This window comes from Paenibacillus sediminis (genome assembly GCF_017873765.1).
Classification (GTDB): Bacteria; Bacillota; Bacilli; order Paenibacillales; family Paenibacillaceae; genus Paenibacillus_AG; species Paenibacillus_AG sediminis.
Genome location: NZ_JAGGKP010000002.1, coordinates 1 through 330,244 on the forward strand (window position 1 = coordinate 1; position 330,244 = coordinate 330,244).

A 330,244-nucleotide genomic window follows, 5' to 3' on the forward strand; every position below is an offset into this window, starting at 1 on the left:
GGTCTTGTCTATCTGGTATTAGCTCACGTTTCCGTGGGTTATCCCAGTCTTACAGGCAGGTTGCCTACGTGTTACTCACCCGTCCGCCGCTAAGCCTCAGAGGTGCAAGCACCTCATCAGCTCCGCTCGACTTGCATGTATTAGGCACGCCGCCAGCGTTCGTCCTGAGCCAGGATCAAACTCTCCAATAAAGTGAAGAGCGATTAGCTCATTTAATGCTGACGATTCAAATTGAATCGATAATAATTATTGACGCGATCCATTTGTTCAGTTTTCAAGGAACTTACTTCTATGATGTCCGACTCACTTTATATCATATTTTGTCGAACATTTATAGATTCTATCAGGTTCTTATTGTGTTGTCAACATCTTTTTTATCGACATTCACTGATGTTATTCAGTTCATTTGTATGTCGTAGAAGCGACATGTAATAATGTATCACGATCATTAACTTTTGACAATAGAACAAATTTTTACAGTTGGTCATTGTAAGTTATAATCATTAATAGATTATTGATAATAACAAGATGTCATCCTGATCGGAGTGATATCCATGAGCTCGTGGATGAACCAAATTAGAAAAGGCTACGGCAAAAAACTCGCCCAAATTCATGCATGGAACGGCTGGATGGTGCTCTTTCTAGCTCTCTCTGGCTTGATCCTGCTATCTGGGTTTTGGAGACAAATTCTTGGTGAGGTTAGGGTATGGTTGAAATGGCTCCATATCGGCGTAGGAATCGCCCTCATTGTTCCCGTCTTATACTACCTTCTCCTAGCCAGCAAACATTGGAGACAGCTTAAAGGTAAACCGTGGCAACAAACGAATGTAATCATTGTTCTCGCTCTCCTGCTCGGATGGTTCGTATCGGGTGTACTCCTGTGGCAATTTAAAGCTGTCGGCCCCGCCTGGTCTAATTCAGCATTAGTCATTCATGATTTGCTCACGTGGATTGGACTTCCTTATATTATCTATCATTCGATAACGAGAACAAGATGGCTCAAAGAACCAAGTCGCCGTACAATTATCATTGAAAATAAAGCTAGGACTGTTGCAGCGCAAAAAAATAATCAGCCGCTCTATACTAGACGCGAATTTGTGAGATTAGCGATCGGAGCAGGACTCACTATTACACTCGGACCTTCTTTTGTAAAATGGATGGGGAGTTTACTGAATCCCTACCAGGTTAATGAACTGTCACAGTATAACGCAAATCAGCTCATTCCAGACCCTGTTCCATTACCCGCTTCGTCCCCTCCCATTGGCGGAGGAGCGAAAGGGAATTATCGAGTTTATACGGTGACGGACATTCCTTTCTTTGATAACAGCAACTGGTCTTTTACCGTAGATGGACTCGTTAAGCAAAAGCTGAACTGGAACTGGGAACAGTTCGTCCAGCTCAAGCGTACGGTGCAAGTGAGTGATTTTCATTGTGTAACAGGATGGTCGGTATACAATAATACATGGGAAGGAATACCCCTTAAGCAATTGCTTGATCAAGCGGGGGTCGACGAACAGGCTAAAACAGTTAAGTTCTATTCAGGAGATGGCACCTATACAGATTCTCTCACATTAAAGCAAGCTAGATTAGATGATGTTATGGTTGCTGTAATGCTTGACGGTAAACCGATCTCCAGCGAGCTTGGCGGACCTGTGCGCTTAATCGTACCTAAAATGTATGGCTACAAATCTGTTAAATGGCTCACCCGTATTGAACTGATCAAAGAAGATCATATTGGCTACTGGGAACAGCGAGGCTACGATACGGATGCATGGCTTCCTAAGAATAAAATGGACATTTAAAAAAGCAGCCGATTTCGGCTGCTTTTAGTATGCTGTATAGCTAATTTTGCTTATTCACTCTTACGACTCAAGCAATCTAATAAACTCGTCCTCATCATCAATAACTTGAATACCTAGAGCTTGGGCTTTAGCCAGCTTGCTACCGGCTTTCTCACCAGCAATAACTAAGTCCGTTTTCTTCGATACGCTGCCAGTTACTTTTGCCCCGAGTGCTTCAAGCTTCTCTGCCGCCTCTTCCCTGCTCATTTGGTGCAGTGTACCTGTAAGTACAACCGTTTTACCAGAGAAGAAAGAGTCCTCACGGACCACTTGCGGCTTATCAGGCGCTTTGGGTTCGACTCCAAGCGAGAGCATCTTCTGAATGCCCGCTTGCATGACAGGGTCATTGAAGAAGCTAACGATACTGTCAGCAACAATACCACCGATATCTGGCAGCTCCATCAACTCTTCAGCGGAGGCGGACATGATCTTATCAAGACTGCGGAAATGATCCGCGAGTACTTTCGTCGTCGATTTCCCAGTATTCGGGATACCGAGCGCAAATAGGAATGATGCTAGATCGCGGTGCTTGCTTTTCTCAATCGCTTCAAGCAGGTTGGTTGCTTTCTTCTCCCCAAAACGCTCCAGCTTAATTAAATCTTCAAATTGCAATGTGTATAGATCCGCTGGTTCACGCACATTTAGTTCATCGTACAGCTGCTCTGCAGTCATGACACTAAATGTCTCAATGTCCATTGCGTCCCGAGATGCAAAATGTGTGATACGGCCAATAATCTGCGGCTTGCATCCCAGTCTGTTGTTACAGAATAGATGTGCCCCGCGCTGCTCAAGTTCAGAACCGCAAGCTGGGCAATGCTTCGGATAAATGATCTCCTCACCGTCATTCTCATCGGTCACTTTGCCTAATATTTCAGGAATCACTTCGTTAGACCGGCGAATGAATACACTTGTGCCTAGAGCGTATTTTAAGTTTTTGCGTTCAATGTCGCCAATATTGTTCAGCGTACAATTTTGTACCGTAACACCAGCGAGCTCAACAGGGGTTACACGCGCAACTGGCGTTATTTTCCCAGTACGCCCTACTTCCCAAGTTACCGATTCAAGTATTGTCGTTGTCTCTTCCGCTTCAAATTTAAAAGCAACCGCCCAGCGCGGGAACTTATCGGTATATCCGAGCACATCGCGCGTACGCATGTCTACTATTTTGACAACCGCTCCATCAATAAGATAGTCCAGTTCAGAACGTCGTTCCTCGATCTTCTTCAGCTCATCGATTACACCCTCAAACTGATCGAAATAAGAAATAAATGGATTCACTTTAAAATGGTTCTCTCGAAGAAACTCCATCATTTCACGGTGATTATTAAACTTTATTCCATCGGAATAGCCCACATTGTAAAAATACGCGCTCAGTTTGCGTTCCGCCGTTATTTTCGGATTCAAGTTGCGAAGTGCTCCGGCCGCAGCATTGCGGGCATTCTTCAACGGCTCAGCCGCCTTCTCGTTGTATGCCGCCAGCACAGAAAGATTCATAATGCCCTCGCCTTGAACTTCAATCGTTCCATCTTTATAAGGGATCGTAAGAGGTACGGACTTTATCGTCTTCACTTGAGCTAGAATCCCTTCGCCTACTACACCGTTACCGCGAGTTGCCGCCTGCACAAGCTTGCCGTCTGTATAAGTAAGGTTAAGCGTTAGACCATCAAATTTAAGTTCTACCGCATAGGACGGATGAGGCAGAGGATGGTCAGGGTTTTTACTGTTGTAGTCAGACACCAGCTTTAGAACCCGATTGTTCCAGCTTTGTAGCTGCTCTACATTTTGCGCTTTATCGAGACTCCACAGCGGAGCAAGGTGGCGGTGAGGCTCGAAGCCTTTCAGTAGTTCGCCGCCAACCCGCTGTGTAGGCGAATCAGGCAAAATAACCCCTGTCTCTTTCTCCAGTTTCACGAGCTGGTCGTAGAGACTGTCATACTCTTTGTCGCTAATGAGCGGTTTATCGAGTGTATAGTAATGGTAATTGTACTTATTCAGCTCGGCCACGAGCTGCTCCATTGTAGCTAATGGATCCATGCAGGGACATACCTCCGTTTAATACTTATTATCATTCTACTTTCGTAATTGGCGCGAAGCCCGCAAGCAGACGTTTCAAGCCAACTGGTGCAGGGAAAGCAATTTGCAGTTCTGTATCATTGCCTGAACCTTTAATCGAGACAATGACGCCTGTGCCCCATTTGCTATGTGCGACTTTATCGCCAGCTTGGAAACTGTCTGGCTTACTGCCCGCTTCCGCAGTGGATTGTCCAGGGGCCCCGGTAGTTACGGTCACTTTGGCGGAAGAAGACGAACCTGTGCTCCGTCCCCCAAAGTTACTGCCGCCGCTGCTGCCTATACCTCTGCCGCTGTATGCACCGCCTACATTGCCTCCGCGGCGGAAACGATCGCGAGCCATCGCCGTATCTTCCTTCAATTCATCCGGAATTTCATCCAAGAAACGGGACGGCGGATTTTGTGTCGTGCGGCCAAAGAGCGTACGCGTACGCGCACAAGACAAGAAGAGCTGCTCCTCCGCACGCGTAATCCCTACATAAGCAAGGCGGCGTTCCTCTTCTAACTCTTCATCGTCCATGAAAGCACGGCTATGCGGGAACACCCCTTCTTCCATCCCGATAATAAATACGACCGGAAACTCTAGCCCCTTCGCACTGTGCATCGTCATCAGAATAACTGCATCTGTCTGTTCTTCCGGGTCATCGTTCATAGAATCAATATCAGCGATGAGCGCTAGATCCGTGAGAAAAGCGACCAGCGACTTATCTTCATTATTTTTCTCAAATTCCATAGTTACAGACAAGAACTCTTCAATATTCTCGAGGCGTGAACGTGACTCGATCGTATTCTCATTTTGCAGCTCAATTCGGTACCCTGTCATCTCGAGCAGTTTCTCCGTAAGCTCTGTGACAGACAGGTATTCAACCATGTTATGAAGGTTAGTGATCATATCATAGAAATCTACTAGAGCATTGCGAGTCTTTCCTGCAAGTCCTAAATCATCCACATACTCAAGCACTCGATAGATGGAAGTGCCTCGCTGCGCGGCCGCATCTGCTAATTTCCCAACCGTCGTATCCCCAATGCCCCGCTTCGGCACGTTAATAATACGCGTTAAGCTAATATCATCATCTGGATTAGACAGCAGACGCAAGTAAGCGAGCAGGTCTTTAATTTCTTTACGGTCGTAGAACTTGATGCCCCCGACAATTTGATAAGGGATATCGGATTTAATTAAAATTTCTTCGATAACCCGGGACTGCGCGTTCGTACGGTACAAAATGGCGTGATCCGAATAATTTCGGCCTTTGCCTACATTTTTCTGAATTTCCGAGCTTACAAAATAACCTTCATCATGCTCCGAGTCACCGCGGAACACTTTGATTTTGGCGCCTTCGCCTTTATCCGTCCACAGCTTCTTCGGCTTGCGTCCCTTATTGAGTGCAATCACTTCATTGGCTGCATTCAAAATGTTAGATGTAGAGCGGTAATTCTGTTCAAGCAAAATGGTCTTCGCTTCCGGATAATCTTCTTCAAAGTTCAAGATGTTGCTAATATCCGCGCCGCGCCAGCGATAAATCGACTGATCGCTATCGCCCACCACACAAATGCGGTGATGCTTATCTGCAAGCATACGCGTTAGCATATACTGTGCACGGTTCGTATCCTGATATTCGTCGACATGAATGTACTGGAATTTCTTCTGATAGAATTCGAGCACTTCAGGTACTTCTTTAAACAATTGAATAGTCGCCATGATGAGGTCGTCGAAGTCGAGCGAGTTATTGCTTTTCAGTCTCTTTTGGTACATGGTGTACACTTTCGCTACAATTCCCTCGAAATAATCGCCGATCTTCTGTTCATACAACTCCGGTGTAATTAATTCATTTTTAGCCGCGCTAATGACCGATTGGATCGCTTTAGGCTCGAATTTTTTCGTATCGATATTAAGGTCTTTCATACAGTTCCGAATCACGGACAATTGATCAGTAGAATCCAATATGGAAAAGTTCGAGGAAAAACCGATTCGTTCGATATCTTTGCGCAAAATGCGTACGCACATCGAGTGGAAGGTCGATACCCAAATGTCACGTCCTTCGGCTCCGACGAGTTTGGACACCCGCTCCTGCATTTCCCTCGCTGCTTTGTTCGTAAATGTGATCGCCAAAATCCCCCACGGCGCTGTCTTACGTTCCGCAATAATATAAGCAATGCGATGAGTCAGCACGCGGGTCTTACCAGAGCCTGCACCTGCCATAATGAGCAGCGGTCCCTCGGTAGATATGACGGCTTCGCGCTGCTGCGGATTAAGCTTGGCAATAGCCTCTTGAATATTGACGGTTTGCATCATGCATGCTCCTTTCTGATGATTGATTTATTTTACAGCTTGCACCGTTAATAACGCTTCTTCTAAATGATCATAAATGATGTTACCAACGACGATAGTGTCTGCTGCGGCTGCGGCTTCCCTTGCGGTTTGCAGGTTCGTAATGCCCCCTCCGTAAAAAAGCTGCGCTCCGCGCAACTCTTGGCGTACAGCCGACACCAAATTCATATCTCCAAACGTTCCACTATATTCTACATAAACAATAGGTAAAGACATGAGCCGATCTGCCGTTTGCGCATAAGCAGCAGCACTTGCTGCGGACAGATTGGTCTTCGCTTCCGTCAGCTTGCCTACTGTCGAATTCGGATTTAGCACGATATAACCTTCAGGAACAAGCAATTCCCAAGGAATGAGGAATCCATACTGCTCAATCGCTTGCTGATGCTTCCCAATCAACCAGTCGATACTGCCTGTGTTCAGCACCATTGGAATCATATATAAGTCAAAGCCAGGCACGGCCGCTTCCAGTTCGGAAATCTCCAGCACACATGGAATGTCATACTGCCGAATGCGAGCGAGCAGTTCCACTGTATTTTCAAAAGTAACCCCGCTCGACCCTCCGACCATCACGGCATCTGTACCGGACATGCACACTCTGGCAAGGGCTTCATCACTAATTTCCCGGTCCGGGTCCAGCTTAAATACGTGCCTCCAGGGCTTGATCATTTGCTTCAACGCCGAATTCCTCCACTTCTGCCGAAGTCTCCAAACCTAGTCTATGTCAGTATAGAAGGACTGTCAATTTATCGCTTCAAGTAAAGATACCCCATTTTGCACCAAGGCAAAACGGGGTACGTCTGGCAAGATTAGTATGCATTTTTATTCATGAAGCCGCTTAGAATCGTTTTGAAAATAATTTTGATGTCAAACAAAAGTGACCAATTTTCGATGTAAAAAATATCGTGCTTAATTCTGTCTTCAATCGACGTGTCACCGCGCAAACCATTGCTCTGTGCCCAGCCTGTAATGCCCGGACGAACATGATGCTTAACCATATACTTCGGAATTTCCTCGCGGAATTGCTCGACATAATATGGGCGCTCCGGACGTGGACCCACAACACTCATATGACCGAGGAGCACATTGAAAAATTGCGGAAGCTCATCTAAGCTCGTTTTGCGAATAAATGCTCCGAACTTCGTACGGCGCGGATCATTTTCCGTCGTCCAGCCGGTGTCTTCTGTACCAGGTTCCAACACTTTCATGGAGCGAAACTTATACATCATAAATGTACGGCGGTTGAGTCCGACGCGCTCCTGCTTGAAAATAATCGGTCCCGGCGAAGTAAGCTTCACCCCAATGCATAAAGCGATAAGAATCGGCGAAGTAATAATGATAGCGAATAAGGAAAAGACGATGTCGAACATTCGTTTGAAAATGCGGTTCCCTACAATATCGAGCGGAATGTCGCGCACGTTAATCATCGGCATCCCTGCAAAATTATCGAACATTGGACGTGCTGGCAAATAATCATAAAAGTCGGGAATGATCATGGTGCGCACGCCGGCTTTTTCACATGATGCGATGATCTGGGCATATTTATGATGCGCTTCAAGCGGAAGCGCGAGTACGACTTCGTCAACGAGGACACTATGAAGAATATCTTCCAAGTCTTCCAGCGTGCCTAAGATCGGTTTATACCGCTTCGCTTCAATGCCGTCCCACTGCTGATAATCATCGAGAAACCCAACCACTTGATACCCAAGCTCAGGATAATAGCGCAAGTTATCGTGAAATCTCTTGCCGAGTGTGCCTGCACCAAGAATGAGCACATATTGGCGGTTGTATCCTTTTTGCCTCATATATTGGAGCATGCGCTTAAGCATGAAACGGTACAGCATAATGAACATCACGTTGAAAGAAACATATAGAATTAGGTAAGAACGAGAGATGTCCATCTCTTTCACGACAAACAGAAAGCTTAATAACGAGAACAGGCTTATAAAATGAATTTGTAAGAGCTTAACGACATCGTCGGAAAATCTCTTTTTCCGTTTAGGAGAGTAGAGTGAGAATAAGACTCCAACAACAACGGCAATAATTCCGTAGTATAAGCTCCACTTTGCATAATTCTCAATTGGCAGAGGGCTGCTGTAGTCTAGCAATCCCGATCTAAATTTAATCCACCACGCTAATACAAAGGACAGTTGAATCACTAAAAAATCAACGAGCATATACAGATTTGACAAAAAACGCTGGTTTTTGCGAATCATTATTTCACCTCAGGCTTAGCTTGATTATATGTTGAGTTTGCAGGACGCGTAATCGCCCTTGGAGACGGCAACAATTTATTTTTAAGAAGAGATAACGTAAATTTCAGAGCTATTCCGGTATATACGGCAGTGTTCGTTAACCATGAGTATTGCTGTCTATAATGTTTGCGGTGGAAGACAGCCATCGCCCGGTGGAACTCGTATATGATTTTATAAGGCTTGCGTCTGCTGCTCGCACCTTTGTAATGAACGATGTATGTAGCTGGGTAGTAATGAATCTCCCACCCCGCTTGCTTAATCCGATAACACCAATCAATATCTTCCCCATACATGAAAAATGTCTCATCCAGCTTACCAACCTGCTGAATCACCTCTTGCCGCACGAGCATAAAAGCGCCTACTAGACAATCAACTGGATAAGCTTCGTTCGGATCGAGATATCCTAGCTGATATTGATTGAATCTTGGATTGTGCGGAAATAGCTTAGAGAAACCAAAGGCGTAGTAAAAAGAAGCTGACGGTGTCGGAAAACCACGTTTGCATGCTTTATCGAGCGAACCGTCTGGTAGAATCACTTTACATCCAGATGCTCCTACCCCCGGATGTTCGTCCATGAAGGAGACCATCGTCTGCAGTGTATCCGGCTGGACAATGGTGTCGGAATTCAGGAGCAAAGTATATCGCCCGCTTGCGATATCCATGCCTTGATTGTTCGCTTTGGCAAAACCTACATTATCGTTGTTAGGTATAAGCTTTACTTCGGGGAATCTCTCTTCGATGGCAGCTGTAGATCCATCTGTAGAAGCATTGTCTACTACAATGACTTCATATGTATAGTCTGTCTTCGAGGCATATACCGAATCGAGACAGTTCATCGTTAGCTCGCGTGTATTGTAATTGACAATTAGTATGCTGACATCCATCAATGGCTCCCCTTTCGGGGATATTATACCATAAAAAGGCTGGTAACAGAGGGATTTTATAGATTTTGAGTGGGGGAAAATGCAAGGGTGAAGGGTACTTAGGTATATGACAACATATATAAATAAGGGATCGGTTTAGGCCCGATCCCTGCACAAACAGTCCGCTTAAAGAGCGGCCGGATGTAAAGTACTCAAGAAATAGACCGAGCCTTTGACGTGGGGCGGTCTATTTGTGTTTGTTCATTTTTTTATCTAGGATCTCTCTTCGTTTCACTCGCAAATCCGAAAGCTCTTTCCAAAACGATCCCCAGGCTCCGAGTACCTTTGGTTCTCTTAATAGAAAGTATGAATTGCTGGCAATATCATAGGGAAGAATGTGTAATAGGTTCTTAAGTATACTTATCCGGCTATCATTCTTGTAAATCATCTTATACCGATTAATATAAGACATCTGGCGAATAAAGAGAGACTGCCGTTTACGTCCTCCCTCTTTCCATCCGCGTTCATGATATGCTAACGCATCGGCACAATAATATGATTTCCACCCAAGCAAATTCGCTCGCCACGCCACATCCACATCTTCTTTATAAGCGAAAAAGGACTCATCAAAGAACTGACCTTGTATACTAATTGCATCAATCATTCTGCGAGAATACAAGGCAGCTGCTCCCGATACCCCGAACACAAAGCCTGACTCATTCCAATTAGAAGCCACATCTCCTGCCCCTCGATCAAAAGCTCTTCGTGCTTTATTCATCGTTAGACCCGTACTATCTACCAATTCAGGATTGGATTTTCGGAGTAACTTGCCCGTTAAACTGCCAACATTCCTCTGCAACTCAGCCTGCTCTACTAGTAGCTGCACATAATGTTCACCAATCGTAACATCAGGATTAAGAACTAGTACATAATCGCTGTTCCTCATCCGAATCGCTTGATTATGAGCTGGAGCAAAACCAATATTCTGCTTATTACTCACAATAGTGATAGGCTGCTCAGGCATGTTAGAAATGACTTGCTCGACCACACTAACGGTATCGTCCTGAGATGCATTGTCAATCACTATAATCTCATAAATAGGGTAGGATTGATCCCGAACCGCAGCCAAGCAATCAGCTATATCAGCAGCACTATTATATGTAACGATGTGGACACTAACAGTTTTGACCATTATTGATATTCCTTTAACGTTAGTAGAAACGCCCTCAATCCTTCTCGCCAAGGACGTAAATCCGTCAGACCATTCGCTCGAATAGATAGATGTTCCATAACTGAATTACGAGGTCTAGGTGCAGGACGAGGAAACTCTTCTGTAGTGCACGGCTCGACTCGAGCCGTGATCTTCATTTGAAGGAGATCCTCAGCATCCTCAAGAATGGCTTTAGTAAATTCATACCACGTACACTCACCCGTATTTGACGCATGGTAAATGCCATACTTTTCAGTCGTCACAAGCTCTAGCAAGAAGTTGGCAAGATCAACAGTATACGTAGGAGAACCTTTTTGGTCATGGACTACCTTGAGTTCAGGCTTCTCTTGACCTAGCTTAAGCATCGTTTTCACAAAGTTATGTCCATGTATTCCATACACCCATGATGTCCGTACAATAAAATAGCGAGAAGATAGGCTTTGCACCAAAATTTCACCCGCACGCTTGGATTTACCATAAATGCTCTGCGGATTCGTATTGTCGTACTCATGATAAGGAAGCTCTGAAGTGCCATCGAACACATAATCCGTACTGATGTAACACACTTTTGCTCCAATAGCTTCAGCCGCGACTGCAATATTACGAGTCCCCATAGCATTCACTGCATACGCCTGATCGATATCCGTTTCCGCCGCATCTACTGCAGTATAAGCCGCACAGTGAATGATGACATCAGGATGAAATTCGTTTACGAGTGTAAAGCACTGCTCTTGATTCGTTATATCTAGCATCTGCCGATCACACCCTAGTAAGGTGTGACCAGCTTCTGCAAAAAGAGACACAACATCTTGTCCTAGCTGTCCGCTCGCTCCCGTTACTAATACTTTCATTTGAAATCTCCAAAGCGAATTCCATATTGTTTCTCATAATACTGTTCGTACTCACCGGACTGAATACGCATCCACCATTCTTGGTTATTTAGATACCAATCAATGGTCTCTTTAATTCCAGTTTCAAAAGAGTGCTTTGGTTTCCAGCCGAGTTCAGTCGTAATTTTCGTTGGATCAATGCCATATCGTCTGTCATGCCCAGGGCGGTCTTGTACATAAGTGATAAGAGATTCTGGTTTGCCTAACTGCTCTAAAATAGTTTTAACAATGTGAACATTTGTCCGCTCGTTATTACCGCCAATGTTATACACTTCGCCGTCCTGTCCCTCATGTATAACTAAATCAATGGCACTGCAATGATCCTCAACATACAACCAGTCACGAATATTGAGTCCATCTCCGTACACAGGAAGCGGCTGATCGTTTAATGCTCTTGAGATCATGAGCGGAATAAGCTTCTCTGGGAACTGATATGGTCCATAGTTGTTCGAACATCTTGTAATATTGACTGTAATCCCAAAAGTCTCATGATATGCACGCACTAACAAATCTCCGCCCGCTTTACTAGCTGAGTAAGGGCTGTTCGGTGCAAGGGGTGTCGTCTCAGAAAATAATCCAGTTTCTCCTAACGAACCGTATACTTCATCAGTAGATACTTGTACGAACTTCGTCACTCCATATTTCTTTGCAGCGTCTAGCAGTACTTGAGTACCAAATACATTGGTCTTCACAAACACATCTGGTTCCAAAATGCTTCGATCCACATGTGATTCAGCTGCGAAATTGACAACCACATCAATACCTTGTTGGAATACTTCATCTATCGCTTTAGCGTCACGAATGTCAGCTTTGATGAATGAATAGTTTGGATTCTGTTCAACAGATTTTAAATTTTCTAAATTTCCCGCATATGTAAGAGCATCAATATTTACAATCTCGTAATTCGGATGTTCACGTAGCATATACATTACAAAGTTACTTCCAATAAATCCGGCGCCACCAGTTACTAGCAAGTTCATGAAGTGCCTCCTATTTAAAAGTTAAGTTCCGCATCTTTCAAAAACGGATGACGTGTATCCTTATCTGATAGGATCGGATTTGATGTAGGCCAGTCGATTCCAAGAGCAGGATCGTTCCATAAGATGCCGCGGTCATGCTCTGGAGAATAATATTCATCTACTTTGTATAATACTTGAGTGTTAGGTACGATCGTGCAGAATCCGTGCGCAAACCCTTTGGGTACAAGTAATTGCCGATGGTTATGCTCACTTAATATGACACCGAGCCATTGACCGAACGTTCGTGAACTGTGGCGAATATCTACAACGACATCATAAATCGCACCTGATAGAACACGGATCAACTTTGTTTGTGCTTTAGGCGTTAATTGATAATGTAACCCTCTAATGACTCCTGCTTCCTTGGATAAAGTATGATTGTCTTGGATAAAAGAATAATCAAGACCATTAAGATCAAAACGAAAGGCATTGTAGCTCTCCATGAAATATCCACGACTATCTTCATGAACCACTGGTTCAACTAGACAAACACCTTCTAATTTTAAAGGAGTTACTTTCATTACAATTGCTCTCCTTCTACAATTTCAATTTCCCCATCTCTTCTCCGAAGGTCAGATCTTTAGCTAGCTCGTTCGCACGAACCAAAGATGGGTGTGTTCCAGCATCTGTCCACCAGCCGTTTAGAATATCAAAGGTTAATTCGTTGCGTTTAATATATGCATTATTTACATCCGTAATTTCTAATTCTCCACGATTAGATGGCTTAAGACCTTTAACAATATTAAATACAGTATGATCAAACATATAGATACCAGTAACAGCATAATCGCTTTTAGGTTTTTGCGGCTTCTCTTCAATAGAAATAATCTTATCTCCCTGAAGTTCTGCGACACCATACCGCTGAGGATCGTGAACTTGTTTGAGGAGAAGTTTGGCGCCACGTTGTTGTTGTCTAAAGTTCCGCACATATTCAGAAATTTTATCTTCGAATACATTGTCTCCAAGAATAACAACCATCTGGTCTTCACCTACAAATTGTTCAGCTAAGCCTAGCGCTTGTGCAATACCCCCTGCCTCATCCTGAACTTTATAAGTAAAGCATACTCCCATCTCTCGACCACTTCCGAGCAGATTAACAACATCCCCCATGTGTTCCTTACCAGTGACAATTAGAATATCTGTAATGCTGGCCTCTCTTAATTTTTGGATAGCATGAAATATCATAGGGTATTTCCCTACAGGTAACAGATGCTTATTAGTCACTTTCGTCAATGGATACAATCTAGACCCAGTACCTCCAGCGAGTACGATACCCTTCATTATTTACCTCCTCTTGTCCATCTGATAATCCTAAAGTGTAAAACAGACAATTATTAATAATCGGTCTGAAATATCGCCAATCAATGTAAACTAATAGCCTCTTATTTTAAATAGAGGCTATTAGTTTAATTTTTATTATTCTAAATTATAAAAAAATTCACTTTTCTTTAACTTAAAGAATCCGAATATAAATAATAAAAAACAAAGAAAGTTAGCAGAAATAATAACTGGATTGTTTTGAATCGCTGAGGACAAAGTGCCAATAAACTTTTTGGAATAACGCCCATCCAATATAATCTCATCCGAAGAGAATGCTATTTTAGGATTCGTCGAAAACCAATAAACATTTTTTTCATCAATCAAATCAAATTTAACCTTAGCATAATTATTTTGTATTGGTTGGGAAACAGATGATAGATCGATATTGATTTCTACATTACCATTACCATGCTCGTCAATAGAAAATGGAAATCGTTGCCCCTCCCATAATAGTTCTTTTCCATTAAAATCGTAGACATGATAGGATAAATAAACCTTTTTATTATATAGGTTTTTGTCTTTAAATTTAACAGTTACGCTAGCATCAAACTGCTTAGAGTACTGTTGCTCATTAGAATTAACTATAACACCTACATCTTTTAATGCGTCAGCGTTAACAGACAAATTATTAGTTGTCATGATACACAGAAAAAACAATGTCATAATGAAGATTTTTTTCATAATCTCACCTTAGCGCGCAGCTTTATTGAATACTTCATTATACTCACTCACAACCTTTTTCCAATCTCTTTGACTAAATTTTTGATATAACTTGTCTTGTGCGTCGAATAACGTCTGTGCATTATCAATTGCCCATACTATTTTTTCTGCAATTGAATAAGGATTATATGGATCAAATAACATAAGATCCTTTAAATTTGGGTCATCAATCTCAGAGCTAACAACAGGAATATTACTCATCACAGAAGGGGTTCCTACCGAATAAGACTCGGAAAATGTAAATGGAAATCCACCTTCAAATAGAGTTGGATTCACTGAGCATTTAGCCAATTTATTCAAGGCGGCTAATAATTCAGAAGATATATTGTGCATGACAAAGATATCGTTTTCTAAGTTATTTGAATGAACATATTCTTTTATAGCTTCTTCCCTACGATAATCGCCTGTAAGAATTAATTTAATATTACCATGCATATCGTTATTTATAATCTTTATTGCTTTTATTAAATTAAATACATTCTTATGTGACCTGTATTGGGAAGAATAAATAACAAAATCCAAATCTTCAAAATCAACATTATATAAAACATGGCTTGAAGAAAAATTTGAATAAATATACTCATTTACTATTTGTTTTGCATTTTGTTTAATCGTAAAAAATTTTTGGATTGATTTTGATATTTTTAAATGTTCATTCATATCAATATTGGCATGTTTAATAACTGTTATTTTATTGGGATCTACTCCACATTTATCAATTAAGTGGTGCTTTTTTACATGCTCACTATAACAAATTAAATGATCCGCTACTGCAATACTCTCACGTATTCTTTCATGAACGCGACCTACACCAGGAAACTGTGTTGGAAAATCATAAAAAACGATATCTGGAGCAGCTAGAATTTTCCGACAATTTAATCTTCTTATTTGAGACCATATCATTGAAGGTATGAAACACACATCAATATCCGTGCGCTTATTAATCAGATCAACAACCCTATTGAGTTCATTATCAAGTACAACCTGATAAATCGCCCCTCTCCCATTGGTTAACAGCGGTTTTATTTTATTTAAAATCGAGTTATAAGGCAGTTGTTTAATCAGTATTCTTACTAACAGGTTGATAAATTTAACAAAAAAATAGCCTGCTCCTGCCATTAATAAAAAAGGTAATAGGCATACAAAGAGTGACATGTATCCTAGGATTTTAAATAATACTATTAGCAAAGAATTAGCACTAAAGAAATCTATTGCAAGCTTCCTTAGTGATTCTAAAGTTGTTTTCTTAAGCTTCTTAATCAATTGATTTTTTTGATCGAATCTCGCTTTTTTAATGCGCCTTTCTATTAAGTAATTCTTAACTTTAACTCCTAAAGGTATATTTGAGGTCGATACTATTTCAAATCTATCTTCTGGAATTTTGTTGTCTTTGAGAAGTATCTGCACTGAATTAGTTAACCACTTAGGACAAAACAAAATAATATTTGTCTTTTTTTCATCATTTTCTTTTAGAATAAAAGCTAGTAATCTCCCTATTCCTTCTGTCGAAAGATTAGATCCAGGCTGGAAACCTAAAAAAACACCTGTTTTCTTCATAGCAGTTTCCTCCATGCACTAGATACATCGTTTGTAAAATACCCAGTTTTATCATTGTTGTACTTAAATTCTGAAGGAGCTACTTCATCATGGATGGAAAGAACCTCGAGTAACACATTTTTATTCGTGTTAAATTTCTTATAATGAAAATTGTAATTCAAAATATCTTCGAATTCTTTATAAAACGGAAAATCATTTACTATTATCTGTTTCGAAAAATATGCCGCCTTAGCCAGTTTATAAAATATATTTTTCATGTTATGTGGGATTATTATTTTTTGAGCATGGGCATATAAAGCATCATATTCATTCTTTTCTAAATTTACATATAAGGAAATATTGTTTTTCAAGAGATCTGATTTTTGGACTAATTCATTCAATTCCTCAAATAAACGACCATTTTTATCTTTAACATAATTATTAAAATAAATTTTGATATTTAGTTCATTTCTATATAATTCAAAATACCCATTAACATCATCAAATAGTTTTTTTACTAATTCTGTTCTATTTAGGTCAGCCTCTATAAGGATATATCCTGTTCCTTGATAAATTTGGCTATTTAATTTTCTTTTTGAATAAGCAAATGGTATACGATATATTTTTTCTTTTTTGATACCTAAGTGTTTTATCAAGTCTATTTTTGTTTGTTGTGAATTTGTTAAAATAAAGGCTGCATTTTTTAAGTTGGAAATACGTGCAGAAGATATTGTTTCATAATGGCGATCCCCAATATTATCCACATAAATCCCGAAGGGTATTATTGGCGCTATAGGTTTCTCAATTTGGTGATCCAAAAACAGCCACAAATCAGCATCCACATAATTTTGTGCGTAGTCAACTGGTAACAAATAACTATCATGCCATAATGATTGATTTTTAAACATTAGAGCCAACGTATCTGAAACATGTTCAGCTGAAATACTTTCCATGGTATATTCTCTAAGTGTAACGTTTTTCTCCGTAAGTTCAGAGATATCGTTCTCAAAATCATGACTATCCTTATAAACATTTAAAATCAATCGATTTTGCGCGTTCAGTTCAATTATTCCCTGATACAACATAGATACCATTTCTATACTATCATCTAGATGACATTTTTCTTGTTCAATAGATGTAAACACCGCTATTTTTTTAGGTGAATTGATATCCATTGAATTTATAGTTTCAACTATAGGCAAAAAGTTATTTTCCCATTCTTCTTTATTAAATTCGTAAGAAAACTTGTATAAAATTTCCTTCTGATCTTGTCTAATATCTTCAATTAATTGAGCATCGCCATCTAATATTCTCTGAACCTTATTTCGAGCTTCATTTATATCCTTGCAACGGCCTGCTTGACGCTTTCCACCAAGGAAACTTAAAAGCCCCCCATCCATATAGACCACTGGCATTCCAGCAATCATGGCTTCTAATGGATGATAATGTAAATGTCTAGGGTTGGTTGAATGATAATACATAACTTTACATTTTCTATACAGTTCATTCAATTCTTCTCTTTCTAGAAAACCAGTTACCTTATCATCATCTACAGGAACCGGTTGATTCCCTGCAATCAAGTAATCAAAATCTCTAAAATCTCTTTTAAATTCGTTATATACCTTCTCAGCTTCAGCCACATATTTTATTCTAGAGCAAAAGAATAGGAGTTTATTCATATCTCCAACCCATTGATTTTCTATATCATAAAATTCTAAAGGAAGGCCGAGCGGCATATAAATAGCATTTTTTTTATATATATCTTCTTCAACTTCCGCCAGATTAGGATAGCATTGAGAAAACCAGAATCTATCACTTATTTGTTGCAACTTATACTTGTCATTTCTTTGAAAATAATAATCTATCAACTCAGTGTAATTATTAAACTTGGATAAACCCACCCCAAAGGCACGAAAAAAAATATTCCCTTCAAAATTATGAATTAATTTCCGAAGTATAGAGAATGAAGTATCAGTATATGTAATTGCAGTTGCAAAATAAGAATTAATAATCTTCTTTATATTAAGCGGCATATCAACTAAAGAACAAAAATCATATTGATTCAGCGTATTTAGATCTTCTTCTGGAATTGTTAAAGTATGATCATAATCATACGTAATAGAACCACTTGCTTGTAATATTTCTTTCAATGCAATTTTAGGAGTAAATATTTCAAATCCCAGATCTCTTATTAAAGGGAGCTCAAACTTGCTTAATGTATCGTGATTTAGTAGCCACAATATCCTTTTTGCTTTCATATAAACATCTCCAATTTATTTCAAATTGAACTTTTATAAAAATCTATTACTTCTTCTGGGGCGCCATCTTTAATAATTTGTCCTTGCTTTATTAAAATAACTCTGTTACATATTTCTTTTATGGTTGAAAGATCATGTGATACAAGCACAAGTATCTTTGCCTGCCCCATAAGACCTAGCATTCTTTCCTTTGCTTTTGCAGCGAATGAAGCATCCCCTGCTCCAATAACCTCATCAAGCAACAGAATTTCACCAGGAATAGATGTGGATATCGAGAAAGCAAGACGAATAAGCATCCCTGCAGAATACGAACGAATAGGATAATCTATGAATTCTCCTAGCCCGGCAAAATCAATAATTTCTTGCTCTTTTTCCTTTATCGTTCTAGGTGTCTCACCAAGTAGAAGACCACGATACATAATATTTTCTCTGCCAGTTGATTCAAGATCAAAACCTAGTGCTAAATCAAACAGTGAACGAATATTCCCCTTCACATCTAGCGTTCCAGATTTAATGGGATATATTCCAGCAATCGTCTTTAATAACGTACTTTTCCCCGCACCATTATGACCTATGATCCCTAACTTCTCCCCCTCATTAATTTTGAGGTTGAAATCTTTCAATGCATGTACATCTTCAAGTTTTTCTTTTTTCTTTTGTAATTTAAGTAGTGCAAACACTTCTTGTTTTAAAGTAGTTGCATTATATATATGAGAAGGATAGAAAAGGTTTACATTATTCATTTGAATGTAACAGTTGTCCATTACTCAACGTCCTTAATATTTTATAAATAAAATATAACTTTATGTTGATTCCTTTTATTTAATACGCCAGCAATAAAAGCAAATATAACAATTGTGATTATTGTAAAGAAGTAATCGCTAAAGGATGGCATAATGCCATTTAAAAATGGATTTCGAACAAGGTTCAATATATGTGTTATAGGATTCAAATAGAATGCAGTCGCTAGAGTAGGACTGGATATGAACATCTCCCTCTTGAAGAAGACAGGTGAAACATACCAAACTGCCTGAATAACCAATGCCATCACTTGGGGATAGTCTCTATACTTAGCATTTACAAAACCTGCAATTGTCGTAATCGCCCAAGACAGCAAAAAATATAATAATGTAGTTAATGGTAATGTCACAATTCCTAAAATTATATTCTGTGGTTCTATAAATACCACCCACAAGGCAAGTGAAGCCATAGCAATGATAAATGTTATAGTAAACACTAATGCGGTCTTCAGTGTATATATGAGAACCGGATGATTAAACTGGCGAATATATTGTTCACCAGACATTATGGAATGACCGCCTCCAATAAATGAAGAGCTTATAAGTTCCCATACAATTAATCCTGATAATACATATGGTGCATAATCCGAAAAAGACATTTTAAATACTACACCAAAAACAGTTGACATAAGCGCCGTAAGTAAAAGTGGATTCAAAAACGTCCAAAATATTCCTAACTTTGAACGTCTGAATTTATTCTTCAACTCAGCCCTTACTAAATATGACCAAAAATACCTCGTCTGATAGATCTTCTTTATATATTCACTCAAGACCTTACCTCCGTGTGCAAACAATTTAACATTTGCTTATATACTATTTTGGCAATGATGAATGAGTCTGTTACAAATGTAAGCTATATCTTCATCAGTCAAAGTAGCATTTGTCGGGATGTTAAAGCCCCTTGCAGAAATACGATCAGCTACAGGGTATGTTGATTCTTCGAAATATGGAGGCATATGATGCATTGGATAAAATAACGGCCGCATTTCTATACCGTCTTTCTCCATCAATTCCATAATTTCATCCCGCTTAGCCTTTACCTTGTCTGTTAATAGTATTGAGACCATCCAATAGGAATGTTTGGCCCATGGCATCTCTGGTTGCATTGTAAAAAGACTACTATACGGAGCAAGTTGTTCTATGTAAGCATTGGCAACTCTTCTTCTTTGGTCTAGATGCCAATCAATATTTTCAAGCTGACCTAATCCAACTGCAGCCTGCAAATTAGTCATACGATAGTTATACCCAATAACATTGAACCAGTAGCGTTTGTTAGGGTCCATTCCTTGTCCTCTAAGTAGGCGCATCTTAGTAGCCAGCTCGTCATTATTCGTGGTGATCATTCCACCCTCGCCAGTTGATATAATTTTATTCCCGAAAAAACTGAAAGTAGCAACATCGCCAATCGATCCAACAACGTTGTTTTTATATTCAGCGCCGTGTGCTTCAGCGGCATCTTCAATAACAAATAGATTATGTTTCTTAGCAATCTCCAAAATAGGGTCCATATCAACTGGATGCCCATATAGATGAACTACAATAATCCCTTTGGTTTTAGATGTTATTTTTTCTTCAATTTTTTGAGGATCAATATTCCATGCATTTTCTTCACAATCAACCAATACAGGATCTGCACCACAATATTTTACCGCATTAGCAGTAGCTATATAAGTGAATGTAGGAATGATTATTTCGTCTCCAGGACCTACACCGTATGCCAATAATGGCAAGTGCAGTGCTACAGTGCCGTTCGCAACAGAGATCGCATGCTTTACGTTACAAAATTCTGCAAACTTTTGTTCAAATTGATTTACATACTTACCATTAGCCGAGATCCAACCTGTATCTATACAATCAAGAACATATTCTCTTTCATTCCCATTAAGCACAGGCCCTGCAAGTGGTATTCTTTTCACTGTTTTCATCTTTCCTCATTCCTTACTATTATTTTTTTTGCTGGCACTCCAACAACCGTAACATAAGACGGAACATCTGAAATTACTGCAGCTCCTGCCCCGACAACAGACCATTCGCCAATACTTATCTCTGGAATGACGCTACTCTTCATTCCAACAAACGCACCTTCACCGACATTGACACAACCAGCTAACGAAGCTCCTGGTGCTATATGAGCATGAGGTTTTATTAGGCAATCATGATCTATACCTGAAAGAGTATTTATGATTACATTATCCTCAATTACAGCATACGCATTGATCACAGCACCCGGCATAACAACTATACCTCTACCGAGTTTAGCAAAAGGTGAAATCCGCGCAAATGGACTTATAGCATTAATAGGCGTAAACCCTAATTCAATCAATTGATAAAACAATTTTTTTCTCAATCGATTATTTCCTGTAGCGACAAAAAAATATTGTACCCCTTCTTCGAGCAGTGTCGGTAGGATGGAATCATCTCCTAGATAGGGAATACCGGATAAATTTGATTCTTGATCAGAATGTGAAGTAAACCCCACAAGTTCATACGTATCAGCACTTTGAATGACATCAATGACTACTTTTGCGTGGCCACCACCGCCTATAATTACAACCTTGTTTCGATGCACGATATGTTCCACCCTTCAGTTTCTTCCACTCGCTCTAGAACTACGCCAATATTCAAGTAATACTCTCATAGTTTCTTTGAGATCATGTTCTTGAAGCCACCCTGTATCCTGACACAACTTGGTATTATCACCCAATCGGATCAAAGCATCATTAGCTCTTACCTTATTAAGGTCTACTTCGATATTAGGCGATTCAATATTTGAAAATAAAAATAGCCAGTCTAACAGTTCGGAGATAGATACGGCTTTGTTTGAAGAGACATTGTATGCCTCTCCAGAGGTACCCTTTTTCATTAATAAATAATAAGCATTAACGACATCTCTAACATCTAGAAAATCTCGCTTTACATTAATGTTTCCAACGTAAATCGTCTTGTGGCCATCATATTCCATTTCTGCTATTTGCTTAGCAAAACTCGAACAGACAAAGTTATCTGATTGTTTAGGACCTGTATGATTAAACGGCCTTGCTCTAATGATCTTCATCTGAAAAGTTTTTGCATACTGTTCACTTATTAAATCTGCACAGGCTTTCGCCCCAGCATAAGGATTATTAGGCCGAAGTAAATCTTTCTCAGTAAAAGGTGATGTTTGCCCTTCCCCATAAACCTCAGCGGATCCTACAAATAGGACTTTCGAATCCATATCCAGTTTCCTTAATGATTCATATAATGACAGTGTGCCACTAACTATTGTGCTATACGCGTACATCGGTTCTTTATATGAATAGGGTATAAATGCAGATCCAGCAAGATGATATATTTCATCCGGCCTTATAGTTTTTAAGATTTTCTCAAGTCTAGCAGAATCAGTAATGTCACAAGAAATAAAATTCAGATCTTTATTATCAGGTTTAGAACGTGATATCCCTGCTACCTCGTACCCAATTCTTAATAACTTTTCAGTTAGAAAATTCCCAACAAAACCACTTACTCCTGTTATAAGAGCCTTCATTTAAACTCGCTTCCCACAGATACATTTAACCAATAATCCGTTTTGTCTTCTCCAGATCAGAATCAACCATCAGCTGAACAAGCTGCTTAAATGTAGTCTTTTGAGGGTTCCACCCCAACTTTTGGACAGCCTTTTCAGGACTGCCAAGTAATAAGTCAACTTCAGCAGCTCTAAAGAATTTCGGATCAGTAACAACGTAGTCCTCATAATTTAATCCCACATGGCCGAAAGCAATTTCACAAAATTCTCTAACAGAATGTGTTTCACCCGTAGCAATTACGTAATCATCAGGTTTTTCTTGTTGGAGCATGAGCCACATGCACTCGACATAATCTTTTGCATATCCCCAGTCTCTTAAAGCATCAAGATTCCCTAATCTCAACTCGTTTTGAAGACCTAATTTAATTCTAGATACCGCGTTAGTGATTTTCCGAGTAACAAACTCAATTCCACGACGAGGAGACTCGTGATTAAAGAGTATTCCAGAACTAGCAAACATATCAAAACTTTCACGATAATTGACTGTCATCCAGTGTCCATACACCTTAGCAACTCCGTATGGACTTCTTGGATAAAATGGAGTTGTCTCTTTCTGAGGGACCTCAACAACTTTACCAAACATCTCACTACTAGAAGCCTGATAGAAACGGGCATCTGGTTTTACAATGCGTACAGCTTCTAACATATTAGTCACACCCAAAGCCGTAACTTGTCCAGTCAAAATAGGCTGATCCCATGATGTTCCCACAAAAGATTGTGCAGCCAAGTTGTAAACTTCATCAGGGTTTGAAATTCGAACAGCTTGAATCAGAGAGCTTACATCTAACAAATCACCATCAATGAACTCGATTTGATCTTTAATATGATCAATATTCTCAAGAATAGGTACACTCGTTCTTCTACGCAATCCGTATACCTTATAACCTTTCTCTAACAATAAATCAGCTAAATAAGATCCATCCTGCCCTGTAATCCCAGTAATAAGTGCACGTTTTGTCATTGTAATAATCTCCTTGTCATCTAATCATTAAATCTATATAAATAAAAATTTTATAAATACTGTTCTAACTTCTGAACTTTAAGCTCTTTAATTAATGATTTTATATCTTGCGCTTTGTCCTTTTTGCATATGAGCGTTACATCATCAGTCTCCACAATAATGAGATCTTCAACGCCTAATGTTGCAATTAACTTACCGTTGCTTTCGATAATACACCCTTTCGTATCTAGGTTCAGTATATTACCTCTAATGACATTTCCGTTATCATCAACATCATTAATGCGCTCTAATGCAGTCCAGCTTCCAACATCATCCCAGCCAAATATACATGGGATCACAAAAATGTTTTCTGCTTTTTCCATAATTCCATAATCTATCGATTGATCCGGCATTTTAGGGAACTCGGATCTAATGACACTATTTCTATCGCTTGTTTGAAAAGCAACTTTCATTGTCTCCAGTAGATCATGCATATCTGGCAATAGCTCACGGATATACTCTCTGATTACAGACGTCCTCCAAACAAAAATTCCACTGTTCCAATAATAATTGCCATCCTCTATGTAAGCAGTTGCTTTCTCTAAGTTAGGTTTTTCAACAAATTTATTCACTTTATGTATTTTCATATTATTAAGATAAATGGTTTGATCCGTGCTCTCAATATACCCATAACCTGTCTCAGGGTAGGTTGGCGTAATACCTAAAGTTACAAGGTGTTTGCCTTGCCCACTAACCTCGACACCAGTTTTTAAGATATTAATGAACTCATTTTCATCTTTTATAATATGATCCGATGGGAGCACAATCATCGTACTATCTGGAAACTTCTCTTCAATGATTATCGAAGCCAACCCCACACATGGAGCAGTATTACGACCAACTGGTTCAATAATTATATTATCATCTGGCAGAGTAGGAATTTGAGCCTTTATTAACTCTGCATACAGTTCATTTGTAATGATGAAAATCTGTTCAATCGGAATAAATTTTTGCAGACGTTCTATGCATTGTTGAATCATTGATTTATTACCTGAAATATTCAAAAACTGCTTAGGTAAATGAGTACGACTCTTTGGCCAAAATCTTTCGCCTTTTCCTCCTGCCATGATTACACAAGTAGTTGTCATGTTATCCTCCAAACTTCCACATATGAATATAGTTGAGCCTTTTTTTAATTAGTTCTCCTATCACTCTTGGTGAGTAATTTGATTTTATAAACAATTCACCAGCAGAAGATATTCTATTGTAGTACTCTCTATCATTAACTAACTTAGTCATATACTCACTAGCATGTCGGACATTCGGTTCAGCCCAATACTGACCTGACTTATAGGGTCCATAATCTTGCCCTAGAGAAATTAATTCATATTCTACAGGACAAGAGTTACTTACATTCATAAAATCAGTATTTGATGACCAGTTAGTACCAATAACTGGTTTGCCTAAGTACATCGCCTCTGCCATTACTAGGCCAAAACCTTCGCTCCTATGAAGTGAGATAAAACAATTAGTAACAGAAATCAATGCATTAACATCATTCCGGCTTAAAGTTTCCTGTATTATGTAAATATTCTCGTAATTTGAAGTCAATTTAATAAGGGATTCCAACTCTTCAAGATTATTTTTGTGACCATTAACTTTTACTACTAACCCTACATCCATATTGTCAGGTTCAAAAGCAAGCTTGAACGCCTCAATTGAAGCCCTTGGATTTTTACGCTCCTGGTAACTGTTGAAGTCAAACATAGTAAGAAACAAAAAGGCTTCCTCAGGCAATTTAAAATAAGTACGATCCCTCGGTTCTGTTATTTTGACTTCAATGGCATGTGGTATTTTCACAACTGGTACCGGGCTTTTGATAGAAATAGATTCCGCTACAAAAGTAGAAGCAACCCAAATCTCGTCGACTAGACTAAAGCTGTCATTCCATTCATTTGGAAATTCAGGTAATTCCCAATGCCAATAACCTACATTATACCTGTTATTGAATAAAAAATCTCCATAAAATGCATTTATTTCTGCCATTTGTTCGGCATTCACATGAAAAACATTGACACTAAACGAGGGGCTAGACACTTCTTTATGAATCCATGTTAAATCAGACATTCTTGCGCTATTAGTTCCTTCGAAATTAAGGATGCCGAAAGGAAGGCCCACTGTATTCATACTGTTTGCAGCTAATCGGCATGATTCCCCAATTCCCATTTCGGCTCTAGCGTAACCTACTAAATTTATGCCCTCAATAAATTGGATTCCTTTTAAACCTGAGGCCTTTTTCCTTTTATTTGATGAAGCCATTTTTATTAAAGTCTGCTTCGCATGTTTTCTTATATTAGTAGGAATGATTACGACTAATAGTGGCTTTAATAACCCCATCACTTTATAGATAATACGAAAAATTTTAGTCTTTATCTTCAACACCACCACGAATTATGAACTTAATTTAATTCTTGAAACAGTCTACCTAGCCCCGTTCTATTTGATATGCTAAAATTGTCATATCTACACGAAAAGGAGAATGCATCTTGTCAAATCCAGTATACGGTAAACAAACCAATACGTCGAGGGATGTCGGAAACAGGTCTTCACTATTTTGGTTGGTAATTATTGGGGTTGTTCTTTTTTTAGTATGGGCGCCCTTCCAGATCGCATTATTTAATGGGCAAATGCTAGACTTTGAGAGACCTATTTATTGGGCGGTTTTCATTTCTAGCGTACTTCTATTAATGATGGTTGCTGCCTTCTATAAGAAATTTAAGCTTGAAGATCAGCGTGATGCGCTGTCCTTGTTCGTTCTGCTATTACCTCTTACATACATAGTTTCGCTTTTCTTTGCAGCATCACATAATTTAGCAGTCAACATGGTACTCATCCAGTGCATCTATGCAAGCATCTTCCTTATTACTTTGTACTTATTGCAAGACAAGCTGTCTAACAAAATCATGCAAATGACCCTGATGGGCGTTGCTTATATTATCGTTCTGTTCGGATTCCTGAACTGGTTCGGCCAAGGTACGTTCGCAGCCAAGTTGGTGGACTGGTTCTCGCCGGCAGTATTGAATGGAAAATATAACGATGCGGTTATGACCGACTCTAACGGTCTGCGCTTAACTTCTGTGTTCCAATATGCGAATACATACGCAGCTTTCCTAATGGCGATTCTGTTCGCGGCTGTATTTAACGTAACTCGGCTTAAAAAGTGGTACGATCAGCTTCTGCACGGGTTTATGCTCGTACCGATTATTGTTTCGTTGCTTCTGACGCTTTCACGCGGTGGTCTAGTCATGCTTCCGGTAGCGTTTGTCATTCTGCTGTTATTACTGAAACCAGCAAAACAAATTCTATGGTTTATCTACTGCGCCATTGCGGGCGCTGCTTCCCTTGCAATCATTAGTCATGTGACTGATCTTGGCCTTTCCCTTAATCAAAAATATAACGGCAGCGATGCGGCCAAAGGCTGGGCTTACCTGCTTATCGCGTCGGCTATAGTCGCAATTCTCGTATGGTTGATTGAACGATTCTTGGCTCCTCGTCTAGATAAAGGATTACAGGGCTTAGCTTCTCGTAAGCTATCAAACTTGTGGATTCCACTTGGTTCATTGGTTGCAGGAGCACTTCTTATTTTATTGTTTGTAGGTACAAGTTTGAAAAATATTTTGCCGCACAATATCCTTGTACGCGTTGAAAATATCAACTTCAACCAGCACAGTGTACTCGAACGGTTCACATTCTATAAAGATGCGACCAAGCTGCTAGCAGATTACCCGATCTTCGGTGCTGGCGGCGGGGCATGGGCTACGCTGTATGAGAAATACCAGAACAACCCGTATACAAGCCGCCAAGCTCACAACTTCTTCTTACAGTATCTCGTTGAAGTAGGGATCGTCGGATTTATCGTATTTATGGCGTTTATGATTTTTATTTTCTATAAATACATTCGCAGCTATTTGAAATCGGATGAGGAGCAGCGTGAATCGCACTTTATTTATTTCATCCTAACGATGTCCATTCTGCTGCACAGTATTCTCGACTTCAATATGAGTTATGTCTTTATGGGGATCCTTGTATTTATCGGATTTGGGGGTATGGCTTCCGTCATTGAGGCGAAACCTCTGAAAAAGTTCACTTTACAAGCACCCACCATGCGTTCGGTTTATACTATATTACTAACTCTAGCCTCGATCGTCCTGGTCTTCGTATCTCTTCGTTACGTAAGTGCGAGCAGTTCAGCACTTGAAGCAAGAGCGATCATAAGCACAAGCAACTCATATGAAGAGTTAAGAAAACCTCTGGATAAAGAACTGAAAATCCGGAGCACTCATCCAGACACGGTGTTATTAATGACTTCTTTACTTGAACAAATGTACAAGCAGACACAAAACGATGCTTACTACAAAGAAGCATATACTTTGCTGACAAAAGCACTGAAAGATGAGCCTTACAATAAAAACCTACTGAACCAGCTCATTACCATGGATGAACTCAAAAATCAACAAGCAGAAGCATTTAAAGTTCTTAAGGAACATGTTAATACATTTAAATGGGATATTAATTGGTATGAATCATTAATTGCGAAGGCTTATGAACTCGGAAGTACAGACGCTGCGAAGAAAGATGAATATTTCAATACAGGTCTCACCGCTTATAATGAAATTCTCAAAGGTGTTGCATACCTGAAAACACTTCCGAAAGGCCAGTTCCCAGGACGACCATTCGAAGTGACGCCAACCATTGCACTTCATGCCGGCAAAATGTACTACATGTCCAATAAGCCTGACCAAGCGGCAGCAGCGTTGAAACTAGGTCTTAATCAAAATTTAAACGATGCTACAAATCGTGAAATTGCTCGTTGGTACTTGGCCGCATTACAGAAACAAGGTACCAACGATCAAAATGTGTATGATCAGCTGATTAAGGTGGACCCTTCTGAAAAGAATCAAATTAAGCAGATTGTGTCGTTAAAATTGTAAATATAGGTAAGGTAAACTAAATCGATCTCTCTAATGAGTTGCCCCCTTAAGTATCGATATTGAACAAACTCAATGTCTATAATTCTAGGGGGCTTTTCGTTTTACTGAAATGAAAAAGAGTGCATAGAAGCACTCTTTTAAGTATGAGACACAATCAATTCACACTTCCCTTTAATCGAATAACTTCCTAATTTCGCAGGTAAGATAAAATGTGCCCCTTTATTCAATTCATATTCTATTCCATCATGGATAAGTAAACCTTCGCCCTCAATGACACTGCATAAAAGGTATGGTTGATCCTGTGTAAAAACTTGTTCACCGGTTACTTTCCATTTATATACGGAGAAGTATTTATTTTTAATAAAAGAAGTGATTACTGCATATTCTTTTTCAATTACAGTAGGTAATCTTGCATCATCAACATGTGGTACAGTCGTTACATCAATTGCTTTATTCAAATGAAGCTCTCGTTTATTCCCTTGATCATCTGTACGATCGTAGTCATAGAAACGATACGTTGTGTCAGAGCTTTGTTGTGTTTCAAGGACGAGGGTTCCCTCACATAATGCATGGATTGTTCCACTTGGTACATAAAAGAAGTCGCCTGGTTTAATTTTCACTCTTCGGAGCAGATTATTCCATTCCCCTCGTTCGATCATACGAATAAGCTCTTCCTTCGACTGCACATTATGACCGTAAATGATATCCGTATTTTCTTTACAATCAATGATATACCAGCATTCTGTTTTACCTAGTTCACCATTTTCATACTTATTGGCATATTCATCATTTGGGTGAACTTGAACAGATAAATCACTGTTTGCATCCAGAATTTTTGTTAGAAGAGGAAATGTGTGTCCTTCAGCTCCACCGAAAAGTTCTCGATGTTCTTTCCACAATTCTCCTAAGGTTTTGCCTTTATATATTCCTTCAGCAACAACACTTTGTCCGTGTGGGTGAGCAGAAATTGCCCAACATTCTCCCGTTGTTTCTGAAGGAATATTGTATCCAAATCTATCCCTTAGTAGCGTTCCACCCCATATCCGATCTTTGAAAACGGGAGTTAAAAAAATTGGAGAATGATCCATCGTATCCACATCCTTCGGATTATGTATTTTCACTAAACTAACGAAGTAAATAGGAATCTATTAAACTCGTTTATTAAAAACAATTAAACTCCTATCAAATCATGAGACGATTTAACGTAACAACAGGTTGATTTTATCTTAGTGAGAGGCCGATTTTTTGTTCGTTTCTTCCGCTAATCTTCGTTTCATATATTCCAGCAAGTTGTCTCTTAATTCATCATGCTGAAGCGCATAATGAATCGTCGTCTGAATAAATCCAAGCTTCTCCCCAACATCATGACGCACTCCGTCAAAATGATAGGCAAAGATGGATTCATGTTCAGCTAACCTCGAAAGAGCATCGGTCAGCTGTATTTCGCCATTTACGCCTTCACGCTGCTCTCCCAGTAAATCGAAAATACGCGGCGTTAATATGTATCGTCCCATAATAGCCATATTAGAAGGGGCTTCGTTTGGTTTCGGCTTCTCTACTAATTGCTTACTCAGGTGGAGCCGCTCATTCACAGCTGTGCCGTCCACAATCCCATAACGCGACACATCTTCCCATGGGACGGGCTGAACACCAATAATCGTAGCATGTTGCTCTTCGTACACATCCATCATCTGCCTAAGGCACGGCACGTCAGATTCAACAATGTCGTCACCGAGCAGCACAGCGAACGGCTCATCGCCGATAAATTTGCGGGCGCACCAGATCGCATGCCCAAGCCCTTTTGGTTCTTTTTGACGTATGTAATGAATATCAGCCATCTCTGATGACTTGCGAACCTCATGAAGAAGGTCCCATTTTTGCTTTTCCTGCAAATTATGTTCCAGCTCAAATGAATAGTCGAAATGGTCCTCGATTGCCCGCTTTCCTTTACCCGTCACGATAATGATATCTTCAATTCCTGAAGCTACCGCTTCTTCAATAATATATTGAATGGTGGGCTTATCGACGATAGGCAGCATTTCCTTCGGCATTGCCTTCGTTGCTGGGAGGAAGCGAGTACCGAGTCCTGCAGCGGGAATGATCGCTTTACGTATTTTCATGTAAGAAACGACTCCTTAATCAGTGCTGTAACTCTATGTATGTATTCTATTCAGGAAATATTATACACGACGCCAGAGAAGATAACATTACTCAACAAAGAAAATAATCCTTACGCTCTCATGCTTAAGGATTATTCCTTGTGACCACATATGCCTTTGCCGAATGCGCTTCGACTCTCACCCTCAGCTGCCTGCCTGTTACACCGCCCTGCTCGATAACGATCTGATCAGACGGATTGAATACATTATTCAGCATCATTCCCGCAGGAAGACTGCTTTCCGCACGAAGAGGTATTACTTCTGTCTGCTCGATGTCGGAATTACTGAACACCGCAATGACCTCTTGCCCTTCTAGCCATCCATTCTCTACACGCCGGGAAAAAGCATACAAGTGCTGAGAGGCCCACATCTCTCTTTGCTTGCCCGTCCGGAGCGCCTCATAAGTTCTGCGAATCTCGTTCAGCTCAGCAATATGTTGATACGTATCTGTATCCTGTCTAAAATAATCTTCGAGCACTCTGCCTTCGGCATCCCGCTTCACCATCGACCAACGGTTCCATGTATCTGCCGCACCCCCACTGACGAGCTGCCCATGGGCATTGCCCTTGTTCTGCTCCGTTCCTTGGAAGATGGCAGGTATGCCTCGCGCCATAAAAATAAAAGTAAGCGCATTTTGCAGCTTGCGCACGTCTCCTCCTGCTTCCGTCAGGAAACGATTGCGGTCATGATTATCAATAAACGTGACCATACGCTGTTCGTTCCCTTGATAGACATAATCTTGAGCAAAGAGCCACTTCAGCGTCCTCTCAAACGATTCTCCATAAGCAAAGCTGCTAACCACTTCCCTGAGCAGGGGGAAATCTAGTAATCCCCATCCTCCATCTGGACCAACCCACTGAGCGATGAACGGCGGATGGTAATCCAGCACTTCACTGAAAGTAGGTACCCCTAAATGCTGCTCCAAATCTCTCACAACGGAAGGACGCATCATTTTAGCCGCATCTACCCGCGCAGCATCTGCGCCTGTATAATCGATCCAACCTTTAATAGAGTCGAAAATTGCCTGCTTTGCCTCGGGATGATCATGATCAATATCGTCTAAACCGCTCAGGTCGTGACATTCGATATAATCCTGTGCCCACTGCGAGTAATTCCCCTCCACTAAGCTCCAATCCAAATCTCCATAGTGATGATACCAATCGGGATTATTAAATGGCGGCGCTGGCTGTAAATCTCCTTGATCATAATACGCGTTCGTACCGAGCAAATAGTCCCCGACATGATTCGGAACGACATCAATAATGATCTTCATCCCTCTGGTATGAGCTTGATCGACTAGTTCTTTCAGCTTCTCCTTCGTCCCGAAGTATGGATTAGCCCGGTTCGGATCCTTCATGTTGTACCCGTGATATGCTGTATTTCTGCCCGTTCCGCCATTGTCCCGGCTAAGCATTTGCGGCTCGGCAACCGGTGAAATCCAAATCGCCGTAAACCCCATACGCTCTATATAATCTAATTTATCAATAACCCCTTGCCAGTCTCCACCCTTCATATAGCGAAAATCTTCCTCGCACTCCTCAGCGTACCGAATTGCAGGACCAGTCGCATTATTCGATGGGTCACCATCATAGAACCGATCGACCATTACTTGATAAATCGTATCATGTTCATCAAATCCAATCCGTCCTGTCTCTTTCATCCTAAGCGCATACGGAATACCAAATATGACAAAACATAGAATCATCAGAATGACCATCACGTCATCATAAGAATGGGGCATCACACCACCCTCCTTTTTGATTCTACTCTTAAGACTACGAATATACGGAATCGCTTTCAGAGTATTATGTATCTTAATATATGCATAAGAAATCAGGAGTGCGAATAAAAAGAGGCCATTCCCTCCTAATCTGCACCATTGCGCAGAACAGAAAGGGAACAGCCCTAACATGTTTATTTCAACTATCTCATTATTTCACTAGCTGGCCGCGCGTAACACCCAGTTGGTTCGTCGCTTTCAGCGTCTTCCATACTTGTGTTCCGCTAATTTCACCGCGCAGCGCACGAGTATACAGATCAATAACCTGAAGCACTTGCTCTGGTGTCTCTTCCAAGAATTCTACACGGTAGCTAGGTACGCCCAGCTCCATAAATTGAGTCAAGTACTCAGCACCCGATTGTTCAATCGCGTTATATACCGTATTACGGCAACCTTCGTCTACACGAACAGGATGAGACATACCGATGCGGTCTTGCAAGGACGCACGATGCGACTCACAAGGACGGCCGCAGTTCGTGTAGTCTGTTCCTTCACTTAGGAACGTACAGTACACGCAGTGCTCCGTATGGAACATTGGCAAATGCTGATGGATCACAATCTCCATCTCGGATGTCCGGCTATGACGCAGCAGGTCAACCATTTGCTGAATATTGAGGTCATATGAAGGTGTTACTTTATCTAGACCGGACTCAAGGAACAAGTCTACCGTCTTATGGTTGGCAATATTCAGAGAGAAATCACCAATGAGCTCTGGGAACGGCTCGTTCGGATGTTCCATGCGGTAGCGCAAGTAGAAGTAGAGCGCTCCGGTATTCCGAACAAGTACCGCATCCGGCTTCAAACGCAGGATGTTGTTGTGGTACCCGTTCTCGCCCGGCATATGAATACGCGGTGTAACGAGCGCAATCTTCTTCCCTGCTTGATGAACCATCTCTACCGCTGCCGGGAACTGCTTAATAAATTCGAAGTCGGCGTAAATCAGCTCGACATTCGTCTGAATGACAGCCTCCACCTGCGGGAGGCTGCGGCAAAGCGCGGTCAGCTTCGCTTCACCGCGCCGAACCGGCTGCGTGCTACGCACCACATCGCCGTACACCTCTACCGCCCGTTTTACATATACGGGCGGCTTCGGCCGCTCGCCAGCGAGCATATCCACTGCACGGCGGCGGATATTGTTCAGCTCGCGGATCGGCAAAATAATGTCGCCATGCAGGTCCGCATCCAGCTGTTCCAGCTGGAAGATCGTGCCGCCCAGGCGACCGAACTGCTCTTCAAGCAGCGCCACATCCATCGGGCGCTTCTTCGCGAGTTCAAGCTCCAATTCGGAGTCGACGCGTACCGTCGTTCCTTTCTGCACGTCCGTCCACCATGTAATCAGCGGTTGTCCTGGATTACCCAACACTTTCACATGTACAGGGAACACGCGGTACGGCTTATCTGTCTCATAAGTCTGGCGCAGACGTTTATCGAGCGCCGGATCGTTCGTCTTCCAGATACGGTCGCCCACATGAACGCGGCGCAAATCAACATCGCTTCGTCCTGGCACGATGTCGACAATCCAGTTCTCTTCAGCCTCGCCTTCGATCTTAACTCCTTTACGGCGCAAATCATAAATGCGTCCGCCCTCTTCCTTCTTCGTCGGATCGCCTGCGTCGAACACGATGCCATCGCCGCGTTTCAGAGGCGCTTCAATCTTACATACGACGCCGTCGCGCAGCACTTGTTCTACACGGCCAACATACACACCGCGGCTCTTCGGAAATGTTCCTTCCACGAGCTTCTTGTTATTCGTTCCTTCCAAGAAACCATGCGTGAAGCCGCGTGAGAAGCTTTGCTGCAATTCACGCACTTCTTCTTTAGAAGGAGCGGAAGTATCGCCATCGAAATAACGATCAATCGCTTTGCGATATTTGCTTACGACATTCGCTACATATTCAGGACTTTTCAGTCGTCCTTCAATTTTAAAGGAGGTTACGCCCGCTTCGATGAGCTGAGGCATAATATCAATTGCGGCCAGATCTTTAGGTGAGAGAAGGTACGCAACATCTCCCATGACCTTCTGCTCACCATCCACAATCAAATCGTACGGTAAGCGGCATGCTTGCGCACATTCCCCGCGGTTCGCAGAGCGTCCGCCCCACATTTCGGATGTTAAGCACTGTCCAGAATACGATACGCACAGCGCACCATGCACGAATACTTCCATAGGAAGTTTCGCTTGATCACCAATCGTTTTGATCTGTTTTAGGTTATTTTCCCGGCCAAGTACAACCCGCTCCATGTTGAACGGCTTCGTAAATTCCACCGCTTCAGGCGACGTAATCGTCATTTGCGTAGAACCGTGAATCGGAAAATCCGGTGAAATTTCACGAATCAGCTTCACGAGGCCAAGATCCTGTACGATCACCGCATCAACGCCTGCATCGATACAAGCATCAATCAGTTCCTTCGCATCCGCAAGCTCATCTTCGAACACTAAAATATTAAACGTCAGAAACCCTTTCACACCATAGCTGTGCAGAAAGGCCATAATTTCTGGCAGTTCATCCATACGGAAGTTGTTCGCGCGCGCTCTGGCATTAAATTTTTCCACACCAAAAAAGATCGCATCAGCACCGTTCGCTACGGCTGCCCGCATACAATCCCAATCGCCGGCTGGAGCGAGCAGCTCGACATCTTCTCTGCGAAGCGTTTTGTTGTTCATATATCCTCCCAAATCGCTATCTATTAAGTCTCGTTTTCATGATCATCCATATCATTTGGTAACTAAACTATTTTAACAGACATTCTGTCCAGACTCTACCCTTTCCAACCATTCCATATCACCAGATGAGAAAAAACACGCTGCCAATAGACAACGTGGTTTACATCTCATTTATTTTTTATAGAATTCAAATGACTTAAGCGTTCTGTCGATCGCCTGCAGCTGCGCATCCGTACGGTTCGCGTCATTTATTGAAGTATAAATAGTGTAATTGACCCCGTTATTAGAGAAAACAATGATTTCCTCTGTGTAGGGAATACGCTTTTTCACTCCGCTTGCCGTAAATACGGTGGCGGGAACGCCAGCGAAAGTAGACTGCTCGACTTTTTCCAGTTTGGAGCTGCTTCCATACGTGCCCGTATAACTCTCTTTAACTCTAGCCACCGTCTGCTCATACGTGCTGTCTTCATCTGCGGTAAGTGAAAATCCGCCGCCGATAAATTGATAATCCAAATTACCGTCAAAGTTGCCATATCCAGCTGTCCAATAAGTAGGAATGTTCAGTTTATAACGATATGTTTTCGAGGCGACTATTGTTGATTTGGTCTTATCTACAATAAGCGAATCATCTACTAAATAACCAAAGTTGTTAGGAACGATGTTAAAGGCAATTTTTACAGATTTCATAATTTGTCTGAACTTATCCTTATCTGTTTCTTGACCTTCTGGAACGGAATATATGAATTTATAACGGTATCCTTTAGCCTGCAAATATACATCGTACTCCGTTGTCCAGCCATCACCAACATTATATTGAATTTCGTTAATAAGTGCCGGTTGACCCGCTACATCAAAAGAATACATATCCACAGTACGATATGCCGTTTGAACATACGTCTCCTGCAGCCACTGATCCATTTGTTTCTTCCAACCGCTTAAAGTCTCACCCTTCGGAGCAGATGAAACTGCCACTTTCAAAGAGGAGCCTTCCGGACTTTCATAATACATATTCTCGTTATCGATGTGCCACTCGGCGGGGATGGAGAACATCATTCCATAATCAGAAAGCAGGACAGCATGCATGCCATCTACAACCGTCGATAGATCTTTGATCGATCGATCTGCTTTGTTAAACGAAGTCGTAAATGAACCTAATAAACTGTTAAATTGATTCAAATCTTTATAATTGACCGCTTCAACGTCAACGAGAAAGACCGAATATAACTGTTCATGATCATAGTATTGTCTAAGTTCCCAGAACGCTCCGCTTCCATCTTTTACAACAACTCTAGCGTAAGGCACTTTCGCTTGTGGGAATGTTTCACGGTGTACAATAGTACCTCCCATATCGATTGCTTGTTCTACCGCTTGATACAGTAGATCATCCACACTAAGCGCTACTTCTTGAGGGGTGACTCCCACTTGAACGTAATAGGAGCCTTCCGCTTCACTCATGATGACTTTACTTTCGTCTGTTCCTTTTTCAATAACAAGCTCAGCCGGATAATTCATAGACCACTGATAGTAGCTGTTCCCTACCTTCTTCTTGCCCACGTCGCTATCAATTCCTGATGTCCCCTTTGCTGCTTCTTCTGAAGAAGCGCCAAGCCCAATCGTAATCCATCCATCGCTAGATACTTTAATAGATGCACCGATATTTTCTGCGATAAGCCGAAGTGGAACCATAAGAGTATCTGACACCATTCTAGGCGCAGCTTCTAACTTCACTTTATTCCCGTCAACCCAAGCCACGTTGCTGCCTATCGTCATGGAAATAGTATGTGAGCTGTAGAGAACTTTAACGACGTTACCGTTTTCCAGCTTCGTTTGGGTACCGAATGCTTTTTTGAAAAGAGCGAGCGGAACCATCGTCACTCCGTGATCGATATAGGGCTTCTCAATCGTTTCTTTGGTCCCGTTAATTTCGGCTGACCCGCTTCCTATTTTAATGATTGCAGTATTCTGAGCGCTAGAATCTGCTGATACCGGAAGTACGATATAGGACAGAACGAGCAATAGAGCCACAATGCTAATACCCATCTTGCGTGCCGTATTCATCTGAGCGGTTACCCCTTTACCTTGTTATTTGTCTTGTGATGAAGAATGATCTTGCACCAGTGTCAAGCTGCGTGTAACGATATCGCCGCCAGATTCAATGACGAGCTTCACCTTTTGTCCTGGCAGATAACCCTTAAGCAGTTCATTTACGTCGACTACGGATGTTACCGATTTTCCATCTATACTGTACAATACGTCACCCTCGGTAATGCCCGCCTTCTGCGCTTCAGAGGAGTTCACGTCCGAGATCGTCATTGGATCTGCATTCGGCAAGCCCACTAACGCTGACCAGCTTTCTTCCAATCCAAGTCCCAGACTCGCTCGTTTCACTTCTCCATATTTAAAATATTGATTAATCACGTACTGAACCGTGTTCGCTGGAATCGAGAATCCTAAGTTATCAATACCGACTGCCGAATATTTCATCGTGTTGATACCGACTACCTCACCCTTTAAATTAACAAGCGGCCCGCCGCTGTTCCCCGGATTTATTGCCGTATCCGTCTGAATCAGCTTGTATGATGCATCGAGCGCTCGGTTAAGTCCGCTTATAACTCCTACGGTTGCCGAATTGCGAAGCGAGAACGAGATGGGTGTTCCGATGGCAATCACCTTTTCTCCCACTTGCACTTGATCGATCGAAGATACGAATTTAGCCGGTTTTAAATTTTTAGCATTAATTTTGATAATCGCAAGGTCACTTACGGTGTCGCTGTATGCTTTCGTAATTTGATAGGTTTTGCCATCTGAAGTGACCACAATCGTATTCGATAGACCATCAATGACATGAGCATTGGTTACAATCCACCCATCAGATTTGATAATGACACCCGTACCGTGAGCTAAATCATATCGGTTAGACTGTTCATCAGAAGAGTCAACGGGTTTACCGATAATACCTACGACTGATGGTGATACATTTTTGACTACTTGCGGGACAGGATCCTGTGCAATTACTTTATATGTACCTGTAGAGCTGTCGTATGTACCTTGTCCGCCAAGAGCCTGAACGGCATCCGCCGCTTTAACATACACTTCTCCATTTATCACTTTGGCTTTAAGTGCTGTTCCTGCGCTTTCTGCTGCTGCACTAATACCTCCGCTTACGCTGAGTGCTATGGCAATCAGAGTCATTACTGCTTTTTTCGCAACTGTTCTCACACGCTCACCCGGTCCTCTCCATCTATAAGTCTATGAAATTATTACTAATCTATCATAATATATCTGCCAATCATATACATTTGTTTAGCTCCATCCACAACAAAAAAAAGACAACTCCTTCGCCCTATGCGAATAAGCTGTCTCTTTATACGTTATGTATTCTTTGGGATTAACTAAAAAACCAGCCCTTAATCATAATGAAATCGGAAAACAAGAAGACTAGCAAACTAACGATTCCAAATCCAATTGCAAAATAATTCTTTTTGCCGCTAGTACCCATCAGGCGATATACTCCGATAAAGATAATTACAGTAAAAAGCAGCATAATAATATCAAAAAAACTAAAGGTGGATGTGGATTGAGCCGCTTCTGCCAATAACATGGTGGGACCTCCTCTTTTAACTTCGGTCAAATTACATATCTCTTTCTACTTTATCTTTCCAGTCGTCTAGATGCAAGACCTAAACTGCAAAAATTTACAATTGTCTTAAAAAGTTCATCAATTATCGTTTTTTTTCATTTATTAATTTCATTTTGAATATTCATAAACAATTCTAATAACTATTTGCACACTCTTTCGTTTACGCTGATATAGAAATATGATACGATCATTAATAATATCATAGTTATTTTGTCGGAATTATTACAGTTATTTACTAAGGGGAGGTTTTAACATGGCATATGAACCGATTTGGATCGCAGACCCAGATAAATTAAATAAATTCGAATTTGTAAAATTAGAAAAAGACGGACTTGATGTCATCCGTACCATTATCGAAAAATATGCAAAAGAAGGCTACGATTCCATCCCTGCTGATGATATGGACCGTTTCAAATGGGCTGGTGTATACCAGCAAAAACCGAAAGACGGTCACTTCATGATGCGCGTCCGCATCAACACAGGCATTATGACGACGGCACAAGCGCGTGCTCTAGCAACGATAGCTCAACTGTATGGACGTAATCTCATCGATGTCACGACGCGTCAAGCGATCCAGTTTCACTGGTTACGAGTTGAGAATTTGCCTGATATTTTTCAGCGCCTTGAAGATGTAGGTCTGTACTCTTATGAAGCTTGCGGCGACTGCCCTCGGACGATTGTCGGTAACCCTCTGGCAGGGATTGATAAATATGAGCTCATCGATACGTCCGAAATTGTAGAGGAAGTAAATACGTTTTTCATGTTAAACCGTGATTTCTCGAACTTGCCTCGTAAATATAAAATGTCGATTTCCTCGAATATTTACAATAACGCACAAGCGGAAATCAATGACCTTTCGTTCACACCTGCGGTTAAAGTGATTGATGGTCAAGAAGTGATCGGGTTCCATGTCATGGTTGGCGGCGGACTTTCTGCCAAACCTCACTTAGCTAAATCACTAGATATTTTTGTTCGTCCGGAAGAAGTACTGAAAGTTGCTGTTGGCGTGACAACGATTTTCCGTGATTACGGATATCGCGAGAAACGTCACCACGCTCGTTTGAAATTCCTCGTTGCCGATTGGGGCCCTGAGAAATTCAAAGAGAAACTCGTAGAATTGATCGGCGAGCTTCCTACCCGCGGTGAAGACAAGACGGTAGGCTGGCAAGCTGCTTACTTCGACGGCGTTCATCCGCAAAAACAAGAAGGATTAAATTATATTGGACTTAATGTACCTGTAGGACGTCTGAATTCGGATGAACTGCTTCAGCTTGCTGATTTGGCAGATCAATACGGCGACGGGAAAATCCGCACAACCATGTCACAAAACATTATCCTAAGCGGCATTCCAGATGCTAAAGTGAATGAGGTTCTGCAAGCACCCGTACTTGAACGTCTAACGCCGAACCCTAAGCATTTCATGAGCCGGACCGTTTCTTGCACAGGCAATGAATTTTGTAATCTGGCTATCGTTGAAACGAAGAAGCGCGCCGAGCTAGTCGCTCAATATTTGGACGATCACGTACAGCTCGATGAGAAAGTACGCATCCACTTTATCGGTTGCCCGAATGCATGCGGCCAGAAGCATATTGCGGATATTGGTCTGCAAGGTGCACTAGTGAAGACGCCAGATGGCATGGTCGACGCTTTCGACATTGCTGTCGGAGGAGCACTTGGTCCAAATGCCAAATTCAATCAAGCTTTGAAAGGCCGTGTCAAAGGCGATCAAGTTGCTCAAGTGTTGGAACAATTGATTCTGTTCTACAAGGAACAACGTCATCCTGAGGAGAGCTTCTTCCATTTCGTTGAACGTGTGGGCGTACCAGCATTCCAAGAGAAACTAGACAATATCCTTGCAGCAGGTATTGCGTCTTAATCGAATATACCAACTTTATACAAAAAGAGTACATCGATCTTCATGTAAGATTCGATGTACTCTTTTTGTATTGGCGTGGCCATAGAAACTATTAATGCTTAAGTTCTAACTGCTTGGCACGCTGTTTATCGCGTTCAAGAATTGGTTTTAAGTAGCGGCCTGTGTAAGATTGATCTACCTTCACAATGTCCTCAGGCGTACCTGATGCGATGACTGTGCCGCCGCCGCTGCCGCCTTCCGGCCCCATATCGATAATGTAGTCGGCTGTCTTGATGACATCGAGATTATGCTCAATGACAAGCACCGATTCGCCTGAATCAACGAGTCGATGGAGTACCTGAAGCAGTCTGTCGGTATCTGCGACGTGTAGTCCGGTAGTCGGTTCGTCCAAAATATACATCGTTTTACCTGTACTGCGGCGATACAATTCAGAAGCAAGCTTCACACGCTGCGCTTCCCCGCCTGAAAGTGTTGTCGCTGGCTGGCCGAGCTTGACGTAGCCAAGTCCAACATCAAGCAATGTTTGCAGCTTGCGATGGATACGCGGAATGTTCTTGAAAAATTCAGTCGCATCCTCCACCGTCATTTCAAGCACTTCAGCGATATTTTTGTTTTTGTATTTCACTTCAAGCGTTTCGCGATTGTATCGTTTCCCTTTACATACTTCACATGGTACATATACATCAGGAAGGAAGTGCATCTCAATTTTAATGATACCATCCCCGCGGCATGCCTCGCAGCGTCCTCCCTTAACGTTAAAGCTGAAACGGCCCTTCTTATATCCACGAATTTTCGCTTCATTCGTTTGAGCGAATATGTCGCGAATATCATCGAACACACCTGTATAGGTAGCAGGGTTGGAGCGCGGTGTGCGCCCGATTGGAGATTGATCGATATCGACCACTTTCTCAATATGTTCAAGCCCCTTAATTTCCTTATACTGCCCTGGACGTACCTTCGCTTTATTCAAATCGCGGGCAAGCGTCTTATACAAAATTTCGTTTACTAATGTGGATTTACCAGAGCCTGATACCCCAGTAACTGCTGTAAATACACCAATAGGTATTTTCACGTTGATGTTCTTCAAGTTGTTCTCTTTCGCACCGCGAATTTCAAGCCAGCGGTCATCCGTAGCTCGGCGCTTCTCAGGGACAGGGATGAACTTACGTCCGCTTAAATATTGACCGGTAATCGAATTGGCATCTTTCATAATTTCCCCAGGCGTTCCTTGGGCAACGACAGTTCCCCCGTGAATACCTGCACCCGGCCCAATATCAATAATATAGTCCGCAGCCATCATCGTATCTTCATCGTGCTCAACGACAATCAGTGTGTTCCCTAAATCGCGCATATGTTCAAGCGTGGAGATGAGCCTGTCATTATCCCGCTGATGAAGACCGATACTTGGCTCGTCCAAAATGTACAGCACGCCCATTAAGCTCGATCCGATCTGCGTCGCTAATCTAATACGCTGAGCTTCACCGCCGGATAACGTGCCGGCAGCACGGCTAAGCGTCAAATAGTCGAGCCCTACATTAACAAGGAATCCAAGTCTGCTATTGATTTCTTTGAGAATTAAATTGGCAATCGCACGTTCCTTCTCAGTAAGCTCTAAATTGCTAAAGAAATCTTGAGCATCTCCGATGGACAGGCTTGTCACATAAGCCATGTTCTTATCATTAATCGTAACGGCTAGAACTTCCTTCTTCAGACGGTGACCTTTACATACATCACAAGGCTTAGCACTCATGAAGCCTTCAATAAATTCACGAATCCCTTCCGAAGCTGTCTCGCGATAGCGTCGTTCCAAATTCGGAATAATTCCTTCAAACGTTACAAGCGCTTCTTTTCTTTGTCCGAAATCATTTTCATAATGAAAACGAATCTTCTGATCACCTGTCCCATAAAGGAGCTTCTCCATTTGATCAGGTGTCAGCTGTGATACCGGTACGTCCTGCGGAATGTTGTAATGCTCGCACACCGATTTCAGAAATTGCGGATAGTAATTGGATGTGCTGCCAGCCCATGCTTCAAATGCACCTTCTTCAATGCTTTTCTCTTGATCAGGTACAAGTAAATCTGGATCGACAATCATTTTGACACCTAGTCCATCGCACTCTGGACAAGCGCCGAATGGGCTGTTGAAGGAGAACATCCGAGGCGACAATTCTTCCATACTGAAGCCACAAATTGGACAAGCAAAATTCGAGCTAAAACGCAGCTCTTCCTGGCCAATAATATCGACTAGAATTTGACCGCCTGACAACTTAAGCGCAGTCTCAATAGAATCTGCCAGACGCGGCTCTACATCTTCTTTAATGACGATACGGTCGACGACCACTTCGATCGTATGCTTTTTATTTTTCTCCAGTTCAATATTTTCGGACAAGTCACGAAGCTCACCGTCCACACGGACGCGGACGAACCCTTGCTTCGCGATATCCGTAAGCACATTTTTGTGCTCGCCCTTACGCCCAGAAATAACTGGCGCTAATATTTGCAGCCTTGTACGTTCAGGATACTGCATAATCCGGTCTACCATTTGCTCTACGGTCTGCGATGTAATCTCGATTCCATGTTCAGGGCAATGAGGATGACCGATGCGGGCAAACAAAAGCCGCAAATAATCATATATCTCGGTAACCGTACCGACGGTAGAACGCGGGTTGCGGCTCGTTGTTTTCTGGTCGATCGAAATTGCAGGGGACAGACCTTCGATGGAATCCACGTCAGGCTTCTCCATTTGTCCTAGAAACTGGCGAGCATATGCAGACAGCGACTCTACGTAACGCCGCTGTCCTTCTGCATAAATGGTATCAAATGCCAATGATGATTTACCTGAACCGCTAAGTCCGGTTAGCACGACGAAGCGGTCTCGAGGGATCGTAATATCGATATTTTTCAAATTGTGTGCTCTCGCACCTTTAATGACAATATTCTCAGTGGCCAATCCTCTCATCTCCTACTCTGCCTTGAGCTCCAATATAGCATCACGCAATTCAGCCGCACGTTCAAACTGCAAGTTCTTCGCGGCTTCTTTCATTTCGACTTCGAGACGCGCTATCATCGACTGACGATCTTTCTTCGACAGCTTCTCGACATCGGTACCTGTCAAATAGTCAGTCTTCGCTTCAGCCACTTTCGTTGCCTCAATGACATCCCGGACTTTCTTCTTAATCGTCTGCGGAGTAATCCCATGCTCTTCATTGTAAGCCATCTGAATCTTGCGGCGGCGAGCGGTCTCTTTGATCGCTTTATCCATCGATTCCGTAATATGATCTGCATACATGATAACGAATCCTTCCGCGTTCCGCGCTGCGCGTCCAATCGTCTGGATGAGCGAACGTTCGGAACGGAGGAACCCTTCCTTATCAGCATCCAAGATAGCTACAAGTGACACTTCCGGCAAGTCGAGCCCTTCGCGCAGCAAGTTGATGCCGACAAGAACATCGTATGTTCCAAGCCGTAAGTCACGAAGCAGTGCAATCCGTTCAAGCGTCTTAATATCAGAATGAAGATATTTAACCTTAATGCCGACCTCTTTCAAATAATCGGTTAAATCCTCCGCCATTTTCTTCGTCAGCGTCGTCACGAGTACACGTTCATCTTTCGCCGTACGTTCGCGGATTTCCCCAATAAGATCGTCGATTTGCCCTTTCGTTGGGCGAACTTCGATCACCGGATCGAGCAATCCCGTAGGACGGATAATTTGCTCAACCATCGTATCACAATGCTCCAGTTCATAAGGTCCAGGCGTTGCAGATACATAGATCGCTTGGCTTACCTTCTCCTCGAATTCCTCGAACTTCAGCGGGCGGTTATCGAGTGCAGAAGGAAGACGGAAACCGTGCTCTACAAGCACCGTCTTACGCGCTTGGTCCCCGTTATACATTGCGCGAATTTGCGGCAATGTTACATGTGATTCGTCGATGACTACGAGCATATCATCCGGGAAGTAATCCAGCAGCGTATAGGGTGTTGCTCCCCGTTCACGGAATGTCAGCGGTCCAGAATAGTTCTCGATTCCGGAGCAAAATCCGATTTCCTTCATCATTTCGATATCATAGCGTGTTCGCTGCTCTAAGCGCTGCGCTTCCAGCAGTTTCCCTTGTGAACGGAAATACTCGAGCCGCTCTTCGAGCTCTCGCTCAATGTTCTTCAGAGCTACGCGCATCGTTTCCTCTTGCGTAACAAAGTGAGATGCAGGGAAGATGGCAACATGCTCTCGCTCACCTATCAATTCACCTGTAAGGACATCAATTTCTGTGATGCGTTCGATTTCATCCCCGAAAAATTCAACTCGAATCGCGTGCTCACTATTGGAAGCCGGGAAAATTTCTACGACATCACCGCGCACACGAAAAGTACCCCGCACGAAATTAATGTCGTTGCGCTGATATTGAATATCGACAAGCCGGCTTAATATTTGATTGCGGGGCTTCTCCATCCCAACTCGCAAAGACAAGAGCAAACTGCCGTATTCTTGCGGTGACCCGAGACCATAGATGCAAGATACACTCGCTACAATAATAACATCGCGCCGCTCAAACAATGCGCTCGTCGCGGAGTGACGCAATTTATCAATCTCTTCGTTAATGCTGGAATCCTTCTCAATATAAGTATCAGAAGACGGGATATAAGCCTCTGGTTGATAGTAGTCATAATAGCTGACAAAATAATCGACGGAGTTGTTCGGGAAAAACTCCTTAAACTCACTAGCGAGCTGTGCCGCCAATGTCTTGTTATGCGCAATGACAAGCGTAGGCCGATTCAGCTTGGCAATCGTCTGCGCAATCGTAAAGGTCTTCCCTGTCCCCGTCGCTCCGAGCAATGTCTGATGTCTTTTCCCTTGACGGACACCTTCGACAAGCTGCTCAATCGCTTTGGGCTGGTCTCCTTGAGGGGCAAAATCAGAAACGAGCTCAAACTTTTTGGAACTGACAACAATATCGTTCATTGCCCAAAATCTCCCTCACCGTTAAAATATATTTAGTAAACAAAATGCCGAAATTTCCCGATAATAATAAAAGGGATTTACGGCTTCACCATCTATTTATCATCAATAATATAACTATCATAAACATTAGAATAAATTTACATTCTATAGGAATGTTTGTTCCCATACATTATACCTTTTTCAAATGATGGATGCAAACGAAATGTCAACAGATGGGAGTGGCTTAATCAAATGGATATCACTATTATTGCAGGTCTTATTTTTGGACTTGCGGCCCTTATTGGAGGATTTCTATGGGAAGGCGGTCAGTTCGGCGGATTAATGCAAGCAACGGCTGCCCTGATCGTATTCGGCGGTACAATTGCAGCGGTCATCATTAGTTTCCCCGCCTCGAAGCTTAGAACGATTCCTGCAGCGCTGCGGATGGCGTTTGGCCGTCAAGAAATCGATCATGAATCCCTCATTAATGATCTCGTTAATATGGCGACTACAGCTCGTCGTGCCGGTGTTCTTGAGTTAGAGAGAGTTGCTAACAATCACCCTAACGACTTCGTCAGAGAAGGGATTGGGTTAGTCGTAGACGGCACCGATCAAGCGCTCGTGAAGGAGCTTCTGGAGCTTGAGATTGATAAAGAAGAAGCTAAGCATGAGGGATATGCCAAAATTTTTGAATCCGCAGGCGGATACGCTCCTACAATGGGGATTATCGGTACCGTTATGGGTCTCATTCACGTACTTAGCAGCTTAACCGATCCGACTCAGCTCGGACCAGCCATCGCTGTGGCTTTCACAGCAACTCTGTATGGTGTGGCAAGCGCCAACCTGATCTTTCTGCCGATTGCCTCGAAGATTAAAGAACGAAGCCAAGAGGAATTGCAGCATTTAGAAATGATTCTCCAAGGTGTACTTTCCGTACAAAATGGTGAAAATCCAATTCTCATTCGTAAAAAGCTCATGACGTTCGCGGACAAATCGCCGGAAAAAGATTCTTTTTCACCACTGGTGAGGAGGGAATGGAATGAGACAGCGAAATAGCCGCAAGGGCAAAGTACATCACGGAGACTCTAAAGACCGCTGGCTCATCACTTATGCCGATTTAATTACGCTGCTGCTCATTTTCTTCATCTTAATGTTTGCCATGAGCAGGATCGATGCCGAGAAATATAAGGTGATTACACGGTCGCTCCAACATACCTTTAAAAACGGCGACTCCATTCTTGAAAAAGGGTCCGGAATTACGGGTTCTGCAGATGTACATACATTCAAAAATCCACCGACAACAGAGATATCTAAAGCAAAAGATGGAGCAGACGAGCTCTCTGAGCGCGAGTTGGCTTTTCGCAAACAGGAAGAGCAGCTAAAAGAACTGATGAAGATGATTGAACAGTATATTCAATTGAATAAACTAGAGAGCAAAGTATTTGTTTCGGACGAGCCCAAAGGTATTATGATTACACTAAGTGATCAATTTCTGTTCGATCAAGGTAAAGCGGATCTAAAACCTGTCTCGGAGCCAACTCTTAAAAAATTAGCATCGTTGTTCGCAAAATTAGATGCTACGATTAGCATCGAAGGTCATACCGATAATCTTCCGATCGTATATGCATCCAAATATAAAGACAATTGGGAATTGTCCGGAGCACGCGCGCTATCGGTACTCCGCTACTTCATTGACCACGAGAAGCTCGATCCAACTAAGTTTCAATACGCTGGTTATGCAGATACGCACCCTGCAAGTGACAACTCTACTGAGCAAGGAAGACAAAAGAATCGCCGTGTTGAGATTATCGTGTTAAGACAGTTGCAGAAATAAATAGAAGCCCGCCGTAAAATTGGCGGGCTTTTTGTTATGGTAATAGAATATTATATATTTAAAAAATTATTGAACAAGTTCAATATTGTAGATTGCACGCCCACCCCAAGCCAATAGATAATACTTGCCTGGTGCCAAATTATCTGTCGGAATTGAGACTGTTTGATTGGCTTGAGCGCTGAGAACATCTACTTTTTTACCCCAACCATCGGTTACTATGTCATCAAAAGTTTGTTGGGATCCTGATACATATTCTGGAACTAAATAGACGGTAGTGCCATCAGCTACTTTGAATTCAATAAGATCACCGATTTTAACTTTAGCTTGGTTGCTAACTGCCGGAGAAACTAATTCAATTTTTACTAACAAATTCATAGGGCCCGTTGTATATTCTACATTCTGTTCTTGATTATTAGTGACGGTTTGTATCGAATCCGCCTGTACTCGGAATTTAAAATTCTTACCTAGTTGAGACGGGTCCGTAGGTTTAATATAAACTTTAGTCCCATCAATTTCCACTGTACCTAGAGCGTTCGTAAACGGTTCTACACTTCCGTTTTCGAGTACTACTTGTACAATGTCCCCTGTAGATTTTCCCGGAACAAGTTTGATTTTTCGATTATATTTAAGAACAAAATATTCCGGCTCAGTTCCATATTCCATAATAATAGGATTTTGCGTTAAAGGGCTACTCTCGTCAGTAACAGAAATTACAGATGAATTATAATAATAATTACTATTACTATTAATCTCATACAACGAAATTCTGAATTCATTTTCTGGATATTGAATATTCAGTTCGCTAGTTAAAAAGAAGTTCCGTTCTCCTGCCTTAACTTCTTTCTTTAATACTTCTCCACTTTGAACAGCAAGATTTAACGTGTTTAAATCAGGTGGAATTTGTTGGCTTGCAAAATATGCAATCCCGTTACTTGGACTTGTAAAATAGACTGCTTCTCCGACGGTTACAACATCGGATTCAATAGAAACAGGGCCCAACAACCCTTCGTCCGTATTACCTTGGTTGCCGCTGTTATTCCCACTGTTCGTTGAACCACTATTCGAACCACTGTTTGAGCCACTGTTTGAGCCACTGTCACTAGACACACTCGTACTTCCTGTACTAGGCGCTGTAGCAGCTGCAGGAGGATTAATGTTGCCAGCTTCAACATCATTATTGCCAATATTTACCTTTACGTTACTTGGTACTTTATCACCTAAGGATACATATTTCGGTGCTTGTTCGAAAGAAACATCTTTAGAATTGATCGTTGCTTTATCAATGCTGCCTAACCCAATAACTTTAGCAGCTGCGTTCAATACCAATGATAAAATGGACGCTTCTTTACCAGTATCCACTGTTGTACCTGTAGCCGTATCGCTAATATTCAAATTATCAATTGAACCTTCAGGAATATGAAGGGCGATACTAAATGCCTCGACATTTACTGTGTTAAAATATCCATTCAAGCGTACTGTTGATTGTTGTGGCAGTTCATTAGTCAACGTTACTTTATTAACGGATACCCCTTTAGATACGTCTAAATTTGCACCCGTGTTCACTGTCACTTCTTGAATAGAAGAATTACCTTCGGCAACAAGTCGAACGGTACCATCTTTCTTATTTACAATTACTTTCACCATGGTTACATTGTCTAAATGTACGCTGTGTTCCCCGCCGCCATATACATAGGTATTGCCGTGTACGGTAACATTTTGGAGATAAACGTCTCCCTGACCTACGCCTTTACCAATAATTAAATCACCAGCAATGTCCGTGTTCTGGAGCGTTACACCTGTCTTATTAATAATGACACTGCCCTTTTCCTCTTGAATTCCATATTTTGGGCCGAATGTTCCAGCTTCACCATACCAAGCACCATAGACATCTGCTGCACGGTCAAGTACAGATACGGCTTCAGCACGTGTTAAAGACTTATTGGGTTGAAAAGTTTGATCAGAGTATCCCTTCATGATCCCTATTTGTACAACCTCTGCAACTTGATCTTGACTCCATCCAGCAATTTGAGATTGATCTTTAAAAGTAGGAGCTTGTCCCGCTCCTTGAGAAAGCTTCAAAATAGATGCCAATGTAACGGCAGCTTCTTCACGAGTGATCGGTGCCTCAGGTTTAAAGGTTCCATCCTCAAATCCTTTAATATATCCCGAAGCTGCTGCTGTCTTCACGTCCTGCGTATACCATTTATTACTACTTACATCCGTAAAGATTACTTCTGCATTTGTTTGGAACTGAAATGTCCGATTTAATAGTGACACCCATTCACTGCGAGTAATTTGCTTATTGGGTTCAAACTTATTCGCTGACGAACCATTGACGACACCTCTGCTGCTCCAACGATCTACAGCATCTTTAGCCCAGTGATTAGCAACATCCTTAAATTCAGGTGCTTTTGTTGGTGCATTTTGAACGTTATGTATCTCTGTTGTACTAGCTGGTTGTGGATCATTATCTGCGTAAGCTACCGTTCCTGCCGAAAGTGAACTGCTTAGTAACAAGACTGCCAGACCATTGCTTAGCCACTTTTTCATCAAATTCCCCCTCGGAAACCTATAAATTGACAAATTCAACTAATATATTACCATTATTTTACTTCACGTTCTAAACAATAATTTACATAATTACAATTATTGGATAAAAAAGACACTCTATATTTTAATATGAGTGTCTGGATTATTCGTAATTAAATTTCTGTATTCGTCAGCCTCTCAGATGATTTTTTTGATCTATTCTCAGACGGCAGTAACATATTAAAAATGCTCATCGGTCTCGTTCTAACCGCCGCTTCTGCATCGTCATCCGGAGCTAGAATGATGCCCAGTTGATGATGCTCTCCTGCATAAATACCACGCTGCAGAAATTTAAGCTCACCCTGTACGTTCTGCACTTCCAACTTGCAGAACGCGGAATTAGAACGAAGTGCAAGATGCAATTGTTCCTTATTGTTAACTGCCATTCCGTTCACTTTACGGATCGTCTCCCCTGCAGATATGCCTAATTCGGCAGCAGGGCTGCCCGGAAGGACCGCGAGAACGCGAAGTCCTTGAGCAGGATGAACAAATATCGGGCTCTTAGACTGCTCTTCGAGCCCAGCTAACCATACGAGCAATTCATGCAGTACGAAAGATGCAAGCGACGCTCCTATGATGAGCGGGCTCCACCAATGCGATAGCAGTGCTAAGACGAGCAGTACAATACTGTAGAGCAAAAGCCGCTTTGAAGTAAGCCTTGTCTTCTCTCTTGGCAGCATACTTTGCGTCATTTCCGTAAAACCAATAAGAACGGGGAGCGCCATGAGCGTAAACCCGTTATTCCACCCTGCTCCGCCAAAGAGCGGAGTCCACGGCAATAAACTGCCTGTAGTTTGCGCAGGTATAAGCAGGAAGAGCGGTACAGGCCAGAAGCTCTGCATCTGATAGCCACCCACCAATTTACCCCGCTTGCCTTCGTAAAATAAGGGTCCGGCAAACGAAGCACCTTGCCCGCGTACGAGAACTGCTTCTGCGATATGCAGCAGAGCAACAAGCACTAGCAGCGCTGGAATGTCGAGTCCTGCTATCGTATCGATGATGGATCCAATCACACCGCTTGCATTGGGTTCAGGCAACCATCCGAGCACCGCTTGAATGACACCAAGCAGTCCAATCGTATATGCAAAACATAAGTAGCGAACCCGGAATAACATCAATATAAGAGATATGACCCAAATAAGTATAATAGCTTCTGTTGTAAGCGAAATACCTAGAAACACCATAACGAGTGAAACGCAAATGCCGGAGGCGAGTCCGCTGACAAAAGTTCGCCAAGTTTGCTGCCCCCAGCCGTGAAGCCGAACATGAAACAATTTGCGCTCTAGAACGACTTGCCTGCGATACTGCAAAATAATAAACAATATAGCGATATAATAAAACGGCTGCGTCAGCAGCAGAATCAATCCTTCAGTGATGTTCCACAACCATTCTAAAGCTGTTTCCAAATTCAAATCACACTCCTTAAAGAAAAGAAAAAAGAAGGCCTTTAGCCTTCTTTATTTCTTCGACGCAGATGCTGCAATTTCCTGCGTCAATATTTTAATTGCTTGCTTCATTTGCGTATCATATTGTGGATCGCGAATGTGTTTGATTAACGCAGTCTCCAAAGCCTCTGCTGTTTTCTTATCTACTGTACCGTTCACAGGAAGGCCTTGTTTCTTCTGGAACTGCTTCACAGCATTCACGGTACCTTTATCGAAATATCCGTCTTTACGTCCCGGCTTAAATCCAAGACCGTCTAACATTATTTGTGCACTCTTCACATCATCGCTGGTCATATCATATTTCAGCGGAGTTTTGTCTTTATTAATCGGTGAAACGGAGAAGTAATCCGGTTGATGTACTTTAATATCCGGTTCGATCCCTTTTTTATGAATCCATTCGCCGTTAGGTGTCAGCCATTTCGCAATTGTAATTTTGAGCAAGCTGCCATCATTAAATTGCTTGTCATAGCTGGACTGGACTGTACCTTTACCGTACGTTTTCTCCCCAATGAGCTTAGCGCCAGCCGATTCTTTAAGTGCCCCGGCCAAAATCTCCGATGCGCTCGCGCTGCCTTGGTTCGTCAGCACTGTAATTGGGTACGGTTTGCCTGTGCCGCTGGACACGCTTTTCTCACGTTTGCTCGACTTGTCTTCCACTTGAACGATGTTCTTTCCTTTAGGAACAAACTGCTCAGCAATATCAATGACGACGGACAATACGCCGCCAGGATTGTTGCGGACGTCAATGACGAGCCCCTTCATATTTTGCTTCTCAAGCTTCGCAAGTTCCTCTTTGAAACGATCCGCTGTATTCACGGAGAACTGAGTAATTTCAATAACACCGATCCCGTTCTTCTCCATGTGCGCATTGACCGTTTCCATATCGATATCATCACGAACAATGCTAAATTCGAGCGGTTCTGGGTTGCCAGAGCGCTTGATCTTAACTTTCGCGGTTGTACCTTTCGGCCCGCGAATTTTCGCAACTGCTGCGTTTAAGTCCAGTCCTTGCAGCGACACGCCATTAACAGACAAAATGACGTCTTTGGCCTTAATGCCTGCCTTCTCAGCAGGTGAACCTTTAATCGGAGAGACGACGACAACATTTCCAGATTCCATGGAAACCTCGGCTCCGATACCCGTGAAGGAACCTTCGATGCTTTCAGAAAATTGCTGGGCCGTTTCCTTACCCATATAAGAGGAGAAAGGATCATCCAGAGATTCCATCATACCGTTGATGGCTCCATCTACTAATTTCTGACGATCAACATCTTTAAAATAATGACTTTGAATCAATTGAACTGCCGTATTGATTTTGTTCATTTCGTCCTGATTAAGGCCGCTGCTGTCACTGCTCGCCAAAATCCCTTGACCTTGCGCTCCGCTTGCAAAGCTAAACTGCCCGGTTAAGGTCATCGTCAGCAAAATACTTCCCAGCATCGTAATCATAAGCAGGAACAACACTGTACGTCCTTTAAACATCTCTCGATTCCACCGTCCTTCAATTCCAGCTGACATCTGCTGCATATAACCATCATATTATATGTTTAGCTTGTACGGAATATTTACCATAAAATAAGTGCTAACGCAAGTATGGCATTGGATCTACAGCTGTACCATTAACACGAACTTCGAAGTGCAAATGCGGTCCTGTGGATCCGCCTGTGTTACCAGACAAGGCAACGACATCGCCGCGCTTCACTTGATCTCCTTTTTCCACCTTATAACTGCTGAGGTGGCCATAAAGCGACCATACTCCGTTACCATGATCGATGATCACGCAATTTCCATAACCGCTCCACCAATCAGCGACAATAACAACACCGTCTTCTGCCGCATGGACTTCCGTACCGATTGGTACTGCAAAGTCAACACCTTTGTGTAATTTTCTCTCCCCCGTTATTGGATGTATACGGTATCCAAACGGAGATGAGATCCGAGTTCCGTTCGGTACAGGCATCCCGAATTCGCCGTTGCCGCCCGAAAAACTGCTTGACCCACTGGACCCGCTGGAGCTGCTCGTTCTTTTCTTTTTCTTCTTCGATTGATTATATCTGTACACTTCTTCTGCTTTTAGTTTATTCTTCTCTTGTTGAAGCTGAGATGACTTCTGTGCGATTTGAACGAGAAGTTGATCTTGTTCTTCACTAGCATCATCTGACTCAACAATTTTAGCATCATAGCTTGCGATAAGCTGCTGCTTCTCTTCTTCCTTCGCCTGCAGCTCACTTCTGCGTGATTCAGCCTCTGCATATAAATCTTTCGCCTTAGCATAATCTTTCTCAAGATCTTTCTTCTTCGCAACTACAAGTTCTTTGTCCCGTTTGTTCTCAGCGAGAATGACTTGATCTTGATGCACAATCGCTTTCAGAGAATCGACCCGTTCCAGGAAGTCAGCGAAACTCGTTGCTGACATCAGCACATCTAAGTATGAAACAAATCCATCGGTATACATCAGCCGTACACGAGAGTCCAACAGCCCTTTGCGATGAGCAATCCGATCGTTCGCCGCATCTAGAGCCTCAGCGGTTTTACGCAAATTTGATTCGGTATCATCAATTTCCATTGAGATCTTCGCCAATTGTTGACTCACGGTACTAATTTCCTGTGTAACGGATTGTAAGTATTGCTGTGTTTTATTTTTATAATGCTGAGCTTCTTGCTTTTGATTTGCAGCATGTTGCTGCTGCTGTTGCGCCTGTCTGGCCTGTTCATGAAGCTGCTTCAACTCTTGGTCAATTTGACTGATTGTTCTTTTCGCGGCAAAGGAATTGGATGGTTGGAATATCGCTGCTGCTAGTACACAACATGCTAGTGCAGTCGTCAATTTTTTCAACTTTCGTTCCCCCTATACTTTCAAAAACTTGCGAATGGATACGGTGCTGCCCCAAATACCAATGAGCAGTCCTAATCCGACAAGCAGACCGCTTAACAACAACCATATATCATTCAGAGATACTAACTTGAACATGACTCCAAGTCTGGAACCTGCCCATACCTCAATTTGATTGTAACCGAATAAAATAATGCCGACCGTCACGAGTGAACCGATCAGACCGATCAATGCACCTTCAATAAAAAATGGCCAGCGGATGAACTGGTTCGTCGCACCAACCAATTTCATAATGCTAATTTCACGACGGCGCGCTAGAATCGTAACGCGAATCGTATTCGAAATAAGGAACATCGACATAATGCCAAGTCCAGCTACGAAAATAAGTCCAACATTGCGAATCATTTTAGTGATTTTAAAGAGCGTCTCAACGGTGCCTTTTCCATAGTTCACTTTGAGGATAGGCTTGTCAGCATGTGAATTGTTAAGCTGTTCAATCTTCGCAGCGAGTGCCGGAACAGTGGTTGGTTCTTTGACTTCAATTTTGAGCTTGTCAGGCAATGGGTTGTCACCCTTCTGATAACCGTCTAACAGGTCTTTCCCATCCGGTCCAAGCTTTTTCCGAAATTCCTCTAGGCCTTGTTCCTTAGGTATGAAGGTTACTTTACTAACCTCCGGCATCATACCGATTTCATTCTGCAGTGTCTCTCTTGCCTTCTCATTGACATCCAATTTTAAATAAACGCTAATTTGCACCTGACTGTCTGCCTGATCGGCAAACTTGTTCACATTAAGCACGACCAATATAAATACACCTAGAATGAAGAGCGAAACAATGATGGAAGTTATCGATGCTACCGACATCCAACCATTGCGGAATACATTTTTCGTTCCTTCCCGAAAATGCCGTAAGAGGGTACTAAAATTCATAACCGTACTCCCCTCTCACCTGATCGCGAACGATGTTGCCTTGTTCAATAGCAATAACGCGTTTGCGCATCGTGTTCACGATATCTTTGTTGTGGGTAGCCATCACGATGGTTGTACCACGGAAATTAATTTCATCGAGGAGTTGCATAATGCCCCATGATGTTTCAGGGTCCAAGTTACCCGTAGGCTCGTCCGCAATAATAACAGAGGGATTATTCACAATCGCGCGCGCGATCGCAACCCGTTGCTGTTCACCGCCAGACAATTGCGACGGTTCGCTGTTGGCTTTATTTTTAAGGCCTACGAGATCAAGCACCTCCATCACGCGCTTCTTAATGAGACGTTTTGGAGCTTCAATCACTTCCATCGCAAAAGCTACATTTTCGTAAGCAGTCAGCTTCGGAAGCAGTCTGAAATCTTGGAAAATAACGCCGATATTACGCCGAACGTAAGGGATTTTACGATGCTTCAGCTTACCGATATTAAATCCATTTACCGAAATTTGTCCTTTCGTAGGAACCTCTTCCCGATAAATGAGCTTCATGAATGTCGATTTCCCTGCACCGGACGGTCCGACAACATATACGAACTCGTTACGGTCAATTTTCACAGTTACTCCTTGTAACGCGTGCGTTCCATTAGGATACGTCTTCCATACATCTTGCATTTCAATCACAAAATCACTTCCCAATTACATAATTAGCCTCTAAAGCACTTCGACATCATCCATCCAATTCCTTTAAAACGTGAGCAATTTCACCATTCTGTTTTCTATTGTAACAAATTTGTTACCTTTTCGAAAGTTCCTTGGACTTCTTACATATATATGGAAATTGAATAGTCGCATCTAAAAAACACATAAAGGGTGAGAACTAGTGAAGAGAATTAACGGAGCACTCATCGCAATTTCAGCATTCATTGCAGGCGTTGCAGCACTGCTTGGCTTGGGCTATCAATACAGCAATCAGGATACTGTGCCTAAAGGGGTCATGCTGGAAAATTGGACTCTAGGTGGAATGAAGATACAGGATGCGCTTCAGCAACTGGAGGGACGCATAAATATACTGGAGGAGCGGAAGGTTAAGTTCATTTCTGAGCAGCCGGAACAATTCAGCTTTACATACAGCCTCAAGGAAATTGGCGTCAGTTACTCTGCTGATGAACTGCAGACCGCACTCAAACAGCTGACCGCGGGGAATATGATCGACCGGATAAAAGCACGTTATTCCTTTCATGAACAGTGGAATTTACATACGAAATGGGATGATACGCGGTTAAAAAATAAATTAAATGGGCAGTGGGAGAAAGAAACGTTCGGTGTCCCCGTCAATGCAGTTCGCAATATTACGAAATCGGATACGATCGAGTACATTCCCGAGAAAAATGTTTATCGGATTGATTGGACTCTTCTGTCCCAGCAGATCGAAGCTATGCTGCCAAGTGATTTCACTGCGAACAAAGAGGAACAATCGCTGCAAATCACACTCCCGCTCATTATAAAAAGACCTGCGATTACGGTGAACAGCCTGAAAGCCGAAGGTATTGAGCGGAAAATGATTCAGTTCACGACCGACCTGTATACAAGCGGAGAGGGCAGAGTGTATAACGTTAGCTCGGCAGCAAAAATCGTCGATGGGATGATTCTAAAACCAGGCGAGATATTCAATTATGCGGAAGTGATTGCTGCGGCTGATAAAAAATATGGATTTCGAGAAGCTCCTGTCATTCTAAATGGAAAACTTGTGCCTGGCATTGGCGGCGGCATTTGTCAGGTGTCCAGCACGTTATATAACGCAGCTATTCGCACAGGACTTGAGATTGTAGAGCGCCGCAATCACTCGCTTCCTGTCAGCTATTTGCCTAAAGGCCAAGATGCTACGTTTGCCGAAGGGGTTATTAATTTTCGTTTCAAGAACAACACAGGCAAATCATTGCTCATTCAAAGTGCCGTTAACAATCGTAAGCTGACGGTCAAACTGTTCGGCACACTGCCGCGCAATGTAACTTACACGATTGAATCCCATGTTGTTGAAATTTTAACCGCTCCGGACAAATACGTGCAAAATCCGTCTTTAGCTGCGGGAACGCGGCAAGTACTTCAAGGCGGAAAACCTGGATATGTGGTAGACACGTATCAAATAAAAAGAGTCGATGGCAAAGTTACGGAGAAGAAACGCATTTCTCACGATACTTATAGAGCACAACCTTCCCTAATCGCCGTAGGTGTAACCGATTCAGAGAAATCCTCACCCGCTCCCTCCAAATCCGATCAGAAATCCATTTTAGAGGACGGGATCGAAGGGCCTGTGTTTTGATCGGGGCAAACAAAAGCAAAAGTTTGTTGGAATCTGCAGTTTTACGCCCTAGATCGTCAGCTCTTGAAGAAGATGCATATCCCGCAATATTTGAGAAAGCAGCCGCATTGTTCGAATCTCTGGGACAGAATCATCCCTTCCAAAACGCGAACAAGCGAACTGCTTTCACTGCGCTTCCTATTTTCCTCATTCAGAAGCACTCTTTCACACCTTCACAGATTCAATCACCTTAGAGCTACGAGACTGCTGGAACTTGTGGGTGTACTCGACGAGCCGGATATGGCAGCCGGGACCGATGTATACATTTTTGCCGCGCACAATATCGGCAGTTGTATTTTCGAGGACGACATGATCCCCCTCAATGACTTCGGCAGTTAACATATCGACAGATTCTCGGCCTAATAAACTCCGAATGATGGAACGAAAGCTTCGTTTAATTCGAACAATTCCTCCGCCGATTTCATTCACTTTACTAGGCCCGTAAAGCTTGATTTCCGTCTTGAATCCACTAAGAATGCCTCCTGCTTGGGCAGTTCCGCGAACAATGACCTTCTCAGCCTCACAGTTCCCGCCAACATGTAATTGCCCGACCCATTTTACCTGTTCACCAGAGAGCCGGCCCTTAATGCGCGCCTCACCATATACCGTCATGTTGTCAGCTGATACATCTCCGCCAAACTCTCCCTGACCAAGCACGCGTATTTTCTCGCATTTGACCCCTTCTTCTACCGTAACGGAGCCATAGCTGCGAAAATCTTGAGATTGCAATGCTCCATGAATTAAGGCTGAACCTGTGCTGCGAAACTGTTCACAGCCGACATCGCCATCCACTCTGCCTTCACCTGTTATTTTCAGTTTGCGGAATGAACCGCCCCGAGAGTTACCTGAGCCTGTTATGGACAAATTTTGCAAATTTGCCGCACTGCTATTTGGTGACATAGCCATCCTTCCTTCTCCTTTATGATTTGACCGTTTATACTTGCTGGGCTTTTTTCACTTGAGAACTTGGATCTTGCTTAAACTCTTCTTTATATTCCACAAGTTTAATCCGGCAACCAGGACCAATCGTCACTCGGTTTCCGCGAACCGTGTTCGCATGCGTGTATTCCAAATAAATTTCATCGCCTTCAATGACATTCGCTTCTAATCGCGAAGCAAGAACTGGGGTGATTTGCTCGAAGAAGCGTCTCCGTCCGCCTTTTTTTACCGTAATCTTCTCCACGCCGATATCTTTAGCCTGAGAAACATGTTGCAGCGTAATATCGAGTTCACCCGCATTTAGAAAACCGCCGATCGAGAAACCGCCTTGCACTCTAATCGTTTCGCTCTCTAAATCGCCTTTAATTTTAGCACTGCCGCCGATCTCCACCGTCTCCGCTGTCAGGTTGCCTTCAAGCACTCCTCTGCCATTTACCGCGATCGATTTGCAGCTAACATCCTTTTTAAAAGTGGAAAAGCCTTCAACAAGTATGCTGCCCGCTTTAGCCTCTCCGTCCACCGTTCCCGTTCCGCTAATGCGAATTGATTCTGCAATAACCGCACCATAGAAATGGGAGGTTCCGTTCACTTCACAGGCTAAGCAGTCGATATCTCCATTCACTTTGCCCATGCCGTCTATTTGCATATTCCCGTATTGTCCTCCTGCAGCCTTCCCCACGCCGGAAATGTGCATGTCATATCTTGCATTTTGCTGCTGCGCCATCTTCCTATCCCTCGCTTTCACCAATTTTTAATTTCAATTCCTGGATACACTGAGACAGTGAGATCCGAGAAACCCATTTCACATCTCGATCAAAATGCACCTCACAGCTTGCAGGTAACAACGCAAACATTGGAACTCCCATCTTACGGATCAACGCTAGTTCACAGTCCGTTCCGGCAAAAGCGCCATAATGATCTTCCATCGTCTGAATTAATATTTCCCCTTCAACCTGTGTAATGCTCCCGTTCTTCAGCATCGTCTCAAGCACATACATACATAAAATTTGGTCAAAAGAAAACCAATCGCTAGGCTCATGATGCTGCATGTATAACTCAAAGGTTAACTTCGAAACAATGTTACGTTCTAATATACTTTGACGCTGCAATGTTATTTCTCCAGGGTTTGGGGAAAAGACATCTGCCAACTCATCTAACGATAAGTCATCTTTCATGTTCAGTATTTTGTCGATACGCGTAAGCATTTTTTCTTTCGGAAAGAACGTCTCTTGACCGGTAAAAGACGATTTGCGGACAAACCACTCTTCAGGAATCAAGTTCTTTCTTTTCCATCTGTATAATTGACCATATGAAATGCCCGTCAGTTCTAGCAATTCTTTCTTCGAAATGAGTTCATCCGACACGACATAAGTCACTCCCCTCTTCTCTGAATCGAGTGTAACATAACATTGTTACGTTGTAAAGAAATAACATTAGGTGAATCGCCTAAAATATAAAAATACTCCGCTAACCCATATTGGGCGCGGAGTTTCGTGGGTATTTCTTTTATTTATACTAGTGCTCTCCATTCTTCCTCCATATTACTAACACCAATAGAGCTTTCTCCTCGCTTCCATAAAAGTAAACAAAGTTGATAGCTATCCTGCCCGTTAGCACAGAAAGGCTGCCATTCAAGCTGGCAGCCTTTCCGCGTTTATGTTAAATTATTTACTCTTCAGATCATATTCCTTATACCAAGCTTCGGTGGACTGCAGGTTTGCCTCTGCGCGAGAAATGGCTGCCTTAACCTGCTCTGTAGCCGTTCCGCCGTATACGCCCCGAGCATTCACAACCGTCTCTGGCTGAAGCACTTGGTAGATGCTCTCATCGAACAGCGGCGAGAACTGCTTGAACTCATCCAACGTTATGTCGAGCAAGTACTTACCGTTCTGTATGCAGTACAGCACCGTCTTACCGATGACCTCATGCGCTTGGCGGAAAGGCAGTCCTTTGCTTGCAAGGAAGTCGGCAATATCAGTTGCATTGGAGAAATCCTTATTGACTGCTTCTCTCATGCGTCCTTTGTTCACTTTCATCGTAGCGATCATCGGCGCGAACAATTGCAGAGCGCCTTGCAACGTAGCTACAGTATCGAACATGCCTTCCTTATCTTCCTGCATGTCTTTGTTGTATGCCAGCGGCAGTGATTTGAGCACTGTTAACAGTCCCATGAGATTTCCGTAGACACGGCCTGTTTTGCCGCGTACAAGCTCTGGAACATCTGGATTTTTCTTCTGCGGCATAATGCTGCTGCCTGTACAGAACGCATCGTCAAGCTCAATAAAATTGAACTCTGTGCTGCTCCATAGAACAAGTTCTTCACTAAGGCGTGAGAGATGCATCATAATGATCGCTGCGTCCGATAGAAATTCGACAATAAAGTCGCGGTCACTTACCGCATCCAAACTGTTCTCATATACCCTGTCAAAATGGAGCTGCTTCGCAACAAAATGACGATCAATCGGGAACGTCGTGCCTGCTAATGCCCCTGCACCGAGCGGCAGCACGTTGATCCGTTTGTAGCTGTCCATCAGACGTTCAATGTCTCTCTGGAACATCGATACATAGGCGAGCAAATGATGCGCGAACAGAATTGGCTGTGCACGCTGCAGATGGGTGTAGCCTGGAACAATCGTATCCAAGTTATCCTTCGCTTGTCCGATCAGCGCCTCCTGCACAGCGTGCAGCAGACCGACAAGTTCAACCACACGTTTGCGCAAATACAGGTGCATATCTGTCGCCACTTGGTCATTCCGGCTCCGTCCTGTGTGCAGCTTGCCCCCGACAGGCCCGATCTCTTCGATTAAATTTTTCTCAATATTCATATGAATATCTTCATCCGATACCGAAAACTCGATTTCTCCGCGCTTTACTCTACCCAGAACGAGCAGTAGCCCGTCTTTAATTCTATCTACATCCTCTTGGGGCAAAATCCCGCATTTGCCGAGCATCGTTACGTGCGCAATACTGCCTTGAATATCTTCCTCGGCAAGCTGCTTATCAAAACCGATCGATGCTGTATACTGCTCCACAAGGTGGTTCGTCTGCTTGGTAAAACGTCCTCCCCAAAGCTTACTCATATGAATCCACTCCTCTCACAGGGTTATGCTGCCTTTTATTTATGACTTTGTTCTACGCCTGAGCTTACTTTTAAACGGAGTGCATTCAGATGAATAAAGCCGGTTGCATCGCCTTGATCATAAGCTTGTGTAGGGTCAGCTTCCATCGTCGCAATATTCGGATTATATAAGCTGACAGGACTCTTCACACCCGCTCCAATGATATTGCCTTTGTACAGTTTCAGACGAACCGTACCCGTTACGTTCTTCTGACTCTCGGTTACAAGTGCTTGGAGCGCCAGTCGTTCTGGCGCGAACCAGAAGCCGTTGTACACTAAAGTGCTGTAGCGAGCAATGAGACTGTCACGGAGATTCATCACTTCACGGTCCATCGTCAGTGATTCCATTTTACGATGTGCGGTGAACAGAATCGTTCCACCCGGCGTCTCATACACACCGCGGCTCTTCATACCGACAAAACGGTTCTCCACCATGTCTACGCGTCCAATCCCGTGCTTGCCGCCAAGCTCATTCAGCTTCTCCATCACTTGCAGCGGACTTAAACGTTCTCCGTTCAGGGCGATGCAGTTGCCTTGCTCAAATTCAAGCTCAATATATTCCGCCTGATCCGGTGCATCCTCTGGGGATACGCTGAGCAGATACATATCTTTATTTTCTGGTGCACTTGGATCGAACCAAGGATCTTCAAGCACGCCGCTCTCATAGCTAATATGAAGGAGGTTACGGTCCGTAGAATATGGTTTAGCCGCGGATGCTTTAACAGGGATACCATGCTCTTCCGCATATGCGATCATTTCTGCCCGACCTGGGAATTGATTACGGAATTCCTCAATACGCCAAGGCGCGATTACTTTAATTTCAGGTGCGAGTGCCGCTGCTGCAAGCTCAAAACGCACTTGGTCGTTCCCTTTCCCCGTTGCGCCGTGAGCAATCGCTGTAGCACCCTCTGCGCGAGCTATCTCCACCATCCGCTTCGCAATCAATGGACGAGCGATACTCGTACCAAGCAGGTATTGTCCTTCATAAAGCGCCCCTGACTGGAACATTGGGAAAATAAAATCTTGTGCAAATTCCGCACGCAAATCATCGATATATACTTTCGAAGCTCCCGTTGCGAGTGCTTTTTCTTCCAGTCCGTCCAGCTCATCTTTCTGTCCGATATCAGCCGTAAACGCGATGATCTCTGCGTCATATGTTTCCTTGAGCCATTTCAAAATGACGGAGGTATCTAGTCCCCCGGAATAAGCGAGTACGATTTTTTCTTTAGCCATATGTGAATTCCTCCCCTAATGTAGAACGCTCTCTCTCATTGATTAAACTTATAAATCGTTCATTGTATGAATCATTTATCCCATCAATGCAACCATAATCGCTTTCTGTGCATGGAGGCGGTTCTCTGCTTCATCAAAAACAACGGAATTCGGACCATCAATAACCTCTTCACTTACTTCTTCACCACGATGAGCAGGAAGACAGTGCAGGAACATGTAGTCTGGCTTCGCGTATTTTACTAACGCTTCATTTACTTGATAGTCAGCGAACGCAATTTCCCGAGCCTTCTGCTCAGCTTCAAAACCCATGCTCGCCCAGACGTCTGTATAAATAACATCTGCGTTCATGGCCGCTTCTTTCGAGTCACGATATACTGTTATTTTCGCTCCAGATTGTTTAGCAATCTCCTGGCAATAAGCCACAATCTCTTGATCCGGCTCGTAGCCTTCAGGGCTAGCAACTGTAACATCCATCCCCATCTTCGCTCCGCCAATCATTAAGGAATGCGCCATGTTATTGCCGTCCCCGATATAAGCCAGCTTCAGTCCCTTCAGCTTGCCTTTATGTTCAATAATCGTCTGAAAATCAGCAAGCACTTGGCATGGATGCCCTAAATCGCTAAGTCCATTAATAACGGGAACAGTTGAATAACGAGCAAGCTCAATAACCCGTTCGTGACCGAACGTACGAATCATAATGCCGTCCAAATAACGGGAAAGAACTTGAGCTGTATCGCTAATGGTCTCGCCGCGGCCGAGCTGAATATCATTTTTACTTAAAAAGAGTGCATGCCCACCTAGCTGAAATACGCCAACTTCAAACGAAACGCGCGTTCTAGTCGATGATTTCTCAAAAATAAGTCCAACGGTTTTCCCTTTAAGCGGCTCATACACTTCACCGTTTTTTTGTTTGCGCTTCAATTCGATAGCGAGATCAAGCAAATACTGAATTTCTGCGCTGCTAAAGTCGGATAATTCTATAAAATCTCTGCCTTTGAGATCAAATTTAGGTTCTAAAGATGTCGGACTCATACGAGTGACTCCTCCTTTGCGGTATGTTGCTCGATGATCGAAACGAGTATGTCTACCGCTTGATCAATCTCTTCAGTTGTGACTAATAGATTTGGTAAAAGACGAATGACATTCGGTCCAGCTGTTACGAACAGCAGCCCCTTCTTCTGTCCTTCGAGTACGAGATCCGCTACCGGTCCGGCACATTCAATACCAACGATTAGTCCCTTGCCGCGAACATCTTTCACGAACGAAAGTCCAGTAAGCTTCTCTTTAAGCTGTCCCATTAGGTAATCGCCCATTTCAGCGGCACGCTGAGGCAACTTATCCTCGACAATCGTCTCAATCGTGGCGATCATGGCTGAAGTGGCCAGCGGTGTACCTCCAAAAGTCGATCCGTGGCTCCCTGCTGTGAACGCTTCACGAAGATACTCTTTGGCGAGCATCGCCCCTGCTGGAAAGCCGCTTGCAATGCCTTTTGCCGCTGTAAAAATATCAGGCTCTATGTTGTAATGCTCATGGGCGAACATTTTACCGGTCCGTCCCATGCCCGTTTGCACTTCATCAATGATAAGGAGTAAGCCGTACTTACGGCATAATGCAGCGACATCTTGCACAAACTGCTCATCTGCGATGTATACACCGCCTTCTGCCTGGATGATCTCGAGCATAATGGCAGCGGTATGATCACTAATTGCCGCCTCGAGAGCAGGCAAGTCATGCAGCGGTACGCTTGTAAATCCAGCTGGAAGAGGAAGGAAGCCCTCCTTCACCTTCTGTTGACCTGTCGCTGTTAGCGTAGCCAGTGTTCTGCCGTGGAAAGACTGCGTGAACGTAATGATTTCATAACGGTCAGTTCCTTTCACCTTCTGGTGGTAACGGCGAGCAAGCTTAATAGCCGCTTCATTCGCTTCCGCTCCACTGTTACAGAAGAAGACTGCGTCCGCACAGCTGTTGTCTGTGAGCAGACGTGCCGCCACTTCCTGGTTCGGAATGTGAAAAAGATTCGACACATGCCACAGTTCATCGATTTGCGCTTTCAGCTTCTCTTTGACCTTCTCCGGCGAATGGCCAAGATTCGTTACCGCAAGTCCGCACATGAAATCTAAATACCGGTTGCCTTGGTCATCCCACAGCCAGCTGCCCTGCCCTTTCACAAGACTGATTGGATATCTAGCGTATGTAGGAAATAATGAACTTGCCATCGTTACTCCACTCCTTTTATCAAATCTATTTATGATTACATCCGTACAATTTTGGTTCCGATGCGTTCACCATTTAACACACGACTCAGCACTTGCGGTTCGCTGCCATCGACGATCACAACCTCCTGCACGTTGCCTTGAATACAGTTAATCGCTGCTCGCACCTTCGGAATCATCCCGCCATAAATTTCGCCGGACTCAATCATATGTTCTATTTCTTGCACACTCACCGAAGGCAGAACCCGCTTCTCACCTTGAACCTTCTTCATAATTCCAGGGACATCCGTCACAACAATCATGCGCTGTACGCCGAGATGCGAAGCGACTGCCCCTGCCGCCGTATCGGCATTAATGTTATATCGCTGTCCTGAAGCATCGATTCCGATCGGTGCAATAACAGGCATATACCCAAGCCTAAGCACGCCCTCAACAATAGACGATTCTACATAGGTAACGTCGCCTACCCAGCCTACTTCATCGCTGTTCACCACAGGTTTCGCTTGAATAAGCAGACCGTCAACACCAGACAGACCGAGCGCTTTGCCGCCGCTGCTCTGAATTTTACGAATAATTTCTTTGTTGATGCTGCCAGCCAGCACCATCTCAACGACATCGAGTACCGGTTCGGTTGTTTTGCGAAGTCCATTCACAAATTCCGTTTCGATTCCGAGCTTCGCTAAGTTATCAGAGATCGCAGGACCCCCGCCATGTACAATAACGGGCTGCACTCCGCTCTCTTGAATCTGCTTTAAATCTTCGAAAAAAGAATCCGGCAACGCAGCAAGTGTACTGCCGCCGCACTTCATAACAAAGGTTTGATTAGCTGCTGCCATCGCCTGTGAACCTCCCTTATGTCCGGTAAGCGGCGTTTATTTTCACATAATCATAAGTTAAGTCACAGCCCCAAGCTGTTGCCTTACCTGGTCCGTTACGAAGATCGACTACAATTTGCACGGTATCCCCTTTTAAATAAGCAAGCGCTTCGTCCTCATTGAAAGGAACAGGCTTAGAATCCGTCAGCACAGCGATATCGCCGAGACGTATATTTACGGTTTCTGGATTTACAGGCTCTCCCGCACGTCCTACAGCGGCAATAATGCGGCCCCAGTTCGCATCGGAGCCGAATATCGCGGATTTCACGAGACTCGAGCCGACAATGGTCTTCGCAATCACTCTTGCCGACGTATCACTAATCGCTCCGCTTACACTCACCTCAATCAGCTTCGTCGCGCCTTCACCGTCACGAGCGATCGATTGCGCCAGCACCTCACACACATGGCGGAATGCAGCTGCAAAGCTCTCCCAATCTTTATGCTGCGGTGTCAATTGGTCATTATCAGCAAGTCCGCTAGCCATGACAAGGAGCATATCATTGGTGCTCGAATCTCCATCCACGGTAATCATATTAAAAGTAAGGTCCGTCGTTTCTCTTAATAACTGCTGAAGTGAATCCGCATCAATATGAGCATCCGTCGTTATAAAAGAAAGCATCGTCGCCATGTTCGGATGAATCATTCCCGAGCCTTTCGCTGCCCCCGCAATCGTCACCTGTTTACCGTTCACTTCAAGAGTGACGCATATTTCCTTCTTCACAAGATCTGTTGTAAGTATCGCTTGGCAAAAGTCCTCAGCAGCCGCAGATTCACTAGAAATACGAGAAGGCAGTGCTGCAATGCCTGAAGTAAGCAGATCCATCTTAAGCAGTTCGCCGATGACTCCAGTTGATGCAACAGCTACATCTTGCTCGCCTACTCCTAGATGCTTCGCTGCTGCCGCACGCATTGTAAATGCGTCCTCTTCACCTTGCTTACCTGTGCAAGCATTGGCATTGCCGCTGTTGACAATGACTGCTCGTAAGGTGTGATTTGCTAGACTTTCCTTCGTCACTTTAATAGGCGCTGCTTGAAATACGTTTGTTGTATACACCGCTGCCGCCGTAGCAGGTACGTCACACACTATCGCGCCAAGATCGTGGCGAGTTGTTTTTTTCAAACCGCAATGAAGTCCTCCAGCTCGGAAACCCCGAGGGGATGTAATAGAACCGTCAGTAACGACAGTAAACGTATGCTGTCCCATATGTGCTTTCCCCCACTTTTATGGATATACTGGTGTACGAGTTAAGCCTACGCTCTCATCCCAGCCCATCATCAAATTTAAATTTTGAATCGCTTGACCCGCTGCGCCTTTGACCAAATTATCTATGACCGAAATGATCGTTACACGGCCTGTTCGCTGATCTACTGCAAACCCAATATCGCAATAATTAGAGCCGTAAACTTCCTTCGTCGCTGGCCATCCGCCTGCATCCCGAATGCGGACAAAAGGCCGCCCTTCATAATACTGACGATACAGCTGTATCAAATCTTCCTCTGTATATGCTCCTGTTAACGTCGCGTACATCGTGGTCATAATCCCGCGCGTCATAGGCACAAGATGGGTAGTAAAGGTGACTGTGACGTCCTCTCCCAGAGCCTCGGATAAAGTCTGCTCTATTTCAGGGATATGTTGATGTCTATTGACTTTATACGCTTTGAAATTTTCATTCATTTCAGAGTAATGAATGAGAAGACTTGTGCCCCTTCCAGCACCGGAAACTCCTGATTTCGCATCAATAATGATGGTGCGGTGGTCAATCCACCCTGCACTAAGTAGCGGAATCAGCCCGAGCAGTGTTGCAGTTGGGTAACATCCGGGATTTGCAATGAACGTCTTCCTGGCAACTTCCTCACCATAAATCTCGCTTAAACCATACACGGCCTGTTCTAAATATTCAGGCTGAGGAGCTTCCTTCTTATACCACTGTTCATAAGAACTGCTGCTCTTCAGACGAAAATCACCGGATAAATCTATCACTTTCAGCCCTGCATCAAGCAGCTGCGGCACTAATTTACTGCTCACACCAGAAGGTGTTGCCGTAAATACAACATCCGCATTTCCTGCGATTTGAGCAATATCGATTCCATCTAAGTTTTGTGTCATGATTTCATTCAAATGAGGATATCCAGCAGCAACCCGTTCTCCACTGCTTGAAGATGATATGACGGATGTAATCTCTACATTTGGATGCTCTAGTAAAAAACGAATCAGCTCCACTCCTCCATACCCAGTGGAACCCACAATAGCCGCTCTTATTTTCGTAATTGTCATGACAATCCCCCATTTCAGGCCTCTCTCCATGAGCTAAAGCGTTTATGATGTCCGCTCAATGTATAAATACTAAAGAATATGTATTATTATACGACCGTATTTATATAAATACAACAGGGGGAGGTGAAATTTATGTAAAACAAAAAAAGAGACAAGCTATTTAAGCTTGTCTCTTGAATCCTTTACCGAGCACTTCGTGCGCATTGCTAATAATCACAAAAGCATCTGGATCAACTGACTTAACAATGGCCTTTAGACGACTTACTTCATTTTGTCCGACAACAACCATTAATACAGGGCGTTCATTGCCGGTATATCCGCCCTCTGCTGACAATTTCGTTAGGCCGCGATCTAAATCATACAGTATTACCTTGGACATTTGCTCCGTATCTTTCGTAATAATGTATGCCACTTTGGAGGTGCTAATGCCAAGCTCCAGCATATCGATCATTTTCCCTTGGATATAAAGTCCGATTAATGCATACATCGCCTGCTCCCATGATAAGACGAAGCCAGCGAGTGTAATGACGATTCCGTCAAACAATACGATGCAGAAGGCAAGACTGAATCCTGTATACTTCTGCATAATTTGAGCAGCAACGGACAACCCTCCGGTAGAGCCTCGGCCGCGAAACACAATGCCAAGTCCCAGTCCAACGCCAATTCCCCCATAAAGTGAGGCGAGGAGCGGATTTGTGGTAGGCACCAGGACATCCCGGGTGAGGTATACGAATAATGGAAGAACCATCGTCCCTAACAAAGAACGTACACCATACTGCTTGCCTAGCAGAATGACTCCTGCAATAAAGAGCGGAATATTTAGCAGCCACTGCGTATAAGCAGGTTCAACACCTAGCCAAGCTTTTACGAGGACAGAGATCCCGGATACACCGCCTGAAGCAATACGATTTGGTACTAGAAACATATTAAAGGTAAGAGCAGTAATGAATGAACCAATGATAATGAGAGCAACATCGAGTAAGTTCCGCTTAGGTCCATGCAGTGGAATAAAAGACTTCCGCTTCCTTTGAGATGAAAAAATCATTTATGTATTCTCCTTTGATCATCTTGAACTGTCTTCTGGCATTTATGTATTATGTACAGAAAAAATTCCTACACGTGAGGGCGTGTAGGAATACATTCCAAAAGCATTTATTTGGCATCCACTCGAATTTGACTGCGTAGATATCCATCAATAAACATATCAATGTCACCATCCATGACAGCACCGATATTTCCCGTCTCTACTTGTGTCCGGTGATCCTTCACCAAACTGTATGGATGGAATACATAGGACCGAATTTGACTGCCCCATGCGATATCGGACTGCTCCCCGCGAATTTCAGCAAGCTCTTTCTGCTGCTCTTCGATTTTCCGTTCATACAATTTAGAACGAAGCATCGTCATTGCACGTTCACGGTTTTTAATTTGTGACCGTTCATTCTGACAAGTAACAACGATACCTGTCGGAATATGAGTGATACGAACGGCAGAATCCGTTGTATTAATATGCTGACCGCCCGCGCCGCTGGCACGGTACGTATCGATTTTCAAATCTTCATTGCGAATTTCAATTTCCACATCATCATTAATCTCTGGAACGACATCGCAAGATACGAATGACGTATGCCGGCGTCCGGAAGCATCGAAAGGCGAAATCCGAACAAGCCTGTGCACACCTTTCTCAGCTTTCAAATATCCGTATGCGTTATATCCTTTGATGAGGAGCGTCACGCTCTTGATTCCTGCCTCATCACCAGGCAAGTAATCCATAACTTCAACTTTAAAGCCGCGTTTCTCAGCCCAGCGTGTATACATGCGAAGCAGCATCGAACCCCAGTCTTGAGATTCAGTACCACCGGCACCTGGGTGAAGTTCCAAAATCGCATTCATTTTATCATAAGGCTGATTGAGAAGCAGTTGCAGTTCGAAATCTTCGATTTTTTTAACTAAGCCTTTGACGCTTTCAGCTACTTCATTCGCCAAAGACTCATCATTCTCTTCTTCTGCAAGCTCCATCATCATTTGTGCGTCATCAAATTCCTGCTGCAATTTCTCGTATTGATCCACTGACGATTTTACTGCATTCATCTCAGAGATAATACTTTGCGCACGTTCGTTATCATCCCAAAAATCAGGGGCTGCCATTTTCACTTCGAAGTTAGAAATCATTTCACGCTTGAGATCTAAGTCAAAGAGACCCCCTAAGATTGGAAAGTTTCGCAGCCATTTCACGTAAATCATGTTTTACACTAGGATCGATCATGGTTGTTTCATCACCTCTTCATTAACTATGCACTTGTTTCCTTATGCATTTTGTCCATGGCAGTGCTTGTATTTCTTACCGCTGCCGCAAGGACATAAATCGTTGCGTCCGATTTGATCGCCGCGTTGAACTGGACGTTTGACAGCAGGCTCGCCGCTCGTTGAGATTTTGTTCTCGTCGACAACAGCTTCGCGCTTCTGATTACTTTCAACTCTGGCTTTCATAATATATGTCGCAACTTCTTCTTGGATACTCGCGATCATTTGATGGAACATTTCGTAGCCTTCAAATTGATATTCGCGAAGTGGATCCGTACCGCCATACGCACGAAGGTGAATCCCTTGACGAAGTTGGTCCATCGCATCAATATGATCCATCCATTTGCTGTCGACTGCGCGCAGCACAACGACTTTCTCAAATTCGCGAACCAATTCGTCACCGATGGTACCTTCACGCTCGGTATATTTCTCAAGGACACGTTCAAACAGGTAATCCACGATTTCGCTAGGTTCTTTACCCCACAGGTCTTCTTTCGAAATAGAGCCTTCTTCAAGCAGCTTGCTGTTCATATATTCAGCCACTTCTTCAAGTTCCCAGTTCTCGGGAATATCGTCGCTGCAGTGCGCTTCGACAACACGTTCGATAACTGGACGAATCATATCTAGAACAATTTGCTTAATATTGTCGGACTCAAGCACCTCGCGGCGTTGTTTATAAATAATTTCACGTTGTTGGTTCATCACGTCGTCATATTGGAGCACGACTTTACGCATATCGAAGTTGTTACCTTCTACCCGTTTTTGCGCTGATTCAATGGCACGTGTAATCATTTTACTCTCAATTGGTTGATCTTCTTCAAAGCCAAGGCGTTCCATCATGGCCAGCACATTGTCTGCACCGAACCGTTTCATCAGTTCATCACCTAATGACAGGTAGAACTGAGTCGAACCTGGGTCACCCTGACGTCCTGCACGACCGCGCAGCTGGTTATCAATCCGGCGGGATTCGTGACGTTCTGTACCGATAATGTGAAGACCGCCAAGTTCGCTAACGCCTTCACCAAGAATAATATCCGTACCACGGCCCGCCATGTTCGTTGCAATCGTAACCGCTCCCGGTTCACCTGCACGCGAAATAATTTCTGCTTCTTCAGCATGATATTTCGCATTGAGCACCTTATGCTTGATTCCTTTACGCTTCAACATTTCAGACAGCCGTTCGGAGTTCTCAATGGATATTGTACCCACAAGCACAGGCTGGTTATTTTGATGACGTTTCACAATTTCATCGACAACCGCTTTGAACTTGCCATCGACACTCTTGTACACAACGTCCGGCAAATCTATACGTTGGTTTGGACGATTCGTCGGCACTTGAATGACTTCCAGACCATAGATTTTCTTAAATTCTTCTTCTTCCGTCTTCGCCGTACCTGTCATACCGGCAAGCTTGCGGTACATACGGAAGTAGTTCTGGAACGTAATCGTTGCAAGCGTCATGCTCTCATTTTGTACTTCGATGCCTTCCTTCGCTTCAATCGCTTGATGGAGGCCATCGCTGTAACGGCGGCCAGCCATAAGACGGCCTGTAAATTCGTCAACAATAACGACTTCATCATCCGTTACCACATAATCAACGTCACGGCGCATAATGACATTTGCTTTAAGCGCCTGCACGATATGGTGGTTCAAAGTAACATTTGCATGATCATATAGATTATTAATGCCAAAAGCACGTTCAGCTTTCGCTACCCCTTTTTCAGTAAGGGCAACAGATTTCACTTTAATGTCTACTGTGTAATCCTCTTCCGGTTCTAGACGTTTTACAAAACGGTCAGCCGCATAGTACAATTCAGTAGATTTCTGTGCTTGCCCTGAGATGATCAGAGGTGTACGTGCTTCATCGATGAGAATGGAGTCCACTTCGTCAATGACGCAGTAATAGAGCGGGCGTTGTACCATTTGCTCTTTGTACAGAACCATGTTATCGCGCAAATAGTCAAAGCCGAACTCGTTGTTCGTACCATAGGTTATATCGCAAGCGTAAGCCGCTTGTTTATCATCAGCTTCCATACCGTTTAGGTTAAGACCAACGGTCATACCTAAGAATTCATAAATTTGTCCCATCTGCTGGCTATCACGTTGTGCGAGATAATCGTTGACGGTTACCACATGCACGCCTTGTCCCAGCAGCGCATTCAAATAAACCGGCAGAGTTCCAACCAGGGTTTTCCCTTCACCCGTTTTCATTTCAGCAATTTTTCCTTCGTGAAGCGCAATGCCCCCGATCAACTGTACATCAAAATGGCGCATGCCTAGCACCCTCTTGGAAGCTTCACGCACCGTAGCAAACGCTTCTGGAAGCAGTTCGTCGAGTGTCTCACCTTTTTCCAGTCGAGCCTTAAATTCAGCAGTCTTTCCTTTAAGCTGTTCATCAGTAAGTGCTGCAAATTCAGGTTCAAGACTATTGATGATATCGACCGTCTTCATCAGGCGTTTAACCTCACGTTCGTTGGTATCGCCGAAAATCTTTTTAACAAGTCCTAGCATGGTTAACCCCTTTCGTGCAAAACAGATGGTTTGCATAAATTGTAACAGTTTGTAGGAGATGCCGCAACACAAGGTCAACTGCCTATCCAGCAGTAAATCTCTGTATATACGTACAAAGAGCCTCGTCCTGAGAGGGACGAAGGCTCGCATTTCATTTAGATCATACTAATGAATAATGGCATGTATGAATTGTTTACCCTTGTTCAATGAGTCCATATTTGCCGTCGCTTCGTTTATAGACGACATTCACTTCTCTCGTGTCAATGTTGGAAAATACGAAGAAATTGTGGCCAACCATGTTCATTTGCAAGATGGCTTCTTCGACATCCATCGGTTTAAGTAGAAAACGCTTCGTCCGTACAACTTCTAGATCGTCATCCTCATCCACAGCTACGCTACTTGATCCACCTGCATGATCGACAAAAATCGTTTTCTGACTCGAGTCTTTGCGGAATTTACGGTTCAGTTTCGTTTTGTGTTTGCGAATTTGACGTTCCAGCTTGTCCACGACGGCGTCAATGGAAGCATACATGTCATCGCTCCGGTCTTCTGCACGTAGCATAATACCTGGGAGCGGTATCGTTACTTCCACAGTGTGCAAGCCTCGTACGACACTTAAAGTGACGTTGCCTTCTGAGATAGGGGGTGCAGTAAAGTACTTCTCAAGTCTGCTGAGCTTCTTGTCAACATAATCACGTAAAGCATCAGTCACATCAATTTGTTGACCTCGAATACTAAAATTCATATGGCACTCCTCCTTTGCTTTGCACCTTAATTATACCACATTTGTTAAGGGTATGTAAAAAGCCTTTGGGCTAATACAAAGGTAAATATTGCGTTTACACATATGAAGCAGAACAAGAAAAGACCCCGGAATTTCCGGGATCTTGGGCTAGCGAATCTTTAATTGTTAACCATCTAAACCAAATATGTAGGTCGGCCTTGCCGGGATGATTATAATTTGATTACGTTAGCTGCTTGCGGTCCGCGAGCGCCTTCAACAATTTCAAACTCAACGGATTGTCCTTCTTCCAAAGTTTTGAATCCGTCAGATTGAATTGCGGAGAAGTGTACGAATACGTCTCCACCTTCTGCAGTTTCGATGAAGCCGTAACCTTTTTCTGCGTTAAACCATTTTACTTTACCTTGCATGCACTAACATTCCCTTCATTTTCAAATAAGAGCGAGGCTTGTATTGGCCTACAAATCGAATATAGCATCCAACCTTATCCATTGTCAATTGGGAAAGAAAATGTTTTATTGGGAATTTATGTAATTTTAAATTTTCAGTTGTTACTTGTGATCGAATATATTAACGAAAAGTATTCTTTAACTGTTTGCATCCTAAATCTTAACATTATAAAAATTCTGAACCCAACAGTCCGCTTTTTTCTTGGTTTTTAACACGCCATTTGAATCCGTGAATAACACTGTTTGTGATTCAACGTCTCGTTGATAGACAGTAGTACCAATACCTATAGATACTCTATCTCCGATGGTACAGTTTCCTATAATGGAAGAGTTAGGAAGTAATGCTACCCCCTTGCCAAGCCGCGGATATTTCCCGTTTTGAGCTCCAACCGTACACCCTTGCGCTACAACTAAATAATCACTATATTCGGCTTTGCCAAGTACCGTGCCGACATTATGCAATAACAAAAAAATGTCCGGTAATTTTGTATCATACATACAGCTAAACCCATGAAGAGCTTTATTTAAATAAAATATTTTGTTAGCTAACGGTTCATCTGAAGTTTCATACCAAATACTATTCGACAGAAACCATAGAAACACGGTGTATTGATCGGAATGTAAATGATTTAAGAACGGGTGTCCATCTTTATAATAAGCTTTAAGGGTTACGTCCTTAAAACAGTATTCTGTACGTTCCAAAGCTAAATCAAAGACAACATCAGAACTCCGAAAATGGACTGAATACTTGTCAGGAAAAAAGTGCTCTATCTGCTTAGCGACATATTCCTTAAAATCACTATAAGGCAGTGACAACTCCATTATTTCTATACCCTCATTTCTCTTACGTAATGATTGACTAAGTCGTTACTTATCCAGACAAATTTGTGGTATAAAGAAATGCCCGAAATGGTTACATGCAAACTGATTACGCCACACCCCAGCGTTTTTGCACCAATAACCGTAACCGTAGTTCTATTCCCGCATACCGACCTTACGAGTAGGGCTTCCGACATTTATTGAGTAGGGTTCCAGTTCCTTATTGACCATCGAGTTGGCACCAACGACACAACCCTTACGTAAAATCGCACCATCTAAGATGACAGTGTTTGCACCGATCCACACGTCATCTTCGATGACTATACCGTTTTTGCTAGGCATAAAACGCTGTTCCCTTATTAAACTGTGCTTCGAACGATATTCATGATTTACAGGAGCAAGCGTACAGTTAGCCGCAATTAATACATTTTCACCAATGGTTACTCCATTTCCGGAGTAAATAACGCAGCCTGAGTTAATATTTGTATTTTTACCTACTATAACATTACCTGTTCCACCAACCGCTTTGATTTTTACAAAAGAATCGATCATTACTCCGTCTTCTATAATAATTGTGGTTCCTTTCACCGACGGTTCGATATCCGCTAATTTGGAAATATTAGCTTTGTTTGAAATCTTAAGCATAGGATCGCTCCTCATCATAATACATAATTCTGATCTCGTTCATTCATGAATCGTCGAATTCGAAGTTCCTTTGTCCCGATAACTTCTTTTATGTAGGAAGCATTCAATCAACTCTCGAGTCATTTCCAAACAATTACGAGGGTTAAAGTGAAACTCCTCTTTAATTTGCTGTACATCTAACACCGGGAATTTTATTGTAGGTGCATTGGGAACGACCTGAATGGAACATCCCGTTGCCCTTACAATTTCAGAGATCCACTCGCCGTTCGTTATATTAAATCCGCTCGCTACATTATAAATTTTGCTCTCACCACGCTGCGAAATATTGATTAATAACTGAACAACATCATGTATGCTAATATAATCTTTCGCTGAATCTAGAGAGCTTCTTAGAATGATCTCACCTTTGCTTAATGCATCCTTGATAATAGAGTAAATAAAATTATTTGATTCAAAATCATCGCCGCAAACATTTGAAACACGAGCAATTCTGACGTTCTTACGTGAGGTTTGCAAGCAAAGAGATTCTCCCATTAACTTCGATATTCCAAATAAATCTTCAGCATGATGAGGGTTCACATGAAGAGTCTGGCTAACTGAACCAATAGAAGTATCGGGCTCGTTTGCATACACTCTTGTCGAAGAAAGGTAGACAAAAGATTCAAATTGCGCTCGTTCCAACAAATCAGCCAGCAAACTGACATGCGCTCGGATCGTGTCGAATGGACGACTTCTAAAATCCGAAGTTACTCCTGCACAGTAAATCACATGACCTAGTGGCTGATCGAAAATGGCATTATCATTTTTTTCTGGTGTGTAAAGTTCATGCCCTAGCAACTCGAGACTGGATACTAAATGTCTGCCGATAAAACCTTTTGCACCTATAACAGTCGTTCTCATGCTTGTCTAGGACTCCTTCCAATCCGAATATTGCCGATCTCGGTCACTCATAATCGGATTTGATAGCGGCCACTGAATACCAAAAGCTGGGTCATTCCAACGAATTCCCCTACCGGATTCGGGCACGTAAAACGCACCCATCTGATAGAAGACCTCCGTTCGATCTTCCAAGGTTTGAAAGCCATGTGCGAAGCCCTCGGGCACATAGAGTGACCTATTATTATGCTCTGATAATTCGACACCAATCCACTGCATGTATGTAGGAGATTCTGGACGAATATCGATAATTACATCATAGATAGCGCCTCGAATACACCGAATCAATTTAGTTTCTTCATAAGGCGTCTGTTGGTAATGCATGCCCCTCAGAGTACCTCGGTTATGATTATATGAAACATTACATTGGACAAACGGTACCTTAAGACCGAGCTCGTTAAACTCTTTTTCGCAATAGGTTCTTGCAAAATATCCTCGAATATCAGTCACAGGTTCGATATCAATGATATAAGCTCCATGGAGCGATGTTTCTGAGAATTTCATTCCATCACCATCAATTCTGGTACAGCTAATATCCAACGTCCGCCCCACTCTCGAATGAATTGAGTTTGCTCTATAATCTCTTCCTTAATGTTCCACGGAAGAATAAAGAGAAAGTCCGGCTTCGTTTGTTTTAAATGTTCAGGATCATAAATAGGTATTCGAGAACCCGGTAAATAGTGACCTTGCTTGTACGTATTTCGATCTACCGTATAGTCAATATAATCTCGGTCGATACCGCAGTAGTTAATAAGCGTATTTCCTTTTGCAGGAGCTCCGTAGCCAACTATCTTCTTGCCTTTGTTCTTCTGTTCAATGAGGAAAGATAATAATTGCCGTTTCAGCTTCACGACCTGGTGATGAAATCGTTCATAAGTTGAGAGTTCCGTCAACCCGTACTGTGATTCTTGATCTAATAATTCTGATACACGATGTGATAACTGAACATCACGACGATCAGCATGAGTAACATAAATGCGTAGAGACCCGCCATGAGTAGCCAACTGTTCGACGTCGAAAATAACCATTTCATGCTTTTCGAACAGCTTACATACAGTCGTTAATGATAAGTAAGAGAAATGCTCATGATAAATTGTATCGAACTGATTGTTCTCCATGAGTTTCATCAGATGAGGAAATTCCATCGTGATGATGCCATCCGGTTTCAGAATCATCTTCATTCCAGCGACAAAATCATTCAATTGCGGTACATGTGCAAGAACATTGTTACCCAATAATAGATCCGCACGTTTCCCTTGCTGGACTAACGACTCGGCCAACCGGGTTCCAAAAAAGTCTACAACTGTCGGAACCCCTTTATCTATTGCAGTCTGCGCAACATTTGCCGCAGGTTCCACGCCTAAGACTGGCACATTTTTCTCAACAAAATATTGAAGCAAGTAACCGTCGTTACTCGCAATCTCAATGACTTGACTTTCGGTGGACAATCCAAAACGCTCCATCATAGCGTTGACATATGTACGACAATGTTGAAGCCAACTATCCGAGAAGCTGCTGAAATATGCATACTCAGTAAAAATATGATCTGGCGTCTCATAATCTTCGGTTTGTACTAGAAAGCAATGCTCGCAAACGAAGGTTCGAAGGGGATACATGTATTCCATCTGCCGCTCAGTTTTCACATAAGAATTTGCCATCGGCGAAATACCTAAATCTATAAATGTATGTTTAAGAGGTTCTCCGCACAATCGGCACAGTTGACTTGACATGATCGGACAGCTCCTTATCTCTAAAACGTATGATTTGTTGCACTGTAAAATCTCGCATATCGTCATGCATAAAATAGTGATTGTACCACTCCATCGTCCACTCAACAGCCTCTTGAACCTGCAACTTGATATTCCAATCCAACTGAGTACGCGCTTTGTCGCTATTCAGCATTAAGGACTTTGCTTCGTACAGCTGAGGACTCTTTTCGTAGACGACACGAACATCCTTCTGTAATCCCGCTCGCCCTTGTTCAACTAAATCCGATACAGATACAACAGCTTGTTCGCTCGGGCCAAAGTTCCAAGAACCTGCGAACTCAGAACCGTTGGTCCACAGCTTTTCCACTAGCAATAAATAACCGTGTAAGCAATCGAGCACATGCTGCCAAGGTCGTACGGCATTCGGATAGCGGATATACAAAGGCTCTTGTCGTTGTGCCGCTCTAATTAGATCAGGAATAATTCGATCCTTCGCCCAATCCCCGCCTCCAATAACATTCCCTGCTCTAGCCGATGCAAGTGATTTGCCGTTATCAGCGTAATACGATTTCAAATAGGACGAAGTTACGATTTCTGCACACCCTTTGCTTGCACTGTAAGGGTCGGCGCCACCCATCGGATCGGATTCCTTAAATCCCTTGATGACGTCTCCTGGGTTGTCATAACATTTGTCACTCGTGATATTCAGAACGACCTGAATAGATTCTGTTTGCCGAGCAGCTTCGAGGACATGAACTGTCCCCATCACATTCGTGGCAAAGGTCGCAATAGGCTGATCATACGAAAGACGTACCAGTGGTTGTGCTGCTAAATGGAATACAATGTCAGGGCTTGTCTCTTTCATTAGTCTCACTAAACGTCCATAGTCATTCAAATCTCCAAGTTCAGACTGCATGCCACTCTCCACGGAAGCCGCTTCAAATAAATTTGGCCGTGCTTCTGGGGCAAGCGCATATCCGACTACGTCTGCTCCCAAATGCTGTAACCAGATGGATAGCCAACTTCCTTTAAAACCGGTGTGTCCAGTAACTAGAACTTTTTTTCCCTTCCAGAATGAATCCATGCTCATCATTCCCACACTTTCCATGGTGCAGCGCCCATTTGCCAAAGCTCTTCTAGCTTCATCTTATCCCTGAGCGTATCCATCGGTTGCCAGAAACCAGAGTGCTGGAAGGCGGACATCTCATTATCTTTCGCCAAATTAACCATTGGTTCATGTTCCCATAAAGTATCGTCACCTGAAATATAATCAAACACACCAGGCTCAAGGACAAAGAATCCACCATTAATCCAGTTCCCGTCACCCTCTGGTTTCTCTTTAAAGCCTGCGACACGTCCCTCTTCCAAATCGACCGCTCCGAAACGTCCAGGAGGCCGAACAGTCGTTACAGTCGCAAGTCGCTTACTTTGTTTATGGAAATTTATTAGTTCAGCAATATTGACATCACTTAACCCGTCACCGTAAGTAAAACAAAATGTTTCATCTCCTACGTATGGCTGTACTCGCTTTAACCTTCCGCCTGTCATGGAATGGTCGCCTGTATCAACGAGAGTCACTCTCCACGACTCTGAATTGTTGCGGTGTACGTGCATTTCATTCGTTTTCATGTCGAATGTTACATCAGACGTATGTAAAAAATAATTCGAAAAATACTCTTTAATTAAATATCCTTTATATCCGAGACAAATAACAAAATCGTTAATACCGTAATGTGAATACAGCTTCATGATATGCCACAAAATCGGTTGCGGACCGATTTCCACCATCGGCTTCGGCTTTACTATTGTCTCCTCGCTAAGTCTTGTTCCTAATCCTCCTGCCAATATGACTGCCTTCATCCATCTACACACCCTTTCTTGCTGTAATTAGTAGGTCATAACCATTTGTTGCATTAGGAACAACTATTGAACTCATAACTTGAAAACCAGCCTGTGCAATAGCTTGTACATCTGCTTGCATAGAAGATTGTTCCACCTTGGAATACGATAGAGAGACAGCCATTTGACCTCCGAAATCTAGTTGTGATGACAGCTGAGAAAGTAACTCTGGCTGACCTTGGAACACGCCTGCTTCATGTTCAAACACAACATAGTCAAAAGTTTCAGTAGACGGTACATGTTTGGATATGTCTGTTAGGTCACCGACTATCACATGATCCGAGACAGTATTCAGATCTATAAGATATTTCTCATTCAAACAGTAGTTAGTGATGGAAATACTACTAACGCCTCTTTCTCGAAGCATATTCTTTAATTGGAGAGGGTTACCGCCACAACGAGTGTTTATCCCTAATATCTTGGCCTTATAGTCAGATAAACGAACAGACAAAGCGCCTAATAATTGGGGACTATATCCTGCTTCGGACCAAGAATCGATACCATGTTTCTCTTTGAATATTTCTCGACTGACCTGCAAGGAATTGTTCTCTACTTGATTAGTGCCGACCGTAACCGAACCAAAATGATAAGTAAACGTGTCTCTACAAAACACCAGTTTATATCCCGCTCTGCGAATACGGAAGCTGATATCGTCATCCGCGAATTCACCGAAATAAAATCGCGTATCGAAATATCCGATATCTCTAAGTAAGTCTGTAGGAGCCATTAATACACAGGGTAAAAGACGCACACGTTCCTCCCATTTTCGTGGATCAGAATGGTTGTATTGCTCGGCAAACTCAAGCATTTCATCAATGTTTGTGTACGTTCCGTCAATTTTTTGATGGTTACTTATATAGTTCGCACCTGGCGAGACGAATCCAATGGTAGGATCTGATTTAATGCAGGCAAGAAGGTTATCCATCCACCGAGGTGTAAAAATAAAGTCATTGCAGACAGCTGCTGTATATTTCCCTCTTGCTGCCTTCAATCCTTCGTTAAATCCTCCTACAGGGCCAAGATTCCGAGGCAAATGGATCACTCTTACATTACCTGGAAGAGATTCGAAATATTCTTGCGTGCCGTCTGTAGAAGCATTATTGACAGCAATAAGTTCGTAATCAATGTTACTTGTAAATCTATAAATGCTTTCTATACATAACTTGGTATACTCTAGTTTGTTATATGCCAAAATTACAATGCTAACGAGAGGCTTTGTAGTTGAAGTGATACTATTATTTTCAGTGATATATTCTTTTATTAGATCAATGAGCTCTATATTTTTTGTAGCAGCTAAAGCCTTTTCAAAATAGGTACTAGATTGACTATAGTCACCACGCAACTTGTAAACATAACCCAAATTAAATAGCAGATCGTCATAATTAGGGTCAAGGAGTATTCCTTTAAGCAGCTGGTCTTCAGCCTCTTGTAAATTATTTTCCGCTACCGCAATAGCTGCTTTGATTGTATAAATTTCAACATCTTCAACTGTAGGATTTGTCTGTTCAAACTCCGACATTAATCTCTTGGCCTCGTCTATACTGCCAATTTGAATAAGTTCTTGAATTGTCTGCTTCTCCATAATGTGATTTTTCTCCATTCTATACCCACTAAAGACCTATATACTTACATAATATATTTATCGACTAATTGTTAGTTGTATTTAACTGTTAAAAATTACCAATAAAAAATCAATCGTTACTTTCTTCGTGAGATAATCTGTTCTTCCGGCAAAAATTGAAGTTTAAACATTTTACCATCAACATTTTTTCAGAAAAATATTTTATATTGAGCAAGAAAATCCGATATATATAACATATACACCATGGAGGTTCGATAAATGGAAAAACTGATATCATTATGTATGATTGTAAAAAATGAAGAGAAAGTATTGGCACGCTGTCTGGAAAGTGTATCGACACTTGTCGATGAAATAGTCATTGTAGATACAGGGTCAACTGATCGAACGAAAGAAATAGCAATGTATCACACCGACAAAGTCTATGATTTTAAGTGGTCCAATGATTTTTCCGCCGCTCGGAATGAATCACTGAAACATGCGACAGGAAAATGGATATTAGTATTAGATGCTGATGAATATGTGCAGCCTACTGGACATCAAGAATTGCGTGACTTTCTATCATCAGTCTCGGATTCAAATCCAAGAGCATTTATATTAAGAATCATGAATTTCCTTGGCAACGGAAACCACCATTTATTGGAATCTTCCGGAACTCGAATTTTTCTTAACAATGGGATTTATTATAAAGAATCTATCCACGAACAACTTGTGTCCAGACAGGGTAATATATCATTTGAAACTTATTCATTCACTATATTTCATACGGGATATCAAAATAACGTTGTTGCTGAGAAAGAGAAAACAAAAAGAAATTTATCCATTCTCGAGAAAGCAAAAAGTAAAGAATCTCTGAACAATCCATATTACTGTTTCGTACTTGCTAATGAGTATAGAAACTCTGGACGTAATAAAGAGGCTCTGAAATATTACAAAAAATCACTATCAAAATCAAAACCCGAACATACATGGTATACTCACTTGGTTGATCGCTTGGTAGGCACCCTAGTGAGCGAAAATCTATTCGCCGATGCTTATCGGTTGATAAAAGATGCACAAAATAGGTGGAGTGGTTATTCGGACTATTATTGCTTAGAGGGTATATTGCTTAATCACTTCGGTATGTACACAGATGCAATGGCATGTTTTGAAAAAGCTATCGCAATTGCAGATGAGTGTGAAAAAATCGATCGTCCTTATTGGATAACTCAACCGAACTATGGACGACTCATACCCCATCAGATGATAGCCGATATCGCTAGAAAGCAAGATGATTTACATAAGCTTGTATTTCATTTAACGAAGGCTATCCAATGTGATCCTACTGATCACATTTGCCTGCGACTGCTTCTTCAAACGTTAACTAACCATGAAAACGAGCAAAAAGTTATTCAATTGTTGCAACAGCTTTATTCTACAGATCAGCCTGATATCTGTATATTTCTACTTCGAATATCTCTATCAATCGGACAGAAGCAGCTATCTCATCACTTTTGGTTGCAGTGCCATCATTTAAATGTCTCATTGACATTTGCTGACAATATAAACTATTCACTTGTTATGAATCAACCATTGCCTGAGCAAGCTTGGCAGCTCAAAAATGATCAATCATTACTTTCAACAGATTTAGCGCTTACCGCTTCAATTATTTATCAAGACAATCAATATCTTAATCTTTGTACGAACGATAAAGCTAACAACCTTCAGATGGTAGCAGATCAACTCATTCAAGTTGTAAATGACAACCATGTTGAAGTCGATATAGATGATAGCACTTATCCTCATCTTGCAGAAGTACTTATTCGTATGTTTACTATGAACTACACAGATTTGTTCAATAAAATAATTGAGCATTGTGCAGATAGCAAACTTCTTCATCTAGTTTCGGAAAGAATGCTGCTTATTACAAGAAGTGACATAGCCCTGGAATACCTCAGTGTTTTACTAGAAAACGGGGCATTGAATGGGGAAGGTGCTAAAGAATTGGCCTTCTTTTGCCTGAAACATCAAAATTGGGAGGATGGGGTTTCTCTGCTTGAGTACGCACTAGAATCAAATCCGTCACCTGAATTAATTGGAATACTTGCTTCAAGCAATCCTCCAGCTGAAGTTTATCAATCATTTTTTAAACAATTTCAAAAACAATATTCATATGCAGTAAAATTACCTTTCCTCTACAATAGGACTCTGTAATAGAAAGAGGGCCTCCTGACATTCAGGAGGCCTTTTCCTTTCTTCATAGTAGCTGAGGTACTAATAAGTATGATAAAAAATAATTTTATAAATGGTTATCAATAAAATATCCAATGTAGTTATGTGCCTCTGTCAGATATCCATTTTTAGGTATTTTACTTTTATCGGAAGGATTTAATATATTTTGGATACGATTTTTCTGAAGATTTAAAGAATGTGAAATTCGCTTCTCTATGGTTACACATTCTTGCAATATAATTCGTACCTCATTCGACATTAACTCTGGTTTCATTTCTAAGATGTCTGTAGCTTTATTTCGAAGCAGTTCTTGTTCATTCTGTAATTTGAATAGTAGATGATCATTGAGATCATCATTAAGGTTTAATCCTACAATTTGTTTACTTGTATGAAGCAGAGACTGAACGACTAGCAATAATTCACTTGAATCCTCTACAGTCATATCAAGTCTCCATCTTCACTTGCTTCAAAGCACTGGCCCAAGTATCTCTTAGTTCTGACATAAGGGTAATAGCTTCTTGCAACTTCTCAACATCAAGTTTTAAACTGGCTGTAGTTATTAGTCTCGTCACATAGTCATATAAGGCAAACAAATTCTGAGAAATGTCATATTTCATATCTAATGTCACTTGTAATTCTTCAATAATATTTAATGCCCTCGTTAAATTATAATGTTTCTCCTCTATTTTGCCTTGCTCAATACTAATAACACCCATCTTCATAAATCGTAGACACCCGTTATATAACATTAATGTCAAATCCCCTGGGGATGCCGTTTGCACTTGTGAGTTTAAGTATTGATTTTGAGCTGCTTGTTGCAACATGCAGCATGTCACCTCTTCTTGTCGATGATTGCACCTACTGTTAATTCCTGTAATTTATCCACAAGTTCAAGATATTTTTCTGATGGAATTTCATGAATAACTTCATTTGTATCCTTATCTAATACTTGTACAATCAATTCTCCCGTTGGTTCATGTACTTTGTAATTAAACACATGTGGAGTGCCTTGTACTGCCTTATTTGCCTTTTCAATCGCATGTACAAGGGCATTCTCCGAAATAGATAGAATTTCATGTTTTTGTTTATCTTTTAACACTTCATATTCACCAGCGGCACGGATGACTGGAAGATTAGTATCCACAGGTTTTATTTGATTTATCAAAACTGTGTTTTGGATCTCCACTTTCTACACCTCCTTAGCCACCCATTTGTGATGATAACCAACTAATTTGAGCATTACTTTTCTGAATTGCTTGTTCCATATCACTGAATCTCTTATAGTAATCATCTTCTTTTTTAGACAATTTACTATTCCAATCTGAAATGTTTAATTCAAGATTATATACTTGTTTTCCTAAATCGGTGGTCACATCATCATATATCATTGAAGTTGCTTTTCCTCCCTTTTTAATGAGAGATGAAAGCATGTCGTTTGCTCGATTAAACATCGTAACAGCAATTCCTTGTTGACTTTCGAGACCTGGATTATTTGTAAATAGGTTCGAGACAGCAGTAGGATTCTGGGCAATAGCGTCTCTTAACTTCGTTTCATCAATTTGCAATTTTCCTGCATCTTGTTGATTTCCTACCACATATGGAACCGTTGTAATTCCAATCTTATATAATGCGTTAAAATCCGATGAAACTCCATCCACAGATTTAGTTAACAATTCTCGTAACGAATTTTTAATGTTTTTTAAATCATCAGAATTCGAAAGCAATCCTTGCTTTACTTTTGCGTTCCAATTTGCTATGTCAGACTCACTCATCGAGCTCTTCTGATCATCGGTTAAAGGAGCGTAATCTCTTGAAGGCATCTCTGCTAAACGACGATTAACCAAATCCATTAAATCATTATAGGAATTAACAAAATTTTTTATTTTATTGACAATGCTATCCGCATCTCCTGCTACTGTAATCGTCACATCATTGGTCGTTACTTTATTTAATGAATAAGCAATTCCATTATAAGTGAATTTGTTGGAAGACTGGGTTATCGTTTGCGTAGCTCCTCCATCTTGAGTAATATCTATGGAAGCATCGCTCCCTTGTACAGAAGCACCATTTGCATTTATTGCTTGCAAAAAATTACCCGATGTGTCGTTTAATGAGATTTGAGAAGCAGCACCTGTCAATTTGCTTTTAAAAGTAAATGAATCACTTGCTGCGTCAAAGCTCATCGTCACGTTAGTTGATGAGCTATTCACTTTGTTCATTATAGATTGGATCGTATCAGTAGAGTCGTAATCTATAGTTGCAGTTGTTGTCCCGTTAGAAACCGTAAATTGCCCTGGAACCGATAACGTAGTTCCATTTCCAAATTTGGATGCCATGTCACTTAAAGGTGCATTAATGTTCAATCGAAACGACTGCCCAGGCGTAAAACCTAAATTTCCTAAGCCGCCATTTATATCATACACCGTAACTTGGGGCTGGTACCCGGTGCTAATTGCAACTGGATCGAGGCTAAGTTGATTAGAGCCATTCAGACCTACATTTATTCGTCCTGATCCAAACGCTTTATCAATTTCTATCTGTAGTTCACTTTGCAATTGAGCAGGGTCATAGACATTTGGAGCTAATGTAATTACCTTCGTTGTTCCATCTAATGCCACTGCAAGGCTATCATTAACACCCGCTTGAATATTTGTTGCAGCACTAACACTGTTCCCTATAAAACCTAATTTAGAAACCGCGGAAGTTGTATATTGTGCACTGCTTGCCAATTGATTAACTTTTACCGTAATCGTTGAAGCCGAAACGGACGAAACAGGAGAAGCCGTCACATCTGTAGATGAAGATGTTGCTTTCATACCGGTCATGTTACTGCTGTAACGAATTTGATCCAGAGAATCACGTAAGGATGCCACTTTTGTATTTACTTCACGATATAAATCCATTTGAAAGCTAAGCAAGTCTTTCTTTTGACGTAACTTAGTCTGTGGTATCTTTTCAACATTCATTAAATCGCTAACCATTTTGTCAATGTCCATTCCTGATGCCATTCCAGTTATTCTCATTACCATAATTCCAACCCCCTCTTAACTTTTCTTCTTAATATATATATCGAAAATTTTCCAAATTACTTTATACTATTTTTGAAAGAAACTCCAATCTTTCTATAGATGGAGGGTAATTATACTGCCAAGCCTTTTTGTAATATTCAATAGCTAACTCTGTGTTACCCAAAACCTCGTAGAACACACCTAGATTATGAGCAGCTCGATAACTCCCTACACCCTCTACAGAACTGTAATGATTGGTCTCACCAATGGATAACGCAAGTTTGAAATAGTATTCTATTGTATTTAAATAACCGCAATCCATTGATAGTACACCTAAAACAAAGGGTAGATCAGGAAAAGATGGATATTGGTCTAGGAAAGAAGAAGTAAATTCGTATGATTCTTTGCTCAATCCTAATTCCTTAAGTGTATAAGCAAACTGAACAAGCATCGGTGGGAAATATAGTTTGTCATATTCCTGCTGATTTATAACATATAAAAAGGCTTCGTAAGCCTTTGAGTATTCTTTATTTGAATAGTATAATTTCCCCAATTGATAGTGCATATAACTATCATCAGGCGTTGCCGCTAAATGAGATTGATAGAGATTAATATATCTATCAAGTTTATTCTTTTTTTTGTATGTTTCTTGCTCATAACCATAATGATGAATAGTAATTCCACTAGTCCTTAATGGGGCTGGGTCATTTCCTTTATATATTTGTTCATGGACCATCCCCCTGTAATGGAAATCAGAAGTCCTAGGAAAAAATCTCCCCATTCTATGTCTCGTGCTTTCATTATCGACATGATTAATAATGACTGCTGATGCCGCTTCATCAGGGTATTGTTGTATATATTCATATATCTGCTTTTCAATATCATCAGACAGCGTTTCATCAGCATCTAATATTAATACGTAATCTCCAGTAGCTTTCTTAATTGAGGAATTTCTTGACAAAGAGAAATCATTGTTCCAGCTCTCTTGGTAGACCGAGGCATCTTTGCTTCTCGCAATTTCTACAGTTCGATCTTGGGATCCAGTATCAAGTACAATGACTTCAAAGTGATCAGGCACACTGTCTAACGCTCTCTCGATATGATCTTCTTCATCTCTAGTAATCATGCAAACCGATATTTGCATACGATTCGTTTCCTCCTGAAAAAAAAAAAGCCCACGCAAAATCGTGGGCTTTTCGCTTAATATTAACGCAATAATTGCAATACGCCTTGAGGCGCTTGGTTAGCTTGTGCCAACATAGCAGTAGAAGCTTGTTGCAAGATATTGAATTTAGTGTAATTCATCATTTCAGAAGCCATATCTGTATCACGGATACGTGATTCAGCAGCTTGAAGGTTCTCTGAAGTAGCTCCCAAGTTGTTGTATACATGCTCCAATTGGTTTTGGAATGCACCCAAGGTAGAACGTGCTGTATTTACTGTACCAATTGCTGTATCAACTGCTGAAAGCTCAGCCGCAGCAAACGTAGCCGAACTTAAATTACCAAGAGTTAAACCTGCAGCTGTAACTTTGATATTACCGAGATTCATAAGGACAGATTCAGATGCAGTACCACCAATTTGAATCGTAACTGTCGGACCAGTGCCATCAAGCAATGAAATACCATTAAATTTAGTGTTATTAGCGATACCGTCAATTGCATTTTTCAAACTTGTGTACTCGGAATTCATAGCCGCAAGGTCCGATGCGTTGTATGTACCATTGTTTGCTTGAACTGCAAGCTCTTTCATACGACCAAGCATGTCAGAAACTTCACCCATTGCACCTTCAGCCGTTTGTACAAGAGATACACCGTCTTGTGCGTTACGTTGACCTTGGTTCAAAGATTTAATTTGTGCACGCATTTTCTCAGAGATTGAAAGACCTGCAGCATCGTCAGCAGCACGGTTGATGCGGTAACCAGAAGAAAGTTTCTCACTGGATTTACCTTGTTGTGTGTTGTTGAACACCAGATTACGATGAGCGTTCATCGCGTTAAGATTGTGGTTAATAATCATTGATTTGTTCCTCCTTGAGTTTTAAAATTTCACATCCTTGTGAAGTAGGCAATCTCGCCTTACAATATATATATCGGATGTTAAGAGAGGAAGTTTATACCTTTTATAAAAAAACTTAAAATTTCATTTTTTTCAATAAATTCGGATCTACATGCGCCGAGCTAGCTTCCTGATTATTGGCTTGCACTTCTTCCACCAATTCTTTTCTTAATATGACAATGTCCTCAGGGGCCCTTATCCCTACTTTGATATTATCTCCCTCAATAGAAGCAATATATATTTCGATGTCGTTATTTATTAAAATAGATTGGCCCCGTTTCCGTGAAAGGATAAGCATCATTCCCCCTCCCCTTCTTCTCTAATATGACTCATGATTAAGGGACAATCCGTTCTAAATTTTGTTTTCTCTTGGACCACATACTGACTCCCAATAAACTTATTAATATTGATAATCAATGGGGCTAAGAGATTAACCGTTGAGGATCGCAAATCACCTCTTATGGTGACTATATTCAAAACGAGAGTGTCTTCAGGTTTCATAATCTGCAGCTTGTTTTTTAGAGATTCACTGAGTTTAATTTCATAGTCTCCATACCATTGAAAAGGGGATGTTACCAAAAAGGAAATATTCTCATCTTCAAGGCTTTTCAAATAAGCAAATGGTGTGTCTTCGACGGTTTCTAGCAAAAACATATCTAAATTTTCAAATCCGAGTATACTTCCTTCGAATGAGAGTTTCATATTATTAAAATTGTCTAGCATTCGACTGCCTCCTTATGAAATGAAGCTACAGCTTTACAGCTATAGCTTCTTAACTAACCATATAAGTCATAATTGCTAACCCACATTTGTATGCTATTTTTATTTTTCAAATAAATGTCTACTCCGCCAGGTTCATACTTAGCTTGGGGACGATGCGGAGTATAATTAATCTGGGGATCATGCCTTGTCCAGTTGATATCGATATGTGAGGGCGTATATTGAAGATCTACATTATGAAAAGATGCTTCTCCGTTATACTGTATACTAGACTGTTCCTGCATACGTTGAGCCATCATATCCGCAATCGTGCTGTGCTTAAACTGAGCCAATTGGTTGCCTTCATCAACAATTCGCGAAACATTGAGCAAAAATTCTTGATGCATTTGGCTAGAAATCATATGGAGCCATTCCAAGTGATTTCCTTTGCCAAGGGCCATCCAAGCCCTTGAGCTATCTACTGATAGTTCAGCAGGTGTTGTATTCACTTCCATCGCAGCCGGCGGACTTTCAACTTCCAAATCTCCTGATGGTGATTCTATATTCAGCTGAGCTTGTCTGGTCTCCATTCCTATATTTGCGTAGGTTTGGCGAATAGAAAGACGTTGAAGATTCATAATAGGACACCTCTACCGTTCAACAATTAACGCAGGTAATCCAGAAGTGTTGTTTGAACTATTTTCGCGCTAGTTGCGAGTGAAGCCTGATATACACTTTCGTCTTGCTTCATTTTCATAATTGTTTCAGCATAATCAGCATCTTCTGTCTTAGTCTGCATGTCGGTTAAATTTTGTTTCATATCATCCAGACGAGTACTAATTAGATCTATTCTGTTTGTTTTTGCTCCGATTTCTGACCTTGCTTCATTTATTTTGATCAACCGGCTTTTTAGTAAATCAAGTTCACCTGAAGCTGCGCTCTGCTTACCAGCACTAAAATCCGCTTGAACTCTTTTTAGGATAGCAAACAAATTATCAGAATCCGTGGAAGCTCCAAATACGTCCTGTCCAGTAACATTAATTTGTATAGGCGCACCACCCTCAGTGAATTGATAATTAATACCAGCTGTGTCCGTATCTTGATTATTGGCAGTCGCAGGATCGTATGGCGGCTTGTCCGTTAATTGGCCATTAAATATATATTTATCTCCGATCTGACTGTTACCGACATTTACAAGTTGTTCGTAAATTTGTTTGAGTTCGACATTAATAGCATCTAATCCCTCTTGTGGATTTGTTCCATTAATCCCTTGCACTAGCAGCTCATTTGCACGTTGCACTATATCATTTACTTGGGATAACGCGGTATCTGTATTATTCAGCCAAGATGTAGCAGCATCTGCATTTTTTTGAAATTGATCGTTTAATGCTAAATCGCTGCGATATCTTAACGAGTAAGTAATCCCCACTGGGTCATCTGATGGCTTATTAAGCTTCATTCCCGTGGACAAGATATTTTGATTCTTGTCCATTCTAATCAGATTATTATTGATATTACGCAACATTTGCAAATTCATCATACCTGGAGTTACACGTAATGCCATATTAATCGCCTCCTAATTCTATCTACCTACCATACCCATACTATTGATTACTTTATCTAAGTTTTGGTCCACAGTTGTCATGAACCTGGACGCCGCAGCGTATGCATGCTGAAATTTAATTAAATTCGTCATTTCTTCGTCTGTAGATACACCGCTAACCGATTGTCTTCTTGAGTCGACTTGGTCAACAAGCAACTGGTTATTCGTTTGCTGACGAGTCGCTTCTTCGCTTTCAACGCCTAGTTGTCCAATAATAGAACGATAATAATCATCAACCGTTCCGGTTGCAATACCATTGTTACTCGAAGTCCCATTAAATTTAAAAGGGACACTCTTTAATCCTGATATTAAGAGAGCAATTGTGTTATTTCCCGTTACCGTTTCTTCACCTACTGCAGGGGGGGTAAGCGTTATCGTACGAAGAGATGATGCGATTTGACTAGGATCATTTTGAATTACAGGATTTAAGCCTATTGAAGCAGCAGTGATCGGTCCGCCATCTTGCGAAACGAAAAAAGCCGGTGCTGTTGCTGGTGGTGTTCCTGTTCCAAAAATATATCCAAGCTGATGAAGTTCATTAAGACCTTTAACGGTCACAGTAAGGTCGCTTGTCAATGTACGGTTTGCACCAGTATAAGTAACGCCGTCAAGAACTGTGTTATCCGGAAGAACTGAACCCGCCGGAATTGTAACGGTAATCTCTCCATTAGTAATTGTATTAGCCATGTCATTCAATTGATCTAAATAATTCTTAACAAGAACATCTCGAGATTTAATGGTCCCAAACACATCTCCACTGATTAACGTATTCGCACTGTAAGCCCCTTCCCAGTCTGCAGCAGTCGTCTGCACTGAGTTATTGCCGCTTACCAATTGCAGACCACCAGCAACAACCGTATATCCATCTGATTGTTCAGTGACACTCACATTTGTTAGCTTAGACAACTCATCGATAATCAAATCGCGTTGATCTCGTAGATCGTTAGCATTATCACGCTGTCCTTCTATCCTCATAATCTCATCGTTTAATTGGGCAATCTGACTTGTCAATGTGTTGATATGATCGGCAGTTACGGAGACCCTTTGAGTTAGATCATCTTGCATATCGGTTAATTTCTTACTCGTTTCATTGAACGCATCTACTAATGCCAGAGCGTTTTCCCTCACAATTTTCCTCGATGTCACATTTTCAGGATCTTTACTTAGACTGGACCATGAGTTCCAAAAATTATTTAATACAGTCGAGAGGCCTGAATCGGATGGTTCGTTGAACACTTTCTCAAGCTTTGAGAGAGTGTCCGCTTGAACTTCCCATTCCCCTAAAGATTTATTAGCATCCCAATATTGATCATCAAGGAATGATTCACGTACTCGTTTGATATAGTTATATTCCACACCTGTTCCTAGCTGTCCAGGAGCTGTGGACTTATTAAATAGCCCAGGTGCCTCAATCGGACGAGAAGCTACCAATCCTACGACCTGACGTGAATAGCCTGGTGTATTTGCATTGGCAATGTTGTGACCTGTAGTATTCATTGCTGCCGTATTTGCAAACAGGCTTCGTTTCGCCGTTTCTAAGCCCATAAATGTTGAAGTCATCGTATCCCTCCTCAGAATAGAGAAAAATTAAGCTCTTGTATCAAAAAAATTATTTTTTTTCAAATTTGACGATTGATGTGCTGGATTTTGATAAATAAGATCGTCCTCTGCCCCGACAAACACATTTAATGAAAAATCTATAAACTCTAATGCATGATGAATTAATTGCTGATTAACTTCGTTCTGTCTTTTCAAAGCATGAATTACATTTAACAAGCGATTTTGTGAATCTTGCAATTGAAACCTTTCCTCTACGTTAAATACGAGCCGTAAAAGTTCCGTCACAGTTAAATTGAGCTGTGAACGAATTCCTTTCTCATGAAGAAAAGCATAAGCAGCATCTACCCGTTCTTTTTCCACTTCTGCAACCTGCTTAAGGAGACGATTCTCTTGAGTCATGATTTGAGTTAGTTTTTCAATATCGTTCTTAATGATCGCCTGCTTCTTCTCTTCACCGGAATCAAACAATTGTTGATGCAATTCAGTTAACCGTTCCATGGTTGAAATTACATGCTGTATACTCACTTATTCTCACCCGAATTATCATTGATTTTAAAATAAGGCAACAGCTTCTCAGCAATTTTAGCAGCATCGACGTAGTACGTTCCCGTCGCTACTGATTGTTTCAAGTCATTTATACGTTCAGCACGCTGTGGATCTTGTACTTGGTTCTGAGCTTCCAGCATTTCTTTTGCTTCAGGCGAAATGGAAACCTGATCCTTTTGGCGATTTTTTTTACCCGTAAAATTTTCACGAGCTTCTACATTCCGCTGATATGAATTTATTGCTCCAATCCGTCCCGTCTCATTAATTTTCATAATGTGCTCACCTTCCTTCCAAAATAAAAAGACCGATAATCTTTACTAAGTTTATCGGCCATAAATGAAGTAATTTTAATAGCTGCATGCGATTTTAGTTTTTTCTTCGATCAAGAGCACTGTAAGCCCCATGACCAGTAACGTTCCCCTTATCAAAAGACTGAGAATCATTGAGCGCACTCGTCAAATCCTTAGTTAATCTCGTTCGACACGAGTCACACATAGTGCCTTCTCTAATTAACGTGCCGCAAACTTCGCAAGGATACATTAAATTAGGGGCTTGAACTACAGAAATTCGCCCTTCTCTAACGAAGCGAGTAATCTGTTTGGTCGTAACACCGGTGGCTTCGGATAGTTCCAATAACGTAGCAGTCCTATGCTCCCTTAAATAATCAGCGCATTTCTCATATTCTACTTCAATTTCTTTTATACAATTCCCGCATATATCTCTAAAATTCAACGCAAAAAGACGACCACATCGAGGACAGTTGCCAATATCCATTACACCTTAAGCCCCCTACATCTATTTCTCATATTTTCTTTAGATTACCTTATTTTGGGTATGACGTCTATGGGAAAATCGACAGTATTTTCATGGAATAATATAGTGTCAAGACCGCGCCCATGTCAAGCAATATACTTCTAATGGCATGTTCAATGATAGACCGGCTTCCTTCAAAATATGGGCACAAGCATTTACAGTGCTGCCTGTTGTATAAATATCATCAACGAGCAATATACGGAGGGGAAGAGGACTTGTAGATGATGAATAAGAATTGAGTACGTCCTTCATGCGCTGAACAGCTGACGAGTGAAGCTGAAAAATCCCTTGCATATCTTGAATGCGCTCGTGCCTGCTCTTGAAGCTTTGTTTAACGGTATGGCGTCTTCGCTCCAATAGAGGAATCAATGGTATGCGCTGTTTCCTCGATAATATGGACCCTAGCATTTCAGCTTGGTTAAAGCCCCGTTCTGATAGACGAACTTGACTGACAGGTACAAAGGTAATGAAGTCTATTTTCCACTTAAAATGGGTATTCGTAAACTCCCGCTTCATGCCGGTGTATGCCCGCTCTAACATCTTAGCTAGAAGTTCGGCATATCTCTCATTTCCGCGATATTTATACTGCGCAAGCCACTCTCTCATCTGGGCGTTATAAGCGACACTGCTGCGGTTGCATACAATAGCCCGCTGGGCAGCCGCAGGGCGTGTGCAATCAGGACAACCTATATGTCTGCCGCATACCCCGCAGCGCGGCTTCGCAATCCAAGGAATAGTCCTCGTACACTCCTCGCATATGGCTAAAGAAGTGTTCAACTGTTTTACACGTTTATTACATGTTAAGCAGGTATCTACAGGTGGAGAAATAAATTGGTGCACTGAATTCATAAATGTCTGCCACTTCAAATTAGCACCCTCCCTTTTTGATTCATTACTTAAGCCGAGGAGAATCTATTAGATATCCTTTGCTATAGGCAATTTTGTTCATTTCTTTAATTTGTTTTACAGCCAACTTTTGTGAACGAGTCCATTCTCGTGCCGCAAAAATAACGTTCCCCGCAGGATCATCTTTGGATCTTCCGGCGCGGCCAGCCATTTGGACAAGCGAAGCTTCATCAAACAAATTGCTGTCCGCATCTAAAATAAAAACATCACTGCGCGGCACCGTAACGCCTCGCTCCAAAATCGTAGTCGTAACAAGCAGTCTAATATCTGCTGAACGAAAGGCTAATACTTTGTCCCCGCGAGCTGAGTCCTGTGATGAGGTTCCAGCAATGGGGATATCTCCGAAACTCTGCTTAAGCAGCTCTACGATCGGATCAATATGCCGAATGCGGGATACGAACAGAAATATTTGTGCCCCGCGATGGATAGATCGCTCTAATGCTTCTATAAGTGCCGAAGGAAGTGATCGTTTCTGTATACAGCGAGCGACGGAGTTCATTGATATTCGCTTCGGTACAGGTAATGGATGCCGATGAAAACGGACCGGCACTTTGGCATGCGCAAGCTTCCCCCGTTCGATCTCTCGCTGCAGTGCCAAAGGCGGGGTAGCTGACAGAAATATAAATTTACCATCTGACTTACATGCTTCCCGAGCTGCAAAGGCAAGCATCGGATCATTATGGTATGGAAAAGCATCCAGTTCATCGATAATGACTAAGTCAAAAGCGTGATAAAATCGCATAAGCTGATGCGTTGTCGCTAGTGTTATCGATCCTTCCTGCCAACGTTCCTCGCTGCCCCCGTACAATGTGGACACTGTTTCACTAGGAAATGCTTTAGCGATTCTAGGAGAGAGTTCGAGCACAACGTCTCTGCGCGGCGTCGCGATCAGTACACGTCCCCTTGTATCCAAGATGCTCTGGATGAGCGGAAAGATCATTTCCGTCTTGCCCGCGCCGGTGACGGCCCATAACAGGAACTGCGCGGGCTTTGCGGCGCGCTTCGCCGGCGCCGCCAGGAAGCCCAGCGCCGCGCCCGCGGCTTCGCGCTGCGCTGGGCTGAGCCCCCACCGGCCGAGCGCAGCGGCGGTGGGGGCCATACCGGCCGTGCCGTGCACGGCCGGAAACGCTGCTGTGCGCAGCAGCAGCGCACAAGCCCGGCTGCGCCCGAGCGCGAGGCACGCCTCGCAGTAGGCGCACGCCGGGCTGCCGCACGAGGCGCATGCCGTGCGGCGAAGTAGTTCGCTGCCGCAGCGGCGGCAGCGCGGGTTCTTGCGGCGCAGCCCGCGCTCCTCGGGGGCGAGCGCCGCCGTGAGGTGCAGGCGCCCCTGCAAGTGCGCCAGCTGCACCGCGGTGCGCCAAGAAGCGCTCAAATCGGGCGCCGCTTCTGCTAGCAGCTGCTGCAGCTCCGCTTCAAGCAGCGAACGTCCTACCAGCAGTTCAGCGATAAGAATCGCTCTCCTAACAAGCTCCTGCTGCTCACGGACTAATGTCAAATCACTATCCATCAAGCCATCTACCCCAGATAAGCACTTCCACTGCTCCTCTGCTATAGCCGTCCATCCACTGGCTCTATCCCACAGCAACCCTGCCTGCCTATCCTCAACCAACCATTCTATAATTCCTTCTATTTCATCAGCATGTTCCCTCTTTAAGCCATGACGCATCCATAACGTCCAATCGTTAATGTTCCTCTCTTCGGCTTGAAATCTATCTCTTAATTTGACAGCCCATCCAAGAGGCATACCAGATGACAATAGCCATATTTTCCTCGCGTCACCTGCAGCCCCGCTTGTCCACCAAATGAGATCTACCCGAAGGTCAATCGAAATCCGAACCTCCCACCTGTTCTTACACTGAACCGCATATACCGCAGCCCGCATTTATTCTCACACCACCTTTTCACTTAAATTGATGCTCGGCTACGAAGCTTATACTTTCTTATATTGAAAACAAAAAACACACCCCATCCGGCTTACGCCTTCAAAGAGTGTGCTTCACTTCTTCCATATAAATATTGTCCTGCAACAATTAGCAATGCACATAAGGTATTTTCAGCGCCTCCCTCGGGATCCGCAGATCAATGAGAAGCACTCCTTCCCCCTTATGAGTGCTCACGAGCGAATAAAGATCGTCGTCTCCTAGTAAGTCACTTCTAGAAATGACCGATAATTGCAGTCCGTTTGCATGCTTACTCATCCGTTCAATAATGGGAATTGTATGATCCGTTGATCGTTCATCCACGACCGTAACAACCACCATTTGTCCCCGTATCCATGAATACCATTCAAGAGCACGAATATACCACTCTATTTGTTTTTCATGGTTAGAAGTGACTAGAACATAATGAACAGCCTCTTTATTCGCCGCTTTATTTCTTCGACTATGCCGAACATACAAGAGATGTACTCCCGCTGCCGTTAATCCGTAAACCAATAGTATCCATAATAGATATGGAACCATGGAACCACCTCCCTTATAGCGACAATATATGCCGTTAAAGGGTAACGGGTTACTGGACAGCGCGAGCGCTACATGTGTATTTTACAAGGTTACCCATCCATATTTAATTGCATTAATAACAGCTTGAGTCCGATCATCAACTTCCATCTTTTGCAAGATGCTGCTGACATGGTTCTTCACTGTCTTCTCGCTTATGTATAAAAACTCACCAATCATTTTATTGCTCTTGCCTTCTGCCATAAGACGTAGTACTTCGCCTTCACGACGCGTTAGCGGGTTGTTATCATTCGCTACAAATTTCACGCCTGCTTCTTTCACAATCGTATTCTCTGCCATCGCGCCGGTCTCATCTAAGAAAGACATTCTGCGCATTTGCTGAATGAGCTTGCCCGTCACTTTTGGATGAATAAAAGCATGACCATCTGCGACGGTGCGAATCGCATTGATTAAAGATTCAGCTTCCATATCCTTCAGCAGATACCCGGAAGCGCCCTTGCGAAGCGTTTCAAATACATAGCTCTCATCATCATGAATGGACAAAATAATAACTTTTATATCGGGGAACAATTCGCGAAGCTTTTGCGTAGCTTCCACACCGTTTTGATTAGGCATGTTAATATCCATCAGAACGATTTGAGGTTTGTTCTGATTACAAAATTCTAACACCTGTATGCCGTCGCCGCATTCTCCAATGACCTCAATATCATTCTCCATATTCAAAATACGTTTAAGGCCTTCACGAAACAATTGGTGATCATCAGCTAAGAGTACCTGAATTTTTGCCGTGCTGTTTTTCTCATGATTATTCCCCATTGTTTAACTCCTTTCTCTGTTCCGCGTTAGTTGGGATATGGATGATAATCTTTGTGCCTTGATTTACAGCTGATTCAATCTCCATTCTTCCTTCAAGAAGTTCGACTCGTTCCCGCATACCAATTAATCCAAAGTGAGTATGATCTTTTGCTTTTTGTTCCAATTGGTTCTTATTAAATCCAATTCCGTTATCTTTCACTTCGATTTTAACCATTTGGGCTTGATATGTAATTTCTACCGTTACGTATGTTGGACGGGCATGCTTCGATGCATTGGTAAGTGCTTCCTGTACCAATCTATAAATCGCTGCTTCCATCGCAGAAGAGAGACGCTGCTCTTTCCCCTTCGTTTCAAAAGTCGTACGAATTTTCGTCCTTTCTTCGAAATCATGCACATATTTACGAAGTGTAGGGATTAACCCCAGATCATCGAGTGCCATAGGACGTAAATTAAAAATAATTTTTCGCATCTCTTCGAGACTGGAACGAACTTGTCCTCTCAAGTCTATTACTTCGTCTTGGACAACCTGAAATTCCTGCTTTTGCAGCATCCTTTCCACAATTTCCGTCCTTAGTCCTAAATTGGCAAGGAGTTGCGCAGGGCCATCATGAATTTCCCTAGCGATCCGTTTCCGTTCTTCCTCTTGGGCTAAAATAATTTTAAGCCCAATCATCTGCCTGTTCTTAGCGGATTCGAGAATCCGAGTGACTTGTCCAAGCTCACCGGATAAATACTCCAGCACAACTGCAATCTGTGAGCCTATCGTTTCTGCCCGTTCCATGGATTTCTCCACGCCCTTAGCTCTTTTCTGCAATTCATCGCGTCTTGCCTTCAAATACATCTCTTTCTCACGATAAATCATCAGGTCGAGCTGAATTTGTGTGGCCCGTTCATAGGCATTCTTAATATCTTCTTCCGAATAACGCACAAAATCCCGGCTCACTTCTGTGAGCCGGATACGGGAGAGTCTAAAGTTCTGTTCAAGTTGGTCGACTTTTTCAATCGTGTCGCCAGCTTCTTTAATGACATACTCTAATTCTTTATTGAGTGAAATCAGTTCATTACGGGAAGATTCTAGTATCTCAAATATTTGATATTTGCTATCTTCCATTACATGAATGGCATTCTTAATGACACGATCTATATCGTCGCCCTGAAAATCCATGTCTTCAATCTCCATTTCTTTCATCAGTGCACTTCCTTATAAATCTTACCATATCATGAATGTATCGTAATGGTCTTCGTTTTCTGTTCCCAATTTACATCTAGTCCTAGTTGCTCAGACACGAGACGAAGAGGGACTAAAGTCCTTCCTTGAATAATCATTGGGGCGACTTCAGACTTCTGACGCTTGCCGTTCAGGATAAAGTCCGTTTGTCCCACAGTAATTTGGAGCAGCTTGCTACCGCGCATCACCGTGATTGTTTTGGTATTTGCATTCCATTGTGCACTACCGTTAAATGCGTCCATAATGTAGCGAATCGGTACGTAGGTAGAATTATTTTTCAAAGTTGGGGCGACATCCATGCTTTGTTTTTTCCCGCCTACAATGATTGATTTCTGTCCGAGAACCATTTGAACTGTATTCTTAGGTAGAGTCGCATCTATACCTTCTGAAGGAACCGTAAATTTAATATTGTCGAACGCTACAGCACCCGTTCTAGCCCGTTCATCTTGTCCTTCCTCAACGTTAACGAGGTAGAGTCGCTTCAACTTAGCCGGATAACCAATGTTGTAGCCTGTTAAATCAACCGTTAATCGTTTCCAGCCAGTCCAGTCGACTTGTTTGGCCAAATCGATGTACACCGTCTTATTGTCCTTATCCAACACTTCAGCACGAAGCCAGTTAAGACTGCTGTCTCCCATAACATCGATGCTCATCGAAGTTGCTGGAGACGAAATCGTTTTCCCGTTTGTTCCATTAAGCTGCGCATAAGCATACATTTTACCGCTGCCAGCCGTCATATCATATTGAAGCTGCAGTACTTTTGAGTTGCTGTGATCACCAGTGCCTGGTGTAATGGACACGTTACCTGTTACCTCAGGTACATTAGATGTGAAGTTAATTGGATAGTTTACATTCTCAAAATCTTCCCATACATTCTCACCTACAGCAGACAGAACGACAACCGTGCTAAAACCGTCATATCTTGCAATCGCATAACCTACTTTAGCGTTAGGACTAACGGAAGTCACTGTTAATTGGCCGTCCTTGCTACTTCCTTGGAAGCCAATCAATTCCCACTGAATAGACTCATTAGGAACACTAATCGTCTGACCATCTTGTAATGTTGCAGTAACAGGAACCGAAATGGTCGATCCGGCCTGCAGCGGCGCCGTTTGGTTACCTACAGTTAAGCTCTTAATGTCATTTGCGCCGATCACCTTCACATCCATTGCAGCAGACGCTTGTCCGCTTGTCGCTGTAATCGTCGCTGTACCTGCTTTTGCGGCTTTAAATCCCCCGCCTGTCCATACCATATTGGCATTGCTCGATTTGAAGTTAGCTTTAATATTCGAAGCATCAATAGGATTGTAGTACGTATCATAACCTTTTAATGAATAAGAAGCTTGCTGACCAATAAATAACTGTTTCGGACCGCTTACGATCAGCCCTTTAAGCGTGCCTTGAGGAGCCACCGAAAATACACCAAGCCCATTCGAGACAGCCCGCTGCGTTGTGCCGCCATTGGATGTCTCAAAGGTAAGAACGGTATCCGTCTCTGCAAGTGGACGATTAACCATCGTTGTTGAACCGCCGCCGTCCAAATTAATTCCTTTCCATACGCCAACTTGGGTCATAAAATCTTGCAGCTCTGTTAAGGTCATGCCATCGCTGTTTGTATTCTTCTCTACGGTGATAATATAGGCATACCGACTATCTTTGGAATAACCAACCGCTGTACGGGCAACATAGCTGCTCGGGCTAATGGAAGATACCGAACGAGAATATGCTGACGCTTTCCCTTGGTCTACGAGAATCGTATGTCCACCAATCATCATCTGGAAGCTGCTTGGATCTACAAGCTTCTGAGTCGTAGCGGACCGCAATTGATAGTTTGCCGTAATTTTCTGACCTACTGCGAGGTGAGTACGTACATAATCTGCTGCCTTGCCATGTGTACGCAGGATGTAACCGTCTTGCGGTACAGCCATTGGCAGGCTTGCATTGTTAGAGATCTGCGTAATGACACCGTTCTGTACTAACACCTCAGTAGGAGTAGTAGAACTGTTTATTGGTCGATCAATGGCTTTCCAAGCACTTGTGTAAATATACATCGCATCCACATGACTATAACCGCCATTCGGTTCCGGTGTATAAGCTGCCTTGTTTATTCCGGCAAGCGGAAACGTGGAGCCATCTTCCGCTGTGACAGATCCTTCAAACGTATACTCATCTATGACCGGTGTTCCATTATTCGTTACTGCAAAAGTATACATGCCTTGGAGCTGCGATGGACTGGACATCAGCACGCCTTGTGATACTTGTGGTCCTAATGGTGCTCCTTCGAGTCCTGTGTTGAAAAAGTCACCATTCACTCCAGCAACAGCACCAGTCTCCTGGGTCATGCCCAGAACACTTTGTCTCGTTGCGAATTGGCCGCCTTTGCCAGTCATGACATCCAGCTTCACATTTGGATTCTTCAAATCTACTTCAATAACGTCTGCTAGAATTTTCTTAGCAACACCTGCATGTGTCGTATTATATTCATATTTTAAGAGACGCGCGCCTGAAGTGATGATCTGCTCACCAACCTTGACTGCTTGTGCCGTTGTCGATGCAGCAAGCGCTGTATAGCTCTGTCCTCCTCCAATCATGAACCCCATAACAGGCTGAGCCCAAATGATCGTTCCCGCTAAAGTAATCACTAACAATTTTTTCCCCGTCACCGCTGCAATTCGCAGCGCCTTATCATGTCGTAAAAGCATAATGTCGTTACCTCTCCCATCTATCAGAACAATTCTAGTATATGTTAATAGACTGTTCTAAGGAGGAAAAGTTACGAAAAAAATGAAATGTTCACAAAAAAACTATCTTTTACCCACGGTTCATGGAAAAAGATAGTTTAATGTTGTGAATAATTAATAGAATTTAATGTTTATCCTAAATATCCTATTTTCTCAAGCGTACGTTTGATCATAACGGCGGCTTGTGCACGAGTAACATTGCCTTTAGGCTGGAATGTATTTTTGGATACACCCTGAATAATTCCTTCTTTAAACGCTTTTGCAATTACATCAGGATACTGAATTTTACTCCGGTCTTTGAAGGCGCGAAGCGTGTTGCCCGGGCTGTCGCTTAAATAAGTCGTGTAACCTGTATATTCCATCGCGCGCACCATCATCACTGCCATTTGTTCACGGGTTATATAGCTGTTCGGCTTGAAAGTGGCATCTGTATTTCCAGATACAATGCCCGCCTTCGCTGCGGCTCCGATATAAGACCCCACAGGGCTAGCATAAGGAATATCACGAAAACGGCGTGCAGTGTACTGATCGCCTGATAACCCTAAAGCTTTAGCCATATAGGTTGCGAATTCGGCGCGGGTTATATTTTTGTTAGGCTCGAACCCTTGTTCAGTGTGGCCTTCCACGATATATTTTGCGGCTAGTTCTGAAATGGCATCCTGAGCCCAATGTTTATCAATATCACCAAAATATTTGTTGTTAGAGACTGCAGCAACCGTCCAATTTCCGTTTGTCTTCCCATGAAGTATATTGTACGAGCCCGCATTTTCAATCGTCGTAGGAACATACGCTATTTGCCCAACGGAGCCATCGAACCGCACCAATGCAGATTTGCTGGATGGAACGCTCTTCTGCGTACGCACATAGTAATCTCCTAACAAATTCAAGTCCATCTTTTGATAGGACGGGTACGTGGCATCTGCTGCGACGTAGAATTCAATCGGATCCGTAATGAATTGACCGCCAGATTTCGTTAATTGATCTCTAAATGTAATGGATGAATTCGGTGAAAGACGTTCAATTCGAATCAATAAATTAACAGCAGAGGAATTAGTATTAAAGCCTTTCGCCACGTCACTGAACTTCACTTTCTTTAACGGTAAGTAGTAGACTGCATCCCCATGGCGTACAGCAAATGACGTACCGTTATCACGATAATAAGTATCTTCTAGAGACTTGAGAGGAACAGAAACGTCGGCAGCCGATTCCGAAGCAGGAACTTCGAACACAACGGCTTTCGCACCTGTATTATTCGTAAGAACATAATCATAAGCCGATTTCAGCTTACTCGGATCAATCGTGTACTTATGGACTGGCACACCGTAGCGTGATTGATCAGCGCTCACAGCCGCCGCGTCTGACTTCAAGATTGCCATTTGAGTGCCAAATTCACTTCTATCTAAAGTCCCCAAATAACCTGTAGTTTGCCCAGGCATATTCGTTGTATTTTGCACAGGTATGAGATTGCTTCCACTCAGATTCACGGGTTGCAAGTTAATATAACCAGCAGAGTTGTAGTTCAAGTCAACGAGTCTGGAGGTACCTGTCCCAGGAACATATGAGATTGTGACCGTGTTATTCGTTGTTGAAGTTAACGTAGTTGCTAATGTTAGAGAGACTTTATTATCTTGAATAAGGACCTCTGTAACATACACAGGCAAATTATTCACAAGAACAGAAAACTGACTCTTCATTGGTACATAGTCCGTTTTTAATGCCTCGTTATACGTCAAAATGACTTTCTTATCCGAGCCTTCAGCGCCTGTAAACTCGGGGGCCTTGGTATCATTAGCATTACGGACAAAATAATCTGTGAAAGCTGAAATATTCAGTCCCCTATTATCTTGGATCGGATTTGATCCTGGGTTATAGGACACTTTAACAATCTGTCCATTAGTCACACTGCTATCTAAATACAATATGATCGTTGAACCAGTCTGGGAGATACTCTTAATATTCCGGTTCACACCATCGGCAGACACTGTAAATTGCGTATATGCGTAAGGTGATGGGCTTGCCAGCGTATTATTAAAATATAAATAAAGCGTGTTTCCACTCACATAGCCATCTTTAGGCTTCGGCAACACAGAGTCAATTGAGTTCGTTACTTGCTTCTGCGCAAAAGACGCAGCCATATTTTTACCAAGATCTTGAACCGCTCGAATCCCCGCACTGTACGATATTTTAATATCTTGCCCCACGGCAACACCTGGATCTAGATATATATAGACACTGTCGCCTGATACCATCGCGCTACTCACATTTCGAGCTTCATTATTAACAGTCACTGAGAAACTAGACGCTAATAGAGCCACTGACGAATCCAGCAGTTCATTATAGGCAAGCCTAATTGTTGTATTGTTAATCATTTGTGCACTTTGCAAAACAGGCGGTTGCCTGTCCGAAGTTACCGTTCTAAAGCTCCAGCTCGTACTGCCGCTCAGACCTGCATATGTATTCCCAAGCTGATCCTTGAAAGTATCCTTGACGATATCAACGACATAGGTGCTGTCAGGATCTAATCCGCTCGGAAATTTCACACGAACTTCCTTCTGATTGGAAGCCGTAACAGAAATCGTTGAAGGCGTAATGACATTTGTGCCTGCCTTCTTCACTTGAACAGTACCCGTTCCACTTTGGACTTCACGGTTAAATGTAATAACCAATTCAGAATTTAACGGTACGTTCGTGCTTCCATCAGATGGAGACAAGCTTGAAATCGTTAACGGTGAAGCAGATCCAGCAATCGTAAAAGTCCAGCCCGATGTTGACGTTATACCAGCTACAGGATTAGCGCCGTCGTCAACAAATGCCGTATCTGACACCGTTACGTAATACTGTGTATTTTCTTCAAACGTCACTCCAGGGTCGATCGTAATCACCGGAGTACCTCCTCCAGTGACCTGTGTAGAGGTTACTGGAATGGATTTTACTAATTGTCCCCCATTTGATTTATAAATGACAATAGACCCATTCGCCGGGTATACATTTCGATTGAAATTAAGCTGTAACTTAGTCGTCTTAGCCACACCCAAAGTACCGCTCTGAGGTGATTTACTTTGAATGGAAGTTGCAGCTCCTCCAGCTGTCGTGAAAGTCCAAGTATCCGCTGCTGAAATGCCTGCAAAAGGATTACCTTCCACATCTGTGAAAACCCCTGGATCCATGAGCACATAATATCTAGTTCCAGCCTGTAATTGAAGATTTGAAATGGTGACCGATGCTGGATTTGAGTCGATCGTTACATTATTAGCTGCAACATCGATTGTTGTCTCATTATTGTCCGATACGCGCTTCAGCCTAATGCTGCCTGTTCCTTTAACTACTGGCTCACTAAACTGAATTTTAAGCGGATCGTTTAATGCAACTCCAGTCGCACTAGCCGCAGGTGTATATTGAATTACTGTGGGTACTGCATTATCACCCACTGTAGTGAACGTCCATTTATAAGCTGCAGAGTTATTTCCTGATACATTGCCAATAAAAGCACCATCAGGCAATTGAATTTCATAGATCGTGTTACTAGTAAGTGCTGCAGATAGAGTTATCGTCGCTTTCAATCCGCTAGGATCTAAGCTAACCTTACTAGCGTCTGTGACATCGATTTGCTCTATAGTTCTAATATTATCTCTATTAGTCTTATCCAGCACAAGGATTTGGCCGGCCCCAATATGCACAGCTTCCTTAAAAGTAATATCAATTGGGCTATTTAGAGCTACTCCTGTTGCACCATCTAGTGGAGTAGTGGCTTGTACTAACGACGAAGAGGCAGCATAGCTTATCGGTGCAACTCCAAGGACTATTTCTAAAATAAGGATTAGTGCTAACCAAAATGAGAGTTTCTTCTTCATTACGGACTATGTTCTCCCTTCTTGTGCAAAGGATTTCTTATCTATTCTACGAATTTGTTTATGTATACCAAAGACATCTATCACTACTTTTTGTCGAAATTATATAGATACTTTATTAATTTCGGTAAATTATGGTTGAAAGTTTAGCGTTTTCACAAAAAAATACAAAAAAAGAACTCCCGAAACATGTTCAGGAGTTCTTTTTCTGGAAATATGCAATTGCATGAAATGAATTAGATACCAGCTTGAGCTTTCAATGCATCAGCTTTGTCAACACGTTCCCACGGCAAATCCAAATCTGTACGGCCAAAATGACCATAAGCCGCCGTTTGTTTGTAAATTGGACGACGCAGATCAAGCATACGGATAATACCCGCAGGACGAAGATCAAAGTTATTGCGGATAAGTTCAACAAGCTTCTCTTCGCTTACTTTACCAGTACCATAAGTATCCACGTTGATGGAAACTGGGTTAGCTACGCCAATTGCATAAGCAAGTTGGATTTCTACTTTGTCAGCAAGGCCAGCTGCTACAAGGTTCTTCGCAACGTAGCGTGCTGCATAAGCTGCGGAACGGTCAACTTTGGTAGGATCCTTACCGGAGAACGCACCACCGCCATGACGAGCGTAGCCCCCGTAAGTATCAACAATAATTTTACGTCCTGTCAAACCAGCGTCACCTTGCGGTCCGCCAATGACAAAACGTCCTGTTGGGTTAATGAAGTATTTCGTTTCTGAATCAAGTAATTCAGCTGGAACAACCGGTTTAATAACGTGTTCCATAATGTCTTTTTGAATTTGTTCAAGTGTTGCGTCTTCAGAATGTTGAGTAGATACAACAATCGTATCCACGCGAACTGGTTTGCCGTCAACATACTCAATGGTAACTTGTGTTTTACCGTCTGGACGAAGGTAATCTAAAGTACCGTTTTTACGAACTTCGGAAAGACGGCGTGCAATACGATGAGACAACGCAATCGGAAGCGGCATAAGCTCTGGTGTTTCGTTCGTTGCAAAACCGAACATTAGACCTTGGTCACCAGCACCGATATTTTCAGTTTCTTTGTCCACTTTCTCAGGATCGCGGCTCTCAAGTGCTGCATTCACGCCTTGAGCGATATCCGCAGATTGTTCATTCAGGGAAGTCAGCACTGCACAAGTGTTATAGTCAAAACCATATTTCGCACGGGTGTAGCCGATTTCTTTAATCGTATTGCGAACGATGGATGGAATATCCACATATTCAGATGATGTACTAATCTCACCAATAACAAGAACAAGACCAGTCGCTACAGAAACTTCGCAAGCTACACGAGCATTTGGATCGTTTGCCAAAAAGGCATCAAGCACCGCATCGGAAATTTGGTCACAAATTTTATCTGGATGACCTTCGGTTACGGATTCTGAAGTAAATAAGTGTCGCCCTTTAACGGACATGAATGATCAACCTCCCATATGGATAGTATGGCAATTGCATATAGGATTTACACAAAAAATGAACCTTTTCCGAAGTGGAAAAGGTTTGCTTATCAATCCTCAAAAGTCATATTAACGTATTTGTCAACCTATGTCAATGAAAGAAAAATTGAATAAAATGATGTTGAATCCTATACTTTATTGGAATAATTGCTGTTCAGCCTGTCTGACTAGCCGTTTTGTAATTTCACCGCCAACGGAGCCATTTTGTCTTGACGTAAAATGTCCGGCATAAGAACTGCTGTAAGAGCCGTCGGTTGTACTGCCAAGTTCTGAACCAAATTCTGTGTCAGCGCCGCTACCGCTACCATAGCCTCCTACAAGGCCAAATTCAGCAGCGATTTCATTCTTCATTTGATCGAGCATCTGACGGCTCTCAGGTACAACCTTACGATTACTGCTTCTTGCCATAATCAATACACCTCCTGCTTCATGTCACTGCAAGAGTATTATGTGTGGTCATGAGCCCAAGCATCCTGATAAAAGTTTGTTACTTCTGGCAAAGTCAGTCTGTTTACTGCGCTTTTTGAATTTCATATCCGCCACGGACCATAACGATGAGACCATTATTCTGACCGGATTGAACTTGAATTCCCCGCCCATCTCTTGGATACGATAATAAATGGTTATTTACCGCAGATTGACCATTCTTCACATCAATTCCATCCGTCAAATCTGCCACCCCATTAGCATCTGGGCTATATATAACGGCTTTGCCGCTGCGAACAATAAATTCGGCTCCAGCTTTCGCAATCAATCTCTCTCCTGGATTCACATTTACAATCTCTACAGAGTTAACAGCTGGAGTCGCTGAGCTTCCTGTCCCTGAGCCTGAATTTGTATTCCCAGAGTTGCCACCAGTACTCACTCCACCGCCTAGCGCCTGGCTAATTTGTTGATCTACGTAACTCTTTGTTACGACCGGATCATCAGCAGTTCCAGGTTGATTGCTTACGCTCGCTCCATCTGCTGTCGTATTTAATATCGTTCCTAATCCAATTCCACCACCAACAAGTACAACAGCCATTGCTGTTTTCCAAACGTTTCTCATCATTTGCCTCCTCTGTTAGTCTACTATTCTATTAATGATAGAGGTTTATGATAGAAGGGACAAGTCTAAATAGGCAAAAAATCTCCTTAACCAGGAGATTTTTTGCTTATCAAATTTTATCAAAATTTAATTATTTTGAATTCGTATAATATGCCACTTGGTCACCCAGTCTAATACGATTTCCTTCGAATTCATCATATAATGTAAGCTGTACAACCCCGCTCTTATCTAAGTCGGAACCATTCATTGAAAAGCTGTAACTTTGGCTAAGTGCTACTTTGAGATCTGAACTTATAACAAGTTCTTTCTCGAATTTCTCACCACTTGAATCTCTTATCTCAAGAATTAGTTTATGTTCATACGTTCCCATATCATAATCAAGATTTTGCAGCAGATCATAATTAAATTTTACATTAACAGTAGAAGAATCATTAAGAGATAATTGTAACCCATAAATCGATAGCGTATAAGGGAACAATTCGATATTTTGCAGCAGACTATTCGATGAAGCATAAGCTGCACTTAGCTTCATTGCAGCAGCATTCACATATCCATCAGATGTCCCCTTAATCGGAGTCAATTTATTTTCTGTAATCCCTTCACCAACGATTAACTGCATATCAGTTACGGATACTTTCTTCGGAATTTTACTCCACAGGGTCACGATATTTTTCCCTTGAGGACTTGAAGCATGATCAATTTGGTTTACATCTGCTTTAAATATCTGGCCAGTGCTTGATTTAAAATACCCTACAATCTGCGACATATCTACTGGACGATCCTCCAAATTGTCAACTTCCAGCTGTGTGTAAATAATATTTGAAGTATCCCCTTCATAGACCCATGTCTTACGCTCTTTAATATCCGCTCCATGGCCTTCTGTATTCATACGATAGTTTGAACCTGATGGAACAGCCTGAAGATCTCTTAATGTCCCTAGATTTGTAAGCTGAATCCATTCGTTGCTTTCTTCCCCAACTTTTTTGTTGAGCGATATTTGAAGTTGACTGAAATCCAAATCAGTTGGAAGCTTAGTGACTACATACACTTGTGTTTCCATCTGAGGTCCGAGCAGAGTAGAAGCTTGACTCGTTACCAGTCTCGTTCCCGCGCTGACTTTTGCTGAATCAACTTTTAATACCCCTTCTAGTTCTGGGAGTTGGACGGTCTTAAATCCTTTATTTCGGATTGTAAACTTAGCTGAGACTAAATCTCCATCAACCCACGGTAATCGTTGTACAGAATCAAGTGTAACTCCATAAACTCCATTGTCATCTTGAATTTGATTCTCTACACCCAGTGCATTTTGCATAGGTGTTGGTTCTGGCACATCAAAAATACCAACTGAATAATTAAACTGTGCATTCTTATCTTCTGTCTCAACAGGTAAATTCATATAGAGCTTGTACTGACCTCCTGCTAAAGAAGAAGGTATGCTCGCTGTTAATCGAATTGACTTCTCTTCTAACGGATCTAAGGTTACATTGTCTAATACTTTCGTATCTATTGGATAGGAATAGCCACTTTCCGTTTGAATAACAAAATTATATTTTGGAACGATTACTTGCTTGGAACTTGTATTACGCAGCATCACTTGGATAGCTAGATCACTCACATCGAAGCTTTGGTTCAGTGCAGCTGTTACTATTCTAGCTTCAATCTTCTGACTGCCGACATTTATTGTTTTATCTTTATATGCTTCTACAACGAGATCCTGCTTATTCGCTTTAGGAAGCTGCATCGTAGCTACAGGTACACTTAATTTTAATGAATCATCATCTTGGATAACCTGCAGTTGCAAATTATTGAGACTCACGGTTTTTGGAATTCTAGCTACAAGATTAATCATCTTATTGTCCTGCGCCTGTATATTGTAACCTTTGCTTGTTGTATCCGCTGTTAGAGGAAAGTTGGTACCGCTTGCTGTACTGATTACGTATTTAAGATTCGGATCCTCAAACTGCTTGTATCCTACATTTTGCAAATTTAAGCTCACGCTTAAGTTATTGTAATCCCCATCGGTATATACAGAAAATTGATCAGCCTTCACTTTGACTGGATTGTTATTAATTCTAATTTTCTTCACTTCATTAACTGGAGTCGAGGTTACATATGAAGATGGAACATTAAAGAAACCAATACTATCCTCAAAATCAGGTCTGCTGAAATCCCATCTTATAAGCTGGAAGTAGATATCACTAATTTTAAGGTTTTTTCCAATTTTAGCCGCATATGTAATCGTTGTAGAGGCTCCTGGCGCCACCGTTTTCTTGTCTTTGTCAGCTGATATTAATTTTACACTATAGAAAGTGCCTGTTTTTGTCTTGACCTTTGTCCAATAATCATTCAGCAGAATGTTCTTGTTGTCATTATTTTGGAAAGTTACAGTGAACGATAGTATATTTCCATCATCTTGGGAAAAAATATTAACATCGGTAAGTTTGACAGTACTCTTTGAAGATATCTTTATCGGAGCTAGATCATTGATGGTTTTTACAACAGATTGAGTGGGTTTCGTTTGTTTTGCAGTTGTTTTGGGAGCAGTCTTCACTGCTGTTGATGGAGCTGCTGCACTAACAGTCGGTTGCACCAAAAGAGCCGTTACTAATAGAGCATTGGTCAATTTGGATTTATTCACTGGGCTTTCCTCCTATAGTTCTATTGGAACTTCTACTGAAATAGACGTATTCTTCCAGTTAAAGTTTCGCATATTCACCCAGAATTTGGATTACATTTTTGTCATTTCCTGAATTGATTTTGGCTAAATAAAAAGAAGCCCGCCAAAGGCGGACTTCTTCATTCATAATATATTAGTTCAATATATTAAGGAACTTTTACTGCTTCAACTTCGATAGCGTCGCTAGCGTTAACTACGTTACCAGCAGCATCTTTGATGAAGCGAGGGTTTTGGATGCTTACAGTAATTACGCCAGTTTGAGCAGTTCCGAAGTGTACTGTCAAATCAGCACCAGAAACTGTAACTGTGTAGTTAGTAAGAACATTACCATCTTTATCTTTGATTACAAGATCTGTAGGTTCATTACCATTCAATGTTGTATTCAATGCTTCATTGAATGTAATTGTAACTGTAGATCCGTCAACAGAGCCAACAACTTTAGCTACGCTAGCTGCAGTTTTGTCGATAACTCCTTGAGTGAATGCTGCAATTGGAACGCCAGCTGGAGTTGAAGTGGATGGGTTAGCATTTGTAGATACAGTAACTGCACTACCTTTGAACATACCATTGTCATCCAACTTAGAGTTATCAGCAAGTTTCAAGATCACGTTTGAACCATCTACTGTTGCAGAAATTACAGACAAATCTCCGTAAGTTGCAGAAGTAACTCTGTAATCTCCTGTAGATGCAGTTCCACTCAACAACGTTTTATCGAATGTTACTTTCAAAGTATCGTTATCTGTTGCATATACAGCTTGAGCAACTGATGCTGTTGATGTTCCGATATTAACATCTTGAGTCAAACCTTGAAGTTTATTACCAGCAACGTCAGTTACTAGAGCAACACGAACTTGGTTCACAGTATTAGCTGGTGTAGTGGATGGCAATGTAATTACAACAGATTTACCATCTGGAGTAATATTTACGAAGGAACCGTCTGGAAGAGTAGTCCACTTGTAACCACCTGCACCGTTTGGAACAGAAATCAAGTATTTGCTAGGATCTACTGCAGAACCAGCACCAGTTGTAGCTACCACTTCATCAAAAGTAAGAACAAGTTTGTTATTTCCGTTACCAACTACGAAATCACCAGTTGAATTAACATTTGGTCCAGTTGCGTCGCCAATTGTTAGTTGTTTGCTGTAAGGAAGCAATACATTTTTCAATGTAGTGTTATCACTTACACCAGATACTTCTAGTGTGTAGTTGCTGCCTTCACTCAAAGCTGTAGCAAGAACAACTTTCACTGTCTTGTTATCAGATTGAAGTGTAGGGTATTTCAAGTTGCTTACCACTTTACCATCTTTGTCTTTGATGACATAGTTGGATGCAGTTTCAGCAGTTGCTTTGTCCAAAGATTTGGAGAACTTGATAGTGATTGTTTTGTGAGCATCGTCAAGTGTTGCATTTACAACTTCTGGACGAGTTTGATCAACTACTGGAGATACTTGAACTTTAGTATCAGCTGCAATTGCGTTACCAGTGTAATCTTTCACACCAGATACATAAAGGTCAGTAGTGTAACGAATTTCTTTACCAGTGAAGTCAAATTCGAAAGTATCATCGGAAATTTGATTTACAGTAGTACCAGCATATTGTTTAGTAGTACCTTGCAACCAGTAAACGTTAGATCCAAGAACTGTAGAAGGATCAACAGGTTCGCTGAATTTCAAAGTTACTTTTTCAAATGTAGCGCTTTGTACAGAAACTGTAGGAGCTTGAGTATCTTCAACTACATTAAATTTGTTGCTTTGTGAAAGAGATTTGAATCCAGCAAAGTCAGTTGCACCACTAACAGTCAGTGTATGTTCACCGTTTGAAAGAGCAGAGTACAGCTTCAAGATTACAGTGCTGCCGCTAACAGTTGTGTAACCTACAACTGGGTTGCCATCTACTAACAAGTTAGCTGCGTTAGCAGTATTGATTGGCTCGCTGAAGGAAATTCTAACTGTTTTGTTTCCAAGAGCTTGAACGTCAGTAACTGATGGAAGAGCTGCGTCTACTGGATTAAATTTGTAATCAGTTGTGCTAAGCACTTTGTCTCCAGCTTTCACATTGCTAAAGGACAATTTGTATTCATCTTGGTTAGTGAACACTTTGCCGCTAACAAGAGTCAACTTAACGGACTTAGCATCGTCTGCTACTACTGCAGAAGCGATACCATAAGTAGCGCCGCCCACGGATGCTACGATACCGTAGTTGTCAGCATCACCAGCAGTTGCTTTATCAACAGTTCCGTCAAATTTAACAGTTACTTGTTTCAAGTTGTCAGCTGTTACACTTTCAACTTTAGTAGCTGAAGTTACAACTGGTGCAGGTGGTGTGTTAACAAGTTGATCAGCTTTGAATGCTGCTTCTACAAGCATTCCGCGAGTTGCGTTGCCTTTGAAGTTAGCATCAGCAGGGATCAAACCAGCGTCAACCGCTGCTTTAACATAACCTTTAGCCCAGTCAGAAGCGCTGTTGTCAGCAGTAGCTGGAACTTCAAGTTTCAAAGCGATAGCCAATACTTTAGCTACTTCTTGAATTGTTACGTTACCGTTAAAGTCAAAGATTTTCTTAACGGAATCTTTACCTTGCATCAAGCCAGCAGCTGTAACTGCTTCGATGTAAGGAGCTGCCCAGTTTTTAGGGCCATAGTTCTTATCTTTGTAGGAGTAAACTCCAGTTACTTCTTTAAGTCCAAGAAGTTTAGTAAGAACTTTAGCAAATTGTGCACGAGTCATGTTGTCTTCAAGGTGTGCAGATCCATCTGGCAAGCCATTGAATACACCTTTTTGAACAAGTGCGTCATATTGTTGTTGTGTAGATGGTGCGGAATTGTCACCGAATGCTACAGATGCAAACATGGAGAATGCCATTGCTGTAGACAAAGCGACGGATAAAATTTTCTTCATAACCTTTTTTTCTCCTCCTTGAATATCTTTCATGTCATAAGAGTTTTCTTTAGTGTAGCTCATGTTACTCATTAGCCGATACACCTCCTTTCTCGAGTTGAGCATGTAAGCTATAAATAATGTCTGTGATAATTCACAGAAACTTGTAACCTACAGAATAATACTTATGTAGTAGATTCCTAATTCTACCTTTGTATTATACAATGAGTCTGAGGTGTCGTAAAGCTATATTTTTCTAAAAAATAGACATGTTTCATGCTTTAGACAATGTTGGGTCAGTTCTCATTGTTTTCTGTTCTACATCTTAAACGTTGAAGGTTTTAAAAAGTTGCAGATTCAGAAAAATTTTTTTAATTTTTTTTCATATAAAAAACGATGCCTTAAAACACGGGCATCGTTCTATTTGTTATTATCGTATTTTCATTGCCAGTTGAATGATTCTGGCTCTCATCTCTGGGTTGTTTTCTAAGTTACTGTACATTTGATCAATCGGTTGTTGATTCGTTTTGTATGTTTTGTCGTTTTTAATGGCTGTATGAGACCATTCAATAAGTTCATTTTCGGCATTCGTCAATTCGCTGTACGCATCATGAAACCCTGTCTCAAGTACTAAGCCTTCCATAACCTCTTCTGTAATTTCTGTCGTTTTACGAGTTTCTGCAATCTGTTGCTCTAGCACTTTCGCTCTATCATCAAATTTCTTCTTAGCTTTCATGTAAACAACTTGTGCCTTAGATAAAATCGGTTTCATTAGATAGCATTCACCCTTCAAAAAATTGTGTTTACCGCTATTGTATCTTAAACTTTAATAAAATTCAAAATACTTACATAAATAATATCTTAAATATTCACATCATTAATAGTAGAAAAGACTTCTATTTTAATGTTCAACTACCAAACCATTCTTGAATCAAATCAAAGACCTGTCTACGAAATTCACTCGGTAGACAGGTCTTTCAAATGTTAGCTCAAGTTTTTAGGGAATATCTTCGTACTCTTCTTAAGCAGTTCTACCGCGATTTTACCCGCTTCTGCTCGAGTAAGTATGCCTTTTGGATTAAAGCTGTATACAGGCTTCTTCTGTCCAGGAAGAGTAGTCGGACTGCCTTCCATAATCTTAGCTTTTGATACAGCGTCGATCGCTGGAAGTGAGTAGTAGTCCATACTGCCTGAGTCCGTAAATGCCTTCGCTAGGTTAGATTGAAGTTTACTGTCATTGTTGGCCATCTTTAATTTGAGAGCTCGAGCAATCATGACAGCTGCCTGTTCACGAGTGACTGGTTGATCAGTTCCGAAGAAACCATCGCTCAGACCTGTTACAATACCTGCTCTCGCTGCAGTCTCAATATGCTCGAAATCCCATGTTCCTGAACGTGCTCCTGGAACGACATCCGTAAAGGTCGTGTCGTTACCGTTGTAATTAAGCGGGATATTCAAACCTTTAACAAGCAACGTTGCAAATTCACCGCGGGTTGTCACATCGTCAGCACCAAATGCATCGAACTTAAGGTTGTTCATAATGCCTTTGGAATATAGACCATTCAGATAGTTACGAGCCCAAGGGTGATTCGTAATGTCTGCAAAACCTCTGCGCAGTTTCATTACTGTATAATAACCGAACTCATCAAACGGAACTGAAATCGTATGATTCTTCGTATCAACTTCACCGCCGACATTTTCCCAAGAACCATTGTCTGTATAACGGAAAACAGTGACTGTAGAACCTACTTCATCGACAACGCTTGGATCAAATTTCAGTTTCAGCGTACCCCGTTTGGATGGTACCAACTTGCGATCAAGCGGCATTTCCGTGAAATTGCCTTCGATCGAGTAAGGAGCTAGACCGTTGGTAGATGGCTTGTACGAGACCGTACCTTTATTGCCTTGTTCGCCAACACCCCCATTGATCCAATAAATATCGGATACTCGGCTAAAGTTATTCGTTGACGCCGTCGAATTGAAACGTTGTACTAAATAATCAGGAATAATGATCGTGCTTGCTCCGCCCGTTGTACGAGCATCTGGATTTACGTTAATCACATTTCCATAATCGTTCTTTCTTTCCACTACTCCATCTAATGGGTCAGCGATTCCGAATAATATCTTATTATCAGGATAGAACTTCGTTGTATTTCCAGTGAGTACATTTGCGCTTTGCAGTACAGTTCCTTTCGGGAATGATAATTCAAGACCCTTGTTAAATACACTGTATTTCGTACTTGGTTTTTCTGCCATGAACTGAGAATCAATAGCGACCTCACTCGCATAATAAACGCTAACCGTGTCACTCAGCTTCGTATCTTGACGAACAATTTCAATTTTAATTGGCGTCCATTTATCAGGCTTCAAACCTACAAAATCATAAACGAAACGATTGTTCATATCTGGACGTTTCGTTGCCGGCTGTTTATTAACAGTAACTTGTGTAGCACCTTCTGCTTCAATGTCGAAGCGAACGAAGTTTTTGTTCACAATAATTTGATTTCCTACTGTTGGCTGTGGTGACAAAATACGATAAGGAGACACTTCACGTACGATTTCCAAACGTTGGTTCGTACGAGCACCGGTGCTATTTACTAGTTCGAGATTATACACATGGCTGCCTGGAGCAGCAAATGGGATATCTCTAATACGCAAGATGAAGTCCTTTTGATCACCAACAAAATCATAATAATAGGTTGTACCTTGGAAAGTGAAAGTACCGTTAAGAATAAACTGCCTTGTCCCTGCTGCCAAATTAATTGGCGAACCTGTAGATGTGAAGAACAGCTGCGTACCTAAATTCAAATTGATCGTTGATGCTCCGCCGCCGCGCAATACGAGATCGTACGATTTTTCACTCGTCACATATTTATCCGTTTTATATATGAATTCAGGCGTAACCGCAAAAATATTAGCAAGCTTCGCAGCAGGGTAGCTTACAGGATCTCCTGGATCTGCGTCAACAAATGGTTCACGCGTTGGACTAGCTAATACAGGCATGAAATTCGTTATATTGGACACATTCGTATCGATGATGTAAATACGAATTTCTTTGCGAACTTGTCTGACATTGCCGGCTCCGTCCATTGAATCTCCTGTAAATACAATGCGATTCTCACCAAACACAAGTGGTCCAGACGCACTAATATTCAAATCCAGGTCGAAATCCGGAGTAGCGGTTGTGATAGAACCTAGAATAGTATCCGGTCCATCAGTACCATTTACTAGCTTACTGCCATCAATGCCATTGATAAAATATTGTGCATTTGAGATGTTTTCAAACCCAATATATTTACCTGTAATTTTTAACGAGTTCGTATTTCGTGAGTCGAAAGTATAAGTCTGTCCATCGTAAAGATTAGCGACATAAATATAGTTTTTAGATACATACGATATGTCAGCATTATATGATGATGTTGAGCCCGAATAATGGAAACGAACCTTCTGTTGACCATTAGAGAAGCCCGTAACTTGATAAACCTGTTGATTACCGACCGTTGCAACTAATGTTAAAGTCAAGGCTTTAGTTCCTAGCGGCAAATAATCAGCCATCAATGCTGTTGTAGGAGCTTTATCTGCAGTAGCTAAAATGTAAAAATCTGCTTTATCAACTTCTGCACCATCAAGCGGTACTTGTGTCACTGTCGCAAGATTGTTATTTGAAACAGGGTCATAATCAGGCAAATACTTCATATCTGTAATTTGTGTTTCACCCGGCAAATATTTGAATGCTCCGTTATATGCAGAGCTAATGATGCTTCCGTAAGTAATCGTGACATCTGCCCTTTGACTTGATAATAAAGTCCCTGAAACTGGATCTGTCTGGAGATTATACGGTGCTGTTATTAAAGTTACTAGTCGGTAGGCCGGCGTAATCCCATCAGCACCCGGAATAATAACCTCATCCGCTGCTCCACCAATCGTAACACCATCTGCTTTCAAGATATTAAAGCCCACAGTCGTTCCGTTCACAGTGACCACGCCATCTGTTGCCACTGGATTTGCTCCATAAGGAACAAGCACTTGCATCTTAATTTGCGCAGTTGTATTACCTGAGTTATCTGTTACAGTTGCTGTTTTATCCAGTATTGGATAATTAGCAGAGTTATACACCAAATCCATACTCGTAAATGGTTTATTTTTATCAAAATAATACACAGCTCGTTGTATGGTGATCGAATCCGACGCATTCTGTGCCACAATCGTTAAATTGTTCAGGCCAGAGGACAAATTCAATGCAGGTGTAAAGAATGTGCCGTCTGTCAACAATGAAGACAAAATTGGAGTTCCACCGTTGATGGATACGGTCACCTTGGTTGAATTTAAAGCTTGTCCTTGTAAAGTAATGGATTGTTTATCAACGACAACTTGCGTTCCTTCATTCAAGTTTACCGCGCCTGATCCACTGCCAAAGACTTTTAGATTTTGAACATATGGAACTTTGTCATACAATACATAAAATACGTCCGAGCGTTCAACACCGCCCTGCATACCCGAAAATGTAATTTTGTTAAAACCAGAGAACAATTGCAAATTGCTAGCGATAAACTTATTCGCATTATTAGGGTCTGCTACGACAATTCCTGTTGTAAAATGAGTGCTGTCCGTTACCCAATTGACTCCAGTAGGAATCGCAGGTACAGAACTGAGCTGTTCAATTTTGACCTTCATCGTATCTTTGGCAACATATGAATACGCACCTGTAATCGTTAGCCCAGGGTTGTTCGTCGTATACACATTGCTTCTAGTTATTTGATTCGCTCCAGCTGCTGCATCAGTGGATAACAACGCAGTACTACGGATTGCTGTAATATCCGGAATAAAATAGGTTGCAGCTGATGCCGCGTTCGCTTGCCGAATAAGCCCCGCAGGGAACATCGAAATGACTAGTGTCAGTAATACAAACCATATAAATGGTCGTCTGAGACGCTGCATATTATGAATCTCTCCTTTTCGCCATGTAGTCTATTATCTCTTTTATCGGTCATGAACCTACAAAATTTTAGTAAATCCGCACAAAAAAACCTTATTCCTGACACGGAATAAGGTTTGGGTTACATATATAAAATTAATAATAGCTTAGAAAATGACTTAGGATTTCGATCTCGTCTCAGCGTCAGTCTTCATCCGAAAACGTGCTAGAAGATCGAGAACAGGACGTCTTGTTTTACCAATGAGTCCGATAATCTCTGCACCGATTTGCATGAAGAACATCATAATACAAATAACGACAAAGGTTACCCAGTTCGCTGCATACAGCGCAGCTGATGATTGAATAACAGCAAGCACTCCGAAGAATGCTGCGATTCCGTAGATAATGAGTACTGTCTGACGATGGCTGAATCCAATTTCACGCAAGCGGTGATGCAAATGCCCTTTGTCTGGAGAGAAGATTGGTTTCTTCTGCATCCAGCGGCGAACAATCGCAAAGAATGTATCTGAGAGCGGAACTCCAATAATAATGAGCGGAGTGATCAGAGATACAATCGCAATCTGTTTGAAGCCGAGCATGGACAGCATCGCTAGCGAGAAGCCCAGGAACAGCGATCCCGAGTCACCCATAAATATTTTGGCAGGATGGAAGTTAAAGAATAAGAATCCAATGATCCCGCCGAGCAATAGTAAGCAAAGTAAAGAGATAGTGGTATTCCCCATAATGAGGGACATGACGAAAATGGTACTAACGGCAATGCCAGACACTCCAGCAGCCAGTCCGTCTAATCCGTCAATTAAGTTAATTGCGTTCGTCACCCCAACGATCCAAAGAATCGTAAGCGGAATGGCGATCCAATTTTCAAGTGAAGAATAATTGTTCTGGAACGGAATATTTACAAAAACAACTTTAATATCATATCCAAAAACGACGATGCACGCCGCTGCAATTTGCATCACAAATTTCAATTTAGCAGAAAGCTGAAACCGGTCGTCCAGCGCACCGAGAAGCATAATCATAGAACCGCCAACGACAAATGCTTTAATGAAGTTAGTGTCCCGCGCCGAGAATACGTCCGGAATGAAGGGTAGAATCATAACGAGTGAAATCATAAACGCCAAATAAATCGCTAGTCCGCCCAGCCTTGGCATAATTCTCGTGTGTACTTTTCGGGCATTCGGCACATCGACAGCACCTATTTTCACAGCAAACATCTTCACTGCAGGTGTCAATGATAATGCCAACGCTAAAGCGATTATAAATCCAACGATATAGATTGGTAACATGTTATTGTTCAACCCCCATTTTTTCTACCGCATTGAATTATACTCCGTTCGAAAATAATTACAAACCCCGTATACAAGCAATTTCTTAATATTTTCATGCGAATTTCATCTTTTTCTTATCGTTTTGTCACTTTTTCTTTCTCACGAAGTACTTTCATAGCAAATTTCGGCAGCGCAAGCATTCTTTTGTATCTCGTAGGTTCGCGCAGCAGTCTGAACAACCATTCCATGCGCATTTGTTGCATCCATTTCGGAGCCCTTTTGCTCTTACCCGAGATGACATCAAAGCTTCCGCCAACACCCATGACAACCGGTACACCAAGCTGTTCTTTATAGCGAGCGATCCATGGCTCTTGAGTCGAGACCGAGCGAGCTACAAATAAGATGTCAGGCGCAGCCGCTCGAATGTCTTCAATGACAGCTTGATCTTCTTCTGGTCCAAAATAACCGTCGCGGTATCCTACAATATGCACCCCTGGATATTCCAATCCCAATCTGCGTACGGTTTCCTGAATAACTTCACTCGTCGATCCGAGAAGATACACTTTCCAATGATAGCTTTCTCCTACTTTCATCAGTTCATGTAACAGGTCATAACCAGCTACTCTTTCTGCTACGGGTTCGCCTACATAGCTGGCAGCCCATACGACACCTGCCCCATCAGGGACGACGAGATCTGCACTTTTCATGACGGACATATATTCAGGGTTCTCCAAGGCTGTCATCACCATAATCGGATTCCCCGTAATAATTTGATGCGGCTTCCCGGATTTCACCATTTCCGTTACATAAGCAACAGTATCGGTCATTCCGAGCTTACTAAAAGGAATACCATAAATAGACACGGTCGGCACTTGACCTAACTGATTCACAAGTTCTCATCCTTTACGTAAATAATCAATGATGTGCTCAGCTGGCAGCTGAGCTTCACGTTTCAAACGAGCAATACTGTCCTCGTGTGCTGTACGCCAATCATCACCATGTTCAAGCAGCTTCTCCAGTTCGGTAGCAATAGCGCCCCCTGACAATTGTTCAGTCGTACCAACAGGCTTGCTGTCAATCCGATGAAGGAAATGATCGATTTTCGGATCATATGAAATGCCGAGCAGCGGCACCTGCCTAGATGCTGCATAAATTAAACTGTGCAGTCTCATTCCGATGACGGCCTGACACTGGCTCACTTCGCGAAGCATTTCCTGCGGATGCAAAGCATCTTGACAGATGCTCACTTTGCTTCCGCTACTCTCCACTTCTTGTATCTTGTCCATAATGTATCGTGACGCCTCTTCATCCGCTGGCAAATGAAAAGGAAGAAAGCGCAAGTGAACATTTCTCCGCTCTGCCAGCTGTTTCAACCCCTGAGCAATACTGTCCAGTTCTCTGCGCTCCTTATTCCAGAAGCGAACCGAAATACCAATCCGAGGGAGATCATCGTCTGCAGCAGTATGACTGCGATCATTCTCTGGCAACGGAAGACCCATTACGGGGTCAGGCACAACCTGTACCTTCTTCGGATCAAGGCCCATCGAATGCAGCAGCTCAGCTGATTGTTCATCACGTACAGAAATATAGGCACACTTCTTAAATACCGATTTAATCAATGGATGAAAAAGTTTACGGTTCACCGGCCCAATGCCTTGAGCATATATAAAGGTCGGTTTACGCATCCACTGTGCTAATTTCAAAATCGCTAAATAATAAGGTATCGTCTTCGCACTCGTCACGTCCTGCAGCAAGCTGCCGCCGCCGCTAATGAGCCCGTCGCTCTCCTTAAGAGCTTGTCTCACTTCGCCGAGCTTCATGCGGTGAACGGCACGCACGCCATAGACTGAGCTTGTCCATTCTGGGTCAATGGAAAGCACTATTGGCTCCACTTTAACTCCGGCTTGTCTACCCTGTTCTTCGAGTGCAGTCAGAATCGATTTCAGGACAGCTTCATCTCCGCTGTTCTTAAATCCATAATAACCGGATATGACTATGGTTTGAGAAGTCGTGGAGACCATCTGTGCCAACACCTTTCAGCAATTTGGAGTACACCTACAAAAATAAGACCAATGATTAATCCGAGCCCCATACCTAGGAAGTCTCGAATGATGGATAGAATAACAGGTGTATGAATATGTGCAAATGTATCCACCATAGAGAGCTGACCGATAGCACCGATAATGAGCACAATAATCGCACGGCGATATTTCAAGGCGACGAACACGCCTGCCACAAAGAGCGGATGCCCCATCAAAAATTCCTTGGTCCGCGGTCTAACATGGAATGTATTTTCCAAGAAAGAACGGAACGACATTTCTAACGGGGATACGGTTCCGTTATTACCGGTACGAGACAGATAATATAATCCAATAACCCCGATCACTGCAACTGCGATCACCCAAAGTACGGTAATTGGCATACGCAATACTTTGCGAATTTCAGAAGTAACCGATTTTCCTCTGTATAAAAAGATATATAACGCGACAAGCCCAATCGGAGCCGCATGCAGCAAACTTACCCCGCGGAACTGATCGAGTCTTAATTGATAAGTAACATTGTTGAGTAAAGCAATGACATATGGTACGGCCATGAGTGATGTGAGTGAAGTGGTTATGAATAACACCACTGCGTGAGCAAGCCGTTTGCCTGCAGGCAAATTAGGGCTTCGTTCGCTTACTTTTCTCACTTTGCGTACCGCCAGCACCATCGCAATCGTCGGTCCGCTAATGGCTACGAACAGCGCCAGCGCTTGTTCAAATACATGTGAGCTGAGTAAGAACAATCCGCTACTACCGACAAGACCTAGCACAAAAGCAATAAGTGTAATTCCTGGAATGAAATACGAAATACATAATGCTACAAAAGCAACTCCTGCGCCAGCTACAATCAGTTTCAAGTATCGCTGCCATGAAGAATCGACAACCTTGAACGGCTCAGCTTGTCCAAGCTCAAATCCATTTTGCTTGATTCGATCGATTGACGCCCCTGGTTCATCTAAGCTTTTGATCAAATTATCGAGCGGATTAGAAATCTCAGCCTTCGTTAGATCACGAGTTGGCCCCGCATTGAGATACAGCATTCGAATGTTACGGTCTTTCGTAGCTAAGGCGAAACGATCTGCAATCGTGTCCACATCAAGACTCGCGTCTGCATCACTTAATGAATACAGGCGAACGACATTGTAATGAGTCAAATAAGCAAGCTTATTAAATCCAAGTTGCGGTTTTTTCAAATTTTCAATAGCAGCAATGCCAATACCGTGCTTATTCAGCACTTCAGCAAACGCAGCCAAGCTGTTCATCTTCGCATTATCATTGTAACCTTTAACGGAATCCCCATCAAACAAGATGCGCTTAACACCCATAGCCTCATATTTGTCAAACAACTTCTCCATCGCTGCTTGATTATACGGAATCGTATCTGCTAAACGAGGCAGAATGATAAATCCTTTGTCATGCAGCATTTGCATCGTTATTGGATCGGGCTGCATGGGCTTAAGCATTGCATCCTCTGGAGACGTCTTCAGAAGAAGGCCCGCTTGTCCATGGAAAGTCCACGGAGATACTTCAATGCCAAGCGATGTAAAAGTCTCAGTTATGATTGGCGATAGAGTTCTCTCATATTCTTTATTTGTAAAAAGAATGTAGGTGAAGTTCTCATTTACCGGAAGGACGCTTTGCGTTAAGTTCGCAACATCCTTAGAACTGTATATCATAATGCGCCGCGACTTTTGGAGTTCATCCAGCGTACTATCATAAAGCGCCATTGTTGAGACGCCGGCCTGTTTTAATTTATCAAGCTGCTCATTAATAAAATCTGCAGGTTTCGGCTGAAAATCTGCAATGTCGACCAAATCACGATAATCAAATACGATTTCTACCTTTTTCGATGACGATTCTGTCTTCATGCGATCATAAATTACAGGCAGAGCCGCAATGATCCCGATCACAACGATTACCCACAACCATTTGCGGGAAGCCTTATTCCAATGCTGCCACTTCTGAATCACTAAAGTACCTCCTCATAATAAATTCTGAAACCCCTTCGGAAATGTTCACCGCCCGAAGAGGTCACAGAACGAAAACTTATCTATGAACATTAATCTGCTAAGCATCCACGCGTCCCATGACTTCAGTTACTAGACGACTTAAAGTATTAGATGCTTCTTCCTCCGAATCAGCGCGAACCGCAAAATACACTTTTATTTTCGGTTCGGTACCTGATGGACGTAAGCAGAACCATGATCCATCGGCTAGTATAAATTTAAGCACATTTTCCTTAGGAAGCCCATCCATTCCAAGCGAGTAATCGAGCACCTGCTCTACTTCGATTTGTGCCACCTGCTTAGGTGGTTGCTCGCGCCAATCGGACATCATCGCTTGAATGCGCTCTACCCCGTCTTTCCCTTTGAAAGTACGAGATTCTAAATGTTCTTTGAAAAACCCAAACTCCGTATATAGCTCTTGCAGCACATCGTACAGCGTCTTGCCTTGCTGTTTGTAATATGCTGCCGCTTCACAAATGAGCATCGACGCGAGTACTGCATCTTTATCTCTTGCATAATTGCCTGCAAGATATCCATAGCTTTCCTCATAACCGAATAAATAAGTATACTCGCCCGAATTTTCAAATTGCGTCATTTTCTCACCGATATATTTGAAGCCCGTCAACGTATTCATGACCGCCGCTCCAAAATGTTCGGCGATGACAGCGCCCATCTCGCTGGTGACAATCGTTTTGACAACTGCGCCATTATTAGGAAACTGACCAGAAGCTTTAAGCTGACTAAGCAAGTAGTAGACCATAATCGCTCCGGATTGGTTACCGCTTAAGACAACATACTCGCCATCATTATTTTTCACGGCAGCGCCCATCCGATCGGCGTCAGGATCTGTACCAATAAGAATATCGGCATCTATCTGCTCGCCGAGCTTGATCGCCATTGTAAAAGCTTCGCGTTCTTCCGGATTTGGTGATTTTACAGTGGAGAAGTTCGCATCAGGCTGCTCCTGCTCAGGCACAACAGTCACCTTAGTGAATCCGATTTTCTCAAGAACTTGGCGAACTGGAATATTCCCAGTACCATGAAGAGGTGTATATACAATTTTCAATTCGCTGCCCGCTCCAGACTGAATAAGCTCACGGTTCACACTTACACTTGCCACCGTATTCACAAAGGCTTCATCTTCTTCTTGGCCAAGCCATACGAGCAGACCTTTCGCTTCAGCTTCCTCGCGTGACAATTTCCGTACAGCGGAGAAGGAGCGTACTTCCCCAATGTAGCGGATTACCTGCTCAGCTTCATCCGGGACGAGCTGTCCGCCTTCGGCATTATATACTTTATATCCATTATACTCAGGCGGGTTATGACTTGCAGTTATGACAATACCGCCATTCGCCTGCAAATGACGAACTGTAAAGGACAACTGCGGTGTGGGACGGAGCGATGGAAATAATTTGGCTGCAATACCGTTCCCAGCGAGCACCAGCGCGGCCTCTAATGCAAACTCTGGCGAGAAATGACGGGAATCATGCGCGATGACAACGGAAGGAACTCCTTCTCTTCCTTTACATTTCTCCAAAATGTACTCGGCAAATCCTTGCGTTGCACGACCAACCGTGTACAAATTCATTCGGTTGCTTCCTGCACCAATAACACCGCGGAGCCCGCCTGTTCCAAACTCCAAGTCTTTGTAAAACCGATCTTCCAGCTCTTTAGGATCTCCCTCCAGAGAACGAAGCTCCTGCTTCGTAGGTTCATCAATGAATGAATCTTGAAGCCAAAGCTCCAATGTTTGTGCAGCTTTTTCACTTAGTTGCGTCATCGCGCGCAGTCCTCCCCTGCCCATATAATCATTTAAGATTTAAGCATTCGTTAAAGCAAACATAATGTCACCTTCGGCGACGATTTTATCTGCAACTTTGGCTGTAGCATGACCTTTGCCAATCGTTCCTTTAAGTCTTGTAATTTCAACTTCAAGAATCAACGTATCACCTGGCACAACTTGTTCTCTAAATCTGAAGCCATCGACTCCGGCTAGGAGACCGATTTTGCCGCCGTTGCCATCCATTTTGAGCATCGCAACAGCCCCTACTTGTGCCAAAGCCTCCACGATAAGCACACCCGGCATCACCGGATAGTCAGGAAAATGTCCCATAAAAAATGGCTCGTTCATCGTCACATTTTTCAGTCCAACCGCTCGTTTACCTTCTTCCAGCTCTAAAATTCGGTCTACGAGTAAAAATGGGTAGCGGTGTGGAATAATTTCTTGAATTTGTTTGATATCTAGCACTAGGAAAACCCCTCTCACTATATATTGCTGCATATTTTAAAAAATGCCTGGTCATACTGTAACTATCCTTCACAGCTGCAGAAGTGAAGGTTCAGATAAGGGGCTTATCCATATTCGGTCATTTCCGAAAATGGACTTAGCCCTTTTGTATTTTTATTAAATATGTACTTGTCTAGCATAAGCGTATGTGCCTTTTTGCTTGCAAGTCCCCAATTATTATACATTTTTCCGGCATAAAAAGAAAACTCCTGCAAGCAGGAGTTTACATCGAATAACCTTATTCGGCAAAAATCAAATCGAACAGATGCCGCCAGGTGCTCATATGAAATACATCATGAATAGACTGTTTTCCGATAACAACGTATCCAATAATCAATCCGCCCAAGATTGCGATGATGAAAAGAAACGGAATCATGATTCGAACAGCAATGACCCATTTTCTAGATGTCTTCTTCCTTGCTGGCTTGTCTTGTTCACTCATGGATTGTCCACCTATCCACGCAAATTGTTCGCTATGCTCATCATGTTGTCACTGGATGTGAGCGCTCTTGCAGCAAGCTGATATGCACGTTGTGCTTGTGTTAAGTCAGTCATTTCCTTAGTCAAATCTACGTTGGACTGTTCAAGGAATCCTTGACGAACAGACGCTTGATCTGTGACAGGATTGAACACATTACTCGCGTTTGCCCCCGCTGCCAACTTATACAAATTGCCTCCAGCTTCAACAAGCGACTCAGGACGCGCTACTTCTACTAAATTAAGCTGGGCAACGACGTTCTCATTGCCGGCTAGGTCAATTTCGGTCACATTCCCTTGCGCATCGACTCGAATATGGGAACCGTTAGCCACTTGGATTGGTTGACCATTCGTATCCAGTACAAAGTAACCTTGGTTGGTTGTTAGGAACAAATCACCATTGCTATCAGGGGACAATTGAAAATCCCCTTCTCTTGTCCAAGCCTGGGTACCTCCGGCATCAACAGCAAAGAGGGCGTTGCCTTGAATGGCAAAATCCGTCTCTTTCCCTGTCTCTTGCAGCGAACCTTGAGACATATTGTATGTCGATGCAGCAAGATAAGAACCAAATCCTAAATTATAGCCTAATGGAGACTTGCGCCCTGGCAGATCATATTGTTTCGATTGATCCTGTACGCGTGTAAGCGTATCTTCAAATGTAGCATCTTTGCTCTTATAACCAACGGTATTCACGTTCGCTATATTGCCCGAAATGACGTCGATTTTCTGCTGAATACCTGCAAGTGATACACTTGAGCTAATCATTGAGTTATTCATTAGCAGCCTCCTGGAATAACATATCTAATGTATGATTTAGCATTATACTCGGCCGAGCTCATTTACTGCTTTATCCAAACTCTTGTCATAGTATTGTACAACCTTTGAGTTCGCTTCATATGCCCGCAATGCCGTCATTAAATCAGTCATCGATTGCGCAGGGTCAACATTGGAGCTTTCTAAAGAGCGCTGACGAACTTCTGCCTCTTGCCCTGGTTGCAGAGCTTGAACCCCCGCCTGACTCGGATTGTTAACACTATATACGCCATTGCCTTCACGAATCAAAAAGTTCGGGTTATTAACGACACTAATGAGCATCTGCTGACCCGTAGGATTACCTTGCCCGTCAAAAAACTGACCTTGACCATCCACAGTTAATTGATCGATCGGAGCATTAGGTACAATTGGCTTATTATTCGTATCAAGCACTAAGTATCCTGCAGATGTAACAAGCTGCCCCTGACTATCCAGATGAAAGCTGCCGTCACGAGTATATCGAATCTGGCCTTGATCATCTTGAACCGTAAAGAATGCCTGAGGCTGATAGGTGATATTTCCTTGCGCATCTACATATTTGCCTGATGCATCAAATGGGATGTTCTGTCCATTTTTGACCACGTTAATGTTCGATATAATGGCGAAATCAGATGCTTTATCCGTGTTCGTTATCGTTCCTTCAACGAAAGAAGGAAGACTCTCTTCAGCGAAAACACCCGTGTTCAATTTACCAATTTGAGCATTGGACTGCCCGTTATCTCCGTTCACGAGCCCGATCAATACTTCAGGAAATGACCTGGACACACTGTTAACTTCTTTATAGCCTGGCGTATTGATATTCGCAATGTTCTGAGTCACCGTATCATGTATGCGCTGCTGAGTCATCATTCCTGCTGCAGCTGTATATAATCCTCTAAGCATCTTATGTAAATCTCCTTCCCCGCATTATCCTCTATACAATAATATCGGCAGGTTAGAATTTTTTCTTAACGACATGATCTAAATTATCGAGCATGATGCCCGTTCCTTTTACGACGCAGTGCATTGGGTCTTCAGCTACCAATACAGGAACCCGAAGCTCATCTGCGAGCAGCTCGTCCAATCCGTTAAGCAGTGCTCCTCCGCCTGTTAGAATGACGCCCCGATCGATAATATCCGCTGACAGTTCTGGCGGTGTCCGTTCAAGCACTGATTTGGCAGCTGCCACAATCAAAGATACAGGTTCCGACAGCGCTTGCTGTATTTCGTTTGAGCGAATGGTTACCGTGAGCGGAAGACCTGTTACCATGTCTCGTCCGCGAATATCCATTTCGGCTTGGCGGCCGTTTGGAAAAACGGTCCCAATGGAAATTTTAATGTTCTCGGATGTCCGTTCACCAATTAACAACTTATATTTGTTCTTAATATATTTCATAATAGCTTCATCGAACTTGTCCCCTGCGACTTTAATAGAAGAGGCGGTAACGACATCACCCATAGATAAGACAGCTACATCTGTCGTTCCTCCGCCAATATCTACGACCATATTGCCGCTAGGCTGATAAATGTCCATCCCAGCGCCAATAGCCGCCGCCTTAGGTTCTTCTTCCAAAAACACTTCTTTGGCCCCACTTCGTTCTGCTGCTTCACGAATGGATTTCTGCTCTACCGAAGTAATGTTTGCAGGTGCGCAGATTAGAATGCGGGGACGGCTATGCCAACTGCGTCCTCCTACTTTCTGAATGAAATATTTCAGCATCATTTCGGTAATTTCAAAGTCAGCAATGACACCATCTCGGAGAGGTCTAATGGCTACGATGTTGCCCGGTGTTCTACCAACCATACGCCTTGCTTCTTCACCTACAGCAAGGACTCGTTTAGTATCGCTTTCAATGGCTACAACAGAAGGTTCGTCGAGCACAACCCCCTTCCCTTTGACATGAATAGACACATTCGCCGTGCCTAAATCAATTCCGATATCCTTGCTAAACATGATTAAAGAGCCCCCAAAGTGTTATTTTTTGGTAAAAGAAATCGTTATCCGCTATCCGCTTCAAAGTCTTGTTCGACAAAGGTAAACACTATTTTGCATATATCGGGAATAAAGGATAAAATTCTTTATCTTGTACCACTTTTTAACATATCATACTTTAGGGGGAGTATTCAATTAATTTCTGTGTCGGTTATTTAGTTCTGTTATTTTATTGTGGAAGCCACCTCACGTTTCTTGTTATTTGATTTTTTATACTTAATTTTGGTTGCTTCGCCGCCGCGAAGATGACGGATCGATTTGTGGTATTCGAGAATGTGCTTTACTTGCTCTGCAAGATCCGGGTTAATTTCCGGCAAACGTTCGGTTAAATCTTTATGCACGGTGCTTTTGGATACGCCGAACTCCTTGGCGATCGTACGAACCGTATGCCTCGTCTCTACGATGCAACGCCCAATCTTAATGGTCCGTTCTTTGATGTAATCGTGCACGCTCCCGCCTCCCTACTCGAGATAGTTTGGTACATTATATGAGGGGCGTGCCTATATATTCGCGCTTTCCAAGCATGACAAGCCTATAGAACTGCATTTATTTTAAAAAACAAACAAAAAAGACAAGGACTATAGTCCTTGTCTTGCAGAGAAATGTGCAAGTATCCTTTATTTTTGCGGCAGGAGCTTCTCAGGATTTACAGGCTCACCGTTTTCATACACTTCAAAATGAAGATGGTTGCCAAGATCTTTTTCCATTTCACTTTGTCCAGCCGTCGCTAACGTATCGCCTTGCTTCACTTCAGCATCCTTCTTCACTTTGACATCGCTTAAGCTTTGGTATACGGTCTTCAGGTTATTCGCATGTGTAATCTCAACAATGTAACCCATTAACGGAACCTCTTCCACACGTGTCACTTTACCACTCATAGCTGCTTTTACTTCAAAAGGCTTGCCATCTTCACGGCCTAAATCGATACCCACATTCGGTACGAATGTATCCTTGTATTGTACCATTGCCGCTTGATGGTCTTCCGCTGAACCCTCTGAATCATAGAATGGTTTGGTCACTTTGACTTCATCAGATTTCGCGACCGGCCATGTTAAGTTCTCAGCTTCTGCGATGACTTCCTTAGCGTCGTCTCCACTTGTAGTAGGTTGATCAGTTCCCTTAGTTTGATCTACCGTGTCTGTGACACTAGCGGGGTTCTGATCTAGCGCTTTGTTGCTTGTACCCTGGTAGACCCACACTAAGGTTAGTATAATTGCTGCTGCGGCCATGTAAGCTGCCGGGTATACCCACCGTTTCGACAACAGCCTCTTCCATCCAGAAACTTTCACTACCGGTTCTCCCAGACCTTTTTTAGGAGAGCCATCGTGATTTTGACTACTTTTATTTTGTTCATTCATATGGTTATCACCTCAGTAACCATTGTTACCACGGCGATTTCTTTTATACCTATCTTTCAATTCATTTTTTAAGATTTTAAGATATGGATTTATTTTTTAAGTTTTCTAGCAGTTTTGAAGCGTGTTCAAACTCAATTCCAGTATAGTAGTGTTGAAGAATTTGCGTTGCTGTATAGCCTTGCTGAGCCATCCCGTTTGCTCCCCATTGACTCATACCGACACCGTGCCCATTGCCATAGGTCGTAATTTCAATAGATCCGCTTGTGATTCTCCAAGTAAATTCAGTAGAGCGAAGACCTAATCTTTCTCTAACCTCCTTGCCTGTAAACAGCATGCCTCCTATATAGATCTCCTTGATACGATGACCTGCGGTCGTCGATACAATATGAATTGGCGACTCACCTTGGGTTCCCGTTATCGTCTGAACCGTCTGTCTCGGAAGATTTAATAGCCTGTCAAAATCAGATATGGTGATTGAAACGGTCTCTTTATAGTTTGCGGCAATCTCTTGATCCCATGGACTTGTTACACTGCGGAGATAAGGGATCTTCTGCTGCCAATAATCTTCAGAGTTTTCAGTGTATCCATTGCTGGACGAGAAAAAAGTGGCCATAATCGGCTCGCCTTTATAGGTCATCACTATTCCTTCTGTCTCCATCACTGCGCGCTGCAGCTTGGCGAGCTCTTTCCGCCCATCTGCGCTGCTCCAATCTCTACTTAACTTCTCTTGTGATATATAAGCCTGGTTCTCCACTGTATCCGTAACATCGGCCCCCTGTACTGGAACACCGCTTGTATCACCCGTTACTAGTCTTCGTACAATATAAGTTCGAGATGCAATCGCCTGCGCCTTCAGAGCTTCCATCTCAAACTTAGCCGGCATTTCGGCGGCGAGCACGCCGACAACGTATGATTCGAGCGGCAGCGTTTCAATCTCGCCTGTACCACTCAGGTACACGCGGATGTTCGGCTGTGCCTTTGCCGATTCAGGAGCAGGCAGCGTCTTCGCAGGCGAAGCCGTCTTGGCAGGGACCGGCGTGTCCTGCGGACTGCCGGACCGGTGTACCAGTGCTGCCGGCAGCAGCAGCGCTGTAATCATGAGCGCCGCCAGCCATATGGCGGCGCTCTGCTTGTCGCCCTTCGGCGGGCGTATCCATCCCAGTCGTGAATGTTGTTTCTCTCGATTCATGTTCTTATTCATCTTAAGCTCAGTCCCCCAAAACGGATACACTCTACTCTGCACGTATCCTATCTTCACAATCGCTATACTCATAGATATGAACTTTTTCAGACTGATAGAACTGATTTACGAGAGTTCGCAGAACGCAAAAAAAGAAGCCAGGCTTCACGCCTGACTTCTTTTTTAATACTTTTATCAGATTACAATTTGTTACTTATACCGTTGTTGTTTGAATCTTTAGTCCCTTCTTATTTTGCTCTTTAGAAGGTTCTGAGGAGGTCTCCAAGACCGGCTCCTCCACGGATACGCGCCATATATCAGCACCGAGACCTGACAATTTTTCCGCTAAATGAACGTAACCACGGTCAATATGATGTGTACCGCTCACTTCCGTTGTTCCCTCTGCTACCAAGCCTGCACATATAAGCGCTGCACCTGCGCGCAAATCTGTTGCGGTTACTTTGGCACCAGTAAGCGGAACTCCGCCAGTGATAATTGCGGAACGGCCATCTACTTTGATATCCGCATTCATTAAGTGAAATTGTTCGACATGCATAAAACGATTTTCAAATACAGTCTCTGTAACGACACTCGTTCCTTCTGACACAAGAAGCAATGCCATCATCTGCGACTGCATATCCGTCGGGAAGCCGGGATAAGGAAGTGTCTTGACATCCACTGCTTTCAGCGGCTTGTCAGCAATGACACGTACACCATTCTCATCCGGAATAATCGTAACGCCCATTTCTTCAAGCTTCGAGATGACAGGTGCTAAATGATCTGCAATTGCGCCTTCAACATACACATCTCCACCCGTAATCGCAGCTGCTACCATATATGTTCCAGCTTCGACTCGGTCAGGAATGACAGTATGCTTAACACCGTGCAGCTTCTCTACACCTTCAATGCGAACCGTTCCTGTGCCTGCACCGCGTACTTTGGCACCCATACTGTTCAAGTAATTGGCCAAATCGACAATCTCAGGCTCTTTCGCAGCATTCTCAATAACCGTAGTTCCTTCGGCTAGTGTAGCAGCCATCATTATATTTTCAGTAGCCCCAACGCTGGCAACATCTAAATAGATTTTAGCCCCGCGGAGTTTACCTTCCGTTCTAGCTTCGATATAACCTTGTCCTAAATTAATTTCTGCCCCCATCGCTTCGAAGCCTTTCAAATGTTGATCTATCGGTCTAGTACCGATAGCACAACCTCCTGGCAGCGATATGCGCGTATATCCCATACGCGTAAGTAATGGACCCATGACTAAGAATGACGCCCGCATTTTGCGTACCCATTCGTAAGGGGCCTCACAAGATGTTAGGTGCTGTGCATTTATATGAATAACTTCATTGTCATATTTAACACTGGCTCCTAATGATTCTAACACCTTAATAATCGTCATCACATCGTCAAGTGGAGGTGCGTCAAAAATGACACTTTCTCCTTCTTCGCCTAGAAGAGAGGCAGCGATGATCGGAAGTACTGAATTTTTAGCTCCGCTGACTTTGACGCTTCCGGTCAATCTTTTGCCACCGCGGACGATAAATTTGCTCATCATGTTTCCCTCCGCGTTTCATGTTCTCTTTTCTTTTCTAGAAAAAAGACTTTTCCTAATAAATAACTAACCTACATCTTATCACTGTTCAATTCCGGGATACAAGCGTTCTTGCATAAAATACAGTCGGAATTCCCGGAAATTCGCGATTTGTTGTCCATTTTCCACACATTACGATTTACAGTAATACTTATTAACCATTGTTGACACATTAAATTGATGTTATTCGACATTCGCTTACTGGGGCTGCTTTATCACCTAATAGCCGCTAACTAACTTCGATTAGCTAAAATAGATACTTAAGCCCTTGCGTCCATCCCCAGTAATCCATTACAAACCTAGCAACCAAAGAGCCAATAATGATGGCAAGCAACAAATGAAGCATTTTGCCTTGGGAACTTTGAGGATGTCGAATAATAACATCTAATTTTAAATTTTGAAGTGCCCACCATGCCAATGCAATACAGATCAGCGATATGATGATAGCCACTAGTCCTTGAACGCTTACACTGGCCGACACGGAATTTGCGGTATCCATATCCATAGAATGACCTCCAACAATCGGAAATAGTCCGCCTTACAGCATTGACTATTATATAATACTTGTCTAAGCGCAAAGAATCCAGTTTTAAATATTAACATTTCATTACAATATCGCCTTTTTTTCTGAACCTGCACATGTATTCACCATTTATTCATGTATCAGTTATTAGTATATTTCCTATCTTCATCTAGTCATAGGGACGAAAGTCCTAGTATCGACATCATTCTTCATTTTCCAGCACGTTCTTATTTCCAAGGAAATAAATATTGTCAACGGATGCCAGAAAATCAAAAAGCCGCACATCAGAGATGTACGGCTTTTCAAATTATCGTTTTTCAGATACCATAATCCGGTTCATTGCTCTTTGCAGAGCAAGTTCCGCACGACGGTAATCAATCTCATCTTGCTTGTTGCGATCCGCTAGGCGGCGTTCCGCACGTTCCTTCGCTGCTTTTGCACGTTCTACGTCGATTTCGCTAGACAATTCGGCACTTTCAGCAAGTACAACAACTTTATCTTTACGAACCTCAACAAAACCGCCATTCACAGCAAAGGTCAGGTGGTCTTTCCCCACTTTTACATCGATAGGTGCCACTTTCAGCGGAGTTACCATTGGAATATGCCCTGGCAAAATACCAAGTTCACCTTCCACGCCCCGAACTATGAGACTATCAACTTGCTGGGAAAACACAACACGCTCTGGTGTAACGATTTCCAACAAAAAGGTGATCAATACCATCCCTCCTCACTCTTGGCAGGACCAGCTTAGCTTACAGTGTTTTTGCTTTTTCCACTGCTTCTTCAATCGTTCCTACAAAGAGGAATGCTGCTTCTGGAAGATCATCGTGTTTACCTTCCAAAATTTCTTTGAAGCTGCGAACCGTTTCCTTAACAGGAACGTATTGTCCTGGGAAACCATTAAATTGTTCCGCGACATGGAACGCTTGAGACAAGAAGCGTTGAACTCTGCGGGCACGTGCCACAACAATCTTGTCTTCTTCACTCAACTCGTCCATACCAAGGATGGCGATAATATCTTGAAGCTCGTTATAACGCGCCAAAAGTTTTTTAACACCTTGAGCTACATTGTAATGCTCTTCGCCCACGATTTCTGGAGTCAGAATGCGGGAGGTTGATGCGAGTGGATCCACCGCAGGGTAGATACCCATCTCAGAAATTTTACGGTCAAGGTTAGTCGTTGCATCCAAGTGAGCAAATGTCGTTGCAGGAGCCGGGTCAGTGTAGTCATCGGCTGGAACGTAGATCGCTTGGATGGAAGTAACGGAACCTTTTTTCGTTGACGTAATACGTTCTTGCAATTGACCCATTTCAGTTGCCAAGTTTGGTTGGTAACCTACTGCAGATGGCATACGTCCGAGCAATGCAGATACTTCAGAACCTGCTTGAGTAAAACGGAAGATATTATCGATAAAGAGAAGTACGTCTTTACCTTCTTGATCACGGAAGTATTCAGCCATTGTCAGCCCCGTAAGAGCAACGCGCAGACGTGCTCCAGGCGGTTCGTTCATTTGTCCGAATACCATCGCTGTTTTCGAGATAACGCCAGAATCTTTCATTTCGTGGTACAAATCATTACCTTCACGAGTACGTTCACCAACACCCGCAAATACGGAGATACCGCCGTGTTCTTGGGCAATGTTATGAATGAGCTCTTGAATAGCTACCGTTTTACCTACACCGGCACCACCGAACAAACCGATTTTACCGCCTTTTTGGTATGGAGCTAGAAGGTCGATAACTTTAATACCTGTTTCAAGCATTTCAGCTTTTGTGGAAAGCTCGTCATATGCAGGAGCTTGACGATGAATCGGATGTTTAATTTCCGCTTTCACTTCTCCAGCTTCGTCAATTGGATTACCAAGTACATTAAAGATACGACCGAGTGTAGCTTCGCCTACTGGTACTGTAATTGGAGCACCTAAATCTACTGCTTCTAATCCGCGTACTAATCCATCTGTAGAGGCCAACGCGATACAACGAACAATGTTGTCTCCCAAATGGTTAGCAGCTTCAAGCGTTAGGTCGATTTTGCGTCCGCCAGCTACTTCGGCTTCAATTTTTATAGCGTTATAGATTTCAGGAAGTTGACCGCGCTCAAATTCGATGTCAACAACGGCACCCATAATGCTAACAACGCGTCCTTTGTTCATTTGTTTTCTTTCCCTCCTACAAGTTTGCCATATAGCAAATTGTCATCGTAAGACTACTGTTCTATTTCATACAAAATCCGTTCATCACAATGTTCAGGATGTCACGATTTTATGCCTGTGCGTTAGCACCCGCAACAATTTCCGTAATCTCTTGTGTAATCGCCGCCTGACGTGCACGGTTGTAAGTGAGCGTCAGTTCGCCAATCATCTTGTCTGCGTTCTTAGTCGCATTACCCATCGCAGTCATACGCGCTCCAAGTTCACTCGCTTTACCGTCCAAGAGTGCACTGTAGATAAGCGTCTCAGCATATTTAGGCAAAAGCACTTCAAGTACTCCTTCAGGAGAAGGTTCGTACTCATAACTAGCTGCAACAGTTGACTTCGCTTCAACGTTTTGCATTGGAAGCAGACTGTCAATCTCAGGAATTTGCGTCAACGCATTGACGAAACGGTTGTAGCAAATAAACAATTCGTCAATTTGACCATTCTCAAATTGCTGAACAGCTCCTTGAGCAATCGTTTTGATATCTGCAAACACGGGAGTATCCGAAAGCTCAGTAACCTCTTGAGCAATCGGAAGATCTCTGCGGCGGAAGTAATCGCGTCCTTTACGCCCAATAACGAATATTACATATTCATCTTTGGAATTGTGACGCTCTTTAATCGTTTGTGACACTTTTTTCAAAATGTTAGCATTGTATCCGCCCGCAAGACCACGATCTGAAGTAATAACCAAATACCCGGTTCTCTTAACAGGGCGCTGCTCCAGCATCGGATGCTTAATCCCTTTGGAACCGGCAGCGATATTGGATACAACTTCTTTAAGCTTATCGGAGTATGGACGAGCAGCTTGTGCTAATTCCTGTGCTCTTCTCAGCTTAGAAGCCGCGACCATTTCCATCGCTTTGGTAATTTGCTTCGTGCTCTGTTTGCTCTTGATCTGACGTTTAATCTCACGCAATCCTTTTGCCATGATTTCACCACCTCAAAACTTTAGCGAAGCTAAAGTTACTTCGTAAGCAAGTCTTACCTACTTTATAAAAGAGTGATACCGAGCCTTACGGCCCGGATCTACTTTATGATTTACGCTGATACAGAAAAGCTTTTTTTGAATTTAGCAATCGCATCTTTAAGCGCAGCTTCGTTATCTGCAGTTAAATCTTTCGTATCGCGAATCGATTGCAAAATTTCTGGATGATTGCTTTCAATGAAAGCAAGATATTCTTTCTCGAAACGACGCACGTCAGCTACTGGAATATCATCCAAGTGACCTCTAACCGCTGCATACAAGCTAACAACTTGTCGATCAAAAGAAAGCGGTTGGTTTACACCTTGTTTCAAGATTTCCATCAAGCGTGAACCACGGTTAAGACGGGCAAGCGTGGATTTATCCAAATCAGATCCAAATTGGGAGAACGCTTGAAGTTCGCGATATTGAGCAAGGTCAAGTTTCAAGGAACCTGCTACTTTCTTCATCGCTTTCGTCTGTGCAGAACCCCCTACCCGGGATACTGAAATACCTACGTTAACCGCTGGACGTTGACCTGCGTAGAACAGATCAGATTCCAAGAAAATTTGTCCGTCCGTAATCGAAATTACGTTCGTAGGAATGTATGCTGAAACGTCTGAAGCTTGTGTCTCAATGAATGGAAGAGCTGTTAAAGAACCTCCGCCAAGAGAATCATTCAGCTTCGCAGCACGTTCAAGCAGACGAGAGTGCAGATAGAATACGTCACCAGGATATGCTTCACGGCCCGGTGGGCGTTTTAGAAGCAAGGAAAGCTCGCGGTATGCTGCAGCTTGTTTGGACAAGTCATCATAAACAACGAGCGCATGCTCGCCTTTATACATGAAATACTCACCCATTGCGCATCCAGCATATGGAGCAATATACAGCAATGGAGCTGGCTCAGAAGCCGATGCAGTTACGACAATCGTGTATTCCAAAGCACCATGGCGGCGAAGTGTTTCTACAACTTGCGCTACAGTGGATTGTTTTTGTCCGATCGCAACGTAAATACATTTTACGCCGTTACCTTTTTGGTTAATGATCGTGTCGATCGCGATGGATGTTTTACCTGTTTGACGGTCACCGATAATAAGTTCGCGTTGTCCGCGTCCAATAGGTACCATAGCGTCAATGGCTTTAATACCTGTTTGCATTGGCTCATGAACGGATTTCCGATCGATAACCCCAGGTGCGTTAGATTCAACTGGTCGGTATTCGGTGGCAGCGATTGGTCCTTTACCGTCAACGGGTTGACCAAGTGCGTTAACAACACGGCCAAGCAATGCTTCCCCTACAGGAACTTGCATAATTTGACCTGTGCGTTTAACTTGGTCGCCTTCTTTAATATCTTTGTAAGGTCCAAGAATAACGATACCTACATTGCTTTCTTCCAAGTTGAGTGCCAAGCCGACAACACCACTAGCGAACTCTACAAGCTCACCAGACATTACATTCTCAAGTCCATGAACACGTGCAATACCGTCAGCAACTTGAATAACGGTACCTACTTCGGTCACTTCAATTTCCGATTTATATTGTTCGATCTGACTTTTAATCAGCGTACTGATTTCTTCAGGTCTGATACTCAATTGTTTCACCCCTATCTACAGTGCTCGTCTATTAAAAGACTGTTCAAGACGTGCCAGCTTGCCAGCCAAGCTGCCGTCGTATAACGTATTGCCAATAACGACTTTCATTCCGCCTAGCAATTTTTTATCTACAACATTTTCAATTCGCAATGTTTTGTTCACAATGCCTTTAAATTGATCCACAACAGCTTGCTTTTCTGCGTCGCTAAGCGCATAAGTTGTATACACTACAGCATCGGCAAGCCCCAAAGCTTCGCCGGCAATTTTAACATAGCTGTCCAACAATTCAGGTAAAATATCCGCTCTGCCGCGTTCAATAAGCAATTCGATCGTATTTATCACTGGCTGTGACAATTTACCTTCAAGCGTCTTATTGAGCACATCCAGTTTTACAGATTCGGAAATGTTCGGCGTCGAGATGAATTTTTGCACGTTCACATCTGAAGCAATGGCTCCGACAACGGCCTTCAATTCCTGTTCGACTTCGAGGATACGTTGTTGCTGCGTGGCAATTTCAAAAAGCGCCTTCGCATAACGTTTAGCTACTACCGCTTCACCACTCATTGTCTTCCTCCTACCTCTTTAAGGTATTGGTTGACCAGTTGTTCTTGTGCTTGATCCGTGCTTACTTCTTTTTCAAGCAGTTTGGATGCAATCTTCACAGACATGGAACCGAGTTCGCTGCGAAGTTCTTGTACCGCTTTGTTCTTCTCGCTTTCGATATCGCGAACAGCTTCGTCTTTCAAGCGAACCGCTTGTTCCTTGGCTTGCTCCAAGATTTCAGCAGCCTGTTTGTAGCTCGTTTGTTTCGATTGTTCGATAATCTCGTGCGCTTCTTTGCGAGCTTGTTGAAGAGCTTGTTTTTGCTCCTCTACAAATGCAATTGCCTGCTCACGTGTAGCGGATGCTTCACTCAGTTGATTCTGAATTAGCTCACGACGTTTTTCCATAACGGAGAACAGCGGGCCAAAAGCATACTTGTTGAGCAGAAAATACAAAATTCCAAATGCTATAAGTGTCATTACAAAGGATTCCCAATGTAAACTCAAACCTGTCACTCCTTTCCGGTGCAATAAGGTACCGCTTTCATTATTATTCCGTGCTCCGGGTTAAAAAGAAGGGCGCGGACGGCTGTGGCCTTCCCCGCCATACCTTTGTGCATTCAATTAAGCTGCCCCGTAGAAAATGAACGCCAAGACAACACCGATGATTGGAAGAGCTTCGACAAGCGCAACACCGATGTACATCAAAGTTTGCAAAGAGGACTTCGCTTCTGGTTGACGAGCAATACCCTCAACTGTTTTACTTACGATCAAACCGTTACCAATACCAGCGCCAAGCGCACCCAAACCTACCGCAATTGCGGCTGCAATTAATGCCATAACTCCCATTTCTAAATCCTCCTCAATAATTTTGTGAATTTTATTTTTCGTTTAAGAGTAAAATGTAGCTTTTGTTCTTAACAATTTACCACTAATCGTGGTCATGTCCCACTGCATAAGTCTGAGAAATGTACAATAGGGTAAGCATCGTAAATACGAATGCTTGGATGGTGCCAACAAAGATACTGAAGCCCTGCCATACAATCAAACCAAGTACGGAAAAGACACCGCCTGCAGGACCGAGCGAAGTCAGTTTCAGGATCACCGCAATCAATACTTCACCCGCAAAGATATTCCCGAATAGCCGCATTCCGTGGGTCAACGGTTTAGAGAATGTCTCGATCAAGTTGATCGGAAGGAAAAACGGATACGGATGAACGTAATGTTTGAAATAAGCCTTCGTATTCTTGAATATGCCAAGCGCATGAGACAGAAGGAAGACCATGATGGCTAGAGCCATACTAGCGTTTGCATCCGCTGTCGGCGATTTCCACCAAGCAACCTCTACTTCAGCTTCCTGATCTGGATGCTGTTGATGAAGTTTCTCAAGCGTCTCCGTTACAGAAACGATCGGTTTGCCAAAGATCTCTGCCTTGCTTGCGTCGTGATATCCTGTGACAACCCCGAAAGGCAAGCCCAGCATGTTGCTGACAAAAATAAACATAATTAGCGTCAGAGCCAAGGAGATGAAAGGTTTACCTTTCTTCCAGTCCATCGTACTGTTCGACAATCCACGTACGAATTCGACTAGCCATTCCAAGAAGTTTTGCATCTTTCCAGGATTTTCGACAGACAGATTACGAACAGCTAGACGCGCAATAATAAATACGACGATACAGCTGACAATCAACATTAAAACGATAGACAAATCGATATTTAGTCCGCCCAATTGAATAATTGGAGCTTCATGCATGTTTTCTCACCCCTTTCTCAGATGACACGTTCTAGTTTTCTTTGCGAGAAAATCCAAATCCGATAAATAAGATAAGAAACTGTGCCAAAACCAAACTTCCAGCAACCGCAATAACATTGAAATATTCCGGCTTCTTCATCGCTACAAAGACGACTAGAATACTCAGGGCAGCACGCACTCCAAATCCTAGTCCGCTGCGCTTTCCTGCTTTACCGGAAGCAACGGCTTCCGTTACCTTTCTAACCCTGTAGCCCAGATAAATGACATTAATTAAGCTTACGCTTGAACCTAATATCAGCCCGAGAGCTATACTTCGATAGGACGGAAGAAAAGCAGCGACCAGGAAGCAAAGGGCAAGAAAATAGAGTGTCAGCATGGTTAATACCCTGCGGTATTTGGACAGTTCATTCATCACTTTCCCCCATGACTGCTTTTATGATGGCGACGATACTTAAACCTCCGACAAGTAGTCCCAGTAAAACTCCGATCGCAATTCCCAATCCAGGAATATTCATAGTCTTGTCCAACCAAGACCCAAGGTAAAATCCGCCCAAAGCGCATGCCGCTAAATATGTACCGACCGAGGTCACAAGACCCATCGCTTTTAAGAGCGCACTCCTATTTTTGTCGAATTTTTCTGGCTTTTCGGGTTTATTCATATCATCCCAACCTTATAATCCCAGTACATTTTACTGAAAATTAAGAGACTTTGTCAATTGGCGAAAATTAGCCTTTAAAGCCTAACAACATGAAAATAATACCACAAATAATCCGCCAAACCCACGTAAACCGTACAGTTTAACTGTATGCTATATTCTCAGACCTTAGAATGTGGTCTTAGAACCCTTTGTGAACATTGTGTGAAATTGATCTGGACGCTCATTTACAATGCCAAAATGGTGCAAAATCGCATTGACTATTCTTTCAGACGCCTTGCCATCTCCATATGGGTTGGCAGCTTTGCTCATGGACTCATAAACCGCCTGATCGGTTAACAGAGTCTTGGTTCGTTCGTACACCTTCTCCTCATCTGTACCTACCAGCTCGAGAGTCCCTGCCTCAATCCCCTCCGGACGTTCTGTTGTATCCCGTAGAACAAGTACAGGAACGCCAAAAGAAGGAGCCTCCTCTTGCAGCCCGCCGGAATCAGTCAGTATGAGGTGAGTATGCGGATAAAAGTTATGCAGATCTACGACATCAAGCGGATCAATCAGCTTAATGCGAGGATGTCCGCCCAAAATCTCATAAGCCGGTTCCTTTACCGCAGGACTTGGGTGAACAGGATACACAATTGCAATATCTTCGAACTCATCTGCAATCCGTTTTACCGCGCGGAAAATATTGCGATGAGGCTCGCCTTGAGATTCTCTGCGGTGCGCTGTCATCAAGATCAGTCGTTTACCTGACGCCCAGTCCAAAACAGGGTGGTTATAATCAGATTTTACGGTGTATTGGAATACATCGGTAACAGTATTTCCTGTAACATAGATTCTAGACTCCGGCTTGTTTTCTTTCCTCAAATTGCCCGCAGACAAGTCTGTAGGAGCAAAATGAAGATCCGCTAATACACCGGTTAACTGACGGTTCATCTCCTCAGGATAAGGCGATAGCTTGTTCCAAGTACGCAGACCTGCTTCAACATGGCCCACTTGAATTTGCTGAAGAAATGCAGCATAACTCGCAAGGAAAGTCGTCAGCGTATCGCCGTGCACAAGCACAATGTCAGGCTTAGCCTCACGGAGAACCGGTTCTAAGCCTTCTAGTACGCGAATCGTAATTTCATTTAATGTCTGACGGTCTTTCATGACGTTTAAATCATAATCCGGTGTAATCTTGAATACATCGAGCACCTGATCAAGCATTTGACGATGTTGAGCCGTAACGGTAACGATAGACTCAATCTCATCAGGATGTTTCTGAAGCTCCAAAATTAGCGGAGCCATTTTAATCGCTTCCGGTCTTACGCCGAAGACGGTCATTACTTTAATTTTAGACATCGTTTACCCCTCACTTCGTGCCATACAAACGGTCGCCTGCATCTCCAAGACCTGGAATGATGTAGCCGTGTTCATCTAGACGTTCATCAAGTGCTGCAACGTAAATATCTACATCTGGGTGTGCATCTTGTACTGCTTTCACACCTTCAGGTGAAGCGATTAGATTCATCATTTTAATTTGCGTGCAGCCGCGTTTCTTCAGCACATCAATGGCTGCAATTGCAGAGCCGCCTGTTGCAAGCATTGGATCAATAACAATAAGTTCACGTTCGGTTACGTCCGTAGGAAGTTTTACATAATACTCTACGGGTTGCAGTGTAGCCGGGTCACGGAATAAGCCAACATGACCAACCTTCGCTGCTGGAAGAAGTTTGAGTACGCCGTCCAGCATACCAAGTCCCGCTCTAAGTATTGGAATTAAGCCAAGCATACGACCAGAAATCATTTTACCTTCTGTTTGTGCTACAGGCGTTTTAACTGGAATCGTTTCAAGCGGAATATCACGCGTAATTTCATAAGCCATTAATGTTGCCACTTCATCAACTAGTTCACGAAAATCTTTCGTGTTCGTTGCTTCATCACGAATAATTGTGAGCTTGTGTTGAATTAGCGGGTGATCACAAATCACCAATTTTCCCATATTTAGTCCCTCCGGATATTTCGTAAGTCTTATCTGTAGATGCCGATTTTGTTGTAGGTTCCACAAACCTTGTTTATTATACATTCTCTGAACACATTTTGCACCCCAAATAAGCAAACGTTAATATCCTGACAAAAAAACCGGGCACTCGGCCCGGTTCATTTACTATACATCATTTACCCGTATTTATCTGCCCAATCTAATTTTGCCAAAAGCAATTATGATTATTAATACTCCATGTTAGGATAGATCGGGAATCTAGAAGTCAACTCAGTGACCATGCGTTTTGCTTTATCAAGCACCGCTTGATCATTAGGCTGTTTGAGCGTCATCGCAATAATTTTACCGATTTCGACCATAGCTGCTTCATCCATGCCGCGGGAAGTTGCCGCTGGTGTACCAATTCGTATGCCGCTTGTTACGAACGGACTTGTTGGATCGAATGGAATCGCATTTTTGTTCACGGTAATGCCAATGGAGTCAAGAACATGCTCCGCATCTTTACCGGAAATATTCAAGTTGCGAGTATCGACGAGCATCATATGGTTATCAGTGCCGCCAGACACGAGGTTAAGGCCCTCTGACATGAGCGTGTCTGCAAGAACTTTTGCATTTTTAACAATATTTTGAGCATATGTTTTGAAAGATGGCTCGAGCGCTTCACCAAAGGCAACTGCTTTGGCAGCAATGACGTGCATTAATGGACCGCCTTGCGTTCCTGGGAAGATCGCTTTATCGATCGCTTGCGCCCATGCTTTCTTCGTTAGAATCATACCTCCGCGAGGGCCGCGCAACGTTTTGTGCGTTGTTGTTGTTACAAAATGGGCATGAGGCACTGGACTTGGATGTAAGCCTGCAGCGACTAGACCTGCAATATGCGCCATATCGACCATGAACAAGGCGCCTACATCATTTGCAATCGAAGCAATCGCTTCAAAATCAATGATGCGCGGATAAGCGCTGGCACCTGCTACGATGAGGCGAGGACGATGTTTGAATGCCGCTTTGCGAATTTCCTCGTAGTCCAAAGTAAACGTATCTTCTCTTACACCATAATCAACGAAATTGTACAAGAGACCTGAAGCGTTCACGGGACTTCCGTGTGTTAAGTGTCCGCCATGTGCCAAGTTCATGCCAAGCACAGTATCTCCCGGTTTAAGAGCGGCCATGTACACGGCAAGGTTCGCTTGTGCGCCGGAATGAGGCTGTACATTGACGTGTTCAGCGCCGAACAACTCTTTGGCACGATCGCGAGCAATGTTTTCAACGACATCAACATGCTCACAGCCGCCATAGTAACGTTTGCCAGGGTATCCTTCAGCATATTTGTTCGTCAATACTGAACCCATTGCCTCCATAACCGCTTCACTCACAATATTCTCCGAAGCAATCAATTCAATATTGTTGCGTTGACGCTTCAGTTCCAGTCCCATTGCTTCCAGCACTGCTGGGTCTTGTTTTCTCAATTGATCCATCTTCATCGTCCTCCTCGGCCTATAAAAAGATTAAATTATATTAATTGCAAAGATGAGAGTCGTTCTCTTGCGGAAGCTTGTAGACCGCTCTTTCCCCGCCAATTAATTTCGGACGGGTTATGGCCGCGTTGAGACGAGCCTTACCTATATATCTGATACTTGGGCGGAAAGGAACCGCTACACGGCGAAGATGCATACCAATTAAAGTCTCACCGATATCGATTCCAGCATGGGCTTCTACCGTCTCCGCCAAACAAGGTTCTTTCATTTGCCTAAAGACATAGGCTGCCATCGAACCGCCTGCCTTTGGTACCGGCACTGCTGCAACTTCGGTTAATTGAAGACGTTCCAGCACGGACCGTTCCATGACGAGCGCGCGGTTGAGATGCTCGCAGCATTGAAAGACAGTGTCGAATCCATACTGCTGACGAACACGTTCGATACCATTAAACAACGCCTCTGCGACTTCAAGCGCTCCGCTCGTACCGATTCGAAATCCAGCCACTTCACTCGTACTTGCTCCAATGACAAGCAGCTTGCCTGGCCCGAGATTTGCGGCTTGCGCTAATTCGGTAACAACACTAGCCATTTCGTCTGTAATAGACGCATTTGAACTTTCCATTCATCATCGCCTGCCTTTGAAAAACAGCTCAAATTTTGCGTTCTGTAACTTTATTATAATCAAATTCGCGCAAAAAGACGAAAAAGAGCACAGCGCACGATGTACGCTTGCTCTTTTGCCCAGGCGACCGGCCGTATGCTCCGATGCTCCATCGTGGTTTAACCCACTCTTGTCGCCAGTTACATCGGATCTGCTACTTTTCAAATTCATCATAAATCATACGTATGAGAAAATCAACACAGAAAAGAGCTTAACTGAGCTTATCAAGCAATTTATGAAGTGCAGCGCTGATTTCCGCGGCAGTCACCTCATAATCCTCACGAGAGCCTCCGTACGGATCGGATATATCAAAACTAGGCATCCGCTGAGCGATTTCGATCAATTTCTGACGCTCTTCATCGTCTAAACTTTGCCCGAGCGATCTTTTCATTTCTAAGACGGCATAGAGGCTATCCAATTCTTTCATATCTTTCAGCACTTCTTCATCATCTTCTACGTACTCTTTGAGCGTATACGTCTTGCCCATCGATTTAGGATATTGACGAACGAGGTGCTGCTTATGACTTTCCGTCATCGGTAAAATCAAATCGGCCCAATCGATTAACTCCGAGCTTACTTGTGTTGAAGTGAGCTTGTCTTCGATTTGATGATCTCTAAGTACAGCCGCTGCATGATAAGAAATCGATGATCCCGAATTGGCCGCCACACCCGCCGAACGAACCTCAATGTCCAGTCCGCGTTCAAGGGCCATTTTCCGTAGTAAAGCTTCCGCCATAGGACTGCGGCATGTGTTACCCGTACATACAAACAAAATGCGCTTCACACATTCCACCTCCGCCTCAGTCATTTGTTATATTTTATCAAAAGATAAACAAGAGTCCAAACGTAAATAAAATAACTCCGCCTGCCGCTTCACCGTAATCTCCGAGACCTTGACTCACTGTACGCCCCAGCAGCAAACCGAGCACCGACATAAGACCGCCAAAAAAGCCAAACGCAAGCACGGTAAAAAACAAATCGCTTCGAAACATGCCGAGCGAAATGCCGACTGAGAACGAATCGATGCTGACGCTGAGCGAAAATAATATAACCCCAGGTAATGAACGATAGTTCATAAACTGAACTTGATCTCCCTTGAAGGAATTATAAATCATATGTCCGCCAAGGAGAAGGAGCAGACCGCCCGCAACATAAGACGTCACATGACCGAGAATCGAGCTCATATAATGTCCGGCGAACATTCCAAGAAGCGGCAGCAGCACATGAAACAGGGCAATAACGAAGCTGATCTTCAGCACATCCCATAACCTGATCCCCTTCAATCCAACGCCGATGCCAAGTGAAAAAGCATCCAGTCCCAGAGCGATAGCCATAATCACAATGGTCACGAGCTGCCCAAGGTGTGCGGATACTTCCATCATTGCCCTATACCTCCATGTCCACATTGTTCTTGTACAACGATATGCGGACAGGTCTAATTTCATGACATTAGGATTGGATAGGGCTTATGAGAATTAACGATTCAGATGGACAACGTGATGTCCTGCAGCTTTCAATAGTCTGTTCATCACCGCAGCGCCCATCCCTTCTTGCGGGCAGGCCTCTGCCAATATAAAGGTAGCGCCTTCTTCGTCGCAGCGCCGAAGTCCCGCGTACAGCCGCTGCGCTGCTGTGGCGAGCTGGGACAAGCTGCCGAGTGATACGACGGTATGCGCCTTGTAACGGGCGATGTGCTCATCAAATGCGAGCACTGCCGTCACTTCCCCGCGGCGAGCGGCACGCTCAAGCTCGGCCGCGATGTAGTCCGACACCCCGCTGGGTGTCGGACCCTCGACCACGCACAAAGCGCCCTTCGGCGCGTAGTGCGTGTACTTCATGCCCGGCGAGCGAGGCGCCGGGCTGTCTTCCGCGGCGGCGCGGTCCAGCGCCGGGTCGCGGGTGACGCTCGCCGCGGCACGCGCGAGCTGCTCGGCGGTGACGCCGCCGGGGCGCAGCACCGTCACGGTGCCGTCCGCGCCGGCCTGTACCACCGTCGACTCCACCCCCACGCCAGTGGGGCCCCCGTCGACGATGCCATCGATGGCGCCGGCAAGGTCCTCGCGGACATGCCGAGCCAGCGTAGGGCTTGGGCGCCCGGAGCGGTTCGCGCTCGGCGCCGCGACAGGGCAGCCCGCTGCGGAGATGAGCCGCAGCGCAACCTCGCTTGCCGGCATGCGCACGGCAACGGTGTCAAGTCCTGCCGTCACCCGCGGGGATACGGCCTCAGGCCTTACGGGCAGCACCAGTGTCAGTGGGCCCGGCCAGAATTCGTCCATGAGCCGTCGCTCCGTCTCGTTCACTTCAAGGACTAGTTCATCAAGCTGTGATACATCGGCAATATGGACGATAAGCGGATTATCCGAAGGACGCCCCTTCGCTTTGAAAATACGCTCTACCGCTTCTGTATTGCGAGCATCCGCTCCTAAGCCGTACACCGTTTCAGTGGGAAAAGCGACTGTGCCGCCGTTTGCAAGCACAGAAGCAGCCTCCTCGATTAAGGATGCTGCTCTCGCTTTCGCCTCATCTGAGATGCCTCCTTCAGTCATGAAGGCAGTGACATCCCACCATGCGGTCTCTTTATTAGATTCATTTGATTGCACATGTTGTTCATTTAAATTGGTCGATTGATCCATCGTCGTTCATCCCAAGCTTTCTGTCATAATGAATCATTATATCATATTTAAAATTAAGCAAACCAACCCGTTACGCTGTCCCACACTTTCACAGCAAGGTCCCATAAGAAGAAGCGCACTTGCAGCTTGCCGGCATCTGCTGCCGTTACGATCTTATCTTTCCCGGCGTCCTTCACATCAGCAGCTTGCGCGGCCGCTTCTCCGCTTCCTGCGTCAATGAAGCAAAGCGGCGGGAACAATACACACCACCAATTCTGCCCTCTCCCCGCTCCAAGCGTGACGCGCAGTGCCTCGTAGTTGCCTGCAGGATAGACCGTACCTCCATACATCTTCGTCGGAAAAGGAACGATGCCAAGCTCAACATGGAACGAATACGGGATGCCGCGATTCGCAAGCTCCTGCGCTACGATCTTCTCAATGTCCGGCAGATGAGTCCGAATCGTCGCGCGCGCTTGCACAAGGCTCTGAGGATTCTCTAGCTGAGCTACCCATGTGTTCATTTCTTTAACGATCGCATCGCGGATTTCCCGCTTCGCAAGCTGATCGTCTGTACGATCCGAATTTGCTAGAATCCGAAGGCGGATAGACTGTTCCGGAATCGGCCCCCCCGCTACAGCTGCATCTGTCTTCTGTCCTTCCCAAATCATCATAACCATCGATAAACAACTCAATAGGATTGCAATATGTTTAAACCAGATACGGAATGAGTCCATAACAATACGTTCATTCATCATGCGGTACCGCTCCTTTATGAATACTCTATGATGTCTATCAGTATGTCCATTTAGGAGGGGCTTAAACCTATCAATCTATCAATCTTTTAAAATTCCATTTGCTTTGACTATTGTAAAAATATATTGTTTATCGCTAGTTTATTCCTGTATATTAGGAGGTGAATTGACAATATATTACTATTCGGAGGTTAACTGACTTGCTATTTAACTCCTACACATTTATCTTTCTATTCTTGCCTGTTTCAGTAGCCGTCTATTTTCTATTAGCTCGTTTAAGGTACACAACTGTCGCCAAACTGTGGCTTGCCGCCAGCTCACTGTTTTTCTACAGCTACTGGAATATTCGCTACTTGCCGCTCCTGCTTGCATCTATTGCATTTAACTACGCCATGGGCAGATACTTGGCAGCGACATACGCGAATGAGGCAGCCAAGCTTGAAACAGCTGCAACTTCGATTCCGTCTTCCATCTCTCCTTCAACCAGAATGCCTCTTCGTCTATCACGCAAAGCGATTCTTGCTGCGAGCATCACGATCAACCTGCTATTACTCGGTTATTACAAATACGCCGATTTTCTAATCACAAACGTAAACCGATTGCTTCCGCACGACATTCCGCTATTACACGTATTATTGCCGCTTGGCATCAGCTTTTTTACATTTACGCAAATCGCCTTTCTCGTGGATAGCTATAAAGGAAAGGCAGCCGAGTATAGTCCGATTAACTATACACTCTTCGTTACATTCTATCCGCATCTAATCGCAGGGCCTATTCTGCATCATGCTGAAATGATGCCGCAGTTTGGCCGGCTGCGTAACAAAGTGTTTCAACTGAACCATGTCATGATCGGCACTTATCTATTCTGTATAGGTCTATTTAAGAAAGTAGTCATCGCCGACACTCTCGCTGTGTATGCCAATGACGGATTTACTAATGCAGTACATTTTATAGAATCATGGATTACATCTTTGTCCTACACGCTGCAGCTGTATTTTGATTTCAGCGGATACTCTGACATGGCGATTGGTGCTGCATTGTTCTTCAACATTAAACTTCCCCAAAACTTTAATTCGCCGTACAAATCACTTAGCATACAACAGTTCTGGCGGCGGTGGCATATGACATTAAGCCGATTTCTGCTCAATTACATCTATATTCCGCTTGGCGGCAATCGCAAAGGGAACTTTCTTATGTATCGCAATTTAATGCTGACATTTCTCATCGGCGGATTATGGCACGGGGCAGGCTGGACTTTTTTAATATGGGGATTTATGCACGGCGCAGCTCTCATTGTTCATCGCATCTGGGGAAAAGCACAAATAACGATGCCAAAGCTTCTCGCTTGGTTCCTTACTTTTATGTTCGTTAATATCACGTGGGTGTTCTTCCGCGCGGGGTCATGGCCGCAAGCCGTACGTATTTTAAAAGGAATGTTCGGAGTATCCGGCTTTGATGTATATAGTGTACTCTCGCATCAGCAAGCGATCGTTATGATTATCATTTTCCTAGCTGTCGCTTTATTTGCCCGTAACTCGGTGGAAATCGTTAACCGATATCGCCCTGGATTCAAAACAGCTGTTATCATGTCGCTCCTGCTTGTCATTTCATTACTTTACTTTAACCGCATTAGCGCATTTCTTTATTTCAATTTCTGATGAAACGGAGCTGAACAACGATTGATTCCGAACATGACTGGCCGTATTAGAAAAAGACAAAACAAACGAACCGCTCTCCTGTTTCTCACTTGCTCTGCAGGGTTGTTTATTGCAATCTGTCTGTTAACTTATATGTTTGATCCACTTCAATATTATCGTAAGGCATCTTTTTATAAACCTGTATTTTCAACAGAAGAGCGTTATCAGAATCCCGGTTTAGCCAAAAACTATACCTACAATACAATCATTATTGGAACTTCCATGACCGAGAATTTCGTCCCTTCCTATGTAGATCAGCAGCTCGGCGGAGAGACGAAGACGATGAAGCTGTCCATGAAAGGCTCGACTTCAGGTGAACAGTCACTTATCGCCAAGCTGGCATTTGATACAGGCCAGGTACACAAAGTCATTTGGGGACTGGACTATTTTGCGTTTAAAGGCGCAGACGGAGAGACGTTATCCGATATGCCTATGTATATGTACGATGACTCTTTGTTTAATGACATTAAATATTTATTTAATATTACTAATTTCACGCAAATCGGTAAAAGCATATATCATTTGGCAACAGGAGGCAGCGCAAATCAACAAAGTGACTTGGATTATTTAAATAATTGGCATATTCGTTCGAAGTATGGGGCCGAGCTGATTCTAAATGATTGGCGCAAAGCCAAGTATAAGGAACAATATTTCGGTCTCAATGAAGAGCCGCTTCAAGCGATCGAGGCAAATTTTAACCGCAATGTATTAACCTATGTGAAACAACATCCTGAAACGGAGTTTATGTTCTTCTATCCGCCCTATTCCGTACTTAGGCACGAAGTGTGGAGTGAGACCAATAAACAGCGTTATGAGAACCAGTTCGCTTTCAAGGAATATGTGTTTCAGCAGTTAAGCCGGTATCCTAATGTCAAGCTGTATGATTTCCAAAGTGACGAACAGATTACATTTAATTTGGACTTATACAAAGATTTATCGCATCATTCCCAAGATATCAATGATCGCATCATCCAAGCGATGGCCGCTCACGATCCCCGTTATCTCGTTACAGCACAAAATGTCCATGCCTTCAATGACCAATTAAAGCATGAAGTAGACACTGTTATTATAAGCGATCGTAATGAAGCATTTTCATTTGATGTGGCAGTTGATGGGAAGCCCGCCCATTTCACAACAATCGATTTCAAAGGAGAGGAAGAGGCGCTTGTCCCTGCAAAAGAAGTAGCACAATTCCTTGGAATGGCGCTTAACTGGGATGCTGCTGCGAAGACAGCAGAGCTTAGTAATGGGGACAGCGACATTAAACTTACAATTCAATCGAGGGAGATCAATGTTAATGGAGCAAGCTTGAGTTTGCATTATGCTCCTGAGCTAAAGAATGGCAAGACACTTGTGCCGCTAGTCTCAATCACTAAAGCTGCAGGCGGTCTCTCCACTTTAGAGAGCAGCCCGTTTCATAAAATACTAAATCTAACAACTTCGAGGTAACATCGCTTAATAATAAAGCCGCCGCATTGCATCAAATGATGAATGCGGCGGCTTTATGTATTTTATATTTCTTTTTATTTCCCTAGCAAATAACTAGACGATAAAAGGAATAAATCATCATTCGTCTCATCCTGATGTATCCGGATGCTGTTAATGAGCCCGATGCTTGCCATATTAATGATGAGCGAGGTTCCCCCGTAACTAATGAACGGCAATGTAATTCCTGTTAGCGGCATAATGCCAATGAACATTCCGATATTCTCAAAAATTTGATACAGAAGCATCGAAATAACGCCAACGACAATATAAGGACCTGCTCGGTCATGACCCTCCAGCGAAATGAGAATCATGCGATGGATCAGAATGAAATATAGAAGAAGCAATATTGAAGAGCCGATAAAACCGAATTCTTCTGCAACAACGACGAAAATGGAGTCGGAATATACGACAGGAACCCGTTCCGATTGTACAGAAGTACCCTTCATATATCCTTCGCCGGTCATTCCGCCAGAAGCAATGGCGAGTTTAGCATTTTTCGTATGATAAATTGCTTTTTCCGTTGCTTCCTCAGGCACTAGCCACGGATCGATCCGCTCCATCCAGTGTGCACGGCCGATATCCGTAAGGTATGTTGAGATTTGAGAATGGTATTTAATATATCCAAATATTCCACCTGAAACGAGTAAGCTCACGATTGCAAAGCCAATAAGAGCGTGGGTGAATTTAATATTGCCAATCCACAATAATCCAATCAAAATAACGATATAGCTCATCGCGTTCCCTAAATCGTTCTGAACCATTACGATGGCAAATGGAACGAATGTCATCAGACCAAGCGGGACGACGTCACTCCAAAAGCTAAGCCTTACCTTATCCTTCTTCACAAGCACAAACGTTATGGAGAGGATGAGCATAAGCTTAAACAGCTCGGCAGGTTGTAAACTTAAACCTCCAGGAAGCTTAAGCCAACCTTCAGCATTGTTAATCGTACTTCCGACAAATAAAACGAGAATGAGCAGTGCGATGCCAAATAAATAAATATAAGTAGCGTATTTGACAAAAATTCGGTAATCAATCAATGTCATCCCGATAAAAGCAACAAAACCGACTGCATAGTATTCCATCATCCGGATGTCATATCCATCATATTTCTTTCCTGTTGTTGCGCTGTGGATTTCAAAATAGCTAATCAACATGAACATCAGCAAAATAACAACAATGACAAAATCCGTTTTCCTCATTTTTGAGAGCATACCCTGTCCCCCTGCTGTCAGTATAGCCGCTATGAATTATTGTGATTCCTATATTGTAATGGAAACAGGGCTAAAATGACAATTGTTGGTTTTCAGATAATTCCAATGACATGTCGTTCAATACCCGCAAGATCAGGAATGATTTGAATTTCGGAATAGTATCCTGTAGATCTTACCAATTCAGCTACTTGATGGGATTGTCCCATTCCAAGCTCGAAACCGATGATCTTTGGAGGAGCTGCGAGTAACCGAAGCTGCTCCATCATTGTCCGGTAAGGATTTAATCCATCCGAACCGCCGGCGAGTGCTGTGCGTGGTTCATAAATACGCACTTCGGGCTGAAGCCCTTCTATCTCCTCATCAGGGATATAGGGAGGGTTAGATATGAGTATATCAATGTTCTCTCCAGCAAATGGCTCTAACAAATTTCCCAGTTTAAAGGCTATGTTAACACCATTCCGTTTTGCATTCACCTTGGCTACCTCCAGCGCATCTTGCGAAATGTCACTGGCAGCAACATGCCAGCTTGGACATAAATGAGCGAGCGTCACTGCGATGGCACCGCTGCCCGTTCCGATATCCGCTACACGCGGGCTGCCCTCCGGCCATAGCCGCTTACCATGTTCCATAACCGCTTCGACAAGCAGTTCAGTCTCCGGCCTTGGAATGAGCACCGCGCTATTCACGGCAAAGGACAAGCCATAGAACTCCTGCTCTCCAATAATATATTGAGCGGGTTCGCCTGCCGCTTTACGATTAACAACTTCTTCCCATAGCGTTCGCTTCTCCATTGGAAAAGGCTCGAGAAGCGACATATAGTATGCAGCACCTTCCATCCCAAGCACATGCCTTAAGAGCACCTCTGCATTACGCTGCGGCTCCATAATGCCCTTCGCTTCTAAAAAAGAAGAAGCCTCTACAAAGGCTTCTCTTATACTTGTCTGTGGTGTCATAACAAATTCCGGTTTATTCAAAGCGTTATTCACCTTTTTCCATCAATTCAGCCTGCTCCGCAATGGTCAGAGCTGATATGATCTCTTCAATTTCACCATTCATTACTTGATCGAGCTTGTGCAGCGTCAGCCCGATGCGATGGTCAGTAACTCGGCTTTGCGGGAAATTATAAGTCCGAATCCGTTCACTGCGGTCGCCTGTACCGACTTTACTCTTCCGTTCACCGGCATATTTCGCTTCTTCTTCTTGGCGCATCATATCGTAAATGCGGGCACGAAGTACTTGAAGCGCTTTTTCCTTATTGGAGTTCTGCGATTTACCATCTTGGCAAGTCGCCACAATCCCTGTTGGAATGTGGGTAACACGCACCGCTGATTTCGTCGTGTTAACAGATTGTCCGCCCGCACCGCTGGAGCAGAACGTATCTACGCGGATATCTTTATCCAAAATTTCAATATCCACTTCTTCAGCTTCCGGCATGACAGCAACCGTTGAAGTCGATGTATGGATACGGCCGCCTGATTCCGTACTTGGAATACGCTGCACACGATGCGCTCCGCTCTCGAATTTCATTTTGCTGTAGGCACCGCGTCCGTTAATCATGAAGATAACCTCTTTGAAGCCGCCCAAATCATTGACGTTCGCATCTAGCAACTCTACACGCCAGCCTTGGCTATCTGCATAACGAGTATACATACGGTATAAATCAGCTGCAAACAGCGCTGCTTCATCGCCGCCAGCCGCTCCGCGAATTTCTACGATAACATTCTTATCATCGTTTGGATCTTTAGGCAGCAGCAGAATCTTGATTTTCTCTTCCAGCTCCTGCTGACGCTTCGTCAACTCGTCAATTTCCATTTTAACCATTTCGCGCATTTCATCATCGAGCTTCTCTGCTTGCATCGCTTTAGCTGCTTCGAGCTCTTCAATAACTGTTTTATATTCGGAATAAGCCTCATAGATAGGCTGTAAATCAGATTGTTCTTTAGAATAATCCCTCAGTTTCTTCGCATCGCTTGCAACATCGGGATCGCACAGCAACTCGCTTAACTTTTCGTAACGATCCGCAAGGGATTGCAATCGGTCTAACAAAGAAATTCACCTCTTCTAATATATATTTTATCCATTCATAACGGTCTATTCATTTATAGAAAGACTTGTTAAAGAAATTTATTAACAAAATTAATTTCAGTGAAAAGTCGTATTCCCTAGTAAATCTAATGATGATTGCTAGGTAAACGACTCTTTATTATATCACAGAACAATTTACTTGACTATATTCAGGACGACCATTCAGTATAGTAAATATATATTTTGGAAAATATTGCAGGGTTTGTGAGCTGAGCGTCGTCTAACGAAATGAAGCAGGAGGAGGGAGAGGACACTGGAAGAACAGAAGTGGATACAGGCCGTGCTTTCGGGACACCGGGATGAGTATTCGAAATTAGTAGCTCGATATCACAACATGGTGTACCGCGTATGCCTCAAAATGACAAGGGATGAAGAGTCCGCGAAGGATCTGGCCCAAGAAGTGTTTATGAAGGCGTACCGGGCACTGCCGACGTTTCGTGAACAGTCCTCTTTCTCAACTTGGCTTTATCAAATTTCGGTGCGCAGATGTCTAGACTTTAAACGCGTGAACGATCGGGAATGGCGTCACCGAAGTTCCGAAGCTGTGAGTGAATCGCACATCGTGTCATTGCAAACACCCGAAGATATTGTGCTCAGCAAGGACACCAGCCTAATGCTACATAAGATGCTGGATGAGCTGGCAGAGCCGTATAAATCAGTAGTCAAACTGCACTATTTCCATCAATATTCATATCAAGAAATTGCGAACGAGACGGGAGCTACAGTCAGAACGGTTGAGTCGCAGCTGTACCGCGCCAAACAAATGATGCGTAAGAGAGGGGCTGATTTAAGGTGAGATGTAATGATGTTCAAAACCAAATGTCAGCGTATGTCACTCATGAACTTGCTCCAGAAGCAGCCCGCTTGGTGCAGCAGCATATCCATACCTGTGCCAAGTGTCACGCTTGGTATGAAGAGGTGACGGAGATGCTGCACATTTGGAATGAAGCCGAGCATTCTTCAAGCTCTTATGATCTTGTGGCGGAAGTGATGACAAAATTAGCTGTTGCCTATCCAGATGCTCCTTCGATTACTGAGACGAAGAAACGCAGACTCGTAAACTCCCAGCTTTATCATTACGGTTTAGTCGCATGCTTGACGATCATCATGTTTCAATTTGGCGTATTTGAAAAACTAGGTTATGAAATTTCTAGTGTAAACAATCATTTTGCAAGCACATTAGAGCTTTTATTTCAATCTACTGCAAAATGATTCATACTGCTTCATATTATGATTAGGAGGCTCTTCAATGATTCAAAAAAAGAGATGGTTAGCGTTTTGGCTCGCTTTTTTTCTGCCGGGAGTCGGTCATCTGTATCTCGGTTTTAATAAGCTTGGACTGCAGTATATGATTGGCTTCTTTGCTTGCATTGTCCTGATCCCATCCATGCCATTAGTATTTCCGTTTGCTCTTGCGATCATCTGGTTTTATCAACTCTTCGATGTTCTGCAAAAGGCAACGCGTCTAAAGCTTATTATCGCTGACTATGAACGGATAGCGCTTGGACAGGATTCCTACCTTGATAGTCCTTGGAGTTATAACAACCCGGGCGCAATGAACCTATATGCGAAGGAAGATGCTATTCACCCGATTTGGCTCGGCGCAGGCTGTGTTGTGACGGGGGCTCTGTTCCTATTCGTCACGGTCTTCCCTTCCGTTTGGCAATGGTTAACCGATAATCATATTTTCAGCATTTTGCTCTCGATCGGTTTGATTGGCTACGGATTAGTACTCATCAAAAAGAACTATAGAACAAGAAAGGACGAAGAAATGCTATGAAACCCCGAAAAATAGGCATATGGACGACAGCAATCGGCCTCATCGCCGTTGGCGTCATCATCATTTTGCACATTAGCAGTATCGTCTCTATCGACGCACTCAAGTACTTATGGCCGCTTTTATTAATTTTATTTGGAATCGAGGTCGTTGCTGCGCAGTTTAGAAGTTCTGAGCAAAAAGTTAGATTTAGCGGTTGGGGGGCGGTTCTGCTTATCGTTCTATTGCTGTTTAGCATTGCTCAATCGGCAGTACCCGGACTCTCTGGATCTCTTTTCTCCCCAAAATATATGAGCGCGGTAAACGGTACGGTGGATATTGATAACAGCATTAAGCATGTTGAAGTACAGATACCTGAAGGGAAGATAACGGTAACCGGCACCGACTCCTCTACATTAAACTATGACGGGAAGATGAAGTCAGCGGCCAAATCACAATCAGAAGCGGATCAATTCGTTCAGTCCAAATGGAAGGTACAGAAGTCAGGAGATACACTTCAAATCATTTATGATCAGTCGGAATTGATAAATATCTTTTCACTCAGCTTCTTGGATCAATCGAAACAGCCGTACTTAAACATTCAGCTTCCGAACCGGCTTATGACCGATGTAAATACAAGCAATGGCTCTGTAACAGCTAGTCTGCTAAATGCAGATATTACAATGACAACTTCGAACGGCTCGGTTAAAGCAGATCACATTAAAGGCAATGTGACTGCCAAATCAAGCAATGGATCGATAACTGTAGGGCAGATCGAAGGAAGTGCAGATGTAAATACGAGCAACGGCTCCGTTACGCTGGATGACATCACTGGAACCGTAACAGCACGCAGCTCAAACGGAGCAATTAGAGGCGATTCCCCTGTGCTTAGTTCTTGGAGTTGCCGTACGTCCAATGGCAGCATCAACCTAACAATTCCGGCTGATACAAATGGAACATTCACGGCTGATACGTCCAATGGATCTATCAAGGGTGACGTACAGTGGAACAAGAATGATGACAATGACCATGGCACAGCCGTCCTAGGCAATGGAGCGAATAAAGTCACACTGAACACTTCTAACGGAAGCATTAATGTTAATTTTGCTCCATAAGGGGTTGAGTATTTTAGTAGCCTATAAGCACGAGACAAGAAAAACCACCGGGATTAGCTCAAAAGCCAATCCGGTGGTTTGTCATGAATGCAAAATAAAGCTAAAGCTCCTTAACTCCGCTTCGTCCCCGCAGCGCGAAATAGACTGCTGTAATGACAAGCGGGTATAGTACGGCCCATCCGACAAACGGGAAAATAATCGCGGTTAAAATGAATGATAACCAACTGATGCGAACCCCCCATTTCCCATCTTTCAGCAAACGAATGGCTGCGGCACAACCGCCTAGATACGTTAATATAAAGGTAGCATTGGGCAGTTGAATGAGTGTCGTTAAAGATACTAGTCCTGTCTTATACAAAACAAGCACAGAAATAAAACAAATCGTTAAAAATAATAGTCCGCCTACTGGCGTTCCATACTTGTGAGATACAGCCCCGAACCATTTAGGTGCATCGCCTTGACGCGCCAGCGCATAAGCTAATCTGGAAGCCGCACCTGCGTAGGCAATAACGGTAGCGGTACATATAAACATGGCGGTCACACCAGCTAAAATCGCACCGCTGGGACCAAGCAGCTTCTCGATGACAATAACCAATGATGCATCTGAACCAGAATTACCGTAACTGTGAGTGCCTACCGCGGCCAAAGCAGTTAAGAAATAAAGAACCCCTACGATAACCGCTGCAACCGACACCCCTTTAATCGCTTCACGCTGAGGGTCTACGAATTCCTCGGATAGGTGGGACACAGCCTCCCAGCCAATAAAGCACCAGAACAAAATGGCCGCCGCCTGTCCTACACTCGTCCATCCATGAGGCATAAACGGCGTGAAATGGACTGCCTCAACATGAGGTACCGCACCTATGATCGCAAGGATCAATACAGCGATAATTGCTCCAACAACAGCAATTTGCACAATACCCGCCAGCTTCATTCCTACAAAATTAATCATAAGCGCTAATAGAAGCATGATTGCCGCGAGCAATACGCGGACGTTGTCTCCCCATCCGAAAACGGATGTCATATACCCTGCACCAGTAAGTGCCGCTACAGGTCCTCCAATAGGAACGGACATTAAGAAAAACCAGCCTACTAGTGTGCCAGACTTCTCACCAAACGCTCGCTTAACGAAAGAAGATACTCCGCCCGCATCCGGATATTTAGCGGATAATAGACCCATCACGAGAGCCATCGGCAGTACCAGGATAGACATTAATCCCCACGCCAATAGTGAAGCCGGACCGGCAATTTCAGCAGCTAATCCCGGAACGATCAGAACACCCGAACCTAACACAGCGCCGATATATAGAGCTACAGCTTGGGGAAGACCAATCGTACGGTTTAATCTTGTCTTTTGCATTTTATGCGCCTGTCTATGTGCCTGTACATGACTCATTTATAAATCCAACCTTTACAATTTTGTATTTCTATTGCATACTCCCACATCTTAGCAGATAATCATTATATCAGTAAAACGAATCATTTCGATTTCATCAATCGGAAATTATGATGGAGAAAGACGGTGTAGCAAAATGGACCTAAAACATTTACACACCTTTAAAGTGGTTGCGGAAACCAAAGGTTTCACCAAAGCCGCTGAAACGCTGTCCTATGCTCAGTCCAGCGTAACTGCACAAATACAAGCGCTTGAAGAGGAGCTTCAAACGAAGCTGTTTGACCGGCTCGGCAAGAAGATTATACTCACTGCGTCAGGAGAGAAGCTGCTCCCTTACGCTGTGAAACTTCTTGAGATGCATGATGCAGCTCTAAACGACATCACCTCAGCAAACGAAACGCCGACAGGCACATTAACGATTGGGGCACCGGAATCACTTGCCGCTTTCCGATTGCCGGCAATCATCAAACAATATACAGAGAAGTATCCGCAAGTGAAATTAGCATTACGTCCAGGTGCTTGCTGGGAGCTGCGCAACCTTACTCGAAGCGGTGAGTTGGACCTCGCCTTTACACTCGAAACAGAACTTAGTGATCCCGATTTGCACATCGAGACACTAGTCATCGAAGAAATGGCGCTTGTCGCTCCGCCGACTCACCCGCTAGCCGCATTCGATCAATTACAAACAGAGGATTTAAGGGATGTTACTTTCCTCCATACCGAGCCGGGATGCAGTTACCGTTCGTTGTTTGAAAAGCATTTAAACAGCCGCGGCATATTTACAAATACCGACCTTGAATTTTGGAGCATCGAAGCGATTAAAAATTGTGTCATGTCAGGATTAGGCGTCTCCTTCTTGCCGCAAATTGCGGTGCAGAACGAAATTGAGTCCAGAAAGCTCGTCGCCCTGCCATGGAGCGATCCTTCATGCAGTGTCGCTACCCAAATGGTCTACCATCCGAAGAAGTGGATGTCGCCCGCGCTCAAAGAGTTCATTGAGATTACACGGGAACACGCTGCTCTGTGGAGAAACTAAAAAAAAGACTGCCGGTATATACCGACAGTCTTCATTATTTCTAATGTTATACGTTAAATCGAAAGTGCATAATGTCGCCGTCTTGTACGACATAATCTTTACCTTCCAGACGAAGTTGACCGCGTTCTTTGGCTGCGTTCATCGAGCCTGCTGCAATGAGATCATCGTAAGAAACGACTTCCGCACGAATAAAGCCGCGCTCAAAATCAGAGTGAATAACACCTGCGGCTTGAGGTGCTTTCGTTCCTTTACGAATCGTCCATGCACGAACCTCTTGTACACCCGCTGTGAAGTACGTGTACAAACCAAGCAAACGATATGCCGCTTTAATTAGACGATCCAGACCGGAGCTTTCAAGGCCTAGCTCTTCAAGGAACATCGCTTTATCTTCGCCTTCAAGCTCGGCAATTTCCGCTTCCACTTTAGCGCTGATCGGCACCACTTCAGCGTTCTCTGCTTTAGCGAACTCGATCACTTGTTTCACGTACGGATTATTCTCCGCATCTGCTACACCATCTTCACTCACATTAGCCGCATACAGTACTGGCTTCAGCGTGAGAAGATGAAGATCGCGAATAATGACCTTATCTTCTTCGCTCAGCTCAACACTGCGTGCCGGTTGATCATTGTAGAGCGCTTCTTTCACACGTTCAAGCACTTCTACTTCTTGAGCGTATTTCTTGTCACCGCTCTTCATATTTTTACGGGAACGTTCAATTCGTTTCTCCACGCTTTCAAGGTCAGCAAGAATAAGTTCCAAATTGATCGTTTGAATATCATCAATTGGGCTTACTTTACCATCTACGTGCGTAATGTTCTCGTCCTCAAAGCAACGAACAACATGTACAATCGCATCGACTTCACGGATGTGAGCCAAAAATTTATTGCCGAGGCCCTCCCCTTTGCTCGCACCGCGCACCAAACCAGCGATATCCACAAATTCAAATGCAGTCGGTACAGTACGGTTAGGTACAACCAATTCAGTCAGCTTGTCCAGACGTTCATCGGGTACTTCTACCACACCAACGTTTGGATCAATCGTACAAAACGGATAGTTGGCAGATTCCGCCCCCGCTTGTGTTATTGCATTAAACAATGTAGATTTACCAACATTTGGCAAACCTACAATTCCCGCTTTCAAACCCATATCTATAACAACTCCTTACTGTGTATTAACCTAATTCAATAATCATGCCCTGCAAAATATACCAATAAATCCCTTGCTGTCGCAATAGGGCCAAAACACCTCTACCATTATAACTAGAAAGTAAATAAAAACCTAGTATGCACACAAAAATTGGCTCAAAAGAACAGTTATTCCTGCATAAATCCGTCCATCCTGACGAACAATGGAACCGATAATCCATTAAGGAGGTGCCCGTTAATCTATGGAAAATAAAACACACAAAGGCAATTACAAAGGTACGAACCATATGAAAGCTAAAAATCAAGATATGGCGTTCGTAAATGATACTCTAGACGATGCCAAATCCGTTCACCCATTCTCGCAAAATAAGAAAAAGACAGATTAATGGAGGGTAATCTGCTTTCGTTTTAAAGTCGCAGAAGACGATTTGTCGTCCGCAGCGCATCTATATCAGCAGCACCAATCCCAAACATGGCGATGCGCAGCTCCAGCTTCACTCGCTCAAGCACAGCTTCAAGCTTCTCTACAGAGTCGACCGCTGCGCCGAGGACCGCTCGTCCGTACCCTGCTAGATTTGCACCAAGCACGAGTGCTTTCGCTGCATCAACACCTGTGCGAAGTCCGCCGCTGCCTATGACTGTACTGTGCGGAACCACCGCTCGTACTTCTTTGATGCATTCAGCGGTAGGAATGCCCCAATCAGCGAAAGCCTCTGCAGCTTGACGGCGAATTTCATCGTTATTACGAAACTTCTCGACTTGGCTCCAAGAAGTGCCTCCTGCGCCGGCTACATCAATGAACGAAGCCCCTGCTGACAGCAGCTTCTGGGCTGTCTCACCATCGATGCCCCAGCCTACTTCCTTAACTCCAACTGGAACTGTCAATTGGCTGCACAGTTGTTCCAGTCTGGATAACAATCCGCTAAAATCTGTATTCCCTTCTGGCTGAAATATTTCTTGGATTCCGTTCAAATGAAGGACGAGCGCATCCGCCCCAGCAATTTCTATCGCCGCCCTCGCATCTTCGATACCAAATCCGTAATTAAATTGTACGAGTCCTAAGTTAGCAATAACAGGGATCGTTGGCGCAAATTTCCGCACATCAAATGTATAAGCCAGTTCCTTACGCTCTACAGCCGCTCTTATTGAACCGACACCCATTGCCCATCCGCAGTGCTCAGCAGCTATAGCAAGCCGTTCATTAATACGACCCGTCTCTCTGCTGCCGCCAGTCATCGAGCTGATCAACAGCGGTGTGCGGACAGTTCTTCCGAGAAATGTCGTATCTAATCGTATTTCATTGAAATCAAGCTCTGGCAGCGCACTGTGCCGAAATCTGTACATCTCAAAACCCGTTGTAATGCCTTCTCCAGCCACCTGCTCCTCTAATGCAAGCCGAACATGCTCGCTCTTCCGATCGACTGTAGATGGTTCATCTATTGGCTTGTCCATGATTGCGTCTCCTTCTCTGCTACATCAAATGATTTAATTACAAAAAAAGATCTGGCAGCAAAAGCCGTCAGGTCTTTTTATTTATGAATTATTTTATTATTTCACGTTTCTACTTTATTATTTTACTTTATTATTTCACGCTCACACATTCTGCTTTGAGCAGACAACGATCATTGCAGAGCCGGCCTTTACCATGCGGTACACACATTGGCGTTCCGAAGATCGGATCTTGAGCAATGATGCAGTCCATACAAAATACTTCTTTGACCATCTGAGGAGTCAGTACATCTTCAGGAGCACCTTGGGAATGAACGCCCTTATCTTTCACCGCGATAATATGATGCGCATAACGGCAAGCCAAGTTCAAATCGTGAAGAACCATGACGATCGTTCTTCCTTGCTCTTGATTCAGTTCATAAAGAAGGTCTAAGACTTCAATTTGATGGCTTAGATCGAGATAAGTCGTTGGTTCGTCAAGCAAAATCAAATCTGTATTCTGTGCAAGCGTCATCGCAATCCACGCACGCTGCCGTTGTCCGCCAGATAACGAATCAACGGGACGATCCGCCAAATCTGTTAACCCGGTCATTCGCAGCGCATCGTTTACAAGACGCTCATCTTCTTCACTCCACTGTTTCAGCCAAGTCTGGTACGGATAACGTCCTTGCTTAACCAGTTGAAGCACGGTAAGCCCTTCTGGAGCACTCGGTCCCTGAGGCAGAATCGCCATGTTCCGTGCAACTTCTTTCGTAGAGGAACGATGAATTTCCTTGCCGTCAAGCAGCACAGAGCCGCTCTTAGGACGCATCAATCTGGCAAGGGAACGAAGCAGCGTAGATTTCCCGCAACCGTTGCTGCCAATAAGCACCGTGACTTGACCTTCTGGAATTTGTAAATCCAAATTCTCGATAATAGGAGTGTCCCCATAAGCCAACGTTAATGCATTGGTTTGTAACAGCGTCATTCCCGGTATCCTCCTAGTCATTAATATATTTACAGTCCGTTTATATTTACACACTCAATATCATTGATAATCATTATCACAAATATAAAGTGATCTTCATGAAATGTCAATGAAGAGATTGTGAACATGGGCCCGCTTATAACAGCGGTGATAACAAGCGGGCTCCCGATTCTAACAGCCGTTTTACTAACTTTTTATTTCTATATTCCTTCGGATTAATCAAACGTGTATTAAGCAGGTCGCGCTTGAAATCGGCGACCATTTTTTGAACACTTGCTGTTCCAATGAGCAGCGCATTAACCTCGAAATTTAAATGGAAGCTGCGCATGTCCATGTTAGCTGTTCCGACGGTCGCTACTTCTCCATCAATAATAAGAAGCTTCGAGTGTAGAAATCCTTTTTCATACTCATAAATCTTCACACCCACCTCCAGCAGCGATGGGAAGTAAGAATGCGATGCGAGATATGGCGTCCATTTATCCGGCTTCGCTGGAAACAGGATGCGAACGTCGATGCCAGATAGAGCAGCAACCCGCAGTGCGCTAAGGATATCGTCATCAGGGATAAAGTAAGGTGTTGCGAACCATACGGACTTCTTCGCTGAAGTAATCATGGAGAAAAAAATATTTTTGAGCGCAGGCCTCTCATTGTCTGGACCGCTGGCAATAATCTGCACAGCGCCATCATGAACATTCTCAATGGTCGGAGAGAAATAGATCGGCTCTAATATTTTTTCCCTAGTCATGTACAACCAGTCTTTCAAAAAAATCATTTGAAGGGTGCGAACCCCTTCCCCAGTCAATTTCATATGTGTATCACGCCAAAATCCATATGTCTTGCTGCGGCTTAAATATTCATCTCCGACGTTAAGCCCGCCCATAAAGGCTACTTTTCCATCAACAACGACAATTTTGCGGTGATTCCGATAATTCACTCGGCTGAGCAGCACAAGAAGCTTGGCCATGCCAAAAGCGACAACTTCAACGCCTGCATCCTTAAGCTGTTGTACAAATGATTTCGGCAAAGTAAGGCTGCCAACCGCATCATACATAAATCGAACCTTGACCCCTGCCTTCGCTTTCTCGATCAATACTTGCTGAATTCTAGTGCCAATGTCATCAGCTCGAAAAATGTAATATTCCATATGAATATGATGCTGCGCTTGTTCAAGTGCGTCTAAAAGGGCAGAAAACGTCTCTTCGCCGTTCGTCAAAATATGAGTTCTCGTCGTAAACGAAACCGGAGTGCGAGCAACCCGCTGAGACAGTTTAAGCAACTTTTGCTGATCAGCAGTAAATTTCGATAAATCATGATTATAAATCATCGCTTGCTTCTGAATCATTTCATACGAGCCTTGGTCGCGCATTGCTTTTTTATCATACTTGCGGCGTTTAATATAATCTTGTCCGAACAAAAAGTATAGAATAAGCCCGCCTACTGGCAAAAGAGCGAACAGCAAAAACCAAGCCAAGGTGCTTGAAGGATTTCGATTCTCCATGAAAATGCCGAACCCAATCGATATGATGATCAAGGTCGCAACAATGCTAACAATCGTTCCCGCTGTTTTTCCTATAATATCGAATCCGATGTAATACAGAAGAAAGATGATAATTAGAGTAAGAACGATTTGAAAGCCTCTTCTCATCGATGTACCTCATTTCTAAATGCTGCTTGCAGGATATATTTTACATGAACAATTTAAATGTTCCTACAATATTTTACAAAATCCGTTGAACTTGACAAGAGTTATTATTTTACGGGACGATGAAGTGATGAATTTAATATATCCATTTCTTGACTAAGTAGAAGCAAATTATAGGAGGAGATCATGATGAATCGAAATTGGAGTTATGTATTCATAGGCGGAATCATTGAGGTGATATGGGTTTCGGGATTAAAACATGCTTCCACATGGTTGGAGTGGCTTATAACTGCAGCTTCGATTGCCCTAAGCTTTTGGCTTATTATTGAAGCTTCCAAACGCCTGCCTGTAGGGACGGTCTATGCCGTGTTTACCGGACTTGGTACAGCGGGTACCGTTATTGCTGAAATGCTCTTTTTTCATGAGCCGTTTCATTTAACCAAAATCATTTTAATCGCCTTACTGCTAACCGGCGTTATTGGACTTAAATTTGTAACCGATCAAGATCGCAGCAAGGAGGGAACTGTATGAGCTGGTTATTTCTTGTCATTGCGGGCTGTTTTGAAGTACTCGGCGTGATCGGAATGAAATGGGCTGCACTTCGAAAAGGGTGGAAGGCATACATTTTGCTAGGCTTTTCTGGCTTAAGCAGCTTCTCGTTCTTATCTCTAGCTATGAGAGGACTACCGATGGGTACTGCATATGCAGTATGGACAGGAATCGGAACGGTAGGCGGGGCCTTATTAGGTATGTTTTTATACAATGAACCTAAGGAATGGAGAAGGGTTTTATTTATCGTGATGATCTTAGGATCGGCGGTTGGTTTAAAGCTCATCTCATAGGGCATTTGCATATGCCTTGCGGAATGATTTATAATCTTTCTGACCGTTCAGTCAATTTTTAGAACTCTATGGTTCTAGAAGGGAGCAGCGATGTACATTTGCCGGATAAAATAGCTGATAAAAAGAAGCAAATTATAAAAACTTCGATGCATCTATTTGCACAAAAAGGAGCTCACGCGACATCGATGCAGGAAATTGCGGAGCTGTGCGGCATATCGAAAGGGACGCTGTACCAGTACTTCAAATCAAAAGAAGAGCTTGAACAAAGTATTTTTCAATACACGTTCCAGAGCTTGTACGAAGAAATGGTGCAAGTGGAGAAGGATTCACATCTTTCGTTAAAAGAAATTTTTGTAAAACAAGTCGAAGTCCTTCTTAATCATGCTATGGAGCTTCATGAATTTTTCATGGTTCAGTTCCAGAAGCACATCGGAGCACCTGAAGAGCACCCTTGGCAACAACAATATATGATGCAGCTGAATTTAGAGTCGTTACGCTGGCTCCGGCGGAAGCTCGAAGCCATGTATGGTCCCGATATCGTTCCTTATTCAGCTGACATTCTGCTGCTTATTAAGGGCGTCCTCTCCTCTTACGTTCCTCTGCTGATCGGCAGACTGAAAGTCGCACTCGACTTTCCAAAGTGGAGCGAAAATTTGTGGGATATTATGGACATGTATGCAGCGAGCTTGCTCCGCAAACGTCCGGAACCGATCCTTCCTCTTGATGCGCTTCCAGAATGGAGTAATGGAGAAGTAGAGACGGGGCATGAGCATCGTCATCCCTTTGTCATTATTCGTGAATTGAGAGAGGCGCTAAAATTGTCAGCCATGAATGACCAAGACCGTGAAGATGCGCAAGAATCGCTCCGTATACTTGAAAGTGAACTGATGGAACTGAAACCGCGCAGAGCCATTGTGTCAGGTATGCTCAGCAATTTAAGAGAGATTGAAGAACATGCCGATATGGTCGATGAGCTGAACCAAAGCATTCATAAACAATAGAGATACATAGAGAGGAGCAGAATCAAACTGATGAAAAGCATAATAAACTTTTCGCTGAACAATAAGTTCGCGATTTGGATTCTGACGGTTATCATCACCGCTGCAGGTATATACAGTGGACTTACGATGAAACAAGAATCCATTCCTAACATTAACGTCCCATTTTTGAGCGTGACGACAGTGGACCCAGGAGCAGCTCCTGAAAGCGTAGTTCAAGATGTGACTATTCCGCTTGAACAGCGGCTGCGTAATATAGACGGGGTCAAAACCATTACCTCGACATCGATGGAGAATGCCTCTAATGTGAACATAGAGTTCAACTACGGCACAGATCTTGACCAAGCTACAGCTTCCGTACGTGAGGCGCTCAATGAGGTGAATCTGCCGGAAGGTGTACAGAAACCATCCATTTCGAAATTTAGCTTCAGCTCCTTCCCGGTCATTACGCTCAGCGCATCAAGCAATGATTCAGAAAATTTAGAGGCATTGACACGGATCATTGAAAATGATGTGAAACCTGCTATTGAAAAACTCGACGGGGTAGCCTCCGTACAAATCGCAGGACAATATGTCAAAGAAGTACGCCTGAAGTTCAATGAACAAAAAATGGCTCAGCTCGGGCTTAGCCAAAATACGGTACAGCAAGTCGTTCAAGCGTCTGCGATTCGAGTGCCGCTCGGCATGTACGCGCTGGAAGGACAGCAAAAAGCGGTTGTCGTTGATGGCAACATCATGAATCTTAATGACCTCAAGAACTTAGCTATTCCAGTTACGCCAAGCACCGGAACTGCCGCTGGCGGCGGGGCCGCTGCTACAAATTCCGAAAGCAACCCAGCTACAGCTAGTGTGAACGGAGCTTCTATGCCGCAAGGCGGTATGGAAAAACCTGTGGCTGCCGGCGGTATGACATCTGTACCAACGAGCATTCCAACGGTCAAACTGAGTGAGATCGCGAACATCGAGCTCGTCGGCCAAGCAGAATCGATCTCCCGTACAAATGGCAAACAATCGATCAGTATTCAAATCGTGAAGGATAACGACGCCAATACCGTTGATGTCGTAAACGAAGTAAAAGATAAAGTAAAAGAGCTCCAAGGTGAATTTTCCAATTTACAGATGACGATTATGCTTGACCAAGGTAAACCGATTGAAGATTCCGTTAGCACAATGCTCAGTAAAGCTGTGTTCGGCGCCTTGTTTGCGGTCCTTATTATCCTCATCTTCTTACGCAATATTCGTTCGACAATTATTTCGATTGTTTCGATCCCGCTCTCACTGCTCATTGCAGTTCTTATATTGGATCGATTAGATATTACACTGAACATGATGACACTCGGGGCAATGACCGTGGCCATTGGCCGGGTTGTGGACGACTCCATTGTCGTTATCGAAAATATATACCGGCGCATGTCGCTAACGAGCGAGAAGCTAAAAGGACGCGATTTAATTCGTGAAGCGACGAAGGAAATGTTCGTGCCGATTATGTCTTCTACGATCGTTACGATTGCTGTATTCTTGCCGCTTGCCTTTGTAACAGGTATGGTTGGCGAACTGTTCTTACCGTTCGCGCTGACTATGGTATTCTCTCTGCTCGCATCCCTGCTTGTAGCGATTACGATCGTGCCCATGCTTGCACATACGCTCTTTAGAAAAGGACTTAAGCAGACGCATAATCATGATGAGAAGCCAAGCAAGTTAGCTCTCGGCTATCGCAAAGTTCTCAATTGGAGTTTATCTCACAAACTGATTACCTTCGGTCTGGCGATTCTGCTGCTTGTAGGCAGCGTACTTCTAACTCCGCTGATCGGCACAAGCTTCCTTCCAGAACAAGAGGATAAATACGTGATGATTACGTATTCCCCGCGTCCTGGTGACTTACTTGAAAATGTTGAGCAAAAAATGACGAAAGCTGAAGCTTACATTTTGAAACAAAATGGTGTTAAAAAGATGCAGTATTCCATCGGCGGCAATAATCAGATGCCTGGAGCCGTTTCGTCCTCCAACTCTGCCCTGTTCTATGTGGAATACAACAAAGACACTAAAAATTTTGAAGATGTCAAAAAGAATTTAGTCGAGTCATTGAAATCTGTTGTTCCTACAGGTGACTTCAGCATCATGGATATGTCCGGCGGACTTGGCGGAAGCCAGCTTAGCGTTAGTGTATTCGGCAATTCGCTGGATGATATTAAGAAAGTATCCGATCAAATTTTGAAACTAGTTCAAGCGGATACGAAAAACTTCGATAAGGCCGATACAAGCTTGTCTAAATCTTATGATCAATACACCTTAGTTGTGGATCAAGAGAAACTTAGCTCCTACGGCCTAACTGCAGGACAAATTGCTATGAAACTCAGTCCTGTAAGGGAACGTCCTGTATTAACCGAAGTGAAGGAAGACAATAAGACATATAAGGTCTATATCGAGACAGATAAAGCAGCATACAGCAGCATTAACGATATAGCCAATGAGAAATTAACGTCACCGCTTGGCACGCAAGTTACCATTAAAGATGTCGCGAAGGTTGAAAGAGGAACTTCGCCGAATGCCATTACTCGTACAGACGGCAAAATGGTTGTAACGGTAAACGCGAAAATTGTGTCAGCTAACGTAGGTCAAGCATCGAAAGATCTTCAGAATAAGATTGATCAAATCGCGAAGCCTGACGGTGTTGAAATTAAATTCGGCGGTGCGACCGAGCAAATGAATAATACGTTCACACAGCTTGGCCTAGCGATGGCTGCAGCAATCGCCATTGTCTACTTCGTCCTCGTTGTGACGTTTGGTGGCGGACTTGCGCCATTTGCCATTCTATTCTCCTTGCCGTTCACCGTCATTGGCGCTTTTGTTGCCTTGCTGTTGGCTGGAGAAACGCTGAACGTATCGTCACTAATGGGTGCACTCATGCTCATCGGTATTGTTGTAACGAATGCGATTGTGCTTATCGACCGAGTGATTCATAAAGAACGTGAAGGTCTGTCAACGCGCGAAGCGTTGCTCGAAGCTGGAACAACGCGTCTGCGCCCAATTCTCATGACAGCTCTTGCCACAATCGGCGCGTTGCTGCCGCTTGTAAGCGGCCTCGAGAACAGCGCCGGCATTATTTCTCGCGGTCTCGGTGTTACGGTCATCGGCGGACTTATCAGTTCTACTCTCTTGACGCTCGTCATTGTGCCTGTTGTGTACGAATTTTTAATGAAATTCCGCAAGTCTAAAGTGCAAGATTAATCTTCTAAGTATGGCTCCCTATTTAAATATTAGCGACCGCCTTTCCTCACGGAGGGCGGTCGCTGTTCTATTTGCTCAGCATTCGTTACAATAAGTAACGACAGGAGCGCATCACGTAGATAGCATCCTCCTAAAAAATCCCTATTATGACTTATTTTTTTCTAAAATATGGTTTGTATCCCCTTTCAACAAGTGATACATTGGAATTGGGAAACGAATACAGTGCCTTTAGCCGCATCTATTTACTTCATATGAAAGGAATGGGTTGATTGCCACGTTTCGCAGGAAGAATTCTCTCTTCTAGCCTTATTCTTAAACTGTTCAGCTTTTTCTCATACGGATCGATGGCCGTATTCATCAGCTTCTTCCCTTTGTATTTACAAAATATCGGGATGGACAAGCTGCAGATCGGTTCGCTTATCGCAATCGGCTCCATTGTATCGCTGTTTGCGCATCCGTTCTGGAGCTACATGGGAGATCGCTCACAAAATACACGCAGCATCGTCGTCATTATGATGACAGGAATGCTCTTTCTCATTCAAATTGTTTTTCAACTGAACACGTACACGCTTATTTGTGTCTTTATGTTGTTATTTTATTTTTTCCAGACACCTTTATTGAGCCAGATGAACACACTTGTTTTAAATTACATGGACACTCCATCAAAATCTTTTATTTCTTATCGAACATGGGGTACATTAGGCTCAGCTATATTCGCACTCATAGCGGGGATTACAATAAAAAACTCGGCAGTATGGAACGTATCCACGTTATTAACCATTCTCATCTTAATCGCGATTGGAACGGTCCTCGTACTCCCTCCGCTGCGCAAGCCATCAGATACACCAATTCTGACTCCAAGCGGTTTTCGGAAAGTGCTTAATCCCTATTTCCTTGCTTTTATGATTTTAGCCGTCCTTATATCGATTCCGACTGCCATGAATACGGCGTTTGTTACGCTGTATATTACAGAGCTCGGCGGAACGAACACGATGGTGGGGCTTGCGGTTTTTTTATCCGTTATATTAGAAAGCGCAGTATTCGTATTATTCGATCGATTCATGAAACGTAAACTAACACTTATGATTGGTTTACTTGCGCTCATAAGCGTTCTGTACGCCATAAGATGGTATATAACCTCTGAAGCGACAAGTCCGCAAGAAGTAGTACTCACCCAGCTGATGAACTGCTTTACGTTTGGCGGTTACTGTTATTTAGGAACTCAGCTCACCATGCTGTTCATTCCTAGACCGCTCAGAGCGCATGGACACGCTCTATATACGCTCACTTCAAGCGGTATATCTTCGATGATCGCCGGATTACTTGGCGGCTGGTTGTTCCAGAACTTCGGGGGAAGTATGATGTATACGGTATGCGTAGCACTGGCGCTTTTCGGTGCCTTAGGTTTTGCGCTCATGGCTTATTCCATCTACAAAAACGGCTATCAGCCCCAATTGTACTCTGAAGAGTAATATGCAGGGCAAAGAGGCAGACCTGAATTCCGACATCGATGGAATTTAGGTCTGCCTTTTGATTCTTCATCATTGTCTATCCCCTAATAAAGCGTAAAGTAACAGTGGTGCCAATACCAAGGTCGCTGTCGATCTCGATGGATCCGCCATATCGTTCCATGATCGTCCTCGTAATGGCGAGCCCAAGTCCCGAACCTCCCTTGCTTCGAGTGCGCGAACCTTCTGTCCGGTAGAACCTGTCAAACACATGCGGCAGCTGCTCTTTAGCAATTCCGATCCCAGTATCCTCTACGGTCAATACAACTTCATCTGCCTGAATATCATGAAGGATACGCACTACGCCTCCGGCAGGAGTATATTTAAGCGCATTCTCAATAATATTGCGCAGCACTTGATAACTGCTGCCTGCCGGCATTCGAATCGGAATACTTTCTTCCAGAACCGGACCAGTTACGAAGGACAGCTTTACTTCCGGATTGACATGCACCGTCTGCGGCAGCAGCTGTTTAAGCGTAGCCGCGAGATCAGATATCTCACCCGCATCTTCTGGTATCCCGTCTTCAGCCTCTGCAAGCAGGAGAAGCTGCCCAACCAATTCCTTCATTCTCTTCGTTTCATTCATAATAAAACCCAATGATTCATCCATCACTTCAGCAGACGATTTCCCCCACCGGTGTACCATGCTCGCATGCCCCTCAATAATCGCAAGCGGCGTCTTTAGCTCATGCGAAGCGTCAGCCACGAAGCGGCGCTGCTTCTCAAAAGAGGTATCCAGCTTATGCAGAAAACTATTGAAGGTCTCTGCGAGTTGATAAAGCTCATCCTTTGCGGAAGGCAGCCGCAGGCGGCTCGATAAATTGTTCGCTCCGATGCTGCGCACCTCGCGTATCATGCCGCGAATAGGGGCTACAGTAGAGCGGGCTACAACGAGGCCTGCGAACGCAGCCAAGACAGCGGTCATTGAGGTGGCGAGCAGAAGAAGCCTGCCTACTTCACGGAGAGCGGCCGCACTTTGCGAAAGTCCACTCTCTGACAGCCGCAGCTTCACGCGGCCAAACGCAGGCAAATCAATAACACGCTCGGCCTTACGCAACATGTGATCAGACTCCTTCTTGGAGCCTAGATCATCTAAAACGACATCGTCGCCATCTAGCAACTCAAGGCGCTGCCCCGGATTCAGTTCGCTGGCCAGCGGCGATAAGTCCGGAGCAAACACGGCCGCTGCTCCGCTTCCTTTCCCTCTTCCCGGGTTTAGTAAATGAGGAAGAAACTCTACTTCGCCAATCTGAATTTCTAATTGTCTAAGCTTTAAATCCAGCATCGCAGTCTCCTGCTGAGCTGTCCAATGGCGAAACGTTACATACACAAAAATGTTAGCAATGATAGCTACAATTAATGAAGCTGCGGCAATAGATAAGCTGACTTTCCTTGAAAATGTCCATGTATTCATCTATTGTCACCTTCAATCCCTCAAGATGTAGCCGGCACCCCTGACGGTGTGAATAAGCTTATCTTCAAATCCGTCATCGACTTTCATTCGAATGTAGCGGATATATACATCCACCACATTCGTCTCGCCTTCATAGCTATAACCCCAAACTAAGTTCAATAGCGCTTCTCTATTCAGTAGGCGATTTTTATTAACAAGCAGGCACTGAAGCAGTTCAAACTCACGCTGCGATAGTTCTATTTCCTGTCCTGCCCTGTTCACGCGGTGAGCAGTAACATCCAAAGTCAAATCTTTAGCCGATAATACGCCGCCTTCATCCTTCGGCTGAAGCCTCCTCAGAAGCGACCTCATGCGAGCAAGCAATTCTTCAATCGCAAATGGTTTGGCCACATAATCATCTGCCCCCGTATCCAGGCCATGTACCCGGTCAATGACCGTATCACGTGCAGTCAGCATCATAATCGGTGTATCCTTCACTGCTCGTATTCGTTTGCACACTTCAATGCCGCTTAGACCCGGTAAATTTAAATCCAGCAAAATGAGATCAAAGCTCTCATTTAAACCTTTCTCCACACCCGCGATTCCATCGTATGCAATGACCACGTCATATCCGACGTGTCCTAGTTCTAATTCAAGCAGCCGGGTCATTGCAGCTTCGTCTTCGACAATCAAAACGCGCTCCCTCACGTTGATTCCCCTCTCCAGGCGATAATTCCGTGTAACATATCCATCATCTTAGCAGAACTAACCAATCGTTCCAATTATTATTTATCGGTCTTATAGAGGTTTGGAAGCCGGTGATTTCAAAATTAACAGGATATATTGCAAATAATCGAGCGTGCCCCCGCCCGTATCTCTATCCACAAATTTCACGGAGGAGGCAAATGGAGAATTCGCTGCATTTAATTTGTACAGTGTTGCATCTCCTTCATGTAATGGTCCAACAATCGTCATATCCTGAAGAGTTTGGTCTATGTCTTCAGCCTTGTTCGTTACCATATCAAAGCACTTTGAACCAGCATACATCATTCCGATAGACAGCACCTTCCCTTGAAAGGAGCCATATTCATTAATCAGCTCAGCAATGCGCGGCTTGGTAACTTTAAAGCCATCGGTGCTATGTTCCTTCTGGTATACATGCTCTAGTCCCCACTCTCCATAATACTTGGCGCCCCGATCCTTCTTGCTGATCTCTTTGTCTAACTCTTTAAAATTATTAAACATCATAGGTTCACGCTCGCTGTTAAAACGAGGGTAATCGGTAGTATAGAATGTGTGAAGATAGGCACCATTCAGCAAATTCTCCCCAGTCATGCGAAAGCGGAAAAACGTTTCTTCATCAAGTGTTTTTTCCCAAAGGGTAAGGTGCTGCTTCAGTTCTTTGTCTACCAATTGCAGCATATGCTCTCCTCCCTTACGGAGGCGGTCACTTTCCTGCTTGTTCTGTGGCTGAGCATATGCACGGATCGCTTTCATAAAGGGGCGGAGTCCATTCGGAATATTGTTTCCTTCCGATTGAAGCGGTTCAAGCAGAAGATTTAAATATACTAAACCATTCAAAGGATCATGCTCAACATCCATACCAACAAACGAAATCCGTTTCTCCACTGGCTGTTGCCCATTGAAATCATGAATCCACTTCCATAAACGCAATTCATCATCCGTAATCCTCGGCAAATATTTCTCGTCGCCTGTGTTCAAATACATATTAATCATTTGAGCCACCGAAAAGGGGTATTCAGACATGTAATATCTGACCCCTGCCTTCTCATTCAAATAACGCAGCATGGATATCTGAACATCTGTATTGAACGAAGAGCGATGCACCTCTCCAGTTAAGAACAACCGGTGGTTTTCTAAGTCGTTATCCATGAGCGACAAGCCTTTCGAAGTCTGATCGGAGTGTATATCAACCGCTGCTTTATTGTGCTTCAAATAATCCATATAGATTTGATTCTTGCCTTCTGCATTTACCGCATTTACAGATACGCTTAACTTAGTACCCTGTACGGTCTTACTTTCATGCACTTCCGGCTTGGCAGAACAGCCAGTCGCCAGAATTGCCGTTGTTAACATAAGGGCCGCCCCTGATTTGATGTTCCGTATTGTCTTCTTTGTTTTCATGTTTACTTCCTCCTCGTTATCTTTGGTGTCTTGATCATACGTGAAGGAAGATGAGAGCATCTTTAATGAAACATTAGAACTTGATGAGAAGCATATATAGAAAAAGAGCCGCGGAAACCGCGACTCTCAGCTCTATTCACTCCATATTTTATTCATTAAAGGCAGTCTGGTTGGCTAGCTCAAATCGATATAATCGAGTAACATCATGAGCCTCGCCTTGGCGTTCATCTTGTCCAAGCTCAATCATTTTCCAGTTCTTCGTAATCATAGAACGAATGAGCTGCGCTTCAGAGGCCGTTAATTTCACCTGATCGAAATAATCTGGGCCTTCCGTGTAATGCTCCTCCGCTTGCTGCAGAAACTTAAATAACAGCAACAGCTTAAGCCCATTTTTCGTCGTAAATCTATACTCATAACCTTCGGTGATCGCTCTGCGCAAATCATCTGGATAAGTCGAAGCAAACTCAATCAGCGATTCCCATCCAAACAGCTCTGTCTCCATCTTAGTGAGCTCAGTAAAATCACCTTGATCTATCATGTTAAGCAGCTGCTCTTGCTCTACTCCAAAGGACAATGCGCCCTCTAGTCGCACAGCTACAGGCTGCGGAAGCCGGACTCTCTCCATTGTTTGTTTCCCCCCTCAATTTCCATGACTTGTTCAAATAGGTGAGCCTATTCTGATTTTGGAAGTTGGAAGGAGCTCTTCATCGACACGATGAGGTTAAATACTGGTTCTCCTGGTTTTGAGTATCTAGAATCTACATTGAAGTATCCATGACGGAAAAATTGGAACTTATCTTGCGGCTTCGCATCCTTAAGCCCAGGCTCCACAAAACCGTGTACGATTTGCAATGAGTTAGGATTGATTTGATCAAGGAACGATTTCTCTTCGATTTCGTCTGCCTCGGTCTCTTCATCCATAATAAGCGGCTCGTATAGACGGAATTCCGCAGGAACAGCTGAACTTGCATCAACCCAGTGAATGGTTCCTTTCACTTTACGGCCTGTAAAGCCGCTGCCGCTCTTCGTCTCAGGATCATATGTGCAATGAATTTCTACGACATTTCCCTCTTCATCCTTAATAACGTCGTTGCATTTAATAAAGTATGCATGTTTAAGACGTACTTCGTTGCCAGGGAAGAGACGGAAATATTTGCTTGGCGGATTTTCCATAAAGTCATCACGCTCAATGTAAATTTCACGTGAGAACGGAATTTGGCGCGTGCCCATTTCAGGGTTTTCACTATTGTTTTCGGCGTCCAGCATCTCCACTTGTCCTTCCGGATAGTTGGTAATGACTACTTTGAGCGGATTGAGCACCGCCATCGTACGCGGAGCTTTCAGCTTCAAATCTTCACGGATGAAATGCTCGAGCATTTTCAAATCAACGAGACCTTGGCTCTTTGAAATACCTGTCTCATAGACAAAATTACGAATCGCTTCTGGCGTATATCCACGGCGGCGCAGCCCTGAAATCGTCGGCATCCGCGGGTCGTCCCATCCATCAACAATACCTTGTTCAACGAGCATTCTCAGCTTTCTCTTGCTTGTAACGGTTTGCGCTAAATTAAGACGGCCAAATTCATATTGATGCGGTTCGCTTGGCATTTCACACTCTCTAATGACCCAATCATAGAAAGGACGTTGATCCTCAAACTCTAGGGAGCAGAGCGAGTGCGTAATGTTCTCAATCGCATCCTCAATCGGATGAGCGAAGGCATACATCGGATAAATGCACCACTTATCACCTGTATTATGGTGAGTCGCATGCGATATACGGTAAATCACTGGATCGCGCAGATTAATGTTCGGCGATGCCATGTCGATTTTCGCGCGAAGCACCTTTTCGCCATCTTTAAATTCACCTTTTCGCATCCGTTCGAATAAATCCAAGTTCTCCTCTACAGAGCGATCACGGTACGGGCTGTTTTGACCTGGTTCCGTCAATGTGCCGCGTGTTTCACGAATTTGCTCTGCAGTTTGGTCATCGACATAAGCTTTGCCTTTCTTAATGAGCAGAACTGCACGATTGTACATTTCTTCGAAATAGTCGGAAGCGAAGTTCAAATTGTCCCATTTGTACCCTAGCCATTCCACATCTTCTTTAATCGAGTTTACATACTCGATATCTTCCTTCACTGGGTTCGTATCATCAAAACGGAGATTCGTTTTTCCGTTAAACTCATCAGCGAGCGTAAAGTTAATCCAAATGGCCTTGGCATGTCCAATATGCAGATAGCCGTTTGGTTCTGGTGGGAAGCGCGTGATCACTTCTTTAACTTTGCCGCTTTTCAGATCTTCTTCAATAATGCTTTTAATAAAATTGGAGGGTGTCTTCGCATTCTCCACAGTAATCAACCTCTCATCTATATAAAATAAACTGTCCATGTTCCTCAATTTCCTTCTTATTAATATACCGATATCTCCGCAATAGTTCAATAAGCAGAGAGCTGCCCGGGTATGATCCAGTTTGTCTTTTGACGCATCAATACGGTATAGGATAGCATATGAAGAAAAGAGAAAGAAGGATGAACGTGGCAATCAAACCGATGAAACTGCCTAAAGAACAGCGCGACCAAATGATACGATGGATTCAGCAATATTTTGAAGAAGAAAGAGGAGATGCGATGGGGGAGCTCGCTGCAGATGGCGTGCTTGATTTCTTCATGACTCACCTCTCGCCGTACGTGTACAATCAGGCCATCAATGACGCCAGGCATCTTGTCAATCAGCGAATGATGTCGATCGAGGAAGACATCTATGCTTTGGAGCAACCGGTAAAACGAACACGATAAATCTCCATTTGCATGAACAATAAAAGGAGAGATGTCATTATGTTTACCTATGCACTAGATGAAGAGACTTTACTAAAACTGTTAGCTCCTGAACATGTCGCACCGTTATTCAAACTAACGAATGAATCACGCAAAACTTTACGGAAGTGGCTGCCTTGGGTCGATGCAGTGACAGACATCAAGCATACCGAAAGTTTTGTAAAAGGAGCAATGAACCAAACTGCTCAAAATGGCGGTTTCACAGCCGGTATTTGGTACCGAGGCGATCTTGCAGGCATCATTGGACTGCACCAAATCGACTGGCGCAATCGTACCGTTAGCATTGGTTATTGGCTCGGCCATCGATTTGAGGGCAAGGGGCTGATGACAAGCGCTTGCCGCGCTCTAGTAGACCATGCCCTCGTAGACATGAATTTAAATCGTGTCGAAATTCGCTGCGCCACACACAATGAGAAGAGCCGTGCCATCCCAGAGCGGCTTCATTTCATTCTGGAAGGCGTCATTCGTGAAGCGGAGAAATTGCCGGACGGCTATGTCGATCATGTCGTATATGGAATGCTGCAGAGAGAATGGAATCTTATTAGGTAGATTGTGAAGGATCAAAGCAATAGGCGCTGTTCTACAGCGCCTGTATCAATCCGCCGTCTACAATAAGTGTAGTGCCTGTAGCGCCCAAGCGGAATTTCGGTCTCCTCTTCTTCCTGAATGTGATTCGCGCTAATACCGCGGTGTGCAGCCTTAACATCGGCAATCTGGGCGATGCGGTCTAAAATTACACGTTATATGAGCTCTTATGAAGAACACTATGAATGAAAAATGATACAAAAGACAGCATTGCCATAGCCACCGCGAGCCATGCAACCGGATATAGTCCGCCGTGATCATACAATACTCCCATCACGAAAGGTCCGATGACCCTTCCAACTGAGCCCAAACCGCCTACCAAACCCAAATAAAATGGAGCCGCTTGATCCGTTCGTTCAGAAATAAATTCAGGAATTGCCGGCGACACAAGCATTTCTCCTAACGTTGCAAGCACCATCGCAATGATCAGACCATAATAGCTGTGTACAGTAAGGATGAAGAGGTAACCCAGTAAATAAAATATAGCACTCCACGTCATCTGGGATGTAGCCCTCTCTGCAAATGTACGCTTGATCCACTGTGTAATCGGCTGAGCTGCAAAAATAAGAACTCCATTTAACGTCCACAGAATACTATATTTCCACTCCAACATACCAAGCGAAATGATATGCGGCGACACTCCGTTATTCCAGACGGAATTGCCTAGCCAACCGAGTAAAACGCCTGCACCCATAAACAAATACAGCCGTGTATCTTTCAGCAAGATGAGCGGACTTATACCCGCTGTAGCCGACTTTTTCTTCTCCAAATGAAGGCTTCCTTCACGATGCTCTAATCGATTTAAATAGATGAAGAAAAAGGCTGCAAAACATGCAGATGTCAGTCCATTCATAATAAAGCTTAGATCATACGAAATTCGTGCCAGCACCCCGCTTAGTGCCGTACCCAAAGCAACGCCTAAATTGTTAGCTACATAAATGACGTTAAATAAACTGCCCCTTTTATCGGCGAAGCGAAATCCAATAAAAGCTTGAATGGCCGGCATAGACATGGAATTAAAGAAACCGATCAGCGCCATGAAAATGATAAAAATAAACCAGTAATCCGTCATAAACGGCAACGTAATAAGTGTCAGTGCATTCAACCCTATAGACCCAACGATCAATTTCTTTACCCCAATACGGTAATAAAGCCCCCCGCCGATCAACTGTCCAAAAATACCGCCTAGAGATTGCACCAAAATAGCAATTCCCGCATCCGTCATGCTTCGCCCCAGGTGACCGAACACAAACATCGTAATGAGCGGCCACATTAACGAGCTTCCTGCTGAGTTAACAAGACTTGCAACTAAAAATATTTTTACTTCTTTCGGATAAGAGCTTAACAGCTTCATCAAATGGTCTCCTACAATGGTATTCATCAGAAAAACGTCTAACGATATGTCTTTTATCTATAAAAAAAAGCCCATAAAGGGCTTCACAACTTAAACCAAATTATCCCCAGAATTCAAGTATCTCGTAAAAAATGAATCCGGGCAAGCAATTTCAGTGACGCTTTACCTTAGTTCAGATTGCTCCTTCCTCTCTGGGTACATGTAGGATCCGTAGTACGCCGCTGCCACAAAGACAGCACCGCCAATGAAGTTGCCAATCCATACCGGAATAAAGTTCATGAGATAATCACCCCACGTGTAGTGCCCAGCAAAGATCGCTGCAGGGATGAGGAACATATTTGCAACAACGTGCTGAAAACCAATGGCGACAAAGGTCATGATAGGGAACCAAATCGCCATTATTTTGCCGCTCATATTATCCGCACCATAAGACAGCCATAACGCTAAAGCAACAAGCCAATTGCATCCAATACCTGATAGCAGTGCTTGCAAGAAGCTGTCATCCAGCTTATGCCCTGCCATCTGTACCGTCTTGGCGAGGTAGGGTCCTTGCTCTGTCAGTCCTACAACATGTCCGAAGAAATAAGCGACAAACAGCGCACCAATAAAATTGCAGATTGTAATGATGATGAGGTTAATGAGCCAATCTTTTATAGACACTTTCCCATTCATACTCGCAAGTGTTACGGTCATCATATTGCCTGTAAGCAGTTCACCGCCTGCTAACACGACTAAGATAAGACCTACAGGGAACACCGCAGCCCCTAGAAACGAAGCAAAGCTCCCCCATTCCTTAGGCGTCTGAGCAATAACCCGGATATCCACTAAAAATCCAATGGCAATAAAAGCACCGGCTAAAAATCCTAAAATAATCATCGTCAAGAGAGGGTTTTGTGCTTTTTTGATCCCTGTCTCCACCGTAATTTGTGCAATTTCCTGAGGTTTATAGAAGGCCATGGATTACATCCCCTTAGCGATAAAATGCATGCACATCCCTTTATATATGAGTTTATTGTGACTTGAATATGTCTGAGCTATACATAGAAACAAACCATTATAGACACAAAAAGACCGCCTCTCAAAAATCCGAGGCGGTTCTCATGTTTCCTTAATTATTAATCTTCATTCATCTAAAAAATGAGTCCAACAAATCGGCAGGTAAAGTTGTTCTTCCTTTTTTCACTCGGATTTCCGAAGGCAGCTCGAACGTCTCACCGTTAATTTCAACAAAACGTTCTCCAACCTTAAGAACCATCTTGTTAACGCCTTTCTCTACCGTAACAGTGTGCTCTTTATTGTTCCAAGTTACTTTTGCGCCGTTAGCTTTAGCTGCAACCTGTAAAGTGACATCTGGCTTGTTCGTATTTTTCCATTTCTTGATTTCCAACGAAGGCAGACCGCTAATGTATCCAACTAAACCAGACCGTTTATTATCAAAATTTTGATTAATATAGCCTTCCACTTCCGTTTTTAAAGGCTCAGGTATAATCATTTCATCCCCGGGGTGCTGCAAATTACTCATAATATAGCTAAATCCGTTGTAATGATCGACGGACTGTAATCCTGTTGCTTCTGCTCCAGCTGGCAAGGATAGAATTCGGGAAAGTTTCTTCGTATCCACGTTATACGCCCAGACAAAATTGTTAGCGTGCATTCCGCTGTCCTCACCGATAAATAGTGTTCTCATCGATTCAGAGTATGATAGATTATCGGGATTAGCGACTTTGTCGACTACAGCAGTATTCCCTTTCTCATCTGCTTTAGGAAGGTCTTCGCCCACAATGAGTCCTTTCATGAGAGATGGAACGAATTCGCTGTTAATTTTGTTGTTGTCCTTGTCTTGTTGATGTCCCTCAAGCGAAATCTCGTAAGTTACACCAGCTTTAATCTTTTTCACTTGAATATCGTCCGAGGCATCAGTGCCTTTAATGTCCTTTTCCATACTCTTCTCAACATAAGACATAGCTACATATAGCTTTTTATCTTTAGAGTTGACTGCTACGCCTTCCATTTTGTTAAACTCAGCTGTTGCACCCATAATCGCCCCATAACGGCGAGATTCAAGGAATGCAGCCGCTTTTTCCATCCCAGGCTTCACTTTTAACCATTCAAGCTTGCCGCTTGGATATGTTTTAATTTTCGTGAACCCAGGTGTATCATGATCAGCCGCTTCGAATATATCGCTAAATTTGATGCCTTTATCAATATAAGCTTTCACTTCGTTGTCTGTAGCATGACCAAGCTTGATCCACTTAAGGTTTGCTGTACCACCGTTTTCATCACTGGTTTGAATCCATTTAGCAGCATAGAGCGTGCCAGCGGAGAGATCTTCCGCCTTGTCGGCAACGTATAAGAACATCATGGTGTTAGAGCCGTCATCTCCAAAGAAAACAGTTCTGCGATCTGGGGCAACACGACCAAGCTCATGCGAGAATCTACCCATACTGTAATGTTTTACAACCGTTGCCCTATGATCAGCATGGACAGTTACTTCCGGAATATATCCGTACGCATAGGGATTTCCGACTTTTTTGTCATCTTGATAATAGTTCTTCGTAAAAGATGACACATAAGTCTGTGCAGGGTCTGCCTCATAAGCGCGCGCATCTGCATCATACTCTTCACTGCTCAAATGTGTATTCCAAGGAGTTAGTGAACCGTTACAAGGAATCCATAGTCCTCCAACAGAGGAGAAATCTACTTTCTTTACATCGGTTACCGAGAGTTCCCCAGTAGCTTTGTTTTGGTCAATCGTACTTAAGCTCATGGATGCCGGAATAATTCCATAAGCTGATTTTCCAGACTGATCACTTGTAATGTACTCGTAGTGAGTGATCAATGAAAGAGGATTGCCTCCAAGCCCAGTTGGCTTGGCTCCGTCTATTTTCATAAGTGAATTAGAGTCCGGGTCATCTGATACGAATGGAACAGGCTTATCTGGAACGCTGCGATCCATGATCGGTTTCCCATGAACATCAACAGCAACCCCAGCAGGCGTACCGTTAATGACATCGGTTGATTTAAATAATGTCTTATACGTAAGGGGAAACGATTTAATTGTTCCATCATCATATGTCACTTTTACTGAGGCGCCTGAGTATACTCTTGCCATATCTTGAGCTGTAGCCGGAGCAGGCATGCCGACAAATTCAACAGAAGTCACTTTTTTCGCAGGAGTCGCTGAAGCACTGGTTGGAAGTACAGTCGGTGCGAGTAGAGCTAGTCCTAATACAGGTACTAGCCACTTACTCTTGTTCTTTTTTTTCATTAGGAAACACCTCAACCTTTTACAATTTTTTCAACATTTCCTCTTAAGCTTAACTTGTTATTGTAAAAGGCGAGTCAAAAGAAATGCATATTTGTATTAACATCCTGTCAAATGTGTGCAACTGCTTCTTTCACTTCAATCATTGGCAAAGCCTGCAGCCCTGGTGTATTGAGGTAGTTCCATGGTTTGTTGTAGTGCGGCTGGAAGAAGAAATCAATGAACGCGAGCTGATCAATCGTCATTTTATTTTGGATACATACCGAGATGGTATTGATGGACTGCGTTAAATCGGCTTTAGACATAATCTGTGCCCCGATGATGCGGCGAGTCGCTTTCTCATATACCACCTTCAGCATCAATTCTTCGGATGTTGGCATAAATTCAGGGCGATAGTGATCTCGAATCGTTACCGCTTCTGCTTCAATGTTCGCATCTGCCGCAGCGAGTTCAGTGAGACCTGTAGCAGCCATATTGTTCTCGTATATTTTCAGACCAGACGTTCCTTGTGTGCCCATATACGGCGTCGTTTGTCGTACTAAATTACGAGCAACTAGCGTACCCATTCGTACTGCGTTCGTCGCAAGCGGTATATAAGCATGTTCACCTGTCGGATTGTAATGGATGGCGCAACTGTCACCTGCCGCATAGACATCAGGCTTGCTCGTTTGCATGTACTCATTAACCTTAATCGCGCCATTCGGCAGCATATCCACTTGGCCTTTAAGAAGCTCTGTATTCGGACGGAAACCGATACACAGAATAACTAGATCTGTGCCATATTCACCTTTTGAAGTAACGACTTTAGTGACTTTTCCGTTCTCACCTTCAAAGCGAGTTACCGTCTGACCTAGAGCTAGATGAATTCCATGATCCTGCAAAGAATGTTCAATGGCAGCCGTAAATTCTGGATCTAAATATTTGTTCAAAATTCGATCCTCACTGTCGATGAGCGTTACTTCTTTACCATTCATCTGAAAAGCTTCAACCAGCTCTACACCAATATAACCTGCACCAACAACAGTAATCCGCTTAGCATCCTTCGCTTTTTCAATAATCGTATTCGAATGGTTGTAGTTCTTAGACAACAAAATATTATCAAGATCGATGCCTTCAAGCTTAGGAATAATTGGCCAAGAGCCCGTTGTCATAATTAATTTATCGTACGTATCTTCAAATTCTTCATTCGTCTCTAGATTACGAACTCGGACGATTTTTCGATCTGTATCTATATGAATGACATCATGGCGCATCTTTGTGGCGACACCTAGTTCAGCAAGTTTCTCTGGTGAGGAGTAGAACAATCCTTCAGGGTCTTTCACAACACCGCTAACATAAAGCGCAATGCCGCACGATAGAAATGAAATATTATCACCCCGTTCATACACCGTAATTTCGGCCTCTGGGTATAATTTAGCGGTATTTACGATGGCCGCAGTCCCTGCGTGTGTACATCCGATTACAATAACTTTCATTGGTAGTTCCTCCTCTAACATGAATTTAATTAGTGAAAATATTCACTTAATCATCTGATTTGTGGTTGTGAAATATTTCACTTTATGATGTTATTATATTGTGATTTTTATCACAATTCAATAGGTCTTAGCGAAGTTCTTAAATTGTTCATACTTTTATCATCTCCGCGCACACTTATAAATATGTGATGGATCAAATACAAACGACTGGAAATGCGCAATATAAAAGCCCGCACAAATGTGCAGGCTATACGGTAATATTCCATATCGAAAGTAAAATAAACTTGTCTACATCATGCCTCCAAAGAAGCGATAATCTCCTGTTTCATTTTGTTTCTAGCTACATTGCTTAATCGCGGACAGCTATAGCAATAGCCTTCGCCGCTCCCGGTCCGGTAAGCTTGACAGCAAGCATCCTTCATTCGCATCGGCTGACTTGGATCATATGGATTATCAATAAAAATGTTTGTCCCGTTCAGCGGATTTTTCTTAAGACCAAATAATGAAGGATTGATTTGTCTAATCGTATATTGAAAATCGGATTCGAATCGTTCCCTAAGCGGTTCGTGGTCGCCCGCTATCGCTGCCATAACGCCATAGAAATAATGCAGACCTCCAGGAAGCTGTCCCCAAAGTTGACTAATGTGGGTGTCTGATACGCGGGAAAAAGTTGCCATCAAAGGATAGAGCTCCTCCCCGTAGAAGCGGTCTAGTTGCCTGCTTCGCCACTCTTCATGGTCCTCACCCGGCACGGGCTGCTCAGCTGTATGAATGAGCTTAAAAGCAACCCAAGGAACACGTCCCTTAGGATACAGCTGTATGATCAGATTACTTAACGATAAATCGAGCTGGCGGTCACAGAAGGAGACAAGATATTGCTGAGCGGCACTGATCCCTTTAAACCAAGCAACAAAATACGTCGCTGCTGCGCTTAAATCCTCTGCTTGGATAAAGGTTTTATACGCCGTAAGAAATTGCTCACACTTCTCAGGGTCGGTGAGCTGTATAGCTGGAACGCTCAGCATCATATTCTCTACATCTTCCGTAACAACCCAGCAATAATTTTGAAGCAATCCATAATCAATATCCAAGGTAAACGACCTTCCTGTAAAATAGATGTATTAACATGCAATAATTGATAACCATTATCAATTATAAAGATACTGATAATGCTTATCAACTGTCAAGAGTTATTGGCGTATCAACCTGCATCTATTTTTTGAAACAAAGAAGGACACCCTCAAATTAAGGGAGTCCTTCTTGTAATATACATAAATTACCGCGATCTGCGGCTATTATTGCGGTTACGACTCCATGCGTCTGACTTGCTACCTCGGCGATTGCCAGATTGATTAGCCTGCGTGCTGCGATCTGATCCTCGCCTAGAATCGTTAGATTTCTGACGACCGCTTCCAGATGGCTTGTGAGATTTAGACTGATTCTGCCCTCGCCCCCGTTCGCCGCCCTGATCTGTAACAGGGGCTCCCTTCTTAGGCTCCGATTTCTGCTCACCAGTCTTCCAGTCGCGGCGTTCCAACGTCTGACGGATGCCTCGTTCAATCATCTGGAGTTGGTTACGATCTTTAGGCGCCGCAAAGGTAATTGCCACCCCTTTGTTCCCAGCACGACCGGTACGTCCGATACGGTGAATGTAGCTTTCTACATCGGCTGGAATATCATAGTTGAATACATGGGTAACACCTTCCACATCGAGTCCTCTGGCAGCGACATCTGTCGCCACAAGAAACTGCAGCTTCGCGCTGCGGAAATCGCGCATTACCTTTTCACGCTTCGCTTGTGTCAAGTCTCCATGCAGTTCATCTGACATATACCCTAGCTTCTGAAGCGCCTCATTGAGATCATGCGCTCTTCGCTTCGTTCTGCAGAAAATGACCGCCAGGTAAGGTTGATGCTGCTCCATCATACTAACTAGCGCTTGCTGCTTCGTCCGATCCGTGACCTCAACTACGATTTGCCGAATCGACTTCAGCGTCTCTTGAGAATGTGACTGTATGATAATTTCCTCAGGGCTTCTCATGTAAGATTTAGCAAGGTTCCGTACCGCTGGCGGCATCGTTGCCGAGAACAACAGCGTCCCCCGAGAAGATGGAGTCGCTGCAATAATGGCTTCTACTTCATCAAGGAATCCCATGTGCAACATCTGATCAGCTTCATCGAGCACAAGCGAGCTGACTTTGTTCAGCTTAAGAGTGCCTCGTCTCAAATGATCAAGCAGTCTGCCTGGCGTACCGATCACGATGTGGCATCCGCCTTGGAGCTTTCTGAGCTGCTGCTCGACATCTTGACCGCCGTATGCCGCAAGAATCGCTACTCCTTTTTTACCCGCTGCCAGCTTACGAGCCTCAGCCGTAATTTGTATAGCGAGCTCTCGAGTAGGAGTAACAATAAGTGCCTGTACATCGCCATTCTGTACATCTAATTTTTCTAATATTGGCAGCATGAAAGCGAACGTTTTCCCTGTGCCTGTCTGTGCCTGAGCGATAACGTCCTTGGAGGCCAATATAAGCGGAATTGCAGCCTCCTGCACAGGCGTCGGCTCTACTATTCCTTGATGCCTTAATACAGCTTCCATCTCTGCTGATATTCCTAAACGATTAAAATCCGTCAACAACTTCACCTCATATTTTCTGGTAAACACCCTAGCATGGTAGCACAAACATGTCTACTTGCGCTATAGGCAATCAAGAAGAAGCACTGATCTGCGATTATATCTTATGGCCCACACCTTTGTTTTTAGGGCGAAGGATAAGAAATAACAGGAGCGGAAGAATCAGTTCGAAAAAGATCCCAATCACCGTAAGCTGTCGGTTAAAGCTGAATAAATGAATGGAATTTTCAAAAAACCAAAAGGAACAAACATAGGACAACAATCCGATCGGAGCGACTAGCATTCTGCCTGATATTTGCGGTATAACGATTTTAAGCCCATAACATACGACATACAGTGATACAGCAATTTTCGTAATGACGGTTGGAAACCATATGGCTACAAGCAAAATATCGAACCGGTCTAAGAAATCAGTAATCTCCAACTGACGAACCAATTCATACGTCGGATAAGTCATTCTTGTTGTCAGAGGGGCTCCAATTAACAGGAACGTTAGGACAATGAGAAGCATTAAGAGACCTACTCCACACAATAAACCTAATAAACCATCCTTAAACCGAAAGGTCTGGCTAGATAAAATGAGCGGAAACGCAATGATTTCCCCTAGATAAGAGAAAGCAAACCAGCTTCCCTTGCCAACACCCGCATAATCAATATGAAGCACAGGCATGAGCAGCGAGTAATCAAAATCCTTAACTAGGATAAAAGGCATGAACAGAGTCGTCAAAATTAACACCGGACCGAATATATTCGTCATTCCTGTAAGTACTTTCATGCCGCCGCGCGTCACAAAGACGATGGTCGCAATCATAATAAATTCGACGACGAATAACGGAGTTGATGGCAGCAGAACCACATTTGTAAAATCAGTAAGCATCCTAAGATCACGGGCGACGATAAAAAAATAAAACAGCAAATACAGCAGCGCAATGATTCTGCCAACCGATGGAAATCTGGATACGAGCGCTTGTAATATACTTTGGTTATTAAACCGTTTCAATGTTCTGACTAGTAACCATACTGCCAATAAGACAACAAGTCCGGCTGCCAAATACGAAAGGTAAGCATGTTGCTTCGCGTATTTCGTTACCTGAACCGGGATATGCATCAACGTAATATTAAAAGTACACATCGCACCCAGCAAGACAACTTGACGGTTAGTAATTTGATTATCCATCGGTTAGACCTCCAATATGGTGATACCCTGACTATTGCTTCTATTTCTCACGTGAACGGAACTAATGGATCCAACAATTTGCCAATGAAGTACGACAGATGAACGACATGTTTGTACTGGATAACATAAATCCAGATCACTAGCGTCAGTACACTGAGTGCAAATGTGAACCAACGATTTATTTTGCGGGCTTGTCTAAGCGCACTCCAGTCAACAGCAATCATCATCACAATCGCAAATATCATGTACATGATTAGACTAATCATACTTTAACTGCCCGTCCTTTCTAGCAAAAGGCTTCAGCACAGCACCTGTATTCTCAACGACGACACGCGTCTGTACAGCCACATCGATCGATGGGTAAATCGTATTCCAACGATTTTTCAGCTTATCCCATTCCTTTGGCTTAACATCATGTATTGTTTTCCCTACACCTAGCGCATCTGAGTGGTATTTTTGCAGCTTTCGAAATGCCTCTGTAATTTCCGAATTAATGTCATCCTCAATCATTCTTTCCAGCTTGGCAATGCTTTCTGGGGAGGTTAACGCATAGTTCGATTCATTCTCCAATATGGTGCTATCTGCAGCAACTTTAATTAACACCGAAACAGAATCGCCTTTAATCGAAGGGCGGAGACTGACGTCCGTCGTATGTAACCGAACGAACAAATAGCCGTTATCACCTGGCATCGGAACGACGATTTCGGGATCTTTGGCTTGATTCATCGCAATAACAACCGCCTGTGCCATTTTCCCTGTCAAAAAACCTGTACACTTGTCATGATTAAATACAGCGATTCCATCGAGTCGAATCGTATCTTCTGGCGGCCCATCATTACCTGGTGCAGATTTATCTGGAGTGACCACTGGCAGCACTGGATCGAGCCCTTCGGTAAGAAGCGCATTCGCCAGATGTTTAATGGTTCGCGGCTTTTTCATCGATTGTTTCATAATTTCACGAATCATCTCTGCAGGGAATTTCTCAGTAGCTACGTTTGTACTTATGACTTTTGAAGCTGGTCCTCTGGTAACGAGTACGAATGAAGATAGACGATTTTGCGGAATTCGGGCAAGCACGTCTAAATATTTGCCAATTCCGTCTTTCGCCAAATCCTCGCCAAAGAGAAGTATTCTACGGTGAGAATAATTTTCTTTTCGTGAAAGACTAAATTGTTCATTTTCATTCGAATCCCGAATCGATAAACCCGGTTTTGATTCCAAATACCACGGCTTACTCCCAGATGTTCCTCCTCCTCCGCCTTGGCTGCCTGCTCCGCCGAGCTGACCTGGAAGGGCGATCTGGACAGTTGTTCGAATTTCAGAGCCTTCCTTATCAACAGCTGTGCCAAGCACAAACGCGACATCATTCACTTCTATGCGATCCCAACAGCCTGTCAGCATAACGGCGCACATAATACAGATACTGAATAGATTTAATAGTCTTACAATGCCCACTGACATCACCAACCTTCGTCCGGTTGTTTCGTTGAGGAAGTCATTCCTTCTTTCATTCGCTTACGGTCGTCGTTATCTACCCAAGACGGACGATCAATCATGCTCCACCAAGGTACCCGCACGAGAATATCCTTGAAGCTTCTAGGCTGATAAGGAGTCAGACCTGAAAGATAAGGAACGCCAAACGATTTGAGCTGAACCATATGCACAGCAATCCAAATAACACCGATAATAATGCCAAACATACCGAATACAGCCGCCAGAATCATAACAGTAAAGCGCAGCATACGAACGGTGATTGCTAAATTGAATTTAGGAATCGTGAAGGAAGCAATGCCTGTCAGCGACACAACAATAACCATCGGAGCCGATACAATACCGGCTTGAACAGCAGCTTGACCAATGACTAAGGCACCTAGAATACTGACGGCTTGCCCAACCGTTTTGGGCAAACGAACGCCCGCTTCTCTTAAAGCTTCGAACGAAACTTCCATCATCAGCGCTTCAACAATGGCTGGAAACGGAATGGACTCACGCGCCGCTGCAATGCTAAGCATGAGCGTCGTTGGCACCATATCATGATGAAAAGTCGTAACTGCAATATAAAGACCTGGCAAGAACAAAGCGATGAGTATAAATGTATACCGAAGCCATCGAATTAAGGTCGCAATAAAGAAACGTTCATAGTAATCCTCACTTGCTTGCAGCAATTGTGCCAATGACACTGGAGCAATGAGAGCAAACGGTGTGCCATCGATTAAAATAGCAAACCTTCCCTCAAGCAGCTGTGCTGCAACGGTATCTGGACGCTCTGTGTACTGCATTTGCGGAAACGGGGAGTATGGATTGTCTTCAATCAGTTCCTCTATATATCCAGACTCCAGCACCCCATCGATATCGATGTTTTTCAGCCTTTTTCTAGCTTCCTGCACTATTTTCTCGTCGGCCAAACCTTCGATGTAGCAGAGCACAATATCGGTTTTCGTTTGTTTACCGATCACCATCCCTGCCATCTTTAGGCTGGGCGTCTTAATTTTGAACCGTAACAATGCTGTATTCACACGAAGCGTTTCGGTAAATCCTTCCCGCGGTCCCCGAATAACGGACTCCGTTTGAGGTTCTTCCACGCCCCTCCGAACGCCCAATTTCACATTGAAGGACAGCGCTTCTTTGCTTCCATCTACAAGGAGAACAGCGCTGGAGGATAATAATGCTTCGGATACCTCTTTCCAAGTACTTGCGCGAGATACTTGGGGCAAGGAGATCCGTTTAAGATCAATCGGCTCATAGTCTTCCTCCGTCTCCTCTCTTATAAGACCGATGATTATGGGCCGAAGCATATGATCTTTAATGCTATTGGCATCAGCAATACCCTCAATATACGCGAGGAACGCAGGTCTTCCTTCCTCTACATTGACGTCCCTGTAAACCATGTCGCTGCAATCAGCGAACAATTCCTTTAGTGCCGCTTTGTTCTGCTCAAGGTCTTCCTGCAGGTTCATTTCTAGAATAGGCGGAGAAGGCAGACCAAGAAGTGCTTTGGGGGGATCGGTCTGTTTTTTATTATTTTTACTACTGGATAAAATTTTCTTCACTTTATAACTCACCTGACTCCCAATAACTCGACTTGGTGGTAGGTTGTGTAAAATGAGGCTCTATTATGTATGTAAAGAAAAAAAGACTGCCTTACATCCAGCTGTTCAACTGGATAATAGGTCAGTCTTCTTGTAAATATACGATTGACTGTTAGAACATGCTCCAGCCCATCTGCCGCGACAGTGTCTCGAGCAGGTGTACGCCCGCTGTGCTGTTGCCTTTCCGGTTGAGAGACGGTCCAACGACACCAATGCCATACTTGCCAGGAATGACCGCCATAATTCCTCCAGAAACTCCGCTCTTCGCAGGGAAACCCGCCTTAATTGCAAATTCTCCAGAAGCATTGTACATACCGCACATGAGCATGAACGTTTTAGCGATTTGCACATATCGCCTTGGGATCAACTCCCTTCCTGACAACCGATCAATACCGTCATTGGCAAGAACGAGAGCCATCCGCGCTAAATGACTGCACTGTACATCGACAGAACAATGTTTAAAATAAACGTCGAGCACTTCTTCCACATCAGTAGCTTCATCAAGCACTTCATTATCTTTCAAAAAATAAGCGAGCGATCGGTTGCGATGAGCAGTGGCCTTCTCAGAACGATACACTGCTTCGTTGTAATTTAATGTCTGATCACCCGACAAGTCGCGAAAAAAGCGAAGGATACGCTCTGTCTTCTCCTCAGGACTAGAACCCAATATGAGTGATGTAATCGCAATCGCTCCGGCGTTTATAAGCGGGTTAAACGGCTTGCCCGGCTCAACCAATTCAAGCTTTAACATTGAATTAAAGTCGTCGCCAGTCGGTTCCATCCCTACTTTGGAAAATACCGTTTCCTCCCCCCTGTCCATCAGCGCCAAAATTAATGTGAACACTTTAGAAATACTTTGCATCGTAAAGGAACATCCCGAGTCCCCGCTCTGAACTAATGTCCCCGCGGGATCTAATATAGCGATACCGAGTGCATTTTTCGGAGCATGAGCCAGCTCTGGAATATACGAGGCTACTTCCCCATTCTTCGCATTCCCACGGCTGCGCTCAACCCACTCATCTAAATGACTCTTCAATCGTTCCAGCTCTGCTGCCATCTCAACCACTCCATTACATTACGATAGATACTCTGAAGGTAGATAACGAATTTCCGAAGCTGCATAGATTGTCAGGCACCGTTCGGATTCATTGTAGTTCACATTACCATCATTTACATAATACCAATGTTTAATGACAGGTCCATCAATCTATTATATTTGCATTGTAACAGACCCTAAAATGGAAATGCCATACAAAAAAGAAAGGACAGGAAGTTTCTGTCCTTTCTTTACTTTATATATAAAAGTCCTTTACTGGACTCTTATTGCCACTTATCGACATAGCTGCTAATGTCTACGCCGAGCCCTTCCGCAAGCCGTATACCGTATTCTTGGTCTGCACGGTAGAAATTACTGATGACACGAAGCTGAATATCAGGACGTACGCCTTTCAGATCGTCCACAAGGTTACGAATCAAATGATCTTGATCGGTTGTACTGAAAGAACGATAAAGCTCGCCTGCTTGCGTAAAATGTTCCTTCTTATCGATCGCTTTGCGTGTCACGTTACCTTGAAGCGGCGCTTCACAGTCACGATAATGCGGATCTTCTTTCGGTGTATGATCAAAGCTGTTAGGCTCATAGTTAATCGTAGAGATATCTTGTTTCACATTCATATAACCGTCGCGTTGATGGTTGCGTACAGGCGTATGCGGTGAATTAATCGGAATTTGAAGATAGTTCGGTCCAAGCCGGTGACGCTGCGTGTCAGGATATGAGAATAGACGGCCTTGCAGCAGCTTATCTTCAGATGGTTCGATGCCTGGAACGAGTACACTTGGTGCGAATGCAACTTGTTCTGTCTCGGCGAAGAAATTGTCTACATTGCGGTTCAGCGTCATCGTACCTACCACATGGAATGGGTACTGATCTTCTGGCCATGTCTTCGTTGCATCTAGCGGATCAAAGGAATGAATGTCCAAATCTTCAGGAGGCATCATTTGTACTTGCAGCTGCCACTGTGGGAAGTTGCCCGCTTTAATGTTGTCAAATAAATCACGAGTCGCATGGTTGAAATCTTGACCTTGAACTGCGGGAATTTCGTCAGCCGATAAATTTTTGACCCCTTGCAGCGATACCCATTTATATTTCACGTAGGTCACTTTACCCTCAGCATTAATCCACTTGAAGGCATGGACACTAAATCCGTCCATTTGACGATAGTTCACTGGTGTGCCGTTATCGGAAAATACCCAAGTCATCATATGCGTAGATTCAGGCGATAAGGACATGAAGTCCCAATAACGGTTCGGGTCTTGAATATTCGTGTCCGGCGCAGGCTTCAAGGAATGAACCATGTCCGGAAATTTAATCGCATCGCGAATAAAAAATACAGGTAAATGATTGCCGACGATATCGTAGTTGCCCTCTTTCGTATAGAACTTCACTGAGAAACCGCGTGGATCACGAGCAGTCTCAGGTGAGCCTGACGAATGAATAACGGTTGAGAAACGTACGAATACCGAAGTCTCTTCACCTGCTTCTTGCAAGAAGGCTGCCTTCGTATATGCCTTCATGCTGTTTTCTAGACGGAACACACCATGAGCCCCTGCCCCGCGTGCGTGTACAACTCGCTCTGGAATTCTTTCACGGTCAAAGTGAGCGATTTTCTCGATCAAGTGATAATCTTCAAGTAATGTCGGTCCGCGTTGTCCGGCCGTTCTAGAATTCTGGTTATCACCAACAGGAGCCCCTTGATTAGTAGTCAGACGATCTGTCATTAACGATTGCACCCCTTTACACTAGATATAATATTTAGACTTATTCTAAATCTTAATATTATATTAGCATAGGGCCTAATACTCCATCATGAGGAGTGCATGATTGTTGCATGAATACTAAATGAAAATGTAATGATATCTAAAATATGATTAATCAGCTAATCGGTACCCTACTCCGCGCACCGTTACGATATATTTAGGTGAAGTTGGGCTGTCGCCAAGCTTTTTGCGCAAGCTTTTTACATGAACATCAACAACATTGCTGCCGCCAAGAAAATGAGTGCCCCAAATATCATTCATCATCATCTCACGAGAAATGACTGATCCTTTGCCGTCTATTAGTTTGAGCAGCAGTTCATACTCCGTCTTGGTCAAGTCAACGGGGGCTTGATTTTGATGAACGGTCATTTTGCTGCGGTCAATCCACAGATCTTTATACACCGTCCGATGGATGGATTGATCTGCGCCGCTGAGCAACTTGTCCTTGGATCCGCTGCGGATTAACCGGTTCACATGATAAATCACTTCTTTCTCGCGCGCCGGCCAAATGAGCAGTTCCTCTTCCATCAGTTCGTCCTCATGCTCTGAGATCATTTGTTCATTAACAAGGAGCAGTGAAGGCACACCTTCGAACTGTTCTCCGAACAGCGTTTTATACTCGGTATAGACATGCTCATCTGAATCTGTAGTCATATCGAAAACAATTAAATCTGCAGCTAGACTAAATTGAATATCCGGTTCAAAACGGTGAAATACAAGGACATCAAAACAACGCTCTGACAGAGAACGAACTAATTCATGAATTTCGCTTGGACGCGAGCTGATTAATACGACCCTCTGCGTGATCGGACAGACTTCTGCAGATGGTTCAGATTGTCCCTTTTCCTTATGATGATAAGGTGCCGATATCGGCACCACATTACCGCTTAACGAAAGTTTCACTTGGTTCGTTTGGTTTGACATTCGGAACATACCCCCCCAAATACAACGTGCGCATGGTGTACATCGTATCCTGTCTCTTTGGCTACAGCTCCGCTCCATTCCTTCGGAATCTCGCTCATCACTTCGTCTACACGCCCACAAACTTCACAAATAATGTGCTGGTGATCGTCTAGCTTGGCATCGTAGCGACTCGCCGATTCGCCCAGTTTCAACTCACGAATTAACTCCTTCTCCGTCAAATAACGCAAAGAGTTATACACTGTGCCATATGCAAAATTGTAACCTTTCTCCACCAATCGGTTCATGACATCAGCCGCTGTTGGGTGATCATGCGAATTACGTACTATATCGTATACGGCTTGCCGCTGTGTCGTTAAATTTAAAGATTTCACAGTAATCAATCCTTCGATTTGAATTTAGAATAAGTATAAATCTTATTTCGATACCGGTCAATGGTTCTATATTGCAAAACAAGCCGGAAACGTTGAACAACGCCCCGGCTTGTTTATGTATTATTCTCAATTATTGCTTCTTTACGCTAAAATTTGTTCAATACGTGCAAGCACATCTTCAGACAATTTAATGCCAGATGCTTTCACGTTCTCTTCGACCTGCTCAGGACGGCTCGCACCCACCAGCGCACTGGCAACAATATCTTGACGCAAAATCCATGCAAGCGCCAGCTGCCCAACCGTGATTCCCAGCTCGTCTGCTACTTTAGAGAGCTGCTGCACTTTGTTAATCTTCTCTTCTGTGATGCCACGCTTCATAAAGTCGATTTTAGCTGCGCGGCTGTCTGCAGGAATATCGGTTGCCGATTTATATTTACCTGTGAGAAGCCCTTGTGCTAGCGGTGAGAACACTACTTGTCCGATCCCTTTTTCCACGCCAAGAGGAATGACTTCCTTCTCAATGTAACGTTCGAACATGTTATAGATCGGCTGGTTGACGACTATGCGGTCTAACAAATAACGATCAGCTACACCAAGAGCATCCTGCATTTGCACAGCAGTCCATTCACTAACACCGACGTAAAGCACTTTACCTTGGCGAACTAAGTCGTCCAGCGCACGAAGTGTCTCTTCGAGCGGCGTGTCTGGGTCATAACGGTGGCAATAGAAAATATCTACGTAGTCTGTGCCAAGTCTCTTCAAGCTGGCGTGCGCCTGTTCCATAATGTGCTTGCGAGACAAACCGCGATCATTGGGTCCATCACCCATCGGCCAGAATGCTTTCGTAGCAAGTACGAACGATTCACGAGGATATTCTTGAAGCGTCTTGCCAAGAAGCACTTCTGCGGCACCCCGCTCATACATATTCGCTGTATCAAAAAAGTTGATTCCTAGACTATATGCTGTATGAATAGACTTCACGACTTGCTCCGTATCTCCATAGCCGTGTGTAAGCCAGCTGCCAAGACTGATTTCACTTACTTTAATACCTGTGCGGCCTAATCTGCGATATTCCATAAATTGATAACCCTCCCAAGTTCAAATGAATTACCTTTTTATTCTAAAGAAATAGGGTAAAAAAGTCCATGAAGCGTTGACACTTGAGAGTCGATCATGAGACAATTTTAAGTGAATTTATTACACTTTTTCCAAATTGGGAGGAATCTGCCTGATGGGGCAAATACGTGTAGGAATGGTCGGCTATAAGTTTATGGGCAAAGCCCATAGCCACGCTTATCGTGATGTATCGATGTTCTTTCCCGATACCCCTAAACCAGTCATGAAATTCATATGCGGAAGAAATGAAAATGGGGTGAAGCAAGCGGCTGAACAGTTCGGATGGGAGAGTTACGTTACCGACTGGCGTGATCTGATAAACAGTAGCGATATTGACCTCGTGGATATTAATGCGCCGAGCGATGCGCACAAAGAAATTGCTCTGGCGGCGGCTGCCGCTGGTAAGCATTTATTTTGTGAAAAACCGCTTGCCCTCTCGTTATCCGATGCACGTGAAATGCTTAAAGCAGCCGAAGAGGCTGGAGTTAAGCATATGATCAGCTTCAACTATCGTTTTGTGCCCGCAGTACAACTCGCCAAAAAACTCATTTCAGAAGACCGCATCGGCCAAATCCATCATTTCCGCGCATGGTTTTTGCAAGACTGGATTGTTAATCCCGAATTCCCGCTCGTATGGCGTTTACAGAAAGAAGTGGCCGGCTCAGGAGCTCTAGGCGATCTCGGCGCTCATTTAATTGACCTCTCTCATTATCTGATCGGTGACATTCATGAGGTTGTTGGGATGAGCGAGACATTTGTTAAAGAACGGCCGCTTCCTAATAAGATGACAGGACTTAGTGCAGGTATCGACAAAGATGCGCCTAAAGGACAGGTGACTGTTGACGATGCGACTTTGTTCTTAGCTCGTTTTGAGAACGGCGCACTAGGCAGCTTTGAAGCAACTCGCTTTGCGGCGGGTCAACGCTGTACGAATGCATTTGAGATTAACGGAAGTAAAGGAAGCATTAGGTTTGACTTTGAGCGGATGAACGAGCTGGAACTATACTTCACAGAAGACGCGGATGATGTTCAGGGATTCCGCCGCGTGCTTGCGACGGATCCTGCACATGCATATATGCAAGCATGGTGGCCGCCAGGACATCCTATTGGATTCGAGCATACCTTTATTCATGAAACGGTAGAACTGTTTACTGCAATCGAGGAGGATCGTCAGCCATCCCCGAATTTCACAGACGGCGTGAAGTGTCAACAAGTGCTGGAGGCAGTGGAACTGTCGATTCGAGATCGGCGCTGGGTCAAGATCGATAAATTATAAAAAGATGAAATAAATCGTATGGAGGGCTGTTCTCGTGCCAAATCAATCTGCATTAATTGTATGGGGTGGCTGGCCTGGCCATCAACCCGAAGAAGTAGCCTCTATCTTCCGTCAATTACTAGAGAGGCATAGATATCAAGTAGAGGTGTCGAATTCGCTCGAGGTGTTCGCTGATGCAGACAAATTGAAGCAGATCGATCTTATCGTACCTATTTGGACCATGGGCGAAATCGAACCGAAGCTCGTGAACAATGTATCTGCAGCGGTACAAGGCGGCACTGGACTTGCCGGATGTCACGGAGGTATGGCCGATGCTTTCCGGCAAAACGTAGAATGGCACTTCATGACAGGCGGTCAATGGGTGGCGCACCCAGGCGATAATGGAGTAGAATACACCGTCAATATAAAGAACAGCTCAAGTCTACTCCTCGAAGGTATCGAAGATTTCACTGTCAAGTCGGAGCAATATTACTTGCATGTCGATCCAGCAGTTGAAGTACTCGCTACAACCCGCTTCCCGATTGCAGAGGGACCGCATTCTGCGAATAGAGCAGTCGATATGCCTGTCGCATGGACGAAACGCTGGGGTGCCGGACGCGTATTCTACTGCTCACTAGGCCACCAAGCGGACATGATCGAAATACCTCAGGTGAAGGAGATGATGACTCGCGGGCTTCTCTGGGCCGGGGCAGGTAAGTCGCCAGGCTCATTCCCAAGTGAAGAGAACGATACTTTTAACGGTGTAGGAGATTAATCATATCCTGAATCAAGAGGTCACGAGGACTCACTCTAAAAGAATTTAGGGTGAGTTTTTTTGTAATTTTTATACATAAATACATTTATTGACCATGTACAATGAACATGCTACAATAGTGCCGAAATTAGTGAAAGCGTTTGCATGACATGTGGTTTAACACACGTCAGCATTCAACAATGAACAACAAAATACGCCTGTTTGGGCAAACGATTGCACTAATCTTCGTCAATTATTTTGCGAAAGGGGAAAGGGAATTTAATGCAAAAACGGCTCAGGAAAACATGGTCACTGTTGCTCATTATTATACTGGCAATCAGCTTGTTTACAAGCGTCGCGCCAGTACACACGTATTCTAGTGAAGCTTCCTTGTCTGATGCATCAACAAACAGCAGTATCATTATCGACGGGCACAAGGACCCCGCTTGGGAAAACGTTCCTGTGCTCGGAGCATCAGCAAATGCAGGCTTCGAAGGTTTCCAGATTGGAAATTTGCGCATCACCAATGATGAGAGCTACTTATATTATTGGGTAGATGCTGTTAACGTTCCGAATTGGGGTGACAATGGTCAATACATAGACATTGCGCTTCAAGTCAATGATGCAGATTCAGGTGTAAGCGGCAATCCATGGGGTTCACAGTTTAATTATTCGAACATGGATAAGAAACCTCAGTTTCACATCGTGCAGCGTGTCAAAAATGACAACGAAGTAAACGGAGCTGCCCTCTATTCCAGCTCGGACTTTAACAATCCACTGCTGGCTACTTGGGGAAATGTACAGGACGCACAATTTGCAGTGGACCGTACACAAGGTTTTGAAGGGAAAATCCCATTGGAAATTCTCGGCTTGCATGGTGGCGACTCCATTAAAGCTCACGTCGCCCTAAGCGGTAACAACTCTGGAGAGCATGGAGCATTCGACGCCATTCCAGAAGACTCGGCTAACCAATTGTCTGCAAGCTGGAATGAGTCAGGTTCGAACGTAGATATGCAGGGAAGCTACTGCTCTCCATATGTCATTACGGATCCATCCACGCAGCTTCGAGCAACCAGTTTCTCTCCTGCTATTGGAAGCACTAATGTACCAGTCAGCACCTCTGACATTACTATTTCATTTAATGAACCAATCGCACTAACCGGTTTAGAAGCCCCTTCCGTGACAGACGCTGTATATGATATATCCGCAGATCATAGCAACCTCACATTCCACCTAAAAGAACCCTTAGCATCTAACCATACGTACCATGTAACGATCCCCGCAAACTCCATTACGGGTTCAACTTTTGGAAGCTTGCCGAATACAATAAATTTTGAATTTACTACTGAATTAGACGTTGCCAATCTATTCAGCTACACAATCCACTATTACCGCTATGACGGAAAGCAGAACGATTGGGATCTATGGGTGTATCCTGACGGCGGTGAAGGGAAAAAAATAGATTTTACATCGACAGATGCTGATGGATTTGCTGTCACTCAGATTAATGAGCCTTTCCAAGCAATCAATGTCATTGCAAGGCCTGGAAGCTGGGCTAGTCAAGAAGATACTCGCAAAGTAACGGTACCCGAAGGACAGAAAAAGGTTGAGGTGTGGATGGTTCAAGGAAATAATAATGTATTTTACAACCTAGCTGATGCGGACATATCCGCAAAGATCCAATCCGCAATGATGGATTCGTTAAATATGATTCTGCTAACGACAACGCAATCGGTTCAACCATCCGATCTCCCAGACTTTCATCTAAAGGATGAGACGACAGGGGAAGACGTGCCTGTTACAGCTGCTGCTAAAAGCGCAACTTCCGTGAAATTAACGATCTCGAATCCCTCACAAATCAATGTTCGTCACATATATACAGTAAATCATCCGAAATTCAAAGGTACAAATGTGACCGTTCGCGGAGCTCTGGATGATCCGCAATTTTACTATGGCGGCGATGATCTAGGACTGACTTACACTACGAGTGCCAGTACTTTTAAAGTATGGGCTCCGACAGCACAGAAGGTGTCTGTCGCCTTATACGATAACGTTGGAACCTATAACGAACAGGGGCTCGTAACCGACAATACTGGCGGTCAAGAAACGGAAATGAATCGCAGCGATAATGGTGTATGGTCGCTTACGCTTAATGGAGATTTGGCCGGAAAATACTATATGTACAAAGTTGAGTTTGCAGACAATGCTGTGAATTATGCGGTAGATCCATATGCGAAGGCTGTCTCTGCTAACGGTCAGCGAACCGCTATATTATCGCTTCATGATACAGACCCAGCAAACTGGTCTAATGATCGCAAGCCGCCGATGATTAATGATACGGATGCGATTGTATACGAGCTCCATGTACGGGATTTTTCAATCTCTCCATCATCCGGCGTTTCAAACAAAAATAAAGGCAAGTTCACAGCATTCGCGGAAACGGGATTAAAGGACAGCGACGGGAACAGCTTAGGGATTGACCACTTAGCTGAGCTTGGAGTTACGCATGTGCACCTCCTCCCTTCCTTCGATTTTAATACGATAAACGAGCTTAAAGTGAACGATCCAAATTCGGCGGATCCAAAATTCAACTGGGGTTATGACCCTAAAAATTACAATGTACCGGAAGGGTCATACTCTACCGATCCGACAAATCCCGCCAAACGAATTACTGAATTTAAAGAAATGGTGCAAGCTCTTCATGCTAAAGGAATACGAGTCATTATGGACGTCGTCTATAATCACACCTTTTCTATTGAAGGCGGCCCATTCAATCCTATTGTTCCAGGGTACTTCTATCGCTCGGACGATGCTGGAACATTCACAAACGGCTCAGGAGTAGGCAACGAAATCGCGTCTGAACGGCCTATGGTCCGCAAATATATTGAAGATTCGGTAAAATACTGGGCTAAGGAATACGACGTAGATGGATTTCGTTTTGACTTGATGGGTCTAATCGACACCACCACGATGAAGCAAATAACAGATGAATTGAAGCAGCAAGTCGATCCATCGCTGCTTATTTATGGCGAACCATGGACAGGCGGAAGCTCCCCGCTTCAAGAACAGACCTTGAAAGGTTCACAGAAAGGAAGCGGCTTTGCTGTCTTCAACGACAACTTGCGCGGCGCAATTAAAGGAGACAGCGACGGTGCGGGCAAGGGCTTTGCAACTGGGGAATCCGGCAAAGAAGCTGACATTATAAAAGGCGTAAAAGGTGCAATCGATGACTTTACGAGTTCGCCAGCAGAAACGATCAACTACGTTACAGCACATGACAACCTTAATTTGTGGGATAAAGTCGTAACGACTCAAGGATTAGCAGATAAGTATGGATTTCTGAAAATTAAGGACGGTCAGCTCATAGGCGGCGGCAGTGTGGAAGACGCTGTTCATGCTGCCGATCCTTACAAAGATGTTGATCCGAGTAGCGTATTCACCAATGAGACGGTTAGACGTTCCCTGCTTGCCAACGGCATTGTGTTGACCTCACAAGGCATCCCGTTCATTCAAGCGGGTGATGAACTGCTGCGAACGAAATACGGTGATTCCAACAGCTATAAGAGTCCGGACGCGGTTAACCAGATTAACTGGGACAATAAAAAATTGTTTAAAGATGTAACCGCTTATTATGAAGGCTTGATTAAGCTTCGCAAAGAACATCCTGCATTTAGACTTACAACAGCTGACGATATCAACAAAAATCTTCAGGTGATTCACAGCAGCGACAATATTGTAGCCTTCAAGCTCGGTGAGTTCGCAGGGGGAGACAGCTGGAAAAATATCGTTGTCATCTACAACGGCAATTCTACCGATAAGCAAGTTTCTTTGCCGACTTCATCCTCCACATGGCATGTTGTCGTGAGCGACCATGAAGCAGGTACGAATGTGCTTGATGATATCACCAGCAATCAAGTGACCGTGCCAAGATTGTCGATGATGGTGCTCTATGATAATGAAAACCAGTACGTGCCTGTCCTATCCAAGCTTGATATACAGTCGCCGTACAAAGCGATTGAGCCGGGAGTCTCATTCGCTCTCAAGGTGACTGCCAGTGACCAATTCGGTAGAGCAATGACTGGGGAAGATGTTGTATGGAGCTCCTCAAATGAAAATGTAGCTACAGTAGGTGCATCAGGTAGAGTAACGGGTATCGCCAAAGGCGAAACGAAAATTACGGCAAAGAGCGGAAGCGTCACGAACACACTGACTCTCTATGTAGATAACCTTAAACCTGGTGATATTCAAATTACAGGGGAAACGTTACTGTACACTACGATGAACACACAGCTCAAAGCGACGGTTAAGGATCAGTATGGCCAGATATTGAAAAATGCTGCGGTTACATGGTCTTCCAGCGATCGATCCATCGCTGAAGTCAGCTCATCTGGATGGGTAGAGGCGATCAGCCCAGGAACGGTTAAAATATCAGCAAGCTCCGGCAGTGCCAAAGCGGAAATTACTATCGAGGTTAAGAAATACGTCGAGCGGACTGTTCAAATCGAATACGATCGTCCTGATCAGAATTATACAGGCTGGAACCTTTGGGTATGGGGCACTGGGGTACAAGACGACCAGATTCTATTTGATAAATTCATAGACGGCAAAGCGATCGCTAATGTTAAGGTTGCTCCAGGTGTAACACGCATTGGCTTCATTGTCAGGTTGAACAACTGGGACGCCAAAGACGTCGATGCGGATCGGTATATTGAACTGGGTAAGAACGATGAGTTTGTAAAAGTCATTGTCACGAGCGGCAAAGCTGAGTTTTATAAACTTCCATCCATAGGCAAGCCTGTGCTTCAGAATGGTAATGCGACGTTTTACTATCGCGATGATGAACTGTTCCGCAATAATGACATGAGTAAAATGGATAAGGTGAGGCTGAAATTTGACGGTCATGTCTATGACATGATGCGAGACGACAAAAATCAGTATTTTGCCTATACTGTCACAGGGCTTACGGAAGGCACTCATTCTTATTCCTATCTCGTTACGATATCAGGCAGCGAACAAGAGGTTCTGGATCCATACAATACGGTTAACGGCAAGAGCGAGCTCATCTATACATTGCCGAATGTAAATGTCATTGCAAAATTTGAAAACAGCACTATTAAAATCGGGCAACATTCTGTGCTGGGCGTCCAAATCAGCGGTGATCCTGTTCATATCCAAGAGATCTATGCCGATTTGAGCGCGGTTGGAGGACCACAGAGATTTGTCATTGATCCAGAGCTTATGGCGCAGACTATCACCGTGAAGGACACCACGACCGCAGGCAGCAAGTCCATTCCTGTCATTGCTATTGATGAATTTGGGAATGCTCACCGCACGACCGCAGCGTTAACCGTGCAAACGAAGACATACACGAACAGTCTGGATTTCGACTGGGATGAAGCAAGAATTTATTTCATGCTAACGGATCGATTCTACGATGGAGATCCATCTAACGATGATCCAAGCGGAGAACATCAAGACAAATCTCTTCCTGAAACATACCACGGCGGAGATTTCCAAGGCATTATTGACAAACTCGATTATTTACAGGATCTTGGTATCAATACGATCTGGATTACGCCTATTGTCGATAATATTGACTATAACGTAGGCAAAGATCAGCCTTGGCAGAACCAGTACGCTTATCATGGCTATTGGGCTAAAAACTTTGAAGCCATTGATGAACATCTCGGTGATCTAAAAACGTTTCAAGATCTGATCAACAAGGCGCATGATCACAGTATCAAGATTATGGTCGACGTCGTACTTAATCATGCCGGGTATGGAATGAAGGAATCCGATGTCAATGCGGCGGGCGCCACAAATTATCCTACAGCTGAGGACAAGTCAGTATTCAGCGGCATGCTTAGGGAAACCCCGGGCCAAGGTGATCTTGAGGGTGAGGTTGCAGGTCTTCCCGACTTCAAGACAGAGGACCCAGCCGTTCGCAATCAATTAATTGCATGGCAAGCTGGTTGGCTCGAAAGAGCTAAAACAAGTCGCGGTGATACGATCGACTATTTCCGTGTGGATACAGCTAAGCATGTAGATGCAACGACGTGGAAAGCATTCAAAAATGCATTAACTCGTTTAAATCCTGATTTTAATTTAATTGGTGAATCGTTCGGCGATAATGCCGATAATGGGCTCGGCTTACTCCGAAGCGGTGAAATGGACTCATTGCTTGATTTTGATTTCAATGACAAGGCCCGCGACTTTGTGAACGGTCAGTTGGATCAAGTCGAAAGCTATCTAGAGATTAGAAATGACAAAATTGACAACACAGCTACAGTAGGACAATTCCTCAGCAGTCATGATGAGGACGGATTCTTGAGTGAGTTCGTGAATGGCGACGAAGGTAAGCTGAAGGTTGCCGCAGCTCTGCAAATATCTATTAAAGGGCAGCCGGTTATTTACTATGGAGAAGAGCTTGGTCGTTCAGGTAAAAACGCAGACTTCGCCAAAGGCGTTTTCTCAGATAACCGCAGCGATATGCCGTGGAACCAACTCAGTCCTGAAGCCGCTCTCCACGATCACTATGAGAAACTGCTTAATATTCGCGCGAAATACTCTAAAGTATTTTCTAAAGGTTCGCATGTGAAAATAGCTGGCGGAAACGACGAACAATATTTGTTCTATAAACGTGAGTACGATGGTCAAAGCGTCTATGTGGGCTTAAATATAAGCCGCACACAGCAATCGGTAAATCTGCAGCTGGGACTTAAGGCAGGAACCGTCGTAACGGATGAATACAGCGGGTTAAATTATACTGTAGATTCAGCTGGCAATGTTACGGTTAAGGTCCCAGGCATGGACGATGGCGGAACGATTATTCTGACTGTCGCTAAGCAGGGAGGAGATACAGGAGGCGGCAACGGTAACGGAAACAACACCGGCAGCCAAGGCGGCTCTATCCCTATCGTTAAACCAGCGGACGCAGATACGGTTATTATTAGTCAGCCAATGGTTGCGCAAGGGAAAGTGCAAGTAACGCTTCCTGCCGGTAAAACTCGCGTACTCCTTCCAGCCGCTGCATCGGCCTTTAATAGCGACAATTCGCTAGTCATTCAAAAAACGGATATGGAAGTCAACATCCCAGCATCAATTATTAAACAATTGAAGGAACTTGTGCCTGCCGCGAAGCTAACATCTGCTCAGCTCTCTGTCCAGCTTATACCGCTAAGCAGTGCTGACACAGAGCGTTCGATGAATAAATCCAGCGTACAGCAGCATGCAAGCGTACATGCGGCAAGCGGTATTTACCAAATCATTGTATCCATCGTTACAGACGATGGAAAAATGACAACACTTAAACAATTTAATAGTCCTGTAGCTCTAACGTTCCATATCAATTCTAGAGCAAATCAAGACATCACCTGGGTCTATTCTATAAGTGCTGGCGGCACACTTCGTTATGCAAAGTCGACGAAGACAGATGATTCTATCACTGCTTCCATAAATGAGCCAGGATCGTATGCCGTACTCGAATATGACAAGAAATTTTCAGACGTTCCAGACAGCTACTGGGCTAGCTCAGTCATTCGGACACTTGCGGCTCAGCAGATCATTCAAGGCAGCACTGATACCCAGTTCTCGCCACAGCGAAATGTGACACGCTCTGAATTCATTTCGATTCTTATTAGAGCTCTTCATTTACACAGCAGCGGTCATACCACAACATTTACAGACGTGCCTTCAGGAGCATGGTATGAGGATGCGGTGGCCGCTGCCACCGAGTCCGGACTCATAACAGGTCGAAGCAGACATTCGTTTGCACCGAATTCTACGATTACACGTGAAGAAATGGCCGTTATCCTTGTGCGCGCGTATGAACTGATTCAGCAGAAATCAGCAGACACTGCTAAGCAGGCTCCTATCTTTGACGATGTAAACAGCATCTCCATCTGGGCGAAGGACAAAGTCAATAAGGCAGCGTCGTTAGGCCTGCTCCATGGACGAGGCAACAACCTCTACTCGCCTCAAACGCCGTTAACCAGAGCCGAGAGCGCACAGGTTATTGCAAATCTTCTAAACGAACTGCTTGTTACCCAGAAACCTCAATAATTCAAAAAGCCTCACGAGACAAACATTTGTCCGTGAGGCTTTTGTTTCAACGATATTAATGAATTTGCTTCTTCTCAAAATTGCCTCCGAGCACGTCGGACACACTTTCAATCGCAATAAATGCATTAGGGTCAATCTCATGAACGATAGCCTTTAGCTTCGCAAGCTCAAGCCGTGTTACAACGCAATATATCATTTGTGTATCTTCGCCCGAATACCCGCCCCTTGCATAGATGAACGTCGTGGTCCGGCCAAGCCGATCTCGAATCGCCTCCGATATTTCCTCATAATCGCCCGAAATAATCGTGACCGACTTCGATTCATTGAGACCCTCTACAACAATGTCCATCACTTTAGAAGCGATATAGTAGGTAAAAATCGAATACATTGCTGAATCCCAGCCAAACACAAAGCCTGCCAGAATAAAAATAAATACATTGATGAACAAAATAATTTGACCCACAGGAACATGCAGTTTCTTCGACATCAAAATGGCTACAATCTCTGTACCGTCGAGTGACCCCCCGAATCGAATGACAAGACCTATGCCCAAACCTAGTATTAATCCGCCAAACAGTACAGCAAGAATCGTCTCCTGTGTAAACGCATCTACATGATGCAGAAGCTGTGTTGTAATAGACATCAGCGTAATCCCGTATAACGTAGATAAGGCAAAAGTCTTACCGATTAGTTTATAACCAATGATCAAAAATGGAACGTTAATGAAGAAGATGAACAAACCTAATGGAATAGGGGTCACTTCAGATAAAATAATCGATATACCGGTAATACCCCCATCAATTACTTCATTCGGAATAAGAAAGATTTCAAGGGCAACGGCCATAAGAATGGCACCTATCGTAATAAAAATGAATTTTTTCACAAACTCGGCTGTTGAAAGTTTCTTATGTTTGCGTACCATCAAACTCCCCCTTGTAGCGAATATTAGTCTGGTAAATCTGTTCATGTATTATTGTAACATACTTTCCTCATTGTATTATTCGCCCATTAACAGTAAAAAGGACGATCGCTTTCCTTCTCACGAAGGAGGAATCGTCCTTTAATTAAATCTACCATACACTATTTTAAAACATACTGCGAAAGCACACTCTGAACTTGATAAATATTTGAATGTTTATTAAAAGTGCGTTCGATCGGCGTCTGGCTGCCGGACAGCCAAATTTTCAATTCTGCATCGAGGTCGAAATGCCCTGAGGTTTCAATCGTGTAATGTGTAATGCTGCGATAAGGAATCGAATGGTACTCAACCTTCTTCCCTGTGATGCCTTGTTTGTCGACCAGAATAAGTCGTTTGTCCGTAAAAATAAACATATCCCGAATAATTTTATAAGCAGCTTCAATTCGCTCGCCTGGCGCCAAAATCATCCCAAATTCCTTCTGCACCTCATCCAGCTTCACTTCTGAAGCATGACCCATTAATCCGTCAAAAAAACCCATAACTAAGCCCTCCTTATACCTGTGTTCCATAAATATTTAATTGTATGGTATCACATCTAAGAGTGTTCATGGGCAATAATAAACAGGTTTCGAATGGTGAAACCTGTTTATCTTTCAGTAATGCGCGAGAGAAATGAACGCACCCGTTCATGAGCTGGGTTCTGAATAATCTCTTCTGGGGTTCCTTCTGCTATAATACACCCTTCATCCACCATAATGACTTTGTCGGCAACCTGGCTGGCAAACTTCATTTCATGGGTCACAATAACCATCGTCATGCCTTCAGCAGCAAGTTCCTGGATTACTTTCAATACTTCCCCGACAAGCTCGGGATCAAGTGCGGACGTAGGCTCGTCAAAGAGCAGCACCTTCGGATCAACTGCCATCGCCCTTGCAATGCCGACACGCTGCTGCTGACCGCCCGACAGCTGACTCGGATATGCATTTGCTTTATCTGCGAGGCCTACTTTTCGAAGCAGCTCAGTCGCTCTCTTGCGCGCCTCTTCTATACTCCTCTTCAGCACTATAACCTGCGCTTCCATCACATTGGCAAGCACCGTCATATGCGGGAATAAATTGTACGATTGAAATACCATTCCAGTCTGTCTGCGCAGCGTAAGCACCTGATCTCGCTTCGGTTTATTCCCATCGTGAAATTCCATCCGAATATCTCCCACAGTAAGACTGCCCTCTGTCGGCATTTCTAATAGATTCATACACCGCAGCAACGTTGATTTGCCTGAGCCCGATGGACCGATGATGACGAGCACCTTCCCTCTCTCAGCAGAGAGATTGATGTCTTTGAGCACATGATGCGGACCGAATAATTTCTGTACATTTTTCATTTCAATCATTGCAGTCATGATATTCTGCCTCCAGCTCTCACGTTGTGTCGTCCATAACGCCGCTCCAGCCAGCTCTGGAGTCCAGACAGCACTGTGCTGAACAGTAAATAAATAAGCGCCACTTCAATATAGAGCAGCAGCGGCTCATACACGGCAGCGGTTATTTGCTGCCCCTTCTGAAACAGCTCCGTCACCGTTATGGTGGCCGCTAGAGAAGTATCTTTAATCAGACTAATAAACGAGTTGAACAGCGGCGGAAGAGATACCGTCGTCGCTTGGGGCAGAATAATTCGGCGCAAAGCTTGTCCCCGGGTCATGCCGAGTGAATAGGCCGCTTCCCATTGCCCTGCAGGAATCGATCCAATGGCTGCCCGAATAATTTCTGATCCATAAGCCCCTACGCTGAGCGTAAAACCAATGACTGCAGCCGGAAAAGGAGTAAGCGTCACGCCTAGACTCGGCAGTCCATAGAAAATAATAAACAGCTGAACGAGCAGCGGAGTTCCCCGAATAATCCACACGTAGAACCACGCAATCCAAGATAACGGCTTTAAGGAGGATAGGCGAGCCAGAGCCGTTATAAAGGCAACAATAAGTCCAAGCGCAAACGAAATTAACGTTAATGGCACAGTAAATTTAACCCCTGCCTGCAGCAGGGGCATAAAAGAGTGAATAAAAATGTCTATAAGACGCTCTGTTCGATCGCTCATCATTCAAATCCTTTACGGTTTAGATACATCTTCATTAAAATACTTTTTCGAAATTTTGAGGTATGTGCCGTCCTTTTTCATGGCCCTAAGTGCATCATTTACCGCTTTTACAAGCTCCTTCTCGTCTTTTCTGAAGAGAGCTGCACTTTGTGAAACGTTCTTCGTCTCATCTACCACTTTAATAGGTAAATCTGGTCTTTTCTTTTTCAAATCCAAATAGGACAGATTGTCGTTAATCGTTGCATCAATCCGTTTGGACACGAGCAAATCAATCGCTTGATTGAAGCTGTCCACCTGTACAATTTGCGCTCCATTGGCTTCGGCAATATCTTTAAGGTTACTCGTTAATGATTGACCTGCCTTTTTGCCTTTCAAATCGGACAGCTTTTTAATGTCGTTATTATCTTTGGATACGATCAATACCGCCTTAGATACGATGTATGGATCTGAAAAATCATATTTGACTTTCCGATCTTCACGAATAGACACTTCATTAAAGACAGCGTCGAATCGCTTAGCATCAAGTCCTGCTAACATTCCGTCCCATTTCGTCTCCACGAAATCCGGTTTGACGCCAAGCCGTTTCGCAATTTCCTCAGCAATCTCTACGTCAAAGCCAGTCAGCTTGCCGCTCTCATCGTGATATGTAAACGGAGGATACGTACCTTCCGTTCCAATTCGAAATACACCGCTTGATTTAACGGCTGCAAGTGAATCTTTTTGCTGGTTTGCCGCTCCGCTGCTTGGCGCTTGCGTATTTGGGGGAGCTTTCTGTTTGGTCGTACAAGCTGGCAGCAGTAATATCAATACCAATGCGACTAAAACGATGGATAACGAATGCTTTCTCATTCTCTTCACCTCATTATTCATGAATTGAATATGCTAGTCTTACAAGAGGTTAATATCCCCAGAACTCAACAAAACTATGACTAAAGGCGCTAAACAATTATACTGTGTAGTAATGAATCAAAAGTTTAAGGAGCGATATCGTATGGAGAAAATGCTGTCCTTAACCCTTAACGATCCGAGGGTCGTGACTCTTTGTAAGCAAGATTCCAGACTTGGAGAACTTATTCATTGTATCGGTGACCTGACGACCCAGCTAAGAACGAATTATTTCGACTCATTGATCTCCTCCATTATTGGACAGCAGCTTTCTGTAAAAGCAGCCGCAACCATTAGGCGCCGGGTGATCGAAGCCGTTCCCGAATTTACGCCAGATACGATCTACAATACGGAAGATAAAGTGTTCAGAAGCGCAGGGGTGTCCTTAAGCAAAATTTCTTATATGAAAGATTTGTGCCTAAAAGTGATGCAAGGGGAAATCCATCTTGAGCAGCTGCATTTATTGGAGGATGAAGAAGTAATTAAAGCGTTAACGACTGTAAAAGGCATCGGGAAATGGACTGCTGAAATGTTCCTTATTTTCTCTCTCGGACGCATGAACGTATTATCTTTTGGTGACGCAGGACTGCAAAGAGCAGCCCAGTGGCTCTATGAGCTGGAGGAGCGTAAGGACCGTAAATATTTAGAACAGTGCGCTCATAAGTGGGAGCCTTATTGCACGGCAGCTTCGCTCTATTTGTGGGAAGCTATAAATCAGGGGTATGTGGATTGTGGTAAATCGATTACTGACATTAAACTAATGACATGACAAAAACGCCTAAGAAATTTTCTTAGGCGTTTTACTTTTATATACTAAGCGTTTAAGCTTAATGCGCAAAGAAAATGAGCTGAATGAGGAACAGCACCGCAAATATATAAACGAATGGGTGCACCTCGCGGAATTTGCCTTTGGCGATTTTCATAATTGGGTATGAAATAAATCCAAGTGCGATTCCGTTTGCAATGCTCGATGTCAGCGGCATGCTTATAATAACAAGAAACGCCGGAAATGCTTCTTCAAAGTCATTCCAGTGAATTTCTGATACGCTCTTCATCATTAAGCAGCCTACGATAATTAAGCTTGGTGCGGTAATCGCGGCCACACTGGACAACGAACTAATGAGCGGACTGAAGAACGCCGCTATAATGAACAATACGATAACAGTTAGACCTGTTAAGCCTGTTTTACCCCCTGCTCCAACACCGGCTGCTGATTCAACCGTAGCAGCAGTTGGACTTGTCCCTAACATAGAACCGACAATGGTACCGACAGAGTCAGCGGAGAATGCACTGCCGCCACGCTCGATTTTACCATTTTTCAGAAGATTCGCTTGTTTTAAGATCGCCAGCATCGCACCTGTCGTATCAAACAGCATTACGAGCAAGAACGAGAATACGACGCTGTACAGACCGTAATCAATAACATCCTTAATCGATGTAATCGGATTAAATACAATAATGCCTTCAGACAGACGAGGCGCAGAGACAATCCCTTGATTGAAATGAAGCTGTCCTGTGAAGAAAGCGATAACCCCCGTAATAATCATTCCGACAAAAAGTGAACCTCTTACGTTTAAAGCCGTCAGTAATATCGTAATGGCGATGCCAACGAGGGTCAGTGCAACACCTGGTGATCTGAAGTTGCCAAGTGCGACTAGATTCGTAGGATGATCAGTAATGATCCCCGATAAACGCATACCGATAAATGCAATAAACAGTCCAATACCGGCTGCAATTGCATGCTTTAGATTGTTAGGTATTGCTCCAATGAGCCTCGTCCGCAAGGAAGTTAGCGAGATGAGCAGGAAGATGATCCCCGAAATAAATACAGCTGAGAAACCAACGGCATAAGAGATCCCATGACCCCCAATGACCGAATATGTGAAATAAGCGTTTAGACCCATCGCAGGAGCAATAACGATTGGATAATTCGCGAACAGGGCCATAAACAAAGTACCTACCACCGTGGCAATGATCGTCGCTGTAAAGCTTTGATCAAAAGGGACCCCTGCGTCCTTCAATATCATCGGATTGACGATAATGATGTACGCCACGGTCAAAAAAATAGTGAGACCAGCAACAATCTCTTTCCTCACAGTGGTGTTGCGTTCCTTCAGTTGAAACATAGTAACATCCCTTCTAGGTGCAAATTGCTCAAATATCATTAATTTCTCTATTTTAAGACACAATGGGCAAAACGCAAAACATTTTTTTGAAATTTCAAAATTTTTTCAGTATTTTTTTCATTATTTGCCAATTCAATCATCTTAACCAATGGGTAATGACATAATACAAAAAAGGCGGGGCATGGAATATATCCATACATCCGCCTGTAGCTCACACAACTTCCTTCTCTTCGGAAAACTGACTGTTATAAAGCTCGGCATAGAACCCGCCCTTGGCAAGCAATTCTTCATGCGTACCCTTCTCGATAATACTGCCTTTATTCATGACGAGAATCAGATCGCTATCCCGAATCGTTGATAAACGGTGGGCGATCACGAAGCTGGTTCTGCCCTCCATAAGGGTGTTCATTGCTTTCTGAATGTACAGCTCGGTTCGCGTATCGACGCTGCTCGTCGCTTCGTCTAAGATGAGAATCGGCGGGTCAGCAAGAATGGCTCTCGCAATCGTGAGAAGCTGCTTCTGCCCTTGCGATATGTTCGACGCTTCCTCGTTAAGAATCGTGTTATAGCCATCTGGCAGCGTACGTATGAAATGATCTGCATGCGCCGCTTCTGCCGCCTTAACGACCTCTTCCTCCGTTGCATCTTCGCGTCCATACGCAATGTTATCGCGAATTGTGCCGTTAAAGAGCCACGTATCCTGCAGCACCATACCGAACATACTGCGAAGGTTCGCACGGGACAACTCGGTAATATCTACACCATCGATCGTAATTTTACCGCTGTTCAGCTCATAGAAACGCATAAGAAGATTGACGAGCGTCGTTTTCCCTGCGCCTGTAGGGCCGACAATGGCAACGGTCTGTCCTTGCCGCACATCAATGTTCATGTTATCGATGAGCGTTGCATCTTCTTTATAACCAAAGCTGACGTTCTGGAACTGCACATCGCCTTTAGGATTTTGAATGACTTTCATATGTTCAGCTTCCGGTACTTCCTCTTCTTCATCAAGCAGTTCAAATACACGCTCGGCGGAAGCAATCGTCGACTGAATCATATTCGCGATGTTCGCGAGCTGCGTAATCGGCATCGTAAATTGTCTAGCATATTGAATAAAGGCTTGAATATCACCGATTTCGATCGCTCTGCGCGTCACCAGCACACCGCCGACTACAGAGACAATGACATATCCGATGTTACCGATAAACGACATGAGCGGCATAATCATGCCAGAGATGAACTGTGCACGCCAGCCCGATTCATACAATCTCTCATTAATCCCATTGAATTTTTGAAGAGACTTATGCTCATGTCCGAATGCTTTAACGACCTTATGTCCTGTATACATTTCCTCTACATGACCGTTTAGCTCGCCCAATTCTTTTTGCTGTCCTTTAAAATATTTCTGTGAACGTTTGGCAATGAGCGATGTGACAAGCACACTAAGCGGTAAAGTTAAAATAACGACAAGCGTCATCAGCGGACTGATGGTCAGCATCATCACAATAACACCGATGATCGTGACTACTGACGTAATGAGCTGTGCCAAGCTTTGCTGGAGCGTGTTGCTAATGTTATCCATATCATTCGTTACTCGGCTTAAAATTTCCCCATGTGTGCGAGAGTCGAAATATTTAATCGGCAAACGATTCAGCTTGCTGTATACTTCCTTACGCATATTGTATACCGTTGTCTGAGATACGCCTGCCATCACATATTGCTGCAAGTAGCTGAATAAAGAGCTGAATACATATAGTCCAATCAATTCGAGCAATATGATTCCGACATAGTGAAAATCAATGGCTGCTTTCCCAATAATGCCTTCGAACAATTTCGTCGTTGCTTTACCCATAATTTTCGGGCTCACAATACTGAACACCGTGCTCAGTATTGCTGCAATAAGTACGATCGTCAATTTGACTTTGTGAGGTTTAAGGTATGGGATGAGCCGCTTTAATGTTCCTTTAAAATCCTTTGCCTTCTCGGCCGGCATTCCCATGCCGTGTCCACCGCCAAAAGGACGAGGTCCCGGGTGCCTACGTTCTGTCCGTCCACTCATGCAATCTCCTCCTCTGACAGCTGTGAGGATACAATCTCGCGATACACTTCACACGTATCCATCAGCTCGCGGTGGGTACCGATGCCAGCAATTTGCCCTTCATCAAGCACAATAATTTGATCGGCATCCATAACGGTGCTGACACGCTGAGCTACAATAATGTTGGTCGACTGAGCCGTCTCCTGCTTGAGTGCCGCTCTGAGCTTCGCGTCGGTCTTGAAGTCGAGCGCGGAGAAGCTGTCATCGAATAGATTAATTTCCGCCTTGCGAACTAAAGCGCGTGCAATCGCTAACCGCTGTTTCTGACCGCCGGATACATTCGTACCGCCTTGCGCAATGACGGAATCATACCCATCTTCCATCTGTGAAATAAAGTCTGCTGCCTGTGCAATTTCCGCCGCATGTCTTACTTCCTCATCCGCCGCGTCTTCCTTGCCAAATCGGATGTTGTCTGCAATCGAGCCTGTAAAGAGCAGTGCTTGCTGCGGAACAAAACCAATCTTCGAGCGCAAATCTTCCTGTGACAATTGACGTACATCAACACCGTCTACTAGAATACGTCCGCTGTCAACGTCATAGAATCGAGGAATCAAGTTAAGGAGCGTCGACTTACCCGCACCCGTACCGCCGATAATTGCTGTCGTTTTTCCGGGATGCGCAACAAACGAGATGTTCGAAATGGCCGGCTTTTCCGCGCCTGGATAGCTGAAGGTCACATTGTCAAATTCAATGAGCCCCTTTCGCATATTAGAACGCTGTAATTGCTCAGCATCTTTTAACGTAGGCACCATGGCGAACACTTCATTAATACGCACTGAAGAGGCTTGCGCACGCGGCACCATAATGAGAACCATCGATAACATAATGAGCGAAAACATAATCTGCAGTGCATACATTAAGAAAGCCATTAAATCGCCAACCTGCATATGACCGTGATCAATACGGATGCCGCCAAACCAAATAATCGCTACGGAAGAAAGGTTAAGCACAAGCATCATCAGCGGGAATAACCCTGCCATAATTTTGTTTACTTTAATCGACGTCTCCATCAAGTCCAAGCTCGCTCGGTCAAAACGTTTCGTCTCGTGCTCCACACGATTAAACGACCTTACGACTCGAATCCCGGTCAATCCTTCGCGTACGACCAAATTCAATTTATCAATTTTCTTCTGGATCATTCTAAAGAGCGGAATTCCTTTGCTTACTACTCCAAAAATGGCAAGTATAAGAACGGGAATGGCTACAACGAACACAAGCGTTAATTTCACATCTTTCGACAGTGCCATAATAATACCGCCGATGCACATCATCGGTGCCATGACCATCATGCGCAGCATCATCGTCAACACTTGCTGAACTTGCGTAATATCGTTGGTCGTTCTTGTAATAAGTGACGCTGTGCCTAGTTGATCGAACTCTTGCAGTGAAAAATTTTGCACATGGCTGAATATTTTACCGCGTACTATTTTCCCGAAGCCTACTGAAGATCTCGCTGCCAAATAGCTCGCTCCTACAGAGGCCAGCATAGATCCGCATGCAACAAGCAACATAAAGCCGCCGATTTTCCAAATGTAAGGGATATCTCCCTTCACAACCCCGATGTCTACGATATCAGACATGAGCGTAGGCAAATACAGCTCAGCCATCGTCTGCAAAAAGGTAAGAATCAGCACAAAAACAACCATCATGCGAAATGGTTTAAGAAACCGAAACAATTTGAGCATTCTATTGATCATCCCCGCTCTCTGGCCCATGATTCATGGAAACTTCGTTCTCATTCAAATAAGTAAATACTTTCGTAAGCAATTCAGCCAGCTTAACACTGTCCTCATCACCTAAATAATTAACGAGCCCTTGAAATCTGCGGAACATCGCAGCCTGCGCTTCTGTCGCAAGCTTTGTTCCTGCCTCTGTCAACTTCACGCGTACGGCCCTTCGGTCTTGTTCGTCTATGATGCGTTCCACCATGCCTTTTGCCTCTAGACCATTAATCCACTGAGTGACTGTCGGTGAAGTAACGCGCAGCGTATTGCTGATTTCTGAAACTTTAATGCCAGGACTGTCTGGGTTAACCATATGTTTCAATCGAAATATCAATCTGATTTCACTTGGTGTATAGCCAGGTAACGTCCTTTGGTGGAAATCTGCTTTGTTAAACCTCATAAAAGCCTTTATAAGGTTCTTCGTCACAGAGTGGTCCCCAAAGTCCATATAATCACCTCTCTCACGTGTCCTAATTAATTAGGTAGGCAACCTAAATAATATCTAAATATACGCTTCTCTATTTCTAATGTCAAATTTAGGAATAAAAAAGACACCTTAATTCAAGGTGCCTTTCGGTGCAGTTCGATTTGGTTCCATGTTATTTATTTTATTTCTATGCATCATAAGCTCGTTTATACTTTTAAATTCGTATCCTTTAGCTCTTACACCGTCAATAATTTTGCCGAGTGCTTCCGTATTATCCTTAGAGATCGAATGGAGCAAAATGACTGCGCCTGGATGAATTTGCGACATCACGTTATGGTAAGCGTATTGCCATCCGCGCTGGTCGTTAACGTCCCAGTCTTTATAAGCGATGGACCAGAATACATTGGTGTATCCTAACTGCTTGCTTACCGATAATGCTCTCTCGTTAAAAATACCCCGCGGTGTGCGAAGAAACTGCATTTGCTGCTGCCCAGTTACTTTAGCGACTTCTAGCTTCACCTTATCCAGCTCTTGTCTCAGCTGCTCATCGGAAATTGCCGTCACATCGGGATGACTCCACGAATGATTTCCAATAATATGCCCTTCACCCACCATCCGTTTGAGTAAATCAGGCTGCGTTTTAATGTAATGTCCTGTAACAAAAAAGATAGCCGGTACCTTCTTCTCTTTGAGCGTATCTAATATTTTCGCGGTATACCCATTTTCATAGCCGTTATCGAACGTCAAATATACCTCATTACGAGCAGGGTCGGCCATAAAGATAGCGTCATATTTGTTTAAAAGCTCTTTAAATCCTTCGTAATCAATCGACGGCAGCTTACCGTTCACACTCTTCTTAAATCCAAAATGATATGGACCATCCGCGTAAACTTGAGAATATCCCGGTAACCATGCAAGTAACAATATTCCAAGCACAACTATTCGAATCAAGTAACGTTTCATCATGAGGGAAAGTATCTCCTTTGGGTATATGAGTTGCCAATTAGAGATAACTTTCCACGAAATGAACAAAGTTATGTGCTTTATATGAGATATTATGAGACGGAAATAACTCGCCCCTCTTGATGACTTTGTAGCGCGTACTCGATCATCCGAATGGTGTCTCTGGCTTCTTCCGCCGTAACAGGCGCAGTCTTCCCTATCATGATTGCTTCAGCAACACCTTGATAGAATGTTTCATAACGGCCAGGTACAGTCTCCACTCGCGATTCTACTGTAAGACCGCCAATCTCCGTTGTCAGTTGTCCGTACAGCTCGCGTTTATCTTCACCCCAGCCTAAATCGCCAGGAGCTTTGCCTTGCCGAAGCTGATCTTCCTGCGGGTCCATACCGAATTTAATATAACTGCCTTTAGTACCGTGCAGTACAAATCGCGGCCCTTGCTGACGTACTAGAGATCCGGAATGTAAAATGACTCGCATATGATCATATCCGAATACGAGGTGGAAATAATCAATTGCCTCGGCTCCCTCGCGCTCTGCTCTTAGATCCGCCCATATGGTCTTCGGTTTACCGAATAGAGTCAGAGCTTGATCGATGAGATGAGCCCCTAAATCATACAGCATGCCGGAGCCTGGACCTTCCTTCTCCCGCCAGCGATTCCGCACTTCAGGACGATAGCGGTCGAAATGAGCCTCGTACACCGACAATCTTCCAAGAGTGCCTCCGCTAATCAGCTTTTGAATCGTTAGAAAGTCATTATCCCAGCGGCGGTTCTGATAGACGGTGAGTACTACCCCATGCTGTTTGGCCAGTGCAATAAGCTGTTCCGCTTCTTGCGAAGTGACGGTGAAAGGCTTCTCAACCACCACGTGCTTGCCCGCTTCAATCGCTTTTCTCGCATATTCATAGTGAGTTACATTGGGACTAGAAATGACTACGAGGTCAATTTCAGCGTCAGAGAACAGCTGATCCACATCAGAGACGACACTGACGTGAGGATATCGCTGATGTACTTTATTCGCATCCGAGGAGACGACCGTCTTGAGGCTGAATTCCTTGATTGTCTCGATAATCGGTGCATGAAAAACAGACCCCGATAGGCCAAATCCAATAATACCAACATGAATGGTCATTTCATTCATCTCTCCCATCGTTAACAGTTCTATATTAATGTTATGTACTAGAAAACAAACGCCCAAGCCACCTTTAATTACTAGGTGCTGCTTGAGCGTCTTTCAAAATATCCATGACGACTTGATCCATCGTTATTTTCTGGAGCTCATTCTCCATGGCGCTCTGAGCCTGAGAATATTTAGATTCTAATGCTCCTTGAATATTACGACCGACCAAGCACTTCGGATTTGGTTTTTCATGAATAGAAAATAGATGATCGCAACCCTCACCTTCAACAGCGCGATACACATCTAATAACGTAATTTGTGAAATAGGACGGGTTAGTGAAGCACCAGCAACCCCCGGATTTGTAGTCACAAGACCCGCTTTGTTAAGCATGCCCATAATCCGGCGAACAACGACAGCGTTCGTATTCACACTGCTTGCTATAAACTCCGAAGTCATTCGTGTCCCTTTGTTTACTTCTAATAAAGCCAAGATGTGAATCGCCACAGACAGCCTGCTGCTTATTGCCATGCCGCGCCCCCCTTTATTACATAATTCGCACCAATTATAGTGAGAATCTACCTTTTTGTCAACGAGAGCTGGTTAGACTTGACAAAACGAAACAACTGTAACTAAAATTATTATAGTAATGCCCTATTAGGTATACATTCCATCCATTGTTAGACTCAAAATGAAGACCCGATATATAAGGTCGGGCATATGAGCTATAGGATTTACGATAATATAGAAAAGGAGCAACAAAGATGAAGCCGCAATATAAGCCTTTATTTGAAGCTTTCACATTGCCTAACGGTGTCGAAATTAAGAACCGAATTGTGATGGCACCCATGACTACTTTCTCCGCAAATCCGGACGACACGGTCTCAGATAGCGAAATTAAATATTACACTCGCCGTGCATCAGGTGTAGGTATGGTGATCACAGCTTGCACTTACGTGGACAAGCACGGTAAAGCATTTCATGGACAATTCGCCGGGGATACTGATGAATTTATCCCAAGCTTCCGCAGACTGGCAAATGCGATCAAAAGCCAAGGCGCCAAAGCCATTATACAAATTCATCACGGAGGACGCCTCAGCTTGCCTGAGCTTACACCAGACGGTCAAATTGTTGGTCCGAGCAATGTGCCGGCAACAGATAATCCGAATACGCCGCGCAGCTTAAGCGACGCTGAAGTGGAGGATCTCGTCAAATCTTATGGCGAAACAACTCGCCGCGCAATTGAAGCTGGTTTTGACGGTGTTGAGATTCACGGTGCAAATGGATACATCATTCAGCAATTTTTCTCTCCTCATGCCAATACTCGTGGTGACCGTTGGGGAGGAGACATTCATGGTCGCCTTGCATTCCCTTTAGCAGTCGTTAAAGAAGTGAAACGAGTGGTCGCTGAGCATGCGAAAGAACCGTTCATTGTAGGCTACCGCTTCTCACCAGAAGAACCTGAAACTCCAGGTATTACAATGGAAGAAACTTTCGTGCTCGTGGATGCACTCGCGGATCAAAATCTCGATTATTTGCATGTAAGCTTGATGGATTTCTGGTCAAATGCCCGCCGCGGCGCAGACAGCACACGCACACGCATCGAGCTCCTTCAAGAACGTGTTGGCAACCGCGTTCCGCTCATCGGGGTTGGCAGCATCCATACAGCTGATGATGCACTGCGCGCTCTTGAAACGGGAGTTCCGTTCATCGCTTTAGCTCGTGAGCTTATTATGGACCCAGAATGGGTACAAAAAGTAGCCGAAGGCCGTGAATCCGAAATTGTGACGACATTAAACAGACAGGATCAAGACAAATTAGATGTTCCAGATCCGCTATGGCAAGCAATTATAGGCGCACCTGGGTGGTTCCCTGTTGTCTAATGTATCAGAACAAATATAGATAAAATAAAGCCGCTGCAACGGATATTTTACAATATCCGGAAGCGGCTTTTTATTGTATAATCATGGGTGTCTTTTGACAATAAGATTGCATCATCGCATAATGGAAATGTATTCCATATACTTTATAACATTTTAATTAGCTGTTGTTCTTAACAATCAGCTTAATTTTGCGTGCGGAAAGGATGGCGATAGTGTGGCACCAACCACTGTCTATCGGTTGTTAAGAAGGCCATTTATTATTTTTACTTTTATTTTGCTATTTAAAGGTTACTTAGCTTGGATGTCCATATTTGATACTGGCTTAACGTGGAAACCGCTCGTTACCGAAATTCCATTTATATGGCTGCTATTCAGCCTTATTGAATTGTTTGTTACGAAACGTAAACTTATGGCTTATATGATTGTAAATATATTAGTTACGGCGATTTTCTTCGCTGCCATTATGTATCACAAATATTATGGCGTCATCGTCACCTACCATGCACTTGAGCAAGTCAATCAAGTCACTGCGGTGAGCAATAGTGTATTATCACTGCTCGCACCTTATTACTTATTTATATTTACGGATATTGTCGTGTTCGTAATATGGTTTTTTAGCAGCAAAAGATCAGCGCAGCTGAAACAACTAATGGCAAGAAAAGAAAGAAGAAGCATCATTGCGGCAATACTGGCATTGTCTCTTAATCTATGCCTATTTAATATTATGCCAAACCGAGCGAGCATGAATGAAATTGTTAAGGCGCAGGAAATGGGCATTCTGAATTACGAGGCATACACGATTCTAGCAAACAAAGATGAAAATTACGTAGATGCATCTCAAATTACACAAGACACAATCGATCAAATTAAACAGCTCAAACCCGTGGAAATGCCCCACTCCTATAAAGCAGCAGCCGGTAAAAATCTAATTATTATACAGCTCGAATCTTTTCAAAATTTCCTTATCAATTTAAAAATTGACGGCAAGGAAATTACACCGAACATGAACCAGCTTGTGAAGGAAGGGATGTATTTCCCTAAATTTTATCAACAAGTAGGTCAAGGGAATACATCGGATGCGGAGTTCGTGGTGTACACTTCCTGCTATATTCCAAATAATGAGGCAGCCACCCAAAATTATGCGTACAAGGAGCTGCCGAGCTTGCCGAAACTGCTCAAACAGAGCGGTTACCAGACAGCGACGTTCCACACGAATGTCGTAGAATTCTGGAACCGCGGTGAACTGTATAAAGGCGTAGGATTCGATCGCTATTATGATAAGTCTTTCTTCGGTGAAGATGACAAAGTATTCTTCGGATCTTCTGATGAAGTGCTGTACGCAAAGACCGCCGAGCAATTGAAAAAAATGAATGAATCTGGGCAGCCGTTCTATTCACAGATCATTTCCATGTCAGCACACCATCCATTTACGATTCCGGACACTAAATATAAAATGACGCTGCCAGATAGGTATGATAATACATTCGTCGGCGACTATATTCGCGCTCAAAATTATGCCGACTACGCGCTTGGCGGGTTCATCAAACAGCTGAAAGACAGTGGAATATGGGATAACAGTCTTATCGTTTTATATGGCGATCACTTAGGATTGCCTATCTATTCTCTAGACAATGATGATAAAGAACTGATGAAAGAAATTTACGGCAGAGAGTATCGCCCTGCTGATATGATTAACATTCCGCTCATTATCATTAATGGGGGGCAGACAACACCGCAAGTGATGGATCAGGTTGGCGGACAGGTAGACATTTTGCCTACCGTTGCTAATTTATTAGGGGTGCCTGTCACGAATCAAATTCATTTCGGCCAAGATTTATTAAACCAACCAAGCAATTTGCTGCCCGAGCGTTATTATCTGCCATCCGGTTCGTTCGTGAATGATCATTCTGTATTCATTCCGGGCACGGAATATGCAGACGGAACACAGTACGCGCTCAAACCTGGCGAGGATGATGGTCAGAAAGCGACAGAGGACGAATATAAACGCGCACTGCGCCTTCTGCTTTTGTCTGACAGCTATGTGAATGGGCTTCCCGATCGCCGGGAACAAGGTACAGGAGAGTAAATATCCAAGCAATAAGTCATAAATCAATTAACTAGAACAGGAGACTCAAGCTGGCAACAGTGTTGAGTCTCCTTTTTTGCGCTGTGCTGATTGTTGAAACAGAACAAACGTTTGTTAATTTTGGCAAATTAACATATAATATAATGGGAAAATATAACTCCTAAATGGGGGATGATCGATTGGAAATGATACAAACAAGAGTGATGCGGCATCTGAAAGTATTATCGAGTGAGATCGGGGTAAGGCCGATTGGCGCTATCTCGAATCATGAAGCATCCAGTTATATTGAAAATATTTTTAAATCCTCAGGAATAAATATTGAAACCCAGCAGTTTGAAATTCCGTGTTGGGAAAATATCGAAGCATCATTAACGATATATGGTCATCTGAGAAAGGTAACAAGCAACATATTCTCGCCATCCGTTGATGTAACCGCAGAAGTCGTACCTTTATGTACCATCGATGAGCTGGCATCCTCACAATTAGATGGGAAAATAGCTGTATTATATGGAGAGCTTGCAAAAGAAAACTTTACTGCAAAAGGATTCACGATTTACAATCCAGAGCATCATAAGCAAATCATTCACCTGCTTGAACAGAAAAATCCAGCAGCTGTCATCACGGTAAACTTACATACTCATACGGATCTCCCCCTCATCAGCGACTGGGATTTTGGCATCCCATCCGTAACGATCTCGCCTGAAGATGCTCTATTACTTATTGGCACAAATGCTCCGCCTTCAGTACATCTCAAGATACATAGCAAAAGGACCTTAGGACATACGAAGAATGTAATCGGCAGGAAAGAGGGTTCACGGAACGAAAAAATTATTATGTCAGCACATTATGACAGTGTATTTGGATCCCCAGGGGCCTTCGACAACGCTTCAGGTGTCGCTGTCTTGCTTACATTAGTCGAAGAACTGAGTCAAAGGGGCTTCAAGACAGGTTTTGAATTTGTTGCTTTTGGTTCCGAAGAATATCTTGGAATCGGGGATCGAGTATATATCAATAAGCATAAAGATGAGCTTCGGGCAGCGATCGCTGCACTGAACTTTGATGGAGTAGGTCAAATCCTCGGGACAAATACAGTAACACTGATGGCCGGCTCAAGCCAGCTTGAAGATGAACTGAGAAGGATAAAATCATCATTTCCTTCCGTACATTGGACAAATCCTTGGTATGACAGCAATCATTTTACTTTTTTCTCGAACGGGGTACCAAGCATTCCGATTAGAAGCACAGGGGTGACTGACCTGATCCATACGAAAAATGACGAATGGCATTGGATCAGCCCAAGTAAACTTGCCGAGGTTGTCACACTAGCAATTCAAATGATAGAAATGCTTCAAGATAAAAGAGTGGATTGGTCAAGAGAAGCGAAATCATAATTCATCATACAAAGAAAAAAAGCTTGGCAGCCCAAGCTTTTTCTGCTATTCACCATTTATTGTAGGCTCACGGCATGTGCGGCCTCATGTAACTGGCGATCCAGTGTGTCACGATACTTCGTCTCTTGCTCCTCACTCCACTGAAATTCCGATTGCATATATTGATTAACTGTTTCCTTCCACTTGTGTACCCACGCAATATGAAAATAGAGGGCACCCGTTCTTCGGATAAAGAAGTCGCTTGGCGTTGCAACCATCTCATGCCGGATACCGTATACGAGCGGAAGCCACAGCTCTGGATTGTTATGTGTCCACTGCTCCGACTTATAAATATCGTACAACAAGTCAATGTTTGAGCCGTAGCGGCGTGTTAATTTTTCGGCAATTTGCGTTGTTAATCCAAGCCGCGTACCTTCCTCCACTTTCTTCTGAACAAAAAGTTTATACTCTGCCGATCCGCCAAAATGACCCCCTGACAATACAATTCGATCGGTTGTACACTTCGGGTAGGACGGACCTCCCGCTGCGGACAAATCTTTGGCCACAAGATCGACAACACGCTCTGCCATTTTGCGGTAGCCCGTTAGTTTGCCCCCAGCGATTGTAATAAGCCCAGAATCTGAGATGAAGATTTCGTCTTTCCGAGATAATTCAGAAGGCGACTTGCCTTCCTCATGAATAAGCGGACGAAGACCGCTCCAGCTGGATTCAATATCTTTGATTGTTAGTCCGAGCGAAGGGAACATGAAGTTAGCCGCTGTAACAAGGTAATTTTGATCGTCCAGCGTGACGGTTGGACCGGTGATATCCCCCTCATAGAATGTATCCGTTGTTCCTAAGTAGGTCTTGCCATCTCTAGGAATAGCAAATACCATACGTCCGTCCGGTGTATCGAAATAGATCGATTGTCTGAGCGGAAATTTAGATTGATCAAATACTAAATGAACACCTTTCGTGAGCCGCAGATGCTTTCCTTTCTTCGACCCATCGATCTCGCGCAGCGTATCTGCCCAAGGTCCAGCCGCGTTAACGATTTTCTTCGCACGGATCATCTTCTTGTCCCCCGTCAACAAATCAACCGCTAGGGACCCGAGAATATGATGATTGCGGTCATAGATGAAGTTTTCCGCTTTAACATAATTTATGGCCTTGGCTCCGCGTGCCACAGCTTCCTTCATCACTTCAATCGTTAATCTCGCGTCATCGGTACGGTATTCAACATAGTAGCCTCCGCCCTTTAGCTTATCCTCCCTCAGCAGCGGCTCCTTCTCCATTGTTTGTGCGCGGCTGAGCATCGTTCTTCGTTCGTCTCTTTTGACACCTGCTAAGTAGTCGTATACTTTAAGGCCTACTGAAGTCGTAAATCTTCCATACGTTCCGCCTTCAATGAGGGGCAACAGCATCCACTCCGGTGTTGTCACATGCGGGGCATTTTCATATACAATGGCGCGTTCTTTACCTACCTCAGCCACCAGCTTAATCTCTAGTTGCTTTAAATAACGCAGTCCGCCATGCACGAGCTTCGTTGAACGACTGGAGGTGCCTGCCGCAAAATCTTGCATCTCGACAATGGCTGCCTTTAAACCGCGAACCTGTGCATCAAGCAGAATGCCAGCTCCAGTTATTCCGCCTCCAATGATGAGCAAATCAAGCTCTTCCTTGGCCATATCAGCTAAATATTCAGAGCGATGCAGACTTGAGAATTTGTCCAAGCTTCTCACCCTTTCTCTATAAAATAACTAAAAAAGTCCACATCAAACCCTTCTTCAAGGTTTAACGTGGACTCCATGAACTCCGTCACAGCGTATTAACTTATTTCCATTTAATAATACTAATAAAATGATGTCAATATCATGCCTAATGATTACTCATAGTACTTCCAAATCTCTTTATTCGAGGTTGTTACGGCAATAGCTCCAGCTTGAAGCGCTGACTCCACTTCTTCGATCGTACGAATGAGCCCTCCGGCGAGAATCGGAACATCGATCTTTGCCGTTAACTCCGTTATGATTTGAGGCATAATACCTGGCAAAATTTCAATGTAATCTGGCTTCGTTTTCTCCGTAAGCTTCAGACTCGTCTCCAGTGCCATCGAATCCAATATGAAATGACGCTGTATGGAGAGCATTTTATTTTTCTTGGCCGTTATAATCGCATTATTGCGTGTAGAAATGATTCCAGCAGGACGAACGACCTGACAAATATACTCTGTTGCATACTCGTCATTTTTCAGTCCGTTAATGAGATCCAAATGAATGATTAATTTCTTCTGACGGCTTCGTACCATTTGGGCAACACTGCTAAGCTGTGAAATATGACTGTCGAGCAAAATAATATATTCATATTTACTCTCTGTTAAGTATTCTACATCTTTCAAGTGCCGAGCAGCTGGAAATATTCGTTGATTAAATGCTGCCATGAAATAGTCTCCCTCTATTCATTTCTCACCATACTGTACGGTATCGGACTCACTATAATCGTATGCTATCCAAAGTAGATATATGACGCCTGTCCTTACGTCTATTTGTGACCGTCACCCAGCTCTTCTTGAGCAAGTTCAATCCACTTCCGCGCAGCATAGGAAAGGTAGCGGTCTTTGCGCCATATCATGCCAAGTTGCCAAGGGATCGACGGTTCAATTAACGGTAAAATATGTACGCGCGACTCATCCACCTCGCGGCAAATCGTCTCGGGCAGAAGAGCAATGCCGAGTCCTGCTGCGACCATCTCGCTAATTAAATCCCACTGGGCACTTTCATAAATAACATGCGGCTGAAACCCTGTTCTGACACATTCGGTAATAATCCGATCATGCAATGTGAAATCCTCGCGGAACAATACGAAGGATTCATCGGCGAGCTCCGCCAGCTTCACCACCTCTCGATCGGTTAATCTGTGTGCTGGAGGAAGAAGCAGCTTTAACTTCTCATCTACGAATGAAAAACAATCAAACACATCGTCTTCAACAGGCAATACGACAACACCAATGTCCAGCGTTCCGTTTCTCACATCGGTCTCTACTTTCTTGGCGCCGTCCTCAAATATTTGAATCGTGACTTCGGGATATTGTTCGTGAAACTTGCCGATCACTTTCGGGAAGAAGCTGGAGCCTACCATGGGCGGCAATCCGAAGCGAATCTTCCCTTTTCTCACATTCATTAAGTCATCTAACTCAGATGTCAGTGTTTGAAAAGACTTTACAATATTTTGCGCTTGATTCGCAATAATGTGTCCGGCATCGGTAAGCTCCATTTTTTTGCCGACGCGATCCAGGAGAACGACACCGAGTTCCTCTTCCAAGTTTTTTATCGTTTTGCTAATGGTTGGCTGCGTAATAAACAGCGATTCTGCCGCCTTTGTAAAGCTCTTGAAGCGCGCCACTTCAAGGAAATATTGCAAATGTCTTATGTCCATATTCCGTTTAGCTCCTCTGCCTTATGTATAGACAAATGGAATAATAATCATTCTATATATTCATTTTACTCATGAAAAGATCTGATGTAAACTTTTCAAGTGATGAAAGGGGGGAACGTGCATGAGAAACCTAATTAAAGGCGCTTTGCAGGTTGGGGTATTAATGATATTTTCCTTGATAATGAACAACTTGGCACATGTATTACACATCCCTATTCCCGGCAGCATTCTCGGTATCGTTCTCATCTTCATTCTGCTGGAGACAGGCGTCATCCGGTTAGAATGGATTGAGCTGGGAGCAAGCTGGCTGCTTGCTGAATTATTGCTTTTCTTCATACCAGCTGCGGTAGGGATTATGAAATTTATTCCTTTGCTTGAAAGTGAAGGACTTCGTATATTGATTGTCGTTGCATTCAGTTCCGTCATTGTGATGGTCGGCTCAGGATTAATGGCTTCAAGAATTGCGAAACGAAAGGAGCGGAACGCATCATGATCGGCATGCTTTTTCTCATACTTACACTTGTGATCTATACAGGAAACAAGAAGCTGTATACAAAGATTCCTAAAGTATATCTGTCGCCTTTACTAGTTACACCTTTAGTCCTAGTGGGCATACTGTTATGGGCGAAGATCCCTTATGAAACGTATAACAGCGGCGCTAAGTTGCTGACTGATTTACTACAGCCAGCAACGGTTGCTTTCGCAGTACCGCTATACAAGCATTTCAAAGTGCTGAAGAAACATGCTGCTGAGATCGTAGTCAGCGTCATCTTCGGATCCGTGTTAGCTGTGCTCTCTTCTGCAGCGCTAGCGAAATGGATGCATTTGAGCGGTCAGCTTGTCCACAGTCTAGTTCCAAGGTCCATCACGACTCCAATTGCGATGAATGTATCGCAAATGATTGGTGGAGTGCCTAATATGACGGCTATCTTTGTTATTATGACCGGTCTGTTTGGTTCTATGATGGGTCCATCTATACTGCGGTTATTCCGTATCGAGGGTGAAATTGCACGCGGTGTTCTATTTGGAACGAGCTCACATGGTACAGGAACTTCCAAAGCGTTCGAATTCAGCTCGTTATCGGGTACCATTTCAAGCATCTCCATGATATTAGCTGCGTTATTTACACTATGTTTCGCACCATTGTTATCATCGGTACTCTTCTAAATGCAGCATACAACAATAAAAGCTGTTCCCAATGCAAAATGATTTTGCGGGAACAGCTTTCTTTTTTGTGATGGATTAATAAATCGCAACCTTCTCTTGCAGCGCTTCATACACATCGGTATACTCCATCCCGTGCGCCTCGGCAACCGCTTTGTAAGTAACTTTTCCGCCGAGTACATTAATGCCTCTCGCAATTGCCTTCGTCTCAAGCGCAGCTTGCTTAAAGCCTTTATTCGCAATTTGCAGTCCGTAAGGCGTCGTTACATTCGTAAGCGCAAGCGTCGAAGTTCGCGCAACCGCTCCTGGTATATTCGCAACAGCATAATGGATAACGCCGTGCTTCACATAAGTTGGATTGTCATGTGTCGTAATTCGGTCCACCGTTTCAATCGAACCGCCTTGATCAATAGCCACATCGACAATAACAGACCCTGGGCTCATCGCTTTAACCATCTCTTCAGTGACGAGTCGCGGAGCGCGCGCACCTGGAATGAGAACTGCACCAACGACTAGATCCGCTTCTCTGACCGCCTTAGCGATATTAAAGCTGTTTGACATGACGGTCTTCAAGCGGCCCTCAAATTGATCATCCAATTGACGTAGCCGGTCTGGATTAATATCAAGGAGTGTGACTTCTGCCCCGAGTCCGATCGCCATTCTGGCCGCATTCGTACCGACAATCCCGCCGCCGATAATCGTTACCTTACCTGGCTCAACACCGGGAACACCGCTTAACAGCACACCCTTGCCTCCATAAGCTTTCTCCAAGAAATGGGAGCCGATTTGAATGGACATCCGGCCAGCGACTTCACTCATAGGTGTCAGAAGCGGCAATGTTCCATTATCAGGTTGCACCGTTTCATAAGCAATCGCTGTCACTTTCTTTGATACTAAGGCCTGGGTCAGTTTGGCTTCTGGCGCTAAGTGAAGATACGTGTACAGAATCATCCCTTCCCGGAAGTATTCGTACTCTTCAGGAAGCGGCTCCTTCACTTTCACAACCATATCCGATGCCCAAGCTTCTTTTGCCGACTTAACAATGATTGCACCTGCATTTATATAATCCTGGTCTGTAAAACCAATCGCGAGTCCTGCGTTCGTTTCGATCACAATCTCATGTCCGGCCTTTTTGTAAGCTTCTACGGAGCTCGGCGTCATACCTACGCGGTATTCGTTATTTTTTATTTCCTTAGGGACTCCAATTTTCATCATAATCTACCCCCTTAATAATCTATGCCGCATGAACGGAAATGGTATGGATGTTCATATCTTTCTGTAAAAGATTTACGGTCCATCCATCCCAAATCATAGATTTTATTAGGGGTACTTTCATTAGACATTTTGTAAAGTATTATCACACATTTTTTTAACAAAATTTAGATGATTGTGAAATGAAGCGCTTACCATAAAAAGAATGTTATTATTTCTAACACGGCAACCCGCATCCTTTAGGCAAAAAAATCATTTTTCTTTGTCAGACAACAGTTCTGGATAGAGCATTTGACATGCGCGAAGAGCGACTTGGAGAGCGAGTCTATTCTCTGGGAGCATAAAGTCTTCTCCTAACAGCTCAGTTACTTTTTCGAGCCGATAGTAGAGCGACTGTCTTACAATAAACAGTTTTTGCGCAGCAATCTGTTTCGACCCGTCATGATCCAAATATACTTTGAGCGTGCGCAGCAGCTCACTGCCTCTCATTTGGTCATGCTCAATTAAAGGTCCTAAGTAATTATGAATAAACGCTTCAAGGATGCTTCGATCGTGAATGTTGAACAGCAGTTGAAATACACCCAGCTCCTCGAAAAACAAGACAGGCTTGTTGATGGCTGGATAGAGAGATAAAGCCTGAACCGCTTCCTCATAACTAAGATGAGCATGAATAAGCTTATGGTGTGCGTTGCCGACACCGATGATCAGCTTGAAGTGACCTATTTTATGATCTGCAACGGTTTGATTGAGTGATTCAAAGATATGCTGTAATCGTCCTTTCGCGGGACGCTTTGGATTTAAATCAATGCCAATAACAACGAGCTGATTATTTTTGAGCGTAATTAATGGATGAAAAGAATGCTGCTCAAAAATCGGACGCAGTATGAGTGATAAACGAATGCCGAGCGATTCATGCCCGCCTTCTAACAGAGACGAACTTGAGTTGTTCATATGTTCAAACTGTATGATGCACACTTGATGGGAGAGGTCGTTCAACTTTTTAAAATTCGGCCCCATCAAAGACTTTAGCTGCTCTTCATCCTTAAGCCGCATTTGCAGCAGTTCATCAACCCATAAATTTTCCGTATACAGTTTACGTTCTTCAATATATCGTTCTCTCAGAAGCGCCTGCGCAATAGAAAGCGTAGCCGAGTCTAAAATCAAATAATGATATTGTCCTGGCTCTTCCTTCAGCGCCATAATGATGTACGCCCACGTCTTCCCAAGCGCGCCTACAGCCTGCAAGATGAAGGTCTGATTTCCTGCCTTCCATGTATAAGGCTCTGCATTAGGAGACAGCCCATTTGCTGTGCCAATCTGTTCGCGTACCAATCCTAACAACCTTTCTTGCTGCTGGTGATGAAGATGAGGAATAAACGAAGCATGCTGCTGACCCTCTACTAGCACAAATAAAATTTGAGCACTGGTACTTTGGTGAAGCAAACGAAGCACCTGAGAAATGCCCTCATCACTTAATGTCAATCGGTGGAATTCTCTAGAAATACCCTCAAGCTTCTGCAACAATTCATGGTGTCTATTTACAATTAAAGAATGGAGGTCTTGCGTAATGTCAACAAAGCGGACGGAGTGAGGGAACACAATGATTGGAAAATCATACTCATTGGCAAGCTCAATCATTTGCTGCGGAACCGAATCAAAATAAGGACCCAGCTCAATGCACAAGCATGATACGTTCCAGTTGATCATCTTTTGAAGATAAGAAGTGGAAGTAATTTGCTCCGCCTTCAATACGATACCTGTGGTCATAATCATTTCTTCTCCGTATAACAGCGCTTCCACGTTGGATATTTCAAGAATATGTACCCAGCGGATGCGGCGATGCAGCCCTTTCTCACCAGCCACTAAATACGCGTCTTGAAAAAGAGGCCTCTTCAGCACGTCACCAACCGTTAATATGTATTCACCATCCAAATCCAATCCCTCCCAAGTCTAATGTTAAATAGACGTGACAAATAAAGCAATAGAAGGTAGAAATAAACAACAAAACGGCCTGCCCGTATGGAGCAGACCGTTTTAAAATTTAAGCGTCGATTTCATCGACTCGATCACGCTCTTCGCCATTTGTGACAGCGGTTCGGCAAGTGCAAATTAAATATAAAGAGCTCCCTCTATGAATAGAGGAAGCTCTTCGTATTCTATGAATGACTCTATTATGCTTTCTTATATCCAATCGTTGCTTGCACGGCTGCTTTCCAGCCTGCATATAAATCGTCTCTGCGCTCAGATTCCATCGAAGGCTCAAAAGTACGCTCAATGACTTTGTTATGCACAATATCTTCTTTGCTCTCCCAGTAGCCTACAGCTAAACCAGCCAAGTAAGCAGCACCTAATGCAGTTGTCTCAAGCACGCGAGGACGTCCAACTTCTGTGCCGAGAATATCAGCTTGGAACTGCATTAAGAAATTGTTCGCAACGGCTCCGCCATCTACGGCAAGCTTCTGCAGCTGGATGCCAGAGTCGGCCTCCATTGCTTCAAGCACATCCTTCGTCTGATAGGCCAGCGATTCAAGCGCAGCGCGAACGAAATGATCGCTCGTTGTTCCTCTAGTCAGACCAAAAATCGCTCCGCGTGCTTCCATATCCCAGTATGGCGCTCCGAGGCCTACGAATGCAGGAACTAAGTATACACCATCTGTGCTGTCTACGGATGCGGCATGCTTCTCTGAATCGGAAGCCTTTTCAATCAATTTCAGTCCGTCACGCAGCCACTGAATCGCGGCACCCGCTACGAAAATACTTCCTTCAAGCGCATACTCTACCTTGCCGTCTACGCCCCAAGCGATTGTTGTAAGCAGTCCATTATTAGAAGCAACCGCATTTTCTCCAGTGTTCATGAGCATAAAGCAGCCTGTGCCGTATGTGTTCTTCGCCGTTCCTTCTTCAAAGCAAGCCTGACCGAACAGCGCCGCTTGTTGGTCGCCTGCGATACCCGCAATCGGTATTTGCTGTTCGAATAAAGCTTGAGACGTATAGCCGTATACTTCACTGGACGGTCTTACTTCAGGCAGCATAGAAGCAGGGACGGTAAGAATATCAAGCAGCTGGTCATCCCAAGCGAGATCATGGATGTTATACATCAATGTTCTTGATGCATTAGAGTAGTCAGTAACATGTACAGCTCCGTCCGTCAGCTTCCATACGAGCCAGCTGTCCACTGTACCGAATAACAATTCTCCGTTATCTGCTTTTTCACGTGCCCCTTCGACATGATCAAGAATCCATTTTACTTTCGTACCCGAGAAATATGCATCAATGAGCAAGCCCGTTTTCTCACGAATAACTTCATCATAGCCTTGTTCTTTAAGCTCATTACAGATGTCGATTGTCTGTCTGCTTTGCCATACGATGGCGTTATATACAGGCTTGCCTGTATTTCTATCCCATACAACCGTCGTTTCCCGTTGATTCGTAATTCCGATCGCTGCAATTTGTTCCGGAAGGACATGATTATCAATTAAAACCGCTTTCAAAACTTCAAGCTGCGTCTCCCAAATCTCTTCTGCGTTATGTTCAACCCAGCCCGGCTTCGGATAGATTTGCGTAAATTCCTTCTGCGCTGCGCCGATAATCGCTCCCGATCTATCAAAAAGGATGGCGCGAGAGCTTGTCGTTCCTTGGTCTAAAGACAATACGTACTTTTTCTCCATAGGATAGTCCTCCTTAAATGAACCTGCTCAGAATATTCATAATTTCATCATATAATAATTACGCTCAAATTTTGATGCCTCATTCGCAAACTAATCATATTTTTATTATTAGTTAGCTGATGATTTTTTTTGCGGAGACGAGCTTCCGCTTGATCCGCTGAATATTCCAGCGCCAAGAGCAACAACGAAGAATGCTGCTAGAATGATCGCCGTCCAAGTATCGTTACCTTCAGCAGCAATTTTGAAAAATTGTGCCGCAGCTATGCCGCCAATAATTGGGCCGACGACTGGAATCCAAGCATATCCCCAGTTCGAGCTTCCTTTACCAAAGATCGGCAAGATCGCATGCGCAATTCTCGGTCCTAAGTCACGCGCAGGGTTGATCGCATAGCCCGTCACTCCACCGAGTGATAAGCCGATGGCTAGAATGAGAAAGCCGACAATAAGCGGATTGAGCCCTTCGGCAAATTTATTTGCACCAATAGATAAAATACCGAATACAAGGATGAATGTGCCGAGAATTTCACTGATTAGGTTTCCGACAGTATGCTTAATTGCTGGTCCAGTAGAGAATACGCCGAGTTTCGTACCTGCGTCTTCTGTTGCCTTCCAGTGCGGATAGTAGAATACCCATACGAATGTAGCACCCAGTATTGCCCCTAAAAATTGCGCTAAAATATATGACGGAACGTCCGCCCAAGGAAATTTCCCAATACTCGCAAGACCTAACGTCACTGCCGGGTTGAGATGTGCTCCGCTTATGCCGCCAACAGCATAAACCGCAATTGCGACTGCCATCGCCCATCCCATTGCAATAACAATCCAGCCCGAGCTGTTTGAAAATGTTTTCTTCAAGCTTACTCCTGCACATACCCCTGCGCCTAGAATGATCAGTATCATGGTGCCGATCAGTTCCCCGAAAAATGGACTCATGGTCAAATCCTCCTTATTATTGTTGACAAGTTTATTTGCCTTGGGAGAAATGCTCGAATTAAGCAACCCTTCCAAGTGAACAAAAAAACAGCAAGATATCCAGCCCGAGCCTCTACGGCTCTACCTGGCAGATATCCGCTGTTCTCCCTAACTCCTCAGCAAATTAACTTGTATCACACTAATACACTATGTAAGCATGATGTAAATATACCAACAAAATGAAGAATGGATGTAGAATGGATGAAAAAAGGGATTAGTCTGATAAAGACTAATCCCTTCGTTTAATAATGAATATGCATTAGTAAAGCAGTGCAAACAATCCGTTAATATGGGAAAGATAGCGCATGTTACTTGCTTCTTTCATCCAAGCTGCCGGCATACCTTTCAGTTGGGTTTTGTTATCGCCAATTGTGCCGATTGCATCTTTGCGTCCCAAGCTTCCTAGTGTACCAGAGAATACAGGCTCAAACGTTTTAAATGCGCCGCCTTTAAGGGAAGCAAATACGTTGTAACCAACCACTTCACCCATTTGCCAAGCAAGTTGTGCTGTAGGAGGGTATGGACGACCTTCTGGTCCCATAACAACCGCACTGTCACCTGCAAGGAAAATGTCAGGATGGGATGTTGATTGCAAGAATTCATTGACTGTTGCACGGCCACGGTTCACTTCGATACCTGAATTCGCAACAACCGCATTACCTTGAACGCCGCCAGTCCATACAAGTGTATTCGTTTCAAAGGAGCTTCCATCTTTCAGCTCAACTTTAGAATCTTCGTATTTCGTAATTGGCAAGCCAGTCAAGAATTGTACTCCGCGTGCGCTAAGGCTTGTTTGTGCACGGTCTACGAGCTCAGCTGGGAAGCCTGGCAAGATAGAAGGTGCCGCTTCAACGCAGTACAATGTAATTTCTTTAGGATCAACACCATACTTCTCACAAACTTCTGGGAGTGTATCTGCAAACTCACCAACAAGTTCGACACCTGTAAGGCCGCCGCCGCCAACAACAATCGTAGCGTCCGCTTTGTTTTTCGTTTTGCTGTATTCTTTAATACGAGCTTCAACATGCTGACGCAAACGATTTGCATCGTTGACAGATTTTAGAACGAAACTGTTTTCTTGCAGACCTGGAATGCCGAAGAATGCAGTTTCACTGCCAAGGGCTACAACAAGCAAGTCGTATCCTAATTTTTGACCATCCGTAAGTTTAACAATATGTTCATCAGGAATGATCTGATCGACAGTAGCGATTTTGAGATCTACATTTTTACCACGCAGCAACTTGTCCAAAGGCAAAGCTACAGCCTTCTCTGACAAATTACCTGCGGCAAGACGATGTAATTCTGTAATGATTTGGTGAGTTGGGAAGCGATTCACAACCGTAATGGTTGCATCTTCTGGTGTCAAATATTTGCGTGCAGTTAACGCAGTAAGAACACCGCCATAGCCACCGCCCAATATTAAAATATGTTTCGCCATGATCATCCTCCGTTCATTATTTAATCGAAATCAATCTGAAAAAATTAACGTTGTTGCTTTTCACGTTCAGACAGAATGTCCAAGTAAGCTTGAGCGAAACGGAACATCTTTTGAACTTGCGGATCTTTAAGCATCCGAAGCAGACCAAATATTCCGATCGTGGAAGCCGAATCCGCTTGTACACGATCATTTGCTTCAACCGCTGCTGAAGCGATCGATTTCACTTTAGTCGTAACTGGTTTTAGGAAATCGTTCATCGCATGCATCGTATCTTCATAGAGCAGTTTGTCTGTAGCGATGGATTTTGCAAAATCGAAAGATTTCGTAAGTACAGTAACCATTTCCGCCAATTTCGGCAGGTTCTCTACAAGAACATTCAACGATTCTTGCATTTCAGGTTTAACTAGTTGCTCAAGTACATCCAGTTGCTGACGAATGGATTGGTTCTCAGTACCAGTTACTTCTTGTGATTGTTGAGTTGTTTCTGACATAAGAGAGATCCTCCTTTGCTGTGGATTGTAACCCATGTTCATGCTATAAATTCAACACGGGCGTGACAAAACACGCTTCTAAGTGCTCATATTCAGTAATATCCGCCTTAGAACCTGTTGCCATTTCCTATCATGTTGACAGGTTAGTGCAGTATTTCACATCTAAAGTATAGTCTATACCTTGTGAAAGATAATTACAATATATATAAGAAGGAAGATACGTACAAAATAAAGCATAATCCTCTCTTACTTTCAAATTACTCCTTACATTGTCCCCATTGTTGGAAATTCCTATTCGATTCTGTTCTAAACAGTTCATAAGTAAAGCACCTCATTAATCGGGTATCGATTAAAAAAGGTGCTCTCAGGTTAAAGTTCATTTCTTACCTTAAGCAAAGTGTCGATCGTTTCGGTAGACATCGGCTTGCCGAATAAGTAACCTTGCATCGTATAACAGTTAACGCTTTGCAAGAACAACAGTTGATTTTTCGTCTCTACGCCCTCAGCGATGACGCTTAGGCTTAAATTTTGTGCAATGGTTACAATCGATCTGATGACCACTTCATCAGCTTTTTTCTGTCCGATATTATCAACAAATTCACGAGCAATCTTGAGCGTATCGATTGGGAACTTTGTCAAATAAGATAACGATGAATAGCCTGTACCAAAATCATCGACAGATATTTTCACGCCTAATTGCTTAAACTGCTTCAGCTTATCAATGACGACATTCATATCATTAAGAGCAACGCTTTCGGTAATCTCAAGATCTAAGTGGTACGGCTCTAGGTCTGTCTCCTTGAGGATGTCAGCAACCATCGGTACCAAATCGTCTTGATCAAACTGCGATGGTGAAAGGTTAACTCCCACTTTGAGCAAAAAACCAAGTCTATGCCACGTCTTCACTTGGCGGCATGCCGTTCGCAATACCCATTCATTAATGGGCAGAATAAGGCCTGTCTCCTCAGCAATAGAAATAAATTCCCCTGGCATGATCGTTCCAAATTTAGGATGTGACCAGCGCAGCAGCGCTTCGACGCCGATCATTTTGTTATTTTTCGTATTGATTTGCGGCTGATAATGAAGAACAAGCTCATTCTGTTTTAGCGCACTATATAGATCTCTTTCAAGAATTTTTTTTCTAGATGGAGATTCATCCATTCCATATTCGTTTAACGTAATCGTATCCTCCCCGCCTTTAGGTATCCGTGTATGTCATAAGGTTAAATGAACCGAACAAAAAAACTACTCCTGCCAGAGTAGCCTGCGTATCATCGAACATTGTATAGAGACTAGGCTGGCTTATATTTTTCATTATTCAATGAATTTGCCATGTTCGCGAACCGATCATTTATAGTGCTTGAAGACTATATTATACACCTTATAGCCATCCAAGAAAACCCATTTTATCGTTTATTCAAAAGCTTCCTCACGGTCCAGCTCTGCATCCATAGCGGCAGCGGCCTCTAGCTTGAAGTCATATTTGGTATGAATCATACTGATGAAATAGTCTACGAATTCGCTGTCAAATTGTTCGCCTGCACAACGTCTAAGCTCAGCAATCGCCTCATCGAATGTTTTCGTCTTCTGGTACGGCCTCTCCGTTGTCATGGCATCGAATGAATCAATGACACATAATATTCGCGCAAGCTTCGGTATCTCTTCACCCTTGAGCCCATGCGGATACCCTTTGCCGTCTACGCGTTCATGATGCAGCTCTACGAGAGGGATCAAATCATCGTATTTTCCGATAGCCGCTACGATATCTTTGCCCCATTCTACATGTTTCTTGACGGTGCTCCATTCTTCTGGCGTCAGCTTCTCTTTCTTCTGCAAAATATATTTCGGAACTTCCAGCTTACCGATATCATGGAACAGCGCGCCCAGAATGAGTGTCCTCCTCTCCGAGTCGGTTAACGGGATGTAATTGCAAATTTCGATGGCGTAGCCAAACACCCGTTTACTGTGCTGAAAAGTATATACATCCTTAGATAGAAAAATTTTAAGCTGCTGTTCAATATCAAGAATATCCTGCTCAATATCAATTAATTTCTTAATATGTGACTGCTCACTGAAAATGTGCACCACATTTTTACCCTGTGCTTTCGCATAATACATTGCCTGGTCAGCCCGATCAAGAAGCTGCGATTTATCATAAATTTCTTTACGGTATTCAATAATTCCAGCGGAAAAAGAAATGCAGCCGTGGGGTAATATTTCGACACCCTCAAAGTATGAATCGTTCACCTTTTTACGAAGGGCATTAATAAATGCAAAGGCTTCTTTCTCTGTCATACCCGGCATAAGAATGGTAAATTCATCGCCTCCGTGACGCCCAGCGATATACTTGTGAGGCTCACATTCTGTTAAGAGCAGCTTCCCAAAAAACTCAAGCAGCTTATCTCCTTGTAAATGTCCAAATGTATCATTATATTTTTTAAAACTGTCAACATCTAACATCGCAAGACTAAGAGGGGATTGCGTTGCTTTGGCTTTGACAAGTTCATTTTCCAAAAGTTCTTCGAAGTACCCATGGTTGTAGAGGCCTGTCCGTTGGTCACGAATTGCCTTAGCAGATACTTCCTCGAAAAGTTCAAACAGTTTGCGGAATGACATAGATAGAAAAACACCGATTATAAGAAATAAAAATAAACCAAAATAAAAATGGGTTTGAAACATAATTGTTAAAATTAATGAGAAGACGAGCGTGCTTAAAAAGGTAGTAATAATTTCATTTTTAGTATCTCGAAGTATTTCAAATAATTTTTGTTTAATGGAAATAACGAAGAAAAGCCCTAATGATGTGACGTTAATCGCGAAATAAACAACCAACGCCATAATGTAAGAATAAATATGGTCCGTATTTAAAGCACCGACTTGCCCGCCAAGCCCAACAAAGGAATAAAATGCAGCCGTAATCATTAGACAGTATGACGAGAAATTAGCGATATGATTCCACAGTTTTGTCTTCCTCACAAAAATAGCGTAAGCAATGCTACTAAATAACAAAACAGCCAATGGGATTTGCAAACCAAAATAAAAAATGCATGCCAAGTAGATGGTTGAATCCATAGATTGCGAATTCCCTTTAGGGGGAAGACGAAATATAACGAAATACAACAATAAGATTGCGCCAATTAATGAATATAATTTAACCCAATTTACAGAGTTCAGCACTTCAAACTCAAATTGGGTTATGAAGGTCATAGCTCCTAGTGTAGATAGACCAATAAAGTAAAGATTGGTCGGCTGTGATAAATATAACTTTAACTTGGCTGCAAGATTCATCAAAGTTCTACCTTTCTAAGAGAGGTAAGAAGAAGAAGCACTGCTTCTTCCCCTCTAAAATTCATTAGTCAATTAATCTAAAACCTGATGTCAACGCAACGACTACAGAAGCTACAATTGCAAGGTTAACCAATGCCATTTTTACTTTCGCGCTGTTAAGTTTCATCTTAAATCACCTCCTTTCATGAAGGCGTTCAGTACTAAATAGCTTTCTCTGCAGAAATTGAAGTAGATTTATCTTCTTGCTTTTTGACCGGCAACATTAGATGCTGAATATATATATACACACCTACATTCATAACCACATCCCCGATGCTGATCACTTGTGATCTAGGGTATGGAGTAGTCAGCGGAATAATATCGCCTAGAAATCCAAACCATGTATGTTCGGTTAACAGCTGATGCTTCGCATAAAGTCCTTCTTTTAATGCCTGCACAAAGTGGGGATCTAAGATTGTTGCAGCTTCTTCGGACACCGGCATTCTGCCTCCGTTGGCAGCCATCACGATGAAATTCAATAACACCCCAGCGAAAATCAAATTAAACCCATGATGATGCCGGTTAATCCATAAGAAATATAAGCCAATAACGTATACGGATAGATAAAGATAGTTGCTGGCTGAAGCAAGCCAATCTATTCTGGTCTGAAATATAAAAACAAAAAGTTGAACTACTAATAACAGAGGGAAGATCCAGCCCCGCTTCAGATGAAGATCCTCCGTAAATTTCTTAAAGTTACCGCCGCGAAATAAAGCGACAATAATCGAAATCACAATGCCGTCGTATACCATTAGCGTTCGCTCCATTAATGAGTATTTTACAAATAACCATTCGATGCGAACCTGCTATTTTCCTGCTGTTTTACAAAAATTTCTATATTGTCGTCATGAACATTTCACCCTGATGCACTATGTAAACCTTTTCAAATTTGATATATTAAAAGAGACCAACGCCCATCTAGAGGAGGAATAGAAATGGAGTATAGAATTGAAAAGGATACGATCGGAGAAATAAAAGTTCCTGCGGACAAATTGTGGGCGGCGCAAACCCAGCGCAGCTTTGAGAACTTCAAGATCGGTATTGAAAAAATGCCTAATGAACTGATTCGTATGTTCGCTATTTTGAAAAAAGGCGCAGCGATTGCAAACCAAAAGCTAGGCAAACTGGACGATGAAAAAGCAGAAGCTATTATTGCGGCATCAGATGAAGTGATTCAAGGCAAACTCGATGACCATTTCCCTCTCGTCGTATGGCAAACGGGAAGCGGCACTCAATCGAATATGAACGTGAACGAGGTTATTGCGAACAGGGCAAATCAGCTCCTTGAACAAAAAGGCAGCTCGAAACGCATCCATCCAAACGACGATGTCAATAAATCGCAAAGCTCGAATGATACATTCCCCACGGCAATGCATATTGCTGCGCTTATCGCTGTAGAAGATCAAGTACTTCCAGCCATTGCACTCCTTAAAGAAACGCTTCGTCAAAAGAGCGAAGAGTTCCAAAACATTATTAAAATCGGCAGAACACACTTGCAGGATGCCACCCCTCTTACACTAGGCCAAGAAATTAGCGGCTGGTACCGGATGCTGGATAAAACAGAAGGAATGATCCGCACGAGCGCTGACTCCTTGAGAGAGCTAGCCATTGGCGGTACAGCAGTAGGTACTGGCATTAATGCGCATCCGAAATTCGGAGATATGGTCGCAGCCGAAATTAGTACACTTACAGGCAAGACGTTTACTTCGGCATCGAATAAGTTCCATGCGTTAACAAGTCATGACGAGATCGTCTATGTACACGGCGCACTCAAAGCGCTTGCTGCAGATTTAATGAAAATTGCGAATGATGTCAGATGGCTGGCAAGCGGTCCACGCTCGGGTATTGGTGAGCTGATCATTCCAGCGAATGAGCCAGGCAGCTCCATCATGCCCGGTAAAGTGAACCCGACGCAAAGCGAAGCGTTAACGATGGTTGTATGCCAAGTGATGGGCAACGATGCGGCGATCGGATTTGCTGCGAGCCAAGGCAACTTTGAACTGAACGTGTTCAAGCCAGTTATTATTTACAACTTCCTACAATCGACACGCTTGCTAGCTGATGCCATTCGTTCATTCAACAACAATTGTGCGGTAGGAATTGAAGTGAACCACGCTGTGATTAAAGCCAACTTGGAACGTTCATTGATGCTGGTAACGGCTCTAAATCCTCACATCGGCTATGAAAATGCCGCATCCATTGCAAAACTAGCGCATAAAGAAGGCATTACGTTGAAAGAGGCTGCGCTGAAGAGCGGACTGTTAACAGAGGAGCAATTCGATCAAATCGTGCGTCCTGAAGAAATGATTCATCCGAAGGAATAATATTTATCATTGATAGAAGCTACATAGCATACAAAATGACCAAGTCCAGTGGACTTGGTCATTTTCATTATATGTTTTCTTGATCTCACGTGAACCCAGATATCCTTTTTCATATCTCTATACTCTTATCTAAATTAAGCTAGCAATGTTCTCATCCAGTCTACGAGACCGATACCGCGTTCGCTTTGGATTTGTTCAATAGACTCGTATCCGAGCACCTCTCCATTACGGATGAGCATTGCCCGATCAAGCAGCGGCTCTACTTCATTAACCTCATGCGTTGTAAGCACTACAGTCTGCTTCTCCATATCAACGGAAGAAATAAGGCTGCGAATAATGGATTCGCGAACTAACGGATCAAGACCTGACAATGGCTCATCCATAATAATGAGCGGTACATCGCGAGATAACGCAAGCACAATTTTCAAACGTGCACGGTTCCCCTTGGATAACACCGATACTTTTTGCTCCAATTGCAGTTTAAATTCTTCGATAAGCTCAAGCGCTTTCCCCAAATCGAAATCAGAGTACATTTGGCTATAAAAACGAAGGGTCTGACCTATGGTGTGTTCACTGTAATATACGTCCTGTTCCGGCAAAAAGGCAACATATTGCGTAGTAAGTCTTTGAGCAGCCTTGCCATCTACGAATATGCGTCCTTGTGTCGGTTTCAGCAAACCTGCCATCAGTTTTAGAATGGTTGATTTACCGCTCCCATTTGTACCGATGATTCCTATAATTTCTCCTTTTGGAATCGTAAAAGAAACATCTTTTACCGCACTCTTCCGCTGAAATTTCTTACCGACGTTCTCAAAGGTAACCATTGAATCATCCGCTATCATTTGTGTCACCATACCCATCTCCTCTCACTCATGATTATTGACCTTTCTCATTTCGTAAAAAATTTTGTACACCTGAAATGATCTCTTCTTCTGTATATCCCAGTTCCCGCATTTCGTTCGTAAAACGAGTAATATGCTCGTCTCTTAACTGATCCCGAATGATATTAAGCTGCTTCGTATCTTCTGTAACGAACATACCCTGCCCCCTTCGGCTTTCTACAATGCCCATTCTCTCCAGCTCCATATTTACCCTCTGAATCGTGTTCGGATTGACCCCAAACTGTACCGCTAAATCCCGTACAGAGGGGAGCTTATCACCAGGCTGCACCTCGCGCCGAACAATTTGCCGGCAAATTCGTTGTACCAGCTGTAAGTAAATCGGTTGTGCATTTGAAAATTGTTCTGCCATCCATCACACCTCCACTTTTTTGTCCAGCAGCCAGGAAATCACGTAGAGACATGCAGCAATATTGATTCCCATCCATAATAACTCTCCCCAAGAGAAGGTTTCTGAATCGATGATCGTAATGGTCCCCCAATCAAACAATGACGCGTATACAGGCGTTAGTTCGAAAATAGATTCCAATCCAACAACAACAGCCATAATGATAAATGCTGCTGGGTATCGCAAGCTTCCAAGCCGATGCTTAAGTGCCCACGCGATCACGTACATTAGCACAAAAATAACTGACATTGAAAAGGCGATAAACAAAAAATATAGCCCAGACGCAATCCCTTGACCATGAAGCATGTTAGATAAATACTGGGTCTCTTGTGTTACTGAATCAAAGTCAATTAATTTAGCTTGCGTTATGCCAATCCCAGACTTCTCCTCCTGATAAACCCAGAAGAACATTCCGATGGATGCCGCTAAACCGACAACCGTCTGTACAAAAGTGACTGCATATTTGACCGAGATTAGCTCCCACCCCGAAAGCGGAAGCTGCAGCCATAACGGAGAGCGTCGTTTTTCCTTATGCAGACTAGATATCATATAGATTGTTGGAACTAAAACCTGCAAATAAATAATCGCTAGCCACAAATAACTAACACCACCCGTGTGATAACGATAAGCGAAAAATAGGGACAGGCCGGCTATAACGAGTCCAATCACGCTCATCATCGCAAAAGCCGACTTCCTGCTTTCAATTAATAATTCCTCTCTAAATAAATTCCACCAACGGCTCATATTTGATTCCTCCCACAAGATCACTCTCAATGTATTAGTGTTCTATTTGAATAGTACACTAATACATTGAGAGTGTCAACAGGGTATTCATCATTATTTAATGCAACACAAAAAGCACAAGAGGCGTAATCGTTTGTCTCCTGTGCTTTATTAGTTTTCGTGTATATGGTTTTCGTTCTAGCCTGTGATGAAATTGGGATGATCCAATTCATATAAACGGCGATAACGCGGTTCACGCTTCATCAGTTCAAGATGGGAACCTTGCATCACAATGCGTCCTTTTTCGAGGAAAATGATTTCATCCATATGCTCCGCGAAGGCGAGATGATGTGTTACCCAGATAAGCGACTTCCCTGCCAGCGTCTGAATAATAGTCGCTAACAGCTCATGTTCCGTTCGAGGATCGAGGCCTACTGTCGGCTCATCAAGAATCACGACAGGGGTATCTTGAAGCAGAATCCGAGCAAGAGCTACCCGCTGCCGTTCACCGCCTGAGAAGCGTTGACCCGCTTCATGCATAGGAGTCTTGTATCCTTCAGGAAGCGTTGCGATGAGACGTTCTAATCTGACTTGCTCCGCTGCCCTTCGAATTTCATCGTCAGAAGCACTTCGTTTCCCTAATCGAATGTTGTTGCTGACCGTTGTATCGAACAAGTGTGGCTTCTGATTCAATACCGAAATAATTTGTGGAATTTGGATGACTAGAGCATGCGTATCTATTCCATTCATCGTCACTTTGCCTTTACTTGGCGGTATCGCACCTTGGATACATTTGAGAAGTGTCGATTTGCCGGCACCGCTGCGGCCGATGATCATTATTTTCTTACCCTGCGGGATATCTAAGGAAATATCCTCTAAGACTGGTTCTGCTGCATCGCTATAAGCATAACTTACATTTTCAAGATGAATGTGTATATTGGATCGGTCCTTTATCTGTTCTGTATAAGCATCCTCTATCGTTTCTTGGCGTGCAGCATCATCCATTGTGCGAAGTCTGTTCAAAGAATCTTGATAATGAGGTATCCGTTCGATTGCTTCTGACATCGGTACAAATGCATCCATTAACGGAAAAACGATAAGTACAAAAGCAGCAATCATGACGGATTCGATATGCCGATCAGCATACTGATGCCCTGCCCAATACACTATCGACACGACTATAACCCCTACTACACACTGCGCGATAAAGCTTCTTAAGCTCGCCCACCGATGCATGCTGCGCTCTACATCCATAGCCGCTTGTTCATCAGTTTCATAGGTACGAATAAACTGTGAAGCCCTCCCGCTAATCATCCAATCGCTCATCCCAAGAATCGAATCGGTTAATTTCGTATATAGTCGATTTCGCTTATGCTTAAGCTGCTTCGTTCTCTTCTTCGTTAACCATAATGAAACAGCAGGTAATATACATACGAGCACGAAGAGATAAAGTGCCATCAGCAAGGCGAACGATACATCGAACGAGTCGAGTCCTGCGATAACAAGCCCAGATATGACAAGCGCGACAATACTCGGAAATACAGTGCGGAGATATACATTTTGCAAATATTCAATGTCCTCTGAGAGCATCGACAGCATATCACCCGTCCGAAAACGAGATGAAATGAACAGCGCCTGCGGCTCGAGCAGGTGATACAGCCGTATGCGCATTTGAGATAATATACGCAATACCATATCATGCGAGGCCAAACGTTCTACATAATGGAGGGCCGCTCTGCTAATTCCGAACGTCCGTACCAATACAATCGGCACATACACCATAAGAATATTTTCAGGGCGAAGAGCTGACTTGGAAATGAGATACCCGGAAGTAAACATAAGGAGGCAGGCACAACATACCGTTAAAATACCCAAGGCAATGATGACGAGAAACCGCCGCACATAAGTACGGAAATAAGGACGAATCCAACCTTCTTGTCTCATCATGCACCCCCTAGCCCAGAATGAATCATCTTATAGTAAGCACCTTTACGTGCAAGAAGATCTTCATGTGTACCACTCTCAGCTACTTTACCTTGATCCATCACGATAATGTAATCCATATCGGTCATCCAGTGTAACCTGTGGGTAGCAAGCAGCACGAGTTTATCCTCAAACAAAGACAGCATCGTCTCTTTCAGCTCGGTCTCTGTCTCAATATCTAAATGCGCAGTTGGCTCGTCTAGTAGAATAATCGGTCTACGACAGAGAAAAGCTCTCGCGAGCGCAACTCGCTGCTCCTGTCCGCCGCTTAGCTGGCGGCCGCCATTGCCGATTATCTCGTCATATCCATTCGGGAGTTTCTCCGCAAGATCGGATAAACCGGCTCTGTGCACAGCCTCCTTCACATCACCCATCGATGCTTCCGGCGCATAAAATCGTACATTGTCCGCTAAAGAACCGCCGAAAATGTACGGGTGCTGCGGAATGTAGGTAACCTGTTCTTGCCACCACTCGTTTGCAAGAGAGGAAACTTCTATTCCATCCACTTTGATCGTGCCTGACGTGGGATGGAAGAAACCGGCGAGCACATCAATGAGCGACGATTTACCCGCACCGCTCTCGCCGATGATGCCCACTTTCTGAATACCATGAAGCTGGATGGATACATCGTCTAATGACATCGTACCATCCTCTTCACGCTGAAGATGAATATGAGACAGCTGCAATGTACTGTCCTTCGTCCAGAAGGGCCTAGGAACATGATCACTCGGTTCCATGTCCACTGACGGCTGATCAATGATGGACTGAATCGCCTCTCCCGCTTCTTTACCATTCAGCGTCGCATGATAATCTGCTCCCACCATGCGTACAGGGAGAAAATATTCGGGAGCTAATATTAGCACCGTAAGCGCAGTAACCAGCACCATGTTGCCTTCCACAAGCCGAAGACCAAGGCTTACCGCAACCGTGGCAACGGACAGCATCGTGAAGAAATCGAGAGCGAACGAGGACAGGAAAGCGACGCGCAGCGTTCGCATCGTAGCCGATCTATATTTATCGCTTACTCGCCCGATGGTTTCACTATGAGCACGGCTCTGTCCAAGGAATTTCAGCGTCTCTAAGCCGCGCAGTGAATCAACGAAATGATTGGATAACACTTGGTACGACGTTCGTTGTCTTTCCATCTGTCTACGCGCTGCTAGACCGATAAGAATCATAAATATAATTAAGATCGGCATCGTCACCGTCAAAATAATCCCTGACCATACATCCTGCATGTAGATGTATATAAGAATGAGGACAGGTGTAATCGCCGTCCCCATCATACGCGGAAGAAACAGCTCGAGAAAAGTACGGAACTGCAGCACCCCTTCACGTACGAGGGTTACTAAGCTGCCTGCACCTTGCTGTCTAGCGAATATAGGGCCTAATGTAAACAACTGATTTATTAGTCCCTTACGCATACTCTCCCCTGTCTTCTCCGCAAATCGGTAAGCGATCCTCTGCTGCAGCAGAGCAGTCCCATGACGAAGGAGGAAAGCGAGCAGAAACAGCATGATATCAGTAAACTGCTCGTTTAACAGCTCACCGGCGAAGAGTGCGGAAATGACTTCTGCAAGCCATTTGGCCTGCATCACGATCGCTGCGCTCTGTATCAAAGTAAGACAGCCGATCGATAGCATGACTGTCTTACTTCCTTTGTACCGAAGTAAATTTCTACCCATTAGTATTCAAGGTGCTCCTTCTCATGTACACGTCTATGGAATACGAAATAGCTCCAAAGTTGATAGGCGAGCACAAATGGAAGCAACGTCAAGGCCGCGATCGTCATTACCTTAAGGGAATATGCCCCTGAAGAAGCATTGTGAATCGTTAAATCAAATGCATGACCCAGCGAACTGATCATAACCCGAGGGAACAACCCAATGAACACCGATGCGATCGATAAAGCAATCATGGCACCTGTCATCCCGAACGCCCAGCCGTCTTTCTTCAGTTTCATGAAGGCGCCTGACAAGATGAAGGCACATGCTCCTGCAATCGTCACGATCGTTAATAAGACACCATGAACTTTAAACACATCCGTCATCACAAATGTCATCGTTCCAAATACGATGAATGCTGCCGCCAGTGGAAAGAGCAGCTTATGTGCTAGATTTCTTGCTCGCGCCTGTAAATCGCCGGTGGTTCTTAGTGTTGCAAATAAGAGACCGTGCACGAGACAAAGAAGGGTAACCGTAATTCCTCCGATCAGTGTATAGACATTCACAACATCGAAAAATCCCGCATGCATATGCATATTTTTATCAATCGGCAGCCCTTTGAGTATGCTGGCAAACGCGACACCCAGTAGCAAAGGCGGAAGCAGGCTTCCAGCGAAAATAACGACATCCCACGTTTTGCGCCACCCTGAAGAGTCTACTTTGCCTCTGAACTCAAAAGCCACGCCGCGTCCGATGAGCGCAAGAAGCACAAACACCAGCGGTAAATAAAAGCCGCTAAACATCGTAGCATACCAGTTCGGAAAAGCCGCGAACATCGCTCCGCCTGCCGTCAACAGCCACACTTCATTCGCATCCCAGAAAGGTCCGATGGAATTAATAAGAACCCGCCGCTCCGTGTCCGTTCTGCCTATGAATGCAGTGGCCATGCCTACACCATAATCAAACCCTTCAAGGAAGAAAAAGCCGATAAACAATACGGCGACAAGAATAAACCAAAGCTCATTAAGAGACAACATGATAGCCACCCTCCTTATCCATATCGAATGGATCTAGCGAATGTACCTGTGCGGTTACAGTCTCATTCGGACCTTTTTTAATGACACGAACGAACAAGAATACAAGCAGTACCCCCAGAATCGTATAAATCGCTGAAAAGGTAATTAATGAGAAAAGCACTTCTCCTGGACTTACATTCGGTGATATTCCTGCTTCAGTCGTCATCAGTCCGAACACAGTCCACGGCTGACGGCCGATTTCCGTCATAATCCATCCTGCTGAATTGGCGATAATAGGCAGCGAGATCGCAAAAACCATAAAGCGCATAAACCATTTGTTAGGGCTTTCCAATCTGCCGCGCGCCATTAAGTACGTGCCGTACAGCGCAAGAACAATTAAGGCGGCACCGCTCCCAACCATCACTCGGAAGCTCCAAAACGTTGTACGCACCGGCGGAATATAATCACCCTGTCCATATTTCACCTCATATTCCGCTTGAAGCTCCTTCATCCCTTTCACTTCACCGGAAAATTTGCTGTAGGACAAGAAGCTTAGCAGATATGGAATTTTGAGTTCAGCTTTATTCTCCTGCTTCTCAGGGTCAATCGACGCAATAACCGTCCAAGGTGCAGGATCGCCGCTATTTTCCCAGAGACCTTCGCTGGCTGCCATCTTCATCGGCTGTGTCTTCACCAAAAATTGCGCTTGACCGTGCCCGATTAACGCCACTCCGATAGATGATATAAGGCCGACAATGATCGCAACTTGAAACGACTTCTTAAAGAACGATACATCTTGCTTCCTGAGCAGTTTATATGCACTGATCCCTGTAACTAAAAATGCCCCCGTCATATACGCAGCAAGTACAGTATGCGGAAATTCAAGGAGCAGCTGTCCATTCGTAATGAGCGCGAAGAAGTCGGTCATTTGAGCTCTCCCATTATGAACCTCGAAGCCGACAGGTCTTTGCATGAAAGAGTTGGCGGCCAATATCCAAAACGCAGACAGCATTGTTCCAATAGCGACGAGCCAAATAGATGCTAAATGCACACGCTTAGACAGCCTTTCCCAACCGAAAATCCATAAGCCGATGAACGTCGATTCCATAAAGAAAGCGAGCAGCGCTTCAACGGCGAGCGGTGCACCAAATACGTCACCGACAAACCTGGAATATTCAGACCAGTTCATACCGAATTGGAACTCTTGCAATATACCTGTAACGACACCGACTGCAAAGTTAATGAGGAACAGCTTCCCCCAGAACTTCGCCATCTGTTTATATTGTTCATTTCCTTTGACAACGTACATCGACTCCATAATCGCAATTAATAGTGCAAGCCCGATTGAGATCGGTACGAAAATAAAGTGAAAAATCGTCGTCGATGCAAATTGGATACGTCCAAGCATAACCGAATCCATCGCAGTCTACCTTCTTTCTATTTTTATCTTGCCTGATGTTATTGTGGCAGACGCATTGCAGAGAGAATGTGATTTTCATCACAAAATAAATTCATTTAAGTCTATTTCTTAGCAACCGTCACATAATATTAATAAATTGAAGCTCTTTTGCTGACCAAAAGTTGAATTTCTTCTTCAAGAGGAGTAACGTGTAACAAGTAACTAAATTTGCTATTTGCTGGCTTATCGCTGGTCCGCTGGAATCCCTGAAGATCAACGTCAAGCGATGTATGCAGGGATCGCTGCACAGTTGCCAGTGGGTCGTGTAGCAAGTTCCGAAGACATTGCGGAGTCCTACGTCTACTTGGCTAAGAACGGGTTCATCACAGGGTCAGTCGTTCTTATCGACGGCGGCGCTCATTTGGTGTAATGAATTAAACGTAAAGGACCGCTGCCTAAAGCTTAGGTAAGCGGTCCTTTTTATATAAATAGTGCAAATTATGAGGATACTGCAGCCGATTCTCCTGTTGGTTTGGGCGGTACAAGCGCATGCTTCTCCCATATTCTGCTTCTCCAGCGGAAGAACATAATGAAGGCACGCGTCCACTCATCGGCAGCGATCGCGAGCCATATCCCCGGAAGACCTAAATTCCAGTGGAACACGAATAAATATCCGAGCGGAACACTTAAGCCCACCATCGAGATGAGGCCCATATATACAGGGAACTTCGCATCTCCCGAAGCACGAAGGGAGTTAATAAGCACAATGTTAAAGGTACGACCCGTTTCAAGAACGATGCTTAGCAAAATAACCTGTGCGCCTAGCCGAATAATTTCAGGATCATCCGTAAATATACCGAGCAGCGGTTTGCGAACTAAAATGACAATAGCAACCATGAGCAGAGTAGCTGCTTGCGCCCATCTTAAACTTTTCCAAGCTCGCTTATAGGCGTCGTCATTACGACTTGCTCCAACCAAGCGTCCAATGATAATCGCATTCCCGATTCCGATCGCGACCGAGAATAAATACGTGAACATCGAGATGTTCGCAGCATACTGTCTAGCCGCAAAAGCTTGCGCACCTAAATAGGTCGCATAGGATACAAAGATCGTCTGACAAGTTTGGTACGTAATTTGCTCGAAGGCAGACGGAATGCCAACGCCGAGTATTTTACGAATATATTCCTTAGAAAGATTGAAGTAATATTTGAACTCTACTCTCACTTCCATGACGCGATAGAGCAGCCAGAAGAACACGATTAGACTAAGTACACGGCTGATGATCGTAGAGATCGCAGCGCCTTGTACTCCCAGTGCGGGAAATCCCAAGTGACCGGAAATAAGCAAATAGTTAAGTGCTACGTGAACAATATTCATCCCGAGCGAGACATACATCGTCTGCTTCGTAAATCCATAAGTACGAATAATGGCTGATAACGAATTAATGATCGCTTGTAAGAAAATCGCTCCGCCGACAATATGGATATACGACTTAGCAAAATGTAAAATTTCACCTTCTAGATGAAGCACTTGCAGCAGCATTTGACCGAAAATGACAAAAATAATACTAATAATAAGACCAACGATAAAGTTGAGGGTTACCGCTAGAGCTGAAATCTTCGCAGCTTCACGGTACATCTTCGAACCAATGTACTGCGCGATTACAATGGAAGAACCGTTGCCGATCACTTCTAGAATGAGGATCGCAATTTGAATTAACTGATTGGAAGCCCCGACTGCAGAAACGGCATTATCCGATACGGCGCTTAGCATAAAAGTATCTGCAATACCCATGAGCATAAACAGGAGCACTTCTAGAAAGATCGGCCACGTCAGGCGAAATAAATTTAATTCCTTGGACTCTGAATTCGTTTGTTCATTTTCCGAGGCTGTTGCTGTCATGATGTCACCTTCTATTCTTTTACAATTGCATAAAAGATATCCTAGCACAATCACCCTTCGTTTGCACTAAAAAAAGTAATAAACTGGATCTTTTTTTCTTCCTTTATATGTATGAGAGAAGGACAGTTAATATTTCCGTCCGCGCTTCAGAACACAAAAAAACCGGTTCATATCGAACCGGTCATTTAATAGAATCTTCTGCGATGCGGTCTATCAAGCAGTACAATCACGAGAAGATCAAATAATACTAAGGGGAGTATAAACGGAACAAACGAAGTGTGAACTTTCTTATGGTTCTGAACGGAGGATACTTTCAAATACACCCGACTTTTAGTCACTTTCACGATTTTGCCGTAAAATGTACTGCCAAACTTCGTTTTAATTTTCACTTGCTTATTCATATATCTTCGAGCCGTCTTATAATGGGAATTGACTGACATGAGAAGCCCTCCCTTCTATAAAACAGCATATGACGCTATGCTCATAGAGGTGAGGGCTTCTTTATAGACTTCATTGAATGGTTTATGATTTCTTCTTCATTACAGCATTCGGAATAGAGATTAATAGAATGTGCAGAACAATCGAACAAACGGCCCCGACGATCACACTGTTAGACAGCATCGTGCCTATTAATCCTTTTATTCCGCTGCCGTACGGAGGGAGTGCAATTGCCAGCAATATCGATAGACCCGCAATGATATAATTGGCATCCGTCTTCTCAATGCGGGAAAGAATCGAAATTCCGGTGAACACAAGCGACGCCGCTGCCGGTAAGAAGATGCCGCCGATGACTGCATCTGGAGTTAATGCTAACAGCGCACCCGCTTTCGGTACGAATCCGAGTATGATAAAAATAACGGCGGCGATCATTACAGGATATCTCGATCCTACTCCCGTAAGACGAAGCAGCCCAACGTTCTGTGCATATGCTGTTGTTGGGAATCCTCCAAAGAAGGTAGAAATGATCGATCCGATCGATTCGCCTGCAAAGCCATAGCGGATTCTTCTTCTATCTAATTCCACATTCGTCATATCAGCAGCAGCCTGATATACTCCCATCCCTTCAATCACCGCAGCCATATAAGCGATGAAAAAAGGTAAGAACGTCGCCCAATTCATCTCGAACTTTCCATATGGAAATAGCTGCGGGATACTAAACCAGCTCTTCTCGCCAACGATTCCAAAATTGATTTTCCCTAACAGCAGAGCAATGAAATCTCCGACAAGGAGTCCAATGAGAAACGCGTACGATTTCCATCTTCCCTTACCGAAGACAGAAAGGATAATGACCGTTAATGCCGTTGGTATCGACATGAGCAGAGTAGTAGAAGATGCAAAGCCCGGTGAATCCGGCGTGCCGCCAAGAAATTCAGAAAGTGTAAATCCGGACAAAGCAATGCCGACGACAAAAATGACCGTCCCCGAAACAACCGGAGTAAATAAAATCTTGAGCCGTCCAAGAATCCCCGTAATCGCCATCACAAACACAATGAGAGCACTTAATACAATGCCCCCTCCTGCTGCTGCAAGTCCGCCTGCTTTACCTGTTGAAATCATTAAAGCATCAAACGCCGCAGACGGCCCCTGCACCACAGGCAATCGAACAAGCTTCGTTGCTTGGACTAATGTCACCAAACCGGCCCCTATAAATATGGCATTCACAATATTGGCAGATTGCGTAAGCGGAAGCCCAATCATCGCTGCGATAAAGATCGGATCGAGCCATACATTAGAAACGAACACATGCTGCAGCCCGAAGAGCAGCGATTTTCCAAAAGGCAGCTTGTCCTCTATACCGATCGAAATTTGAGGTTCACCATTCATAGCCTATCACCGCCTCTTTCAATTCCCGCGCCGCTTCCTGCACATGATCTGCTAAGCTGATTGCAGAAATAACAGATACCCCATCTGCACCCGCATCAACGACTGATTTAGCATTATGGGCGGTAATGCCGCCGATCCCGACGATTGGAATGTCCATTCCTTGATCTCGCAGAAGACGGATGAGCGACGTTCCTTGTACAGCCTTCGCATCTTCTTTGGATGTAGTCGGAAACACAGGGCCTAAGCCAAGATAGTCCGCGCCTTGAGAGACAGCAAGCTTCGCTTCCTCTAAAGTGTGTGCAGACACGCCGAGGATCTTATTTCCGATTCTTTGGCGGACGACCTCTGCAGACTCATCATCCTGTCCTATATGAACCCCATCCGCATCCAGCGACAGAGCCAAATCAATATCATCATTCACGATAAACGGAATTCCGTGTTGTCTGCATACCGATTGCACTTGCTTCGCAAACGCATATTTTTCCTCGCCTAATAGAGCTCCGTTTCCTTTTTCACGGAACTGGAACAACGTGATGCCGCCTTTGATGGCTTCGCGAATCACCTGAAGCGGATCTATCTTGCAATTGACGCTGCCCATGATGAAATACAATTTCAGTAGATTTCTCATCTCTTCGCTTGAAATTCTAGTCATTCACGTTCACCCCGGGTAACTCTGGATTGCTGTTTGGCAAGTCTTTGTCCATATGCCCAATGATTGGTCGGACCATGGCCCCCGCCAATGCCTAACGTGTCCTCAATCGCAGCTTGAATGAATTTTTTAGCCGTCTGAACAGCGTCTGGAACACTATTCCCTTTGGCAAGTTCTGCGGTTATTGCCGCCGCAAATGTACATCCCGTACCATGGGTGTGAGGGGTGTCCACTCGGTAGCCCGTATAATATGAAAAAGTACGCCCATCATACAATACATCCACGACTTCATCAGATGCCTCGCTATGGCCGCCTTTAATGACTACATATTTTGCGCCATAAGCAGCTAGTCGCTCAGCCGCTTCTTGCTGATCTTCCAAGGTTCGTATCGACATACCTGTTAATACTTCAGCCTCTGGAATATTCGGTGTAACGACTTTCGTAAGCGGAAGCAAATGATCAATTAATGCATGAACTGCTTCATTCTGAAGCAGAGATGCGCCGCCTTTCGCAATCATGACGGGGTCAACAACTACATTCTCCCATCCAAAAGACTGAATGGATCCAGCCACAGCCTCAATAATTTCAGCACTGTACAGCATTCCTGTCTTCAGCGCATCAACACCTAGATCGGCTCCAACGGATTCAATCTGCTGTATGACGGCCTTAGCAGGCAGCGGATACACGCCTTGGACCCCTAATGTATTCTGTGCGGTAACTGCGGTTATTGCAGACATCCCAAATACTTTGAGTTCTTGGAAAGTTTTCAAATCTGCTTGAATGCCGGCTCCCCCTCCACTGTCAGAACCTGCAATCGTTAATGCTTTATATATTGTCATCGCCCTCCTCCTCCTGCCTGATGTAAATTTGCCAGCTCCTGCACTGATCCAGCACTTTGGATGTCTTCAGAGGATACTTTCATCAATTGATTTAATAACTCGATTTGGAAGCTGCCTGGCCCTTCTTCTGCTTTTCGGTTAGCGGCTATTTCTGCTGCTACCCCGTAGGTGGTCAACGCTGAAGCTCCCGCTAAGAGCCAGTCTTTCTCCACTGCCAAAAATGCGCCAATGACTGAGGTGAGTAAACAGCCTGTTCCAGTCACCTTGGTAAGTAGTGGATGTCCATTTCGAATCAAATATCCAGACTCCCCATCCGTAATGACATCCTCTCTGCCCGTAATGGCAACAATCGTATTTAGCTGTTTAGCGGCCTTCTGTGCTAGCAGTATGGTATCTTCACCAGAAGACTTCCCTGCGTCCACACCCTTAATCTCCCATCGTTCACCGATGACATGGGCTAATTCAGCCGCATTCCCCCGAATCACGTTAACTTCTACTTCTTGCACAATCTTCCGGGCAGCAGCTGTCCGATATGGGGTAGCTCCGGCACCAACTGGATCAAACACAACAGGAACATGGTGTGCGTTCGCTGATTTGCCAGCGATGATCATGGCCTGAACGACCTCTTCGGTCAATGTCCCCATATTGAGCACAAGCGCTCCGGCGATTCTCGCCATGTCAGCGACTTCTTCTTTGGCATAGGCCATCACTGGGGATGCGCCTAATGCAAGTAAACCGTTGGCTGTAAAGTTCGTCACGACAACATTCGTAATGTTGTGTACAAGCGGATTTGCTGCTCTTACTTGGTCTACGAGCGAAGCAATACGATTCATCAGCATCGTTCATCCAACCTTCCATTCTGTACGTTATTGGAACCGGTGGATAATGAACTGCAGAGGGATAAAGAGGATTCAAAAACGCAGAAATCATTAAATACCAAATAAAAAAACACATGGGTAATCCATGTGTATTCTTTACACGGTTACTCCCTACGCTGGCATTACCCAACAGGTTCGAACGGTCTACGACAGTATAGTCGTACTCTCAGCTTGCTTCCGCAGGCTCCCGTTATATTTTTAACCACATCATAATCGTTTAAAAAACAAAAAGCAATAGGGGTAGGGCGTCATTCATGTTTTCATACCCAAGTGGTTATAGTAACAAATGATCCCTTATTAAGGAGGTTCTGTCCATGGATAATACGCATGAATTTGTGGAGAAACTGCACGACACTCAGGCGAAAGCTGAGAAAAATAAACGACGCTTCGGCAAAGGCACACCTGGAGATAAACTGCCAGGCAAACAGCACAGTACCAACAAATAACGAATCAACATCCGCGGTCTTGGCGATCGCGGATTTTTTTATGGGTGCATCTTACGCAGGTCTGTGGTATAGTACTGATGAATAAAATTGAAGAAGAAAATCTAAGATCGTTATTTTAAAAGATCTTAGGAGAGGTTCGCGAACTCCCTCTATAAAAAACTAAGGACATAAACGACACTATCGTTACATGTATAGGTATCGTTTTTTTCTATTGCTTTTAGTTTTTTTACAATTTAGAGCAAGTTCCAGGAATCTCGTTCTTCTTTTCATTTACGGCGTAAGCCCATAGAAAAGGGAGGAGATTTTTTTATGTCAGCAGGTAGAAGCAAAGACGAAATGAAGGACATTACCCTTCTCGGCAATCAAGGCACGAGCTATGTTTTCAACTATGATCCTAAGCTTCTCGAGTCTTTTGATAACAAACATCCAGACCGAGATTATTTCGTAAAGTTTAATTGCCCTGAATTTACAAGCTTGTGTCCGATTACGGGACAGCCGGATTTTGCGACGATCTATATCTCGTATATTCCAGATCAGAAAATGGTGGAAAGCAAATCGCTGAAGCTGTATTTGTTCAGTTTCCGCAACCACGGTGATTTCCACGAAGACTGCATCAATATCATTATGAACGATCTCATTGATTTAATGCAGCCGCGTTACATTGAAGTATGGGGTGAATTCACGCCTAGAGGCGGCATCTCGATCGATCCGTACTGCAACTGGGGTAAGCCTGGAACGAAGTACGAAGCAATGGCTGAGCATCGTCTGCTCAATCATGACTTGTATCCTGAAAAAGTGGATAATCGATAGGAGGACATTTATTTGAATATACTGCTCATTCTTTTATATTTAGTTGCTATAACGTTAGCGAACGTTGTGACGGCTTCGTTTGCACCGTTATCATTGGGCGCACTTATTGTGCCTGCCGGATCATTCCTGATCGGCGTTACTTTCATTCTTCGTGACCTCGTGCAAAATGCTGTTGGTCGCGCTAAAACTTACACTACGATCGTAGTAGCTATGGTTTTGTCGGCGGTTACTTCTTATCTGCTCGGCGACACGCTATGGATTGTGTTCGCTTCCGCCGTTACGTTCTTAATCTCTGAATCAACGGATACTGAAATTTATACGAGACTGAACCTGCCAATGTCGCTGAAAGTGATGTACAGCGGCATTGTCGGCGGCATTATTGACAGTGTCGTGTTTATTATTATCGGCTTGTCCCCGCTCGGTGCAGGATTCCTACCATGGGATGCAGTTGGCTATGCCATCTTAGGTCAGATTATCGTCAAAACCGTACTGCAACTTATCGGTGCGCTCATTGTCGGCATGATCGAAAGAAGCAGAGATCCTTACAAAATATAATGTGAATAAGGGGGGTGTCCCAAGGCCATTTTGGCAACGGGATACCCCCCCTTTTTTGTTCTTCAACTTCGATATTGCGTAAAGCCACTTCTTATGATCAATCCCTAAGCTTCCATTGCTGTAAATACTCCATATGCATACGCAGCTGAGGTTCACCGACCTCATGCCCGGAGAAAGGATGAACGTCTAAATGCTTCTCGGCCTGAATCTGATTGTACGCAGCGAAGATCGATTCCGGCCAGCAGACTGTATCCTTCAGCCCCACTGACATCCGAACAGGACAATGAATACGATAGGCTAAATTCATCACGTCAAAGAATGCCAAATTGTGCATAACGAGATCGAATTGGTCGGGGCGACGCTTCACATATTCTGCTACCTCTGCTAAAGACCCCACAGAATGCATGACGCCAAAATCGAGATGGCACATATTCGGAATGTCTGCAATAACTAGTGACACTTTAGTGTTAAGCGCTGAGGCTAGCAAAGCGAGTCCTCCCCCTTGGCTGCCGCCCATTACCGCAATTTTGTAAGGGTTGATTTCGGCACGGCTGCTGACCCAATCCACAGCTTTCACCGCATCTATGGCCGCCGCCATATAGTAGCTTTGTTCCTTCTGGGTAATATTTTGTGTAATCCACCCTTTGGTTGTGCCATGAGCACTATACAGCCTATTCCCTGTATCTCCGCCTTGTCCTCTTGTATCTACCGCAAAGACAGCGTAACCAAGTAGAAGCCAGGAAGCATATCTCTCCGGCAAGCCCCGATCTGCGGTGTACCCTTGATATATGACAATACATGGATATTGATCTAAATTCAAAAATGAAGGAACTAAATACCAGCCATGGACAGGCGTCTCATCAAAGCCTTCATATGTCACATGATAAACATCAACACCGTTTAACGGACTCTTGTAAGGATTCATGGATCCATTTAGAGGTTTATGATCGAAGTTCATAAGGACGTTGTCCCAAAAACGATCAAGCTCAGCTGCCTCTGCAGTTCGTGGAGGAGCATATTGAACCAATTCTTGTATTCGGCGCTTAATAGCATTCATAAGAACTCTTAGCCTCCTCGTGTTTATCATTTCATTTCTATAATCTATGTTGTATTCCTTGTTCCAATCTCCATTTCCTCCCAGACTAAATCAAAAAGACGCCTGATCATTGAATATCAGGCGCCGGATTGTATTTATTGTACTTTAAATTTACTCATCAATTGCTGCAAGTGGATTGCCATTTCAGACAGGGCATTTGCAGATGCGGATATTTCGTCCATCGATGCAAGTTGTTCCTCTGCAGAAGCAGCTACATTCTGAGAATGCGCGGAATTTTCCTTCGATATAGCCGTAATTCCAGCCACCGTCGCTGTAACCTCCTCGGCACTTGCTGACATTTGCTGCGCTGTTGCTGCCATCTCGTCGATTTGCGCTCCCATTTGCTCCATTGCAGCGAGGATTTCCGCAAAACTTTCTTGCGTTTTATTCGCAATTCCAAGCCCATCTTGTACGTCTATTTTCACTTGATGCATCGACTCATTCGAGCGAGTCATATCACGCTGAATCACTTCAATTAATTCGGCAATTTGCGTTGAGGATTGCTGCGATTGCTCTGCGAGCTTGCGAACTTCATCTGCTACAACGGCAAAGCCTTTGCCGTGTTCACCTGCTCTTGCTGCCTCAATGGCTGCATTTAAGGCTAGTAAATTCGTACGGCTTGCGATATCTGTAATAACCTGCGTAATTTCACCGATCTCTGTCGATCTTTCATCTAAGGATTGGATGACTTCTCCGCTCTCATGTACAGAATGATAGATCGCATTCATTTGGTTAACGGTGCTTTCCACAAGCTCTCCGCCTTGTTTGGCTTTATCCGCTGTATATTTGCCTCTTTCAGCGATATCCGATGAGCTTTCAGCAATATGCTGCACGCCAACCGTTACTTCTTCCAGCGCTTTCTCGCTCTCTTCTACGCTTGTCATTTGGCTCTCAGCTCCGCTTGCCACTTGCTGAATAACCTCTGTGATATGCTTCGTTGCTTGGCTTGTCTGCTCGGCTCCAGCTGTCAGCTCTTCGGATGAAGCGGCAACTTGCTCGGACGTGCGCAGCACTTCTTGAATCATCGTGCTGAGACTGCTCTTCATTCGATTATAACTGCTTGCAAGATCGCTAAGCTCATCTCCGGATTTATCTACAATCTCAGTAGTGAAATCTCCATTCCCTGCACGATCAAGTGCTGTAGCGATAGCCGACAATCTCTTCTTCAATTTTCTCGTAAACAAGAATGTAATGAGCGATGAAATAAGAATCGTAATAACGAGAACGGTAATGAATCCTTTCAAGAATTTGTTTACCGTTTCATCGATCATGTTTTGCGGTGCGCCGACATAGAAGATACCCATAGTTGTCCCTTTTGCATCTTTTATAGGCATATATGCCGCCTGATAGATATTTCCCACTTCATTTGCTTCACCATAATAAGGCTTACCTTGTTTTAGAACTACATCAGCTATTTCCGGTGATACTTTGGTTCCTATTGCACGTTGCCCATCTTTCATGACATTCGTAATAATACGCGTCTCCCATTGAAACACGGTTACGGTATCTCCCGTAACTTTACCGATTTCATCCACAATATCATTGTTATCCGTTATAACGGTATGTCCCTTGAATAGTTGGCCATTATTAAAAGCCCAATCACCAGGATATTTAGCGTCCAAGTAACGATAAGCTAAATCTAGATCGCCCTTTGCTTTATCCGTTGCAAATTGTTTTATACCTTCCTTTTCCTGCTCGATCACTGCCACGCCGATAACAGCAGACAAAAATAAAACGATACCTAATACAATGAAATTGATCTTAGCACTTAGGCTTAAGTTCAACTTAAATTTAATTTTCCATTTTATCTTTCTAGTAAGCATTCTCCGTCTCCTTTACCCTTCTACCAATCTAAATTTTTACAGCATTAAATATTTTCGACAAAAAATTATATTACACCGTTATTTGGTAATTTTCTAGGTATGTTTTTCCATTATATATGGATAAAATGTGACAAGGGCACATTTGCCATATCCATGATGAGGACGGAATTTCCTTTGTGCTTAAGGGGTAAACAAAAGAAGAGATCACTCAGCTAGAGTCATCTCTTCTATTATTGTTTTCTCTTACTTCCATTCAAAATACAGATGATAATGGTTTCTGCATCCTGGATTAAAATGAGCGTGACAAGTAGGACAAATATAATTACTGTTCAAGTAATCATGAATCGTCATCTCAGTGCCGCACTGTCCGCATAGGACAGCTTTGGTGTCCCACTCATTTCTTGACCAAGCAATAGGCTCATGCCCCGCTGCTTCCTCATGGCAGAAATAACAGCCATAGTAGGTATCGCAGCATTTGAATTTAATAGCGATAATATCAATCTCACTGTGATAATGAGCACATCTGGTATGGTGATCAATGGCGCCTGCTACATGTATCAAAATATCATCTTCTTTCGTATCTTCAGTTCATTCCTATTAAAATCGATGAAGCTGTAATGAGTCAAAGCGAACTGGATTTTTTTGTATTGTTATGGGTGCATTTATGTAGTAATATACGACTATATTAGCACTATATTCCTATACCACTACAAGGAATGATCACAATGAGCTTACACGTTGATAATTGCCCAAATTGCGGGGCTGTATTCCAAAAAAACCTTAGAAACTTGTGCCCTTCCTGTAGTAGCCAAATAGATGCTGACATAGATTGCTGCATAAAATACTTATGGAAGCACCCAAATGCTACAACTAAAGAACTAAGTGAGGCTACGCAAATACATACTTCGGTCATTATTAAATATATCAAACAAGGCAAACTCTCAAGAAGCTATAACAATCTTACTTATCCTTGTGAGTGCTGCGGCAAACAAATTAGAGATAACCGTCTATGTTTTAGCTGCGCTGCTTCGTTCAAAGAAATTGCGAACCAAATCAATACGGCTATCTCATATACAAGAGCGAGTGCATATAAGATCAATGAATCGGTATAAATCAATGTCTTGTTTCTTGCTTAAGCGGTAAATGCACACGGAATCTGGTCCCTTCTCCAAGTCTGCTATCCACTTCAATGGTTCCGTGATGCTTATCGATAATCTTCTTCACAATGGACAGCCCAAGTCCACTGCCGCCGATTGAGCGGTTTCTAGACTTATCTCCTTTAAAAAACCGTTCGAAAATCCGTGTCTGATCTTCCTCTGATATACCAATTCCTGTATCCGCTATAGATACCGTTACTTTATTATCGTGCGGTTCTATTGCTATCGTGATCGTCCCGCCTATGGGTGTAAATTTAATACTGTTATGAATAAGGTTGTTCCATACTTGACTAAGCATCTCTTCATCTGCAACGATGTTCGTTTCGACTAGACGGAGTTCCACATCAATGGATTTGTCTAACCACTGCGGTTCAGATGCTAGAACAATGCTTCGCAGCTGTCCGTCTAGACTATACGGCTTAGGATCAAATGGATGATGTTCAGAATCGAGAGAAGTTAGTTTGAGCAGATTATCACTTAGTTTTGATAATCGCTTGCTCTCCGTCTCAATAATGGACAAATAATGCTGCCGCTCCTCGCTGCTGAGTTGATCACTTTGCAGTGCCTGAGCGAAGCCGTTTATAGACGTTAATGGCGATTGAATTTCGTGAGAGACATTAGAGATAAACTCCTGCCGCATGTCTTCAATCTGCTTTAATTCGTGCGCCATCATATTAAGATTGTCAACAACTTCGCTATATTCGTCTGGGAATTGTGATTTATTGCCTAGATGGACGCTAAAATCGCCCTTAGCGATTTGCTTCATGGCGCCAGTGATCATATCAATTAATGCCATTTGTTTGGGCCTGTGGTAAAGAACGAAACAGACCAGCAAAATGAACATGAGAATACATCCTATCAAAGTGTTAATCAGCTGTGTTACATAATTGGAAGGATGGTAATCGATATTTCGATAGATGAACGAGGTCAGCAGGAATGCGGCAGAGACGGTTGCTGTAATTCCACCTACCCAAAAGATAATTCCAAGCAATATTTTCATCCATGCCGGCAGTTTTCTCATTGATTCCCCTCCAGCCTGTAACCGAGTCCCCGAACGGTCGTAATCTTTAAGGGCAACTGCCACTCCCCAAATTTGTCACGCAATCTGCTTATATGGACGTCTAAGGTTCGCTCGTTGCCGTCAAAGTCATATCCCCATATATCTTCAATCAACTGCTCCCTTGCCAGCGTTTTGCCAGAATGACTAGCTAGTTTGAATAGCAACTCGAATTCTTTGAGCGGCAGGATTACGTCTTGCTCACGCACCTTCATTTCAAACGTCTGACGATTCATCGACAGATGACCTAGGGTAACCGTTTGGGAGACCGATATTCTGTAACGTTTCAGCAGCGCTCTTACTCTAGCAACTAGCTCTGCAGGTTCGAATGGCTTGACGAGATAATCGTCTGTTCCGAGCTCAAAGCCTTTAATTTTATCGATAGTTTCCCCTTTCGCTGTAAGCATCAGAAGTGGGAAATCATAATCTCTTCTTAGCTCCTTGCAAAGCTGCCACCCATCCATGTTCGGCATCATGATATCGAGAATAGCCATATCCGCCTTCACCGATTCCAGCTTAAGCAAAGCCTCTTCTCCATCGGAAGCCTCGTAAACTTCGAATCCTTCCCTCTTCAGAAACAGACTAACCAATTCGCGGATATGCGGATCATCATCTACTACCAAAATATTAACCACTACGAACCCCTTCTCTATTTAGCTTACTAATTAACCTACGTGGTGACCTGCATACGCAGCTGCTGATCAGCAAATTCACGGTACAACGAATGATTCCGATACAGCTGTTCATGCGTCCCGCTTCCTGTGACGCGGCCTTTTTCAACGAAGACAATCAGGTCTGCATCGACTACAGTAGACAGACGGTGAGCAATAACAATCGTCGTGCGCCCTTCCATTAAATTAGCCAGCGCCTTCTGCACAACATCTTCCGATTTACTATCTAGATTCGATGTCGCTTCATCCAACATTAAAATTTGCGGATCTCTTAACAATGCTCGAGCAATAGCAATACGCTGGCGCTGCCCGCCAGACAATTTCATGCCCCGCTCGCCGACCTCCGTGTCATAACCTTGAGGCAGTTCACGGATAAAATGATCTGCATAAGCCATTTGAGCCGCCCACTCGAGCTGCTGCTGCGTAATTTCTCGGTCTGAACCATAACAAATATTGTCCCTGATCGTCCCGGCAATGATTGGACTTTCCTGCGATACATAACCGATCTGTCTTCTCCAAGACTGGAGCGAAAATTGACTAATTTCCTTCTCTCCTAAGCGTATCGCTCCTGAGGTCGGCTTATAAAACCGTTCGAGCAAAGAGAAAAAGGTTGTTTTCCCGCCCCCGCTGGGGCCTACAATCGCAGTTACTTTACCCGGTGCAATCGTGAAGCTGACATCACGTAATATCGGTTCGTCCTCTTTATAACCGAAGGATAGATGATCGACGATGATTGGCTTATTGGATGATGTGGCAACGATACCCGTTTCTTGATCTTCTTCTTCGGTTCCCAAAATTTCAATGATACTGTCAGCCGCTCCCATCGCCTTCTGAAACTGAGTGAAAAATTGGCTGATTTGCGTTAACGGCATGACAATTTGAAACAAGTATAGAATGAAGGCAACCAGTTCACCCGCAGACATCGCCCCCGAAGAGACCTGCGCGCCGCCAAATCCAATAATAGCAACGAGCAGCAGCAGAATGACGAAGGATACCATCGGAGAAATAATCGCGAGCAGTTTCCCTTCTCGTAGGCCGAATTCATACAGCTTCCGTATGCCGCTCACGCCCTGATTATATTCCACTTCCTCCGCTCCCGAAGCTTTAACTAACCTCACTTCAGATACGGCACGATTAAGTGTCGATGTAAAATGTGCAGTTTCCTGTTGTATTCCCTTAGACAGTTTAAACATTTTTCTGCCGACCGGTACAAAAATAAGCGCCGCAATCGGAAAAACGATGAACATGAGCAGTGTCATTTTCCAATTCATATAGAGCAATATCGTAATCGATCCAATAATCGATATGATTCCTGTAATAAATCCCGTCAATTGCTCCGTAATAAGTCCTTTGATGACACCTGTATCATTGGTTACTCTGCTTACCGTTTCCCCGGTCTGATGATTATCAAAATAGGGAACCGGAAGTGAAATCATTTTGCGCCATAACCTTTCCCGAATATTCGCGACAATCTGATTTCCACCGCGATTTAATAAATAGACGGACACACCGCCGGAAATGACCTGCAGTATAAATGCGATCGCCATCCCAGCGATCTGCGGGCCGCTTAGCGCATCCATAGAAAATCCATTCACCAGATTTTTAGTGAAAACCGGAATGGTTAAATTGACAAGTGTTGTCGCTAAACTTAATACCAAAGCAATGCCTAGCAGCAGCTTCGGAGGCTCCGATTTACGAATTAGATCGACAAATTGCCTCCAATTTCTTTGCTTCTTCTCTATCTTCATATGGTTCTTCCCTTCACTCTCAAGTTTATGATCTGTTTCTCGATTCCACATCACTCACTTTAACTTTAGAATTTAAACTGAATTTAAATAACGAGAAGTAACGTGAACCCAATTTGAAATGAAAAGGACCTTGGTACCGACCAAGACCCCCTGTGTACAATTGTTATTATTTCTGACTGCAAAAACAGTCCGCTATATGATCATTAACCATGCCTGAAGCCTGCATAAACGCACAGCAAATCGTAGAACCGACAAACTTCATTCCTTTTTTCTTCAGCGCCTTGCTCATCTGGTCGGATATTTCCGTTGTAGCAGGCACCTCACTTAATGTCCGCCAATGATTGATTTTCGGAGTACCGCCCACAAAGCTCCAAATGTATTTTGCAAAGCTTCCCTCTTCTTTCTGAATCTGCAAAAATACTTTGGCATTTTGAATGATAGCCCCAATTTTGAGGCGATTTCTAATAATCCCTTCGTTGTTCATTAGCTCTTCTATTTTGTGCTCGTCATATTTCACAATGAGTTCAGGGTTGAAGCCATTAAAGGCTAAGCGGTAATTTTCTCTTTTCTTCAGGATTGTATACCAGCTTAATCCTGCCTGCATCCCTTCCAGCATAAGCAGCTCGAACAATTTCTGCTCATCATAGAGAGGCTTACCCCATTCCTCATCATGATACGCAATATAAAGCGGGTCTTGATTTACCCAGCCGCATCTTATTTTATCCATAGATAACTTTCCTTTTCCTATTAGTATCTTTTGTAACAGACTATTTCTTATGAGCAACCACAATTTTAGAGAAAGGAAAAGTATAATAAATACTTTGAACTTTCACTTCTGCTGTTTTGTTCCGTAATATTTCGGTGTACTCATTAATCTTCGCAATGTCTGAAATGACCAATACGCCGCCTTTCTTAAGCACCCTCCACATTTGTTCTACAGCTGTCTTCCGCTCTTCAGGCTTCTTTATATTGTGAATGACAAAATTAGAAATGACAGCATCGAACGTTTCATCTTGATAAGGAAGGTCCTGCACATCGCCATCCAGCAGCTCGATCCTCGGAACACCTTCACTGATTCTATTATCTTCAAAGGTCTGCCTTCCATTCCCGCTGAGATCCCACGCCGACCATTTATCGATGGCTGTTACAGCAGCACCTCGCATCGCTGCCGCAATCGCCAGCAGCCCTCGCCCTGTCCCAACATCAAGCACCTTGTCGCCCTGCTTAATCTCTGCTAGATCAATAATAACATGGCGATGGCGTATTTTAATAACGGTTGAGTACAGGAACATCCATACCCCTTCTACAAACATAAACCCGCCGAAAATAACGCCGAGAATACTCTGAGGCAAGCCAAAGCAGCTAATTACTGTTAAAACCAAACCTAAAATCGTTAAAAAGCCAACCCAAAAGGGAGCATCTATTCCATATTTAAGTGTGAATATTCGTCTCATTACTTCTGATCACCCAAGGGCAGAGTCATATATACAAACTCAGATTGAGTTACAAATTGATGGCTTAATAATAAATCTATGAGTTCCTGTTTACTCGATTTAGATAAATGAAAGGCAGTCTTGTTAGGCGCACCGCTATAAACATGCGAGAGAATTGCCAAATAAATGTCTGCCCTATCGTTCCGGTCAGGAGCAACTTCACATTGGAAAAGTGTAATCGCGGTAAGTTCGCCATCTTTATTATATGCGCGCTTGAATAAGGCGTAGCCAACCTCTACCCCATCAGCTAGTAATATGAGTGATTGAGCCGACTTTAACGTTTGCCACTGAGTCTGCCATGGAGTGGATCCGTTGTAAAAGGGCAACGAGTGTACATCAATTGGGGCACCTATTTTATAATCATATAAATCAAGACTAGCTTCACTCGAAAAAGGGACGGACACAGACTCATCTTTACGTACGAGATACATTAGATGATCTACCGTTTTATATCCGCAGCTCTTGTATAGTTTAATCGCCGGCGTATTTTGCAGGAATGCCTCTAACGTAGCGAACGTTACGCCAAGCTCTTTATACACTTTAATACTCTCTTCTAGCAGAGGCTTCCCTAAACCTCGTCCGCGATATTCTGGAGCAATGCCTGTACCTCCGTTCCATGCGATCATTTGCTTATTCATCTCACGAATGCCGTTAAGCGTAAATCCAATAGGGACATCGTCATCGTACATAATAATAGAGGCATCCAGTACAATGTCTTCCGTCGCACATTTGCTTACCATCGAACTGAGCGTCATATTCAAATTGACATAGTAACCCTCAAACCCCTTATTCCATGTATCTACAAGGACATTTAACGGAATTTCACTTGCTCTTTTAAAATGAATCATTATTTCCACTTCCCCGCTATAAAGTAGTCTCCAATTTATTGCTTAACTATAGACTCATTATAATATATGAATGGTATGTATTGGAAATAGTGGAACATTAGATATTGATGAGAGTTTTGTTATATGATGAAAGGGATTGAACGAATTTATTAAATATACAGGGTGGAAGTCAGAAGCCATGGTGAAGAAACAGCAAATTTATTTTATATTATTTTGTGTCATGATCGGATGGGGATTTAATGTCATTGCAACTAAAGTGTTAGTTGCGAACTTTATGCCGGTTACGATGACCGCGCTTCGTATTTTTACAGCCGCCGTATCTGTGTTTGTTATTCTGCTCTTGATGAAGAAAGTCCGGAAGCTGACGAGAAGAGAATTCGTTTATGTGTTGATCGGTGCACTATTTAATGTCGTCGGGCATCACTACTTTCTATCTAACGGACTGGCGCATACTTCTGCTTCCAATGGAGGACTTATTTTAGGAACGGGGCCTATATTAACAACCGTTTTAGCGATTTTATTTCTAGGCGATAAAGTGACATGGCCTCGAATCATTGGCGTTCTTCTTGGCATCAGCGGTGTTGCGTTCATTGTGCTTGAAGGCGGCGGCGGAGTCAGCAGCATTTCGCTGGGCGATGTGTATGTGTTCTTAGCTATTTTGTCGCAAGCGATCAGTTTCATCATCATTAAGAGGGTATCGGGTACACTCGATCCCCGTCTAATGACAGGGTATATGCTCCTCATAGGCTCCGTCATCTTGTTTGTCATTAGTCAAATTATTGAGCCAAACGGACTTGCAAGCATGGCACATGGTTCACCGTTGTTGTGGGCCGCTTTCTTCTCATCTGCTATTATTGCGACAGCCCTTGGACATATGATGTACAACGATGCAGTTGGGAAAATCGGCGCTGCCGAGGCATCCATTTTCATTAATTTAAATCCGTTTTTCGCATTGATTGGGGCAGTTGTTTTTCTAGGGGAAAAGATTGCGGCAACCCAAATGATCGGTTTCATCTTTATTTTATTCGGTGTGTTGTTAGGTTCAGGTGCTTTTGAAGATTTATTACGTACGAAACGAAAAAAAGAAATAAGTGCTAAAATATAAGTTGCGGCGGCTAAATTGGCATATTTAAGCAGTGGACTGCAGATAATACAGCTGTTATTAACGAACAAGGAGGCTACTGCAATGAATAAACAACGTGCTCAAGAAATTGCTGCTTCACCTGTGATGGCTAACGTTACATATAATGGGGTTCAAGTGTACATCCAGCATGTGGATGACAATAATGAAATGGCTAGAGTCTATCCCCTCGGCCAGCCGGAGAAGGAACAAGATGTACCGCTGAACACCTTAGAAGAACATTAATTGGAGCCGGCCATCCGCCGCGTCGCGGTTAGGTTCGCAGGATGTTGAGAATGAGGCAGTAATTCGTTAATGGAGATGGAGGATAAGGACGTGGAACGAACAGTATTGGGCAGTTCTGGAATAGAAGTAAGCCGCATTGGTCTAGGTACTTGGGCGATGGGCGGCTGGATGTGGGGCGGAACCGATGAAGGGCAATCGATTCGAACGATCCTGCACGCCCTTGACGAAGGCATCAATCTTCTGGATACAGCACCTGCATACGGAGCTGGCCGTTCTGAGGAAATTGTAGGCGAGGCGATTAGACAATATGGAAAACGCGATCAGGTTGTCATTGCTACTAAAGTCGGATTGGAATTGCTAGAGGGAGGCGGCGTACGACGTAACGCAACCAAAGAGCAAATTAACAAAGAAATTGATGATTCACTCCGCCGTCTAAAGACGGATTATATCGATTTATATATGGTGCATTGGCCAGATCCGCTCGTTCCAATCTCAGAAACGGCTGAAGCGATGCATGCGCTGTACAAAACAGGCAAAATAAGAGCAATCGGGGTGAGCAACTTCTCCCCTGAGCAAATGAAAGAGTGGCTGGAGGCTGCTCCGCTGCACTCCAATGAACCTCCTTACAATCTGTTCGAGCGAGAGATTGAGCAGGATGTACTTCCGTTCTGCCGTGAAAATAATATTGCAACATTGCTCTACGGCAGCTTGTGCCGCGGCCTGCTTACCGGCAAAATGACGCTGAACACAGAATTCAAGGGCGATGATCTGCGCAACAACGATCCAAAATTCCAGCAGCCTCGTTATGAGCAATACCTGCTCGCTGTCGAGAAGCTAACTGAAATAGCTAGCGGCTATAATAAGACCATTACAGAGTTTGCAGTACGCTGGGTTCTTGATCAGCCCGGAGCTTCTGTTGCCTTATGGGGCGCACGCAATCCTGAACAATTGTCTCCTGTTCGCGGCGTAAGCGGCTGGAAGATTACCGCGGAAGACATGAACCGTGTCGATGCCATTCTTAAGGAGACGATTACCGATCCAGTAGGTCCGGAATTTATGGCTCCTCCTGCTCGGAACTAAACGAATAAAAGGATAGAGCGATCAGATCGACAATCCGATGCTCTATCCTTTTTTATTATGCTTAAATTTCACACCATAAGAAGAATCTGGGCATATGCTGTTGTCATAATGATTCATGGAAAGGAATGAGCAAAGACAATGGCTGGTTCAAATAACGTAACGGGAAAAATGGCCCACGGTTCTCCAAATTTCCTCTCATCCGGTGCACCTAATCTGATGTTTGAAGTGAAGTCAAACACGCTCTACCGCAGAGATGAGAAAAATGTTGCTTATGAGGTCACATCCACTCAATTACCCGCTATGCAGGGCGTTGCACTCGCTGATCTTTTCCTGACAAAAAATCATATCCGGGAACCTCACTGGCATCCGAATGCCGGCGAGCTCGACTATATCATTTCGGGGGAAGTCATCGTCGCCGTGTTTGATCCTTTCTCCCTCCAATTATTAACGTACTCTGCTAAACCTGGGCAAGTGGTGTTTATTCCTATGGGTTGGTGGCACTGGATTACGGCCGTTTCAGATGAAGCTCACCTGATCGTTATATTTAACAACTCACTTCCTGAGTCTATTGAAGGCAGCGATGTGCTCAGATTTACACCAACACATGTTTTTCAGCTTGCATACAGTGTCAATCCTCAACAAATGAAGCAAGCATTGTCTCCAATACAACAATCTGTAGTGATTGGCCCTGTAAAGCCTGATCATAGCAAAACAGCGGAGAACAAGAATAGCTTGGACACGCTGAAAGTAACTGCGCAAATTGGATCAGCTACCTTTCGTAAGGGGTGAGTGTCGACCTTAAGAGGGGGGATGAAACTGATAACGTGCTAAATCCACTCGGTGATATAAATTAAGCTCTATCCCTTCACCCTGCAGATACAACTCCTGCAGCGAACTCGATTCATCGTCTGCAATCGCAATTTCGCCCTTTGCATTAATCACTCGATGCCATGGAAGCTTATATTTATCGCTCATCGAATGAAGAATTCTAACGACCTGTCTTGCTCCTCTAGGGCTGCCAGCTAGTTTAGCTATTTGTCCATAGGTCATCACTTTGCCCTCCGGGATTGACCTTATGATCTCGATTACTTTCGCCGTAAATGGTGTCATCCTCTTTCCCCTATCTGACTATGGTTATTTGGTTGTTTTCTATTTTGATTATACATATTGTCGTTGACCCGCTGCGGGTCTTTTTTTATTTTTCATGATTGACAATGTTTTGCGTTATGCATATACTTAAACAAGTGTTTAAAACATTTGTTTAAAACAAGTGTTTGAGAATAGAAAACAGAGGGAGAGAAACCTATGAAACAAGCATTAAAGCAATTTTTCAAACGCCCTACAACCATTGTCGGTATTGTAACGGCATTAATGTTTCAAATCATTTTCAGTGTGATTTGGATGACGGCCTATGACGGCGTGACCAGCAATACGAAACAGCTAACAATCGCGGTTGTGAATGAGGACCACGGTATGGGGGCGCAAATTTTGGACGGACTGAAGCAAAATCTTCCATTCAAAGTTACTCCTGTGACATCTTTACAAGAAGCACAGAAACAGCTAAATGACAGGGATGTTCAAATGGTGCTGCAGCTGCCTTCTAATTTTTCGGCACAGCTCCAAACTCCAGGTGGGAAAGCTCAAATTCATTATTATATTAATGAATCAAATCCTGCTCTCATTAAAAGTATGATGTCCAGTGTCGCAGCAAATGTGACGGCTACAGTTAATAAACAAGCCATTGCACAAGGTGCAGCTGCCGTGCTGGCGCAAGCGAAAGTTCCTGCAGTGCAGGCAGACGGAATTGCCAAAGGGCTGTCCGAACGCGTAACGTCTGTTTTTGACTATTCTAATAAAGTGGATGGCATGAACAATCAGATGGTACCGATGATGTTAGTTTTAGCTTCCTTTGTTGGCGCTATGATTATGGGAATGAACATGGAACAATCGTCCCTAGCGCTCAGTCACAGCGTTAACCGCTGGCAGCGGTTTGCAGCTCGTAGTGTTATTAACGTTGTAGCCGCAGTCGTTGTCGCATTAGTGGGAGCTTCCTTAGTCATGGCCTTTGGAGGACAGTCGAAAGACGGATTTATTTCTATTTGGTTATTCCAAAGTCTGTTCCTATTAGTCTTTATGTTTGTTGCTCAGTTCTTCTTGCTTTTGTTTGGCATGGCAGGTATGCTTTTTAATATTATTATGCTTTCCCTGCAACTGGTCTCTTCTGGAGCCATGGTTCCAAGGGAGCTGTTGCCTAGCTTTTATCATCATCTCAGCGATTATTTGCCAGCCACTTATGCTGTTCGCGGCAGTATGAATTTGTTGTTCGGAGGACCTAGCGTCGGTTCGAGCATCACGGCCTTGCTGTGGATATTACTCGTGTCGTTGGCTTTAGGGCTTGCGGCTGTTGCGATTCGTAAAGATAAGGTTTCCGTTCACGCAGTCCGCGAAGATGCCAGCACAAATGTCGCTTAAGGAGCAGATTATATGCCTACTGAGGAATCGGATATAAAGTACAGAATATTGTTTGCAGCGAAGAAGCTGTTCGCCAAGCAAGGATTTGACGCTACGACAGTAAGGCAAATTTGTGAGGAGGCGGGCGCGAATGTCGCTCTCGTATCCTATCATTTTGGCGGAAAAAACAATGTGTTTAGCGCAATTTTCGAGATGTTTTTCCCAGGAATACTCATGTCAGAATGGGACAAATACCGGAATAAACCGGTAGAAGGAATACGCGAACTGCTTAAGAACGTCATCTATTTTCGTATGAGCGATCCTGAAATGGTTGCGATCTTTCAGAGAGAAATTTCATCTTCCTCACCGCGAGTGGAAACGATTCAGCGCTATCTTCATCCCATTTGGCGTATGCTGCGCAGTTTTCTAGAAGAAGGCAGAAATCAGGGATTATTTCGGTTTAACTCTTTAGACAACACGCTGTTGTTCATACTCGGAACGGTCGTGTTCTACCGGAATAATTCGTTTCTGGATCCACTGCTTTCAGATCCTTTCCCAAGCTTCGATCAGTTGTATGAGGATACATGTCAATTTATATTCGGTGGACTCGGTTACACGCATCAAAATTAAGTCAGCAACATCAAAAGGCACCCCTGAGGAGTGCCTTTTTTGTAATAATATCTTATTTACAGTGCATTTATTTCAATCTCAAAACCTAAATCTTCAATGATTTGATGATCGGCCGTCACTTCTTGGCCTTCAGTCGTTAAATAATCACCTACAAAGAGTGAGTTCGCTGCGTAGAGCGACTGTGGTCTCGCCCATGCCGATAATGACGCCAGAACATGGGGACATACCGTGTGCTTTTACTTTTTCCACTGTTTCAACGCGCTGGTCATATGTATGGGTTGTCGTAATCGAAGGGTAGTTTGCTTTGCTCGTATTCAAATTGTGGTTATACCGGTGAACCCCTGCTTCACGAAGCCGCTCCGCTTGATCGTCCTTCAGATCTAACAGACCGAGGTGCCCCTGTAAAGGAAACCGGATGCAATCAGTCTTTACCGAGCATTCGGCTCGGAATTTATATATTTTAAATAGATCTCTGATATAATGATCATAAGTTAAGAAAAGGAGATGAATATGAGATGGTTGAAAAGACGCGCTTAGGTAGAACCGATCTAATGGTAAATAAAATTGGGCTAGGCACCAATGCTGTAGGCGGACATAATATTTATCCAAATCTTAACGAGGAAACAGGTAAAAACGTCGTACGCACCGCTTTAGATCATGGAATCAACTTCTTGGACACGGCGTTCATTTATGGTCCAGAACGTTCGGAGCAATTAATTGGTGAAGTGATTAAAGAGAAAGGAAACCGTGCTGACGTTGTCATTGCCACCAAGGGCGCACATAAATTTGTAGATGGCAAAATCGTTCTAGACAACTCACCCGCTTTCTTAAAAGAATCGGTAGAGGGCAGCTTGAAACGGCTTCAAACCGATTATATCGACCTATTCTACATACACTTTCCAGATGAACATACTCCAAAGGATGAAGCGGTTGGCGCATTGCAGCGACTAAAAGAAGAAGGAAAAATTAGAGCGATCGGTGTATCGAACTTTTCCATTCAGCAATTGCAAGAAGCCAATAAAGACGGCTACGTCGATGTTCTGCAATCCGAATACAACTTATTTAAACGCGGAGTAGAGCAAGATATACTGCCATACACTAAGGAACACGGCATCTCATTTGTCCCTTACTATCCGCTTGCTGCTGGATTACTTGGCGGTAAATACAATAAAGATGTGAAATTTGAGGATGGGCGAGCTAGAAACCCATTATTCCAAGGTGAAGCCTTTATCCGTAACCTGGAGAAGGTTGAGCAAGTCCGCGAAATCGCAGGCGCCAAAGGCGCGGAAGTTGCGCATGTCGTGCTCGCTTGGTACTTAACTCGTGATTCCATCGATGCATTAATTCCTGGTGCGAAGAAACCCGAGCAAGTGCTTAACAACCTTAAAACTTTAGAAGTGCAATTAACTGCTGAGGAAATTGAGAAGATCGACCAAATCTTCAGATAACTTTTCAGAGCATGACGTTTACTTTTGCCCATAGATTTGTTAAGATGCTAAAAACATTTCTGAAAAGGATGTGCATACATGATGGAGCATTCAAATCAATCCTTAAAGCGTAAAGAAGCGCCGTTTCGGGCCGATCAAGTGGGAAGTTTATTAAGAACCGACCGAATCAAAGAGGCTCGTCTGCAAAAGGCGGCTGGTGAAATCACAGCGGAACAGTTGCGACTGATCGAAAATGAAGAAATCAAGAGAATCGTAGACAAGCAAAAAGAGATTGGCCTTGAGGCCGTAACAGACGGCGAATTCCGTAGAGCTTGGTGGCACTTCGATTTTCTGGAGCACCTTGATGGTGTGGAAGGCTATGATACCGAAAGCGGCATCCAATTCCACCAGACCCAAACTAAATCTCATGCTGTCAAAGTAACCGGCAAGCTGAATTTCACGAATCACCCGATGCTCGAGGATTACAAGTTCCTTCACAGCATCGCTGGCTCGCATACTGCAAAAATGACGATTCCAAGCCCTAGTATGCTGCACTTCCGAGGAGAAATCGAGAAAAGTGCATATAGCGATCAAGATGAATTTTTCCATGATCTAGCGCTTACTTACAAAAAAGCGATTCAAGCTTTCTATGATGCCGGCTGCCGATACCTGCAGCTTGATGATACATCATGGGCTTATCTGTGCTCAGACGAGCAGAAAGAGCAAATTCGCGCACGCGGACTGAATCCAGACGAACTAAGTGCCTTGTATGCAAGAACGATTAACGAAGCCACCTCTGGCCGTCCGAATGACATGAAAATTACGATGCACATTTGCCGAGGCAACTTCCGTTCGACGTGGATTTCCTCAGGCGGATATGAGCCGGTAGCAGAAACGCTCTTTGACGGACTGAACATTGACGGTTTCTTCCTAGAGTATGACAGCGATCGAGCTGGCGGTTTTGAACCGCTTCGTTTTGTGAAACGTCCAGATTTGCAAATTGTGCTTGGCCTCATTACGTCCAAATTCGGAGAATTGGAAAATCCCGATGATATTAAACGTCGCATTGACGAAGCATCCCGTTACGTAGACTTGAATCAGCTCTGCCTAAGCCCGCAGTGCGGCTTTGCCTCCACAGAAGAAGGAAATCTTCTGACGGAAGAACAACAGTGGGCGAAACTTAGACATGTCGTAGAAATGGCTCAAGACGTCTGGAAATAAGGAAAAGACATATCGTTCTTGCATTAGCAGGAGTGATATGTCTTTTTTTATAAAAGTCAGCTTAGTTTAGCAATTGTGACACCAGTTTCTGCATTTTATTTTTTCTATTTCTTTGCCAGCCTTTTTGGGGAATAAATAACAATTAATCCAATAAGCCCTTTTCCTTTAAAAAGTCATGTGCAACGGTTTCTTCTTTTAATCCTTCCGAATCGACCTTTGCATTGAGTTCCTGCATATCCGCTTCTGTAATTACACCCTCTAATTTTTGAAGGGCAGTTTTAATTTCTGGATATTTGGTTAAGACATCCTCTCTAACGAGTGAGCCAGCATCGTATGGAGGGAAGGAGGCCTTGTCGTCTTTAAGGATAACGAGGTTATTGATTTTGATCTGTCCATCCGTGGAAAAAGCATCGATCACATCCACTTTTTTGTCAGTCAAAGAGCGGTACATGATACCGTGATCCATCCCTATAACATCTTTGAAATTCATGCCGTAATCTTTCTGAAGTCCTAGATAGCCATCCGGTCTGTCCTTGAACTCAAATTCACAGCCCAATGATAAATCTTTAGATACTTTAACCAAATCGCTAAAGGTTTTCAATTGGTATTTGTCCGCCGTTTCCTTAGAAACAGCAAGAGTATAGGTGTTATTGAAGCCGAACTTATTTACAAACTCAAGCTTGTCGCGTTTAAGCAGCTCTTTCGTTTTATTCAAGGTCTCTTCTGAAGTTCCTGTTTTCTCTTGGTAATAGTTGGACGTAATGGTGCCCGTATAGTCTGGGTACATCTGAATATCGTTATTCAATAACGCCTTCCATGCGACATTGGAGCCGCCTAAATTCACCTTACGCACTACTTTGAGGTCTGTATCGTGTTCAATCACATCAGCCATCATATGCGCTAAAATAATATTTTCCGTAAAATTTTTAGAGCCGATCGTTATCGTTCCTTTGCTACCTTCTTTACTGCTGCCGCACCCCGTAAGCAAGACGAACAATACCGCTGCCAAAGTCATCGCAATCCATTTTTTCATCGCCGTTTTACCTCTCTCTTCTATACTTTTAATCCTCTCGGTGTAGTGAAACGTTCTAATAATCCCAAGATAAAATCTAGAACCAACGCTAACACAGCTGCTGGCACAGCGCCGATAAGCACTAACGCGTCAATATTTCGGGTAATTCCAAGAAAAATAAAATCCCCTAACCCGCCTGCACCGATAAACGCTGCAAGCGTTGCTGTACCTACATTAATGACCGTAGCGGTACGAATACCCGCCATAATCACGGAAAGAGCGAGAGGTAATTCGACTTTGAACAGAGTTTGCAAATTGGTAAGTCCCATTCCCCTAGCAGCCTCAATGACTGAACGGTCTACATCCTGTATTCCCGTATAAGTGTTGCGAATGATGGGTAAGAGAGAGTATAGAAATAAGGCTGCAATGGCGGTTGTTGTGCCAATCCCGAATAACGGAATCATAAAGCCAAGCAGGGCAAGACTGGGAATCGTCTGCAATATGCCAGCGCCGCTGAGAACTCCAGTCTTCAAGAATGGCAATCTCGTAATGATAATGCCTAAAGGAATACCGATGATAATTGCAACAGCCATCGATAAAAGCACGAGCTCAATATGTTGAAGTGATGCCTGCAGAAGATCTGCTCCCCGCATCTCAAACTGGTTGATTAACTGCTCCCACAAACTTTGATTCATGTTTCCACCTTCTTTCCTGCCCATTGATCCGCAAATGCCGTTAATAGACTCGACCGAGTCACGACACCGACAATCTTCTTCCTTTCGCCTATAACGGGAATAATTCCAAATTTAGCGTTCGTGATGGCGATTAAAGCGTCTTGGGCCGTCGCCGATTGTTCAAGAAATGGATCGACAGGAACACAAATTTCTTGAATAGAATAGATATCATTCATATGCGCTTGAAGATCGTAGGCTGAAACGATACCGATCAGCTTCCCTTCTTCATCGCCTACGAGCAGCGTGTCCGTTCTTCGCTGCCGCATTAAGGAAAGTGCTCTTGCTGGAGATAGAGACGGGGTAGCTGTCGCTGGATTCTCACGCATAATTTCCTGGATTGAAATGAATTCTGGATTTCTGAAAATGCGATTTTTCCCTATAAAGGTTTCCACAAAGCCATGCTCAGGCTCCCGAAGCAATTTCTCAGGAGTATCGAGCTGAAGAAGAACTCCATCCTTCATGACGGCAATTCTGTCCGCCAATTTCAAAGCTTCATCCATATCATGCGTCACGAATACGATCGTTTTATTTAATGTCTTTTGTAAACGAATAAGTTCATCTTGCAGCTGCTCCCTTGTGATCGGATCCAAAGCGCCGAAAGGTTCATCCATGAGTACAATTTCGGGATCCGCTGCTAAAGCACGGGCAACACCCACTCTTTGCTGCTGGCCCCCCGATAGCTCACGAGGATAACGGGCCGCGAATTTCGACGGTTCCAGTCCAACCATCTGCATCAATTCTTGTGCACGCTCTTTCCTCTTAGCCGCTTTCCAGCCCTTTAACTGAGGAACAAGAGAAATATTTTCTTCAATCGTATAGTGAGGAAAAAGCCCGCCTTGCTGGATGACATAGCCGATATTTCGGCGTAATTCCACCAGGTTTTCTTGATTAATATCTCTTCCCTTGATGCTAATAGTGCCCTCCGTATGGGGAATCAATCGGTTGATCATTTTCATCGTTGTCGTTTTACCGCAGCCACTAGGGCCAATAAATACAATGAACTCTCCTTGTTGAATTTCAAAATTCATCGATTTTACGGCTTGAGTTCCATCATGATACGTTTTGCTGACATTTTCAAATTTAAGCATAGGCAACCTCCTTTGGGTGAGCTAAGCGGCCAATTGATTATTCATAATATAACAAACCAAATACTTACTGACAACCCCAAAAATAAATATAGGTTGTTAGTATAAAAATGGAATTTATGTAATCGAGCAACTAAAAAAGAGGCTGCCCGTGGCATAAAGCGCCATCAGACAGCCTCTTGTCTTGTGTGATTATTGATCTGAATAAACTTCTGTTTGATTAATAAATTGTGCGGTTCTTTGGTACGTTTTATCGTCTCCCACGACGACTAGAATATCATTTTCTCTAAGTATTACATGAGGGCCGGGAGATATAGATACATTCGTTCCTCTACGCAACGCAATGATCGTCGCTCCTGTATTTTGCCAAAATTGCAGATTCGCAATCGTCTTCCCTACAACATGAGAATCATCATTGACTTTGATCTCAATCGGATTATAAGGCTTCAAGTTTTGAAACCGATCGGACACCTCAATAATTTCGGTCAGAAGCATATCAAATTTGCGGTCCATTTCCTTCTTCTCTTCCAATAACAGCTCCAAATCTTGCTTCAGGGAATAAACAGACTTCAAATAATTGTTCCGAGTAATATACTCATAGGCTTTCTGGTCAGAAATAATGATGATCTCTTTCCCTTGCGAAACGGACACGATGTCCTCGTCTTTTAATAAACCGATTGCTTTACGAATCGTCTCAGGCGAAACATGGTATTGACCTGCCAAAAGAGATCTACCAGAAATCTTGCTTTTCACGGGAAATTCACCGCTTACGATTCTTTGAGCAATATCAAGTGCTATCGATTTGTAGCCGGCCATTTCCATCTCTGGCATCGCACTCTTCTGCCCCCTTATGGTGGTATGTTAGTAGATATAATGTTACAAATTATACCACATTAGAGCATACTCTTTTCTCTCACTGAAGTAAACGGGAAATCAATGGCAGCATTTAGTCATGTCTATATTTCATTAGTTTATCAAAAAGATCCCTATACTTTCCAAACAGTCCTCACTTGCACAACCATTCAATGTTAACTAAGGAATGCATAACCACTATACGTCCCTGAAGTTTATCATATTCCAAAATATGTACCACAGTTGCCTAAGAAAAATACCGCTTTCTCGAATTGAGAAAGCGGCATTTACTTCATTATGAAAGTTTGTCTAGATTTATGGTTAGGTTATCCGTGCTGTCTTGATGTGAAGTTGCTATTCATAATCAGACTTATCCTAATGGCTTCATGATTCTATTTCTCTTCTCAAATGTAGCAATTTCCGTGATCCCTTTTTCTAGGAGTGTTGTTGTGTTGATATCGATATAAGCTCCAATGTCATCGGGGAAATGAGAATCCGAAGAGGTTGTAAACTTGACCCCTTCTTTAATTAAGACATCTAGAAATGTAGGACTTGGGCACATTTCCTTGACGGGATAACGATAAAATAACCCTGCATTTATTTCTGTTGCCGTGTTTGTCTCTACTAATGCTCTTGCGATTCTTTGATAAAAAGGAAGAAGCAAGTTTTCATCGGGACGATAGTTAAATACTTTCAAATTATCTAAATGTGCCACGAAATTAAACATGTTACTTCGAATTGCACTCTCGACGACTTTAAAGAAATCATCATACAAATCCAGCAATTGATATTGTTTAAAATGCTCTTGGGTATCGGGATTGTCAAAGCCCCAACCGTACATATAGTGAACTGAACCAATAACATAATCCCACTCCACTTCCCCAAGAAGCTCTTTTAATTCTTCTTCACCACCTGGAAAATAGTCAGCTTCAATGCCAAGCCGGAGTGTGATCCCTTCTGCTTTCCAACGTTTCTTCGCTTCTGTAATGGCAAGAACGAAATCATCTATAGATTCAGTCATCACTTGGTCTAGCCAAATTCGCTGTTTTCTTCCAATGTCTGTATCACTCAACTCCAAATATTTTTCAAAATAAGAACGCGTTTCTTTAAAACGATATAAATGGTCTACAATTCCGACTTCATTTAATCCTTTTCTCTTCGCTTCTTCTAAATACAAGTCGATCCAAGAAGGATCATAAGCTCCTTTTTGCATACGAAGCATCAATCGCTCCATACTTTTGTTAAGCCATTCTAGCGTATGTTTCTCATCCTGAATAGGATGAAAATGATCTAACGAAATATTCGTGCGATCTAACCACCTTAATGAATATGGCCCTTCTTCCAAATGTAAATGATAATCCACTTTCATGCTGTTACACATCCTTTGCAATAATCCATTGTAACATCGTATCCAATTGCTGTTCTCTCCACTTACTTGGCATATCTTGATCACAAATCATGTAATCTATAGTTGAAATCGAACAAATTCGATAAAAAGATTCATAGCCTAGCTTTGAAGAATCAGCCATCAGAAATACCTGATTCGCTCGCTCAATCATAGCCGTCGAAACATTAGATTCTTCCAAGTCATAATCGGTTACTCCCTCAGCAGTAACGCCTCCACAAGAAAGAAACACTTTATCGAATCTAAAATCTTTCAGCATTTTGCATGTCAATGCGCCTACAATTGATTTCTGTGCTGGATTCGTAACTCCACCAAGGACAATGACCTTGCCTTCAAACTCCTTATTTTCCAATCGATTATTTAATACTTCCGCCGCAGCAAGTGAATTGGTGACAATAGTGACTCCACGTACGGCACGTATAGCATTTGCTAAATGGATGTTAGTCGTACCAACATCAATCATGACCGTATCTCCGTCTTGAATGTACTCCGCTGCTTTATTGCCAATTGCTACCTTGGCATCATAGTTCAAATTCATTTTTTTCTCAAAATGAGGCTCGTTATTGGTTTGATGGTATTTTACAGCACCACCATGCACTCGTTTTAGTTTCTTCTCTTTTTCAAGGATATCTAAATCGCGTCTAATGGTTTCAGGGGTAACTCCTAAACTCTTTGCAAGATTTGCTACTAAAATCCGATCTTCTTTCTCCAGCTGTTCTAAAATATACTCTTGTCGTTCCGTTGACAATACACTCATGTCAGTGGAATCACATCCTCTTTATTGATATACAAAGTTTTGAGTTCATTCTCTTGCAATTTTTCATAGGACTTGTGCAAGTGTTCTACTGTAACCGCTACTCCGCCAGATACGATCTCGTAACGTGTAATATTTCCAAGCGGCATAATGTTCTGAACTTTACCCGAGATTTTGTAGCCGTCCATAATGAATTCCGAACCGAATGCTTCTGGACGTACCGCATATAAATCGTGTGTAAATTGCGATTCATCCTTTATCAACAATGAAATTTGTTTTTTAGTTAAGACATTATAATTGCCTATAAACCGTGCCACAAATTCGTTAGCTGGTCGAGTATAAATGTCATGAGGCTTACCCTCTTGTGCAATGTGACCTGCATTTAAAATGTAAATACGATCACTAACGGCCATCGCCTCTTCCTGGTCGTGTGTAACAAGAACCGTTGTCATGTTCAATTCTTGCTGAAGGGAACGAAGAAGCTTTTGCAAGTTTTTCCGAATTTGTGCATCAAGTGCGCTTAACGGTTCATCAAGCAACAGCACTTTCGGCTCGGTTACGAGCGAACGCGCCAATGCAACACGTTGTTGTTGACCTCCAGATAACTCACGCGGATATGCTTTTTCTTTGCCTTTTAGCTCAACAAGTTCAATCATACGCGACACTTTTTTTGCAATTACTTCTTTGTTCATCTTTTGCATCTTTAATCCGAATGCGATATTTTCTTCTACTGTCATGTTCGGAAAGAGGGCATAGGATTGAAAAACCATTCCCACTTTACGATCTTTCGGCTTCACGTTTGTTACATCTTTGCCGTCGATCTTGATAATTCCTGCCTCTGGGGTTGTTAATCCTGCCAATATACGTAATAGTGTACTTTTACCGCAACCACTTGGACCTAACAAGGTGACGAACTCACCTTCCTCAAAAGCAAGGTTTAGATTGTGCAGTACTTGTTGATCATTAAACGACTTATTTATATTTTCAATCGTTACATAACTCATCTTCCACCGCCCCCTTTTTTCGAACGAGTCACTCTTACAATAATGGTAGATAGAACACATATTAATAAGAAATAACACACGACGATCGCGCTCGCGATATGGCCGCTTGTATTTAGCTTTTGATAAAGGTAAGTTTGGATCGTCTCAAAATGTCCACCTGCCAACAAGTTCACTAATACAAATTCCCCAAATAAAATAGAGAAGGAAAGCAGAGATGAGACGATAATTCCTGACAAAATGTTAGGTATAATTACCTTAGAAAAAGCAGTAAACCGACTTGCCCCTAACATTTCGGCGGCTTCCATTAACGACTCGGCATGAATATTACGTAAGCTGTTGCGTGTCCCTTGATACATATAAGGAAGGATACCCACGAAGTAAGCACCTACAGTGACCAGTATCATAGGAATCCTACTGCCAGAATAGGCTCTTATCAAACCTACTGCAATAATGACCCCAGGCATGGCATACGTCATAACAATGAGCATTTGAATAAATTTCTCGAGCTTAGGCGCGTATAATACGATTGAGAAGATGGTGGGAACCATCACAACCAATCCTAACGCGGTTGCACTAAACGATAATAGAAGCGATCGACCTAATGCCTCTAAAAACCGCACATCTCCGAATAAATCACGATACCAGCCCAAGGTTAACCCCTCGGGAAGTATGGTCTTGTGCCACTGTGTCGCAAATGAATAAATAAGCGTCGCCAATATAGGCACAAATAAATACAAAACGACAGCGCCAATCATGAAATAATGATAAAGTGGCCGTTTCACAATAAATCCCTCCGAACCTTACGGGTTAACCACTCATTTATGAACATAGCAATGATTAACGTTAAGCCTAATAAGACTGCTAACGCACTGCCTAGTTCAGGTCTGGCAAAAATATCTCCAGTCGTCAAAGCTCCGACTCGAATCGTTACAAGATTATAAGTACTACCTGTTAATGCATAGGCTGATGCATATGCTCCCATGGCATTGGCAAACAAAATGCTGAAGGTACCTGCCACACTTGGCAGCATGACTGGCGCACCGATCCTTACCCAGAACTGTAACGACGAAGCTCCGAGGAGTGAAGCCGCTTCCTTCCACCCCGCTTGAACACCTTGGTACACTGGATAGAGCAGCATTACAGCGAGCGGCAGTTGAAAATACACATAAATCAAAATCAACCCCGACCAAGAATATAAATTAAATGAACTTAGTGTCTCCCATCCCCACGCTCGAAAGAGCAACGTAAATAAACCGCTGTTTCCAAGTAAAACAATGAAAGCAAACGCTAATGGAATGCCTGCAAAATTTGATGTCAAATTGGCGAATATTAATATTCGATCTTGAATGTTTTTAGAGAAAAGAGTAATCGAATAGGCAGCGAATATAGCCATTACCATAGCTATTAAACTGGACAGCAGGGAAATCATAATGCTGTTTTTAAAAGCTTGATGATAATAAAAATTTTGAAAGATTTCCGCATACTGATTAAATGTAAATCCTGTTCCCCCATCGCCTTGAAAACTTGCATAAATCATTGAGAATAAAGGGATGAACAAAAACAAAGCTATAAGTATAAAAAACGGAATGATGCTAACGAAGAGCATCCCATTTATACGTTTCAACTTGACAGCTCCTTTCAAAGTGGAAAGGGCGTCTTCTATTTAAGAAGACGCCTTTGTTAATCCAGGAATAACTAATGATTGCATGGCCGCAGATGGTTTAATATTTAACAGCTCACATGCTAAAGGCGCAATCTGTAGTTGAGGGATGATTTCTTCATATACTCCAGCCGTCACTCTATCACTGATAATAAATAACGGCACGTCTCGATCTGCAGAAGTTGTACCTCCATGCTGTCCATCGTTATTCATACCATGGTCAGCTGTTACGATAATCTGATAACCAGCCTCGAGCCAATGTGGAATGATATTCGCTAGAACGATATCAATGGCGATAGCTCGATTCCGATATCCGGCTGAATCGGCTGTAAATTTATGACCATCATCATCTACATTCATTGAATGTACGTATAAGAAATCTGGCGTATACTTTTGAAGAAGATAATTAGCATCTGCAAACAAATGACTATCCGGATAATGATCCTCCCAATAGAAGATGCCTCGCTCAATCGGTTTGGAATCATCGAGTTGGATCCGATCTGTCAGTACATTAAAGGGGGCTGAGTTGTACAGTTCGCTAACCCAGTAATAAGATGCTGTCGCATTACTTAGTCCATTTTTTTTGGTTAAATGAAACAAACTTTCCTCTTTTGACAATCGAACGGTCTGATTGGATGTAATTCCATTTTGATAAGCTGGCGTACCCGTTAATAGAACTTCATAGAGCGGACGTGATAGGCTCGGTAATTCTGACTTCACCTTATATCTGGCCGCTTTTCCTTGTTCAATAAGGTGATGCATATACCCCATTTGAGATACCGCGGTGTCGTAACGTAAGCCATCAATCATTATAAAAATTAGTTTATTTGACATTCGTTAACACCTGCTCTTGCCATAATTGCATCAATTTCTTAGTCGTCTCTTCCCATGTTTTCATATCAGACACAGGATGAACGTTTTTGTACATTTCATTTGGAAGAAGCTTAGCCTTTGCGTCTTCTGGCAATTTAACATTCTCACGAATAGGACGTGCATATCCGCGAGCCAGGTTCGCTTGCCCTTCATCCGATAAAATATATTCACGCGCCAGCATTGCCGCATAAGGATGCTTAGCATACTTGTTAATTACTGTTGTGTATCCAGACATAACAGATCCATCTTGTGGAATAACGATATCAAAGCGATTTTTATCAATTTGATCACGATAACCAAGAGCATTGAAATCCCAAACAATCGCTACATCTACTTCGCCTTTTTCTAGTGCCGTCAGACTTGGATCTGTTGTACGCAGACGACCTTGCTTCGCTAATTTATTAAAGAAGTCGATACCTGGCTGAATATTTTTCTCATTGCCGCCATTAGCATAAGCAGCAGCCAATACAGCAAACTGGGCTTGGTTCGCTTTTAATACGTCACCAACGGTTACTTTATAATTTCCGCTTTCAAGATCTTTCCATGATTTCGGACTGTTTTTTACATTGTTTTTATCCGTAATGAAAGCAATTGACCCCGTATATCCTAATACCCAATGACCGTCATTATCCTTTGCCCATTTCGGAATATCGTCCCAATGAGACGTTTTGTAAGCGAGCGTTAAGTCTTTTTCCTTAGCTAATGGACCAAACGCTATACCGACATCCCCGATATCTGCTGTTGCATTATCCTTTTCGGATTCAAATTTCGCTAACTCCTCTGCACTGGACATATCAGTATCTGAATGTTTAATTCCGTATTTGGTCTGGAGATCTTCCCACGTACCTTTCCAGTTTGCCCATGCATCCGGCATACCTACTGAATTCAGTTGGCCTTCTTCCTTAGCCTTCTTCGTTATTTCTTCAACCGAAAGCTTGTTATAGTCTACTGAATTAGAAGAAGAAGCCTCTTGCTTGCTAGAACATCCAGCAATAATAGATAGAGATAGAACACCAACCGTTGCCATTTTCAACAATTTACTTATTTTCATGGGAACGAACCTCCTGTGTTTTGTTTTTGTTTGTTTTAATTTGTTTTACAAATAAAATGATACAGAAACAAAGTAAAAAAAGTATCAAACAAATGTAAAACATATGTAAAGATTACAGTGACGCAATCGTGAATTGTAATTATTGGACATGCATTACCCAGATCAGAGGACGCTACATGATAGATGCTATTTAAGATATAGATCAGTATTCGATCTGTTCTCCCTTTCCCTGAAATGGGCGGAAAATTCATACGAGGACCGTGGTCCATAAACAAAAAGGGACTCATGCGCTGAAGATTACTTCGCAGCGGAAGGTAGTTGCTTACGCGAATATCACCGACTGGGAAAAGCTCAGAGCCGTTTATAGTGAGTCATCTAAATCAATCCTTTATCTTAAATTCAAAATTGAACCGTATAATATCTTAATTTAAAGATTAATTCTGCCATGTGTACAGCCCTTTTCAATAAAACTAACAGAGCAGTAGACTCTTTTTAACTTAGGGAAGATATATAAAAAAATCCCCTGCAATCTGCAGGAGATTCACTTCACTTATAGATTATTTCATTTCAACCGAAGAAATGAGTATACCGTTACTATCGACTAAGCCCAGCTCATAAGCTCTTGAAATCGTGAGAAACCGTTGCCTTGCAAAACAGTCTGTACCGTTGTGCTGTTCATATATCTGATTGTTTCTAACTTCCTCAGCAGAAACAGGACGCGTGTAATTGTGATTGACTGCTTGATCCTTATGGATCGCATCCATAAATTGTTCAAAGCTCATGGATTCCTTGTTGTCATATCCGTTTCCGGTGACTTGACTCTGTACACGATTTGCAATAACAAGCTTCGTGTAAGCAGCATAATCCGCAGTGAACTTTCCATTTCCATCTGTAGCTTTGATAGCCATTTGTCATACCTCCTAAAAAGACGCTTATTTCATTTATCGGCATATTATATAAAAATGTTATATTTTGGTCATAGACTAGCTGTTTTTACAAATCAAACACTAGGAACACTGAAAAAAATTAAGTTAGAACGGATTTATTAAATTTAAGGAAAAATAATACAGAAAAAAGGATGCCACTGATGCATCCCTTTTTACATGTTATTCCAAATATATTTTTTTATCTTTTGACTAGGTTATGAGGGTCGATAACAAACTTTTTCGAAGCGCCTTGGTCGAACTCAGTGTATGCAGCAGGCGCTTGATCGAGCGATATCAAAGTCGCATTGACCGCTTTTGCGATTTGTGCTCTTCCGCTGAGGATGGACATCATCAAATCACGATGATATTGCATCACTGGTGTTTGCCCAGTTACAAAAGTATGTGCTTTGGCCCAGCCTAAACCAATACGTATTTTTAAAGTTCCGACTTTTGCATCTGCATCAACAGCACCTGGGTCTCCAGTTACATATAGGCCAGGAATACCAAGTCTTCCGGCTGCCCGTGTCACTTCCATAATAGAATTAAGCACTGTCGCAGGCGCCTCTCCATGATTGTGGCCATGACCGTGTGCTTCAAAACCTACGCAGTCAATGGCACAGTCCACTTCAGGCACTCCTAATATTTGTTCAATTTGCTCCGCTAAATTGGCATGCTCACGTAAATTTACAGTTTCGCAGCCAAAGCTTCTAGCTTGTGCTAATCTTTCGCTGTTCAAGTCACCTACAATGACCACAGCTGCACCGAGCAACTGAGCAGAATGGGCCGCAGCCAAACCGACAGGACCAGCGCCTGCAACATAAACCGTCGTACCAGGCTTGACGCCTGCACTGACCGCGCCGTGATATCCCGTAGGGAATATATCCGAGAGCATCGTCAAATCAAGAATTTTCTCCATCGCCTGATCTTTATCTGGGAATTTAAGCAATTGGAAGTCAGCATAAGGTACCATGACGTATTCCGACTGTCCTCCAACCCAGCCACCCATATCCACATAACCATATGCAGAGCCAGGGCGATCTGGATTGACATTCACACAAACATGCGTGTTGCGCTCTTTACAGTTCCGACAACGACCACATGCAATATTAAACGGAACGGAGACGAGATCTCCCTTTTTAATAAACTCCACATCACGGCCGACTTCAATCACCTCTCCGGTAATCTCATGCCCTAATACTAATCCGCTCGGAGCCGTCGTACGACCTCTCACCATATGTTGGTCACTGCCGCAAATATTTGTCGTAACCACCTTCAAAATGACGCCATGATCACATTTTCTGCCGACGTTCAGCGGGTTAACACCCGGTCCATCCCGCAAAATTAATTCAGGGTAACTAATATCCCGAACCTCCACCTTTCCAGGTCCTACATAAGCAACCGCTCGATTCCCTGACATGCACCCTCTCTCCTTTGCCTTGAAATTTGAACTGCTAGTTACAATTTCCCAGTAAAAGAACCACTCCGTGTAAATAAAACGCTTTCAATTAGAGATGGCCATCTATTGGTAAAATTGTGCGTTCTAATGGACGACGCATAACCACTATACGTCCCCACAACGCCCGATATGCCAAAATTTATTATTAAATTGATGTTACATGAATTTTTTGGCACAACATTAAAAAATGCCCGCTGAACTGAACTCAGAAGGCATTTCTAGCACCTATTCATTTGTATATATTAGATAAACGAACCATTTTTATATGTTCAATATTCCAGTAAAATGGTTTTTGATCTGCTGTAATCACTTCTGCTATGTGGTTTTGGACACTTTTAAGTAAACCAACTTTATCGGGGTGACTCCCCCCATCAAACACGACGATTTCCCCCTCCATATTTTTCAGCTGTTCTTCAAAAGTATTGCCTAACTTCATATGAGTGGTGTTAACCGGTAAAGTCTCCTTTTTCAAGGAATAAGGCATTGCAATATGAGGGTAAGGAATCAACCATTTCAAATGGAAAATCGGGATAAGCAGCGTTCTGTGTACAGTAGAGAAATAGACAAAATAGTTGTCGAACACCTCAGTGACATATCCGTAAATGGATTGGCTGCCAGAGAGAAAAATTTGCAAGAGCATCTCCTTAGATTCTCTTAAAACCTCTTGGTATGACAATTCGTTCTCAGTTGACCGATTAGCTCGCTCCTCAGGCATTTGAACCATTTGTTGCAATGATTTCATAGAAGGCCTGATATTACGTATATGTCGGAATGGGATATATAGGTAATTTGTGCCATCGAAAATGACGACGACATCCGGACCACAATCGATTAAGACTCCTAGCCGTTCTATTTGACCGGATAGTTCCAACTCAATGTTCTTACCCATGATGGAACTTAAGAAGTTCATCTACAATTTACCTCCCATTCGATAATTTAAAATACAAAGTACGTTGTCCAAAAATATAATCCGAGCAGACTTATGACTAGACTGATCGGAACGACCAGCAACGTTACTCTTAAATATTTGACCCAATCCATCGGTATACGGTACTGCCTTAGTGTATGAATCCAAAGCAGTGTAGCAAGCGTCCCCATCGGCAATATTAAAGAACCTATATCTGACCCGATTACATTTCCTAAATAGGCCACTTGCATCGTATGAAGATTCAATCCCATTTCTTTAATAGCCAAAGTTCCAATCATTATCGAGGGAAGATTATTGCAAACATTTGAGAGAATGGTGAGCAACAAGCCCATAATAAGAATGGCAAACAATGGATCCTTCGCGATATGAACTCCCAACTGATTGATAATAATCGCCGTCATTCCAACATTGTGAAGTCCATAGATGATGACATACATACCAAAAGCAAACAATAGAATATGCCACGGACTCTTCTTCAACACATCCATAATTCCAATCTTTTTCTTGTACCATCTTATAATAATGAGCACAAGGGCTCCGACTACAGCCGGCCATTCCGTCGGTACGCCAAGCGGTGTAAGTACAAAAAAGCTAATTCGAGTCAACACAACAATAACGATGCATATTCTGAACATCTTCCAATCAATAGTTGTGTCTCTACTAGGCTTGGGTGCCAATGGATGTGCCATTCTTCCATATCTGGAAATATCAATCGAAATGTCTTTCCTAAAGAAGAAAAATAGCGATACAGCGATGCACGCGACACCTAACATGGAGGGAACAAACATCATTGCTGCGTAGGAGTTTAAATCCAGCCCGACGATTTCCAGAGCAATAAGATTGGCTAAGTTGCTGACCCCAATGGGTGCACTAGCCGCAGTTGCTACTAGTGCACCTGAGATGAGATATGGAACCTGTTGATGAGGCTTAAATCGAAGCAATGAAAGCGTCCTAATGATGATAGGTGTCGTAATGAGAATACTTCCGTCATTGTTGAAAAATAACGTCATTGAAAAACAAAGCAAATTAATATACCAAAACAGTACTGTGCCAGAACCTCTTGCCTTTATTGACAAATTCACTGCTGCCCACTGAAAGAAACCTATGCTCTCTAATACAATAGACATAACAATGGTGGATAGAATCGTGATGGAGGCGCCGCTTACGATTTCAAATATACTGAAAACATCCCTTAATGGAACAATGCCTAATAGAAGAATAATACATGCCGCTATAGAGGTAGGAATAGATTCATTGATGCCGTACGGCCTCCACATGATAAAAAACACCGTAAGGGCGAAAATAGCAATCATTAGGGGCAGCTCTATATTACTCATCTGGCTTCGCCGTACTTTGTACATCTTTAATATCAGAATCGTCGGTTAATGTATCTGCATTTGATATAAATACTTGAGGCTGATTCTTCAGAAAATGTTCGGGTTCTTGACCAACAGGTTTAAGCAGCAAATACAACAAAAATCCGCTTATTATTAAAGAGAGAATGGAGATCACAATATTTCCCCACCTTTCATGTGATCATCGAGTAAATTGGTTCCGCAGCATTGGGGACAACCAGACGGATTTGAAAATGTATTTTTGGGGAAGTAGATGTTTTTTGTTTTTTGCAATTACTTTTGTTTCTTGTTTCTCTTTCAATGATTTTCTTCTATGACTTATTGCTGATCTGCCGGTACTTACTGTTGATTTAATCGGTTTATTTTTCCTTTTTTTCGGCGGTGATCTATTGGAGAGAGGTAATTCAGATGGCTGATCTACGTCATTCTGTTCCTGTGATGAAAGATCGAGTAATTTCAAATCTCCATCTTCATTTTCATTTTCGCTAAAAGCATGAGTCGTAACTTCATACGCCTGATCGTTCACTTCGAGACTTGGCTTCTCTTCCACATCATCTGTTTCGCTGTCTTCTGCTGTTACGGCCGAAGATACTGTCTTCACTATTACCAATTCATTCTCTTGAATAGGCGTTTCATCCTTCACTTCATTAGACGGAACATCCTTGGTAGTTATGATCTCATCCCCTTCTGAAGATGCTTTTACAGCTTTATCGTTGCTTTGCTGCTTAGTGTTTTGAGATCTGAGATTAAAACTGACATTCTTAATGTGAAAAGTAGCTACTCTAATAATTTGGAACCCTTGAACAAGAATAATATGGTTATTTAATACGCCCGTTAAGACTCCATCTATATATTCCGGACCGCCCTGGTTAATTTGAACCGATCTATAGACCATCTTCTGAAGAACGTCATTAAAGTTAATACCATCCAAGTGGTGTGTCCGATGCGGGTAAGGAACAATGGAGGAGGAAGGCTGAACAATACTATTAACAGTTACACTTTTAATGTGCTGCGTCTGATAATAACAATATTGTTCATCGGTTAACAAGACCAGGTGGTCATCTTTAACGGCAATGAGCCTACCTTTTTTGAGTTCAGGTCCATTTCGATTAATACATACCACTTGTTCAACCAGCTGCTTGAAGACTTCTGATGTTGCGGGCTGCACACCGTTTCCTCCTTCCCATCATGATAGCAAGGCGTTCTCAGTTGTTTCACTAATCTCTTTTCTTGTCTTTGTTATCTTTGTTATCTTTGCTGTCTTTATTGTCTTTATTGTCCTTGTTGTCTTTGTTATTTCCATCTTCATTTCCCTTATCTTTGTTGTTATCATTATCATTTTTTGCCTTACCGAAGCTAATACTGCGAATATGGAAAGGCAATACATGAACCACCTCATTACCTACAACCATCGTTAATTCATCGGACGTAACCTCAATCAACACGCCTTCAAGCTTCTCTGGTCCCCCGCGATTGACCTGTACCCAGCGATATTTCAAGTTTTTCATAACCGTATGAAAATCTTCTGCATCAACGTACTTAGGTTGTGTCTGTTGTTCTTCACTTGCAGCCTCTGTCGTAATATCGGAAAAGTCACTAGCATCCATAGTTAAACTTTTTACATGATCTAGCTTGGTGTAAACGATACCTTCATTTTCAACACTAATTACGATGTGATCATTTTTCACGCAGAGTAGTTTACCTTGTTTAGACTCAGGTCCACCCCGGTCGATCCGAATTACTCTACCTACCAATAAGCCTAGATTTTCTTTATCCATAGAGTCTAATCCCTCTCCTTTTGGTTATTAGGTTACAATTCATGTATATTACCTACTTAACTCTTGTGCATGGTACATACAACCAGTTTTCTTCAGCTTTCCGCTTTTGTCTCTCTTTCTAGGTATTTGCATGATTTGCATAGAAAATAAAAATAAAAGGCCCTCCCCGCACATCATCTGTGTAGGGAAAGCCTTATTTCTCCTGTCTCTCTTTCTTCTAGAGCTTGAACCTTTTGAGCCTTAGCGTCTGGAACCTCTGGATCCTCCAGAGCCCCCTGAACCTCTTGAGCCACGCGAGCGACGCGAACCTCTGGATCCTCCAGAGCCCCCTGAACCTCCTGAGCCACGCGAGCGACGCGAACCTCTGGAACCTCCCGAGCCTCTAGAACCTCTTGAGCCACGCGAGCGACGCGAACCTCTGGAACCTCTTGAGCCTCCTGAGCCTCCTGAACCTCTTGAGCCACGCGAGCGATGCGAACCTCTGGATCCTCCTGAGCCTCTAGAACCTTTAGATCCTCCAGAGCTCTTTCGTGCCTCAGGCCCCTTTGGATTTTGATTTAAAAATTTCTCTAAATCAGTACCCATCGTTTCATCAACCAGTTCTTTAATCGCCTTCTCAGTAAGGGCTACCAACAAAATCACCTCTTTATCGTATTCCCCTCAAAGTGAGAGTAAGATATTTTATGCGGGTAAATGACTGTTGGTTTAGGCAAAGTCACGAAAAATTTGTGGAAGCATATTATAAACAAAAAAAGTAAAGGTTGATTCTAGTGTTGGAACTGCCCAAAGAAATCCCCACGTATCATATTGTTATTAACAATAAACACTACAAAAATCTCAGAAGCGACATCTGGAGGGATGACCCTGTCCCAGCTAAGCTGAAAGTGAACTCAAAGGAATATTACATCGGCATTCAGTATCGAGGCTACCACATTCGCAAACAAAAGAAAAAATCATTTCATCTTACCTTCAGATCTCCCCAATTATTTATGGGAAGAAGAGAGCATCACTTAAATGCTGAATATATGGACCCGTCGATGATCCGCAGTAAGCTTTCTTTCGATTTCTTTAAGGAGATCGGAAATTTAGCCCCAAACGCGGAGTACATCTTATTGAAACTCAACGGTTCTACTGCAGGACTCTATTTACAGCTAGAGTCTGTAGATGATCTGTTTCTGCACCAAAGAAATTTGCCGAGTGGGCACATTTTTTACGCAACGAATGATGATGCTAACTTTTCTTTAATTACACCGTACAAAAAGGTGAAAACGTCTCTTGAGGCAGGTTACAGAGTGAAGGTTGGCAATCAGGAAGATTACCATTTCATTCGAGAGCTCATTTATAACATTAATACGGTCCCTCGGTCCGATTTCAAGCATGAAATTTCCCGCCTTATTGACGTGAATAAATATATTCTGTGGTTGATTGGCATTGTATGTACGCAAAATTACGATGGTTTTATCCAGAATTACGCCCTCTACAGAAACGGACAATCAGGTCTGTTCGAGATTATTCCTTGGGATTACGACGCAACTTGGGGAAGAGATATACACGGACGAGTGATGGAGTATGACTATGTTCCGATCCAAGGATATAATACGTTGACTTCCCGCTTGCTGGACGTTGATGAGTTCCGTTTACAGTACAGAACAATGCTTGAAAATATTTTAGAAACCAAGTTTACTCCTTCATATTTAGAATCTCACATCTTATCCCTGCAAAGCATGATTCGTCCATATATCCTTCTCGATCCTTATATAAATAAAGATATACAGAAGTTTGACTCTGAGGCGGATTATATTATCCATTTCATTCACAACCGCAGAAGGTATCTTCTAGATCGATTAGTCGAATTAAAATGAGCCCCTGTATATGAATATAGGGGCTCATTTTCTGTTAAGGGATTAATAGAACTTTCCCTGTATGAGTTCTGCTCTCGAGTAACCGGTGGGCTTCCGCGCCCTCGCTTAGCGAGTACCGCTTCGGTTCTTCTAAGCGCAAACGTCCTTGTCTTATCGCTTCGAACAGCGCCTCCGACCTCTCTATCCGGTTACTGCGGGTAGTTACATGGTTCCACAGGTCACCGCCGGTCAATGTTTTAGAAGTGTCCATGAGCATACGAGGATCGACATGCGGCGGATCCCCTCCAGCCATTCCGTAGAATACAACGGTGCCCTTCGTTCTGACTGCGGCGAAGCTATCCAGCAACGTCGAACCTACGGAATCGTACGCGACATTTACTCCTTGGCCGTCTCTAGCAAATCGAACTGCTTCTTTCACCCAGTTGCTGTCGTAGAGTACGACTTCGTCCGCTCCTGCCTTCAGCGCAGATTCGCGCTTCGCATCCGAGGAGGTCAATCCAATGACCCTTGCCCCCTTGCTCTTACATAACTGTGTTAAGAGCTGTCCGACACCGCCTGCCGCTGCATGCACCAGAACATCATCTCCCGGACGAACCACATAGCTGTCATGAACTAAATAATGCGCAGTCATCCCCTGAAGCAGAACGGCAGATGCCTGTTCAAAGGTTATATCCTGAGGCAGCGGTACAGCACGGTCTACAGGTACACGAACCAGCTCGGCATTTGCGAAGGGCACATCCGCAAATGCGACTCTGTCTCCTATTTTAATGTTGTCAACATCAGGTGCCACCTGCTGTACAACCCCGGCTCCCTCGTATCCTAAAATGTAAGGCGGTTTGCCGGCCAAATGATAGTAACCCCTTCTTCGGTAAATATCCGCAAAATTCATCCCGATCGCTTTCATTTCAACCAGAACTGTTCCCGGTTCAAGGCTCGGGTCTGGAACATCTGCATAAAGGAGAACCTCAGGGCCGCCAAACTGTTCAAAAATCAAGGCTTTCATTGTCTACCCCCAATTGTTCCGCTAAATGTATTCGTTATCTTGTCCGATCCGCAGTTGACGGAGAATCTTCCCAAGCTTCAATGTTCTTCAGACCATGAATGCTGTTTTTATAGAAGACAGGGTCTTTTCCTGCTTTTTTCTGCTTAACGTAATCATCAAGCGCAGCAAAGGCTACTTTTGACAATAAGAAAATGGCGATCAAGTTGACTACAACCATAAAGCCCATAAATAAATCAGCTAAATCCCATACCAATTGAACTTTTGATACAGAGCCGAATATAACCATGATGATCACAGCAACTCGGTAGACGAATATCCAAGCTTTATTCGATTTTAGAAATTCAATATTCGTTTCTCCGTAATAGTAATTTCCAATCAACGTACTAAACGCAAACAGGAAGACCATAATCGCGAGAAAACCGGATGCCCAAGAGCCAATGTGCACACTTAATGCCGCCTGTGTAAGCTTGATGCCATCAAGTCCTGGCTGATTATAAATCCCTGACAGTAAAATAATCATTGCTGTACTTGTACAAATAACAAGTGTATCGGTAAGCACGCCGAATGCCTGAATTAGACCTTGTTTTGCAGGGTGACTTGTTGTTGCCGTTGCAGCGGCATTAGGTGCACTGCCCATCCCCGCTTCATTCGAGAACAAACCTCTTTTCACGCCGTTCATGAGCGCGGCTCCAAGCGTTCCTCCTGCCACTTGTTCGAAACCAAAAGCATTTTTCACAATGAGAGATAGCACTCCAGGTAATTTACCGATATTGGCGAGCACGATAAACACAGCTATACCAATGTATAATACGGCCATAAAAATAACGATATACTCGGACATTTTCGCAACACGTTTCACACCGCCGAAGATAATGACTGCAAAAACGAGCGCCATCACTAAGCCGATGATGAGACGATTTGTGCCAAATGAATTTTGGAAAGCGATCGTAATCGTGTTCGATTGTACGGCGTTAAATACAAGACCGAACGATAAAGTAATTAATACGGCAAACAAAGCTCCCATCCACCGCTTGCCAAGGCCCTTCTCCATATAATACGCCGGACCGCCGCGAAAACCGCTTTCATCTTTAACTTTGTACACTTGTGCTAAAGTGCTTTCAATAAAGCTTGAAGCGGAACCGATTATCGCAAGGATCCACATCCAGAACACCGCTCCAGGACCACCTAATGCAATGGCAATCGCAATTCCTGTAATATTACCTGTCCCGACGCGGGCCGCCATACTAATGGCGAACGCTTGAAAAGGTGAAATGCTGTCTTTAGAACCGCTTTTCGATTCTCTGAGCACCCGCAGCATTTCTCTAATCATACGGACTTGCATAAATTTCGTTCTGAACGTGAAATACAGACCGCAGGTAACAAGCAAAATAATGAGCAGTTTGGACCAGAGAAAATCGTTAAATAGTTCGATCCCATTTTGCAGAATTTGTTGCATCTAATATCCCCCTTTAGAATTATGCTTTACACTTAGATGTTTTTTTCTTCTACATGCGGCCAAAATAAACTCACGTCTATAAAATTGTGCCCCGTTTTTATTACATTTACTAAAATAATTTCCATCTTTAGAAACAACCGCATGCCTCCGAAAACAAGATTATATCATTAAATTCTGCCGTCTTTTAGACGGGAATTTTTTACATACAACCATCTGTTTTAGGGCATTCAAAATGGGTTCACTGCCTATGGTCTGGTATCCATTTGGAATATAAAATTATGATCTTACATCGAATACGCTGAGACCAAAAGGCTGGACGTCAGCGGATGCGGCGGGGCTGCCCATCTTCCCCGGACTCGTTCGTTATGAGGAAGCAGCCTCAGGAGAAATTAATCACGCGCTTCGGTTCACTGTTCAAAAGACACAAAAAGGCTTTATTGCCCCTGCCATTCACTACGCTTCGAGCAGTACCAATCCAGATCTCCCGCCAATGGGACTAAGACTTCGGCTCAGGGCAGATTTCGATATTTCCGGCTTCTCCAAGACGAATCAAGCCATTCTCCGTGCGCTGAAAAAATACGGCATGATCGTCGCTGATAACGGCAGCAATCTGTACATCAGCGGTGCACCGAATCCGAAATGGGACGATGACGATTTGCACAACCTAAGTAACATTAAAGGAAGCGACTTTGAAGTTGTGGATACGGGGAAAATTGAGAAATAAAGCAAAAACGCTAAGCTTGCGAGTAGATGCAGGCTTAGCGTTTTTTTGAAGGACCTGGTCCTTTGTTATTTATTTAATATATTATCCTCTAGAACCGCGTATTTATCGCCGTATTCTCTAATGATATGATTTTCTCCCCAAGCACATAGGGCGTCTAATATCGATTTCAAGCTCCATCCATATTCGCTGAGCTCATACTCTACTTTTGGCGGTACTTGATTGTAGCTAATCCGATTTACAATGCCATCCTGTTCTAATTCTCTTAACTGCTGTGTTAGCATTTTTTGCGTAATATTAGGCATGACACGCTTTAGATCGCTCGTACGCATCTTCCCATGCGTTAAATGACATAGAATGACGCATTTCCATTTGCCTCCGATCACTTCTAGAGTCGCCTCTACTGAAATGTTATATTTCTTGGCCATAACGGATATCCCTCCGAAACGTGTTATAGGTACTTTTCAGTGCTTATGGTACTTTTCAGTACCTATAGTACTAAAAAGTACGTACTGTTCATTTGTGTTTGGATAATCCATAATAACATGTACCGGCCGGTGATTACCATACAATAGGAGTGGAAAGAATGCTGTTGGATAAAAAAAGAAGTACTTTGGCGCTCCTTGCGTTAGCGGTAAGCTCCTTTGCTATTGGAACAACCGAATTTATCAGTGTGGGACTGCTCCCTCTAATCGCTGATGACTTACAAATATCAGTCACAACAGCCGGACTCACGGTTACTTTATATGCTTTGGGGGTTACCTTTGGAGCCCCTATTCTAACATCACTCACTTCCAAAGTGTCACGCAAATCATTGCTACTATGGATTATGATCGTATTTATCGCAGGCAATAGCCTTGCCGCCGCTGCGCATGGGATTGCCTTACTATTGATTGCACGCGTCATTTCCGCGTTGTCACACGGTGTATTTATGTCGATTGCATCGACGATTGCAGCGGATCTCGTACCTGAGAACCGTAGGGCCAGCGCCATATCAATTATGTTCTCAGGGCTTACCATAGCGACCGTTACAGGAGTTCCTCTAGGTACTTTCATGGGACAACAACTAAGTTGGCGAGCTGCGTTTATAGCTATTGCCCTAGTCGGTGTCTTGGCTTTTATCGCTAATATTTTGTTGGTACCTTCTAATTTGCGAAAAGGAACTACAACAGAGCTTCGTGATCATCTTCAGCTCGTTACGAATGGACGATTGCTGCTTGCATTTGCGATTACGGCACTGGGGTACGGCGGAACGTTTGTTGTATACACTTATTTATCTCCGCTTCTCCACGATATAACCGGATTTCAAGAAAAGACGGTAGCCGTTATTCTGCTTTTATACGGAATCGCAATTGCGATCGGCAATGTCATTGGAGGAAAAGCTGCCAACCGCAAACCGATAACGGCTTTGCTCTTCATGTTTGCATTACAAGCCATTGTGCTCTTCCTGTTAACGTTCACCGCTCCGTATAAAGCAGCTGGCTTATTTACCATCTTCTTTATGGGATTGTTAGCCTTCATGAACGTGCCAGGACTGCAAGTGTACGTCGTTATGCTCGCTGAACGCTTTGCACCGAAGGCAGTAGATGTAGCCTCAGCTCTCAACATTGCCGCATTTAATGCGGGCATTGCGCTTGGCGCATATTTGGGCGGCATCATTACCGACTCAATCGGTCTACGCCAGACACCATGGGTCGGTGCATTAATGGTTCTGGGAGCCGTCATTTTGGCAGCTTGGAGTCGTGCTCTGGAAAATAAAGACGAAGCCGCCCGCAATACCAAACATGTATATCAATAATTCACCACTGGGAGGGAATTTCGATGACAGCAATAAATTTGCAAGATACTACCACGTTACACAATGGCGTTAAAATGCCTTGGTTTGGAATCGGTGTCTTTAAAGTAGAAGAAGGCTCTGAGCTCGTAAAGGCCGTAAAAGCAGCCATCAAACACGGTTATCGGAGTATCGATACTGCTGCTATTTACGAGAATGAGAAGAGCGTCGGACAAGCGATTCACGAAGCACTGACTGAAAATAAACTTTCTAGAGAAGACCTCTTCGTGACCTCGAAAGTATGGAATGCTGATCTTGGATACGAATCCACACTCGCAGCCTATGAGACAAGCTTGAATAAGCTTGGCTTGGATTATCTCGATTTATACCTTATTCACTGGCCGGTAAAAGGTAAATATAAACAGGCTTGGAGAGCGCTGGAGACGTTATATAAAGAAGGCCGCGTAAAGGCAATTGGAGTAAGCAACTTCCAAATCCATCATCTTGAAGACGTCATGAAAGATGCCGAAATTAAACCGATGGTTAATCAAGTTGAGTACCATCCATATTTAACTCAAACCGAATTGCTCGCATTCTGTAAAGAACAAGGCATTCAAATGGAGGCTTGGTCCCCGCTTATGCAGGGCCAACTACTGGATAACCCAGTTCTCAAAGAAATTGCCGACAAACACGGTAAATCCGTTGCTCAAGTCATTCTTCGCTGGGACTTGCAGCATGGTGTCGTAACAATCCCGAAATCGACTAAAGAGCATCGAATTATCGAAAATGCCTCTGTGTTTGACTTTGAATTAACAAATGAAGAGGTTGCCCGCATTGACGAATTGAATCAGAATCACCGTGTTGGTCCAGATCCAGACAATTTTGATTTCTAAATAGAAGTGATGTGAAACAAGGCGCCATTCCTTTTAGCTCATGAAAGGGATCGGCGCCTTGTTTTTTTTTGCATACATACATAATTCAACGTAGGCAAACACCCTATTCATTCTTCCTGAATATGATGGGTTAGAGCATTGTGAAAAGGAGTGTGTTCTATGATCGGAAAAGACCGTCACTATTTTGCACGCGGCAATACCGCGCGCGGCGTTCACTTTCTATATGATTCGGCATTTCAAGGATTGAACAAACTATTCTTACTCGAAGGATTCCCAGGAACCGGAAAATCAACCATGATGAGCCGTTTAGCGGATGAAATGCTGGGTCAAGGGTGTAACGTCAATCTGTTCCATTCCCCCATAAACCCCGATGAGATTGATGCTGTCATCAATACCGATCTGAACATCGGTATTGCCGATGGGCAATATTGCGAGGGCTTATCGTCCCTGAGCGATGTAGAGATCGTCCGTATTGATTTGGGTGGAGCGGTCGATATGAATCAATTGTCCGAAAATACTCAGAAGGAGCTTGAAGCTTTACACAGCTTGCTTGTAGAGTCTTATTCGAAAGCCTACGACACATTTGCCACAGCACTGCGAATCCATGATGAATGGGAGAGCATATACATCGACCAAATGGATTTCCATGAAGCGAACCAAGTCGGTCAGGAGCTTATCAATTCTTTGTTCGGCAACTATACGCTGGATAAAGAATCCATTGTTCGCCACCTCTTTTTCGGAGCTGCCACACCAAGAGGAGCCGTTGACCATATCCAGACGCTGACGGCAGACCTCGAGAAGCGGATCTTCATCAAAGGCCGTCCCGGTTCCGGCAAATCAACCATGCTCAAACGGATCGCCGCCACTGCCGAGGCAAGAGGTTTTGACGTTCAAGTCTTCCACTGCGGCTTCGACCCAAACAGCCTTGACATGCTGATCTTTCCAGAGCTTAGCCTCGCTATCTTCGACAGCACTGCGCCTCATGAATATTTCCCGAACAGAACCGGCGACCACATCGTCGATATGTATGAGCTCGCTGTACAGCCGGGAACCGATGAGCGGTTTGCCTCTGATATCCTGCATATTCAGCAAAGATATTCACAGAAAATGAAAGAAGCCACTTCATACTTAGGCGAAGCACAAGAGATTGATTCCCGCATTAAATCACATTACATGGCCATTACAGATTTCACCTTTGTCAATCATTTGTATAGAGAGCTGCAAAGTGAACTCAATCATTTAATAACCCACACTCGGCAAGAAGCTTAACCTCCCGGGTGACCGCAAATAAGGACTTCTGCAGTATTCTTGCAGAAGTCCTTATCATTAAACACGCGTCTTTCTTCACTCAAGATCTGCTTTCTTTTGATCATTCGGTGGAATCCTGAGAAACATTGAGATCACGAAGGATACCATCAGCAGACTGAAAGGCACGGCACTGACCAAAATTTTAAAAGTCGCTTCTGGGTTAGGTCCAGGATTGGTGCCGCTGACATAGCCGAACAGCATGCCGACAATCCAAAAGGAAAGCGCCGAAATGAGTCCGCTGGAACGGGTAATAAACCCGGCGACGGCCGTATATATCCCTTCCCTTCTGCGTCCAGTTTTTAAAGTATCACGGTCGATAATTTGTCCGCTAATTACGGCAGGTGTAACAAGAAAACCTGAAAGTCCGAAACCTGCAATCGCACCCGCTGCAATACCGCTGCCAAGATCTTTGGCAAACCATAACGGAATAACCGAAAGCCCATAGAAGGCGAGAGCAAGACGCCATCCCTTTACCCCTCCAAGCTTGCGGACAACCCAATACCACACTGCCACAAGCGGAATAACGGAAACAAAAATGGATGCAAGAAGAATAGATACCTGTGATTCGGGCACTTTCAAAACGTACTTGGCATAGAAAGGAATGATAGAACCGAGAAGTCCGTTTACTGTTTGGGCGAATGAATTGGCAATATTAAATATCCAAAACTCCTTGTTTTTAAGCGTTTCGCGGAATGCCTCCATAAATTTAAGAGGCGCTTCCTGATGAATGTCCTCCTTTTCCCTTACATACAACATGCAAATCGACATAAACAAAGCGAAAGCGAGACCGAACAACAAGGCCATATTACGGAACCCATACGCGGTAAATAGGATAGGCGTCAATGCGGAAGCAATGAGGAGAGCAATAATTTGAAAAACTTGTTGTATCGCCGAAGCTTTGGCACGAGGCCTGTCACCCCTGAACAGCTCTGGAAACAAGGCACCGTAATTTACCCACAGCACAGTAGATACCGTTTCATACAGCATTAACGCAATAAGAAACCATGTAAATAGTTGCATACCTTCTATTCCTTCAGGAACAGCGAACACCATCACGAAACTGCAAATAAATAACGGCATGGCAGCAATAATCCATGGCCTGCGCCTTCCAAAGCGGGTTCTTGTCATGTCCGAGAGATAGCCAAATATCGGTTGATCGAGCGCATCCCATATTAAATAAATGGTTCGAGCTAAGGTAGCAAGACCGACGGCTAGACCAAGCTTCTCTACGTAATAATAACTGTAATAACTACTAAAGGCCTGCACAGGGATCATCATGGCCAGCATACCCATGGCATATCCTACTGGTGAATTCAAATGCTTTTCTCTCATTGATCATTCTCCTCCACATGGCAGAGCTTTCTATCAATATATGCATTTGAACATTCATCCAAGTACTCTGATACCAAGAACCCCTTGCTCAGAATTCGTAGCCCCTAACCTTCGAGAAAATATTGATATTCGCCAATTCGCCTGTTTCTTCTCGGCTGATACTTCGCAGCACCCCTTCCAGCGTATACCCTGCTCGTTTGGCGACCCTGGTGCTGGATATGTTACGGCTGTTGCAGCGTATTTCGATCCGGTTCGCTTCTAAATGAGTGATTGCAAAATTCGTAATCCCGTTCACTGCTTCTGTCATATAGCCCTGACCCGATCTGGATGTTCTAACCCAATATCCAATTTCAAAATGACGTATATCCCAATTAATGCGATGAAGTCCGCTGCTTCCTACAAACTCCCCTGTATGCTTATCAAATAAATGCAAAACGAGATCCGTCCGTGCTAAGAAATCAAGTCTCGCTTTCCTTACATAGGCTTCCGACTCATCCACTGAAGGTACCGTTCTTGCAAACGGCAACCAAGGACGCAGTTCATCTACACTTTCCCGAATGGCTTCATTAATGATCGCTCCGTCTCCCCACTGCGGGGCACGAATGATTAGACGATTCGTCTCAAACTCCTCGGGAAATGATATTAAAATCGGATTAATGCTCATACTCTGCCCCTCCTATATGTCCATATATTTCCAATATGCTATCATAAATAAAACTGCTAACTCAAGTAACTGTTATCAAATTAAAAAGGCGTACCCATATACATGGATACGCCTTTAACCTATCAAAGGGTTATTTATTGTGCTTTTTTGATTTGTTTGCTTCGCAGCTGTCCGCAGGCAGCATCGATATCGGTTCCGTGCTCCAGACGAACGCTGACGCTAACGTCTTGTTTTTTGAGCGTGTCATAGAACGCCAGGATCGAAGCCTGCTCGCTTCTCTGATATTGACTATGTTCATCGACAGGATTGTATGGAATCAAGTTCACATTTACGAGATCGCGTCTCGTACCGATCAGCTCAGCAAGCTCCAGTGCATGCTCCTTACGGTCATTGACATCCTTCAGAAGGATATATTCGAGTGTAATCCGGCGATTTGTTTTGTTCAAATAGTAATCGATCGCTGGCATTAATTTCTCAAGCGGAATGGCACGGTTGATTTTCATGATCCGTGTTCGAAGCTCGTTGTTTGGCGCATGCAAGGAGATCGCCAGGTTCACTCCTAAATCGGAATCCGCGAATTCAACAATTTTGTCAGCAAGACCGCTTGTCGATACGGTAATATGTCTTGGACCAATAGCCAATCCTTTATGATCTTTAACAACCCGTATGAAGTTTGCCATATTCTCAAAATTATCAAACGGCTCGCCAATACCCATCACAACAATATGACTTACTCTTTCACCTTTGCCCGCTTTGTCTAGATGGAGCTGAACCTTCATGATTTGCTCCACAATTTCGCCGCTTAATAAATCACGACTCTTCTTCAGCAGCCCGCTCGCACAAAAACTGCATCCGATGTTGCATCCTACTTGGGTAGTAACACAAACCGACAAACCGAATTTATGGCGCATTAATACGGTCTCGATCAGATTGCCATCCTGCAGCTTGAACAGAAACTTAATCGTTCCATCCACGGATTCTTGTTTAACATATTCGCTCATCGTTTCGATCGCAAAGTGATCGGAAAGCAATTGAACGCAATCCTGATTGACATCGGTCATCTCCGGGAAGCCCGCTACCCGCTTCCGATAAAGGTAGTCCCAGACCTGTGCGGCCCGTGACTTTTTATGACCGCGTTCCTCAAGCCACGCCGCCAGTTGGTCAAGTGTTAGTCCATATATAGAAGCTTTATTATTCATTCGTAGTCCTCTTCCTATTCTGCTTAAATCTTAAGCTTACAATCTGGTTATTATTTTCCCAAAATTCGTGTCTGAAAACAAGTGGAGTTAATCGTTAATTCTCTTACATTACAATATTGCATCATTGCCCTGGGTAAAATTCCCTTAATATCCTTCGACATAAATTTACACTATTCTATTGAATTCGACAAAAAAATCTGTTAATTTAATAGGAATATTATTTTAAATTAAAAACGTTTTAAATCTTTAAAAAAATTACAAAACTCGCACAATAAAACTTCATAGGAGGTTCTTTATGCAAACAAATGTAAACAGACAAAACATTGTGGACAGTGTCCCGCAAAAAGGTTTTTTTGGACATCCTAAAGGATTATTCACCCTTTTCTTCACTGAGTTTTGGGAGCGTTTTTCTTATTATGGGATGAGAGCAATTCTTGTTTTTTACATGTACTATGAAGTTTCAAAAGGCGGACTGGGCCTGGATCAAAATACCGCTCTTGCCATTATGTCTATCTATGGATCATTAGTATATATGTCCGGCATTATTGGCGGCTGGTTAGCTGATAGAATATTCGGAACTTCAAAAGCGATATTTTACGGTGGAATATTAATTATGTTCGGCCATCTCGCTCTAGCTATTCCTGGCAGCGTCACTCTGTTCTTTGTTTCTATGATATTGATCGTGCTTGGTACAGGCCTCCTGAAACCTAACGTTTCCAGCATCGTAGGTGAAATTTACAGCGAAGAGGACCGCCGCCGCGATTCAGGATTCAGCATTTTCTATATGGGGATTAACCTTGGCGGATTCCTCTCTCCATTAGTTGTAGGTACGATTCAAACCAAATTTAATTTCCACTATGGATTTGGTGTTGCCGCAATCGGTATGTTCTTAGGATTAGCTGTTTATGTTATTACGAAGAAAAAAAATCTTGGCATTGCCGGCACGTACGTTGCAAATCCTCTAAAACCAGATGAAAAGAAAAAAGTATTCACGATGATTGGTTTAGGTATTGCTGTTATCGCTGTATTAATCGCGGTTACGATTCCAGCGGGTGTGCTTACATTTAACAGTTTTATTGATCTTGTAGGTTTTCTCGGAATTATCATTCCAACCCTCTACTTCGTTGTCATGTATCGCAGCCGTAAAACTACCGAAGTAGAACGTTCACGAATCATTGCTTATATCCCGTTGTTTATCGCTTCTGTTATGTTCTGGGCGATCGAAGAGCAAGGATCAACCATCCTGGCTAGTTATGCCGATCAACGTACACAATTAGACTTTGCAGGAATTCATATTTCGCCAGCATGGTTCCAATCGCTCAACCCGTTATTTATTATTGTGTGTGCTCCGATCATTGCCTGGGTATGGGTAAAACTAGGAAATCGTCAGCCGTCCGTTCCGCAAAAATTCTCTTTAGGATTATTGTTTGCCGGCTTATCATTTATTGTTATTCTTCTGCCAGCATACTTGGGCGGAGAACATTCACTTGTAAACCCGTTATGGCTTGTGCTTAGTTATTTCATCGTCGTCATTGGAGAATTATGCTTATCTCCTGTAGGACTCTCAGCGACTACCAAGCTGGCGCCTGCTGCTTTCTCCGCGCAAACGATGAGTCTATGGTTCTTATCTAGCGCTGCAGCTCAAGCACTCAATGCGCAAATTGTGAAGTTCTATACGCCTGAGACCGAAATGGCTTACTTCGGAATCATTGGAGGAGCATCCATCATTCTTAGTTTGATTCTCTTCGCAATATCTCCTAAAATTCAACACCTTATGAAGGGCATCAATTAATAATATATAGTGCGCAACGTTAACTCTTTCTATCCTATGAAATCCTAAATTTAAGGACTTTCATAGGATATTTTTTTATTTCATTTTTCTCAAATAAAGACGATAATTAAACAGAAAAGAAATATTTGGAATTAAACCCTTAGTTTGAAAAATGAGGAGAGTTAACGCATGCGCAAACGTTCTGCCATTATTAGTTTCATTTGTGTTGTCATCGCGGCTATTGCTATAGGAGCATTTTGGGGGATATCAACTCAAGGCATCCCTCAACGAACGCAGCCTGCAAGCCTTCAAGGCGTATCTACTTCATATGGCTTTTCCCTGCAGCTGGAACCTGATCGCCGCACCGTAAAAGGAACGATGGACGTTCTTGCTCAGAACACAAGCAAAGATACGCTGGATGCCATTTATTTTCACCTGTATCCCAACACGTTCCGCGACAGCAAGAAGCTATCAGGGGTGAACTGGACATATGTCCTTGGGGATTACAAAGAGGATGGCTGGATTGATATTTCTAATGTCAAGAAAGAAGAAGCAAACGCTTCGTATCACGTGAACGACTCAATCTTGAAGATCGACGCCCCGAACTGGAAACCAGGAGATACGGTGCATGTGTCGCTTGATTTTAACCTTCATATTCCTGTCAATAGTTCAAGGCTGTCGCTGGACGAACATATCGTATATTTAGGGAATTTCCTTCCGATTCGTGCAGTGTATGATCAAAATGGATGGAACCTAGACCCTTATTATCCGATGGGCGATCCTTTCTACAGCGAAACATCAGATTATAAGTTGCACGTGTCCATTCCAAAAGACTTGCAGCTTGCCACTTCAGGTACGGATGGCGAACAGGCAGGAACAGTGAAGGGAAAATTTCGGTCCTTTGACGTAGAAGCGAAAAAGGTTCGCGATTTCGCCATGGTCGTAATGGACTCTGAGTACGAACATAAGACGGATAAAGTCGGAGATGTGACCGTTCGCTCCTGGTATCGGAAGACGGATAATCAGTTTGCGGCAACATCCCTGCATATCACAGCGGTACAGTCGGTGGACTTCTATTCGAAATTGTGGGGTAAATATCCTTATCCAGAATACGATGTCATTCGAACAAGCGGATTCTTCGGCGGAATGGAGTACCCGGGGCTTGTATACATTCAAGGAAATGTGTACGGTAACGCAAATGACCCTATAGGTGCTTTAGATGTCGCACACGAAACGGGGCATCAATGGTGGTACAGTCTTGTTGGAAATAATGAAGTTACAGAGCCGTGGATAGATGAAAGCTTGACCCAATATGCAACGCTGCGGTATCTTCGGTCCTACAATTCCTCGTTCTATGATGAATATCTTGCTCGAATCCGCCAAGGCGAAATTATAGCCAAAACGTTCGAGAAGGACGGAGTTGGTGTCGGCTCTTCCGTCGATCAGTTCCCGAACTGGAGCTCATATGCAAAGCTTGTCTACAATAAAGGCGCTGATATGTTCGTAAGGCTCGGTGAAGCTGTAGGCGACGATAAAATGGATGCTGCGCTCAAGAAATATTTCGAGACATTCGAGTATAAGAACGCTACCAGCTCTGATCTCATCAATGCGTTCGCTGCGGAGCTCGGACCAGAGGTCAAGTCTTATTTTCAATCTTGGTTAAACGGCGGAACAGCGGAATTTAAGGGTGCGGTGAAATAACCAATTTTACCTCACTATGCACGAAAATGAGCCCCTCTCTTCTTCGGTTCCGAATGCTAAATATCATTTGATTACTTTTCTAATAGGGAGAGTTAGAGCATGAAATATGACGTGATTGTCGTTGGTGCAGGACTTGCAGGGTTAGTAGCAACAACAGAACTCGCAGATGCAGGGAAGAAAGTGCTCCTGATAGATCAAGAACCAGAAGCTTCATTAGGCGGTCAAGCATGGTGGTCGTTTGGCGGGTTATTTCTTGTCAATTCGCCCGAGCAGCGAAGAATGGGGATCAAGGATTCCCTTGAGCTTGCGTGGCAGGACTGGTTAGGATCAGCAGGGTTTGACAGGCAGGAAGATGAGGACTATTGGGGCAGAAAATGGGCTGAAGCCTATGTCAACTTCGCTGCTGGCGAGAAACGTGAATGGCTGTATTCCTTAGGTATACGCTTCTTCCCAGTGGTCGGCTGGGCGGAGCGCGGCGGTTATCTTGCTGAAGGACACGGCAATTCCGTTCCTCGGTTTCACATCGTATGGGGAACAGGCCCCGGAATCGTCAAACCGTTCGAAACCAAAATGCGTAAAGCGATAGAAAATAGTCTTGTCGACTATCGTCCGCGTCATCGTGTGAACGAATTAATTATGGACAATAACGCGGTCATTGGGGTAAGAGGCGAAGTGCTCATTCCTAGCAGCGCCGCCCGAGGTGAGGCAAGCAGCCGAGATGTTATAGGAGACTTTGAGTTCCATGCACAGGCCGTAGTGGTGACTAGCGGCGGTATTGGCGGCAATCACGAGCTGATTAGACAAAACTGGCCCTCCCGGCTTGGTGAAGCACCCAAAAATATGATTTCCGGTGTACCGGAGCATGTGGATGGACGAATGCTCACGATCACTGAGAAGGCAGGCGGGCGAATCGTAAATAAAGACCGCATGTGGCACTATACGGAAGGCATTAAGAATTGGGACCCTGTCTGGGCTAAGCATGGTATCCGTATATTACCCGGTCCCTCGTCCGTTTGGCTGGATGCGACTGGGAACCGTTTCCCTGCGCCGAACTTTCCGGGGTTCGACACTTTAGGAACGCTTGAAGCGATTCAGAAGACGGGGTACGACTATTCGTGGTTTATTTTGACGCAGAAAATCATTGAGAAAGAGTTCGCTCTATCAGGTTCTGAGCAAAATCCGGATTTAACAGGCAAGAGTCTCAAAAAGGTATTATCACGAATCTTGCCCGGCCCGACATCACCTGTTAAAGCATTTATGGATAAAGGTGAAGATTTTATCATTGCGGATACACTGCCTGAACTCGTGGCAAGAATGAACAAGCTTACAGGACACAACCTGCTTAATCTTGCGGATATCGAGCGGCAAATTGTTGCAAGGGACCGAGAGTTGGACAACGCCTTTACTAAAGATTTGCAAATTACCGCATTGCGCAGCGCTCGAAAGTACATCGGGGACAAACTAATAAGAGTTGCTTCGCCCCACAAAATTCTCGACCCATCGAAGGGACCATTAATCGCCGTTCGCTTAAATATTGTCAGCCGGAAGACGCTTGGCGGGCTGCAAACCGATTTATCAGGCCGCGTCCTAGACTCAGCCGGAAATCCTGTGCCCGGACTGTATGCTGCTGGAGAAGTTTCAGGGTTTGGCGGAGGTGGAATGCATGGCTATCGCTCACTCGAAGGAACATTCTTAGGAGGTTGTCTCTTCACAGGAAGGCAAGCTGGCCGTTCTCTTGCAGAAGAATTGAAGTAAAACTAAAACTTACATAAACATAGAATAGGTGATCTCTCTTACATGAAAACCTTGCTTCGTTTTGCATATTTGCAGGCTCTTTCCTGCATATTTCCTGTGGTCATCTTTGCAACTTTAGCTCTGTCCAAGCTGGTAACTATTCCACTCTTGCCCCGATATGACTTCATTCTGCTTGTTTGTTTAATTACCCAGATATTCATGCTGGTGTTTAAATTAGAAACCTTTGATGAGCTCAAGGTCATCTGCATGTTTCATGTCATTGGACTCGCTTTAGAGCTTTATAAAGTTCACATGGGCTCTTGGTCATACCCGGATGCAGGCTACAGTAAGCTGTTTGGTGTTCCGCTGTACAGCGGCTTTATGTATGCGAGTGTGGCAAGCTATATTTGCCAAGCCTGGCGGCGAATGCAGCTGCAAATTACAGGATGGCCAAGACCGTTTTGGGCGGTCATCATTAGCGTACTGATTTATTTAAATTTCTTTACTCATCATTATCTGTTTGATGCAAGATGGCTTCTGACAATTTTTCTTTTTCCGATCTTCTTTAAGACGACGGTGCACTATAAGGTGAATCAGAAAACTTTTAAAATGCCGATTATTCTCTCATTTCTACTCATTGGGTTCTTTATCTGGATTGCCGAGAACATTAGTACATTCTTTGGCGCTTGGCAGTATCCAGACCAACAAACGTCTTGGTCGCCCGTCCATCTAGGTAAAATCAGCTCGTGGTTCCTTCTTGTCATTATTAGTGTCATTATTGTTGCTCAGCTAAAAAGGGTGAAAGATCATATAAGTGCGGACGATATAGATTTGGCTCGGGGTGAAGGACTACGCGGAAATAGCTAGCCCAATAAAGGGCTAGCTATTTCTTTTTGACCACTAGACGTTACTGCCGGTCATCACGAAGTCTGACAAGACGAGCAGAATATCAATCGTATTGTTCGTATTTAATAGGTTGTCTAGAAGTAGAGTTGAAATGACAATTAGCCTTCTACTAGCATGATGCTTGGGAAATTTTCTACGTGCTAACTGTTCTTTTCCATTACTTTTATAATAAAGCCCTTGAAAATATCAGCATAAAACTAAATAATATGAAACATATCTTATTTGTCGGCTCTGCATCATAGTAGACAGAAGAAAGGTGAAATATACAGCATGGAACTATCTCATAGTATTGATAGAAAACAAGCAGTCAAAGAACCGTTCCCAGTCTCCATATTATCTCTTACGGTAGGCGCCTTTGCGATTGGAATGACCGAATTTGTCATTATGGGTCTCCTGCCTAATGTCGCTAATGATCTGCATGTCAGCATCCCGACCGCAGGACAACTCATTACGATGTACGCCCTTGGGGTAGCCATCGGCGCTCCCATCATGACGATCCTTACCAACCGAATCCCGCAAAAGATGCTACTGTGTCTGCTCATGGGTCTCTTTATTCTCGGTAACGGAATCTCTGTATTCGCTCCGAACTATACCGTTCTGATGATAGCTCGCATGATTACAGCATTGACTCATGGAACGTTCTTTGGGGTTGGAGCTGTCATCGCCTCCAATCTTGTACGCCCGGACAAGCGTGCAGGGGCCGTGTCGATCATGATGGCTGGGTTAACCATTGCCAATATTATCGGTGTTCCTTTTGGTACATTTATCGGACAACACTTGGGATGGAGAGCTTCTTTTGGTACGATTGCCATCATGGGAATCGTGGCACTCATCGGCATACTGATCTTCATTCCGCAAATCAAACAAGACAAACCGTCCAGTGTGATACGGCAGATCATCGCTCTTGTTCAGCCCAAGCTGCTGCTATATCTGCTGATCGGGGCACTAGGCAATGCCAGTTTATTTACCGTATTTACTTACATTACTCCAATGCTCGAGCAAGTAACTGGTTTTGCCGAACATAGTGTAACGTGGATTCTAGTATTATTCGGCTGTGGTGTGACGATTGGTAATATCGTTGGGGGAAAGCTTGCAGACTGGAAGCTGATGCCCTCTATACTTGGGCTTTACTTAGGGATATGCGTCATCCTTACCATCTTCACCTTTACAGTTCATAATCCAATCGCTGCCGTATTGACTATCTTCCTGTGGGGAGCCGCTTCCTTCGCGGTCATGCCGGGACTTCAAGTACGAATTATGAGCTTGGCCCAAGCGGCTCCAGCCCTTGCCTCTACTTCCAGTCATTCAGCCGGTAATCTTGGAAATGCAACTGGAGCCTTCATTGGGGGCTGGGTCATCACCCATCTCGCGATAACGTCGCTCCCTTGGGTGGGAGCCCTAATTGTAGGGCTCGGTCTGTTGTTAGCCGTTGCAAGCTATGTTGTGGAGCGTAAGCACGCTGCGGTGTGATTGTATTTATATTGATTAGCAAACAGCCCCGGCTTCAATACGAACTGGGGCTGTTTGTTGTTTTAATATATCATACAGAGAATATATAACATTTAAAACTGTTAACAACAAGTTTTATAGATACCCACGATCCATCAAAGTCTTGTGTACAGGAAAAGCTTGAATAAATTTTCTCAAAGCATCATTGGTTGCTTTTATCTCTTTTTCAGTTAACATTTTCTCAATCAAATCATAAACTTTTTCTTCAATTATCTTGACTTTCTCCGCGATTTTCTCCCCTTTTTTAGTCAATCGCAGCAAAACAAATCTTGAATCTTCTGGATGAATAATTTTCTCTATTAATTCATCTTTAACCATGCGCTCAACTAATCTTGACGGACTTCCTGTCTCACAAATAAGCAGACTTCCCAAATCCTTTAGAGATAATGGCTGCTGAGTTTCAATAACTCTGATTGCCTCTGCTTGGGAAGAGGAAATTCCCGTTTCCTTCAGAAGTTCATTTAACATACGGTTCCCTTGCCGTTATACGGCTAGAATGAGATACCGGAGCTTCTCAGCTTCTTTGGTAGCTGTATTCAAATCGTTTCCTCCTTGATGTTATCCAATAATTTGAGGATGTATATCAGGATCATGATTTGCTAAGGTAATCAGACAATCCTCTCTCTCCGAAAACCCCCTTACCCAATCCAACGAACGTTGTGCATCAATTTTATTCGTTTTAACTCCAGGCAAAATACTTTCTGTGAACGATCTTGCTGCATACCCTACATCACTAGCCAACAATACCCATCCTCTAACCGTTTGAACTAACACAGAACACTGGCCTGAGCTGTGTCCCGGTGTATAAACCATGTAGACCGAACCATCCTGAAAAAGATCCAATCCTAACTTATACGGTCCGTGCGGGATTTGTTTAAGCTCAAAAGGAGTCATATTTACACCATTCCACATTGATTTTACATAACCAAGCTCACGATGTGCCGCCTCCCACTCCGGTTGGCTTACGAGTATTTTCTTCGCTTGAGTGACATGTTTAATCCCGCTGACATGATCAGAGTGTAAGTGAGTCATCAAAACATAGTCTATTTCGCTCGGCTCTATGCCGTAAGCGGTCAACTGCTCATGCACTGCTTTTCCTTCGGGTAATCGTCCCTTAAACATAGATGAAGCAAACAACCCAAGATGATTTCTTTGATTATTCCTTACTTCTTCATGCCATCCAGTATCTACTAAAATCATTCCTTTTGGATGTTCAATTAAGTAAGTAGAAACGGGAACCCAGCACTTTTTTCTATTCGGTCTTAACCACCCTGTATAGGGAATTGGATGCAGTGATTTTTCTTCAAACGCCAAAGCTTTATCAATATAAACTTCGCCAGTATGCCAGACATGAACTCTCGGATGGGTCATATGATATTCCTCTTTTCTACAACACATTAAATGACACGTCATTTATTTATACAATAGATGACATGGAATTTAATGTCAATATCAGACTGGAAGTGTGGAATGTTACTGCAGGATTCGGTATTTTTATATCCAAGTATAGAAAAAACCAATCACCGGTCTCCCGGGATTGGCTTAGCGGCTTGTCCAGCGGATCTTTCGAGGATCCAAACTAGCCCCCCTACTGCAACGCAGGAGATAGCCGCCATGATGGCGGACCCGCCGGCATGAAGCAGCAGCACAGGAACCCATATTAACCCGAGCGAACGATGCACGGTGCGCATCCACTTGTTACGAACCTTGTTAATGAAGAAACCGTAGCCGACAATCGCCAGTAGAATGACAAAGCTCGCGAGACCGGTGTAAATTTTGTGATCATGGAGCTTGGTAATTAAAAAATAAATACCGTGAACCACGATGAGAATCAAGGTCGCCGAGCCCAGCAGCTTATGTACGGAGTATAAAATCTTCCCAGCTTTCCGCACCAGCATCGACGGCGATTTGAGCTTCTTCTTGAACCAGAACCAAGAGAAGGTGGCCGCCCCAAGGAATACGGCAATGGTTCCCAAAGTCGTGAACATTTCCCCGCCTTCCTCGCGCCCTTCTCCGCCGGGAGGACGTCCCCTGCCCCCTGGGGGCAGACCGTGTGCGCCCCCTTGGACCGAAGATGTGTAAACATAGTAAGTCACGAGCAGCGCAGCTACCACCGCTGCAATCATTGCTGGAATCCAAACCGTCTTTTTCGTTTTCATGAATTTTACCTCTCATAAGAGATTTGGTTTTATTGTATCCTCACAAGATTAAAACAAAATGAACGTAAGCTGAAAGTTAGTTGAAAAAATCAGGGATTATTTTATCGCGACACCTGCCCTATTTAATAAAAATTTTAGAATTGTTTTAGAAATGGTTTAGAACGGATTTATTGGGAGTTTAGAACAGGGGGGTAAGATGTATCTATGGAAGCCGAGAGGACATTCCAAACAATAAAAGGCACGGACGGTCGCAGAAGCCAAACTGGTTCGATGCCAAATCCTAAGGAGGAAACGATATGAAGAAGAAATTAGCAATGATGGGAGTAGGAGCGGTGGCAGGCAGTATGCTGCTGATGTCATCGGTTTACGCGGGAGTAGGGGAAGCGCCGGGGTACAATGCTTATAAATCGGCCATCAAGAATACAGCCGCGGTAAAGAATGTTACAGAGAGGATGAACTTATCCATAGAGGATAACGGGAAAGTACTGCTGCAAGTGAACTCCACAGGTAAGACTAATAAAGAGGCTCATACAGGCAGCGCCGATATTACCTTAAAAGGCGAAGCGACGGAGCAAAGCTTCCAAATCTACCACCAAGAAGATAAAACAATCATCAAGACAGACCTCTCTGACACCTATCAGATCATTGAGCCGGACAAAGCAGAACGTGACATGTTGAAGAAACATAAAGATCACATAGAGCAGTTCGATCCAGCCATGGCTAAAGATATGGAAAATGTCATTGATGAGCTGGCAGGCAATCTCAAAAACTATGTCACGCTGAAAGAAGAAAGTAAGACTAAGGAAGTTGAAATGCATTTAACAGGAACCCAAATCCCTGCTGTAGCCAATGCGATCGGCTCGCTGTTCATTAAAGCAAGCGGACGCGATCACGGCGAGGAGATGAATCTCAGTTCTACCCTTGGTGTCAATGTAAACAATATTAAAGATAGTCTTCCAAAACTAACAGACGATATCAAAATCGACTCCGTTAACCTGGATGCAACGGTGAATGCGGACAACCGAATCACGAATCAAACCGCTGCAATCGAAATTAGCGGAAAAGACAGAGGCGGCACCGCGCATCATGTGATAGTGAAAGTAGATTTGGGCTTGTCCGAATTTAATAACACGACGCCGGATACCGTCAATCTGACTGGCAAGAAAGTGGAAAACGTGAAGCCATTCATGCCATAAGCGTGGAAAAGCTGGCATATGGAGTAAAGCAAGCTTAGCAACAAAATGTGGAGGGCGCCTCCCTGTCAAACGAACACAGGCGCTCTCGTATTTTCAAAAAATGAAAAGGAGACTGCCCTAAATGGATAGGATCGTGGAAATTGAGAGATTAACGAAAACCTTTAGCAATAAAAGAGGAATTCATGATATCAGCTTGAATGTACAGCGTGGCGATGTATACGGGTTTTTCGGGCCTAACGGCGCGGGAAAAACGACGGTGATGAAGATGATGACCGGTTTAAGCAGAGCGGATCAGGGAAAGGTACGGCTGTTCGGACATGACGTCGCCACACATTATGAGCAGGCGATGGCCAAGGTCGGCGTGCTTATCGAAACTGCGGAAGCTTATGAATACATGAGCGGCAGAAAAAATTTGGAACTTGCGGCGAGCCTCTATCCCGAACTTGCGCGCAGACGTGTGGATGAAGTGCTTGAGCTGGTCGGGTTAAGCAGCGTTCAGCACGAGAAAGTGGGTCATTACTCGCTCGGCATGAAGCAGCGGCTTGGTCTAGCGTCGGCGATTCTGTCTAAACCTGAACTGCTCATTCTCGATGAACCGACGAATGGACTTGACATCGAAGGCATGGTGCAGATTCGCGAGATCATCATGCGGCTGGCCCGCGAGGAGAAAATCACCTTCTTCATATCCAGCCATCTTATTTACGAGATGGAGCTGATGTGCAATCGCATCGGGATCTTATCCGACGGAAAGATTTTGACGGAGGGTATTCTGTCCGAGCAGCTGAAAGGGCGTTTCGCCACATTGGAGGAGTTCTTCCTCCATGAAGTGAATAAAGAAAGGGGGACGGTATCCCATGCATAGTCTATACGCCAACGTCTGGAACGAAACGCTAAAGATCACTCTAAAGAAAAAATCACTGTTTTTTCTCGCGATAACCTTAATTATCCCAATAGGAGTCAGTCTGTTGCTTGCTAACTTTCAGAGCAACATCGGGATAGGAGCTATCTCTTCCAAGGATTTTCCTATACTCATGCTTAATTTGTTCACTGCGATATTCCTGCCTCTTTTTGTATTCATGAGTGCTGCGGATCAGTTCGCAGGGGAGTTCGGTGACAACACGCTAAAGCTTGTGCTCACGAGGCCGATTTCGCGCTTTAAAGTGTTTGTATCCAAGCAAATTTCACTAGGCATCTATATTGCAGCTTATTTATTTGTCGCTTTGATTGCATCCATGATTGCAGCGTTTTTCTTAAGCGGCAACATTTCAGGTACTGCTATTTTGGACTGGTTGATCGCATACGGCGCGGCGTTTCTCCCGCTTGCAACGCTGAGTATTATGGTTGTTCTTTTAGCACAGTTTTTTACCACCAGCAGCGGCGCTTTAACCATCTCTATTTTGCTGTATATAGCTGCTAAGATGAGCGCGTTCTTTTTTCCGCAAATATCAAAGTATTACCCGACCGCCTACATGGATTGGCACATGCTCTGGCTGGGCAGCGGGACGGCGTCAGGACAACTGTTGAGTATCTTTATGTTTTTGCTTGGGTGTAGTATATTGTGTTTTATAGCAGGGTATTATTTGTTCGATAAAAAGGAGCTTTGATCATGTCCATCCGCGTGAGGCTTGTGCTCTCTTATTTGGCTATGTTGCTGGTGCCCGTCGTGCTGTCTGTTGTCGCCGTCATCGTGGTCATGGTTTCTTTACTAGGTGATCTTAAGCCTCTCTATCAAGTAGACGGATCGGGTGGTAACCCTATCAAAAATGTCATGGACCAGGAAGCGGGCGTCTATAGCGATCTCAAGCTGATCAGCATACGCGATCCGCAGTCCTTGCTTGAGCAGTCTGTAGCCGAAGGCTTTGATAAACGACTGAGCATGATTAATATGAGGCTTATCATTCGAGTCAATGATGACATCCTCTATGCATCGCCTAAATTAAGCCGGACTACCGAATGGCAAGGGCAACTGCCCAAATTTGGGACGGTCAGCGATCGTAACACTGAATTTGCAGGGAATTTGTTAATAACCCGCCATGAGGATTTTCTTTTGCCCGATAAAAGTAAGGCGTCATTGTTCGTCGTAACGGATGCAAACTCATTTCAAAAGGTTCTTAAGCAGTATTCGACCTGGTTGATCGTCATTTTACTGATCATACTTGCGTTGACCAACGGGGTGCTTACTTATTTGGTCTCGCGCAGCATCATTCGCCCATTGAAAGCTTTACAGAGGGCCACCGAGGAAATAAAAGAAGGAAATTTGGATTATGAGGTAAAGCCGTTATCCCGGGATGAGATCGGACAGCTTAGCGTTGCTTTTGAAGAAATGCGCAAGAAACTGAAGGAATCGGTGGAGCTGCAGCTGCAGTACGAAGAGAACCGCAAGGAACTGATCTCGAACATTTCGCACGACTTGAAAACGCCGGTCACCGCCATTAAAGGCTATGTGGAAGGCATTATGGACGGCGTGACCAATTCACCCGAGAAGCTCGATCGCTATGTGAAGACCATTTACACCAAAACGGTCCATATGGACAAGATGATCGATGAGCTATTTTTATACTCCAAGCTGGATCTGGGGAAACTGCCGTTTCATTTTGAGCAGGTGGATATAGGCGCCTATTTGGAGGACTGTGCGCAAGAGATGTATCCTGACATGGAAAAAAAAGGAATTAAGTTGGAGCAAGGTACGCTGCTGGAGGATCTTGTCTTCGTTAAGGCGGATCGTGAGAAGCTGAAGCGCGTGCTTATCAATATATTGGAAAATGCAATGAAATACATGGACAAAGCGGATGGTAAAATCGGCATGAACGTCACACTGCAAGACGGCAAAGCGGTGATCAGCGTAAGTGATAACGGTAGGGGGATAGCGGAGGATGCGCTTCCGCACATCTTTGACCGGTTTTATCGGGCGGATCCGTCTCGGAACCAGGCTACCGGCGGGAGCGGTCTCGGACTGTCGATCGCAAGGCAGATCATAGAGGAACACGGCGGCCAAATATGGGCGGGTAGTATGCTCGGCAGGGGTACGACGGTTTATATCGCGCTGCCGGTATGGAGTAAGCATGAGAGAGAGGGGGCATCTGCATGAGCCGCATTTTGATTATTGAAGATGAGCAGAGCATTGCAGAGCTGGAGCGGGACTATTTGGAGATAAGCGGCTATGCCGCCGATATTGAGAACAGCGGACATATGGGGCTTCAGCGTGCGCTCAGCACCGATTATGATCTGGTTCTGCTCGACCTCATGCTGCCGGAGATTGACGGATTCGAGATTTGCCGTAAAATCCGCAGCGAGAAGGATATTCCGATCCTCATGGTCTCCGCCAAAAAGGAAGACATCGATAAGATTCGCGGCCTTGGTCTTGGCGCAGACGACTATATCATCAAGCCTTTCAGCCCAGGCGAGCTTGTCGCCAGGGTTAAGGCGCATTTGTCGCGCTATGAGCGGCTTAGTAGCCGGAAGGAACCGCCTAACGATGAGATTCGCATTCGCGGTTTAACGATGGATAAGGCCGCTAGGCGCGTGTTCGTGAACGAGAAGGAAGTAACTTTTACGACGAAAGAATTCGATCTGTTGTTCTACTTGGCTACTAACCCGAACAGGGTGTTCAGCAAGGAGCAACTGTTCGATCACATATGGGGTATGGACGCTATGGGTGAAATCGCCACTGTGACAGTACATATCCGCAAGCTTCGAGAAAAAATAGAACTGGACCCGTCCGATCCTCAATTCATCGAGACGATCTGGGGAGCCGGTTACCGGTTTTGCATCTAGCGTCCAAAGGAGAACTATATCGTGAAGCAATCTAATCCCATAACGTCCCCTGCAACAAGCTGGCAATGAACCGGCTATGTGCAGGGGCTTTTTCATTTTCGCCTAGCAAGATATCTACTCTTCTTAATAAAGAACAAATTTAAAGGTACCTGTTTGGAACGGCAAGTTCATGTTTATTGGGAATACAATATAACTAAAATCATAGCTTGGATGAAATAGAGTTCTCGGCCTCCCATCTGGATATTTCTTCTCGAACCCGCGGAGCCACTTCAGTTCCAAGCAGCTCAATGGCTCTCATTACATCCTCATGAGGCATTGTACCGACTGGTACGTGCAGCATAAAGCGTGTAATGCCTACAACCTTACGAAGATGGATGATTTTCTCGGCAACCGTCTCTGGATCGCCTACGTACAGCGCTCCTTCAAATCGGCGTGCCGCATCGAAAGTTGCACGGCTGTAATGACCCCAGCCCCGCTCCCGCCCGAGCACATTCATGCTTGCCTGAGTGGAAGGGAAAAACTTGTCGGCCGCAACCTGTGTATCCTCTGCAATAAAACCGTGCGAATGTGACCCAACTGGCAGCCGTGATGCGTCATGGCCTGCATGAGCTGCCGCTTTCTTATAGAGCTGCACGAGCGGTGCAAACTGCAGTGGACTGCCTCCAATAATCGCCAGAACAAGCGGCAGTCCGAGCAGACCTGCGCGGATAACCGATTCCTGATTACCCCCGCTGCCAATCCACACCGGCAAAGGATTCTGAACCGGACGCGGATATACGCCCAGATTATTAATCGCCGGCCGATGCCCACCTCTCCAGGTTACTTTCTCAGACTCTCGTATTTTAAGGAGCAGCTCCAGCTTCTCATCGAACAGTTCATCATAGTCATTTAAATCATATCCAAACAGCGGAAACGATTCGATAAAAGAACCCCGGCCCGCCATAATCTCTGCACGTCCGTTTGAAATCGCGTCGAGCGTAGCAAAATCCTGAAATACGCGCACCGGATCGGCAGAAGAAAGCACCGTGACCGCACTGGTCAGCCGTATCCGTGTCGTCTGTGAGGCAGCCGCAGCCAGCACGACTGCAGGAGAAGACGCCGCATAATCTTTACGATGATGCTCGCCCACGCCAAATACATCTAGCCCCACCCGATCTGCAAGTACAATTTCCTCGACAACCTCACGCAATCGCTGTGCATGACTTATCACCTCACCGGTTTTAACATCCGGCGTTGTTTCCACAAACGTGCTCACACCTATTTCCACTTACAGTCCCTCCTACTTAAATGTTCCGTTCTTCCCATCAGCTTCGTAAGAAGACAATGTTAGAAACTGATGTCTATATTTTGGTCTTTCACAATGTCATTTTCAAGTTTTTTGAGGTCACTCGTTCGAATGTGACTCAGAGGGTTTCCGTAACATATGTAAGGGCGGTTTCATCAATCCCTAGCACGTTAACGTTTATCATAATGGAGGCCATGCCCCCTTTTTCTTCTAGTCCAATATAAAATAAATAATAGAATAAACCATAGAGGGGTCAACAATAAGGCTGGACGTGTTTCTTCAGCAAACAGCATAATAATGAGCATTATAGCAAACAACGTTAGGACAACATAATTTATAAATGGTGTTAATGGTGCTTTGAATGTTGATTTTGACTGTAATTCCGGACGTGTTTTCTTGTATCTTAAATGACAAATAAGAATAACACCCCAAACCCAAATAAAACAAATAGCACTAATGGTAGTCACGATTCCAAAAGCTTGTTCTGGTATAAGTTTGCTCAAAAGGGCTCCCACTGATATAACAAGTGCGGATACCAATAACCCATTACTTGGCACATGGTTTTTATTCAGTTTTGCAAAACCGGATGGACCCTGGTTATTATGGCTTAAATTATATAGGATCCGGCTTGTTGAAAACATCCCACTATTACTAGCAGAAGCGGCTGAAGTTAATACGACAAAATTAATAATTCCTGCAGCAATCGGAATTCCAACTAAACTAAACGTTTTAACAAAAGGACTTTCTGCTCCATTTAGTTCCATCCATGGATTAATAAATAATAGGACGATAAGTGCGCCAACGTAGAAAAATAAAATTCTTAAAGGAATTTTATTAATAGCCGATGGAATATTTTTTTCGGGATTAGATGTTTCTGCTGCCGATACACCTACTAATTCTACACCTACATATGCAAATATCACCATTTGGAATGAAAGTAAAAAGCCTGAAATTCCGTTTGGAAACAATCCTCCATGTTCCCAAAGATTTTTAATGGTAACCGGTCCTGCATTAGTTTTAAATCCTATCACCAGCAAAATAACCCCAATGCCAATTAATACGACAATCGTAATTACCTTTATTAGGGCAAACCAAAACTCCAATTCCCCAAAAAGCTTTACAGTTAATAGATTGAGTCCTAATAAAATGATTACACAGATGAGTGCAGGTATCCATTGCGGGATATTAAACCAATATCTCACATACACACCAATAGCAATAACATCAGCCATAGCTGTCATAATCCAACAAAACCAATATGTCCATCCCGTTACAAACGATGCCCAAGGTCCAAGATATTCTTCAGCAATGTCTGTTAACGATTGATAACCTGCTTTAGACAACAGTAGTTCTCCTAGCGCTCTCATAACAAAAAAAAGAGCAATACCCACGATTAAATAAGCAAAGATAATAGAGGGCCCTGCCAGTTGTATAGCTTTACCGGATCCTAAGAATAAGCCGGTACCAATGGTGCCGCCAATGGCGATTAGTTGAACATGTCGATTCGATAAATCCCTCTTTAATTCTCGTTGTGCCAAATCTAACTCCTCCTTACAATCAATGAAATCTTTAATGGGAAACGATGAGCAATAAACGAAGCCCAATAAAAAAAGAGATTGGATGTCCTCCAATCTCATGGTCTTAAGAATAACAAATACGACTTGTTATGCTAACTAATATCAGCATGCCAAATAAATATTCGGTACTCTTCTGTCCTTTTGCCTGAGATTGTGAACCCTTCGGCGCCGCGAAACTCCCGCGGTCTCTCCAGAAGCTGCTCCTGCTATAGTGCGATCCATAGCAATCATAGCTTTCTAATTATTAAATTTTTTGATAGGTATAGCTACTGTTGAATAGTTGTTTATTTTAATACTACTTAAATGATTCGTCAATAACAAAAATATTCCCCTATCCAAAGAAGGAAATAGAAATCATTCAATAAAAAACCCTCATTTATTTGTGGTACGGTTCACCGCGCTGTCTATAACGGCAAGTTTAAAGGCCATCCCTTTGTGGGGTGGCCCTAGTCTACCCTTATGAAGCGGGACGGTCCAGCAATCTTCCCTTAATGAGCAAATAGTCTACGCTCTTCGATGATCCGTTCTTCACGGTCACTTCAAGCACTCCGTCTTTTTTGACAGCGGGCCGTTCTCGGTTCCGATCAGGAAACTGGACTGAGTCATCCGTCAGTATATACGCGGCTACATCTGCCGCCCCTTTTGCAACATCGGCTCCTGTTATATTCTTCGCCTGAATCGTAAAGCTCCCCTTCGAAGCGTCATACGTATAAGAGACCGGCCTAAATGCATCGTTGCTGATGATTTTTTCAGGAGGCGCGGTCCAGGCTCCACCTTCCATATCCTCAAGTGTATACTTAATGATATCCGTCTGCATCAGGTTGTCGCCCATCAGAGAATAGAGGTGGTTAGTTTGATCCCAGTTGCTTTGGATGCCCAAGTGAGCGGCAAGCACGCTTATCGGAATAAACATGGAATTTTGATTCAGCACCGGAACAGTATCCATTTGATCGGCAGTTCCATTAGTCGTGACCTTCTTAGAGCCAATGGTAAAAGTGATCGTTTTATCATCCATCTTGATAGCAGCAGTTTTGCTCTTACTATCGTAGCTCACCTTAGCCCCGATAAGTTCGCTGACGGAGCGTAGCGGAATCATCATTCTATTCTGCGCATCCACGTAAGGCGGCTTGGGAGTGGTGTAAAGTACATAGTAATCATTGATTTTCAGCAATACCGGATATTTTGCAGGTGCGGCTTGAGCAGTTCCTGAATTGACGCCAGAATAAACAACGAATACCATGAGGAACATCAAAAGACTTGTTAGAATCCGCCTGTTCATATTCATAAATGTTTTATCCCTCCACCGAATAATTACGTGTTAATGTATATGACCATAACAAAAGTGGGATTACACCCCAGGTAAGATATTGGATTACATGAATATACTATGAATTATAAGCAATCTATGGTTGCGTTATAAGTGATTTGCAAAATATTAGTAGAAAGGTTGGTATAAGATTATGAAATTGTTTAGTTTTAAAGGAAAAATTAAAAAGGCCGTATTATTTGACCCATTGCTGGTAATATCCTCCTTTCCGGGAATAACGGGCGCATAGGATATTACTGATGCAGAGTTAGCCAAAGAATCTGTAAGCAATTTTATAACAGAGAAGAGTCCGGTATCAACATTTTTGAAAAATCTTCCGTTCCCTCCGAATTCAAACGATATCTTAGAACCGTCCTTTTTTGTAATCGTTAATAATCGATAGTAATCTGCTGTCTCATCTCCGGTTACTGTTGTATTGGCATCCTTTTATAATATTTAGATCAGCATATGTTAACGGTAGTCTTCATCAAACAATGTTACAGGCACATTGTTATCTTCATTAACAATACACTCTACTATTTCAAAATTCTCACCTGCTATATCAAACTTTACCTTCATAGATATCGATCACTAAATTCAAAATTCCTTGATATGTATATGGATGAATCAATAAAGATGTTCTTAGTAGGTACATTGCCCAAATTGTTCCCTCCATTATTCTACCAAGATATCTATATAGTTCTTTATGACCATATATACCCATGGTATAATATGAATATATGGTCATAATTGGAAAGGAGAGCATATCTTGAACGATCTTATTTTTATTGGTGGCGTACATGGGGTAGGAAAAACCACTTTTTGCAACGAATTAGTAAATACATATCAAATCCCCACTTACTCTGCAAGCAGAATCATCTCTGAGCTAAAGAAGCAAAACCTCCCTTCAAATAAGTTAATACCAGATATTGACGTTAATCAGGCATTTCTTTTAGAAGGTCTTAAAAAGATTAAATCTATGAGAAAAGTTTTTATATTGGATGGCCACTTTTGTTTAATAAATGAAAACCGTACTATTTCTAAGATACCCGAAACAGTATTCTACCAAATAAAACCATCTGCTTGCATTGTTGTTATGGATACAGTGAGTAGCATTATAGAACGTCTTGAAATTCGTGACAACATTGATTATGAATCTTCCTTTATAGAGCATTTTCAAGATGAAGAAATAAATCATGCAGTATTCCTTGCTAACACGTTAAATATTCCATATCACATTTACAATCAAAGTACCCAGTCTATGAGTCAGCTACATAACTTTATCACAGAATTAGGGGTGATAAAATGAGGGTCTTACTCGATACTAATATTATTATTCATCGTGAAACGAGTAATATAATGAAAAATGACATTGGTGTTTTGTTCAGATGGCTTGACAAGCTTGGTTACTCAAAATGTGTCCATCCTGTAACCATCGAAGAAATAAAAAGATATAAAGACACACGTACCGTTAATTCTATGGTCATCAAACTTGATAGTTACCAAGTTATGAAGACTGAAGCACCTATGACTCCTATAGTAAGTAGCATTTCCAAGAAATACGATAAAAATCCTAATGATATCAATGATACCAAACTGTTAAATGAATTAGTAGCTGAACGAGTTGATATGTTAATAACTGAAGATCGAAAAATAGCCATGAAAGCGAGTCAACTAAACCTATCTGATAAAGTATTTACGATTGATTCCTTTCTAGAAAAGGTAACAAGTGAACACCCTGATCTAATTAATTATAAAATCCTTTCAGTTAAAAAAGAGTACATAGGAAACATAAATATAGATGACCCTTTCTTTGATAGTCTGAAGGCAGACTATCATGGGTTTGAAAGATGGTTTAACAAAAAAGCCGATGAAATGGCTTATATATGTAAAATGGATAATGGAGTAGCTGCCTTTCTATATTTGAAAATTGAAGGTGAGAATGAAAACTACTCGAACATTTCGCCTTCATTCTCCAAAAAGAAGCGCCTAAAGATTGGAACATTCAAAGTGACCATGAACGGGTACAAGCTAGGAGAACGTTTTTTGAAAATTATTTTTGATAACGCACTAAAGTCCCGTGTTGATGAAATCTACGTCACTATATTTGATAGAAGCATTGAACAAATACGACTAATTAACTTGCTTACTGATTTTGGATTTACCAAGCATGGTACCAAGGATGGAGCGGAGTTGGTATATACTCGTGATTTCCAACCTGCCTTCGATGGTATGAACCCAAAGTATACATTTCCTTATATTGATACAAACAAAGAAATATTCATTACACCGATATATCCTGAGTATCACACTAATTTATTTCCTGATTCCATATTACGTACAGAGTCACCAGCAGATTATATTGAAAATGAACCATTCAGAAATGCAATTAGTAAGGTGTTCATTTCAAGATCAATTGAAAGAAATCTCAATGCAGGAGACATTATTGTCTTTTATCGGACTGGCGGGTACTATGAGAGTGTTATCACCACGATTGGTATCGTTGAAAGTGTCATTACTGATATCAAAGACCCTCAACATTTCATAAGCTTATGTAAAAAAAGAAGTGTGTTTACTGACAAAGCTCTCTTAGAATTTTGGCATTATAAAAAAAGTAGGCCGTTTATTGTTAATTTCCTTTATGCATATTCCTTTCCAAAACGGATAAACATGAAGAGACTTATTGAACTAGGGGTTATTCAAAGTGTTCACTCTGCTCCACGAGGGTTTATGAGAATCACATATCAGAACTTTAAAGACATCATTAGGGAGGCACAGATTGATGAACGTATTATTATCAATTAAACCTGAATTTGTGAACAAGATTTTCTCAGGCGATAAAAAATATGAATATCGTAAAACTATATTTAAAAGAAAGGATATCAATAAGGTTGTGGTTTATGCTACCGCTCCTGTTAGTCGCGTAGTTGGTGAATTCGAGATTGAATCGGTTCTTTTTGATGATGTTAATTCATTATGGGAAGTAACTAAAGCATACTCGGGAATTGACGAGCAGTTTTTCTTTGAGTATTTCACCGAGAAGGAAAAAGGATATGCTATAAAAATTAAAAGCTATAAGAAGTATCAAAGATCTATGAAATTAGGTGAAGTTTATTACTCAGTTCCACCTCAATCATTTGCCTATATAGATTAGTTTTGCGCTATATTTGAGATATCGAAAAGGGGGCACCTTAGGCTCCCTTCTCTTGTTCTTCGCTCTTCTCAACGCTCCCCCTCTTAGCTAGGACCTCTTTTACTATCTCTGCAGCGGCTTTGATAAACTGTTCGTAATCTTTAGTTTTCATTGTCTGACGAACTCCTTTTTATTACATAGGAGTTTGTGTAGGTGTTGCTATTCCCGATGGTCAGCTTTACTTGGACAGCATTGTAAATTTTTAAAAATATAATCGAAAGATACTTTAAAAAATACTCTATTAAAAAGATACAAAGCAGGTTCAATTTATGGATCGTCTACACTTAGTTGGACATAAAAAATAGGGGCTAGTAGAATGAAATCAATACAATTAGGAGCGGATCTACTATGCCAAAACAAAGAC

The 330,244-nt window shown here is 43.4% G+C and carries 287 protein-coding genes, 1 rRNA gene, 2 pseudogenes and 3 riboswitches; of the genes and pseudogenes, 63 read left to right on the forward strand and 227 right to left on the reverse strand.

The genetic code is table 11. From position 1 onward, the window contains the following. A 16S ribosomal RNA gene (locus tag J2Z20_RS07205) occupies nt 1-191 on the reverse strand; the annotation flags it as partial. A gap of 363 nt (nt 192-554) precedes the next feature. Between J2Z20_RS07205 and J2Z20_RS07210 the strand changes: the two genes are divergently transcribed. Continuing rightward, complete coding sequence (locus tag J2Z20_RS07210) at nt 555-1,802, forward strand: molybdopterin-dependent oxidoreductase (protein WP_209847441.1); 1,248 nt, start codon at nt 555-557, stop codon at nt 1,800-1,802. Between the two features lie 60 nt (nt 1,803-1,862). On the opposite strand, the gene ligA is transcribed toward J2Z20_RS07210, so the two are convergent. The 21 genes from ligA to J2Z20_RS07315 all read right to left on the reverse strand — a co-directional run bounded on the left by ligA (nt 1,863) and on the right by J2Z20_RS07315 (nt 25,929). Further along, nucleotides 1,863-3,875 carry an NAD-dependent DNA ligase LigA gene (gene ligA, locus J2Z20_RS07215; protein WP_209847444.1) on the reverse strand — a complete coding sequence of 671 codons (2,013 nt, stop codon included), beginning with the start codon at nt 3,873-3,875 and terminating at the stop codon, nt 1,863-1,865. Nucleotides 3,876-3,906: 31 nt separating this feature from the next. Continuing rightward, nucleotides 3,907-6,201 carry a DNA helicase PcrA gene (pcrA, locus tag J2Z20_RS07220; protein ID WP_209847447.1) on the reverse strand — a complete coding sequence of 765 codons (2,295 nt, stop codon included), beginning with the start codon at nt 6,199-6,201 and terminating at the stop codon, nt 3,907-3,909. A gap of 27 nt (nt 6,202-6,228) precedes the next feature. Then, nucleotides 6,229-6,915, reverse strand: coding sequence for a heptaprenylglyceryl phosphate synthase (gene pcrB, locus J2Z20_RS07225; protein ID WP_245252091.1), 687 nt, complete (start codon nt 6,913-6,915; stop codon nt 6,229-6,231). A 131-nt stretch (nt 6,916-7,046) separates the two neighbouring features. After that, a complete protein-coding gene (locus J2Z20_RS07230) occupies nt 7,047-8,453 on the reverse strand; it encodes an undecaprenyl-phosphate glucose phosphotransferase (protein ID WP_209847450.1) in 1,407 nt (468 codons plus the stop codon). Next, the gene (locus J2Z20_RS07235) at nt 8,453-9,376 is read right to left on the reverse strand and encodes a glycosyltransferase family 2 protein (protein ID WP_209847453.1); all 924 of its coding nucleotides are present in this window, start codon (nt 9,374-9,376) and stop codon (nt 8,453-8,455) included. Before J2Z20_RS07235 ends, J2Z20_RS07230 begins: the two co-directional genes overlap by 1 nt. A 226-nt stretch (nt 9,377-9,602) precedes the next feature. Next, nucleotides 9,603-10,547, reverse strand: a complete 945-nt coding sequence (locus tag J2Z20_RS07240; protein WP_209847456.1) for a glycosyltransferase family 2 protein — start codon at nt 10,545-10,547, stop codon at nt 9,603-9,605. Further along, nucleotides 10,547-11,416: a dTDP-4-dehydrorhamnose reductase gene (rfbD, locus tag J2Z20_RS07245; protein WP_209847459.1), complete on the reverse strand. Its 870-nt coding sequence runs from the start codon at nt 11,414-11,416 to the stop codon at nt 10,547-10,549. The genes J2Z20_RS07240 and rfbD overlap by 1 nt, the downstream gene beginning before the upstream one ends. After that, entirely contained in the window at nt 11,413-12,435 is a 1,023-nt protein-coding gene (rfbB, locus tag J2Z20_RS07250; RefSeq protein ID WP_209847462.1) for a dTDP-glucose 4,6-dehydratase, read from the reverse strand. The genes rfbD and rfbB overlap by 4 nt, the downstream gene beginning before the upstream one ends. 14 nt (nt 12,436-12,449) lie before the next feature. Continuing rightward, entirely contained in the window at nt 12,450-12,995 is a 546-nt protein-coding gene (rfbC, locus tag J2Z20_RS07255) for a dTDP-4-dehydrorhamnose 3,5-epimerase (RefSeq protein ID WP_209847465.1), read from the reverse strand. A gap of 16 nt (nt 12,996-13,011) precedes the next feature. Beyond that, the gene (locus J2Z20_RS07260; RefSeq protein ID WP_209847468.1) at nt 13,012-13,755 is read right to left on the reverse strand and encodes a sugar phosphate nucleotidyltransferase; all 744 of its coding nucleotides are present in this window, start codon (nt 13,753-13,755) and stop codon (nt 13,012-13,014) included. 135 nt (nt 13,756-13,890) lie between these two features. Next, complete coding sequence (locus J2Z20_RS07265; RefSeq protein WP_209847471.1) at nt 13,891-14,475, reverse strand: hypothetical protein; 585 nt, start codon at nt 14,473-14,475, stop codon at nt 13,891-13,893. 9 nt (nt 14,476-14,484) lie between these two features. Further along, the gene (locus J2Z20_RS07270; RefSeq protein WP_209847474.1) at nt 14,485-16,071 is read right to left on the reverse strand and encodes a glycosyltransferase; all 1,587 of its coding nucleotides are present in this window, start codon (nt 16,069-16,071) and stop codon (nt 14,485-14,487) included. Further along, the gene (locus J2Z20_RS07275; protein ID WP_209847476.1) at nt 16,068-18,308 is read right to left on the reverse strand and encodes a glycosyltransferase family protein; all 2,241 of its coding nucleotides are present in this window, start codon (nt 18,306-18,308) and stop codon (nt 16,068-16,070) included. Before J2Z20_RS07275 ends, J2Z20_RS07270 begins: the two co-directional genes overlap by 4 nt. Before the next feature lie 20 nt (nt 18,309-18,328). Further along, a complete protein-coding gene (locus J2Z20_RS07280; protein WP_209847480.1) occupies nt 18,329-19,072 on the reverse strand; it encodes an ABC transporter ATP-binding protein in 744 nt (247 codons plus the stop codon). A gap of 20 nt (nt 19,073-19,092) precedes the next feature. Next, nucleotides 19,093-19,878 carry an ABC transporter permease gene (locus J2Z20_RS07285; protein ID WP_209847483.1) on the reverse strand — a complete coding sequence of 262 codons (786 nt, stop codon included), beginning with the start codon at nt 19,876-19,878 and terminating at the stop codon, nt 19,093-19,095. Between the two features lie 36 nt (nt 19,879-19,914). Continuing rightward, on the reverse strand, nt 19,915-21,033 hold the full coding sequence (locus tag J2Z20_RS07290) for a DegT/DnrJ/EryC1/StrS family aminotransferase (RefSeq protein WP_209847486.1): 1,119 nt from the start codon (nt 21,031-21,033) through the stop codon (nt 19,915-19,917). Next, complete coding sequence (locus J2Z20_RS07295; protein ID WP_342454282.1) at nt 21,030-21,677, reverse strand: acetyltransferase; 648 nt, start codon at nt 21,675-21,677, stop codon at nt 21,030-21,032. The genes J2Z20_RS07290 and J2Z20_RS07295 overlap by 4 nt, the downstream gene beginning before the upstream one ends. Nucleotides 21,678-21,692: 15 nt before the next feature. Continuing rightward, nucleotides 21,693-22,631 carry a GDP-mannose 4,6-dehydratase gene (locus J2Z20_RS07300; protein ID WP_209847489.1) on the reverse strand — a complete coding sequence of 313 codons (939 nt, stop codon included), beginning with the start codon at nt 22,629-22,631 and terminating at the stop codon, nt 21,693-21,695. A 25-nt stretch (nt 22,632-22,656) separates the two neighbouring features. After that, nucleotides 22,657-23,631 carry a GDP-mannose 4,6-dehydratase gene (gene gmd / locus J2Z20_RS07305; RefSeq protein WP_209847492.1) on the reverse strand — a complete coding sequence of 325 codons (975 nt, stop codon included), beginning with the start codon at nt 23,629-23,631 and terminating at the stop codon, nt 22,657-22,659. 50 nt (nt 23,632-23,681) lie between these two features. Beyond that, entirely contained in the window at nt 23,682-24,758 is a 1,077-nt protein-coding gene (locus J2Z20_RS07310) for a mannose-1-phosphate guanylyltransferase (protein WP_209847495.1), read from the reverse strand. 1 nt (nt 24,759) lies between these two features. Continuing rightward, nucleotides 24,760-25,929: a glycosyltransferase family 4 protein gene (locus J2Z20_RS07315; protein WP_245252093.1), complete on the reverse strand. Its 1,170-nt coding sequence runs from the start codon at nt 25,927-25,929 to the stop codon at nt 24,760-24,762. A gap of 227 nt (nt 25,930-26,156) precedes the next feature. Between J2Z20_RS07315 and J2Z20_RS07320 the strand changes: the two genes are divergently transcribed. Next, nucleotides 26,157-28,601 (forward strand): O-antigen ligase family protein, encoded by a 2,445-nt coding sequence (locus J2Z20_RS07320; RefSeq protein WP_209847498.1) that lies wholly within the window; start codon nt 26,157-26,159, stop codon nt 28,599-28,601. Between the two features lie 137 nt (nt 28,602-28,738). Here J2Z20_RS07320 and manA read toward each other — a convergent pair whose 3' ends face one another. The 7 genes from manA to J2Z20_RS07355 form a co-directional block, all read right to left on the reverse strand. Further along, nucleotides 28,739-29,689: a mannose-6-phosphate isomerase, class I gene (manA, locus tag J2Z20_RS07325; RefSeq protein WP_209847501.1), complete on the reverse strand. Its 951-nt coding sequence runs from the start codon at nt 29,687-29,689 to the stop codon at nt 28,739-28,741. 138 nt (nt 29,690-29,827) lie between these two features. Beyond that, a complete protein-coding gene (galU, locus tag J2Z20_RS07330) occupies nt 29,828-30,721 on the reverse strand; it encodes a UTP--glucose-1-phosphate uridylyltransferase GalU (protein ID WP_209847504.1) in 894 nt (297 codons plus the stop codon). A 124-nt stretch (nt 30,722-30,845) separates the two neighbouring features. Then, nucleotides 30,846-32,501: an alpha-amylase family glycosyl hydrolase gene (locus tag J2Z20_RS07335; RefSeq protein ID WP_209847507.1), complete on the reverse strand. Its 1,656-nt coding sequence runs from the start codon at nt 32,499-32,501 to the stop codon at nt 30,846-30,848. 190 nt (nt 32,502-32,691) lie between these two features. After that, on the reverse strand, nt 32,692-35,205 hold the full coding sequence (locus J2Z20_RS07340; protein ID WP_209847510.1) for a U32 family peptidase: 2,514 nt from the start codon (nt 35,203-35,205) through the stop codon (nt 32,692-32,694). Between the two features lie 171 nt (nt 35,206-35,376). Beyond that, nucleotides 35,377-37,263 (reverse strand): copper amine oxidase N-terminal domain-containing protein, encoded by a 1,887-nt coding sequence (locus J2Z20_RS07345; protein ID WP_209847513.1) that lies wholly within the window; start codon nt 37,261-37,263, stop codon nt 35,377-35,379. 24 nt (nt 37,264-37,287) lie between these two features. Beyond that, entirely contained in the window at nt 37,288-38,424 is a 1,137-nt protein-coding gene (locus J2Z20_RS07350) for a S1C family serine protease (protein ID WP_415640009.1), read from the reverse strand. 169 nt (nt 38,425-38,593) lie between these two features. Then, nucleotides 38,594-38,806 carry a hypothetical protein gene (locus J2Z20_RS07355; RefSeq protein ID WP_209847516.1) on the reverse strand — a complete coding sequence of 71 codons (213 nt, stop codon included), beginning with the start codon at nt 38,804-38,806 and terminating at the stop codon, nt 38,594-38,596. Between the two features lie 292 nt (nt 38,807-39,098). On the opposite strand from J2Z20_RS07355, the gene J2Z20_RS07360 reads away from it, so the two are divergent. Beyond that, entirely contained in the window at nt 39,099-40,721 is a 1,623-nt protein-coding gene (locus J2Z20_RS07360; protein ID WP_209847519.1) for a nitrite/sulfite reductase, read from the forward strand. A gap of 91 nt (nt 40,722-40,812) precedes the next feature. Here the strand turns inward: J2Z20_RS07360 and uvrA are convergent, their stop codons facing one another. After that, nucleotides 40,813-43,671, reverse strand: a complete 2,859-nt coding sequence (gene uvrA, locus J2Z20_RS07365) for an excinuclease ABC subunit UvrA (RefSeq protein ID WP_209847522.1) — start codon at nt 43,669-43,671, stop codon at nt 40,813-40,815. Between the two features lie 12 nt (nt 43,672-43,683). Beyond that, a complete protein-coding gene (gene uvrB / locus J2Z20_RS07370; protein WP_209847525.1) occupies nt 43,684-45,678 on the reverse strand; it encodes an excinuclease ABC subunit UvrB in 1,995 nt (664 codons plus the stop codon). A gap of 231 nt (nt 45,679-45,909) precedes the next feature. On the opposite strand from uvrB, the gene J2Z20_RS07375 reads away from it, so the two are divergent. Both J2Z20_RS07375 and J2Z20_RS07380 read left to right on the forward strand, forming a co-directional pair. Then, the gene (locus tag J2Z20_RS07375) at nt 45,910-46,713 is read left to right on the forward strand and encodes a flagellar motor protein (RefSeq protein ID WP_209847528.1); all 804 of its coding nucleotides are present in this window, start codon (nt 45,910-45,912) and stop codon (nt 46,711-46,713) included. Further along, the gene (locus J2Z20_RS07380; protein ID WP_209847531.1) at nt 46,697-47,491 is read left to right on the forward strand and encodes a flagellar motor protein MotB; all 795 of its coding nucleotides are present in this window, start codon (nt 46,697-46,699) and stop codon (nt 47,489-47,491) included. The genes J2Z20_RS07375 and J2Z20_RS07380 overlap by 17 nt, the downstream gene beginning before the upstream one ends. Nucleotides 47,492-47,557: 66 nt before the next feature. Here J2Z20_RS07380 and J2Z20_RS07385 read toward each other — a convergent pair whose 3' ends face one another. The 6 genes from J2Z20_RS07385 to ftsE form a co-directional block, all read right to left on the reverse strand. Beyond that, nucleotides 47,558-50,041, reverse strand: a complete 2,484-nt coding sequence (locus tag J2Z20_RS07385; protein WP_209847533.1) for an S-layer homology domain-containing protein — start codon at nt 50,039-50,041, stop codon at nt 47,558-47,560. Nucleotides 50,042-50,193: 152 nt separating this feature from the next. Further along, nucleotides 50,194-51,486: a PDZ domain-containing protein gene (locus tag J2Z20_RS07390; RefSeq protein ID WP_209847535.1), complete on the reverse strand. Its 1,293-nt coding sequence runs from the start codon at nt 51,484-51,486 to the stop codon at nt 50,194-50,196. Between the two features lie 51 nt (nt 51,487-51,537). Further along, on the reverse strand, nt 51,538-53,007 hold the full coding sequence (locus tag J2Z20_RS07395) for a S41 family peptidase (protein ID WP_209848193.1): 1,470 nt from the start codon (nt 53,005-53,007) through the stop codon (nt 51,538-51,540). Between the two features lie 100 nt (nt 53,008-53,107). Then, nucleotides 53,108-54,361: a murein hydrolase activator EnvC family protein gene (locus tag J2Z20_RS07400; RefSeq protein ID WP_209847537.1), complete on the reverse strand. Its 1,254-nt coding sequence runs from the start codon at nt 54,359-54,361 to the stop codon at nt 53,108-53,110. A gap of 12 nt (nt 54,362-54,373) precedes the next feature. Continuing rightward, nucleotides 54,374-55,288 carry a permease-like cell division protein FtsX gene (gene ftsX / locus J2Z20_RS07405; RefSeq protein WP_209847540.1) on the reverse strand — a complete coding sequence of 305 codons (915 nt, stop codon included), beginning with the start codon at nt 55,286-55,288 and terminating at the stop codon, nt 54,374-54,376. Then, entirely contained in the window at nt 55,278-55,964 is a 687-nt protein-coding gene (ftsE, locus tag J2Z20_RS07410; RefSeq protein ID WP_209847543.1) for a cell division ATP-binding protein FtsE, read from the reverse strand. The genes ftsX and ftsE overlap by 11 nt, the downstream gene beginning before the upstream one ends. A 199-nt stretch (nt 55,965-56,163) precedes the next feature. On the opposite strand from ftsE, the gene J2Z20_RS07415 reads away from it, so the two are divergent. Both J2Z20_RS07415 and J2Z20_RS17960 read left to right on the forward strand, forming a co-directional pair. Next, nucleotides 56,164-57,603, forward strand: a complete 1,440-nt coding sequence (locus tag J2Z20_RS07415; protein WP_209847545.1) for a VanW family protein — start codon at nt 56,164-56,166, stop codon at nt 57,601-57,603. An 11-nt stretch (nt 57,604-57,614) separates the two neighbouring features. Continuing rightward, nucleotides 57,615-57,791, forward strand: a pseudogene (locus tag J2Z20_RS17960) (type II toxin-antitoxin system death-on-curing family toxin); the annotation flags it as partial. A gap of 16 nt (nt 57,792-57,807) precedes the next feature. Here J2Z20_RS17960 and J2Z20_RS07425 read toward each other — a convergent pair. From J2Z20_RS07425 to J2Z20_RS07535, 23 genes are all read right to left on the reverse strand, one after another. Beyond that, complete coding sequence (locus tag J2Z20_RS07425; RefSeq protein ID WP_209847548.1) at nt 57,808-58,548, reverse strand: hypothetical protein; 741 nt, start codon at nt 58,546-58,548, stop codon at nt 57,808-57,810. Between the two features lie 28 nt (nt 58,549-58,576). Then, the gene (locus J2Z20_RS07430; protein WP_209847551.1) at nt 58,577-59,305 is read right to left on the reverse strand and encodes a polymer-forming cytoskeletal protein; all 729 of its coding nucleotides are present in this window, start codon (nt 59,303-59,305) and stop codon (nt 58,577-58,579) included. A 4-nt stretch (nt 59,306-59,309) separates the two neighbouring features. Then, complete coding sequence (locus tag J2Z20_RS07435; RefSeq protein ID WP_209847554.1) at nt 59,310-59,945, reverse strand: YhbD family protein; 636 nt, start codon at nt 59,943-59,945, stop codon at nt 59,310-59,312. Nucleotides 59,946-60,245: 300 nt separating this feature from the next. Further along, a complete protein-coding gene (gene argH, locus J2Z20_RS07440; RefSeq protein WP_209847557.1) occupies nt 60,246-61,661 on the reverse strand; it encodes an argininosuccinate lyase in 1,416 nt (471 codons plus the stop codon). A gap of 35 nt (nt 61,662-61,696) precedes the next feature. Then, nucleotides 61,697-62,932, reverse strand: a complete 1,236-nt coding sequence (locus J2Z20_RS07445) for an argininosuccinate synthase (RefSeq protein WP_209847560.1) — start codon at nt 62,930-62,932, stop codon at nt 61,697-61,699. A gap of 75 nt (nt 62,933-63,007) precedes the next feature. Then, nucleotides 63,008-63,964, reverse strand: a complete 957-nt coding sequence (gene argF, locus J2Z20_RS07450) for an ornithine carbamoyltransferase (RefSeq protein ID WP_209847565.1) — start codon at nt 63,962-63,964, stop codon at nt 63,008-63,010. After that, on the reverse strand, nt 63,961-65,148 hold the full coding sequence (locus J2Z20_RS07455; protein ID WP_209847568.1) for an acetylornithine transaminase: 1,188 nt from the start codon (nt 65,146-65,148) through the stop codon (nt 63,961-63,963). The genes argF and J2Z20_RS07455 overlap by 4 nt, the downstream gene beginning before the upstream one ends. A 35-nt stretch (nt 65,149-65,183) precedes the next feature. Further along, nucleotides 65,184-65,981: an acetylglutamate kinase gene (gene argB / locus J2Z20_RS07460; RefSeq protein WP_209847570.1), complete on the reverse strand. Its 798-nt coding sequence runs from the start codon at nt 65,979-65,981 to the stop codon at nt 65,184-65,186. 16 nt (nt 65,982-65,997) lie between these two features. After that, complete coding sequence (gene argJ, locus J2Z20_RS07465) at nt 65,998-67,224, reverse strand: bifunctional glutamate N-acetyltransferase/amino-acid acetyltransferase ArgJ (protein ID WP_209847572.1); 1,227 nt, start codon at nt 67,222-67,224, stop codon at nt 65,998-66,000. 18 nt (nt 67,225-67,242) lie between these two features. Beyond that, nucleotides 67,243-68,295 (reverse strand): N-acetyl-gamma-glutamyl-phosphate reductase, encoded by a 1,053-nt coding sequence (argC, locus tag J2Z20_RS07470; RefSeq protein WP_209847575.1) that lies wholly within the window; start codon nt 68,293-68,295, stop codon nt 67,243-67,245. A gap of 160 nt (nt 68,296-68,455) precedes the next feature. Continuing rightward, nucleotides 68,456-69,340, reverse strand: coding sequence for a YitT family protein (locus J2Z20_RS07475; RefSeq protein ID WP_209847577.1), 885 nt, complete (start codon nt 69,338-69,340; stop codon nt 68,456-68,458). 107 nt (nt 69,341-69,447) lie between these two features. Beyond that, nucleotides 69,448-70,561 (reverse strand): peptide chain release factor 2 gene (prfB, locus tag J2Z20_RS07480; RefSeq protein WP_209847579.1). Its coding sequence is split into 2 segments (ribosomal slippage): nt 69,448-70,488 and nt 70,490-70,561, totalling 1,113 coding nucleotides; the frame shifts between segments, so codons are not numbered across the junction. Nucleotides 70,562-70,602: 41 nt separating this feature from the next. Further along, a complete protein-coding gene (gene secA / locus J2Z20_RS07485) occupies nt 70,603-73,110 on the reverse strand; it encodes a preprotein translocase subunit SecA (RefSeq protein ID WP_209847582.1) in 2,508 nt (835 codons plus the stop codon). 193 nt (nt 73,111-73,303) lie between these two features. After that, nucleotides 73,304-73,855, reverse strand: coding sequence for a ribosome hibernation-promoting factor, HPF/YfiA family (hpf, locus tag J2Z20_RS07490; protein ID WP_209847586.1), 552 nt, complete (start codon nt 73,853-73,855; stop codon nt 73,304-73,306). A 209-nt stretch (nt 73,856-74,064) separates the two neighbouring features. After that, nucleotides 74,065-74,262 carry a cold shock domain-containing protein gene (locus J2Z20_RS07495; protein ID WP_209847589.1) on the reverse strand — a complete coding sequence of 66 codons (198 nt, stop codon included), beginning with the start codon at nt 74,260-74,262 and terminating at the stop codon, nt 74,065-74,067. A 192-nt stretch (nt 74,263-74,454) separates the two neighbouring features. After that, a complete protein-coding gene (locus J2Z20_RS07500) occupies nt 74,455-75,123 on the reverse strand; it encodes an LbetaH domain-containing protein (RefSeq protein ID WP_209847591.1) in 669 nt (222 codons plus the stop codon). A 153-nt stretch (nt 75,124-75,276) separates the two neighbouring features. Then, entirely contained in the window at nt 75,277-75,765 is a 489-nt protein-coding gene (locus J2Z20_RS07505) for an acyltransferase (protein ID WP_209847594.1), read from the reverse strand. A gap of 39 nt (nt 75,766-75,804) precedes the next feature. Continuing rightward, nucleotides 75,805-76,665, reverse strand: coding sequence for an NAD-dependent epimerase/dehydratase family protein (locus tag J2Z20_RS07510; RefSeq protein WP_209847597.1), 861 nt, complete (start codon nt 76,663-76,665; stop codon nt 75,805-75,807). 6 nt (nt 76,666-76,671) lie between these two features. Continuing rightward, a complete protein-coding gene (rfbC, locus tag J2Z20_RS07515; RefSeq protein WP_209847600.1) occupies nt 76,672-77,205 on the reverse strand; it encodes a dTDP-4-dehydrorhamnose 3,5-epimerase in 534 nt (177 codons plus the stop codon). Then, the gene (locus J2Z20_RS07520; RefSeq protein ID WP_209847603.1) at nt 77,202-78,431 is read right to left on the reverse strand and encodes a class I SAM-dependent methyltransferase; all 1,230 of its coding nucleotides are present in this window, start codon (nt 78,429-78,431) and stop codon (nt 77,202-77,204) included. Before J2Z20_RS07520 ends, rfbC (J2Z20_RS07515) begins: the two co-directional genes overlap by 4 nt. Continuing rightward, entirely contained in the window at nt 78,391-79,500 is a 1,110-nt protein-coding gene (gene rfbG, locus J2Z20_RS07525; protein WP_209847607.1) for a CDP-glucose 4,6-dehydratase, read from the reverse strand. The genes J2Z20_RS07520 and rfbG overlap by 41 nt, the downstream gene beginning before the upstream one ends. Beyond that, nucleotides 79,500-80,270 (reverse strand): glucose-1-phosphate cytidylyltransferase, encoded by a 771-nt coding sequence (gene rfbF / locus J2Z20_RS07530; RefSeq protein ID WP_209847611.1) that lies wholly within the window; start codon nt 80,268-80,270, stop codon nt 79,500-79,502. Before rfbF ends, rfbG begins: the two co-directional genes overlap by 1 nt. A gap of 4 nt (nt 80,271-80,274) precedes the next feature. Continuing rightward, nucleotides 80,275-81,891 (reverse strand): glycosyltransferase family 2 protein, encoded by a 1,617-nt coding sequence (locus J2Z20_RS07535; protein WP_209847614.1) that lies wholly within the window; start codon nt 81,889-81,891, stop codon nt 80,275-80,277. A 258-nt stretch (nt 81,892-82,149) separates the two neighbouring features. Between J2Z20_RS07535 and J2Z20_RS07540 the strand changes: the two genes are divergently transcribed. After that, the gene (locus J2Z20_RS07540) at nt 82,150-84,081 is read left to right on the forward strand and encodes a tetratricopeptide repeat-containing glycosyltransferase family 2 protein (protein ID WP_209847617.1); all 1,932 of its coding nucleotides are present in this window, start codon (nt 82,150-82,152) and stop codon (nt 84,079-84,081) included. 85 nt (nt 84,082-84,166) lie between these two features. Here the strand turns inward: J2Z20_RS07540 and J2Z20_RS07545 are convergent, their stop codons facing one another. From J2Z20_RS07545 to spoIIR, 61 genes are all read right to left on the reverse strand, one after another. Continuing rightward, nucleotides 84,167-84,541: a hypothetical protein gene (locus tag J2Z20_RS07545; protein WP_209847620.1), complete on the reverse strand. Its 375-nt coding sequence runs from the start codon at nt 84,539-84,541 to the stop codon at nt 84,167-84,169. 1 nt (nt 84,542) lies between these two features. Further along, entirely contained in the window at nt 84,543-84,923 is a 381-nt protein-coding gene (gene fliS / locus J2Z20_RS07550; protein WP_209847623.1) for a flagellar export chaperone FliS, read from the reverse strand. Between the two features lie 8 nt (nt 84,924-84,931). After that, nucleotides 84,932-85,285 carry a flagellar protein FlaG gene (locus J2Z20_RS07555; protein WP_209847626.1) on the reverse strand — a complete coding sequence of 118 codons (354 nt, stop codon included), beginning with the start codon at nt 85,283-85,285 and terminating at the stop codon, nt 84,932-84,934. A gap of 13 nt (nt 85,286-85,298) precedes the next feature. After that, complete coding sequence (gene fliD, locus J2Z20_RS07560) at nt 85,299-87,128, reverse strand: flagellar filament capping protein FliD (protein ID WP_209847629.1); 1,830 nt, start codon at nt 87,126-87,128, stop codon at nt 85,299-85,301. Between the two features lie 61 nt (nt 87,129-87,189). After that, complete coding sequence (locus J2Z20_RS07565; protein ID WP_209847632.1) at nt 87,190-88,251, reverse strand: tetratricopeptide repeat-containing glycosyltransferase family 2 protein; 1,062 nt, start codon at nt 88,249-88,251, stop codon at nt 87,190-87,192. Nucleotides 88,252-88,313: 62 nt separating this feature from the next. After that, the gene (locus tag J2Z20_RS07570) at nt 88,314-89,126 is read right to left on the reverse strand and encodes a flagellin N-terminal helical domain-containing protein (RefSeq protein WP_209847635.1); all 813 of its coding nucleotides are present in this window, start codon (nt 89,124-89,126) and stop codon (nt 88,314-88,316) included. A gap of 115 nt (nt 89,127-89,241) precedes the next feature. Further along, the gene (gene csrA, locus J2Z20_RS07575) at nt 89,242-89,463 is read right to left on the reverse strand and encodes a carbon storage regulator CsrA (protein ID WP_209847638.1); all 222 of its coding nucleotides are present in this window, start codon (nt 89,461-89,463) and stop codon (nt 89,242-89,244) included. Continuing rightward, nucleotides 89,463-89,888, reverse strand: coding sequence for a flagellar assembly protein FliW (gene fliW, locus J2Z20_RS07580; protein ID WP_209847641.1), 426 nt, complete (start codon nt 89,886-89,888; stop codon nt 89,463-89,465). The genes csrA and fliW overlap by 1 nt, the downstream gene beginning before the upstream one ends. Before the next feature lie 53 nt (nt 89,889-89,941). After that, on the reverse strand, nt 89,942-90,502 hold the full coding sequence (locus J2Z20_RS07585) for a DUF6470 family protein (protein WP_209847644.1): 561 nt from the start codon (nt 90,500-90,502) through the stop codon (nt 89,942-89,944). Between the two features lie 26 nt (nt 90,503-90,528). Then, nucleotides 90,529-91,428 (reverse strand): flagellar hook-associated protein FlgL, encoded by a 900-nt coding sequence (gene flgL / locus J2Z20_RS07590; RefSeq protein WP_209847647.1) that lies wholly within the window; start codon nt 91,426-91,428, stop codon nt 90,529-90,531. An 18-nt stretch (nt 91,429-91,446) separates the two neighbouring features. Continuing rightward, complete coding sequence (gene flgK, locus J2Z20_RS07595; protein WP_209847650.1) at nt 91,447-93,027, reverse strand: flagellar hook-associated protein FlgK; 1,581 nt, start codon at nt 93,025-93,027, stop codon at nt 91,447-91,449. Nucleotides 93,028-93,054: 27 nt separating this feature from the next. Beyond that, nucleotides 93,055-93,552 carry a flagellar protein FlgN gene (locus J2Z20_RS07600; protein WP_209847653.1) on the reverse strand — a complete coding sequence of 166 codons (498 nt, stop codon included), beginning with the start codon at nt 93,550-93,552 and terminating at the stop codon, nt 93,055-93,057. After that, nucleotides 93,549-93,845, reverse strand: coding sequence for a flagellar biosynthesis anti-sigma factor FlgM (gene flgM / locus J2Z20_RS07605; protein ID WP_209847655.1), 297 nt, complete (start codon nt 93,843-93,845; stop codon nt 93,549-93,551). Before flgM ends, J2Z20_RS07600 begins: the two co-directional genes overlap by 4 nt. Nucleotides 93,846-93,939: 94 nt before the next feature. Next, nucleotides 93,940-94,347 (reverse strand): TIGR03826 family flagellar region protein, encoded by a 408-nt coding sequence (locus J2Z20_RS07610; protein ID WP_209847658.1) that lies wholly within the window; start codon nt 94,345-94,347, stop codon nt 93,940-93,942. Between the two features lie 108 nt (nt 94,348-94,455). Continuing rightward, nucleotides 94,456-95,253 carry a ComFC family protein gene (locus J2Z20_RS07615; RefSeq protein WP_245252096.1) on the reverse strand — a complete coding sequence of 266 codons (798 nt, stop codon included), beginning with the start codon at nt 95,251-95,253 and terminating at the stop codon, nt 94,456-94,458. Nucleotides 95,254-95,278: 25 nt separating this feature from the next. Beyond that, entirely contained in the window at nt 95,279-97,174 is a 1,896-nt protein-coding gene (locus tag J2Z20_RS07620; protein ID WP_209847661.1) for an ATP-dependent helicase ComFA, read from the reverse strand. Nucleotides 97,175-97,322: 148 nt separating this feature from the next. Continuing rightward, nucleotides 97,323-97,754 carry a hypothetical protein gene (locus tag J2Z20_RS07625; protein ID WP_209847664.1) on the reverse strand — a complete coding sequence of 144 codons (432 nt, stop codon included), beginning with the start codon at nt 97,752-97,754 and terminating at the stop codon, nt 97,323-97,325. A gap of 81 nt (nt 97,755-97,835) precedes the next feature. Then, nucleotides 97,836-98,567, reverse strand: coding sequence for a response regulator transcription factor (locus J2Z20_RS07630; RefSeq protein ID WP_209847667.1), 732 nt, complete (start codon nt 98,565-98,567; stop codon nt 97,836-97,838). Then, complete coding sequence (locus J2Z20_RS07635; protein ID WP_209848201.1) at nt 98,557-99,732, reverse strand: sensor histidine kinase; 1,176 nt, start codon at nt 99,730-99,732, stop codon at nt 98,557-98,559. Before J2Z20_RS07635 ends, J2Z20_RS07630 begins: the two co-directional genes overlap by 11 nt. A gap of 53 nt (nt 99,733-99,785) precedes the next feature. After that, nucleotides 99,786-102,497 carry a stalk domain-containing protein gene (locus J2Z20_RS07640; protein WP_209847670.1) on the reverse strand — a complete coding sequence of 904 codons (2,712 nt, stop codon included), beginning with the start codon at nt 102,495-102,497 and terminating at the stop codon, nt 99,786-99,788. Between the two features lie 170 nt (nt 102,498-102,667). Beyond that, a complete protein-coding gene (locus J2Z20_RS07645; RefSeq protein ID WP_209847674.1) occupies nt 102,668-106,387 on the reverse strand; it encodes an Ig-like domain-containing protein in 3,720 nt (1,239 codons plus the stop codon). A gap of 233 nt (nt 106,388-106,620) precedes the next feature. Beyond that, on the reverse strand, nt 106,621-107,823 hold the full coding sequence (gene metK / locus J2Z20_RS07650; protein ID WP_209847676.1) for a methionine adenosyltransferase: 1,203 nt from the start codon (nt 107,821-107,823) through the stop codon (nt 106,621-106,623). A gap of 177 nt (nt 107,824-108,000) precedes the next feature. After that, a complete protein-coding gene (locus J2Z20_RS07655) occupies nt 108,001-108,273 on the reverse strand; it encodes an alpha/beta-type small acid-soluble spore protein (RefSeq protein ID WP_209847679.1) in 273 nt (90 codons plus the stop codon). A gap of 103 nt (nt 108,274-108,376) precedes the next feature. After that, complete coding sequence (locus tag J2Z20_RS07660) at nt 108,377-108,913, reverse strand: hypothetical protein (protein WP_209847682.1); 537 nt, start codon at nt 108,911-108,913, stop codon at nt 108,377-108,379. Between the two features lie 130 nt (nt 108,914-109,043). Then, on the reverse strand, nt 109,044-111,551 hold the full coding sequence (locus J2Z20_RS07665; RefSeq protein ID WP_209847685.1) for a hypothetical protein: 2,508 nt from the start codon (nt 111,549-111,551) through the stop codon (nt 109,044-109,046). Between the two features lie 185 nt (nt 111,552-111,736). Next, nucleotides 111,737-114,559, reverse strand: coding sequence for an Ig-like domain-containing protein (locus tag J2Z20_RS07670; protein WP_209847688.1), 2,823 nt, complete (start codon nt 114,557-114,559; stop codon nt 111,737-111,739). Between the two features lie 337 nt (nt 114,560-114,896). Then, complete coding sequence (locus tag J2Z20_RS07675) at nt 114,897-115,238, reverse strand: hypothetical protein (protein WP_209847690.1); 342 nt, start codon at nt 115,236-115,238, stop codon at nt 114,897-114,899. A 212-nt stretch (nt 115,239-115,450) separates the two neighbouring features. Then, complete coding sequence (locus tag J2Z20_RS07680) at nt 115,451-119,404, reverse strand: S-layer homology domain-containing protein (protein WP_209847693.1); 3,954 nt, start codon at nt 119,402-119,404, stop codon at nt 115,451-115,453. Between the two features lie 156 nt (nt 119,405-119,560). Beyond that, on the reverse strand, nt 119,561-120,688 hold the full coding sequence (locus J2Z20_RS07685) for a glycosyltransferase family 4 protein (RefSeq protein ID WP_209847697.1): 1,128 nt from the start codon (nt 120,686-120,688) through the stop codon (nt 119,561-119,563). 116 nt (nt 120,689-120,804) lie between these two features. Continuing rightward, on the reverse strand, nt 120,805-121,560 hold the full coding sequence (locus tag J2Z20_RS07690) for a WecB/TagA/CpsF family glycosyltransferase (RefSeq protein ID WP_342454283.1): 756 nt from the start codon (nt 121,558-121,560) through the stop codon (nt 120,805-120,807). 6 nt (nt 121,561-121,566) lie between these two features. After that, a complete protein-coding gene (gene csaB, locus J2Z20_RS07695; protein ID WP_209847701.1) occupies nt 121,567-122,691 on the reverse strand; it encodes a polysaccharide pyruvyl transferase CsaB in 1,125 nt (374 codons plus the stop codon). After that, entirely contained in the window at nt 122,664-124,682 is a 2,019-nt protein-coding gene (locus J2Z20_RS07700) for a DUF5693 family protein (RefSeq protein ID WP_209847704.1), read from the reverse strand. The genes csaB and J2Z20_RS07700 overlap by 28 nt, the downstream gene beginning before the upstream one ends. Nucleotides 124,683-124,779: 97 nt before the next feature. Beyond that, a complete protein-coding gene (locus J2Z20_RS07705; RefSeq protein ID WP_209847707.1) occupies nt 124,780-126,498 on the reverse strand; it encodes a phospho-sugar mutase in 1,719 nt (572 codons plus the stop codon). 39 nt (nt 126,499-126,537) lie between these two features. After that, nucleotides 126,538-126,966, reverse strand: coding sequence for a 3-hydroxyacyl-ACP dehydratase FabZ (gene fabZ / locus J2Z20_RS07710; protein WP_209847710.1), 429 nt, complete (start codon nt 126,964-126,966; stop codon nt 126,538-126,540). Nucleotides 126,967-127,243: 277 nt separating this feature from the next. Then, nucleotides 127,244-127,447: a DNA-directed RNA polymerase subunit beta gene (locus J2Z20_RS07715; protein WP_209847713.1), complete on the reverse strand. Its 204-nt coding sequence runs from the start codon at nt 127,445-127,447 to the stop codon at nt 127,244-127,246. A gap of 11 nt (nt 127,448-127,458) precedes the next feature. After that, complete coding sequence (locus tag J2Z20_RS07720; protein ID WP_209847716.1) at nt 127,459-128,259, reverse strand: flagellar hook-basal body protein; 801 nt, start codon at nt 128,257-128,259, stop codon at nt 127,459-127,461. A 42-nt stretch (nt 128,260-128,301) separates the two neighbouring features. Beyond that, entirely contained in the window at nt 128,302-129,177 is an 876-nt protein-coding gene (locus J2Z20_RS07725; RefSeq protein ID WP_209847719.1) for a flagellar hook-basal body protein, read from the reverse strand. 52 nt (nt 129,178-129,229) lie between these two features. Continuing rightward, a complete protein-coding gene (mreB, locus tag J2Z20_RS07730) occupies nt 129,230-130,228 on the reverse strand; it encodes a rod shape-determining protein (RefSeq protein WP_209847722.1) in 999 nt (332 codons plus the stop codon). A 203-nt stretch (nt 130,229-130,431) separates the two neighbouring features. After that, complete coding sequence (spoIIID, locus tag J2Z20_RS07735) at nt 130,432-130,716, reverse strand: sporulation transcriptional regulator SpoIIID (RefSeq protein ID WP_209847724.1); 285 nt, start codon at nt 130,714-130,716, stop codon at nt 130,432-130,434. A 168-nt stretch (nt 130,717-130,884) separates the two neighbouring features. After that, nucleotides 130,885-131,625: a stage II sporulation protein SpoIIQ gene (spoIIQ, locus tag J2Z20_RS07740; protein ID WP_209847727.1), complete on the reverse strand. Its 741-nt coding sequence runs from the start codon at nt 131,623-131,625 to the stop codon at nt 130,885-130,887. Between the two features lie 76 nt (nt 131,626-131,701). Further along, nucleotides 131,702-132,826, reverse strand: a complete 1,125-nt coding sequence (gene spoIID, locus J2Z20_RS07745) for a stage II sporulation protein D (protein ID WP_245252098.1) — start codon at nt 132,824-132,826, stop codon at nt 131,702-131,704. A 193-nt stretch (nt 132,827-133,019) separates the two neighbouring features. Beyond that, nucleotides 133,020-134,360 carry a UDP-N-acetylglucosamine 1-carboxyvinyltransferase gene (murA, locus tag J2Z20_RS07750; RefSeq protein ID WP_209847731.1) on the reverse strand — a complete coding sequence of 447 codons (1,341 nt, stop codon included), beginning with the start codon at nt 134,358-134,360 and terminating at the stop codon, nt 133,020-133,022. A 286-nt stretch (nt 134,361-134,646) separates the two neighbouring features. Further along, nucleotides 134,647-134,904: a DUF1146 family protein gene (locus J2Z20_RS07755; protein WP_209847734.1), complete on the reverse strand. Its 258-nt coding sequence runs from the start codon at nt 134,902-134,904 to the stop codon at nt 134,647-134,649. Nucleotides 134,905-135,229: 325 nt separating this feature from the next. After that, nucleotides 135,230-135,637, reverse strand: a complete 408-nt coding sequence (locus J2Z20_RS07760; protein ID WP_209847737.1) for a F0F1 ATP synthase subunit epsilon — start codon at nt 135,635-135,637, stop codon at nt 135,230-135,232. Between the two features lie 37 nt (nt 135,638-135,674). Next, the gene (gene atpD, locus J2Z20_RS07765; RefSeq protein WP_209847740.1) at nt 135,675-137,075 is read right to left on the reverse strand and encodes a F0F1 ATP synthase subunit beta; all 1,401 of its coding nucleotides are present in this window, start codon (nt 137,073-137,075) and stop codon (nt 135,675-135,677) included. A gap of 109 nt (nt 137,076-137,184) precedes the next feature. Further along, nucleotides 137,185-138,048 (reverse strand): ATP synthase F1 subunit gamma, encoded by an 864-nt coding sequence (atpG, locus tag J2Z20_RS07770; RefSeq protein WP_209847743.1) that lies wholly within the window; start codon nt 138,046-138,048, stop codon nt 137,185-137,187. A gap of 110 nt (nt 138,049-138,158) precedes the next feature. After that, a complete protein-coding gene (gene atpA, locus J2Z20_RS07775) occupies nt 138,159-139,673 on the reverse strand; it encodes a F0F1 ATP synthase subunit alpha (RefSeq protein ID WP_209847746.1) in 1,515 nt (504 codons plus the stop codon). 15 nt (nt 139,674-139,688) lie between these two features. Continuing rightward, nucleotides 139,689-140,237 carry a F0F1 ATP synthase subunit delta gene (locus tag J2Z20_RS07780; RefSeq protein WP_209847749.1) on the reverse strand — a complete coding sequence of 183 codons (549 nt, stop codon included), beginning with the start codon at nt 140,235-140,237 and terminating at the stop codon, nt 139,689-139,691. Further along, complete coding sequence (gene atpF, locus J2Z20_RS07785; protein WP_209847752.1) at nt 140,234-140,722, reverse strand: F0F1 ATP synthase subunit B; 489 nt, start codon at nt 140,720-140,722, stop codon at nt 140,234-140,236. Before atpF ends, J2Z20_RS07780 begins: the two co-directional genes overlap by 4 nt. Nucleotides 140,723-140,839: 117 nt before the next feature. Beyond that, on the reverse strand, nt 140,840-141,064 hold the full coding sequence (gene atpE / locus J2Z20_RS07790) for a F0F1 ATP synthase subunit C (protein ID WP_209847755.1): 225 nt from the start codon (nt 141,062-141,064) through the stop codon (nt 140,840-140,842). Nucleotides 141,065-141,146: 82 nt separating this feature from the next. Then, complete coding sequence (atpB, locus tag J2Z20_RS07795) at nt 141,147-141,968, reverse strand: F0F1 ATP synthase subunit A (protein WP_209847756.1); 822 nt, start codon at nt 141,966-141,968, stop codon at nt 141,147-141,149. A gap of 31 nt (nt 141,969-141,999) precedes the next feature. After that, nucleotides 142,000-142,380 carry an ATP synthase subunit I gene (locus J2Z20_RS07800; protein WP_209847759.1) on the reverse strand — a complete coding sequence of 127 codons (381 nt, stop codon included), beginning with the start codon at nt 142,378-142,380 and terminating at the stop codon, nt 142,000-142,002. Beyond that, entirely contained in the window at nt 142,373-142,627 is a 255-nt protein-coding gene (locus tag J2Z20_RS07805) for an AtpZ/AtpI family protein (protein WP_209847762.1), read from the reverse strand. The genes J2Z20_RS07800 and J2Z20_RS07805 overlap by 8 nt, the downstream gene beginning before the upstream one ends. A 165-nt stretch (nt 142,628-142,792) precedes the next feature. Next, the gene (wecB, locus tag J2Z20_RS07810; RefSeq protein WP_209847765.1) at nt 142,793-143,965 is read right to left on the reverse strand and encodes a non-hydrolyzing UDP-N-acetylglucosamine 2-epimerase; all 1,173 of its coding nucleotides are present in this window, start codon (nt 143,963-143,965) and stop codon (nt 142,793-142,795) included. Nucleotides 143,966-143,975: 10 nt separating this feature from the next. Further along, nucleotides 143,976-144,605, reverse strand: coding sequence for a uracil phosphoribosyltransferase (gene upp, locus J2Z20_RS07815; RefSeq protein WP_209847768.1), 630 nt, complete (start codon nt 144,603-144,605; stop codon nt 143,976-143,978). 227 nt (nt 144,606-144,832) lie between these two features. Further along, nucleotides 144,833-146,080: a serine hydroxymethyltransferase gene (locus J2Z20_RS07820; RefSeq protein ID WP_209847771.1), complete on the reverse strand. Its 1,248-nt coding sequence runs from the start codon at nt 146,078-146,080 to the stop codon at nt 144,833-144,835. Nucleotides 146,081-146,120: 40 nt separating this feature from the next. After that, nucleotides 146,121-146,702, reverse strand: a complete 582-nt coding sequence (locus tag J2Z20_RS07825) for a TIGR01440 family protein (RefSeq protein WP_209847773.1) — start codon at nt 146,700-146,702, stop codon at nt 146,121-146,123. Between the two features lie 110 nt (nt 146,703-146,812). After that, a riboswitch (ZMP/ZTP riboswitch) is annotated at nt 146,813-146,895 on the reverse strand. Between the two features lie 57 nt (nt 146,896-146,952). Then, nucleotides 146,953-147,525 carry a low molecular weight protein arginine phosphatase gene (locus J2Z20_RS07830; protein WP_209847777.1) on the reverse strand — a complete coding sequence of 191 codons (573 nt, stop codon included), beginning with the start codon at nt 147,523-147,525 and terminating at the stop codon, nt 146,953-146,955. 37 nt (nt 147,526-147,562) lie between these two features. Continuing rightward, on the reverse strand, nt 147,563-148,123 hold the full coding sequence (locus J2Z20_RS07835) for a manganese efflux pump MntP (RefSeq protein WP_209847780.1): 561 nt from the start codon (nt 148,121-148,123) through the stop codon (nt 147,563-147,565). Between the two features lie 93 nt (nt 148,124-148,216). Next, nucleotides 148,217-149,287 carry an L-threonylcarbamoyladenylate synthase gene (locus J2Z20_RS07840; RefSeq protein ID WP_245252129.1) on the reverse strand — a complete coding sequence of 357 codons (1,071 nt, stop codon included), beginning with the start codon at nt 149,285-149,287 and terminating at the stop codon, nt 148,217-148,219. Nucleotides 149,288-149,427: 140 nt separating this feature from the next. Further along, nucleotides 149,428-150,105 (reverse strand): stage II sporulation protein R, encoded by a 678-nt coding sequence (gene spoIIR / locus J2Z20_RS07845; RefSeq protein WP_415640011.1) that lies wholly within the window; start codon nt 150,103-150,105, stop codon nt 149,428-149,430. Between the two features lie 200 nt (nt 150,106-150,305). Here spoIIR and J2Z20_RS07850 point away from each other — a divergent pair, with 200 nt between their 5' ends. Further along, the gene (locus J2Z20_RS07850) at nt 150,306-151,763 is read left to right on the forward strand and encodes an MBOAT family O-acyltransferase (protein ID WP_209847787.1); all 1,458 of its coding nucleotides are present in this window, start codon (nt 150,306-150,308) and stop codon (nt 151,761-151,763) included. Nucleotides 151,764-151,784: 21 nt separating this feature from the next. After that, a complete protein-coding gene (locus J2Z20_RS07855) occupies nt 151,785-153,251 on the forward strand; it encodes a copper amine oxidase N-terminal domain-containing protein (RefSeq protein WP_209847791.1) in 1,467 nt (488 codons plus the stop codon). A 74-nt stretch (nt 153,252-153,325) separates the two neighbouring features. On the opposite strand, the gene J2Z20_RS07860 is transcribed toward J2Z20_RS07855, so the two are convergent. From J2Z20_RS07860 to prfA, 3 genes are all read right to left on the reverse strand, one after another. Next, nucleotides 153,326-154,504 carry an FtsW/RodA/SpoVE family cell cycle protein gene (locus J2Z20_RS07860; RefSeq protein WP_209847793.1) on the reverse strand — a complete coding sequence of 393 codons (1,179 nt, stop codon included), beginning with the start codon at nt 154,502-154,504 and terminating at the stop codon, nt 153,326-153,328. A gap of 92 nt (nt 154,505-154,596) precedes the next feature. Then, nucleotides 154,597-155,478: a peptide chain release factor N(5)-glutamine methyltransferase gene (gene prmC / locus J2Z20_RS07865; RefSeq protein ID WP_415640008.1), complete on the reverse strand. Its 882-nt coding sequence runs from the start codon at nt 155,476-155,478 to the stop codon at nt 154,597-154,599. 4 nt (nt 155,479-155,482) lie between these two features. Further along, nucleotides 155,483-156,550 (reverse strand): peptide chain release factor 1, encoded by a 1,068-nt coding sequence (prfA, locus tag J2Z20_RS07870; protein ID WP_209847795.1) that lies wholly within the window; start codon nt 156,548-156,550, stop codon nt 155,483-155,485. A gap of 310 nt (nt 156,551-156,860) precedes the next feature. Between prfA and J2Z20_RS07875 the strand changes: the two genes are divergently transcribed. From J2Z20_RS07875 to J2Z20_RS07890, 4 genes are read left to right on the forward strand one after another with little or no spacing between them, the layout of a single operon-like run. Further along, nucleotides 156,861-157,385, forward strand: coding sequence for an RNA polymerase sigma factor (locus J2Z20_RS07875; RefSeq protein ID WP_342454287.1), 525 nt, complete (start codon nt 156,861-156,863; stop codon nt 157,383-157,385). Then, entirely contained in the window at nt 157,382-157,801 is a 420-nt protein-coding gene (locus tag J2Z20_RS07880) for an anti-sigma factor family protein (RefSeq protein WP_209847801.1), read from the forward strand. The genes J2Z20_RS07875 and J2Z20_RS07880 overlap by 4 nt, the downstream gene beginning before the upstream one ends. Before the next feature lie 37 nt (nt 157,802-157,838). Continuing rightward, complete coding sequence (locus J2Z20_RS07885; protein WP_209847804.1) at nt 157,839-158,369, forward strand: hypothetical protein; 531 nt, start codon at nt 157,839-157,841, stop codon at nt 158,367-158,369. Continuing rightward, complete coding sequence (locus tag J2Z20_RS07890) at nt 158,366-159,460, forward strand: DUF4097 family beta strand repeat-containing protein (protein ID WP_209847808.1); 1,095 nt, start codon at nt 158,366-158,368, stop codon at nt 159,458-159,460. The genes J2Z20_RS07885 and J2Z20_RS07890 overlap by 4 nt, the downstream gene beginning before the upstream one ends. 100 nt (nt 159,461-159,560) lie before the next feature. Here the strand turns inward: J2Z20_RS07890 and J2Z20_RS07895 are convergent, their stop codons facing one another. Beyond that, nucleotides 159,561-160,856, reverse strand: coding sequence for an APC family permease (locus J2Z20_RS07895; protein WP_245252104.1), 1,296 nt, complete (start codon nt 160,854-160,856; stop codon nt 159,561-159,563). Nucleotides 160,857-160,992: 136 nt separating this feature from the next. Here J2Z20_RS07895 and J2Z20_RS07900 point away from each other — a divergent pair, with 136 nt between their 5' ends. Next, the gene (locus J2Z20_RS07900) at nt 160,993-161,892 is read left to right on the forward strand and encodes a LysR family transcriptional regulator (protein ID WP_209847811.1); all 900 of its coding nucleotides are present in this window, start codon (nt 160,993-160,995) and stop codon (nt 161,890-161,892) included. Between the two features lie 46 nt (nt 161,893-161,938). Here the strand turns inward: J2Z20_RS07900 and ychF are convergent, their stop codons facing one another. Beyond that, entirely contained in the window at nt 161,939-163,039 is a 1,101-nt protein-coding gene (gene ychF, locus J2Z20_RS07905) for a redox-regulated ATPase YchF (RefSeq protein WP_209847814.1), read from the reverse strand. Nucleotides 163,040-163,280: 241 nt separating this feature from the next. Between ychF and J2Z20_RS07910 the strand changes: the two genes are divergently transcribed. Beyond that, nucleotides 163,281-163,424: a hypothetical protein gene (locus tag J2Z20_RS07910; protein ID WP_209847817.1), complete on the forward strand. Its 144-nt coding sequence runs from the start codon at nt 163,281-163,283 to the stop codon at nt 163,422-163,424. Between the two features lie 22 nt (nt 163,425-163,446). On the opposite strand, the gene fni is transcribed toward J2Z20_RS07910, so the two are convergent. The 3 genes from fni to cls all read right to left on the reverse strand — a co-directional run bounded on the left by fni (nt 163,447) and on the right by cls (nt 167,099). Further along, nucleotides 163,447-164,490 carry a type 2 isopentenyl-diphosphate Delta-isomerase gene (gene fni / locus J2Z20_RS07915; RefSeq protein ID WP_209847820.1) on the reverse strand — a complete coding sequence of 348 codons (1,044 nt, stop codon included), beginning with the start codon at nt 164,488-164,490 and terminating at the stop codon, nt 163,447-163,449. Nucleotides 164,491-164,620: 130 nt separating this feature from the next. Then, entirely contained in the window at nt 164,621-165,454 is an 834-nt protein-coding gene (locus J2Z20_RS07920; RefSeq protein ID WP_209847824.1) for an ABC transporter ATP-binding protein, read from the reverse strand. 136 nt (nt 165,455-165,590) lie between these two features. Then, entirely contained in the window at nt 165,591-167,099 is a 1,509-nt protein-coding gene (gene cls, locus J2Z20_RS07925; protein WP_209847826.1) for a cardiolipin synthase, read from the reverse strand. A gap of 186 nt (nt 167,100-167,285) precedes the next feature. On the opposite strand from cls, the gene J2Z20_RS07930 reads away from it, so the two are divergent. The 5 genes from J2Z20_RS07930 to J2Z20_RS07950 all read left to right on the forward strand — a co-directional run bounded on the left by J2Z20_RS07930 (nt 167,286) and on the right by J2Z20_RS07950 (nt 173,636). Next, nucleotides 167,286-167,627 carry a DMT family transporter gene (locus tag J2Z20_RS07930; protein ID WP_209847829.1) on the forward strand — a complete coding sequence of 114 codons (342 nt, stop codon included), beginning with the start codon at nt 167,286-167,288 and terminating at the stop codon, nt 167,625-167,627. Then, nucleotides 167,624-167,938: a DMT family transporter gene (locus J2Z20_RS07935; protein ID WP_209847832.1), complete on the forward strand. Its 315-nt coding sequence runs from the start codon at nt 167,624-167,626 to the stop codon at nt 167,936-167,938. Before J2Z20_RS07930 ends, J2Z20_RS07935 begins: the two co-directional genes overlap by 4 nt. A gap of 98 nt (nt 167,939-168,036) precedes the next feature. Then, the gene (locus J2Z20_RS07940; protein ID WP_209847836.1) at nt 168,037-168,939 is read left to right on the forward strand and encodes a TetR/AcrR family transcriptional regulator; all 903 of its coding nucleotides are present in this window, start codon (nt 168,037-168,039) and stop codon (nt 168,937-168,939) included. Between the two features lie 30 nt (nt 168,940-168,969). Then, nucleotides 168,970-172,164, forward strand: a complete 3,195-nt coding sequence (locus J2Z20_RS07945; RefSeq protein WP_209847839.1) for an efflux RND transporter permease subunit — start codon at nt 168,970-168,972, stop codon at nt 172,162-172,164. A gap of 269 nt (nt 172,165-172,433) precedes the next feature. Continuing rightward, complete coding sequence (locus J2Z20_RS07950) at nt 172,434-173,636, forward strand: MFS transporter (protein WP_245252106.1); 1,203 nt, start codon at nt 172,434-172,436, stop codon at nt 173,634-173,636. A 76-nt stretch (nt 173,637-173,712) separates the two neighbouring features. On the opposite strand, the gene J2Z20_RS07955 is transcribed toward J2Z20_RS07950, so the two are convergent. From J2Z20_RS07955 to J2Z20_RS07975, 5 genes are all read right to left on the reverse strand, one after another. Next, nucleotides 173,713-175,086, reverse strand: coding sequence for a sensor histidine kinase (locus J2Z20_RS07955; protein ID WP_209847842.1), 1,374 nt, complete (start codon nt 175,084-175,086; stop codon nt 173,713-173,715). 12 nt (nt 175,087-175,098) lie between these two features. After that, nucleotides 175,099-175,773 (reverse strand): response regulator transcription factor, encoded by a 675-nt coding sequence (locus J2Z20_RS07960; protein WP_209847844.1) that lies wholly within the window; start codon nt 175,771-175,773, stop codon nt 175,099-175,101. A 90-nt stretch (nt 175,774-175,863) separates the two neighbouring features. Next, nucleotides 175,864-177,210 carry an erythromycin esterase family protein gene (locus tag J2Z20_RS07965; RefSeq protein WP_209847847.1) on the reverse strand — a complete coding sequence of 449 codons (1,347 nt, stop codon included), beginning with the start codon at nt 177,208-177,210 and terminating at the stop codon, nt 175,864-175,866. Between the two features lie 148 nt (nt 177,211-177,358). Continuing rightward, nucleotides 177,359-177,835 carry a hypothetical protein gene (locus J2Z20_RS07970; RefSeq protein WP_209847850.1) on the reverse strand — a complete coding sequence of 159 codons (477 nt, stop codon included), beginning with the start codon at nt 177,833-177,835 and terminating at the stop codon, nt 177,359-177,361. A 47-nt stretch (nt 177,836-177,882) separates the two neighbouring features. Then, entirely contained in the window at nt 177,883-179,598 is a 1,716-nt protein-coding gene (locus J2Z20_RS07975; RefSeq protein WP_209847853.1) for a glutamine--tRNA ligase/YqeY domain fusion protein, read from the reverse strand. 140 nt (nt 179,599-179,738) lie between these two features. Between J2Z20_RS07975 and J2Z20_RS07980 the strand changes: the two genes are divergently transcribed. Next, the gene (locus J2Z20_RS07980) at nt 179,739-180,005 is read left to right on the forward strand and encodes a DUF2164 domain-containing protein (RefSeq protein ID WP_245252108.1); all 267 of its coding nucleotides are present in this window, start codon (nt 179,739-179,741) and stop codon (nt 180,003-180,005) included. Nucleotides 180,006-180,044: 39 nt separating this feature from the next. Further along, nucleotides 180,045-180,593 (forward strand): GNAT family N-acetyltransferase, encoded by a 549-nt coding sequence (locus J2Z20_RS07985; RefSeq protein ID WP_209847856.1) that lies wholly within the window; start codon nt 180,045-180,047, stop codon nt 180,591-180,593. 184 nt (nt 180,594-180,777) lie between these two features. Here J2Z20_RS07985 and J2Z20_RS07990 read toward each other — a convergent pair whose 3' ends face one another. From J2Z20_RS07990 to J2Z20_RS08060, 15 genes are all read right to left on the reverse strand, one after another. Beyond that, a complete protein-coding gene (locus tag J2Z20_RS07990) occupies nt 180,778-181,983 on the reverse strand; it encodes an MFS transporter (protein ID WP_209847859.1) in 1,206 nt (401 codons plus the stop codon). A gap of 162 nt (nt 181,984-182,145) precedes the next feature. Next, entirely contained in the window at nt 182,146-182,940 is a 795-nt protein-coding gene (locus J2Z20_RS07995) for a formate/nitrite transporter family protein (protein WP_209847861.1), read from the reverse strand. A gap of 169 nt (nt 182,941-183,109) precedes the next feature. Beyond that, nucleotides 183,110-185,251, reverse strand: coding sequence for an alkaline phosphatase PhoX (locus tag J2Z20_RS08000; RefSeq protein WP_209847864.1), 2,142 nt, complete (start codon nt 185,249-185,251; stop codon nt 183,110-183,112). A 107-nt stretch (nt 185,252-185,358) separates the two neighbouring features. Then, nucleotides 185,359-186,723, reverse strand: a complete 1,365-nt coding sequence (locus J2Z20_RS08005; protein WP_209847867.1) for an FAD-dependent oxidoreductase — start codon at nt 186,721-186,723, stop codon at nt 185,359-185,361. A gap of 293 nt (nt 186,724-187,016) precedes the next feature. Continuing rightward, complete coding sequence (locus J2Z20_RS08010; RefSeq protein WP_209847869.1) at nt 187,017-187,814, reverse strand: (2Fe-2S)-binding protein; 798 nt, start codon at nt 187,812-187,814, stop codon at nt 187,017-187,019. 185 nt (nt 187,815-187,999) lie between these two features. Further along, a complete protein-coding gene (locus J2Z20_RS08015) occupies nt 188,000-189,361 on the reverse strand; it encodes a DEAD/DEAH box helicase (RefSeq protein WP_342454284.1) in 1,362 nt (453 codons plus the stop codon). An 88-nt stretch (nt 189,362-189,449) separates the two neighbouring features. Next, nucleotides 189,450-190,529, reverse strand: a complete 1,080-nt coding sequence (locus J2Z20_RS08020; RefSeq protein WP_209847871.1) for a GerAB/ArcD/ProY family transporter — start codon at nt 190,527-190,529, stop codon at nt 189,450-189,452. Nucleotides 190,530-190,576: 47 nt separating this feature from the next. Next, entirely contained in the window at nt 190,577-190,795 is a 219-nt protein-coding gene (locus J2Z20_RS08025) for a hypothetical protein (RefSeq protein ID WP_209847873.1), read from the reverse strand. Further along, complete coding sequence (locus J2Z20_RS08030) at nt 190,788-191,984, reverse strand: Ger(x)C family spore germination protein (RefSeq protein ID WP_209847875.1); 1,197 nt, start codon at nt 191,982-191,984, stop codon at nt 190,788-190,790. Before J2Z20_RS08030 ends, J2Z20_RS08025 begins: the two co-directional genes overlap by 8 nt. Nucleotides 191,985-191,989: 5 nt before the next feature. Next, on the reverse strand, nt 191,990-193,486 hold the full coding sequence (locus tag J2Z20_RS08035) for a spore germination protein (RefSeq protein ID WP_209848223.1): 1,497 nt from the start codon (nt 193,484-193,486) through the stop codon (nt 191,990-191,992). 244 nt (nt 193,487-193,730) lie between these two features. After that, entirely contained in the window at nt 193,731-194,675 is a 945-nt protein-coding gene (glsA, locus tag J2Z20_RS08040; RefSeq protein ID WP_209847877.1) for a glutaminase A, read from the reverse strand. Nucleotides 194,676-194,938: 263 nt separating this feature from the next. Further along, nucleotides 194,939-196,396 (reverse strand): catalase, encoded by a 1,458-nt coding sequence (locus J2Z20_RS08045; protein ID WP_209847879.1) that lies wholly within the window; start codon nt 196,394-196,396, stop codon nt 194,939-194,941. 150 nt (nt 196,397-196,546) lie between these two features. Further along, complete coding sequence (locus J2Z20_RS18125; protein ID WP_209847882.1) at nt 196,547-197,359, reverse strand: winged helix-turn-helix domain-containing protein; 813 nt, start codon at nt 197,357-197,359, stop codon at nt 196,547-196,549. Then, nucleotides 197,335-197,730, reverse strand: coding sequence for a Fur family transcriptional regulator (locus tag J2Z20_RS08055; RefSeq protein WP_209847884.1), 396 nt, complete (start codon nt 197,728-197,730; stop codon nt 197,335-197,337). Before J2Z20_RS08055 ends, J2Z20_RS18125 begins: the two co-directional genes overlap by 25 nt. A gap of 141 nt (nt 197,731-197,871) precedes the next feature. After that, a complete protein-coding gene (locus tag J2Z20_RS08060) occupies nt 197,872-198,807 on the reverse strand; it encodes an aldo/keto reductase family protein (protein ID WP_209847887.1) in 936 nt (311 codons plus the stop codon). Between the two features lie 154 nt (nt 198,808-198,961). Here J2Z20_RS08060 and J2Z20_RS08065 point away from each other — a divergent pair, with 154 nt between their 5' ends. The 3 genes from J2Z20_RS08065 to pulA all read left to right on the forward strand — a co-directional run bounded on the left by J2Z20_RS08065 (nt 198,962) and on the right by pulA (nt 208,916). Next, nucleotides 198,962-200,122, forward strand: coding sequence for a Gfo/Idh/MocA family protein (locus J2Z20_RS08065; RefSeq protein ID WP_209847890.1), 1,161 nt, complete (start codon nt 198,962-198,964; stop codon nt 200,120-200,122). A 34-nt stretch (nt 200,123-200,156) separates the two neighbouring features. After that, nucleotides 200,157-200,876 carry a ThuA domain-containing protein gene (locus J2Z20_RS08070; RefSeq protein ID WP_209847894.1) on the forward strand — a complete coding sequence of 240 codons (720 nt, stop codon included), beginning with the start codon at nt 200,157-200,159 and terminating at the stop codon, nt 200,874-200,876. Nucleotides 200,877-201,137: 261 nt separating this feature from the next. Then, complete coding sequence (gene pulA / locus J2Z20_RS08075; protein ID WP_209847897.1) at nt 201,138-208,916, forward strand: type I pullulanase; 7,779 nt, start codon at nt 201,138-201,140, stop codon at nt 208,914-208,916. Between the two features lie 55 nt (nt 208,917-208,971). Here the strand turns inward: pulA and J2Z20_RS08080 are convergent, their stop codons facing one another. From J2Z20_RS08080 to J2Z20_RS08100, 5 genes are all read right to left on the reverse strand, one after another. Continuing rightward, nucleotides 208,972-209,838 (reverse strand): YitT family protein, encoded by an 867-nt coding sequence (locus J2Z20_RS08080; RefSeq protein ID WP_209847900.1) that lies wholly within the window; start codon nt 209,836-209,838, stop codon nt 208,972-208,974. A 158-nt stretch (nt 209,839-209,996) separates the two neighbouring features. Continuing rightward, nucleotides 209,997-210,374: a PH domain-containing protein gene (locus J2Z20_RS08085; RefSeq protein WP_209847903.1), complete on the reverse strand. Its 378-nt coding sequence runs from the start codon at nt 210,372-210,374 to the stop codon at nt 209,997-209,999. A 107-nt stretch (nt 210,375-210,481) separates the two neighbouring features. Then, on the reverse strand, nt 210,482-211,228 hold the full coding sequence (locus J2Z20_RS08090; RefSeq protein ID WP_209848225.1) for an amino acid ABC transporter ATP-binding protein: 747 nt from the start codon (nt 211,226-211,228) through the stop codon (nt 210,482-210,484). Between the two features lie 5 nt (nt 211,229-211,233). Then, nucleotides 211,234-211,929: an amino acid ABC transporter permease gene (locus J2Z20_RS08095; RefSeq protein ID WP_209847906.1), complete on the reverse strand. Its 696-nt coding sequence runs from the start codon at nt 211,927-211,929 to the stop codon at nt 211,234-211,236. Nucleotides 211,930-211,941: 12 nt separating this feature from the next. Continuing rightward, nucleotides 211,942-212,778, reverse strand: a complete 837-nt coding sequence (locus J2Z20_RS08100) for an amino acid ABC transporter substrate-binding protein (protein WP_209847909.1) — start codon at nt 212,776-212,778, stop codon at nt 211,942-211,944. Nucleotides 212,779-212,920: 142 nt separating this feature from the next. Here J2Z20_RS08100 and J2Z20_RS08105 point away from each other — a divergent pair, with 142 nt between their 5' ends. Next, the gene (locus tag J2Z20_RS08105) at nt 212,921-213,583 is read left to right on the forward strand and encodes a DNA-3-methyladenine glycosylase family protein (RefSeq protein WP_209847912.1); all 663 of its coding nucleotides are present in this window, start codon (nt 212,921-212,923) and stop codon (nt 213,581-213,583) included. A 58-nt stretch (nt 213,584-213,641) separates the two neighbouring features. On the opposite strand, the gene J2Z20_RS08110 is transcribed toward J2Z20_RS08105, so the two are convergent. The 7 genes from J2Z20_RS08110 to J2Z20_RS08140 all read right to left on the reverse strand — a co-directional run bounded on the left by J2Z20_RS08110 (nt 213,642) and on the right by J2Z20_RS08140 (nt 221,802). Beyond that, entirely contained in the window at nt 213,642-214,940 is a 1,299-nt protein-coding gene (locus tag J2Z20_RS08110; RefSeq protein WP_209847915.1) for an NCS2 family permease, read from the reverse strand. Nucleotides 214,941-215,151: 211 nt separating this feature from the next. Further along, nucleotides 215,152-216,999 carry an ABC transporter ATP-binding protein gene (locus J2Z20_RS08115; protein ID WP_209847917.1) on the reverse strand — a complete coding sequence of 616 codons (1,848 nt, stop codon included), beginning with the start codon at nt 216,997-216,999 and terminating at the stop codon, nt 215,152-215,154. Next, complete coding sequence (locus J2Z20_RS08120; protein WP_209847919.1) at nt 216,996-218,723, reverse strand: ABC transporter ATP-binding protein; 1,728 nt, start codon at nt 218,721-218,723, stop codon at nt 216,996-216,998. The genes J2Z20_RS08115 and J2Z20_RS08120 overlap by 4 nt, the downstream gene beginning before the upstream one ends. Before the next feature lies 1 nt (nt 218,724). After that, nucleotides 218,725-219,189, reverse strand: a complete 465-nt coding sequence (locus J2Z20_RS08125) for a MarR family winged helix-turn-helix transcriptional regulator (RefSeq protein ID WP_342454285.1) — start codon at nt 219,187-219,189, stop codon at nt 218,725-218,727. A 129-nt stretch (nt 219,190-219,318) separates the two neighbouring features. Next, on the reverse strand, nt 219,319-220,152 hold the full coding sequence (gene pdaA, locus J2Z20_RS08130; RefSeq protein ID WP_415640010.1) for a delta-lactam-biosynthetic de-N-acetylase: 834 nt from the start codon (nt 220,150-220,152) through the stop codon (nt 219,319-219,321). A gap of 92 nt (nt 220,153-220,244) precedes the next feature. Beyond that, entirely contained in the window at nt 220,245-221,285 is a 1,041-nt protein-coding gene (locus J2Z20_RS08135; RefSeq protein WP_209847926.1) for an oxidoreductase, read from the reverse strand. 73 nt (nt 221,286-221,358) lie between these two features. Further along, nucleotides 221,359-221,802, reverse strand: coding sequence for an Rrf2 family transcriptional regulator (locus J2Z20_RS08140; protein ID WP_209847929.1), 444 nt, complete (start codon nt 221,800-221,802; stop codon nt 221,359-221,361). Between the two features lie 233 nt (nt 221,803-222,035). Here J2Z20_RS08140 and J2Z20_RS08145 point away from each other — a divergent pair, with 233 nt between their 5' ends. The 3 genes from J2Z20_RS08145 to J2Z20_RS08155 all read left to right on the forward strand — a co-directional run bounded on the left by J2Z20_RS08145 (nt 222,036) and on the right by J2Z20_RS08155 (nt 226,631). Beyond that, nucleotides 222,036-223,154 carry an NADH-dependent flavin oxidoreductase gene (locus tag J2Z20_RS08145; RefSeq protein WP_209847932.1) on the forward strand — a complete coding sequence of 373 codons (1,119 nt, stop codon included), beginning with the start codon at nt 222,036-222,038 and terminating at the stop codon, nt 223,152-223,154. Between the two features lie 214 nt (nt 223,155-223,368). After that, a complete protein-coding gene (locus tag J2Z20_RS08150; protein WP_209847935.1) occupies nt 223,369-225,240 on the forward strand; it encodes an LTA synthase family protein in 1,872 nt (623 codons plus the stop codon). A gap of 185 nt (nt 225,241-225,425) precedes the next feature. Continuing rightward, complete coding sequence (locus J2Z20_RS08155) at nt 225,426-226,631, forward strand: M28 family peptidase (RefSeq protein WP_245252143.1); 1,206 nt, start codon at nt 225,426-225,428, stop codon at nt 226,629-226,631. 56 nt (nt 226,632-226,687) lie between these two features. Here J2Z20_RS08155 and J2Z20_RS08160 read toward each other — a convergent pair whose 3' ends face one another. The 3 genes from J2Z20_RS08160 to cidR all read right to left on the reverse strand — a co-directional run bounded on the left by J2Z20_RS08160 (nt 226,688) and on the right by cidR (nt 230,045). Further along, nucleotides 226,688-228,298 (reverse strand): glycerol-3-phosphate dehydrogenase/oxidase, encoded by a 1,611-nt coding sequence (locus J2Z20_RS08160; RefSeq protein WP_209848228.1) that lies wholly within the window; start codon nt 228,296-228,298, stop codon nt 226,688-226,690. Between the two features lie 197 nt (nt 228,299-228,495). Then, nucleotides 228,496-229,050 (reverse strand): glycerol-3-phosphate responsive antiterminator, encoded by a 555-nt coding sequence (locus J2Z20_RS08165; RefSeq protein ID WP_209847941.1) that lies wholly within the window; start codon nt 229,048-229,050, stop codon nt 228,496-228,498. A gap of 101 nt (nt 229,051-229,151) precedes the next feature. Further along, on the reverse strand, nt 229,152-230,045 hold the full coding sequence (cidR, locus tag J2Z20_RS08170; protein WP_209847944.1) for a cidABC operon transcriptional activator CidR: 894 nt from the start codon (nt 230,043-230,045) through the stop codon (nt 229,152-229,154). 121 nt (nt 230,046-230,166) lie between these two features. Here cidR and J2Z20_RS08175 point away from each other — a divergent pair, with 121 nt between their 5' ends. Both J2Z20_RS08175 and J2Z20_RS08180 read left to right on the forward strand, forming a co-directional pair. Beyond that, nucleotides 230,167-230,538, forward strand: a complete 372-nt coding sequence (locus J2Z20_RS08175; RefSeq protein WP_209847947.1) for a CidA/LrgA family holin-like protein — start codon at nt 230,167-230,169, stop codon at nt 230,536-230,538. After that, nucleotides 230,535-231,212 (forward strand): CidB/LrgB family autolysis modulator, encoded by a 678-nt coding sequence (locus J2Z20_RS08180; RefSeq protein WP_209847950.1) that lies wholly within the window; start codon nt 230,535-230,537, stop codon nt 231,210-231,212. The genes J2Z20_RS08175 and J2Z20_RS08180 overlap by 4 nt, the downstream gene beginning before the upstream one ends. A gap of 75 nt (nt 231,213-231,287) precedes the next feature. Here J2Z20_RS08180 and ald read toward each other — a convergent pair whose 3' ends face one another. From ald to J2Z20_RS08225, 9 genes are all read right to left on the reverse strand, one after another. Beyond that, nucleotides 231,288-232,421, reverse strand: a complete 1,134-nt coding sequence (gene ald, locus J2Z20_RS08185) for an alanine dehydrogenase (protein WP_209847953.1) — start codon at nt 232,419-232,421, stop codon at nt 231,288-231,290. A gap of 252 nt (nt 232,422-232,673) precedes the next feature. Next, on the reverse strand, nt 232,674-234,353 hold the full coding sequence (locus J2Z20_RS08190; protein ID WP_209847955.1) for a PucR family transcriptional regulator: 1,680 nt from the start codon (nt 234,351-234,353) through the stop codon (nt 232,674-232,676). Between the two features lie 239 nt (nt 234,354-234,592). Continuing rightward, nucleotides 234,593-236,089: a glycerol kinase GlpK gene (glpK, locus tag J2Z20_RS08195; protein WP_209847958.1), complete on the reverse strand. Its 1,497-nt coding sequence runs from the start codon at nt 236,087-236,089 to the stop codon at nt 234,593-234,595. A gap of 108 nt (nt 236,090-236,197) precedes the next feature. Further along, nucleotides 236,198-237,022, reverse strand: coding sequence for an MIP/aquaporin family protein (locus tag J2Z20_RS08200; RefSeq protein WP_209847961.1), 825 nt, complete (start codon nt 237,020-237,022; stop codon nt 236,198-236,200). 298 nt (nt 237,023-237,320) lie between these two features. Further along, the gene (locus J2Z20_RS08205; RefSeq protein ID WP_209847965.1) at nt 237,321-238,499 is read right to left on the reverse strand and encodes an NAD(P)/FAD-dependent oxidoreductase; all 1,179 of its coding nucleotides are present in this window, start codon (nt 238,497-238,499) and stop codon (nt 237,321-237,323) included. A gap of 44 nt (nt 238,500-238,543) precedes the next feature. Next, the gene (locus J2Z20_RS08210; protein ID WP_209847968.1) at nt 238,544-238,990 is read right to left on the reverse strand and encodes a DUF1641 domain-containing protein; all 447 of its coding nucleotides are present in this window, start codon (nt 238,988-238,990) and stop codon (nt 238,544-238,546) included. A gap of 369 nt (nt 238,991-239,359) precedes the next feature. Further along, complete coding sequence (locus J2Z20_RS08215) at nt 239,360-240,151, reverse strand: putative bifunctional diguanylate cyclase/phosphodiesterase (RefSeq protein WP_209847970.1); 792 nt, start codon at nt 240,149-240,151, stop codon at nt 239,360-239,362. A gap of 252 nt (nt 240,152-240,403) precedes the next feature. Further along, on the reverse strand, nt 240,404-242,278 hold the full coding sequence (locus J2Z20_RS08220; RefSeq protein WP_209847972.1) for a bifunctional diguanylate cyclase/phosphohydrolase: 1,875 nt from the start codon (nt 242,276-242,278) through the stop codon (nt 240,404-240,406). Between the two features lie 200 nt (nt 242,279-242,478). Further along, nucleotides 242,479-243,069 carry a DUF5317 domain-containing protein gene (locus J2Z20_RS08225; RefSeq protein ID WP_209847974.1) on the reverse strand — a complete coding sequence of 197 codons (591 nt, stop codon included), beginning with the start codon at nt 243,067-243,069 and terminating at the stop codon, nt 242,479-242,481. 183 nt (nt 243,070-243,252) lie between these two features. Here J2Z20_RS08225 and fumC point away from each other — a divergent pair, with 183 nt between their 5' ends. Further along, complete coding sequence (gene fumC, locus J2Z20_RS08230; RefSeq protein WP_209847976.1) at nt 243,253-244,641, forward strand: class II fumarate hydratase; 1,389 nt, start codon at nt 243,253-243,255, stop codon at nt 244,639-244,641. 134 nt (nt 244,642-244,775) lie between these two features. Here the strand turns inward: fumC and J2Z20_RS08235 are convergent, their stop codons facing one another. From J2Z20_RS08235 to J2Z20_RS08265, 7 genes are all read right to left on the reverse strand, one after another. Then, the gene (locus J2Z20_RS08235) at nt 244,776-245,483 is read right to left on the reverse strand and encodes an ABC transporter ATP-binding protein (protein WP_245252145.1); all 708 of its coding nucleotides are present in this window, start codon (nt 245,481-245,483) and stop codon (nt 244,776-244,778) included. Nucleotides 245,484-245,517: 34 nt separating this feature from the next. Next, nucleotides 245,518-245,892: a GntR family transcriptional regulator gene (locus J2Z20_RS08240; protein WP_209847978.1), complete on the reverse strand. Its 375-nt coding sequence runs from the start codon at nt 245,890-245,892 to the stop codon at nt 245,518-245,520. 3 nt (nt 245,893-245,895) lie between these two features. After that, nucleotides 245,896-246,672 (reverse strand): hypothetical protein, encoded by a 777-nt coding sequence (locus tag J2Z20_RS08245; protein ID WP_209847980.1) that lies wholly within the window; start codon nt 246,670-246,672, stop codon nt 245,896-245,898. 177 nt (nt 246,673-246,849) lie between these two features. Then, nucleotides 246,850-248,595, reverse strand: a complete 1,746-nt coding sequence (gene cydC / locus J2Z20_RS08250) for a thiol reductant ABC exporter subunit CydC (protein WP_209847982.1) — start codon at nt 248,593-248,595, stop codon at nt 246,850-246,852. Then, the gene (cydD, locus tag J2Z20_RS08255; RefSeq protein WP_209847984.1) at nt 248,595-250,319 is read right to left on the reverse strand and encodes a thiol reductant ABC exporter subunit CydD; all 1,725 of its coding nucleotides are present in this window, start codon (nt 250,317-250,319) and stop codon (nt 248,595-248,597) included. The genes cydC and cydD overlap by 1 nt, the downstream gene beginning before the upstream one ends. Further along, complete coding sequence (cydB, locus tag J2Z20_RS08260) at nt 250,319-251,335, reverse strand: cytochrome d ubiquinol oxidase subunit II (RefSeq protein ID WP_209847986.1); 1,017 nt, start codon at nt 251,333-251,335, stop codon at nt 250,319-250,321. The genes cydD and cydB overlap by 1 nt, the downstream gene beginning before the upstream one ends. Then, nucleotides 251,322-252,734 carry a cytochrome ubiquinol oxidase subunit I gene (locus tag J2Z20_RS08265; protein ID WP_209847988.1) on the reverse strand — a complete coding sequence of 471 codons (1,413 nt, stop codon included), beginning with the start codon at nt 252,732-252,734 and terminating at the stop codon, nt 251,322-251,324. Before J2Z20_RS08265 ends, cydB begins: the two co-directional genes overlap by 14 nt. Before the next feature lie 214 nt (nt 252,735-252,948). On the opposite strand from J2Z20_RS08265, the gene J2Z20_RS08270 reads away from it, so the two are divergent. Beyond that, nucleotides 252,949-253,143 (forward strand): SDR family oxidoreductase, encoded by a 195-nt coding sequence (locus J2Z20_RS08270; protein ID WP_245252112.1) that lies wholly within the window; start codon nt 252,949-252,951, stop codon nt 253,141-253,143. Between the two features lie 68 nt (nt 253,144-253,211). Here J2Z20_RS08270 and J2Z20_RS08275 read toward each other — a convergent pair whose 3' ends face one another. The 6 genes from J2Z20_RS08275 to thiM all read right to left on the reverse strand — a co-directional run bounded on the left by J2Z20_RS08275 (nt 253,212) and on the right by thiM (nt 258,766). Continuing rightward, complete coding sequence (locus J2Z20_RS08275; RefSeq protein WP_209847990.1) at nt 253,212-254,615, reverse strand: MATE family efflux transporter; 1,404 nt, start codon at nt 254,613-254,615, stop codon at nt 253,212-253,214. 185 nt (nt 254,616-254,800) lie between these two features. Further along, the gene (locus tag J2Z20_RS08280) at nt 254,801-255,055 is read right to left on the reverse strand and encodes a hypothetical protein (RefSeq protein ID WP_209847993.1); all 255 of its coding nucleotides are present in this window, start codon (nt 255,053-255,055) and stop codon (nt 254,801-254,803) included. Nucleotides 255,056-255,137: 82 nt separating this feature from the next. Then, entirely contained in the window at nt 255,138-256,439 is a 1,302-nt protein-coding gene (locus J2Z20_RS08285; protein WP_209847996.1) for a solute carrier family 23 protein, read from the reverse strand. After that, the gene (thiE, locus tag J2Z20_RS08290; RefSeq protein WP_209847999.1) at nt 256,429-257,091 is read right to left on the reverse strand and encodes a thiamine phosphate synthase; all 663 of its coding nucleotides are present in this window, start codon (nt 257,089-257,091) and stop codon (nt 256,429-256,431) included. Before thiE ends, J2Z20_RS08285 begins: the two co-directional genes overlap by 11 nt. Further along, the gene (thiD, locus tag J2Z20_RS08295; protein WP_209848001.1) at nt 257,088-257,927 is read right to left on the reverse strand and encodes a bifunctional hydroxymethylpyrimidine kinase/phosphomethylpyrimidine kinase; all 840 of its coding nucleotides are present in this window, start codon (nt 257,925-257,927) and stop codon (nt 257,088-257,090) included. Before thiD ends, thiE begins: the two co-directional genes overlap by 4 nt. Beyond that, nucleotides 257,924-258,766: a hydroxyethylthiazole kinase gene (gene thiM / locus J2Z20_RS08300; RefSeq protein WP_209848004.1), complete on the reverse strand. Its 843-nt coding sequence runs from the start codon at nt 258,764-258,766 to the stop codon at nt 257,924-257,926. Before thiM ends, thiD begins: the two co-directional genes overlap by 4 nt. A gap of 353 nt (nt 258,767-259,119) precedes the next feature. On the opposite strand from thiM, the gene J2Z20_RS08305 reads away from it, so the two are divergent. The 3 genes from J2Z20_RS08305 (at nt 259,120) to J2Z20_RS08315 (ending at nt 260,616) form a co-directional block, all read left to right on the forward strand. After that, nucleotides 259,120-259,251 carry a DUF4023 domain-containing protein gene (locus tag J2Z20_RS08305; RefSeq protein ID WP_209848007.1) on the forward strand — a complete coding sequence of 44 codons (132 nt, stop codon included), beginning with the start codon at nt 259,120-259,122 and terminating at the stop codon, nt 259,249-259,251. A gap of 125 nt (nt 259,252-259,376) precedes the next feature. Next, nucleotides 259,377-259,420: riboswitch (PreQ1 riboswitch) on the forward strand. Between the two features lie 140 nt (nt 259,421-259,560). Further along, nucleotides 259,561-260,061 (forward strand): preQ(1) synthase, encoded by a 501-nt coding sequence (gene queF / locus J2Z20_RS08310; protein WP_209848010.1) that lies wholly within the window; start codon nt 259,561-259,563, stop codon nt 260,059-260,061. 21 nt (nt 260,062-260,082) lie between these two features. Beyond that, nucleotides 260,083-260,616, forward strand: a complete 534-nt coding sequence (locus tag J2Z20_RS08315) for a VUT family protein (RefSeq protein WP_209848246.1) — start codon at nt 260,083-260,085, stop codon at nt 260,614-260,616. Between the two features lie 97 nt (nt 260,617-260,713). Here the strand turns inward: J2Z20_RS08315 and J2Z20_RS08320 are convergent, their stop codons facing one another. From J2Z20_RS08320 to J2Z20_RS08360, 9 genes are all read right to left on the reverse strand, one after another. Then, a complete protein-coding gene (locus tag J2Z20_RS08320; protein ID WP_209848013.1) occupies nt 260,714-261,673 on the reverse strand; it encodes an acetylxylan esterase in 960 nt (319 codons plus the stop codon). Nucleotides 261,674-261,807: 134 nt separating this feature from the next. Further along, the gene (locus J2Z20_RS08325; RefSeq protein WP_209848015.1) at nt 261,808-263,535 is read right to left on the reverse strand and encodes a methyl-accepting chemotaxis protein; all 1,728 of its coding nucleotides are present in this window, start codon (nt 263,533-263,535) and stop codon (nt 261,808-261,810) included. Nucleotides 263,536-263,778: 243 nt separating this feature from the next. Then, nucleotides 263,779-264,096: a CHY zinc finger protein gene (locus J2Z20_RS08330; RefSeq protein ID WP_209848018.1), complete on the reverse strand. Its 318-nt coding sequence runs from the start codon at nt 264,094-264,096 to the stop codon at nt 263,779-263,781. 552 nt (nt 264,097-264,648) lie between these two features. Continuing rightward, nucleotides 264,649-265,713: a HAMP domain-containing sensor histidine kinase gene (locus tag J2Z20_RS08335; RefSeq protein ID WP_209848021.1), complete on the reverse strand. Its 1,065-nt coding sequence runs from the start codon at nt 265,711-265,713 to the stop codon at nt 264,649-264,651. Further along, a complete protein-coding gene (locus J2Z20_RS08340) occupies nt 265,710-266,384 on the reverse strand; it encodes a response regulator transcription factor (protein WP_209848024.1) in 675 nt (224 codons plus the stop codon). The genes J2Z20_RS08335 and J2Z20_RS08340 overlap by 4 nt, the downstream gene beginning before the upstream one ends. A 35-nt stretch (nt 266,385-266,419) precedes the next feature. Next, nucleotides 266,420-268,168 (reverse strand): ABC transporter ATP-binding protein, encoded by a 1,749-nt coding sequence (locus J2Z20_RS08345; RefSeq protein WP_209848027.1) that lies wholly within the window; start codon nt 268,166-268,168, stop codon nt 266,420-266,422. Nucleotides 268,169-268,334: 166 nt separating this feature from the next. Continuing rightward, a complete protein-coding gene (locus J2Z20_RS08350; protein ID WP_209848030.1) occupies nt 268,335-268,895 on the reverse strand; it encodes a DNA-3-methyladenine glycosylase I in 561 nt (186 codons plus the stop codon). Between the two features lie 40 nt (nt 268,896-268,935). Further along, entirely contained in the window at nt 268,936-269,622 is a 687-nt protein-coding gene (locus J2Z20_RS08355) for a class I SAM-dependent methyltransferase (protein WP_209848033.1), read from the reverse strand. After that, complete coding sequence (locus J2Z20_RS08360; RefSeq protein WP_209848037.1) at nt 269,622-270,509, reverse strand: GNAT family N-acetyltransferase; 888 nt, start codon at nt 270,507-270,509, stop codon at nt 269,622-269,624. The genes J2Z20_RS08355 and J2Z20_RS08360 overlap by 1 nt, the downstream gene beginning before the upstream one ends. A gap of 178 nt (nt 270,510-270,687) precedes the next feature. Between J2Z20_RS08360 and J2Z20_RS08365 the strand changes: the two genes are divergently transcribed. The 4 genes from J2Z20_RS08365 to J2Z20_RS08380 all read left to right on the forward strand — a co-directional run bounded on the left by J2Z20_RS08365 (nt 270,688) and on the right by J2Z20_RS08380 (nt 273,744). Further along, nucleotides 270,688-271,614: a DMT family transporter gene (locus tag J2Z20_RS08365; protein ID WP_209848249.1), complete on the forward strand. Its 927-nt coding sequence runs from the start codon at nt 270,688-270,690 to the stop codon at nt 271,612-271,614. An 81-nt stretch (nt 271,615-271,695) separates the two neighbouring features. Then, on the forward strand, nt 271,696-271,875 hold the full coding sequence (locus J2Z20_RS08370) for a small acid-soluble spore protein H (protein WP_209848040.1): 180 nt from the start codon (nt 271,696-271,698) through the stop codon (nt 271,873-271,875). Between the two features lie 90 nt (nt 271,876-271,965). Further along, the gene (locus J2Z20_RS08375; protein ID WP_209848041.1) at nt 271,966-272,955 is read left to right on the forward strand and encodes an aldo/keto reductase; all 990 of its coding nucleotides are present in this window, start codon (nt 271,966-271,968) and stop codon (nt 272,953-272,955) included. 138 nt (nt 272,956-273,093) lie between these two features. Continuing rightward, entirely contained in the window at nt 273,094-273,744 is a 651-nt protein-coding gene (locus tag J2Z20_RS08380) for a cupin domain-containing protein (RefSeq protein WP_245252114.1), read from the forward strand. A gap of 9 nt (nt 273,745-273,753) precedes the next feature. Here the strand turns inward: J2Z20_RS08380 and J2Z20_RS08385 are convergent, their stop codons facing one another. Next, a complete protein-coding gene (locus J2Z20_RS08385) occupies nt 273,754-274,065 on the reverse strand; it encodes an MGMT family protein (protein ID WP_209848043.1) in 312 nt (103 codons plus the stop codon). A gap of 195 nt (nt 274,066-274,260) precedes the next feature. Between J2Z20_RS08385 and J2Z20_RS08390 the strand changes: the two genes are divergently transcribed. Together J2Z20_RS08390 and J2Z20_RS08395 are read left to right on the forward strand one after the other, a co-directional pair. Further along, a complete protein-coding gene (locus J2Z20_RS08390) occupies nt 274,261-275,427 on the forward strand; it encodes a YhgE/Pip domain-containing protein (RefSeq protein ID WP_209848044.1) in 1,167 nt (388 codons plus the stop codon). A 12-nt stretch (nt 275,428-275,439) separates the two neighbouring features. Next, nucleotides 275,440-276,036, forward strand: coding sequence for a TetR/AcrR family transcriptional regulator (locus J2Z20_RS08395; RefSeq protein ID WP_209848046.1), 597 nt, complete (start codon nt 275,440-275,442; stop codon nt 276,034-276,036). A gap of 56 nt (nt 276,037-276,092) precedes the next feature. Here the strand turns inward: J2Z20_RS08395 and J2Z20_RS18240 are convergent. Beyond that, a pseudogene (locus J2Z20_RS18240) lies at nt 276,093-276,414 on the reverse strand (radical SAM protein); the annotation flags it as partial. A 137-nt stretch (nt 276,415-276,551) separates the two neighbouring features. Between J2Z20_RS18240 and J2Z20_RS08405 the strand changes: the two are divergent. Together J2Z20_RS08405 and J2Z20_RS08410 are read left to right on the forward strand one after the other, a co-directional pair. After that, the gene (locus tag J2Z20_RS08405; protein WP_209848048.1) at nt 276,552-277,484 is read left to right on the forward strand and encodes an aldo/keto reductase; all 933 of its coding nucleotides are present in this window, start codon (nt 276,552-276,554) and stop codon (nt 277,482-277,484) included. Between the two features lie 78 nt (nt 277,485-277,562). After that, nucleotides 277,563-278,684 carry a 5-methyltetrahydropteroyltriglutamate--homocysteine S-methyltransferase gene (locus J2Z20_RS08410; RefSeq protein WP_209848050.1) on the forward strand — a complete coding sequence of 374 codons (1,122 nt, stop codon included), beginning with the start codon at nt 277,563-277,565 and terminating at the stop codon, nt 278,682-278,684. A 142-nt stretch (nt 278,685-278,826) separates the two neighbouring features. Here J2Z20_RS08410 and J2Z20_RS08415 read toward each other — a convergent pair whose 3' ends face one another. The 18 genes from J2Z20_RS08415 to J2Z20_RS08500 form a co-directional block, all read right to left on the reverse strand. Then, entirely contained in the window at nt 278,827-279,717 is an 891-nt protein-coding gene (locus tag J2Z20_RS08415; protein ID WP_209848052.1) for a glycine betaine ABC transporter substrate-binding protein, read from the reverse strand. A 20-nt stretch (nt 279,718-279,737) separates the two neighbouring features. Continuing rightward, entirely contained in the window at nt 279,738-280,391 is a 654-nt protein-coding gene (locus tag J2Z20_RS08420) for an ABC transporter permease (RefSeq protein ID WP_209848055.1), read from the reverse strand. Next, complete coding sequence (locus tag J2Z20_RS08425; protein ID WP_209848057.1) at nt 280,388-281,518, reverse strand: ABC transporter ATP-binding protein; 1,131 nt, start codon at nt 281,516-281,518, stop codon at nt 280,388-280,390. Before J2Z20_RS08425 ends, J2Z20_RS08420 begins: the two co-directional genes overlap by 4 nt. Before the next feature lie 189 nt (nt 281,519-281,707). Further along, on the reverse strand, nt 281,708-282,346 hold the full coding sequence (locus J2Z20_RS08430) for a GntR family transcriptional regulator (protein WP_245252116.1): 639 nt from the start codon (nt 282,344-282,346) through the stop codon (nt 281,708-281,710). Nucleotides 282,347-282,737: 391 nt separating this feature from the next. Then, a complete protein-coding gene (locus J2Z20_RS08435) occupies nt 282,738-283,736 on the reverse strand; it encodes a histidinol phosphate phosphatase domain-containing protein (protein WP_209848059.1) in 999 nt (332 codons plus the stop codon). A gap of 4 nt (nt 283,737-283,740) precedes the next feature. Beyond that, entirely contained in the window at nt 283,741-284,529 is a 789-nt protein-coding gene (locus J2Z20_RS08440; protein WP_209848061.1) for a DeoR/GlpR family DNA-binding transcription regulator, read from the reverse strand. Beyond that, nucleotides 284,526-285,530, reverse strand: a complete 1,005-nt coding sequence (locus tag J2Z20_RS08445) for an ABC transporter ATP-binding protein (protein WP_209848065.1) — start codon at nt 285,528-285,530, stop codon at nt 284,526-284,528. The genes J2Z20_RS08440 and J2Z20_RS08445 overlap by 4 nt, the downstream gene beginning before the upstream one ends. Next, the gene (locus J2Z20_RS08450) at nt 285,527-286,312 is read right to left on the reverse strand and encodes an ABC transporter permease (protein ID WP_415640007.1); all 786 of its coding nucleotides are present in this window, start codon (nt 286,310-286,312) and stop codon (nt 285,527-285,529) included. The genes J2Z20_RS08445 and J2Z20_RS08450 overlap by 4 nt, the downstream gene beginning before the upstream one ends. Continuing rightward, the gene (locus J2Z20_RS08455) at nt 286,309-287,154 is read right to left on the reverse strand and encodes an ABC transporter permease (protein WP_209848068.1); all 846 of its coding nucleotides are present in this window, start codon (nt 287,152-287,154) and stop codon (nt 286,309-286,311) included. Before J2Z20_RS08455 ends, J2Z20_RS08450 begins: the two co-directional genes overlap by 4 nt. A 39-nt stretch (nt 287,155-287,193) precedes the next feature. Further along, nucleotides 287,194-288,024, reverse strand: coding sequence for an alkaline phosphatase family protein (locus tag J2Z20_RS08460; protein ID WP_209848071.1), 831 nt, complete (start codon nt 288,022-288,024; stop codon nt 287,194-287,196). Beyond that, on the reverse strand, nt 288,014-289,114 hold the full coding sequence (locus J2Z20_RS08465; protein ID WP_209848075.1) for an ABC transporter substrate-binding protein: 1,101 nt from the start codon (nt 289,112-289,114) through the stop codon (nt 288,014-288,016). The genes J2Z20_RS08460 and J2Z20_RS08465 overlap by 11 nt, the downstream gene beginning before the upstream one ends. A 557-nt stretch (nt 289,115-289,671) precedes the next feature. Further along, nucleotides 289,672-290,022: a hypothetical protein gene (locus J2Z20_RS08470; RefSeq protein ID WP_209848078.1), complete on the reverse strand. Its 351-nt coding sequence runs from the start codon at nt 290,020-290,022 to the stop codon at nt 289,672-289,674. Nucleotides 290,023-290,239: 217 nt separating this feature from the next. Further along, a complete protein-coding gene (gene fdhA / locus J2Z20_RS08475; RefSeq protein ID WP_209848081.1) occupies nt 290,240-291,457 on the reverse strand; it encodes a formaldehyde dehydrogenase, glutathione-independent in 1,218 nt (405 codons plus the stop codon). Nucleotides 291,458-291,725: 268 nt separating this feature from the next. Beyond that, a complete protein-coding gene (locus J2Z20_RS08480; RefSeq protein ID WP_209848084.1) occupies nt 291,726-292,406 on the reverse strand; it encodes a DUF2642 domain-containing protein in 681 nt (226 codons plus the stop codon). A gap of 26 nt (nt 292,407-292,432) precedes the next feature. Next, nucleotides 292,433-293,761: an arsenic transporter gene (locus tag J2Z20_RS08485; protein ID WP_209848087.1), complete on the reverse strand. Its 1,329-nt coding sequence runs from the start codon at nt 293,759-293,761 to the stop codon at nt 292,433-292,435. After that, complete coding sequence (locus J2Z20_RS08490; RefSeq protein WP_209848090.1) at nt 293,754-293,936, reverse strand: hypothetical protein; 183 nt, start codon at nt 293,934-293,936, stop codon at nt 293,754-293,756. Before J2Z20_RS08490 ends, J2Z20_RS08485 begins: the two co-directional genes overlap by 8 nt. Before the next feature lie 24 nt (nt 293,937-293,960). Next, nucleotides 293,961-294,947, reverse strand: coding sequence for a hypothetical protein (locus J2Z20_RS08495; RefSeq protein ID WP_209848093.1), 987 nt, complete (start codon nt 294,945-294,947; stop codon nt 293,961-293,963). Nucleotides 294,948-294,996: 49 nt separating this feature from the next. Then, complete coding sequence (locus J2Z20_RS08500; RefSeq protein WP_209848096.1) at nt 294,997-295,557, reverse strand: hypothetical protein; 561 nt, start codon at nt 295,555-295,557, stop codon at nt 294,997-294,999. Nucleotides 295,558-296,330: 773 nt separating this feature from the next. On the opposite strand from J2Z20_RS08500, the gene J2Z20_RS08505 reads away from it, so the two are divergent. Further along, nucleotides 296,331-297,419: a CotH kinase family protein gene (locus J2Z20_RS08505; RefSeq protein ID WP_280921743.1), complete on the forward strand. Its 1,089-nt coding sequence runs from the start codon at nt 296,331-296,333 to the stop codon at nt 297,417-297,419. Nucleotides 297,420-297,453: 34 nt separating this feature from the next. Here J2Z20_RS08505 and J2Z20_RS08510 read toward each other — a convergent pair whose 3' ends face one another. Then, complete coding sequence (locus J2Z20_RS08510; protein WP_209848099.1) at nt 297,454-298,422, reverse strand: quinone oxidoreductase family protein; 969 nt, start codon at nt 298,420-298,422, stop codon at nt 297,454-297,456. Nucleotides 298,423-298,456: 34 nt separating this feature from the next. Continuing rightward, entirely contained in the window at nt 298,457-299,878 is a 1,422-nt protein-coding gene (locus J2Z20_RS08515; protein WP_209848102.1) for an alanine/glycine:cation symporter family protein, read from the reverse strand. Between the two features lie 490 nt (nt 299,879-300,368). Between J2Z20_RS08515 and J2Z20_RS08520 the strand changes: the two genes are divergently transcribed. Beyond that, the gene (locus J2Z20_RS08520) at nt 300,369-300,602 is read left to right on the forward strand and encodes a hypothetical protein (RefSeq protein WP_209848105.1); all 234 of its coding nucleotides are present in this window, start codon (nt 300,369-300,371) and stop codon (nt 300,600-300,602) included. 65 nt (nt 300,603-300,667) lie between these two features. On the opposite strand, the gene J2Z20_RS08525 is transcribed toward J2Z20_RS08520, so the two are convergent. Beyond that, nucleotides 300,668-301,027 (reverse strand): winged helix-turn-helix transcriptional regulator, encoded by a 360-nt coding sequence (locus J2Z20_RS08525; protein WP_209848108.1) that lies wholly within the window; start codon nt 301,025-301,027, stop codon nt 300,668-300,670. Nucleotides 301,028-301,185: 158 nt separating this feature from the next. Between J2Z20_RS08525 and J2Z20_RS08530 the strand changes: the two genes are divergently transcribed. From J2Z20_RS08530 to J2Z20_RS08540, 3 genes are all read left to right on the forward strand, one after another. After that, nucleotides 301,186-302,397: an MFS transporter gene (locus tag J2Z20_RS08530; RefSeq protein WP_209848111.1), complete on the forward strand. Its 1,212-nt coding sequence runs from the start codon at nt 301,186-301,188 to the stop codon at nt 302,395-302,397. 23 nt (nt 302,398-302,420) lie between these two features. Then, the gene (locus tag J2Z20_RS08535; RefSeq protein WP_209848114.1) at nt 302,421-303,266 is read left to right on the forward strand and encodes an aldo/keto reductase; all 846 of its coding nucleotides are present in this window, start codon (nt 302,421-302,423) and stop codon (nt 303,264-303,266) included. A gap of 159 nt (nt 303,267-303,425) precedes the next feature. After that, complete coding sequence (locus J2Z20_RS08540) at nt 303,426-304,535, forward strand: PRK06851 family protein (protein ID WP_209848116.1); 1,110 nt, start codon at nt 303,426-303,428, stop codon at nt 304,533-304,535. 75 nt (nt 304,536-304,610) lie between these two features. Here J2Z20_RS08540 and J2Z20_RS08545 read toward each other — a convergent pair whose 3' ends face one another. The 3 genes from J2Z20_RS08545 to rlmN all read right to left on the reverse strand — a co-directional run bounded on the left by J2Z20_RS08545 (nt 304,611) and on the right by rlmN (nt 307,769). Then, a complete protein-coding gene (locus J2Z20_RS08545; RefSeq protein WP_209848119.1) occupies nt 304,611-305,906 on the reverse strand; it encodes an MFS transporter in 1,296 nt (431 codons plus the stop codon). An 88-nt stretch (nt 305,907-305,994) separates the two neighbouring features. Further along, nucleotides 305,995-306,570, reverse strand: coding sequence for a GNAT family N-acetyltransferase (locus tag J2Z20_RS08550; RefSeq protein ID WP_209848122.1), 576 nt, complete (start codon nt 306,568-306,570; stop codon nt 305,995-305,997). Nucleotides 306,571-306,704: 134 nt separating this feature from the next. After that, on the reverse strand, nt 306,705-307,769 hold the full coding sequence (gene rlmN / locus J2Z20_RS08555) for a dual-specificity RNA methyltransferase RlmN (protein ID WP_209848126.1): 1,065 nt from the start codon (nt 307,767-307,769) through the stop codon (nt 306,705-306,707). 295 nt (nt 307,770-308,064) lie between these two features. On the opposite strand from rlmN, the gene J2Z20_RS08560 reads away from it, so the two are divergent. The 5 genes from J2Z20_RS08560 (at nt 308,065) to J2Z20_RS08580 (ending at nt 315,351) form a co-directional block, all read left to right on the forward strand. After that, nucleotides 308,065-309,561 (forward strand): peptide MFS transporter, encoded by a 1,497-nt coding sequence (locus J2Z20_RS08560; protein ID WP_209848130.1) that lies wholly within the window; start codon nt 308,065-308,067, stop codon nt 309,559-309,561. Between the two features lie 168 nt (nt 309,562-309,729). Next, entirely contained in the window at nt 309,730-311,241 is a 1,512-nt protein-coding gene (locus tag J2Z20_RS08565; RefSeq protein ID WP_209848133.1) for a M1 family metallopeptidase, read from the forward strand. Nucleotides 311,242-311,340: 99 nt separating this feature from the next. Further along, nucleotides 311,341-312,996 carry an FAD-binding dehydrogenase gene (locus J2Z20_RS08570; protein ID WP_209848136.1) on the forward strand — a complete coding sequence of 552 codons (1,656 nt, stop codon included), beginning with the start codon at nt 311,341-311,343 and terminating at the stop codon, nt 312,994-312,996. A gap of 42 nt (nt 312,997-313,038) precedes the next feature. Then, nucleotides 313,039-313,842, forward strand: coding sequence for a DUF817 domain-containing protein (locus tag J2Z20_RS08575; RefSeq protein WP_209848139.1), 804 nt, complete (start codon nt 313,039-313,041; stop codon nt 313,840-313,842). 309 nt (nt 313,843-314,151) lie between these two features. Next, entirely contained in the window at nt 314,152-315,351 is a 1,200-nt protein-coding gene (locus J2Z20_RS08580) for an MFS transporter (protein ID WP_209848142.1), read from the forward strand. 114 nt (nt 315,352-315,465) lie between these two features. Here the strand turns inward: J2Z20_RS08580 and J2Z20_RS08585 are convergent, their stop codons facing one another. The 3 genes from J2Z20_RS08585 to J2Z20_RS08595 all read right to left on the reverse strand — a co-directional run bounded on the left by J2Z20_RS08585 (nt 315,466) and on the right by J2Z20_RS08595 (nt 317,549). Continuing rightward, entirely contained in the window at nt 315,466-315,858 is a 393-nt protein-coding gene (locus tag J2Z20_RS08585; protein WP_209848145.1) for a MarR family winged helix-turn-helix transcriptional regulator, read from the reverse strand. A 90-nt stretch (nt 315,859-315,948) separates the two neighbouring features. Further along, complete coding sequence (locus J2Z20_RS08590; protein WP_209848149.1) at nt 315,949-316,761, reverse strand: N-acyl homoserine lactonase family protein; 813 nt, start codon at nt 316,759-316,761, stop codon at nt 315,949-315,951. A gap of 149 nt (nt 316,762-316,910) precedes the next feature. Continuing rightward, the gene (locus J2Z20_RS08595; RefSeq protein ID WP_209848152.1) at nt 316,911-317,549 is read right to left on the reverse strand and encodes a hypothetical protein; all 639 of its coding nucleotides are present in this window, start codon (nt 317,547-317,549) and stop codon (nt 316,911-316,913) included. Between the two features lie 296 nt (nt 317,550-317,845). Between J2Z20_RS08595 and J2Z20_RS08600 the strand changes: the two genes are divergently transcribed. The 5 genes from J2Z20_RS08600 (at nt 317,846) to J2Z20_RS08620 (ending at nt 322,519) form a co-directional block, all read left to right on the forward strand. Beyond that, complete coding sequence (locus tag J2Z20_RS08600; RefSeq protein WP_209848154.1) at nt 317,846-318,745, forward strand: hypothetical protein; 900 nt, start codon at nt 317,846-317,848, stop codon at nt 318,743-318,745. Nucleotides 318,746-318,866: 121 nt separating this feature from the next. Further along, nucleotides 318,867-319,607: an ABC transporter ATP-binding protein gene (locus tag J2Z20_RS08605; protein WP_209848158.1), complete on the forward strand. Its 741-nt coding sequence runs from the start codon at nt 318,867-318,869 to the stop codon at nt 319,605-319,607. Then, nucleotides 319,600-320,349: an ABC transporter permease gene (locus J2Z20_RS08610; RefSeq protein WP_209848161.1), complete on the forward strand. Its 750-nt coding sequence runs from the start codon at nt 319,600-319,602 to the stop codon at nt 320,347-320,349. The genes J2Z20_RS08605 and J2Z20_RS08610 overlap by 8 nt, the downstream gene beginning before the upstream one ends. Nucleotides 320,350-320,408: 59 nt before the next feature. Continuing rightward, nucleotides 320,409-321,833: a sensor histidine kinase gene (locus tag J2Z20_RS08615; protein WP_342454286.1), complete on the forward strand. Its 1,425-nt coding sequence runs from the start codon at nt 320,409-320,411 to the stop codon at nt 321,831-321,833. Continuing rightward, nucleotides 321,830-322,519: a response regulator transcription factor gene (locus tag J2Z20_RS08620; RefSeq protein ID WP_209848167.1), complete on the forward strand. Its 690-nt coding sequence runs from the start codon at nt 321,830-321,832 to the stop codon at nt 322,517-322,519. Before J2Z20_RS08615 ends, J2Z20_RS08620 begins: the two co-directional genes overlap by 4 nt. 199 nt (nt 322,520-322,718) lie before the next feature. On the opposite strand, the gene J2Z20_RS08625 is transcribed toward J2Z20_RS08620, so the two are convergent. The 3 genes from J2Z20_RS08625 to J2Z20_RS08635 form a co-directional block, all read right to left on the reverse strand. Beyond that, entirely contained in the window at nt 322,719-323,786 is a 1,068-nt protein-coding gene (locus J2Z20_RS08625) for an LLM class flavin-dependent oxidoreductase (protein ID WP_209848169.1), read from the reverse strand. Between the two features lie 188 nt (nt 323,787-323,974). Further along, nucleotides 323,975-325,342, reverse strand: a complete 1,368-nt coding sequence (locus tag J2Z20_RS08630; RefSeq protein WP_209848171.1) for an amino acid permease — start codon at nt 325,340-325,342, stop codon at nt 323,975-323,977. Nucleotides 325,343-325,504: 162 nt separating this feature from the next. Beyond that, nucleotides 325,505-325,585: riboswitch (glycine riboswitch) on the reverse strand. 253 nt (nt 325,586-325,838) lie between these two features. After that, on the reverse strand, nt 325,839-326,666 hold the full coding sequence (locus J2Z20_RS08635) for a stalk domain-containing protein (protein WP_209848172.1): 828 nt from the start codon (nt 326,664-326,666) through the stop codon (nt 325,839-325,841). Between the two features lie 790 nt (nt 326,667-327,456). Between J2Z20_RS08635 and J2Z20_RS08640 the strand changes: the two genes are divergently transcribed. The 3 genes from J2Z20_RS08640 to J2Z20_RS08650 are packed head-to-tail and all read left to right on the forward strand — an operon-like array spanning nt 327,457 to nt 329,841. Then, nucleotides 327,457-327,996: an ATP-binding protein gene (locus J2Z20_RS08640; RefSeq protein ID WP_209848174.1), complete on the forward strand. Its 540-nt coding sequence runs from the start codon at nt 327,457-327,459 to the stop codon at nt 327,994-327,996. Then, on the forward strand, nt 327,993-329,492 hold the full coding sequence (locus J2Z20_RS08645; protein ID WP_209848176.1) for a PIN domain-containing protein: 1,500 nt from the start codon (nt 327,993-327,995) through the stop codon (nt 329,490-329,492). The genes J2Z20_RS08640 and J2Z20_RS08645 overlap by 4 nt, the downstream gene beginning before the upstream one ends. Continuing rightward, nucleotides 329,470-329,841: an ASCH domain-containing protein gene (locus J2Z20_RS08650; RefSeq protein WP_209848178.1), complete on the forward strand. Its 372-nt coding sequence runs from the start codon at nt 329,470-329,472 to the stop codon at nt 329,839-329,841. Before J2Z20_RS08645 ends, J2Z20_RS08650 begins: the two co-directional genes overlap by 23 nt. The last annotated feature ends 403 nt before the right edge of the window (nt 329,842-330,244 follow it).

Excerpts from the sequence above, each read along its gene's own strand:
- J2Z20_RS07210 (WP_209847441.1), top strand. The coding sequence starts at position 555 with ATGAGCTCGTGGATGAACCAAATTAGAAAAGGCTACGGCAAAAAACTC.
- ligA (WP_209847444.1), bottom strand. The coding sequence starts at position 3,875 with ATGGATCCATTAGCTACAATGGAGCAGCTCGTGGCCGAGCTGAATAAG.
- pcrA (WP_209847447.1), bottom strand. The coding sequence starts at position 6,201 with ATGCAAACCGTCAATATTCAAGAGGCTATTGCCAAGCTTAATCCGCAG.
- J2Z20_RS07230 (WP_209847450.1), bottom strand. The coding sequence starts at position 8,453 with ATGATTCGCAAAAACCAGCGTTTTTTGTCAAATCTGTATATGCTCGTT.
- J2Z20_RS07235 (WP_209847453.1), bottom strand. The coding sequence starts at position 9,376 with ATGGATGTCAGCATACTAATTGTCAATTACAATACACGCGAGCTAACG.
- J2Z20_RS07240 (WP_209847456.1), bottom strand. The coding sequence starts at position 10,547 with ATGGTCAAAACTGTTAGTGTCCACATCGTTACATATAATAGTGCTGCT.
- rfbD (WP_209847459.1), bottom strand. The coding sequence starts at position 11,416 with ATGAAAGTATTAGTAACGGGAGCGAGCGGACAGCTAGGACAAGATGTT.
- rfbB (WP_209847462.1), bottom strand. The coding sequence starts at position 12,435 with ATGAACTTGCTAGTAACTGGTGGCGCCGGATTTATTGGAAGTAACTTT.
- rfbC (WP_209847465.1), bottom strand. The coding sequence starts at position 12,995 with ATGAAAGTAACTCCTTTAAAATTAGAAGGTGTTTGTCTAGTTGAACCA.
- J2Z20_RS07260 (WP_209847468.1), bottom strand. The coding sequence starts at position 13,755 with ATGAAGGGTATCGTACTCGCTGGAGGTACTGGGTCTAGATTGTATCCA.
- J2Z20_RS07265 (WP_209847471.1), bottom strand. The coding sequence starts at position 14,475 with ATGAAAAAAATCTTCATTATGACATTGTTTTTTCTGTGTATCATGACA.
- J2Z20_RS07270 (WP_209847474.1), bottom strand. The coding sequence starts at position 16,071 with ATGAAGAAAACAGGTGTTTTTTTAGGTTTCCAGCCTGGATCTAATCTT.
- J2Z20_RS07275 (WP_209847476.1), bottom strand. The coding sequence starts at position 18,308 with ATGAAAGCAAAAAGGATATTGTGGCTACTAAATCACGATACATTAAGC.
- J2Z20_RS07280 (WP_209847480.1), bottom strand. The coding sequence starts at position 19,072 with ATGGACAACTGTTACATTCAAATGAATAATGTAAACCTTTTCTATCCT.
- J2Z20_RS07290 (WP_209847486.1), bottom strand. The coding sequence starts at position 21,033 with ATGAAAACAGTGAAAAGAATACCACTTGCAGGGCCTGTGCTTAATGGG.
- J2Z20_RS07300 (WP_209847489.1), bottom strand. The coding sequence starts at position 22,631 with ATGAAGGCTCTTATAACAGGAGTAAGTGGTTTTGTTGGGAATTTTCTA.
- gmd (WP_209847492.1), bottom strand. The coding sequence starts at position 23,631 with ATGACAAAACGTGCACTTATTACTGGGATTACAGGGCAGGATGGATCT.
- J2Z20_RS07310 (WP_209847495.1), bottom strand. The coding sequence starts at position 24,758 with ATGACAACTACTTGTGTAATCATGGCAGGAGGAAAAGGCGAAAGATTT.
- J2Z20_RS07315 (WP_245252093.1), bottom strand. The coding sequence starts at position 25,929 with ATGGCTTCATCAAATAAAAGGAAAAAGGCCTCAGGTTTAAAAGGAATC.
- manA (WP_209847501.1), bottom strand. The coding sequence starts at position 29,689 with ATGGATCATTCTCCAATTTTTTTAACTCCCGTTTTCAAAGATCGGATA.
- galU (WP_209847504.1), bottom strand. The coding sequence starts at position 30,721 with ATGAAAATACGTAAAGCGATCATTCCCGCTGCAGGACTCGGTACTCGC.
- J2Z20_RS07335 (WP_209847507.1), bottom strand. The coding sequence starts at position 32,501 with ATGCCCCATTCTTATGATGACGTGATGGTCATTCTGATGATTCTATGT.
- J2Z20_RS07340 (WP_209847510.1), bottom strand. The coding sequence starts at position 35,205 with ATGAACAACAAAACGCTTCGCAGAGAAGATGTCGAGCTGCTCGCTCCA.
- J2Z20_RS07345 (WP_209847513.1), bottom strand. The coding sequence starts at position 37,263 with ATGAATACGGCACGCAAGATGGGTATTAGCATTGTGGCTCTATTGCTC.
- J2Z20_RS07355 (WP_209847516.1), bottom strand. The coding sequence starts at position 38,806 with ATGTTATTGGCAGAAGCGGCTCAATCCACATCCACCTTTAGTTTTTTT.
- J2Z20_RS07360 (WP_209847519.1), top strand. The coding sequence starts at position 39,099 with ATGGCATATGAACCGATTTGGATCGCAGACCCAGATAAATTAAATAAA.
- uvrB (WP_209847525.1), bottom strand. The coding sequence starts at position 45,678 with ATGAACGATATTGTTGTCAGTTCCAAAAAGTTTGAGCTCGTTTCTGAT.
- J2Z20_RS07375 (WP_209847528.1), top strand. The coding sequence starts at position 45,910 with ATGGATATCACTATTATTGCAGGTCTTATTTTTGGACTTGCGGCCCTT.
- J2Z20_RS07380 (WP_209847531.1), top strand. The coding sequence starts at position 46,697 with ATGAGACAGCGAAATAGCCGCAAGGGCAAAGTACATCACGGAGACTCT.
- J2Z20_RS07385 (WP_209847533.1), bottom strand. The coding sequence starts at position 50,041 with ATGAAAAAGTGGCTAAGCAATGGTCTGGCAGTCTTGTTACTAAGCAGT.
- J2Z20_RS07395 (WP_209848193.1), bottom strand. The coding sequence starts at position 53,007 with ATGTTTAAAGGACGTACAGTGTTGTTCCTGCTTATGATTACGATGCTG.
- ftsX (WP_209847540.1), bottom strand. The coding sequence starts at position 55,288 with ATGAATTTTAGTACCCTCTTACGGCATTTTCGGGAAGGAACGAAAAAT.
- J2Z20_RS07425 (WP_209847548.1), bottom strand. The coding sequence starts at position 58,548 with ATGGCTATGTCACCAAATAGCAGTGCGGCAAATTTGCAAAATTTGTCC.
- J2Z20_RS07430 (WP_209847551.1), bottom strand. The coding sequence starts at position 59,305 with ATGGCGCAGCAGCAAAATGCAAGATATGACATGCACATTTCCGGCGTG.
- argH (WP_209847557.1), bottom strand. The coding sequence starts at position 61,661 with ATGAGTAAGCTTTGGGGAGGACGTTTTACCAAGCAGACGAACCACCTT.
- J2Z20_RS07445 (WP_209847560.1), bottom strand. The coding sequence starts at position 62,932 with ATGGCTAAAGAAAAAATCGTACTCGCTTATTCCGGGGGACTAGATACC.
- argF (WP_209847565.1), bottom strand. The coding sequence starts at position 63,964 with ATGAGTCCGACATCTTTAGAACCTAAATTTGATCTCAAAGGCAGAGAT.
- J2Z20_RS07455 (WP_209847568.1), bottom strand. The coding sequence starts at position 65,148 with ATGGCAAGTTCATTATTTCCTACATACGCTAGATATCCAATCAGTCTT.
- argB (WP_209847570.1), bottom strand. The coding sequence starts at position 65,981 with ATGGCAGCAGCTAATCAAACCTTTGTTATGAAGTGCGGCGGCAGTACA.
- argJ (WP_209847572.1), bottom strand. The coding sequence starts at position 67,224 with ATGGGACAGCATACGTTTACTGTCGTTACTGACGGTTCTATTACATCC.
- argC (WP_209847575.1), bottom strand. The coding sequence starts at position 68,295 with ATGACAATTACGAAAATAAGAGCGGCTATTGTGGGTTCCACTGGGTAT.
- J2Z20_RS07475 (WP_209847577.1), bottom strand. The coding sequence starts at position 69,340 with ATGATTTTTTCATCTCAAAGGAAGCGGAAGTCTTTTATTCCACTGCAT.
- secA (WP_209847582.1), bottom strand. The coding sequence starts at position 73,110 with ATGCTAGGACTTGTTAAAAAGATTTTCGGCGATACCAACGAACGTGAG.
- hpf (WP_209847586.1), bottom strand. The coding sequence starts at position 73,855 with ATGAATTTTAGTATTCGAGGTCAACAAATTGATGTGACTGATGCTTTA.
- J2Z20_RS07495 (WP_209847589.1), bottom strand. The coding sequence starts at position 74,262 with ATGCAAGGTAAAGTAAAATGGTTTAACGCAGAAAAAGGTTACGGCTTC.
- J2Z20_RS07500 (WP_209847591.1), bottom strand. The coding sequence starts at position 75,123 with ATGGAGTTGTCACTGCCTTATAGTGATTTTAAGGAATATGTCGCTAAG.
- J2Z20_RS07505 (WP_209847594.1), bottom strand. The coding sequence starts at position 75,765 with ATGCTTAAGATTTCAAACAAAGCTAATATTTCCAAATTAGCGGATATC.
- J2Z20_RS07510 (WP_209847597.1), bottom strand. The coding sequence starts at position 76,665 with ATGAGAACGACTGTTATAGGTGCAAAAGGTTTTATCGGCAGACATTTA.
- rfbC (WP_209847600.1), bottom strand. The coding sequence starts at position 77,205 with ATGAAATTCTCAGAAACATCGCTCCATGGAGCTTATATCATTGATATC.
- J2Z20_RS07520 (WP_209847603.1), bottom strand. The coding sequence starts at position 78,431 with ATGTCAAGTCAACTGTGCCGATTGTGCGGAGAACCTCTTAAACATACA.
- rfbG (WP_209847607.1), bottom strand. The coding sequence starts at position 79,500 with ATGAGCATGGATTCATTCTGGAAGGGAAAAAAAGTTCTAGTTACTGGA.
- rfbF (WP_209847611.1), bottom strand. The coding sequence starts at position 80,270 with ATGAAGGCAGTCATATTGGCAGGAGGATTAGGAACAAGACTTAGCGAG.
- J2Z20_RS07535 (WP_209847614.1), bottom strand. The coding sequence starts at position 81,891 with ATGGAGAAGCAGACAATTCAAGAACTTATTCAAATTGGCAGTATAGAC.
- J2Z20_RS07540 (WP_209847617.1), top strand. The coding sequence starts at position 82,150 with ATGGAAAAACTGATATCATTATGTATGATTGTAAAAAATGAAGAGAAA.
- J2Z20_RS07545 (WP_209847620.1), bottom strand. The coding sequence starts at position 84,541 with ATGACTGTAGAGGATTCAAGTGAATTATTGCTAGTCGTTCAGTCTCTG.
- fliS (WP_209847623.1), bottom strand. The coding sequence starts at position 84,923 with ATGTTGCAACAAGCAGCTCAAAATCAATACTTAAACTCACAAGTGCAA.
- fliD (WP_209847629.1), bottom strand. The coding sequence starts at position 87,128 with ATGGTAATGAGAATAACTGGAATGGCATCAGGAATGGACATTGACAAA.
- J2Z20_RS07565 (WP_209847632.1), bottom strand. The coding sequence starts at position 88,251 with ATGCAAATATCGGTTTGCATGATTACTAGAGATGAAGAAGATCATATC.
- J2Z20_RS07570 (WP_209847635.1), bottom strand. The coding sequence starts at position 89,126 with ATGATTATTAACCACAATCTTAACGCGATGAACGCTCATCGTAATCTG.
- csrA (WP_209847638.1), bottom strand. The coding sequence starts at position 89,463 with ATGCTTATCCTTTCACGGAAACGGGGCCAATCTATTTTAATAAATAAC.
- fliW (WP_209847641.1), bottom strand. The coding sequence starts at position 89,888 with ATGCTAGACAATTTTAATAATATGAAACTCTCATTCGAAGGAAGTATA.
- J2Z20_RS07585 (WP_209847644.1), bottom strand. The coding sequence starts at position 90,502 with ATGAATCTTCAACGTCTTTCTATTCGCCAAACCTACGCAAATATAGGA.
- flgL (WP_209847647.1), bottom strand. The coding sequence starts at position 91,428 with ATGGCATTACGTGTAACTCCAGGTATGATGAATTTGCAAATGTTGCGT.
- flgK (WP_209847650.1), bottom strand. The coding sequence starts at position 93,027 with ATGACTTCAACATTTATGGGCTTAGAAACGGCGAAACGAAGCCTGTTT.
- flgM (WP_209847655.1), bottom strand. The coding sequence starts at position 93,845 with ATGAAAATTAATGAGACGGGACGGATTGGAGCAATAAATTCATATCAG.
- J2Z20_RS07610 (WP_209847658.1), bottom strand. The coding sequence starts at position 94,347 with ATGGATATTGGCAACTGTCCTCGATGTGGTCGTCTTTTTGCGTTGAAT.
- J2Z20_RS07620 (WP_209847661.1), bottom strand. The coding sequence starts at position 97,174 with ATGCGGGCTGCGGTATATGCGGTTCAGTGTAAGAACAGGTGGGAGGTT.
- J2Z20_RS07625 (WP_209847664.1), bottom strand. The coding sequence starts at position 97,754 with ATGGTTCCATATCTATTATGGATACTATTGGTTTACGGATTAACGGCA.
- J2Z20_RS07630 (WP_209847667.1), bottom strand. The coding sequence starts at position 98,567 with ATGGGGAATAATCATGAGAAAAACAGCACGGCAAAAATTCAGGTACTC.
- J2Z20_RS07635 (WP_209848201.1), bottom strand. The coding sequence starts at position 99,732 with ATGGATTTTCAGGGCGACGATATAGATCGTGTCATTAAGAATGCCATT.
- J2Z20_RS07640 (WP_209847670.1), bottom strand. The coding sequence starts at position 102,497 with ATGCTTTTACGACATGATAAGGCGCTGCGAATTGCAGCGGTGACGGGG.
- J2Z20_RS07645 (WP_209847674.1), bottom strand. The coding sequence starts at position 106,387 with ATGAAGAAGAAACTCTCATTTTGGTTAGCACTAATCCTTATTTTAGAA.
- metK (WP_209847676.1), bottom strand. The coding sequence starts at position 107,823 with ATGTCCGTTAAAGGGCGACACTTATTTACTTCAGAATCCGTAACCGAA.
- J2Z20_RS07655 (WP_209847679.1), bottom strand. The coding sequence starts at position 108,273 with ATGGCAAGAAGCAGTAATCGTAAGGTTGTACCTGAGAGCCGTCAGATG.
- J2Z20_RS07660 (WP_209847682.1), bottom strand. The coding sequence starts at position 108,913 with ATGAGAAACGTTTGGAAAACAGCAATGGCTGTTGTACTTGTTGGTGGT.
- J2Z20_RS07670 (WP_209847688.1), bottom strand. The coding sequence starts at position 114,559 with ATGAGTAACATGAGCTACACTAAAGAAAACTCTTATGACATGAAAGAT.
- J2Z20_RS07675 (WP_209847690.1), bottom strand. The coding sequence starts at position 115,238 with ATGAAACCGATTTTATCTAAGGCACAAGTTGTTTACATGAAAGCTAAG.
- J2Z20_RS07680 (WP_209847693.1), bottom strand. The coding sequence starts at position 119,404 with ATGCAGCGTCTCAGACGACCATTTATATGGTTTGTATTACTGACACTA.
- J2Z20_RS07685 (WP_209847697.1), bottom strand. The coding sequence starts at position 120,688 with ATGTTACCAATCTATATCGTTGGATTTATAATCGCTTTAGCGTTGGCA.
- csaB (WP_209847701.1), bottom strand. The coding sequence starts at position 122,691 with ATGGTCTCCACGACTTCTCAAACCATAGTCATATCCGGTTATTATGGA.
- J2Z20_RS07705 (WP_209847707.1), bottom strand. The coding sequence starts at position 126,498 with ATGACGCAACTAAGTGAAAAAGCTGCACAAACATTGGAGCTTTGGCTT.
- J2Z20_RS07715 (WP_209847713.1), bottom strand. The coding sequence starts at position 127,447 with ATGAGTGAACAAGACAAGCCAGCAAGGAAGAAGACATCTAGAAAATGG.
- J2Z20_RS07720 (WP_209847716.1), bottom strand. The coding sequence starts at position 128,259 with ATGAATAACTCAATGATTAGCTCAAGTGTATCACTTGCAGGTATTCAG.
- J2Z20_RS07725 (WP_209847719.1), bottom strand. The coding sequence starts at position 129,177 with ATGCTTAGAGGATTATATACAGCTGCAGCAGGAATGATGACTCAGCAG.
- mreB (WP_209847722.1), bottom strand. The coding sequence starts at position 130,228 with ATGTTTAGCAAGGATATCGGAATTGATTTAGGCACGGCGAATGTGTCT.
- spoIIQ (WP_209847727.1), bottom strand. The coding sequence starts at position 131,625 with ATGAATGAACAAAATAAAAGTAGTCAAAATCACGATGGCTCTCCTAAA.
- spoIID (WP_245252098.1), bottom strand. The coding sequence starts at position 132,826 with ATGAATAAGAACATGAATCGAGAGAAACAACATTCACGACTGGGATGG.
- murA (WP_209847731.1), bottom strand. The coding sequence starts at position 134,360 with ATGAGCAAATTTATCGTCCGCGGTGGCAAAAGATTGACCGGAAGCGTC.
- J2Z20_RS07755 (WP_209847734.1), bottom strand. The coding sequence starts at position 134,904 with ATGGATATGGATACCGCAAATTCCGTGTCGGCCAGTGTAAGCGTTCAA.
- atpD (WP_209847740.1), bottom strand. The coding sequence starts at position 137,075 with ATGAACAAAGGACGCGTTGTTAGCATTATGGGTGCCGTTGTTGACATC.
- atpG (WP_209847743.1), bottom strand. The coding sequence starts at position 138,048 with ATGGCAAAAGGATTGCGTGAGATTAAACGTCAGATCAAGAGCAAACAG.
- J2Z20_RS07780 (WP_209847749.1), bottom strand. The coding sequence starts at position 140,237 with ATGAGTGGTGAAGCGGTAGTAGCTAAACGTTATGCGAAGGCGCTTTTT.
- atpE (WP_209847755.1), bottom strand. The coding sequence starts at position 141,064 with ATGGGAGTTATGGCATTAATTGCAGCCGCAATTGCGGTAGGTTTGGGT.
- atpB (WP_209847756.1), bottom strand. The coding sequence starts at position 141,968 with ATGCATGAAGCTCCAATTATTCAATTGGGCGGACTAAATATCGATTTG.
- J2Z20_RS07800 (WP_209847759.1), bottom strand. The coding sequence starts at position 142,380 with ATGAATGAACTGTCCAAATACCGCAGGGTATTAACCATGCTGACACTC.
- J2Z20_RS07805 (WP_209847762.1), bottom strand. The coding sequence starts at position 142,627 with ATGAATAAACCCGAAAAGCCAGAAAAATTCGACAAAAATAGGAGTGCG.
- wecB (WP_209847765.1), bottom strand. The coding sequence starts at position 143,965 with ATGTCTAAAATTAAAGTAATGACCGTCTTCGGCGTAAGACCGGAAGCG.
- upp (WP_209847768.1), bottom strand. The coding sequence starts at position 144,605 with ATGGGAAAATTGGTGATTTGTGATCACCCGCTAATTCAACACAAGCTC.
- J2Z20_RS07820 (WP_209847771.1), bottom strand. The coding sequence starts at position 146,080 with ATGGATCAATTGAGAAAACAAGACCCAGCAGTGCTGGAAGCAATGGGA.
- J2Z20_RS07825 (WP_209847773.1), bottom strand. The coding sequence starts at position 146,702 with ATGGAAAGTTCAAATGCGTCTATTACAGACGAAATGGCTAGTGTTGTT.
- J2Z20_RS07835 (WP_209847780.1), bottom strand. The coding sequence starts at position 148,123 with ATGATGGAAGTATCCGCACACCTTGGGCAGCTCGTGACCATTGTGATT.
- J2Z20_RS07840 (WP_245252129.1), bottom strand. The coding sequence starts at position 149,287 with ATGACTGAAGGAGGCATCTCAGATGAGGCGAAAGCGAGAGCAGCATCC.
- spoIIR (WP_415640011.1), bottom strand. The coding sequence starts at position 150,105 with ATGAATGAACGTATTGTTATGGACTCATTCCGTATCTGGTTTAAACAT.
- J2Z20_RS07860 (WP_209847793.1), bottom strand. The coding sequence starts at position 154,504 with ATGCTCTCAAAAATGAGGAAAACGGATTTTGTCATTGTTGTTATTTTG.
- J2Z20_RS07885 (WP_209847804.1), top strand. The coding sequence starts at position 157,839 with ATGATTCAAAAAAAGAGATGGTTAGCGTTTTGGCTCGCTTTTTTTCTG.
- J2Z20_RS07890 (WP_209847808.1), top strand. The coding sequence starts at position 158,366 with ATGAAACCCCGAAAAATAGGCATATGGACGACAGCAATCGGCCTCATC.
- J2Z20_RS07895 (WP_245252104.1), bottom strand. The coding sequence starts at position 160,856 with ATGAGTCATGTACAGGCACATAGACAGGCGCATAAAATGCAAAAGACA.
- J2Z20_RS07900 (WP_209847811.1), top strand. The coding sequence starts at position 160,993 with ATGGACCTAAAACATTTACACACCTTTAAAGTGGTTGCGGAAACCAAA.
- ychF (WP_209847814.1), bottom strand. The coding sequence starts at position 163,039 with ATGGGTTTGAAAGCGGGAATTGTAGGTTTGCCAAATGTTGGTAAATCT.
- J2Z20_RS07910 (WP_209847817.1), top strand. The coding sequence starts at position 163,281 with ATGGAAAATAAAACACACAAAGGCAATTACAAAGGTACGAACCATATG.
- fni (WP_209847820.1), bottom strand. The coding sequence starts at position 164,490 with ATGGACAAGCCAATAGATGAACCATCTACAGTCGATCGGAAGAGCGAG.
- J2Z20_RS07920 (WP_209847824.1), bottom strand. The coding sequence starts at position 165,454 with ATGACGCTGTTACAAACCAATGCATTAACGTTGGCTTATGGGGACACT.
- cls (WP_209847826.1), bottom strand. The coding sequence starts at position 167,099 with ATGAGAAGAGGCTTTCAAATCGTTCTTACTCTAATTATCATCTTTCTT.
- J2Z20_RS07930 (WP_209847829.1), top strand. The coding sequence starts at position 167,286 with ATGAATCGAAATTGGAGTTATGTATTCATAGGCGGAATCATTGAGGTG.
- J2Z20_RS07935 (WP_209847832.1), top strand. The coding sequence starts at position 167,624 with ATGAGCTGGTTATTTCTTGTCATTGCGGGCTGTTTTGAAGTACTCGGC.
- J2Z20_RS07945 (WP_209847839.1), top strand. The coding sequence starts at position 168,970 with ATGAAAAGCATAATAAACTTTTCGCTGAACAATAAGTTCGCGATTTGG.
- J2Z20_RS07955 (WP_209847842.1), bottom strand. The coding sequence starts at position 175,086 with ATGAATACATGGACATTTTCAAGGAAAGTCAGCTTATCTATTGCCGCA.
- J2Z20_RS07965 (WP_209847847.1), bottom strand. The coding sequence starts at position 177,210 with ATGAAAACAAAGAAGACAATACGGAACATCAAATCAGGGGCGGCCCTT.
- J2Z20_RS07970 (WP_209847850.1), bottom strand. The coding sequence starts at position 177,835 with ATGGAGAGAGTCCGGCTTCCGCAGCCTGTAGCTGTGCGACTAGAGGGC.
- J2Z20_RS07975 (WP_209847853.1), bottom strand. The coding sequence starts at position 179,598 with ATGGACAGTTTATTTTATATAGATGAGAGGTTGATTACTGTGGAGAAT.
- J2Z20_RS07980 (WP_245252108.1), top strand. The coding sequence starts at position 179,739 with ATGAACGTGGCAATCAAACCGATGAAACTGCCTAAAGAACAGCGCGAC.
- J2Z20_RS07985 (WP_209847856.1), top strand. The coding sequence starts at position 180,045 with ATGTTTACCTATGCACTAGATGAAGAGACTTTACTAAAACTGTTAGCT.
- J2Z20_RS07990 (WP_209847859.1), bottom strand. The coding sequence starts at position 181,983 with ATGAAGCTGTTAAGCTCTTATCCGAAAGAAGTAAAAATATTTTTAGTT.
- J2Z20_RS07995 (WP_209847861.1), bottom strand. The coding sequence starts at position 182,940 with ATGGCCTTCTATAAACCTCAGGAAATTGCACAAATTACGGTGGAGACA.
- J2Z20_RS08000 (WP_209847864.1), bottom strand. The coding sequence starts at position 185,251 with ATGAAAAAAAAGAACAAGAGTAAGTGGCTAGTACCTGTATTAGGACTA.
- J2Z20_RS08005 (WP_209847867.1), bottom strand. The coding sequence starts at position 186,723 with ATGAAAGTTATTGTAATCGGATGTACACACGCAGGGACTGCGGCCATC.
- J2Z20_RS08020 (WP_209847871.1), bottom strand. The coding sequence starts at position 190,529 with ATGGATAATCAAATTACTAACCGTCAAGTTGTCTTGCTGGGTGCGATG.
- J2Z20_RS08025 (WP_209847873.1), bottom strand. The coding sequence starts at position 190,795 with ATGATTAGTCTAATCATGTACATGATATTTGCGATTGTGATGATGATT.
- J2Z20_RS08035 (WP_209848223.1), bottom strand. The coding sequence starts at position 193,486 with ATGAACCTGCAGGAAGACCTTGAGCAGAACAAAGCGGCACTAAAGGAA.
- glsA (WP_209847877.1), bottom strand. The coding sequence starts at position 194,675 with ATGGCAGCAGAGCTGGAACGATTGAAGAGTCATTTAGATGAGTGGGTT.
- J2Z20_RS08045 (WP_209847879.1), bottom strand. The coding sequence starts at position 196,396 with ATGACAGATCGTCTGACTACTAATCAAGGGGCTCCTGTTGGTGATAAC.
- J2Z20_RS18125 (WP_209847882.1), bottom strand. The coding sequence starts at position 197,359 with ATGTCAAACCAAACGAACCAAGTGAAACTTTCGTTAAGCGGTAATGTG.
- J2Z20_RS08060 (WP_209847887.1), bottom strand. The coding sequence starts at position 198,807 with ATGGAATATCGCAGATTAGGCCGCACAGGTATTAAAGTAAGTGAAATC.
- J2Z20_RS08065 (WP_209847890.1), top strand. The coding sequence starts at position 198,962 with ATGGGGCAAATACGTGTAGGAATGGTCGGCTATAAGTTTATGGGCAAA.
- pulA (WP_209847897.1), top strand. The coding sequence starts at position 201,138 with ATGCAAAAACGGCTCAGGAAAACATGGTCACTGTTGCTCATTATTATA.
- J2Z20_RS08080 (WP_209847900.1), bottom strand. The coding sequence starts at position 209,838 with ATGGTACGCAAACATAAGAAACTTTCAACAGCCGAGTTTGTGAAAAAA.
- J2Z20_RS08085 (WP_209847903.1), bottom strand. The coding sequence starts at position 210,374 with ATGGGTTTTTTTGACGGATTAATGGGTCATGCTTCAGAAGTGAAGCTG.
- J2Z20_RS08090 (WP_209848225.1), bottom strand. The coding sequence starts at position 211,228 with ATGATTGAAATGAAAAATGTACAGAAATTATTCGGTCCGCATCATGTG.
- J2Z20_RS08095 (WP_209847906.1), bottom strand. The coding sequence starts at position 211,929 with ATGAGCGATCGAACAGAGCGTCTTATAGACATTTTTATTCACTCTTTT.
- J2Z20_RS08100 (WP_209847909.1), bottom strand. The coding sequence starts at position 212,778 with ATGAGAAAGCATTCGTTATCCATCGTTTTAGTCGCATTGGTATTGATA.
- J2Z20_RS08105 (WP_209847912.1), top strand. The coding sequence starts at position 212,921 with ATGGAGAAAATGCTGTCCTTAACCCTTAACGATCCGAGGGTCGTGACT.
- J2Z20_RS08110 (WP_209847915.1), bottom strand. The coding sequence starts at position 214,940 with ATGTTTCAACTGAAGGAACGCAACACCACTGTGAGGAAAGAGATTGTT.
- J2Z20_RS08115 (WP_209847917.1), bottom strand. The coding sequence starts at position 216,999 with ATGAGTGGACGGACAGAACGTAGGCACCCGGGACCTCGTCCTTTTGGC.
- J2Z20_RS08120 (WP_209847919.1), bottom strand. The coding sequence starts at position 218,723 with ATGCTCAAATTGTTTCGGTTTCTTAAACCATTTCGCATGATGGTTGTT.
- pdaA (WP_415640010.1), bottom strand. The coding sequence starts at position 220,152 with ATGAAACGTTACTTGATTCGAATAGTTGTGCTTGGAATATTGTTACTT.
- J2Z20_RS08135 (WP_209847926.1), bottom strand. The coding sequence starts at position 221,285 with ATGACCATTCATGTTGGTATTATTGGATTTGGCCTATCGGGGTCTGTT.
- J2Z20_RS08140 (WP_209847929.1), bottom strand. The coding sequence starts at position 221,802 with ATGGCAATAAGCAGCAGGCTGTCTGTGGCGATTCACATCTTGGCTTTA.
- J2Z20_RS08145 (WP_209847932.1), top strand. The coding sequence starts at position 222,036 with ATGAAGCCGCAATATAAGCCTTTATTTGAAGCTTTCACATTGCCTAAC.
- J2Z20_RS08155 (WP_245252143.1), top strand. The coding sequence starts at position 225,426 with ATGATACAAACAAGAGTGATGCGGCATCTGAAAGTATTATCGAGTGAG.
- J2Z20_RS08160 (WP_209848228.1), bottom strand. The coding sequence starts at position 228,298 with ATGGCCAAGGAAGAGCTTGATTTGCTCATCATTGGAGGCGGAATAACT.
- J2Z20_RS08165 (WP_209847941.1), bottom strand. The coding sequence starts at position 229,050 with ATGGCAGCATTTAATCAACGAATATTTCCAGCTGCTCGGCACTTGAAA.
- cidR (WP_209847944.1), bottom strand. The coding sequence starts at position 230,045 with ATGGACATAAGACATTTGCAATATTTCCTTGAAGTGGCGCGCTTCAAG.
- J2Z20_RS08175 (WP_209847947.1), top strand. The coding sequence starts at position 230,167 with ATGAGAAACCTAATTAAAGGCGCTTTGCAGGTTGGGGTATTAATGATA.
- J2Z20_RS08180 (WP_209847950.1), top strand. The coding sequence starts at position 230,535 with ATGATCGGCATGCTTTTTCTCATACTTACACTTGTGATCTATACAGGA.
- ald (WP_209847953.1), bottom strand. The coding sequence starts at position 232,421 with ATGAAAATTGGAGTCCCTAAGGAAATAAAAAATAACGAATACCGCGTA.
- glpK (WP_209847958.1), bottom strand. The coding sequence starts at position 236,089 with ATGGAGAAAAAGTACGTATTGTCTTTAGACCAAGGAACGACAAGCTCT.
- J2Z20_RS08200 (WP_209847961.1), bottom strand. The coding sequence starts at position 237,022 with ATGAGTCCATTTTTCGGGGAACTGATCGGCACCATGATACTGATCATT.
- J2Z20_RS08205 (WP_209847965.1), bottom strand. The coding sequence starts at position 238,499 with ATGGCGAAACATATTTTAATATTGGGCGGTGGCTATGGCGGTGTTCTT.
- J2Z20_RS08210 (WP_209847968.1), bottom strand. The coding sequence starts at position 238,990 with ATGTCAGAAACAACTCAACAATCACAAGAAGTAACTGGTACTGAGAAC.
- J2Z20_RS08215 (WP_209847970.1), bottom strand. The coding sequence starts at position 240,151 with ATGGATGAATCTCCATCTAGAAAAAAAATTCTTGAAAGAGATCTATAT.
- J2Z20_RS08220 (WP_209847972.1), bottom strand. The coding sequence starts at position 242,278 with ATGAATCTTGCAGCCAAGTTAAAGTTATATTTATCACAGCCGACCAAT.
- J2Z20_RS08225 (WP_209847974.1), bottom strand. The coding sequence starts at position 243,069 with ATGGTATACGACGGCATTGTGATTTCGATTATTGTCGCTTTATTTCGC.
- fumC (WP_209847976.1), top strand. The coding sequence starts at position 243,253 with ATGGAGTATAGAATTGAAAAGGATACGATCGGAGAAATAAAAGTTCCT.
- J2Z20_RS08235 (WP_245252145.1), bottom strand. The coding sequence starts at position 245,483 with ATGATAGCGGATGATTCAATGGTTACCTTTGAGAACGTCGGTAAGAAA.
- J2Z20_RS08240 (WP_209847978.1), bottom strand. The coding sequence starts at position 245,892 with ATGGCAGAACAATTTTCAAATGCACAACCGATTTACTTACAGCTGGTA.
- J2Z20_RS08245 (WP_209847980.1), bottom strand. The coding sequence starts at position 246,672 with ATGAGCCGTTGGTGGAATTTATTTAGAGAGGAATTATTAATTGAAAGC.
- cydC (WP_209847982.1), bottom strand. The coding sequence starts at position 248,595 with ATGAGACAAGAAGGTTGGATTCGTCCTTATTTCCGTACTTATGTGCGG.
- cydD (WP_209847984.1), bottom strand. The coding sequence starts at position 250,319 with ATGGGTAGAAATTTACTTCGGTACAAAGGAAGTAAGACAGTCATGCTA.
- cydB (WP_209847986.1), bottom strand. The coding sequence starts at position 251,335 with ATGTTGTCTCTTAATGAGCTTTGGTTTATTCTTGTCGCCGTATTGTTT.
- J2Z20_RS08265 (WP_209847988.1), bottom strand. The coding sequence starts at position 252,734 with ATGGATTCGGTTATGCTTGGACGTATCCAATTTGCATCGACGACGATT.
- J2Z20_RS08275 (WP_209847990.1), bottom strand. The coding sequence starts at position 254,615 with ATGACAGCAACAGCCTCGGAAAATGAACAAACGAATTCAGAGTCCAAG.
- J2Z20_RS08280 (WP_209847993.1), bottom strand. The coding sequence starts at position 255,055 with ATGTCAGTCAATTCCCATTATAAGACGGCTCGAAGATATATGAATAAG.
- J2Z20_RS08285 (WP_209847996.1), bottom strand. The coding sequence starts at position 256,439 with ATGAATGGTGAACCTCAAATTTCGATCGGTATAGAGGACAAGCTGCCT.
- thiE (WP_209847999.1), bottom strand. The coding sequence starts at position 257,091 with ATGACTAGAATTTCAAGCGAAGAGATGAGAAATCTACTGAAATTGTAT.
- thiD (WP_209848001.1), bottom strand. The coding sequence starts at position 257,927 with ATGACAATATATAAAGCATTAACGATTGCAGGTTCTGACAGTGGAGGG.
- thiM (WP_209848004.1), bottom strand. The coding sequence starts at position 258,766 with ATGCTGATGAATCGTATTGCTTCGCTCGTAGACCAAGTAAGAGCAGCA.
- J2Z20_RS08305 (WP_209848007.1), top strand. The coding sequence starts at position 259,120 with ATGGATAATACGCATGAATTTGTGGAGAAACTGCACGACACTCAGGCG.
- queF (WP_209848010.1), top strand. The coding sequence starts at position 259,561 with ATGTCAGCAGGTAGAAGCAAAGACGAAATGAAGGACATTACCCTTCTC.
- J2Z20_RS08320 (WP_209848013.1), bottom strand. The coding sequence starts at position 261,673 with ATGAATGCTATTAAGCGCCGAATACAAGAATTGGTTCAATATGCTCCT.
- J2Z20_RS08325 (WP_209848015.1), bottom strand. The coding sequence starts at position 263,535 with ATGCTTACTAGAAAGATAAAATGGAAAATTAAATTTAAGTTGAACTTA.
- J2Z20_RS08335 (WP_209848021.1), bottom strand. The coding sequence starts at position 265,713 with ATGAGAAAACTGCCGGCATGGATGAAAATATTGCTTGGAATTATCTTT.
- J2Z20_RS08345 (WP_209848027.1), bottom strand. The coding sequence starts at position 268,168 with ATGAAGATAGAGAAGAAGCAAAGAAATTGGAGGCAATTTGTCGATCTA.
- J2Z20_RS08350 (WP_209848030.1), bottom strand. The coding sequence starts at position 268,895 with ATGGATAAAATAAGATGCGGCTGGGTAAATCAAGACCCGCTTTATATT.
- J2Z20_RS08355 (WP_209848033.1), bottom strand. The coding sequence starts at position 269,622 with ATGAGACGAATATTCACACTTAAATATGGAATAGATGCTCCCTTTTGG.
- J2Z20_RS08360 (WP_209848037.1), bottom strand. The coding sequence starts at position 270,509 with ATGATTCATTTTAAAAGAGCAAGTGAAATTCCGTTAAATGTCCTTGTA.
- J2Z20_RS08365 (WP_209848249.1), top strand. The coding sequence starts at position 270,688 with ATGGTGAAGAAACAGCAAATTTATTTTATATTATTTTGTGTCATGATC.
- J2Z20_RS08370 (WP_209848040.1), top strand. The coding sequence starts at position 271,696 with ATGAATAAACAACGTGCTCAAGAAATTGCTGCTTCACCTGTGATGGCT.
- J2Z20_RS08380 (WP_245252114.1), top strand. The coding sequence starts at position 273,094 with ATGGCTGGTTCAAATAACGTAACGGGAAAAATGGCCCACGGTTCTCCA.
- J2Z20_RS08385 (WP_209848043.1), bottom strand. The coding sequence starts at position 274,065 with ATGACACCATTTACGGCGAAAGTAATCGAGATCATAAGGTCAATCCCG.
- J2Z20_RS08390 (WP_209848044.1), top strand. The coding sequence starts at position 274,261 with ATGAAACAAGCATTAAAGCAATTTTTCAAACGCCCTACAACCATTGTC.
- J2Z20_RS08395 (WP_209848046.1), top strand. The coding sequence starts at position 275,440 with ATGCCTACTGAGGAATCGGATATAAAGTACAGAATATTGTTTGCAGCG.
- J2Z20_RS08405 (WP_209848048.1), top strand. The coding sequence starts at position 276,552 with ATGGTTGAAAAGACGCGCTTAGGTAGAACCGATCTAATGGTAAATAAA.
- J2Z20_RS08410 (WP_209848050.1), top strand. The coding sequence starts at position 277,563 with ATGATGGAGCATTCAAATCAATCCTTAAAGCGTAAAGAAGCGCCGTTT.
- J2Z20_RS08415 (WP_209848052.1), bottom strand. The coding sequence starts at position 279,717 with ATGAAAAAATGGATTGCGATGACTTTGGCAGCGGTATTGTTCGTCTTG.
- J2Z20_RS08420 (WP_209848055.1), bottom strand. The coding sequence starts at position 280,391 with ATGAATCAAAGTTTGTGGGAGCAGTTAATCAACCAGTTTGAGATGCGG.
- J2Z20_RS08425 (WP_209848057.1), bottom strand. The coding sequence starts at position 281,518 with ATGCTTAAATTTGAAAATGTCAGCAAAACGTATCATGATGGAACTCAA.
- J2Z20_RS08430 (WP_245252116.1), bottom strand. The coding sequence starts at position 282,346 with ATGCCAGAGATGGAAATGGCCGGCTACAAATCGATAGCACTTGATATT.
- J2Z20_RS08435 (WP_209848059.1), bottom strand. The coding sequence starts at position 283,736 with ATGAAAGTGGATTATCATTTACATTTGGAAGAAGGGCCATATTCATTA.
- J2Z20_RS08440 (WP_209848061.1), bottom strand. The coding sequence starts at position 284,529 with ATGAGTGTATTGTCAACGGAACGACAAGAGTATATTTTAGAACAGCTG.
- J2Z20_RS08445 (WP_209848065.1), bottom strand. The coding sequence starts at position 285,530 with ATGAGTTATGTAACGATTGAAAATATAAATAAGTCGTTTAATGATCAA.
- J2Z20_RS08460 (WP_209848071.1), bottom strand. The coding sequence starts at position 288,024 with ATGTCAAATAAACTAATTTTTATAATGATTGATGGCTTACGTTACGAC.
- J2Z20_RS08465 (WP_209848075.1), bottom strand. The coding sequence starts at position 289,114 with ATGAAAATAAGTAAATTGTTGAAAATGGCAACGGTTGGTGTTCTATCT.
- J2Z20_RS08470 (WP_209848078.1), bottom strand. The coding sequence starts at position 290,022 with ATGGCTATCAAAGCTACAGATGGAAATGGAAAGTTCACTGCGGATTAT.
- fdhA (WP_209848081.1), bottom strand. The coding sequence starts at position 291,457 with ATGTCAGGGAATCGAGCGGTTGCTTATGTAGGACCTGGAAAGGTGGAG.
- J2Z20_RS08480 (WP_209848084.1), bottom strand. The coding sequence starts at position 292,406 with ATGAACTTCTTAAGTTCCATCATGGGTAAGAACATTGAGTTGGAACTA.
- J2Z20_RS08485 (WP_209848087.1), bottom strand. The coding sequence starts at position 293,761 with ATGAGTAATATAGAGCTGCCCCTAATGATTGCTATTTTCGCCCTTACG.
- J2Z20_RS08500 (WP_209848096.1), bottom strand. The coding sequence starts at position 295,557 with ATGGATAAAGAAAATCTAGGCTTATTGGTAGGTAGAGTAATTCGGATC.
- J2Z20_RS08510 (WP_209848099.1), bottom strand. The coding sequence starts at position 298,422 with ATGAAAGCCTTGATTTTTGAACAGTTTGGCGGCCCTGAGGTTCTCCTT.
- J2Z20_RS08515 (WP_209848102.1), bottom strand. The coding sequence starts at position 299,878 with ATGCAACAAATTCTGCAAAATGGGATCGAACTATTTAACGATTTTCTC.
- J2Z20_RS08520 (WP_209848105.1), top strand. The coding sequence starts at position 300,369 with ATGGGACTAAGACTTCGGCTCAGGGCAGATTTCGATATTTCCGGCTTC.
- J2Z20_RS08525 (WP_209848108.1), bottom strand. The coding sequence starts at position 301,027 with ATGGCCAAGAAATATAACATTTCAGTAGAGGCGACTCTAGAAGTGATC.
- J2Z20_RS08530 (WP_209848111.1), top strand. The coding sequence starts at position 301,186 with ATGCTGTTGGATAAAAAAAGAAGTACTTTGGCGCTCCTTGCGTTAGCG.
- J2Z20_RS08535 (WP_209848114.1), top strand. The coding sequence starts at position 302,421 with ATGACAGCAATAAATTTGCAAGATACTACCACGTTACACAATGGCGTT.
- J2Z20_RS08540 (WP_209848116.1), top strand. The coding sequence starts at position 303,426 with ATGATCGGAAAAGACCGTCACTATTTTGCACGCGGCAATACCGCGCGC.
- J2Z20_RS08545 (WP_209848119.1), bottom strand. The coding sequence starts at position 305,906 with ATGAGAGAAAAGCATTTGAATTCACCAGTAGGATATGCCATGGGTATG.
- J2Z20_RS08550 (WP_209848122.1), bottom strand. The coding sequence starts at position 306,570 with ATGAGCATTAATCCGATTTTAATATCATTTCCCGAGGAGTTTGAGACG.
- rlmN (WP_209848126.1), bottom strand. The coding sequence starts at position 307,769 with ATGAATAATAAAGCTTCTATATATGGACTAACACTTGACCAACTGGCG.
- J2Z20_RS08560 (WP_209848130.1), top strand. The coding sequence starts at position 308,065 with ATGCAAACAAATGTAAACAGACAAAACATTGTGGACAGTGTCCCGCAA.
- J2Z20_RS08565 (WP_209848133.1), top strand. The coding sequence starts at position 309,730 with ATGCGCAAACGTTCTGCCATTATTAGTTTCATTTGTGTTGTCATCGCG.
- J2Z20_RS08570 (WP_209848136.1), top strand. The coding sequence starts at position 311,341 with ATGAAATATGACGTGATTGTCGTTGGTGCAGGACTTGCAGGGTTAGTA.
- J2Z20_RS08575 (WP_209848139.1), top strand. The coding sequence starts at position 313,039 with ATGAAAACCTTGCTTCGTTTTGCATATTTGCAGGCTCTTTCCTGCATA.
- J2Z20_RS08580 (WP_209848142.1), top strand. The coding sequence starts at position 314,152 with ATGGAACTATCTCATAGTATTGATAGAAAACAAGCAGTCAAAGAACCG.
- J2Z20_RS08585 (WP_209848145.1), bottom strand. The coding sequence starts at position 315,858 with ATGTTAAATGAACTTCTGAAGGAAACGGGAATTTCCTCTTCCCAAGCA.
- J2Z20_RS08590 (WP_209848149.1), bottom strand. The coding sequence starts at position 316,761 with ATGACCCATCCGAGAGTTCATGTCTGGCATACTGGCGAAGTTTATATT.
- J2Z20_RS08595 (WP_209848152.1), bottom strand. The coding sequence starts at position 317,549 with ATGAAAACGAAAAAGACGGTTTGGATTCCAGCAATGATTGCAGCGGTG.
- J2Z20_RS08600 (WP_209848154.1), top strand. The coding sequence starts at position 317,846 with ATGAAGAAGAAATTAGCAATGATGGGAGTAGGAGCGGTGGCAGGCAGT.
- J2Z20_RS08605 (WP_209848158.1), top strand. The coding sequence starts at position 318,867 with ATGGATAGGATCGTGGAAATTGAGAGATTAACGAAAACCTTTAGCAAT.
- J2Z20_RS08610 (WP_209848161.1), top strand. The coding sequence starts at position 319,600 with ATGCATAGTCTATACGCCAACGTCTGGAACGAAACGCTAAAGATCACT.
- J2Z20_RS08620 (WP_209848167.1), top strand. The coding sequence starts at position 321,830 with ATGAGCCGCATTTTGATTATTGAAGATGAGCAGAGCATTGCAGAGCTG.
- J2Z20_RS08635 (WP_209848172.1), bottom strand. The coding sequence starts at position 326,666 with ATGAATATGAACAGGCGGATTCTAACAAGTCTTTTGATGTTCCTCATG.
- J2Z20_RS08645 (WP_209848176.1), top strand. The coding sequence starts at position 327,993 with ATGAGGGTCTTACTCGATACTAATATTATTATTCATCGTGAAACGAGT.
- J2Z20_RS08650 (WP_209848178.1), top strand. The coding sequence starts at position 329,470 with ATGAACGTATTATTATCAATTAAACCTGAATTTGTGAACAAGATTTTC.